Below are 457,034 nucleotides of genomic sequence, written 5' to 3' on the forward strand. Positions count from 1 at the left end.
CGTCATGAAGGCCTACACCGGCTCGGTCACTTTCAACTCAGCTTTGACCAACGCCTCCCGCGCCTGGGCCTCAGCCAACCGATACAACTCGATCGACCCATCCCAATGCTCGATCAGCGCGGTGCAGGATTCGACCCAATCGCCACAATTGAGGTATTCCACCTCACCCACCATACGCATCTCGGCATGGTGGATGTGCCCGCAGACCACGCCATGCAGCTCGCGCTTCACACACTCGTGGGCGATGGCTTCTTCAAAATCGCTGATGAAGCTGACAGCGGTCTTGACCTTGTGCTTGAGGTACGCCGACAGCGACCAGTAGCCGTAGCCATAACGGGCCCGCCAATGATTGAGCCAGCGGTTCAGCGTGAGGGTGAACTCGTAGGCCGAATCACCGAGGAACGCCAACCAACGGTGGTAACGGGTGATGACGTCGAACTGGTCGCCATGGATCACCAACAGGTGCCGGCCATCGGCAGTGACGTGCACCGCTTCGTCCACCAACTGGATATTGCCCAGGATCAACTTCGAATAGCGCCGCAGGAATTCGTCATGGTTGCCGGTGACGTAGATCACTTCGGTGCCGCGCTTGCTCATGGTCAGCAAGCGGCGAATGACGTTGGTGTGGGCCTGGGGCCAATACATGCCACCGCGCAGTTTCCAACCATCGATGATGTCACCCACCAGGTAGATCTTGTCGGCGTGGTAGCCCTTGAGAAACTGCGACAAGTGCTCGGCCTGGCAATCCCGGGTGCCCAGGTGCACATCGGAAATCCACAGGGTGCGAACACGCTGCTTGCGGCTGGGTTTGGCGAGCTCGGCGCTGGTCATTGGGCAACCCTCTGATCGTTTTCGCCACTGTGCACGCCAGCGGTTAATGGCCCATGACAAACACAAGTCCATTCCATGACAGCGCGAGGCGGTGTGCCCTCGGTGTATGCTGGCGACCTGACCCGGGAGACCGCGATGCGACCGATCCTCACGCTACGCCACTACAGCCACGATTTGATTGTCCACAGCCACGACCACGCGCAACTGGTGTTCGGGTTGTCCGGCGCGCTGGACTTCGAGGTCGAAGGGCGTGGCAGCCAGGTGGTGCAACAGAGTTTCGTGGTGGTACCCGCCGGAGCCCATCATGCCTGTGGCAGTCCCCAGGGCAGTCGCTGCCTGGTGTTGGATGTGCCCAGTGACGATTGGGTCGGGCAATGCCTGGGGGATCATGCCGACGCCAGTCGCCGCTTGCTCGACGACAGCGCTCGCCTGCCCTTGGACGCGGGGCAAAGCCAGTTGGTCAGTTGGCTGGCGGGCAGCCCGGTGGACGACCCGGTGATTGCCCAGCAAGGCGCGGTGCTGCTGCTGGCGAGTCTCAATGGCGTTCGCCAGCACACCCTCGGTGGCCGGCGCCTGCCCTACGCCGCGCTCAACGCCCACATCGACCAGAACGCCGCCTACCCGCTGCAAGTGGCGGATCTGGCGCGGGTCGCCGGCCTTTCCAGCGCACGCCTGCATGCGCGCTTCATCGCCGAGTGCGGACAAACCCCAATGGAGTACATCCGCAGCCGCCGCTTGCATCAGGCCGTGGCGTTGTTGCGCGAGTCGGACCTGCCCATCGGCGAGATCGCCCACCGGGTCGGCTACAGCTCTCAGAGTGCTTTCGCCGCGGCGGTGCTGCGAGAGTTCGGTGCCTCGCCGGGCAAGCTGCGGCGCCAACGCTAGATGCGCGTTAAAAATCGCTAGGATCGCGACAGACCCTGCCGCCCCACCCGCGCTTAAATACTGCAATCTGTGAGGGGGAACAGTCCTGTGGGAGCGAACCTGCTCGCGAAGGCGGTGGTTCAGTTACATGGATGTTGGGTTTGCTGGCCTCATCGCGAGCAAGCTCGCTCCCACAGGGGAACTGGGTGCACATGAATTTTGTGCCTGCTGAAAATCCAGTGTGGGAGCGAGCTTGCTCGCGATTGCTATCTGTCAGTCAATTTCTGCATTGCCTGAACCACCGCTATCGCGAGCAAGCTCGCTCCCTCAGAAGACGCTCACCGTCCCGCTATGGCTTATCGGTTGAAAGGATTGAAATGACACCTCGTACCGCCCTCGGCGCCCTGCACATTGGCGCACTCATGTTTGGCCTGACCGGTGTCTTCGGCAAACTCGCCGCGGCTTCGCCAGCGGTCATCGTGTTCGGTCGCGCCGTCTTCGCCGTGCTGGCCCTGGCGATGTTCGCCCGGTTCGCCAGCAGCAGCCGCTGGCAGAAACTGCGGGCACAGGATGGCCGGCGATTGCTGCTCGGGGGCCTGTTGCTGGCCGCGCACTGGGTGAGCTTCTTCATCGCCGTGAAGGTGGCCGGCGTGGCGATCGCCACGTTGGGGTTCGCCAGTTTCCCGGCCTTCACGGTATTGCTCGAGGGGCTGATCTTCCGCGAGCGGATTCGCGCCAATGAAATCTGGCTGGTGGTGTTGGTGAGCGTCGGCCTGGTGTTGGTCACGCCGAACTTTGACCTGGCCAGCGGTGCCACCACCGGCCTGCTGTGGGCCATGGCTTCGGGGCTGCTGTTTTCCCTGTTGTCATTGACCAACCGTGCCGGCGCCGCGCATGTGCCGCCGGTGCAGGCCGCGCTGTGCCAGAACGTGGTGGTCGGGTTGTGCCTACTACCGATGGCCGCGCCACAACTGAGCGACGTTCACCCCATCGACTGGTTGTGGATCGGCCTGCTCGGCGTGTTCTGCACCGGCCTGGCCCACAGCCTGTTCGTCGCCAGCCTGGCGGTTGTCAAGGCCCGCACGGCGGCGGTGATCTTCGCCATGGAACCGGTCTACGGCATCGCCATGGCCTGGTGGCTGTTCGACGAACGCCCGACACTGCGCATGCTGCTGGGCGGCGTGGTGATCATCGCGGCCATCGTGATCTCAAGCCAACTGGGCAGCTCGAAGAAACCGGGGGTGGGCGCCCAGGCCGCGTCTCACTGAACCCGATCGTTGTGGCCCAGGTCCCGCTCCGGGTCGATCCGGTCGCGGACCCGCTGCTTGAGGACCTTGGCCTCGGGAAAACCGCCATCGGCCTTACGCTCCCAGATTTGCGCACCGTCGCAACTGATGTGGAACACACCGCCGGTGCCCGGCACCAGGGACACCTTGCCCAGGTCGTCGCCGAAGGTGCTGAGCAGTTCCTGGGCCAGCCAGGCGGCGCGCAGCAGCCATTGGCACTGGGTGCAATACGTGATGACGACTTCCGGCTTGTGTTCGGTCATTGCGGGTGAACTCCTGGATTCGAAGGCGTCGTTATAATACCTGCCTTTGATCGCCCGCCCCGAGATAGACGATGCGCCGCCTGCTTCCCCTCCTGCTTCTGCTGCTGTTGCCCTTTTTCGTCCAGGCCGTCGAAGCGCCACGCCCGAAAATCGGCTTGGTGCTGTCCGGCGGCGCGGCGCGGGGACTGGCCCACATCGGCGTGCTCAAGGCCCTGGAGGAGCAAGGCATCAAGATCGACGCCATTGCCGGCACCAGCATGGGCGCGGTGATCGGCGGGCTGTATGCCTCGGGCTACAAGATCGACGAACTGGAAAAACTCGCCCTGGGCATCGACTGGCAACAGGCCTTGTCCGATGCGCCGCCACGCAAGGACGTGCCGTTCCGGCGCAAGCAGGATGACCGCGATTTCCTGGTGAAACAGAAACTGAGCTTTCGTGACGACGGCAGCCTCGGCCTGCCCTTGGGGGTCATCCAGGGCCAGAACCTGGCCCTGCTGCTCGAAAGCCTGCTGGCCCACGCCAGCGACACGCGGGACTTCGACAAACTGCCGATCCCATTTCGCGCCGTGGCCACCGACATCGCCACCGGCGAAAAAGTCGTGTTCCGCAAAGGCCACCTGCCCAAGGTCATTCGCGCCAGCATGTCGATCCCGGCGGTGTTCGCCCCGGTGGAGCTGGACGGCCGGTTGCTGGTGGACGGCGGCATGGCCGACAACATCCCGCTGGATGTGGCCCGGGACATGGGCGTAGACGTGGCCATCGTGGTCGATATCGGCACGCCGCTGCGCACCCGCAAGCAACTGGTCACGGTGGTCGACGTGCTGAACCAGTCGACCACCCTGATGACCCGGCGCAACTCTGAAGAACAACTGGCCACCCTGAAAAAAAGCGACGTATTGATCCAGCCGGCCTTGGCGAGCTTCGGCTCCACCGACTTCGGCCGGGCCCGGGACATGATCGACGCCGGCTACCGCGCCACCCGGATACTCGAGGCACGCCTGGCACCTCTGCGCCCGTCCGAGGCGCCCGACGCCGAACTCATGGCCGCACGCACGCCCAGCGAACGCACGCCGGTCATCACCGCCATTCGTGTGGAGAACGACTCGAAAGTCGGCGATGACGTGATTCGCTACTACATTCGCCAACAAATCGGCGAGCCGCTGGACCTGGGGCGCCTGCAAACCGACATGGGCACGTTGTACGGCCTGGACTACTTCGAACAGGTGCAATACCGCGTGGTCCACAAGGGCCCGGACCACACCTTGGTGATCAGCGCCCGGGGCCGACGCACCGGCACCGATTACCTGCGGTTGGGGCTGAGCCTATCGGACGACATGCGCGGCGACAGCGCTTTCAACCTGGGGGCAAGCTATCGGGTCAACGGCATCAATCGCCTGGGCGCCGAGTGGCTGACCCGGGCGCAGATCGGCGACAAGCAGGAGTTGTACAGCGAGTTCTATCAGCCATTGGATGTTGGCTCGCGCTACTTCATAGCCCCCTATGGGCAATTCGAATCCCGCAACGTGGAGTCGATCCTGGACAACGATCCGGTGGCCCAGTATCGCGTCGAACGCTATGGCTTCGGGCTCAATGTGGGCCGCCAGATCGGCAACAGCGGCGAAATCCGCTTCGGTGTCGGCCAGGCCTGGGGCAAGGCCGATGTGCGCATCGGCGACCACGACCAACCCAGCGAGAATTTCAACGAGGGGTTCTACGAACTGAAGTATTCGTTCGACTCCCTCGACAGCGTGTACTTTCCCCATGAAGGGGAAGACATCGGCCTGAGCTGGCGCCAATACGAACCGGGGCTGGGCTCCGACCAGCGTTACCGCCAGTGGGAATTCAAACTGGACAAGGCCCTGAGCAGCGGCCCGGACACCTTCATCCTGGGCGGGCGCTATGGCCGTACCCTGGATACTGCGGAGGTGGTGACCTCCAGCTTTGTGCTCGGTGGCGCGCGGCAACTGTCAGGCTTTCGCGAAGATGGGGTATCCGGGCAGAACATGAGCCTGATGCGTGCCGTGTATTACCGACGCCTCACACCGCGGGCCTACCTGCCATTGGACTTCCCGCTGTACATCGGTGGCTCCTTGGAGCGCGGCCGGGCCTGGAACAACGACAACGAGTTCGACAGTGGTTACATCAACGCCGCCAGTATTTTCCTAGGTTTCGATACACCGCTAGGGCCCTTGAACTTCAGCTATGGCTTTAACGACGACGATGAACAGGCGGTGTACCTGAACCTGGGGCAGACGTTTTGAGGGGTTGGGTGTTTGCCTGGGCTGGATTGATGGCCTGACCCATTGCTATCGCGAGCAAGCTCGCTCCCACATGGGGGCGGGGCGTGCACGCAATCGCGGCTCATCGAAGACTTCTGTGGGAGCGAGCTTGCTCGCGATGAGGCCAGCCACTACAACTTCGATGGTACTTAGCGAATCCCCGCCAGCAGCACCCGGGCGGTCTGCTTGAGGGGTTCGTCACCCTCTTCGAGCAGCTCTTCAAGCAGGGTGACGGCGGTCTTCAGGTCGCCATCGTCGATGCAGTTCTGTGCCTGCTCCAGTTTGACCGAATGCTCCGGGGCCTGGGGTTCGAGGGACAGGGTGTCCAGGGCGACAGGTTCAAGGGCCAGCGGCTCAAATTCCAGCGCCTGCTCCTCATCGGCAAAGCCATCGAGAAAGGCATCGTCCAGCGACTCGGTTTCCAGGGGAGCCTCCCACTGCAACTCCGGTTCGTCGAAACCTGAAAGCGACAAGCCCTCGGTACTGTCGACAGCCAGTGGTGCAGCAAGATTTTCTTCAGCCGGCGTGCCCTGGTCATCCGCCAGGTCCCAACTGGTTTCCATGGACAGTGCTTCCAGGTCCAGCTCGAACTCGTCACTGGGCGCCTGTTCAGGTTCAGGCGCAGGAGCCGGTACCAAGGGTTGCGCCTGTTCCACTGTCGGTGCGCTGATCAGGGCCACCTTGGGATAGCGCCCGCGGATATCCTCCAGCGTCCCGGCATCGACGCCTTGTGCCAACAGATGATGTTCCTGGGCCTGGAAACCGATGACATCGCCCTGCTTGCCCAATACTTCCAGCAACTTGAGGCCCAGGTCGGTGCGTTCCGGTTCGGCCAGCAATGCCGCGCGCAACAGCCCGGCGGCCTCGGTGAAACGGCCGTAGGTCAGGTAGATCCCGACGCCTTCCAGCACATCACCCAGGGGCGCATCACCGTTGTTGAACGAGGTCGCGGTCTCGGATGGCTCCGGGTCGGGGATTGATGCAAAGGTGTCGTCGCCCGCCTCCAGCATCGGCTCGGGGCGCTCGGTCATCGGTTCCAACTCGGCCTGCTGTTGGCGACGTCGAATGAACAATAACAAGGCGAGCAATCCCAACAAAGCCACCAACCCCGCCACCCATGTCCAATTGATGCCCTCTGGCTCAGCGGCCGGTTCGGTAACGGGGGATACATCTGGAGCCGGCTCCGACGCAAGCTGCGCTGGTTGCGGTTGCGCCGACGCAACGGGGGCCGGAGCCGTCTCGGCCAGCCGGGTCTGCAATTCGCTGATCTGCTGGCGCTGGCCGGCGATTTCCTCATCCTGGGCCTGGAGCCGCGCCTGCAGCTCCTCAATGGTCTTCTGTTGTTGCTGGTTCTGCAGCACGCTGGCGGCCAACTGCTCATCGGACGCGGCGGAGGCCTGGCCGGCGGTGCTTGCAACCGATGTCGGCAGCACGGCCGAGTCGGGCAATAACAGACGCTGGCCGATGGAGAGCCGGTCGCTGCCGGGGTTCAAGGCCTGGATCCCTTGCATCAACTCATTGACCGACGCGTTGCTCCCGGCGTCATGCAGGCGCTGGGCAATCACCCAGGGATTGTCTCCCTGCACGACCGTATAGCGCTTGCCCTGTACCGCCGGGGGCGGCTTGATGGCCGGTGTGGCCTGGCTCGGCGTCCCAGGCTGTGGGGCCGTGGACGGTTCGTCACGGGCCGGCACGATACCCGGTGAGCCCGGTGGGTCGATCAGCACGGTGTATTCGCGCAGCAAGCGCCCGTTGGGCTGATTGAGCTGCACCAGGAAATTAAGGAAGGGTTCCTCCACCGGTTTGCTGGAGGTCACCCGAATGAAGCTGCGCTCACCGCGCAATACCGGCGTAAAGCGAAGATTATTGAGAAAGAACACCCGCTCCACACCCGCACGATTGAAATCGTCCGGACTCGCCAGGCTGGCCGACAGTTCACCTTCGCCGATCCCGGCCACATCGACCAGGGCGATATCGGCACGCAACGGCTGGTTCAAGGCGGAATGGAGCGTGATCTCGCCAAGCCCCAGCGCTGACGCCAAGGCCGGAAACCCCAAGGCACCCACGACGATCGACACGTTGATCCAACTGCGCAACGTGGACTGCAAACTTTCAAGCATGGGTATCCCTTTCGATTACCAAAACCAACCTCGGCGTAAACGCTCCCAATAGGAGCGCTTACTACTGGTTATAGTTCGCTAACCGACGAATCTCAAAAGTCTGACGCCAGGGATCTGCCTCAGGATTTTTCCAGGTTGGCCAGGATCGTGCCGTGAACCCGCATGCAGACGCGCATGTCCGCCTCGTCGACCCCTTCGAACAGCTCCCGTCGCAACTGTGTGGCAATGGTTTCGATTTGTTCGATCAACGGTAAGGCCGGCGCGCAGAGCACGATTTTCTTGGCCCGGCGGTCCTCGGCCACGGCTTGGCGCTGCACCAACCCCTGGGTTTCCAGGCTGTCGAGCAACCGGGCCAGGGTCGGGCCTTCGACGGCGACACTCTGGGCCAGTTCACGCTGGGTCGGCGCCTGTTCGAAACGGGCCAGGTGCAGCAGCACCAGCCAGCGCGCCTGGGACAGGCCCAGCCCGGCCAAGCGACGGTCCAGTTCGGCCCGCCAGCCTCGGGACATTTGCGCCAACTGCATGCCAAAACGGTGTTGATCGGTTAACGGCATAAAAAACTCATCAGATCTGAAATAGAGAAAAACTAATTATTAGTCAGCTAAGCATGAGCTTTGGATTCAAGCAAGGCTCGCCTTGTACTGAATCGTTAAAGGAGCGCAACTCACTGATCAGACTTCAAATTCCGACTGCAACGCAGCCCTGACGCAGTACAGCACACCTTCGGGCACCCGTCCGACAAACAGCGCGGCGACTTCGGATACTGGCGGTAATTCGCCTTCGCCATCCAGGAACGCGTCCTGTACTTCGCCCATCAGTTCCTCGGGCAGATCCAGCGCCTGATCCAGGGATAACTGCTGTTTGCCGATGGCCTCGGCCAGCATCGTGTAGACGTTCTTCTCCGAGCACTGCAATTGCCCAGCGATCTGCACCGGTGTCATGCCAGCCCGGGCCAGTGTGATGAGCTCGTGGCGCACATCGACCACCGCTTTCGGCGCTTCGGCTTCGCCCCCCAGGACCTGGAGGAAGGCTTCGCCATAACGCTCCAGCTTGCGCGCCCCCACGCCGCTGACCCGGGCCATTTCCGCCAGGGAGGTGGGCTGGCTGCGGAGCATTTCCAGCAGCGTCGAATCGGGGAAGATGACGTACGGCGGTACGCCGTGTTCCTCGGCCAGCTTGCGACGCAAGGCGCGCAAGGCTTCCCATTGGTCGCGCTCTTCGCCGCGTACCAATTGGCTGGCCTGGCTCTTGCTGCTCTTGACCGCCGTTGCCGGCTTGAGGTCGCGGCGCAGTTCGAGGGTGACCTCGCCTTTGAGCAACGGCCGGCAAGTCGCACTCAGGCGCAGGCCGCCGTAGCCTTCCAGGTCGATGTCCGCCAGGCCGCGGGCCACCAGTTGCCGGAACAATGAGCGCCACTCACTCTCGGTGCGCGCCTTGCCCACGCCAAACACCGAGAGGTGCTGGTGACCGAAGTTGCGGACCTTCTCGTTGTCCTTGCCCAGCAATACGTCCACCAGGTGCCCGACGCCATAGCGCTGGCCGGTGCGGAAAATCGCCGACAAGGCCTGACGGGCCGGTTCGGTGGCGTCCCAGGTCTCCACGCCATCGACGCAGTTGTCGCAATGCCCGCAAGGCTGGGGCATGTCTTCGTCAAAATAGGCCAGCAAGGTCTGGCGACGGCAGCGAGTTTCTTCGCACAGCGAGAGCATGGCGTCGAGCTTGTGCTGCTCCAGGCGCTTGTGGCGCTCATCGCCTTCGGAGTTCTGCAGCATCTGCTTGAGCATCACCACGTCTTGCAGGCCGTAGGCCATCCAGGCATCGGCCGGCAAGCCATCACGGCCGGCACGCCCGGTTTCCTGGTAGTACGCCTCGAGGGACTTGGGCAGGTCCAGGTGCGCGACAAAACGCACGTTGGGCTTGTCGATGCCCATGCCGAACGCAATGGTGGCCACCATGATCAGGCCTTCCTCGTTGAGGAAGCGCTTCTGGTGATAGGCTCGCAGGTCGTTGGGCAGGCCGGCGTGATACGGCAACGCCGGGAACCCTTGCTCACACAGGAACGCCGCCACTTCATCGACCTTTTTGCGCGACAGGCAATAGACAATGCCGGCATCGCTGCGGCGCTCGGCGAGGAACGCCAGCAATTGCTTGCGCGGCTGCTCCTTGGGCACGATGCGGTAGAAAATATTGGGACGGTCGAAGCTCGACAGGAACCGCTCGGCATCCTGCAAGTGCAGGCGCTCGACGATTTCCTCGCGGGTACGCTTGTCGGCGGTAGCGGTCAGGGCGATGCGCGGCACGTCGGGGAACAGTTCCGCCAATTGCCCCAGCTGCAGGTATTCACGCCGGAAATCATGGCCCCATTGCGATACGCAGTGGGCTTCGTCAATGGCGAACAGGGCGATTTCCAGGCTCTGCAGGAACGCCAGCATGCGCGGCTGTACCAGGCGTTCCGGGGCCAGGTACAACATCTTGACTTCACCGCGCTTGATCCGCGTCGCCAGGTCCCGTTGTTGCTCGGCGCTGAGGGTGGAGTTCAGCGAAGCGGCGGCGACCCCCAGTTCCTCGAGGGTCGCGACCTGGTCGTCCATCAGCGCGATCAGCGGCGAAACCACCACCGCCAGGCCGTTGCGCAGCAGCGCCGGCACCTGGAAGCACAAGGATTTGCCGCCGCCGGTGGGCATGAGCACCAAGGCATCGCCACCGCTGGCCACACGCTCAATAATGGCACCCTGGCGGCCACGGAAACTGTCGTAGCCGAAGATGTCCTTGAGGACGCGTTGAGCCTGTTCGAGCATAGAAACTCCAAAAATCACCGAAACATCCCTGCAAGGCTGGTTCAGAATCGCACACGCTGCACCGGCAAATCGTAAGTGCGCGTTTCGAACCGGCGGGACGCCGCAGGGCATCACAAAACGCGGCAGTATACCCGAGGCCTTCGCCGCAAAGGGCGCTGCTGACAAGAGGTGCTGGCGATCTTCCGGTTGCCCCAGTCCCTGTGGGAGCGAGCTTGCTCGCGATAGCGGTGGATCAGCTTGGGCAGTGTTGAATGCCATACCCTCATCGCGAGCAAGCTCGCTCCCACATTTGATCTGCGGTGCCCCCCCCATTTGTGTCGACCCTCGGACCGTCGAGAGGCAAATACACCACGCGGCTGGCCTGGGCGCTCAAGAAGGCCTAGAATTCCCGCATTGTTTATTCCCCAAGGTAGCCCGTAATGTCCTTCGCTGAGCAACTGACCCGCCTGCAAGTCTTCCTCGACGCCGATGAGCTGCACGAGGAAGCGCTGGACTACGTGGCCGCTCACGGCTATCTGACCGCCCTGTCGATCTGCGCCGAAACGGTGCCGGACCGTGAGTGGATCGATGCCCTGTTCGCCGAAGAGCCGCATTACAGCGACGAAGCCCAGCGCGCCGAAATCGAAGCCACCCTGGTCGGCCTCAAGGCCCACATCGCCCGTCAACTGGCGTCCGACGAAGAATTCGAGCTGCCGTGCGAACTGGACCTGGGCGATGACCCGGACGATTCGGAATTGCGTGGCTGGTGCATCGGCTTCATGGAAGGCGTGTTCCTGCGCGAAGCCGCCTGGTTCGAAACCGCCGAAGAGGAAGTCAGCGAAATGCTGCTGCCGATCATGGTCGGTTCCGGCCTGTTCGACGAGCAACCGGAGTTTTCCGACATCGCCGCCGACGCGAACCTGATGGACGACATGATCGTCCAGATCCCCGAAGCCCTCACCGCCCTGTACCTGCTGTGCAACGCCCCGGACGAGAAACCGGCGATCCTCAAGCCGCGCCACCACTGAGTGACCGGGTGCCCTCGCCAGTCGGCAACCGCCCGCTGATCCTGCGTTACGCTCTACTGGCCATCGGCTGGCTGAGCGTGGTGCTGGGGGTCATCGGCATTTTCATTCCCGTCCTGCCTACCACCCCCTTCCTGCTGCTGGCCGCGGCCTGCTTCGCCCGCAGTTCGCCGCGCTTCTACCAGTGGCTGGTGGAACATCCCCGCCTGGGCCCGTGGATCAGCGACTACCTCAGCGGCAACGGCATCCCGCTCAAGGGCAAGGTCTATGCCATCGGGCTGATGTGGGCGAGCATCCTGCTGTCCTGCTACCTGGTGCCGCTGCCATGGGCGCGGGGGTTCATGCTCACCAGTGCGGTGCTGGTGACGGTGTATATCCTCAGGCAGAAGACACTGCGAAAACCCTGAGTATGAGTGCGGCGCATTCCCCTGTGGCGAGGGGATTTATCCCCGCTGGGTTGCGAAGCAACCCCAAAACCAGACGCCGCGCAGCAACAGATGACCCCTACCGACCGGTTTGCGACTGCTGCGCAGCCGAACGGGGATAAATCCCCTCGCCACAGCAGCCCTCACACCGTGTCCACCTTCAACGAATGATCATTCAACATGCCGTTGATGATGGTCGCCGTGTCCGCTCCACCGATGATTCCCCCCGCGCCCGGCGTGACGCCGTAGTGGCTGGCCAGGTTGACGCCGGCCAGGTCGATGGTCTGGTTCGGCGTGGCACCGGCAATGGCGCTGACGTCGATGCTGGTGACGACCGACCCACCGCTGCCGCTCACGCTGAAATGCAGGTAGTCATCCAGTGACGCCGCGCTGCCGTTCTCTCCTTGCAACAGTTGGGACAGGTCGAGTTTGTCGACGCCGAGCGCGAAGTCGGTGATCACGTCGTGGCCGCTGTTGCCCGCCTGCCATTGAAAGGTGTCGGCGCCGCTGCCGCCGGTGAGGGTGTTGTTGCCCAAGCCGCCGATCAGCACGTCGTCGCCACCAGCGCCATTGAGCACGTCGTTGCCAAGTCCGCCGTTGATGCGGTTGCTGGCGCCATCGCCCGTGAGGGTGTCATTGAAGTTCGAGCCGACGAGGTTTTCGATGCCGGCCAGGGTGTCGGTGCCGGCGCCCAGGGTGTTCTGCGCCGCCAACAGTCCCAGGTTCACCGTGACCGCTGATGTGGCATGGGCGTAGCTGGCGGTGTCGTTACCGCTGCCGCCATCGAGCAGGTCATTGCCCGTGCCGCTGTAGAGCACGTCATCCCCTGCCCCGCCATGCAAGGTGTTGTTGCCCGAACCGGCACTGAGGATGTCGTTGCCGTCGCCGGCGTTGAGGGTGTCGTCGCCGTTGCCGGCCAACAGCACATCGTCGCCACTGGTGCCCGTCAGGGTATGGCCCGCCTGATAACTGATGCCTACCGATGCGTTGTCACTGCCGCCGTGGTTGTCGCTGGCGGTGTAGCTGCCGTGGTAATCCGCTGTTTTGTCCTGCGCCCCGGCATAGTCGACCGTCAGGGTCAGTTGATAGTTTTCCGCAGCGTTGGCATTACCGCCGCCGGGATTGGCAATGTTGGTGACGTGGATCTGGTAATTGCCATCCGCTGCCGCGGTGAAAGAAGCTCCATCGTTGATCGCGATGAAGGGCCCGCCATTGAGTGAATACTCCATCGCAATGCGACCGGCCGACAGGTTGTGGTCCAGGGTGAGGGTTTCGCCCTGTTTGAGGCTGATGTTGAGGCGGTCTTCATCGTTGGCGTTGTTGTTGGAGACCATCCCCAGTGCACCGCTGACCACCAGCATCGCCGTCATGCTCGCGGTATTGGCGACGAAGGCACTGCGGCTGAGGTTGATCGACTGCACGTTGTTGCCGGTGAAGCTGGCCGTGCCGGTGCTGCCGGTGAAGTCCGCGCCTTTGGCGACCCATCCGGTATTGAAACTGGTGGGTGATGCGGTGAGTGGATCGCCGTTGGCGTCGCTGTCGTTACCCAGCAGCAATTCGCCCGGGATCACGATGTTGCCCGACAGCACGTTGGTGATGATGTTGTCGTCAACAGCGATCGGAGGGCTGTTGGGCACGACGTTGATCACCAGGTTAGAGCTCGCCAGGTCACCGTCATGGTCGCTGACGGTGTAGCCGATGTGCTCGGTGATCAAGGTGCTGGTGGCCGTCTGGGAGGTGTAGCTGAACGCACCGGTATCCAGGTTGACCACCAAAGTACCGTGGTGGTCGGTGGCGATGCTCAATGTATTGGTGGCGGTATTGAAGGAGCCATGGTTGAGCCCGCCGCTGGCGGTCAGTGCTCCGTGACCACCGTTGGCCGTCGGGTCGTAGCTGTACGTGGTGCCATCGACCACCAGGCTTTTGATAAACCCGCCATCGGCGCCGAACGACCCCCCCTCATCCAACAGGTTGCCGGTAACCGGCGCGCCTTGCACGGTGCCGGAGAGCACCGAGTTGAGCTGGTTCAGGTCGGTGACCACTACCGCGTTGGTGTTGGTGTGGGCGCTGCCGTCGTAGGCCAGCGGGTCGAGGTGAGCATTGCTGACGCCGCTGCCCAGGCCAATGGCGTAGTTCTTTATGCCGTTGGCGTCGAGGAAGGCTTTCCAAGCGGTTTCGTCTGCCGTGCCGATTTCGCCCAAGGTCGGCTTGCCGTCGGAGAAGAAATAGCCGACGTTCTGTGCGCCGGTCAGTTGGCCGGAATTTGCGAACGCAGTCTTGGCCATCGCTACGGCAGCATCATAGTTGGTGTCGCCGTGCGCGTTCAGCGCGGAGATCAGCGTCTTGGCAGTTGCCACATCCACCCACATGGTGCTCTGGTCGGTGGCGCTGCCGCTGAAGGTCACGAGCTGGACTTTCACATCGCCCATGTCGTCGTATTTGTCGAGCAAGGCGCTGATCGCCTGTTTGGCCAACTCCATCCGCGAGAGCCCCGGCACGCCGGAGGCGTCTTTCATGCTGCCGGAGACGTCGAGCACGATCAGCAGGTTCGAATCGACCTCCACCGCCGTGACCGAACGCTCGGACGCAACGGCCTTTGGCACATCATCGACAATGCTCACCACGAGGCTGCCGGTGGTGCTGTTGCCCAGGGAGTCCGTGGCCTGGTAGGTGAAACTTTCGCTCAGAGCATTCGGGCCATCATTGGCGTGGGGCGTCGTCGTAGCTGGCGAGGTCAGGGTGTAGGTGTACGAACCATCAGGATGGAGCAACAACTGGCCGTAGGCACCCGTGGCGTTGCCCACCAGGGTGAAGGTGACGGCGCCCGTGGCCCCGCTGACCGACCCGACCAAGCTACCGCTGGCGGTTTCACCGGTGGCGCTCGGGTCACTGCCGGTGACGGTGCCGGGGGCCAGGTCCTGGCCGTCCTGGTTCAGGTCGAGGGCTTTTTCGTAGACGGTAATGTCGTGGTCGGTTTCCGCGACGAGGCAGCTGTTGTGCACGTCAATGGTGACGGTCGTGGTGCTCTCATCACCATCGGCATCACGCACGGTGTAGGTGAAGACATCGGTCGCGCCGGGGGCGCCAACAGCGTCGGGGTTGCTGTGGTAGACCGCGTTGCCGTTGGCATCCAGGGTCAGGTAGCCGTAGGTGCCGTTGATCTGGCTGTTCAGGCCGCCGATGGCCGGGGTCGAGGTGTCGTTACCGGCACGCACACCGATGACTGCACCGCCGTCGGCACCGAGTACATCGTTGTCCAGCACGTTGCCATTGACTGTCCCGCCCTCTACCACCGAGGCGAAATCGCAGTGGGCCTTGGGCACATCGTCGACGATGTCGATAACGATAGTACTGGTGACCGTGTTGCCCAAGGAGTCCGTGGCCTGGTAGGTGAAGCTTTCGCTCAGGACATTCGGGCCATCGTTGGCGTGAGGCGTAGTGGTGGCTGGCGAGGTCAGGGTGTAGGTATACGAACCGTCCGGCTGAAGCGACAGTTGACCGTAAGCACCGGTAGCGTTGCCCACCAGCGCGAAGGTTACTGCGCCCACGGCACCGCTGATCGAACCGACGAGGCTGCCGCTGGCGGTCTCGCTGGTGGCGCTCGGAGCGCTGCCGGTGACGGTGCCGGGGGCCAGGTCCTGGCCGTCCTGGTTCAGGTCGAGGGCTTTTTCGTAGACGCTGATTTCCTGGTCCGATGTGGCAACGAGGCAGCTTTCATGGACATCGATGGTGATGGTGGTGGTGCTTTCGTCGCCGTCGGCGTCACGCACGGTGTAGGTGAAGACATCGGTCGCGCCCGGGGCGCTGACGGTGTTCGGATTACTGTGGTAGACGGCGTTGCCGTTGGCGTCCAGGGTCAAGTAGCCGTAAGTGCCGTTGATCTGGCTGTTGAGGCCACCGACAGCAGGGTTAGAGGTGTCATTACCGGCGCGCACGCCAATCACCATGCCACCGTCCGCGCCAAGCACGTCGTTGTCCAGCACATTGCCGCTGACCGTGCCACCCTCCAGTACCGAGGCAAAATCGGCATGGGCGTTGGGCACGTCGTCGACGATGTCGATGACAATGGTGCTGGTGACCGTGTTGCCCAAGGAATCCGTGGCCTGATAGGTGAAGCTTTCGCTCAGCACATTCGGGCCATCGTTGGCGTGAGGCGTGGTGGTGGCTGGCGAGGTCAGGGTGTAGGTATACGAACCGTCAGGCTGAAGCGACAGTTGACCGTAAGCACCCGTAGCGTTGCCCACCAGCGCGAAGGTTACTGCGCCCACGGCACCGCTGATCGAACCGACGAGGCTGCCGCTGGCGGTCTCGCTGGTGGCGCTCGGAGCGCTGCCGGTGACGGTGCCGGGAGCCAGGTCCTGGCCGTCCTGGTTCAGGTCGAGGGCTTTTTCGTAGACACTGATTTCTTGGTCGGGCGTGGCGACTAGGCAGACGTCATGAACATCGATGGTGATGGTGGTGGTGCTTTCATCGCCATCGGCGTCGCGCACGGTGTAGGTGAAAACATCGGTTGCACCTGGGGCACTGACGGTGTTCGGGTTGCTGTGGTAGACGGCGTTGCCGTTGGCGTCCAGGGTCAGGTAGCCGTAGGTGCCGTTGATCTGGGTATTCAGGCCGCCAATCGCCGGGGTCGAGGTGTCGTTGCCAGCACGCACGCCGATCACCGCACCGCTCGCAGCCGGCCCGTCGGCACCGCCTTCATCGTTGTTCAGGACGTTGCCACTGACCGTCCCGCCTTCATCCACCGAGGCGGAGTCAGCATGAGCGGTTGGCAAGTCATCGACGATGTTCACGTCCAGATTGCCGTTGGCGGTGGTGCCGTTGTCATCGGTGACAACTACGGCAAATTGCTCGCTAACACTGTTGGCGCCGTTGGCGTTTGGATGGGCTTCGTTGTCCAGCAAGGTGTAGCTGTAGCTGACCACGCCCGTGCTGGCGTTGAAGCCGGTGATGGTCAGAGTGTTGCCCAACGCCGTGGTGATGGACTGAGGGAAACCCGCTGCCACACCACCCATAACCACATTGATGCCGCCCACGCTCAACGTCTGCACACCGTCCAGCGCCGTCACCGTGAACGTGCCGCTTTGAGTCAGAGCCGATGCGTCCGGACTGCTGCCGTCGCTGAGGTTCTTCTCCTGCAACAACAGCTCACCGCCCTCGGTGTCGAGGCCGGTGATGATCACCGGATCGTCGTTGTTGTGCACTTGCAGCACCAGGTTCGCGGTGCTGGTGTCGCCGTCGGCGTCGGTCAGGGTGTAGGTGAAGGTTTCGCTGCCATTGCCGCCGCCGTGCAAGCCTTTGAAGTCGGCATCGGCGGTGTTGAGGGTGTAGGTGTAGGAGCCGTCGGCGTTGAGCACCAGGGTGCCGTAAGTGCCAGTGAAGGTGCCGGGGGTGATTGGGCCGGACGCTACAGGGTCCGCGCCTTGGGTGTCGTTGGTCAGCACGCTGCCAGTCAGGGTCAGGTGGGTTTCCGAAGCCGTGCTGGCGTTGCTGTCATCTACGGCCTTGGGCAGGTCGTCGACGATGTTCACGTCCAAATTGCCGTTGGCGGTGGTGCCGTTGTCGTCGGTGGCAACTACGGTGAATTGCTCGCTAACGCTGTTGGCGCCGTTGGCGTTTGGATGGGCTTCGTTGTCCAGCAAGGTGTAGCTGTAACTCACCACACCGGTAGCGGCGTTGTAGCCGGTGATGGTCAGCGTGTTGCCCAGAGCAGTGGTGATCGATTGTGGGAAACCGGCTGCTACGCCGCCCGTCACCACATTGATGCCACCCACACTCAGGGTCTGCACACCATCCAGCGCGGTCACCGTGAGCGTCCCGCTTTGAGTCAGGGCCGATGCATCCGGGCTGCTGCCATCGCTGAGATTTTTCTCCTGTAACGACAGCTCACCGCCCTCGGTGTCGAGGCCAGTGATAATCACTGGGTCGTCGTTGTTGTGCACTTGCAGCACCAGGTTCGCGGTGCTGGTGTCGCCATCAGCGTCGGTCAGGGTGTAGGTGAAGGTTTCGCTGCCATTGCCGCCGCCATGTAAACCTTTGAAGTCGGCATCGGCAGTGTTGAGGGTGTAGGTGTAGGAACCGTCGGCATTGAGCACGAGAGTGCCGTAAGTGCCGGTGAAGGTGCCGGGGGTGATTGGGCCGGACGCTACATGGTCTGCACCTTGGGTGTCGTTGGTCAGCACGCTGCCGGTCAGGGTCAGGTTGGTTTCCGAAGCCGTGCTGGCGTTGCTGTCATCTACGGCCTTGGGCAGGTCGTCGACGATGTTCACGTCCAAATTGCCGTTGGCGGTGGTGCCGTTGTCGTCAGTGGCAACTACGGCGAATTGCTCGCTAACGCTGTTGGCGCCGTTGGCGTTTGGATGGGCTTCGTTGTCCAGCAAGGTGTAGCTGTAACTCACTACACCGGTAGCGGCGTTGAAGCCGGTGATGGTCAGGGTGTTGCCCAGAGCAGTGGTGATCGATTGTGGGAAACCGGCTGCTACGCCACCCGTCACCACATTAATGCCACCCACGCTCAGGGTCTGCACACCATCCAACGCGGTCACGGTGAACGTCCCGCTTTGAGTCAGAGCCGATGCATCCGGGCTGCTGCCATCGCTGAGATTTTTCTCCTGCAACGACAGCTCACCACCCTCGGTGTCGAGGCCGGTGATGATCACCGGATCGTCGTTGTTGTGCACTTGCAGCACCAGGTTCGCGGTGCTGGTGTCGCCATCAGCGTCGGTCAGGGTGTAGGTGAAGGTTTCGCTGCCATTGCCGCCGCCATGTAAACCTTTGAAGTCGGCATCGGCAGTGTTGAGGGTGTAGGTGTAGGAGCCGTCGGCGTTGAGCACCAGGGTGCCGTAAGTGCCAGTGAAGGTGCCGGGGGTGATTGGGCCGGACGCTACAGGGTCCGCCCCTTGGGTGTCGTTGGTCAGGACGCTGCCGGTCAGGGTCAGGTGGGTTTCCGAAGCCGTGCTGGCGTTGCTGTCATCTACGGCCTTGGGCAGGTCGTCGACGATGTTCACGTCCAAATTGCCGTTGGCGGTGGTGCCGTTGTCGTCGGTGGCAACTACGGCGAATTGCTCGCTAACGCTGTTGGCGCCATTGGCATTTGGATGAGCTTCGTTGTCCAGCAAGGTGTAGCTGTAACTCACTACACCGGTAGCGGCGTCGTAGCCAGTGATGGTCAGGGTGTTGCCCAGTGCGGTGGTGATGGACTGAGGGAAACCCGCTGCCACACCACCTACAACCACATTGATCCCCCCCACGCTCAGGGTCTGCACACCGTCCAACGCGGTCACGGTAAAGGTGCCGCTTTGGGTCAGGGCCGACGCGTCCGGGCTGCTGCCGTCGCTGAGGTTTTTCTCCTGCAACGACAGCTCACCGCCTTCAGCATCCAAGCCCACCAACACCACCGGATCGTCGTTGTTGTGCACCTGCAATACCAGGTTCGCGGTGCTGGTGTCGCCGTCGGCGTCGGTCAGGGTGTAGGTGAAGGTTTCGGTGCCGCTGCCCCCGCCATGCAACGCGACGAATTGCGGGTCGCTGGTGTTCAGGGTGTAGGTGTACGTGCCGTTGGGGTTGAGCACCAGCGTGCCGTAGGTGCCGGTGAACGTCCCGCCAATGATCGGCCCGCTGTCGGGGCCGGTGGGGATCCGGTCGGCGCCCTGGTGGTCGTTGGGCAATACGTTGCCGGTAAGAGTGACCAGGGTTTCCGACGCCGTGCTGGCGTGGCTGTCATCAATCGCCTGGGGCACGTCATCGGTGATGTTGACGTCCAGGGTGCCGGTGGCCGTATCGCCGTCAGTGTCGACGGCCACCACTGGGAACTGCTCGGTAATGTTATTGGCACCGCCACCGGCAGGATGGGTTTCATTGTCCGTCAGGGTGTAGGTGTAGCTGACCACTCCCGTAGCCGGGTCATAACCGGTGATGGTCAACGTGTTGCCCAGCGCCGAGGTGATGGTTTGAGGAAAGCCTGCGGGCACACCGCCGCTGATCACGTTGATGCCGCCGATGCTCAGGCTGCTCAGCCCGTCAGGCGCGGACACCGTGAAGGTGCCATTTTGCACCAGCGCCCCCGGATTGCTGGCCGAACCATCGGCCAGATTGGCCTCGTTGGTAGTCAGCTCGCCGCCCTCGACGTTGACCCCGTCGAGGGTCACGGGGTTGTCCGGCGTCTCAGGGGTCACTGGCGGCACGGTTGCATCGTCGCCAGTGTTATCCGGGTCACCGGCCAGGCGTAGCTGCGGAAACTCGGGAATCCCATTGAACCCGGCCGTCGGGAAACCGATCAGCGGATCGACCTCCCCGCCAACTTCTTCCAACAGCACAAAACTGTGCCCACCGCCCACGCCCCCCGGGTTACCACCTTCGGGGCCAGCAGCGGTGGCTTCACCGGTCTGGGTCGGGTCGGCTCCGGCGGCGATGGCTTGCTGCAGCTTTTGCACATCGGTCAGTTGCGCGTCACTCGGCGTCGTCGTGTCGGGCGTATCGACATGAGGCGCATGGTTGGCCAGCAGCTGCGGGGTCAGAGTCAGGTCGCTTCCGCGGCCCAGGGTCAATGACTGGCCGTTCTGCAGATGAACCGCCACGGCCCCTTCGGCACCGGTGACCAAGTGTTCGCCGGCATAGAGCCGATCGCCTTCGACCAAAGGCCGCCGCAGGCCACCGGCCGCTTCTGCGAAAACTTGCCCGACTACTTTGCTGACGATACCGATGAGCGCTGCCATGTGCATTTCCTCCGTTGCCGACCGCAATCGGCACCTGTCTGGGTGAAGAATTCGTCCTTAGGTTTGGCGACCAAAAAAGCTGGAAAATCTGCCAGCTTTCGGGATAGCAGAAGGTGCTGGCATTTCGCCTAAACGACAAAAAACCGTCACAAAAAACCGCTTCTCACATCGCCCTTTCGGCACTTCTTCACGTCGCTTAAAAAGCTGAATGGAACTTTTATTGACGCCTAAAATCCGTCAGAACCCGCAGATTCAAAGGCTTTCGCTTTGAACAATGTGCCGGTTTTTTTTAAGTACATAAGTTTTTTTCGGAATAAGCCTTATGAGAAATTCTTCTTAGGTTTTGCTCAGGATGTTCTTAGCTGTGTTGTTACAAGGTTGAAACGGTTTTGATCTTAAACACGTCAATATTTTGGCGACAAGCGAAGCACTACAGACCTCAGGAGATGCACCCCATGCGCGTTCTAACCCCCCTCTGCAGCGCGGTTTTGCTGGCCATGGCCTGCTCTTCTCAGGCGCAGGCCATGTCATTGACCGAAGCGATCCAGAGCACCATCGCGACTCACCCGGAACTGGCGCAACGGGTGGACAGCCGTCTGTCGGCCAATGAAGACGTCAAGGTCGCCAGAGGGGGCTTTTTCCCGTCGGTGGATCTCAATGCCGGTTATGGCCGTGGCTACAGCGACAACACCAACACCCGGGCGCTGGGCAACCACCACACCAATATCCTGACCTACACCCAATCGGAGCTGCGCTTGCGGCAGATGATCTTCGACGGCTTCAACACCGCCAATGAAGTGCAGCGCACCCAAGGCGTGGTCAACTCCCGGGCCTATTACGCCCAGGGCACTGCCCAGGATCTGGCACTGCGCACCATCGAGGTCTACCTGGAAGTGCTCAAGCGTCGCGAGCTGGTGACCCTGGCCAAGAACAACCTGCAGGCGCACCTGCGGGTCAACGACCAGATCGGCTTGCGCACCGAGCGCGGGGTGGGCAGTACGGCCGACTCCGACCAGTCCAATGCCCGTCGCGCCCTGGCGGAAAACAACTACGACACCGCCCAGGTGGACCTGGCCGACGCCGAGGCGAACTTCTACAGCGTGGTCGGGCGCATGCCCGATGAGCTGGAAACGCCGCCCTCGACCAAAGGCGAAATCCCCGCCGACCTGCGCGAAGCCCAGCAAAGCATGGTGGATAACAACCCCTACCTGAAATCGGCCCAGGCCGACATACAGTCCGCCGAGAGCCAATATGAAGTGGCGAAGTCGCCGTTCTACCCGCGCTTCGATGCCGAAGCGGCGGTGGGCGCCAACAACAACCTCGGCGGCGAAGAAGGCCACGACAACAACTGGCGGGTCGGCGTGGTGATGAACTACAACCTGTTCCGCGGTGGCAGCGACAAGGCACGGCTGGCATCCAACGCCCACCAGATCAACCAGGCCATGGACATCCGCAACAATGCCCTGCGCCAGCTCAACGAAGACACGCGGCTGGCCTGGAACGCGATGCTCAACGCCCGCAAACAGACCCCCACCGCCCGCGAATACGCCGAAACCACTTCCCGCGTGCGTGCCGCGTACCAGGATCAGTTCGGTCTCGGCCAACGGACCTTGCTCGACGTGCTCGACAGCGAAAACGAGCTGTACAACGCCAACCGTCGCTACACCGAAGTGCGTTACACCGAGGAGTACTCGATGTACCGGGTGCTGGCGAACATGGGCCTGCTGTTGCACAAACAACGGATCGTGCTGCCTGCCGATACGGTCGCGCAAACCGAAGTCAAGAACCAGGCACGGCTGCCGGAACTGAAGTAGCCCCCCTCCACACAAATGGGAGCGACCGACGTGACCAGCATGGAACCCACAATCCCCGGCGCCGATCCGCGCCTGAACTTCGATGATCCCTTGCTGGACGGCCTGCTGATCCTCTGCAAACTCCATGGCGCGACGGTCAGTCGCGCCAGCCTCAGCGCCGGGCTCCCTATGGCGCACCAACGCTTGAGCCTGGACCTGCTGCCCCGCGCAGCGGCCCGGGCGAGCTTGCAGGCGCGGCTGCTGCGTCGTGAGCTGGCGGACATCTCACCCCTGAACCTGCCGGTGATGCTGATCCTGGCGGGTGGGCGCTGCGCGGTATTGCGGCGCTGGGGCGAAGATGGCAAGGCACTGATCCTGCCCAGCGAAGCCGAGGGTGGCGAACAGTGGGTCAGCCGCGAGGAACTGATCAACGATTACAGCGGCCAGGCGCTATTCGCCCGGCCGCGTCATGAACTCGAAGACCTGCGCGCCCCGCTGGTGCCACGGGTCGAGGCGTGGTTTCGCGACACCCTGAAACTGTCGCGCTGGCTGTACAGCGACGCGATCCTGGCGAGTTTCCTGATCAACCTGCTGGGGCTGATGGTGCCGCTGTTCGTCATGCAGACCTACGACCGCGTGGTGCCGAACCAGGCCACGTCGACCTTGTGGGTGCTGGCCGTGGGGCTGTTGATCGGCACCGGTTTCGAACTGGTGCTGCGGGTGGTACGCGCCCATCTGCTGGACACCGCCGGCAAGAAAACCGACGTGATTCTTTCCGCGACGCTGTTCGAACGCATCACCGGCATGGCGATGAAGGCCAAGCCGGTGACCATCGGCGGCTTCGCCCAGAGCATCCACGACTTTCAGGGCCTGCGCGAATTCCTCACGGCGGTGACCCTCACCAGCCTGATCGACCTGCCCTTCGCCCTGCTGATGCTAATCGTGATCGGCCTGCTGGGCGGCTGGCTGGTGGTGATTCCCGTGGTGGCGTTTCCGATCACCATTGTTTTCGCGATGATCATCCAGGCGCGCCTGCGCGACACCGTGGAAAAAAGCCTGGCCCTCGGCGCCCAGCGCCAGGCCCTGCTGATCGAAACCCTCGGCGGCCTGGAAACCCTCAAGGCCTGCAGCGCCGAAAGCGAGCGCCAGCATCATTGGGAAAGCACCCACGGCGCCCTCACCCGCCTGGACAGCCATGCGCGCAACCTCTCGGCGCTGGCGACCAACGGCACCTTGTTCCTGCAACAACTGGCGGGCATGGCGACCATCGTCGCCGGGGTCTACAGCATCATCGCCGGCAACCTCAGCGTCGGCGCGCTGGTGGCGACCTACATGCTCGGCAGCCGGGTCCTCGCCCCCCTCGGGCAGATCGCCGGGCTGATCACCCGCTACCAGCAAGCCCAGCTCACTATGCGCAGCACCGACGCCCTGATGGCGTTGCCCCAGGAGCGTGACGCCAAGCAGCGGCCGCTGGATCGCACCCAGTTGCAGGGCGCACTGGACGTCAGCGGCGTGACCTTCCACTACAACGGCCAGAGCGCCCCAGCGCTGGCGAGCGTCAGCTTCAGCCTCAAGCCCGGCGAACGGGTCGGGATCATCGGCCGCAGCGGCTCGGGCAAGAGCACCCTGGCGCGCCTGGTGATGGGTTTCTATGCACCAGAGGAAGGCCAGTTGCTGCTGGACGGGCTGGACCTGCGGCAACTGGACGTCGCCGACCTGCGCCAACAGATCGGCTACGTCGCCCATGACCTGCCGCTGCTGGCCGGCAGCCTGCGGGATAATCTCACCCTGGGCGCCCGCTACATCAGTGATGCGCGCATGCTGGAAGTGGCGGAGCTGACCGGTGTCACCGAACTGGCGCGCCAGCACCCCCAAGGTTTTGACCGGCCGGTGGGCGAGCGCGGGCAGCTGCTGTCCGGCGGCCAACGCCAAGCCGTGCTGCTGGCCCGGGCCTTGCTGCTCGACCCACCGATCCTGCTGCTGGACGAACCCACCAGCGCCATGGACAACAGCAGTGAAGACGTTTTGCGGCAGAAGCTTCACACCCACGTGCAGGGCAAGACCGTGCTGCTGGTCACCCACCGCACCTCGATGCTGAGCCTGGTGGACCGCCTGGTGGTGCTGGATAACGGCCGGATCGTGGCGGATGGGCCGAAGGACGCGGTGATCGATGCGCTGCGCAAGGGACGGGTAGGCTCCGCAGCGGTATAGAAACAACACCGCAACCTGTGGGAGCAAGGTTTGTGTGGGAACAGGTTTGTGTGGGAGCAAGGCTTGCCCGCGATGAAGCTGATGCGGTCTCACTGGAACCGAGGCGCCTGTATCGCGGGCAAGCCTTGCTCCCACAAAAGCCTTGCTCCCACAGATACCTCTTTCAAGCCACAGATGTGTGTTCGGCTTTATTTCACTTAACCAACGGGTACCGCCCCATGTCTGCTCAAACCCCGGATTCAGCCGCCCGAAGCTACTTCGGCAGTTTCAGCAAAAGCGCCGAAAGCGAGTTCATGCCGGAAACTGCCGGCGCCACGCTGCAGGATTCGCCCCGGCGCTCGCGGGTTACCGTGTGGCTGGCGGCCGGGTTGATCGTCAGCGGGCTGGTCTGGGCAAAGTTTGCGGTCTTGCAGGAAGTCACCACCGGCGAAGGCAAGGCGATTCCGTCAAGCAAGATCCAGGTGATCCAGAACCTGGAGGGCGGCATCGTCACCGAGATATTCGTGCGCGAAGGCCAAATGGTGAACAAGGGCGACACCCTGCTGCGTCTGGACGATACACGGTTCCTGTCGAACAAGGGCGAGAGCGAGGCTGACCGCTATGCGCTGACAGCCCAGGTCGAGCGCCTGTCGGCCGAGGCCGAGGGGCGGCCGTTCGCGCTTTCGGCAGAGGTCACCGCCAAGGCCCCGCAAGTGGCCGAGGACGAGCGCTCGCTGTATGAACAACGCCAGCGGCGCCTGGCCAGCGAACAACGCACCCTGACCGAACAACTGCGGCAGAAGACCCAGGAACTGGCAGAGTTTCGCTCCAAGCAAGGTCAGTTCAGCTCCGCCCTGGCCTTGCTGCAGGAAGAAATGAACATGTCCGCCCCCTTGGTGCGCACCGGAGCGGTATCGCCGGTGGAGATCCTGCGGCTCAAGCGCAGCGCGGTGGAGATCCGCGGTTCGCTCAACGCCACCACCCTGGCGATTCCCCGGGCCGAATCGGCGATCAACGAGATCAAGAGCAAGATCGACGAATCGGAACAGACCTTCCGCTCCGAGGCGGCCAAGGACCTCAACGAGAAACGCACCGAACTGTCGAAGATCACCGCCTCGAGCATCGCCATCGACGACCGCGTGACCCGTACAACCGTGGTCTCGCCGGTGCATGGGGTGATCAAGCAACTGAAGGTCAACACCATCGGCGGCGTGGTGCAGCCGGGCAATGACATGGTGGAAATCGTGCCCCTGGAAGACAACCTGCTGATCGAAGCCAAGGTCCGCCCCCAAGACGTGGCGTTCCTGCACCCGGGCCAGAAAGCCATGGTCAAGTTCAGCGCCTACGACTACACGATCTATGGCGGGCTCAGTGCCAAGCTCGAACTGATTGGCGCCGACACCATTACCGATGACAAGGGCAACAGCTTCTACCTGATCCAGGTGCGCACCGACAAAAACCACTTGGGCGGGGATGCCAAGCCGTTGCTGATCATTCCGGGAATGGTCGCGACAGTGGACATCATCACCGGGGAGAAAAGTGTCCTGGATTACCTGCTCAAGCCAGTGTTGAAGGCGCGGACCGAGGCGATGCGCGAGCGGTAAGCCTTGAGCTGAGACTTTCATTGATTGTTCTACCGCTATCGCGAGCAAGCTCGCTCCCACAGTGGCCTGTGCTGATCACACATTTTGTGGGCACAGAAGATCAACTGTGGGAGCGAGCTTGCTCGCGATGAGGCCGGCAACCACACCCTATTTTTCAGCATGATTACGCCGAAACGTTTCCGCCCCCATCGCCGCAATCTGCCCCTCGATCAACGCCTCGAACGGCCTCAGCAAAGGTTCGAAGCTCTCCGGCGCTTCCAGGACTTGCAACGCCTGGACAATCGCCTCCACCGTCGACAACGCCCCCGGCCCGGGCGCCTTGCGCAAGCGGTAGCGGGACACACCGCCCTCCGCCAACGTCACCCTTGGCAGTGCCGCCAGCAGCGGGTTGAGGTGCAGCAACTTGCGCGCCTTGCGCCAGGTACCGTCGGGTACGACCAACAGCAGCGGCTCATCGGACGGCTCGTAGGCGTGCAGCGGCTGCGCATCATCAGCGGGAAACAACAACCGCGCCTGATAACCCGGCTGATCGAGCAACCGGGGCAAATCCTCGAACACCTCGCCCACGATCAGCTCGGCATTGCGCAGCCCCAACGCCGCCAGCCGGGCGGTGTTCAAGGCATGGTCCACTTCGCTGGGATGCTGCAGCAGCAAGACGCGGGTGCGGCTGTCGAGGCTGGGAATCAACGGGCACAGGCAATGGCTCTGCGGTCGTTGGCAACGCGGGCATTGGATTCTGGACATGGTCAGGCCTGATTCAGTTGAGCTTTGAGCAAGTCACGGAAGGTCTGGATCAACGGCTCGCGGCTGCGACCACGGCGCACGATCATCGAAAACGGCGCCTGATAACCGAAGGTCGCCGGCAGCAGCACGCGCAAGTCGCCCTTGTCGACCCAAGCCTGGGCGTAGTGCTCAGGCAAGTAACCGACATAGGCACCGGACAGTACCAGGATCAACTGCGCCTCCATGCTCTCCACCGTCGCCGCGCTGTGCTTGAAGCCGTGGCGGGCCAGTTCAGCCTGGCTCCAGTAACCGCGCCCGACCATGCGCTGCTGGGTGATGACTTGTTCAGGAATGCGCCGCTCGCTGAACAACGGGTGGCGGTTGCTGCAATACAACCAGTGCTGCTCGCGGTACAGCGGCATGTAGACCAGCCCGCTCATGCGCGTGGAAAACGCACCGATGGCCAGGTCCAGGCGGTTGTCCTGCACGCCGAGTTGCAGCTCGTAAGGGCTCATGACGGATAGATGCAAATGCACCGCCGGATGCTCCTGGCTGTAGGCACCGATGGCTTCGGCGAACGGCAAGGCCTTGTCGCTGACCGTCGAATCGATTACCCCCAGGTTCAACGTGCCGCGCAGTTCCCCCTTGAGCGCGGCGGCGTATTGCTCGAACCCTTCGAGTTCGCCCAACAGGCGCAGGGTTTCCTGGTGGAACAACTCGCCCTTGCTGGTCAGGCTGAACCCGCCCCGGCCGCGATGACACAGCACCAGGCCCAAGGCCGATTCCAACTGGCTCATGTAGGTGCTGATGGCCGACGTGGACAGGTTGAGCTCGTGCTGGGCATTGGCGAACCCCTGGTGCCGGACCACGCTGACGAAAATGCGCAGCAGTTTCAGGTCGGGTAGAGCGTTGGCCATGGGAAACTCCAAGTACAGACAGGACACTGCAAACTCTGTGGCGAAGGGATTTATCTGTGGGAGCAAAGCTTGCTCGCGATACAGGGGCCTCGGTTCCAGAGGAAACCGCATGAACGTCATCGCGGGCAAGCCTTGCTCCCACAGGCTTGCTCCCACCATTTCACCTCATCAGATCAATCGCGAGTCTATCGCCCCACCGCGCATTAGTTTAGAAAAATCTGAACTAAGTATTTGCCGCCAGCGATTCTTCACGGCAAAAGCTTTTCGCAGAATCGGCCCCTGATAAATAAAACAACGATGAGGCCCTACCCGTGGACAAGATTCTTCACCAACCACTGGGCGGCAACGAAATGCCGCGCTTCGGCGGCATCGCCACCATGATGCGACTTCCTCATTTGCAAACCGCTGCCGGCCTCGACGCTGCCTTCGTCGGCGTGCCGCTGGACATCGGCACCTCCCTGCGCGCCGGCACCCGCTTCGGCCCCCGCGAAATCCGCGCCGAATCCGTGATGATCCGCCCCTACAACATGGCCACCGGCGCCGCGCCATTCGATTCGCTGTCAGTGGCGGACATCGGTGATGTGGCGATCAACACCTTCAACCTGCTGGACGCGGTGCGGATCATCGAAGAGTCGTACCACAAGATCCTCGAACACAACGTCATCCCCCTGACCCTGGGCGGCGACCACACCATCACCCTGCCGATCCTGCGGGCGATCCACAAGAAACACGGCAAGGTCGGCTTGGTGCACATCGACGCCCATGCCGATGTGAACGACCACATGTTCGGCGAGAAAATCGCCCATGGCACCACCTTCCGCCGCGCCGTGGAAGAAGGCCTGCTCGATTGCGACCGCGTGGTGCAGATCGGCCTACGGGCCCAGGGCTACACCGCCGATGATTTCAACTGGAGTCGCAACCAGGGTTTTCGCGTGGTCCAGGCCGAAGAGTGCTGGCACAAATCCCTGGCACCGCTAATGGCCGAAGTGCGCGAGAAAGTCGGCGGCGGCCCGGTGTACCTGAGCTTCGATATCGACGGCATCGACCCGGCCTGGGCGCCTGGCACCGGCACCCCGGAAATCGGCGGCCTGACCACCATCCAGGCGATCGAAATCGTCCGTGGCTGCCAGGGCCTCGACCTGGTCGGTTGCGATCTGGTAGAAGTCTCGCCGCCGTACGACACCACCGGCAACACCTCGCTGCTGGGCGCCAACCTGCTGTACGAGATGCTCTGCGTGCTGCCCGGCGTGGTTCATCGCTGAGGCGCCGCCATGAACGATCACGATCAAGTACTTGAGGCCGCCGCAAAACTGGTGGCGGCCTTCGCCCGCAATGACCGCGACGCCTACTTCGGTGCGTTCACGGCCGATGCGAGTTTTGTGTTCTACACCCTCGAACAGCCCCTGCTGTCACGCGATGCCTACCAGGCGTTGTGGGATCGCTGGCGGTCCGAGGATGGCTTCGAGGTGCTCGCTTGTACCTCGAGCAACGCCTTCGTCAGCCTGCAAGGGGACGTGGCGATTTTCATCCATGACGTGGCCACCGAGCTGCGCATGCAAGGGGAGCTTCACCTTAGCCAGGAGCGCGAAACCATTGTGTTTCGCCAAGAACAACAAGGCCTATGGCTGGCCTGTCATGAACATTTGTCCGCAATGCCGGAAGGGCTGCCACCCCCTTAGCCAAACAGGCGACGCTCACACACGATGAGTGCGCCTCGATGATCGGAGCAGATCATGAATAACAATAACGATAAAAGCCTTACGCACATTGAAACCAACGGGGTCGAACAGATCCCGGACCACGAACGCACCGCCGGCCCGGGCGACCTGTTTCGCCTGATCTTCGGCGGCGCCAATACCTTTGCCACCGCCGTGCTCGGCAGTTTCCCCGTGCTGTTCGGCCTGTCGTTCCAGGCTGGGGTCTGGGCGATTGTGCTGGGGGTGTTGGTGGGATCGATCATTCTCGCGCCGATGGGCCTGTTCGGCCCGCTCAACGGCACCAACAACGCGGTGTCTTCCGGTGCGCACTTCGGCGTGCACGGGCGCATCGTCGGCTCGTTCCTCTCGTTGCTGACCGCCATCGCGTTTTTCTCGCTGTCGGTGTGGAGCTCGGGCGATGCGTTGATCGGCGGCGCCAAGCGGCTGGTCGGCGTACCGGAAACCGACCTGAGCCTGGGCCTGGCCTACGGCCTGTTCGCCCTGCTGGTGTTGACGGTGTGCATCTACGGCTTCCGTTTCATGCTGTGGGTCAACCGCATTGCCGTGTGGGCGGCCAGCCTGCTGTTCCTACTGGGCATTTTCGCCTTCGCACCGACCTTCGACAGCCAGTTCGCCGGCACGGTCAGCCTCGGCCAGCCGGGCTTCTACGCCGCCTTCATCGGCGCGGCGCTGGTGGCCATGAGCAACCCGATTTCCTTCGGTGCGTTCCTGGGCGACTGGTCGCGCTACATCCCGCGCAATACCCCCAAACGCCGCATCATGCTGGCCGTGATCGCCGCGCAACTGGCGACGCTGATCCCGTTCCTGTTCGGCCTCGCCACCGCCACCATCGTGGCGATCAAGGCGCCGGACTACATCGCGGCCAACAACTACGTCGGCGGGTTGCTGGCGGTGTCGCCGGGGTGGTTCTTCCTGCCGGTGTGCCTGATCGCGGTGATTGGCGGCATGTCCACCGGCACCACGTCGCTGTATGGCACCGGGCTGGACATGTCCAGCGTGTTCCCACGGGTGCTGTCGCGGGTCAAGGCGACGCTGCTGATCGGGGTGATGTCGATTGCGTTCATCTTCATCGGGCGCTTCGCGGCGAACCTGGTGCAGAGCGTGTCGACCTTCGCGGTGCTGATCATCACCTGCACCACGCCGTGGATGGTGATCATGATCATCGGCCTGCTGGTGCGCCGCGGCTTCTACTGCCCGGATGACCTGCAAGTATTCACCCGCGGCGAAACCGGCGGGCGCTACTGGTTCAGCCACGGCTGGAACTGGCGCGGCCTGGGGGCGTGGATTCCCAGCGCGTTGGTGGGGTTGTGCTTCGTCAACCTGCCGGGGCAGTTCGTCGGGCCGCTGGGGGAACTGGCCGGCGGGATCGACATCAGCCTGCCGGTGACCCTGGGCCTGGCCTCGGTGGTGTACCTGGCGTTGCTGGGGCTGTTTCCAGAGCCGGCGGCGGTGTATGGGCCGGGGGATCCGCGAAGCCAGGATGCTTCGGAGCCAATCGATAAACCCTCCCTCAGACAGACCGCCTGACCCGAGATCAACGAAATACCTGTGGCGAGGGAGCTTGCTCCCTCGCCACAACAGCTCGTTCGCACTGAGGCTGCAGTGCCAGGGACAGCACCGCCTCGTCCCATATAAAAAAGACAATCGGAGACACGCCACCATGGCTTTGGACTTAATCGTCGTTCTCATCTACGCCACAGGCATGATCGCCCTCGGCTGGTACGGCATGCGCCGCGCCAAGACCCGTGACGACTACCTGGTCGCCGGGCGCAACCTCGGCCCGGGCTTTTACCTGGGCACCATGGCCGCCACCGTCCTGGGCGGTGCGTCCACCATCGGCACCGTGCGCCTGGGCTACGTCTATGGCATTTCCGGGTTCTGGCTGTGCGGCGCCATTGGCCTGGGCATCGTCGGCCTGAGCCTGTTCCTCGCCAAGCCGTTGCTCAAGCTCAAGATCTACACCGTGACCCAAGTGCTGGAGCGCCGCTACAACCCGGCCGCGCGCCAGGCCAGTGCGCTGATCATGCTGGTGTATGCGCTGATGATCGGTGCCACCTCGACCATCGCCATCGGCACCGTGATGCAGGTGCTGTTCGGCCTGCCGTTCTGGGTGTCGATCCTGGTGGGCGGTGGCGTGGTGGTGCTGTATTCCACCATCGGTGGCATGTGGTCGCTGACCCTCACCGACATCGTGCAATTCTTGATCATGACCGTGGGTCTGGTGTTCTTGCTGATGCCGATGTCCATCGTCGACGCCGGCGGCTGGGACACGATGGTGGCCAAGCTGCCGGCCAGCTACTTCGACTTCACCGCCATTGGCTGGGACACCATCCTCACCTACTTCCTGATCTACTTCTTCGGCATCTTCATCGGCCAGGACATCTGGCAGCGGGTGTTCACTGCTCGCAGCGAAGGCGTGGCCAAAGTGGCCGGCACCGCAGCCGGCCTGTACTGCGTGCTGTACGGCCTGGCCGGGGCGTTGATCGGCATGGCGGCCAAGGTTTTGCTGCCGGACCTTGCGAACGTCAACAACGCTTTCGCCAGCGTGGTGCAGACCAGCCTGCCCAACGGTATTCGCGGGCTGGTGATCGCCGCGGCCCTGGCGGCCTTGATGTCCACCGCCGCAGCGGGCTTGCTCGCGGCGTCCACCACGGTCGTCCAGGACTTGCTGCCCCGTCTGCGCCAGGGCCGTGAGAGCGGCAGTGGCGATGTCCACGAGAACCGCATCGCGACCCTGCTGATGGGGGCGGTGGTCCTGGTGATCGCCCTGGTGGTCAGCGACGTCATCAGCGCCCTGACCCTGGCCTACAACCTGTTGGTGGGCGGCATGCTGATCCCACTGATCGGCGCCATCTACTGGAAACGCGCCACCACCGCCGGCGCGATCACCAGCATGTCGCTGGGCTTCTTGACCGCACTGTTCTTCATGCTCAAGGACGGTCTGGACGCGAACACGCCGATCTACTACAGCCTGAGCGTGGCGCTGGTGAGTTTTGTGCTGGTGAGTGTGTTGGCGCCACGGCCGGGTGTGGTAACCAAGGCGGTTTGACCGACAACCCTTGGCAATGAAAACCCCTGTGGGAGCGAGCTTGCTCGCGATAGCGGCTGTACAGGCAACACACCTGTTGAATGTTCCCCCGTCATCGCGAGCAAGCTCGCTCCCACAGATTCTGTCTTCAGAAATAAAAAGATCGCAGTTCCGGCCCATCTCAATTGAAATGGTCCGGAGCTGCGATCTCTCCAAATTCTGCGGTGTGTTTACCGGCGGCGCGGTTGGCGGCGGCGTTGCTCGTCATCGGTGCGGATCGGTACCGGTTGCATCGGCGGCTCGATCAGGCCAAGCGCGACACCCAAGTCGTGAAGCCAGTTCTGGATTTTCTCTTTCATCGTGGTGCCCCCTCAGGGTGGTGCGAGCGGCAGATTTCTGTGGCCCCTTCGCACTGATAATAGTCCGATGTTCTACGCAATGCTCGTCTCAGTTTGCAATGATCTGTTACTGAATTGATCCAAATCCACCTCCCGGAGTTCAAGCCGATTGCGCCGTGATCATTGGCGCTCGCGGCCAGGCCTGTTGTTGCAATTCGATCCAGGCGTTCAGGTTGGCCCCGACCATGCCTTTGCGCCACATCAGCCAGGTGGTGGCGCTGGCAAACGGCTCTGCCAGCGGATGCACCGTCACCCGCTCGCGGCCCGGCAGGCTGGCCAGCATCGACTCAGACATCAACGCCACCCCGGACCCGGCGATCACACACGCCAGCATCCCTTGGTAAGACTCGATTTCCATCGCCCGGCCCATGGTTGCATGGTCATGGGCAAACCAGGCTTCCAAGCGCATCCGGTACGAGCAACCACGCCGGAACGTGAACACCGCGCGACCCTGCACATCCAGCGCACTGCGCACCGGCGGGTGATCGGCCTCGGTGATCAGCACCAACCGCTCGTCGCACAACGGCACGCCATCCAGCCCCGCCAACTCCAGCGGACCATCCACCAGCGCCGCATCGAGCCGATTGGTGAGCAACCCTTCAAACAACTCGCCACTCGGCCCGGACTGCACTTGCAGGTTCACCGCCGGATACGCCCGGTGATACGCCGCCAGCAGGTCCGGCAAATGCGTCGCCGCCGTGCTGTACATCGTGCCCAGCAGGAAATCCCCGGCTGGCTGCCCGCCCTGCACGGCGGCATGGGCCTCGTCGTGCAAGGCGAACAGCTTGGCCGCATAGTCCAGCAGGACTTTTCCTGCCGGCGACAACTGCAAACGCTGACGCTCGCGCAGGAAAAGGTCCACGCCCAGCTGCTCTTCCAGCTGCTTGAGCCGGGTCGACAGGTTCGACGGCACCCTGTGCAAGCGCTCGGCGGCCCGGGTGATGGAACCCTCCTCGGCCACGGCCTGAAAAATCCGCAGTTGGCTGAACTCCATGACCTTCTCCAAAAAAGAACAAGTTACTCACTATTATTCATTTTTAATGAAAGTCAATCAGTCCTAGCCTGACGGTCATTCGCCCCGACACCCGGAGAACGACCATGTCACCTCTTATTCGCCTGCTCGGCAGTTTCATCGCGCTGATGATGGCCATGGGCATTGGCCGCTTCGCCCTCACACCGCAGTTACCTCATTTGATCGGCGAAGGTCAGGTCGACTTGACCGCCGCCGGTCTGATTGCCGCCGCCAACTACCTGGGATATTTCCTCGGCGCGCTGGACGCCATGTTCGCCCGGCGCCCGGAACAGGTGCGGCGACGGTTGCTCGGCGGCCTGTGGCTGTGCGTGCTGCTGACCCTGGCGTCGTTCTGGGCCTGGGGCTTCTGGCCGCACCTGGTGTTGCGCTTCGGCACCGGCGTGGCGAGCGCCTGGGTGATGGTGATGATCACCGCCCTGAGCCAACCCTTGGCCGCAGCGGCGGGACGGCCACGGCTCGGTGCCCTGGTGTTTGCCGGACCGGGCTTGGGGATTTTCCTGACAGGTTTGTTGGCGTTGGGCTCGAACCTGCTGGGGCAGACCTCCGCGACCCTGTGGTTGGTGTATGCCGGCGTGGCCTTGGCGATGTTGCTGATGATCTTGCCGATCCTGCCTCGACCGGCCGCAGCCGCGCCCGTAGCAGTGCCGGTCAGTGCGTCACCGAACCGTGGCATCGCTCGGCTCGGAGTGGTGTACGCCCTGTACGGCGTGGGCTACATCATTCCGGCCACGTTCCTGTCGCAAATGGCCTCGGCGCAGTTCCACGGACAATGGCTGGCCGACCTGTTCTGGCCCTGCTTTGGCCTGGCTGCGGCCACCGGAGTTTTGCTGGTCAGCCTGCGTCGCCCCAACCCGAACAGCACCGGCCGCTGGCTGATCGGTACGCTCTGGCTGCAAGCCGCCGGGGTGTTTGCCTGTCTGCTGGGCAGTGGGCCAGGGCTGGCGCTGGGGGTGATCCTGTGCGGTGCACCGTTCCTGGCCTGCATGCAACTGGTGATGCTGCGCTCCCGGGAACTGGCGCCTCACGCCACCCAGCGCAACGCGGGCCTGTTGACCGCCTGCTTTGCCGTGGGCCAGCTCAGCGGGCCCCTGCTGGCGGCGCTGAGCAGCCATTTCAGCGGCGGCCTGCAACCGGCGTTGATCATTGCTGGTAGCGGCCTGGTGCTGGCCGGTGGCCTGTTGCTGCGGCCCGCCAGCCGGGGCGCGACGAGCCCTTGCGCCCAAACCGCCCTGCGTTGATCAGGCCTGACCGGCCGGGCTCAACGCTTTGCTCAACTGCGCGGCCGGCTCGCGTCGCGCCAAGGCGAAATACAACACCCCGCCGAGGAAGCAACCGGTAAACCAGGCAAAGTTGGCCATCGGTTGCAGCAGCGGCGTGAAAGTGATCGCCACGCCCATCAGCGTCGCCGGGATCAACGCTTTGACCGCGGTCCAGTTGATGCCGCCGCTGTAGTAATAGCGCCCGCTAGGCCCGTCATTGAACAGCGCGTCGACGTCGATCTGCTGTTTTTTGATCAGGTAGTAATCCACCAGCAGGATCCCGAACAGCGGGCCGATGAATGCGGCCAGCACGTCCAGGGTGTAGTGGATCACTTCGGGGTTGTTGAACAGGTTCCACGGCGTGATGAAAATCGAAGCCACCGCCGCGATCATGCCGCCAGCACGCCAGCTGATTTTGCTGGGGGCGACGTTGGCGAAGTCGAAGGCTGGGGAGACGAAGTTGGCGACAATGTTGATGCCGATGGTGGCGGTCACGAAGGCAAAGGCGCCCAGCAAGACCGCCACGTCGTTGTCGATGCGCGCCACGGTGGCAATCGGGTCATGGAGCATTTCGCCGAACACCGGCAAGGTCCCGGAAACAATCACCACGGTGACCAAGGAGAACGCCAGGAAATTCACCGGCAGCCCCCAGAAATTGCCCCGGCGCACGTCAGACATGCTTCGGCAGTAACGACTGAAATCGCCGAAATTCAGGGTCGGGCCGGAAAAGTACGACACCACCAGAGCCGTCGCCACGATCACCTGGCCGAAAGCCTGCCAGCCGGACAAGGACTTTTCCGACAGGGTGAAGTTGATATTGCTCCAACCGGCCTTCCACACGATCCAGCCGGCCAACAGAAACATCACGGCATACACCACCGGGCCGGCCCAGTCGATGAAACGACGGATAGACTCCATGCCGGTCCAGAACACCAGCGCCTGGACGAACCACAGGCTGAGGAAACCGAACCAACCCAAGTAGGACAAACCGGCAAAATGCGGCGTCGCATAGATTTCCATTGCAGGAAAAAACCGCAGCACCACGATGATCAGCGCGCTGGAAGCCAGGTACGTCTGAATCCCGTACCAGGCCACGGCGATCAAACCGCGGATGACCGCAGGAATATTCGCCCCGAACACGCCGAACGCCAGCCTGCAAATGACCGGATACGGTACCGCCGCCTGCTGGCTCGGCTTGGCGACCAGATTGGCGATCAACTGCACGATGCAAATCCCTCCGAGCAAGGCAATCAGCACCTGCCAACTCGCCAGGCCCAAGGCGAACAGGCTGGCGGCAAACACATAGCCGCCCACGCTGTGCACATCACTCATCCAGAACGCGAAGATGTTGTACCAATTCCATTTCTGCGGCAGCGGGCCCAGGTCCTGGTTATAGAGGCGGGGGCTGTAGCCGTTGGGCAATTGCTCGGACATTGCGGGGCTCCTTTGAGTACCGCCGTGCCCCCGTATCGACCTGCTCACCATACTGCGCACGGGAGCCGGCATGGTTTGTATACGCGTTGCTACGCAGAATGCGTGCCATAGGCGCTGAATGTGAGACAAACCGGGGTGTGCAGCAGGGGTTAAAGTTGAGCAGGAGCAGGCATACGCCCACGAACAGGGCGTGGGTGCATGCTAAAGGTGCAGGGGTTTGTATACAGAGGAAAGTCGCGGCGCGTCGCTATTATGTGGGAGCAACGCTTGCTCGCGAAACAGGCGCCTCGGTTTCAGAAAGACCGCATCGCCTTCATCGCGGGCAAGCCTTGCTCCCACAGCTCGCCTCCCTGGCCACATAAACCCTTACTTGCCATAGATGCAGTGGCTCGACTGAAGATCAGCTCAATTCAATGCGATCCGCATGAATGACAATCTGCCCATTCTTGTACAGCGCACCAATAGCCTTCTTGAAGTTGCCCTTGCTCACGCCAAACAGGCTGCTGATCAGCGCCGGGTCGCTCTTGTCGCTGACTGCCAGGGTGCCATCGTTCTCCCGCAACTTGGCGAGGATCTTCGCGTTCAGGCTGGTGGCGGCTTCCTGGCCCACAGGCTGCAGGCTCAGGCTGATCTTGCCGTCCGGGCGGATTTCCTTGATGAAGCCTTTTTCCTGTTTACCGGCGCGCATGAACTTGAAGATTTCATTCTTGTGAATCAAGCCCCAGTGCTTGTTATTGATGATCGCCTTGAACCCCATGTCGGTGGCTTCGGCGACCAGCAAATCCACTTCCTGGCCCGGCGTGTAGTTGGCCGGGGTCTTGTCAAGATAACGATCCAGGCGCGCCGTGGCGGTGATGCGACGGGTGTGCTTGTCGAGGTAGACGTGCACCACGCAGTATTCGCCGGCGGTCATCTGGCGTTTTTCTTCGGAATACGGCAGCAACAGGTCCTTGGGCAGGCCCCAGTCCAGGAACACGCCGATGCTGTTGACCTCAACCACTTTCAGGCTGGCGAATTCACCGACCTGAACCTTGGGTTTTTCCGTGGTGGCGATCAATTTGTCGTCGCTGTCCAGATAAATGAAAACATTGAGCCAATCTTCATCTTCACTGGGAATATCCTTGGGAATATATCGATTGGGCAGCAGGATTTCGCCGTCCGCACCGCCATCCAGATATAAACCGAAGTTAGTGTGTTTAACCACTTGCAAACTGTTGTAGCGCCCGACTAAAGCCATTTCCAATACCCTCATTGCGTGGGCGGCATTCTACCCGGTTTTGCGGCGCGATTCGTGGCCGCCGGCAAGGTTTGCCGGCAAGGCCTGGCACAACCGTTGATTTTCCTGGGTTTTCACTCCGGACAGAGCCATTCGTCAGGCCGGTGCCGGGGCGTTCCGTCCGCTCTCGGCGCACTATTTTTCACAGGGTTGTTATTTAAAACAGAGGCTTAGGACAATAATTGCCGGATAACAGAGCATTATTCCCGTCACGACAACGATAATTCAGAAGGATATTTGCCAAGCAATTGTCAAGTATTTCCTGTACGATGCCTGGCCCAATTAATTATCTACAGGTTAATGGCCGTCATGCGCGTAAAAGCATCCAACAGCAAAGCAAAGCCAGCTCCAGCCGTTGAAACCAGCGAGTCGATCAACGACCAGATCGCTGCGTTCCTCAAGTCCGGCGGCGAGATCCAGCAAATTGCCAAAGGCGTCAGCGGCCAGACATTCGGCCCGTCCAAGCAGATCAGCCTGGGCAAGAAGTAACCTGCGCGTCACCTGGTCCCAAAGCGCTTTGAGCTTCGAAGCGCTTGGACTGGAACCCCTCCCCGCTCTACCCATTTCCCATGAATCGACGAACGGCCTTCGCTGCCGAGCATTCGCCGGTATGCTTTCACCTCTCTAACTCAAGCGTTTCAGCTTAGTTATCGTTCCGGCTTCCTCGCTATTGATGGAATGCAGCATGCGCATCCCCATTGTTCCGCTGACATTCAGCCTGCTCTCGTGCTCCCTCGTCCATGGGCAGGTATTCCAGCGCGAACTCGGCGACTTCGACCTCAAGCTTGGCACCACCCCCAGCCGCAGCATGGCCCAGGGCTTGGTCACGCCGTCGAGCACCGGTTCGTTCCATGGTGGCCTGGACCTGAGCCACGACAGCGGCTGGTACGTCGGCCAGTGGTCGCCCAGCGCGGGCGTATCCGCCGACCTTGAAGTCGATTCCTACATGGGCTTTAAACAACCCTTCGACCAGACCCTGGGCTACGAAGTCGGCCTGATCCACTACAGCTACCCCACCCTCGATACCCTCGACAGCCAGGAGTTCTATGGCGGCCTGACCGTGCTCGGCAGCCGTTTCGGCGCGGCCTTGAGCAACGATCCAGACAAACAGAACAGCACACTGTTTGCCGACTTGGGCGGCAACGTGCCGTTCGGCATTGGCATCAGCGCCAAATACACCACCCACCAGCTCAATACACCGGTTTCGGTGGAGAACGGTTATGTAGGCAGTTTCAGCGACTGGTCATTGAAAATTTCCCGTCCCTGGAAAGGCATCGACCTGGACCTGATCTACAGCGACTCAAGCCTCAGCGGCAGCAGCTGCTCGGCGTATTCCGGCCACAACAGCGAATGCGACAGCCTGCTGACCCTCAAGATGGCCCATCCTTTTTACTAAGCGTTACGCATTAATCGGCTGAACTGCCGTGCGCCTGCCATGCTCAAACAAGACACTTACGTTTTTGCAAGGACTCGCTCATGTCGCGCTGGTTCACACGCATCGCCATGGTCATCGCCCTGTTGCTGACGCTCACTGCCTGTAGCCGAGTCGGCTTGGCGTACCGCAACCTCGACCTGATCATCCCCTGGACCCTCAACGATTACCTGGACATCAAAGGCGAGCAAAAAGACTGGTTCAACGAACGCCTCAAGGACCACTTGACCTGGCACTGCACCACCCAGTTGCCCGGCTACCTCGATTGGCTGGACCGTTTGGAAACCATGGTGCAGACCAACCAGGTGACCGACCAAGCCCTACAACAGCGCACCCGGGAAGCCAAGGCCGCCATCGCCGAAACCGCCCGGGCAATCACCCCCTCGGCCATCGAATTGCTGCAAGGCCTGAGCGACGACCAAGTCGCCGACATGGACGCCGCCTTCGTCAAGGACCAGCGCAAACGCCAGCAGCAATACCTCAAGCCGACGCTGCAGGAGCAGATCCAGGAACGCAGCGACCGCATGGTCAAACGCCTGGACGACTGGCTCGGTCCACTCAATGACGCCCAGCGCCAACGGGTGACAGCCTGGTCCACCGCCCTCGGCGACCAGAACCAGCAATGGATCGCCAATCGCGCCCACTGGCAAAATCAGTTCAGCGAAGCCGTGGCCCAGCGCCACAGCCCCGACTTCCCCAAACGCATCGAGCAACTGCTGGTCAATCGCGAAAGCCTCTGGACCCCTGCCTACCGCGAGGCCTTCAGCAAAACCGAAGCCCAGGCCCGCAGCCTGCTGGTGGACCTGATGGCCGAAAGCACCCCGCCCCAGCGCGAACGGCTGCTGAAGAAAATCGACGGGGTGAAGAAGGATTTCACTGACTTGAAGTGTCTGAAGGCAGCACGTTCCTAAAACCACTGAGATCCCATGTAAGAGCGAGCTTCTGTGGGAGCAAGGCTTGCCCGCGATAGCATCACCTCGGTCCATCTGATAGACCGTGTTGCCTGCATCGCGGGCAAGCCTTGCTCCCACACAAGCCCAGCTCCCACGGGATTCAGTGCAGGCCTGTCAGGCAATCTGCGCCTTTGAAGCCAAGTCATCAAACGTAAACTCATCCAGCGCATCTTCCTGCTCATCCAACACCTGACGCGGATGATCATTGCCCGGAATGCTGCTATCGATCAGGCTCAACAACCGCGAGCCACGCGGCGTCAGCACAAAATTCTCGCCATTACCGCCCTCTTCCTCCGGCCGCGGCTCGATATAGCCACGCTCCAGCAGCAACTTTTCATACTCCCCGGCGACCGCTTTCAGATGATCGAGATTCTCGATCGCCTCGCCTGCAGCCGCTTTCGCCGCCGCGTACTCCTCCGCATAAACCCGAGGAGCAAAGTTGTGACCGGCGCCGTTCTGCACTTCGTGCAACAACCGTTCGATCAAGTCCCAGTTATAAGTCGTCATCCTGGTCCATCCTCCAAAGAGTGAGATGCCTACCTAGGTTGTGACCGAGGCGCCACGCCACCGTTCAGCCGGGTTGGCGGACGGGCCATCCCACCAGCCGACCAGCGGTCTGTCGAATTCACCCCGGGTCAAACGACCAATGAGTGAAGCGCCGACTTGAGCAACTGCCTACAGGAGAAATCACCATGAACGTAGAGAACCATCCAGTCGTCTCGCGGGAAGAATGGCTCGCCGCCCGCCGCCAACACCTGGCCCACGAAAAAGCCTTCACCCGCGAACGGGACAAACTCAGCGCCGAACGCCGCGCCCTGCCCTGGGTCAAAATCGACAAACCCTACCGCTTCCAAGGCCCCCACGGTGAACTGAGCCTGGCCGACCTGTTCGGCGGCCGCAGCCAACTGATCATCTACCACTTCATGTTCGGCCCTGGCTGGACAGAAGGCTGCCAGGGCTGCTCGTTCCTGTCCGACCACATCGACGGCGCCAACCAACACCTGGCCCACCATGACGTGGCCGTAGTGGCCGTCTCCCGCGCCCCGTTCGCCGAATTCCAAGCCTTCAAACGCCGCATGAGCTGGGCCTTCGACTGGGTCTCGTCGGAAGGCTGCGACTTCAACTATGACTTCGGCGTCAGCTTCAAAGCCGAAGACACCGCCAACGAAAAAGCCACCTACAACTACGAAAAAACCGACACCACCGAAGGCGAACTCCCCGGTCTGAGTGTCTTCTATCGCAACGCAGCCGGCGACATCTTCCACACCTACTCCACCTACGCCCGAGGCCTGGATATATTGGTCGGCACCTACAACTACCTCGACCTGACGCCCAAGGGCCGCAACGAAGACGAAATCATGGACTGGGTGCGGCATCACGATAAATACGAAGAGGCCAAGCCCCACGGCTGCTGCCACAGCTGATGCGCCAACCTGCCCAGTCGAGCGCGATCCCCGTGGCGAGGGAGCTTGCTTCCGCTCGACTGTGCAGCGGTCGCCTGTTAGTTATTCGAAATGGCTATGAAGCCTGCCCACGCAGCCATTCCAGAAAGGTCAGCACCGCTGTGCTTTCTTGATGTGATCGCACGGCATAAGCGTAATGGCCGGTCAGCACACGCTGCGGATCTACGAGGGACAACAAACTACGCAGCAACATACGTCAAAAGCGGCGACGTACTGGCGAAGGAATGGGTGACCCTGTACCGCAACCTTCTTGAACAAGCGCGGTTCGTTGCCAAACTGAACGCTGTAGCTGGCCGGGCTTAGCTTTGTGACGCCAGAAGCGGCCGTAGACGAACAAGGGGGGTTGCCATTGGGAAACGTTGGCGTGTACGAGGCAGTGTTGGTCGCCGCCGTTGCATTCTTTGCCTCCCTGATCGGAGGCGTTTCAGGCTTCGGGACGGGATTGATCCTGCCCATCGTACTGGTGCCCATTGTTGGCGTTGAGAATGTGATCCCCCTCATGGCGGTCGGCATGGTCCTGACCAACGGGAGCCGGGCATGGGCGTTTTGGCGGGCTGTCGAGTGGGCACACGTCAAGAGGCTATTGTGTGGCGGCTTGCCCTGTTGCGCCTTGGGCGCTTACAGCTACACCTTGCTGTCCTCACGGTGGATTTGCCTCCTGCTCAGCGCGGTCATGTTTTGCAGCATCGTGTTCCGACGGCTGCGTTCGTCATCCAACCACCGTCTAGGAGCCTTCGGGGAAGGCGTTTGCGGCGCGGGGTTTGGCCTGGTCAACGGGGCAATGACCGGGACGGGGCCGGTCCTCAGTACCATCCTTTTGTCATCGGGGCTGTACGGGGCTCCGCTCATTGCGACCGATGCCGTCATCTCCTTGACGATGGGACTGGTCAAGGTGGCAGTGTTCGGCGGGTTCCAGCAACTTGACGCCAAACTCGTGCTGGGCGGGCTTTTAATCGGTTTGGCAACGGTGCCCGGAGCGTTTGTCGCCCGTCATCTATTGCGCAATGTGACGCCGGGAGGGCATTCGCTTTTAATGGAAGGCGTGGTGTTCATCGGTGCGGTTATGCTGCTGGTGCGAGGCTTCTACTGATTGGGTTATCGAACGGGATACGCTTCTCGCCTACCCCCCGCTTCGCAAAAGCTGCTGTAACAAGCGCAGAGCCGCCTCAGGGACAGACCACGTTTTCGATTTAAGAGACTGTAAAGATAACGTGGTCTGTCCCCATCCCCCTCTGACGAGCTACCCACAGATCGTAAGCGTCCTGCATAGCTAGCCAACTCTCCGGCGAGCGACCAAGTGCTACAGAAAACCGCAACGCCATTTCAGGCGAAACGCGGCTACTGCCCTTCAAGACACGGCTCAGTGTCGAGGGAGCCACACCGAGTTTTTCCGCCAGTTCACGGCCGCTGATACCGTTCGGCTCCAAGTAAGTCTCGACAATGAACTCCCCGGGATGGGGAGGGTTGTGCATAGTCATCAGCTCAGCGCGGCGGAAGAAATCCTCACCTAGCGGGGGTATATCGCTGGTATCGATGTCCGAGTCGTTCAACTTGACCAAGCGCTCCCAATCGGTTTTCGATATTTCCGACATAACGTATACCTCCTGCTTAGTGGCTATTCGGGCGCAGACATGCAGATCCCATCGCCTCGCCGTTCGGTGTAACCAACCACGCCAACCAAACAGTGATCAGGCCGATGGTTCGACTCGGCGCACCTCTGACCAAAGACTACTGTCGAAACCGTCCTTCTGAAATCAGACGCATCCCGTATAGAAGTACGAAGGATCCCGCTCGGAGGTTGAAACTTCCTACGAAACGGACAGATGACAAACCAGCTCGTAGTGGAAGAAACGAGGACTTATTCACATCACAACAAACACTGAGAGGCCCAGCCCTGCGGCGACTAATGCGGATAAGCACAATCCTCAAATCGAGCACCACCCCGTGGCGAGGGAGCTTGCTCGCGCTCGACTGCGCAGCAGTCGCCTGCGTTGCCTGAACCAAAGCCGACAACCGCTAGGCCAAAGGTCCTACATGAAGCTCGGAAAGCGGTGTCTTGTAGCTCAAGAGCGAGTCGCCCTATAGTCCCTCGTCGCCCAAAAAGGCGACCGGGTTTGGCGACCCGATCTACAGAGAGACTCATCAACTTTCGAGGCTCTGCTTATGACCAGATACATGCCCATCACCGGAATCGACTGCATCCCGGCCACCCTGCTCATCGACACTGAAGCACCGCTCGATGTTCTCTTCGAAACCGCCGATTACCGCATCCGCACCGTGACCCAGCTATTGGAAAACATCGCGTTCCGCTCGGATATCAGCTCCGATACGGTGGTGCTTTCGGACTTTTGCAAAATGCTGACGATAGCGCTGCGCGATGGGTGTGATGTGATGGACGTGATTGGGAGACGGTTGCGGGCGCAAGCTGCTAAGTAACGAAAATGGGCGACCTTTACTTTGGGTCGCCCGTTTTTTACATACGCGGAGAGCAAAATGATTGAGACCTTTACAGAATTTTACCCCGCAGAATATCTCAGCACACCAGAGGCCATTGCGGAGTTCATGAGAGATGCCCGGGAAACCGACGATGCAAGCTACATCGCCAAAACGATGGAGGTATTCGCACGCGCCAAGGGAATGACCGAACTGTCCAAGGGATGAATCACACGAAAGCGGGCTTTCCTACCTGCAACAAATCAACATGCTGGCGAGCAAACCCGCAGATCGGGATCTCTTAGATACAAACAAAATTTTACATCTAAAATCTACACAGATATGTGGTCTACCGCTGAAGAACCGTAGACCAAGGTCAGCCTTTTTCATTTTTTCAGATATATCAGCTAGTTAGCCGTTAAGTAAGTGCCATTCAAATCTGTCCCCTTTTTCCTACCTTTTTCCTAAATTGGGCGACCTCTGAGTCGCCCGTCTCCTATAAAATTGGGTCACATGGCGATACTTAGTGCCCCTGCACATTTTCAGATTTCCGAAACATCAATAACACCAGTATAGCTAGCAACTAAGCGTATATGCTCAAGCATCAGCTTGTCGTCTTCAGCACTACCTAACGCAAACGCAGGCAGCTTAGAGTACGCAGCGCCGAGCTCTTCAAAAACATCATCTGTAAAAGGATCATTCTTAGCAAATATCACTCCACCCTTTATCGCTACGAAAAATAAAGCGGTAAGGGCCTGAACCTTTACTTTATAAGACTTTGAATGCAAAAACGCATCCATCTCATCGTAAGCGTAAGCAAAGGCCTGATAGATTGCCAGACCTTTATTATGAGTAGCTTCACCATACGAAACCTGCGTCTCATACAACATATCGGAATAATTCAAAGGACCTCCAATTCAAACTCAATCACGTGTAAATACATTCAATTGAATATTTGGATAACGCTCCCTAAATTGTAAGACCACCCCTGTACAGCTAGGACAAACTGCTTTTTCAGAAAGCAAGTTTATGCGCCCCGTTGCGCTAGTATTTTGACCAAGTCTCTGGAAAAAGGGGACAAATTTATTTTACAAACCCAAAACTCAGCCCCAGCTCGAAAAATAAATCTGTCCCCTTTCTCACTTCCTCAACCGTGACGTAAAATTAATGAGCTAAATATTGCAGCATAGAAGATAGAGGGCTGCCATTAAGGATTATTGAATTGACTGTAAGTAACAGAGTGGAAGTTCGGATCTGAAAAAATTCTGTTACTACTCAATCTGATTTGTTGTTTTTTTATGACAAGCATCCCCCAACTGTATGTATAACTTCCATCCGCATTGAGCAGAAGGTCAGGGGATTTTCCTAAATATTCTCTTTTGAATGTGGTTGTGCCTGGGGATGTAAATACTTTTCCAACGTAACCTTTCACTGGTTTACCCGTTAGCTGTGCCAGGCGCGCGGCGAAGGAGTTGGAATTTCCATTAGCTGAGAAACAGATTAATAAACGAATTTTATCGGAGTCGAGGAAGTTAACTCCAGCCTTAGTTCCTGCGTCGTATAAATCATCAGGAGATAGAGCTTCGCGCGCCGAGCCGATTCGGTGATAGCCATTCTTCGATGCAGACGGAGACCCATGTGCAAGAATATTAAGTCGTTTAGCCCCCCGATGGAGGTCTTCGAAACTGAAGATATCTTCGTTGATAGGGCGAATATTCTCCATTTTTCCCGGTTGCACCGCTAGCTTTTGAGCGCCAACGTTCATCTTGCTGACAGCACGGGTTCTGGTTATTGTTCGGGTAACTCCCGGCAGAACCTTGAATAGATTCTTGATAGGCTGAGGAGTATGTCCAGTGAGGTCTAGGAAGTTCAAGGGATCTATACTGTATGCATACGCATTCAATCCACCCTCCCCAAACGGACTCCAACTATCCGGGCTGTTAAAGCGCATCAATACCGGGTTAAACGCCCGATAACCATTGCCCAGCAAATAATGCCCGGTCACCGGGTCAGGGCGCTCGCCATTGAATCCCAGTAGGCTAAGCAAGCCATCTTCCGGTGCACGATGGCCGTAAGGTGTGTAAGTGAAGGGATAAAGCTGCACTGCATCGAGTACGTTCAACACCGAACGTTGCTGGTCGGTGGTCAGCAGGGCGATGTTCACGACGTTGCCCTGGCGCTGTTGCTGCGCCAATAGCAGGTCGTCGTGCTGAAACACCGTGCGCTGTACCTGGCCCTGGATTTCTGTGGTCAGGCGGTTTCTCAGATAAAACCGCTGGGTGTTCGCCTGCATCGAGGGCGCGCAGTTGACCAGGCGATCCAGCGCGTCGTAATGATAATGACAGAGCAGGTTTTTGTGGTTCGTTGACATGAAGGTGTGTTCCCTGGAAGGACCGTCGAAGCAGGCCTTCACTCTTGCGCAATTGGCCAACGCTGCCTACTAGCAGAACTGCTAGGAATACTCTGAAATAGCCGGATTTTTAGGCAAAAAGTGGCAAAAAAGCAAAAAGCGGCAAAAAGGGAACAGATTTATTTTGTCGACTCAGCCTTTGCCCTTGGTCGTCCTCGCCCCCGCTGCTCTATTCGTACACCAACAATCCGCTCTACCTCATCCACGAAACGGCTCCCCCCAGTCAACTGACCACGCTGCTGGGCATCGCGAATTAATTTAATCTCATCAACGGGAACAGCTTGGCGTACAAACGCCTCGTAACGATGACGTCGTTCCATCACGGTATCACCCAAAAAAATAAATCTGTCCCCTTTTTTTCAGATGCTGAGTCTGCTTGAGATGATTGCCCAGAAACGTGTTGGAAGGCGTCCTGGCAGGATTGAGCCGCGCGCGATAAAACGAAGACCCAAGCCTTATCCCATGCTGATGAAAACACGTCGATCAGCCAGGGCCGAGGTCAGGAAGAATGGTCACCCGAAGAAGGTTAAGTAAGTGCCATTCAAATCTGTCCCACACTCTCACAAGAGTCCACTGACAGTATGCAAATCACATTTAAAATTTCTGCTGGTAGCTCGGATCTCTTTTTACCACTTTTTGGCTTGGCGACTAACTTATACCCTTCCCCATCAAAATCATGACTAAACAGCCCTTTCTTCGCCATAGAAACAAAAGACTGTAAGTATCTATTCCGTTGAACTTCAGAGCTGAATATCGGGAGATCCTCTTCGACCACCTCAACCTCAAAGCATTCTTCTAACGAATAAAAATACTCATATATCAACTCATACTCAGAAAGGGACTCTCTTATTGACTGCGGAACGCCCCCCTTTCCTCCAGTCGCAAAATGCGCAAGAAACCCATCTTTATACGAAGCAAACCAATCTAAATCATTGACTTCCAAAAACTCATCATCCATTTCCATTATTCCGCTCCAAAAATATTTGTGCAATTCTCGCAACGCGGAACTACGTCTCCTGTTCGAGTAAAAAAAGGGGACAGATTTATTTTTCCAAATCAGTCCTTGGCCGGCCCTGCCCTCGCTGCTCTATTCGTACACCAACAATCCGCTCCACCTCGTCCACAAAACGGCTCGTCCCCGTCAACTGACCTCGCTGCAGAGAATCGCGAATCAATCTGATCTCATCCGCTGGAACGGCTTGGCGTACGAACTCCTCATACCGACGACAACGCTCCGCACTTGTATTACCCAGAGCAACAAAGCATGGATCAGCATTCAGCCAATGGCTGTCTGGCATATCACCTACCCGAATTCGATAGCTCGACCATGGGTAATCCGCAGCATCAGCCACCATACGAGCTCGCACAGGATTCAATTCGATGTAACGGCAACAGGCAAGCAAGTAGGAATCCGACTGCACCACACTGGATTTGTAACGGCTTTCCCATAAAGTGCCTGAACGCCCCTCCAACCGATTGCGGTAGCGCGTCGCACGCGCCGCCAGAGCCTTCATCAACTGCCCCAGTCCAGCGACCGATTCCCCCGGGGCCAGCAACAGATGAACATGATTGGTCATCAGGCAATAGGCGTAGACCTTTACGCCAAATGCATCCTTAAGCTCACGCAGGTCCGTGAGGTAGCGTTGATAATCCTCGGCGACGGCAAACACCACCTGACGGTTATGACCGCGTTGCACGATATGGTGTGGATAATTCGGTATAACAATACGTCCCATCCTGGGCATACTTGATTCTCCTCCATGGAAGCTTTCAGCGTAGCAAAGAATCAAAAAATAAATCTGTCCCCTTTTTTTGTCCCCTTTTTTACTTATCCAGGCAAAAGATATTTTTTCCTAACCTGCTCCATACAATCGATTATTTCTGCCAGCGGCTCCCCTTTAAGTCCAACCTCTGCCAAATCATCGACGCAGCATTTTTCATAAGCTCTAGCCAAACCTTCTAATATATCCTCTGCATAAGGACTTTCTCTAGACAGCTCTACCCCATACTTCATACCCTCCCTAAATATCGCAGTTTGCAGCACTGCAAATAAACCCACATCAGCAGACGTGCAAAGAGAGTCTGTTTCATCTTGAACATATGCAAAGGCTTGCTCTGGCCGAAGACAAATCTGAGATATAGCCTTTTCATAAAGCCTAGAGACTATCGAATAAATCTCCTCCACAGTCAAATCGGACGCCACCATTATTTCTCCACGGTAAATACATTTAATTGAATATTAGGATATCGCTCGCGAAACTGAGTAACAATATCGCTACAACTTGGACAAACCATTTTCTCTGAAATCAAGTTTATACGTCCCGAGGTCTGCGAACTCGGACCTAGGCGCTGAGCTAAAGTCTCCAGAATTTTGAATTCTGTATCCATATCTCGCAGATATCCCTCCGGTGTTCCAACATATTTCGACGTAGCAACTTGAGGCTTCAATATCCAAGAATTCAAATCACCATCAGGCTTCGGCAAAAACTCCTCAACCCTATTATCAAACTGACTATAAGCTTTCATCACCATAGTTTCTGATGACAACGTACCAACATCCACTTCAGCAAATGCCACATTTCCTTCACGAGGTAACCCTGTCCGAATATCACTAACTGCCGACGAAAGCCTATCCCTGATTCCCGGCGCGGTGGAGTTAGATAGGTAGACTAGGCGCTCCCTCTCTGTAATCGTACCAGTCGCTTTTGTACCACCACCTTTTACCAGCTCTTTTTCAGTCGCCTCAACAAGAATCTCATCAAGCTTCTTACCAACCGCCTCTGCCGTCGCCCCTGTCAGCTTTCCTCCAACCTTAGCACCGGTGCCCGCCATCGTAATTGCACTGGCCGTTCGGATGAACAGCAGCGCCTGCTGGGCAGTGGAGACATCCACTCCGTAAATGGCATTGAGCTTGGCAGTCAACTCCGAATCCAGAGCAACCGCAGCCCCCTCTCCAATAGCGTTTCCGCTCTCATGAAAGCTGTCGATTACGCTTTGGGGCAGGCCTTTCACGCCTTCCCAAAGCCCTCCCATGACAGCCTTAGGATTTTCTCTAACAGCATCGTAGAGGTTGATAGCACCGTCCTTGATCGCGATACCCGAGTCCTTGAGCTCCTTGGTAAGGCCTGAACTGAGATCCCGACTGACGCCGCTCTGTACAAAGTTCTTGTAAAACGTCGGATCCGCTGTATCCGCAAACATTTCCGGACGGAAGAGCTGTTGTCCTGAAGCGGTAAACAGGACCTGTTTTTCTCCCAAATCGTTAACGAACGTCTTTCCAGCCCCTGACAAGAACGCCAATGCAGCGCTGTCATCCCCATCACTCAACAGTGCACGCCACAAATAATCGGTGTTCTTCAAAGCCTGCTGACTGAGCCGCTCCATCGCGACTTGCTCGGTTATTCCCTCTTTCTGCGCGAAAACCTTGGCATTTTCCTTGAGCCACTGCTGCTCCTCGTAATGCAGCTGACGGTTGTATTGCGTACCGTTCTGCGCAGCCCATGAACCGGTTTGCAAGTCTGCCGCATTGCCTCCGCCTGCCGCCGCCGCGAGCACCCCGATCAGTTGAGAGTTCATCACCAGAAGCTTTTGCTTCTGCTCGGGCTGCATTCCGTCGTACTGCTTGGCCAGAGTATCAACCAGAGCCTCGTTCAAGCCGGCAGCCAATGCGCCAGTCTTGAAATCACCGCCAGCCACTTCAGCTGCTAACCCCCCCATTACTGCATGCAAACCGATCTTAGCCAGACCGCCTTCTTTTAAATCGAACCCTTTACCGAGGTCCCCAACCAGATTGAATCCCGCCGCAGCAAAAGTGTTCGCCAAACTGCTACGCAGGGCATTATCAAACTGGCTGTCACCACCAAGTGCCCGGTCCAGTAACGTTGATGTACCGTTCTGCAACAGTTGGTTAGCACCGAACCGACCGACTCCCTCCAGGCTCGATAGGCCACCTTGGGCCACTACCTTGCCGGCGTTAGGCAAGGCACCCTCCACCGTAGTGGTGGTGTTGGTCATCTTGTCGAAGATGCTGGTGGTTAATCCTGCTGTAACACCGGACACCACATAACCGCGCAAGGCATCCGAAGAAGTTACATCCTTAAATACGGCGCCCAGGTTGCCACCGTTGTTGATAAAGCTGATGGTGGCGTTGCTCGCAGCGCCCGTTGCGATAGCCGTGAGCGCCACGTTCGCCCAACCGGCAGCCACTGTAGACCCGGCTGCAGCGCCGCCGGCTACTGCCGATGCGGTGGCTGTTCCGGCTGCTGCAAAGGCGGTACCTGAACCAGCAGCTGCGGTGCTCCCAGCCATAGTGCCGATCAGACCGCTGGCGGCACCTGCGGTGAAGTACACCACGAGGATCGCAATGATCATCTGCACAGCCGGCCCCATTCCGGAGTGGCTGTACTTATAGGAGTCATGAACTTCCTTGACCTGCCGCCAATCCACGTCACCGCGTTTCTCAGCTTCCGCCAACCAGGCCAGTTGCGGGTCTGCGTCGACCATTGCCTTGATCGACTGGTGGACGGTGTCTTGGTTGACCTGTTTGAGATCAATGTTCAACCCATCAACAGCTTTGATCGTGATGGCACCGGCAGCGACCATCTGTGTCTGACGCAGAGTTTCGTCGGTGTGACCTTTGCCCGACATCGAACTCCAGGCCATGCTGCTTTTGCTTTTTGAATGGTCTTCTTTATGCAGATCCTTCACACCTTCGAAGGTAATCGAGCCACCACTTTGTATCGTCAGGTCATTGCCACTGTTCAGCTTGGCTACCTGATAATGCTGATCCTCACCGGAAACCAGTGTCAGATCGCCCCCAGTGGTGATCTCACTCCCCACATGAGTCACCTTGGTCAGCTCATCACGCCGACTCTGTTTTTTCCCCCAACTGCCCTTCTTCTTTTTCTCATACAGCGAATAGTCGCTGTCCTGTGCGGCCAGAAGTGCCAGGTTTTCTCCAGCCACCAGATAAGCTTCGCCACCGGCGTTGATACGGCTGGAGATAAGCGCCATATCTTTTCCAGCATCCAACTTCACGTCACCACCAGCACTGATAGCACTGCCGATCTGTTTGACGTGGTCCTCTTGGGTCGTAACTTTTTTCGACTTGTAGTAAGAGTGGGTTTCGTTAGCGCCAGAAGAGATTGTCATGTTCTCGTCGGCGACCAAGGCTACGTTGCGGTCGGCACTGATCTGGCTCGCGATGGCGTTGAAGTCTCGACCGGCATTCACAACGATGTCGCGCCCCGCATCCACCTCCGAACCCAGTTGGGTGATCGAACTTCTGCGGGTACCACCGGTGTTGGAGGTCTGTTGCTGCGCAGAGACGATATTCACATCCCGTCCTGCATCGATTTGCGTATCGCGGCCGCTGACCATGACGCTGCCAACGCTGTTGACGTCTCTACCGACGCCCATGGTCAGGTCGTTAGCCGCCTCGATACGCGAGGCGTTATCCGCGTAGTCCTGCCGCTGCGTGTAGCCCTTGTTGCTTATACTTGCGGTGGTCAACGTGCGCTCGTTGATTATGTCGCCAACGATCGCATTCATGCTGATGTCACGCCCGGCGATGATGCCGCCGGATTTATTGACGATGTCGTTGCCGGCCAACAGGTCGAGACGGTTGCCGGCTTCAATCAACCCGCTGTTGGTCAGGTTCTCGCCAGCGGATGCGGAGAGGTTTTTCGTAGCCCGAAGCGTGCCGGCGTTTTCCAGATCCTTGCCGGCAATCAACGTAACGTTCTGACCAGCAATCAGCGCACCATTAGGTGCCAGACGATTATTGGCCTGGGCCATATACAGCACCGGCACCAGCACCTTTTCGCCGTTCACTTCGTGCTCTTCGAGCCAGACGATGTCGTGGGTCAGGGCGGCGACTTGTTGGGCGGTGAGGGTGACGCCTACCGACAGGTTGAGGGCGTCCTTGCTGGCGATGGCGTTGTTCATCAGGTACGTGAACATCGCCTCGTCGGAGGTCTGGCCGTCGATGAAGCGTTGGCCGGTGCGGGCGACGACGGCCTGTTGGATCAGACGCTGTTCGAACAGGCCGTCACCCAACCGCTTGGCGCTGGTGTCCGCGTCGTAGCCGAGTTTTGTCAGCAGATAATCCGAACTTGTGAATGACTTAAGGTCGGTGAGAATCGGGTTGGTCTCGATCAGGTATTTTTGCGGTTTGGAAGCCACGGTTGTGCTGGGTAGCCCGGTGACCCGCGCCACCGTTTGACCGGTGACAGGCACTGGCGCGCTTACCGAGGCGTCGGTTGGGCGACTGACACCGATTGGCGGAGTACCCGAAGTGTCCAGCGCAATGTCGGTGCCACGGGTGATGGTGCCATCGAGGCTATGCCCTGGCGGTTGCGGCGTGCCTGTGGATGAGTCCGTTGGGGCGCTGACCTGAATGGCGGACGCGCCGGCGGTGACGCCGCCGCTGTCACGATTCAACAACTGCACCTGTCGTTCGGCGGCGGAAACCTGGGTGACATCGGCGATCTCGATGTCGCGCACATTGGTGATCGGCGCGGCGGTGGATCTATTCGATGCGCTCACGCTGGCGCCGCCGATTGTCCAGTTCTGCGACACGACCGGGGTCTGGGAGGCTGACGCGTCGCTGGCGCCCTGCCCGCTCAGCCGGAACAGGCCGTTTTGCCCGGTGGGGAGGCTGAAGCCGGGGAGTGTCAGGGGGTTTATTTGTTGTTGGGCCAGGTCCGGTGGGAGTTGGCTGTTCAGGGTCACGACCGTGGTTTTGCCTGATCCTGCGGCGGCGGTTGTGGTGTTGCGGGACGACGTTGTGATGCCGGTGGAGAATGGGCGCTCCACGCCGTTGGTGATTTTGTTTGTTGCGGTAATGGAGACGTTGCCGCCGGCTTGGATGATGGCAGGGGCGAAATTATCGGATGCGGTCGAGGAAAAAACCTCCTGCTTAAATGGAGCAAGTCTTTTTATAAAATCTGGTAACTCGGTCCGAATGCCCGCCGAATACTTAGAATCATTAAAAACTACTACTCTCGTTCCTCCACCGCTATAGCTATCAACCATGTTAACCACAGGCCCAACAATCTGGTAATACTCCCTATCTACAGGCTTGTTAGCGGTCGTAAAATTGCGTGACAGAACAAAGCTTTCATCCCCCGCCGCATTCCAAAAACGAATATCCTTATTGTAGCCAGAGTCATTGTAGATGTTATAGTCCACAACCCTCTGCAACTCATCCCCATTCTGGTTATTACTATAACTTATATATTGATAACTCGTATAATCCCCCAAAGCCGTGCCGGAGTTTTCAAAATTATCGACGGCTATAGCAATATCACCTCCAGCTGCAGTAGTTGAGTTCGAATTACGAAATGACGCACCATCGATAGCTAGATTTCTTCCAGCGCTCAACGAAGCCGCCTCCGAGGTAGAGTCCCCAGATATCAAGACACGATACTGCTGCTTATAGACTAGGTAGTAGGGTATCTGTTCGTATCCATATTGAGGAAGCGAATCACAACTATTGCAACGAAAGCCCAACGCCGACGAATACAACTCCGCCTCAGTCTTAAAATCCCCCCGCTTATTAATAATCGAATCCGCATTAATGGAAAAATCCCGCCCACTCTCCATGGTGCCCGAATCATTCTCCAGCAACGCCGCGCGTCCCCCCAGGTCATTGCGCGCTACATCAATATTCCCTAATGCATAAACATCCGACTTACGGTTGGTAAAACTCCCCACCCGCAACTTCATATCCCCACCGCTGAACAAAAACCCACCCTGGTCGTTCAACAAGGTCGAAGCCGTCAGTTTCAATCCATCCGCACCGGCAACCGTCCCATAGTTATTAACGGTACCCGCATTGATATTCAGCGCACCCGCCGACGTCAGCCGCCCATAGTTGCTCAGGCTACTCAGGCCGCCACGCCCACCGATCGTCGTGGTCCCGCCACCGGTGATACTCGCCACGCTACTCAAGTCGATCGCAGCGGCGTCTACCGTCATGTCGCCCAGGCTGGTGACCCGACCATTGCCGCTATACCGCCCAGTCAACTGCAAGCCCAGGCCACCATCACTGGCGATCAACCCGTTGTTGACCCAATTCCCACCCTTGCCTTCCAGTTGCGTCGAAGCCAGTAATTGTCCGGTCGCGGTCTGGGTGAAGTTGTTGACGTCGACCGTCAGCCGTCCGGCCTGGATGGCGCTGGTGTTGGTCCAGGTATCGGCTTTGAGCGTCAGGCCGCCACGGGTGACGATGTCGCCGCCGGCGCCGGTGACATTGGCCAGGGAGATGTCGAACGCGCCGTCGCCCAGATGTAGTAATTGGCCGCTGCTGTTGAGGAAGCTGTTGGCAGCCATGGTCAGGTTGGTGTTGGCGCTTTCCAGCTTGCCGTTACGGTTGTCGAAGAGGCTGCCAATCTGGAAATCGGTTTTGCCAGCGCCCCCTAGGGCACGCAACTGGCCGGTCTGGTTATCGACGCTGGCGGCGCTGACCACCAAGGTGCTGTCGCTTTCCAGAATGCCGCCACGGTTGGTCAGGGTGCCGTCCAGATCCAAATGGATGGCATTGCCGGCGATCTGGCCGGCGGTGTTGTCCAGGCTGGCACCGGTGCCGGCGACCTTGATCAGCCCAGAGGCGTAGAGACCGCCATTGCGGTTGTTGAAGCTGGCGGTGTCGATGACGACATCGCCGGCCTGCGCGGCGATTCGACCACCGTTGTTGTTCAGCCCGGCCAAGGCGCGCAGGTCCAGGCGTTGGCCTTGAATCACGCCGCCCTTGTTGTTCACATCGAAGCCGTTACGCAGCACGCCCACGGTGTGCGCTTCAAGGGCGCCCTTGAGGCTGGCGAGGGTGCCGCCACGGTTGTCGATGTTGGCCGCGGTCAGGTTGACATCGCCGGTTTGGGCGATAAGTTTGCCGCCCTGGTTGTCCAGGCCTGCGCGCAGTTCAAGACTCAGGCCGGTCTGGCCTTGCATCTCGCCCTGGCCGTTGGCAAGGCTCGCGGCATTGAGTGCAACGTCGGCCGTCTGGCTGTAGATCAGGCCGTTGGTGTGGTTCTGCACGGCTCCAGAGGCAGTGATCGTCAGGGCATTTTTCGCGGCGACAGTGCCGGTATTGCTGTTGTCCAGGCCATCGGTGAGCAAGGTCAACAAGCCCTGGCTCGCGATCTGGCCGCCCTGGTTATTGATCTGCGTGGCGCGTTCGATCCGCAATGGGCCAACACTGGCGACTTTGCCATTGGTGTTGACCAGGGCGCCGAGCAGGTCCAGGGTCACGGCGGCGTTGCCGATCAGGTTGCCGCCGCGGTTGTCCAGCGTGGTGCCGGTAAAGCTCAACGTTTTTTGCGCGTTGACAGTACCGCCGGCGTTGCCCAGGGTCATGGCGTTCATGACCAGAATGGCGCTGCTGTCGATCAGGCCGCCTTGGGCGTTGTTCAGCAGACCGCCGGTGACGGTCAGGGTCTGGTCGCCGCCGCTGGACAGAATCCCGCCGCTGCTGTTGTCCAGGCTTGCGGCGCTGACGGTGAGCTTTTTCTGGCCGACCAGCGCACCGGCAGTACTGTTGAGCAGTGCTCCGCTGAGGGTGACGCCGACGTCGCCATTGCGACTGGAGAGCGTGCCGTTGTTGCGGTTATCAAGACTGGAACCGTTGACCTGCAGCCCCTGCCAGCCAGAGATCAAGCCGTTCTGGTTGATCAGGCTGGTACCGTTCAGGCTAAGCAGGTTGCTGCTGATCAGCTTGCCGCCCGTGTTATCGAGGGTGCGTCCGGCCAGGGTGAAGCTCTGGCTGCTGGACACTTCACCGCCCTGGTTATTCAGGTCGCGCAGGCCGTTGAGGGTCAACGGACCTTTAGCGGTGATCAAGCCATTGCGATTGTTCAGATCATGGCCGCCCAGGTTCAGCGTGACGGCTTTATCGCCCAACAGGCGCCCGCCGTTTTGCGTCAGCGCCGCCAGGGTCAGGTTTATATCGCCCTTGGCCGACACTTCGCCGCCATTGCTGGAGTCCAGGAAGTCGGCCTCGAGGGTGACGTCACCTTGGGCATTGATCAGGCCACTGGCGCTGTTGTTCAGCGCCATGGCATTGAGGAGCAAGGCACCACCCGCCAGCACACTGCCGCCCTGGTTGTTCAGATCGCCGCTGTTGAGCGTGAGCAATTGCGCGGCGCTGATCAGGCCTTGGGCTTGGTTATCCAGTTGCTGATCGACCGTCAGGACCAGATTGCTACGGCTGGTGAGCGTGCCGCCATTGTTGTTCAGGCTTTGGGCGTGGGCATCGACGCTGGCTGCGCCGATCAGGCCTTTGACGTTGTTCAGCGCCTGGGCGATGCGCAGGGTCAGGCCCTGGTTGCTGAGCAGCCGGCCGCCATCGTTGTTGAGATTTTTAGCTGCCAGGGTGAGGGCTTGGGCGCTGGAGATTTCGCCGCCCTGGTTGTTCACGCCGTTGAGGTTTCTCAGCAGCAACAAGCCGGGGGCGTTGATCAAGCCGCTCTGGTTGTTGAGCTGGCCGTTGTTCATGTCCAGGCTTAGCGTGGCGTTGCTGAACAGCTTGCCGCCCTGCTGGTCCAGACCGGAAACCGATGCCGTCAGCGCACCTTGACTGCCGATGCTCCCGCCATCCTGGTTGGTGACCTGGTCAGCCACGAGGTTTAGCGTGCTACCACTGTTGAGCCGGCCCTTCTGGCTGTTGTCGAAGGCACCGGTGGAGACGCTCACCGCGCCTTTAGCGCTGATGTTGCCCTGCTGACGATTGTCCAGTGTCGCGCTGGTGAGCAGCAATGCGCCGTCGGTGACCAGTTCGCCGCCCTGGTTGTCGAGACGCCCCAGGCTGTGCACAGTCAGGTCCGCCGCGCTGGACAGGCTGCCGCCGGTGTTGGTCAGGTTGGCGGCGCTGACATTCAACGTGCCTTCGCTGCTGAGTTGGCCCTGGGTATTGAGCAGGTCACGGCTCAGGTTGATACGTTGATTCTGCTGGCTGATCAGGTAGCCGCCGCTGTTATCGAAGAAGCCGCCGGCCAGCTCTAACTCGGTCTTGGCACTGAGCAGGCCTTTGGTGCGGTTGAGCAGCTTATCCACGGTCAGTTTCAGCGCTTGCCCGGCGAACACCTGGCCGCCGTCGCTGTTGTCGAGGTTCTGGCTGACCAGCGTGACGTCCGCGTTGCCCGAGAGTTCACCGCCTCGGTTGTCGAGACCGTCAACGTCAAGATCCAGCGCTTTTGTCGCGCCGATCAAACCGGCCTGACGGTTGTCGAGGCTGGCGGCCTTTAGCGTCAGGGCGTCGGTGCTGATCAGCGTGCCCTGGCGGTTATCGAAGCTGTCGAGGGAGACATCGAGCCCGGCCTTGCCGGCGATATTCCCGGCACGGTTGTCCAGGCGATCGGCAACCAGCAGCAGCGCACCGTCGGCAATCAACGAACCGCGCTGGTTGTCGAACACGGTTGCAACATTCAAGTCGAGGCGGTCACGACTGCTGATCAGGCCATCGCGGTTGTCCAGGCTGTCGCTGCGACTGTCCATGGACTTTGCAGAGATCACGCCGCGGGCATTGTTGAGCACCTGGGCGGTTCTCAGTATCAGGCCTTGGCTGCTCAGCAATTTACCGCCGCTGTTATCGAGGTTGTGCGTGGTCAGCGTGAAGGCTTGCTGGCTGGAGATTTCCCCGCCCTGGTTGTTGACGTCCTTGAGGTTGCTCAGCAGCAACGCACCCGTGGCGTTAATCAGGCCGCCCTGGTTGTTCAACTGGCCGTGGTTCAGGTCCAGGCTCAGGCGGGTGTTGCTGAATAATTCACCTTGCTGTTGATCCAGCCCGGTGACCGACGCGGTCAGGGCTTGGCCGCTGGCAATACGGCCTGCGGCGTTGTTCACCTGCGTGGCGTTGAGCGTGAGCGTAGTGCCCGAGGTCAGGCGCCCGCCCTGGCTGTTGTTGAGGACACCAGTGGTGACTTGGGTCGCGTCTTTGCCCGAGACCAGGCCTTTTTGGCTGTTATCCAGGCTGGCGCTTTCGAGGGTCAGCCCGGCGTCGGTGCTGATGGAGCCCCCCTGGTTGATCAACGCGCCAGCACTGATGATCGACAACAGAGCGGCGCTGCTCAGGCTGCCCGCGGTGTTATCGAGACTGCCAGCGTCGACACGCAACTCGCCTTCGCTGCTGATCAACCCTTTGTGGTTCAACAGGGCGTTATCGAGGGTGATCACCAAGCCGTTGAGGCTGTTGAGCACGCCTTCGCTATTGTCCAGCGTGGTGCCGCTCAGGCTCATGTGGCCTTGGGCGTGGAGCAGTCCTTTGCTCTGGTTGATCAGCTCAGCAACTTTCACTTCCAGGTCAGTGCCGGCGATGAGTTTACCGCCCTCGCTGTTGTCCAGGCGCTGGCCGCCCACCTTAAGGCCAAGACCTGCGGAGAGTTCGCCTGCGCGGTTATCGATCTGCCCGACCTGCAGATCCAGCGCTTTTGTGGTGCCGACCAAACCGCCGTTGCGGTTATCGAGCGTCTTGCCGGTCAGGCTCAAATTGCCTTGGGCCACCAGCGCACCGCCCTGTTGTTGCAGGGTATCGATAACGGCGGTGAGGTCGGTTTGGCTGGAGATACGACCGAGGCCGTTCTGCACTTCAGCGGCCTTCAACATCAACGGACCTACGCTGGTCAGCAGACCCGCACTGTTGTCCAGGCGCGAGCCTTCAAAGGTGACGCTGCTTTTGCCGGTGATGACGCCGTTGTCACGGTTATCCAGTTGATCGACCGTCAATTGCAGTGCCTTGTCGGCACGGATGCTCCCGCCACGGTTGTCGAGCGAATTGCTGCGCAAGGTCAGCAGGTCGTTGCCGGCCAAGCGGCCACCGCGGTTATCGAGATGGCCGGTTTGCAGGTCAATCGCACCTTTGGCAAGCACTTCACCCTGGTTCTGATTGTCCAGCAGACCGCTGATGCGAGTGGTCAGGCTGCCATCGCTGATCAACTGGCCGCCGTTGCTGTTGTCCAGGCTGGCCGCCTTGATAGCCACAACCTTGCCCGAACCGAGCACGCCATTGCGGTTGTCCAGCGCGCCACCAAGATCGATGCTCAAGGCGCTGTCGCCCAGTACCTGGCCGTTGCTGTTATTCAGGGCCATCGCGTTGAGCTGGGTCAGGCCCGCGCTGGAGATTTCGCCGTCAAGGTTGGTCAACGTGCCCTCGACGTTTACGCTCAGGTCTGCATCGCTGCCCAGATTGCCGCCACTGTTGTCCAGGCTGGCAGCACGCGCGTTAAGGCCGTTGGCCGAGATCAGGCCTTTGGCGTTATTCAAGGCCTGGGCAACGACCAGATCGAGACGCTGCTGGCTGACGATCGAACCGGCGCGGTTGTCCAGGCTCGTGGCATTCAGGCTGAACGCCTGGTCGCTAGAGATTTCGCCGTCGCGGTTGTTCACCGCCGCCAAGTTCTTCAACAACAGACTGCCCGGGGCGTTGATCAGCCCGCCCTGGTTATTCAACTGCCCATGGTTGAGGTCGAGGGACAGGCTGGTGTTGCTGAATAATTGGCCGTTCTGTTGATCGAGACCGGTGACACTGGCGTCCAGGGCTTTTGCGCTGGCGATACGGCCGGCGGCGTTATTCACCTGGCCGGCCTTCAATAGCAGCGTGTCACTGCTGATCACGTTGCCGCCGACGTTGCTCAGGGCGCCCGTGCTGTCGACGCTCAACGCACCGATGCTGGAGATCTGGCCGCCGTCGTTATTCATCTCGGCTGCCTTGAGGTTGGCGGTGGTGTCGCTTTTCACGCTGCCCTGGGCGTTGAGCAGTGGCCCGCTCAGGTCCAGATTCAGCCCTTGCTGTGCATAAAGCGCTCCCTGGCGGTTATCCAGTTGTTGCGCGTCGATTGCCAAGGCTGCCCGAGTAGAGATCAATCCCTTGGTCTGGTTGGTCAGGCGTTCAAGGGTCAGGCGCAGGTCGCCATAGGCAATCAGCTTGCCGCTATCGCTGTTGTCCAGTTCGGTGCCGACCAGGGCCAGCACGCCCTGGCTCGACACTTCGCCGCCGCGGTTATCCAGCGTGCCGACGTTGAGGTTGGCTGCCTGGGTGGTGGTAACGACACCGCCCTGGCGGTTATCCAGACTCGCCGCGTTGAGGGTCAACAGGCCCGCCGATGACAACAACCCGGCCTGATTGAGCAACTGGGCAGAAATGCTGACGGTGAGCGCACCGTCACTGAGCAATCGGCCTGCCGTATTGTCCAGTGACGCCGCCGTCAACTGAACGCTTTTGCTTGCAGAGAGACGCCCGCTCCGATTGTTCACCTGGCCGCTGGCGTTGATGTCGAGCATCTGCCCCGCCGCCACCAGCCCCGCCACGTTATCCAGCGAGGCAACGCGCAACGTGACGTTGCTCAAGCTGTTGAGTTCACCGCTGCTGTTGTTCAACTGCCCGACGTTGGCCGTCAGGGTGCCGTTGCTGCTGACAAGGCCTTGGGCGTTGATGAGCTTATCGGCGGTGATGTTCAGGGTGTTGCTGCTCAGCACCCTGCCCTTGTTTTGATTGTCCAGGGTCCCGGCCTTGATCGTCGTGGTTTGCCCGGCACTCAAGGTTCCGCCTTGGTTGTTCAGGGTCTGCGTGACGTTGGCCGTCAGGTTGCGGCTGGCGACGATGCTTTTGCCGTTATTGTTCAGGCTCTGCGCCGTAACGCTCACATCCCCCGTCGCATTGCGGGTGTTATCCGCATTGACCCCGGCTTCGATGATGCCGTTGTTGCTCAGTTGCCCACCCGCATTCAGCGTGATGCTGTCCCGCGCCGCGAGGGTTTGCTGGTTGCTCAAGTTGCCCTGGGTCTGGGCGTTCAGGGTGGTGCCGGCATAGACCGCCCCGCGAGCATCGAGGCTGGCGGCCTTGACGTTGATGGCGCCGCTGGCCGAGGTCTCGGCCAGGCTCAGGCGGCCGTTGGCATCGAGCTGGATGTCGCCGCCGCTGGCGATCAGTTTGCCGTCCAGCTTCACCCCAACCCCGGCTTCGGTGCCCACCAGTTTGATCGCGCCGGCGTACATACCCCCCAATGCCGAAGAGTCGATGGCCAGTTCAGGCTTGGCGCTGCCGTCATCGGCGCGGGCGGTGGCGTCGAGGGTATTGGCGTTAACGTCGTTGCGCCCGGCGACGATGGTCAGGTTCTTGGCCTGGATCTCGGCGTTGATCCTGGCGCTGCGGGTGATGATTTCGAAGCGGTCGACGTTGTTGGCGTTCAGACCCGCGCCTTCAATCGAGACGCTGCCCTGGTCCACCTGATAGCGACCCACCTGGCCGTTTTCAATGATCGGCTTGCCCGTGGTCAAGGTTGCCCTGGGCGTGTTGATGAAGCCACAGCCATTACACGTGATGCCGTAGGGGTTGGCGACGATGACGTGGGCCGACTGTCCCGCCACTTCGGTGTAACCACGCAACTGGCTGGGGTTGCCGCCGTTGACTTCGTTGAGAATGACTTTGGCGGCCGTACCGTTGAGGTTCGGGTTGCCGAGGATTATCCCGCCCAGTTGCGTGGACTGGGTGCGGGACGTGGCGTTGTTGAGGATCACGCCGTTACTGCCGACGTTGTAGTCGGTGAACTGGTTATGGGACAGGCCACTGCCGTTGGGCTTGGCGATGTTGACGATGGGCACGCCGTTGCCCGCCCGGTCCAGGCCGGTACCCGGCGCGCTGACCACGATACCCTCGGCCTGGGCCCACAGCGGTTGCCAGAACATGACGTTGGCCAACAGGAACGCCAGGCCGCGCTTTGGCATGCCCCAGAACTGCTCGCGGGGTTGCAGGGCAGCGGAGGGTTGGCGGGCCAGGAAAGTGTATTGGCGATCGTCCATGTTCAGGTCTCGTTGCAGCAGAATTTAGAGGAGTACATCCACGCGGAAGTAGATCGGCGCTTCGCGCTCGGTCAGGGCATCCGGACGTTCCAGGGAATGGGCGAAGGTGACGCTGGCGTTCAGGTGCTCACCGCGGGCGAACAGCTCCAGCGAGTTGCTCGACATGCGCCCGTGCTGGTCGCCGTTGTAGCGATTGCCACGAATCACGCCCTGGTCATAACCGAGGCTGCTGCCGTATTCGCCGAACACCGGGCGCAGCCATTCCAGCGTCACTGGGCGGCTCCAGCGCAGGTCGTTACGCCAGTAACCACCGCTGTCGCCAGACAGCGACTGATCCTTGTAGCCGCGAATCGACGATTGCCCGCCCAGGCTCATGCGCTGCGGGCTGAACAACACGTCCTCGCTGCGCTGTCCGGTCATCAGGCTGCTGACGCTGAAGGACTCACCCCACACCTGGAACGGTTGCAGGTAGCTGAGGGTCGCGGTGTATTTGCGGTAGCGGGCATTCGGCAGGCCGGGGCCAGGGTCGTGATCGCCCTGGGCATCAAGGGCGCCGATGCCGTTTTGTAGGCCCAAGTCGAGGTTGACGAAGGCATTGCCGATCCGCCGGCCATGGTTGATGCCGAACTGCGCCTCGCTGATGCGATTGCTGCTGTCGGCGAGTTTGCTGTCTTCGATGAAGTTGTTGGTGCGCAGGTACGAAAGGCCGGTGTTGAGAGAGGTCTTGCTCAGAGCATCGCGATGGATCACCCGCTCGACCCGCACCTGATGGTTCTGGCTGTCGCCGGTCTGCTTGAAATTGAAACCGTTGGCCGGGATCTGCGAGCGGTACTCGCTCTGGCTGTAGGTGTAACTGACGTTCCACCAGCCAAACGGCAGGTTGTAATAGAGCATGGCGTTGCGGGAGGTGTGCTGGTGGTCAGTCATCCCATCGTGACCACCGCGCAACATCAACTGGTCGGCCAGGCCCAGCGGGCTGTCCCATTCGAAACTGCTGCCCCACTGCTGCTCGCCAGTGCTGCGCTGGCCGTCGTTGCTGCGCGACAACCCGGCGCGCCAAGGCTTTTTCAGTTCGTTGGTGACCCGCACTTCACTGCCACCGACGTTCTGACCGGGGGTCAGTTCCATCTTTGCCTGGTTCGACGGCAGGCGATTGAGCTGATCTACCATCTGCTCGATCTCCCGCAGATTGACCAGGTCACCGGTCTTGCCGGGAAAGGCCATCGCCAACTCGCGGTCCGACAGTTTGCTGTTCTCCGCGCCCTTCAGGCCTTCGAGGCGTCCTTCCACCACCAACACGCTCAGATGCCCGCCGGACAGGTCCTGCTGCGGCAGATAGGCGCGGCTGGTGACCAGGCCCTTTTCGATGTAATGGTCGGTGATGACTTTGAGCAGCTCGTTAAGCTGCGTCACACCCAGGCATTGGCCGATGTAGGGTTTGAGCAATTGCTCGCGCTCGCCGGCGGAAAGACTGTCGGCACCCTTGAGTTCAATGGTCTTGATGGGGAAGCAGCGGGTATTGGCAGGTGTTGTTGGCTGGCTCGGCTTGGCCCCCTTGCCGGGCAGGTCTTTGAGTTCCTCCAGGCGACGGCGCTGCTCTTCGAGCAAACGGTTCTGTCGCTCGCGGATCAGGTCCGTGTCGCCAGGCGTGGGGGCGGCGTGAGCCAGGGTCAGTGGAGAAAGGCACAGCAAAGCCACGCACAACCTCGCCCAAAAGGCGGGTGAGGACATGTTCGATCCCTCGAGCGGAAAGTGACATCAAAATAGTGGCGCGATATTAATGAGCCATCATTTTGACGTCAACTAAATGGATTTGGCTTTGAGGCTATTACTGGAACCATTCATCTGAAATCAGATGGTTCCGGTACAAAGGTACGAAGGATCCGACGCAGAGCTGGAAACCTCCTACCAAACGGACACATCGCTCCTCAACCAATGAACTTTCCCCCCAACACCGGCCTCAACCCATTACCTGCCCAACAAGGAATACGAGGCCCTGCCATGAAAACCCTCTTGAAACTCACCCTCGCCGCCACCCTCACCTGCGCCCTGCCCGCCTGGGCCACTTGCACGCCTGAGGAAGCGACCCTCAAGCGTGAACAATTGGCCCAGGAAGTGACCAAGCTCACCGAGCAGAACCCGGCCAAGGCCAAGGAAATCAACGATGAGTTGCAGAAAATGGACATGGAGACGGCCAGCAAGGATGTGCCGGATAAGTGCCAGTTGATTGATAAGCGTCTGGAAGAGCTGAAGAACGCGGAGAAGAAGGCTGGGTGATTAGCCGAAGCCGAGCACAGCCCGCTTTTGTGGCGAGGGGATTTGTGGGAGCAAGGCTTGCCCGCGATGAAGGCGATGCGGTCTTTCAGAAATCGAGGCGTCTGTGTCGCGAGCAAGCTTTGCTCCCACAAATCTCCCTCGCCACGGGGCTTTGTGTCAGGTTCGGTTATCCATAAAAAAACCGGACTCAAGGTCCGGTTTTTTTATCAAGCGCTAACGCGGTTTCACTCAGCCGCCGGCGCCTCTGGCTTGCGGCGCTTGAGCGGGGCCATGCCGTCCTTGCTGACCAGCGATGGTGCATCGGTCTTCGGGCGGTTGGCGGTCTTGCGCTTGGTCGGGGCCTTGGCGCCGGTTTTCTTCTTGTCACCCTTGGCGTCGACCTTTTTCTTCTTCACGCCGACAGCCTTGCCCGACGCCTTGACCTTTTTCGGTCCGCCGTAGGTGCCTTTGACTTCCTTGATGGTACGGCGCTCGAAGCTCTGCTTGAGGTAGCGCTCGATGCTCGACATCAGGTTCCAGTCGCCGTGGCAGATCAGCGAGATCGCCAGGCCGTCGTTGCCGGCGCGGCCAGTACGACCAATGCGATGCACGTATTCGTCGCCGCTGCGGGGCATGTCGAAGTTGATGACCATGTCCAGGCCATCCACATCCAGGCCGCGGGCGGCGACGTCGGTGGCGACGAGGATCTTCACGCCGCCCTGCTTGAGGCGGTCGATGGCCAGCTTGCGGTCCTTCTGGTCTTTCTCGCCGTGCAGCACGAACGCCTTGTATTCCTGGGCCACCAGGCGGCCGTAGATGCGGTCGGCCATGGCCCGGGTGTTGGTGAACACGATGGCCTTTTCGTAGGTCTCGTTGGCCAGCAACCAGTTGACGATCTGCTCTTTGTGCTGGTTGTGGTCAGCGGTGATGATCTGCTGGCGGGTGGTGGAATTCAGCTGGCTGACCGCGTTGAGCTGCAAGTGCTCGGGGTTGTTCAGCACCTTGGCGATCATCTCGCGCAGGCCCGAACCGCCGGTGGTGGCGGAGAACAGCATCGTCTGCTGGCGGTTGACGCATTCGTCCACCAGGCGCTGCACGTCCTCAGCAAAGCCCATGTCCAGCATGCGGTCGGCTTCGTCCAACACCAGCACTTCGACTTCCTTGAGGTCGAGGTTGCCGGCGTTCAGTTGCTCGATCATCCGCCCCGGCGTGCCGATCAGGATGTCCGGCACCTTGCGCAGCATGGCGGCCTGGACCTTGAAGTCTTCGCCGCCGGTGATCAGACCGGACTTGATGAAGGTGAATTGCGAGAAGCGCTCCACTTCCTTCAAGGTTTGCTGGGCCAGTTCACGGGTCGGCAGCAGGATCAGGGTCTTGATGCTGACGCGGACCTTGGCCGGGCCGATCAGGCGGTTGAGGATCGGCAGCACGAACGCGGCGGTCTTGCCACTGCCGGTTTGCGCCGTCACCCGCAGGTCACGCCCCTGGAGCGCGAGCGGAATAGCCGCTGCCTGCACCGGCGTTGGCTCGACAAATTTAAGCTCGGCCACGGCTTTGAGCAGGCGTTCGTGCAGGGCGAATTGGGAAAACACGGGTGCTACCTCGAAGAAATGCAAAAAAACAGCTGCATAGGGTAACGGTTTCGAGCGCGAAGGCCGAGTTTCTTTATACAAACGGCGGTAAATCAGTGCATTTTTATCAGCCGTTATTGCATCAACGGTCACTTGAGCGGGCTTAAATGCTCTAATCCTCCCGTCGCGTCTTTAAAGAATCGTTTCGTCCATGGACATCAAACAACTCTGGGTCAACCTCCAAGACCTCTGGGGTGCCCTTGACCAGCACCCGCTCCTGCATTCCAGCCTCGCCCTGATGTTGCTGCTAGTCATCGCCCTGGTGCTCGGGCGGGTGGCGCGCTACCTGATCCTCCACGCAGCCAAACTGCTCGGGCGGCAACCGGCCCTGCACTGGGTCAACGACCTGCGCCACAACAAGGTCTTCCATCGCTTGGCGCAGATGACGCCGTCACTGATCATCCAGTTCGGCCTGCACCTGGTGCCGGAACTGAGCAAGACCAGCATGATTTTCCTGGGCAATGTCGCCCTGGCGTTCACCATCCTGTTCATGGTGCTGAGCCTCAGTGCCCTGCTCAGCGCCCTGCTGGATGTGTACGCACGCACCGAACACGCGCGTACTCGCTCAATCAAGGGCTACGTGCAACTGACGAAGATGGTGCTATATGTGTTTGGCGCGATCATTATCGTCGCCACGCTGATCGACCGTTCGCCGCTGTTGCTGCTGTCGGGCCTGGGTGCGATGTCGGCGGTGATTTTGTTGGTCTACAAGGACACGCTGTTGTCATTCGTCGCCAGCGTGCAGTTGACCAGCAACGACATGTTGCGGGTCGGCGATTGGATCGAGATGCCCCAGGTCGGTGCCGACGGTGACGTGGTGGACATCACCCTGCACACGGTCAAGGTGCAGAATTTCGACAAGACCATCGTCTCGATCCCCACATGGCGCCTGATGTCCGAGTCGTTCAAGAACTGGCGCGGCATGCAGCAGTCCGGCGGACGGCGGATCAAGCGCAGCCTGTTCATCGACGCCAGCGGCGTGCGTTTCCTGCATGACGACGAAGAGCAACGCCTGTCCCAAGTCCGCCTGCTGACCGACTACATCGGCCGCAAACAGGCCGAACTCAAGGCCTGGAACGAAGCCCAGGGCAACGTCGCGGCGATGTCGGCCAACCGTCGGCGGATGACCAACCTGGGCACATTCCGCGCCTATGCCCTGGCCTATTTGAAAAGCCATCCCGAAATCCAGCCGAACATGACCTGCATGGTCCGGCAGTTGCAAACCACCGCCCAGGGCATCCCGCTGGAAATCTACTGCTTCACCGGCACCACCGCGTGGGCGGATTACGAGCGCATCCAGGGGGATATTTTCGATTACCTGCTGGCGGTGATGCCGGAGTTTGGATTGAACCTGTACCAGCAGCCGAGCGGCACGGACCTGCGTTCGGGATTGTTGCCGGCGGTGCTGGGCGCGAGCCACCTGCCGGAGCCGCAGAAACAAGTGGTCTGACCCTCAAACCCTCAGGAGCTGGAGGTCTAAAGCCAACCCCCACGTCCCTGTGGGAGCGAGCTTGCTCGCGATAGCGGTGTATCAGAAACAGAGATGCTGACTGATACCCCGCTATCGCGAGCAAGCTCGCTCCCACAGTGTTTAGAGTGAAGGCTGAGGCTGGCGTACCCCCAACCGACTGATCCACACCGCCGCCAAGATCACCGACCCACCCAGCAGCAACCGCCCCAGCGCCTCGTGCTGGTTCCAGATCAGCAGGTTCACCAGCAGCCCCACCGGCACGTGCAGGTTGTTCATCACCGCCAGCGTCCCGCCGTTGACCAGGCATGCGCCTTTGTTCCACCAGTACAACCCCAGCGCGGTGGAAACCAGACCGAGGAACACCAGCACGCCCCACTGCAGCGGCGCTTCGGGCCAGAAATTTGCCTTGCCGAACAGCAGGAATGCCGGCAACGCCACCATCAGTGCACCGAGATAGAAATAGCCGAAACGCCGGTAATGCGGCAGGTCGCTCGGATGACGGGCCACCAGGTGTTTGTAGAGCACCTGCCCGGCCGCATAGGTGAAGTTGGCCAGTTGCAGCAGCAAGAAACCCATGAAGAAATCCGGGTTGATCCGGTCGTAGCGAATCACCGCGGCACCGGCCACGGCCACCAGCGCCGCGATCAGCGCCCAGGGGTTGAAGCGCCGGTTCAGCGCGTCTTCGATCAAGGTCACGTGCAGGGGCGTCAGGATGGTGAACAGCAGCACCTCAGGCACCGTCAAGACGCGGAAGCTCAAGTACAGGCAGACGTAGGTCACGCCGAACTGCAAGGCGCCGATCAACAGCATGCCGCGCATGAACGACGGCTCCACCTGGCGCCAGCGCGTCAGCGGAATGAACACCAGTCCCGCCAGCACCACGCGCACCAGCACCGCGAAATAACTGTCCACATGCCCGGCCAAGTACTCGCCGATCAGGCTGAAGGAAAACGCCTGGATCAATGTCACAAAAAGTAGATAGCCCATACCGCCCCTCGTTTCGAATGGCGGCGAAGATAGCGGTTTTGAGGGATGGGCGCGAGCGTGATGGGCCGCTAGTTTCGGGTCACGGGTATGCACAGGAAGGCTGAGCGCAGTACTGTCCGATCAGCATCGCTCAAAGTTTCGCCGAGGATAAGGAAGCCAAATCCATGCAGCGTATTGAATTTCGAAAAGTGATCGACCTCAGCCACATCATCAGTCCGCAGATTCCACTTTGGCCTGGCGATCCTCCGGTGACATTCAATGAGGTGGCATCACCGGAAAAGGACGGGTATTACCTGCGGCGCTTCGGCATGGGCGAGCACAGTGCAACCCATATGAACGCGCCGAACACCTTTCACCCCAATGCCATTGGGATTGATGCCTATGAGCCGGCGTCCCTGGTCCGGCCGGCCGTCGTGGTCGATTTACGCATCCAGGCGCGGGACAATCCAGACTATGTGATCGGCATTCAAGACATCGAAAAATGGGAACAGGCTCATGGGCGCATCGATCAGGGCAGCGTCGTGCTTTTTTACACGGGGTGGCAGGCCCTGTGGGACGACCCCGGGCGTTTTATCAATGCGGATGACAAAGGCCCGCACTTTCCCGGCATAGGTGCCGCAACCACCAATTTTCTGCTCGAGCATCGCCGGATAGCTGGCGTTGGTATCGATACCCATGGCGTCGATCCGGGCCAGGACACGGTTTACGCCACCAACAGCCAGATCCTGGCGAAAGAGGGCATCGTCCTGGAGTGCCTGACCAACCTCGATCAACTGCCCGCGAAAGGCACGACGCTGGTAATTGGCGTGCTTCGACTGAAAGAAGGTTCGGGTTCTCCTATTTCCGTAATGGCGTTTGTACCCTGACCCCAGTCAAGTGCAGAACATCGAGGCAAAAAAAAGCCCGATCTCGCTAAAGCGTTCAATCGGGCTGATGCACTCAGGAGCAATAAGTGCAAAGGGAGGTTCGATGCGCAAAACGGTTTGAAGGGAAGCGCCAAGTCACTAGACCACTTGGCGATTACCCGAGGATTAACGGATCAGGCGACTTGGGACAATTTGGCGTTGGCCTGATTCAGGCCCTTCTCCTGGAAATCGCCGCCCAGGTTCATGCCCTCGGCATGGATGAAGGTCACGTCGTGGATGCCGATGAAGCCCATGACCTGGCGCAGGTAGGGTTCCTGATGGTCAGTGCTGCCACCGGCGTGAATGCCGCCCCGGGCGGTGAGCACGAAGGCGCGCTTGTCGGCCAGCAGGCCTTGGGGGCCGGTCGGGGTGTATTTGAACGTTACGCCGGCACGCAGCACGTGGTCGAGCCACGCCTTCAAAGTGCTGGGAATGGCGAAGTTGTACATCGGCGCGGCCATCACCAGTACGTCGGCGGCCAGCAGCTCATCGGTCAACTGGTTGGAGCGCTCCAGGGAGGCGTTTTCAATGTCGTTGCGCTGCTCGGCAGGCTTCATCCAGCCGCCCAGCAGATTGGCATCCAGGTGCGGCACCGGGTTGATGGCCAAGTCGCGAACGCTGATTTCGTCGGCCGGGTGTGCAGCTTTCCACTGGCTGATGAAGGTCTGGGTCAGTTGACGGGAAACCGAATCTTGCTGGCGGGCACTGCTTTCGATGATCAGAACGCGGGACATGGCTTGTAGGCTCCATCTGAGAATGTTGTCAGTCGATGGAGTGAAGGTTAAACGGGAGCATATCGATGAAAAAGCGCAAATAACTGCTATAAAGCATCGATATTTTCGTTTATAAGCGGAGCAAGCAATGTCACCTGCCCCGCTGCCGGGCTATTTCGGCTGACAGGTCAGCTTGATGCGCAGCTTGATGATGTTGCGGTTGAACTTGGCGGTGGCGTTCTTGAACTTGCCGGCGGCGACTTCGATCTTGCGGGTGCGCGGCGCCTCGGGACCGTTGCGAAACACGACGGTGCAGGCCGCGTCGGTACTGCCGTAGTTGTTGACCTGGATGGAGCCGATGTCGGCATCGGTGTCATAGGCGGTGTAGTCGATGCTCAGGCCGTTGAGGTGTTTTTCCACATCGATCGGGTAGGCAAACGCAGTCAGTGGCAGCAAGGCCAGCACCACACAACAGATTTTCTTCATTCGGCAGTCTCCACCAAGGGACCGCCAGCTTAGGACAAGAGGAGCCCGATATGAAAGCGCCCCGCGTAACCCTGGATCAATGGCGCACCCTGCAGGCGGTGGTCGACCACGGCGGTTTCGCCCAGGCCGCCGACGTGCTGCATCGCTCCCAGTCATCAGTGAGCTACACCGTGGCCCGCATGCAGGACCAGCTCGGCGTGCCGTTGCTGCGCATCGATGGGCGCAAGGCCGTGTTGACCGAAGCCGGCGGCGTGCTGCTGCGCCGCTCGCGGCAACTGGTGAAACAGGCCAGCCAATTGGAAGACCTGGCCCACCACATGGAGCAAGGCTGGGAAGCGGAGGTGCGCCTGGTGGTCGATGCGGCCTACCCCAACGCCCGCCTCGTTCGCGCCTTGACCGCGTTCATGCCGCAAAGCCGTGGCTGCCGGGTGCGGCTGCGCGAAGAAGTACTGTCGGGGGTCGAAGAAGTGCTGCTCGAAGGCGTGGCCGACCTGGCCATCAGCGGCTTCAGCATTCCCGGCTACCTGGGTGCGGAGTTGAGCGACGTGGAGTTCATCGCGGTGGCCCATCCCGAGCATGCCCTGCACCGCCTCAATCGCGAGCTGAACTTCCAGGACCTGGAAAGCCAGTTGCAAGTGGTCATCCGCGACTCCGGTCGCCAGCAACCCCGGGACGTCGGCTGGCTCGGCGCCGAACAGCGCTGGACCGTGGGCAGCCTGGCCACCGCCGCGAGTTTTGTCGGCAGCGGCCTGGGCTTCGCCTGGCTGCCGCGGCACATGATCGAGCGGGAACTCAGGGAAGGCGTGCTCAAGCGTCTACCCTTGGAACAGGGAGGCAGCCGCAACTCGACTTTCTATCTTTTTTCAAACAAGGAAAAACCCCTGGGGCCGGCCACGCAAATCCTGATCGAATTGCTGCGCACCTTCGATACCGCGCCGCTGGATGCGCCGTTCGCCGCCCCTGAACAAGCCTGACAAGGATTTCTCCAATGGCCTATTTCGAGCACGAAGGTTGCAACCTGCACTACGAGGAATACGGCCACGGCACGCCCTTGGTGCTGGTCCATGGCCTGGGCTCCAGCACCCGCGACTGGGAAAAACAGATTGCAGCGCTGTCCGCCCGTTACCGCCTGATCGTGATGGATGTGCGCGGCCACGGTCGTTCCGACAAACCCCGCGAGCGCTACAGCATCAAAGGTTTCAGCACCGACCTGAGCGCCCTGATCGATCACCTGGACCTGGGCCCGGTGCACTTGGTGGGCTGGTCCATGGGCGGCATGATCTGTTTCCAATTGGCGGTGGATGAGCCCGAACGGGTCAGGAGCCTGTGCATCGTCAACAGCGCGCCAGAGGTCAAGGTCCGCACGCCCGACGATTGCTGGCAATGGTTCAAGCGCTGGAGCCTGATGCGCCTGCTCAGCCTGGAAACCATCGGCAAGGCCCTGGGCGCCAAGTTGTTCCCCAAACCTGAACAAACCGAGTTGCGCCTGGAAATGGCCCGACGCTGGGCAAAGAACGACAAACGTGCTTATCTCGCCAGCTTCGATGCGATCGTAGGCTGGGGCGTTCAGGAACGACTTTCACAGGTTGCCTGTCCAACCCTCGTCATTTGCGCCGACCACGACTACACCCCGGTGGCGCTGAAAGAAGCCTATGTAAAGCGGCTGCCCAATGCACATCTGGTGGTCATCGCCGATTCACGGCACGCTACCCCGCTGGATCAACCCGAACGCTTCAACCAAACCCTGCTCGACTTTTTGACCGCAACCGATTCCACCACTCAGGATCTCTGACCCCATGCTGAAAAAAATCGCCCTTGCCGCTGGCACCGTATTGTTTGCTGCCAACCTGATGGCCGCTACACCCGCCAAGGCACCGCATGTATTGCTGGACACCACCAACGGCCAGATCGAAATCGAACTGGACCCGGTCAAGGCCCCGATCAGTACCAAGAACTTCCTTGAGTACGTGGACAGCGGTTTCTACAACAACACGATTTTTCACCGTGTGATCCCGGGCTTCATGGCCCAGGGCGGCGGCTTTACCCAGCAGATGCAGCAGAAAGACACCAAGGCACCGATCAAGAACGAAGCCAGCAATGGCCTGCACAACGTTCGCGGCACCTTGTCGATGGCCCGCACCTCCAACCCGGACTCGGCCACCAGCCAGTTCTTCATCAACGTGGCCGACAACGCCTTCCTCGACCCGGGCCGTGACGCCGGTTATGCGGTGTTCGCCAAGGTGGTCAAGGGCATGGACGTGGTGGACATCATCGTCAACTCCCAGACCACCACCAAGCAAGGCATGCAAAACGTGCCGATCGACCCTGTGATCATCAAGTCGGCCAAGCGCATCGACTGAAAAGGCACACGGCAAGCCTGGGCGGCACGGTCACCCCGCACCGCCCATTAGCAAGAAGGAGAGCCCCTGCCAGGGCATTTACCCATGGTTTTTCGCCGCTTCGAAACACTGATCGATATCTTCCGCGACGCCCCGAGCTCGGCTCCGCCGAACCGCGTCCTGCCCTTCTACACCTATTATCTGAAACAGGTCTGGCCCAGCTTCGCCGTGCTGTTGGTGGTCGGTCTGATCGGCGCGCTGATCGAAGTGGCGTTGTTCAGCTACCTGAGCCGCATCATCGACCTGACCCAGGGCACGCCCAATGTGGACTTCTTCAAGCTTCACGGCCTCGAACTGGCGTGGATGGCCGTGGTGGCGCTGGTTTTCCGGCCGATCTTCGTAGCCCTGCATGACCTGCTGGTGCACCAGACCCTGAGCCCCAGCATGACCAGCCTGATTCGCTGGCAGAACCACAGCTACGTGCTCAAGCAGAGCCTGAATTTCTTTCAGAACGACTTCGCCGGGCGCATCGCCCAGCGCATCATGCAAACCGGCAATTCCTTGCGCGATTCGGCGGTCCAGGCCGTGGATGCCCTGTGGCACGTGCTGATCTATGCCGTCAGCTCGCTGGTGCTGTTCGCCGAAGCCGATTGGCGCCTGATGATCCCGCTGCTGATGTGGATTGCCGCCTACATCGGCGCACTCTGCTATTTCGTGCCCCGGGTCAAGGAGCGCTCGGTGGTGTCGTCCGATGCCCGCTCCAAGCTCATGGGGCGGATCGTCGACGGCTACACCAACATCACCACCCTGAAGCTGTTCGCCCATACCAATTTCGAACAGCAATACGCCCGCGAAGCCATCCAGGAGCAGACCGAAAAAGCCCAGTTGGCTGGCCGCGTGGTAACCAGCATGGACCTGGTCATCACCAGCATGAACGGGCTGCTGATCGTCGGCACCACCGCGCTGGCCCTGTGGCTGTGGACCCAGTCGCTGATCAGCGTCGGCGCCATCGCGTTGGCCACCGGGCTGGTGATCCGCATCGTCAACATGTCCGGCTGGATCATGTGGGTCGTCACCGGCATCTTCGAAAACATCGGCATGGTCCAGGACGGCCTGCAGACCATCTCCCAACCCGTCAGCGTCACCGACCGCGACCAGGCCAAGCCCCTGGCGGTGGCCCGGGGCGAGGTGCGCTTCGAGCATGTGGATTTCCACTACGGCAAGAAAAGCGGGGTGATCGGCGACCTGAACCTGACCATCAAGCCTGGCGAGAAAATCGGCCTGATCGGCCCGTCCGGCGCCGGTAAATCCACCTTGGTGAACCTGCTGCTGCGCCTCTATGACGTACAAGGCGGGCGCATCCTCATCGACGGCCAGAACATCGCCGAAGTCGGCCAGGAAAGCCTGCGCGAGCGCATCGGCATGATCACTCAGGACACCTCGCTGCTGCATCGTTCGATTCGCGACAACCTGCTCTACGGCAAGCCCGACGCCACCGATGCGCAACTTTGGGAAGCCGTGCACAAGGCCCGCGCCGATGAGTTCATTCCATTGCTGTCGGACGCCGAAGGCCGCACTGGCTTCGATGCCCATGTGGGTGAGCGCGGCGTGAAACTGTCCGGCGGCCAGCGCCAGCGCATTGCTATCGCGCGGGTGCTGCTCAAGGATGCGCCGATCCTGATCATGGACGAAGCGACCTCGGCGCTGGACTCGGAAGTCGAGGCGGCGATCCAGGAAAGCCTCGAGACGCTGATGCAAGGCAAGACCGTGATCGCCATCGCCCACCGCCTCTCCACCATCGCCCGGATGGACCGCTTGGTGGTGCTGGAAAATGGCCGCATCGCCGAAACCGGCAGCCATACCGAGTTGTTGGCCCACGGCGGATTGTATGCACGGCTATGGCAGCATCAGACCGGTGGGTTCGTGGGGATCGACTGAACCGGGTTGACTTCTACAGACAGAAGACTTTGGAGATCGTGTGGGAGCAAGGCTTGCCCGCGATGAAGATGACGCGGTCTTCCGGATGGCCCGAGGCGCCTGCATCGCGAGCAAGCTTTGCTCCCACAGCCCAGTGTCCGAGCGCTATTCTGAAAAATTCTGTCCACGATCCATTTAGCCCACACAGCAACCCCATACTCCCCGCCGACCACGGCCAAAACCGCCACCGTCCATGACGCTGGCGGTTTTTTTAGGCCGCTGGATTTGTCGCCACACTCTGCTGTACTCAGCTCAGGTTCTGGAGATGGACCTGTCGTAATACTGCTGGATGCATAACCGATTATCACGACTGTTTTATCAAGGATGCTTATGTCTTTACTCAAACGTTCAACGACTGAGTTGTTGGGTACGTTCTGGCTGGTGTTGGGCGGCTGTGGCAGCGCGGTATTGGCGGCCTCGGGGATCGGCGTGCTGGGGGTTGCCCTGGCGTTCGGCCTGACGGTATTGACCATGGCCTTCGCCATCGGCCATATATCGGGTTGCCATTTGAACCCCGCCGTTTCGTTGGGCTTGTACGTGGGCGGGCGGTTTCCGGCCAGGGAGTTGCCTGCCTACATCATTGCCCAAGTCATAGGGGGAGTGCTGGCCGCTGCGTTGATCTACTTCATCGCCAGCGGCAAGGAAGGCTTTGACCTGGCCGCGTCCGGCCTGGCCGCGAACGGTTACGGCGAGCATTCGCCGGGTGGGTATTCAATGCCGGCCGGTTTTGTCACCGAACTGGTCATGACGGCGATGTTCATCCTGATCATCCTCGGCGCCACCGATAAACGTGCGCCGGCCGGGCTGGCACCGATTGCCATCGGCCTGGCCCTGACGCTCATTCACCTGATCTCGATTCCGGTCACCAACACCTCCGTCAACCCGGCCCGCAGTACTGGTCCGGCGCTGATTGTCGGTGGCTGGGCCATCGAGCAGCTGTGGCTGTTCTGGGTGGCGCCGCTGCTGGGTGCCGTCATCGGCGGTGTCTCGTACCGCTGGCTGGGCCAGGAAACCCGCTGAGTCACACCCGCGAAGATCAGCACTGCCGATAAGGCAGTGCTGTCTTCGCCTCTTCGGCATAGGCCAGCACCCCCTCATGCTCGCGCACGAGGAAATCCGCCACCGCCGCTTTCAGCCCCGGATGACGCAAGTAATGCCACGAGCGGGTAATCACCGGCTCGAATCCACGAATCAATTTGTGCTCGCCCTGGGCGCCGGCATCAAAGCGCTGCAAGCCATGGGCAATCGCATAATCCATGCCTTGATAGAAGCAGGTTTCGAAGTGCAGGCGGTCGAATTCCGCCAGGCAGCCCCAGTAACGCCCGTAGAAACTGTCGCCGCCCACCAGGCTGAACGCCATCGCCACCGGCCGTGAACCTTGCTTGGCCAACACCACGCGAATGGCCTCGGGCATGCGCTCGGCCAGCAGGCTGAAGAACGCCCGGGTCAGGTACGGCGCCTGCCGACGCACCGCGTAGGTGTTGGCGTAACAGGCGTAGACAAAATCCCACTGTGCCTCGTCCAACTGATGACCTTCGAGCCATTCGAATGCGATGCCCTGCCCCGCCACTTGTTCGCGTTCCTTGCGCATCTGCTTGCGCTTGCGGGAACTGAGGGCATCGAGAAAATCCTGGAAGTCGCGATAACCGCGATTTTGCCAGTGATACTGGCAGCCGATCCGCTGCAGCCAGCCTTCCTGCCCAGCGAGCGCCGCGTCGGTGAAGGCATCGGTGAAATTGACGTGGGCGCTGGAAAGCCCTTCGATTTCCAGGTAGCCGGGCACGCTGCCCAGCAACTCCAGACCGTCCTCCACCCGCGCCGCCAACAGTCGCGGGCCACTGACCGGACTGAACGGTACCGCCGTCAACAGCTTGGGGTAATAGTCGATGCCGGCGCGGGCGCAAGCGTCGGCCCAGCCGTGGTCGAACACGTATTCACCGTAGGAATGCCATTTGCGGTAACTGGGCAGAGCCGCCAGCAGACGACCGTCTTCAATGTGCAACAAGTGCTCGGCTTGCCACCCGGATTGCGGACCCAGGCTGGCGCTGTCTTCCAAGGTGCTGAGGAAGGCGTGGCGCAGGAAAGGCTGGTTGGCGGGCACCAACGCGTCCCACTCCAGAGGCGCGATGGCGGACAGGCTGTCCAAGACGTGAAGCGGCATGCGTTTCCTCGAGAGCCAGACGACGGATGGAGCGAGTATCGCCGATACTGACCGGCCGCACATAAAAAAAACCCCGCCAGAGGCGGGGTCGAAAGGAGCTTTAACGGATGAAAGTGCAGCGGTGTATCAAGTCAGCGCGATTCAGAACACGTACTGGGCACGGACTACGAAACCGTCGCCATCGTCATCGCCATTGGCGTTGGTGACTTTGTCGGTCTTGGCCTTGACGTAGGCACCGGTGATTTTCACCGCTTCGTTGGCGTACCAGTTCACGCCCAGGTTGTGCACCTTGGCTTCGGCATCGCCCACTTCACGGGTCGCCGAGGCAGTGGTGATGTTGTCGTCTTCGACGGTCATGCTGTCGAAGCGGTAGAACACTTCCCAGGCGCCGATGGATTTGTTCTGAGGCTTGATCGCATCAAACTTGCCGACCTTGTAACCACGGGACTCACCGGTGATGGTGTAGGCACCCTGGACGTAGAAGCCGTGGCCTTTGATGTCTTCGAAGGCGTCGCTGTCAGCCTTGGTCTTGCGGGAGATGTATTCACCCTGGATCGACGCAGGACCCATGGCGAAAGCAGCTTCCAGGCCGAAGGCGGTGTCAGTGTCGTACGAACCGGCCGGCGAGTTGTTGGCGCCGCCCAGGACCGGACGGTTGCCGTTAGGACCGGCATCGTTGCCGCCCAGGGTTTCAACGCCACGCATGCCCAGGCGGGAGCGATAACGTGCGTCGAACGCGGTGTCCGAAACGTCACGGGAAGCTACGTTCAGACCGAAGTGCAGCACGTTGCCAGCTTCGTGCATCGGGGCGAACACGAAGCGACCGTTGACTTGCTTGACGCTGTCGCCATCGGTGTCGTCGGTGTCCTTGCTGAACACGCCGGCCGAGGCGTAGAACGAGTCGGCGAAGGTGCTGGAAGCCTGGATACCCAGGCCGTTCTGGTGGCCGTTGGCCCAGTCGATCAGGTCGTAGGCAGCGTTACGCTCAGGCGCGGTCACCCACTTGGAGCTGGTGGCTTTTTCCAGGCCGAAGTCGGGGTCAAAGCGACCGACCTTGATCGACACTGGCTTGAAGCCGTTGTAGGCCAGCGACGCTTCGTCGAAGTAGCCGTTGTCGGAATCGCCACTGTTGTGGGCGAAATCGTAGTTGATGGTGTAGGCCCAATCCGTGTACAGCACGCCGGACAGCTCCAGGAAGCCGCGGCGGATGTAAGCGGCATCGGCCGATTTGCCGTTGTCGGTGTAGATACCGTCGAACTGGCTGTAGTCAGCCTGCAAACGACCACCGAGCTTGAAGCTGAACTCTTTGTCAGTGGTAGCGACCTCAAGGCCGCCCTTGGTTTTGACCACGATATCGGCGCCATCGGTGGTGACGGTGCCGGCGAAAGCCTGGGCGGTTACTGCCATTGCCAGTGCGCTGGCGGCAACACCTGCGAAGTGCTTACGGATCATCGAAGAATTCCCCTGTTGGTAGTCTATGCGTTAGAAAACACGCGGAACTGGGCCCGCTGGTGTTGGGAGGGGATCTTGGCGGCCGGTTGTGTCAGGCGAGTTGCTATCACATAAAGATTTTATGACAGCGGAACTTTTTACTTCGAATGGGAATAACCAACACAACATAAACTCCCTGTGGGAGCGGGCTTGCTCGCGAAAGCGGTTGTACATCCACCATAAATGCAAGCTGATCCACCGCCTTCGCGAGCAAGCCCGCTCCCACAGGGATTGGGTGGTGTGTTTGGGTTTAGCGGATATCTTTGCGACGCTCGGCGGCGAGTTTCTCGGCCAGGTGATCCAGGTCGGGAATCGGGGGTTGCGGCAGTTTTTTGAGGGTCGCCTGCATCAAGCGCATCTGGCGGATGAAGCGTCGGCAATTGGGGCAGAACATCAGGTGATGACGCACCATCAGGCGTTCACGAAAGCTCAATTGCCCGTCGAGGTAGTCGCTGGAGCGCGCTACTTGTTCCTTGCAGGTCAGCATTCGCCGGTTTCCTCGAAATGTTCAACAGTCGCGAAGACCTTCAGTCGGGCGCGATGCAACAGCACACGAACATTGGAGAGCGAAATGTCCAGAAGATTACAGATTTCGTCCAACTCCAGGCCCTGCTGTTCACGCAGGCTCAGTACGCTGCCTTGCAGTTCCGACAGGCTGAGCAACGTGTGCTCCAGGCAATCGCGCAATTCACTCATTGTGAGCAACGCTTCGGGCGTGTCCTGGTGCCAGGCGAACGGCGCCAGCAGCCAATGGCCGTCAGCGGCGAAACGCTCGTCGCCGAGGGTGCCGTGGGGGGCTGGAAGGTCATCGAGCAACACTTCCCGACGGTTCTGCTTGTAGCGTCCCTTGGCGGCGTTGGCCGTGATGGTCAACAACCAGGTCTTGAGGCTGGAGCGCCCCTGGAAGCCACTGAGATTGCGCACCACCGACAGCCACGCGTCCTGCACCACTTCGTCGGCATGGCGGCTGCCGACGATGGCATGGGCCACGGCACGCATCGGGCTCTGGTAGGCGTTGACCAGTTCCTTGTAGGCCTGCTGCTCACCGGCCAGGAGGCGTTGGAGCAGGAGGGTGTCGTCGGTGATCGTCATTCAACACCCTATGGCTGGATAGATCACTATTGTGGCGAGGGGTTTATGTGGGAGCAAGGCTTGCCCGCGATGCAGGCGACGCGGTCCTCTATAAACCGAGTTGCCTGTTTCGCGAGCAAGCTTTGCTCCCACATGGCTTTGCTTCCACAAAAAATTCGGCGCCGCAACAGTGGATCAATGCTTACGCAAAATCACGCTACCAATCGAATACCCGGCGCCGAACGAGCTGAGCACGGCGACCGAACCGCTGGGCAGGTCATCCTGGTATTTGTGGAAGGCAATCACCGAACCGGCGGAACTGGTATTGGCGTAACGGTCGAGGATCACCGGGGCTTCCGCTTCGGTGGCTTCGCGTCCCAGCAGTTTGCGCACGATCAGGTGGTTCATGCTCAGGTTGGCCTGGTGCAGCCAGAAGCGTTTCACGTCGCCCACGTTTAGCTGGTTTTCTTCCAGGTGGGCACCGATCAGCTCGGCGACCATCGGGCAGACATCGCGGAATACCTTGCGGCCTTCCTGGACGAACAGCTTGTCACGGCTACCGACGCCCTCTTGCGCAGCGCGGTTGAGGAAACCGAAGTTGTTGCGGATGTTGTTGGAGAACTTGGTAAGCAGCTTGGTGCTGACCACGTCGAATTGGTACGGCGAAGTCGCCAGGTCCGCCCGCTCGATGATCACGGCAGTGGCCGCGTCGCCGAAGATGAAGTGGCTGTCGCGGTCGCGGAAGTTCAAGTGGCCGGTGCAGACTTCCGGGTTGACCATCAGGATCGCCCGGGCCTGACCCAGTTGCACACTGTTGGCCGCGGCCTGGATGCCGAAGGTCGCCGAAGAACAGGCCACGTTCATGTCGAAACCGAACCCTTCGATGCCCAGGGCTTCCTGGACTTCGATGGCGATGGCCGGGTAGGCACGCTGCAGGTTGGAACAGGCGACGATCACCCCGTCGATGTCGGCGACGGTACGGCCGGCGCGCTCCAAGGCCTGTTTCGCGGCGCCAACGGCCATTTCGCAGAGCACCGACCACTCGTCGTTGGAGCGCTCGGGCAGGCGTGGGGTCATGCGTTGCGGATCGAGAATGCCGTCCTTGTCCATGACAAAGCGGCTCTTGATACCGGAGGCCTTTTCGATGAACGCGGCGTTGGATTCGGTCAAGGCCTCGACTTCACCGCGCGCGATGGCATCGGCGTTGTCGGCGTTGAATTGCGCGACATAGGTATTGAAAGATTGCACCAGCTCTTCGTTGGAGATGCTGTTGGCCGGGGTGTACAGGCCGGTGCCGCTGATGACGACGTTATGCATGGGTCGTGTCTCTGATCTGTTCAGGCAGAAAGTATTGGCACCGACGTACCAATACACAAAGGGACTTTTCCCATCCGGGGAAGCAGCCCTGGCATCGCTTTATTCCGGATCCGCCCGTGGCATTGAAGCTCAAAATCACGGGACCGGCATTTATAGGCGCGAAGTTTGCCATAAACGCTGGGGTTTGGCCCATTCTCCATTCACTACAACACCCTACCCTGTGGGAGCGAGCTTGCTCGCGATAGCGGTGGGTCAGTCAACATCAATGCTGGCTGATTCACCGCTATCGCGAGCAAGCTCGCTCCCACAGGGTTACCCAATCTGTCTGATCAACCCTCCACCAACCCCCACTGCTTGCCCAGGCGCTTGTCGGAAATCGGCACCTTGGTACCCAACTGCTGGGCGAACAGCGACACCCGGTATTCCTCCAGCCACCAGCGGTACAACTCCAGTTGCGGGTCGCGCTTGCCTTCCTGGGCGTGCTTGCTGGCGCGGGCCTGGTATTGAGCCCAGAGGTTCGACAGTTCGCCGCTCCAGACCCGGTCTTTCTGCACCTGGCTGCCGAGCTTCTCGAAGCGTTGCTCGATGGCCTTGAGGTAACGCGGCAGTTCCTTGAGCCACTGATGCGGGGTTTCCCGCACGAAGCCTGGGTACACCAGGTGGCTGAGTTGTTGCTTGATGTCGTTCAGCGCCACGGCTTGGGCCAGGTCGATCTTGCCCTTGAAGCGTTTTTGCAGGCCGTGCCAGAGCTTGAGGATGTCCAGGGTCAGCCTCGCCAGGCGTTCGGCGTGCTCGGTCCAGCCGCCGCGCTTGCGCTCGGCCAGGGCCGCCAGGGCGGCGCCGTCACGGGGCAGGCTCGTTTCACCTTCGAGTACGCAACTGTCGAGGCTGGCGAGCAGGATGTCTTCCACCAGACCGTCGATGCGACCCAAATCGCGGTACAGCAGGCCCAGTTCCGTCAGCCCCGGCAGCTTGCCGCGCAGGAACTTCGCCGATTCGGCCAATTGCTGCATGAGCAAGCGCTGCAAGGCGCGGCGATGCTGGAATTCGGCTTCGGCCGGCGTCGGGAAACGCCCTTCCTTGACCACGCCGCCCTCTTCCACCAGCGCCGGATAAACCGTCATCGACAGCCCGGCGATCTTCTGCTGGGTTTTTTCGGCCACCGGCGCGAAGACCTTCGCCTCCACCGGTGCCTGGCTTTTTGCCGTTTGCGGCACGGCCAAGGCCGCCTGGCTGGCTTCGGCAAAGCGTGCCGTCAACTCGGCCAGGTCGCGGCCCTCGCCGAGGAACTTGCCCTGGCCATCGACGATTTCCAGGTTCATGCGCAGATGGCTTTCCACCTGCTGGGCCGCTTCGGCCCAGGCTTCGTCGCTGACCCGCGCACCGGTCATGCGCAGCAGTTCGCGGCCCAGGGATTGCGGCAACGAGCCCTCAGCGAAGGTGATGCGTTGCAGCGCCGCCTTGACGAAGTCCGGCACCGGCACGAAGTTCTTGCGCAAGGCCTTGGGCAGGTTGCGCACCAGGGCGATGCACTTGGCCTCGATCATTCCTGGCACCAACCATTCCAGGCGTTCCGGCGGCAGCATTGGCAGCAGCGGCGCCGGTACCCGCAGCGTCACCCCGTCGCGCGGGTGATTGGGCTCGAAGTGATAGCTCAGCGGCAAGGTCAGGTCACCGACGCGCAAGGTGTCGGGGTACTGCGTGGCGGTGACCTCGCTGGCTTCGCGGGCCAGCACGTCTTCCTCGCGCATGATCAGCAATTGCGGGTCTTTCTGGCTGTTGATCCGGTACCAGCTGTCGAACGTCGCGGTCTGGTGGATCTCCGCCGGCAAACGCGCGTCATAGAACGCAAACAGGGTTTCCTCGTCCGCCAGGATGTCGCGGCGACGAGCCTTGGCTTCCAGCTCGTCGAGTTGCTCCAGCAAGCGGGTATTGGCGCCCAGGCACTTGGCCTTGGACTGGATCTCGCCGCGCACCAGCGCCTCGCGGATGAACAACTCCCGCGACACCACCGGGTCCACTGGCCCGTAGTGCACCGGCCGCCGACCGACGACAATCAGCCCGAACAGCGTGATCTGCTCATAGGCCACCACTTGCCCGCGCTTCTTCTCCCAGTGGGGTTCGAAGTGGTTTTTCTTGATCAGGTGCCCGGCCAACGGCTCGATCCAGTCCGGTTCGATCTTGGCCACCATGCGCGCGTACAGCTTGGTGGTTTCCACCAGCTCGGCGGTCATCAGCCACTGCGGGCGCTTTTTGCCCAGGCCCGAGGACGGGTGAACCCAGAACCGCCGCTGGCGAGCGCCGAGGTAATCGCCATCTTCGGTTTTCTGGCCGATCTGACTGAGCAGACCCGACAGCACCGCTTTGTGCAGCTTCGGGTAGTCGGCCGGGTCTTTGTTGAGGCTCAACTGCATGTCGCGGCAGATCAAACTCAACTGGCGATGGGAATCACGCCACTCACGCAGGCGCAGGTAATTGAGGAAGTTCTTGCGGCACCAGTTGCGCAGTGGGCTGGCGGTCAGGGCCTGGCGCTGCTCTTCGAAACCGCGCCACAAATTGACCAGCCCGGCGAAGTCCGAGTCGGCGTCTTTCCATTGAGCGTGGGCCTGGTCGGCCGCTTGCTGGCGTTCCGGCGGACGTTCGCGCGGGTCCTGGATCGACATGGCGCTGGCGACGATCAACACTTCCTGCAAACTGCCCAGCTTCGCCGCTTCCAGCAGCATGCGGCCCATGCGTGGGTCCACCGGCAGGCGCGCCAACTGCCGACCGAGCGGGGTCAGCTGACTGTTGCGGTCCACCGCCGAGAGTTCTTGCAGCAGGTTGAAGCCGTCGCTGATGGCCTTGCCATCCGGCGGCTCGATGAACGGGAAATCGGTGATCTCGCCGAGGCGCAGGTGCAGCATCTGCAGGATCACCGCCGCCAGGTTGGTGCGCAGGATCTCCGGGTCGGTGAATTCCGGCCGCCCAAGAAAATCTTCTTCGCTGTACAGCCGCACGCAAATCCCCGGCTCGACCCGCCCGCAGCGACCCTTGCGCTGGTTGGCGCTGGCCTGGGAAATGGCCTCGATGGGCAGGCGCTGGACCTTGGCCCGATAGCTGTAGCGGCTGATGCGCGCGGTACCACTGTCGATCACGTAGCGGATGCCCGGCACGGTGAGCGAGGTTTCGGCGACGTTGGTCGCCAGCACCACCCGACGGCCCGGGTGGGACTGGAAGATCCGTTGTTGCTCGGCCGGCGACAATCGCGCATACAGCGGCAAGATCTCGGTGTGCTTGAGCTGGGCCTTGCGCAGCATCTCCGCCGCGTCGCGAATCTCCCGCTCGCCCGGCAGGAACACCAGCACATCCCCGGGGCTACGGCGCTCGCTGCGCTCATAGGCGGCGATTTCATCGAGGGTGGCGAGGATCGCCTGGTCGACGGTCAAGTCGTCCTCGACCCGATTGCCCTCCTCGTCCTGCTCCAGGGTCAGCGGGCGATACCAGGTTTCCACCGGGAAGGTGCGACCGGAGACTTCCACGATAGGCGCGTCGTCGAAGTGCTTGGAGAAACGTTCCAGATCGATGGTCGCCGAGGTGATGATGACTTTCAGGTCGGGACGGCGCGGCAGCAGGGTCTTGAGGTAGCCAAGCAGGAAGTCGATATTCAGACTGCGTTCGTGGGCTTCGTCGACGATGATCGTGTCGTAGCGCTCGAGGTAGCGGTCGTTCTGGGTCTCGGCCAGCAGGATGCCATCGGTCATCAACTTGATCAGGGTGTTGGCGTCGCTCTGGTCTTCGAACCGCACCTGATAACCCACCAGCGCCCCCAACGGCGTGGCCAGTTCCTCTGCCACACGGCTTGCGACGCTGCGGGCGGCGATCCGACGCGGCTGGGTGTGGCCGATCAAGCCATGCTGGCCGCGACCGATTTCCAGGCAGATCTTCGGCAACTGCGTGGTTTTACCCGAGCCAGTCTCGCCGGCGATGATCAGCACCTGGTGCTTGAGCAACGCCTCCTTGATTTCGTCGCGCTTGGCGGCGATCGGCAAATTGTCGTCGTAGCGGATCACCGGCAGGCTCGCCTTGCGCGCCAGCACTTGGTCGCACGACGCCTGCATGCGCGTCACCCACTGGGCCAGCTTGGCCTCGTCGGGTTTCTTGCGCAGCTCGAGCAACTGGCGCCGCAACCGGTGACGGTCGGCGAGCATGGCGTGGTCGAGGTTTTTCAGCAGCTTGTCGATAGCGGGAGCTTGGTCAGTCATCAGGTACGCAAGGGTCGTCGGTTTGAGCAAGGGGGCGATTGTCGCAGATTTGCGGCCGTTGCGCCGACACATGGCAGCCTGCCTGCCGCCATACCCTGTGGGAGCGAGCTTGCTCGCGATAGCGGTGGATCAGCCAGCGTTGATGTTGACTGACACACCATTATCGCGAGCAAGCTCGCTCCCACAGGGTTTGCGCAGATTTCGAGGTTATTCGCTGTCCAGGTCCTTGCGCCGATACGGAAACACATCGATCACCTTCCCTGCCCGGATCGCCTCCTGCAGGCTTTTCCAGTAGTCGGCGTTGTACAACTCGCCGTGCAACTGGTCGAACAGCTTGCGCTGCCCGGCGTCGGCGAACAGGAACGGCGGGAACTCTTCGGGGAAGACGTCCAGCGGGCCAATGGAATACCAGGGTTCGGAAGCCATTTCGTCTTCCGGTGTGCGGGGCTCGGGGATGTGGCGGAAGTTGGCTTCGGTGAGAAAGCAGATTTCATCGTAATCGTAGAACACCACGCGACCGTGGCGGGTCACGCCGAAGTTCTTGAGCAGCATGTCGCCGGGGAAGATATTGGCCGCCGCCAGTTGCTTGATCGCCAGGCCATAGTCTTCCAGCGCCTCGCGTACCTGGTCCGGGTTGGCGTTTTCCAGGTAGAGGTTCAGGGGCGTCATCCGGCGTTCGGTCCAGCAGTGGCGAATCAACACTGTCTCGCCTTCCACCGACACCGTGGACGGCGCCACTTCCAGCAGTTCCTCCAGGCAGGCCGGCTCGAACTTGCTCAGGGGAAAACGGAAATCGGCGAACTCCTGGGTATCGGCCATACGCCCGACCCGGTCGACGCTTTTCACCAGTCGGTACTTCTCGATCACCGTGGCCCGGTCGACGTTTTTCGACGGCGAGAAACGGTCCTTGATGATCTTGAACACCGTGTTGAAGCCCGGCAGGGTGAACACGCTCATGACCATGCCGCGCACGCCGGGGGCCATGATGAACTGGTCGTCGGTGTTCGCCAGATGGTTGATCAGCGCCCGGTAGAACTCGGATTTGCCGTGCTTGTAGAAACCGATGGAAGTGTACAGCTCGGCGATGTGCTTGCCCGGCAGGATGCGCTTGAGAAAGCCGATGAATTCCGCTGGTACCGGCACATCCACCATGAAGTACGAGCGGGTGAACGAGAAGATGATCGACACCTGCGCCTCGTCGGTGATCAGCGCATCGATCTGAATACCCCGGCCCTCGCGGTGCAACAGCGGAATCACCAGCGGCCACTGCTCATCACGGGTGTAGATCCGCCCCACCAGGTAGGCGCCCTTGTTGCGGTAGAGCACCGAGGAAAACAACTCCACGGTCAGTTCCGGGTCCTTGCAGACCCAGTCCGGCAGGTTCTCGCGCAACTGCGCTTCGAGGCGCTGCAGGTCGCCCGGCAAATCGGCGTAGTCCTCGCTGAAACGGTAGTCGGCGAACACACTCGCCAGCATCCGGTCCAACTGCCCCTGGGGCTTGTAGGTGCGGGTCTGGGCGGCGCGAGCCCGGCGCAGGCTGGGCCGGGTGGTGTGGATGAACATGGTGCCATCGCTGATCAGATCGTGGCTGAACAGCCCGCAAAAGATCGAGTTGTACCAGGTTTCCGACAGCTCATCGTCGAAGCGCAGGTCGATCAGGCTGATGTAGGCACTTTTAACCAGAGGCCAGCAGCCCACGTCCATCAGTGTTTCGTCATCGAAGGCCTTATGCAGTTTGGCGACGGTTTCGAAGACCTTTTCTTCATATAAATTGATCCGCGCCGCCGAAGCCGCTTGGGCCTCCAGCCACTGGGCCTGCTCGAACCGGGCGCGGGCGCCGTCGGTGATCTGCCGGAAATGCTCACGATAATCGTCGAAGCCGTCGAGGATCGAACGGGCGATTTCGAGGGCGGGCCATGGCTGCGGCATAAAGTAAACCTCGGCGAGTCATGCTTGTTATTGGCGACTGAGCTTAGAGGCCAATTACGCGGCAACGCAACCATTGCCATCGGTATACAGGGCGGCGACACTTGCCACCCCATCAAGGAAGGAGTGGCTCGTGAACCTCGTCGATATCCTGCGTTTACTGTCACTGGCCGCCATCTGGGGGGCCAGCTTCCTGTTCATGCGCATCATCGCCCCCGTCATTGGCACCATCCCCACTGCGTTCTTTCGCGTGTCCATCGCCTTCGTCGGGCTGCTGGTGATCCTGGCCCTGATGCGCGTCGATTGGAATTTTCGCGGCAAGCTCAAAGTCGTCATGGTGCTAGGCCTGATCAACTCGGGCATTCCGGCCACGTTCTATTCGCTGGCGGCCCAGGTGCTGCCGGCCGGTTACTCGGCGATCTTCAATGCCACCACGCCGTTGATGGGCGTGGTGATCGGAGGCTTGTTCTTCAGCGAGCAACTGACCCTGGCCAAGGTCAGCGGTGTCTTCCTGGGGCTGCTCGGCGTTGGCATCCTGACCCGCGCCGGCCCGGTGGCGTTCGACCTGCAACTGTTGATGGGCGCCCTCGCCTGCCTGCTGGCCACGACCTGCTACGGCTTTGCCGGTTTCCTCACCCGGCGCTGGCTCGATCACCAAGGTGGCCTGGACAGCCGTCTCTCGGCCCTGGGCAGCATGTTTGGCGCCACGGTGTTCTTGCTGCCGCTGTTTGGCTACAGCGTCATCAGCCAGCCGCCGGCCAGCTGGGGTGGCTGGAGCGTCTGGTTGTCACTGCTGGGGCTGGGCCTGGTGTGCACCGCGCTGGCATACATCCTTTATTTCCGTTTGCTCAGTTCCATCGGTCCGGTCAAATCCATGACCGTGACGTTCCTGATCCCGCCATTCGGCGTGCTGTGGGGGGCGTTGCTGCTGGATGAGCCGTTGGGAATGGCGCATTTGTATGGCGGGGTGCTGATTGCGGCGGCGTTGTGGTTGGTGCTCAAGCCCGCTGTGGTGAAACCGGCTGAAGCGTCTGCCCGATAATCCTCGGTGTGGCTGAGTGCGCCATCGCGAGCAAGCTCGCTCCCACAAAGGGCTGTGCATAACCCTGTGGGAGCGAGCTTGCTCGCGATAGCGGCGGTACAGGCAATCAATAACTAAGGGCTAGCGGCTTTTACGAAACACAAACCCCAACCCCACGATGATCAGCACCATCCCCAGCACGCTCAACAACGCCAGCCGGTTGCCGAACACCAGGTAGTCCATGATCGCCGTCACCGCCGGCACCAGGTAGAACAAGCTAGTGACATTGACCAGGTTGCCACGGGCGATCAGCCGGTACAGCAGCAACGTCGCCAGCACCGACACCACCAGCCCCATCCACAGCACCGGCACGAAGAACCCCGCACTGTATTCGAAGTGAAACGGCTGGAACGGCACAAACACCGCGCACAGTACCAACCCGGCCAGGTACTGCACCGGCAGTGTCCCCAGTGGGTTGTCGGTGATGCGCTTCTGCATGATGGAACCGGCCGTCATGCTCACCAGTGCCAGCAGCCCGCACACCATCCCCGCCAGGGACATGCCGGCCAGGCCGATGCCCTGGTACACCACCATGACCAACCCAACCAAGCCCAGCACCAGGCCGAACATCCGCGCCCCGGAACGCTGACGTTCCATGAGCACCACGGTCAGGATCGGTTGCACCCCCATCAGGGTGGCCATGACCCCGGGCGTGACATTCATTTGCAGCGCCAGCAGATAAAAAATCTGATAGGCGCCCAGCAGCACCAACCCGGTGGTCACCGCGTACCGCATCGGCTTACCGGTCTTGGGCAGCTTGAACTTGAGCAACGGAATCAACAGCACCAGCGCGAACAGTGCGATGGCAAATCGGATCAGCAAAAAGGCGAAGGGTGAAGCGTGGGCCAGGCCCAGCTTGGAAAAGATCGCCCCGCTGCTCCACAGCAAAACGAACAGGCTCGTGGAAGCCGCCGCCAATAAGGCGTTTTTGGAAAGGGAAAACATGGATACCACCTGTAGTCAGGCAAAAAGCCAACTCAGCCGAGGCTGAAGTCCAGTAGTTTTTTCAGGCGGGCACAGGGGATGGCAACCGTTGCCGATCAGCCCTGAATGCCAACACCCGGCGGTGATACGACGGCGTACACCGATGAGCTACGGACAGGTGGGGGGTATTGACCGATCTGCGCAGGCTGCTGACTCCCACACGGCACGACGCCAGCGTTGAACGCTGGAACCACGACCGCGATGACAGGGGATGCAGGCATGAGCCGATCTCTTGAAGGGTGGGTTGGAAAACCCGAAGAGCGCTGACTATAACCAGCGCCCGATGGACTGCGCAATGTTTTAAACGAACAACCAATAACCAAGCGCCGTCAGCACCGCCACCGCCAACACGGGCCGCATCACCCGATACGCCTTGGGATGCTTGCGCTTGAATTGCTTGACCTGGCCACTGATGCCGTCGCTGAACGACTTGCTCCAGGCATAGGCCCGGTTGATGCCGCCGACATGTTCATCGTCCAGGTTCTGTGGCGCGGTGGCGCGGCCGAGGAATGCGCTGATGCTGCGGTTGAGGCGGGTCATCAGCCGGCTTTTCAAGGGCCGCTCGACATCACAGAACAGGATGACGCGGGTCTGTGGGGTTTCGTTCTTGACCCAGTGCACATAGGTTTCATCGAACATGACGTCTTCGCCGTCGCGCCAGGCGTAGATCTGACCGTCGACGAAGATCCGGCAGTCATCGGAATTGGGCGTGGACAGCCCCAGGTGATAACGCAACGAACCGGCGAAGGGGTCTCGATGTGGATTCAGATGGCTGCCACCGGGCAACAGGGCAAACATCGCGCCCCGGATGTTAGGGATCCGGCTGACCAGCTCGACCGTCCTGGGGCAAAGCAACTCGGCGGACGGCAGCGGTTTGTCGTACCACTTGAGGTAGAAACGCTTCCACCCCTTCTTGAAGAACGAGCCGAAACCGGCGTCGTTGTTCTTCTCGGCGGCGCGAATGTAACCCTCGTCAAACAAGTGCATGGCCTCGTCGCGAATGACTTGCCAGTTGTCCTTGAGCACATCCAGTTCGGGAAACTTGCTGCGATCCAGGTAAGGCTTCGAGGGCACGCCGGAGAACAGGTACATCAAGGCGTTATAGGGGGCGAACAGCGCCGAATGGTTGACGAACTGACGCAACACCGGCAAACGCGCCTTGCCACGCAAATGCACATAAAGCGTACTGCCCAAAAACAGCAGCAACACCGAGGCCTTGGCGATAAACGAAACGGTCATTTTTACAACTCCTTGTCCAAAAACAACTGACGCAACGCCTACTGCCCGACGTAGCCGAGGACCATGTTAAACATTCGTGGCCCGGGTAAAAACCGTCTGACGCAACATTCTCTGTTGAGTAAAACGCAATAAACACTTTCTAACAGGCGCCACCTGAACCTTGGCTGACGCCGGTCAAAACACCGCTAAATGAACCTTTGTAGGCAGGCTCTCCGTGGGAGCAAGGCTTGCCCGCGATGAAGATAATGCGGTCTGCCAGGAACCGAGGTGCCTATATCGCGAGCAAGCTTTGCTCCCACAGCAGGGCTCTCTCACCCTCGCAGTGAATTCACGATTACTGCTGAGTCTCCTGCTCGGTAAACAGATCGCTGAACAACATGCTCGACAAGTACCGCTCGCCCGAGTCCGGCAGAATCACGACGATGGTCTTGCCCTGCATTTCCGGCTTTTGCGCCAGGCGCACGGCCACGGCCATCGCCGCGCCACAGGAAATCCCGCAGAGGATGCCTTCCTCCTGCATCAAGCGCAGGGCCATGGCCTTGGATTCGTCGTCAGTGACCCGCTCGACCAAGTCGACGATCGACAGATCGAGGTTCTTGGGCACGAACCCGGCGCCGATCCCCTGGATCTTGTGGGGGCTGGGCTTGATCTCCTGACCCGCCATCGCCTGGGTAATCACTGGCGAAACCTCAGGCTCGACCGCCACCGACAGGATCGGCTTACCGCAGGTGTTCTTGATATACCGCGAAACCCCGGTAATGGTTCCGCCGGTGCCCACGCCCGCTACCAGCACGTCCACCGCACCGTCGGTGTCGTTCCAGATTTCCGGGCCGGTGGTCTTTTCGTGGATCGCCGGGTTCGCCGGGTTATCGAACTGCTGCGGCATGAAGTATTTGGACGGATCGCTGGCCAGAATCTCGGCGGCCTTCTCGATGGCCCCCTTCATACCCTTCGCCGGTTCGGTGAGCACCAGCTCCGCCCCCAGGGCCTTGAGTACCTTGCGGCGCTCGATACTCATGGAGGCCGGCATGGTCAGCATCAGTTTGTAGCCACGGGCGGCGGCGACGAACGCCAAGCCGATCCCGGTGTTACCCGAAGTCGGTTCGACGATGGTCATGCCCGGTTTGAGTTTGCCCGAGCTTTCAGCGTCCCAGATCATGTTCGCGCCGATCCGGCACTTGACCGAATACCCTGGGTTGCGCCCCTCGATCTTGGCCAGGATGGTCACACCGCGCGGCGCAATGCGGTTGATCTGCACCAGTGGCGTATTACCGATGGAATGGGCGTTGTCAGCGAATATACGGCTCATGGCTGGGTCCTTGATGGGGCGAGAATTTAAGCCTTTAAAGGTATGCCTGTTGCCCATGGGCGTCCAGTTGCACCGAACGTTCCCGTTGTTGCGACAGTCAATGGCATTAGGAGGCGCTCCCCCAACAAACGCTGGAGACTGACTGACATGAAGCGTCGATACCGCTGGCCACTGTGGGTGTTCGCCACCCTCGTCGCGGTGCTCGTGGCCCTGCACTTCACCCTGCCTTACCTGGTACGCGACTACCTGAACGATAAACTGGCCAACATGGGCGATTATCGCGGCCAGATCACCGACGTAGACCTGGCCCTGTGGCGCGGTGCCTACCGGATCAACGGCTTGGAAATCGTCAAGGTCGACGGCAAGGTCCCGGTGCCGTTCGTCACCGCACCGCTGGTGGACCTGTCGGTGAGCTGGCACTCGCTGTGGTACGACCATGCGGTGGTGGCCGAGGTGGAATTCGCCCGCCCCGAAGTGAACTTCGTCGACGGCGGCGCCAACCGCCAGAACTCCCAGACCGGCCGGGGCACCAACTGGCGCGAGCAACTGGAAAAACTGCTGCCCATCACCTTCAACGAAGTGCGCATCAGAGATGGCAAGGTCACCTTTCGCAATTTCAACTCCAAGCCACCGGTCAACCTGCGGGCCACCGACGTCAACGCCAGCTTCTATAACCTGACCAACGTGGTCGACACCGAAGGCAAGCGCGACGCCCGTTTCGAAGGCAAGGCCCTGGTGGCCGAACATGCGCCCCTGGAAATGCAGGCCACCTTCGACCCCTTGAGCGATTTCGAAGATTTCGATTTCCGCCTGCGGGCCAGAAACATCGAGCTCAGGCGCCTGAACGATTTCGCCGCGGCCTATGGCAAGTTCGATTTCAATGCTGGCCACGGCGACCTGGTGGTCGAGGCTGAAGCCGACAATGCCCGGCTCAGCGGCTACATCAAGCCATTGCTGCGTGATGTTGATGTGTTCGACTGGCAGCAGGACGTGGAAAACCAGAACAAGAACATCTTCCGCTCGGTCTGGGAAGCGCTGGTCGGCACAGGTGAAACGGCCCTCAAGAACCAGCGCAAGAACCAGTTCGCCACCCGGGTGGAACTCAGCGGCAATGTTCACCAGCAGGACATCAGCGCCTTCGAAGCCTTCCTGCAGATACTGCGCAACGGTTTCGTCCAGGCCTTCAATGCCCGTTATGAACAACCGCCGCCGGCGGCCGACTAAGGTTTGCGCGTGACGGTATAACGGCCAGTCGGTTCCGCCGCCACACTTGCGCCTTCACGCTGCAACGAGTCCCAGCCCAGGCACGCCAGGGCCAACGAACGCGGCACAGCCTCACGGCCACTGCTGTAGCGGCTGATGCTGCGAGCACTGACCCCCAGCGCTTCAGCCGCCTGGCTCAGCGGCAGGCCGGTGCGGGCACGCCAACCGATGAAGATGCGGGTATTTTCGTTCACGGCGTTCTGCGCCAGTGCATCCAGATACAACGTATCGGCACCGATCTGGATATCCAGTTCTGGCCATTCCACGCTCCAGCCATCGTCGCCCAAAATTGCGCCCGCAAACGCTTCGTCTTTCAACAGAGGCTGCAAGTCGGGATAACGTTGTACATCGGCGCTCAAGTCCAGCCTCAGTTGCTGACCGTCGATGAACGTCAGGTCCAGGCTGAACGGCAATACAGGCTGCACGGCCAATAGCCGCGGCCGTTTCATGGGTAGCATCGTTGCCAGTCCTCTAGCAGTTGCGCCTGATGAGCCCTGACCCAGTCCAGCGCTTCCTTATGATCAATGGCGGCGCCCGCCCCATCATGACTTCGACGGTTTCCAGGCTCAGGACCACATCCACTCCGCTACCCGTGAGGTGGACATGGGGCGGAGGATGATCCCTTTCCCGCAACTGAATGCGATAGGTATCTCTGAATCGATATTTAGTAGACATGCCACCGAGCGTATCGCCAAATTGGCGATATGCAATACTGGCAAGGCGCCGAGACTGAGTCAACATGTGACGCTCCATTCAGAGACTGAATACAGCGTCTGCGTTCACAGTCGGCGGGGCGTCGCGTTATAGTCGGGCACGTTATTTATTTCCCGCGCCCCGCCTCCTCAGGCCGGCGATACCGTTCGAGGAATTGCAGAATGAAGTTCGAAGGCACCAGCGCCTACGTGGCCACCGATGACTTGAAGCTGGCCGTGAACGCCGCCATCACCCTGGAGCGGCCGTTGCTGGTCAAGGGCGAGCCGGGCACGGGCAAGACCATGCTGGCCGAGCAACTGGCCGAGTCCTTCGGCGCGCGCCTGATCACCTGGCACATCAAATCCACCACCAAGGCCCACCAGGGCCTGTACGAGTACGACGCGGTCAGCCGCCTGCGGGACTCGCAACTGGGCGTGGACAAGGTCCACGATGTGCGCAACTACTTGAAGAAGGGCAAGCTCTGGGAAGCGTTCGAGTCCGAGGAGCGGGTGATCCTGCTGATCGACGAAATCGACAAGGCCGACATCGAGTTTCCCAACGACCTGCTGCAGGAACTCGACAAGATGGAGTTCTATGTCTACGAGACCGACGAAACCATCAAGGCCAAGCAGCGCCCGATCATCATCATTACCTCCAACAACGAAAAGGAACTGCCGGACGCCTTCCTGCGCCGCTGCTTCTTCCACTACATCGCCTTCCCCGACCGCGTTACCTTGCAGAAAATCGTCGATGTGCATTACCCGGACATCAAGAAAGACTTGGTCAGCGAAGCGCTGGACGTGTTCTTCGACGTGCGCAAGGTACCGGGCCTGAAGAAAAAGCCTTCCACCTCCGAACTGGTGGACTGGCTCAAGCTGCTGATGGCCGACAACATCGGCGAAGCGGTGCTGCGCGAGCGTGATCCAACCAAGGCCATTCCGCCGCTGGCCGGCGCCTTGGTCAAGAACGAGCAGGACGTGCAACTGCTTGAGCGCCTGGCGTTCATGAGCCGTCGCGGCACCCGCTGATCCTCTTCGTCTAACAAGAGCGAGGGCGATTGCCATGCTGCTTAACCTGTTCAACGAAATGCGCGCCGCCAAGGTGCCCGTGTCGGTGCGTGAACTGCTGGACCTGATCAACGCGCTGAAACAGCGGGTGATCTTCGCCGATATGGACGAGTTCTATTACCTGTCCCGGGCGATCCTGGTGAAGGACGAACGGCATTTCGACAAGTTCGACCGGGCGTTCGCCGCGTACTTCAACGGTTTGGAAAAACTCGACGACCACCTCCAGGCGCTGATCCCCGAGGACTGGCTGCGCAAGGAATTCGAGCGCTCGCTGACCGACGAGGAACGGGCACAGATCCAGTCCCTCGGTGGTCTGGATAAGCTGATCGAGGAGTTCAAGAAACGCCTGGAAGAACAGAAGGAACGTCATGCCGGCGGCAACAAATGGATCGGCACCGGCGGCACCAGCCCGTTCGGCTCCGGCGGCTTCAACCCCGAAGGCATTCGCGTCGGCGACGCCGGCAAGCGCCAGGGCAAGGCCGTGAAGGTCTGGGACCAACGCGAGTACAAGAACCTCGACGACCAAGTGGAATTGGGCACCCGCAACATCAAGATCGCCCTGCGCCGCCTGCGCAAATTCGCCCGCCAGGGTGCGGCCGAAGAGCTGGACATCGACGGCACCATCGACCACACCGCCCGGGACGCCGGCCTCTTGAACATCCAGATGCGCCCGGAGCGACGCAACACCGTCAAGCTGTTGCTGCTGTTCGACATCGGTGGCTCGATGGACGCCCACGTGAAAATCTGCGAAGAGCTGTTTTCGGCGTGCAAGACCGAGTTCAAGCACCTGGAGTACTTCTACTTCCACAACTTCGTCTACGAGTCGGTGTGGAAGAACAACCTGCGCCGTACCTCGGAACGCACCTCGACCCAGGATTTGCTGCACAAGTACGGCGCCGACTACAAAGTGATTTTCATCGGCGACGCGGCCATGGCGCCCTATGAAATCACCCAGGCCGGCGGCAGCGTCGAACACTGGAACGAAGAAGCCGGTTATGTGTGGATGCAGCGCTTCATGGAGAAGTACAAGAAGCTCATCTGGATCAATCCGTACCCCAAGGACACCTGGGGTTATACCGCCTCGACCAACATCGTGCGCGAGTTGGTCGAGGACCGGATGTATCCGCTGACTTTGCGGGGGCTGGAGGAAGGGATGCGGTTTCTTTCCAAGTAAGATCTTCTGTGCCCTTTAGGGCCTCATCGCGAGCAAGCTCGCTCCCACACTGGATCTTCGTCGTATACAAGACCCCCTGTGGGAGCGAGCTTGCTCGCGATGCTTTTAGCGGTCGAGAAAATTGCGCAAACACTCCACCTGCTGCCGATGCGCAACCGCCTGCACCAGCGGCCGCAACCGCACCTGCGCCCCTGGCAGGCATTGCGCCAGCCGGGCCAGGGCCAAGGGGGTCAAGGCCCCCAGGCGTGGATAACCACCGATGGTTTGCCGGTCATTGAGCAGCACGATCGGCTGGCCGTCCGGCGGCACCTGCACGGCACCGAGGGGAATACCCTCGGAAATCATCGCCGGCCCCTGGTATTCCAGCGCCGTGCCCAGCAACCGCATGCCCATGCGATCGGCGCGACTGTCCAGCGTCCATGGGGTGTTGAACGCATCGAACAGACTCCGTCCACTGAACGCGCCATTCTGCGCCCCCAGGATCAGGTCCAGCGGCTGCGCTTGCTGGAAATCCGGAATCCGCGTGTACGGCATCGGCCGAGGCGTCGGCGTGCCTGAATAGCTCAAGTGCGCGCCGCGACTCAGCGCTCGCCCCCGTCCATCCAGGCCGCCGAGTTCCTCGCGCACCACCGTCGCCCGGCTGCCCAACACCGCCGGTGCATTGAAACCGCCAGGGGCCGCCAGGTAGGCCCGGGCACCGAGCACGGGCTGGGTGAGCGCCAGCACCTGGCCCTTGCGCAGGCTGAAGAAGCGCCACGACGCCACGCCCTGGCCGTCTATTCGCGCACCCAGGTCCGCCCCGGCCAACGCCAGCACGCAATCCTCTTCGGCCACCACGGTAAAGCCACCGAGGGTAATCTCCACCACGGCCGCGTCCAGGTCATTACCGAGCATCCAATTGGCCCAGGCCATCGACAGCCAATCCGCCGCGCCGCCCTGGGTCACGCCCAGGTGCCTCACGCCGAAACGGCCAGCGTCCTGCAACAGGCACAGCGGTGTGCTGGCCTCGATCAACAACCGGCTCATGCCTGGGCCTCCAACGGTGTGTCGTCGCCACCCAGCGCGATGAATTCGGCATGGTCCACGGGGGCAAAACGCACCGTGTCCCCCGGCTGCATCAGGCTATAGCCGTCGCGCTCACGATCAAACAGTTTGGTCGGGGTGCGACCGATCAGGTTCCAGCCGCCGGGCGACACCACTGGATACGCTGCGGTCTGGCGTTCAGCGATGCCGACACTGCCCGCGGCCACGCGCTTGCGTGGCGTATCGAGGCGCGGTGCGGCCAATTCTTCGTCCACCAACCCCATGAAGGCGAAACCGGGTGCGAAACCCAGGGCAAACACCTGGTACTCGCGTTCGCTGTGGCGACGGATCACCTGGGCAACCGTCAAGCCGCTGCGGCTCGCCAACAGCTCCAGTTCCGGCCCGACGCTAAGGTCGTACCACACCGGCAGCACGTGGCATTGGCCGGCGGACTGGGCATCTGGTGAAAGGTTATGCAGCGCTTCGTCGATCAACTCCCGAGCCTGCACCGGGTTCAGGGCGAGCAAATCGTAGTGCACCATCAAGGTGGTGTAGGACGGCACCAGATCGATCAGATGCTCGGCAAACACCGCTCGCAGGCGCTCGCTGGCGGCAAGCATCCAGGGCATGTTGGCCTCGGCGATCTCATCGAACAGGCGCACCATCAGGCAGTCCACCGCCACCACTTCCAAGCGTGGTTTCATGGCGCACTCTGCCGGTCCAGGGCTTCGCGGATGCGTTGCACGGCCGCCACGGAGCTCGCGTTGTCACCGTGCACGCACAAGGTATTGGCCTTCAGGTGCAAGGCGCTGCCGTCACTGGCGGTCAACGCATCACCACGGGCGATGGTCAGGGCCTGCCCGATAATGACCTCGGGATCGTGGTGCACCGCGCCCGGCGCTTGCCGCGAAACCAGGCGGCCGGCACTGTCGTAGGCGCGATCGGCAAAGGCTTCGAACCACAGGGTCAGGCCGTACTCGTCGCCCAGGGCCTGGGCGGCGCTGTTGTCCCGGGTGGCCATGAGCATCAGCGGCAATTGTCGATCATAGGCCGCGACAGCTTGGATCACCGCGCACAGTTGCGCCGGGTTGGCCATCATATCGTTGTACATCGCCCCGTGGGGTTTGACGTAGCTGACCCGCCCGCCCTGGGCCCGGCAGATGCCGTCGAGGGCGCCGATCTGGTAGTGCAGCAAGTCCTGCAACTCCTGGGCGCCATAGGCCATGGAGCGGCGGCCGAAGCCCGCCAGGTCCTGATAGGCCGGGTGCGCGCCGATCCGCACGCCGTGGCTCAGGGCCAGGCTGACGGTCTTGCGCATGATGCTCGGGTCGCCGGCATGAAAGCCGCAGGCGATGTTGGCGCAATCGATGAAGGGCATCACCTCGGCGTCCAGACCCATGGTCCAGCTGCCGAAGCTTTCGCCGATGTCGCAGTTCAATAGCAGGCGGTTCACGGTGAACGCTCCTGTAGGTTCTTTCTTTGTTTAACTGTGAGGCACGTGCCCCACAGGTTATCAGTTACTCGGCTTCCAACTGCTTGCCTTGGGTTTCCGGCAGGCTCAAGGCCGCGAGGATCACCACGCCGTAGGAGACCGCCGCGAACGCTCCGATGCCGACGCTCAATGGCACCTTCTGGCTGAGGATACCGATCAACAGCGGGAACAATGCCGCCACCGCCCGGCCGATGTTGTAGCAGAAACCCTGGCCCGAGCCCCGGATGCGGGTCGGGAATAATTCGGTGAGGAACGAGCCCATGCCGCTGAACATCCCGGAAGCGAAGAACCCCAGGGGAAAGCCCAGCCAGAGCATCACGTTATTGCTCACCGGCACCTGGGTGTACAGCAGCACGATGGTGAACGAGCCGACGGCGTACAGGACGAAGTTCTTCTTGCGCCCCAGGATGTCCGACAGGTACGCACTGATGACATAGCCCACGTAGGAACCGACAATCACCATCGCCAGGTAGCCACCGGTGCTCAAGACACTCAAGCCACGTTCATTTTTCAGGAACGTCGGCAGCCAGGACGTGATGGCGTAGTAACCGCCCAGGGCACCGGTGGTCAGCAGCGAGGCGCGCAGGGTGGTGAAGAGGATGCCGGGGGCAAAAATCTCGTAGAACTTCGCTGGATTTTCCGGCGTCAGGCGAGCCTTGGTCTGGTTATAGACTTCCGGATCCTTGACCAGCCGGCGGACGAAAATCACGAACACCGCCGGCACGATGCCGAGGATGAACAGGGCGCGCCAGGCGTCTTCCGGCGGCAGCACCGAGAACAGCAGCGCATACAGGATCGCCGTCATGCCCCAACCCAGCGCCCAGCCCGACTGCACCATGCCCACCGCCTTGCCGCGGTCCTTGGCGCGGATCACCTCGCCCATCAACACCGCACCGGCGGTCCACTCACCGCCGAAGCCGAAGCCCATCAATGTACGGGCGATCAACAGTTGTTCGTAGTTCTGGGCAAAGCCGCACAGGAAGGTGAAGAAGGCGAACCACAGCACCGTCAGTTGCAGGGTGCGCACCCGACCGATGCGGTCCGAGAGAATGCCCGCGACCCAGCCGCCAATGGCCGAGGCGATCAAGGTGCTGGTGTGGATCAGGCCTGCCTGGCCGGTGGTGATGCCCCACATGGCGATCAGGGTCGGCACCACGAAGCTGAGCATCTGGGTATCCATGCCGTCCAGAGCGTAGCCGATCTTGCAGCTCCAGAAGGTGCGACGTTCCTGCTGGTTGATGTTGCGATACCAATCGAACGGGCCAGAACGAGCCTGGGGTTGGGGGACGCCGAGTGTGTCGGGTGCACTCATGGTGGTTCTCCACGGTTTTATTGTTTTTGAGTCTCGACGACGCTGACGTGGAGACCGTTGCCCCGATTCTTGAGCGCGCGGCCGATCCCGTCCAACGAATAAAACCTTGGCTGGGTCATAAGAAAAAGTTGATTGGGTGGGCAAACAGCGAGAGAACGGAGAGGACACCGTTGTGGCGAGGGGATTTATCCCCGCTGGGTCGCGAAGCGGCCCCAACAAGGCCACCTCCTGTATCAAGCAGGATTACCAAATGGGGCCGCTTCGCAGCCCAGCGGGGATAAATCCCCTCGCCACAGAAGCTCCTCGGCCTGAGCGGTGTCAGAGCCCGCGCAGGTCGCGCTCTTCAATCGGCCGCCCCTGGCGCAGGCGCTTGCCGCCCAGCACCACCCAGTCGATCAGGCGGAACAGGCATTCCAGGCCAAACGACAGCAACATCGCGCCGCTGATGCCCCAGACCATGGCCTCGGGGGTCAGCAGGATCTGGTAACTGTAGCCGTTCCAGGTTTCCTTGCGGATGTCCGGATCGGCGGCCAGCGCCACTTGCAGCAGGCGGATGTACCACGGGCCCTGCATCGCCTGGAATTGCTTGTCCAGGGCCTGCTGGCGCACGAGCAAGGTGTTCAGGCTGTCGGCATCGCTGCGAAAGATCGGGTCCTCGCTGGCACGGTAATGGGCCACCAGGGCCTGCATGTCACCTTTGAAGAACTGGTTGGCGGTGCCCTGGAAACCTTGCAGGCCGGTCTGCGCCTCGATCAGGTGAGCCTCGACCCGCTTGGCGTAATCATTGATGAAACCCGGCACCTGGACCCCAACCAACAGGCCCACCGCGAACAACACCAGCCGTAGATAACTGAGCAACATAACGTGACGTCCTTATTCGGTCCGGCCGTGGCTGGCGCATTCGCCGCGTCGCCACAGGCTCCATTGGCCCGGTTCGTAGCGGGTCCAGGTTTCGTTTTCGGTCAAGGGTTCGGTGGCGATCACCGTGACCACGTCATTGGGCGTGGTTTCGGCCTGGAAATCGACAATCACATCCACGTCCTTGAGACGCGCCGGGCCGAACGGCGCGCGACGGGTGATCTGGGCCAGTTTGGTCGAGCAATAGCAGAACAGCCAGTCGCCATCGCTAAGCAGGCAGTTGAACACGCCTTTGCTGCGGTATTCGGTGCAAGCCTCGATCAACGACGGTAACAGCTGTTCCACCTCTACCGGTTCCGGGAAGGCCTGGCGCACGCGGTTGAGCAGATCGCAGAAAGCCGCTTCGCTGTCGGTGTCGCCCACCGGACGGTAGAAGCTCACGCCCGGTTGGAAATCGGCGAGCTGGCCGTTGTGGGCAAAACACCAATTGCGGCCCCACAACTCACGCACGAACGGGTGGGTGTTAGACAGGCAGACCTTGCCGACGTTGGCCTGGCGAATATGCCCGATCACCACTTCGCTCTTGATCGGATAACGCTGTACCAGGTTCGCCACTTCCGATTCGCTGCTGGCGGCCGGGTCCTGGAACAGGCGCAGGCCACGGCCTTCATAGAAGGCGATGCCCCAACCGTCCCGGTGCGGCCCGGTCTTGCCGCCGCGCTGCATCAGCCCGGTGAAACTGAACACGATGTCGGTCGGCACATTGGCGCTCATGCCCAGTAACTCACACATGCTCGAACTCTCGCTTCAAGGGGCAGGCCTGCTTACAGGCGCGGTTCGATACGCGAACGCTGGGGGTTGCTCGGCACGGGCGGGCGACCGTAGCGGTCATCACCGGCCACGCCGAACGGTGGCTCATCCTCGGGCTCTTCGGTCGCGGCGGCGGCTTTTGCGGCGGCAGCCCGCTCCTTGCGCGCATTGGCGGCCCGCTCGATGGGGAAGCGGATCAGCACGATCACCAAGTAAAGGCCGAAGGCGATCATGCCATACATGAGCAGATCGGACGCCGCCCGCCAGACGTTGTTGCCAACCTTGAACAAGATGTCCAGGGCGACAATGGCCAAGGCTGGGGCAACTTTGTCCTTCACCGGGTCGACGACGGTGGGGCTGAACAGCAACACCGCCATCAACAAGCGCAGCGGCTCGCGCAACCAGCGCCACATCCAGCGGGTCATGCGCATCCACACCAGTAGGCAGCCCAGGGCGGCGAAGGCGTAGAGGCCCCAGGCGATCAGATAGTCATTCTCGGTCATGGTGTCCATGGCAAGGCAGGCAAAGAGACGCTTATAGTAACGGCTTTTCACGCGTCAGGCTGCCCCGGCGTCTGGCGAATGGCCTGTGTGGTGGCTTCTGTCCAGGCCGCGTGTCCCTTTTTGTACAACGTTCGAGAGCCTTTCATGTCCCTATCTGCCCACGTTTCCAACGCCCCGATTGCCCGCAAGGACGCCGGCGTTGACCCGTACGCCTGGCTGCAGGAGCGCGACACCGACGCCGTGCTCGACTACCTCAAGGCGGAAAACAGCTATCAGGAGGCGCAACTCGCCGATCAGGCGGAACTGCGCGAAACCCTGTTCCAGGAAATCAAGGGGCGTATCCTCGAGACCGACCTGTCCCTGCCCTCGCCCTGGGGTCCGTACCTGTACTACACCCGCACCACGGCCGGCGACGAATACCCGCGCCATTACCGTTGCCCGCGCCCGACCGATGACAGCCTGACCGTGGACGAAAGCCGCGAACAACTGCTGCTGGACCCGAACGCGTTGGCCGGCGGCGGTTTCTTTGCCCTGGGCGCCTTCAGCATCAGCCCCGACCACCAGCGCCTGGCCTACAGCCTGGACACCACGGGCGATGAGATCTACACCCTGTTCGTGAAGGAATTGTCCAACGACAAGGTCAGTGAACTGTCCTTCGACGATTGCGACGGCAGCATGACTTGGGCCAACGACAGCCTGACGCTGTTTTTTGGTGAGCTGGACGAGACCCACCGTCCTCACAAACTCTGGCGCTATCGCCTGGACGGTACGGCCGCCGAGCAAGTGTTCCATGAGCCGGACGGTCGCTTCTTCCTGCATTGCTATCGTTCGAGCTCGGAAAAGCAGTTGATCCTGTCCCTGGGCAGCAAGACCACCAGCGAAGTCTGGGTGCTGGACGCCGCGCAACCGCAACAGCCCTTCACTTGCCTGGCGCCACGCCTGGAAAACCACGAATACGACGTCGACCACGGCCGGCTCGATGGCCAATGGACCTGGTTGATCCGCAGCAACCGCGACGGGATCAACTTCGCCCTGTACCAGGCTGCCGACACCGGCGTGGCGCCGACCGAGGCCGACTGGCAAAACCTGATCCCCCACAGCGACACGGTGATGATCGACGGCCTGAGCCTGAACGCCGGGGCCATGACCCTGAGCCTGCGCGAGGGCGGCCTGCCGATCATCGAGGTGCATCCCCAGGGCTTGCCGGCGTATCGGGTGCAGTTGCCGGACGCGGCCTACAGCCTGCATGTGCAGAACAGCCTGGAATTTTCCAGCGAGCGCATCCGCCTGCGCTACGAAGCCCTGAACCGCCCGGCGCAGATCCGTCAGTTGGACCTGGCCAGCGGCGCGCAGGTCGTGCTCAAGCAAACCCCGGTGCTGGGGCCGTTCGATGCCGATGCCTACGTCAGCCAGCGGCTCTGGGCGACGGCAGCGGACGGCACCCAGGTGCCCATCAGCCTGGTGGTCAAGCGCGAAGCCCTTGGCCAGCCGGTGCCGCTGTACTTGTACGGATATGGCGCCTATGGCGAAAGCCTCGACCCGTGGTTTTCCCATGCGCGGCTGAGCCTGCTCGACCGTGGTGTGGCGTTTGCCATTGCCCACGTGCGCGGCGGCGGTGAGTTGGGGGAAGCCTGGTATCGCGCCGGCAAACAGGAGCACAAGCACAACACCTTCAGCGACTTCATCGCCTGCGCCGAACATTTGATCGCCAACGGTTTCACCACCGCTGACCAACTGGCGATCAGTGGCGGCAGCGCCGGCGGCCTGCTGATCGGCGCGGTGCTCAATCAACGTCCGGAGCTGTTCAAGGTGGCGATTGCCGAAGTGCCGTTCGTCGATGTGCTCAACACCATGCTCGACCCCGACCTGCCGCTGACCGTCACCGAATACGACGAATGGGGCAATCCAGAGGAGCCGGACGTTTATGATCGGATCCGGGCCTACGCCCCGTACGAAAACGTCCGCGCCCAGGCGTACCCGGCGCTGTTGGTGATCGCCGGGTACAACGACAGCCGCGTGCAGTACTGGGAAGCGGCCAAGTGGGTGGCGAAATTGCGCGCCACCAAGACCGACGACAACCCCCTGCTGCTCAAGACCGAACTGGGCGCCGGCCACGGCGGAATGAGCGGGCGTTACCAGGGATTGCGTGACGTAGCGCTCGAATATGCATTTGTCTTGAAGGTTTTAGGGGTGGTCTGAGGAACTCCATCGGATCGCTGGGTCTTAGCTCCATGCGCAAGGCTCTGAGACAACTAAAATCCAATGTGGGAGCGAGCCTTTGTGGGAGCAAGGCTTGCCCGCGATACAGGCGACTCAGTTCTGTCTGTCAGATCAAGCTGATGCCATCGCGGGCAAGCCTTGCTCCCACAAGAGTCTGTCCCAAAGATCTGCTTACACCCGGGCCAACCTGAACCCGTAACAAACACAAGAAAAAGACCGTGACGACATGTCAGAACCGACCTTACTGAACAAAGAAATCCGCGACTGGCTGATGGACTGCGGTCTGTTCGACCAGTTGCTGCCCGTCGACTTCGCCGCGGCGTCGGGCTATTTCAGCATCAGCGCCATCGCCGAGGGCGAAGCGATTTTCCGCGAGGGCGATGCCGGCAGCTTCATGTGCATCATCCACACCGGCCAGGTGGCCGTGCAGAAAACCGGCCCCGACGGCCAACCCGTGACCATCGCTACCCTGCGCAGCGGTCGGGCCTTCGGCGAAATGGCCGTGCTCGACGGCGAACGGCGCTCGGCCAGTTGCATCGCCGCCAGTGATTGCCAGTTGCTGAACCTGGGCAAGGACTCCCTGGAAAAAATGCTCAACGACGCCCCCAAGATCGCCGCCAAGATCATCCGCGCCCTCGCCGTCTCCCTGTCCAAGCGCCTGCGCATGGCCGATGGGCAGTTGTTGTCGCAGCAGGTCTGACAGCCGCCATAATCCCCTGTGGCAACCATCCCCCCTGTGGGAGCGGGCTTGCTCGCGAAGGCGGTGTGCCAGTCAACATCAATGCTGACTGATCCCACGCCTTCGCGAGCAAGCCCGCTCCCACAGGGTTTCATTGTCCAAAGGATCTCAGTCCTACCCCCCCGGCGACTTGGCCTTCACCGGCTTCGGCTCCATGCCCGGTATCGGCTGGTCCTTGGGCGGCTTGGGCATTTCAATGGGCGGCAGCAAGGGCGGTCCACCGCTTCCCGGGCCAGCCTTGGGCACACCGTTGGGTGTGACCGGCGGATACGGCATCGGGGTAGCAGTGCCCGGCGACCCTGGGATGCTGGGCGGGTTGACCGGAATCGTCGGTTGTTGAGCCTGGGCGCAACTTATTGAGAGCGCCGCCAGGGCAATGGCCGTTAGAATGATGCACTTCATCAATGGCTCCGTGGCTATTGTCTGCTTTAAGGCTAGTCGTTACCGCGCGGTTTGCCCTCCTACGAGATTTCCATGAAACGTTTCGTTCTGCTCGACACCACGCCCATCCCTGATAACGGCGGTGCCCTGTGCCTGTTCGAGTACGGCGAAGACTTCGTCATCAAAATCCAGGGCGGTGACGGCGGGCAGTTGATGAACACCCGCATGCACGGTTCCGAAGACGCCCTGGCGGAGATTCCTTGCCGCAAGGTCGCCGGTCGTCCTGGCTCACGCGTGCTGATCGGCGGCCTCGGCATGGGCTTCACCCTCGCTTCGGCCCTCAAGCACCTGGGCAAGACCGCTGAAGTGGTGGTGGCTGAGCTGGTGCCCGGCGTGGTGGAGTGGAACCGTGGCCCCTTGGGTGAAAAAGCCGGGCGGCCGCTGGCGGACCCGCGCACGGTGATCCGCCTGGAAGACGTAGCCAAGGTGCTGCAAGCCGAACCCCAGGGGTTCGACGCGATCATGCTCGATGTCGACAACGGCCCGGAAGGCCTGACCCAGAAAGCCAACAGTTGGCTGTACTCGGCCGGAGGCCTGGCCGCCTGCGCCAAGGCCCTGCGGCCCAAGGGCGTGCTGGCGGTATGGTCGGCCAGCGCCGACCGGCAGTTTTCCGACAAACTGAAGAAAGCCGGCTTCAAGGCCGAAGAGGTGCAAGTGTTCGCCCATGGCAACAAAGGCACCCGCCACACCATCTGGATTGCCGAGAAACTCAAGGGCTGAGCTAAACTGTGCCCAACCGTCATCAGTCTTTTTTACAAAGGTGAACCCATGAGTTCGTCAACGCCACCGTCCAACACCGCCAAGCTGGACCGTATCCTCGCCGATGCCCAGCGCGATCGGGAGATGGGCTACCGTGACAAAGCCCTGAAAATGTACCCCCATGTCTGTGGCCGCTGCGCCCGTGAGTTTTCCGGCAAGCGCTTGAGCGAACTGACCGTTCACCACCGCGACCACAACCACGACAACAACCCCCAGGACGGTTCCAACTGGGAATTGTTGTGCCTGTACTGCCACGATAACGAGCACTCGCGCTACACCGACCAGCAATACTTCGGCGACGGCTCCCTGAGCACCCCGAAAATCGCCAAGGCGACCCACAACCCCTTTGCCGCTTTGGCTGGGTTGATGAAGAAAGACGAGTAATCCAGCCATAGTGACGAGCCCTGCTTTGTGGGATCAAGGCTTGCCCGCGATGAAGCCGATGCGGTCTTTCAGAAACCGAGGCGCCTATTTCGCGAGCAAGCTTTGCTCCCACAGGGTTTCGTGTATGCCGAAAATCCAATGTGGGAGCGAGCTTGCTCGCGATGGCGATCAAACAAACACCACACATCTCGAACCTGACCACCCTCCCCCATTCCCCGTATAATCGCGCCTTTTCCCCAAAGGCACCCCGCCCGTGGCCAACAAACGCTATAGCTGCATCGGTCTGTTCAACCCCAAGTCACCGGAAAATGTCGGTTCGGTCATGCGTGCCGCCGGTTGCTACGGCGTGGCGTCGGTGTTCTACACCGGCAAGCGCTATGAGCGCGCCGCCGACTTCGTCACCGACACCAAGAAAGTCCATTACGACATCCCGCTGATCGGCATCGACGACCTGAAGAAAATCCTGCCCCTGGGCTGTGTGCCAGTAGCTGTGGAGCTGGTGGAGGGCGCACGTCCGCTGCCCGAATACACCCACCCGGACCGGGCGCTGTACATCTTCGGCCCGGAGGACGGCTCGCTGGACAAGGACATCCGCGACTGGTGCGAGGACGTGGTGTACATCCCCACCACCGGCTGCATGAACCTGGCCGCCACGGTCAACGTCGTGCTGTATGACCGCATGGCCAAAGGCAACAACACCCGCTCAGGGCCGCAATTCCGCTGATCGGTGCGATATTCGATTGAACGAGGCAATCGCTCAGGCAGTCAGTTTTATACCAATCCCCACACTGGAGACAGATCATGAGCGATAACAATCCGTTCGAGCCGATTGAGAGCACCCCTTTCCAATCCCATCCGCCACAAAACGTGCACGGCTGGGAACGCGTTGGCTCACTGGCCGGGGGTGTGCTGATGATGGGCAAGGGCTTGCGTCGTGGCGGGGTGATCGGCCTGGCTCAACTGGCGATCGGCGGCCTGGCCCTGGCGCGGGGGATCACCGGACATTGCTCGGCCAAGAGCCTGCTGGAAAAGAATCGCCAGAATCTGCACAGCGCCCGCACCCGGATCGAGCAGGCCGGTGAGGAGCTGAGTCGCCTGAAGGCCAATGCCGAGGCGGCGACGAGCACGGCTACGGTGACGGGGAATGATTCGTTGGATTCGCCCAAAGTTGGGCTCTGATTTTTTGCGGTGGGGCTGATGGCCTCATCGCGAGCAAGCTCGCTCCCACACTGGGTCTTTGGTGCACACACTATTTGTGTACGACATCGATCAATGTGGGAGCGAGCTTGCTCGCGATGGCGGGTTCACTGAAGTAACCGGCTATCCAGCACAGTAGAGGCCCCACCCAGAACGCTCTCACTGAGCTGCACAAACTCCTGGGTATCGACAGTTTCCAAGCGCATCGCCCCCTGCAACACATCATCCAGCGAACGCTTGTTGCGGGTCTTCAGGCGAATCTCGCGGTCCAGTTCCTGCAACAGCAACACCGCCTTGGCCACCGCCGCCGGGCTGATCTGCTCGCCGCGCAAGGTGGTGACACCCTTGCTCTCGCGGGCGAGTCGTTCGTTCAAGGTCTGGTAGCGCTCATCACTCAGACCGCCGGCGCGGCGGAGCAGTTCGATGGCGTAGTACTCGGTCAGCCCCTCACTGATCCAGTCGCTACGGTCCTGATCATTGACCCGGGCCAGCGCCTGCACCAACTCCCGCAACAACGGGCTGCTGCCCCGCTCGCTGACCAGCGGCGGTCGGCTGTGCAGGTAAATCGAGTCGTGGCCGGCCTGAGCACCACGCCACAGCGGATCGCCAGCGCCGACAATCAGCAGCTTGCCCGGATAGCGCGGTACCAGCGCTTGCACCTGCGGCCAGACGAACGTCAGCAGCGTCAGCACATCCATCCGGCGCATGCCCTGGCCCTGGGGCGAGGCCACCGTCACCTCGGTTTCGCCCAGGCGTGTGCGGCGGCTGCCGAGTTTGCCGGCGAGCATCCAGCCAGTGGGACGGTCGAACAACCGCGAGGGATTGTCGATGCGAAAACGTTGCTTGCCGATGCGCGGCCAGGGAGTCTCGATGCTTTTCCAGCCGTCGGGCAATTCCACCTCAAGACGGGCCACCAGTTCGACGCCATCCTGCTGGTCGAGCTTGGCCGACGGCACCAGATCGTCGCCACGCAGCAACGCCCACGTCGGGGTCATGCGGGTTTCGAAGGTGGCGTTCTTGCGGACATGGCTGATGCGCACACGGTAGCTCAGGCTGGCCTTGTCGGCGGCCGGACGCCAGACGCCACGCGCCTCCTTGCCGGGGGTGAGCTGCCACTGACCGTCGGCTTTGAAATCGCTGTAGCGGCTGCCGTCGCCGAGGTCGAAATCCAGGCTGCGCACCGCAGAACCCCGGGCCAGGGTCAGGCGCACCTCGGCCTGATCGCTCTGTGGCAATAAATGTACGTGATAATCCAGATCGACTTTCTGCGCCGCCCACAACGGCCCGCACACCGCCAGCAGCCCGGCCGCCAGCATCCGTTTCAATCCTGCAGCCATGGGTTCTCCCTGGTGGTGCGCCGCCGGTGGTTCAGCCAGCGCGGAAAATCAGATGATCTTCCCAATCGTCTTCCGGCACGCTGCCTTCGGCCAGCATGCGCCCGGACTGGGAAATGCGTTCGTGGTGCACCGCATCGCGATCGCCGCAGACCAAGTGGTGCCACAACGGCAAGTCCTTGCCCTCGCTGACCAGCCGATAACCGCAGGTCGGCGGCAGCCATTTGAACTCATCGGCCTTGCCCGGCGTGAGCTGGATGCAATCGGGCACGAAATCACGGCGGTTGGGGTAGTCGGTGCACTGGCAGGTTTTCAGGTCCAGCAGTTTGCAGGCGATACGTGTGTAGTAGACGCTGTTGTCGTCTTCGTCTTCGAGCTTTTGCAGGCAGCACAGGCCACAGCCGTCGCACAGCGATTCCCACTCCTGCGGATCGAGCTGATCGAGGGTTTTGCGTATCCAGAACGGTTCGACTTTGGCGGCCATGGCTCGAGCATCAACATCAGGTGGTGAAAAGGCCGACAGTCTAGTGCCGGGACCTCGTCAGGCCAAGCATTGGCGACTGTCGGTAGGCAGGGGCTTGTCAGGCCGAGCGGCGGGACGTAGGTTGCTGCATTGTCTTTCCAAACTCGAGCCAGGTAAGCCCATGAGCGCCAATTCCCGCATTGCCGATTACGCTATCCATCCTCAGTTCATCGAACGCTGGTCGCCCCGTGCCTTTACTGGAGAAAGCATTGCCGAAGAAACCTTGCTGAGCTTCTTCGAAGCCGCGCGCTGGGCCCCTTCGGCCTACAACTCACAGCCATGGCGCTTCCTGTACGCACGGCGCGACACGCCGAATTGGGAGCGCTTCCTGGGTTTGCTCAACGAGTTCAACCGCGGCTGGGCCCAACACGCTTCGGCGTTGGTGATCATCGTCTCGAAAACCACCTTCGCGGTGCCCGGTGCCACCGAGGAAACCCCGGCGCAGTCCCACACCTTCGACACCGGCGCGGCCTGGGGCCACCTGGCGCTGCAAGCCAGCCTCAGCGGCTGGCATACCCATGGCATGGCCGGTTTCGACCAGGAACTGACCCGCAAGGAACTGAAGATCCCGGAAGGCTACGCCTTGCACGCCGCCGTGGCGATTGGCAAGCTGGGGGACAAATCGACCCTGGCCGAGTACCTCCAGGCCCGCGAAGTCCCAAGCCCGCGCCGGCCATTGAGCGAACTGGTGGCGGAAGGCGACTTCAGCCTGTAACCCCATTTTGTGACCGCTGAAGACTCCCCTGTGGGAGCGAGCTTGCTCGCGATGGCGTCAGATCAGCCACTTTGATGTCGACTGACCCACCGCTATCGCGAGCAAGCTCGCTCCCACACTGGATCATGCTGAATCCGGGGGTCAGTAACCCCGGCTGAAATCCACTTCCCCGCGCAGTGCTTCGCCCGCCTGGTAGGCCCGCAGGTTTTCCAGGAACAATTGCACCATCATCGGTGGCGAGGTCGGTGCCGAGCTGTGGCCGGTCAGCAGCAAGCCCCAGGCGGTCCAGAACGGATGGCGCTGTGGCAATGGCTCCTGGCGGCAGACGTCGATCACCGCACCGGCCAGGTGCCCGTCCTTCAGGGCTTGCACCAGGTCCGCATCCACCACCGCCACGCCGCGGCCGACGTTGATGAACAACCCGCTCGGCTTGAATTGCTTGAACAGCGCCGCGTCGTAGATGTCATGGGTATCCGGCGTATTGGGCAGCAAATTGATCACGTAATCCATTTCGCCCACCAGACGGGGCAAGTCCTTCAACGCCCCGACTTCGATAAACGGTGCCAACGCCCTGGCTTCGCTGGCGATGCCATACAGCTGCACACCGAACGGCATCAGGAACTGCGCCACACGCTGGCCGATGTCCCCCGTCCCGACGATCAACACCTTGCGCCCAGCCAGGCCTTGGCCCTGGCGATTGTCCCACTTGCGCTCGACCTGGCTGACCAACCGGGCCAGCACCTCACGCTCATGGCCGAGCATATAGGTGAGCACGTACTCAGCCATCACCTGGCCAAAAATGCCCACCGCACGGGTCAGGCGGTAATCGCGGCTCAAGCCATCGGCCAGCAGCGGCGTGATGCCCGCCCAGGTCGATTGCAGCCAACGGGGCTGGTGGCCTTGACGCAACAGGGTGGCCAGCAGATCAGGCTGGCCGAGCCAGACCGGACAATCGTTGGCCAGCCGCGACAGTTCGGCGGAATCGCCGCTGGTCAGGACTTCAATATCGGGTGCAGCCTGACGCAGAAGCTGGGCGTACACCGCGTGATCGTGTTCGGCAATCAGAACGCGCATGAATCAAACCTTTCAAAAACAGTGCAGACGACCGCCGGCAGAGTGTCGCTCCATCCCTGCGATCGTCGTCAATAAATCATTCCAGTGTTACAAAAGGCACCCAGGACAGGTGCCCCCATTACCGTCAGACCGGGTCGTTGCGGCGCAGCAACTCTTCGGGCAAATGCTCGATGTACTCGTCTTCGGCCGGCGGCATCTGCAAGTGATAACCCTGGGTGTCGAGGTTTTCCAGCACTTTGTTGATGTCTTCCCGGGACAGCTCCCGCTCGGGGCTCAGCACCAGGTCGAAGGCATGGATCGCCTTGCCAAAGGCGGTCATCAAGGGCTCGGGCACACGCTTCAAGGCATCGCTCTTGAGCACATACAGGTACATCTCGTTTTTCTTCGAGCTGCGGTAGATGGAGCAGATACGTTTCAAGGCTGTTCTCCGGCAGTGGCCAGGCTGTCGAGCAGCGCCTGGCCCATCAATTCGCGGCGCCAGCCACGCAACGAATCGGGCAATTGGTAAGGCCCCTCGGGGAAGCCGCTCTTGATCAGCGCTTCGAGGGTTTTCTTGCGCAGCATCAGCTCCGGGGCGATCTCCAGGCGCTCGGCTTCAGCCTGCCCCAGCGCCCGCAGGCGCTTGACCAGGGCCGCAGCCTCGATGGGCAATGGCTCGGCCACGGCCGGCGGCCATTGCTCGGGCGCAATGCTGGCGGCGCGCTGGATCAGGTCCAGCAGAAACTGGCCGTCCTGGCGCACGGTACGCGGGTGCATGTCTTCAATCTTCGCCAGTGCGCCGAGATTATCCGGCTGGGTGCGGGCCAGGGGCCACAGCGAGTGCTCGCGGATGATGCGGTTGCGCGGCAGGTCACGGGCCCGCGCCTCGCGTTCGCGCCAGGCGCACAACTCGCGCAGCACGGCCAATTGGGCGCGGGACAGTTTCCAGGCCAGCTTGGCCTCGCGGTAAACCTCGTACGGGTCGACTTCGCGACGCAGGTTGGCCACCAGTTCGGCGCCATCCTCCAGGACCCAGCGGTATTTTTCGTCGGAAAGCTTCGGGCGCAGTTCTACGAAAACTTCCGCCAGATGCACGGCATCTTCTGCCGCGTAGCTGATCTGCGTCTCGGACAGAGGTCGTTGCAACCAATCGGAACGGGTCTCGCCCTTGGGCAGCTCGATGCCCAGCACTTCCTGCACCAGCCGCGAATAGCCCATGGAGAAACCCAGGTTCAGGTAGGCAGCGGCCAATTGGGTATCGAACAGCGGCGCGGGCAGGCTACCGGTCAGGCGCAGCAGCACTTCAAGGTCTTCGCTGCAGGCGTGCAACACCTTGAGCACTGCCGGGTTTTCCAGCAGGGCGGCCAAGGGTTGCCAATTGTCGATGGTCAAGGGGTCGATCAGGTAGGCACGCTTGCCGTCGCCGATCTGCAATAAACCGGCAATGGGATAAAAAGTGTCGACCCGCATGAATTCGGTGTCGAGGGCGACGAATGGCAGCTGTTGCCACTCGGCGCAAAACTGACCGAGGCTATCGTTGTCGCGAATCCAGTGAATATCGATGGCCACACGGCTCTCCCTTGAAGAATGGCGCGCAGTATATATCGCCGCTGGCGATTGCGAGCATCCATAGAGCAGCCCCTTAAGAGAAATCGCCTGCGAAAAAAGCAAGAATAGTCCTACATCAAGACTTAACCGGTCTTACGCAACACATAAACACGCGTCAGCGCAAAACCGGGCAGGAAATCCTGATACCACAGCACGCTGAAACCGGCCTGGCAGAACTCGGCTTCTACACCGGCCTTGTCGGCCAGGCTCCGTTGCGGCGCCTGGCCGATCTTGAGGCGTCCTTCGATTTGCACCGAAACGATCACCGTGTCGCGACTGACCCGATGAAACTCGCGCAATAGCGCCAGGCGATGCTCGCTGGCACTGACGTGGCGAAACAGTTGCAAACAGAAAATACAATCCACCGCGTTGGCCGGCAGCCCGATGGTGAACGCCGAACTCGGAAAGGTCTTGACCCGCTGGAGCAACGCGCCGCCATGGTGGGTGAGCGCGTGTTCGAGCATGTCCGGCGACGGGTCCGTGGCCAGGATCACCCGGTTGGCATGCTCGGCCAATACCGGCCAGAAACGCCCCGCCCCACAGGCCACATCCAGCACCAGCCCCGGCTCACCCGCCATCTTCAGAGCGTTGCGCACCATGTGCTCGTCGCGCCAGAACGCCAGGCGCAAGCGGCGCGGTGCCAGCCGATGGCAGACCTGCGCATGTTCCTGGTCATGCTGCCGGGCGAACTCAAGTTCGACGGTGGATGGGGGTAACCCGGACATACAAACGACTCTTGGAATAGATTGGATGACAGGTTAACCAACCTTGCGTGAAAAAAAGGTCCAGGCGCTCACTCCCGCGCCAGGACACCGTCAATCACCGCACCGCGACAGTTGGCGAACAGGTCCAGGTCGCGGTTGTAGACCTGGCTGTTGACTTCCAGCAGCCCGAGCATCGAGTGGAACAGGTTGTCCTGGCTCAAGGGTTTTTCCCGGCTCAGTTGCAAGCAATGGGTGTCGACCGAAAAAGATTTCTGATAGCTGTCGGAAAACCAGGCCAGCATCGCCACGTGTTTCTGTTGCTCCGGGGCGAGCATGTAGGGCGTGCCATGGAGAAACAGGTTGTATTCACCCAGGGACTCGCCATGGTCCGACAGGTACAGCATGGCCGTGTCGACCTTGTCCTGGTTGGCCCGCAGCAGATCGATCAAAGTCGACAGCACGTGATCGGTGTACACCAGCGTGTTGTCGTAGCCATTGACGATGCTCTCGCGGCTGCAATTGTTCAGCGCGTTGCTTTCGCACACCGGGGTGAAATGCTCGTACTCCTTGGGGTAGCGCTTGAAGTACTCCGGCCCGTGACTGCCCATCTGGTGCAGCACCAGCACCGTGTCCTTATCAAGCGTGTCGATGAAATGCTGCAAGCCCTGGAGCAAGATCTCGTCGCGGCACTCACTGTTGGCGCACAGGGCCGGGTCCTTGAGATTGCTGACATCCTGCAGCGTGACCCGGTCGCAGGTGCCCTTGCAGCCGGACTGGTTGTCCCGCCAGATCACCTCCAGCCCAGCGCGCTTGAGTACATCCAGCAAGCCCTCTTCATTCTTGGCGACGCTGGCGTCGTAGTTCTTGCGCCCCATGTTGGAAAACATGCAAGGCACCGACACGGCGGTTTCGGTGCCGCAGGAATGCACGTCGGTGAAGGCGATCAGGCCGGCCTCTTTGTCCAGTGTCGGCGTAGTGTCGCGGTTATAACCGAGGATGCCGAAGTTCTCGGCCCGGGCACTTTCGCCCACCACCAGGACGGTCAGGGATTTGCGGCCGTGGGTTTGCCAGGCCGGGTTGCGGCTCGCGTCTTCGCCCAAGGTGATGAACGGCTGCTTGGCCGATGCGACCTGCTCACGCAAGTACCCGAGCGAAGCACCGATGTAGTTGCTCGGCACGACCATCAAGCGCAATTCGTGGTGGTTACGAAACAATGAAGACAGGCCTTGATAGTTGGCAAGGGCGACCAGGCCGATCACGGCGGCCGAGGCCACGCCGACCAGCAACTTACTTAATAATGCTTTGGGCCAACTGCGGTAGTTGATCGGAGTCTTTAACAACAACCAGCACGGCAAGACACCCAATAAGCCGATATAGACAAACAACTTCAGCGACAACAGATCACGGACTTCCGTGGCATTGGTTTCAGCGAAGTTGCGCAACATGCCGGCATCGATCAGTACGCCATATTGGGCCATGAAATACGCCACACCAGCACTGATCAGGAACAGCAACATCAGCACGGGCTTGAGCAGCGGACGGAAGGCCACGAGCGTCAACACCAGGTTGAACGCGCAGAAGATCATCAGCCCAAACGCCACGCACATCAGCAGGCCCCGGGCGTCAGCCGTGGTGATCGCCAGCAAGTGTTGCCAGAGCACGATATTGAAGCCCACTAACAAAAAGGCACTGGCGGCCAGCGTCACCCACTCGGGGCGCACGGCTTTAATAGTCAGCATGATGGTTGACGGTTTCCTGAAGTTGCTCTTTTAAAAAGAAGTTGCTGCAGCAAATGTGAAAAATTCATTTCCTACGGCAACACAAACTTTAGGTAGTCCACCATCAATTTTTCGTGAAAAAGTTGCTATTAAATAATTATTTAAGCAGCAAGCCATAAGCGGCAAGCCTGATCTGCTTGAAGCTTGAAGCTGCCCTCAAGCCTGATTCAGATACCAACGCCAATCCTGCTCCCCGACTTCCCCCATGAACTGACGGTACTCGGCGCGCTTGACCGCCAGATAGACACCGAGGAATTCATCACCAAACGCTTCTCGCGCCCAAGTCGAAGCCTCGAGGGCGCGCAGCGTGGTGAGCCAGTCGGTGGGCAGCAATTCGGTCGCCTGGGCGTAGCCGTTGCCTTCGACAGGTTTACCGGGATCACACTGTTCACGTATACCGCGATGAATGCCGGCCAATATCGCCGCCGCTGCCAGATAAGGGTTGGCATCGGCGCCACAGATACGATGCTCGATGTGCCGTGAGAACGCCGGGCCGCCCGGCACCCTCAGGCTCACGGTGCGATTGTCCACGCCCCAAGTGGCGGCCAGAGGTGCGTAGCTGTTGCTTTGGAAACGTCGGTAGGAATTGGCGTTCGGACAAAACATCAACAACGAGTCGAGCAAGGTGTCGAGCATCCCGCCCACGGCATGGCGCAGCAGCGGCGTGCCGTCAGCGGCTTCGCTGGCAAACAGGTTGTGGCCGTCACGGTCCGCCAGGCTGACATGCAGGTGCATGCCCGAGCCCGCCAAGTGCTCGAACGGCTTGGCCATGAAACACGCCTGCATGCCGTGCTTGTGGGCCACGCCCTTGACCAGCCGTTTGTAGCGCACCGCTTCATCCATGGCTTGCAAGGCATCGCTGCGGTGTTCGAGGGTGATCTCCACTTGCCCCGGAGCGTATTCGGAAATCGCGGTCCGGGCCGGAATGCCTTGCAGCTTGCACGCGGCGTACAGGTCGGCCAGGAACGGCTCGATCTGCTCCAGCTCACGCAAACCATAGACCTGGGTGGCCCGCGGTCGACCACCGTCAGCGTCCCGCGCCGGCTGCGGCCGACCTTGGCTGTCGCGTTGGGCGTCCAGCAGATAAAACTCCAGCTCCGCCGCCATCACCGGGTAATAACCGTCGGCCTGCAAGCGCTCGATCACCTGGCTGAGCAGATGACGCGGATCGGCGATGGTCGCCGGCAGGCCTTCCTGGGGATGCATGCTGACCTGCACCGCGGCCGTAGGCATCAACCGCCACGGCATGCGCTGCAGGCTGCCGCTGATGGGATAGGCGCGGCAATCGATGTCACCGACGTCCCACACCAACCCGGAGTTTTCCACATCATCGCCATTAAGGGTCAGCCCGAGAATCGTACTCGGCAGTGGCCGGCCACTTTCGTAGACCGCCAGCAACTCGTCCCGATGCAACAACTTGCCCCGGGGCACGCCGTTGTTATCCAGGATAAACAGCTCGAACAGCTCGATATCGGGGTTCTGCGCAAGAAACGCCTGGGCGTGTTGCACGGGGGCGAAAGAAAGCTTGGAAAGGCTCATGAGAAGGCTCGTATTTCCATGTCGGACGGGCGACAAGTCGCCGTCGTTCTGTGCTCGCCATTGAGCGAGCACCGTGAATGATCAACAGGCAATACGAGTATCTGGAGGACGCGCATGACGGCAATGCCAGAGCGCCCAAAAGGCCAGTTCGGAGGGCAGCGCGCTGAGGGCTGGGGCCATGGCAGGCAGGAACCTGCCGACCGGATCGACGGCGGTGGGTGAAGGAGATCTGAATGCCAGGGGCCAACCGTCCATGAGCGCATCACAGGAGACACATCGGGCAAGCGTCCCACGGCACCTTGGGCGGTTAAACCTGGATTTGATGGAGCTTGGATTGCCGCTAACTAAACATAAGCAAACGCATCAGTCGTTGATCAAGACGTCGTGTTCCCTACACTATCTGTCCCGTTCCCGACCATGAAAACGCCTGCCTGGCATTCTCTTGGTACCATCGTTCCGTTAGGATCATCAGCCTGGTTTGCGCAAGATCCGCGCAAGGAGCACAGCGAGAGACAGAACGGATGCTGAACAGTAACGCCCTCAGAAAGCTCGACATGCAGGACCTCATGGTGTTTAGCGCCGTGTACGAGCAAAGCAGTGTCACCGGCGTGTCCGAGGCATTGTGCGTCAGCCAGTCAACCGTCAGTTATTGCCTCAAGAAACTGCGAACCTGTTTCGAGGACGAGTTGTTTATCAACACCCGCACCGGCATGCGCCCCACTTGTAAGGCCGAGGGCATGTACGATCATGTGCGCGGCATTTTGCAGAGCATCAACCTGTGCCATGCCGGTCCGCCAACCTTTGATCCGACACGGCAAGCCATTACCTTCAATATTGGCGCACCGGAATATTTCGAACACCTGATCCTGCCGCAGCTGCTGCATGGCTTCGATTACGCCGATCTGCCGGTGGTGGTGAACGTGCACAAGCTTGAAGCCGACAATCCCGCAGAGGAGTTGCGCGACGGCAGCCTGGACCTGGCGATCTGCTTCGGCCCGAACGTGCACCGCAACCATGCCGACTTCAAATTCCGGCAGTTGTTGGAGGAGGACCTGGTTTGCGTCGTGGACAAACGGGCGACGCCACTTGAACCACAGCTGAGCCTTCAATCTTTCGTACAGCGCCGACACGTGTTTCCGACGCCCTGGGCGTCAGCGACCAACAGGGTGGATGGTTGGCTGTCGCAGCAGGCGCATCAACGGCAAATCGCCGCGCGCGCCAACAGCTACAGTGCCGCACTGAAGATGATCACTGGCACCGACTTTATCCTGACCCTGCCCCGCCGCATCCAGAAGCTGCTGGCCAACGAGGCGATTTTCAATCACCACGAAGCGCCCAAGGGCCTACCGGGGTTTACCTTGAACATGCAGTGGAGCCCGGCCCTCGATCAGGACAGTGCCAACGCCTGGCTACGCGAACAGATCATCAAAGCCTGCGCCCACGTAGCACCTGATCGTCATTGACCGATCAAGGCCTTGGCATAAGGCTCTCGGTCGATGTCGAGAATCTCCACGCACAGCTGCACGCTGACCTCGGCCGGCCATGGCCCCAGGTCCTGGATCACCGCCAGCAGGCTAGCGGACAGTTGTTTCTTGATTTCCACCGAGCGGCCGCTGAGCAAGGCCAGCTTCACGTGCACGAAACCCCGTTCGCCTATCCCTGTACCCACTCGAAAAGTCTCGAGCTTCACGGCCCGGCTCTTGACGTCCAACTCGGCGCCGAATTGACCGGAGAGCACCAGTGCATTGTTCAGGCGCATCAGTGCGACCTCGGCATTCAGCTGGGGCAGGTTGGCGGTGTATTCCATGTGCAGGTGAGGCATGTGTTCGACTCCGATTCGAAAAGATGACGAGGGGGTTTCAGCCGGCACAACCTTACCTCGACTTGATTCGTTCAGGCAGGTTTTGTTTCGGTGCGGGCCGGGGTCAGGACTGTTCCAGCGGCACGCGTTCGCCCATGAACGCCTCCAGCCGCGACCGTAACCAGCGCTCGGCTGGGTCACTGTCGACATGGCTCAGCCAGACCATGGACAAATCCAGGGTCGGGGTCTTGAAGGGAAAAGGTTCGTTGAACAGGTGCCCCGAAGCGGCCATGGCAGCAGCGGTATAGTCCGGCAGGCTGGCGATCAGGTCGGTGCCGGCCAGCAACGCCGGCAATGCGCTGTATTGCGGCACCGACAGCACGACCTGGCGCGTGCGTCCGATCTCGGCCAGCCATTCGTCAGCGAACCCGGCAACGTTCGCGGTATGGGAGACCAGCACATGAGGCCGCGAGCAGTACTCGTCCAGGGTCAGCGGCGTGTCCGACGCATCGGCGCGCAACACGCGAGGCTGGATGTGGCGCAACAGCTTGCGCTTGGCGTTGGCCGGCAAGCCGCGCGTCTGGCTGATACCCACAGTGATATCGCCCGATGCCAGCAAATCGGGAATGCGCCAGTAATCGACATGCTGGACCACGAACACGATTTGCGGCGCCTCTTGCCGCAAGCTGCTCAACAGCGGCGGCAACAAGCCGAACTCGACGTCGTCCGACAGGCCGATGCGAAACGTCATGGTGCTGTTGGCGGGATCGAAATCGTGGGTCAGGCTCAAAGCCACCGACAGCGAATCGAGCGCCGGCGAGAGATGCCGGATGATTTCCTCGGCCCGGGCCGTCGGCTCCATGCGGTGGCCGACGCGAATGAACAGCGGGTCATTGAACATTTTGCGCAAACGATTGAGGGCCGAGCTGATGGTCGGCTGGCCCAGGAACAGTTTTTCCGCCACTCGCGTCACGTTGCGCTCAAGCATCAGCGTTTCGAAAACCACCATGAGGTTGATGTCGGCCTTGCGCAATTCGTTGCGGTTCATCCACTGCCCCCCGATTCCTTGATGGGATGCAGTGTAGAAACGCCGGGGGTTGTGCGTCTATGCGCGAAAAGGCGAAGCGCCTATGTAATACCGTCAAAGAACTTGGAAGAGGCACCCTCGCCACAGTGAAAAGCCTATTTCAGGGATTGAACAGAAATGCCGACCTCATGTTCGCGACATGACTTTTTTCCTGAAAGGGTCGAATACCCGATCCGGGCCATGCCCAACAATATTTGATAACCAATGGAAACGAATTTCCCATAGCCAAAACCACCCACTTCGCTAGGCTTGCAGCCACATGTTCAATGCATGTCTTGAGTGAATGAATCGCAGGGAGCGAACCGATGTATTTTGAGATCTATCGACAGACCCGAGGCACCCCGAGCACCGGAAAAGGCCAGTGGCGCTGGCGCTTGAGGGCCGGCAACCACGAAACGATCGCCAGTGGCGAATCCTATGTGAACAAGAGTGACTGCCTTCACGTTATCCGGCTGATCAAGAATGTCCAGGGTGAAACGCCGGTAAAAGAGATCTGAACTGTGGCGAGGGAGCTTGCTCCCGCTGGCCTGCGAAGCGGCCCTATGATTTTGCGGTCGCTGCGCAATCGAGCGGGAGCAAGCTCCCTCGCCACAGGTTTATTCGCCTCAAGTAAACAGTGCTGCAGCCTGAGCTTTTTTGCTGTGACGAAGGTCACCCGGCAGGTAGGGTATACGGACAAAAGCAGGAGGCCGGTGCAATGACTCGATCCATCCACAACCGCGACTGGCTGGTGCGAGCGCCTGAATCGAGGAAAATGGAACGCATCGAGGCCTATTTCAGCGGGCATGGCTACACCACCCATCGCCATGACACCTACGCCATCGGCATCACACTTTCCGGCGTGCAGAGCTTCAACTATCGCCACACTAAACGCCACAGCCAACCCGGCGGCACCATTGTCCTGCATCCGGACGAGGTGCACGATGGTGAAGCCGGGACGAGCGAGGGGTTTCGCTACCGGATGTTCTACATAGAACCGTCGGTGATCCAGCACGTGTTGGGGGGCAAGGCATTGCCCTTCATCGAAGGAGGATTGTCCAGCGATCCTCGCCTCAACATCGCGACCCGTCGATTATTGAACAGCCTGGATCATCCCCTCGACCCGCTGGAAGAAGAAGACGCCATCTACGATGTAGCCCAGGCACTGGACACCGCGGCGGGCAACAGGCGTGGACGGCGGCTGATCGACTACCCGGCGGCAGAGCGTGCCCGTCTGTTCATCCACGATGCCCTCGACCAGACGATCACCCTGGACGATCTGGTGCAGGCCAGCGGCAGGGATCGATGGAGCCTGTCCCGGGATTTCCGGGCGCTGTACGGCACCAGCCCCTATCGCTACATCACCCAGCGTCGCTTGAATGAAGCCCGGCGCCTGGCCTTCCACGGCACGCCATTGAGCGAAGCGGCCCTGGCCTGTGGTTTTTTCGATCAGAGCCACATGACCCGGCTGCATACCCAGGCCTTCGGTATTTCACCGGCACGCTGGCTGAACATGCTGCGCTAAGACAGCGACTGCGCGCCGCAAAAAGCTGCACGATCATCCAATACGCACGCAGGCTCGAACCATAAAGTAGGACGCACCACCCCACCAAGGAGCATGCCTCGATGACCCGTTACGCCCCCATCAACTTCGCTCAGAAATACACCCTGTTCCAAGAACAGTGGGCACCGAAAGTCGTGGCCGAAATGAACGATTACCAATTCAAGATCGCCCGGCTCGAAGGCGACTTCGTCTGGCACGCCCACGCCGATACGGATGAAACCTTCATCGTGCTGGAGGGCGAGCTGCGTATCGATTTTCGCGACGGCGCAGTGACAATTGGCCCGGGCGAGATGTTCGTGGTCAAAAAAGGCGTCGAGCATAAGCCCAGCGCCGCAGAGGAAGTGAAATTGCTGCTGATCGAGCCACGCGGCGTCCTCAATACCGGCGAAGAAACCAACGAGCGAACGGCGGTCAACGATGTGTGGATCTGACTGAGCCAGGCTCAATCGTATTCAGCGTCCTGATGGCCCCCCAGCAACCGCCGTTGACGAGGTGTCGCGGCGGCCAGGACCTCAGGATTGAACTGCCAGTGCAGATAAGGTGAGAACTTCTGCGCGACCATCCGCCGACCGTAGTGCACCTGGAGCAGGTACCGCGTGCGGTCGACGATCTGCCCGGCATTCAACACACCGGGCAGCAGGACAAAGCCCTGCTATGCAGGGCTCGCAGGTGGTCGTCAGTAGACGCGACACCACCGGTTTCAGGTGCGGAAGCGACCGACCAGCCCTGCCAGGTTTTGCGACAGCGTGGAAAGCTGTCGGCTGGCGTGCATGCTCTGGGCGGAATTGGCGGCTGCTTCGTTGGACAAGTCGCGGATGTCGGAGATGTTGCGGGCAATTTCTTCGGTGACGCTGCTCTGCTCCTCGCATGCGCTGGCGATCTGTGCGGCCATGTCGTTGATCCGCTGGATCGAACCGCCAGTACCGCTGAGCACCTGATCGACACCCGCCGCACGTTCGACGCTGTCCCGGGCCTTGCTGCTGCCCACATGCATGGCTTGCACAGCCTTGGCGACACCGCTCTGCAACCGCTCGATGCGAACCTGAATGTCCTTGGTCGAATCCTGGGTGCGGGCCGCGAGCGCCCTGACTTCATCGGCCACCACGGCAAAACCACGGCCCTGCTCACCGGCCCTCGCGGCTTCGATGGCGGCGTTCAGCGCAAGCAGGTTGGTTTGTTCGGCGATACCACGAATCACCTCGAGCACGGCACCGATACTGGAAGTTTCCTGGGCCAATGCCTCGATCGTGCCCGAAGCGCTCTCCACTTCCTGGGCCAACTGGCGGATCGATTCGATGGTACTGCTGACCACCTCGGCGCCGTCACGAGACTGGCTGCTCGCCTGTTGCGCGGCACCCGAGGCGTTCGCCGCGTTATGTGCAACTTCATGCACCGCCGCGCTCATCTGAGTGGCGGCGGTACTGACCTGATCGAGCGCCGCATGCTCGCTGCTGATCAACCGGTCATTCGTCGTGGCCATGTCGGCCATGGCGCGCGCCGCGGAGTCGACCTCCCCGGTCACCCGTCCAACCTCGGCGATCAAAGGCTGCAGCTTGTCGAGAAAACGATTGAAGGCACTGCCGAGCTGGCCCAACTCGTCGGCCGAGCGTACCTCGAGACGCCCTTTCAGATCGCCCCCTCCCTCGGCAATCTGCTCGACACGGTGCAGCAGTCGACGCATAGGACTCAGCACCACGAGCGGCAGAACAACAAGCACCAGGATACAACCGAGCAGCCCAACCAGCAGAATCGCGCCCTGTTGCACGCCGACTGCCTCGCCGTTTTCAATCGCCGCATCGCCTTCGCGATGTGACGCCGCGTCTTCCAGCTCACCCAGCTTGTCGATGGAGTCGCGCATGGTTTCGAACAGACGCTCACTGTCACCAAAGCTCAGGGCGCTGGCGCCCTGCGGATCGCCTACAGACTGTTCGAGGACCCGCCGCGAAACCTGCATCCATTTTCCGAAGCTGTCATTGAATTGACTGACCAACGCCTGCGCCTCGGCACCGGGCTGCATCGCGGCATATTGCTGCACGCGGTCATACGCCTGCTTCGCATTCTCGCCATGACTGGCGCCCAACGCTTGAATATGCTCATCCGCATGACCGTCAAGCAGGCTGCGCTCGGCGACGAAAGCCTGATAAAGATCGCGATCGGCATTGAGCAACAGGCTGATGGCCGGCAGATAACGTTTGGTCAACTGCGTGCTCGATTCAGTCACCTGACCGATGCCGCGCATGCCCGTCCATCCCATCAGCACCAGCAGCACAGCCAGGAATGTAATCGGGAGAGTGATTTTCCAACGAAAGCCCAGATCGGCAAAAAACCGTGGCATGGGGTGTCACTCCTTTCATGGGGGATTGACTGACCTATCGGCAGCCATGTCTTGAGCTATAGACCATTAGTCTAATTGTTACAAAGCTTTCGGTCTGGCAGACACCGGGGTTATGCAGGTCGCGGAGGGGTTGGGCGGGATAAAAAAGGCGGGGAGGCAATAGCTGCGGGGAATTTTCTGACATTTCCCGCCCACATAATTTAGAGAGTTTTCTGACTCATCAGTTGATTGATGATTTCTCCAGAAGGGCTCTATAGTCCAAGTGTCGTTCGTAAGAGCGGCTTGGGTTTGGCGACTCAATGACAAATGGTAAGAAAGCCCTCAATCAAGCGGAGTTTGAAATGAATAGATACATGGCTCTTACCAGCAATGCCGACGATCAACCCCTCTTCGTCGATACCTCTGCGCCTTTGCACATCCTGCTCGACACGGCGGGCTATAGAATTCGCGCGGTCACCCAGCTTTTAGAGAACCTCGCCATGCGAGGAGACATTCCGAGTGATTCAGTGGTCCTCCAGGACTTTGCACAACTGTGCTGCATCTCCTTGAGGGATGGTTGTGACGTGCTTGATGTCATAGCGCGACGCTTGGATGCGGAACCTGTCTAGGGATAATACTTGTCAGTTAGACGCAAAGCCTGTGGGAGCAAAGCTTGCTCGCGATAGCGGTAGTGTCGCCAATATCGTTGTCGGCTGGCTTACCTCAATCGCGAGCAAGCTTTGCTGCTTAACTAATTGGCGTTGACCCTAGGGGCCCATTTCGTCACAACGCTAGGCCGGCACAGCCTCCTGTACACCTGCGGAGTTCTATTTCCCTAAAATGCCCAAACAAACGCCAGAAACGAAAAAGCCCCTGAAATGTTCAACCATTTCAGGGGCTTAGTCATACACAATTATGGCGGAGAGATAGGGATTTGAACCCTAGGTACTGTCGCCAGTACAACGGATTTCGAATCCGTCCCGTTCGGCCACTCCGGCATCTCTCCAGTGGCGCGCATCATACCAGCACATTCGCCGGAAGCGAACCCCCGAGCGAAATTTTTTCCGTGCTATCAGATGCTTGCGTCGATTACAGCGGCACACCCAGGCGCTGGGCGACTTCTTCGTAGGCTTCGATGACGTCACCGAGGCCTTGGCGGAAGCGGTCCTTGTCCATCTTCTTCTTGGTGTCCTTGTCCCACAGGCGGCAGCCGTCCGGGCTGAACTCGTCGCCCAGGACGATGGAGCCGTCGCTGAACACGCCGAATTCAAGCTTGAAGTCCACCAGCAGCAGGCCGGCGTCGTCGAACAGCTTGGTCAGTACTTCGTTGACCTTGAGGGACAGCTCCTTCATGCGGGCCAGTTGCTCGGCGGTGCCCCAACCGAAGGCCACGACGTGGGATTCGTTGATGAACGGGTCGCCCTTGGCGTCGTCCTTCAGGAACAGTTCGAAGGTGTAAGGGTTGAGCTTCATGCCCTCTTCCACGCCCAGGCGCTTGACCAGGCTGCCGGCAGCGTAGTTACGCACGACGCATTCGACCGGGATCATGTCCAGCTTCTTGACCAGGCATTCGTTGTCGCCCAGCAGCTTGTCGAACTGGGTCGGCACACCGGCGGCTTCGAGCTTCTGCATGATGAAGGCGTTGAACTTGTTGTTCACCATGCCCTTGCGGTCCAGCTGTTCGATGCGCTTGCCGTCGAACGCCGAGGTGTCGTTGCGAAACAGCAGGATCAAGCGGTCAGCGTCGTCGGTCTTGTAAACCGACTTGGCTTTGCCGCGGTAGAGTTCTTCACGTTTTTCCATGATGGGCTCCGCTTGCTAAGTAGTGGGCTAGGCGATATGTCGCCAGTCGAGCCCTGAATCTTGATCGGCCAGTTGCAGCCAGTCCGGGTCGCACCCGAGGGTGTCGACGAAACATTGCCGGGCCAGCTGCGGCAGGTTGTTCTTGCTGCTCAGATGGGCCAGGACCAGGTGTTGCAGGCCTTGCCAGCCCAACTCGGCCACCAGGAACGCGGCCTGGTGGTTGTTCAAATGTCCGTGCTCCCCGCCTACCCGCTGCTTGAGGAAGTACGGGTAGTAACCACGGGCCAGCATGTCACGGCAGTGGTTGGACTCGATCATCAACGCATCGAGGTCCCGGTAACTGTCCATCACCCTGTCGCAATACGACCCCAGGTCGGTGAGCAACCCGAAGCGCCGCTCGCCATCGCTGAACACATACTGCGTCGGTTCCCGGGCATCGTGCGCCACGCTGACCACGCTGATGTCCAGGTCACCGATGCGCAGTTGCTCGCCACCGGCCACGAAACCGGCCGGCTCGATGGGCTTGCGCAGGCCTTGCAGTGTGCCATGGCTCAGGTACACCGGCAGATTGTAGCGCCGAGACAGCAAACCCACGCCATGCACGTGGTCGGCATGTTCGTGGGTCACGAGTATCGCGCTCAGTTGCGCCGGGTGCACACCCAGGCGCAACAGGCGTTTCTCGGTTTCCCGCAGGGAGAAACCACAATCGACCAACACGTACGTGCCAGCGCTGGCGACCAGCGTGCCGTTGCCCTGGCTACCGCTGCCGAGAACGGCAAAACGCATCGGATCAGCCCAGGTTATCCTGAATCACGCTCAACACCTTGCGGGCCACATCGGCCGGCGCCACGGTGTTGATGTTCTTCTCGACGGTGACCTGGACGTTGTCGCCGACCTTGCTCAGGCGAACCTGATAACGCTCGGCGCGGGCTTCGACTTCTTCCTTGTCCGGCTTGCTGCCGAACAGGCCACTGAAGAAGCCAGGTTTCTCGTCTTTCTTCTCGGCCTTCTCGGCGAGGTTGATGTAGTACAGGCCCAGGCTGCGGTTGATGTCTTCAACGCGCCACTCACCCTGCTCCAGCGCACGGCCAACGCTCGACCAGGCGCGGTCCAGGTCGGAGCCGACGTTGAGCACCGGGTTGCCGCTGCCGTCTTCGTTCAGGCTGACGCGACTCGGGGTGTCGTAGTCACGGGTAGCCAGCATCGACACCGAACCGCCCTGCTCCGCGTTACGACTCATGCTGGCAAGCATGTCGTCCACCAGCGCAGCGTCGAGGCCGGTATTGACCGAACGGTTGGTGAAGGCCACATCGGCGGTGCTGCCGGCGGGACGCTCGGCGCTGACCACGTAGATTTCACTGGTGTTGCGCTGCACGCCCGGCTCGATGCGCACCCGCACGCGGGTTTCGCTGTCGGCTGCGACACCGGCGGCGCTCAGGCGCTTGGCCATGGCGGCGGACAGTTCATCGGAACGCTGCCAGGTGGTGGTGAACTCGCCGGTTTGCGGACGCTGTTCATCCAGGCGAAAACCGTTGTCCTGGAAGAACTGGATCGCCACGGGCCAGACTTCGGCCGGTGGATGCTGGCCCATGACCCAGCTGGAATCGCCACTCTTCTGCAGGGTGTAGTCGCTGGCATCGGCCACGGCCGACAGCGGCTGCGGACGTGGAACGACGTATTCGCCCTTGACGCTGTCGTCGGCGACGTTGCGCGGGATCGGCAGCAGCGGATCCAGGCGCTTGGCGACGTTGACGTCTTGCGGCAGTTGCATCGGTGCAGTCTGTTGCGCTTGCAGGTAATCGCTACCACGATCGCGGAAGTAACCTTCCGGCCCCCAGATCCATCCACAGCCGCTGGTGCTGGAGATAATCAAGGCAAGTGCGGAAAGTCCGGCCATTCGCTTCATGCGTTGTACTTCCTCAATTAAACCAGGACGCCGGACTGGCGCAGGGCCTGCCGCAGCGGTTCGTGACAGGAGGTGCTCAGCCAGGTCAGTGGCAAGCGGATGCCTTCGTGCATCAGGCCCATTTCAACCAAGGCCCACTTCACCGGAATCGGGTTGGCCTCGATGAACAGATCCTTGTGCAACGGCATCAGTTTTTCGTTGATGGCCCGTGCAGTCTCGGCGTCGCCCTTGAGCGCAGCCTCGCAAAGGTCGGCCATTTCGCGCGGGGCGACGTTGGCAGTGACGGAGATGTTGCCCTTGCCACCCAGGAGGATCAGCTCGACCGCTGTCGGATCATCGCCGGACAGCACGATGAAGTCCTTGCTCACGCCATCGAGGATGGCCTTGGCGCGCTTCATGTCGCCGGTGGCTTCCTTGATGCCGATGATATTCGGCACGGTGGACAGGCGGATCACGGTCTCGGCCTGCATGTCGCAGGAGGTACGGCCGGGAACGTTATAAAGAATCTGCGGGATGTCGACGGCTTCGGCAATGTGTTTGAAGTGCTGGTACAAGCCTTCCTGAGTTGGCTTGTTGTAGTACGGGACGACCAGCAGGCAGGCGTCGGCACCGGCTTCCTTGGCGTTGCGGGTCAGCTCGACCGCTTCGCGAGTCGAGTTGGCGCCAGTACCGGCGATGACGGGGATGCGACCGTTGACCTGCTTGACCACGGCACGGATGACTTCGATGTGCTCATTGACGTCGAGGGTTGCCGACTCGCCGGTGGTACCGACGGCGACAATGGCATGGGTGCCGTTCTCAAGGTGGAAGTCCACGAGTTTGCTGAGGCTGGCCCAGTCAAGATGCCCTTGTGCATCCATGGGTGTGACCAGTGCCACCATACTGCCCGCAATCATGAAACCGCTCCTGCCGGAAAAAGAGAGCGGTAATGGTACTGGCGCCAAGATGCTTGTACAAGCGAACTACCATTCCCCTGGGCGATGGTTTTCGCTACCCTTCAGGCTTTGATCGGTACCGACAAGCTCATACGCCGGTTTCCAGCCTCCGTTTTCGACGCCACAAGCCCCGATCCCGGGTTTATCCTGGTGCATTCCTGCTGTCGCGGAATGCAGCGCAACCCCGGGTACAAGGCTTGAGCCGTTGGTTTTTTCCGGGCCTGGCGCTGTGTCGAGCGGCAAAGGTACCGACCGCTCATCGCTTTAGGAATGCTGCATGTCCACCCCCACAGTCCGCGAACAATTCCTTGTTATCAGTGCCCTTGGCGCCAACCCCATGGAGCTGACTAACGTCCTGTGCCGCGCCAGCCATGAGAATCGCTGCGCCGTCGTGACCTCACGCCTGACCCGTCATGGCGAATGCAGTGCACTCGTGCTCGAGATCTCCGGCAGCTGGGACGCCCTGGCACGCTTGGAAGGCAGCCTGCCGGTGCTGGCCAAGAAGCATGCCTTTACCGTCAACGTGGTACGCAGCGCAGCCCTGGAGAACCGTCCCCAGGCCCTGCCCTATGTGGCCTATGTGAGCTCAGCCTACCGTCCGGACATCATCAACGAGCTGTGCCAGTTCTTCATGGACCACCACGTCGAGCTGGAAAACCTGACCTGCGACACCTACCAGGCTCCGCAGACCGGCGGCACCATGCTCAACGCCACGTTCACCGTGACCCTGCCCGCCGGCACCCAGATCAGTTGGCTGCGCGATCAGTTTCTGGACTTCGCCGATGCGATGAACCTGGATGCGCTGATCGAACCGTGGCGCCCACAAAACCCAATGTAAGGAAGCGTTCATGGCCGTTGCCGTCGACCAGCCGGTTACCGATTTCCAAGCGCCCGCCACCAGCGGGCAGACCATCAGCCTCGCCGCCCTCAAGGGCAAGCAGGTGGTGATCTACTTCTACCCCAAGGACAGTACCCCCGGCTGCACCACCGAAGGCCAGGGTTTCCGCGACCAGTACACACAATTCCAGGCCGCCAACACTGAAGTGTTCGGCGTCTCCCGGGACAGCCTCAAGTCCCACGAGAACTTCAAGTGCAAGCAGGAATTCCCGTTCGAACTGATCAGCGACAAAGACGAGGCGGTCTGCCAGCTGTTCGACGTGATCAAGCTGAAGAAGCTCTATGGCAAGGAATACCTGGGCGTTGATCGCAGCACGTTCCTGATCGACAAGGACGGTGTGCTGCGCCAGGAATGGCGTGGCGTGAAGGTGCCGGGGCATGTGGATGCGGTGTTGGCGGCGGCCCAGGCGCTGAACAAGGGCTGAACCTTCGCTGCCGGTACTGGCGCTATCGCGAGCAAGCTCGGCTCCCACAGGGGATTTATTAACGCCACAAATCCAGTGTGGGAGCCGAGCTTGCTCGCGATGGGGCCATAAGCCTCACCCCATTACTCACGCTACAACAACGGCGCTACAACCGGCTCCTTGCTCGGCCACGCATCCAGCACGGCCTTGAACAGCGTCGCCAGGGGAATCGCGAAGAACACGCCCCAGAATCCCCACAACCCGCCAAACAGCAGCACCGCGCAGATGATCGCCACCGGGTGCAGGTTCACCGCCTCGGAGAACAGCAGCGGCACCAGCACATTGCCGTCCAGGGTCTGGATGATTCCGTAGACCGCCATCAGGTAGATGAACTGATCGCTCCAGCCCCACTGGAACAGCGCAATCAAGGCCACCGGCACGGTCACCACCACGGTGCCGACGTAAGGCACCACCACCGAAATGCCAACCAGCAGCGCCAGCAGGGCCGCGTAATTGAGCCCCATGGTCACGAAACCGATATAGGTCACGGCGCCGCAGATGAAAATCTCGATGACTTTTCCGCGAATGTAATTGGCGATCTGCCGATTCATCTCCTGGGCCACCCGGGTGATCAGCGCCCGCTCACGCGGCAGGTAGCCACGCACCCAACGTCCGATCATTTCCCGATCCTTGAGGAAGAAGAACACCAGGATCGGCACCAGCACCAGGTAGATCATGATGTTGACCAGCAGCGGCAGGCTGGACAGCGAAAACGTCAGCGCCCATTGGCCGAACTTGCCAATCTCGCCGCGCACCACTTCGATGGTCTGCAACACCTGCTCATCGGAGACCAAGTGCGGATAACGCTCAGGCAGCAGCAATAGCAGGGACTGCCATTTGGCGAGCATCCCTGGCAATTCGTTGAACAAGGTCACCAACTGGTGCCAGAGCAGCGGCACAATCACCACGATGAACACCACCAGCACCCCCATGAACAGGGCGAACACCAGCCCCACTGCCGCAGTGCCGGGCAGCCGCAGACGCTCCAGCGTCGTGACCAGCCCCTGCATCAGGTACGCCAGCACCATTCCCGCCAGCACCGGCGCCAGCATGCCGCCCAGGGTAAGCACGGCGGTAAAGGCCAGGAACAGCAGCACTGCCAGGACCACCGCCTCTTCATCGGAGAAGTAGCGCTGAATCCAGTCGCGTAACACTTTGAACATTAAAAATCCTTAAGAGACGCTGTCGGTTTTTTCAGGCCTTTTTCAGCCAGTAACGGTAGACGCCTTTTTCGTCTTCTTCACGCAGCAGCGTATGACCGGCCAATCGGGCGAAGGTGCGAAAGTCCCGTTGCGAGCCCGCATCCGTGGCGATCACCTTGAGCACACTGCCGCTGGCCAGGCGGTTGAGTTCCAGCTTGGCCTTGAGCAACGGCAACGGACAGTTCAGGCCGCTGGCGTCCAGTTCGGCATCGTGGGCTACAGCATCAGTCATGGGTTCGCTCCGCGGCAGGTCGTTGAGCGGCCTAGAATATCTGGTCCCGGGCCCGGTGTCCGGCTACAGTAGGGTCTTTGTCAACTAAGGCCTCGTGCATGACATTTCTGCGCCCCACCCTGCTGACGCTCGCTTGCCTGCTTGCCTCACCGGGCTTCGCCGACGACTTGCCGTCACTTGGCGATGCCAGTTCTGCCATCGTCTCGCCAGAACAGGAGCACCAACTGGGTCGCGCCTGGCTGGCCCTGCTGCGCAGCCAGGTTTCACAGCTCAACGATCCACAGCTCAAAGACTACGTCGAGACCAGTGTCTACAAGTTGGTGGAGACCAGCCAGGTCAATGACCGGCGTCTGGAATTCATCCTGATCAACAGCCCGCAACTCAACGCCTTCGCCGCACCGGGCGGCATCGTCGGGGTCAACGGCGGCCTGTTCCTCAACGCTCAGACCGAAGGCGAATATGCCTCGGTCATGGCCCACGAACTGGCGCACTTGTCACAACGCCACTTCGCCCGCGGCGTCGAAGCCCAACAGCGCATGCAAGTGCCGATGATGGCCGCGCTACTGGCTGGCATCGTGATTGCCGCCGCCGGTGGCGGTGACGCCGGGATCGCCGCCATCGCCGGGACCCAGGCCGCCGCCATCCAGGAGCAACGGCGCTTCTCGCGCCAGAACGAACAGGAAGCCGACCGCATCGGCATCCAGAACCTGGAAAAGGCCGGCTACGACCCACGGTCCATGCCAACCATGTTCGAGCGCCTGATGCGCCAGTATCGATTCGACGCCAAGCCCCCGGAATTTCTGCTGACGCACCCGGTGACCGAATCCCGGATCGCCGACACCCGCAACCGCGCCGAACAGGCCAAGCCGGGCGGCATCGAGGACAGCGTGCGCTATCAACTGATTCGCGCGCGGGTCCAGTTGACCTACGAAGAAACCCCGGGCCTGGGCGCCAAGCGCTTCCGGGCACAGCTGGATGAGAACCCGAAGAACGACGTGGCCCGCTATGGCCTGGCGATCGCACAGATCAAGGGCGGTCAGTTGAATGAAGCACGGGAGAACCTCAAGCCGTTGCTGGCCAAATCGCCCAACGAAATCATCTACAACCTGGCCCAGGTGGACCTGGACATCACCAGCAACAAACTGGCCGACGCGCAATCGCGCGTCGACCGGATGCTGAGCCAGTACCCGGGCAACTATCCGCTCAACCAGGTACGCGTCGACCTGCTGCTCAAGCAGAACCGCCCCGCCGATGCCGAGAAGGCCCTGGAAACTTTGCTCAAGTCGCGCCCGGACGACCCGGACGTCTGGTACATGGTGGCCGAGACCCGTGGGCTGTCAGGCAATATCATTGGCCTGCACCAAGCCCGTGCCGAGTACTTCGCCCTGGTGGGCGACTACCGTCAGGCCATTCAGCAACTGGACTTCGCCAAACGGCGCGCCGGCACCAACTTCCCCCTGTCGTCGCGCATCGATGCCCGCCAACGGGAGCTCATGGAGCAGGAACGCATGGTCAAGGACATGATGGGCTGAGCATTCGCCAGGCATAAAAAAACCGCCTCTTTCGAGGCGGTTTTTTTCAGCGGCTAACCGATCATTCGGCCAGCTTGAAGGTGATGAAGCTCGCACGCCCCTGACGCAGGACCCGCATCGACACCGAACGATTCTTCGGCAATGCCTTGGCAATGTCGGTGAACTCCTTGGCCGAACCGATAGCCTGGTTGTTCAGGTGCGTGATGATGTCGCCCGGCTGGAGACCGATCAGCGCGGCAGGACCGTCCTGCACTTCCTTGATCACCACACCGCCCTGGAGCTCCAGGGTACGCTTCTGCTCTTCGGTCAGTTCGGCCACGGCCACGCCCAGGCGGTTGCTGCTGCGCTCGACACCGGACTTGGGCAGCGAATCCAGTTCCTTGCCCTCTTCAGGAATGGCGCCGACAGTCAGCTCGACGTTCTTGCGCTTGCCTTCGCGGATCACTTCCAGATTGGCCTTCGCACCCGCCTTGAGGGCACCCACCAGGTGCGGCAGGTCGGCGGACATGACAATCGGCTGGCCGTTCATGCTCAGGATCACGTCACCCACTTGCAGGCCGCCCTTGGCAGCCGGGCCACCTTCCTGGATCTGTGCCACCAGCGCACCGGCGGGTTTTTCCAGCCCGAACGACTCGGCCAGGTCCTTGTTCACTTCCTGGATCACTACGCCCAACCAGCCACGGCTGACCTTGCCTTCGCTTTTCAGTTGGTTGGACACGTCCATGGCAACGTCGATCGGAATCGCGAAGGACACGCCCATGAAGCCGCCCGAACGGGTATAGATCTGGGAGTTGATGCCCACCACTTCACCGTCGAGGTTGAACAGCGGGCCACCGGAGTTACCCGGGTTGATCGGCACGTCGGTCTGGATGAACGGCACGTAGTTTTCGTTCGGCAGGCTGCGACCGATGGCGCTGACGATGCCCTGGGTCACGGTATGGTCGAAGCCGAACGGCGAACCGATGGCCACGACCCATTGGCCGGCCTTCAGGTCCTGGGATTTGCCCAGCTTGAGCACCGGCAGGTCCTTGCCCTCGATTTTCAACAGCGCCACGTCGGAACGTGGGTCGGTGCCGACCAGCTTGGCCTTGAGCTCGCTGCGGTCGGCCAGGCGTACCAGGATTTCGTCGGCATCGGCGATCACATGGTTGTTGGTCAGGATGTAGCCATCAGGCGAAATGATGAAGCCCGACCCCAAGGATTGCGCTTCGCGCTGGCGGCCACCGCCGGGCGAACGAGGCTGTTGTGGCATGCCACGCTCGAAGAACTCCCGCAGCATCGGCGGCAGGCCTTCCAGATCCGGCATCTGCTGGTCTGATACACGGCGATCCGGCAGCTTCTGGGTCGTGCTGATGTTCACCACGGCGGGTGAAGCCTGCTCGACCAGTTGCGTGAAATCAGGCAATTCGACCGCCAGAGCAGGAACGGCCTGGCCGAGCACAAGCACGGTGGCAAAAATGGAGAGATAGGTTTTCAAGCGTGGTATCGACATACGGCTCCCGTTACGACGAGCATGGTTAAGCGATATGGAGCAAGGAATACCAGGGGAAAGATACGCCGGTATTTTTGTTCCGGGAACAGACAAGGCCAGGGCCGAGCGGCTCTGACCTATAGAAAAAAAGCTGGGTTTTTGCAAATGAAAATGCTGACAGGAAGTTTCGGCATTTCGATCAAGCCCTGGCGTCATCAGCCTCTCGCGCAATCGAACCACCCGTGCTGTCAGCCGACTATTGAGTCGCGGTGACGTCGGAGCGCATGGAAAGCGCGATCCGTTCCGCCGTACCGATAGGAATCTCACCGACTACCGTGACCATCATTTCGCCCTGGGGCGTCGTGAGCCTGCGGGAGACGGCAGCCGTCGGGCCAAGCTGAGTACGGGTATCGGCGGCGTTGGCACCGTTCAACGGCTCCAGGAACACCGAGAAGCGCGCCAGACCATCGTCATACATCAAGCTGTTGACCTGGACCTGGGTGTCTGGGTCCTTGCGCGCGGCACTGCTGGTCAGTTCAAAGCCGGGTGGCAACCAGTCCGAGTGCCAGGCGGTTTTCGCCGCGACGGCCTTTCCGGGATCCTGCGCGACAGCCTTGCATTCGGCACTGGCCTGAAGGTCACTATCCGTGGGAGCGGTGACATTCAAGCGAGTGAACTGGAAGCGTTCGAGCAATTGGCCCTTGTCATTGAGCAACAAGGACTTGAGCGGCAGGCCGGTCTCTTTGTCCAGGTGCAGTTCAAAGCCATAGCGATGCTGATCCTTGGGCGTCAATGCCACGATGACCGCTTGACGCCCAGCCACACGCGACTTGCCAATGACGGCAAGGTCATACCAATTCTTGAGTTTTTGCGGATCGAGCGCACGTGAAGTGCTGTCCGGCGTATTGCCCAGCCCCGCGATCAAGGAGCCGCTGACGCATTGAGTATGCCCATCAATGCGCAGGACTTCCTGTGCCGAGCCGTCGAGCTGGAGTAACCGCTCGCGGACCTTGCCATCCTGGACGCGATGCCAGATGTTATGGGTAGAAAAGCTACCGTTGCGCTCGTAAACGAAAGTGCCCTGGAAGCTCTGCTGTTGCTCGGCTTGACTCAGGCGGTTCAACCAGTCCTGAGCCTCATCGGCATGGGCTGGCATCGCACACCAGCCACCAAGCAGAAGCGTGAATAGAGGTATGGCGCGCAATGGCTTTCCTTATTAACGGTTTTCCAGGCTGGCGGCACGGGCGTAAGGCAGCGCGCTTTCGGTACCTTTCAGGGCAGCTTGCTGGGCATGCTGACGCAGGTAGTTGGGCAGACGCTGATCATGCCAGCCAGGCTGGCCTTGCAGAACACCGTTGACCATCGGGCCTGCGGCTTCCGAACCTTCGCTGTAACCGGCCAATACCGCTGGGCCCTTGACCTGTGGAGCAACCAAGCCAGGCTGGTTGGACTGCTGCGCCATTTGCACGCCGGCAATCTCATCCTGGTTATACAGGCGTACACCGGCCAGTACGGCAACGGTGACCGACGCGGCTACCGCCAGACGGCCCAGGCTGCGCCATGGTCCGCGTGAAGCTTTAGCCGGTACGGCTTCGTCAGCCAATGCAGCAGAAACGGCCGCGGCGATGTCCAGGCGTGGAAGCAGCAAGTCCTTGTGCATGACAGCCCGGGCGATCTGGTAACGAGCCCAGGTCTCACGTGTTTCAACATCGTCGAAGGCATTCAATACCCGACGCAATTCAAGTTCGTCCGCTTCGTTGTCCATAACTGCGGACAGCGATTCCTGCAGGGCTTCACGACTCATGGCGTTCCTCTCTTGGCTGTCGCCGCTGTCTCTAGTTTTCCTGCAACAAAGGCTGCAGGGCTTTATCGATGGCCTCCCGAGCGCGGAAAATCCGGGAGCGCACGGTGCCCACAGGACATTGCATGACGCTCGCAATGTCTTCGTAACTCAGACCGTCGAACTCACGTAAAGTTAAAGCCGTACGCAAATCTTCAGGCAGTTGCTGGATGGTTCGATGGACGGTGCCTTCGATCTCATCCCGCAGCAACGCACGTTCCGGTGATTCGAGATCCTTGAGGCCATGATCGCCATCGTAGAACTCGGCATCTTCAGAACTTACATCGCTATCCGGCGGCCGGCGGCCGCGTGAAACCAGATAGTTTTTCGCCGTGTTAATGGCGATGCGGTAAAGCCACGTATAAAACGCGCTGTCCCCGCGGAAATTACCAAGTGCGCGGTAGGCCTTGATGAAGGCTTCCTGAGCGACATCCTGCGCTTCATGGGTGTCGTGCACGAAACGCACGATCAACCCGAGAATTTTGTGCTGGTATTTCAGCACTAGCAGATCGAAAGCTCGCTTGTCGCCGCGTTGGACGCGCTCGACCAGCTGCTGATCCTCTTCCTGGGTTAGCATGAACACTCCTCGATAAGCTCGAAGGAGGCTTGCATTACTAAATGACCGGGCTTGCAAACATAGACTCGGGCTTTTCGCAAAAGTTCTCCCCCTTCCAAGCAAGTTTCCGGCGTGCTCTGATCTCGGCACGCACGAAAAACGCAGCAGGAGATTCCCCGGCTGCGCGAATAATCTGTCATCGGGTCTGTCGGCAGAGATTTCAATCGAAATCTTGCACCAACCCGACGCTGCTCCCTTTTGCAGACAACCGTCTATTGAACGTAGGCGCTTGGCAAAAGTTCCCGCTATTTATAGCGCTGTAGATAGAATAATGGGCAACCATGACGTGATAAACAGCGCCTGTCCTCGAAACGGCCGTCTTTGTCGACTCAAAGCCAAACCGGCGATCCGACGAAGTGTGTCGCTTTTCTGTCACGCTGGTTTCACATTGCCATGAATGCCCGGCTATTGTGCCGATCCCCCCCTCTATATACTAGTGGGCTGCGTGGCTGCCCGACCCGTTGAAGCGGTGTCTGGCGCCAACCCCGACCCGGGTCGCCTTGAGCGGAAACCATTCGAATGAGCCAACTGTTTCAACACGATGTTCTGGTAATCGGCAGCGGAGCCGCCGGATTGAGCCTGGCGCTAACCTTGCCTGCGCATTTGCGCATCGCAGTACTGAGCAAGGGCGACCTGGCCAACGGCTCGACCTTCTGGGCCCAGGGCGGCGTCGCCGCTGTGCTGGACGATACCGACACCATTGAATCCCACGTCGACGATACACTCAACGCCGGCGGAGGCCTTTGCAATCCGCAAGCGGTGCGCTTCACCGTCGAACACAGCAAGGAAGCCATCCAGTGGCTGATCGACCAGGGCGTGCCGTTTACCCGTGACGAACAATCGGGCACCGAAGACGGTGGTTTCGAGTTCCACCTGACCCGCGAAGGCGGCCACAGCCATCGGCGCATCATCCACGCGGCCGACGCCACAGGTGCGGCAATCTTCAAGACCCTGCTCGCCCAAGCGCGACTACGGCCGAACATCGAATTGCTGGAACAACGCGTCGCGGTCGACCTGATCACCGAAAAACGCCTGGGCCTGGACGGTGATCGCTGCCTCGGCGCCTACGTGCTCAATCGCGGTACCGGCGAAGTCGACACCTACGGCGCGCGCTTCGTCATCCTGGCGTCCGGTGGCGCGGCGAAAGTCTACCTGTATACCAGCAACCCAGACGGCGCCTGCGGCGACGGCATTGCCATGGCCTGGCGTTCGGGTTGCCGGGTGGCGAACCTGGAGTTCAACCAGTTCCACCCCACCTGCCTCTATCACCCGCTGGCCAAGAGCTTCCTGGTGACCGAGGCCCTGCGTGGCGAAGGGGCTCACTTGAAGCTCCCCAACGGCGAACGTTTCATGCAGCGCTTCGATCCGCGCGCCGAACTGGCGCCGCGTGACATCGTCGCCCGGGCCATCGACCATGAAATGAAGCGCCTGGGTATCGATTGCGTCTACCTGGACATCAGCCACAAGCCAGAAGCGTTCATCAAGAGCCACTTCCCGACGGTGTACGAGCGCTGCCTGGAATTTTCCATCGACATCACCAAGCAACCGATCCCGGTGGTGCCGGCGGCGCACTACACCTGCGGTGGCGTAATGGTCGACCAACAGGGCCGCACCGACGTGCCGGGCCTGTATGCCATTGGCGAAACCAGCTTCACCGGCCTGCACGGCGCCAACCGCATGGCCAGCAACTCGCTGCTGGAATGTTTCGTCTACGCCCGCTCGGCGGCGGCAGACATCCTTGAGCAATTGCCACAGATCGCCATTCCGGCCGCCCTGCCCTCGTGGGACGCCAGCCAGGTCACCGACTCGGACGAAGACGTGATCATCGCCCACAACTGGGACGAACTGCGGCGCTTCATGTGGGACTACGTGGGCATCGTGCGCACCAACAAGCGCCTGCAACGGGCACAACACCGGGTGCGCTTGCTGCTGGATGAGATCGATGAGTTCTACAGCAACTATAAAGTCAGCCGCGACCTGATCGAGCTGCGCAACCTGGCCCAGGTGGCCGAACTGATGATTCGCTCGGCCATGGAGCGCAAGGAAAGCCGGGGGCTGCATTACACCCTCGACTACCCGAACCTGCTGCCCGAGGCACTGGACACTATCCTGGTGCCGCCCACCTACGGCGACTGAACCTGAGCCGCACCCGCAGGCGCCGGTGGACATCCGGCGCCAGCGCGTCGAGGGGCACGCACAGCGAGCGGACCCGCCGCTCGCCCTGCAAGCGAAAACGCAACACGATGATCAGCGGCAACGCCAGGCTATCGGGGCGTAGCTGCACAGCCTGCCAGCCATCGCCCCGGCTCCACAGCTGCCAGCCAGCGGCATTGCGACGCAACCCGCAAAAGGCCCGGCGATGGGTCAGCACTACATGTCGGGGGATTACCCAGGCGCCATGGGCCAGGCACAGGATGACGCCCAGCGCTGCGCACCAGGACGGTACCGACAACAGGAACAACGAACCCAGGGCGAACACCTGAGCCAGCAGGTAGGCCGCCAGCAACTGCCCGGAGGCCTGCCAGCGGCATTCGAAGCGATTACTTGGGTTGGACACGGTCCAGGATCATCCGGACCATGCGCTGCAACTCAGGGTCTTCGGATTCGCTGCGCTCCATGAACCAGCCGAACATGTCCTGATCCTCACATTCGAGCAGGCGGACATAGCACGCACGGTCCACTTCATTGAGATGGGGATAGACCTCTTTCACGAACGGCACCAGCAATACGTCCAGCTCAAGCATGCCGCGGCGGCTGTGCCAGTAGAGGCGATTCAGTTCAACATCTTCGACCATGGAGCGCTCCTCAAATAGAGCGCAAGTATACAGGCCTCGCCACAGCGCAACAGACCGCTTTGGTCAGGCACCACAGATCCTTTGTGAACTACCCATTTCAAGGGCGTCCCCTTATGATGTCTACCAGACTTTTTACCCTGCGATGACCCATGGCTGATTTCGCTTTTTTCTGCACCCTGTCCCACGAAGGCGTCCTCGCGGTCCGCGGCGTGGATGCCAGCAAATTCCTGCAAGGCCAATTGACTTGCAATCTCGAGTACCTGAACGACAGCCGAGCCAGCCTCGGCGCCCGCTGCACGCAGAAAGGCCGGATGCAATCGAGTTTCCGCATCCTGCTCCAAGGCGATGGTGTATTGATGGCCATGGCCACCGAACTGCTCGAACCGCAACTGGCGGACCTGAAAAAATATGCTGTGTTCTCCAAATCCAAGCTCACCGACGAAAGCGCAGCCTGGGTTCGCTTCGGCCTGGAAAACGCCGACAAGACCTTGGCCGGCCTGGGCCTCGAACTGCCGAGCGACACCGACAGCGTGGCGCGCCATGAAGCCTTGATCGCCATCCGTGTGTCTCCCGACCGCGCCGAGTTGTGGGCACCCGCCGAACAGGCACAGGCACTGCGGACCCGCCTGGGCGCAGAACTGGCCGAGGCAGACCTGAACCCCTGGCTGCTGGGCCAGATCCGTGCCGGGATCGGCCAGGTCATGCCGGCCACCCGCGAACTGTTCATTCCACAGATGCTCAACCTGCAAGCCGTCGGCGGCGTCAGTTTCAAGAAAGGCTGCTACACCGGGCAGGAAATCGTTGCCCGTATGCAATACTTGGGCAAGCTCAAGCGCCGCCTGTATCGTCTACGGTTGGACGCCAGCGAACTGCCGGAACCCGGCACGGCGCTGTTCTCCCCCACGCACGGCAGTTCCATCGGCGAAGTGGTGATTGCCGCTCGTGGCGAGGGAAACATTGAACTGCTGGCGGTATTGCAGGCCGAAGCAGCAGAAGACGACAATTTGCACCTCGGTGCCTTGGAAGGCCCTCGCCTTCAATTGTTGGACCTGCCTTACGAACTGGACCGCGACCGCGAAATCCAGCGCTGATCGCAGCATTTGTCGCAACACCCTAGAGAACCGAAATGAGCGATTTGGCGGATAAGGTCCAACGGGATTTGGTGCAGGCCATCGATAACGATGACTTGGTTCTGCCAACATTACCGGAAGTGGCCATGCAGATTCGCCGGGCCGCCGAAGACCCGGAAATCAGTGTCAGTAACCTGAGCAAAGTGATCGGCCGCGATACGGCCCTCTCGGCACGCCTGATAAAAGTGGTCAACAGCCCGCTGCTGCGCGCCACCCAGGAAGTCACTGACCTGCACACAGCCATCACTCGACTGGGCGTCAACTACAGCAGCAATCTGGCCATTGGTCTGGTAATGGAGCAGATTTTCCACGCCCGCTCCGAAGTGGTGGAACTGAAGATGCGCGAAGTCTGGCGCAAAAGCCTGGAGATCGCCGGCGTCAGCTATGCATTGTGTCGTGGCTACACCCAACTCAAGCCCGACCAGGCCGCATTGGGTGGGCTGGTGCATCAGATCGGCGTACTGCCGATCCTCACGTATGCACAGGACAACAATGAGTTGCTGTCGGACCCGGTCAGCCTCAACCACGTCATCGAGACGATTCACCCGATACTGGGAGACAAGTTACTCAGTGTCTGGGAGTTTCCGGAGCGGTTGGTGAAGCTGCCGGGGTTGTATCTGGATTTCAACCGGGACTCGAAGCAAATCGATTATGTCGACCTGGTGCAGGTCGCGGCGCTGTATTGCTACAAGGACACCGACCATCCTCTGAGCAAGATTGACGTATTCAGCGTCCCGGCCTTCAAGAAACTGGGCATCGACCCGGAGAACAAGGCCCGCTGCGCGGATATTGAAGAAGCGCGGTCGATGTTCTATTAAGCAGGTCGGACACCTACGAACTCGTAGTCAGGCCTGAATCTGCGACCTGTGGCAACAGGATTTGTGGGAGCAAAGCTGGCTCGCGAAACAGGCGCCTCGTATAAAGACCGTGTCGCCATCATCGCGGGCAAGCCTTGCTCCCACAGAATCAGTCTGCGCCTGGAATAAAACTCACCCGCACCTTCAACCCGCGCACCTCCCCGTCGTGCAAAGTGATCTGCGCCAGATGAGCGCGGCAGATTTCGCCGACGATCGCCAACCCCAGTCCCGAACCGGCTACTTGCTGGTTGCGTCGATAGAACCGCTCGAACACCCGGTCTCGTTCATGCAAGGGAATGCCGGGCCCATCGTCCTCGACCTCCAGCACGGCCGGTGCAGACACCCGCAGGATCACATTGCCGCCCGATGGGGTATGGGCCAGGGCGTTGTCCACCAGATTGCTCAACAGCTCGTTCAACAAGGTCGGCTCGCCCCGCAGCCATACCGGCTCGTCGGCTTCCAGGGCCAGCGCCACGCCTCGGGCATGGGCCAGCGGGGCCATGGCCATGCCCAACTCTCGGGCCAACTGACTGAGGTCAAGCAACTGCGCGCCGCCTTCGGCAATCGCCCGGGCACCATTTTCCACTCGCGCCAGGGACAGCAACTGGTTGGCCAGGTGAGTCAATCGATCGGTCCCCTGGGCCGCGGTTTCCAGGGTTTCACGCCAGGTCGCCGGCTCGCTGGCACGCAAGCCCAGCTCCAGGCGCGCCTTGAGCGCGGCCAAGGGCGTGCGCAGTTCATGGGCGGCATCGGCAATGAACTGCGCCTGGCGTTCGAACTGCCCGCGCAGACGCTCGGTGAAATGGTTGAGGGCCCGCACCAACGGCCATAATTCGTGTTGCACCTCCACCAACGGCAGCGGCCGCAGATCGTCCGGCTGGCGCTCCTCCACCGCCGTGCGCAAGCGCTCCAACGGGCGCAACGCCGCACTGACCGCAAACCACACCAACAGCAGCGCGCCCACGGCCAGCATGCCCAGGCGCAACAGCGTGTCGGCCATCAGCCCGCGGGCCATGCTGACCCGCGCCTCTTCGGTCTCTGCCACGCGAATTTCCGCCATGCCGTTCATGTTCGGCTCGCTCACCGCCTTGAGCAGGCTTACCACCCGCACGTTCTGCCCCTGATATTGAGCGTTGTAGAAGCGCGCCAGGGCGGGGTAATCGTCCGTGCGTGGCGTTCCCGGGGGCGGACCGGGGAGGTTTTCGTAACCGGAAATCAACTTCTTGTCGATGTCATTGACTTGGTAATAAATGCGTCCGGCGCTGTCGTAGGCAAAGGTGTCCAGGGCCACGTAGGGCACATCCGCGCTGAGGCTACCGTCGCGCTGGGACAAGCCCGCGGCGATGGTCCGGGCCGAGGCCAGCAGGGTCCGATCGTAGGCAGTGTCGGCAGCCTCGCGACCGTTCCAATAGGCGCTCAAACCGCTTGCAAGCATCAATACCACCAGCAGCAGTGCCAAGTTCCGAAGCAGCCGCCAGCGCAGGCTGTCGGGCTTATGCATTGCGGTTTTCCAGCAGGTAGCCCAAGCCGCGGAACGTCACGATCGCCACCGCATGGCCGTCGAGTTTCTTGCGCAGGCGGTGGACGTAGATTTCGATGGCGTCGGGGCTGGCTTCTTCGTCCAGGCCGAACACCTGGGCCGCCAGTTGTTCCTTGCTCATCACCCGTCCGGGTCGGGCAATCAACGCTTCCAGCACGGCTTGCTCGCGGGATGTCAGGGTCAGCAATTCATCGTCGAGGGTGAAGCGGCGGGTGTCCAGGTCATAGACCAGTCCACCACATCGCTGCTGGCGCTCACCGCCCAGTACGCTACGGCGCAATAGGGCCTTGACCCGGGCCTCCAGTTCAGTGAGCTCGAATGGCTTGGCCAGGTAATCGTCGGCACCGAGGTTGAGGCCATGGACGCGGTCCTTGACGTCGCTGCGGGCGGTCAACATCAGCACTGGCAAGGTCTTGCCGCGCGCCCGCAGGCGCGCCAGCACCTCGAAACCGTCCATGCGCGGCAGCCCGACATCGAGCACCGCCACAGCGTATTCCTCGCTGCTCAAGGCCAGGTCGGCCGCGACACCGTCGTGCAGCACGTCCACGGTCAAACCGGTGCTCTTGAGCGCTTGGGCAACGCTTTCGGCGAGCTGCAGATGGTCTTCGACGAGCAGAACACGCATGGGTTATTCCTCGATTCAGGGATGGTCGACGCCATTCTTTGGCGCGGAGTTTACAGCCGCATCCGTCGCTGTGGAGGCAAAAAACATTTTGAAAGCTTTTGAAAGGTTAGCGAAAGGTTGGGCCATTAGAGTCCCTTTACGGATAGTTTCGACTGCCCGCCGCGACGCCCCATCGCGAACGAAAAATGCCTCGAAGCGTTTTCGCCCTATAAGAAAAATAAAAGCGGAGTATTCACCATGCCGTCCATGCAGCTCCAGGCCCCAGCGCCTGCTCGCCCTTCTCGCTTCAATCAGACCGCCCTGGGCGGTGCCACCACGCATTCAATTCCGATAACGACCTGCGCCGATCATCAGCGATGACCGGGGGCGGGAATCCGTCAACGACAAATTTCACCACACACAACAACAACTCCTGTGGAGACGATAATGAATCTATCACTGCGTAAAGTAGCCTTGGCAGCCGGATGCCTGATGTTCGCCGGGCAGTTGCTCGCCGCTGATCCATCCAAAGAACCCAAGCGTCCCGAATGCATCGCCCCGGCCGCCCCGGGCGGCGGTTTCGACCTGACATGCAAACTGGTGCAAAGCGCACTGGTCAACCAGAAGCTGCTGACCAAACCCATGCGCGTGACGTACATGCCTGGCGGCGTCGGCGCGGTGGCCTACAACGCAGTGGTTGCACAGCGCCCGGCCGATGCCGGCACTCTGGTGGCCTGGTCCAGCGGTTCGTTGTTGAATCTGGCCCAAGGCAAGTTCGGCCGCTTCGATGAAAACGCCGTGCGCTGGCTGGCCGCCGTTGGCACCAGCTATGGTGCCATTGCAGTGAAGAGCGACTCGCCCTACAAGAATCTCGATGACCTGGTACAGGCCCTGAAGAAAGATCCGGGCTCCGTGGTAATCGGTTCCGGTGGCACCGTGGGCAGCCAGGACTGGATGCAAACCGCGTTGATCGCCAAGGCTGCAGGCATCGATCCGCGCAAACTGCGCTACGTGGCGCTTGAAGGCGGCGGTGAAATCGCCACGGCCCTGCTCGGTGGCCATATCCAAGTGGGCAGTACCGACATCTCCGACTCCATGCCGCACATCCAGAGTGGTGACATGCGCCTGTTGGCGGTGTTCTCCGATAAACGCCTGGACGAGCCGGAAATGAAAGACATTCCGACGGCCCGTGAACAAGGCTACGACATCCTCTGGCCGGTGGTTCGCGGCTTCTATCTCGGGCCGAAGGTCAGCGATGAAGACTACGCCTGGTGGAAAGACGCCTTCGACAAACTGCTGGCTTCCGAAGAGTTCGCCAAGCTGCGTGACCAGCGCGAGCTGTTCCCGTTCGCCATGACCGGCCCGGAACTGGACACCTACGTGAAGAAGCAAGTGGCTGATTACAAGGTGCTGGCCAAAGAGTTCGGCCTGATCCAGTAACCGTCTCTGTTCTCGCGGCGGCGCTGGTACTGTCAGCGCCGCCCAGGAGTTAGTCATGCTCACCATCCAACGTATTTTTGCCGCGGTGCTGCTGCTGGTTTGTATCGGCCTGGCGCTGATGGCCTGGCCGTATCAGGCCGCCTTTTCCTATGAACCGGTCGGCCCGCGCGCCTTTCCATTATTGATCCTGGGACTGATGGGCCTGGCGCTGCTGTACATGCTGTTTCGCCCTACGCCCGTCGTGCACAGCGACGACGACCCGCAACTGGACCGCGAAACCCTGCAGAAGATCGGCATTTGCGTGGTGCTGTTGCTGGTCTTCGCCGGGACCTTCGAACCCCTGGGCTTCATCGTCGCCAGCATCCTGATCGGTGTGCCGATGGCGCGCCTGTATGGCGGTCGCTGGGTACCGAGCGTGGTGATCATCAGCCTGATGGCCATCGGTCTTTATCTGTTGTTCGACAAGCTGATGGACGTGCCGCTGCCCCTGGGCCTGCTCGACGTCCTGGAGAATTGATATGGATACCCTGAATTATCTCGGCCAGGGTTTTGGCGTTGCACTGACCCCCTACAACCTCGTCACGGCACTGACCGGCACCCTGATCGGCACCGTGGTCGGCCTGCTGCCGGGCCTGGGCCCGATCAACGGCGTAGCGCTGCTGATCCCGATCGCCTTCGCGCTGGGGCTGCCGCCGGAATCGGCGCTGATTCTGCTGGCGGCGGTGTACCTGGGTTGCGAATACGGCGGACGCATCAGCTCGATCCTGCTCAACATCCCCGGTGAAGCCTCCACCGTGATGACCACCCTCGACGGCTACCCGATGGCCCGTCAGGGCCTGGCCGGGGTGGCGTTGTCGCTGTCAGCGTGGAGTTCGTTCATCGGCGCGTTCATCGCCACCTGCGGCATGGTGTTGTTCGCACCGCTGCTGGCCAAATGGGCGATTGCGTTCGGGCCGGCGGAATACTTCGTCCTGATGGTGTTCGCCATTGTCTGTCTCGGCGGCATGGCCGGCGACCGACCGCTCAAGACGTTCATCGCGGCGCTGATCGGCCTGTTCCTGTCCAGTGTCGGGATCGATGCCAACAGCGGCGTCTACCGCTTCACCGGTGACAACATCCACCTGACCGACGGGATTCAGTTCGTCGTGCTGGTGCTGGGCTTGTTCTCCATTAGTGAAATCCTGTTGCTGCTGGAGAAAACCCATCGCGGCCAGGAAGCGGTGGAAGCCACCGGGCGGATGATGTTCAACATCAAGGAAGCGGCCTCGGTGTTCTGGGTGAACATCCGCTGTGGCGTGCTCGGTTTCATCATGGGCGTATTGCCTGGCGCGGGCGCAACCCTGGCCAGTGCCGTGGCCTACATGACTGAAAAACGCATCGCCGGCACCAGTGGCACGTTCGGCCAGGGCGACAAGCGTGGCCTCGCGGCGCCGGAAACCGCCATCGGCGGCGCAGCCTGCGGCGCACTCGTACCGATGCTGACCCTCGGCGTTCCCGGCTCGGGCACCACGGCGGTAATGATCGGCGCGCTGTCGCTGTACAACATCACTCCCGGTCCCCTGCTGTTCCAGCAACAGCCGGACATCGTCTGGGGCCTGATCGCGTCGTTGTTCGTCGCCAACATCATGCTGGTGATCCTCAACATTCCGATGATCCGTGTCTTCACCCGCATCCTGGCGGTGCCGAACTGGGCATTGGTGCCAGTCATCGCGATCATCACCGGGATCGGTGTCTATGCGGTGCATGCCACCACCTTCGACCTGTTCCTGATGATCGGCATCGGTATCTTCGGCTACATCCTGCGCAAGTTGGACTTCCCGCTGTCGCCTGTGCTGCTGGGCTTCATCCTCGGTGGGCTGATGGAGCAGAACCTACGGCGTGCGCTGTCGATCTCCAACGGTGCGCTGGAGATCCTCTGGTCGAGCCCGATCACCTTCGGCTGCTGGATCCTGACGGCGATCATGTTGCTCCTTCCTCTGCTGCGCATCTGGCGTCGTCGCAGTGCTCAGCGTCGTGCCCTGGCCAATGTCTGAGGCGACCTTCAGACATTGGTGGGGAACACCGCTGGTCGGCCTGGCCGGCGGTTACCTGGCCAGCCTGATCGGCTGGCCTTTGCCCTGGATGGTCGGCTCGTTGCTGGCGATCATCCTGGTGCGCTGTCTTACGCCGTGGCAACTGATGGAAATCCCCGGCGGCCGTAAATGCGGCCAATGGGTGGTGGGCATCGGCATCGGCCTGCACTTCACCCCCGTGGTGATGGAGCAGGTCCTGAGCCACTTCGGCCTGATTTTCTTCGGCGCGCTGATCACCAGCGTGTCCAGCGTAGTGAGCGTCTGGCTGATGCGTCGCACCGGCGAGGACCGCGCTACCGCGTTTTTCTCGAGCATGCCGGGCGGTTCCGGCGAAATGGTCAACCTCGGTGCCCGCAACGGCGCGGACCTCAGCCGTGTCGCGGCGGGTCAGAGCCTGCGGGTGCTGGTGGTGGTGCTGTGCGTGCCGGCGGCGTTCAAGTATCTGTTGGGCGAAGGTGCGCCGGTGCAACACGCCACGACGGTGGACTGGCTGTGGCTGGCGCTCCTGTTTCCGGCGGGCGCCCTGCTCGCCTGGGTCTGGGAGCGCTTGCGCCAACCCAATCCCTGGTTGTTCGGGCCGTTGCTGGTGAGTGCGGCGGTCAGCATCGGTTGGGACCTGCACATTGGCCTGCCGAACGGCGCCAGCCAGATCGGCCAATGGCTGATCGGCAGCGGGTTGGGTTGTCATTTCAACCGGCAGTTCTTTCGTCGGGCACCGTCGTTCATGGGCCGCACGTTGGTTGGCACGGTGTTGACGATGCTGATTGCCACGCTTGCAGCCCTAGGCTTGAGCACCTTGACCCATCTGGATCTGCGTTCGTTGACCCTGGGCATGATGCCCGGCGGCATCGCGGAAATGAGCCTGACGGCGGAGACGCTGCAACTGTCGGTGCCGTTGGTGACGGCGTTGCAGGTGATGCGGTTGCTGTTCGTGCTGTTTCTGGCGGAGCCGTTGTTCAGGTATTGGACGCGCAGGCCGGGTTCAAACGCTTAAACCGAGTTGCCTTCATCGCGAGCAAGCTCGCTCCCACAGGGGATTTGCGGCGTACAAAAATCGGGTGGCCACTGAAGATCAATATGGGAGCGAGCTTGCTCGCGAAGGCACCGGCACATTCAACATCACCGCCGCTGGTCCACCGCTTTCGCGAGCAAGCCCGCTCCCACAGGGGATTTGCGGCGCATGAAAATCTGGTAACCACTGAAGATCAATGTGGGAGCGAGCTTGCTCGCGATGGGGCCAGCCCGACTAGCGCATCAAACCGGCGGCAACCGCCACTCGATCGGCGTCTCGCCCTGCTGCTGGAGAAACTTGTTGGTCCGGCTGAAATGCCCGCAGCCGATGAAACCTCGGTGGGCCGACAGCGGTGACGGGTGGACCGAAGTCAGCACCAAATGCTTGGTCGCATCGATCAGCTTCTGCTTGCTCTGGGCATGGGCGCCCCACAACAGGAACACCAAGTGCGGCTGGTGTTCGCTGACGACTTCAATGATCCTGTCAGTAAAATGCTGCCAACCTTTTTTGGCATGGGCGTTGGCATTGGCGCGCTCCACGGTCAGGGTCGTGTTGAGCAGCAATACGCCCTGGTCGGCCCAGCTCTGCAGGTAGCCGTGATTCGGGATATCGATGTTCAAATCGCGCTTCAATTCCTTGTAGATGTTGACCAGGGACGGCGGTGTCGGCACGCCCGGCTGTACCGAGAAGCACAAGCCATGGGCCTGGCCTGGACCGTGGTACGGGTCTTGGCCGAGAATCACCACCTTGACCTTATCCAGCGGCGTGGAATTGAGGGCGTTGAAAATCAGTGGAGCCGGCGGATAGATCTCCTTGCCGGCGGCGTATTCACTGCGCAGGAACTCACGCAACTCCGTCATGTAGGGCTGGTCGAACTCGGCACGCAGTGCCTGCTTCCAGCTCGGTTCGAGTTTGATACGGTCGTCAGCAGTCATGGTTGCATCCGGTAAAAACAATGGGCGCACCCTAGGAAAGCCTACAGGGCTTGTCAATTGATCTGACGCAGAACCGGCACTTTCCTACGCAGCGGTCATACTGAACATTCAAATTTCTGATCGAGGTCACGATGAATCTGCACTTCGAAGAACTCACCGGCATCGACGGTGCCCGTATCGGCATCGCCACCCTGGACGCCGAAAAATCCCTGAACGCTCTTTCCCTGCCCATGATCAACGCCTTGCGTGATCGCCTCGATGCCTGGGCCAGGGAGCCGCAGGTCGTTTGTGTGCTGTTGCGCGGCAATGGCGCCAAGGCCTTCTGCGCCGGCGGTGAAGTGCGCAGCCTGGTGGAGGCCTGTCGCGCTCATCCCGGCGAAGTACCGCCGTTGGCGGCACAATTCTTCGCGGCCGAATACCGCTTGGACTTCAACCTGCACACCTACCCCAAGCCCTTGCTGTGCTGGGGCCACGGTTATGTACTGGGCGGTGGCATGGGGCTGCTGCAAGGCGCCAGTACCCGCATCGTCACGCCCAGCAGCCGCCTGGCCATGCCGGAAATCAGCATCGGCCTGTACCCGGATGTCGGCGCCAGTTGGTTCTTGTCACGCCTGCCCGGCAAGCTCGGGCTGTTTCTTGGCCTGACCGGTGCCCATATGAATGCCCGGGACGCCATCGACCTGGGCCTGGCCGACCGTTTTTTGCTGGATGAACAACAAGACGACCTGATCGAAGGCCTGCTGCAGCTCAACTGGCAGGAGCAGACCGAGATGCAGCTCAACAGCTTGCTCAAGGCTCTGCAGCAGGAAGCCATCGCCCAACTGCCCGAAGCCCAATGGCTGCCGCGGCGGCCGAAAATCGATGAGTGGTTGGATGTCAGCGATGTGCGCTGCGCCTGGAAAGCCCTCAGCCTGCTGGTGGATCACCCTGATCCACTGATCGCCCGCGCCGCCAAGACCATGACCGAAGGCTCACCGTTGACCGCTCATCTGGTCTGGGAACAGATCGCCCGGGCCCGACATTTGTCTTTGGCTGGTGTGTTCCGGATGGAATACACCCTGAGCCTCAACTGCTGCCGTCATCCGGAGTTCAGCGAAGGTGTGCGGGCGCGATTGATCGACAAGGATCACAAACCGCGCTGGCACTGGCCGGACATCAACCATGTGCCTGAAGCGGCGGTCGAGGCGCACTTTCACAAGGCCTGGGAAGGCCGGCATCCATTGGCGGATCTGTCCAACGAGTAAAGATCTGGGTGACATTCTGGAGAGTGCCATCTGTGGGAGCAAAGCTTGCTCGCGATGACAGGGTATCAGTCAGCCTCCCGGTGACTGGCATACCGCTATCGCGAGCAAGCTTTGCTCCCACAAGCGTTGTCCTATCGGGTTTATTACAGGCATAAAAAAACGGCGCTCAATGCGCCGCTTTTTTTCTGCCCAGAGATCAGCGGTGGTGGCCCCGTCCATCGTGATTGCCGCGTCCACGGTCATGATCGCCGCGTCCCCGATGATCACGCCCGCCTCGACCACGTCGGTCGTCATTCCAGCCGCCCCGGTTATGGCCGTCCCAGCCGCCCCGGTGTGGGTAAGGTCGATACGCCGCTCGCGGTGGCGAGTAATAGCGTGGGCCTTGCTGGTAGTAACGCGGTGCCGAGTAATAGCGGGGCGCCGATTGGTAGTACCGCGGGGCGTAATAACCACGCGGTGCCGAATAATAACTCCCACCACCGTAATAGACCGGTGCCGGTGAGGTGTAGACCTCGGAACGGTAGTAGCTCGAATCTCCGTCGTAATAAGGCACGCAGGCCGAAAGAGTCAAACCGAGAAACGCAATGAGCAGCAGTCGTCGATACATGGCGGCCTCCTGGACCGCGGATGGGCCACATCAGCGACGCTGATGGGCGGCAGTCAACGTTGTGTGACTGACAACTACTCAGACAGCCAAATCGGAATCTGGTGCGACCTGGCAACAACTAGAAACATGTCCCTCGTCGCCCTCTTCCGGTGCGCGAGGGCACCACAAATAAGCACAAATCCGCCCTTAGTCCTCCCTTTCCAACACTTGCCCCCTCTGGCCCGGGCCTTTGCCGGAATTGGCACGGCTCTCGCTTTAACAAACTCCGTGCAGGAGTCATCACAGGTTCGCGGCACCACAATTTGCAATGGCTGACTAGGGTTCCGGCTCGCTTCTGGCGAGTGGCTGGTCCGAGAGTTGGCGACCTCCAGTTGAGGTTACACGGCGGGACAAAAGCCCGGGAGACAAGCCACCGTTCGCGGTGCCGCGTTGCTCCTGTCCGCCCTTGATCAACTGGAGAACCACCATGTTCAAGCTTCGTCTGTCTGCCCTGCTCCTCGCCGCACTCTCGGCCCTCGCGAGCTTCTCATCCGCCGCCGCACAAAAAGACCACTTCAGCGTCTGCTGGACCATTTACGCCGGCTGGATGCCCTGGGAATACGCCGGTAGCCAAGGCATCGTCGACAAATGGGCAAAAAAGTACGGCATCAAGATCGATGTCGTGCAGCTCAACGACTACGTCGAATCCATCAACCAATACACCGCCGGACAGTTCGACGGCTGCACCATGACCAACATGGATGCCCTCACCATTCCCGCCGCCGGTGGCGTAGACAGCACCGCGCTGATCGTCAGCGATTTCTCCAACGGCAACGACGGCATCGTCCTCAAGGGCGAGGGCAAGAAAGTCGCTGACCTCAAGGGCATGGACGTCAATCTGGTGGAATTGTCGGTGTCCCATTACCTGCTGGCCCGCGCCTTGGATTCGGTTGGCCTCACCGAGAAAGACCTGAAAGTCGTCAACACCTCCGATGCCGATATCTCCGCCGCCTTCAACACCGACCAGGTCAAGGCCGTCACCACCTGGAACCCAATGCTCTCGGACATCAAGGCCCAGCCTGGCATGAGCGAAGTGTTCAATTCCAGTCAGGTTCCCGGCGAGATCATGGACATGATGGTGGTCAACACCCAGACCCTGCAGGACAACCCGGCCCTGGGCAAAGCGTTGACCGGTGCCTGGTTTGAAGTGGTGGCGCTGATGAACGCAAAAAACGCTGCCAGCCAGGCTGCGTTGGAACACATGGCCAAAGCCTCGGGCACCGACCTCAAAGGTTTCCAGGCGCAACTGGACACCACCAAGCTGTTCGCCACGCCCAAGGAAGCCCTGGGCTTCGCCACCAGCGAGCAACTGCCCACGACCATGGGCAAGGTGGCCGAGTTCTCGTTCCAGCACGGCTTGCTGGGCGAAGGCGCCAAGGACACGAACGCGGTCGGCATGGCGTTCGCCAATGGCGTGACCCGCGGCGACAAGGCCAACCTCAAGCTGCGCTTTGACCCGACCTACGTACAGCTGGCCGCCGACGCCAAGCTGTAAACCGGAGGACCTGGCATGCGCCTGATCAACCGCTACCCGGATCGTCCCAGCCGCTTGTTGCTGGTGATCCTGCCATTCGCGCTGGTGTTGTTCGCCTACTTCATGGGCTCGGCTGAACGGTTGACGGATAACCCCAACGACAAATTGCTGCCCAGCGCCGTGCAAATGGCCGATGCGGTCAAGCGCCTGGCCTTCACCGCTGACGCCCGCAGCGGCGATTACCTGCTCTGGCAAGACACCGCGTCGAGCCTGCGCCGGTTGGCCATCGGTCTGGGCATCAGCGCCCTGGCGGGACTGTGCCTGGGCATTGCCGCCGGTACGTTGCCGCTGTTTGGCGCGCCGTTATCGCCACTGCTCACCGTGGTGTCGATGGTGCCGCCGCTGGCCATCCTGCCGATCCTGTTCATCGTCTTCGGCCTGGGGGAACTGTCAAAAGTGATGCTGATCGTGATTGGCATCACCCCCTGCCTGGCTCGCGACCTGGAACAGCGCGCCCGGGAAATTCCGTCCGAACTGCTGATCAAGGCCCAGACCCTCGGCGCTTCGACCTGGACCCTGATACTGCGGGTGGTGCTGCCGCAACTGCTGCCGCGCCTGTTGATTTCCCTGCGGCTGATGCTGGGTTCGGCCTGGTTGTTTCTGATCGCGGCCGAAGCCATCGCCTCCACCGACGGGTTGGGCTATCGGATTTTCCTGGTGCGCCGTTACCTGGCGATGGACGTGATCTTGCCCTACGTGATGTGGATCACCCTGCTCGCCTGGCTGATGGACTGGGGCCTCAAGCGCCTGACCCGCCGAGCGTTCCCCTGGTACGAGGGGGCGAAGGCATGAGCTTCATCACCGTGAACAATGTCTGGCAACAGTATGCCGATCAGGTGGTACTGGAGCGTTTGAACCTGAGGGTCGCCGAGGGTGAGTTCTGCACACTGGTGGGGGCGTCGGGTTGCGGCAAGTCGACCTTCCTGCGATTGCTGCTGGGCCAGGAACGCGCCAGTCGCGGACAGATTCTGCTGGACGGTGAACCCTTGGCCGGCGAGCCGGATGCCAGCCGGGGCGTGGTGTTCCAGCGCTACTCGGTGTTCCCGCACCTGACGGTTCTGGACAACGTCGCCTTGGGCCTTGAGTTGCCGCGCTCGCCGCTGCTGGGACGGCTGTTCGGCAATGCCAAGCGCCAGACCCGCGAAGAAGCCGCGCAACTGCTGGATAAGGTCGGCCTGGGCCATGCGCTGGACAAATACCCGGCGCAACTGTCCGGGGGCATGCAACAGCGACTGGCCATCGCTCAGGCACTGATCATGAAGCCCCGTGTCCTGCTGCTGGACGAGCCCTTTGGCGCCCTCGACCCGGGCATTCGCAAAGACATGCACGCCTTGTTGCTTGAGCTGTGGCGCGAAACCCGGCTGACGGTGTTCATGGTCACCCATGACCTGTCCGAAGGTTTCAGCCTCGGCACGCGCCTGCTGGTGTTCGACAAAGTCCGTGTCGATCCCCACGCCCCCGGTGCCTATGGCGCACGCATTACCTACGACATTCCATTGAACAGCGACCGCCGCATCCGTGCCGCCGTCGACGCCCTGCCCGCCGAACTGGCCGGCACGTTGCGTATCGCTTGAAAGGAGTTTTGCCATGACCGATTCGATCTCTATGTTCCCCCCCTTCGCCGAAGAGCTGCTGCCCGGTGGCGGCCACCGTTCCTTCGTGCTCAAGCGCGGCCAACTGCTGCGCCTGACCGACCTGCGCGGCGGGGCCAACGTGAGCCTGACGCTGCTCAATGCCAACGAGAAAACCGAACGCCTGAACCTGCCCGACAGCCTCAAATGCCAACACACCGCCAAGCTCACCGCCGGCCATTGCCTGTACTCGGACATGGGTCGAGTACTGGCGGCCATCACCGCCGACACTTGCGGCTGGAGCGACAGCCTCGGCGGCGTGCTCTGCGCCGAAGAGGTCGCTGAAAAATACGGTCAGGGCCGCTATCAGGAACTGCGCAACGGCTTCTTTCGCAACGGCACCGACAACCTGCTGGTGGAACTGGGCAAATGGGGGCTGGGCCTGTCCGACCTGCTGATGACCCTCAACCTGTTCAGCCGGGTCGATGTCGATGAGGCCGGAGGCTTTCATTTCGTTGAAGGCAACTCCCAGGCCGGCGACTACATCGAGCTCTATGCACCGATGGACACCCTGGTGGTGCTGACCGCACTGCAACACCCGATGGACCCGAACCCGCACTACGCCCCGCAACCGCTCAAGCTCAGTTGGATGAACGCCGACGCCAGCGTCGCCGAGCACTGCCGCCAGTCGCGCCCGGAAAACCAGCGCGGCTTCATCAACACCGACCGCCTGTTCGCCTGAGGATCGCTGCCATGTCACTCGCCATCGCCACCGTACCAAAGCAGCCTGAAAGCGCTATCTACCGCGCCACCATTCCCGCCGGGGAGCCCTGGCTGACGGAAGTCAAGAAGGGCCAGACCCTGCGCATCCTCGACCTGGAAGGCAACCAGGCGGTCGATACGCTGTTCTACAGCCTGGCCAACCCCAAGGAACGCTACGACGTGCAGCGCACCTTGCGCCGGCAGAACAGCGTTTACCTGAGCACCGGCAGCGTCCTGTACTCCAACCTCGGCCAGCCAATGCTGACCATCGTCGAAGACACCTGTGGGCGCCACGACACCCTCGGCGGGGCCTGCGCCCAGGAAAGCAACACCGTGCGCTACGCCTTGGAAAAACGCTACATGCACAGCTGCCGCGATAACTACCTGCGGGCCTGTGCCCACGACGGTCGGCTGGGCAAGGGCGACATCGGGCCGAACATCAACTTCTTCATGAACGTGCCGGTGACCGCAGACGGCGGCCTGACCTTCGAAGATGGGATCTCGGCACCGGGCAAATACGTCGACCTGCGGGCCGAGATGGATGTGATCGTGTTGATCTCCAACTGTCCGCAACTGAACAACCCCTGCAACGCCTACAACCCCACACCAGCGGAGCTTTTGATATGGAACTGAAACTCAGCCGCCTGCGCCGCTGGCTGTTTGTGTTGTGCCAGAGCCGGTCGGGGCAATGCCTCAAATAACACCCTGATCCACTGTGGGAGCGAGCTTGCTCGCGATAGCGATCTGTCAGTTACGTCAAGGTTGGATGTGCCGCCGCTATCGCGAGCAAGCTCGCTCCCACAGGGGACATAAGGTGTTTGGAAGTTTGCTGTCGGGGACGACCCCGCTGGCCATCGAAAACTGCGGGACGGCCCGCATCCCAGTTCAGGCAGCACGCATGCCTGAGGGGGCAATGCCATGTTCGAAAAAATCCTCATCGCCAACCGTGGCGCCATCGCTTGCCGCATCCTGCGGACCTTGCGCGAGCTGGAGGTCAAAGGCGTCGCGGTGTACTCCCAGGCCGACGCCGCCAGCTTGCATATCCAGCAGGCCGATGAAGCTTATTGCCTGGGCGATGGTGCGGCGGCCGGTACTTACCTGGCGGTGGATAAACTCCTGGCAATCGCCAAAAGCAGCGGCGCGACCGCGATCCATCCCGGCTACGGTTTCCTCTCGGAAAACGCAGCCTTCGCCGAAGCCTGCGAGGCCGCTGATATTGCTTTCATCGGCCCAACGCCGGAGCAACTGCGTGTGTTCGGCCTCAAGCACACCGCCCGCGACTTGGCTCGTCGACACGGCGTGCCGCTGCTCGAAGGCACCGAACTGCTCGACAGCCTCGACGCCGCGCTATTGGCGGGCACCCAGCTCGGCTATCCGGTGATGCTCAAAAGTACCGCGGGCGGCGGCGGCATCGGCATGCGCGTGTGTCGCAGCGCCACCGACCTGAGCGAATCCTTCGAAGCGGTCAAGCGCCTGGGCCAGAACAACTTCAGCGACGCCGGGGTATTCATCGAGAAGTACATCGAACGCGCGCGGCATCTGGAGGTGCAGGTATTCGGCGACGGCCAGGGCCAAGTGATCGCCTTGGGCGTACGCGACTGCTCGGTGCAACGGCGCAACCAGAAAGTCCTCGAGGAAACCCCGGCGCCGAACCTGCCCGAAGGCATGGCTGACGAACTCTGCGCAGCGGCGATCCAACTGGCCCAGGCGGTGAACTACCGCAGCGCCGGCACCGTGGAGTTTGTGTTCGACAGCGACGCGGGGCGCTTCTACTTCCTGGAAGTGAACACCCGCCTGCAAGTGGAGCACGGTGTCACCGAGCAGGTGTGGGGCGTGGACCTGGTGCGCTGGATGGTGCAACTGGCGGCCGGTGATCTGCCGCCACTGAGCGAGCTGGGCCAGGGATTGAAAGCCGAAGGCCACGCGATCCAGGCACGCCTGTATGCCGAGGATCCAGGCCGGGATTTCCAGCCAAGCCCGGGGCTGCTGACCGCGGTGAAATTTCCGCAGGCCGACGGCAAAGCACTGCGCATCGACACCTGGGTCGAGGCCGGTTGCCAGATCCCGCCCTACTTCGACCCGATGATCGCCAAGGTCATTCGCTGGGCGCCGACCCGTGAGCAAGCGCGGCTGGGCTTGCATCAAGCGCTGGACGAAAGCTTGTTGTACGGCGTCGAAACCAACCGCCACTACCTGCAACAGATTCTCCTCGACGCGCCGTTTGCCAGCGGTCAACCCTGGACCCGCTGCCTGGAGGCCTTGGTCTACCGCGCCAACACCGTGGAAGTGCTCAGCCCCGGCACACAGACCAGCGTCCAGGACTATCCCGGCCGCCTCGGTTATTGGGCCGTGGGGGTGCCGCCGTCGGGACCGATGGACAGCCATTCGTTGCGCCTGGGCAATCGCCTGCTGGGCAATGAAGAAGGTGCCGCGGCGTTGGAAATCACCATGAACGGGCCGCGGCTGCGCTTCAACTGCGATGCGCGGGTGGCGGTGACCGGCGCGGTGATTGCCCTCACGCTCGACGGTGAAGCCGTACCGATGAACACCCCGTTGTCGATTGCTGCCGGCTCCACCCTGACGATCGGCACCATCGCTGGGGCCGGGGCGCGCAGTTACCTGTGCCTGCAAGGCGGCGTGCAAGTGCCGGATTACCTGGGCAGTAAAAGCACGTTCACCCTCGGTCAGTTCGGCGGCCATGGCGGACGGGCGTTGTGTACCGGCGATGTACTGCACCTGACTGAACTGGATGAGCACGCCGCGCTGCCACAACAGAACGCGCCGATCCTGGAGTTGCCGTCGGAACGGCAGATCCGCGTAATCTACGGCCCGCACGGCGCGCCGGAATATTTCACCGAGCGCTACATCCAGACCTTCTTCGACACTGCATGGGAAGTGCATTTCAACTCCAGCCGCACGGGCGTGCGCCTGATCGGGCCGAAACCTGAATGGGTTCGCGCCGACGGTGGCGAGGCTGGGCTGCACCCCTCCAACATCCATGACAATCCCTACGCCATCGGCGCCGTGGACTTCACCGGCGACATGCCCGTCATCCTCGGCCCCGACGGCCCGAGCCTGGGGGGGTTCGTCTGCCCGGTGACGGTGATCGAGGCGGACCTCTGGCAGTTAGGGCAGCTCAAGGCCGGGGACAAGGTGCGATTCGTGCCGGTGGATATATCGACCGCCCGCTCACTGGCCTTGAATTGGGCCCCTTGTGGGAGCGAGCTTGCTCGCGATAGCGGTCTGTCAGTTTCATCAAGGTTGGATGTGCCGCCGCTATCGCGAGCAAGCTCGCTCCCACAGGGTATGGGGTCGCCTGTGGTGTTGGATATTGGGCAGGACGACACCCGCCTGGTGGCGAGATTAGCCGGCGACACCCACCTGTTGCTGGAAATCGGCGCCGCCGAACTGGACCTGGTGCTGCGCTTTCGCGCCCACGCGTTGATGCAGGCTTTGGAACACAAACAACTGCCCGGCGTGATCGACCTGACGCCGGGCATTCGCTCGCTGCAAGTGCACTATCAACCCGAACAAATGCCCCTGGCCGATCTACTGAGCATCGTCGTCGGTGAGTGGGACGCCGTATGCGCCGCGCAGGACCTGCAAGTGCCGTCGCGCATCGTCCACCTGCCGCTGTCCTGGGATGATCCGGCCTGCCAGCTGGCCATCGAGAAATACATGACCACCGTGCGCAAGGACGCACCCTGGTGCCCGAGCAACCTGGAGTTCATTCGACGCATCAACGACCTGCCCAACCTCGACGAGGTGCAACGCACGGTGTTTGACGCCAGCTATCTGGTGATGGGCTTGGGGGACGTCTACCTCGGCGCGCCGGTCGCCACGCCGCTCGACCCACGGCATAGACTGGTGACCACCAAATACAACCCGGCCCGGACCTGGACCGCGGAAAACTCGGTGGGCATCGGCGGCGCCTACATGTGCGTGTACGGCATGGAAGGGCCTGGCGGCTATCAGTTCGTCGGGCGTACGTTGCAGATGTGGAATCGTTATCGGGAGGTCGCGGCATTCAACGGCAAGCCCTGGTTGCTGCGGTTCTTCGACCAGATCCGCTTCTACCCGGTCAGTGCCGATGAACTGCTGCACATCCGCCGTGAGTTCCCGCTGGGCCGCTTCGACCTGAAGATTGAGCACAGCCAGCTCAACCTCGCCGACTACCAGCGTTTTTTGGTGCAGGAAGCCGACAGCATCGCCGCGTTCCGACAACAGCAACAAGGCGCCTTCAACGCCGAGCGCGAGCGCTGGATCGCCAGTGGCCAAGCGCACTTCGACAGTGAAGAACCGGCCGTCGCACCAAGCGAAGATTCGCTGCTGACCGAGGGTCAACTGAGCGTCGACAGCCACATCGCCGGCAACCTCTGGCAAGTGCAGGTAGACGTTGGTGCGCGGGTGGCCGCCGGTGATGTGCTGGTCATCCTGGAGTCGATGAAAATGGAAATCCCGCTGCTTGCGCCCTCGGCCGGCGTAGTGCGCGAGGTGCGCGTCCAGCCCGGTTCGGCGGTGCGCGCCGGACAACGCGTCGTGGTGCTGGACCGTGCCTGAACTCAATCAAAGGATTAACACCATGAACTTCTCTCTTCGCTTGGACGACCTGCGCACAACCTACCGCAGCGGCGAACTGACGCCACGCCAATTACTGTTGGGCCTGCGGGAAAAGGCCGCGGCGCTGAACACGGACTATCACCTGTTCATCCACCTGCTGACGGCCGAGGAACTGGAGCCCTACCTGGCCGCGTTGGAAGGCCGCGACCTGGAGAGCTTGCCCCTGTACGGCGTACCGTTTGCCATCAAGGACAACATCGACCTGGCCGGCATTCCGACCACCGCCGCCTGCCCGGCGTTTGCCTACGTGCCGTCCTGCTCGGCGACCATTGTCGAGCAGTTGCTGGCACTGGGCGCGATTCCCCTGGGCAAGACCAACCTCGACCAATTCGCCACCGGGCTCAACGGCACCCGCTCGCCTTACGGCGCCTGCCGCAACAGCGTGTTGCCCGACTATCCGGCAGGCGGTTCGAGCGCCGGTTCGTCGCTGGCCGTGGCCTTGGGCGTAGCGAGTTTTGCCTTGGGCACCGATACCGCCGGCTCCGGCCGGGTGCCCGCGGCGTTGAACAACCTGGTGGGGTTGAAGGCCACTTTGGGGTTGATCTCAACAGCGGGCGTGGTCCCGGCCTGTCGCACGCTGGACTGCGTCACGACCTTCACGGCGACGGCCAAGGAAGCCAGCCAGCTCTTGGCGCTGACGGCCCGTCCAGACCCTGGTGACGACTACAGCCGCTACAACCCGCAGTGGAACGACGGCGCCGCGTTCGGCGCGCCCCGGCGCTTTCGTTTCGGCGTGCCACGCCAGCAGGACTTGGAATTTTTCGGCTGCCAGGAAGGTCCGCAACTGTTTCAGGACGCCGTCGAACGGCTCGAACGCCTGGGCGGCGAAGCCGTGGAACTGGACTTGTCGCCGTTCCTGGAAGCCGCACGGCTGCTTTATGAAGGTCCGTGGGTGGCCGAACGCTACAGCGTTGCCGGCCCCTTGATGGAACGCGAGCCGGAGGCCGTACTGCCCGTCATCCGCGCCGTCCTGGCGAAAGCGCCTACGGTAGATGGCGTGCAAACCTTCCGCGCCCGGTACCGTTTGCAAGCGCTCAAAGCCCAATGCGACCGAGCCATGGACACACTTGATTGTGTACTCACTCCGACCATCGGCCGCCCGGTGACTCTTGCCGAACTGACCGCCGAACCCGTACTGCGCAACTCGGAGCTGGGTTACTACACCAATTTCATGAACCTGCTGGACTACGCCGCCGTCGCCGTTCCCAGTGCGTTCATGGCCAACGGCTTGCCCTGGGGCGTGACGCTGTTCGGTCGAGCCTTCACCGATCAATACCTCTTGAGCGTGGCCGATGCCTTGCAGCGTCAACAGGACAAGGCCTTGCCCATTCCCGCCCACCCGGCTCGCCACGACCGGGCGCGGCTGGTGGTGTGTGGCGCACACCTGGACGGGTTGGCGCTGAACTGGCAGCTCAAGCAACGCGGCGCCCGGCTGATCGAGGCCACCCAAAGCTCAGCGGACTACCACCTCTATGCCTTGGCTGGCGGCCCACCGTTGCGTCCCGGCATGGTTCGGGTTCGTGAAGGCGGCGTGGCGATCGAGGTCGAGGTCTGGGAGCTGCCGAGCAGCGAACTGGGCTCGTTCCTGACCGGCATTCCCGCACCGTTGGGGCTGGGTAAGGTGCAACTGGCCGATGGACGCTGGGAAAGCGGATTCATCTGTGAATCGTATGGCCTGGAAGGCGCACGGGACATCAGTCATTTGGGGGGATGGCGGGCTTATCTAATTACCCTTGAGTAAACAGGACTCTGTGGCGAGGGGATTTATCCCCACTGGGCTGCGCAGCAGCCCCAAAACCTGTCAGCGCGGTATATCAGACAGAGTGCATTGGGGCCGCTTCGCGACCCAGCGGGGATAAATCCCCTCGCCACAATTTTGCAAACCTGCAAATCCGAGCACCTTTTCCCACAGGGCCACTAAACTGATTTCATTGGGTCTGCGCCAAGGGAATCGCCATGTCGCTCCGTTCGCCGTTGTATTCCCAGCGCAAGCCGCTCCTGGCGGTGGTGGCGCTGCTCGGTACAGGTTTCCTGATCATTACGTTGCTGGGCTATTACGCCGCCCATACCTCGATACGCGATCACATTCTCAAGACGCTGTACGTGAACCTGCTGATCGGCGTGCTCGTGACGCTGGCGGTCCTGGCCATCCTTTATCGACTGATCAACCACTACCAGCAACGCATCGACGCCCAGGCCACCCTCGACAGCCTGACCGAATTGCCGAACCGCCGTGGCTTCGACCTGCTGGCCGTGCAAGCCCTGCACGAAGCCCAGCGCGAGCCCAAACCCTTGACGGCGTTGCTGGTGGAGCTGGACGACTTCAAGCGACTGGACACCACCCACGGCCATATCGCCACCGATCAACTGCTGACCGGGTTCGCCCGCGACCTGACCCAAAGCCTGCGGCATTCGGACATCGTCTGTCGTTGGAGCGCCGACGCCTTTGTCGTCCTGCTCAAGGACACCGACGGCCAGACCGGTCTGAAAATCGCCGAGAAAATTCGTCAGCACATCGAAAAGCAGCGCTATTTCTGCAGTGGCAAACAATTGTTGGTCACCGTCAGCCTCGGCCTCACCACCTTGCAGGACGAAGACACCTTGCACAGCCTGCTGTCGCGGACCGATCATGCGTTGCAACGCGCCCGGCAGACCGGGTGCAATCGAACCTGCGTGGACAAGCCTCACTCCAGTTATGAATAAACCCGACCTTTGCCCGGCCTGCGGCGGCACCAACGACTGCACCCTGGCCGACCCACGAACCGCCGACCGGGCCTGCTGGTGTTACGGCGTGAGCATTGACCCGGCCGTGCTTGAAGCATTGCCGGCCGAACTGCGTGATCAGTCCTGCCTGTGCCCACGTTGCGCCCAGGTCGAAGCCCAGTTGCGCGCCAAGCCCCAGCCGATCGCGTAAGATGCCCACCCTCCGCTGCCCTGCCTGAACTGCCCATGCGTGTCGACCGTTTCCTCAGCAATCTGCCGCGATTCAATCGCCAACAAGTGCGCCTGTTGCTGGTGGAGCGCCGGGTGCGAATCGACGGCCAGACCGTCAGCGATCCCCATGCACCGGTACGTGAATTCAGTCGCGTCGAAGTCGACGACCAAGTGCTGCAAGCCGGCCGGCCGACGCGCTACTTCATGCTGCACAAGCCGCCCGGCTGCGTCAGTGCCACTCGCGATCCGCAACACCCCACTGTTCTCGACTGGTTGAACGAACCGGACAAGGACGACCTGCACATCGCCGGGCGCCTGGATTTCAACACCACCGGGCTGATGCTGATCACCAATGACGGCAGTTGGTCGCGGCGCCTGACTCAACCGCAGACCAAGCTGCCCAAGGTCTATTACGTCGAAACCGAGCAAACCATCACCGCCGAATACGCCGACACCTTCGCCCAAGGCCTGTATTTCGCCTTCGAAGACCTCACCACCCAACCGGCAGAGCTGACGCTGCTGGGGGAAAAATCAGCGCGCTTGAGCATCGTTGAAGGGCGCTACCACCAGGTCAAGCGCATGTTCGGCCACTTCAACAACAAGGTGCTGCGCCTGCACCGCGAGCGCATGGGCCCACTGACGCTGGACGACCATCTCGAGCCGGGCCACTACCGCGCCTTGAGCCCTGAAGAAATCCAGCTCATCTGATCCCGCTACCGCTGGGCAGAAGTGTCGAACAATTTTCCGACAGGTACTTGCGCAACGGTCGACCCCCTGCTTGAATCAAACCGTCGGCCGAAATGTGACCGATGAGTCACCACATACTTCCAAGAAACTTTTTGTCGGCGGGAACCCTCAGGTTCCGTCTTGTCCGCCCGGCAAACTGCCCGCCTATAACAACACCCGTCGACCGCTGTTTTGGATCGACATGGGCCTTATCTTCCAGGCGTATGCCTACCTGTCACATTGCCCGTGCAATCTCATTGCGCGCATACCCGCTTGCCAGGAGTCTTATGACATGAGGCCAGAAATCGCTGTGCTGGATATACAGGGTCAGTATCGGGTTTACACGGAGTTCTATCGCGCAGACGCCGCACAAAAGACCATCATTTTGGTCAACGGCTCAATGGCCACCACCGCGTCGTTTGCACAGACCGCCAAGAACCTCTACCCGCAATTCAATGTCGTGCTGTACGACCAACCCTACGCGGGCAAGTCAAAAGCTCACAACCGACATGAGCAAATGCTGACAAAAGAGATCGAGGGCCAGATTCTCCTGGAACTGATCGACCACTTCGCCGCCGAACACGTGCTGTCGTTTTCCTGGGGCGGCGCCGCCACGCTGACTGCCTTGGCCCAGCGGCCAAGACGTATCGAAAAAGCGGTGATCAGCTCGTTCTCGCCAGTGCTCAATGCGCCGATGCGCGACTACCTGGAGCGCGGTGTGGATTACCTGGGCAACCTGGACGGCGACCGGGTCGGGCATCTGGTCAACAGCACCATCGGCAAGCACCTGCCGCCGTTGTTCAAGCGTTTCAACTATCGCCACGTCAGCAGCCTGGCCGAGCATGAGTACGGGCAGATGCACTTCCACATCAGCGATGTGCTCCACAGCGATCGCTTGTGCTATGTCAACGCAGCGAAAAAAATCAACGTGCCGGTGCTGTTCCTGAATGGCGAATGGGACGAATACACCGCGGCCGACGACGCCAAGCTCTTTGCCGATCATGTGCAGCACAGCAGCTTCAGCACGCTGCAAGCCACCGGGCACTTTCTGGACATGGAACACAAAGCCGCTTGCCGCGACAGTCGCAACGCCTTGATGAGTTTCCTCACACCGGAACAACACGAAAGCCGACCGCGCTATAGCTACGTGCAGGGCTACCATGCATTGGCTATCTGAAACCGAGTCTTGGCGAGCAAGCCCCTTCTTGCGCCTTCAGCAATGGGGTTTGCCCGCCAACGACCGCTCTGGTTTGAGGCTCGCGTAGACGACTGACCGCACCCCAAGTGAAGAAAAACTTCAAATCCGTGCCCACATCTGGTACAAAGTCAGCCGCTCCGAGCGGGTGTCGTATAATGGCATTACTCCAGCTTCCCAAGCTGATAACGAGGGTTCGATTCCCTTCACCCGCTCCAATCGAATTCTGGTCCCGCGTTTGTGTTTTTGGCGAGGGATAAAAAAACCGGCTCTTGGTGGCCGGTTTTTTTTGGTCTGGAGTTTGTGGGGGTTTGCTCCCCTGGTGGTCGCGCCGAGGATCTACATGTCGATCAGCTTGTGAAGCACATTGATAATTCTGGACGCCTCTACAAGGCTGGCGTTGACAAGATCGACTACCATATCCCCGAGAAGCATACGGGACACGAACTGATGGCCATGCTTGGGATAAATGACGGAGCAACTCCCTGTTTACCATGAAACTCGGATCCACAAAGGAGTCCACGAGCCCATTCGCAGACTTCATTCGTAATGCGAAATCGGAAGAAAAAAACGCGTCTACAGTGAAGTGCTGATCGAAGCTACCAAAAAACAGAATGAAGTGATGTTGGCTGCGCGTGCAAAGCCAGCCTGATCACGTTGCTGGATTCCAAAACTGCCCGGCCGACCGCCGGGCTTTTTCATTCCGCTGTTAACCTGCTCTCACGCTCTGGCGCCTATGGGCACGCCGGCAAGTTTGGAAAGCCGACTATGGCCAGCGAGACGTTGCACAACCTCAACAACGGGACCTTTGCAGGAAAGATAGACAATTGTCCTGAGAGAAATGAATCTCGTGGCGAGGGAGCTTGCTCCCGCTTGAGTGCGAAGCGCTCACAAGAGGGCTGTTGCGCAGCCTAGCGGGAGCAAGCTCCCTCGCCACGGGTTCCGCGGTGCTCTCCCTGCGTTGCGTCGCCCTCAGTATCCAGTCAAGCACTCGGCAAATGCCCCAACGGCAACGCCCCCGGCGTCTTCACCGTATTAATCGCAAAGTTACTCCGGATATCGCTGATCCCGGGCAATTTCAACAACTGCCCCGTGACAAAACGGTCATAAGCCCGCAGGTCTGGCACCACGACTTGCAATAGAAAATCCGACTCGCCCGATACCAGGAACGCCGAGATCACTTCGGGCAACGCCGTCACTGCCTGGCGAAATGCTTCGGCTCGCTCGTCGTTGTGCCGTTCGACCTTGACGCCTACGAAGATTGTCAGCCCGAGGCCCACCTCGTCGCGGTCCAGGACGGCTTGGTAACCACGAATAACCCCCGCTTCTTCGAGCAACCGCACACGGCGCAGGCAGGGTGAGGGGGACAGGCCGATTTCTTCGGCCAGTTGCACGTTGCTCAGGCGGCCGTCGCGTTGCAGCGCGACGAGGATTTTGCGGTCGAAGGCATCCAGTTTCATGAGTTGGCATTTTCCGATTGAATGATGCAGATATTTGGCAGGTTATGCCAATTCTTGAAGCTTTAGAAGCCATCTTCGCAACCACCTGCCCTGCCCGTCAGCCATAGACTTGGCACTTGCGAATCGTTGATGAAAGGGGTGTGGCATGGCAGAGCTCGGGTTGTTTTTGATGGCGTTGACGGTGGCGTATCTGTTGCCCGGGCCGGACATGATCCTGCTGCTGCAAACCGGTGCCCGTCAGGGCAGGGGCGCGGCGCTGGCGACGGCAATGGGCCTGGGAGTTGCTCGGGGATGCCATGTTGCGTTGGCGGCGCTGGGACTTTCAGCGTTGTTCAAGACAGCGCCATGGACCTTTGATGCAGTGCGTCTGGCCGGGGCTGCTTATTTGTTATGGATCGGTTTTCAATGCCTGCGGACCACCTTGTTGCCGAGTTTTGAAGGCGCCGCTGTCGAGGCAGGAAAGCGACATTGGTGCCAGGCGATTCGGCGCGGGTTGCTGACAAATCTGCTCAATCCCAAGGCCTTGCTGTTTTGCTCAGTGTTATTGCCGCAATTTATCGATCCACAAGCTGGACCGGTGCTGGGGCAATTCGCGATCCTGGGCATGGTGCTGGTCGGCGTCGGCCTGCTGTTCGACAGCACCTACGCATTGGCGGGTGTCGCACTTGGACGCTGGCTCCAGCGATCGCCTTCGGCCCAGCGTGTACAGCAGTGGTTGTTTGGGAGTCTTTTGATTGGTTTTGCGATACGGCTGACGTTTGTGCAGCAGTCATAGCGACCGCAATTTCGTAAGCGGCTCCTGATATTGAGCTATAAATCCAGGGCTGCTTCAGCCCAGCGGGAGCAAGCTCCCTCGCCACTCACGCATTTGCACCCTGTATCACATCCCGAAATAAACCCACCCCGTCCCTCCGCCGCCCTTGTGCGACACCGCTTCTAGACTTCGTTGCAATACCTGCCCGAGCCCACCCATGGCGTCCGTGGTGGTTATAGTGTTGATCATTTCTCTTCAGTAGGTATAGTACCCACCAAGCACGCCACACGGAGGTGTTGTGAATAGCCGATTTTTGATAAGCCAGATCATTGCAGACGGTTGGTATCTGGTGCGGGTTCGGGGCAGTCACCATCACTTCAAGCACCCTACCAAACCGGGATTGGTCACGGTTCCTCATCCGAAGAAGGACCTGCTCAAGAAAACGGCCATCAGTATTTTGCAACAGGCGCTGCTTCAGCCGGCCCGTTGCGCGACGTTCCCGGAGGACGATGAATATGCTTTACCCGATTGCGATTTCCATGGGCGATGACAACCACGCCTGGGGTGTTGAAGTGCCAGATATTCCAGGATGTTTTTCCGCTGGCGACGACCTGGACGAAGCCATGGCGATGGCGCGTGAGGCTATCGAGGGTCACTTCGAGATTCTGGCTGAAGACGGCTCGCCGATTCCGCCGGCCAACACCGTCACCTTGCACGTAGCCAATCCGCAATATGCCGGTTGCACCTGGGCACTGGTGGATATCGATGTGACCAAATACCTGGGCAAGGCGCAGAAACTCAACATCACGTTGCCCGGCTACCTGCTCAACCGTATCGATGAGTATGTGTTGCACCATCCTGAAGAGAAGAGCCGCTCCGGCTTCCTGGCGTCGGCAGCGCTGAAGGTGTTGCAGCAGGGGCGGTGAGCAAGCGCTGACGAAACACGAACCTGTGGGAGCGAGCTTGCTCGCGATAGCGGTGTGTCAGCCACCCGTATAGTGCTGAGCCGACGCCATCGCGAGCAAGCTCCCACAGGGTTCAGCTAGACGACTATTTGTTCGTCTTTCCAGACTCCTGCATCTGCACCGAAGACTTGGTGCCATCGGTGTTGTCCTTGGTCTCGTTATCCGAGTTGTCGAAACAGCCTTGCAGGGCGAACAGGCAGCAGGCGAGGCAAAGGGTGCGGGTGGTACTCATGGTGTACTCCAATACTGAGGACTTTCAGCAGTGACCTGCGAAAGATCCAATGGTTGCGAATGACCATCGTGCCGAGCGAGGAATGGCGCGGATGTTTGTGACTTGCTATTTCACCACCTCGTTGTTGCCGCCCCCTCGACAGACCAATTCAACTTGATCACCTACGGGTGGTTCAATGTGTCGCGTATGGCACCGCTCAAGCGCCACGTCCCGCCCATGACGGGTTTGCGGCTCGAAAGGATGCCACCCTCCCTTCCCCGCCACTGGCTCAGCCGTCGCCGAATAATCGTTCATGGAAATAATTTGTTCAGCGTTGAAAAACAACGCAACAAAGGACTCCGTCCTGTCCAAAACAAACCAACTATTATATGAACAGATTGACGCGTTCATTCGCAGACCTTACCACCAACGACATTTAAACAAATATTCATCGGCGAACAACTTATCAAGCATAAAGATTTACAAAGGAAATTTGACACAAGGAACAAACCATCATTTCATATGGCGACTTACTTTCAAGACACTGAAAAATTCTCGAACAAGATAATGACCCCAATTAATTTCTGGCACAGCACGCACCAGATTAAAGAAGACACCTCTCATGTTGACACCTTTGTTTTCAGTCACTTGATTGCACCTTATTCTTATATTTCAAATTCACCTTCACAACACTACCCAAGGATATTGCCGTGTCAGAGCGAATTAAAGTAGTTATTTCCGGGGCTGATCGCCTGGCTCAAAACCAAATCTGCAAATTTAATTCATCGCATTACGATGTGGATCTGATCCATGAATCGTTTCCCGATCAGGCACGGCTTATCTCCGCAATCACCGACGCACATATTTATATTCAAGCTGGTGAGGAAATACTGACCGAAGAGGTCCTGCGGCACGCTGCCCAATTGCAGCTCGTGGCATGCCTGGCTACCGGGGCCGAGCATTTGGTCGATATTGATGCAGCAGATCGCCTCGGTATCTCGGTTACCAATACGCCAGGCTTGAAAGTGATGTACGACGCCATGGGCGAGTTTCTCGTGGGGCTGGTTATCGCGCTAAGAAGGAAATTGATCTACTTCCATACCGAACAAAAAAAAGGTCGTCTGCATGAAATGGATACTCCGCTTCTCAAGGATGCGGTGATCGGCATCATCGGTATGGGCAGGGTCGGCTCCCGCATTGCTCGAATAATGCACGATGGGTTCAAGTCCAGGATCGTCTACACCGCTAACTCGCAGAAACCCGACATAGAACGCGATATCCAGGCCCAACGACTGTCGATGGCCTCATTATTGGAAAGTAGTGACGTGGTGATTCTGGCCTGTCCGTACAACGACTCCACATTGGGCCTCATTGGAGAGCAGGAAATTGCCCTGATGAAATCCTCCGCCATCCTGATCAATACATCAGAGGCCTCGTTAGTTGATGGCCGGGCACTCTACAAGGCCCTGCTCGAGCAGAAAATTGCAGGGGCCGCGTTTGACGACAAGAACTGGGATATGCCACCACTCATCAAGAATGGCGAGGCGATCAACATGCCGATCGCCATGCTTGAGCTGCCTGATGACCGTTTCATCTGCACCCCCTATGTAGGAGCGTCGACCGCTGCCGTGTGGGATGAGATGGCAAGCGTGGCAATCAGCTCGGTAGTGAACTATCTCAAGCATGGAACAGATGAACATCTTTACAACCGGAACCTGGATATGGCCATGCATGCGCAACGTGCCAGCGCTGACTTATTCCACTCTGCGGTACTGGAAGGCTAGTGGCAGGAACAACGCAATAACGCAACTACGTCCTCAACGGACTTAAGCTACTTAAACTGGTGGAGTGAGTTGGGATTTTACTCCTCTCCACCATTTTTACTCGGTCTCGGTTGCTTCGCATTCGAGAGGCAAGGCATGTAACGGGGGAGAACGCCCGGTGGCTTGGGCGCCAACTACTTAAGTTGGTAGTCGTGAGTTCGAGTCTCACTCTCCTCCACCATTTTTATTCGATCGCGATTGCCTCGCGTTCGACAGGCAAGGCATGTAACGGGGGAGAACGCCCGGTGGCTTGGGCGCCAACTACTTAAGTTGGTAGTCGTGAGTTCGAGTCTCACTCTCCTCCACCATTTTTTATTCGATCGCGATTGCTTCGCGTTCGACAGGCAAGGCATGTAACGGGGGAGAACGCCCGGTGGCTTGGGCGCCAACTACTTAAGTTGGTAGTCGTGAGTTCGAGTCTCACTCTCCTCCACCAATTATCGGCAGTTCGGTTTGTTCAGCTCAGCGAGGGACAACTTGAACAGTTTGTAAGCACATTCGATCTTCTTGTCTGTGCTGACTTGAATGAAGGATGCAGGATATGCAGTGGGTTTCAGAGGGTCGGCGCATCATCAAAATTGCGGTACCACTTTCAATCGTCTATCTGATTGAGAGCATGATGGCATTCGTTGACTCCGTATTCATGGGCAGATTTCGTGCAGATGAAATTGCTGGCTATGGTTTAGGCGCTCGTATTGTTTTCGACACCGCTAATGTCATTTGCGTGTGCGTCATTGGCATGGTTGCGGTTTTTTCAGCCAAGTACGACGCCATTCAGAACAAACGAGCCGTGGAAGTGCATGTGCAACATGGTTTCTACATGTGCTTTCTACTTGGCCTCCCAGTCGTTCTGGTGACGTTGAATCTTGGCAGCTTGCTGCTTGCCTTCAATGTCGACCCAGCGGTGTCTTTCCAGGCTGATCAATACGCACAAGGCGCGGTCTACTCAATCTTGCCGTTAGCGTTGTTCTGCGTCCTGCGGGACCACTCGGCGGCGGTTTCCGACTTTTCGTCCATTTTCTACATCACGCTGTTTGCCAGCGTATTTAAAGCGGTGATTTCCTACGTACTGATCCTAGGTGAGTTCGGTTTTCCGCGGCTGGGTGCATATGGTGCGGGGCTTTCAACCTCCTTGGTAAGCTGGGGAATGCTGGCTGCGGAGGTCGGGCTCTACTCACTGAGCAACCGCAAATCCGCCAAGGCATACGCCATCTTCACAGGCTGGACGGCACCTAAACTATCCCTGGTAAAAAAATACTTGGCGATGGGGTTGCCACTCTCTGCCACTAGCTTTGTCATTTCGCTGATGATCATCCTCCTTATGCTCTTTACAGAGAAGGTGGGCACATTGGAGTTGGCAGCGGCACAACTGGTGTTCTCCTATATCTTTCCAGTATACATGCTGGTTGAAGGGGTTCGTGAAGCCATTGCCATTCGTGTCGCTCAAGAGCATGCGCTGGATAACGTGCACAAAGTGCGAAAACTGACGGTGGTGGCATCCATGGTCGGCATGCTGGTCTTGTTGCCTTTTGCCCTTATCGTATTTTTCGATTCCACGTTGGTAGCTTCCATGTTCTTCGACGTCAAAGCCTCCTCGAACTCTGATCTTCTAACCCAGTTCAATCTGATTGTTTGCCTGGCGACACTGAGCATCGTCTTTGAGTGCGTCCAGATCATGCTGCTGGGCGCATTGAAGGGTTTGGAAGATACCAAGGTGCCCTTCCTTATCAATACCGCTACCGCCTGGTTGGTCGGCGTGGCCGGTGGATATCACTTGGCATTCAACATGGATCAAGGCGTAGTCGGTCTATGGGTGGCGCTGATCCTCAGTCATCTCCTTTCGTTGCTGATGCTGACGGTACGGCTGGCACTGGTCACAAAACCCAACAGTCCCTTACTGAGCGCAAGCCCTACACACGACTAGTCGCCATTTATCACGCCAGTCGAAGCAGGCCGAGAGGCTGATCATCAGAGCTTTTGCAACCATCACCGGTTGGTATGAGGGGAAATGCGTATGCGTGAAATACTGGCTACTTACATCGACGCTTATGAAGTTGCAATCAACTGCCTTGAGCAGTTACATGGCGTCGAGCTTGCGACGGCGGTAGGTGAATTACTGTCGCGAATTGCCGCCTGCGATGATGTACTGGTCAACAATGTACTTAAGCATCATGGCCATGTACTTGAACTCAGCGCTGAGGAATGGGCGTGGTTCTTGCCCGGCATTCTTGAATTGGAACGCAACAGCGCCTTTGTCGCGGCGTATCTGATAGAAAAAATCCCGCTGCTCAAGCGTCACTTGGATATGCAGGCGTTCGTGGAGTTCCTGTTGGCCATCAAGGATCAATCTGCACGCGGCGTGTCCTGTCTGATCGGCACATCCGACTCCGCCTTGTGTGATGATCTGGAGTCGATCCTTGAGGCGGTAGGCGTGGCTTATTATCAGGCCGCCATGGGCTGCGTGCTACGCCACAAGGATGTACTAGGCCCTTGCTGCGCCCCTTTGCTCATCCATATCAAGCACTATCATCGGCACCTGCCTGCCACGGAGCTGGATGCGCTGGTGGCATTGGTTTGCGCCGTACACGCTCGTTACGGCAGTTTTGGTGCCGTTGCGTTGCTGGAAAATGCCGATGTGGTATTTGAACACCATAGTATTCAGACGGTACACAAACGTCTTGACGCGCTGTCAGACGGAAGTGTTGACTACTTCCATTACCTGTTGGTCAATGGTTTGCCGGAGGTTGGGGCGGTTCGTACCATAACCGCTTCGCTCGAGCAATTGAATGCAGCGAGTCTGATCTCGCATATCGATGCACCTGGGGTATTCGATGGCGGGCTGATCTCCGCGATTCTTTCCAATATAAATCTCATGGACCCGAAAACAATCGAAAACATGCGGTATCAGTTGGCGATTGATAATTTCAATAAATGGTTCGAACAGCAACACGCCTTTGCCAATGCCCGTAGGCATATCACCGATGCTTATGCTGGCGCTTGGTTTTTACCGTTCAACTATTGGGGCGGTGAAATGGGTATCGCCCGTTTCAGAACGCTGATCGGACAGGCGATAGACGCGACCTACGACAAAGTCGCCCGGCAAACCTTGGTGTACCGGAACAAATCATTGTTCGACCGACATGCCGAGTACACCGAAACCCGTTTGCGGTCAATAATAGATGCGGCCTTCCCCAGAGACAGCATTGGATCGCCAGAACCTGAAAATATTACAAGTATCAGAACCTTCCTCGACGATAAGGATTGGGAGGGTTTAAGGGAACGTCAATCAAGGCAGAGGGGGTTCATTAGTACCTGGAACAGAAATCCATGGCAGGACTACAGTCGCTCCGACGAGTTTTATTCTTGTACCGGTATCGGTGACTACGCGGTCAACAATGCCCCAGGATATTTGGTTGAACCAAATTTATGTCGCCTGTATGTCTGGTATCAAGGGCGGCGCATTGGCCGTATTAATCTGATTGCCGTGGCAGATGTCAAAGGTGTGCCCGGGCTATTGCTTGACGGCGTCGAAGGCGGCGGTCGCCTGCTGCAATCTGAAGAACGGCTGTTGGACATCTTGGACAGCGTTGGTGAATTCGCCAAGCGTTGTGGATTGAGCGCCTATTACATTAACTGCAAGGCGACCTACAACAATGTCCCAAAGCAGTTCATAGCCCAGGCGATTTTCCATATGGGGCTACCGGTGAAGCCTCGTTATCTGCGGCGCTTTTATCAAGGGATGGAAATCTATCAGGCGATGCCGCACGGACTCATACCGTTCTTCGAGTCTTTCGGGAACAACCTGTCCGGTGTAGTTAGCTGCCTCAAAATAAAATTGGATTGAAGAGGGTGTTCAGGGGACCTGCGGCAGAAGCACTGGTTGCGACTGTCATCGCGCCGGACGATGAACGTGGGGGACCGGCTGAAATGTAAGTAGAATTTTCACCGCCTCGTTGCTGTCACACCAGACAGGTGCATCCAACAAGGAAACACGGCAATGACGTTCGCAAAAATCGCTCAAAAACTGGCCCTCTGGGCGGGGAGCCCCAAGACATTCCTGGGGGCCATCGTGTTGTTGGCGCTGTGGGCCGCCAGCGGACCTTTCTTTGGTTTCAACGACACCTGGCAATTGATCATCAATACTTCGACCACCATCATCACCTTCCTCATGGTGTTCCTGATCCAGAACACGCAGAACCGCGATACGGACATCTTGCATTTGAAAGTGGACGAATTGCTGCGGGCGACCAAGGAAGCACAGAATGCGATGCTCGGCCTCGAGTCGCTGGACCTCAAGCAACTGGAAGCGCTGAGAAAGCATTACCAGGCCATGGGCCAGGGCGAAGCCAAGAACCTTGAAGGTTTGGAAAAAGACAGCAAAGTGGACCTGAACCAGTGCTGAGGCAGATGCGCTGGAAGGCCCCCATCTAGCGGGCAAACATCAGCCGGGACGCGAACGTCCCGGCCCAGGATGCAACAACATGTGGATCAGCGGCTGGCCTGCAGTGCCCTGGCCATTTCGAGATGGGTCTGCAACTTGGGCAGGGTTTCGTCGGCGAAAGCCTTGATCTCCGGCACTTCGGTGGTCTGAGCCTGCTGCTGGATCTGCGCGATGGCCTCCTCGGTGGCCTTGACCTGGCTGGCGGCATACGCGGCTTCGAACGACTCGCCTTCCTTGACCTGCGGCATCAGGGTCTTGGCCTTGTCAGCCACCTCCTCCCGGGGGGCGACAGGCAAGTCGAGCTTCTTGGCGATCTTCGCCAGATGTTGATTAGCGGTGGTGCGGTCGTTGATCACCATGATGGTGTAGTCCTTGACCTCCCTGGATTCGGCTTTTCCGTGGGCCATGCGACTGGCCTCGATATCGGCCATGCCTTTGGCTGAAGCATCGTTGATGAATTCGGCAGGCGATTGGGCCCAGGCACTGTTGGCACCCAGACCCATCAACACGATGACACTGGTGGTGCGAAAGAAGCTGGCCATACGGCTCATAGTCGCGCCCTCCTCTGATAAAAGTTCTGACGGGTTCCCGCCTCTGAATCAGAACCACCCGATTTCGCTTTCCGCTGAGTAGCTGTCGACAGCCGCGAGAGTGGTTCTCCTACTTCTGCGACCCACTTCAAACCTCTTCGTTCGATCATGGACGATGTTTCCGGCGAGCGGAGCCCGCCTGACATCTGAAAAGGACAACGCTTGAAAGGTTGAAAAAGACTTTGGCGCCGCGACGAACGGCGACGCGCTATCAGATGCCGAATGCCCTGTGATTGTGACGCTTGGCCGCGTACATCGCCTCGTCGGCGTGGCGAAACAGCGCGACATCTTCAGTGCCATGGTCGGGGAAGCAGGCCACGCCGATGCTCGGTTCGATGCTCAGACAGTGCCCGTCCAGACGCAGCGGCTGGGCCAGTGCATGGCGGATTTTTTCCTGCACGCGATGGGCATCCTCCAAGGCCTGGATGCTGTGCAGCAAGACTACGAACTCGTCTCCGCCAATGCGCGCCACGGTGTCGGTGTCGCGAATACAGCCCTTGATACGATTGGCCACCGCCTGTAACAGCATGTCGCCCACGCCGTGGCCATAGGTGTCGTTGACCTGTTTGAAACGGTCCAGGTCGATATACAGCAAGGCCATGCGCCCGGACGCAGCGCGGGCAGTCGCCAGTGCGCACTTGAACCGTTCACGGAGCAATTCGCGGTTGGGCACCTGGGTCAACTGATCGTACTGAGCCATGTGCTGCAAGCGGGCGTGCAACTGCTTGCGCTCGATGGCGATGGTGATCTGTACGCAGACGTACTGCAGCAGTTCCTTGTCCTGTTCGGTGTAGCGCTCGTTGTCCGGCGCACTCTTGACGATCAACGCGCCAATCGTGCCGCTCTGTGAGTTCAGCGGCACGCCCAGCCAACACGGCGCGTCCGGCTGCGCCACCAGGTCGTCGAACCCCGCTGGCAACTGGCTGCAACCGGGCGTCAGGAGGATCGGCTGGCCACTGCGAATCACCTCGGCGCACAAACGCCCTGTGACCGTGCCCGGCAATTCGGGCTGCCCTTCCCGATCATCGACGTGATAGGGGAAGTTCAACTGCGAACATTGTTCGTCATACAGCGCCACCGAAAAATTCAGCGCCGGCAGCCACTCGCCAATAATCAGGTGGATGCGCTTGAACAGCGCCAGCAAGTCGGCCGCGGCATGGGCCGCCTCGGAAATCGCATACAACGCCGCCTGGCGGGACTCGGCCTGCTTGCGTTCGGTGATGTCCCGGGCCACGGCAATGCGCAGTTGGTCCACCGGCGACCAGCGTGCCGACCACAGGATGTGCACCACCCGCCCGTCCTTGCGCAGGTAGCGGTTCTCGAAATTGAGTTTGGGCTCGCCCTCCATGATCTCCCGCGCCGCCTCGAGGGTTCGCTGGCGGTCGGCAGGGTGTACCAGATCGATCATTGGCTGACCGATCAATTCTTGCGGGGTGTAACCAAAAATGCGCTCGCAGGCGGCACTGACAAACACGAAACGCCCTTGACCGTCGACGGCACATACGGCGTCCAGCAGAAGGTCGATGTAGCTGGCCAGCGGCGCGGAACTTGAAGTGTCCATGGGGCTGGTGGTCATCCGGGTAATGCAGCGGTGAGCGAAGCGGGTGATCGTCAGTTCGTGACGCCGATACAACGAGCGAGACCGACGCGCCCCCGATATCGATGAGGATAGCGCAGGCGATCAGAGTGCAGAGGATCAAACGCCTACTCGATTCGACGCCGCCCCATCACCGCGCGGTAAAAAACCTCATGCCAGCATACGGTGCCTGCCGACAGGCCTTCAACCGCGACGCCAGGTCACCCACATGGACCTCCAGCTTGTGCCCGTCCGGGTCGAGAAAGTAGAACGAATCACCCTCGCTGCGGTTGTCTCGCCACGATGACACCTGGGCCGCTTTCAGCCGCGCCACCAGCAGCGGGAAATGCTCGGCGCTGGTACTGAATGCGTAATGGGTATAGTCCGCGCTCGGCTCAGGCCTGCGCAACGGGTCGAAAGACAGGCACAACCACAGCTCCGGCAGCGACAAATACGCCCCGCTGTTCCATTTGGCCTCAAGACGCAACTGCAAGAGTTCGCCATAGAAAGCCACGCTGCGATCCAGGTCGGTGACCGCAAGGGTCAGATGATTGAGGCCAGAGAGCATCAGCAAGCAACCTTCAGAAAAGAGTGATAACCCAGCGGGCTTGGGGCAAAACCTGGGTGCTCCCAAGCTCCGACAGCGCCGATGGATTCCCCGGCCAGGGTCCTAGGCAAAGTCCTACGTGGAAATCTCCAGTGACACTCAAACACGCCGGAAACAGCCGATTCAAAGCCCTGCGCAACAATCTGTAAAGTCTGGAAACACACCGCTATCGAAACACCCCACGGACAACACCATCAACCAAGGAATGTAATCGCGCCATGGACCAGACTGCTCAACCACCTCATTACTTCACCAACTACCGCAAGCTCATTTCCCTTGCTGACCTGGATTGGCAGGGCACCGAAGCCGGAAAAATCTCAGGGCTGAATGTCGAGGTCAAGACACCCAATGTACTGGTCGATCAATACGGTCGGACGTTTCATCACTTCTGCACCACGTCCTACCTGGGCTTGGACTATCACCCCGCGTTGCTGGACGGCGCCATGACCGCCCTATGGGAAGCCGGGACCTTGCGGGTCGCCAACTCAAGGAATCGCTGCAAGCTGGCGATCCTGGAGCAGTACGAAAGCCAATTGTCGGAGCTGTTTGGCGCCAGTTGCCTCAGTGCCCTGTCGTGCAGTGCGGCGAGCGCCGGGATCCTGCCGCTGCTGTCCAGCGGCGCATTCACTCAAAATCGCGCGCCCGTCATGGTGTTCGACAAACATGCCCATTATTCGATGAACCACAGCAAGGCCGCCTGCGCCGACGAAACCCAGGTTATCACCTGCCCGCACAACGACATGGACTTCATCGAAGACGTGTGCAAACGCCAGCGCGAGGTGGCGTATGTGGCCGACGGCGCCTACAGCATGGGCGGGATGGCTGACCTGGACAGCCTGATGTACCTCAAGCAGCGCTATGGCCTGTTTCTTTACCTGGACGATTCCCACGCCCTGTCTGCCGTCGGGGAATCTGGCGCTGGTCTGGTCCGTTCGCGCATCCCGGCGGTGGACGAGCGCACCCTGATCGTGGCCTCGTTGGCCAAGTCATTCGGCGCCAGTGGCGGGCTGGTCATGTTTGGCTGTGAGCGGCACAAGGCTCTGGTGCAGCGCTACGGTGGGCCGAGCAATTGGTCCCAGAGCCTGAACGCAGCGGCCATTGGCGCCGGCATGGCGTCGATCCGCCTGCACCGCAGCCGGGAATTCAGTGCGTTGCAGGCGCGTTTACAGGCTAATATCCGCCTCTTCGACAGCCTCGTGCGGACCGGACAGCGCGGCACCCCCATGGCGATCCGCATGGTGCCTTGCGGTGAAGCGACCCTGGCCAACAGCCTGGCGGTCGAACTGGCCGAACTGGGGTATTTCACCTCGGCGGTGTTTTTTCCCGTGGTGCCGCAAGGCAAGGCCGCCATTCGCATTACCCTGCGCGCCGACATGGAGCCGGACGTGATTCGCTCGTTTTGCGAACAGATCACCGAACTGCTGCTGACCCACGGGCGTGACCTTCGCCCTTGAGACAGGACGCTCGATGAAGAACCGTACCACCCTGATCGTCACCTGCACCACCGTCTTCCTGGCACAACTGGGCATGAGCATCTACTTGCCGGCCCTGCCCGCTATCGCCCGGGATCTTGGTGCCGATGCGTCGCGGGTTTCCTGGGGCCTGTCGGTGTACCTGATCGGCATGGCGCTGCCCATGTTGCTGTGGGGCAGCCTGAGCCAGCGCTTGGGGCGCAAGCCGGTCTTGCTGGCGGCCTTGGGGTTGTACGGCCTGGGCAACCTGGCCCTGCCGCTGAGCACAACCGTGGAGGCATTCCTGACGTTCAGGTTGATCCAGGGCATCGGTGCCAGCGGTATCTCAGTGATGGCGCGGGTCTTGATTCGCGACAGTTTCAGCGGCGACCTGTTGGCCAAGGCCCTGTCCTGGATATCGATCGCCTTTGTGATTGCCCTCGGTATCGGCCAATACCTGGGCTCGCTGATCCAGGCCGCTTTCGGCTGGGAGGCGATTTTCCAGGGCTTGGGGGCCGTCAGTCTGGCCATGGCAGCGGCTGTGTCCCAGGCCAGGTTCCCGATACTGGTGCACGCCAGCAATGGGCAATCGGCGTGGGGGATCTACGGGCAGATATTCCGGCAACGGGCGTTCCTGTTGCCGGCCTTGGCCGGTGGGCTGGGTTACGGCGTGATCGTCGCCTTCAATACCGCAGCGCCGCTGATCCTGCAGGAGAGCTTCCACTGGTCGGCCATCGAATACGGCCTGCTGGGCTGGCCGATCAGTGCGGCGTACCTGCTCGGGGCGCTAGCGGTGAACGCGTTTGTACTGCGCACCGGCCAACGGCGGATGATGGGCTGGGGCATCGCACTGGTGCTGGGCGGCAGCATGACCATGCTGGCAGGCAGCCTCACCCTGAGCAGCATCGCGTTGCTCTTCTGGCTGCCGTATTGCTTCGCGGTGTTTGGCCAGTCGTTGATCTATCCCATCAGCCTGTCCCTGGCCAATGAAGGCGCACCGGTGGCCGGCGCTTATGCCATGGCGTTGAGCGGGTTCCTGCATCAACTGATGGCCTCGGTGATCGGCGCCATGGCCAGCCTGTTGTTGAGCCAACAAGCTTGGCCACTGGCGGCGTTGTGCGCACTGCTGGGGGCGGCGGCGATGCTCTGTGTGCGGTTCGTGCCGCCCCGGGTCGCTTAGAACGCGCTGCGGAAAATCTCTTCGATCTGCCGCTGGTCCGCCGCCCGTGGGTTGGTCAGGCCGCACGCATCTTTCAAGGCGTTGGTGGCCAGCACCGGTATGTCGTTGAGGCGCACACCCAGGTCACGCAAACCGGCCGGAATGTCCACGTCAAGGGCCAGGCTGCGGATCGCCGCAATAGCGTCCCGGGCCCCCTCTTCTGGGCCGGCCCTGTGCGTATCGACGCCCATGGCATGGGCCACGTCGGTCAGGCGAGCAGCGCATACCGAGGCGTTGAAGCTCTGCACATGAGGCAACAGCACCGCGTTGCACACGCCATGAGGCAAGTCGTAAAAACCACCCAGTTGATGCGCCATGGCGTGCACGAACCCCAACGACGCATTGTTGAACGCCATCCCCGCGAGAAACTGCGCATAAGCCATGTTTTCCCGCGCCGCCAGATCGTTGCCGTCGCGCACGGCCAGGCGCAGGTTGTTGCTGATCAGGGTGATGGCCTTCAGCGCGCAGGCATCGGTAATCGGCGTGGCGGCGGTGGAGACATAAGCCTCGATCGCGTGGGTCAGCGCATCCATGCCGGTGGCGGCCGTCAGGCCCTTGGGCATCGCCACCATCAGCGCCGGGTCGTTCACCGACATCAATGGGGTCACGTTGCGATCGACAATCGCCATTTTCACGTGGCGTGTCTCGTCGGTGATGATGCAAAAGCGGGTCATTTCGCTGGCGGTGCCTGCCGTGGTGTTGATAGCGATCAGCGGCAATTGCGGCTTGCTCGAACGGTCGACGCCTTCATAGTCGCGAATCTGCCCGCCGTTGGTGGCGCACAGGGCAATGCCCTTGGCGCAATCATGGGGCGAACCGCCCCCCAGCGACACGACGAAATCACACTGGCTCTCCTTCAGCAGCCCCAGCCCGAGCTCGACATTGGCGATGCTTGGGTTGGGCTTGGCGCCGTCGAAAATCACCGAATCGATATCCTGCAGCGCCAGCAGTTCAGCCACCTTGCTGGCGACGCCGGCCTTGGCCAGCCCCGCGTCGGTGACGATCAGGGCCTTGCGAAAGCCGTAGTTGCGAATGGCAGTCATCGCTTCATCGAGGCAGCCCAGCCCCATGATGTTCACGGCGGGAATGAAAAAAGTGCTGCTCATGGGGTCACGCTCCTGGTTGAGGCCGGATCGGCAGGGCCTACAGAATGACCGACTAGTCATGACGCATCTTGATCTGGCTCAAGACTGGGTCGTGATAAAGTCGCGACCTGCCTTTGCCACGTTTTGAGATGATCCTTGCGATGACCGATTTCCAGGAATACGACACCCGGCTCGAAGTCTGGGAGGCCGTGCGCGCCGATACCGCCTTCAGCGGCCTGCTGGTGGGCAATGGGGCCAGCCGCGCGGTGTGGGACGATTTCGGCTATGACTCGCTGTTCGAAAATGCCCGCACCGTCGAGGAGAAGCCCTTGAGCCCGTCGGAACTGAGCGTGTTCGACGCGATGCAGACCCGCAGTTTCGAACAGGTACTCGGGGCGCTGAAAACCACCAGCCGGGTCAACAAGGCCCTGGCCGTCAGCTCCGCCGCCCCGCGCAACCGCTATTACGCGATCAAGGAAGCACTGATCAACACCGTGCACGCGGTACACATCCCGTGGCGGCTGGTGCAACCGTCGACCCTGGCGACGCTCAACCAGGAGCTGAGCCGCTACCGCACGGTGTTCACCACCAACTACGACCTGCTCAACTACTGGGCGATCCAGCATAGCGCCGAGACCATCAGCGACCTGTTCTTCGGCGATGACCACAGTTTCGACCTGAGCCAGGCGGCCACAGACAAACCGCGCCTGCTGTACTTGCACGGCGGTCTGCACCTGGTGCGCAACCAGGACGGGACAGCGCGCAAGCTCACGTCCACCGAAGGCACCTTGCTGGGCAGTTTCGCCATCAACAACACGATCAAGACCCTCGACGACGTGCCACTGTTCGTCAATGAAGGCCCCAGCGCCGACAAGCTCAAGACCATCCGCAGCAGCGATTACCTGTCGTTCTGCTACGACCAGTTGCTGCAGCATGGCGACAACCTGTGCCTGTTCGGCCATGCCTTGGGCGAGCAGGACCGGCACATTGTCCATGCCCTGCGCCTGGCCGCCCCGAAAACCGTGGCGATCTCGATCTATCCCCGTAGCCAGGCCTTCATCCAGCATCAGAAGCGGCATTACGCCAAGGTGTTCCAGGGGTTGGAGGTGCAATTGCGCTTCTTCGATGCCAAGAGCCATCCATTGGGCGATCCGAAGCTGTCGGTGCCGGTGGAGGTTTAAAGGCAGGCTAAACCTGAGTGGCGAGGGGGTTCACTTGTGGGAGCAAAGCTTGCTCGCGATGAACGATAACTCGGCTAGCCTGCACAATCGCAGCGCCTGCATCGCGGGCAAGCCTTGCTCCCACAGGTAACCTCGCCACAGATCCTCTTATTGCCGTCCTGTCAGAGCGCAACCACGGTCTTGTCCTTGATGACCGTCGTCGGTCCATTGGCCTTGACGCTGGCGATGCCTTTGTCCCGCGCAGCGTCCGATGAATACGCCTCACTGCTGCCAATCACTTCGTGGTTGCCGGCCTTGAGGTTGAAGTACGGATGGCCGTCCTTGGTGTTCTTGAGTTCATAGCGCTCGGCCAACGGACTGTTTTTCTGCACCGCAGCAATGCCACCGTCGACGCCGCTGCGGGTGGTGTACAGCTCGCTGGTCAAGATGGTCTCGGCGTTGGCCGCCTTGAGTACAAACCGAAACTGGCCACTGCTGCTTTTGCTGATTTCGTACCATCCAGACATGATTGTTCTCCAGGCAATGAGGGCATGCCCCGAGAGTAAAGACCCGCTGCGCTTGTCCTGCCAGTGCGTTACTACAAAGTGATAGCGGTGCCCAACAGGGTCAGGAACCCCGCCAACCAGTTCGGGTGCGCAGGCCAGGCCGGTGCGGTCGCGAGATTGCCCTGGACATGGCCTTGGGTCACGGGAATGTCCATATAGGTCCCACCCGCCAGCCGTACTTCCGGGGCACACGCTGGATAGGCGCTGCATTCGCGCCCTTCGAGGATGCCCGCCGCCGCCAGCAATTGCGCACCGTGGCACACCGCGGCAATCGGTTTGCCCGCCAGATCGAAATCGCGCACCAGTTGCAAGACCGCTTCGTCCAGGCGCAGGTATTCCGGCGCACGCCCACCTGGCACCAGCAGCGCGTCGTAGTCGGCGGCCTGGACACTGGCAAAATCATGATTGAGGGCGAACAAGTGCCCCGGTTTTTCACTGTAGGTCTGGTCGCCTTCGAAATCGTGGATCGCCGTGCGCACCGTCTGCCCGGCCTTTTTGCCCGGACACACGGCGTGCACGGTGTGGCCGATCATCTGCAAGGCCTGGAATGGCACCATGACTTCATAATCTTCGACGTAATCGCCGACCAGCATCAGGATTTTCTTGGCGGCCATGGGAAGGGCTCCTTTGGGAATGCGTGAGGGGTGAACGCATTAAAGGTAGACCGGTAAGTCGGTGGATGAGGGATAAGCAGTGATTACCTGACGGGCTGCATCGATACGCTGTTCTCACAGGCCAGACTCAACCTTGTTGGAGCACAGCTTGCTCGCGATGCAGGCACCATGACTCGACAGTAGAACCGAGTCATCCTTCGTCGCGAGCAAGCTTTGCTCCCACAGTCCCCTACTCCAGGAGTTGGCGTAAACAGGAGTCAGGCGAGATAACCATCCGCCCGCAGCAGCGTTTCGAGGCAGTGCTCGGTGATGTGGTAGAAGGCCTTGAGTTCGTCGATTTTTGCCAGCAGCTCGGTGGGGTCCGCAGGTTCTGCGCGTTTGACGGCCAGGATCATCTTGTTCTTGTTGGTGTGGTCCAGGGAGATGAACTCGAAGACCTTGGTCTCGTAGCCGCAGGCTTCCAGGAACAGCGCCCGCAAACTGTCGGTGACCATTTCCGCCTGCTGGCCCAGGTGCAGGCCGTATTGCAGCATCGGCTTGAGCAACGCCGGGCTCTGGATCTGCAGGCGGATCTGCTTGTGGCAGCACGGCGAGCACATGATGATCGAGGCGCCCGAGCGAATGCCCATGTGGATCGCGTAGTCGGTGGCGATGTCGCAGGCGTGCAAGGCGATCATCACGTCCACCGCGCTCGGCGCCACGCTGCGCACGTCACCGTGCTGGAAGCTCAGGCCCGGGTGTTCCAGCCGCGCGGCCGCTTCGTTGCAGAGCTTGACCATGTCCTCGCGCAGCTCGACACCGGTCACCACGCCTTCGGCCTGCAAGGTGTTGCGCAAGTAATCATGGATGGCAAAGGTCAGGTAGCCCTTGCCCGAACCGAAATCCGAGACCCGCACCGGTTTGTCCAGGGCCAGTGGCGAAGACGTCAGCGCATGGCTGAAGACCTCGATGAACTTGTTGATCTGCTTCCACTTGCGCGACATCGCCGGAATCAGCTCGTGCTTGTGGTTGGTCACGCCCAGGTCCGCCAAGAATGGCCGGCTCAGGTCGAGGAAGCGGTTTTTCTCGCGGTTGTGCTCGGCAGACGGCACTTCCCGCAGTTGCTGGGGTTTGCTCTTGAACAGCGAGCTTTTGCCCTTCTTGCTGTACTCCAACTGCGCCTCGTCGGTGACCGCCAGCAAATGCGCGTTCTTGAACGATGCCGGCAACAGCGCGGCGATGGTCGCCACGCCTTCGGCCAGCGGGAAATTCTTGGTGATGTCGCGGGTCTTGTAGCGGTAGACGAAGGACAGGCATGGCTGCTCCTTGACCGTCAGTTGCTTGATGATCAGCCGCTGGAGGTCCGCCTCATCCCCGACATATTTGGCCAGCACCAGTTTGATGAAAGCATTTTGCTCGAGGCTGGTTTGCAGCAGCTCGATGAACTGGGCGTGGTGATCCGGCGCAGGACGGGCGGGGGTGGCGGTGACAGACATGAAAAAAGCGGCCTCGGGGCGGGCGGATCGGGAATGACGGGTATTTTAGGGGGGATGGGCAGCGAGGGCACGGAAAAGTTCGTGTAGTGAGCAGTAGCCTCTGTGGGAGCAAGGCTTGCCCGCGATGGATACGCCGCGATAGTGCAGGCTCACCGCGTTATCGTTCATCGCGAGCAAGCTTTGCTCCCACAGGCTTGTGCTGGCGGGAAATTTTCAGCCCAGCACCACCAACCGATTCGGCAGTTCATTGCGCTCGTGGGTCACCGGTACGTGCACCTTGAGCAATTCGCCACAGGCTTCGATGCAGGTCACGAACCCCTGCAAGGTCTGCCCCTGGCGAACCTGCTGGGTGAACGTTGCGACGATGGCGTCCCAGCATTTGTTATCCAGGTGCTTGGAGATGCCTTCATCGACCAGGATTTCCACATAACGCTCGGCCTCGCAGACAAAAATCAGCACGCCCGTGCTGCCCACGGTGTGGTGCAGGTTCTGTTCGAGGAATTGCCGGCGCGCCAGGTTGGAGGCCCGCCAGTGACGCACGGAACGAGGGATCAGGTGCGTGGTGACCCTGGGGATGCGGAACACCAGGCACAACACGATGAAACTGACCCACTGCACCAGCAACAGGCTGTGCAGGGCCAACCAGCCGGTGAGGTAATGGACCACGCCAGGCACCACCAGGGCCAGCAGGCTCGCCCATAGCAGTGGGATGTAAGCGTAGTCGTCGGCGCGGGCGGCCAGCACCGTGACCAGTTCGGCGTCGGTATGCCGCTCGACCCGGGCGATGGCCTCGGCGACCTTGCGTTGTTCGTGTTCAGTCAGTAATGCCATGGTTAAAAGTGCCTGCCCATTCTCATTATTATTGTCACCAGCCGCCCGACGAACCGCCGCCCCCGAAACTGCCACCGCCACCGCTGAAGCCGCCGCCTCCACCGCCGAAGCCTCCCCCACCGGAGCCGCCCGAACGACTGGAGCCGCCGCCTCCAGTCGGCAGGATACCGAGCATCTGGCAGACCAATATCGTCAAAATAAACAGTATCACCAGGAAGATGAACAGCCCGGGATGGCGCTCGACGAAATCGCCCTGCTCCTGCTGCCCATCCGCACTGTACGCCGGCGCCGGCTCGTCCAGCGGGCTGCCGCCCAGCACCACCAGCATCGCCGCGACGCCGTCGCTGATGCCTTTGTTGAAGTTGCCGGTCTTGAAGGCCGGGGTGATCACCTGGTTGATGATCACCGAACTCTGGGCGTCGGTCAGGCGATCCTCCAGGCCATAGCCCACTTCGATGCGCAGTTTACGGTCATCCCGGGCGACGATCAGCAGCGCGCCGTTGTTTTTATCCTTCTGCCCAATGCCCCAGTGGCGCCCCAGTTGATAGCCGAAGTCTTCGATGCTACTGCCTTGCAGGTCCGCCAGCGTGACCACCACCACCTGTTCGCCGGTGGCCTGTTCGTGGGCCTTGAGCTGCGTCTCCAGTTGCGTGCGCACCGAAGGGTCGAGCATCTGGGCAGTGTCCACCACTCGTCCGGTCAGTGCCGGAAATTTCAGCTCGGCCTGGGCCGTGATAGCAAAGACCCAGAGCAACAGCACCAGGCCAAATTTCAACACTCGCATCGTAACTCCTGTGTGGGAGCGAGCGGGTGTGGGAGCTGAGCTTGCTCGCGATGAAGGCACCTCGGTCTTTCTAATGTCGGCGTTATCGTTCATCGCGAGCAAGCTTTGCTCCCACAGGCTCACTCCCACAGTTTTTTTCAAAACTTCACTTCAGGGGCTTTTTCGGCATTGGGGCTGGTGGCCTCGAAGGTTTCGCGGATTGGCAGGTCGCTGTACATCACGCTGTGCCACAGACGCCCCGGGAACGTGCGGATCTCGGTGTTGTACTTCTGCACCGCCAGGATGAAGTCGCGGCGGGCCACGGCGATGCGGTTCTCGGTGCCTTCGAGCTGCGATTGCAGCGCCAGGAAGTTCTGGTTGGCCTTGAGGTCCGGATAACGCTCGACCACCACCATCAGCCGGCTCAACGCGCCGCTCAACTGGTCCTGGGCCTGCTGGAACTGCTTGAGTTTTTCCGGGTTGTCCAAGGTGCTGGCGTCGACCTGGATCGACGTGGCCTTGGCCCGCGCCTCAACCACTGCGGTGAGGGTGTCCTGTTCGTGCTGGGCGTAGCCCTTGACGGTTTCCACCAGGTTGGGGATCAGGTCGGCACGGCGCTGGTATTGGTTCTGCACCTGGCCCCAGGCGGCCTTGGCCTGTTCGTCCAGGGTCGGGATGTTATTGATGCCGCAACCGGCCAGCAGCGTGGTGAGCAGCATCAAGGCCAGCATCGGCAGGCTGCGAAGGTGGTTCAGTCGTGGATTCATGGGATGAAGCGCTCCCTGGCATGACATTGGAAAAACCCGGCCACCTATCTCACTGGCGTCTGGGGCATAATCTGCCGCCGCACTGGATTGAAACGGGTCGATGGGCTAAAAGATGCGCAGTGCGAAACTAAGTTCAGCCCAATGGGTTCGAAAGTGTGCTGCATTTAGCTGAACAACAATAGCCGCTCCTCACATTTTGGCTGACCGGCGTGATCACCGCCTTTTAGGCTTGCGAGAAAACTATTCATGAAGAAGCTGTGTTTGCTGGGCCTGTTTGTCACCCTGGCCAGTCAATCCGTATTAGCCGACAACCTGCCCGCCCCCATAGAGAACAAGGACGCGTTCATCAGCAACCTGATGAAGCAAATGACCCTCGAGGAAAAGATCGGCCAATTGCGCCTGATCAGCATCGGCCCGGAAATGCCCCGGGAGATGATTCGCAAGGAAATCGCCGCCGGCAACATCGGTGGCACGTTCAACTCCATCACCCGCGATGAGAACCGTCCGATGCAGGACGCGGCCATGCGCAGCCGGTTGAAGATCCCGATGTTCTTCGCCTATGACGTGATCCACGGCCACCGCACGATTTTCCCGATCCCCCTGGCCCTGGCCTCGAGCTGGGACATGGACGCCATCTACCACTCCGGTCGCATCGCGGCCAAGGAAGCGGCCGCCGACAGCCTGGACATCACCTTCGCGCCCATGGTCGACATTTCCCGCGATCCACGTTGGGGCCGAACGTCCGAAGGTTTCGGTGAGGACACCTACCTGGTGTCGCGCATTGCCGGGGTGATGGTCAAGGCCTTCCAGGGCAACGGCGCCAACGCGGCCGACAGCATCATGGCCAGCGTCAAGCACTTCGCCCTGTACGGCGCAGTGGAAGGCGGCCGGGACTACAACACCGTGGACATGAGTCCGCTGAAAATGTACCAGGACTACCTACCCCCCTACCGCGCCGCCATCGACGCCGGTGCCGGCGGGGTGATGGTCGCGCTGAACTCCATCAATGGCGTGCCGGCCACGGCCAACACCTGGCTGATGAACGACCTGCTGCGCAAGGAATGGGGCTTCAAGGGCCTGGCGGTCAGTGACCACGGCGCCATCTTCGAACTGATCAAGCACGGCGTCGCCAAGGACGGTCGCGAAGCGGCGAAGTTGGCGATCAAGGCCGGTATCGACATGAGCATGAACGACTCGCTCTATGGCAAGGAACTGCCAGGGCTGCTCAAGGCCGGCGAGATCGAGCAGAGCGACATCGACAATGCCGTGCGCGAAGTGCTCGCGGCCAAATACGACATGGGCTTGTTCAAGGATCCCTACCTGCGCATCGGCAAGGTCGAGGACGACCCGGCCGACACCTACGCCGAAAGCCGCCTGCACCGCGCCGACGCCCGTGACGTGGCGCGCCGCAGCCTGGTCCTGCTGGAAAACCGCAACCAGACCCTGCCCCTGAAGAAGACCGCGAAAATCGCCCTGGTCGGCCCGCTGGCCAAGGCACCGATCGACATGATGGGCAGTTGGGCCGCGGCTGGGCGCCCTGCGCAATCGGTCACTCTGTTCGACGGCATGACCCGCGCCCTGGGCGCCGACTCGAAGCTGATCTACGCCCGTGGCGCCAACATCACCGGCGACAAGAAGGTGCTCGACTACCTGAACTTCCTCAACTTCGACGCCCCGGAAGTGGTGGATGACCCGCGCCCAGCTCAGGTGCTGATCGACGAAGCGGTAAAAGCCGCCAAGGACGCCGATGTGGTGGTGGCCGCCGTGGGTGAGTCCCGTGGCATGTCCCATGAATCGTCGAGCCGTACCGAACTGAACATCCCGGCCAGCCAACGCGAGCTGATCAAGGCCCTGAAGGCCACCGGCAAGCCGCTGGTGCTGGTGCTGATGAATGGCCGTCCGTTGTCGTTGCTGGAAGAAAAGCAACAGGCCGACGCGATCCTGGAAACCTGGTTCAGCGGCACCGAGGGCGGCAACGCCATCGCTGATGTGCTGTTCGGCGACTACAACCCGTCGGGCAAGCTGCCGATCACCTTCCCACGTTCGGTGGGGCAGATTCCGACCTACTACAACCACCTGAGCATCGGCCGGCCGTTCACGCCGGGCAAGCCGGGTAACTACACCTCGCAATACTTCGATGACACCACCGGTCCGCTCTACCCGTTCGGCTACGGCCTGAGCTACACCGAGTTCAGCCTGTCGGACATGGCCCTGTCGTCGACCACGCTGAACAAGACCGGCAAGCTCGATGCCAGCGTGACCCTGGAAAACACCGGTAAGCGTGACGGCGAAACCGTGGTCCAGCTGTACATCCAGGACGTGACTGGCTCGATCATTCGTCCGGTGAAAGAGCTGAAGAACTTCCGCAAGGTGATGCTCAAGGCCGGCGAGAAGAAAGTCATTCACTTCACCATCACCGAAGACGACCTGAAGTTCTTCAATGCCCAGCTCAAGTACGGGGCTGAACCGGGCAAGTTCAACGTGCAGATCGGCCTGGATTCCCAGGACGTGAAGCAGCAGAGTTTTGAGTTGCTCTGACCCTCAGGCAACGCAAACTCCCTGTGGGAGCGGGCTTGCTCGCGAAGGCGGTGGATCAGTCAGCAATTGAGTCGACTGACACACCGCCTTCGCGAGCAAGCCCGCTCCCACACTGGGGCCCAGTGTTTTAAAGAATTGCGCTTACCCCCGCCGATCCAACAGATTCACCACCACCCGATCCACCAACCCCCACACCCGCTGCTTGAACCGCTTCCACAGCGGCCGGCGCTGCCAGGCGTCGAGGCTGACTTGCAGGCTCTGGGCGAAATCCCGCTCGAAACTGGCCGCCACGGCGCTGCTGAGCGTGGAATCCAAGGCTTCAAGGTTGGCTTCCAAGTTGAAGCGCAGGTTCCAGTGATCGAAATTGCACGACCCGATGCTGACCCAATCATCCACCAGCACCATTTTCAGGTGCAGGAAACACGGCTGGTACTCGAATATCTGCACGCCGGCCCTGAGCAATCGCGGGTAGTAACGGTGCCCGGCGTAGCGCACGGACGGGTGATCGGTACGCGGGCCGGTCAGCAGCAGGCGCACGTCGACGCCTCGGGCGGCGGCCTTGCGCAAGGAGCGGCGCACGTTCCAGGTTGGCAGGAAATACGGCGTCGCCATCCAGATGCGTTTCTGACCGCTGTTCAATGCCCGCGATAGCGACTGCAGGATGTCGCGATGCTGGCGGGCGTCGGCATACGCCACCCGGCCCATGCCCTCGCCCACCGGCGGAACGCGAGGCAGGCGCGGCAAGCCGAAATTGGAGGCGGGCTTCCAGGCTCGCCGATGACGGTTGGCAAGCCACTGGCGGTCGAACAGCAACTGCCAGTCGAGCACCAACGGACCGACGATTTCCACCATCACTTCGTGCCACTCGCTGCGGTCGTCGAGGGGGTTCCAGAATTCATCGGTCACCCCGGTGCCGCCCACCACAGCCAGGCGTTGGTCTACCAACAGCAGCTTGCGGTGATCCCGGTAGAGGTTGCGCACCCAGCGACGCCAGCTCAGGCGATTGTAGAAACGCAACTCCACCCCGGCCTCGGTCAGGCGCTTGCGCAGGGCCAGGGTAAACGCCAGGCTGCCGTAGTCATCGAACAGGCAGCGCACGCGAACGCCGCGCTCGCAGGCCTGGACCAGTGCCTGGACCATCGCCTCGGCGCAGGCCCCCGCTTCCACCAGATACAGCTCCAGCTCGACCTGTTCCTGGGCTCGGGCGATTTCCACCAGCATGCGCGGGAAGAACTGTGGGCCGTCGATCAACAGCTCGAAGCGATTGCCTTCACGCCAGGGAAAGACCGGGCCGCTCATGTCAACGCGCCGTGAAGATCAGCACCGCATTCACCGGCACCGACAGGCTGATGGCCGACAACCCGGCCAGGTTGCGCAGCTTTTCCAGACCCGGCGCCAGATCGAAGTCCGCCGCGTTGAGCACCACCGGTTCCAGGGTCACCACTTGGAAGCGACGTTCATCCAGGCGCGTCGCCAGCAGTTCGACCGGGTACTCGTGCTGCTTGCCGTGCAGGTTCACCGTCAGCGGCAGGCGCAACTCCAACTGGGCGCCGTTGGCCAGGTCCTGGATCGGCGCCAGGTCGATCTTGGCGGTGACGGTGGCTTCGGCAAATTGCTTGATCTCGAACAGCTCGGCGCGCATGCGCTCGTCCCGCAGGGGGATGCCGCTGTTGATGGATTCCAGTTCCACTTCCAGGCGCGCCAAACCGTCGGGCTGGACTTGGCCGTGCAGCACCAGGAAACGCTGGACCTCGGAGACGTTGCCATTTTTGCTGCTGATAAACGACAGCCGCGACGACTCACCGTCCAGGTACCAGTCGGCCTGGGCCGGCAGCGCTGCGCAGGCCAGCAGCAAACTGGCGATCGCGTGAGGGAAAAACCGCTTGAACATACACACTCGGGGGGCAGATAAACCTGTGGCGAACCTTAACCGGGCCGAGGGCGCTTGCAAACTGTCTGTTTCAATAACTGCCAGGAACACACAGAACCTGTGGTAAAGGGATTCGTTTGTGGGAGCAAGGCTTGCCCGCGATGGCGATTCCTAAAACGCCATCGCGGGCAAGCCTTGCTCCCACAATAGGATCGGCGTCAGACCTTGTACCCAGCTCAGGGTTCCAACCGACACCCCTGCCGCTCGCCCAGCCATTGCGCACTGTTGCTGCGCCCCAACCCACTGACGGTGACGCGCTTGGCCTCAAGGGTTTCGAGTAAATCGCTGATGGGCACTGACTGCTTCACATACCCCCGGCAATACTCGGCCGGTTGCTCCATCACATAGCGGCACGAGCAGTATTCCTTGGCGGTGTAGGCGCTGATAATGTCGGGAAAGGCCCGCAGCGCCACCCGCTCCAGCCAGACCCAACCGAACAAGGCGATAAGCAGCACCGACAGCAAGGTAAGCAATATTTTGCGCTTCATGGCTGCACCTTCCCGGCGAACGCCGCCATGGCGCGCTTGAGCAGTTCGTTATGGCGATAGCTCCCGTCGCGGTCGTCGCCGTAGCGCACGATCACCAGTTTGGCGCTGGGAATGACGTACAGCGCCTGGCCCCAATGACCAAGGGCGGCGAAGGTATCCGGCGGCGCATCGGGCCAGGGGCGGAGCGTTGGATCGGCGGCGCGGTTGAGCCACCAGTGCCCGCCCGGCACGGCTTCGTCCTGGCCGGCCAGGAAGTGCACGAACGGTTCGCGGCTGAACGCGACCCAATCCTTGGGGATCAGTTGCCGTTCGCCCCAACGACCGTCCCGCTGCATCAACAACCCGACACGCGCCAAGTCCCGCGCGGTGAGGTAGGCATAGGACGATCCCACGAACGTGCCACTGGCATCGGTTTCCCAAGTGGCGTGGCGGATGCCCAGGGGTTCGAACAGGGCCGTCCAGGGATAATCGGGATAACGTGCCGCGCCGACGATGTTTTTCAGGGCCGCCGCCAACAGGTTGCTGTCACCGCTGGAATAGCGGAACGCCTGCCCCGGTGGGCTGAAGCTGTCATGCTGCGCGGTGAACGCCGCCATGTCATGACGCCCGCGGGTGTAGAGCATCGCCACCACCGATGACTTGAGCGGCGCGTATTCGTAGTCTTCCTGCCAGTCCAGGCCCGAAGCCCAGTGGAAAAGATCAGCCAGGGTCATGTCCGAATGCTGGCTCAGTGGCGGATAGTATTTGGCTACCGGATCGTCCAGGACAAAGCGCTGTTCACCGTAGGCCACGCCAAACACCGTCGCCAGCAGGCTTTTGCTGATGGACCAGGTCAGGTGCGGTGTCTGGGCGGTGGTCGGCCCGGCGTAGCGTTCGTAGACCAGCCGACCATCCTGGATCACCAGCAACGCGTCGGTGCGGATGCCCTCGCGGCTCGCATCGTCCCGGGGTGGGAAGGCGTATTGTTCCAAGGCTTCAATGGACTGCCCGGTGGGGGTCGGGCCACTTGGCCATTGCTCGCCGGGCCAGTCTTCGGCCTGAACGCTCAGGTTGAGCAACAGCAGCGGGATCAGGAACCAGCCTTTGGACATGCTTGGGGCTCGCAGGGATGAACCTTCGAAGCCTATTCAGACTTGATGACAATTTGAGTTTTGTGTGCCCCCTGTGGGAGCGAGCTTGCTCGCGATGGCGGTTTGTCAGTCACCCTATGCTTACCTGACATTTCGCTATCGCGAGCAAGCTCGCTCGCACAAGGGGGGCGCTTGAAGGGCTATCCCAACGCCTTGACCAGCCGTTTGGCCCGCGCCCCCGCCGCAAGGTCCATCACCCCCTTATCCCGCGTCCACATCTCGCGCCACGCCGCAGGCCCGGCGGCCAGGGCCGCATTGAGTTCGCCGTCGAGCCCTTGGAACTGGGCGAACAACCCGCCCAGCAGCACATGTCCGGCAGGGCTGGAAGGGTTGTGGCGACTCACTTCCGCGCAGCCGGCGAGTAACGCCAGCAGGCGCAGTTGCAACACCTGGGGCCAGGCACATTCCTGCCCGACGCCATACAACCAAGCCGTCATCGCACTGAGCACATAAAGGTCTTCCAGGGTGCGGAACGGTTTGACGTAGGCGTCCCAACCATCACCTGCCAGCAACTCGCACAACGCGCCGTCAAGCAGCACGCGACCATGGCTGATGTCGGGCATCAGGCCCATGGCGGGCAGTTTTTCCAGGGTCACGCCGGGCTCGCCCGCATAGGCCACCGCCAGGTTCAGCCGTGGCGCTTCACCGGGCGCTTCGCAGCGGGCGGCAATCAACAGCCACTCGGCGGCATCGCCGGCGGTGACGAAATCCTTGCGCCCGCTCAGGCGCAAGTCGTCGAGGCGGGTTTGCATGTCCGCCGGGCGCAGGCTGCGTTGTTCAGTGGCACACAGGGCGCCAAGGCTCTGCGGCGCGCTCGGCCAAAGCACCCGCAGCGCCGCCTGGTACCCGACCAGGAACGCCAGCCCCGGCGTGGCCATCGACCGAGCCCCAACCACGGCCAACTCGAACGGCGTCACCGGCCCCAGGCGTTGCAACAACGCGGCATAACCTTCAGCCAGGTCCGGATGGGTGGGCAGCCGTTCGCCGCGTTCGATCAGGGTGTGCCAGGGCATGAGAGGGGCTCCTTGAAGGCTGTCATATAAGCATCACCAAAGCTTCATGGCGATGACACCGGGGCTACATAGCCTGACTTTGCACAACATGGCTGCATAAAGAAAGTCGACAGGCTGCAACTGAACAGCCCGCACGGAGATTCGCTATGACCCAGATCGCCCGCATCAGCGACACCGGCAATGAACGCCGCCTGCAAGCCGAACGCCTGATTGGCGCCCACGCTTTGCAAGAAGCCCAGGCCCTGCGCTTCAACGTCTTCAGCGGCGAATTCAACGCCAAGCTCAAGGGCGCGGAAAAGGGTCTGGACATGGATGACTATGATGTTCACTGCGCCCACATCGGCGTACGCGACCTGAACACCGGCCGCCTCGTGGCGACCACTCGCCTGCTCGACCACCAGGCCGCCAGCAGCCTGGGCCGGTTCTACAGCGAAGAAGAATTCAGCCTCCACGGCCTGGTCCATCTCAAGGGCCCGATCCTGGAAATCGGCCGCACCTGCGTCGACCCGGCCTACCGCAACGGCGGCACCATCGCCGTACTGTGGGGCGAGCTGGCTGAAGTCCTGAACGAAGGCGGCTACAGCTACCTGATGGGCTGCGCGAGCATTCCGATGCAGGATGGCGGCATCCAGGCCCAGGCGATCATGCAGCGCCTGCGCGAACGCTACCTGTGCACCGAACACCTGCAAGCCGTGCCGAAAAAACCACTGCCGACCCTGGACGTGCCGTCCAACGTGATCGCCGAAATGCCACCGCTGCTCAAGGCCTACATGCGCCTGGGCGCGAAGATTTGCGGCGAGCCGTGCTGGGACGAAGACTTTCAGGTGGCCGACGTGTTCATCCTGCTCAAACGCGACGAACTCTGCCCGCGCTACGCCCGTCACTTCAAGGCAGCGGTGTAATGAGCCGGTTGCGGGTGTACGCGCGTATTGCGCGAGTCTTGCTGGTGGTGACCCTGGGCCTGAGCATGGCCAGCGTGTTCGGCCTGTTCGAACGCCTGGGGGTCGCCAACTCGATGGTCCGTCGCCAGCGCTGGTCGCGCTTCTTCATGGCGCGGCTGAGCCATGCCCTGCCCTTTTCCGTCACCGTCCACGGTCAACTGCCGCAACGGCCGATGCTGTGGGTCAGTAACCATGTGTCCTGGACCGACATCCCGTTGCTGGGCATGCTCACGCCGATGTCATTCCTGTCCAAGGCCGAAGTGCGCACCTGGCCGGTCGCCGGATGGCTGGCCGCCAAGGCCGGCAGCCTGTTTATCCGGCGCGGGTCGGGTGACAGCCAATTGATCCGCAAGCAAATGAGCCGCCATCTGGAACAGGCCCATCCGCTGCTGATGTTCCCGGAAGGCACCACCACCGATGGCCGCTCCCTGCGCACCTTCCACGGGCGCTTGTTGTCGGCAGCCATCGATGCCGACGTCGCGTTGCAACCGGTGGCGATCCGTTACCTGCGCAACGGTGAACCGGATTCGCTGGCACCGTTCATTGGCGATGATGATTTGCTGTCGCACCTGATGCGCCTGTTCGCCAATGATCGGGGCGAGGTGCACATCCACCTGCTGAAACCGATTGCCTGCCACGGCCAGGAACGCGCGGCCCTGGCTTTCCAGGCGCAACAGGCGGTGCACAAGGCGTTGTTCGGGACGATTCCCGAGAAACAGCAAGCGCCAATGCGGCCTGCCATTGCGGCCTGATCCGAGAACCTGTGGAAATCCCTTGTGGGAGCGGGCTTGCTCGCGAAGGCGGCTTAACATTCAGCAGAGATGTTGACTGAACCGCCGCTTTCGCGAGCAAGCCCGCTCCCACAGTTAGTTTTGTGGTGCAATCTGGCTCAGCGCAAAATCCTGAAGCTGCGGATAGAACAACCGGAAATCCTCGCTCAACGGCTCATAGAGTCTGACCAGTTCCGGCATCGCCCCTGCCAGCTCCTCCGGCCGGGACAGACGTCGGGAGATTCCCCGCAGCACCTGCCCCAGCACCTCGAATTCCTGATAAGACCCCAGCCAATCATCCGCCGCCATATAAGGCGCGATCTGCGCCAGGCGCCCCGGCAGTTGCGGTTCGGTATTGAGTACCTGGTACACCCGAGAGGTGAAATCCATCAGCGGCCCCTCGCCGTACAGCATCCAGTCCCGGGCCAGACAGTGATCGAAAAACACGTCGAGGACGATCCCGGCATAGCGCCGGCGTACCGTGGAAAAACGCGACAGGGCTACGTCCACCAAGGGATGGCGGTCGGTGTACATGTCGATGCGCCGATGCAAGGCAATCGCCGCTTCGATCCGGGCATCGTACTGCCCTTGCAGCGGCCCTTTGACGAAATCGCCGTAGAGACTGCCGAGCAATTGTTCCCGGCCGAGGCCGCCGAGGTGCAGGTGCGCGAGATAGTTCATGGCGAGCAGCTTAGCATCGTCACGCCAATATCGTTATAACCCGATATAGCGATTTATTCGATCTTCAGATCAAATCCATATTGGTATATCGCAAAATAACGATTTAAGGTTCGCTCCATCGCGATATAGCGTTTTACTTACCCCGAGCTTGCCACCCATGACCCTCGACCTCGACGAAATAATAAAAGCCCTGGCGCACCCAGTACGGCGAGACATCCTCAACTGGCTCAAAGACCCCAAGGTCCAGTTCCCGGAACAGTTGCACAACCACGAGTTCGGCATTTGTGCCGGGCAGATCGACCAGCGTTGCGGCCTGTCGCAATCCACGGTGTCTGCGCACTTGGCGGTGTTGCAACGGGCGGGGCTTGTCACCAGCCAGAAAGTCGGTCAATGGCACTTCTTCAAACGCAACGAGGAAGTGATCCAGCAGTTCCTCAAGCAAATGAGCCAAGAGCTCTGACCTGACAAGGACCCATCATGCCCCTCTCACTCCTGATCCTGGCTCTGAGCGCCTTCGCCATCGGCACCACCGAGTTCGTCATCATGGGCCTGTTGCCCGATGTGGCGGCCGACCTGGGCGTGTCGATTCCCGGCGCCGGCTGGCTGGTGACCGGCTACGCCCTGGGCGTGGCCATCGGTGCGCCGTTCATGGCCCTGGCCACCGCCCGGCTGCCGCGCAAGGCCGCCCTGGTGGCGTTGATGGGGATTTTCATCGTCGGCAACCTGCTCTGCGCCATCGCCAGCGACTACAACGTGCTGATGTTCGCCCGGGTGGTCACGGCCCTGTGCCACGGCGCGTTCTTCGGCATCGGTTCGGTGGTGGCCGCTGGCCTGGTGGCGCCCAACAAGCGCGCCTCGGCCGTGGCCCTGATGTTCACTGGCCTGACCCTGGCCAACGTGCTCGGTGTGCCGCTGGGCACCGCACTGGGCCAGGAAGCCGGCTGGCGCTCGACCTTCTGGGCCGTGACCGTCATTGGCGTGGTGGCGCTGATCGGCCTGATCCGCTTCCTGCCCGCCAAACGCGATGAAGAAAAACTCGACATGCGCTCGGAACTCGTCGCGCTCAAAGGCGCTGGCCTGTGGCTGTCCCTGAGCATGACCGCGCTGTTCTCCGCGTCGGTGTTCACCCTGTTCACCTACGTCGCGCCGCTGTTAGGTGAAGTGACCGGCGTATCGCCTCGTGGCGTGACCTGGACCCTGGTGCTGATCGGTTTGGGTCTGACCCTGGGCAACATCATCGGCGGCAAGCTGGCGGACAAGAGCCTGGCGAACACCCTGATGGGCGTTTTCCTCACCATGGCCGTGGTGTCCACCGTACTGAGCTGGACCAGCGTGGCGTTGATCCCCAGTGAAATCACCCTGTTCCTCTGGGCCACCGCCTGCTTCGCCGCCGTACCGGCCCTGCAAGTCAACGTGGTGACCTTCGGTAAAGACGCACCCAACCTGGTGTCCACCCTGAACATTGGCGCCTTCAACATCGGCAACGCCCTGGGCGCCTGGGTCGGCGGCAGTGTCATCGACCACGGCCTGGGCCTGACCTCCGTTCCCCTGGCCGCCGGCGCGCTGGCCGTGCTGGCGCTGCTCGTCACCCTCATCACTTTCCGTCAGGGCGGCAACGCCGACCTGGCCCCGGCAACTCATTGACTGTTAACCCTTTCACTTTCGAGGTTGTATTTTCATGGCGACTATTTTCGACCCCATCAAACTCGGCGACATCGAGCTGAAGAACCGCATCATCATGGCCCCGCTCACCCGCTGCCGCGCCGACGCAGGCCGCGTGCCCAACGCGTTGATGGCCGAGTACTACGTGCAACGCGCGTCCGCCGGCCTGATCCTCAGCGAAGCGACCTCCGTCACGCCGATGGGCGTGGGCTACCCGGACACGCCGGGTATCTGGTCCAACGATCAGGTGCGCGGCTGGGCCAATATCACCAAGGCGATCCACGGCGCTGGCGGCAAGATCTTCCTGCAACTGTGGCACGTGGGCCGGATCTCCCATCCGTCGTATCTGAACGGTGAAACCCCGGTGGCGCCCAGCGCGATCCAACCCAAGGGCCACGTGAGCCTGGTGCGTCCGCTGGCCGACTACCCAACGCCGCGCGCACTGGAAACCGCTGAAATCGCCGACATCGTCGACGCTTATCGTGTCGGTGCCGAGAACGCCAAGGCCGCCGGTTTCGACGGCGTGGAAATCCACGGCGCCAACGGCTATCTCCTTGACCAGTTCCTGCAAAGCAGCACCAACCAGCGCACCGACAACTACGGCGGCTCCCTGGAAAACCGTGCCCGCCTGCTGTTGGAAGTGACCGACGCAGCCATCGAAGTCTGGGGGGCCGGCCGGGTTGGCGTGCACCTGGCGCCACGCGCCGACTCCCATGACATGGGCGACGAAAACCGCTTGGAAACCTTCAGCTACGTGGCTCGCGAGTTGGGTAAGCGCGGCATCGCCTTCATCTGCTCCCGTGAGAAAGAAGGCGACGACAGCATCGGCCCACAACTCAAGCAGGCTTTCGGCGGCCCGTACATCGCCAACGAACGCTTCACCAAGGACAGCGCCAACGCCTGGCTGGCCGAGGGCAAGGCCGATGCCGTGGCCTTCGGCGTGCCGTTCATTGCCAACCCGGACCTGCCGGCCCGCTTGCAAGCCGATGCACCGCTGAACGAAGCGCACCCGGAGACCTTCTATGGTAAAGGTCCGGTGGGTTATATCGATTATCCAGTGATGTAAGTCTAAAAAAACAAAAGCCCTGCCTCGAAAGAGCCAGGGCTTTTTTATTTGCGCTTAATATCCAGTCAAACATCCAAACTTCTAAAACCCATCTAACTGTCCATATTATCGCCAGCCACAAGACCAAACGTCTTGCCCGCTTGCAGTCACTCTCTTTGAAAAGGATTTCAAATGAACACTACCCTAGAAAACAGCCAACAGACCAACAATAGTATTTATGAACTCATCGCCTCTCAATTCAGTTGGGCACCGTTGGCCGTGTTGTACCAATTCCTCAAATCACTCGATACGCAAGAATATGTGCCGATGCTCACGGCGCTGATAGAGAAAGCGAACCTGAATGACAAGGTCAACAAGGAGGTTCAAGCCTGGGAACAGGAACGCCTCAACCCAAGCCGCACCCGTCTCGTCGTAAAGTTGATCAACCATACCGACTTGGATTTTGAAGTCGGTGAACATAACTTGCAGTGGAATGCGGACGAGCAACACCCCACACAGATTCTTCCCTGGGATATCCAAGCCTGGAAGTTCGACCTCGCGTATACCCGGCGCCTGGGCAGTCCCAGTAAGGACATGTTCAAACATTTCATTGTGTTCGGCGATAAAGAGTTTGGCTTTCGTTTTGACTTCGGTTTGCGCGTCAATACATCCTTCGGTGTTATTTCACCAACGCTGACCCCCGTCCGGACCCACACACTGACCTCGATTGGAACAAGCCCGATCCAATGCACGACTCGAATCACTCGCACAGGCCGTGAAGAGCCCTATGGTTTTACCGTGGAACTCACGCTGAGCTGAAAAATTCGGCCTCGCCCGTGATGCTGTTCACTTAAGGCTTGCCTGAATCCTTGTGGCGAGGGAGCTTGCTCCCGCTGGGCTGCGTAGCAACCCTTTCTTGTGAGCGCTTCGCACTCACGCGGGAGCAAGCTCCCTCGCCATAGGTTCATAGTTTTTACAGCCTCGCCAGGGCCGTCTGGCGGCCCGTTCGCAAGACCTTGTCAACCGGGCTCTTCCTGCACATTTCATCCACGCGAAACAAATTTCCTACAAAATTCGCCGCCGGTTGCCTATCAACCGCGCCAGTGTCGGTTTATAAAAGCATCCTTACGCGCTCGTATTGACACAAACCGACGCAATTACGCATTTTGTTTCATTTGCGCAGGCTGGGGCTCAAGTGCAGCATGTCCAGCCCGATCTCCACCCAACGCTCGGCTTCACCCGCCAGGGCGAAGCTGTCGGGGGCCAGCAGCCACTGGTACAAAATGCCATCGATGTAGGCATGAATGGCGACTGCCGCCCTTTCAGGGTCCAGATCATCCGGCAACTGGCCGCGTTTCATCGCATTGCGCAACGACAGGGCGATGCGCACATTGCAGTCGAGGCTGACCTCGCGTCGCTGCTGGCGCAAATCGCACATTTCATCGGTGAATTCACACTTATGGAACAGGATCTCATTAATGCGTCGGGTTTTCGGATCCAGGGCCACTTGCTGGAACAACCGGACCAACAACTTGCGAATACAGCCCAGCGGATCAAGCTCCTCTTCACTTTTACTGGCACGGGCCAACTCGTCGAGCGGCTCGTGCAGGGTATCGAGCATGGCCTGGAGCAGATCCGCCTTGTTGCTGAAATGCCAATAGATGGCACCGCGCGTCACACCGGCCAGTGTCGCGATGTCGGCCAGGGTCGTACGCGCCACGCCACGCTCGAAAAAGGCCTTTTCGGCCGCTTCGAGTATCTGGCTGCGAGTCTCCTGGGCTTCCTCTTTGGTACGACGGACCATGGCAGTAAACACCTCAATCAGGATGCGGTCAGCAATGCGTAAGAATCAGCTGAACAAAATGTGAGGCGACGTCTCCTGGAAGGCGTCCCCGATCTACGCTGGCCTTTGTCAGGCTTTTGTAAATCCGGATATTACGCAATTTGGCTGTTTACAAACAACCATGTACGTAAGTATATTTCTTAGCATCCTACTAATTGAATTACTGCTGCTTTTTTACCTTTCCACCTTTCGAGTGCGCCCGCTGCGCGCCTGGACCCGAGGATTTCCATGCAATTCAAGCCAGCTGTTACTGCTCTGGTTACCGCCATCGCCCTGGCATCGCTGCTCAGCGGATGCAAAAAGGAAGAGGCTGCACCTGCTGCTCCCCCTCCTCAGGTCGGCGTCGTAACCCTCAAGACCCAAGCCTTCACCTTGACCTCGGAACTGCCGGGGCGCACCAGTGCGTTCCGCGTCGCGGAAGTACGGCCACAGGTCAACGGGATCATTCTCAAGCGCCTGTTCAAGGAAGGCGCCGACGTCAAGGCCGGCCAGCAGCTTTACCAGATCGACCCGGCCGTCTATGAAGCGACTCTCAAGAGCGCCGAGGCCAACCTGCGCTCCACCAAGTCGATTGCCGACCGCTACAAGCAGCTGGTGGACGAACAGGCGGTGAGCCGTCAGGAATACGACACCGCAGTGGCCAATCGCCTGGAGTCGGAAGCCAACCTGCAGACCGCCCAGATCAACGTGCGCTACACCAAGGTCTATGCGCCGATTTCCGGTCGCATCGGCCGCTCTTCGGTGACCGAAGGTGCGCTGGTCAGTAATGGCCAGACCGATGCCATGGCAACCATCCAACAACTGGACCCGATCTATGTCGACGTGACACAGAGTTCGGTCGAGCTGCTGCAACTGCGCCGCGAGCTGGAAAGCGGCCGTCTGCAAAAGGCTGGCGAGAACGCCGCCATGGTCAAGCTGACCCTGGAAGACGGCAGCCAGTATCCGCACGAAGGCAAGCTGGAGTTCTCCGAAGTGTCGGTCGACCAGACCACCGGTTCGGTGACCTTGCGCGCCGTATTCCCTAACCCCGACCACACCTTGCTGCCGGGCATGTTCGTCCATGCACAGTTGCAGGCCGGAGTGAACAGCGCGGCAATCCTGGCGCCGCAACAAGGCGTGACCCGCGACCTCAAGGGCATGCCGACCGCCATGGTGGTGGGCGCCGACAACAAAGTCGAACTGCGCCAGCTCAAGGCCAGCCGCACCGTCGGCAACCAGTGGTTGATCGAAGACGGGCTCAAGGCCGGCGATCGCTTGATCACCGAAGGTTTGCAATACGTACGGCCGGGGGCTGAAGTCAAAGCCACCGAAGCCACCAACGTCGATACCAAGAACCCGGCCCCCGCTCAGGCAGCTGATAAAGCAGCCGGCGGCAAAGGGGAGTAAACCATGTCGAAATTTTTCATCGACCGTCCGATTTTCGCCTGGGTGATCGCCCTGGTGATCATGCTGGTCGGGGCTCTATCGATCCTCAAGTTGCCGATCAACCAATACCCGAGCATTGCGCCGCCAGCCATTGCGATCCAAGTGACCTACCCGGGCGCTTCCGCGCAAACCGTGCAGGACACCGTGGTGCAAGTGATCGAGCAGCAGCTCAACGGCATCGACAACTTGCGGTATGTGTCCTCGGAAAGTAACTCCGACGGCAGCATGACCATCACCGCGACCTTCGAGCAAGGCACCAGCTCCGATACCGCGCAGGTCCAGGTCCAGAACAAACTGAACCTGGCAACCCCGCTGCTGCCGCAAGAAGTGCAGCAGCAAGGCATCCGCGTGACCAAGTCAGTGAAGAACTTCCTGATGGTCATCGGTGTGGTGTCGCGCGACGGCAGCATGACCAAGGACGACCTGTCCAACTACATCGTGTCCAACATGCAGGACCCGATCTCGCGCACTGCCGGTGTCGGCGACTTCCAGGTTTTCGGCGCCCAGTACGCGATGCGGATCTGGCTCGACCCGGCCAAGTTGAACAACTTCAACCTGACCCCGGTGGACGTGAAAAACGCCATCGCCGCGCAGAACGTCCAGGTCTCGTCCGGCCAACTCGGCGGCTTGCCTGCCCTGCCCGGCCAGCAACTGAACGCCACCATCATCGGCAAGACCCGTTTGCAGACCGCCGAGCAGTTCAAGGCGATCCTGCTCAAGGTCAACCCGGACGGTTCGCAAGTGCGCGTCGGCGACGTTGCCGAGGTGGGCCTGGGCGGTGAGAACTACAGCGTCAGCGCCCAGTTCAACGGCGCCCCGGCCTCGGGCCTGGCGGTCAAACTGGCCAACGGCGCCAACGCCCTCGACACGGCCAAGGCCCTGCGCAAGACCATCGACGACCTCAAGCCCTTCTTCCCGCAAGGCGTGGAAGTGGTGTTCCCGTACGACACCACCCCGGTGGTGAGCGAATCGATCAAGGGTGTGGTGGAAACCCTGGTCGAAGCGGTCGTGCTGGTGTTCCTGGTGATGTTCCTGTTCCTGCAGAACTTCCGCGCCACCATCATCACCACGATGACGGTGCCGGTAGTGTTGCTGGGTACCTTCGGGATCCTCGCGGCGTTCGGCTTCAGCATCAACACCCTGACCATGTTCGGTATGGTGCTGGCCATCGGCTTGCTGGTGGACGACGCCATCGTCGTGGTGGAAAACGTCGAACGGGTGATGAGCGAAGAAGGCCTGTCGCCCAAGGAAGCCACCAAGAAATCCATGGGCCAGATCCAGGGTGCCCTGGTGGGTATCGCCCTGGTGCTCTCGGCAGTACTGCTGCCAATGGCGTTCTTCGGCGGTTCCACCGGTGTGATCTATAAGCAGTTTTCCATCACCATCGTCTCGGCCATGGCCCTGTCGGTCATGGTGGCGTTGATCTTCACCCCGGCGCTTTGCGCCACCATGCTCAAGCCCATTCCCAAGGGTGAGCACGGCACGCCGAAACGCGGTTTCTTCGGCTGGTTCAACCGCAACTTCGACCGCGGCGTACGGAGCTACGAACGTGGCGTGGGCAATATGCTCAAGCACAAGGCGCCGTACCTGCTGGCCTACATCATCATCGTGGTCGGCATGGTCTGGCTGTTCACCCGCATCCCGACAGCGTTCCTGCCGGAAGAAGACCAGGGCGTGTTGTTCGCCCAGGTGCAGACACCGGCCGGTTCCAGCGCCGAACGCACCCAAGTGGTGGTGGACAAGATGCGTGAGTTTCTGCTGCGTCCAAGCAAGGACGGCGGTGAAGGCGATGCCGTGGCGTCGGTGTTCACAGTGACCGGTTTCAACTTCGCCGGTCGCGGCCAGAGTTCCGGCATGGCCTTCATCATGCTCAAGCCATGGGACGAGCGTAACGCCGACAACAGCGTGTTCAAGCTCGCGACCCGTGCCCAGCAGCACTTCTTCACCTTCCGTGACGCGATGGTGTTCGCCTTCGCCCCGCCGGCCGTGTTGGAGTTGGGTAACGCCACCGGTTTCGACGTGTTCCTGCAGGACCGCGCCGGCATCGGCCACGCCAAGTTGATGGAGGCGCGTAACCAGTTCCTCGGCATGGCGTCCCAGAGCAAGATCCTCTCCCAGGTGCGTCCGAACGGCCTGAACGACGAGCCGCAGTACCAGCTGGAAATCGATGACGAGAAGGCCAGCGCGCTGGGCATCACCTTGTCGGACATCAACAACACCCTGTCGATTGCCCTGGGCAGTAGCTATGTGAACGACTTCATCGACCGTGGTCGGGTGAAGAAGGTGTACGTGCAGGGCCAACCCGGTTCTCGCATGAGCCCCGAAGACCTGCAGAAGTGGTACGTGCGCAACAGCGCCGGGACCATGGTGCCGTTCACGGCGTTCGCCAAAGGTGAGTGGGTCTACGGCTCGCCGAAACTGGCGCGTTACAACGGCGTGGAAGCGATGGAAATCCTTGGCACCCCGGCGCCAGGCTATTCCACCGGTGAAGCCATGGCCGAAGTCGAAGCCATCGCCAAGAAGCTGCCGGCCGGTGTCGGCATTTCCTGGACGGGCCTGTCCTACGAGGAACGTCTGTCGGGCTCCCAGGCGCCAGCGTTGTACGCCTTGTCGCTGCTGATGGTGTTCCTGTGCCTGGCGGCGCTGTACGAAAGCTGGTCGATTCCGATCGCGGTCATGCTCGTGGTTCCCCTGGGGATCATCGGGGCCCTGCTGGCGACCAGCCTGCGCGGCCTGTCCAACGACGTGTACTTCCAGGTGGGCTTGTTGACCACCATCGGCCTGGCGGCGAAAAACGCCATTCTGATCGTGGAATTCGCCAAGGAACTCCACGAGCAGGGCCGAACCCTGGTGGAAGCCGCCGTTGAAGCCTGTAGGATGCGTCTGCGACCGATCATCATGACCTCCCTGGCGTTCGTCCTCGGCGTAGTCCCGCTGGCAATCTCCACCGGCGCCGGTTCGGGCAGCCAGCACGCCATCGGTACCGGTGTAATCGGCGGTATGCTCACCGCCACCATCCTGGCAATCTTCTGGGTGCCATTGTTCTTCGTGACCGTGTCGTCGATAGGCCGTCGCAAAAATACCGACGGGCACGACACTCCTGAAACTTCCAAAGAGGCTGGCCAATGAGCAAGTCGCTACTCTCCCTGACCATCGCCGCCATCGTGCTCAGCGGCTGCTCGCTGATCCCCGACTATCAGCGGCCCGAAGCACCGGTCGCGGCGCAATACCCGCAAGGGCCGGCCTACGAGGCGGCCAATGCGCCCGGCCAGGCCGCCGCCGAGCAAGGCTGGAAGCAGTTTTTCCATGACCCGGCGCTGCAACAGCTGATCCAGGTCGCCCTGGAAAACAACCGCGACCTGCGCGTCGCGGCGCTGAACATCGATGCCTACGCCGCGCAATACCGCATCCAGCGTGCGGACCTGTTCCCGGCGGTCTCGGCCACCGGCTCCGGCAACCGTCAGCGGGTACCGGCACGGGCTTCGCAAACCGGCGAAGCGGCGATCAGCAGTTCCTATTCGGCGACCTTGGGCATCAGCGCCTATGAACTGGACCTGTTCGGTCGGGTTCGCAGCCTGAGCGAGCAAGCGCTGCAGAGCTACTTTGCCACTGAAGAAGCCCGCCGTAGCACCCAGATCAGCCTGGTGGCCAACGTCGCCAATGCCTACCTGACCTGGCAGGCCGACAAGGAACTGCTCAAGCTGACCCAGGAAACTCTCGGGGCCTACGAGCAAAGCTTCAAGCTGACCTCGCGCAGCGCCGAAGTCGGCGTCGCCTCGGCCCTGGACCTGAGCCAGGCGCGCACCGCGGTGGAAAACGCCCGTGTGCAACTGGCCCGCTACACCCGCCAGGTCGCCCAGGACGAGAACAGCCTGACCCTGCTGCTGGGTACAGGCCTGCCGGCCAACCTGAACTCGCAACCGTTGAGTGATGACTTGCTCAGCGAAGTGCCGGCCGGGCTGCCATCGGACCTGCTGCAACGTCGTCCGGACATCCTCCAGGCCGAACGCAACTTGCTGGCCGCCAACGCCAACATCGGTGCCGCACGGGCCGCGTTCTTCCCGAGCATCAGCCTGACGGCCAACGCCGGCACCCTGAGCCCGGACCTGTCCGGCCTGTTCAAAGGCGGTTCGGGCACCTGGACCTTCGCGCCGCAAATCAACCTGCCGATCTTCAACGCCGGCAGCCTGCGCGCGAGCCTGGACTACGCCAAGATTCAGAAAGACATCAACGTCGCGCAGTACGAGAAGTCGATTCAGACAGCGTTCCAGGAAGTTTCCGACGGCTTGGCCGCGCGCCAGACCTACAACGAACAGTTGCAGGCCCAGACCGACTTCGTTGCCGCCAACCAGGACTACTACCGCCTGGCCGAGCGTCGCTATCGCATCGGCGTCGACAGCAACCTGACCTTCCTCGACGCCCAGCGCCAGTTGTTCAGCGCGCAACAGTCGCTGATCACTGACCGCCTTGCGCAACTGACCAGCGAGGTCAATCTGTACAAGGCATTGGGCGGTGGTTGGAATGCCGAGACGGGCAAGAACGAGCCGGTGGCGGAGAAAGCGCCGCCACTGAAATTGTTCTGATTTGAAGCCTGAACGCTGAAACACGAAGCCCACCGGAAGGTGGGCTTTTTGTTTGTGTGCGCTTTAACGCTGGCCTATGTGGGAGCAAGGCTTGCCCGCGATGGAGGCGATGCGGTCTTTCAGGAACCGAGGCGCCTGTTTCGCGAGCAAGCTTTGCTCCCACAGGACCTGCTCAAACAGATCTGATGGGTGTACGACCAGGAGAGCCAGGTCGGCTACTAGGCCGCCTCGTGGTGGACGTTGATCTCGGCGCCCCGTTAACCACAATGCCCGCGTTCGGGCACACCGAGCCTAAGCGAGGTGCCGAGTGGTGGGGCAGGAGCGTTTTGGTTACTTTTGCGCCTTCAAAAGTGACCCGCCGTAAGGGCGGCCCCCTAAGTCGCCGTTACCGCGAAAACGGATATGTACTCAGTCAACAAGAGCAAAGCCAACTGACAGGCCGCCATCGCGAGCAAGCTCGCTCCCACAGGAATGGCATTGGGCCGATGTAATTTTTGCCGTTCGATAATCGCCCAAAACCCGCAAACAGCAATTGAACCGATCCCGAGCGGCCCTTCACCATCGCTCCCACAAAACCAATAACAACAGGTTCGTCGCCATGCCCACACGCCCTACTTCGTCCGGCTGATCAACAGCGCGCCCAGTTCCACCGCACCGTCTGCAACCCAAGGTTGCGGCAACGACTCGCTTCGCCCACAACAATTAGAGACACGCCCATGAAACCCACACAGCACTTGTTCCCCAGCCTCATTGCCGTAGCCCTGACCAGTACCGCCCTGCCCGTCCTGGCGGCGGAATCGGGGTTTATCGAGGATGCCAAGGTCAACCTCAACCTGCGTAACTTCTACATCAACCGCAACTTCACCAACCCGAACAATGCCCAGGGTAAAGCCGAGGAATGGACCCAGAGCTTCATCCTCGACGCCAAGTCCGGTTTCACCCAGGGCACGGTCGGTTTCGGCATGGACGTGCTGGGCATGTACTCGGTCAAGCTCGACGGCGGCCGTGGCACGGCGAACACTTCCCTGTTGCCGATTCATGACGATGGTCGTCCGGCCGATGACTACGGGCGCCTGGGTGTCGCCCTCAAGGCTAAGGTATCGAAGACCGAGTTGAAGGTCGGCGAATGGATGCCGGTGCTGCCGATCCTGCGTTCCGACGACGGTCGCTCCCTGCCGCAAACCTTCCGTGGCGGCCAGGTGACCTCCACCGAAATCAACGGCCTGAGCCTCTACGGCGGCCAGTTCCGTGGCAACAGCCCGCGCAACGACGCGAGCATGGAAGACATGTCGATGAACGGCCGCGGCGCGTTCACCTCCGACCGTTTCAATTTCGGTGGCGGCGAATACGCCTTCAACGAAAAACGCACCCAAGTCGGCGTGTGGTACGCGGAATTGTCCGACATCTACCAGCAGCAATATTTCAACCTGACCCACAGCCAACCCATCGGCGATTGGACCCTGGGCGCCAACCTCGGCTACTTCACCGGCAAGGAAAACGGCAGCGCGCTGGCCGGCGACCTGGACAACAAAACCGCGTTCGCCATGCTCTCGGCCAAATACGGCGGCAACACCTTCTACGTCGGCCTGCAAAAAGTCGGCGGCGATGACGCCTGGATGCGCGTCAACGGCACCAGCGGCGGCACCCTGGCGAACGACAGCTACAACTCCAGCTACGACAACGCCAAGGAAAAATCCTGGCAACTGCGCCATGACTTCAACTTCGCCGCCGTCGGCGTGCCGGGCCTGACCCTGATGAACCGCTACATCAGCGGTGACAACGTGCACACCGCCACGGTCGACGACGGCAAGGAATGGGGCCGTGAAAGTGAGCTGGCCTATACCGTGCAGAGCGGTGCGCTGAAAAGCCTCAATGTGAAATGGCGCAACTCGACGATGCGCCGGGATTACAGCAGCAATGAGTTCGATGAGAACCGGTTGATCGTCAGCTATCCGATCAGCCTGCTGTAGACGCCGAACATGGATGGAAGCTGTACCACCGTCATCGCGAGCAAGCTCGCTCCCACAGGGGATCTGTGTCGAGCACAAAATGTGTACTCACTGAAGATCCAGTGTGGGAGCAAAGCTTGCTCGCGATATAGCGGTGGGTCAGTGGCATTTCTGTTGAGTGTGGCATTGCATCGCGAGCAAGCTTTGCTCCCACAGTCTTGACTCCCACAGGGAGTTTGGGGGTGAACGCAGATCCGGTGACCAGTAAAAATCCATGTGGGAGCGAGCCTGCTCGCGATGGCGTCATCACATTCAACATCGTCGCCAGCTGACCCACCGCTATCGCGAGCAAGCTCGCTCCCACAGGGGTTGGGGTGATGCTTAAGTCCGGGACTCGACACCCAGTTCATCCCAGACCGATTCGGCCAGGTGGAAGGTGGCATTGGCCGCCGGAATGCCGCAGTAGATGGCGCTCTGCATGATCACTTCCTTGATCTCGCTACGGCTCACGCCGTTGTTGGCAGCGGCGCGCAGGTGCAGCTTGAGTTCTTCGTTGCGGTTCATGCCAATCAGCATGGCGATGGTGATCAGGCTGCGGGTATGGCGCGGCAGGCCCGGGCGGGTCCAGATGTCGCCCCAGGCATGGCGGGTGATCATCTCCTGGAATTCGCTGTTGAATTCGGTCAGGGCATTGAGGCTGCGATCGACGTGGGCATCGCCCAGCACCGCGCGGCGTACTTGCATGCCTTCGTCGTAACGTTGTTTCTCGTCCACAGAAAACTCCTCAGGCCCGGCCAGAATCAAGCAGGAAATCCAGCACCCGCGTGCTGAACGCCGCGCCAGCCTGGACGTTGGACAGGTGCGCGGCATGGAACTCGGCGTACTCGGCCCCACTGACCCGCTCCTGGATAAAGTGCCCACCCGACGGCGGTGTCACGGCATCTTCGGTGCCGGCGATCACCAGCAGCGGCACGCGGATCGATGACAACTGCTCGCGGAAATCGGCATCGCGCACCGCCGCACAGTTGGCGGCATAACCCTGGGGCGAGGTCGCGGCCAGCATGTCAGTGATTTTTTTTGCCGTCGCAGGCTGGGCCTCGGCAAAGTCCGGGGTAAACCAACGGGCAATCGAGGCGTCGCGCAACGCCACCATAGCATCCTTGCCGTCACGCAGCACGGTTTCGATGCGTGGGTTCCACACCGACGGGTCGCCTATCTTGGCAGCGGTGTTGCACACCACCAGTTTGCGCAGGCGCTCGCCAGCATTGATGCCCAACCACTGGCCAATCAGCCCACCCATGGACAAGCCACAGAAATGCACCTTGTCGATGCCCAGGGCATCGAGCATCGCCAGCACGTCGCGGCCCAGTTGTTCGATGCTGTAGGGGCCTTCGGTCACCAGCGACTGACCATGACCACGGGTGTCGAAACGCAGCACGCGAAAGTGTTCGCTGAAGGCCACGACCTGCTCGTCCCACATGTGCAAATCGGTGCCCAGGGAGTTGGAGAGCACCAGCACCGGGGCGTCTTGCGGCCCGTCCAATCGGTAATTCAGATCGCCCTCGGCGAGTTTGACGAATCCCACAACAATCTCCTTTCAGGCGTTCAAGGCAAGGTGTTCGGCCACGGCTCGGGCGACCCAAGTCTGGGCTTGTCCGAGGTAATGGGCCGGGTCAAGCAAATGATCAAGCTCGGTCGCGGATAGCTGCGCGGTGACCTGGGGTTCGTCCCCCAGCACCTCGCGTAGATGCCGCTGTTCGGCCACGGCGCGCTTGCAGCATTGCTCCAGTAAATGATGCGCCGTGTCGCGTCCCACACGCTGGGCCAGAACGATGCTCACCGCTTCGGCCAACACCAAGCCCTGGGTCAGTTCCAGGTTGCGGGCCATGCGCACAGCATCCACTTCCAGCCCTTCGGCCAGCAGCCGCGCCTGTTGCAAGGCACCGGAGACCAGGCAGCAGATTTCCGGCAGGGTTTCCCATTCGGCGTGCCACAGGCCCAGGCTGCGCTCGTGTTCCTGGGGCATGGCGCTGAACAGCGTCGACAACAAACCTGGTACTCGCGTCGCTGCGCCGATCAGCACGGCCGCGCCCACCGGGTTGCGCTTGTGCGGCATGGTGGATGAACCGCCCTTGCCCGGCGCGGAGGGTTCGAACGCTTCGCCGGCCTCGGTTTGCATCAACAGGCTGATGTCGCGGCCCAATTTGCCCAGGCTGCCGGCGACCAACCCCAGCACCGCGCCGAACTCCACCAGGCGGTCACGCTGGGTGTGCCACGGCTGTTCCGGCAGGGTCAGTTGCAGTTCGGCGGCCAAGGCTTCGGCGACCGGCAGCGCCTGTTCACCCAATGCGGCGAGCGTTCCGGAGGCACCGCCGAATTGCAGCACCAGCAAGCGCGGCTTGAGCTCCCGCAAGCGTTGGCGACTGCGAGTGACAGCCCCCAACCAACCGGCGATTTTCATGCCCAGGGTCACCGGCGTCGCGTGTTGCAGCCAGGTGCGCCCGGCCAACGGCGTGGCGGCATAACGTTCGGCTTGTCGGGCCAGGGTGGCGGCCAGTTGCGCCAACTCGCCCTCGATCAAGCCCAACGCCTGGCGCAGTTGCAGCACCAATCCGCTGTCCATCACGTCCTGGCTAGTGGCGCCCAGGTGCACGTAGCGTTCGGCTTCGGCGCTCTGGGTGGCGATGCGCTTGCCCAACGCCTTGACCAGCGGAATCGCCGAATTGCCGGCACTGGCAATCGCTTCGCTCAATGCCGAAAAATCGTACAACTGGGCACGGCAGGCGTTCTCGATCGGCGCCACCGCGTCCTGGGGGATCAACCCTACCCGTGCCTCGGCCCGGGCCAGCGCGGCCTCGACATCCAGCATGGCCTGGACCCGCCCCGCATCGCAGAACACCTCGCGCATGTCGCGGGCCGTGAAGTAGGCATCGAACAGCTGATTGCCCGGTCGTTCGCTCATAAACAATCCTTCGGAAGGTGGATGCCTCTGTGGCCAGAGATTGCTCCTGCTGGGCTGCGCAATAGCCCCCTCAGCAGTCAACACAATCTGTCAGCCATAACGGGTTGCTGATATTTAGGGCCGCTTCGCGCCCCAGCGGGGATAAATCCCCTCGCCACAGCAAGCTCCCTCGCCACAATGAATCTAACAAGCCTTAGGTGCATCACTCACAGGTCGTGGTGCAAATACGCCGGTTGCTTGGGCAGGCGGAAGCTGAACAGGAACGCCACCACCATCATCACCGTGACATACCAATAAAAGGCGTTCTCCATGCCCTGGGCTTTCAGGCTCAAGGCGACGTATTCGGCCGATCCGCCAAAAATCGCATTGGCCACCGCATAGGCCAACCCTACTCCCAGCGCCCGCACTTCAGGTGGAAACATCTCGGCTTTCACCAGGCCACTGATGGAGGTGTAGAAACTGACGATCGCCAGCGCCAACGTGATCAGGACAAACGCCAGGAACGGGCTGCTGATGCTTTTGAGGGTCAGCAGGATCGGCACCGTGCACAACGCCCCCAGGGCACCGAACCAGAGCATGGAGTTACGCCGGCCGATCTTGTCCGCGAGCATGCCAAACAGCGGCTGCATGCACATATAGAGAAACAGCGCGCCGGTCATGATGTAGCTGGCGGTCTTGGCGTGCAGGCCGGCGGTGTTCACCAGGTATTTCTGCATGTAGGTGGTGAAGGTATAGAAAATCAGCGAGCCGCCGGCGGTGTAGCCCAGTACGGTAATGAACGCCGCCTTGTGGTCGCGAAACAGCGCCGTAATGCTGCCGGCGTCCTTGTTCTCGCGCATTTCCTTGCTGCTGGTTTCCTTCAGGGAACGCCGCAGCAACAGGGAAATCAACGCCGCAGCCGCCCCCACCACAAATGGGATACGCCAGCCGTAGGCGCGCAATTCATCTTCGTTGAGAAACTGTTGCAGGATCACCACCAGCGACACCGCCAGCAGTTGCCCGCCGATCAGTGTCACGTACTGGAATGAGGCGAAAAAGCCACGTTGGCCCTTGAGGGCGACTTCGCTCATGTAGGTGGCGGTGGTGCCGTATTCGCCGCCCACCGACAGGCCTTGCAGCAAACGCGCGAACAACAGCAGTACCGGCGCCCAGACGCCGATGTCGTTGTAGGCGGGCAGGCAGGCGATGAGCAACGAGCCGAAGCACATCATCAGCACCGAGATCATCATCGAATTCTTGCGCCCGTGACGGTCCGCCACTCGACCGAAAATCCAGCCACCAATGGGTCGCATCAGGAACCCCGCGGCAAACACACCGGCCGTGTTGACCAGTTGCACCGTCGGGTTGTCCGAGGGGAAGAACGCCGGGGCGAAATAAATCGCGCAGAACGCATAGACGTAGAAGTCGAACCATTCGACCAGGTTGCCGGATGAAGCACCGACGATGGCGAAGATGCGCTTGCTGCGCTCTTCACCGGTGTAGTGACTGCTGATTGGGATGGTCATGGGTTTGTTCACTCGTTAGGGACTGACGAATTCTAGACACACTTCGTAACACTCCCGTTCCACAGTATTGCATTGCCTGTACTGGCACCCTGTGGGAGCGAGCTTGCTCGCGATGAGGGCGGCACCATCAATAATGGATGCAAGCTGACCCACCGCTATCGCGAGCAAGCTCGCTCCCACAGGTGCAATTACTCAGTAGTCGAAGAACACCGTCTCGGCATCCGTTCCCTGCAGGATTACGTTCCACTGATACACGCCCGACGCATCAGGCTTGCTCACGATAGTGGCGCGACGTTCTTCGGGCACGCAGGCCAGCAGCGGGTCGGTTTCGTTGGCCGGTTCGCCGTCGAAGTAGATGCGCGTCAGCAAATGCTTGACCAGCCCGCGTGCGAACACCAGCACCACCAGGTGCGGTGCCTGGGTCGTGCCTGCCAACCCCGGTACGGTGCCCGGCTTGATGGTGGTGAAGCGAAAACGCCCTTCGGCATCCACCGGCACCCGGCCGAAGCCTTCGAAGTGCGGGTCCAGGGGTTTGTCCTGGTCGTCTTCCGGGTGAGCGTATTTGCCGGCGGCGTTGGCCTGCCAGACTTCCAGCATCGCGTCGTTGACGAACTGGCCGTTACCGTCGACCACCTGCCCGGTGATCGCCACGCGCTGGCCGAGGGTTTGTGCGACGGTCAGGTCTTCGCGGTTCAGCCAGGTCAGGCCGATGTGGTAGTACGGGCCAACGGTGTGGGACGTGGTGGCGGTGAGCGTCATCTTATTTCTCCATCGGCGTGGCATCGCGGCCGCGCAAGACGATGTCCCAGCGGTAACCGAGGGCATAGTGAGGGACGGTTTTTTCCAGGTCGAAACGGGCGATCAGGCGTTCTTTGGCGCGGGTGTCCGGCACGCAGTTGTAGATCGGGTCGTATTCGAGCAACGGATCGCCCGGGAAATACATCTGCGTCACCAGGCGCGTCAGAATGCTCGGCCCGAACAGTGAGAAATGGATATGCGCCGGGCGCCAGGCGTTGTGGTGGTTGCCCCACGGATAAGCGCCGGGCTTGATGGTCTGGAACTGATACCAGCCGTCGGCGTCGGTGACGGTACGACCGGTGCCGGTGAAATTCGGGTCCAGCGGCGCATCATGGTTGTCACGGTCATGGTTGTAGCGACCGGCGGCGTTGGCCTGCCAGATCTCCACCAGGATGCCCGGCACCGGCTGGCCGTGCTCATCCAGCACGCGCCCGTGAATGATGATCCGCTCCCCCAGTGGCTCGCCGGCATGCTGGGCGGTCAGGTCGTGGTCCTTTTCCTGCAAGCGGTCGGCGCCGACAGTCGGGCCGGTAATTTCCGACAGCGAATGCGGCAGGAACACCAATGGCTTGGACGGCGAGCGCAGGTTGGTGGACTGGTACGGCGGGTGCAGATACTCCGGCTGGGTGCCCGCTTGAGGGCGACGATAACCAGGCTTGTCAGTCATGTAGCATTCCTCGGTTTCTTATTAGTAGAGCGACGCGTCAGACGCGTTCGATTGCCAATGCCAGACCCTGGCCGACGCCGACACACATGGTCGCCAGGCCTTTCCTGCCGCCGGTCTTTTCCAGATGGTGCAGCGCCGTCATCACCAAGCGTGCCCCACTCATGCCCAGTGGATGACCGAGGGCGATGGCGCCACCGTTCGGGTTGACCTGCGGCGCATCGTCCGCCAGCCCCAAATCACGCAGCACCGCCAGGCCCTGGCTGGCAAACGCTTCATTGAGTTCGATCACATCGAAATCCGCGACGGCCAGGCCCAGGCGTTCAGTAAGCTTGCGCACCGCCGGCACCGGGCCGATGCCCATCACCCGAGGCGCGACACCGGCACTGGCCATGCCCAGCACTTTGCCCCGCGGCGTCAGGCCATGTTTTTTCACCGCTTCGGCCGATGCCAGGATCAACGCCGCCGCGCCATCGTTCACACCCGAGGCGTTGCCGGCGGTGACGGTCTTGTCCGGGCCATTGACCGGTTTGAGTTTGCTCAAGGTCTCCAGCGTGGTGTCGGCGCGAGGATGTTCGTCCTGCTCGACCACGGTTTCGCCTTTTTTATGGGTGATGCGCACCGGTACGATTTCTTCGGCGAAAAAGCCTGCTGCCTGGGCCGCCGCCGTGCGCTGTTGGCTGCGCAAGGCGAAAGCGTCCTGGTCGGCGCGGGACACGGCGTAGTCATCGGCCACGTTATCGGCGGTCTGGGGCATCGCATCCACGCCGTACTGGGCTTTCATCAACGGGTTGATGAAGCGCCAGCCGATGGTGGTGTCTTCCAGTTTCATGTTGCGGGAGAACGCGGTGTCGGCCTTGCCCATCACGAACGGCGCACGGGACATCGACTCCACGCCGCCGGCAATCGCCAATTCCATCTCGCCGCTGGCGATGGCGCGGAACGCCGTGCCAATGGCGTCCATGCCCGAGGCGCAAAGACGATTGAGGGTCACGCCGGGAATGCTTTCCGGCAGGCCCGCCAACAGCAGCGCCATGCGCGCCACGTTGCGGTTGTCTTCGCCGGCCTGGTTGGCACAGCCGAGGAACACCTCGTCCACGGCACTCCAGTCCACCGATGGGTTGCGTTCCATCAACGCCTTGATCGGCACGGCCGCCAGGTCATCGGCGCGCACGGTGGACAAACCGCCGCCAAACCGACCGATGGGGGTTCGAATCGCATCACAGATATAAACGTCGCGCATCAGGCTTCTCCCGGTGCCTGGCCGTGGGCCGCCGCGGTGCGAGCTTCCAGGTCGCGCAGGGCGCGCAGCTCCACCTCGGTCGGCTCGGCGGTGGTTTGCACCTGGTCGGCGAAACGGATCGCCCATCCAGTGGCCGCAATGACTTGTTCGCGGGTCACGCCGGGGTGCAGCGCGGTGACCACGAATTCATGACTGCCGGCTTCCGGCTCCATGATGCACAAGTCGGTGATGATGCCCACGGGCCCTGCGCCCGGCAGACCGAGACGCTTGCGCGAATCGCCACCTTCACCATGGCCGACCGAGGTGATGAAATCCAGCTTGTCGACAAACGAACGCGCGGACTGCTTGAGGATGATCAACACACTCTTGGCCGAGCCGGCGATTTCCGGTGCGCCACCGGCACCCGGCAGGCGGACTTTCGGCTGGTGGTAGTCACCCACCACCGTAGTGTTGATGTTGCCGAAACGGTCGACCTGGGCCGCGCCAAGAAAACCGACGTCGATACGCCCGCCCTGCAGCCAGTAGCGAAAAATCTCACCGGTCGGTACGACGGTATCGGCGGTTTCCGCCAGCTCACCGTCGCCGATGGACAGCGGCAGCACGCTGGGCTTGGCACCGATCGGGCCGGACTCGTAGATCAGCACGACGTCCGGCGACGAGGTCAAGCGCGCCAAGTTGGCTGCTTTCGACGGCAGGCCGATGCCAACGAAGCACACGGCATTGTTTTTCAAGCGACGCGCCGCGGCGACGGTCATCATTTCGTTGGTGGAGTAGGTCATGGTTTCACCTGCGAAGCGGCTGCCAGTCTGGCCTGGAATTCACTGAAGTCTTTAGTGCCATGGATGTATTCGTTGATCCAGGCGGTAAAGGTCTCACGGTCCCGGGCGATCGGGTCCCACGCCTGGTAGAAACGGTTGTCACGCTCGGTGTAACCGTGGGCGTAGGACGGATGAGCACCGCCCGGTACGTGGCACACCGCGCTCAACGCCCAGGTCGGCAGCACGCAGGCGTTCATCGGCGCATTCAGGTCGTCGACGATTTCTTCCACGGTGACGATGCAACGCTTGGCGGCCAGGGCGGCTTCTTTCTGCACACCGAGGATGCCCCACAGCAGCACGTTGCCCTTGCGGTCGGCTTTCTGGGCGTGGATCACCGTGATGTCCGGGCGCACCGAAGGCACGGCGGCCAAGACTTCACCAGTGAAGGGACAGGTCACGCTCTTGATCAGCGGGTTGACCTTCGGCAGGTCGGAGCCGGCGTAGGCCCGCAACACCGCGAATGGCAGGCCGGAGGCGCCGGCGACGTAGGCGTTAGCCAGGTCGGCGTGGCTGTGTTCCTCGATCTCCAGCGGGTGCGGCCACTGTTTCTCCACGGCATCGCGCAAGCGGTGCAACGACCCGACGCCAGGGTTGCCGCCCCAGGAGAAAATCAACTTGCGAGCACAACCGGCGCCGATCAACTGGTCATAGATCAGGTCAGGCGTCATGCGCACCAGGGTCAGATCTTTCTTGCCCTGGCGAATGATTTCATGACCCGCCGCCGTAGGAATCAGGTGAGTGAAGCCTTCGAGCGCGACGGTATCGCCGTCGTTGACGAATTGCTTCACCGCGTCGTGCAGCGAAAGGATTTCAGCCATGGGGCAGGCTCCCGTTTTCCAGTAGACCGACATGAAGAAAAAAGCGCGAGGTTAAGCGCCGAGGTGACTGAAGATTAAGCTTCGGGATAACGCCAAACAATCCGATAATCGACTGAGTGTTCGTTTATCGAACAGATTGTTGTTTGGCTATCGATCTACCAAAGTACACGGAGCCCCCCCGTGAGAGCAGACCCTGTGGGAGCCGAGCTTGCTCGCGATGGTGATGTGTCAGCGATGGATACATGCCTGATCCACCGCTATCGCGAGCAAGCTCGGCTCCCACAGGGATCCTGCCTGCCCACAGTTTTGTCTTCCCACAAGGGTTATGCCGTTGGCTCAGGTCGCATCCGCATGGCTGACCATGCCCTTGATCACCACCGCCGTGGTCGCCAGGGCGGCGGGGATGACCAGCGCGGTCAGGACCTGCTCGAAATTCCAGCCCAGGCCAAGCAGGGTCGCGCCCATCCAGGCCCCGAGGATCGCCCCGAAGCGACCGATACCCAGCATCCACGAGACGCCGGTGGCCCGGCCCTGGGTCGGATAGAAACGCGCCGCAAGGGAAGGCATCGCCGATTGCGCGCCGTTGACACACATGCCCGCCACCAGCACCAGGGTAGCGAGCAAAGTGATATTGCCCAGGCTCTGCCCCACCGCGTAGGCAAACACCCCGGCCATCAGATAGAACAGGCCGATGACCTTGTGCGGATTGAACCGGTCCATCGCCCAACCCACGAAGACGGCGCTCAACACGCCGCCGAATTGAAACAACGCGCCGATAAACGCGGACTGTTCCATGCTCGCGCCGCTGTCGCGCATCAAGGTCGGCAGCCAACTGGTCAGCAGGTAGACGATCACCAGCCCCATGAAATAGGTCAGCCACAGCAGCAAGGTGCCGGCGCTGTAGCTGCCGGAGAAAATCACCGCCAGTACGTTACGGGCTTTCACGGTTTTCTGTTCCGGCACACTGAAGCTCGCCGCTTGGGCCACGGTATGCGGCTCGATGGGTGCCAGGGTCTTGCGCACTTTGTCGGTACCGCGATTGCGCACCACCAAGTAACGCGCCGACTCCGGCAGCCAGAACAGCAATACCACCGCCAGGATCAACGGCAGGATCCCGCCAATCAGCAGCAGGCTGTGCCAGCCAAACGCCGGTATCAGCTTGGCGGAGATGAACCCGCCGCCGGCCATGCCCAGGTTGAAACCGCAGAACATGCTGGTCACCAGCAAGGACTTCTTGCGCTCCGGGGTATATTCCGAGAGCAAGGTGGTGGCGTTCGGCATGCCGGCGCCTAAACCCAGGCCAGTCAGGAAACGCAAGACCAGCAATTGATCGACGTTAGTGCTGTAGGCCGACGCCAGGCTGAACGCGCCGAACAGCAGGACCGCGCCCACCAGTACGACTTTTCTCCCGAAGCGGTCAGCCAGCGGCCCTGAGCCCAGTGCGCCAAACACCATGCCGATCAGCGCGGCGCTCATCACCGGGCCGAGGCTGGCGCGATCGATGCCCCAGTCCTGGGATAAGGCCGGGGCGATGAACCCCATGGCCGCGGTGTCGAGGCCGTCAAGGAACACAATCAGGAAACAGAGGATCACCACCCGCCACTGATAGCGCGAAATGGGTTGGGCATTGATAAAGGACTGCACGTCGAGGCAGTTGCCTACGGAGGTCTGGGGCTGGTTCATTTTATTTTTATTCCACGCAAGAAACGCAGGCGAACGAATCAGAGACCGGCGAAACACGCCGGATGACGCTGCGCGACATTAATGAGGCCAGGCAAATACCGTCAATTCATCGTCGCCGACTGTGTGCGTTTATCGAACAGCTTAAGTGAACAGTTGCGCGCTCAGGTCGCGACTGGCCCCCAGCAAGCCTGGCAGGAAGCGCTGTTCCAGCTCATTGCGGCTGACCCGCCCAGCATGGGTGCTGACGTTGAGCGCGGCCACCACTTGGCCGGAAGCGTCGTACACCGGCACGGCAATCGAACGCAGGCCCTGTTCCAGTTCCTGGTCGACGATGCACCAGCCCTGCTGGCGCACCTGTTGCAGGCATTCGAGCAACGCCTCGGGTGTATGCAAAGTGCGGCTGGTCTTGGCTTGCAGGTCGGCATGGTCGAGGTAATCGCGCAACGAAGCGTCATCCAGGGCCGCCAGGAGAATCCTGCCCATCGAGGTGCAATAGGCGGGAAGGCGCCCGCCCACCGACAGGTCAACCGAGATCAGGCGCTGGGTGGTGGCGGAACGGGCGATATAGAGGATGTCGTCGCCTTCAAGCGTGGCCATGTTGCAGGCTTCGTGCAGTTGCTCGCTCATGCGGTCCAGGTACGGCTGGGCAGAAACGGCCAGGGGCGTGGAGGACAGATAGGCGTGACCGAGGGTCAACACTTTAGGCAACAGCGAATAGGTACGCCCGTCCGTGGTGGCGTAGCCAAGCTTGATCAAGGTATGCAGGCAACGTCTGACGGCGGCGCGGGGAATTTCCGTGCGATGGCTGATCTGGGCGATGGTCAGGTGCCGCTTGCGCTCCTGGAAGGCCTGGACCACGGCCAACCCGCGGGCCAAGGAGGTCATGAAGTCAGGATCGCCGGTCAGCGCCTGGATTCGCTTGGCCGGCGAGGCGACGATCGGTGGCGCGACGGAAGTGAAGGCATTGCGCAATTGGTCGTTCATGTCTGATCCTTCCCCGGAAGTGACGGCTATTCAAACGGCTGCACGATGGGCAAGCAAGGGCTGCCGGCCAAGATCGTTCGATTATCGAACCGTCGACCGATAATCGCAATCAGACCCGTGTGTTGGCCAGCCGCGCGTGCGTTCGCCAGTAAGTCGAAGGAAACAGTGACACGCGGTTTGCCGTGAAGGGGCTGGCGATATTTGAACTTGTTGGCCTCAATGGCATCTGGTTACTGGCACTCGCCGGCATCTTTCTGCAAGCTGTGATACAAGTTGCACATACAAACATGAGTTCACACAACAACAACGTCTTTTACTTTTTCCCGATAGTGTTATTCGGCTGGACCGCTATAATGCAAAACAGCGACGGTACGGCCAATCGACCGTTCCCGTACGCAGGCATCGTGGTCGCTACCCCGGTGCCCGAAGCACCTTCATGGTCGCTTCCCCTGTTTGGTAACAACGCGAAGCCCTGATGCTACGTCAGCTGTCAGCTCTGGTGCCGTGGCCGTCTGCATGTCCACATGCAGTGCGTATCACCAGATTCAACTTCAATTAATTTAGGTAAAACTGTGACGAAAGACGAACTGCGCGCGGAACTTGAGCGCCAGGAACAACGTTACAAGGAAGTTTACGGCGGGGAAGTCACCACCTACGCCGCGCAACCTGAACCGGAACGCAAGCCTTGGCGTAAGCGCGCCACCGTTCAGGACCAGGCCTTCACCCAGGAACTCCAGAAAATGGAAAAAGAACTCAAAGCCGAAGAGCAGTGACGCTCCGGGCCCGATGTTCTTGTGAAGAGGTCTCCGGCCACCACCCAGGCCGGAAACCGTAGCGCACGCCCGCCATGAGCGGGCCGCCATCCGCTCCCGTCCGACGGTCGGGAAGGGTCATGGCCGACCTCCTTTTCAGATATTTCATACAATCCCTCGAGGCGTCCTACCGCTGGCGGTGATCCCGGCCAGATGCGCTTTGCCCCCCTGAATCAAGGGGTTACGCGTCCCGCGGAAAACCTCGCCCTTGAGGCTTTCCTACAAATTATTTCGTTGAAGAATGTTACCGATGAGCAGGCAATGCATCGATTGCCAAGGTTTTCTGGCATAATCGCGCCCCCTTACGACCGGGTCAGAAAACCTTCATGATCGATTTATTCAGCGGACTGGATGCTTGGGTGCTCGTGAGCCTCTTGCTCGCCCTGGCTTTTGTCCTCGCCTTCGAGTTCATCAACGGCTTTCATGACACCGCTAACGCGGTTGCCACTGTTATCTACACCAAAGCTATGCCGCCTCACCTGGCGGTGTTCTTTTCCGGTGTGTTCAATTTCCTCGGTGTGCTGCTGGGCGGCGTGGGGGTGGCGTACGCCATCGTTCACCTGCTGCCCGTGGAGCTGCTGATCAATGTGAACACCGGACACGGGCTGGCCATGGTGTTTTCGCTGCTCGCAGCGGCCATCACCTGGAACCTGGGCACCTGGTACTTCGGTATCCCGGCCTCCAGTTCCCACACGTTGATTGGCTCGATCCTCGGCGTGGGCCTGGCCAACGCCCTGATCAACGATATCCCGTTGGCCGATGGGGTGAACTGGCAGAAGGCGATCGATATCGGCGCCTCCCTGGTGTTCTCGCCCATGGCCGGCTTCCTGATCGCCGCCCTGGTGCTGATCGCTCTGAAATGGTGGCGCCCGCTGTCGAAGATGCACAAGACACCGGAACAGCGCCGCAAGATCGACGATAAGAAGCACCCGCCGTTCTGGAATCGCCTGGTACTGGTGATCTCGGCCATGGCCGTCAGCTTTGTCCACGGTTCCAACGATGGCCAGAAAGGCATCGGCCTGATCATGCTGGTGCTGATCGGTATCGTGCCGGCGCAATTCGTACTCGACCTGGGCAGCACCACCTACCAGATCGAACGGACCCGTGACGCGACCCTGCACCTGAGCCAGTTCTACCAACGCAACAACGAATCCCTGGGTGAATACCTGGCGCTGGGCAAAAGCGTGAAAGGCGATCTGCCGGAGAAGTTCCGCTGCAACCCGCAGCAGACCGAGCCGACCATCAATGCCCTGCTCGACACGCTCAAAGGCGTGGCGGACTACCACTCGCTGCCGTCGGAACGACGCATCGAGGTTCGTCGCTACCTGCTTTGCCTGGACGACACGGCGAAGAAGGTTGGCAAGTTGCCAGGCCTGGCGGCCCGTGAGAAAGACGACCTGAACAAGCTGCGCAAGGACCTGACCGCCACCACCGAATACGCCCCGTTCTGGGTGATCCTGGCTGTCGCACTGGCGCTGGGCCTGGGCACCATGGTTGGCTGGAAACGTGTCGTGCTGACCATCGGCGAGAAGATCGGCAAGCAAGGCATGACCTACGCCCAGGGCATGTCGGCGCAGATCACCACCGCGTGCATGATCGGCATGGCGAATATCTTCAGCCTGCCGGTTTCCACCACCCACGTGCTGTCCTCGGGCGTGGCCGGCACCATGGTCGCCAACAAGAGCGGCCTGCAAGGTGGCACGGTACGAACCATCCTGCTGGCCTGGGTATTGACCCTGCCAGCGACGGTGGCGCTGTCGGCCGGGCTGTTCTGGCTGGCGTCCAAGGCCCTGGGTAGCTGATTCCAGCGGCTTGCAAAAAAGGTGCGACCCTTACGGTTCGCACCTTTTTTTATGCCTAACACCACCACTCTCCCTGTGGGAGCGGGCTTGCTCGCGAAGGCATTGGGTCAGTTACCTGGACAGTGGCTGACACACCGCTTTCGCGAGCAAGCCCGCTCCCACAGGAGTTTGGTGTAGGCCTGAAAAATCGCAAAAAAAAAGGGCGACCGAAGTCGCCCAAAATGCCTTGCGTGCTCGTTGTAGCCGGAAAGACCTACGGTTTTTTCCGCTTGTGTGCATCTTTCCAGATGAATAATCCGAAACCTGCGAAAAACACGAACATGAGGCCGACCGTCAACACCCCGGCAAACACCACATTATCGAAAAACATGACTAGCCTCCTGGTCTTGCCCCTGTTGCGATGGGTTCAAGGTAACCAATCAGGCCTGGATGAAAATTGACCGGGGTCAATAACGCCCGCAACGGAGCGCAAAGGTGGGGAAATAACTGATCTGCATCAATGGATCGAGGGGGTTCAGCGCTTTTTCGGCTTGTTCTTCGGCTTTTTCTTGGGCTTGCCCAACGGCATGGCCTGCTCGAAGGCCTGGCGGACTTCATTGAGGCGTTTTTCGTTGAGGTCGTGAACGCGCTTGGCGCGCTCAGCGCTGAGGTCGATCAGTTTGTCTTCTTGGCTCATGGCGTGTGGGCATCGTGCAGTGAATTGCGGATGCGCCCATGATGCGGGCTGTTGGCGGCGTTGACCAGCCTGTGGATGCAGGCAAACGCCTGGATCAGATCTGGATATCGACCCACAGGCCCTGGCGTGTCTCGTCGTCGATCAGCGGCACCACCGGTACGGTGTTGTCGGCGTTGAGTTCGGTACCCGGTACGGCCAGGTGCTCTTCAGGGTCTTCATCGGCCTCGCGGCGGCGGCGCTCGCGTTCCTGCTGGCGACGCTGCTCCTCGCGCAACAGCAGAGCGGTCTCTTCCGGATCGCGTTTTTGCAGGTCGATGGTGCTTTCGTTGGAGCTTTGCTGCACCGGGACCACGGGCGGTATATCCGGTCGCTGGCGAACCGGATCCTGTTGAGCGGTGATGGGTACGGCGCTCAAAGGGAGCATGGGTGGCAACATAAAGTTCTCCTGTCTTCAGGTTGTCGGCGGCTAAAGTGGCAGCTTGAACCGCCGGTCTGAAACTTGTGACCCAGTTGGCAATTGCAGCGATCACCAGGGCCGAGCTTGTTTGATCGCTGGGCAAGCGTAAGTTCCGTGCCGTTGGTAATGAATCAGCGTACGTAAATCCTTTGGTCTGAAGGATCCTTCCGTTAAGATAACCGGCTTTTTCAAGGCGGGAGTCAGGCAGCATGGCGCAGCAGTATCAACCGGGGCAACGCTGGATCAGTGACAGCGAAGCCGAGCTGGGTTTAGGCACCGTTCTGGCACAGGACGGCCGCTTGTTGACCGTGCTCTATCCGGCCACTGGCGACACTCGCCAGTACGCGCTACGGAATGCGCCACTTACCCGTGTACGGTTTTCGCCGGGCGATGTGATCACTCACTTCGAAGGCTGGAAGATGACCGTGCGCGAAGTCGATGACGTCGATGGGCTGCTGGTCTACCACGGCCTCAACGGGCAGAACGAAGTCGTCACCCTGCCCGAGACCCAACTGTCGAACTTCATCCAGTTCCGCCTGGCCAGCGACCGTCTGTTCGCCGGCCAGATTGACCCGCTGGCCTGGTTCTCCCTGCGCTACCACACCCTGGAACACACCAGTCGCCAATTGCAGTCTTCGCTTTGGGGCCTGGGCGGCGTACGTGCCCAGCCGATTGCCCACCAACTGCACATTGCCCGTGAAGTGGCCGACCGCATTGCGCCGCGGGTATTGCTGGCCGACGAAGTGGGCCTGGGCAAGACCATCGAGGCCGGCTTGGTCATCCACCGTCAATTGCTGTCCGGCCGCGCCAACCGCGTCCTGATCCTGGTGCCGGAAAACCTCCAGCACCAGTGGCTGGTGGAAATGCGCCGGCGCTTCAACCTGCAGGTCGCACTGTTCGACGAAGAACGCTTCATCGAAAGCGATGCCAGCAACCCGTTCGAAGACACCCAACTGGCCCTGGTGGCGTTGGAGTGGCTGGTGGACGATGAAAAGGCCCAGGACGCGCTGTTCGCCGCCGGCTGGGACCTGATGGTGGTCGACGAGGCCCATCACCTGGTGTGGCACGAAGACCAGGTCAGCCCGCAATACGCCCTGGTCGAGCAGCTTGCCGAAACCATCCCGGGCGTACTGCTGCTGACCGCGACTCCGGAACAACTGGGTCAGGACAGCCACTTCGCCCGCCTGCGCCTGCTGGATCCGAACCGCTTCCATGATCTCAAGGCCTTCCGCGCCGAGAGCGAAAACTATCGCCCGGTGGCCGAAGCCGTGCAGGAGTTGCTGGACAAAGGCCGCCTCTCGCCTGAGGCCCACAAGACCATCCACGGCTTCCTGGGCAATGAAGGCGAAGCATTGCTGACCGCTGTCAATGATGGCGATGTCGAAGCCAGCGCCCGCCTGGTGCGCGAATTGCTGGACCGCCACGGCACTGGCCGCGTGCTGTTCCGCAACACCCGCGCCGCCGTGCAAGGCTTCCCCGAGCGCAAGCTGCATGCCTACCCTCTACTCTGCCCGGCCGAATACCTCGAATTGCCGTTGGGCGATCACGCCGAGCTGTACCCGGAAGTCAGCTTCCAGGCCCAGCCGGACGCCAGCGAAGAAGAACGCTGGTGGCGTTTCGACCCGCGGGTCGAGTGGCTGATCGACACCCTGAAGATGCTCAAACGCACCAAGGTGCTGGTGATCTGTGCTCACGCCGAAACCGCCATGGACCTGGAAGACGCCTTGCGCGTGCGCTCCGGCATTCCGGCCACGGTGTTCCACGAAGGCATGAACATCCTGGAGCGTGACCGCGCGGCGGCCTATTTCGCCGACGAAGAGTTCGGCGCCCAGGTGCTGATCTGCTCGGAAATCGGCAGTGAGGGTCGCAACTTCCAGTTCGCTCATCACCTGGTGCTGTTCGACCTGCCGTCCCACCCGGACTTGCTGGAGCAGCGCATCGGCCGTCTGGACCGGATCGGCCAGAAACACGTCATCGAGCTGCATGTGCCTTATCTGGAAACCAGCCCGCAAGCGCGGCTGTTCCAGTGGTATCACGAAGCCCTGAACGCTTTCCTCAACACTTGCCCGACCGGCAACGCCTTGCAGCACCAGTTCGGCCCGCGCCTGCTGCCCTTGCTGGAAGAAGCCGACGATGGCCAGTGGCAAGCGCTGATCGATGAAGCCCGTACCGAACGCGAGCGCCTGGAAGCCGAGTTGCACACCGGCCGCGACCGTTTGCTGGAGCTCAACTCCGGCGGCGCCGGTGAAGGCGATGCGCTGGTGGAAGCCATTCTTGAACAGGATGATCAGTTTGCCCTGCCTATCTACATGGAAACCCTGTTCGACGCATTTGGTATCGACAGCGAGGACCATTCGGAAAACGCGCTGATCCTCAAGCCGAGCGAAAAAATGCTCGACGCCAGCTTCCCGCTGGGCGACGACGAAGGCGTGACCATCACCTACGACCGCAACCAGGCGCTGTCGCGCGAAGACATGCAGTTCATCACCTGGGAGCATCCGATGGTGCAAGGCGGCATGGACCTGGTGCTGTCCGGCTCGATGGGCAACACCGCGGTGGCGCTGATCAAGAACAAGGCGCTCAAGCCCGGCACCGTGTTGCTGGAACTGCTTTATGTCAGCGAAGTGGTCGCCCCGCGCTCGCTGCAACTGGGCCGCTACCTGCCGCCGGCCGCCCTGCGCTGCCTGCTGGACGCCAACGGCAACGACCTGGCCGCCCGGGTTTCGTTCGAAACCCTGAACGACCAACTCGAAAGCGTGCCCCGCGCCAGCGCCAACAAGTTCATCCAGGCCCAGCGCGACCAGCTCACGCCACGGATCAATGCCGGCGAAGAGAAGATCGCCCCGCGTCACGCCGAACGCGTGGCCGAGGCCCAGCGCCGCCTGGCCGCCGATACCGACGAGGAACTGGCCCGCCTGACCGCCCTGCAAGCGGTCAACCCGACCGTGCGCGACAGTGAACTGGTGGCCCTGCGTCAACAGCGCGAGCAAGGGCTGGCGATGCTTGAGAAGGCGGCGTTGCGGTTGGAGGCGATTCGGGTGTTGGTGGCTGGGTGATTTTGGCTGGGGGGCCGGCTGTGGTGCTTTTATCGGGTGTATATCCGTTGCTGCGGTAACGGCGGCTTAGGGTTCCGCCCTTACGGCGGGTCACTTTCGAAAAGCCCGGAAGCCGGCCCAGTCGAAAGTAACCAAAGCGCTTCTGCCCCACCACGAGGCGGCCTGATAGCCGATCTGGTTCTTGGTGGGACCGCGTTTCTCCTGTGGGAGCGAGCTTGCTCGCGATGATGGCAGCAAATCCAACGCCTCTGTAACTGAACGACCGCTATCGCGAGCAAGCTCGCTCCCACATTTGATCTTCAGTGGTCACAGAATTCATGTGAGCCGCAGTACTTCTGTGGGAGCGAGCTTGCTTGCGATGATGGCAGCAAATCCAACGCCTCTGTAACTGAACGACCGCTATCGCGAGCGAGCTCGCTCCCACATTTGATCTTCAGTGGTCACAGAATTCATGTGAGCCACAGTACTTCTGTGGGAGCGAGCTTGCTCGCGAAGAGGCCGGCACATCCAACATCCTCATCGACTGACACTCCGCTTCGCGAGCAAGCTCGCTCCCACAGGAGAAACGCGGTCCCACCAAGAACCAGGTCGGCTATCAGGCCGCCTCGCTTTTGTTTTTGATCTGGGGCGCCCCGTTAACCACGATGGCCGAACGCAGGCATTGCGCAGTGGGCACCTCGGCATGGATGCCGAGGTAGCCGCGCTGGGCCATGGATGGCCCTTCGCGGCGGCCCACGGAGCAATGCCTTCGTTCGGGCACACCGAGCCTAGGCGAGGTGCCGAGTGGTGGGGCAATGTACGGGACAACCACATGGGTTACTTTTGGCGCTCTTCCAAAAGTGACCCGCTGTAAGAGCGGAACCCTAAGTAGCCGTTACCGCAGCAACGGATATACACACCAAACGAAGCCCCCCTCAAGGACTGTAATACCCCACCGTCACCAGAAAATGCCCAACCTTCTTCAAATACGCATGCTTGTCCTCAACCTTCCCGGTCACCGGATTCTTCCAACGATACTCATACTCCCCAACATCCTGCTTGCCGATCATGGCCAGGATCGGCTCGCCCACCGGTTTGCCATCCGGGTCCTTGACCTTGGCGAAGTCCGTATTGATCAAGCGCAAATTGGTGCCATGACCCACATAGCGCCGAGTATCGAGGTCAACGACAAAGACATACAAATCATCCTGCAGATAACCGCCCTTGAGGGAGTTAACCGCCGTCAGCGTGGCTTTCTCGTTTTTCAGCAGGTCACTCGAGGCCTTGTCCAACAGCGCCCTGGCCTGTTCGGCGGAAGCACGTGGCAGGTAGTAGCCGACGGCCAGGATTCGCTCACCAACACGCTGGAAATACACATGTTTGCGCTCGACCTTGCCGTCCGCCCAGTTCTGCCAACGGTACTCAGCTTGCTGGATGCCACTGGCCTCGGGGGTTTTCAAGGCGTCCTTGAAGGCTTTGCGCAAATCCGGCCCCAGCACCTCGGACACGTCCCGCCCGATCAACGCCGAGGACGGCCCGCCGCTGGCGAGCATCACACCCTGGGTATCGACCACGAACACGTAGCGATCCTTGTCGACAAATTCCCCTTGGCGACTGAAGGCGGCAAAGGCTTTGTCGCCGTTGTCGTGGTAATAGGCCAAGGCCTTCTCCAGCAGCGCCCGGGCTGCCTGGCCATCGTCAGGTGTCGCTGCATGAACGGGGGCTAGCCCCAACATAAGCATTGCGCCCAGCCAGGCCATCCTGTGAAAAAAAACCATGCGTGCGCCCCTCGTTCTTGTTGGTGTTTCAAGAGCGTAGACGGCGTGGGGTGATGTTGGAGTATTCAGGGGATTGCTGGAGAGTGTGGTGAGTCAGTGAGTATTGGTATTGATTGACAGGACGCCATCGCGAGCAAGCTCGCTCCCACACTGGACCGCGTTTCCTGTGGGAGCGAGCTTGCTCGCGATGGCGGCGGCACATTCAAGCGCGACGCCCCATCAAGGGCAAGCTCATGCCTACCGGCCTATTGCCCAGCGCTAAGTTGCTGCTGCAAGTTCTGGATCTGCGCCTGCAGGGTGTTGATATTACGGGTGACCTGGCCGCGGAAGGCGTCGAACTCGGCAGTGTTGCCGCCCTTGTCCTGCTGGCTCTTGAGCACGATCACGTCCTGCTCCAGGCGGTCGATGGCAGAGTTGGAGGTGGCCCTTTTAAGGGCGGTGATGTCGGCACCGATGCTCTTGAGCTGGGCATCCAGGGCACCACCCTCGCCCTGGCCTTTCAGGGCGGTCACTTCAGCCGCCAGCGCTTTGACCTGGGTTTGGAGCTCCTTGTTGGAAGCCTGTAGCTGAGTGTTGGTGTTCTGCTGCTCAGAGGCCTGGGCAATGAGCTGGGCCAATTCCTTGTCCAGGTCAGCGGACGGACCGAACGTGGCTTGCTGCTGTTTGTACTGCTCCACCAGCTTGTTGTCGAATTGCCGCCCCTGCTCCTGCAGCTTGTTCTCCAACTGTTTGATCTGCAGCTTCAAGGCTTCACTGTCGCTCATGACGTTGGACTGCCCGGCGACCACCTTGCCGGAAATGTCCTGCAAGCGCCCCGCCGCATCCTCACTGATCCGGGCAAAGCTTTCCTGAGTCGCTACCAGTTGCTGCTCCATCAGGGAAATCTGCTGGAAGCTCCACCAGGCCAGGAAACCGAATGCACACAGCAGCGCGCCGACCAGTGCCCACAGCGGCCCGGTGCTGGGCCCCTTGACCTTCGCCACGCCAGCGGGCGCCGGGCGCGCTTGCACGTGGGGCTGGCGGTTGGGCATGAAATCATCGTCATCGGGAATGTCGGCCCGCATCCGCAGGCTCGGTACATCATCGAAGTCGTCGTTGGCATCGTTACGCATGGGCATGGTTCGACCTTTGGGAAACCGGTAATGGCTTGATGCGGCGAGTATAACCCTCTCGCCCGCCGCACCGATTGACCCCGAACCGGGCACTCGGTTCATGATGGGCCGATCAGCGGGCGTCTTGGACCTTCCACCAAGCGCAAAATTCATCAAGCGCCGTCCACAGGCTGACCTGCGGATCGTAATCGAGATAATGCCGGGCCCGGCTGATGTCCAGGGTGAAATTTTTGTTCATGACCTGCATGCCCAGGCGCGACAGCGTCGGTTCGGGGCGGCCCGGCCACAGCTTGCAGACACCTTCATTCAGCGCCGCGACGCTGTAAGCCAAGCCGTAGGAACGATAACGTCGGACCTGTGGGACTTCCATCTGGCGCATCACATAATTGACCACATCCCACAGCGGAACCGGTGCGCCGTTGCTGATGTTGTAGGCCTTGCCCAAGGCTGAATCGGTGGCCAGCAGACTGCTGAGCAACGCTTCGTTGAGGTTCTGCACACTGGTGAAATCCACCTTGTTCAACCCGTTGCCAACGATGGCCAGTCTTCCCTTGCGCTGCATTTTCAACAGGCGCGGGAAAATGCTCATGTCACCGGCACCGGTCACGAAGCGCGGACGCAGGGCTAGCACTTCGAGGCCGAACTCCTGGGCGCCGAAGACTTTCTGCTCGGCCAGGTACTTGGTGGCAGCATAAGGGTGCTTGAAGCGCTTGGGCACCTGTTCTTCGGTCAACCCGAGGTGGTCACGGCCGTCGAAGTAAATGGACGGCGAGGACAGATGAACCAGGCGACGTACCTTCTGCTTGAGACAGGCCTCGACGACATTTTCCGTGACCTGGACATTGCCCTGGTGGAAATCCTGGTAGCGGCCCCACAGCCCCACGGAGCCGGCACAATGCACCACGGCCTCGACATCCAGGCACAGGTCGCGGGCCAGCAGCGGGTCGCTCAGATCGCCTTGGACGAACTGCGCACCGCGTCGCACCAAATGCTCCACACTCTCGGCCCGGCGACCGTTGACCCGTACATCCAGGCCCTGCTCCAGGGCGAAACGCGCAAAGCGCCCGCCAATGAAGCCGCTCGCGCCGGTGACCAAAATCTTCATGCATGCTCCTAAAAATCAGATTCGAGCTACAAGCCACAAGCTTCAAGCCAGACGCTTTTCACTTACCGCTTGCAGCGTGCTGCTTGCCGCTGCGATCAATCGCTCGGTCAATAAGCCGAGCAACTGCCCACCATTGCGCCAATGATGCCAGTACAGCGGCACATCGATCGGTTTATCTGCCAACAATTCCACCAGCACGCCTCGTTCCAGCTGTTCGCGCACCTGCAGCTCCGGCACCAACCCCCAGCCCAATCCCGCTTCGGCAAGACGGATGAAACCTTCGGACGAGGGGCACAAATGATGCTCGAAACCACCCTCCACGCCCACGGATGCGAGGTAGCGGTGCTGCAGGAAATCATCCGGACCAAACACCAATGCCGGCGTGCGGGCCAGTTGTTCGGCCCGCACGCCGTCGGGAAAGTGCCGGGCGATGAAGGCCGGACTGGCCAACGCCCGGTAGCGCATCGCCCCCAGCAACACGCTGCGAGCACCCGCCACCGGGCGTTCGCTCGCGCAGACACAGGCCGCCACTTCTCCGGCGCGCATGCGCTTGAGGCCGACGGTCTGGTCTTCCACCACAAGGTCGAGTAACAGCTGATGCTCGGCGCAGAAATCACCGACGGCCAGCGCCCACCAGGTCGCCAGGCTGTCTGCGTTCAAGGCGATACGCAGCCGCTCCGGCAACCCCTCTTCATCCAGCGCCGGTACCAGGCTTTGCAAGTCGCGTTCGAGCAGCCGCACCTGTTGCACGTGGTTGAGCAACCGTCGGCCGATTTCCGTCGGCGCCGGCGGTGTGGCACGCACCAGAACGGGCTGGCCGACACGCGCTTCCAGCAGCTTGATCCGCTGGGAAATAGCTGACTGCGACAAGCCCAGCACTTGGGCCGCGCGCTCGAAACCGGCCTGCTCGACCACGGCAGCCAGAGCAGAGAGCAATTTGTAATCGAACATCAGTTTTCCTAATGAGCAATCAGCAATATTGGTTTTTCTTATACATCCAGCCACAGGAGAATGGCCAGCAATTCATCAACTGACCGGGGATAAAACGATGTGGCAAAGCTATGTGAACGGGCTCTTGGTGGCCCTCGGGCTGATCATGGCCATCGGCGCCCAAAACGCATTTGTGCTGGCCCAGAGCCTGCGCCGCGAGCATCACTTGCCGGTCGCGGCGCTGTGCATCGCCTGTGACGCCCTGTTGGTCGCCGCCGGGGTTTTCGGTCTGGCGACCTTGCTGGCCCAGAGCCCATTGCTGCTGTCGATAGCCCGCTGGGGCGGCGCGGCGTTCCTGCTCTGGTACGGCAGCCTGGCCTTGCGTCGGGCCTGCTCGAAGCAGAGCCTGCAACAGGGTGAAAACCAAGCCGTGCGCTCGCTACGGGCGGTGTTGCTCAGCGCGCTGGCGGTGACGCTGCTCAATCCCCACGTCTACCTCGACACCGTGCTGCTGATCGGCTCACTCGGCGCCCAGCAGAGCGTGCCCGGCGCCTACGTGGTGGGCGCGGCCAGTGCCTCGCTGCTGTGGTTCCTCACCCTGGCCATCGGCGCGGCATGGTTGGCCCCGTGGCTGGCCCGTCCAAGCACCTGGCGGATCCTGGACCTGCTGGTGGCGGTGATGATGTTTACCGTGGCGGTGCAATTGATTGTCACCGGCTGATTATTCCAAACCGCTCTGGAACCTCTATTCCACACAGTTGTTGCGTGGTTATGCCGCACCCCCGGTGCTATGATCCGACTCCTGCGCCGCAAAGAGTACAAACTCCCCGGCGCTAGTCTGGCCGCCCGTGATCGGCCTTGCGCTCACCGCAACTGACCTGATTAGGAGAATCACCATGGCTTTCGAATTGCCGCCGCTGCCCTACCCACACGATGCACTGCAGCCGCACATCTCCAAAGAGACTCTGGAATACCACCACGACAAGCACCACAACACCTACGTCGTGAACCTGAACAACCTGGTGCCTGGCACCGAGTTCGAAGGCAAGACCCTGGAAGAAATCGTCAAGACTTCCTCGGGCGGTATCTTCAACAACGCCGCTCAGGTCTGGAACCACACTTTCTACTGGAACTGCCTGGCGCCAAACGCCGGCGGTCAACCAACCGGCGCGCTGGCCGAAGCCATCAATGCAGCCTTCGGTTCGTTCGACAAGTTCAAGGAAGAATTCAGCAAGACGTCCATCGGCACCTTCGGTTCCGGCTGGGGCTGGCTGGTGAAAAAAGCTGACGGTTCCCTGGCCCTGGCCAGCACCATCGGTGCCGGTAACCCGCTGACCAACGGCGACACCCCGCTGCTGACCTGCGACGTGTGGGAACACGCCTACTACATTGACTACCGCAACGTTCGTCCGAAATACGTCGAAGCGTTCTGGAACCTGGTCAACTGGAAGTTCGTCGCCGAGCAGTTCGAAGGTAAAGCCTTCACTGCCTAAGCTCGATGCCAGACCAAAGAAACCCGGCGCCGTGCCGGGTTTTTTTTTGCGCGGCAAATTGACCGCGGGCAAGATATCTCGCGCCTGGAACTCAAGAAAAAATCCTGACAGGCCTCAAGTTACGGTGCCTTTCAACCGACACAATGGTCGTAGAGCAATCACTCTGGAAAAAACGTATATCGGTCAGGTTTCAAGCGAAAAACCTTGTGTTTGATTGTCCCTTTGACTGACATCACAGGATTGCCAATACTCATGGCAACTTGACGCTACCCGCACGGAACAAGGAACCACTCTTTGAAGCTGGAACTCAAGAACAGCTTGTCTGTGAAGTTGCTCCGGGTCGTGCTCCTCTCGGCATTGATCGTTGGCGTGGTCTTGAGCTGCGCCCAGATCGTGTTCGATGCCTACAAAACCAACCAGGCCGTCGCCAGTGACGCCCAGCGTATCCTCGACATGTTCCGCGATCCGTCGACCCAGGCCGTCTACAGCCTGGACCGGGAAATGGGCATGCAAGTAATCGAGGGCCTGTTCCAGGATGAAGCTGTGCGCATGGCGTCCATCGGCCATCCCCGCGAAACCATGCTCGCCGAAAAAACCCGGCCCTTGCAGCACTCCGAAAGCCGCTGGCTGACCGACCTGATCCTGGGCAAGGAACGCACCTTCACCACGCAACTGGTGGGACGAGGCCCCTACAGCGAATATTACGGCGACCTGAGCATTACCCTCGACACCGCCACCTACGGCGAAGGTTTCATCGTCAGCTCGGTGATCATCTTCATCTCCGGGATGCTGCGGGCCCTGGCCATGGGCCTGGTGCTGTACCTGGTCTATCACTGGCTACTGACCAAGCCGTTGTCGCGGATCATCGAGCACCTGACCGAAATCAACCCCGATCGCCCCAGCGCGCACAAGATCCCGCAGTTGCGCGGCCACGAGCAAAACGAGCTGGGCCTGTGGATCAACACCGCCAACCAACTGCTCGAATCCATCGAGCGCAACACGCACCTGCGCCACGAAGCGGAAAACAGCCTGCTGCGAATGGCGCAGTACGACTTTCTCACCGGCCTGCCCAACCGCCAGCAACTTCAACAGCAACTGGACAAGATCCTGGTGGACGCCGGACGCCTGCAACGTCGGGTGGCGGTGCTGTGTGTAGGGCTGGATGATTTCAAGGGCATCAACGAACAGTTCAGCTATCAGACCGGCGACCAGTTGCTGCTGGCCCTGGCCGATCGACTGCGGGCCCACAGTGGCCGGCTCGGAGCACTGGCGCGGCTGGGGGGCGACCAGTTTGCCCTGGTCCAGGCCGACATCGAACAGCCATACGAGGCCGCCGAACTGGCCCAGAGCATCCTCGATGACCTGGAAGCGCCGTTCGCCATCGACGATCAGCAAATCCGCCTGCGGGCTACCATCGGCATCACCCTCTTCCCTGAAGACGGCGACAGCACCGAGAAACTCTTGCAGAAAGCCGAGCAGACCATGACCCTGGCCAAGAGCCGCTCGCGCAATCGCTATCAGTTCTACATCGCCAGCGTCGACAGCGAGATGCGCCGTCGTCGCGAACTGGAGAAGGACCTGCGCGAGGCTCTGGTCCGCGAGCAGTTCAGCCTGGTTTACCAGCCACAGATCAGCTACCGCGACCTGCGGGTGGTGGGCACCGAAGCCCTGATCCGCTGGCACCATCCCGAGCACGGCCTGGTCCCGCCGGACCTGTTCATTCCCCTGGCCGAGCAGAACGGCACCATCATCGCCATCGGTGAATGGGTGCTGGACCAGGCGTGCAGGCAATTGCGCGAATGGCACGACCAGGGCTTCCTCGACCTGCGCATGGCGGTCAACCTGTCGACGGTGCAACTGCACCACGCCGAGCTGCCGCGGGTGGTGAACAATCTCCTGCAGATGTACCGGCTGCCGCCGCGCAGCCTGGAGCTGGAAGTCACCGAGACCGGCCTGATGGAAGACATCACCACCGCGGCCCAGCACTTGCTGAGCCTGCGCCGCTCCGGGGCGCTGATTGCCATCGATGACTTCGGTACCGGCTATTCGTCCCTGAGCTACCTCAAGAGCCTGCCGCTGGACAAGATCAAGATCGACAAGAGCTTCGTCCAGGACCTGCTCGACGACGAAGACGACGCAACCATCGTCCGGGCCATCATCCAATTGGGCAAGAGCCTGGGGATGCAGGTCATTGCCGAGGGCGTCGAGACGGTCGAGCAGGAAGCCTACATCATCGCCGAGGGCTGCCACGAAGGTCAGGGGTACTACTACAGCAAACCGCTGCCGGCCCGGGAATTGGGCCTTTACCTGAAGCAGGCCGAGCGCGCCAAGGTGTCCATCATCTGATTCCTCTCCCATCTGCTACGTCCCTGTAGGAGCTGGCGAACCCTGCGATCCTTTGATTTTCGCTTGAGACTCGAGCGACAAGGGAAAGATCGCAGCCTCGCTTCGCTCGACAGCTCCTACGGACGCCGCCGAAACGGGGTGATCTGCATCATTAAATAAGAAATATTTACAACCATAACCCTTTACACATAATGCAAATCTTTCGCATTATGTCGCAGTTTTTGCGCACCCTCGCGCCTGTCCCATCCATCACCGAAGCAGGATGTTCGCCATGATTCGTATGCCCCTGGCTACCGCCAGTCTGCTGGCCATCGCTATTTCCCTCGCCGGTTGCGGCGAAGGCAAAGACAAGGCCGCCGCGCCGCAAGCGCCAACGCCGGCCGCCAGCACCGCGGCACCGGTCGCCCCTGCTGCCGCCGGCAAAATCGACGAAGCCGCCGCCAAGGCCGTTGTCGCGCACTATGCCGACATCGTCTATGCCGTCTACAGCGATGCCGAATCCACTGCGAAGACCCTGCAAACCGCCGTCGACGCGTTCCTGGCCAAGCCGAACGCCGAGACCCTGAAGGCCGCCAAGGCTGCCTGGGTCGCCGCACGCGTGCCGTACCTGCAAAGCGAAGTGTTCCGCTTCGGCAACACCATCATCGACGACTGGGAAGGCCAAGTGAACGCCTGGCCCTTGGACGAAGGCCTGATCGATTACGTCGACAAATCCTACGAGCACGCCTTGGGTAACCCGGGCGCGACCGCCAACATCATCGCCAATACCGAAGTCCAGGTTGGCGAAGACAAAGTCGACGTCAAAGACATCACCCCGGAAAAACTCGCCAGCCTGAACGAGCTGGGCGGTTCCGAGGCCAACGTCGCCACCGGCTACCACGCCATCGAATTCCTGCTGTGGGGCCAAGACCTCAACGGCACTGGCCCGGGTGCCGGCAATCGCCCTGCTTCGGATTACCTGGAAGGCGCCGGTGCCACTGGCGGCCACAACGACCGTCGTCGTGCGTACCTCAAGTCCGTGACCCAACTGCTGGTCAATGACCTGCAGGAAATGGTCGGCAACTGGAAACCGAACGTGGCCGACAACTACCGCGCCACCCTGGAAGCCGAGCCGGCCGAAAGCGGCCTGCGCAAGATGCTGTTCGGCATGGGCAGCCTGTCCCTGGGTGAACTGGCGGGCGAGCGTATGAAGGTGTCCCTGGAAGCCAACTCGCCAGAAGACGAGCAGGATTGCTTCAGCGACAACACCCACAACTCGCACTTCTACGATGCCAAGGGCGTGCGTAACGTGTACCTGGGCGAATACACCCGCGTCGACGGCAGCAAGATGACCGGCGCCAGCCTGTCGTCCCTGGTGGCCAAGGCCGACCCGGCCGCGGACACCGCGCTCAAGGCCGACCTGGCCGACACCGAAGCCAAGATCCAGGTCATGGTCGATCACGCCAACAAGGGTGAGCACTACGACCAACTGATCGCCGCCGGCAACACCGCTGGCAACCAGATCGTGCGCGACGCCATCGCCGCACTGGTCAAGCAGACCGGTTCGATCGAACAGGCTGCGGGCAAACTGGGCATCAGCGACCTGAACCCGGACAGCGCTGATCACGAGTTCTGATCAACACCGGCTGGCTGAGGGTTAACGCAGCCAGCCAAGCCACAAAACCTGTGGGAGCGAGCTTGCTCGCGATGGGGGTCTATCCGTCGACATTGATGTTGGCTGGTCCACCGCTATCGCGAGCAAGCTCGCTCCCACAGTGGTTTCTGGCGTTTTCGAAAATGCGCGATCAGCCATCAATTCCCTTGTGGGAGCGGGCTTGCTCGCGATGGGGGTCTATCCGTCGACATTGATGTTGGCTGGTCCACCGCTATCGCGAGCAAGCTCGCTCCCACAGTGGTTTCTGGCGTTTTCGAAAATGCGCGATCAGCCATCAATTCCCTTGTGGGAGCGAGCTCGCTCGCGATGAGGGTTTATCCGTCGACATTGATGTTGGCTGGTCCACCGCTGTCGCGAGCAAGCTCGCTCCCACAGTGGTTTCTGGCGTTTTCGAAAATGCGCGATCTGCTATCAATTCCCTTGTGGGAGCGGGCTTGCTCGCGAAGACGTCGGCACAGTCGACATTGGTGTAGTCTGACACTCAGCCTTCGCGAGCAAGCCCGCTCCCACAGGAGTTTCGTCGTTTGGTGGCTCATCACTGCAACCCCGCAAGCCGCCCTTCGATAAACCGCCGTTCCGGCAATTGCTGCGTCAACTCAAGCGCGCGTCGATACGCCGCCCTCGCCTCGTCCAATCGCCCCAATTGGCGACAGAATTCTGCCTGCGCCGAGTAGGCCAGGTGATAGTCGAGTAACTCCCCACGCCCCAGAATCGCCTCGACCAGACGCAAGCCTGCTTCCGGCCCATCACGCTTGGCCAGGGCGGCGGCGCGGTTGAGTTCGATCACCGGCGACGGCACGGCACGCAGCAGCACATCATAAAGCCCGACGATCTGGGGCCAATCGGTCTCCTCGGCGGTCGGCGCTTCGGCATGCACCGCCGCAATCGCCGCTTGCAGGCAGTACGGCCCGAACCGCCGGGTTTTTAGCGCGGCTTCCACCAGCGCGCAGCCCTCGGCGATCAGCTCGGCATCCCACAAGGATCGCGCCTGTTCATCCAGCAGGATCAGCTCACCGGTCGACGACGTTCGCGCCGGTCGCCGGGATTCGTGCAGCAACATCAACGCCAGCAACCCCATGACCTCGGCCTCGGGCAGCAACTCCATCAGCAGACGCCCGAGACGGATGGCTTCGCGGGTCAGGTCTTCGCGGGTCAGCTCGGCGCCCATCGAGGCCGAATACCCTTCGTTGAATACCAGGTAAATCACCCGCAGCACGCTGTCCAGTCGCTCCGGCAGTTCCGCGCGGGACGGCACCTGATAGGGGATCCTGGCATCGCGGATTTTCGCCTTGGCCCGCACGATGCGCTGGGCAATGGCCGCAGGGGCGGCGAGGAACGCCCGGGCGATTTGTTCGGTAGTCAGGTCGCAGACTTCCCGCAGCGTCAGGGGCACTTGGGCATCCGCCGCCAGGGCCGGGTGGCAACAGGTAAAAATCAGCCGCAGGCGATCGTCTTCCACGTCTTCGTCACTCCACTGGCCCTGCTCCAGCTCTTCGAGCTGGGCGATCAACATCGGTCGGGACGCAGCGAAACGCGCGCGGCGACGCAAACTGTCGATGGCCTTGAAGCGCCCGGCAGACACCAGCCAGGCCCGCGGGTTGTCCGGTACACCGTCGCGCTGCCAGCGCTCGACTGCCACGAAAAAGGCCTCGTGCAAGGCCTCTTCCGCGAGATCGAAGTCCCCCAGCAGGCGAATCAGCGTTGCCAGGATCCGCCGCGAGTCTTGACGATAAACCTGCTCGACCCGCGCCTTGACCGTTTCGACCGACATCAGTCGGGCATGCCTTGGGTAACCAGCGTCTCAAGCCGGTCCAGACTCTGGCCCCAGCCGTCATGGAAGCCCATGGCTTCGTGTGCCTGGCGATCCTCCTCGCTCCAGTGCAGCGCCCGGGCGGTGTAACGGGTCTTGCCGTCCACCTCTTCCAGCAGCACTTCAGCGGTCATGAAGGCCTTGCCGGAGGGTATCCAGCCAGGCAGAAACGCATCGGTGAAGACCAGGCGCTGCGGGGCAAAAATTTCCAGGAACACGCCCATGGTCGGGTATTCACTGCCATCGGGGGCGCGCATCAGGGTGCGAAACTGACCGCCGACCCACAGGTCCATTTCGCACTCCGGCGTGGTCATGCCATGGGGCCCCCACCATTGCGCCAGCAAGCCCGGCTCGGTCCAGGCGCGGAAGATCTTCTGGCGCGGGGCGTCAATGACCCGGCTGATGGATAACGCGTAAGGGGCAGCTGTAAGGTTCATGAATGAAATCCTGTTTGTGATTGTTGTTCAGGGGTTCAGTTGGCGTACCGGTCGTACTTCGACACAGCCGACCCGGGCCGCCGGGATATTGCCAGCGACCTGGATGGCTTCGTTGAGATCCTTGGCGTCGATCAGGTAGAAGCCCGCCAGTTGCTCCTTGGTCTCGGCGAATGGGCCGTCGGTGATCGACAGCTTGCCGCCGCGCATGCGCACCGTGGTGGCGGTCTGTACCGACTCCAACGCCTCGGCGGCCAGCATGCGCCCACTGCCCTGGATCGATTCGGCATAGGCCATGCACTCGGCGTCCTCCGGGCTGTCAGGCGAGTTGTGCAGCGTGTGTTCGTTGCTATACACCAGGCATAGGTACTTCATGGAAGGCTCCGTGATCGGACTGATCAACTATGGACGGCAGAATGACGCTCGGCGAAAAAACCGACGATCAGGGTTGCAGGTCGAACAGCGCCGTCCCGGCCATCGGGTCGAATGGCGCGGACCAATGTTCGTGGACGATCCGCCATTGTCCGGCTACGCGCTGGTAGCAGGCCGTCACACGCATCCAGCAGGCCTGTTCCTCACCTTTTTCGTTGGTACCGCCGCAATAGGCCAGCCAGTGGGCGAAGGCGATGTTGTCGGCCGGGGTGATCTTGACCTGATGGAAATCGAACTTGTGCGGGCCGGGGCACATTTCCATACAGGCTTGCCAATGGGCCCGGTAGGCGGCCTTGCCCTTGAATTGCAAGGCTTGGATGGCATCGAACGAGACAATGTCCTCGTCATAGAGCGCCATGACTTTTTCGACGTCCTTGGTCATGACGGCTTGGCGATAGGTGTCGATCAGGGTCTGGATTTCGGTTTCAGTGGCTTGGGTATTCATGGTGATTCTCCGCAGTTTTTTGTTGAAGACACCCTTTGTCGTTTGGAGAAACAGCGAATCGACAATCCAACAAAAATAATTCAAAGAAAAAAATTCGCTAGAATCCAGGTCCTCTTCTGCCGGCAAACAACGGACGTTTTTGTGACCCCTCAGCTCGTCCCCTACGAAGACCTGACCGCGCTGCAACGCGAACAGGTCAGCGCCATCGAAATCCACCCCGAACAGATCAAGTTCGCCGGCGATATCCATGGCGCCCTGCACATGCTGCTGTCCAAGCCCGGCCCGGGGGTCAAAGGCTTTGCGTTATTGGCTGAAGAGGTGCCGGTAGCCTTCCTGCTGCTCAAGCGCCCGCCGGTACTGCCAGCCTGGGCCAACGAACACAGCGCCACCCTGCATGCCTTGCAAGTCGACCATCGGGCCCAAGGCAAAGGCTATGGCAAGGCCTGCCTGCAGGCGTTGCCCGCCGTGGCACGAGCCGCCTGGCCGGAAATCCGTGGCCTGGAACTCTCGGTCGACGCCGACAACGACTTGGCCATCGGCCTGTACACCCGGCTGGGCTGGGTCGACAGTGGCGAAGCCTACAAGGGCCGCATCGGTTATGAGCGGCGGATGGGGTTGGTGTTTTGATAGAACTTGCCCAATAGACTCAGGATGAATGGATGATGTTGACGTCGATTGAACAGTTGGAAGCCCTTTATGGCCTGCCCCACGAACGGGCAGTGCGTAAACAGATCCCCTTCCTGAACGAGGATTATCAGGCGATGATCCGGGCTTCGCCGCTGGTGGTCATCGGTTCGGCAGGGCCCGATGGCCTCGATAGCTCGCCCCGGGGCGATGTGCCGGGTTTCGTGCAGATCCTCGACGAGCGTACCCTGGCCTTGCCGGATCGTCCCGGCAACAACCGCATCGACACCCTGCGCAACGTTCTGCACGATCCGCGGGTATCGCTGCTGTTCCTCATTCCCGGGATTGGCGAGACCTTGCGGGTCAACGGTGCCGCCCGGATCAGCGCCGAACCCGCACTGCTGGAGCGCTTTGCGGTCAACGGCAAGCCGGCCCGCACGGTGTTGCTGGTGTCGGTCGAAGCGGCGTTTTTCCATTGTTCCAAAGCCATCGTGCGCTCAGACCTGTGGAATCCGGCTCGCCACCTTGAACGCTCAGCCCTGCCCAGCGCCGGGGCAATCCACAAGCGCTTGAATGATGGGCAGTTCGATGCCGAAACTTACGACCGTGAAGCGCCCGCACGGGTACAGGCCAGCCTGTACTGAAGCCGCGACGGTCAACTCGGTTTGAGCGGGATCCAGATCTCCAGGGTGCCTTGGCCGGTCCTGGGGTTGAAGTCTTCGCTGTAACGTTCAAATTCCGGTGTGCAGGCCCCTTTGTGGCCGGACTGCGGTAGCCACTCGTTCCAGATGTATTGGAAGGTTTGCGGCAGTGTCTTCAGCGGGCCCCTATGTTCGAACACGGCGTAGTGCCCGGACGGGATTTCGATCCAGCGGTATTGGTCCGGCAAATCGTCGAGCCGGCTGATTTCCACGCCAGCGATGTATTCGAACCCACCCTCCTCGTCCGGGTTGCAACACACGCCGTAGGTCACTTCATCTTTTTGCCCTGGCACCTTGCCGAGCCAGGGCAGGAACTTTTCCCAGAGCAAAGGGATGTCTTGGGCGGTGTCCTGGGTAAACCGAGCACCAAAGCCGGCGATGAGCTGAAAACGTCCCTGTTCAAAGCGTGGTACGGTTGTGTAATCGCGTTTGGGCTTTTCCATGCGGCAACACTCCAGCAAAACGTGAAGTCGGGCTTGGCAGTATAGAAGCCAAACCGTGATTGCCAGGCCGTTTCGCTTGTCAGATGCCCGGCAGGGCGCCGGTGACGGCTTTCCCTACAAACTCGTTGTAACCAGAAACAATCACGTACACCGCGAAATAGCAGAAGATCGCGGCGGATGCCCAATAGGAATACCGCAACAGTTTATCCCCCAACAGTTTGCCGCCCTGGGTCGCCGCCAGGCATAGGGCCGCGCACCACAGCAGCCCGGCGCAGAGAAACCCACTGAGAAACAGCGCCGAACTGAGCAAGGTTCCGCCGCCCGAACGGGCGATCAGCGTGCCGCCCACCGCCGCGAACCAGAGGATGGCGCTGGGCGATGACATGGCCAGGAAAATCCCGCGAAAGAACTCCTGGCGCGATGAGTTGCCCTGCACCTCGCCGGCCTCGGCCAGTACCGCGCTGTGATAGATCGCCGAGTGGATCATTTTCGCCGCGAAGTACAGCAACAACACCGAGCCGCCGACCCACAGCACCCAGCGCACCGCTTCGTATTGCAGCAGTACGGTCATGCCGGCCAGGGCCAGGACCGCGTAGACCAGGTCGCCCACGCAGGTGCCCAGGCCCAGGGCGAAACCCTGGAAATAGCCGCGTTGCATCGCCAGGGTGATCATCGCGATATTGGCCACGCCAATGTCCAGGCACAGGGAGAGACTCAGCAGGAAACCGCTGGAAAATTCCATCATTCATTCCGTTCGATTGGGGTGCGGCGAATTCAACTGCCCGCAGCCGTCGTTGATGGCTGCGCGGCGAGGTCGACAGTGTCGTCGAAAATAGTTGCGCGCCGCTACTGGACAATCCGACATGCGCCCGATTATCTTGCGCCGCAGGCCACCGCAGTGGCCAACGTCGCTCGGACGGTTCCGGGCGCTCACGTATCTCGAGGCAACAATGGCCGAACAAGGTTCGCCGCGCCGCTTTGCGCGCATCGATCGACTCCCCCCGTATGTATTCAATATCACTGCCGAGCTGAAGATGGCTGCGCGTCGGCGCGGCGAAGACATCATCGACTTGAGCATGGGTAACCCCGACGGCGCCACGCCCCCGCACATCGTGGAAAAACTGGTCACCGTCGCCCAGCGTGAAGACACCCACGGCTATTCCACCTCCAAAGGCATCCCGCGCCTGCGCCGCGCTATTTCGCGCTGGTACAAGGACCGCTATGAGGTGGACATCGACCCGGAAACCGAAGCCATTGTCACCATTGGCTCCAAGGAAGGCCTGGCCCACCTGATGCTCGCGACCCTGGACCAAGGCGACACGGTGCTGGTGCCCAACCCCAGCTATCCGATCCACATCTACGGCGCGGTGATCGCCGGCGCCCAGGTGCGTTCGGTGCCGCTGGTGCCAGGGGTGGATTTCTTCGACGAACTGGAGCGGGCCATCCGCGGCTCGATTCCCAAGCCGAAGATGATGATCCTCGGCTTCCCCTCCAACCCCACTGCCCAGTGCGTGGAGCTGGACTTCTTCGAGCGGGTCATCGCCCTGGCCAAGCAGTACGACGTGCTGGTGATCCACGACCTGGCCTACGCCGACATCGTCTATGACGGCTGGAAAGCCCCGTCGATCATGCAAGTACCCGGCGCGAAAGACATCGCGGTGGAGTTCTTCACCCTGTCCAAGAGCTACAACATGGCCGGCTGGCGCATCGGTTTCATGGTGGGCAACCCGGAACTGGTCAACGCCCTGGCGCGGATCAAGAGCTACCACGACTACGGCACCTTCACCCCGCTGCAAGTGGCCGCCATCGCCGCCCTCGAAGGCGACCAGCAATGCGTGCGCGACATCGCCGAGCAGTATCGCCAGCGCCGCAATGTGCTGGTCAAGGGCCTGCATGAACTGGGCTGGATGGTAGAAAATCCCAAGGCCTCGATGTACGTCTGGGCGAAGATTCCCGAGGCCTACGCGCACCTGGGTTCGTTGGAATTCGCCAAGAAGCTGCTGGCCGAAGCCAAAGTCTGCGTCTCGCCAGGGGTGGGGTTCGGGGAATATGGGGACGATCACGTGCGCTTTGCGCTGATCGAGAACCAGGACCGGATTCGCCAGGCGGTGCGTGGGATCCGCGGGATGTTTCGGGCGGATGGGCTGGTAAGCAAACCTAACGCCTGAGACAAAACCATCGGTGGGAGTTGGATCCCACCTTGGATCTACTGATCACCAGAAACCAATGTGGGAGCGAGCTTGCTCGCTCCCAAAGTGGGTTATGCGTTGTTGCTTAGACCACCAGCGACAGCAGCAGGATAAAGATCAACCCCACCACCGACAGGATGGTTTCCATTGCGGTCCAGGTCTTGAAGGTCTCGGCCACGGTCATGTTGAAGTACTGCTTGACCAGCCAGAAGCCCGCATCGTTGACGTGGGACAGGATCAACGAACCGGCACCGGTCGCCAGCACCAGCAGCTCACGGTTCACACCCGGCATCATCCCCACCACCGGCACCACGATCCCGGCACCGGTAATGGTCGCCACCGTCGCCGAACCCGTCGCAATCCGAATCACTGCCGCCACCAGCCAGGCCAGCAGAATCGGCGAGATCTGCGCACTCACCGCCATGTGACCGATCACATCACCCACGCCGCTGGTGACCAGCATCTGCTTGAAGCCACCACCGGCACCGATGATCAGGATGATCGCGGCGGTCGGCGCGAGGCTGGCGTCCAGCCATTTGAGCATCTGGCTGGAACCGATGCCCTGTTTGTAGCCGAAGGTGTACAGCGACAGCAGCAACGCCAGGAGCAAGGCCGAGATCGGGTGGCCGATCATGTCCATCCAGACACGGAAGAGATTGCCGTCCGGCAGCGCTACGTCAGCAAAGGTCTTGAGCAGCATCAGGAACACCGGCGACAGCACGGTGATCAGGGTGATGCTGAAACTTGGCAGCTCGGCAGAGTTCGTCTCGCGGGCCAGTTGGTCCACCAGCTCCTGATTAGGATGGCCGGGGATGTGCTTGGCAATGAACGTACCGAAAATCGGCCCGGCAATGATGGCGGTCGGCAGCGCGACGATCAGGCCGTAAAGAATGGTCTTGCCAATATCAGCGCCAAATATGCCGATCGCCAACAGCGGCCCCGGGTGCGGCGGCACCAGGCCGTGGACCGCGGAAAGGCCGGCCAGCAACGGGATACCGATCTTGATGATCGACACGCCGGTGCGACGCGCAACGATGAACACCAGCGGGATCAGCAGTACGAAGCCGATTTCGAAGAACAGCGGGATGCCCACCAGGAACGCGGCGAACATCATGGCCCACTGCACCTTGTCCTTGCCGAAAGCGCGGATCAGGGTCTGGGCGATCTGATCGGCCCCGCCCGACTCGGCCATCATCTTGCCGAGCATCGTGCCCAGCGCCAGGATGATGCCGACAAAGCCCAGCACGCCACCGAAGCCGTCCTGGAACGCCTTGATGATGGTGCCGGTCGGCATGCCCGACGTCAGGCCGAGGAACGCGGCGGCGATGGTCAGTGCAATGAACGGGTGGAATTTGAACTTGGTGATGAGGACGATGAGTCCGATCACCGTGACCACTGCATCAAGCAGTAGGAACGTCTCGTGGGACATGCCGAACATGGGAGGTGTCTCCTGATTTGTTGTTGTTATTGAAGCAGTTATTGATGAGCCGTCGGGACAGCGCTATCTTTCTGACGCAAATTTTTGAAACTCAGCTGGCAAGCTTCAAACCGTGGGCCAACCACCAGACGTAAGCCTTCTGTGCCAGTTCGTCAACGCTGTGGCTGGACGCGTCCAGAGCCAGGGTCAGGGGCTCGCCGACAGGGGATTCAAGGGTGGCGAACTGGCTGTCGATCAGGGTCGACGGCATGAAATGGCCGGGACGGTGGGAAACCCGGTCGGCAGCCACTTCGGGGGTCAATTCAAGGAATACGAAGCCCAGGCCCGGCAAGGCGCTGCGCAGACGCTCGCGATAACTGTGCTTGAGGGCCGAGCAGGTCAGCACCGGGCGCTCGCCCGTGGCGTCGACACGGCGCAACTCGTCGCACAGGCTGTCGAGCCAGCCGGCACGGTCGTCGTCGTTCAAGGGGATACCGGCGCTCATCTTCTGGATGTTGGCCGCGGGGTGGAACGTGTCGCCTTCGATGGCGGTGGCGCCGCTCAATTGGCACAGGGCCTGGCTGACGCAAGTTTTGCCGCAACCGGCAACGCCCATGATGACCAGGGCGGTGATGGGATTGTTCATGTAACACCTCAGCGCGCAGACAGCGCTACCTTTGCCAGTTATGACACCGCAGCAAAAGCAGAAGTTGCCGACGCCTTCTTGTCATTTTTGTGGTTGCAGCATGTTCGTTCACGACACCAACGGACGGGGGATCAGGCAACCCTCGCTCACGCATTTGCAGCGGCGTCGAGACAGCGCTACCTTAGTACCTTGATTTTTGTTTGGCAAGCCGCCCTGATGACCGCCCCTAAAAACGATAAGAATACTCGCACCACCGGTCGCCCTACGCTCAATGAAGTCGCACGCCTGGCCGGTGTCAGCCCCATCACCGCCTCCCGTGCCCTGCGTGGCGTCAGCACCGTCGCCGCGGAGCTGGTGGAAAAAGTCCGCCAGGCCGCCATGGAACTCAACTACGTCGTCAATCCCGCCGCCCGCGCCCTGGCTTCGGCCCAGAGCCATTCGGTGGTGGTGCTGGTGCCGTCGCTGTCCAACCTGTTGTTCATCGACACCCTGGAAGCCATTCATCGGGTGCTGCGGCCCAAGGGCTTCGAAGTAGTGATCGGCAACTACCACTACTCCCGGGACGAGGAAGAAGACCTGTTGCGCAACTACATGGCCTATCAGCCACGGGGCTTGCTGCTGACCGGTTTCGACCGCACCGAAAGCGCCCGACGCATGATCGAGGCCAGCAACATTCCGTGTGTGTACATGATGGAACTGGACCCCGGTGCCGGGCTCAACTGCGTCGGTTTCTCCCAGCTCAAGGCCGGCGAAACGGCGGCCGAGCACTTGATTTCCAAGGGCCGCAAGCGCCTGGCCTACATCGGCGCGCAACTGGATCAGCGCACCCTGCTGCGCGGCGAAGGCTTTCGTCGCGCCCTGCAAAACGCCGGGTTGTACGATCCAGACCTGGAAGTGCTGACACCGCGTCCATCATCGGTGGGCCTGGGTGGCGAATTGTTCCTGCAATTGCTCGACAGCCACCCGGACGTCGATGCGATCTTCTTCGGCAACGACGACCTGGCCCACGGCGCCTTGTTCGAGGCATTGCGCTGCGGCATCAAGATCCCCGAGCAGGTCTCGGTCCTGGGCTTCAACGACCTGCCCGCCTCGGCCCACATGGTGCCGCGCCTGAGCAGCATCAGCACCCCAAGGGAAGCCATCGGCCGCCGCGCCGCCGAACAGATGCTGACGCTGATGGCCGGCAACCGCATCGCCCAACCGGTGGTGGACCTGGGCTTTGAACTCAAGGTTCGCGAAAGCACCTGAGCACACGCTCAAGCGGTCGATCCATGCCGTCCGACGGCAAGGGTTGGCCGCCCCACTCGCCACGCACTTGTCCACAGCCCTTGGAATATGGCCCTCGCAGCGACGGCATGGGAATTGCTCCTGCCCATCCCTCAGCCATTACCTACAGGTGTTCATCATGTTGGTCAGTGCCAAACAGCAAGCGATGGTCTTGCCACTCAAACGCCCGGGCGAGGATCCCACCGCCGAAGCCGCCAGCGGCCTGCAAAGCGCCGCGTTGCAGGCGTTGCGCGATAACGTCCAGGCCCAGGCCAGCCAAGGCAGTGCCCAAGTCCAGGATTCCTTCACCCGACAAGCCACGCAGCAGGTCAACGCTGCCACCGCCATCAGCGACAAGGTGGATGAGGCGTTCGCCAAGACGCGCGTGCACTTGCAGACGGTCGCCTCGACAGCGTCCGAAGAGGCCAAGAACATTGGCAGTTCCGCATTGGCGCAATTCAAGGACTACATGAGCAAGACGCCTGAAGAGCGCCTGCGCGACAGCATTCTCGAAGAGATGGGCATTACGGAGGAGGAGTTCGAGGCAATGCCACCCGAGAAGCAGATGGCGGTCAGCCAAGAGATCGCCCAACGCATGCAGGACAAGTCAGCGATGGCACAAGTGGAAAAGGCCCAGGAGAGTCGCACGGACGACAACGCCTCGGCCACGGACATGTTTCTCGCCTCGGTTTGAGCCTCGGCACATCACGAAGCGTTTGAGCTGGGGTGACCACCCCAGCTCAAACCGGAGGCCCGCCGAGGCGCTACCGGCTCAATGACCGAACAGGTTCACCTTCTTGGTTTTTTTGTCGGCGCGCTTTTCATCGGCAGTCTTCGCCGGTTTTTTCTTTGCCGCTTTTTTTGAATCCATGCCTTTGGCCATGATACGTACTCCAGTCATACGGGATGTGAAGTCAGGTATACACCTATCGCCGCACTCGCGTTCTTTTATAATCGCCCTCCTCTTATCGCCCACGATCCTGCCATGCCTGAAATCCATTACGCCGCGCTCGAAGCATCGCTTTGGCCGCTGATGAACAAGTTCTATCGCGCCCATCAATCCTCGATGAAAGCCGTGCGTGACGCGCAGCTTTGGGTGGCGCGGCGCGATGAGATCGTCGCCGCCCTGTGCCTGCGGCCGGTGTCGGGCGGGCATTGGTTGACCGGGTTGTTCGTCGACCCGGCGTACCGCGTACAGGGCGTTGCAGCGCGGTTGATCGCCGAGGCGGTGAAAGACGTGGACGAGCCTGTGTGGCTGTTCTGCCACCCGGACTTGCGTGGTTTTTATGAGCGGCGCGGTTTCAGCTTCAATCCTGAACTGCCCTATGCGATGGCTGAGCGTCTGAGCCGGTATGCGCGTAGCAAGCCGATGATTGCGATGGGGTTGGTGCCCACAAAACCCTGAGATCAACGCAGCCCACTGTGGGAGCGAGCTTGCTCGCGATTGCGGTGTGTCAGCCACATGGATGCAATTGACCTGACGCCATCGCGAGCAAGCTCGCTCCCACAGGGTTTGGTGGTGGGGTGTCAATCGTCTGCAGTCGGATCTAGATCGGGAAACATCACCTCGGTAAACCCGAACTTACTGAAATCCGTGATGCGCGACGGGTACAAGCGCCCGATCAGGTGATCGCATTCATGCTGCACCACCCGCGCATGAAAGCCCGACGCATAACGCACGATCGGCTCGCCCTTGGGATCGAAGCCTTCGTAGCGGATGTGCTGGTAGCGCTCGACCGCACCGCGCAGGCCCGGCACCGACAGGCAACCTTCGAAGCCCTCTTCCATCTGCGGGCCCAGGGGGGTGATCAGCGGGTTGATCAGGATGGTCTGGGGCACAGCCTCGGCGTCGGGGTAACGCTCGCTGTGCTCGAAGCCGAAGATCACCAGTTGCAGGTCGACACCGATCTGCGGCGCCGCCAGACCGACACCGCCAACGCTTTCCATGGTCTGGAACATGTCGTCGATCAATTGCCACAACTCTGGGCTGTCGAACATTTCGACGGGCACCGGCGGGGCGATGCGCAGCAGGCGTTCATCGCCCATTTTCAGGATGTCACGGATCATGGTCGGGCTTCGTCAGGGTGGGTGAGAGGAATGGAATGGTCGCGGCCCAGGCCCGACACGTGCTGTTTTTCGTGCTCGCCCGGGCTCTTTTCGCCGGGGTCCTTGCCCTCGGTGGACATGTGCTCGATCACCGCATTCATCTCCGCGCCGAGCAACAACACTGCCGCAGAAATATAGAAATACAGCAACAACACGATGATCGCGCCGATGCTGCCATACATGGCGTTGTAGTTGGCAAAGGTCTTGACGTAAAACGCGAAGCCCAGGGAGGCGATGATCCAGACCACCACCGCCAGCACCGACCCCGGCGTGATGAAGCGAAACTCCTGCTTGACGTCGGGCATCACGTAATAGATCAGCGCCACGGCGACCATCAGCAAGATCACGATCACCGGCCAGCGCACGATCGTCCAGAGCGTGACGATGAACTCTTCCAAGCCGACCTGGGCCGCAATCCAGCCCATCACCTGCGGCCCGAGCACCATCAGCGCCGCGGCGGCCAGCAGCATGCCGGCGATGCCGACGGTGTAGAAGATCGACAGCGGAAAGCGCTTCCAGGCCGGACGACCTTCCACGACGTCGTAGGCGGCGTTCATCGCGCTCATCATCAGCCGCACGCCCGCCGAAGCGGTCCACAAGGCAATGACGATACCTACCGACAACAAGCCGCCCTTGGATTGCTGGAGTTGGTCGATCACCGGGTTGACCTGCTCCAGGGCCTGGGGCGGCAGCACCAGTTCCGATTGCAGGCGCAGCCACGAGAAGAAGTCCGGCAGGTGCAGGAAGCCGATCAACGCGATCAGAAAGAGAATGAACGGAAACAGCGAAAACAGCATCTGGTAGGCCAATGCCGAGGCGTAGGTCGACATCTCGTCGTCGAGAAACTCGGTCACGGTGCGCATCATCACACGATGCAAGGGCAAGCCTTTCAAGGCCGGGAACATCATGTGCGTCTCCTTTCGCCGCAAAAAAGGAAGGTCGCCTGGCGACTCACGGGGTTGCTATCCAAGACAAAAGTAACCTGTTTGGCGACTTTGGAACAATTTCCCCCGTGCAAGTTCGAGCCGACATGAAAACGGCCACCCACGGATGGCCGTTCCAATCGCTTTTTCAACAGGCCGGTTATGCCTCGTCAACGCCTTTCTTGACTGCATCCTTGGCCTTGCCCACGGTTTGCTGGGCCTCACCTTTTTTCTCCTGTACCACGCCCTCGGCGCGCATGCGGTCATTGTCGGTGGCCTTGCCAACGCCTTGCTTGATGTTGCCGACGGCTTCGTTGGCAACGCCCTTCACTTTATCGCTCGTGCTACCCATGACGTCTCTCCTGTGAACAACTGTACGAAAAGTCATTACATAAGGGTTGACCGAGGCTATTTGCGGGGAGTTTCATTTTTCAGCAGCGCATTTCATCGTCAGATGCAGGTTGCGCTTTATGTTTGCCGATCCACCCCCGAGAATGCCCCACGTATTCAGGCTGCGGCCTGAAGCTCCAATCTCGTAGGAACGTTATGAAACTCGATAAAAAGCAGGCCATCGCCCGCAGAAACCAGGAACTGGGCGGCGCCGTACTGGGCGTCAACAACTGCCACTTCAGCGAATTGAACCGCAACCGCAATATCTTCTGGTTCGATATTCCGGTGGCGCGCCTGGCCATCGGTCAGTACGAATGGATCCACCTGCTGCTGCACACGCCGACCACCGATGAGCTGCTGCACCTGAAGGTGCCGACCGTGTTCCTGCGGGAAAAAATGGAAGGCCTGGAAGTGCGCAACCAGGGCAAACGCAAGGCAGCCCTGAGCCTGGAATTGAGCGCTGACAAGGACTCCTATCTTCAGGACATGCGCCCGGGTGGCACCAATCTGGATTTTGCGCAGTTCAGGTTGTAGGCCTGACCTGTTAGCAGAGGAGCCTTTGTGGCGAGGGAGCTTGCTCCCGCTGGACGCGCAGCGACCCCTTGCGGTGTGTCAGCTTGATAGGAGGGGGCTGCTGCGCAGCCCAGCGGGAGCAAGCTCCCTCGCCACAAAAGCTTCCACGCCCCAGTTATTGCCGCGCAATGAAAAGCCCCGCATCCGCGGGGCTTTTCATTGGCAATGGTCTTACTTCTTCACACCCAGCTTCCTGAGTTCTTCATCCCGCAATTCGCGCCGCAAAATCTTGCCCACGTTGGTGGTCGGCAAGGCATCGCGGAATTCCACGGCCTTCGGCACCTTGTAGCCGGTGACGTTGGCACGCATGTGTTCCATCACCTGTTCCTTGGTCAAGGTGACACCCGGCCGCGCGACGATGAAGATCTTGATCGCCTCGCCAGACTTCTCGTCCGGTATGCCGATGGCCGCGCATTGCAGCACGCCCGGCAGGGTGGCCAGCACATCTTCCAGCTCGTTGGGGTACACGTTGAAACCGGAGATCAGGATCATGTCCTTCTTGCGATCGACGATGCGCATGTAACCGTCCGGCTGGATCAGCGCGATGTCACCGGTCTTGAGCCAACCTTCGCTGTCGAGGATCTCGTCGGTGGCTTCCTGGCGCTGCCAGTAGCCCTTCATCACCTGCGGACCTTTCACGCACAACTCGCCGATTTCGCCCAAGGGCTGTTCGACGCCCGCATCATTGATCACCTTGCACAGCGTCGACGGCACTGGAATGCCGATGGTACCGACCTGGATTTTCTGGATCGGGTTGACGGTGGCCACCGGACTGGTTTCGGTCATGCCATAACCTTCGCAGATCGGGCAGCCGGTCACCGCTTTCCAACGCTCGGCCGCGGCCAGTTGCAGGGCCATGCCGCCAGACAGGGTGACTTTCAGCGCCGAGAAGTCCAGCTTGCGGAAGGCTTCGTTGTTGCACAGGGCCACGAACAGCGTATTGAGGCCGACGAAACCGCTGAACTTCCACTTCGACAGTTCCTTGACCATCGCCGAAAGATCGCGCGGGTTGCTGATCAGGATGTTGTGGTTGCCGATCAGCATCATCGCCATGCAATGAAAGGTGAAGGCATAGATGTGGTACAGCGGCAGCGGCGTGATCAGCACCTCACAACCCTCATTGAGGTTGGAGCCCATCAGCGCCTTGCACTGCAGCATGTTCGCCACCAGGTTGCGGTGGCTGAGCATCGCGCCCTTGGCCACGCCGGTGGTGCCGCCGGTGTATTGCAGCACGGCCACATCGTCGCTGGTGGGGTTGGCTTCGTTCACTGGCTGGCCGTGGCCTTTGCTCAGCACGTCGTTGAACTTGACGGCCTTGGGCAAGTGATAGGCCGGCACCATCTTCTTGACGTACTTGATCACGCTGTTGATCAACAGGCGCTTGAGCGGTGGCAGCAGGTCGGCGACTTCGGTGACGATGACATGCTTGACGCCCGTCTTCGGCACCACGGTTTCGGCCAGATGCGCCATGTTCGCCAGGCACACCAGCGCCTTGGCACCGGAGTCGTTGAACTGGTGCTCCATTTCCCGCGCGGTGTACAACGGGTTGGTGTTGACCACGATCAGCCCGGCACGGATCGCACCGAACACGGCCACCGGGTACTGGAGAACGTTGGGCAACTGCACGGCGATTCGATCGCCCGGCTGCAAATCGGTATGCTGTTGCAGGTACGCGGCAAACGCTCCGGACAACTCGTAGAGCTCACCGTAGGTGATCGTCTTGCCGAGGTTGCTGAACGCCGGCTTGTTGGCAAAGCGTTGGCAGGACTGCTTCAACACCGCCTGAATATTCGGATACTCGTCTGGATTGATGTCGGCAGCAATCCCAGCTGGGTACTTATCCTTCCAAAAGTCTTCGATCATGGAAGCCCACTCCTCAGCAACGCGAATTCTCACCGCATTTGATGCGATTATTATTGGTGTGTGTTTATTGGTGAATCTGGCTTGAATCAAGGCCGAGAAGTCACAAAAGCGCGCCGAGAGTAGCAGCTTTGCCGAGGGTCGCCTAGAGCCAAAAACAACCCCCACAGTCATAAACATGACTCATGAATATTCAATGGTCATTTTTAGAGTAAAAATTCAAAATCCCACTGAAACGCTCTGAATACACAAGAAACTGTGGGAGCGAGCTTGCTCGCGATGGCGGTGTATCGGCCAACATCTCTGTGACTGACCTACCGCTATCGCGAGCAAGCTCGCTCCCACAGGGTTTCTAGGGTCTTCTCTAACCTCAGGCGATCTCCCGCAGCTCCCGCCGCAGGATCTTGCCCACCGGTGTCATCGGCAACGAGTCCCGCAGCACGATGTGCTTGGGAATCTTGTAGCCGGTGAAGTTCTCCTTGCAGTAGGCCTTGAGTTCTTCAAGGCTGACCCCGCTTTCCCGGGCCACCACGAACAACTTCACCGCCTCTCCTGAACGCTCGTCCGGCACGCCGATCACCGCGCAGTTGGCCACCTTGGGATGGGCCATCACCACGTCTTCGATCTCGTTGGGGTACACATTGAAACCCGAGACGATGATCATGTCCTTCTTGCGGTCGACGATGCGCACGAACCCATCCGGGTCGATCACCGCAATATCACCGGACTTGAACCAGCCCTCGCTGTCCAGCACTTCAGCCGTGGCCTCAGGCTTGTTCCAGTAGCCTTTCATGATCTGCGGGCCCTTGATGCACAGCTCGCCGCGCTCGCCCAAGGGCTGCTCGACGCCCTCGTCGTCGATCACTTTCATCAGCGTGCCCGGCACCGGCATCCCCACCGTGCCCAGCCGGGATTTGCCGCCATAAGGATTGGCGCTCGCCACCGGCGAGGTTTCGGTCAGGCCATACCCCTCGGTAATGCCGCAACCGGTGATCTGCTCCCAGCGTTCAGCCGTGGCCTTGATCAACGCGGTGCCGCCGGAATTGGTGACCTTGAGGTGGGAAAAATCCAGGGTCTTGAAATCCGGGTGGTCCATCAACGCCACGAACAGCGTGTTGAGCCCCAGCAGCAACGAGAAACGCCAGTTCTTCAGTTCCTTGATGAAGCCGCCGATGTCCCGCGGATTGGTGATCAGCACGTTGTGGTTGCCGGTCACCATCATGCACATGCAGTTCGCCGTGAATGCATAGATATGGTACAGCGGCAGTGGCGCGATCATGACCTCCTGGCCTTCGCGCAGCAATGGATGGCCGTCATCGCCGAGCTGCCCCAGGCAGGCTCGGGCCTGTTGCATGTTGGCCACCAGGTTGCCGTGGGTCAGCATCGCGCCCTTCGCCAGCCCGGTGGTGCCGCCGGTGTATTGCAACACGGCAATGTCGTCAAGGCTGACTTTCAGTGGCTTGATGCCCTGGCCACGTCCCAGGCGCAAGGCGCTTTTGAAGGAAATGGCCTGGGGCAGCGAATAGGCCGGGACCATTTTCTTGACCTTGCTCACCATCGTGTTGACCAGCCAACCCTTGGCGGTGGGCATCAGGTCGCCCATCTTCGCTTCGATCAAATACTGCAGGTCCGTATCGGGCAACACCTCCTGGACTTTCTGCCCGAACATGTTCAGGTACACCAGCGCCCGGGCACCGGAGTCCTTGAACTGATGGCGCATTTCCCGCGCGGTGTACAACGGGTTGGTGTTGACCACGACCAGCCCGGCGCGCAAGGCACCGAACACGGCGATCGGGTACTGCAGGACGTTGGGCATCTGCACCGCGATACGATCACCCGGCGCCAAGTCGGTATGGGTTTGCAGGTAACCGGCGAAGGCTGCGCTGTAGCGCTCGAGTTCGGCATAGGTGAGGGTCACTCCCATGTTGCTGAACGCCGGGCGGTCGGCGAATTTCTTGCAGGAACGCTCGAACACCTCGATCACCGACTTGTAGGCCCCGAGGTCGACATCCAGGGGCACGCCGGCCGGGCGTTTGTCATTCCAGAAATCAGGCTGCATTGTTTTTGTCCTCTTTACCTGAGCATATCCGGGCCGCGTCTGTATCGCTTGCAGAGGCGGAGCTCCTGGGACACTAGCAGCTATGGCCAATCAGGCAAATATGGCAACCTGCGTCATAGATTGTGTGAATCTTCCTGCCTTGGCTCAGGCGAGACGCAACGGATGCGCTATACAATGCAGCGACGCTGCACATGCCCCTGTGTAAAGGAATCGCCATGATCCACCAAACATTCTGGCTGACCGCGACCGACCACAGCCGCCTGTTCGTCAACCAATGGCTGCCCGACACCGCCCCGTTGGCGGTGGTCATGCTGGCCCACGGCATGGCCGAACACAGCGGCCGCTACGCGCGCCTGGCCCAGGCGCTGTGCGACGAAGGCTACGGTGTCTACGCGCTGGACCTGCGCGGCCATGGCAAGACCGGCGAGGAGGCGATTCTCGGCCACTTCGCCGACGAGGATGGCTGGGCCAAGGTCGTGGGCGACCTGGCCAGCCTCAATCACCACATCGTCCAGCAACATCCTGATACACCCATTCTGCTGCTGGGCCACAGCATGGGCAGCTACATCGCCCAAGGTTACCTGCTGCATCACAGCGCCAGCCTGCACGGGGCGATACTCAGCGGTTCGAACTTTCAGCCGCTGACGCTCTACCGCAGCGCTCGCCTGATCGCCCGCTTCGAACGTCGGCGCCAGGGTGCGAAGGGGCGCAGTGCCTTGATCGAGTGGCTGTCGTTCGGCAGTTTCAACAAGAAATTCAAACCCACGCGTACCCCTTTCGACTGGCTCAGTCGCGATCCGGCCGAAGTCGACAAATATGTCCACGACCCGCTGTGCGGCTTTCGCTGCACCAATCAACTGTGGGTCGACCTGCTCGGCGGCTTGCAGCAAATCAGCAAAGCGTCCAATCTCGCCCAGATCGATCCGGGCCTGCCCTTGCTGGTCATCGGCGGCGAATGTGATCCGGTGAGCGAAGGCAAGCGTCTGAAGGATCTGGCCGACGCCCTGCGCGACGCCGGCAGCCAACACCTGCAATTGACGATCTACCCGCAGGCCCGGCACGAATTGTTCAATGAAACCAACCGCGATGAAGTGACCGCCGACATGTTGGCCTGGATTGCCCAGGCCTTGAACCACAAGCGGCCGCCACGCAGCGAGTAGGCTTGCAGCGTTTTCCTTTACTCCACAGGATCTGAAACAGATGACCCAGGTTACCAACACCCCTTACGAAGCCCTCGAAATCGGCCAGACCGCCAGCTACAGCAAGACCGTCGAGGAACGCGACATCCAGCTGTTCGCGGCAATGTCGGGCGATCACAACCCGGTGCACCTGGACGCCGAATTCGCCGCGGCGAGCATGTTCAAGGAGCGCATCGCCCACGGCATGTTCAGCGGGGCGCTGATCAGCGCGGCGGTGGCGTGCGAGTTGCCTGGGCCGGGCACCATCTATATCGGCCAGCAGATGAGCTTCCAGAAGCCGGTGAAAATCGGCGACACCTTGACCGTACGCCTGGAAATCCTGGAAAAACTGCCGAAGTTTCGCGTGCGTATTGCTACGCGGGTGTTCAACCAACGCGACGAACTGGTGGTGGACGGCGAAGCCGAGATCCTCGCCCCGCGCAAGCAGCAGACCGTGACGTTGCCGACGCTGCCGGCGATCACTGTCGGTTGATTACCACCCTCTAAAGCGAATGACCTGTGGCGAGCCACTGTGTGGGAGCAAAGCTTGCTCGCGATGCAGGCGCCTCGGTTCCCTGAGAGACCGAGTCATCTTCATCGCGGGCAAGCCTTGCTCCCACATTTATGGTTGGTCTTCACGCACCTGCACACTCGCCGTCATCCCGGCGCTCAGGTTTACCCCCTCCGGCACCTTGTCCAACTTGATCCGCACCGGGATCCGCTGGGCCAGGCGCACCCAGTTGAAGGTCGGCTCCACCTCCGCCAGCAACTGCGCATCGGGGTTGGTGTTGCGGTCGGTAATGCCGCGGCTGATGCTTTCCACGTGCCCCTCCAGGGCATGGCCGGCGCTCATTAGCCAGACCTTGACCGGATCGCCCACACGAATCCTGGGCAATTTGGTTTCTTCGAAATAGGCCTGCACATAGAAGGTCGAGTCGTCGATCAGCGCCATCACCGGCTGCCCGGCATTCACGTAGTTGCCTTCGGCCAGGCGCAGGTTGGTGATATGGCCGCTGCGCGGGGCCAGGACCTGGCTGCGGGCCAGGTTGAGCTCGGCGACCTTGGCCTCGGCCTGGGCTTCGCGCAGTTCGCCGCGGGCGATGCCGGCGTTGATCTGGGCGTTTTCCCGCAGTTCGGCACTGATGGCCTGGGGCCCCAGGGCGGCGCGGCGACTGGCTTCGTGTTCGCGCAGGCTCAGTTGCTGCTGGCGTGTCTGGACCACGGCCCGGGCCTTCTCCACCGCCGCCTCGAAACGCTCGCGGTCGATGCTCAGCAATAGATCGCCGGCCTTGACCTGCTGGTTATCCACCGCCTTGAGCTCGCGCACCCAACCCGACACATCGGGGGCGATCACCACCACGTCGGCGCGGATCCGCGCATCACGGGTCCAGGGCGTGAGCATGTAGTACTGCCACAGGTGAAAGCCGGCGAAGATCGCCACAGCCACCATGCACAGCGTGACGGCGACACGTACGGAAGTACGCATGTTCAACTCCTATAGCGGCCCGAGGGCCACGGTAATAACAGTCAGGACACAGACATACAGGGCGCAGTCGAACAAGGCTTCATGCCAGATCCAGCGCCCGGCCGGCACCAGGCTGAGCAACAGGCGCAGCGCGCCGGTCACCAGCAATGCCAGCACCACATAAATCAGGAACGGGCTGAGCAACACCCCGCCAATCGACCACTCACGCAAGCCCATGGCTGTGCTCCCGTCGTTCAGGTTCGTGCTGGCGGCACCAGGCGCGCCAGCTGTTTTGCAATTGCACCACCGCGCCCTGGGCCAGCTTCAGTGCATCGCCGGGCGGCTGGGTCGACAACACGTTCAGGAACTCGGCGCTCGCCGGGGCCAGCGCATCGGCCTGGTCGCCGGCAGGACCGCGTTCGAGCACCTGCTCCAGCGCTTCGAAATAACGTCGCTGCGCCCGGGTATCGGGCACTTGGGCGACGGCCAGGCTCAGGCGCAAATGCAACAGCTCATCGCCAATGTCCAGGCCCAGCAAGCCATCATCCCAACGGCTACGCGCCTGCACCGGCAGTTCAGGGTAATGCCTGGCCAACTGCAACAGCCGGTCGGCCATGCGCCCGCCGAACCAGCTCTCGGCACCCTGCAGGCGGCGATGGGTCAGACGCACCAGGTCGTGAAGGGTCGCGGCCAGCAGGCGGCGGCTGTGCCAGGCCGGGTTGCGCAAAATCAGCAGATTGAAGGCCAGCACCGCCGCGCCCACGCCAATCATCATGGCCTGGGCGTTGTTGAAGAACGCCGCGACGTCGTACTTCATGGTGTTGAGTGGCGATATCAGCACCACGAAATGCAGGCAGAACGACGTCGCCGTGGCGAAGATCTGCGGCTTGGCCATGCCCAATGCCCCGAAAAACAACGGCACCCCCATGGCCAGGCACAGCATCGCGAAACTGCTCCATTGCGGTAGCACGAGCTCGCCGATCACGAACGCCGTCGGCACGGCCAAAAAGATGCCCCGCAGAAAACTCATGCCGATCTGCGCGCCGTTTTCACGACTGGCAAACAAGCTGCACACCACGCACGTCAGTAGCATCGCGCCCGATGCGGCGGGCCAGGCGGTTGCCAGCCAGAAACAGGCAACTACCAGGAACGCCAGGGCACTGCGTGCGCCGAAGACTATCGCCAGGGACAGATCACGATGAGGCGCCAGGGTTCGCGGTGGATCCGCTGCCTCCCTGCCCTCCTGTACCGCCGTCAAGGCTGCGCAGGCGGCCAGGGCGGTGTCGAGCAACAGAGCGAAACGCGCCAGGCAATAACTTTGCGCCGCGCTGAACTGCGGGTCGTGGGACGCATCCCATACCCGGGGACGCAAGGCTTGCAGGGTCGCACTGTCGGCGTCGAGGGCTTGTTGCACCTCGTTCATCCACGGCTGGAGGGCCTGAGCCTCTTCAGGGTCGAGCTGTTTCCACTGCCGACGCACCGAGCGCGAAAGACGCAGCAACATCAGCAATTTCTGGCTCAAGCCGCTGATGGCCCGGGCCCGCTGTCGACCACGGCTGCCTTCGAACCAGGCATGTTCGCGCTGGGCATCCACCGCGACAATCCTGCCCAGGATTTCCAGCAACCCTTTACGGGCCTGGGCATCGCCCGCCAGGGTCGCACGGGCAGCCTGCATGCCGCTTTGCCAGGCAGCCAGGGCCTGCCCGGCCAATTGCCGCTCGACCCGCAACGGCCAAAGCAAGGCACTGGCTGCCGTGGCGCAGACGATGCCCAGGCTGATCTCGGTGCAGCGTGCCACCGCTTGATCAAACACCCCCAGCGGATGGGAAAGGGCCGGCAGGGCAATGATCGCCACCGTGTAGCCGGCCAACACGAATGAATACGACCAGGCACTGCGCAACAGCGTCGAACAGGCCGTGCACAGGCCCAGCCAGAGCGCCAGGGCCAGCAGGAACAACCAGGGCGCCTGGGCAAACAGGCCCATGAACACCACCGACATGACGGTGCCCACCAACGTGCCGACCAATCGCGCCAACCCCTTCTGCACCACCATCCCGGACAGTGGTTGGGCGACGATGATCGCCGTCATCAACGCCCATGACGGCTGCTCCAACCCCCAGCGCAACGCCAGCCACAACGCCAGCCCGGCGCCAAGCACGGTCTTGATGGCGAACTGCAGAGCGAGGCGATCAGGGGCGAACAAGGCCTGGAAGGTAATGGGCACGCGAAAAACTCTTTGGGGGATGCCAGTAACAATAGATGCAATGCGGGGGGATAGGCGATGCAATTATTAGCTAGCTACCTATTAGAGTCCAGAGGTGATTATTGATGGATTTAACAAACACTGTTTCTGTCTGGCGCTGAGTTGAAATGCCTCGACCCGACCTTGTGGCGAGGGGATCTATCCCCGCTGGGCTGCACAGCAGCCCCAGTCCCATCGGTATTACTGCGTCGTGTCAGCCCGGATATAGGGGGTTGCTTCGCAATCCAGCGGGGATAAATCCCCTCGCCACAACAGTGCTCACCTTAAATTTGAGTCGCCCCCACAAAAAACGCCAGGCAAGCTGGCGTTTTTTTCGGCGGTGTTGGCTGCGTCTTTTTAACTCTGGGCACGTGCCTGGTTACGCAGCGCCTTGACCTGGTCATGGTTGCGTTGCACACCGTGGTACTGGCGCTCAACCAGGTCACGAATGCCGACCAGATTATGCTTGCTGATTTTTTCCAGCGCTTCCTTATAGGCCTTGAGCGCATGGTCTTCACCGCGCTCGGCTTCGTTGAGCACCGCTTCTTCGTCCTTACCGGTGAACATGGCTTTCACGTCCACCCAGCGACGGTGCATGTCACCGGCGACGCTGGTGGAAGTTTCCGGATCACCACCGAGGGCGCGAACCGCAGCTTGCAGTTCAGCCGCAGCGGCTGCGCAATCGGCGGCACGCTGGACGAACAGCGACTTGAGTTCCGGATGCTTGATGTCTTCAGCGCAGGTCTTGAACCCTTCCTGGCCATCCTTGCTGGTCTCGATCAGGTCGTTCAAGACGGAGATGGATTCTTTGTTGATGTCAGTCATTTTTCAGTTCCTTTGCGGGTGAATAGAAAACCTGCAAGGGATATTGCATCGGCCATGCCAGCCATCAACTCCAATAAAATTATTTAAAAATCAATTACTTAACAAACCCACTGAAATCTGTATCCGCGCTATTTGCATGATCTGTCATTTGGCCTGCATGCAGAATGCCTGTATTTTCGAGACAGGTTTGAATCAAGACGATTGCCATGAATCCGGAAAAGCTCGAATTGCTCGTCACGCGTCAAATGCCCTTCGGTAAATACAAAGGCCGAATCCTCGCCGACCTGCCGGGTCAATACCTGAACTGGTTCGCCCGTGAGGGCTTTCCCAAGGGTGAACTGGGCGGTTTGCTGGCGTTGATGCAGGAAATCGACCACAACGGTTTGTCCGACTTGCTGGACCCGCTGCGCGCCAAACATGGCCTGCCCAAACCTCGCCATTGACTGACTGAGACCCGCCATGCCCGAAAACACGCTGCGTGCCCACGACGAAGCTTTCTGGAAAACCTTTGTCGACCGCTACGACATCGATCCCGCCGGGCCACTCAATCTGGAAAACGGCTACTTCGGACGCATGTCCCGCACCGTGGTGGAGGAATACCAGCGCAACATCGAATTCATCAACCGCGGCAACTCCGTGTACGTGCGCCAGCAGTTCGACCAGGAACACGGAGAAGCCATTCGGCGACAGGTGGCCCAACTGATCCACGCCTCACCCCAGAGCGTGACGTTGGCCAACAGCGCGGTGGACGCCCTGCAAACCTTGATTCGCAACTACAACGGCCTCAAGCCGGGCGATCAAGTGCTGATCTGTGACGTGGAATATGCCTCGGTCAAAAGCGCGATGCGCTGGCTGGCCCGCCGGCGTGGCGTGGAAGTGATCGAAATCGTCCACCAGCACCCCGCCAGTTTCGAAAGCCTGGTGGGCACTTATCGCGAAGCGTTCATTCGCTACCCTCGTCTCAAGCTGATGGCGCTGACCTACGTCAACCACCTCACCGGGCTGGTGATGCCGGTCCAGGCCATTGCCGAGAACGCCCGGGAGTTTGCCGTCGATATCATCCTCGACGGTGCCCACGCCCTGGGCCAGATCGATTTCGACCTGAAGAAACTCGGGATCGAATTTGCCGGGTTCAACCTGCAGAAGTGGATCGGTGGCCCCCTCTCCCAGGGCTTCCTGTACATCGCCCCGCAGCGGTTGGCCGACATCGACCCGGACATGGACGAAGACAGCTACCCCGCCACCGACGTCCGCTCGCGCACGCCCCATAGCACGCCGAACATCCCTGCCTTGCTCACCCTGCCCCTGGTCTTCGAAGAACACCGCAGCCTGGGCGGCGCCTTGGCCAAAGGCGCGCGCCTGTGTTACCTGCGCGACCTGTGGGTGAAGGCCGTGCGCGATGTGCCAGGCATCGAAGTGATGACCCCGGATGACCGGCGTCTCTATTGCGGCATCACGTCGATGCGCTTCACCGCTCACGCCGATCAACAGGCGATGGCCGATCGACTGCTCACTGAGCATGGAATCTTCACGGTGGTGCGCCATACCAGCGTCGGGCCATGCATCCGCATTACCCCTGGGTTGATTACCTTGGCGAGTGATATCGAGCGGTTGACCCAGGCGCTGATTACACTAAGCCGTACCTAGATTTCCTGTGGCGAGGGAGCTTGCTCCCTCGCCACAGGAAATCTGTGCCGGCGTAAAAGTCCAGGCAAAAAAAAACGGTGCGCCGACCAAGCGCACCGTAAAACCGTAGAACACCCAACGAGGTTCGGTAAAACAATCAGTCCAGCAGCGCCAAGGCCTCGGCGGTGCATTCCTGAATGCGGGCCCAGTCGCCGTTCTTGATCCACTCCGGATCAAGCATCCAGCTTCCGCCCACGCACATCACGTTTTTCAACGCCATGTAGCTCTTGATGTTGGCTGGGCTCACGCCGCCGGTCGGGCAGAATTTCACTTCGCCGAACGGGCCGCCCAAGGCCTTGATGGCCGCGACACCGCCGCTGACTTCGGCCGGGAACAGTTTGAAGCGGCGATAGCCCAGGCCGTAGCCTTCCATGATGCCCGAGGCGTTGCTGATGCCTGGCAGCAACGGGATAGAGCTATAGACGCTGGCTTCGAGCAGGTCGCGGGTGATGCCCGGGGTGACGATGAACTGCGAACCGGCTGCCTCGGCGGCGTCCAGCATGTGGCGGTCGAGCACCGTGCCGGCGCCGGTCACCAATTCCGGACGCTGCTCGCGCAGAATCTGGATGGCCTTGAGACCGTACTGGGAACGCAACGTCACTTCCAGCGCCGTCAGGCCACCGGCGGCCAGGGCATCGGCCAGCGGCAGGATGTCCTGTTCGCGGGCGATGGTGATCACCGGCAGGATCCGCGCCTTGGCGCAGAGGCTGTCGATCAGGGCAACTTTGTCCGCCATGGAAACGGTCGGGGATGGGTTTGTCATAGCGGCTGATCCTTGGTTCATGGGCACCAGTAAATCTCTAACGTAGGTTGCAAAAACGCGCGGATCGGCATTTCGGCGACATCGTCACCCGCCACCGCGGCGTTCAGGGTGGTCAATTTCGACTGACCGGAAATCGACAGCACTTTGTGTTGCGCCGAGGCCAGCAAGGCGCGACTCATGGTCAAGCGCTGGTGCGGCACGGTCGGCGCCAGCATCGGCCAGCAACGACGAGTGCCGTTGGCGTCCAGGGCTTGGGCCAGGTTCGGACTGTCCGGGAACAGCGAGGCGGTGTGCCCGTCATCGCCCATGCCCAATACCAGTACGTCGATGGGCGGCAGTTCGGCCAGCAAGCGATCGGCCTGCTCGGCAGCCGCTTCCAGGTGCGCGCTGGCGCTGTAGAGGCTCAGGAACTGGGCCTTGGCCGCGGCGCCCTGCAACAGGTAACGCTTGAGCAAACCGGCGTTGCTGTCGGCGTGTTCAACCGGTACCCAGCGCTCGTCGGCCAGGCTGACCACCACCTTGGACCAGTCCAGCGCCTGCTTGGCCAGGTGCTGGAAAAACGCCACCGGGCTGCGGCCACCGGAGACCACCAGGGTCGCCGTGCCGCGCGCATCGATCGCCTTGCGCAACTGCTCGGCCACGTTCAGCGCCAGGCCTTCGGCCAGCAGCACCGGGTTCTTGAATTCGTGGGCGCTGACGCCCTGCGGCAGTTTCACTTCAGATATCGCCATACCATGACCTCCCATCCCGCGTGATCAGTGCAATGGAGCTCATCGGCCCCCAGGACCCCGCCGCATACGGCTTGGGCGCATCGCCGGACTTTTTCCACCCGGCGATCAACTGGTCACACCACGTCCACGCGGCTTCAATTTCATCTTTACGAACAAACAGGTTCTGATTGCCGTTCATGACTTCCAGCAACAACCGCTCGTAGGCATCGGGAATCCGTGCGCTGCGATAGGTGTCGGAGAAGTTGAGTTGCAGCGGACCGCTGCGCAATTGCATGCCCTTGTCCAGGCCCTGCTCCTTGGTCATCACTCGCAGGGAAATCCCTTCGTCCGGTTGCAGGCGGATGATCAGCTTGTTGCTGATCTGCAAACGCTGCTCGGGCGCGAAGATGTAGTGGGACGGTTCCTTGAAGTGGATGACGATCTGCGACAGCTTCTGCGGCATGCGTTTGCCGGTACGCAGGTAAAACGGCACCCCGGCCCAACGCCAGTTGCGGATGTCAGCGCGCAGGGCGACGAACGTCTCGGTGTCGCTCTGGGTGTTGGAATTGGGTTCTTCGAGGTAGCCAGGCACCGACTTGCCCTCGCTGTGGCCGGCGATGTACTGGCCACGCACCACCTGGGTGGTCAAGCCTTCCGGGCTGATCGGCGCGAGGGCCTTGAGCACCTTGACCTTCTCGTCGCGGATACTGTCGGCGGACAAGTCGGCCGGAGGGTCCATGGCGATCAGGCACAGCAGCTGCAGCAGGTGGTTCTGGATCATGTCCCGCAGTTGGCCGGCCTTGTCGAAATAGCCCCAGCGGCCTTCGATACCGACTTTCTCGGCCACGGTGATTTCCACGTGGGAAATGTAGTTCTGGTTCCACTGGGTTTCGAACAGGCTGTTGGCGAACCGCAGCGCAATCAGGTTCTGGACCGTCTCTTTGCCCAGGTAATGGTCGATGCGATAGGTGCGGTTTTCCGGGAAGAACTGCGCCACGGCATCGTTGACCTTGCGCGACGACTCCAGGTCCGAGCCAATGGGCTTCTCCAGCACCACCCGGGTATTCTCGCTCAAGCCGACCTTCGCCAGGTTCTCGCAGATCGCCCCATACACCGCCGCCGGGGTGGCGAAATAGGCAATGACCTGCTGGGCCGAACCGGCCGCTTCGGCCAGGGCGACATAATCGTCGGCCTTGAGGAAATCCACGTGCAGGTAGGTCAAACGGGCCAGGAAACGCTCGAGTACGGCTTCGTCCAGGTCTTTTTCGCCGACATAACGGCGCAGCTCGGCGGCGATGAATGCCAGGTGCTGCTGCTCGCCGCCGGGCTCACGGGCCAACGCGATGATCCGCGTGTCCTCGTGCAGCAATTGGGCGCCATCGAGCTGATACAGGGCAGGAAAAAGCTTGCGCAAGGCCAGATCGCCCAACGCGCCGAACAAGGCAAAGGTGCACGGTTCAACCGTAATCGAAGGCATGATGTTTGTTCTTTTATCAAGTTAAACTACAAATACCTTTTTTCAAGGTATCACTCAAGGAAAAATGTAGTAATAACCACAACATTTTTCGAAAATACCGATTCCGAGTGGTGGTCCGTCGGAGCCATCAGTAGGATAGGCCACCGCAAAGGGTCGTATCAAAGACCCGTCTTCCTAGGAATCTTGTATGGACCGCGTGCGAAACTTACTGGAACAGATCCAGAGTCGCCTTGAAGACCTGAACAAGGCCGAACGCAAGGTGGCCGAGATCATCCTGCTCAACCCGCAGCAGGCGACCCGCTTCAGCATCGCCGCCCTCGCCCAGGCGGCTTCGGTCAGCGAACCGACCGTCAACCGTTTCTGCCGCTCGTTCGGCGTCAGCGGTTACCCGGAACTCAAGCTGCAATTGGCCCAGAGCCTGGCCAGCGGCGCCGCTTATGTCAGCCGCGCAGTGGAAGCCGATGACAACCCGGAAGCCTATACCCGCAAGATCTTTGGCAGTGCCATTGCGTCATTGGACAGCGCCTGCCAGGCCCTTGATCCCAATTTGATCAGTCGCGCCGTGGACCTGCTGATCCAGGCCCGGCAGATCCACTTCTTCGGCCTCGGTGCTTCCGCCCCGGTGGCCCTGGATGCCCAGCACAAATTTTTCCGCTTCAACCTCGCGGTGACCGCTCACGCCGATGTGCTGATGCAGCGCATGATCGCGTCAGTGGCCCACACCGGCGAGCTGTTCGTGATCATTTCCTACACCGGCCGCACCCGCGAGCTGGTGGAAGTGGCGCGCATCGCCCGGGAAAACGGCGCGTCGGTACTGGGCCTGACCGCCGAAGGCTCGCCGCTGGCCAAGGCCAGTACCCTGAGCCTGAACATTCCCCTGCCCGAAGACACCGACATCTATATGCCGATGACCTCGCGGATCATCCAACTCACCGTTCTGGATGTGCTCGCCACCGGCATGACCCTGCGGCGGGGCGTGGACTTCCAGCCGCATTTGCGCAAGATCAAGGAAAGCCTGAATGCCAGCCGGTATCCGGTGGGGGATGAGTTCAACTGACTCGATCCAGAATCTTCAGTGCCTGATAGTCCGTCTTCGCGAGCAAGCCCGCTCCCACAAGGTCTATGTTGATCACAAGTTCTGTGAACAACCCGAACCCCATGTGGGAGCGGGCTTGCTCGCGAAGGGGCCAGCCGCCACATCAGAGATACTGAGCTAAGCCCCCACCCACGCCTGCAAACTCAAATGCGCCCGCTCCCCCGGCGCCAGGCACAGACTGTCGGTGCCGCCACTGGCCGCTTCGACACAGACAAACTCACTGACCTCATCCCAACTCACCCCCAGCAATGGCCGGGCGCCGGGATGCCACACCACGGTGTCAGCACTGTCGCCGGTGTCGATGCACAGCTCGCGCTGCCAGGCGTGATCCTTGAGCTGCAATTCACCCTCGTGCTGGAACACCCGCTGACAGCCACCCTCGACCCGCAACTCACCTTCCTGCTGGCAAACCTCACGGTTGAGCTGGTCGTAACCTTGCGCACCTTCGAGCCCAGACAGCGCTACCTCACCGACGTCACCGATGCGCCAATAGGCGTGCAAGGCCTGGCTCAACTGGCACGGCAGGCTGTCCTGGTGCTCGGTGCTCAAGCGCAGTTCCATGCGCTCACCCAGGTCGGCATGCAGGTCTACTTGCCAGTCGCACAATTGCAGTTGCCAGTGCAAATGCACACCTTCGTCGTCACTGCGGCTGTCGAGCAGTTTCCAATCGATCAACCGCGCCCAACCGTGGCACGGCCAGGCGTTTTCGCTGGGATGGCGGCCATACCACGGCCAGCACACCGGCACCCCGCCGCGTATCGCGCCGACGTGTGGCCATTTGGCCGCGCACCACAACCAGGGCTTCTGGCCGCGCGGCTGAAAGTGCAGCAACTGCGCGCCCTGGCGGCTGAACACCGCCTGGCACAACGGGTGATCGATCACCAACACATCGCGCTGCCGATAGCGCTCCCACGCGAACACCGGGCGTTCGCGCAAGGATCTGAAAAAGCGTTGTAGCGGATGCTCATGCATGGGCCGCGGTCCTGGAAATCATTGAGTTGCTCATCTGTTTGCAACGCTTGTTGTGGCAGGCGATTGAGCTGTGGGAGCAAAGCTTGCTCGCGATGAAAGCGCCTCGCTTCCCTGGGAGACCGCGTTGCCTTCATCGCGGGCAAGCCTTGCTCCCACAGGCCCCTCGCCACAGGTTTTGCGCCAGCCGAGCACTCCGCAAAAAAAAGCGGACAGCCTTGGCCGTCCGCAAATATGCGCACATAGAGAGGAGCTTATCGCAACAGCGTTAGAACACCGACTGAATTTTCAGGCCGGCCACCAACGCGTTGTCGACTTCATCCACGCCACCTGGATGGGTGATGTATTGCAGGTTGGGACGTACAGTCAGCCAGTTGGTCACGTGGAAACCGTAGTTGATCTCGTAGTTGTATTCGGTGCTGCGCAACGGCGTGAACAGCGGATCATCGTAGTCGCTGACACCATTGGCAACGTTGACCAGCTCGGCGTTTTTCTTCACATCTTCGTTGACATGGATCCGGGAGAAACCGATCCCGACATCATCTTTAGGACGCGCATCGAACGGCCCCTTGTACACGAACATCAGCGACTGGTAGTTGTCGACGATGTTGGTTTCCTTGTCGTGGAAGGTGGCGTTGGCCGCGATATTCAGACCGCGAGAAGCATCACCGTTGTGAGTGGTGAGCTGTTGTTGCGCGACAAACCAGTAGCCGTCCTTGCTGCTGTGGCTGCGATAGGCGTTGCGGGTGGTCGCGGCGTCGTTGCCATCGTCGTCCTCACGGACGTCATCGGCCTTGGCCGTGCTCTTGTAGTAACCGACACGGTACTCGCCCGGCAGGTTATTGATCTTGGGTGACCAGACCAACTCGACCGGAATGAGGGTACCCTTGGTGCCGCTGCCGCTGAGCTTGTAGCGGTTCTTGTTTTCCAGTTGCGAAGGGTTCTGGTTGTAGGCACCGATTTGCGCATAGAGCTCAGGCGTGATGTTGTATTTGACACGAATCGCCGCCTGCATGATCGGCCAGTTGTACCAGATACCGGTCGCCCAGTTACCCGCTTGTGAACCGCAGAACGCCAGGTTCTGGAACTCGCACGGGAAGGTGTTGAAGTCTTCGCCCTCACCGAAATAACCGGCTTTGACATCCAGTTTGCTGTCGAAGTATTTCTGCTTGATCCACAACTGGGTCAGACGCGTGGTTTGCCCACGACCCCAGACTTCCTGGGAAGAACTGAGGGTACCGGCACGTGGATCACCGATACGGTCGTTGGAGATGTTGCGACCGTCGCGGCGGGTGAACTGGATCTTGGCTTCGGTATCGCCCCAGCCCGCCAGTTTCTCCAGATCGAGCGCGACCCCAAGGCCAAACTGCTGAGACCAGCGCGCGGTCTTGTCATCGTTGTAGCCGCCGTGGAGGTTGGCACCCATCTCGCCGACAAAGTCAGCCTTGATATCGATACCTTGCTCGATCAGCTTGGTCCGTTCACCGCCCCAGTCGCCCGTCATCCACTGCGAATCGGCGCTGAACGCGTCGGCAGCGTGTGCGCTACCGGCCAGCATCATCGCCGCAACGGCTGACAACTGGCAGATAAGCTGGGCGTTGTTTTTCTTTTTCATCCCTACATCCTCGTCTTTATTTATTGTTATTAACTGTTTTTATCTAACGCGGTTTACAACGATTGCGGCGAATGTCCCCATCCACCGCATACTCCCTTGTGGGAGCGGGTTTGTGTGGGAGCTGTGCTTGCTCGCGATGAAAGCGCCTCGATCTTTCGAATGACTGCGTTATCGTTCATCGCGAGCAAGCTTTGCTCCCACAAGCCCGCTGCCACATTGATCCCTCATCGGCCCTTGAACTGCGCCACGTTGGCACCCCGGGCGTCAGCTTGCGGCTGGCCGGCCACGCCCAGGCGTTCGCCGGACTGGGCGTCGAACAGCAGCACTTTCGACGGATCGAATTGCAGCGTCAGGGTTTCCCCGGGCTGCGGTGCCACGTCCGGTGCCAGGCGGCAGCAGACCTTGGTGTCGTTGAGGTTGACGAATACCAGGGTGTCCGGCCCGGTAGGCTCGGTGACCTGGACTTCAGCACGAATGGTCGGCAGGCCATTAGGCTCGCTGCCGGCCAACGCGATCTGTTCCGGGCGCAGGCCGAGGATCACTTCGCGGTCTTCCAGGCCGGCGTCCTGCATGCCCAGCGGCAGCTCGCAACGGGCCTGGCCGCTGTCGAGCAGCGCCAGCAGGCGACCGTCCTTGCGTTGCAGGCGCAGCGGAATGAAGTTCATCGGCGGCGAACCGATGAAGCTCGCCACGAACAGGTTGGCCGGGTTGGTGTAGATGTCTTTCGGCGTGCCGAACTGCTGGATGATCCCATCCTTCATCACCGCCACTTTGTCGCCCAGGGTCATGGCTTCGATCTGGTCGTGGGTCACGTAGACCGTGGTGGTCTTCAGGCGCTGGTGCATCAATTTCATTTCGGTACGCATCTCGACCCGCAGCTTGGCGTCGAGGTTGGACAGCGGTTCGTCGAACAGGTAGATCTTTGGCCGCCGTGCCAAGGCCCGGCCCATGGCCACGCGCTGTTGCTGGCCGCCGGAAAGCTGGCCGGGCTTGCGATTGAGCAGGTGCTCGATCTGCAGCAGCTTGGCCACGCGATTGACCTCTTCGTCGATGTCCGACTGTTTCATCTTGCGGATTTTCAGGCCGAACTCGATGTTCTCGCGCACGCTCATGGTCGGGTACAGCGCGTAGGACTGGAACACCATGGCGATGTCGCGATCCTTCGGGCTCATGCCGCTGACATCCTGGTCACCGATCATGATCGCGCCGCCAGTGATGGTCTCAAGGCCCGCGATGCAGTTCATCAGCGTCGACTTGCCGCAGCCCGAAGGTCCGACGAGGATCAGGAACTCACCATCCTTGATCGACAACTCAATGTTCTTCAGGGTGTCCGGCAGGCCGGCACCATAGGTCTTGTTTACGTTGCGAAGTTCAAGCGTTGCCATGATTACCCCTTGACTGCGCCGGCCGTCAGGCCGCGCACGAAATACTTGCCTGCGACCACATAGACCAGCAGGGTCGGCAGCCCGGCGATCATCGCCGCCGCCATGTCCACGTTGTATTCCTTGGCTCCGGTACTGGTGTTGACCAAGTTGTTCAGCGCCACGGTGATGGGTTGCGAATCACCGCTGGAGAACACCACGCCGAACAGGAAGTCGTTCCAGATCTGCGTGAACTGCCAGATCAGGCAAACCATGATGATAGGGGTGGACATCGGCAGGATGATCCGCCGGAAAATGGTGAAGAAACCCGCACCGTCCAGTCGCGCCGCCTTCACCAGTGCATCGGGAATGCTCACGTAGTAGTTGCGGAAGAACAGCGTGGTGAACGCCAGGCCATAGACCACGTGCACGAACACCAGGCCCGTGGTGGTACTGGCCAGGCCCATCTTGCCGAGGGTGAACGAGGCCGGCAGCAGGACGGTCTGGAACGGCAGGAAGCAGCCGAACAGCAACAGGCCGAAGAACAACTGCGAACCGCGAAAGCGCCACATCGACAACACGTAGCCGTTCAAGGCACCGATGGCGGTGGAGATCAGCACCGCCGGGACGGTGATCTTGATCGAGTTCCAGAAGTAGCCGTCCACCGTGGCCCAGGCCTTGACCCAACCGATGCCGCTGACCACGGTCGGCCAGCTCAGCAGGTTGCCGGTGCTGATGTCTTCCGGTGTCTTGAAGCTGGTCAACAGCATGACCACCAACGGCACCAGGTAAAGCACTACGGCGAGGATCAGCACCGCGTAGATCGCGATGCGACTCAGGCTGATGGAAGGTTTGGCAGCGAGACTAGTCATGACGCTTGGTCCTCAGCTCGGAGTACAGGTAAGGCACGATGATCGCGAGAATCGCACCGAGCATCAGGATTGCACTGGCCGAGCCCATGCCCATCTGGCCGCGACTGAAGGTGAAGGAATACATGAACATCGCCGGCAGGTCGGAGGAATAACCCGGGCCACCGGCCGTCATCGCCGCCACCAGGTCGAAGCTCTTGATCGCGATGTGCGCCAGGATCATCACGGCGCTGAAGAACACCGGACGCAGGCTCGGCAGTACCACTTTCCAGTAGATGCGCGGCATGCTCGCGCCATCGATCTGCGCGGCACGGATGATCGATTGATCGACACCCCGCAGGCCGGCCAGGAACATCGCCATGATGAACCCCGAAGCCTGCCACACCGCCGCGATCACCAGGCAGTACACCACGCGGTCCGGGTCGATCAGCCAGTCCAGGCGGAAGCCCTCCCAACCCCAGTCACGCAACAATTTGTCCAGGCCCATGCCCGGGTTGAGCAACCATTTCCAGGCCGTACCGGTGACGATCATCGACAGCGCCATCGGGTACAGGTAAATGGTGCGGATAAAACCTTCGCGGCGAATGCGCTGGTCGAGAAACACCGCCAGCAGCACGCCGATCACCAGGGTGATACCAATGAACAGGCCGCCGAACAGCGCCAGGTTCTTGCTCGCCACCCACCAGCGGTCGTTGTCCATCAGCCGCGCATACTGCGCCAGGCCTGCCCACTTGTAGTTCGGCAGGAACGTCGAGGTGGTGAACGACAGGACGAACGTCCACAAGATATAGCCATAGAAGCCCACCAGTACGATGAACATGCTCGGCGCCAGCACCAGTTTCGGGAGCCAGCGCTGCAATGCATCGAACGGCGAGGCCTTGCTGAACACAGCAACAGAACTCATGGGAAGATCCAGTACAAGAGAAAAAGACTACAAAACATTCCCTGTGTGGGAGCGAGCTTGCGTGGGAGCTGAGCTTGCTCGCGATGAAGGCACCTCGGTCTTTCGAATGACCGCGTTATCGTTCATCGCGAGCAAGCTTTGCTCCCACAGGCTCGCTCCCACAAAGGGACCGCGGCGCTAATTACTTCGCTGACTGCACCGCCGCACCCAGTTTCTTGGCTGCGTCAGCCGGGTCGGCTTTCGGGTCGTTGATGTAATTGGTCACCACATCGAAAAACGCACCCTGTACCGCCAGCGTGGTCGCCATGTTGTGCGCCATGCTCGGTTGCAGGCCGCCGGTCTTGGCGTCCGTCAGGAAGTCCTTGGCAGCGGTCTGGGCGCAGGAATCGAAACCGTACTTGGCCATGTCGCCCAGCATGTCGTTGCGCACCGGGATCGAGCCCTTGTTGATGCTGAAGACTTTCTGGAAGTTCTCACCCAGCACGACCTTGGCGATATCCTGCTGGCCAGCCGCAGTGCCCTTGTCCTTCTGCTTGAACACCGCCAGGGAGTCGATGTTGTAGGTGAAGGCCTTGTCGGTGCCCGGGAAGGCCACGCACTCGTAGTCCTTGCCGGCGACTTTCTTCGCTGCGGTCCACTCGCTCTTGGCCCAGTCACCCATGATCTGCATGCCGGCCTTGCCGTTGATGACCTTGGCCGCTTCCAGGTTCCAGTCCTGGCCCTTGCCGTCGGCGTCCATGTAGGTCGCGACTTTCTTCAGCTCGGTCAGCGCCTTGACCATTTCCGGACCGGTCAGGGCCTTGTTGTCCAGGTCGACCAGGGCCTTCTTGTAGCCATCAGCGCCCATCACCGAAAGCACCACGGCTTCGAACACGGTGCTGTCCTGCCAAGGCTGGCCGCCGTGGGCGAGCGGAATAAAGCCCGCGGCCTTGAGCTTGTCGCCGGCTGCGTAGAATTCTTCGAGGGTGGTCGGGTTCTTGGTGATGCCGGCCTTCTTGAAGACTTCCGGGTTGATCCACAGCCAGTTGACGCGGTGGATGTTCACCGGCACGGCGACGTAGTCACCTTCGTACTTCACGGTATCGGAGACTTTCTTGTCGAGCAGGCTGTCCCACTTTTCGGCCTTGGCAACGTCCTTGAGGATGTCGGTGTCGAGCAGGCCGGTGGACGCCCATTCCTGGATGTCCGGGCCCTTGATCTGGGCGACACCCGGTGGGTTGCCGGCCACCGCACGGCTCTTGAGCACGGTCATGGCAGTGGAACCGCCACCACCGGCGACAGCGCCGTCCTTCCAGGTAAAACCGTCTTTCTCTACCTGGGCCTTGAGCACATCGATCGCGGCTTTTTCACCACCCGACGTCCACCAATGGACGACTTCCACGGAACCTTTGGATTCGGCGGCAAGCGTGGTGACAGGGAAGGCTGCGACGGGAAGCAGGGAAGCAAGAGAAATGACAGTAGCGAGGCGAGAAATCGCATTCATCTAGAATTACCTTTCTTGTTGTTATGCATGCAAGTCTGGTGCTTGCGCTGCATGGATTCTAATCAGAGGGAATCCCTTCGCAGGTAACGAAGGGACGTGCAAATGTCACGACATGGTTACACAGGCGCAGGGCTGGATAACCGCGCCAGGGCTGACGCCATGCTCGGTGCCAGGGGCAGGCGCGGAATCAGGACCGCCTGCCAGGCGTGATAAAGATCCGGCTTGCCCGGCCAGATATCGGCGCTGGGACGGTTTTGCGGATCGAGTTCGTGATGCCAGCTGCCGTTGCAGCGGTCGATGAAATGTTTGTCGCAGAACTCCCAGAAGCACCGGTACCAGGCTTCGTACTTCGCCTCGTCGGTGCGCTTGAGCAAGGCGCTGGCAGCGGCCGCCGCTTCGGCGTGAACCCAATGCAGGCGATGGCGAACCACGGCGCGGTTATCCCAGTCCAGGGTGTAGACAATGCCCGGCGCGCCATCGACGTCCCAGCCGTGGCGGCAGTTCTGGTCGAAGAGTTTTTGCGCGTCCTGGGCCAGCCATCCCGGGGTCAGCATGCCGATTTGGACCCGTGCGGCTTCAAGGTGCAGCAGCAGCCGAGCCCATTCAAAACCGTGGCCGGGCGTGGTGCCGTAGGGGCGGAAACCATCGGCGGGATTGTCTTGGTTGTATTCGCGCAACGGCTGCCAGTGGCGATCGAAATGCTCCACCACCAGGTAGTCGTTAGCCGCGGCATGACCGTGGATCACCCGCTCGACAATGCGCAGGGCGCGGGCCAGCCAACGAGGATCGTCGGTGGCATCGGCCAGGGCCAGGAAGGCTTCGGTGGCGTGCATGTTGCTGTTGGCGCCGCGATAGGCCTCCTCCTCGCTCCAGTCGCGGTTGAAGGATTCGCGCAACGCGCCTTCCTCCTCACACCAGAAATGCTCATCGATGATCCGCACCGCTTCGTCCAGCAGTGCTGGCGCGCCGGGACGCTTGGCCACCACCGCGGAACTGGCCGCCAGGGCAACGAATGCATGCAGGTAGGCCGCCTTGCCAGCGCAGTCTTCATCAGGCCGCGTCGTGGCGAACCAGCCACCGTGCTCGGCGTCGCGCAAACGGCCGTTGAGGGCCTGGATGCCGTGATCCACCAGCTCAGCGAAACCCGGCAGGCCCTGGATGTGAGCCATGGCGAAGCTGTGGGTCATGCGCGCGGTGTTCATGGTCTCGGCCCGGGCATCGGCCGGCAGGCGCCCAAGTTCGTCCAGATTGCCAAAGCCGTCCGGCAGCTTCGAGGCCTTGGCGAACGCCAGCAGCCGCAAGCCTTCATCGGCAAGCCATTGCTGGTGGGCAGGCGCGTTCAGCCAACTGCTGAAGGCCGGTTGGAAGGTGTCCATCGGAATACCTTTTTTGTTGTTTTGACGCAGGGAGTCTAAACAAGGGATGGCGGGCGGCAGGTAACGAAAGGGGCGAGTTATGTCACCGACTTGTGACATTTACCTGGGAGATGAGGTGAGGCTACTGGCGCCATCGCGAGCAAGCTCGCTCCCACACTGGGTCTGCGGCGTTCACAAAACTCCTGTGGGAGCGAGCTTGCTCGCGATGAACGATAACGCGGTCTGAATCAATCCACACTGCGCGGCAACTGCAACGTCACTCGCAACCCACCCTCGCGCAGGTTCTGCAGGCTCACTTCACCCCCATGGCTGTGGGCGATGTTGCGGGCGATGCCCAGACCCAGGCCGTAGCCCTGCTGCTGCCCGGCCAAGCGGAAGTGTGGTTCGAAGACTTGCTCCAAGCGCTGTTCCGGCACACCGGGGCCTTCATCGTCGACGTGCAGGATGAACGCGGCTTCATCGTCATCGATGTGCAGATGGGCGTTCTGTCCGTATTTCAAGGCGTTGTCGATCAGGTTGCCGATGCAGCGCTTGAGGGCCAGCGGTTTGCCGGGATACGGCGCCAGCGCCCGGCCATCCTGGGTCACCCGACCGTTGCCGTTGGGCGCCAGGTACGGCTCGACCAGGCAATCGAGCACATGGTTGAGGTCCACCGGCTCAATGTTTTCGTGGATGTCGGTGTCCTTGACGCATTGCAACGCACCTTTGACCAGCAGCTCCAGCTCATCCAGGTCACGGCCGAACTTGGCTTGCAGGTTTTCGTCTTCCAACAGCTCGACCCGCAGCCGCAACCGGGTGATCGGTGTGCGCAAGTCGTGAGAGATCGCACTGAACAACTGGCTGCGCTCCGTCAGGTAACGGCTGATGCGCTCGCGCATGGCATTGAAGGCTCGCCCCACTTCCACCACTTCGCTGCCACCGCCCTCGGCCACCGGTTCCACTTCGGCACCCAGGGACATGTCCCGCGCGGCCCGGGCCAGACGCTTGAGAGGCCGGCTCTGCCAGTGCACCAGCAAACCGATGAACAGCAACAACAGGCTGCTGGTGAGCAGGATGAAACCGACCTGTTGCTTGGGCAGGCTCTGTTCTTCGAGGCTGGTGTAGGGCTCAGGGAGCAGCGAGGCGATGTACAGCCACTCGCCCGGCGCCATCTGGATCTGCGTGACCAGCACTGGCGGGTTCACCGGTTCGAGGGTCAAGGCGTAGTGGGCCCACGAACGGGGCAGTTCGTCGAGCTTGAGTCCGGCGTTGAAAATCCGCAGGTCATCGGGGCTGACAAACTGCACGGAGATGTCGGTGCTACTGCCCAGGGATTGGCGCAGCACCTCGTCCACCGCCTTGAGCACCGCCAGCTTGCGCGGCGTGACCGGCAACACGTCCATGCCCAGGGGTTTGTCATTGAGGGTGACGACAAACCGCGTGCCGCCCATGCTGCGCAACTGATCGAGCACCAGCGGCCGGTAAGCCACCGGCAGCGAACGCAAATAACTGACGCTGGCGTTCATCGAATGGGCAAGGCTGCGGGCACTGGTGATCAGGCCTTCGAGCTGGGTGGCGCGCAATTGCGAGACCCAGATCACGCTGGACAGGGTCTGGGCGAACAACACCACCAGCAAGGTCAGCAACAGCATCCGGCCCAGCAACGAGCGCGGTACCGGTACCCGCCGGACGATTTTCCTGATCCAGTCAATGCCCATTGCTGGCAATCACACTGGCCGCCAGTTGGTAACCGCTGCCCCGCACCGTGCGAATCAGCCGCGGCGGCTTGTCGGTGTCACGCAGGCGTTGGCGCAGGCGACTGACCGCCATGTCGACGATCCGGTCCAGGGGCATCAATTCACGGCCACGGGTCGCATTGCCGATGGTGTCGCGGTCGAGGATTTCCTGGGGATGGTCGAGAAACAACTTGAGCAGGGCGAAGTCGGCACCGGAGAGAATCACTTCTTCACCGTCGGTGTGAAAAAGCCGATGGCTGACCATGTCCAGCCGCCATTCATCGAAGGCCAGCACTTCACCGCCGGAACGTTCCTGGCCGAATTGCGCCCGGCGCAGCAGCGCCTTGATGCGCGCCTGCAACTCACGCGGGCTGAAGGGCTTGCCCAGGTAATCATCGGCGCCCAACTCCAGGCCGATGACCCGGTCGGCCTCGTCGGAACTGGCGGTGAGCATGATGATCGGCACATGGGCCTGGCGGGGGTGCCGGCGAACCCAGCGGCAAAGGCTGAAGCCATCTTCATCGGGCAGCATCACATCGAGGATCACCAGGTCGCTCGGCGCATCGTTAAACGCCTGGCGAAACCCGGCGCCGTCGGGCGTGGTGCGCACCTGGAACCCCGCACGGCTGAGGTAGGTGTCCAGCAGTTCGCGAATCTCCTGGTCGTCGTCGACCAACAAAATCGATTTGTTTACTGAACTCACGGGCCTCGTCCTTGTTGTTTGGATTGGGGCGATTATGCCTGATGGATGAGGACTACAAACACCGCTAAACCACTGTGGGAGCGGGCTTGCTCGCGAAGGCGGCGTGTCATTCAACATTTTCGTTGTCTGACACACCGCCTTCGCGAGCAAGCCCGCTCCCACAGGAGACCACATTTCAACTTTAAACGGGGGTCGATTGCTCCAACGCCACGCCCGCGCCCATCAGGCCGGAGTATGGCGCGGTCACCAGCCAGACCGGAATGCCCTTGAAGTAATCGCTCATGCAACCCTTGTCGGCGAAGCAACGGGCGAAACCGCTTTCGAGGAAGAAATCGGCAAAGCGCGGGACCACGCCACCGACGATGTAGACGCCGCCGCGCCCACCCAACGTCAACACATTGTTGCCGGCCACGCGCCCCAACCAGCGGCAGAACTGCTCGAGCACTTCCAGGGCGATGGGGTCGCCAGCCAGGCCGGCCGCGGTGATGGATTCGGGGGTATCGAGCACCGGCACATGGCCGTCCACGGCGCAAATGGCCCGGTACACCCGCGGCAAACCGCTGCCACTGAGGGCGGTCTCGGCGCTGACGTGGCCAATTTCATTGTAGATGTGCTGCCACAGCTGGGTTTCCCGTGGGCTGCTCATGGGCAGGTCGACATGGCCGCCCTCCCCCGGCAGCGCGGCGAAGCGGCCCTCGCCCAGGTCCAGCAGCGTCCCGACGCCCAGCCCGGTGCCCGGCCCGATCACCACCGCCGGCCGCATCGGCTCCGGGGTGCCTTCGCAGACGACCCGGTATTCATCGGAACGCAAGCGGGTCATGCCCAGGGCCATGGCCGAGAAGTCATTGACCAGCAGCAGCTTCTCGACCTCCAGGGTCTTGCAGAACGCCAGGTTGCTGAGGCGCCAGTGATTGTTGGTGAAACGAAACTCATCGCCGCTCACCGGGCCGGCCACCGACAGGCACACAGAACCGATGGCGCCCGGCTTCAGGCCCATGCCGCTCAGGTACACCTGGATGGCATCTTCCGGGCAGGCGTAGTCCGCCGTTGCCAGCACCTGAATGTTTTCCAGGGTGTGGTTTTTCCACAGCGCGAAGCGTGCGTTGGTCCCACCGATATCACCGACCAAAGCCAGTTTCAATTAAGCGTCTCCAGGGCAGAAGTGAAGGCGCTGGCGCCCTGCTCCGCCGAGCTGAAGGCCATGCGCATGAAACCGAACAGCTCGCGGCCGGTGCCGATGTTGTTACCCAACAGGCCCTTGGCCGGCGTGCGCGCGGCGAATTCCTCGGCGTCCACCTTCAACTCCAAGGTGCCTTTGACGCCATCGACGCGGATGATATCGCCCTCCTGCACCCGGGCCAACGCGCCGCCGACATAAGCTTCGGGGCTGACATGAATGGCCGCCGGGATTTTCCCCGACGCACCGGACATGCGCCCGTCGGTCACCAGCGCCACTTTGAAGCCACGGTCCTGCAACACACCGAGGAATGGCGTCATCTTGTGCAGCTCCGGCATGCCGTTGGAGCGCGGGCCCTGGAAGCGCATCACTGCGACAAAATCTTTTTCCAGCAGGCCGGCCTTGAACGCGTCCGCCAGGTCCTGTTGATCCTGGAAGACCATGGCCGGTGCTTCGACAATCTGGTTTTCCAAGGCCACGGCCGAGACCTTCATCACCCCACGGCCCAGGTTGCCTTCCATCACTCGCAACCCACCTTCTGGCGAGAAGGCGCGAGCCACCGGGCGCAAAATGTTTTCGTCGAGGCTTTCGATCGGGCCGTCGCGCCACACCAGCTCGCCATCCTCGAGGAACGGTTCCTGGGTGTAGCGGCTCAGGCCGTGACCGAGCACGGTGTTGACGTTTTCATGAAGCAAACCGGCTTCCAGCAACTCACGGATCAGGAACGACATGCCGCCCGCCGCCTGGAAGTGGTTGATGTCGGCCTTGCCGTTCGGGTAGACGTGGCTCAGGGTCGGCACCACCTCGGAGAGGTCGGCCATGTCCTGCCAGGTCAGCTGGATGCCTGCCGCCATGGCGATGGCCGGCATGTGCAGCGTGTGGTTGGTGGAGCCGCCGGTGGCGTGCAGTGCGACGATGGAATTGACCAGCGAGCGCTCATCGACGATCTCACCGATCGGCATGAAGTTGCCGCTTTGCTTGGTCATGCGCGTGACCTGGAACGCCGCTTCACGGGTCAGGGCATCGCGCAACGGCGTGTTCGGGTTGACGAACGAAGCGCCAGGCAGGTGCAGGCCCATCACTTCCATCAGCAACTGGTTGGTGTTGGCGGTGCCGTAGAAGGTGCAGGTGCCGGGGCTGTGGTAGGACTTCATCTCCGATTCCAGCAGCTCTTCGCGGGTGGCCTTGCCTTCGGCGTAGCGCTGGCGCACGTCGGCTTTTTCCTTGTTGGAAATGCCCGAGACCATCGGCCCACCTGGCACGAAGATCGTCGGCAAGTGACCGAAGCGCAGCGCGCCCATCATCAGGCCCGGGACGATCTTGTCGCAGATGCCGAGCATGAGCGCGCCGTCGAACATGTTGTGGGACAGCGCCACCGCCGTGGAGAGCGCGATCACTTCGCGGCTCGGCAGACTCAGTTCCATCCCCGCCTCGCCCTGGGTCACGCCGTCGCACATCGCCGGCGTGCCACCGGCGAACTGGCCGACCGAGCCGATCTCGCGCAGGGCTTTCTTGATCTGTTCCGGGAAGGTTTCGTAGGGCTGGTGGGCCGAGAGCATGTCGTTATAGGACGACACGATGGCGATGTTGGCGGCGTTCATCATCCGCAGGTGGTGTTTGTCTTCGGTGCCGCAACCGGCCACGCCGTGAGCGAAGTTGGCGCACTGCAGCTTGCCGCGCATCGGGCCGTCGCTGGCAGCACCACGGATCAATGCAAGGTAAGCCTCACGCGTGGCGCGGCTGCGGGCGATAAGCCGTTCGGTGACCTCAAGAACGCGGGGATGCATGTGTAGAACTCCAGGCTAACGGGTGTGGCGACCTGATTGTCTATGCTGGTCAAAAGCCCGCCGCACGCTGTGTGGAAGGCGAGGCGACAGACGGTTTTTGACCATTCGGACCAGTTGATTCAGGTCACTCGTTGTAGATAAAACAAAATATTGCCACTAAAAAGGCTTGTTTTCTATTTTTATGCGAATAATCTTGTAATTCCAACAACAAATCGACGGCGGCGCAGTTAATGACTCTTCGAATCGCAATCAATGGTTTTGGCCGCATCGGCCGCAACGTCCTCCGTGCACTGTATACCCAAGGCTATCGTCGCGACCTGCAGATCGTCGCCATCAACGACCTGGGTGACAGTGCCATCAATGCCCATCTGCTCAAGTTCGACACCGTGCATGGCACTTTCGATGCGGACGTGCAGCACGACCACGAAAGCCTGACGGTCAATGGCGACCGCATCTCGGTCAGCGCCATCCGCAACCCGGCCGAACTGCCTTGGGCGGCCGAGAAGATCGACGTCGTGTTCGAATGCACCGGCCTGTTTACCGACCGTGCCAAGGCCGCCGCGCACATCAGCGCCGGCGCCCGCAAGGTGATCATCTCGGCCCCGGCCAAGGGCGCCGATGCCACCGTCGTGTACGGCGTGAACCACGATATCCTGCGCCAGTCCCACCAGATCATCTCCAACGCGTCGTGCACCACCAACTGCCTGGCCCCGGTGGCCCAGGTGCTGCACCGCGAGCTGGGTATCGAAAGTGGCCTGATGACCACGATCCACGCCTACACCAACGACCAGAACCTGACCGACGTCTACCACAGCGACCCGTACCGCGCCCGTTCGGCCACCCAGAACATGATCCCGAGCAAGACCGGCGCCGCCGAAGCGGTGGGCCTGGTGCTGCCGGAACTGGCCGGCAAGCTGACCGGCATGGCGGTGCGCGTACCGGTGATCAACGTGTCCCTGGTCGACCTCACCGTGCAGCTCAAGCGCGAAGCGTCGGCCGAAGAAGTCAACGAGCTGCTGCGCCATGCCAGCCAGCATTCGAAGATCCTCGGCTACAACACCCTGCCGCTGGTCTCCAGCGACTTCAACCACAACCCGCTGTCGTCGATCTTCGACGCCAACCACACCAAGGCCAGCGGCAAGCTGCTCAAGGTACTGGCCTGGTATGACAACGAATGGGGCTTCTCCAACCGCATGCTGGATAACTGCCTGGCGTTGTGTAACGCCGAGTAACCGGACACGGTAGATAGGCTTTTTGTGGGAGCGGGCTTGCTCGCGAAAGCGGAGTGTCAGTCGATAAAAAGTTGGCTGATCCACCGCTTTCGCGAGCAAGCCCGCTCCCGCAGGGTGACAGGGGACCGATGAAATGAAGGCTTGACCCGCCCTGTAGATGATAAGCATTATCATCAACTCGAACCGGATCGGGCCCTACCGTGAGTCAATCGCGCTTTCATCACGTCTTCCTCGCCCAGCGCACGCCGCTGCTGCGCACCCTCGAGCGCATGGTCAGCAACCCCAGTACCGCCGAAGACCTGCTTCAGGAAACCTACCTGCGCGTCACCCGCGCATTGGCCGAACGCACGGTCGAGCACCTTGAACCCTTTGTGTTCCAGACCGCCCGTAACCTGGCGCTGGACCATCTGCGTGCCCGACGCATCCAGTCTCGAACCCTGCTGGATGACGTACCGCTGGAAGTCGTCCATAACGTCGCCGCTCCCCAGAGCAGTGCCGAGGACGCCGCCCATGCCCAACAACTGCTCGAGCGCCTGGACGTCAGCCTGCAGGCCCTGAGCCCGCGACAACAGCAGATTTTCATCCTCAGCCGCCTGCATGGCCACAGTTACCAGGCAATCGCCGAACGGCTGGGCGTGTCCCTGAGCACGGTGCAAAAGGAACTCAAACTGATCATGGCGATCTGTGTGGGACAGCTGCAGCGATAAGATTCGAGCTGCAAGCTGCAAGTTGTATGCGGGCTTGTGCTTGCGACTTGAAGCTTGAAGCTTGTAACTTGCCGCTGAACCGAGGAACGAGAACCCACCGTGACGGACACCCCCCCTTCTCCTGCGCCGACGCCGGAAACCGCCCATGCCATGGAGCAGGCGCTGGACTGGCTGATCCTGCTGGACAGCCCCAGCGAGGAACAGACGCGGCAGTTCCAGGCCTGGCTGGCGGCCGATCCACGTCACGGCGAGGCGTTCGCTCGGGCCCAGGCGATCTGGAACGGCCCGCAGGTGCTGGAGGGTGCCCGCCGACTTGCAACCGCACCCAAGGTCACCGCGCTGTCGCGCCTGCGCGCCCACTGGAAACCCCTGGCCACCGCCGCGGTAGTGTTCCTCGGCCTGTTCAACTTCAGCGACCTGCCCCTGCATTTCCAGGCCGATCACCTGACGGTGGTCGGTGAGCGCCAGCGCTTGCAATTGGAGGACGGTTCCAAGGTCCTGCTCAACACCGACTCGGCCTTCTCCAGCACGTTCAGCGAACAACGGCACGTGGCCCACTTGTACAAGGGCGAGGCCTTCTTCGAAGTGCCGGGCAACCGCACCCTGCCGCTGGAAATCGACGCCGGCCCGGTCACCGCCAGCGTCAGCGACACCACGTTCGCCGTGCGTTACCTCGACGGCGTGGCCCAGGTCCAGGTGCAGCGCGGCGATGTGGACTTGCGGGCCAACCGCAACGACACCCATGTACGGTTGTCGGCCGGCGAAAGTATCCGCATCGGCCCCAACGGCTTCGACCGCCCGGCCCGGCTCGATGCCAACACGGACCTGGCCTGGGTCCAGGGGCGGCTGGTGTTTGAGAATCGGCCGCTGAGCCAGGTACTGGCCGAGCTGCGCCGCTACTACCCCGGCTGGATCATCAACAGTAACGAACAGTTGGCCAATGTCGCGGTGACCGGCAATTACCGCCTCGATCAGCCGTTGGACGTGGTTCGCTCCCTGGCCCATATCACCTCGGCGCGGCTCCAGGAATTCCCGGCGCTGGTGATCTTGAACTAAATGAGAATTATTTTTACTCGATAGGCTCCGCTGGTTCGTCTCGTTATAGCCAATGCAATTGATTCGCATCCAGCGATGCGATCTGCACCTATAACAGATGCGACACGGAGCGCTATCGATGTCCTCTCGCCTTACTTGCCGGTTTCTTGCCCCCTCTTGCACGCTGTCACTGCTCACCGCCGCCATCCTGATGGCCGGCACCGCGCCGCTCGCCCTGGCCGCCAATACCGTACAACCCGCTGCCCGCAACATGGGCGACTACACCTTTGCCATCGCCCGGCAGCCCTTGGTCTCGGCCTTGAATGCATTCACCGCGGTCACCGGCTGGCAAGTCGGCATGCCAGCGGAACTGGCCGAAGGCGTCGCGTCGCCAGGGGTGAACGGCTCGCTGCCGCCGGAAAAAGCCCTGGAACGCCTGCTGGTGGGGACCCACCTGGACTACCGCAAGCTGGGCGACAACAGCATCGTCCTGGAAAGGCGCAGCAGCGGCAGCGCGATGGAGCTGCAGCAGGTGACCATCAGCGCCACCCGCCAGGAGCAAGACATCACCAGCGTCCCGAGCACGGTCACCGTCCACGACCGCCAGGAACTGGACCGCAACAACGTCAATACCCTCAAAGACCTGGTGCGCTATGAACCGGGCGTGTCGGTGGGCGGTGCGGGCCAACGCGGCGGCATCAGCGGCTATAACATTCGCGGCATCGACGGCAACCGGATCCTGACCCAGGTCGACGGCGTGGAAGTACCCGGCGATTTCTTCAACGGCCCCTACGCCAAGACCCAGCGCAATTACGTCGACCCGGAAATCATCAAGCGCGTGGAAATCCTCCGCGGCCCGGCCTCGGTGCTGTACGGCAGCAATGCCATCGGCGGTGCCGTGAGCTACTTCACCCTCGATCCGGACGACATCATCAAGCCGGGCGAGGACGTTGGCGCGCGGCTGAAGACCGGCTACAGCTCCGCCGACGAGAGCTGGCTCAAGTCCGCCACCGTCGCCGGTCGCAGCGGCCCCTTCGACGGCCTGCTCCACTACAGCCAGCGCGACGGTCACGAAACCCAATCCTACGGCAGCCACAACAGCACCGGCCTGGACCGCACCGCCGCCAACCCGCAAGACGTGCGCGCCAACAACGTGCTGGCCAAGCTCGGCTGGAACTACAGCGATGATGCACGCCTTGGCCTGGTCTACGAGAAATACAAGGACGACCGCGACAGCGACCTGAAAAGCGCCTACGGCGGCCCCTACGCCAACGGCCAGCCGGCGATCCCCGACTTTGTATTGCCCGGCGGCATGTACCAGTGGCGCACCGGCAACGACACCATCACCCGCGAGCGTTTCGGCCTGGAGCACCGCTTCGCCCTCGACAGCCTGCTGGCCGACCACGTCAAATGGAGCCTCAACCATCAGGTCGCCAAGACCGACCAGAGCACCGCCGAGTTTTACTTCCCGATCACCCGCCAGGTCCTGCGTACCCGGGATACCCTCTACGAAGAAAAGCAGTGGGTCTTCGATGCGCAACTGGACAAGGCCTTCAGCGTCGCCGACACCGATCACGCGCTGACCTACGGCACCACCATCAAGCAACAGAAAGTCACCGGCTCGCGCAGCGGCAATGGCGTGTGCCTGGCGGTCGGCGCCGGTTGCTCCGCGGTGGGCGCCATCAGCACCCGGGACGTGCTGGCAAAGGTCAGTGATTTCCCGGACCCGACCATCAACACCTACAGCCTGTTCGCCCAGGACCAGATCAGCTGGGAGCGCTGGACCTTCACGCCGGGCCTGCGCTACGACTACACCCAGCTCAAGCCGCACCTGACTCAGGAATTCCTCAACGCTGTGGACCCTACCGGCGGCGGTAACGTCAGCGGCAAGAACAAGACCTGGCATCGCGTCTCACCCAAGTTCGGCCTGACCTATGCCCTGAGCGACGAGTACACCTGGTACGGCCAGTACGCCGAAGGCTTCCGCACACCGACCGCCAAGGCCTTGTATGGCCGCTTCGAAAACCCCGACGCCGGCTACAGCGTCGAGCCCAACCCAGATCTGGAACCGGAAAAAAGCAAAAGCTATGAGACGGGGCTCAAGGGCCGTTTCGATTCCGGTTCGTTCGACGTGGCGGTGTTCTACAACAAGTACCGCGATTTCATCAACGAGGACGCCATCACCCCCGGCGCCAACCAGTTGACCTTCCAGAGCAACAACATCAAGCACGCCACCATCAAGGGCGCCGAAGTCAAGGGACGCCTGGACCTGGACGTGCTGGGGGCGCCGAAAGGCCTCTATACCCAAGGCTCAGTGGCCTACCTCTACGGGCGAAACAACGACACGGGCGAACCGCTCAACAGCGTCAACCCGCTGACCGGCGTGTTCGGCCTGGGCTACGACCAGGAGCAGTTCGGCACCTTGCTCAGTTGGACCCTGGTCAAGAAAAAAGACCGCGTCGACGACAGCAACTTCAACTCGCCCGATGGCGTGAGCAGCCAGTTCAAGACGCCAGGCTTCGGCATCCTCGATCTGACGGGTTTCTACAAGGTGACCCGCGACGTGACCGTCAGCGGCGGTCTCTACAACCTCACCGACAAGAAGTACTGGCTGTGGGATGACGTGCGCGGCTACGACAGTGTTGGCGAAGCGGCGGTGCTGAACCCCGCCAACCTCGATCGCCTGACGGCGCCTGGGCGTAACTTCGCGGTGAACCTGATCTGGGATATCTGACTCGGTTGCCCAGGCAAAACAGACACCTTTGGCGAGGAGAGACATGTGGGAGCAAGGCTTGCCCGCGATGAAGGCGATGCGGTCTTTCCAGAGATCGTGGCGTCTGTTTCGCGAGCAAGCTTTGCTCCCCCCCCTCGCCACACGTTCTCATTCGAAGGAATTTTTCATGACCATCCAACGCCCCGCTTCCCGTTCCCAACGCCTGAACCAGATCACCCACGAGCCCCACAGCAAGCTCGACGCGCTGGTCAAGGCCCACGCCCCGTTCGAAACCCCGGCCAGCTTCGCCCGTTTCGTCGTCGCCCAGTACCTGTTCCAGTCGGAACTGGTGGCGCTGTACAACGACGCCGAGCTGTCCGCCCTGATCCCCGACCTGCCGGCCCGATGCCGGGCCGACGCAGCCAAGGCGGATCTCGCCGACCTGGACACCGAAGTCCCCGCGCCGGTAGCCGGTGCGGTGAACAACCCGACCCAGGCCGAAGCCCTGGGCTGGCTGTTCGTCTCAGAAGGTTCCAAGCTCGGCGCCGCGTTCCTGATCAAGCGTGCCGTGGGCCTGGGGCTGAGCGAAACCTTCGGCGCCCGCCATTTGGCGGAACCTGCCGGCGGACGCGCCGAAGGCTGGAAAACCTTCACCCGCACCCTCGACGGCCTGGCCTTTACCGAACAGCAGGAAGCCGAGGCGGACAAAGGCGCGCTGGACGCATTCAATCGCTTTACCGTGTTGCTGGAACAGGCCTATGCGGCCGAGTTGGCCTGACGGTCCGCCTCCCACTGGGATTTATGGTGGATACATATTGCTGCCCCCCCCAGGAACCCGTGTGGGAGCGAGCTTGCTCGCGATGACGCCAGACCAGTCGCTCTTCATGCGCCTGACACACCGCTATCGCGAGCAAGCTCGCTCCCACAGGGGAAAGTGCATGTCGGATAGAAATACATGAGCCGCACACCCTCAAAACTCACCCAATGGCTCTTCGCCCTGCTCGCCTACACCAGCCTGGCCATCGGCCTGGTCGCCATCGTCGTGCCCGGCCTGCCGACCACCGAGTTCATCCTGCTGGCCGCCTGGGCCGCGACCCGCAGCTCACCGCGCCTGAGCGCCTGGCTGGAGAACCATCGGCTATTCGGGCCGATGTTGCACAACTGGCGCAACGGCAAGGTCATCCCCCGCCAGGCCAAGGTCGGCGCCACCGCCAGCATGCTGCTCTGCGCAGGATTGATGCTAGTGATGCTCGACCACGGCTGGCCGGTTTACCTGGCGCTCGCTGGCATGGGCCTGGGCAACCTGTGGATCTGGTTGCGACCGGAACAGGTGCAAGGCAATTGTGGCGAGGGAGCTTGCTCCCGCTGGGCCGCCAAGCGGCCCCCAACGGATTTTTGAACTATGATCGCCCTCTCGTACTGGAGGGCTTTCGATGGCAGATCTGCTCACGTCCATGCAAGCCGCACTCGGCTTGCCCACGACCCCAATCACCTTCAGCGGTGAAGGCGCCCTGCCCTCGGCCTTCGCCGTCACGGAGTTGGCCAGCGCCAGCATCGCCGCGGCCGGCCAGGCGACCGCCGCGCTCATCCACCAGCAAACCGGCCGCCGGCCACCCATCGAAGTCGACCGGCGCCTGGCGTCGTTCTGGTTCTCCACGTCCCTGCGCCCCATCGGCTGGAGCGTGCCGCCAATGTGGGACGCGGTGGCCGGCGACTACGCCAGCGCCGACGGCTGGATTCGCCTGCACACCAACGCACCGCATCATCGCCTGGCCGCGGAAAAGGTCCTCGGCACCTGCACCGACCGCGCCGACATGGCGGCCAGGGTGGCCCGCTGGAACAAGGCCGAGCTGGAACAGGCCGTGGTCGACGCCGGCGGTTGCGCCGCCGAGATGCGTTCGTGGCAGGCCTGGCAAACCCACCCTCAGGGCCTGGCGGTCAATGCCGAGCCGCTGGTGCACCTGAGTGAAACGACTGCGGAGCAGCGCAAACCCTGGCTCGGCGCCGTGACTCAGCCGCTGGCGGGCCTCAAGGTCCTGGACCTGACCCGCGTGCTGGCCGGCCCCATCGCCAGCCGTTTCCTCGCCGGCCTGGGGGCCGACGTGCTGCGCATCGATCCGCCAACCTGGAACGAGCCCGGTGTGGTCCCGGAAGTGACCCTGGGCAAACGCTGCGCCCGCCTCGACTTGCATCGGGCCGATGATCGCGCAGCGTTCGAGGCACTGCTCAAGGACACCGACATCCTCCTGCACGGCTACCGTGCCGATGCCCTGGAACACCTGGGCTATGGTGCCGAGCAACGCCGGCAACTGGCCCCGGGCCTGATCGACGTCAGCCTCAATGCCTACGGCTGGAGCGGCCCGTGGCAGAACCGTCGCGGCTTCGACAGCCTGGTGCAAATGAGCAGCGGCATTGCCGAAGCCGGCATGGCTTGGAAACACAGCGACAAGCCGACGCCGCTGCCGGTGCAGGCGCTGGATCATGGCACCGGCTATCTGCTGGCGGCCAGTGTCCTGGTGCTGTTGACCCGGCGCCTGGAAAGCGGCCACGGCGGCTCGGCCCGCTTGTCACTGGCGCGCACGGCGAAGCTGTTGATCGAGCGTGGGGCCGCAAGCGAGGCCGGGTTGCGACCTGAAGACGAGAGCGACCAGGGACTCCTGGTGGAGCAGACACCCTGGGGCCCGGCGCATCGATTGCAGGTACCGCTGAAAATTTCCGCAACGCCGTTGCAGTGGGCCTTGCCAGCCGCCGAGCTCGGGGCTCATCGCGCGCAGTGGTGACCGTTCAATCGCTATCGCGAGCAAGCTCGCTCCCACAGTGGATCTGCAGCGGAAACTTATTTGTGTACAACGCCAACCCCTTGTGGGAGCGAGCTTGCTCGCGATAGCGGCCCACCCGTCGCCAAATTGTCTGCGCCATTGCGAGCGAGCTCGCGTCCACAGGTTACCTGACCCAGATCAGCTGCCGACCGTTCGAATCGACTTAGGCTGGTGACTCTCTTCCCTCGCATGGGAGTCATGCAATGTCTGATACCCCCGGAAAACTTCGACTGGGTGCGCTGGTCGCCCTGGTAGTGGGTTCAATGATCGGTGGCGGGATTTTCTCCCTACCCCAGAACATGGCCGCCAGTGCCGATGTCGGCGCCGTGCTGATCGGCTGGGCCATCACCGCTGTCGGCATGCTGACCCTGGCCTTCGTGTTCCAGACCCTGGCCAACCGCAAGCCCGACCTGGACGGCGGCGTGTATGCCTACGCCAAGGCCGGGTTCGGCGACTACATGGGCTTTTCGTCGGCCTGGGGCTACTGGATCAGCGCCTGGCTGGGCAACGTCGGTTACTTCGTGTTGCTGTTCAGCACCTTGGGCTACTTCTTCCCGATCTTTGGCGAAGGCAATACCGTCGCAGCGGTGATCGGCGCCTCGGTGTTGTTGTGGGCAGTGCATTGGCTGGTGCTGCGCGGCATCAAGGAAGCCGCGTTCATCAACCTGGTGACCACCGTGGCCAAGATCGTACCGCTGGTACTGTTCGTGCTGATCGCGGTGTTCGCCTTCAAGCTCGATATCTTCACCGCCGACATCTGGGGCCTGAAAAATCCGGACCTGGGCAGCGTGATGACCCAAGTGCGGCGCATGATGCTGGTCACCGTGTGGGTGTTCATCGGCATTGAGGGCGCGAGTATTTTTTCCGCCCGCGCCGAGAAACGCAGCGACGTCGGCAAGGCCACCGTGATCGGCTTCATCACCGTGTTGCTGTTCCTGGTGCTGGTGAACGTGCTGTCCCTGGGCATCATGACCCAGCCGGAATTGGCGAAGTTGCAGAACCCGTCCATGGCCGCCGTGCTGGAGCATGTCGTGGGGCATTGGGGCGCGGTGCTGATCAGCGTCGGCCTGGTGATTTCGCTGCTCGGCGCCCTGCTGTCCTGGGTGCTGCTGTGCGCCGAGATCATGTTCGCCGCCGCCAAGGACCACACCATGCCCGAGTTCCTGCGTCGGGAGAACGCCAACCACGTACCGGCCAATGCCCTGTGGCTGACCAACGCGATGGTCCAGCTGTTCCTGATCATCACCCTGTTCTCGGCCAGCACTTACCTGTCACTGATCTACCTCGCCACCTCGATGATCCTGGTGCCGTACCTGTGGTCGGCGGCCTACGCCGTGCTGCTGGCGGTGCGCGGCGAGACCTATGAAAACGCCCTGGCCGAGCGCCGCAAGGACCTGCTCATCGGCGCCATCGCCCTGATCTACGCGGTGTGGCTGCTATATGCCGGCGGGATCAAGTACCTGCTGCTCTCCGCCCTGCTCTATGCCCCCGGCGCGATTCTGTTCGCCAAGGCCAAGCACGAGTTGGGCAAACCGATTTTTACCGCTGTCGAGAAGCTGATTTTCGCCGCAGTGATCGCAGGCGCCCTGGTGGCGGCCTACGGGCTCTACGACGGCTTCCTGACCTTGTAGTTGGCTGATTGTTTTAACGGGAGGATGTGTAATGACCACGGAAAAAGTGAAGTACGGCGTTCATTCCGAAGCCGGAAAATTACGTAAAGTCATGGTCTGTTCCCCAGGCCTGGCCCACCAACGGCTGACCCCGAACAACTGCGACGAGCTGCTGTTCGATGACGTCATCTGGGTCAACCAGGCCAAGCGTGACCATTTCGATTTCGTCACCAAGATGCGCGAGCGGGACATCGACGTGCTGGAAATGCACAACCTGCTGACCGACATCGTCGCCATCCCCGAAGCCTTGGACTGGATCCTGCAGCGCAAGATCACCGCCAATTCGGTGGGCCTGGGCCTGGTGAATGAAGTCGGTTCGTGGCTGCGCAGCCTGGAACCGCGCCATATCGCCGAATTTCTGATCGGCGGCGTCTCGGCCGATGACCTGCCGGACAGCTTCGGTGGCAAGACCATCCAGATGTTCCGCGACTTCCTCGGGCACTCCAGTTTCATCCTGCCGCCGCTGCCCAACACCCAGTTCACCCGCGACACCACGTGCTGGATCTACGGCGGCGTGACCCTGAACCCGATGTACTGGCCGGCGCGGCGCCAGGAAACCCTGCTGGCCAGCGCCATCTATAAATTCCACCCCGAGTTCACCCAGGCGGATTTCCAGGTCTGGTACGGCGACCCGGACCAGGAACATGGCAACGCCACCCTCGAAGGCGGCGACGTGATGCCCATTGGCAACGGCGTGGTGCTGATCGGCATGGGCGAACGCTCGTCCCGCCAGGCCATCGGCCAGTTGGCGCTGAACCTGTTCAAGCACAAGGCCGTGGAGCGGGTGATCGTCGCCGGCCTGCCGAAATCCCGGGCCGCCATGCACCTGGACACCGTGTTCAGCTTCTGCGACCGCGATCTGGTCACGGTTTTCCCGGAAGTGGTGAGCCAGATTGTCGCCTTCTCCCTGCGCCCTGACGAGAGCAAGCCCGGCGGCATCGATGTGCGCCGCGAAGAAGGCAGCTTCCTCGACACCGTAGCCTCGGCCCTCAAGCTGCCGGCATTGCGGGTGGTGGAAACCGGTGGCAACAGCTTCGCCGCCGAACGCGAGCAATGGGACGACGGCAACAACGTGGTGGCCCTGGAACCGGGCGTGGTGATCGGCTACGACCGCAACACCTACACCAACACCCTGCTGCGCAAGGCCGGCGTGGAAGTCATCACCATCAGCGCCAGCGAGCTGGGCCGTGGCCGGGGCGGTGGTCATTGCATGACCTGTCCGATCATCCGCGACCCGATCGATTACTGACCTTTGAGCCTGGGCCGGCAACGCTCTCCATCCCACGGCAGAGACCGGCCCCGGGGATAACCTACACCTGAGGAGATCCACATCATGGCGTTCAATATGCGCAACCGCAGCCTGCTGAGTCTGATGCACCACACCCCTCGCGAGCTGCATTACTTGCTGGACCTGTCCCGCGACCTCAAGCGTGCCAAATACACCGGCACCGAGCGTCCACACCTGCAAGGCAAAAACATCGCGCTGATCTTCGAGAAAACCTCGACCCGCACCCGCTGCGCCTTCGAAGTCGCGGCCCATGACCAAGGCGCCCACGTCACCTACATCGACCCGGTGTCGTCGCAGATCGGCCACAAGGAAAGCATGAAAGACACCGCCCGGGTCCTGGGGCGGATGTTCGACGCCATCGAATACCGTGGCTTCGAACAGGAGATCGTCGAGGAACTGGCCAAGTTCGCCGGGGTGCCGGTGTTCAACGGCCTGACCGCCGAATTCCACCCCACCCAAATGATCGCCGACACCCTGACCATGCGCGAACACAGCGACAAGCCGCTGCATGACATCAGCTACGCCTACTTGGGCGATGCCCGCTACAACATGGGCAATTCGCTGCTGATGATCGGCGCCAAACTGGGCATGGACGTACGCATCGGCGCACCGAAAGCCCTGTGGCCGCACCAGGACTTCATCGACCAGTGCCAGGCCTTCGCTGCCGAAAGTGGCGCACGCATCACCATCACCGAAGACCCGAAGGAAGCGGTCAAGGGCGTGGACTTCATCCACACCGATATCTGGGTGTCCATGGGTGAACCGGTGGAAGCCTGGGATGAACGCATCGAGCAATTGCTGCCCTACCAGGTCAACGCGCAAATGATGAAAGCCTCGGGTAACCCGCGGGTGAAATTCATGCACTGCCTGCCAGCGTTCCATAACAGCGAAACCAAGGTCGGCAAAGACATCGCCGCCCGTTATCCGAACCTGGCCAACGGCGTGGAAGTGACCGAGGAGGTATTCGAGTCCCCGGCCAACATCGCCTTCGAGCAGGCGGAGAATCGCATGCACACCATCAAGGCAATCCTGGTGGCGGCGTTGGCGGATATCTAGAACCCAACGCAGCTTGCTCTCTGTAGAAGCAGATCTCTGGGGGTAAGGTCTGTGGGAGTAAGGCTTGCCCGCGATGGCATCGCCTCGGTCCATCAGTTACACCGAGGTGCTTGCATCGCGGGCAAGCCTTGCTCCCACAGGCCAGCTTCCACAGGGGGAACTGCGTTGTTCGACCCATTTTTGAAAGGACAGCACCATGCGCATCGTCGTTGCCCTGGGCGGTAACGCCCTCCTGCGTCGGGGTGAACCCCTGACCGCGGCCAATCAACGCAGCAACATCCGCACCGCGACCGAACAGATCGCCAAGATCCACCCCGGCAATCAACTGGTCATCGCCCACGGCAACGGCCCGCAGGTCGGCCTGCTGTCGTTGCAGGCGGCGGCCTACACCTCGGTCACGCCGTATCCGCTGGACGTGCTCGGCGCCGAAACCGAAGGCATGATCGGCTACATCATCGAACAGGAACTGGGCAATCTGCTGGACTTCGAAGTTCCCTTCGCCACGCTGCTGACCCAGGTCGAAGTGGATGGCAACGACCCGGCCTTCCAGAACCCCACCAAGCCTATCGGCCCGGTCTACAGCCAGGAGGAGGCGCAGAAACTGGCCGCTGAAAAAGGCTGGACCATCGCCCCCGACGGCGACAAGTTTCGTCGCGTGGTCGCAAGCCCCAGGCCCAAGCGCATCTTTGAGATCCGCCCGATCAAATGGCTGCTGGAAAAAGGCAGCATCGTGATTTGCGCCGGCGGAGGCGGCATTCCGACGATGTACGACGCCGACGGCAAGCTGCAAGGCGTGGAAGCGGTGATCGACAAGGACCTGTGCTCGGCGCTGTTGGCCGAACAGCTGGAAAGCGATCTGCTGGTGATCGCCACCGACGTCAACGCCACGTTCATCGACTTCGGCAAACCGACCCAGAAAGCCATCGCCCAGGCCCACCCCGACGAAATGGACCGCCTCGGCTTCGCCGCCGGCTCCATGGGGCCGAAGGTGCAGGCCGCCTGCGAATTCGCGCGCAACACGGGCAAGGTCGCGGTGATCGGTTCGCTGTCGGACATCGATGCTATCGTCCAGGGCACTGCCGGCACGCGCATCAGCACGTCGACACCCGGCATCGCTTATCGATAGCAGGAAACTTGCAGGGCGGATCCGGGGTCTGTCCTACACCCATGCCTTCGAAGGAGAGTCGTTTTATGGCCATGTTCGAACCCGGTCACCTGCACATGGAGCGCCATGCGCTGAACAAGGATGATTTCAGCTACAACCTGTGCATCGACTACAAGGTTGAGCAGGACCCCAGGGAGGGCGCAGGCATGTCGTTCCGGGTGCATGGCACGGTGGAAGACAAGACCTTGGACAAGACGTTCTTCCTGGCCAAGGACCAGGCCTTCGACTTCGCCCGCCATGCCACGCGTATCGCCCAGCAGTACGGCTTGCCCAAGACCGCCAGCATCGGCTCGATGCACAAGTACTACGACGAAATGTTCGAAGACGTGCGCAAGCAACTGGACGTCAAGCCAGGGGATCCGATGAAGCCTGAACATCTGGCGTAATCGATCCCAAAGCCCCCTATCCCCTGTTTGTGGGAGCAGACCTGTGGGAGCAAGGCTTGCCCGCGATGACATCGCCTCGGTCTATCAGTTACACCGAGGTGTTTGCATCGCAGGCAAGCCTTGCTCCCACAGGTCTTGCTCCCGCAGGTCTACTCCCACCAACAGGGGGTTATCAGTGTTCTGAATATCGGGCTAAATGCAACACTTGCCTGGCTGGCAACCCGCCACGGCTGACCTATGCTCAATGTAGTACCCCCGGGTATTCGTTCAGAGGTCACCGCCATGAACATCAAAATAAAAAGACGCCTCGCCATTTTCGTCACCTGCGCCGCCACGCTTGCGCTGTATGGCACTGCGGCCTACCGGGTCGAGCAGGCCAGGCAACTGCCCCGTGAACACGCCAGTTGCAACTTCGAACGCTGCATCCCCCACAGCGCGACCCTGAACGCCCTGCGCTGAGGCGTGGTCAGTCGTCCTGTTGATCGGTCTTGAGCCGGTCCCGGAACGCCTTGGGCGAGATGCCGACGCGGCGGCGGAACAGCCGGGTGAAGTTGGTCGGGTCGGAAAACCCGAGCAGTTCGGAAATCTCGTAGATGGTCATGCCGGTGTAGGTCAGCAGGCGCTTGGCTTCCAGCAACTGGCGCTCATGCATGATCTGCAACGCCGGTTGCCCCGCCAGTTCCCGGCAGGTGCCGTTGAGGTGGGACACGGAAATACCCAGGCGATGGGCCAAATCTTCGACCTTGACGTGCTCGCGATAGGTTTCTTCCACCAACTGAATGAAGCCGTTGAGGTATTCCCGGGCCCGTTGCGGGCGCTGGGCCTGGGTGTGTCGCTGCATCACCTGGCGGCTGACCCAGACCATGATCACGCTGACCAGCGCATGCATCAGCATCTCCCGGGCCGGCTGATGCCCCATGTATTCATTCTGCAAGGCGCTGAACAAGCTATTGAGGTACTCGGCATTCTCAAGGGCCGGGTAGCTTTCGGCCTGGGCCAGCACATTGACCGCATGCCCCAGTTGCGCTTGCAGGTGCGTGACCAGCGGTGCCGCCAGCGTCACCACATAACCTTCCACATCCTCGGAAAAACGAAAGCCATGGACCGACAGCGGCGGCAGGATCTGCACGGCCGGCTCGGTGAGCTGCGTGCGCCGGCCTTCGATTTCCAGTTCTGCCTGGCCCTTGAAGACAAACAACAACTGACACAGATCGGCGTGCCGATGGGGTTTGATTTCCCATTGATGCTCGCGACTGCGCTTGGAGATGGTTTCGCAGTGCAGCAGGTCCGGCGTCGGCCATTCCTGGCTCTCACCGTAGAGCTTGAACACCGGGATCGAAGGCAGATCAGGTTTTTTCATAACGTGGATCCGGGCCTGGGGGTGCGGGCGATAATCGCACTAATTGGCGAAAAGAACAGGTATCGGCTCAGTTTTCCCCTTCAACTGACAGGTCCGCAAGCGAAAAATGTAGGCACTCGGTCCATAACAATCAACACCGACCCTGGTCGCGTGCCTCGTGCGAGTCATAAGAACAATGAAAACCCTCAAGACCCAAGTCGCTATTATCGGCGCCGGCCCCTCTGGCCTGCTGCTCGGCCAGCTGCTGCACAACGCCGGGATCGACACTGTCATCCTCGAACGCCAGACCCCGGACTATGTACTGGGCCGCATCCGCGCCGGCGTGCTGGAGCAAGGCATGGTCGACCTGCTGCGCCAGGCCGGCGTGGGCCAACGCATGGACGCCGAAGGCCTGCCCCATGACGGCTTTGAACTGGTGCTCAACGATCGGCGGGTGCACATCGACCTCAAGGGCCTGACCGGCGGTAAAAACGTCATGGTCTACGGCCAGACTGAAGTTACCCGGGACTTGATGGCCGCCCGCGAAGCCGCCGGCGCCCGCACGCTGTACCTGGCCAGCGATGCCCAGCCCCACGACATGCAAACCGAACAGCCCTTCGTGACCTTCGAGCACGAAGGGCAAACCTGGCGCCTGGACTGCGACTACATTGCCGGTTGCGATGGTTTCCACGGCGTGGCGCGACAGTCCATTCCGGCGGAAAAACTCAAGGTCTTCGAGCGCGTCTACCCGTTTGGCTGGCTCGGCGTGCTGGCCGACACCCCGCCGGTCCACGAGGAACTGGTCTACGCTCGACACGACCGCGGTTTTGCCTTGTGCAGCATGCGCTCCAAGACCCGCACCCGTTACTACCTGCAAGTCCCCGCCGAGGAGCAAGTGGCCGACTGGCCGGACGAGCGTTTCTGGGGTGAACTGAAAAACCGCCTGCCCTTTGATCTGGCCGAAGCCCTGGTGACCGGCCCGTCCATCGAGAAAAGCATCGCGCCGCTGCGCAGCTTCGTGGTCGAACCGATGCAGTACGGGCGGATGTTCCTGGTGGGCGACGCGGCCCACATCGTCCCGCCGACCGGGGCCAAGGGGCTGAACCTGGCGGCCAGCGATGTCAGCACGCTGTTCAACATCCTGCTCAAGGTCTATCGCGACGGCCGTGTGGATTTGCTGGAGCAATATTCGGCCATCTGCCTGCGACGCGTCTGGAAAGCCGAGCGGTTTTCCTGGTGGATGACCTCGATGCTGCACCGTTTCGACGACGACGCCTTCAACCAGCGCATCAGTGAAGCGGAGCTGGAATATTTCCTCGACTCCGAGGCTGGCCGAAAAACCATTGCGGAAAATTACGTCGGGCTTCCTTACGAGGCTATCGAATAGCCGCCTACCGACTTAAACTGCGGGCTTCGTCCCATTCGCCTTTCCAGCGCGATGCCTGCAGGTTCTGCCGTGACTCAGCTCAATACGCCCCAAGCCCCGAAACCGGCCATCCGCAGCGTGCTGGTGGCCCTGATGCTGGCGATTTTCCTGGGTGCGCTGGACCAGACCATCGTCGCCGTCTCGATGCCGGCCATCTCCGCACAATTTGCCGACGTCAGCCTGCTGGCCTGGGTGATCTCCGGCTACATGGTCGCCATGACCGTGTCGGTGCCGATCTACGGCAAACTCGGTGACCTCTACGGACGCCGGCCGCTGATGCTGTTCGGCATGGGCCTGTTCACCCTGGCCTCGCTGTTCTGTGGCCTGGCGCAAAACATGGAGCAACTGGTGCTGGCGCGGATTGTCCAGGGCATCGGCGCCGGCGGAATGATTTCGGTGAGCCAGGCGATCATCGGCGACATCATCCCGCCCCGCGAGCGGGGTCGCTATCAGGGGTATTTCAGCAGCATGTACGCGGTGGCCAGCGTGGCCGGGCCGGTGCTTGGTGGCTACATGACCGAATACCTGTCGTGGCGCTGGGTGTTCTGGATCAACCTGCCGCTGGGCCTCGTGGCCTGGCGGGTGGCCCGACGCACCCTGGTGGGGCTGCCAGTGCCGCAACGCACGCCAATCATCGATTATCTGGGCACCGTGTTGCTGATCATCGGCCTGACGGCGTTGCTGCTGGGGATCACCCAAGTCGGCCAGGGCCATGCCTGGCACAGCCATGAAGTGCTGGGGTTGCTGGGTTGCGCGGGGATAGCCCTGGGGGTGTTCGCCTGGCACGAACGCCGGGCGCGAGAACCGTTGCTACCGATGCACCTGTTCGCCAACCGCAGTGCGGTGCTGTGCTGGTGCACGGTGTTCTTCACCAGTTTCCAGGCGATTTCCCTGACGGTGCTGGTGCCGTTGCGCTTCCAGAGCGTGACCGGCGCTGGTGCCGACAGTGCGGCGTTGCACTTGTTGCCGCTGGCGATAGGGCTGCCGATCGGCGCGTATTTCGCCGGCCGCCGTACCTCGGTTACGGGGCGCTACAAACCGATGATCCTGAGTGGCGCCCTGCTCTTTCCATTCGCCATCCTCGGAATGGCCTTCACGGCGCCCGACGCGTTCTGGCTCAGCAGCCTGTTCATGCTGCTCAGCGGCATCGCCTCGGGCATGCAGTTCCCCACGTCGCTGGTGGGTTCGCAGAACTCCGTGCAGCAACAGGACATCGGCGTCGCCACCAGCACCACCAACCTGTTCCGCTCCCTCGGCGGCGCGGTGGGCGTGGCCCTGATGTCGGCGTTGCTGCTGGCCTTGCTGCAGAATTCAAGCTTCGCCCAGCTCGCCGGCACGTCGCTGATCGGTGAAGGGCATGCCGGCAACGTCTTGCTGGACGGCCTCAACGCCACCCCGGGGGAAGCGCAGCATGCCTTGCGCCAGGCATTGCAGGCGACGTTCCGGGATTTGCTGTTGATCAGCGCGGCGGTGTCGTTACTGGGACTGGCGGCGGCAGTGGCGATGCCCGATCGCTTGCTGCGGGGCCGGGATGAAAAAGCTCGCTAGCCAGAATGCACAAAAAACTGTGGCGAGGGATTTGTGGGAGCAAAGCTTGCTCGCGAAACAGGCGCCTCGGTTTTCTGAAAGACCGCATCGCCTTCATCGCGGGCAAGCCTTGCTCCCACAGATGCTATCAGGCCGTCGCCGCGACACCCTCCGGCACTACCTGCGCGCTCATCCCATCCTTCATCCGCTTGGCATCGCGCACGAAGCAGCGTGACGCCAGGAACAGGAACACCATGGTCAAGAGCAGCGCCACCGGGATCAGGTACATCGCGTCGTGCAGGCCGATGGCCTTGAACGCTTCGGTCATCTGGTCGACGCCGGCCGCCGCCATGGCCGTGCGGGCGAAGTAGTCGGACAAACCACCCACCACCACCGGCCCCAAGCCGCCGCCGAGCAAATACAGCCCGGCAAAGTACAACGCCATTGCGGTGGCGCGCAGGCGTGGCTCCACCACGTCCTGGATCGCGGTGTAGACGCAGGTGTAAAAGTTGTACGCAAACAGCCAACCGACGCTGAACACCGCCACGAACACGCCGATTTCAATGCGCCCGGCATGCAGGGCCCACGCCGTGGTGACCGTCGAAATCGCCAGGCTGAACGCTGCAAACAGCAGGCGGCCGTTAGGCACGCGCTGGTGGATCTTGTCCGCGACCCAGCCACCCAGGGTGAGCCCGAACAATCCCGTCACGCCTACCATGATCCCAGTCGCCACAGCTGCCTCGTGCAGCGGCATCAGGAAATAACGCTGCAGCATCGGCACCAGGAACGAGTTGCAGGCATAGGTGGCGAAGTTGAAGCACAGCCCGGCCAGCACCAGCCACAGGAAGGTGGGAATCGCCAGCACCCGGCGAACCGGCCGGTCGATCTTTTCCTGGGACACCTGCACGGTTTCCGCCGCGCCGCGCTTGGGTTCCTTGATGAAAAACATGAACACCGCCAGCACCAGCCCCGGCACCGCCGCGATGAAGAACGGCGCGCGCCAGCTGTCGAACGCCTTGACCATCGCGCCAATGGTGAAAAACGCCAACAGCAGGCCCAGCGGCAGGCCCAGCATGAAGATGCCCATCGCCCGCGCCCGACGGTGGGCCGGGAACAGATCGCCAATCAGTGAGTTGGCCGCAGGCGCATAGCTTGCCTCGCCGATGCCGACGCCCATGCGCACCACCAGGAACGCCCAGAAACTGCCCACCAGGCCGTTGACCGCCGTCAGGCCGCTCCAGGCCGCCAGGCCCCAGCCCATCAATTTGCTGCGCGAACCGTTATCGGCCATGCGCCCCAGGGGCAGGCCTGCAATGGCGTAGACGATGGTAAACGCGGTGCCGATGATGCCGATCTGGAAGTCGCTGAGGCTCCACTCCATGCGGATCGGCTCGATGATGATCGCCGGAATGGTGCGGTCGAAGAAATTGAACAGGTTGGCCAGGAACAACAGGAACAGAATGCGCCAGGCATTCGCCGCTTGGGTCGAGTTCTGCATGGGTCCGTCTCTTTTATTGTTATGGGCCAACGGTCCGTGGCCTGGATATGCAATCTAGACAGCGGCACGGGCGCTGTCTCCAATCATTCGCAAGGTTGATACCCGGCCATGGGACGCGGCGTATTTCTTGATACCGATCAACTTCCTGTAACAATTGCCATCATTTTGCCTTTTGTTGGTTAAAGATCGAAGTCCGGTGGCCGATTCAACGAGATCAGGAAAAGATTACCCCGAGCGCTGCTCAGGCTGCAGCCCTGACCGCTTGGACCGACATTCGCGTTTATCCCGGCGCGAGTACCCATCCGCGATGATTCGATGAGTGCATTCATCGAGTCACCCGTTCAGGCAAATGGCGCACAATGACCTCAAAAAAAACAGCCACTGCGGTATCCGATCTGACCTTGAGCCCGGCCGCCAACGGCCCGGAAGTCTCGAAGCCGTCGAGCCCCCCACGCCCCCTGTCGACCCAGCAGTATCTGTATTTCACCGAAACCAACACCGACCGTATCCTCGATAACCTCGACGGCCTGCGTGACACCGTGTTCCCGCGTCCGCCGCACCTGGTGGATGACGAATACGACCGCGCCCAGCAAGAGTTCCCGTCGGTGTGCCTGATCGGCCTGGGTCGCTGCGGCTCCAACATCGCCCTGGACGTGGCCGAGCTGGTGTACAACGCCCGCAAGTTCTACCTCAACGAATTCAACGCCGAAGACAAAGGCTACAACGACAAGGGCTACAGCCCCGCACAGTGGATCCGCAACAACCTGCGCCTGGGCACGAGCAAGGTCAGCAAACCGGTGTTCCTGGTGGAACCGCTGGTGATGCTCGGCGACCTGGACAAGGACATCGCCGGGCGCATCCGTTTCTCACGCAAGGGCGAGAAAAGCGGCTTTTTGCGCGACTACAGCAAAATGAAAATCATGGACCTGTCGGAAGTCCACGCCGGTGGCGCCGGTAACGCGCCGATCCTCGGCCAGTACCTGGCCAAGATCATCCTGAACAAGGACACCCAGCGCTTCTCCAGCCCCGACTGGAAAATGATCCACTCGTACCTGATCGACAGCTGCGGCATCAAGGCCAACCAGTCGCGCCTGTACTTCTCGATCTTCAGCGCCGGCGGCGGTACCGGTTCGGGCATGGCCTCGGAGTTCGGCCTGGCCCAGCAGTACTCGTACATGAACAAGACGTTCGACACCAAACCGATGGACGAACACGACAGCAAGAGCGGCCACTCCTTCGTCTTCGAGCCGATCTTCACCAGCGGCATCTGCGTACTGCCGAACATTTCCGACCACCGCAGCGAAATGTCCGAGGCGCTGCACATCAACGCCGGACGCCTGCTGTGCAAGTACCTGTCGGAAGAATGGGATTTCTCGTACAACTTTGCCAACGAAGACAGCAGCGAAGCCAGCGTGATGGGCCGTATCCGCCCGTGGAACGCGATGATGCTGATCTCCAACGACATCATGCGTTATGCCGAGGAAAGCGATGACGGCAACATCCAGAACATTGATGTCAACGCCATGGAGAAGCACGCCAACCAGTACATCTCCCAGCAGATCTTCAACATCCTGACGGCCCAGGCTGTCACCACCGACTACGACCAGAACTATTTCCGCCGTGCCGGCATCGACATTGGCGAGACCATTCGCCTGGACGCCAACGACCTGTTCATGAGCCTGGCCGGCCCGGTGGCGATTGCCTACGCCGAGTCCGTCGTCCCGGAAACCCCGGCGCCGAGCGGCGACAAGTTCAAGGTGTTCGAGAAAGAGCCGCCGCGCCTGAACATCGACGACCTGTTCTTCCGCTCCATCGACCTGCCGCATTTCAACAAAGTCACCCAGGCCATCGAAGGCATCAGCCTGTTGCCGATCGAATCCAAGCGCTACCGCGCCTCGCTGGAGCAATACAAGAATTCCGGCTACGACGCCGCGGCCCTGCATGACCTGCACTTCTTCAAGAACTGCTCGTCGGTGGTGTCCATCGTCTCCTTGCCCAAGGACTACAAGCTGTCCTACATGGACCTGAACCGGCTCAAGACCCACCTCAACAGCCTGTTCCCCAACACCACGCTCAAGCGTTACGCGTTGGTGATTGGCGCCTCGGCGAACCTGTCGCTGACCACCCTGATTGCCAAGAGCCCGTGCCTGTCGGATGACTTCCTGACCCTCATCGTGGCCTTCATCAAGCGCTGCTTCGCCCGCACCCCGTACCGCTTCGACGACACCCTGGACAACTCGATCCTGGACTTCATCATCAATGAAGACTTCGACGAAGCACGCATCGATGAGCTGCTCAACGAATTCGAGAACCCGGCGAAGATCCTCGACACCAACTGGTACGCGATCAAGCCGATGTACGAGAAGAAGTACCGCGAGCTGATCAACGACAAGGACAAATTCGTCTCGATCAACGACATCCGCCTGTCCCGCGACTGCGTGAAGAAATCCATCAAGTACCTGCGTGAGATCTACCGTCACCGCATTGGCAAGACCAAGGTTATTTCCCTTAATAACCATACGGGCAAGACTTATTGAGGCAGGTGGTAACACCGCGTCGTCTCGATCGCGAGCAAGCTCGCTCCCACAAGGTTTTGTGAACACAGGCCCATTGTGGGAGCGAGCTTGCTCGCGATGAGGGCCTCGAATACACCACCCGAACAACATCCAGAAACAATTGAGCAGCCCAAAGGCTGCCCCATAAACTGTTCCCGTTACGTATACGTCACCCTCCCCTGTGGCGTTTCGCCACGGCAGGGGCGCTATCACGCTACTCACCTACACACTTTTCAAACGCAAAAACACGAACCAACTCGGTGCACCGATCAATTCGACGCCCTTTCCTGGATCATAATCCACGGCGAAACCACCACCGCCCAAAGCTGCGGATCGCGTTCGAGAAAATCCAGCGCCCGCGTTTCAGACAGCTTGGCGAGCTGGTCGGCGGCCAGCCAGGCGGCGACTTTGGTACCTTCGTCCTGGGCAACGGCCTCGGCGGCGGCGATCAAATCCAGTGCCGGATCGACCCACAATAGGGCACCCTTGGCAAAGAACGGCTCCAGCTCCTTCCAGGTGATGGATGCAGTTTCTCCAAGCAGCTTGGCATAGAGGGTGCTAGGTTCTTGATTCATGGGACCTGTCCGGAAAAGAAATCGGCGCGAATGATAACGTCGGTGGTCTGGCAGAAAAACCCGGTAGTAATTGCAGCACCGATTGAAAAGCGCAGGAAAGCCAAGGATTGCCGAAACGACCGGACAACCCCCGCCGCTATTCTGTCTTTTTCTTTCAATTTAGCGACACCTCCAGGTTTTGCCCCCAAGCGCCAGCTTCCCTTGCCAACAATCGGCGCTCTACACTGTACCGGTACAGTTGCCGGGGGCATTTTCCGCGAGGGTATCCAAGATATCTGACCCGGTTCTGCTGCTACGGCGCCAGGACTATAAAAACTACAACAGCATGAGTGGAGCACTATGACTAAGGCTACTAAGCAGATTTCCAAACTGTTTGCCGCTATGGTTCTGGCCGGGGTTGCCAGCCATTCGTTTGCCGCCGACACCATCAAGATCGGCATCGCCGGCCCGAAAACCGGCCCTGTAGCCCAATACGGCGACATGCAGTTCAGTGGCGCGAAAATGGCCATCGAGCAGATCAACGCCAAAGGCGGCGTCGACGGCAAGAAACTTGAAGCCGTTGAATACGATGACGCCTGTGATCCAAAACAAGCGGTCGCGGTCGCGAACAAAGTCGTTAACGACGGCATCAAGTTCGTGGTCGGCCACCTGTGCTCCAGCTCCACCCAGCCAGCTTCGGACATCTACGAAGACGAAGGCGTGATCATGATCACCCCGGCGGCTACCAGCCCGGACATCACCGCTCGCGGCTACAAGATGATCTTCCGCACCATCGGCCTGGACAGCGCCCAAGGCCCTGCGGCCGGCAACTACATTGCCGACCACGTCAAGCCGAAGATCGTTGCGGTCCTGCACGACAAGCAGCAGTACGGTGAAGGCATCGCCAGCGCCGTGAAGAAAACCCTCGAAGGCAAAGGCGTGAAAGTGGCCGTCTTCGAAGGCGTGAACGCCGGCGACAAAGACTTCTCCTCGATGATCGCCAAGCTCAAGCAAGCCAACGTCGACTTCGTCTACTACGGCGGCTACCACCCGGAGCTGGGCCTGATCCTGCGTCAATCCCAGGAAAAAGGCCTGAAGGCCAAGTTCATGGGTCCGGAAGGCGTGGGTAACGACTCGATCACCCAAATCGCCAAGGATGCGTCCGAAGGCCTGCTGGTGACCCTGCCGAAATCCTTCGACCAGGACCCTGCCAACGTTGCCCTGGCAGACGCCTTCAAGGCCAAGAAGGAAGATCCGAGCGGCCCGTTCGTGTTCCCGTCCTACTCGGCTGTTGAAGTCATCGCCGAAGGTATCAAGGCTGCCAAGTCCGAAGACACCTCCAAAGTGGCTGAAGCCATCCACGCCGGCACCTTCAAGACGCCAACCGGTGACTTGAGCTTCGACAAGAACGGCGACCTGAAGGACTTCAAGTTCGTGGTCTACGAATGGCACAACGGCAAACCTAAAACTGAAGTATCGCCTCAGTAAGGCCTGGCCTGACTGACTGCCAATAAAGCCCACGGCGTGCCGTGGGCTTTGTTTTAAATGTATTGGGCCGCGCTGGCGTGATCCGCCAGTCTCCCCACCTGAAAATCTCAAAACCGTCATCAGCGGTTCGCTGGCAAACCTCGTGCTCGAAGTGGATGCAGATCCACGGGGCCCGGGCGGGAAAATGACTCCACCAGTGAAATGCGTATCAGGTTTTTAGGAGCGCTGTAATGCCTGACATCTATCACTTCTTCCAGCAGCTGGTTAACGGCCTGACCGTTGGCAGCACGTATGCCCTGATCGCCATCGGCTATACGATGGTTTACGGCATCATTGGAATGATCAACTTCGCCCACGGCGAGGTGTACATGATCGGCTCCTACGTGGCGTTCATCGCCATCGCCGGGCTGAGCATGATGGGACTCGACAGTGTCCCGCTGTTGATGACCGCCGCGTTTCTCGCGAGCATCGTCGTCACCAGCTCCTATGGCTACAGCATCGAACGGATCGCCTACCGCCCCCTGCGCGGCAGCAACCGTCTGATCCCGCTGATTTCCGCCATCGGCATGTCGATTTTCCTGCAGAACACGGTTCTGCTTTCGCAAGACTCCAAGGACAAAGCTATTCCCAACCTGATTCCGGGCAACTTCGCCATCGGGCCAGGCGGGGCACATGAAGTGCTGATTTCCTACATGCAAATCGTGGTGTTCGTGGTGACCCTGGTCGCCATGCTCGGCCTCACGTTGTTCATCTCCCGTTCCCGCCTGGGCCGCGCCTGCCGCGCCTGTGCCGAGGACATCAAGATGGCCAACCTGCTGGGCATCAACACCAACAACATCATCGCCCTGACCTTCGTCATCGGTGCGGCCCTGGCGGCCATCGCTGCGGTGCTGTTGAGCATGCAATACGGCGTGATCAACCCCAACGCCGGCTTCCTCGTGGGCCTGAAAGCCTTCACCGCCGCGGTACTGGGCGGCATCGGCAGCATCCCCGGGGCGATGCTCGGCGGGCTGGTGCTGGGTGTGGCGGAAGCCTTTGGCGCCGACATCTTCGGCGACCAGTACAAAGACGTCGTGGCATTCGGCTTGTTGGTTCTGGTTCTGTTGTTCCGGCCGACCGGCATCCTGGGCCGTCCGGAGGTTGAGAAAGTATGACTAGGCATCTCAAATCGGCGCTCTTCAGCGCCCTGCTGGTCTGGGCCGTGGCCTACCCGGTATTGGGTCTTAAACTGACCATCGTCGGCATCAACCTGGAAGTGCACGGCACCAGCCCGGCCATCCTGGCGACCATCGCCGTGTGCTCGCTGCTGATGTTCGTGCGCGTGCTGTTCAGCACACAGATCAGCGCGGCATGGAAGTCTTCGCCCGGCCTGCCGGTGATCCCGGCCAAGGCCAGCAACTTCCTGACCTTGCCGTCGACCCAGCGCTGGATCGTGCTGGGCCTGATCGTCGTGGCCCTGGTGTGGCCGTTCTTCGGCTCTCGCGGCGCGGTGGACATTGCCACGCTGATCCTGATCTACGTGATGCTCGGCCTGGGCCTGAACATCGTCGTAGGCCTGGCCGGCCTGCTGGACCTGGGTTACGTCGGTTTCTATGCCGTCGGCGCCTACAGCTATGCGCTGCTGTCCCACTACTTCGGCCTGAGCTTCTGGATCTGCCTGCCGATCGCCGGGATGATGGCCGCCACCTTCGGTTTCCTGCTGGGTTTCCCGGTCCTGCGCTTGCGCGGCGACTACCTGGCGATCGTGACCCTGGGGTTTGGCGAGATCATCCGCCTGTTCCTGCGCAACCTGACCGACATCACCGGTGGCCCGAACGGCATCAGCAACATCGAGAAACCGACGTTCTTCGGCCTGACCTTCGAACGTAAAGCCGCCGAAGGCTTGCAGACCTTCCACGAGTACTTCGGCCTGGAATACAACTCGATCAACAAGGTGATCTTCCTCTACCTGGTTGCCCTGTTGCTGGCCCTGGCCGCGCTGTTCGTCATCAACCGCCTGCTGCGCATGCCGATCGGCCGCGCCTGGGAGGCATTGCGTGAAGACGAAATCGCCTGCCGTGCCCTGGGTCTCAACCCAACCGTGATCAAACTGTCAGCCTTTACCCTCGGCGCCGCGTTCGCCGGTTTTGCCGGCAGCTTCTTCGCCGCTCGCCAAGGCCTGGTGACGCCGGAGTCCTTCACCTTCATCGAGTCGGCGATCATCCTCGCCATCGTGGTGCTGGGCGGGATGGGCTCGCAGTTGGGCGTGATCCTGGCGGCCATCGTGATGATCCTGCTGCCGGAGATGATGCGTGAATTCAGCGAATACCGCATGTTGATGTTCGGCGCCTTGATGGTGCTGATGATGATCTGGCGTCCTCAAGGTCTGCTGCCTATGCAACGCCCCCACATGGAGCTGCGCAAATGAGCCGCGAGATCCTGAAAGTCGAAAACTTGAGCATGCGCTTCGGCGGTTTGCTGGCGGTCAACGGCGTGGCCCTGACCGTGAAAGAGAAGCAGGTGGTAGCCCTGATCGGGCCTAACGGCGCGGGCAAGACCACCGTGTTCAACTGCCTGACCGGCTTCTACCAGCCCACCGGCGGCACCATCCTGCTGGACGGCGAGCCGATCCAGGGCCTGCCCGGCCACCACATCGCCCGCAAGGGTGTGGTGCGCACCTTCCAGAACGTGCGGCTGTTCAAGGACATGACGGCGGTCGAGAACCTGCTGATTGCCCAGCATCGTCACCTGAACACCAACTTCTTTGCCGGTCTGTTCAAGACCCCGGCGTTCCGCAAGAGCGAACGCGAGGCGATGGAGTACGCCGAGTACTGGCTGGACAAGGTCAACCTCACCGAGTTTGCCAACCGTACCGCCGGGACCTTGGCCTACGGTCAGCAACGGCGCCTGGAAATCGCCCGCTGCATGATGACCCGTCCGCGGATCCTCATGCTCGACGAACCGGCCGCCGGCCTGAACCCCAAGGAAACCGAAGACCTGAAAGCGCTGATCGGCGTGCTGCGCGAGGAGCACAACGTCACCGTGCTGTTGATCGAGCACGACATGAAGCTGGTCATGAGCATTTCCGACCACATCGTCGTGATCAACCAGGGCACGCCCCTGGCCGACGGTACGCCGGAACAGATCCGCGACAATCCTGAAGTGATCAAAGCCTACCTGGGGGAAGCGTAAATGCTGCAGTTCGAAAACGTTTCCACCTTCTACGGCAAGATCCAGGCCCTGCACAGCGTCAACGTCGAAGTCCGCCAGGGCGAAATCGTCACGCTGATCGGTGCCAACGGTGCCGGCAAATCCACCCTGCTGATGACGCTCTGCGGTTCGCCCCAGGCCCATAGCGGCAGCATCCGCTACATGGGTGAGGAACTGGTGGGCCAGGACTCGGCGCGCATCATGCGCAAGAGCATCGCGGTAGTGCCGGAAGGTCGGCGGGTATTTGCCCGACTGACCGTGGAAGAAAACCTCGCCATGGGCGGATTCTTCACCGACAAGGGCGACTATCAGGAACAGATGGACAAGGTCCTGCACCTTTTCCCACGCCTGAAAGAACGCTTTACCCAGCGCGGTGGCACCATGTCCGGCGGCGAACAGCAAATGCTCGCCATCGGCCGTGCACTGATGAGCAAACCCAAGCTACTGCTGCTCGACGAGCCGTCCCTGGGCCTGGCACCGATCATCATCCAGCAGATCTTCGACATCATCGAGCAACTGCGCAAGGACGGCGTGACGGTGTTCCTGGTGGAGCAGAACGCCAACCAGGCGCTGAAAATCGCCGACCGGGCATACGTGTTGGAGAACGGCCGCGTGGTGATGCAAGGCACCGGTGAAGCGCTGCTGACCGACCCGAAAGTGCGCGAGGCGTACCTGGGGGTTGAGTCTGTCGCAGTAAAAAAACGGCCTTCGGGCCGTTTTTTTGTGGGAGCAAGGCTTGCCCGCGATGAAGGCGATGCGATCGTTCAGAAATCGAGGCGCCTGTTTCGCGAGCAAGCTTTGCTCCCACACAATCTACTCTCACCTCATTGGGTTTCGGGAGTAAACAAAAAAAACGGTAGCCCGCTGTAACGCTTTCCCACCTCCCTTCTCTAGTTCAGCAGACCGGCGCTAACGCCGGTTCATTTCCCTGAATGACTGGAGAATCATCATGACTGCTTCGACCCGCACCCTGTCCGCCGCTGCCTTGGTCCTGGCCCTGGGTTCTGCCCTGAGCATGACAGCCGTCTCGACCGTCCACGCAGCCGACGACACCATGGAAAAATGCTTCGGCGTTGCCCTCAAAGGCAAGAACGACTGCGCCGCCGGCGCCGGCACCACCTGCGCCGGTACCGCAAAAATGGACTATCAGGCCAACGCCTGGAAATCGGTCCCCAAAGGCACTTGCACCACCATGGAAAGCAAAACCTCCCCAACCGGTTTCGGCCAGCTCGAAGCGTTCAAAGCCAAGTCCTGATCGCATCCGCCTGAGGCCCGCCACCATGTTGAACACCCCGTCCCTCGCCTCTGCTAGCCGGCTGCCGCCAAGGGCAGGGTTGGGGCTCAAGAGCGAGCATTTTCGTGAGGTGCTCCTGACCCGACCGGATCTGGGCTTTTTCGAGGTGCACGCGGAAAACTACATGGTGGCCGGCGGGCCGCTTCATCACTTCCTGGGGCTGATACGCGAACAGTACCCGCTGTCATTGCACGGCGTCGGCCTGTCGATCGGTGGGGAGGGGCCGCTGGATGTCGCGCATGTGCAGCGCCTGGCCGCATTGATCGAACGCTATCAGCCCCAATCCTTTTCCGAACACCTGGCCTGGTCCAGCCACGGCCCGGTGTTCCTCAATGACCTGCTCCCCCTGGCCTACGACGAAGCGACCCTCGACCGGGTCTGCGAACACATCGACCAGGTGCAGAGCAGCCTCAAGCGCACGCTGTTACTGGAAAACCCGGCTACCTACCTGGCCTTCGAAACCTCGACCCTCGACGAGCCACAGTTCATGAGCGAAGTGATCCGTCGCACCGGCTGCGGCCTGCTGCTGGATGTAAACAACGTCTACGTTTCATGCGTCAACCACTGCCGCGATCCATTGGCCTACCTCGACGCCCTGCCCCTGCAAGCGACCGGCGAAATTCACCTGGCCGGTTTTGCCGAAGATACCGACAGCCTCGGCGAGCGCCTGCTGATAGACGATCACGGCGCGCCCATCGACCACGCGGTCTGGCAACTGTACCTCAAGGCACTGGAGCGGACCGGGCCGGTCGCCACCTTGATCGAGCGCGACAACCACGTCCCTGCATGGGAGGTGCTGCTGGCCGAAGCACACCAGGCCGATCAACTGTTAAGCGCCGCGGGAGCCCGGTCATGAGCGGCCAGCACGCATTCACCGCCGCCCTGCTCGACCCGCGCAAGGCCTGTCCACCCGGACTGATCAGCGCCAATGGAGCGGACCCGCAGAGCCGTTTCGTGGTGTACCGCAACAACGTGCTCAGCTCATTGATCAACGCATTGGCTGACAATTACCCGGTGGCGGCGCAACTGGTGGGCGAGGAATTTTTCCGGGCCATGGCCGGGGTCTATGTCCAATCGACGCCGCCGCGAAGCCCGGTGATGAACGACTACGGGGGCGACTTTGCCGAGTTCATCGAACACTTCGAACCCGCCGCCAGCGTGCCTTACCTGGCGGACGTCGCACGCCTGGAGCGACTGCACGTGCAAGCCTGGCATGCCGCAGACGCCGAGCCCATGGCGCAAGAACGAATCGTGGCGGCGCTGTCGTCCCCCACGCTGGCGGGGCATCTGAAGATCGGGTTTCACCCGTCACTGCGCCTGCTGCAATCCCCCTACGCCGTGGTGACGATCTGGGCCGCCCATCAGCATCAGGCGCCGATGCCGTTCGAAACCTTTCCCGCGCAAAACGCCTTGGTGCTGCGCAACGGCCTGGACGTGGAGGTGTTTGCGATTAGTCAAGCTGCCCATGGGTTCATCGCAGCCCTGCAACAAGGGTTGCCGCTGACCGCTGCCATTGAGGCCTCAATCGATCTTGACCTGGAACACACCCTGGCGGGGCTCATCCGCCACCAGGCCATCACCCAAATCCGAGCCGAACAGGTATCCCCATGAACGCCCTGATTGCCGGTTTCATTCAATGGCTGGAGAAAATCCCCCACAGCCTGATCGCCTTCGTCGCACGCTTTTCGATTGCCGCGGTGTTCTGGAAATCCGGCCAGACCAAAATCGAAGGCCTGGCCATCGACCTGTTCGACGGCACCTTCCAGCTTGGCCTGCCGCACCTGGCGGACTCGACCATTCCCCTGTTCAAAAGCGAATACGCCCTGCCACTGCTGTCGCCGGAACTGGCCGCGCACCTGGCGGCTACTGCCGAGCATGTGTTCCCGGTGCTGATCCTGTTGGGCCTGGCGACACGCTTTTCAGCGCTGGCCTTGCTCGGCATGACCATGACCATTCAACTGTTCGTCTACCCGGATGCCTACCCGACCCATGGCACCTGGGCGGCGGTCTTGCTCTACCTGATGGCCCGCGGGCCGGGGGTGTTGTCCATCGATCACCTGATAGCCAAGCGCTACGCCCACTGACTGAACCCAGCCTCTGTGGGAGCGAGCTTGCTCGCGATAGCGGTGTATCAGACTGCAAAAATGCCGAATGCGCCACCGCCTTCGCGAGCAAGCTCGCTCCCACAGGGATCTTGGGTGTTCATGAGTCTTGTGTTCAGCGCAGGCCCCCTGTGGGAGCGAGCCGATCCAGCGCCTCGCCGCTGCGCTTGAACCAGTCGATCAAGTAGTCGGCCAGCACCTGGGTGCGCTTGGGCAGGCCGCCCTGGTACGGGTGCACCAGGTACATCGGCATGCGCCGGGTCTGGTAGTCGCGCAGCAGCCAATGCAGGCGTCCGTCGGCCAGTTCTTCATGCAACAGGTACGACGGCAGCCGGGCGATTCCGGCACCGGCCAGGGCGGCTTTTTTCAGCAAGCTGTAGTGATTGCTGGCGAACGGCCCCGACACTCGGACCCGCAGCAATTCATGTTGCTGGTGGTAAAGCCATTCTTCCCGGCCGCTGTAGTGGCTGTTGAGCAGGCAACGGTGTTCGGCCAGGGCCTGGGGCGTCTCGGGTTCGCCATAGCGTTCGAGGTAGGCCGGACTGGCGCAGGTCATTTCGTGCCACGCCAACAATGGCCGAGCCACCAGCCGCTCATCGATGGCGGCGTCGGAACGGATCGCCAGGTCGAAGCCATCGCGGGTCAGGTCGCGGTAACCGTTGTTGAGCTCCAGTTCGATCTGCACATTGGGATACGTACGAGCGAACTCCATCAACAAGCCCTCGAAGAAGGTTTCGCCCAACGAAACCGGAACCGTCATACGCACCGGTCCGGAAACGTCATCCTTCAACCGCGCCAATGCCTGACGCGCCCTTTCCACCTGCACCAACAACGCCTGGGCCTGGGGCAACAACGCCGCCCCGGCCGCCGTGAGGCTCAAGCGCCGTGTGGTGCGTTGCAGCAACACCACCGAAAACCGACTCTCCAACAGGCTGATGCGCTTGGACAACTGGCCCTTGCTGCACCCCAATTGCTGGGCCGCCAAGGTGAAACTGCCAGCCTCCATCAACACGGCAAACGCCGCCAGGTCATCCATTTCGCTCATTGGATTGTTTCCAAATGAAAACCAAAGGTTGCCTATTAGCATGATTATCAGCGGGAAGAACATCTCTAGACTGAAAACTCGTTCAACCCATTAAGGAGCAGCTCATGAAAATCCTGTTGATCGGCGCCAACGGCACCATCGGTTCGGCCATTGATAGCGAACTGTCGCCCCGCCACGAAATCGTGCGGATTGGCCGCCACAGCGGTGAGTTGCAGGTGGATATCAGCGACAGCGCCTCGATTCGCGCTCTGTTCGAGAAGACTGGCCGTTTTGACGCCCTGGTCTGCGCCGCCGGCAACGTCACCTTCGCGCCCCTGGCCGACATGACCGAAGACAGCTTCGCCCTGGGCTTGAAAGACAAGCTGATGGGCCAGGTCAACCTGCTGCTGATCGGCCGCGAATTCGCCAACGACGGTGCGTCCTTCACCTTCACCACCGGCGTGCTCAGCCACGATCCGATCAAGAGCGGTGCGTCGGCGGCCCTGGTCAACGGTGCCCTGGACAGCTTCGTGCGCGCCGCGGCAATCGAGTTGCCACGGGGCCTGCGGGTCAACTCGGTGAGCCCGAACGTGTTGCTGGAAGCCATGGACAAATACGCGCCTTATTTCCGCGGTTTCAAACCCGTTCCCGCAGTGGATGTGGCATTGGCCTACGCCAAGAGCGTAGAAGGCCTGCAAACCGGTCAGACCTTTCACGTAGGCTAAGCGATGCTCTACCCGTAGGAACTGCCGCAGGCTGCGATCTTTTGATTTTGATCTTTCGCTCGCGACTCAATTGTCCGGGGCAAGATCGCAGCCTCGTTGCACTCGACAGCTCCTACGGGTTGTGGTGTGGGATCAGTCTGAGTAACGTGGCGGCACTTGTCTGGAGACCCAATGATGCGTGCCGCCCGCTCCCTGCTGTTTATCGCCCTCCTGCCGCTGTTCACCGGCTGCCAATTGCTCGACGCCCCACGTCAGAGCGTCTCCCACGCCGGCCAGGCGCGCATGCAGGGCGAGCTCACGGCGGCCGATGGCAAGCTGGTGTTCCAGCCGTGCCAGGAACAACGCCGCTACGTCGTCAACGACAGCGGTAGTACCAGCGTGCTGCAACAGGCCGCCAGCCTGGCCGATGAGCGGGGCAAGCTGTTTGCCGATGTGCGCGGCCATATCGTTTCCAGCGCAGCGGCCGGCGCCGACAGTCAGTTGGACGTTGAACAGCTGTATCGCCTGGAGCGCTCGGGAACGGCGTGCGAAGACGTTGACTTCAAACGGGTGATCCTGCGCGCCGCGGGACACAGCCCTGAATGGACGCTCAAGGCCAGTGGCAAGGGTCTGGTGCTGGACCGCGAAGGCCAGCCGCCGCTGGCGGTGCCTTACGTCGAGGAGCAATTGGGCGATGGCCGCTTCAACCTCGGCACCGAGGCCAACGGCCAGAAAGTCGAGCTCTGGGTCACTCCTGCGCGTTGTGTCGACAGCGTCACTGGCAGCGTGCAACACATGAGCGCCGAGTTGCGGGTCAACGGCCAGGTCCAACGCGGCTGCGCCTACTTCGGTGGCGCACGCGACGACTGATTCACAGCTTTTGGCTTATAATCGCCGGTTCACGCCCTGGTGCAGTTGTGCATCCCGCGAACCGGACCCCGCCATGTTACGAATCACCGAACTCAAGCTGCCGATCGACCACCCCGAAGAAGACCTGCGCCCTGCCATCGTGCAGCGCCTGGGCATCGCCAGCGATGACCTGCTCGACTTCACCCTGTTCAAGCGCAGTTACGACGCGCGCAAGAAATCCTCCGAGCTGTGCTTCATCTACACCATCGACCTGACGGTGCGCGATGAAGCCAGCCTGCTGCGCCAGTTCGCCGATGACCGTAACGTCAACGAAGCGCCGGATGTCAGCTACAAAGTGGTGGGCCAGGCACCGGCCAACCTGAGCGAGCGGCCGATCGTGGTCGGTTTCGGTCCGTGCGGGATCTTCGCCGCCCTGTTGCTGGCACAGATGGGTTTCAAGCCGATCATCCTCGAACGTGGCCCGGAAGTGCGCCAACGCACCAAGGACACCTGGGGCCTGTGGCGCAAAAGCGTGCTCAACCCCGAGTCCAATGTGCAGTTCGGTGAAGGCGGCGCCGGGACGTTTTCCGACGGCAAGCTCTACAGCCAGATCAAGGATCCGAAATTCCTTGGCCGCAAGGTCCTGCACGAATTCGTCAAGGCCGGGGCGCCGGAAGAAATTCTCTACGTCAGCAAGCCGCACATCGGCACGTTCCGCCTGACCGGCGTGGTGGAAACCATGCGTGAGCAGATTCGTGCCCTGGGCGGCGAAGTACGCTTCCAGCAGCGGGTTACCGATGTGCTGATCGAGGACGGCCAACTGGTCGGCGTCGAACTGGCCAGCGGTGAACGCATCCATTCGAAACACGTGATCCTGGCCCTCGGCCACAGCGCCCGGGACACGTTCCGCATGCTCCACAGCCGTGGCGTGTACATGGAAGCCAAGCCGTTCTCGGTGGGTTTCCGCATCGAACACCCGCAATCACTGATCGACAGCGCGCGCCTGGGCAAGTACGCCGGCCATCCGAAGCTCGGCGCCGCCGACTACAAACTGGTGCACCACGCCAGGAATGGCCGCTCGGTGTACAGCTTCTGCATGTGCCCGGGCGGCACCGTGGTGGCGGCGACGTCCGAGCCGAACCGCGTCGTGACCAACGGCATGAGCCAGTATTCGCGCAATGAGCGCAACGCCAACTCCGGCATCGTCGTCGGCATCACCCCGGAAGTGGATTATCCGGGTGGCCCGCTGGCCGGGATCGAGTTGCAGGAACGCCTGGAATCCCACGCGTTCGTGCTCGGCGGCAGCAACTACGAGGCCCCAGCGCAACTGGTGGGCGATTTCATCGCTGGCAAGCCGTCTACGGCACTGGGCAGCGTCGAACCTTCCTACAAGCCTGGGGTGTCCTTGGGGGACCTGGCCCTGGCCTTGCCGGACTTCGCCATCGAAGCCATCCGCGAAGCCTTGCCGGCGTTCGAGAAACAGATCCGCGGCTACTCGCTGCACGACGCCGTGCTGACCGGCATCGAAACCCGCACCTCATCGCCCCTGCGCATTACCCGCAACGAATCGCTGCAGAGCCTGAACGTCAAGGGCCTGTTCCCGGCGGGTGAAGGCGCCGGTTACGCGGGCGGGATCCTCTCGGCGGGCGTGGACGGGATCCGGATCGCCGAAGCGGTGGCGCGGGATATCCTCGGCCTCGAGGCCTGACAGAGGGCTCTTGGAGCGCCAATGCTGTTCATTCAAGCCAACCCAGGCCCAAGTAACAGCATGACCCTGTGGGAGCGAGCTTGCTCGCGATGGCGGCCTGGCATTCAACACAGATGTTGACTGATCCACCGCTATCGCGAGCAAGCTCGCTCCCACAAGGGATCCCGGGGTTTTCAAGATTCAGATGTTCGCCCGCAACACACTCTCCGGCAGTGCCTCCCCGCGCTCCACGCTTGCCGCCACGATGTCCATCAACCCGCTCAACTCATAGCCTTGGGCCTTGAGCCAGGCCGGGTCGTAATAGGTCGTGGCGTAGCGCTCGCCACCGTCACACAAAATCGCCACGATCGACCCCGACTCCCCCGCATCTGCCATCTGCCGGGCCGCCATGAGTGCGCCGATCAGGTTGGTGCCGCTGGACCCGCCGACCCGCCGTCCCAAGCGCTGGGCCAGGTAATGCATGGCCGCCAGCGACAAGGCGTCCGGCACCTTGACCATCGCATCGATGACTTTCGGCAGGAACGACGCTTCGACTCGCGGCCGGCCGATACCCTCGATGCGCGAACCGCAATCCAGGCGCAGGCTGGCGTCGCCACTGCGGTAGTAGTCGAAGAACACCGAACGCTCGGCGTCGGCACACAGCACGCGGGTGCCGTGCTGGCGGTAACGGACATAGCGTCCCAGGGTGGCCGTGGTGCCGCCAGTGCCGGGGCTGGAAATCAGCCAGGTGGGCTCCGGATGCTGCTCGAAGCGCATCTGCTGGAAGATCGATTCGGCAATGTTGTTATTGGCTCGCCAGTCCGTGGCGCGCTCGGCATAGGTGAACTGGTCGATGAAATGTCCGTCATGCTCACGGGCCAGGCGTTCGGATTCGGCGTAGATCTGCGTAGGATCATCCACCAGGTGGCTCTGGCCGCCATAGAAGGCAATCTGTGCGATTTTTTCCCTGGACGTCGTCGCCGGCATCACCGCAATGAACGGCAAGCCCAACAACCTGGCGAAGTAAGCCTCGGAAATCGCCGTCGAGCCGCTGGAGGCCTCGATCACCGGCGCACCGGGCTTGAGCCAGCCGTTACACAACGCGTAGAGAAACAGCGAACGGGCCAACCGATGCTTGAGGCTGCCAGTGGGATGGCTGGACTCATCCTTGAAATACAGCTCGATGCCCGGCAGGCCAGGCAGCGGCAGCGGAATCAGGTGGGTATCGGCGCTGCGCTGGAAGTCTGCCTCGATGATGCGGATCGCTTCACGGGCCCACTGGCGGTGGTCGTTCATGGTGTATTTCTCACTGGATCGGTTCGGCGTGGGGAGATCACGCGGTCGTGCAGGCACGGCTGACGTTCGGAAAAACCAGACGCCAGCTTAGGAAAAAACCGACATCACGCACAGATACAGCTAAGGTCCAATATGGCCCGTAACTGCCGATTGCGTGGCGCAGGCCTTGTAACGTCATATAACAAAAAAGAATATAACTTTTGTTTTAACAACTAACAGTACGGGTTAGGGTGTGCCATCTTTTTGATTCTGATAATGGAGAGCTACCTTGCCAATTCGTAGCACTTTGACACGATTCCTTCAGTTGGAAGCCGCCGGTGGCCTGCTCTTGATCGCCGCTGCCGTGCTGGCCCTGATACTGAATAACTCACCACTGTCCTGGCTCTATACGGACTTCCTGGACACGCCCGTGGTGGCTCAGGTCGGGGCACTGAAGATTGCCAAGCCGGCGCTGCTGTGGATCAACGATGGTCTGATGGCGCTGTTCTTCCTGCTCATCGGCCTCGAAGTCAAACGCGAGATTCTTGATGGGCAGCTGTCGAATCCTTCGCAAATCGTCCTGCCGGGCGCGGCGGCGATTGGCGGCATGGTGGTACCGGCCCTGATCTATTGGTTCCTCAACCGCGACAATCCGGCCGCCCTCGCGGGCTGGGCGATTCCAACGGCCACCGACATCGCGTTCGCCCTCGGCGTGCTGGCCTTGCTCGGCAAGCGGGTGCCGGTATCGCTCAAACTGTTCCTGATGACCCTGGCGATCATCGACGACCTGGGCGCCATTATCATCATCGCCATCTTCTATTCCGGCGCCCTGTCGACCTTGTCGCTCATGCTGGCGGCCGCCTGCATTGCCGCGCTGGTGGCGATGAACCGGATGGGTGTGGTCAAGCTCGGCCCCTACATGGTCGTGGGCCTGATCCTCTGGGTCTGCGTGCTCAAGAGCGGTGTCCATGCCACGTTGGCCGGGGTGACCCTGGCGTTCTGCATCCCGCTGCGCACGAAAAACGCCGAGACTTCGCCGCTGCTCACCTTGGAACATGCCCTGCACCCCTGGGTGGCCTATGGCATCCTGCCGCTGTTCGCCTTCGCCAATGCCGGCCTGTCCCTGAGTGGCATCACTGTCGAGAGTTTCACCCATGACGTGCCGATGGGCATCGCCATTGGCCTGTTGCTGGGCAAGACTGTCGGCGTCTTCGGCCTGACCTGGCTGGCCGTGAAGATCGGCATCGCCAGCCTGCCCCTTGGCGCCAACTGGGGCCAGGTATTGGGGGTGGCGATCCTGTGCGGTATCGGGTTCACCATGAGCTTGTTTGTCGGGTCCCTGGCGTTCGAGCCTGGCGTAAGTGACTACGCGGGCATGGACCGGATGGGGATTCTTACTGGGTCGATCCTGGCGGCGTTGTTGGGTTATGCGGTGACGGCGGCGGCCAGTCGTAAGCAGCCTGCATTGCCTGGCTGATTCCTCGCTGCCAGGAGGGGTGTGCATATCCGTTGCTGCGGTAACGGCTGCTTATGGTTCCGCTCTTACAGCGGCTCACTTTTGAGAAGCGCAAAAGTAAGCAAAACGCTTCTGCCCCACCACTTGGCACCTCGCCTAGGCTCGGTGTGCCCTCACTCCGGCATTGCTCCGTGGGCCCGCCGCGAAGGGCCATCCATGGCCCAGCGCGGCTATCCCGGCATCCATGCCGGGATGCCCACTGCGCAATGCCTGCGTTCGGCCAGCGTGGTTAATGGGGCGCCCGAGATCAAGAACAAAAGCGAGGCGGCCTGATAGCCGACCTGGTTCTGGGTGGGGTCGCGTTTCTCCTGTGGGAGCGAGCTTGCTCGCGATGAAGCCGGCAAATTCAACATCCATGCAACTGAACCACCGCCATCGCGAGCAAGCTCGCTCCCACACTCATTCCACAGGGGAAACACGGTCCCCCCAGAACCAGGTCGGCTATCAGGCCGCCTCGCGGTGGACGTTGATCTGGGGCGCCCCGTAAACCACGATGGCTGAACGAAGGTATTGCGCAGTGGGCAACCCGGCATGGATGCCGGGTTAGCCGCGCTGGGCCATGGATGGCCCTTCGCGGCGGCCCACGGAGCGATGCCTTCGTTCAGGCATGCCGAGCCTAGGCGAGGCACCGAGTGGTGGGGCAGAAGCGTTTTGCTTACTTTTGCGCTCTTCAAAAGTGAGCCGCCGTCAGGGCGGAACCCTAAGCAGCCGTTACCGAAGAAACGGATATGTACGCCGCCCTCTCCCCGAAACGAAGACACAAAAAACGGCGCCTTCCCGTTTCAGGAAAAAGCGCCGTTTTCTCTTAGCAATTCCAGCTTAGTGCGATACGCGACTCGTACCATCCACAGTGGAAATACGAACCCGCTCACCCACACGGAACACCTCGTTCTCCTGAACCTGCTGCACATAGGCACGCATACTGCCATCATCTTCACGAACGGTAATTTCCACACCCTGGGTACGGGTCAAACCTTCTTCGGTAGCGGAGCCAATCAAGCCACCCGCCACAGCACCGATCACAGCGGCGACGATGCTGCCACGGCCACCACCGATGGCACTGCCGCCGACACCACCGACCACAGCACCCGCCGCACCGCCGATAGGGGTCTTGGTGCCTTCGATCTTGACCGGACGCAGGGATTCGATAGTCCCCATGCGAATCGTCTGCACGCGACGCGCTTCGTCACGGGAGTAGGAGTCACCGGTCAGGCTCGACTGACAGCCAGTAAGCAACATCGCCATCGTGGAAAAGGAAGCAACCAGCAAAACAGACTTACGCATAGCATCAACTCCAAAAGACAGGGATTCATTAAACTCCGCAGCTTGACGCCTGTCACGGCCTCGCCGGGATAAAATTGTTTTCATTCAGGTGGGATACAGGCGCACCGGAAAAATTCACCAAACAGTAGCGCCAATTTACGAAACCTGCGTCATCAACCCAGGGATTTTTTCATGGATTATTTCATCATCGTCGTCACCACCGTGGCCGGCCTGTACTTCCACGGGTGGCTGTACGTGCGGATCAGACGCTGGATCGACCGCGACCTGGCGTTGTCGCTGGCGGGGCAGGATGAGCAGAAAAAGACCTACATGCTGCAACAATTGGCCCGCGCCCGGGAGCAAGGCATCAAGCGTCGGGACCTGCCGCAATGGCTGCAAACCGCTGCGGCAGGTTATCCCCCTAAGGCGCCAGGCGCTCGCGAACCCAGCCCGCCCCTTGCAGGCGGTAATTGAGGCGGTCATGCAGGCGACTGGGACGGCCTTGCCAGAACTCGATGCGCTCGGGCAGCAAACGATAACCACCCCAATGCTCAGGGCAGTGGGGTTGGCTGTCGCTGAAGCGTTGTTCGGTGGCCTTGAGCAAATCGTCCAGCTCCGCACGCCCTGAAATCACCCGGCTCTGGGGTGACGCCCAGGCGCCGAGGCGGCTGCCCAGCGGGCGAACCTGGTAATAGGCGTCTGACTCTTGCGCGGTGACCTTGACCACTTTGCCTTCGATGCGCACCTGGCGTTCCAGGGCCGGCCAGAAAAACGTCATGGCCGCGAACGGATTCGCGGTCAGTTGCTGGCCCTTGGCACTGTCGTAGTTGGTGAAGAACGTGAATCCCAGGGCATCCAGGCCCTTGAGCAGCAGGATCCGACAATGCGGGCGCCCTTCTGCGTCCACCGTCGCCAAGGTCATGGCGTTGGCCTCCACCGGGGCCTGCTCGGTTTTCACCGCGTCGGCAAACCATTGGTGGAACAGTGCAAACGGCTCGGCCGGGGCTTGCGCCTCGGTCAAGCCGTCGCGGGTGTAGTCGCGGCGCATATCAGCCAGCGGTTGGGTCATGGCGCGTTCCTTGTGTTAGCCCATCACTGCTTCGAGGTATCGGTGGCCGCGACTTTCTTGGTATCGGTGGCGGCTTTGGCCGGTTGGGGTTTCTTCGCTGGGGTAGCGGGCTTGGCCGGGGCCTTCTTTGCAGGCGCCTTGGTCGCGGCTTTTTTGGCCGGTGCTTTCTTGGCCGAGGCTTTGGTGGTCGAGGCCACTGCTTTTTTAGCCGCAGGCGCAGGCGCCGGGGCAACAGGCTTCGCATCCTGGGCTGCAACCATCGTCACTGGGGCCGGGGCCGGCATGTTGTATTTGCTCAGCAGCGCAACCATGGTGTTGGCCGGCGTGACCAGCAATTCCACACGACGGTTCAAGGCGCGGCCCTCAACGCTGTCGTTGGCCGCACGTGGCGCCACTGCGCCCATGCCGCGCAGCATCAGGCGATCGCGTTGCAGGCCGCTGAGGCGAAAAATCGCCGCCACGGACTGGGCACGCTCCTGGCTGAGCTTGAGGTTGGCCGGTGCAGCGCCCGAAGTATCGGCGTGGCCGAGGATCAGCACGGCAGTCTTCGGGTCGGTTTCAAGGATCTTCGCCACACGGGTGAACGGGCCGAGGGTCACAGGCAGCAGCATGGCCGGACGGTCCGGGTTGAAAGAGCCGTCCACGGGCGCGGTAACCACTAGCACGTTATCGCGGCGCTCGAGTTCGAGCTTGCTGTCCTTGATGGCGGTGCGCAGCTTCGGCTCGTAGTCGTCGAGCCAAGCTTGGGTGACTTTAGGATCGGGCATCGGCACCGCCTTGGCGGTTTCCTGATCCTTGCCACCGAACGGCCACCACCACTTGCCGTTGCTTTCGGCTTCGGCCTTGGCAACCGCTGCCGGCGCCTTGGCCTCAGGCTTGGCTTGCGCTTCTGCCTTTGCTTCGACTTTTCTGGCGGCGTCCGCGGCGGTTTCCTCGGAAGAGAACGGCCACCACCAGTGGCTGGCGCTCTCGGCCTTGGCTTGCGGGGCGACGGCAGCTGGTTTCAGGGGCGCCGCTGGCGCCGTTTCCTTGGCCGCGACCTTGTCGGAAGAACCGAACGGCCACCAGCCGCTGCTGCCCTCGGCATCATTTTGTGGGGTTTGTGCGCAACCGGTGATAGCGAAGCACAGCGCCAGAGCGAGAGTTTTATTCGATGACATTGGATATCCACAAAATGATCTAAATGAAAAAACAAGGCCATGTTTTGGCCGCATAAACAGACGCTTTGAAACTGAAAAGGACACGAGGTTCCTGTGTCCATGGCCTTCAATGGCGCTTTATAGACAAGTGGCAAACACCCGCGCAAGATTCTGCGCGCGCGGGTCCATCAAGACGTAAGGCCCGAGCGTGTTGGTCACGAAGCCGAACGCGACATCATGTTCGGGATCGGCAAACCCGATGGAGCCCCCGGCCCCCGGATGACCGAACGCCCGCGGGCCAAGGCCGTAGGTCGCGTTCGCTACATCCGGTTGGTCGAGCATGCAACCCAGGCCGAAACGGGTCTGGGTCAGCAATGTCTTATCCTCGCCAAAGCTGTGCTGGCGAGTCAGTTCGTCGAGCATTTCACCTTCCAGCAGGCTGCCGTCCAGCAGCCCCCCATAGAACCCGGCCAGGCTACGGGCATTGCCGTGGCCATTGGCCGCCGGTTGCTGCATGCGTCGCCATTCCGGTTTGTTGGTGCTGGTCATAATCGACGGTGGATTGGTAAAGGCCCGGGTGGTCATGGCCGTGGGCTCGCGCATCGTCACCTGCAGCAGGCGCTGGGCCGCCGCATCGCCAGCGTTGCCTTTGCCGCGGGCGATATGGGCCACGCGATGAAACTCCTCGTCGGCCAGACCGACGTGGAAATCCAAGCCCAACGGCTTGGCGATGCGAGCCACGATGGACTCCCCCGGGCCACGCCCATCGGCCCGGCGCAATAACTCACCCACCAGCCAGCCGTAAGTGATTGCGGCATAACCGTGGCCCTCGCCCGGTGTCCACCAAGGTGTTTCGGCAGCCAGGGCATCGACCATGGCTTGCCAGTCATAAAGCGCTTCGGGCGGCAGCAATTCATGTAGCGCTGGCAACCCAGCCTGGTGGCAGAGCAGTTGGCGCAGGGTGATGGATTGCTTGCCGGCCGCGGCAAACTCTGGCCAATAGCGGGCTACCGGAGCGTCCAGCTGCAACTTGCCTTCGGCCACCAGTTGCAGGGCCGTGACCGCGGTGAACGTTTTGGTGCAGGAAAACAGATTGGCGATGGTGTCGCTGTGCCAGGCTTCATGGCCATCCTTGTCGGCGGTACCGGCCCACAGGTCGATCACCGTGCGGCCGCCCACCTGGATGCACAACGCCGCGCCGCGCTCCTGGGGATCATCGAACAGCGCCGCGAACGCTTCACGCACCGCCTCGAACTGAAGTTCGTAATGGCCTTGAATTTGCACCCGTAACTCCCTTGAAACAAACACTTTTAAGGTGACTGGCATTGTTTCAGCCATTCAGGGTTTTGGGAACCGCCGCAAGACGGCTGGCTAAGCATGTCCCTGTGCAAGAGAAACCTGTGGGAGCAAGGCTTGCCCGCGATGAGGCCTGTGTGGTCTCTCTGAAACCAAGGTACCTTCATCGCGGGCAAGCCTTGCTCCCACAATTACATTTCTTCGCTACAAAATCGCAGCAGCCTCAGGAAATCTCCCGCCGAAACGGCGGCAATGCATTGAGGATCGCCTTGCCATAGCGCTGGGTCACCAACCTGCGGTCGAGCAAGGTGATGGTGCCGCGGTCCTCTTCGGTACGCAGCAAGCGGCCACACGCCTGGACCAGCTTCAGCGAAGCGTCCGGCACGGAGATTTCCATGAACGGGTTGCCACCGCGGGCTTCGATCCACTCGGCCAGCGCCGCCTCCACCGGGTCGTCGGGGACCGAGAAGGGGATCTTGGCGATTACCACGTGCTCGCAATAGGCGCCGGGCAAGTCCACGCCTTCGGCGAAGCTCGCCAGGCCGAACAGCACGCTGGAATCCCCACCATCGACCCGGGCCTTGTGCTTGTTCAGGGTTTCCTGCTTCGACAGGTTGCCCTGGATGAACACCTGCTTGCGCCAGTCACGATCGAGGCCATCGAACACGTCCTGCATCTGCTTGCGCGAGGAAAACAGCACCAGGGTACCCCGGGAGCCTTCCACCAATTCCGGCAGGTCGCGGATGATCGCCGCAGTGTGGGCAGGGGCATCCCGTGGGTCGGCCTTGAGGTCGGGCACCCGCAGCACACCGGCGTCAGCGTGATGGAAAGGGCTCGGGACCACTGCAGTCACGGCTTTCTTCGGAAGGCCGGCGCGCATGCGGAAGCGGTCGAACGTGCCCAGGGCGGTCAGCGTGGCGGACGTCACCAACGCGCCGTAGGCCACGTTCCACAGGTTGCGACGCAGCATTTCCGCCGCCAGGATCGGGCTGGCATTGACCTCGATGTCGAACAGCGAACCGCTTTCGGCCAGGGTCAGCCAGCGCGCCATCGGCGGGTTGTCTTCCGGGTCTTCGGCGGTGAAGGCCGTCCACAGCTCCCAGTTGCCCTGGGAGCGGGACAACAGGCTGCCGAACAGCGGGTACCACTCCTCGGCCTGGTTGCTGGCAATACCGATGTTGACCTCGCCATCCATGCCTTCCTTGAGCAGATCGGTCAGACGCGTGAACAGGTCGGTCAGGCGCGCGAAACCTTTCTTGAGCTCGATGCCCATTTCGCGCATGTGCTCGGGGATCACCCCTCCGACAAACCGGTGGCGTGGCCGCTCGCGCCCCTCGACGTCTTCGCCGGGCTTGAAATCGGCCACTTGCTCGCACGCGGTGAACATGAACTGCTGGTTCGTCTTGATTTCCCGCGCCAGCTCCGGCACTTGCTCGATGAACTTGCCCAGGTCACCCGGCAACGGATGCTGGGCCAGCAGTTTGGTGAGGTTCTTGGCGGTGGTTTCCAGCCAATCGGCGGTGGAACGCAGCCGGGTGTAATGGGCGAAATGGCCGATGGCCTTGTCTGGCAGGTGATGGCCTTCGTCGAACACGTAGATCGTGTCGCGCGGATCCGGCAGCACCGCACCGCCGCCCAGGGCCAGGTCGGCCAGGACCATGTCGTGGTTGGTGACGATGACGTCGACCTTGCCCATGCCTTCGCGGGCCTTGTAGAAGGCGCATTGGCCGAAGTTCGGGCAGTGGCGGTTGGTGCACTGGCTATGGTCGGTGGTCAGGCGGGACCAGTCGGCGTCTTCCAGGGCGGTGGACCAACTGTCGCGGTCGCCGTCCCATTTATTGCCGGCCAGCTTCTCGATCATGCTGGTGAACAGCTTCTGGCTGGCTTCATCCACCTCGATCTTGAAGCCTTCTTCTTCGAACAACTGGGCCGTGGCGGTCTGGGCATGGCCTTCCTGGAGCAACATGTCGAGCTTGGACAGGCACATGTAGCGCCCGCGGCCTTTGGCCAGTGCGAACGTGAAGCTCAACCCGCTGTTGCGCATCAGGTCGGGCAGGTCCTTGTAGACGATCTGCTCCTGCAGGGCGACGGTGGCCGTGGCGATCACCAGGCGCTTGCCGGCGGCCTTGGCGGTGGGAATCGCCGCCAGGCTGTAGGCCACGGTCTTGCCGGTACCGGTGCCGGCCTCCACCGCCACGACGGCAGGCTCGCCGCTGCGCCGACCTTCGTCGTCGGTGTCGATGTCACCCAGGACTTTTGCCACTTCGGCAATCATCAGGCGCTGGCCATATCGCGGCTTGAGGCTCTTGGCTTCGAGAAAACGCGAATAGGCGCCCTGGATCGTGGTTTTGAGTTCGGTGCTGATCATGAATGGTCGGGCGCTAAAAACGCTGGATAAATTTTCAGTGGTTCGGATCGGCGGCTATCATACCCCGCTAATGAATCCTGCGCAGAACGGAGTAACCCAATGACACCCTTTGCCCTTGTCTACACCCTGCATTTACTGGCGGCCCTGGTCTGGGTCGGCGGCATGTTCTTCGCCTGGATGATCCTGCGCCCCGCCGCAATGACGGCGCTTGAGGGCCCTGCCCGGCTCAAGCTATGGGTAGAAGTGTTTCAGCGTTTTTTTGTCTGGGTCTGGGTCGCGGTCGTACTTTTGCCGATCAGCGGCGTAGGCCTGATCCATCTGCGCTTCGCCGGTTTCGAAACCGCGCCGCGTTATGTGCAGGTGATGATGGGGTTGTATGTGGTGATGACGGCGCTGTTTATCCGCATCCAGAGCTTGCAACTGCCGGCGTTGCGTAACGCCGTGACGGCGCAGGACTGGCCGGCGGGGGCGGCAGTGCTAGGGAAGATCCGGCGGTTGGTGGGGATCAATCTGTTGATCGGGTTGCTGGTGGTGGCGATTGGCGCGGCGCGACCGATGTTCTGAAAATAGCGCACCGAACCCTGTGGGAGCGAGCTTGCTCGCGATGGCGGCACGTCAGGCAATACTTGATCGGCTGACACAACGCCATCGCGAGCAAGCTCGCTCCCACAGGTCGGGATTAGATTTTCTTCAGAACCGCTGCACCGTCACCGTCCCCGCCGCTCCGGCAGGCCCTGGCTGGCCATCAGCGCCAGGACGGCCGCTTTTGCCGCCATCCGCGGTATAGACCAGGCAGCCCTTGGCCTTGCCTCCCGCCCCGGGTTTGCCACCGTGCCCCGCCGCGCCACCGGCACCGCCGTCCACCGTCACCTTGATCTGCTCGGCCGGGTAAGCCAGGGGCAGTTCCAGGCGCACCTGCGCTCCAGCGGCTCCCGGCTGGCCATCGCTGCCATTGCTGCCGTCGGCCCCGCGACCGGCCGAACCCCAGGTGCAACCCGGCGCCTGGCCATTGGCACCGTCAAGGCCAACGTAACCCGGTGCACCGGTGCCGCCGCGAGCATCCACCGACAACAACGGCGCGTTCAACACCTTGAAACGCAGGTTGAGATCGCGTCCCGGCCGCGCGGCCTTGGTGTAGGTCCCCGGTGCGCCACGTGAAGTGATCTGGCTGCCCTCGGCCAATTCAGCCTGGGCCACTTTCATTTCCAGTACCTGCTGCGCCGGCACGATGGCGATCCGCGCCTCACGCCCCAGATGCAATTGGTCGATGGTCAGTTCAGTGACATTGGAAGGCACCAGCAGCGTGCCGTAATCGGCCACGTCCAGGCGTTCCAAGGTCAGGGTGCTGGTGGTGTTGGGCAGGCGCATCAACGAATGGCCTTCGACCTGGAGCACCTGGGCCGAAGCCCACGGACATACGAGTGCGGCAAGCAGACACAATTTACGCATGGGAAGCCTCTGGCGCGGTCGGGAGGGTTTGCAGGTGGAAGATGCCAAACAGCAGCACTCTGAGGCGATCACGTCCAGGCGCGGGGCGGCCACGGAAACTGGCCCTGAACAACAGCAGCTCCAGCAGATGGAGCACCAGCAAAAACGCGCCGGCGACATTGACCAGCAGATGCAGCGGATGGACGAACGGCACGACCAGATTGACCAGCACCACCAGCCAGAACAGCAGGGTCAACAAGCGCCCCAGCCCCCAAAACACCTTCATACGCCCCCCTGATCAAGCATTATTCTTTGCGCGCACAGTAACGGCTTGCGCGCCGGATAAGCCAGAGGGCCCGGCAAATTTAATCTAACCCGAGCCTCGGCCACCGGATCGCCCTCCCGACGACCCGGCAGCCCTGGGCCGCGCCTCAGCGCTGGATATGCAATTCAACCCGACGGTTCTGCGCCCGCCCTTCGTCGGTCTCATTGTCGGCCACCGGCTCGCTTTCGCCCTTGCCTTCGCTGGTGAGTTTGTCGGGGGCCAGGCCCTGGGTCAGCAAATACTCCACGACGCTGCTGGCCCGACGTTCGGACAGCCCCTGGTTATAGGCATCCGTGCCGACACTGTCGGTGTGGCCCACCACCCGGATACTGGCGACATTGGCATGGCTGAGCTTGCCCATCAGCCCATCGAGCTGGCTTCGAGCCTCTGCGGTGAGGTCGGATTTGTCGAAATCGAACAGCACCTTGCCCGCGTCGTTGAGGGTGATGACCTCGCTGGCCGGTGCTTGCGGTTCGACCGGCGGCGCACTGGCCGGGTATTGCGGCACTGGGCAACCGTGATGCTCGACCGGTGTATTGGCCGCAGTATCGGGACAACGGTCGCGGCGGTCGAACACGCCGTCGTCGTCTTCATCGCCATCCTGGGCGTAGCAGATCAAACCACCGCCCAGCAGCCCCAATGCGGCGCCACCGGCGGCCCAACCGCTGCTTTCAATGGCCCCCAACCCGCCGCCGACCAGGCCGCCGATCAGGCTACAGATTGGCCAGGTGCGTTGATTGAGGGGTGCGCTGCCGTCGCTGTGAGTGGCGCAACCGGACAACAGACTGCTCGCCAGCAGTACCGGTAAGGCGGACCTGATTAGAACGTTCATGGTGAAGGCTCCTGTGTTACCGGCCCATACCGGTCACACAGGAGTAAAGACCCGCATCCGCAACTCTACAAGCCGCGGATGACAGGGGTTTCAGCGGTTTATCCTGATTTCCGTGCGGCGGTTCATCGCACGGCCGTCAGCGGTCTTGTTATCGGCCACCGGCTGGCTCTCACCGGCACCGGACACCGAGACAAAACTGGCACGCGGCACGCCGTTCTGGACCAGGTATTGCACCACCGAATCGGCTCGCTTCTGCGACAGTTTTTTGTTGTAGGCATCGCTGCCGACGCTGTCAGTGTGGCCAGTGACACTCAGTTGCGCGGTGGACGTTTCCTGTTTCAGCCGGGTGGCGACCGTACTCAGCACATCTTTGTCGGCCGGGGTCAGCGTGGCTTTGTTGAACTCAAAGTGCACGTCGCGGATCACGATGGTTTCTTCCTTGACCACGACCGCTTCTTCGACCATCGGCACCGGGGCGGGTGGTGGGCAACCGTCGGCATCGACCTGCACGCCCTTCGGTGTGCCCGGGCACTTGTCGCGGCTGTCCGGCACGCCATCGCCATCCTCGTCGCCGTCGCCCTTGACCCAGCAATAAGCTGCCGCCATGCCGCCAACATACAGCGCGCCGCCGCCAGCCCAGGAAGTACTTTCTATGGCACCTAATCCCGCGCCGATCGCACCGCCGACGGCCGCACAGGTCGGCCAGTCGGTTTTCTGCAAACCTGCGCAACCAGTCAACACACTGGTTAGCAGAACCAGGGGTAACGCTGTCCGAACTATGCTCATCGGGTTTTCTCCTTGAGGGATCGGCTGGTCGCCGATTCAGGGGAGTAAAGACCCGACTTCGAATCTGCGCCAGCCTGGGTAATTGCGGGTTTTCGCCCCGTGTTTGCGACGTTTGCGCACATTCAGGGACAAACCGCTCTAGGCCATGCTGTCCGGGCAGGCTATCGTGGCGGTTCTGACTGAGGAACTTCGATGACCGTTGCCATTTCTTCACGTACGCCCCAGCAAGCCCTGGCCGCCGTGCTTGACCGTTATGCCCCAAAAACACTGCTGCTGATCGGTGCCAGCGGCTTTCCCGCACTCGAAGCATTCCAGCAGGCCCACCCCGACACCGAAGTGATCCATGCCGGCCCCGGCGCGTTGCCGGCGGACGTGGCGGCGCGACGTTTTGACCTGGCCCTGGCGCTCGATTGCCTGGAGCATTTGCCCAAGCGCGAGGGTCTGAACCTGTTGGGCGGCATCCGTAATCTCAACGCCAGCCGCATCGCCGTGCTGGCCGACCTCAACGCCTGCGGCTGGCAAGAGACGGACTTTTTTTCCCTGGCCCTGCAAGCCAGTGAGCGATTCCAGCGCGAAGACCAGGTGCTGACCCTGTTCACCTACGATCTGCTTGAATACAAACAGGTCCCCGACTGGCTCAACTCACGTTTTTGGGCCAACCCGGAAAACTTTGGAAAATATTGGTGGTAACCGTGAACACAAGCTCGCACTCACCCATTTGCCCCTGCGGCAGTGGCAACTCACTGGAGGCCTGCTGCGGCCACTACCATGACGGTCACCCGGCGCCCTGCGCCGAAGCCTTGATGCGCTCGCGCTATAGCGCCTATGTGCTGGGCCTGGTGGATTATCTGGTCGCCACCACCCTGCCCGCCCAGCAGCAAGGCCTCGATCGCCAGTCCATCAGCGAATGGAGCGCCAACAGCACATGGTTGGGACTGAACGTGGAAAGCAGCGAAGTGTTCGGCGGTCAACCGGAACACGCCTTCGTCACGTTCACCGCACGCTGGCACGACGGCCAGGGCGAGCATAGCCACCGTGAACAGTCTTCGTTCGTGCAGAACGACGGACGCTGGTACTTCATCGATCCGACCGTGCCGGTCAAGACAGGACGCAACGACAGCTGCCCGTGCGGCAGCGGGCACAAGTTCAAGAAGTGCTGCGCCGGTTACTTCAATCGCTGATTTTAGGAAACGTCCGACGCTCGTGCATCGGCCCATAGGGCTAGACTGGAGATAAACCAGAGGCACGGACATGACCCCTTCATCATTCTTGCTACGCATCACCTGCCTGCTGCTGTTCGTTGGGCTCGGCGGCTGTGCATCCTGGCGAGGTGAAGAAGCCCCGGAACCCCAGGTGCACCTGGTCAAGGTCGAGGTGGTGCGGGCCCGGCTGGTGGAACAGAAGTTCATGCTGCACTTTCGCGTCGACAACCCCGGCGACAGCGACCTCACTGTTCGTGGCCTGACTTACCGCATTCACCTGGGCGACCTGCTGCTGACCGAAGGTGAGCATGAACACTGGTTCACCGTGCGCCCCAAGCACAGCGCCTACTTCAAGGTGCCGGTGCGCACCAACCTGTGGCCACAGGTGCGGGAAGTGGTGAAGCTGCTGGAGAAACCCCGGGAACAGATCCCCTATCGTCTGGAAGGTGAGCTGGAAACCGGATTATTCATCGCCCACTACGTGCACCTTGAGCGCAATGGCGTGATAATCGCCGCCGATTTTATTGCGGAGTAACCCCGATGACCCAGCAACCCCACGTCCACGGCCCTGATTGCAACCATGATCACGACCATCATCACGACCATGACCACGGCCACGTCCACGGCCCGAACTGCGGCCACGCCCACCAGGAACCGGTGCGCAACGCCCTGAAGGATGTCGGCCGCAATGACCCTTGCCCGTGCGGCAACGGCAAGAAATTCAAGAAGTGCCACGGGGCTTGAGGGGCTGGGCGCAATACTTTTTCGCCTGTTAGACCGTCATCGCGAGCAAGCTCGCTCCCCACAGGGGTTCCCGGCGTTCGCCAAGCCTTGTCTCACCACTGACTCCTGTGGGAGCGGGCTTGCTCGCGAATGCGGTGGGCCAGTTGGCAGTGATTAACCTGACTCGCCCTCTTCGCGAGCAAGCTCGCTCCCACAGGGCAATTGCGGTGAGGCGATATCCAATGATCACCGCAGAATCCACTGTAGGAGCGAGCTTGCTCGCGATGAGGCCGGTACATTCACTGCTTATGTATCAGCCCGCCTGCAAAATCCGCTTCACACCAACCACCGTCGCATACTCCCCGTGCAAGTTGCCCAGGGACATGGCATGCACCTCGGCTGCCGAACGGGCGTTGCCGAAGTAATCGGTTTTGTCGAAGGTAAAGCAGGCGTCCTCGGCCACCCAGGTATCGAATCCCAGATTGCCAGCCGTACGCGCCGTGGACTCCACCGAGTTGTGCGTCGCCACGCCGACGATCACCAGTTGCCTGATACCGGCTTTGCGCAGGTCTTGCTCCAGGTGGGTGCCACTGAACGCATCCGGCACCTGTTTTTGCACCAACCATTCCCCGGCCATCGGCTCGAACCGTGGCTGGACCTCCACCCCCGACTGCCCCGGCCAGAACACCGAGTCCGGCGAGCGGGACAGGTGATGGACGTGAATCACCGGTCGCGCCGTGTGTCGCCAGAAAGCCAGCAGTTCCAGCATGCGCAGCTCTGCCTCGGGGTTGTTCCGAGGGCCGAGCCTGGGGTGAAGGATGCCTTTTTGTTGATCGATGAGGATCAGCGCTGCGTCGTTCTGTAGCTCCATGCCAGTCTTCTCTTGCTCGGTCTTTGAATGGTCCACACTTGAGCATCACCTCTTCCAACAGGCAAGCCTTCGCGCAAAAGCGATGACCCGGCCACGGGCTTTCATCGCCAAATCAACAAATAACCCTCCCCCCGCTTGCGCGGCCCCCGCCTGCTCACTAACGTAGCGCCTTTATTGGTGCCACCCCCCTCCCGCAGGAGCTTTGCCATGGCCTCGCCAGCCTCTATTTCCCTCATCCCCCGGCTCGGTGTTGCCGCCGCGGTAGCCAGTGTGCTCGGTTTGAGCGGATGCCAGACCTGGAATGCCCAGGACACGGTCCCGCCCACGTCCGGTGTGCAGCCGCTCAAGGGGCTGGCGCAGAACGTCTCCGTCCGCCGCAACGCCACGGGCATGCCGCTGATCGAAAGCAACAGCTTCCATGACGCCTTGTTCACCCTCGGCTACGTCCACGCCAGCGATCGCATCACCCAGATGGTGACCCTGCGCCTGCTGGCCCAGGGTCGATTGGCGGAAATGTCCGGCGCCGAGCGGCTGGACGTCGACCGCTACATGCGCGCCGTCAACCTGAAGAAAAACGCCGACGAGCTGTACAAGGCGTCTTCGCCGCGGCTCAAGCGCTTCTTCGAAGTCTATGCCCGGGGCGTCAACGCCTACCTGTTCCGTTACCGCGACAAGTTGCCGTCGGACCTGGCCGCCACCGGTTACAAACCCGAATACTGGAAACCGGAAGATTCGGCGCTGATGTTCTGCCTGCTGAATTTCAGCCAGTCGGCCAACCTGCCGGAAGAAATCGCCAACCTGGTGCTGGCCCAAACCGTCACCAACGATAAACTCGCCTGGCTGAGCCCGTCCTACCCGGACGAGCAACTGCCCGTGGCCGAGGCCGACAAACTCCAGGGCCTGCGCCTCAATGGCCAGATCCCGGGCCTGAACGAAATCAGCAAGGCCACCCATCAATTGATCGGGCTGAACTTGTTGGGTGCTGCGTCTTCAAGCAACTGGGCCATAACGCCGCAACGCAGCCGCAGCGGCAAGAGCTTGTTGGCCAGCGACAGTCACGGGCCGCTGGGCATGCCGGGGCTGTGGAGCCCGGTACAGATCCGTGCGCCCAAGTACCAGGCGGCCGGGGTTTCCGTGGCGGGCATCCCGATGATCCTGGCCGGGTTCAATGGCAAAGTGGCCTGGAGCATGACCAGCGTGCTGGGGGACAACCAGGACCTGTTCCTGGAAAAAATCCGCCGCCAGGGCAATGGCCTGTCCTACGAGGTCAACGGCAAATGGCAACCGGCGATCGTGCGCAACGAAACCTATTTCATCAAAGGCCAGCGGCCGATTCGCGAAGCGGTGTTCGAAACCCGCCACGGCCCGCTGCTCAACAGTGCCCAGGGCCCGGCCATGGCCAACGGCTTTGGCCTGGCCTTGCAGACGCCGAGCTTCAGCGACGACAAGACCCTGGACGCCTTCTTCGACCTGTCCCGGGCACAGACCGTCGAGAAAGCCTCCGATGCCAGCCGGGAAATCCGCGCCATGGCCGTGAACCTGGTCTTTGCCGACGCCAGCCATATCGGCTGGCAAGTCACCGGTCGCTACCCGAACCGCCGTGAAGGTGAAGGCTTGTTGCCGTCGCCGGGCTGGGACGGTCGCTACGATTGGGACGGTTACGCCGACCCGATGCTGCACCCCTACGATCAAGACCCGGCCCAGGGCTGGCTCGGCACGGCCAATCAACGGGTCATTCCCCATGGCTACGGCATGCAGCTGTCCAATTCCTGGGCTTCGCCGGAGCGTGGCGAACGCATGGCCGAACTGGCCGGCGCCGGCAAGCACGACACCCGCAGCCTGACCGCCATGCAATACGACCAGACCACGACGCTCGCGGCCAAGCTCAAGCAAGTCTTCGAAGCCCCGGGCATGACCCAGCCACTCAAACAGGCCATCGAAGCCCTGCCGGTGGCTGACCGGGCCAAGGCTCGCGAGGCCTATACCCGTTTGATGGCGTTCGATGGCCGGCTCAGCCCGACCTCCGCCGACGCGGCGATCTACGAGCTGTTCCTGCAGGAAAGCATGAAGCAGATTTTCCTCGACGAGCTGGGCCCGGACAGCAGCCCGGCATGGCAGGCGCTAGTCGCCAACGGCCAATTGTCCTACTCGGCCCAGGCCGATCATCTGCTGGGGCGGGAAGACAGCCCGTTCTGGGACGATGTGCGCACACCCCAGAAAGAAGACAAGGCCGTCATCCTGGCTCGCAGCCTGGCCGCCACCATCAGCGCCGGTGACAGCCAGTTGGGCGGTGACCACAAGGCCTGGCAATGGGGCCAATTGCATCGCAGCGCCTGGAAGAACAGCAACGGTCAGATCGTACGCGGCCCGCTGCCAGCCGGTGGCGACGCCACCACACTCAACACGGCGGCGTTCGCCTGGGGGCAGGATTTCACCACCACCCTGGCGCCGGCCATGCGCTTTATCGTCGACTTCGGCCAGCCCGAGCCGTTGATGATCCAGGACGGTGCTGGCCAGTCCGGCAACCCGGTCAGCCCACACTATGCCAATGGCATTGATCCGTGGATCAAGGGGCAGTACCAGAGCCTGCCGTTGCAATCGCAGAACTTTGATCGGGCCTATGGCAAGACACGATTGACCCTGGTGCCTGGCAAATAACTGCAGCCCAGGACTTTGTGGCGAGGGAGCTTGCTCCCTCGCCACGGGTGCTGGGTTGTCTGGACTGAAGTCATCGCGAGCAAGCTCGCTCCCACAGGGGGTCGTGTTGAATTCGGTATGGCGATTCAACACAAAGCCAATGTGGGAGCGAGCTTGCTCGCGATGGCGCCAGCCCATGCACCCCGAAAAACCCGATAGAACTTCTCCCCCCGCCGTCGCCTCTACCTGACAAGCCCATCGCTCCGGTGACTGCATGGATCTTGTCATTGCCCGCCCCGAAGGCTTGTACTGCCCACCCGGGGATTTCTACATCGACCCGTGGCGGGCGGTGGAACGCTCGGTCATCACCCACGCCCACGGCGACCATGCCCGCGGCGGCAACCACCATTACCTGGCAGCGGCACCCGGCGAAGGTATCTTGCGGTCACGCCTGGGCCAGGACATCAACCTGCAGACCCTGCCTTACGGCGAACGCCTGTCGCATCATGGCGTGACCTTGAGCTTTCACCCCGCCGGCCACGTGCTGGGCTCGGCCCAGGTACGGCTGGAATATCAAGGCGAGGTCTGGGTGGCGTCGGGGGATTACAAAGTCGAACCCGACGGCACCTGCACCCCGTTCGAGCCGGTGAAATGCCACACCTTCATCACGGAATCCACCTTCGGCCTGCCGATCTACCGCTGGCAGCCCCAGGCGCAGATTTTCGACGAGATCAACCAGTGGTGGCGCGGGAACATCGCCGCCGGCCGGGCCAGCGTGTTGTTCTGTTATTCCTTCGGCAAGGCCCAGCGGATTCTTCACGGCATTGATGAAAGCCTCGGCCCGATCCTGGCCCATGGGGCGGTGGAACCGCTGAACCGGGTCTACCGCGAGGCCGGGGTTTATCTGCCGCCAACGATTTATGCCGGTGATATCAAGAAGAACGACCCGATCATGGGCCAGGCGCTGATCATCGCCCCGCCCTCTGCCGGGGGCAGCAGTTGGATGCGCCGTTTCGGCGACTACAGCGATGCCTTCGCCAGCGGCTGGATGCGCCTGCGTGGTACACGTCGGCGGCGCGGCGTCGACCGGGGTTTCGTGCTGTCCGACCACGCCGACTGGCCAGGCCTGCTCTGGGCCATCGAGCAGACCGGCGCCGAACGGGTCATGGTCACCCACGGGTCAGTTGCCGTGCTGGTGCGCCACTTGTGCGAGCAAGGCCTCAATGCCCAGGGATTCACCACCGAATACGGCGACGACGAAGAAGACCTCGCCACGGCCATCGACAGCGGTGAGGAGGAGCCATGAAAGCCTTCGCCGAGTTGTACGCCAAACTGGACGCCACCACTTCCAGCAATGCCAAGCTCACCGCCATGCAGGACTATTTCACCAAGGCCCCGCCCCAGGACGCGGCGTGGGCCGTGTATTTCCTCTCCGGCGGGCGTCCGCGGCAGCTGGTGCCGGTAAAAATCCTGCGGGAGCTGGCGGTCCAGGTATCCGGGTTATCGCTATGGCTGTTTGAGGAAAGTTATCAGGCCGTGGGCGACCTGGCCGAAACCATTTCGCTGGTATTGCCCGAATCGCCCCACAGCTCCGATGAAGGCCTGGCGCTGTGGATCGAAGAGAAACTGCTGCCATTGCGCGGAGAGTCGCCCGACGTCCTGGCTGAACGGCTTCCAGCGCTGTGGGCGCAGTTGGACCGGCCGAGCCTGATGCTGTGCATCAAACTCATCACTGGCAGCTTCCGGGTTGGGGTGTCCAAGCTATTGGTAACCCGGGCCCTGGCGACCATGGCCGGGCTGGACAGCAAACGGGTGGCCCAGCGGCTGGTGGGCTATACCGATCTGTCCCATCGCCCCACGGCCGCCAGTTACCTCAAGCTGATCGCCGCCGAGTCCGACGATGAACATGCCCAGCGCGGCGGCCAGCCTTATCCGTTTTTCCTGGCCCATGCGTTGTCCGCGCCAGTGGAGCAATTCGACACCCTACTGGGGCCGGCCAGCGACTGGCAGGTGGAGTGGAAATGGGACGGCATCCGGTCCCAGGTGATCAAGCGCGACGGCCATTTGTGGGTCTGGTCGCGAGGCGAGGACTTGGTCACTGAGCGATTTCCGGAATTGCATTCACTGGCCCAGGCGTTGCCTGACGGCACGGTGATCGACGGTGAAATCGTGGTCTGGAAAGCCCCCCAGTCGGTCACCGAGGACGCCTTCGACCCGGACGCGCCGTTGCAACCAGCGGTGCAACCCTTCGCCCTGTTGCAGCAGCGCATCGGTCGCAAGACCCTGAGCAAGAAAATCCTCGACGACGCCCCCGTGGTGGTGATGGCCTACGACCTGTTGGAATGGCAAGGCGAGGACTGGCGCAGCCGCCCCCAGGCCGAGCGCCGCGAGCAACTGGAAGCGCTGATCGCCCGTATTCACAGCCCGGTGCTGTTGCCCTCGCCGACGGTCACCGGCCAGGACTGGCTCGACCTCGCCCGGCAGCGCGACGCCTCTCGCAGCCTCGGCGTCGAGGGCATGATGCTCAAGGCCCGCAACGCGCTGTATGGCGTAGGCCGCACCAAGGACATGGGCGTGTGGTGGAAATGGAAGATCGACCCGTTCAGCGTCGACGCGGTACTGATCTACGCCCAGCGTGGCCACGGCCGACGCGCCAGCCTATACAGCGACTACACCTTCGCCGTATGGGACAACCCGCCGGGCAGCCGCGAGCGCACCCTGGTGCCATTCGCCAAAGCCTATTCAGGGCTGACCGATGCAGAGATGCGCCAGGTCGACAGCATCGTGCGCAAGACCACCGTGGAAAAGTTCGGCCCGGTGAGCAGCGTCACCCCCACACTGGTGTTCGAACTGGGCTTCGAAGGCATCGCCCTGTCTAAACGCCACAAGAGTGGTATCGCGGTGCGGTTTCCACGAATGTTGCGCTGGCGCCAGGACAAGAGCAGCGAAGAGGCCGACACATTGGCGACGCTTCAAGATTTGTTGAAATGCTAGCCGCCCGCTCTGCCACATTCGTTTGACACAGTAGTCGCTATGTAACATGCCTGATAAAAATAGTGCGAATCGACGATGAACCGCATTTAAATATATGTGCTTTGGTGCGGGGTGATGTGATTCTAAAAAAACTATGGATGTCCCGCAGGTTAGCAGCTTTTCTGACGCCGTAATTGCGTCACGAGTCTATTTATCACGACCAGAAAAAACCGACTTGCTCTTTTAAAGAGCACTGCTAACGTGACATCAGATCAGTGAATTTATTTAAGTGTCTCCCATCCAGCGCCTGCGCCAGGCCCTTTTATGCAACAGTCATTCGGGGAGCGAGCGGCAGCTTCCCCACGGTGAGGCCGGGCGAGACCATCCCCTGACGGTAGGGTGATCGCAGTGAAACCGAGACGTGCCCCCACACTAGCAAGGGAGCCTGAAAAAATGCGCGTAGAGAAGCGGTTTCACTCATTGGACAGTTTCAGGGGGTTGATGGCGATTTCAGTAATGCTCTACCACTTGCGCGTCAGCGGAAGTTTTACCGAATGGTTGTTATTTCGCCATGCCGAAATATTCGTATCTTTCTTTTTTGTATTGAGTGGCTTTGTATTGATGCATGCCTATGGCAGCTCCGCACAGTTTATTTTTCGCAAATTCTTCATAACACGGACCTTCCGTTTGCTGCCCCTGCACCTCTTTATGCTGGCTATTTTTATATTGTTAGAGTGCGGCAGGTATATGGCTGCCCAAAAAGGCATGGACTTCAACAATGAGCCATTTTCAGGAAAGTTCGCCCCTTCTGAAATTCTGCCAAATGCACTGCTGTTGCAATCCTGGACGCATTTGACTAATCCCCTGTCGTTCAACTATCCGTCTTGGAGCATCAGTATCGAGTATTACACCTACATGATCTTCGCCCTTATCCTGGGCATCGCTTTCGGCATCCGGACATGGGCGTGGGCAACGATGGTACTCGTGGCCCTGGCGCTGATGTATGCAGGCAATACCTTCTTCACCATCGAATCGCTCCGGGGCCTCGCTTACTTTTTCACCGGTTGCCTGGCGTACACCGTGTATGTGAAGCTCCCCCGCCCCAACCAGACCCAGACCTGGTTGCTGACAACGCTTGAAGTGCTGGCGCTGGCAGCGGCGCTGGTTTTCGTGGTCAACGATTTTGCAGCCAAGCAGCTGTTGGCCAGCCCCGTGTTCGGTGTCATCGTTGTGATATTCGCCTTTGATGGCGGGTCCGTGTCGCGGTTGTTGGCGCGACGTGGCTTCGGTTTTCTCGGCAAGTTGTCTTATTCCATCTACCTGACCCACGCGGCCGTTCTGTTTTGCGTAGTGTCAGCGTTTATGGTGGCGAGAAAAATCCTTGGCGTTGACATTGCACCGATGATCGACGGGACTCGTTACCTGGACCTCGGTAACGTACCGCTCAATAACCTCATCGCTTTGCTGGTAGTGGGATTGGTCGTTCTGGTGTCGATGTTCACCTACCGGTATGTCGAAATGACCGGGCAATCCCTTGGCCGAGCGCTTGCCAACAACACCGCACACAGCAGTCCCGCATTGAGATCCGATACTGAGATTTGAAAAAACGGGACGAAAACCGTTAGGCCGCCCTGGCTTTCCCATCAAAGGCCGGCCCCTGCGCAGCTAATCGCTACCCAGCAGCGGCAGGCACTCTGCGAGCGACAGAAACGCAGAGTCCGCGCCATCCTGGTGCAACTTTTGATGTACGCTCATCTCCGCGCACCATTGCGTTCCGTCTCCCGCCGCCCGTGCTTTTAAAACACTTGTTCGGCACTATGGTTCGGAAATTGCTACCTTTATGCCGTCATACCGTTCAGACCTTCACCGGTAACAATCTTACGCGCCACAAGCGCTCAAATTGGTTTTAGGGACTCAATAATGAAAAAAGCACTGCTGACCCTTTCTGCACTGGCGTTGTGCATGGCCGCTGGCGTCGCCACAGCCAAGGAATACAAGGAACTGCGTTTTGGTGTCGACCCTTCCTACGCCCCGTTCGAGTCCAAGGCCGCTGACGGCAGCCTGGTCGGTTTCGACATCGACCTGGGCAATGCGATCTGCGCAGAGCTGAAGGTCAAATGCAAATGGGTCGAAAGCGATTTCGACGGCATGATCCCGGGCCTCAAGGCCAAAAAATTCGACGGCGTGATCTCCTCCATGACCGTGACCCCGGCGCGGGAAAAAGTCATCGACTTCTCCAACGAGCTGTTCTCCGGCCCAACGGCCTATGTCTTCAAGAAGGGCTCGGGCCTGAGCGAAGACGTTGCCTCGCTCAAAGGCAAGACCGTCGGCTATGAGCAGGGCACCATCCAGGAAGCCTACGCCAAGGCCGTGCTGGACAAGGCTGGCGTCAAGACCCAGGCCTATCAGAACCAGGACCAGGTCTACGCCGACCTGACCTCCGGCCGCCTCGACGCGGCGATCCAGGACATGCTCCAGGCTGAGCTGGGCTTCCTGAAATCGCCAAAGGGCGAAGGCTATGAAGTCAGCAAGCCGGTGGACAGCGAACTGCTGCCATCCAAGACCGCCATTGGTATCAATAAAGGTAACAAAGAGCTGAAGGCGCTTTTGGATAAAGGTATCAAAGCGTTACACGACGACGGCACGTACGCCGAGATCCAGAAAAAACACTTTGGCGATCTGAATCTGTACAGCGGCAAATAATGCGCGGCGCCCATCCGGTCTCGGGTGGGCGCTTTTTTTCTGCCAAAGGCCTCCTCCATGTTCGAACAACTCCTACAAAATCTGGGGCTCTCCGCCTTCAGCCTGCAGGGCTTCGGCCCGCTGCTGATGCAAGGCACCTGGATGACCATCAAGCTGTCGGCCCTGTCCTTATTGTTGAGCGTCTTGCTCGGCCTGCTGGGCGCCAGTGCCAAGCTGTCCAGCGTCAAACTGCTGCGAATCCCTGCCCAGCTCTACACTACGCTGATCCGCGGCGTACCCGACCTGGTGCTGATGCTGTTGATCTTCTACAGCCTGCAAACCTGGCTGACTTCGTTTACCGACTTCATGGAATGGGAATACATCGAGATCGACCCATTCGGCGCCGGGGTGATCACCCTGGGCTTCATCTATGGCGCGTATTTCACCGAAACCTTTCGCGGCGCGATCCTCGCGGTCCCCCGGGGCCAGGTCGAAGCCGCCACGGCCTATGGCCTCAAGCGTGGCCAGCGGTTTCGCTTCGTGGTGTTTCCACAAATGATGCGCTTTGCCCTGCCGGGTATCGGCAACAACTGGATGGTGATGCTCAAGGCCACCGCGCTGGTGTCGATCATCGGCCTGGCTGACCTGGTCAAGGCGGCCCAGGATGCGGGCAAGAGCACCTACCAACTGTTCTACTTCCTGGTGCTGGCGGCATTGATCTATCTGCTGATCACCAGCGCGTCCAATTTCATCCTGCGCTGGCTTGAACGCCGCTACGCCGCCGGAGCCCGGGAGGCGGTGCGATGATCGAACTTCTGCAGGAATATTGGCGGCCGTTCCTTTACAGCGACGGCGTCAACATCACCGGCCTGGCCATGACCCTGTGGCTGCTCAGCGCCTCGCTGCTGATCGGCTTCGTGGTGTCGATCCCGCTGTCCATCGCCCGGGTTTCACCCAGGTTCTACGTACGCTGGCCCGTGCAGTTCTACACCTACCTGTTCCGGGGCACGCCGCTCTATATCCAACTGCTGATCTGCTACACCGGCATCTACAGCATCGAGGCGGTACGCGCCCAACCCATGCTCGACAGTTTCTTTCGCGACGCGATGAACTGCACGATCCTGGCCTTTGCCTTGAACACCTGCGCCTACACCACGGAAATTTTCGCCGGGGCGATTCGCAACATGAACCATGGCGAAGTGGAAGCGGCCAAGGCCTACGGCCTGACCGGCTGGAAACTGTACGCCTACGTGATCATGCCCTCGGCGCTGCGGCGCTCGCTGCCGTACTACAGCAATGAAGTCATCTTGATGCTGCACTCGACGACCGTGGCGTTCACCGCTACCGTTCCAGACGTGCTGAAAGTCGCCCGGGATGCCAACTCGGCGACGTTCATGACGTTCCAGTCGTTCGGGATCGCCGCGTTGATCTACCTGACCGTCACCTTTGCGCTGGTGGGCCTCTTCCGCCTCGCCGAACGCCGATGGCTGGCCTTCCTCGGGCCGACCCACTAGGGCTTTTGTTCCAGGACACACACGCACATGCGCCACCAGATCCATGACCTGCTGGCCCCGGTACCGGGGACCGCACGCAAGATCCACAGCTTCCACTTCGGCCCGGAAAAAGCCGTCGGCAAAATCTATATCCAGTCGTCCCTGCACGCCGATGAACTGCCGGGCATGCTGGTCGCCTGGCACCTCAAGCAACGCCTGGCCGAACTCGAGGCGTCGGGCCACCTGCGCCACGAGATCGTGCTGGTACCGGTCGCCAACCCCATCGGCCTCGAACAAGTGCTGATGGACGTGCCTTTGGGTCGCTACGAAACCGAGAGCGGGCAGAACTTCAACCGCCGCTTCGTCGACCTGAGCGAAGAGATCGGCAACGAAATCGAGGAGCTGCTCACCGACGATCCGCAGCACAACCTGATGCTGATCCGCACCAGCCTGCGCGATGCCCTCGCCCGGCAGACCCCAGGCACCCAACTGCAATCCCTGCGCCTGGCCCTGCAACGGCTGGCCTGCGACGCCGACATGGTGCTGGACCTGCATTGCGACTTCGAAGCCGTGGCCCACCTCTACACCACACCCGAAGCCTGGCCCCAGGTCGAGCCGCTGGCCCGCTACATCGGTGCCGAAGCCAGCCTGCTGGCGACCGATTCGGGCGGCCAGTCGTTCGACGAATGCTTCACCCTGCTCTGGTGGCAACTCAAGGAACGCTTCGGCGAACGCTTCGAAATTCCCCTGGGCAGTTTTTCGGTGACCGTGGAATTGCGTGGCCAGGGTGACGTCAACCACGGGCTGGCGAGCCTCGACTGCCAGGCCTTGATCGAATACCTGATCCGCTTCGGCGCCATCGACGGCGAACCGATGCCCATGCCCGAACTGCCCTACCCGGCCACGCCGCTGGCCGCGGTCGAGCCGGTGGCGACGCCCGTGGGCGGGTTGCTGGTCTACAGCGCCCTGCCCGGCGAATACCTGGAGGCGGGGCAACTGATCGCGGAAATCATCGACCCGGTCAACGACACCGTCACCCCCGTTCATTGCCGTAACGCCGGGCTGCTGTACGCCCGTTCGCTGCGTCGCATGGCCACGGCCGGCATGGTGATCGCCCATGTCGCCGGCACCGAGGCCTACCGCAGCGGCTACCTACTTTCGCCTTGAGGATGCATGCTCCATGTACAAACTGACCATCGAAGGCCTGCATAAAAGCTATGGCGAACATGAAGTGCTCAAGGGCGTTTCGCTCAAGGCCAAGACCGGCGACGTCATCAGCCTCATCGGCGCCAGCGGCTCGGGCAAAAGTACCTTTTTGCGCTGCATCAACTTCCTGGAACAACCCAATGACGGCGCCATGACCCTGGACGGCCAACCGATCCGGATGATCAAGGACCGCCACGGCATGCACGTGGCCGACGCCGACGAACTGCAACGCATCCGCACCCGCCTGGCCATGGTGTTCCAGCACTTCAACCTGTGGAGCCACATGACCGTGCTGGAAAACATCACCATGGCGCCGCGCCGGGTATTGGGTGTGAGCAAGCAGGAAGCCGACGACCGTGCCCGGCGTTATCTCGACAAGGTCGGCCTGCCGGCGCGGGTTGCCGAGCAGTACCCGGCGTTTCTCTCCGGCGGCCAGCAACAGCGCGTGGCCATTGCCCGTGCGCTGGCGATGGAACCGGAGGTGATGCTGTTCGACGAACCCACCTCGGCCCTGGACCCGGAGTTGGTGGGCGAAGTGCTGAAGGTGATCCAGGGCCTGGCCGAAGAGGGCCGGACCATGATCATGGTGACCCACGAAATGAGCTTCGCCCGCAAAGTCTCGAACCAGGTGCTGTTCCTGCACCAGGGCCTGGTGGAAGAAGAAGGCGCTCCGGAAGACGTGCTGGGCAATCCCACCAGCGAACGGCTCAAGCAGTTTCTCAGTGGCAACCTGAAATAAACTTCGGACTCCCCTGAAAAGAAGGCGCCAGGCGCCAATGCCTGTCAGTTAGGAACAAACGGCATAAATCCTGTGGGAGCAAAGCTTGCTCGCGATAGCGGCAGAGTCGCCAATATCTTAGTCGGCTGGCTTACCGCAATCGCGAGCAAGCTTTGCTCCCACATGTTTGCTGCTTAGCTGACTGGCATTCGGCGCCAGACGCTGCTTTTGTGGCGAGGGAGCTTGCTCCCGCTGGAGGCGCAGCCTCCGCAGCATGTCATCCAGATCCAGGGGGCCGCTTCGCAGCCCAGCGGGAGCAAGCTCCCTCGCCACAAAAGCACGCTCGCCACGCTATCTCGCATAAAACCTTTCGCATCCTGCCGTGGTCACTGAAGAAGGACTTCCAGGGCGCACGCGGCAGGCATGGCGACATCCAACAATTTCGCAAACCAGTGGTTCGGCGCCCGCGGCTGGAAGCCGTTCGCCTTTCAGAAGCAGGTATGGGCCGCGGTCAAGCGCGGGGAATCCGGGCTGTTGCACGCCAGCACCGGCGCCGGCAAGACCTATGCGGTGTGGTTTGCCGCCCTCAACCGTTTCGCCCGCCCGGTACCGCCGCCGGACAAACCACGCAAACGCAAGCCGCCGGCCGAACCGCTGACCGTCCTGTGGATCACGCCGATGCGCGCATTGGCGGCCGATACCGGCAAAGCCCTCGAAGCGCCCCTGGCCGACCTGCAAGTGCCCTGGAGTGTCGGCCTGCGCACTGGCGACACCAGCGCCAGCGAGCGCGCCCGCCAGGGCCGTCGCCTGCCCACCGCGCTGATCACCACGCCCGAAAGCCTGACCTTGATGCTCGCCCGGGCCGATGCGCAAGCCGCGGCCTCGACCCTGCGCATGGTCGTGGTGGATGAATGGCACGAATTACTCGGCAACAAACGTGGCGTGCAGTTGCAACTGGCCTTGGCACGCTTGCGGCGCTGGCATCCCGAACTCATCGTCTGGGGCGTGTCCGCGACCCTCGGTAACCAGGCCCACGCCGAGCAGGTGTTGATCCCGCAAGGCAACGGGATCAGTGTGCAAGGGGCCAACGGCAAGGCGCTGCAGGTTGACACACTGCTGCCTCCGGCCCTCGAACGTTTCCCGTGGGCCGGGCACATCGGCCTGAAGATGCTGCCTCAAGTCGTCGCCGAAATCGACGCCAGCCGCAGTTGCCTGGTCTTCACCAACACCCGGGCACAATCAGAAATCTGGTATCAGGCGCTGCTTGAGGCAAGACCCGATTGGGCCGGGCTGATCGCCCTGCACCATAGCTCACTGTCGCGCGACACCCGGGATTGGGTGGAGCAGGCATTGAAGGACGGCCAGCTCAAAGCGGTGGTCTGCACCTCCAGTCTGGACTTGGGGGTGGATTTCCTGCCAGTGGAACGGGTGCTGCAGATCGGCTCGGCCAAGGGGGTGGCGCGGCTGATGCAACGGGCCGGACGCTCCGGTCACGGGCCAGGACGGACCTCCCGGGTGACGCTGGTACCGACCCACAGTCTGGAATTGATCGAGGCCGCCGCCGCGCAGGACGCCGTGGCCCAACGACGCATCGAACCCCGCGAATCCCCCCGCAAGCCACTGGATGTCCTGGTGCAGCACCTGGTGAGCATGGCCCTGGGCGGCGGCTTCGTTCCCGAAGAACTGTTCGAGGAGGTACGTGGCGCCTGGGCCTACCGCGACCTCAACCCGGCTGAATGGGCCTGGGCCCTGGCCTTTGTACGCCACGGCGGCCTGTCATTGACCGCCTACCCCGATTACCGACGGGTCGAACCGGACGAACACGGGGTCTGGCGTGTGCCTGACGCCCGCCTGGCCCGGCGTCACCGCATGAGCATCGGCACCATCGTCAGCGATGCCAGCCTGCAATTGAAGTTCTGGAGCAAGGGCGGCGGCGGCAAGACCCTGGGCAGCGTAGAGGAAGGCTTCATCGCTCGCCTGCGGCCCGGCGACGGTTTCCTGTTCGCCGGGCGACTGCTGGAATTGGTCCGGGTCGAAGACATGACCGCCTACGTGCGCCGCAGTCAGGCCAAGAAGGCCGCCGTGCCGCGCTGGAACGGTGGGCGCATGCCGCTTTCCAGCGAACTGGCGGCCGCCGTCGTGGCCCGCTTGAGCGAAGCCGCCACGGGCCGCTTCGAGGGCCCGGAGATGCAAGCCGTGCAGCCCCTGCTGTTGACCCAACAACGCTGGTCCGGCTTGCCCACGCAACACACGTTGCTGGCCGAAGCCCTCAAGTCCCGGGAAGGCTGGCATCTGTTCCTGTACCCATTTGCCGGGCGCCAGGTGCATCTGGGCCTGGCCAGCCTGCTGGCCTGGCGCGTCAGTCGGCAACAACCGCTGACGTTTTCCATTGCCGTCAATGACTACGGCCTGGAACTGCTCAGCGCCACGGCAGTGGATTGGTCGCACTACCTGACCCCGAGCCTGCTGAGCATCGATCACCTGCTGGCCGATGTGCTCGCGAGCCTGAACGCCGGGGAGCTGGCCCTCAGGCGCTTTCGCGAAATCGCCCGGATCGCCGGGCTGGTCTTCGCCGGCTACCCCGGTGCGCCGAAAAGCACCCGGCAAGTCCAGGCCTCCAGTGGGTTGTTCTTCCAGGTGTTCAAACAATACGACGCCGACAATCTGTTGCTGGCCCAGGCCGGGGAGGAAGTCTTGCGTGAAGAATTGGATATCCGTCGACTGGAGCAGACCTTGCAACGCCTCAATACCTTGAAGCTGGACCTGCACGTGATCAAGCGCCCCACCCCGCTTGGGTTCCCGCTGCTGGTGGAGCGGTTCCGGGAAAGTATGAGCTCGGAAAAACTCGCCGACCGTATCCGGCGGATGGTCAGCGAGCTGGAAAAGACTGCCGATCGCGGTGACGCCTGATGCCAGCGCCGTATCCCGTCAGCCTGGCCGGCGAAACGCTGTGGTTGCTCCCGGAAAAAGCCTTGTATTGGCCCGATCAGCAAGCGTTGATGGTGGCCGATGTTCATTTCGGCAAGGCCGCCGCCTATCGTAGCCTCGGGCAACCGGTGCCCCACGGCACCACCGCCAGCAACATCGCGGTGTTGGATGGGTTACTGGCGCGCCTGGCGTGTCGACAGTTGATCTTTCTCGGAGATTTTCTCCACGGCCCCGGTTCTCACGCGCCCGGCACCTCGAAGGCACTTTCCGATTGGCGTGAACGACATCCGCACGTAGCCATGACGCTGATTCGTGGCAACCACGACAAACGCGCCGGCGACCCACCGTCAGCGCTGAACATCCGCGTCGTACCGGAGCCGTTGCTGCTGGGCCCTTTCGCCGTGCAGCACGAGCCCACCCCACACCCCAGCCGCCATGTGCTGGCCGGTCACGTACACCCGGTCTACCACCTGAGCGGCAAGGGCCGGCAGCGCCTGCGCCTGGCCTGCTTTCGGCTGGGCAGTGAAATCAGCCTGCTGCCGGCCTTCGGCGCCTTCACGGGTGGCTATCGAGTCGAGCAAGACCGCGGTTGCAGGATTTTTGTCATCGGCGATAACGAAATATGGCCCGTCAACTGAAGCACTCTGTGCTATCGCTGGCGGGCCATCGTCTCATCAGGCAACAGGCGCAGGAGGCGGCTCGTCCGGCAGGGTCGGCTCGCCGGGTTCGGTAGGCTGTTCGTTGGGCGTATCGGGATCGGGCTGGCCGGGGATGCCGCCCGCCGCTTCGGCAGGATGGGCCAGCAGTGACCAGGCCATGACGCCGATCTGATTGGGCTCGAGCTTTGCCAGTTCGGCACTGATTCGCGGATCGATCTTCATAGAGCAACTCCTGGGCGAAGCCCGTTGCGCTGACGCAAAAACGGGCAGTACACGCAATAGAGTGTCTGCCCGCCCAGGAATTCCAACTGTTCGTCAGAATCAGGTACGCGGTAGGGTCACACCGCGCTGGCCCTGGTACTTGCCGCCACGGTCCTTGTAGGACACTTCGCATTCTTCATCGGATTCAAGGAACAGCATCTGCGCCACACCCTCGTTGGCGTAGATTTTCGCCGGCAGGGTCGTGGTGTTGGAGAATTCCAGGGTCACGTGGCCTTCCCACTCGGGTTCCAGCGGCGTGACGTTGACGATGATGCCGCAACGGGCATAGGTGCTCTTGCCCAGGCAGATGGTCAGCACGTTGCGCGGAATGCGGAAGTATTCGACGGTGCGGGCCAGGGCGAAGGAGTTCGGCGGGATGATGCACACGTCGCTCTTGACGTCGACGAAGCTCTTCTCGTCGAAGTTCTTCGGGTCGACGGTGGCCGAATTGATGTTGGTGAACACCTTGAATTCGTCGGCGCAGCGCACGTCGTAGCCGTAGCTGGAGACACCGAAGGAGATCAGCCGGTCGGCGCCTTCGCCACGCATCTGGCGCTCGACGAAGGGCTCGATCATGCCGTGCTCTTGCGCCATGCGGCGAATCCACTTGTCCGATTTGATGCTCATGGCGGTTTCCTGAAATAGCGAGGTGGAAAAAATACGTCCGGCATCTTACCGGGGCACGGGGCCGGGTTCAAAGCGCGGCACGCAAATCTCGCCGATCCACCTTGATTTCCGGGTCCTGCCGGCCATCACCCGCGCCGTCAGTCACCAAATAAGAGAAACCTTCGCAAAGACCATTGGCACATTCTGGAAAAAGGGTTAAGGTGGCGCCACTGTGTTGCTTGTGTCACTGAGAATCTCTACACGATATGTTGAATTTCGATCCAACCATCTACAAGAATTTTTCCTGCTCTTTGCACTCAGTCTCGGCCAGGGTTCTTCCTGAGTCGCAGTTATCTTTGTTCAAGGAGTTACACCATGTCTAATCGCCAAACCGGTACCGTTAAGTGGTTCAACGATGAAAAAGGCTTCGGCTTCATCACCCCACAATCCGGTGACGACCTGTTCGTTCACTTCAAAGCTATCCAATCCGACGGCTTCAAAAGCCTGAAAGAAGGCCAACAGGTTTCTTTCATCGCTACCCGCGGTCAGAAAGGCATGCAAGCTGAAGAAGTTCAAGTTATCTAACTTGTACTTGCTTTAGTAAAAGGCCCCGCCCTCAAAAGCGGGGCTTTTTTGTGCCTGTCGTTTTTTACCGGCGCACAAAAAACTGTGGGAGCGAGCTTGCTCGCGATAGCGGCGTGTCAGCCAACATTCATATTGCTGACATACCGCTATCGCGAGCAAGCTCGCTCCCACAGGGCTTGTTACTAGCCTGGGACTACCAGGTGACGCCAAATCCAGCCGTGTAGCGTGTCTTGCTCAGATCGCTGTCCTCAGTACCCTCGATGACATCCTTCTCCGCCTTGAGGTTGAGCGACGCCCAATCAGTGACCTTGTAGCGCAGCCCCACTTCAGCGTCATAGGCGTACTCCGCCACGCCGGACAGTGGCTTGCCCACTTCGCCGTTGGTGAAGAACTCGACGCGTTTGCCGATCAGGTAGCGGTTGTAGTCCCACTTCATCGCGACGGAATAGAAGTTGTCCTTGCCGCCGTCGCGGTATTCATAGTCGGTGCGGTTCAGCAGCGAACCCAGAGAGAACGCCCCCAGTTCATCATCCCAGAACTGGTAGCCCGGGCCGGTACCCACCACGCGCTGGCGCGCCAGGTCTTCGACTTTGTCACGCTTGTAGTTCAGGCGACCTTGCCAGAACCATTTGTCCGTCAGGAACCGGTCGAGGGAATACTCCAGACGCCAGTTATCGGTGGAAACCACGTCATCCTGGAATTCACGGTTGTATTCACCTTCGGCGGTGTGCCGCCATCTGCCGTGGCGGGCCGAGGTCTTGAAATCGATGTCGTAATCATCGGTATCGTTTTCCGCACGCTGGTAATCCAGCGCGGCGTCGATATTGCCTTTCCACACCAGGTCTTCGACCACCGGCTTGGGCTTGAGGATCTGCTGGATACTGGCCAGCTCGACGGTCTTGGGCGCATCACCGTTGGCCAGGGTGACCTTGCCATCCTCGGCCGCCTGCAGCGCCTTGGCCTTCTCGCCGGTGTAGGCATCCTGCTTGACCAGGAGTTGCTGATCGCTCTCCAGGGTCTTGACCTGTTTCCAGTCGATGGGAATCGCACCGGCGTAATCGGTCTGGATCAGCAACTTACCGCCATCGAAAACGGTAATCTTGCCACTGAGTTTGTCCCCATTCTTCAACCAGACAGTGTCGGCGAGCAAGGGCATGGAGGCGCTGGTAACAGCCAGGCATAGCAGGGTTCTAGACAACATAAGCGATAAAGGGCTCAAGTTTGCGGTGAAAAGGCGGCATTATCCCCCAGGATGACACCTCAGCAAGGACTGACCCGTGTAGGGCTGATGAGTTCATTTCTCAACCAGCCCTGTAGGAATTAATCTACAGACGGACACCCATTCAGGAACACTTTACGTGACTGACACACCTGCGGACACCGAGAACGCCGCCCAAATCCGCCGCACGACCCTTTACTTGACCCTGGCCCAGGTGCCGGCGGGCAAGGTCGTCACCTATGGCCAACTCGCCGAAATGGCCGGCCTGGGCCGCGCGGCGCGCTGGGTGGGAAGAACCCTCAGCCAGTTGCCAAACGACACCAAGCTGCCCTGGCATCGGGTATTGGCTGCCGGTGGTCGGATCAGTCTGCCGGCGGGCAGCGCCTCGGGGGATGAACAGCGCGCACGCCTGCGCATGGAAGGGGTCAGTGTCCTGAACAATCGTGTTGATATTCAGCGCCATGGCTGGCGCCCGGTAGAGCACAGCGGTTAGAGTGCGCGCTTTGTTTTCGCAATTTTTGAGGCAGACTCCAGCCCATGCCCCGTAAAACCTGGCGCGCCGCCCTCGCCGCCTATGCCAGTCCCTCGACGCTCGTGCTGTTGCTGCTTGGCTTCGCTGCCGGCTTGCCATACATGCTGGTGTTTTCCACGCTTTCAGTCTGGTTGCGCGAAGCCGGCGTGGCCCGCGAAACCATCGGCTACGCGAGCCTGATCGGCCTGGCATATGCCTTTAAATGGGTCTGGTCGCCACTGCTCGACCAATGGCGCCTGCCACTGCTGGGCAAACTGGGGCGTCGCCGTTCATGGCTGGTGCTGTCCCAGGCGCTGGTGATCCTCGGCCTGATCGGCATGGGCTTCTGCGATCCACAAAAACACCTGTCATGGTTGATCGCCATCGCCGTGATCGTGGCCTTTGCCTCCGCGACGCAGGACATCGCCGTCGACGCCTATCGCCTGGAGATCGCCGACGACACCCGCCAGGCCGCCCTCGCCGCCAGCTATATGTCCGGTTACCGCATCGCCGCGCTGCTGGCCACCGCCGGCGCCCTGTTCTTCGCCGAAGGCTTTGGTTCCACCGGTTTCAACTACAAACACTCGGCCTGGGCTGGTACTTACCTGCTGTTCGGCGTGTTGATGGTCCCGGCGCTCCTCACCTCACTGTTCATGCGCGAGCCGCCGGTGCCGCTGCGCACCCAATTGCAGGCCGGCCGCTACACGTTCGTTCATCAGTTGGCGTCGGTATTCGTGCTGATCGTGCTGCTGGTCTCCGTCCCGGCGATGTTCACCCAGTTGTTCAACACCGACTTTGCCAGCGTGCTGTTCGAGGGCGTCAGCCTGCTCGACCTGCTGCTCGAAGACCGCGCCTTCCTGCGGGCCATCCTCTATACCATCCTGACGGCCCTGTGCCTGTCGGCCATGGGCCGTCGCGGACTGGCGCCAGTGCTGACGCCGATCAACGATTTCATTCTGCGTTACCGCTGGCAGGCCCTGCTGCTGCTCGGGCTGATCGCAACCTATCGGATGTCCGACACAGTCATGGGCGTCATGGCCAACGTGTTCTACATCGACCAAGGGTTCACCAAGGACCAGATCGCCAGCGTCAGCAAGATTTTCGGCCTGATCATGACCCTCGTCGGGGCCGGCATGGGCGGCCTGCTGATCGTCCGTTTCGGCATCCTGCCCATCCTGTTCATCGGCGGTGTCGCCTCGGCCGCCACCAACATCCTCTTTCTGATGTTGACCGACATGGGCGCCAACCTGCAGATGCTGATTGTCACCATCTCCCTGGACAACTTCAGCTCCGGCCTGGCCACTTCGGCGTTCGTCGCCTACCTGTCGAGCCTGACCAACCTGAAATTCTCCGCCACCCAATACGCCCTGCTCAGCTCGATCATGCTGTTGCTGCCGCGCTTGATCGGGGGTTATTCAGGGGTGATGGTGGAAAAATTCGGCTACCACAACTTCTTCCTGATCACCGCCCTGCTGGGCGTGCCGACCCTGCTGCTGATCGCCTTGCACTGGTTCCAGGAGAACCGTCGCCAGGATTCGACACCCAGCGAGGAACCGGCGCCCACCCGGCCTGCGGAAGAGTCGTAGGAAACTTCAGCAAACGCCAGGGAAACCGGCGTTCGCACCTGGCGACCGGCCACGCGCCTGTACGCCAGGGCATCTCGCCCGTACAATGCTCCGTCACTTCTCGTCATCAGCAACCGACAACGGCCAACCATGCGCACCAGTCAATTTTTGCTCGCCACACAGAAAGAAACGCCTTCCGACGCCGTCGTGATCAGCCATCAGTTGATGCTGCGTGCCGGCATGATCCGCAAACTCGCCTCGGGCCTGTACACCTGGCTGCCGATGGGCCTGCGGGTCATGCGCAAGGTGGAAGCCATCGTTCGCGAAGAGATGAACGCCGCCGGCTCCCTGGAAGTGTTGATGCCGAGCACCCAACCTGCCGAGCTGTGGCAGGAGTCGGGGCGCTGGGAAGAATACGGCCCTGAGCTGCTGCGCATCAAAGACCGTCACGGTCGCGACTTCTGTGCAGGCCCGACCCACGAAGAAGTGATCACCGACCTGATGCGCAATGAGTTGAGCAGCTACAAGCAACTGCCCATCAACCTGTATCAGATCCAGACCAAGTTCCGTGATGAAATCCGTCCACGCTTCGGCCTGATGCGCGGTCGCGAATTCATCATGAAGGACGCCTACTCGTTCCATGCCGACCTGGCTTCGCTGCAAGTCACCTACGACCGCATGCACCAGGCGTATTGCAACGTGTTCACCCGCCTGGGCCTGAAATTCCGCCCGGTTGAAGCCGACAACGGCTCCATCGGCGGTGCCGGCTCCCATGAGTTCCACGTGCTGGCCGAGTCCGGCGAAGACGACATCGTCTTCAGCAATGGTTCCGACTACGCCGCCAACATCGAGAAAGCCGAAGCCGTGCCGCGGGAAACCTCCCGCGCCGCGCCGACTGAAGAGCTGCGCCTGGTGGACACCCCGAACGCCAAGACCATTGCCCAGTTGGTGGAAGGCTACAACCTGCCGATCGAACGCACCATCAAGACCCTGATCGTGCGGGCGGAAGAAGCCGGCAAGCTGATTGCCCTGATCGTCCGTGGCGACCACGAACTGAATGAAATCAAGGCCGCCAACCAGCCAGGCGTCGCCAGCCCGCTGGTCATGGCCACCGAAGCCGATCTGCGCGACGCCATTGGCGCCGGTGCCGGTTCCCTCGGCCCGTTGAACCTGCCACTGCCGATCATCATCGACCGCTCTGTCGAGCTGATGAGCGATTTCGCCATCGGCGCCAACATCGACGACAAGCACTACTTCGGCGTGAACTGGGAGCGCGACCTGCCGGTTCCAACCGTGGCGGACCTGCGCAACGTCGTGGCCGGCGACCCGAGCCCGGACGGCAAGGGCACCCTGGAAATCAAGCGGGGCATCGAAGTCGGGCACATCTTCCAGCTGGGCAACAAGTACAGCAAGGCGATGAAGTGCGAAGTGCTGGGCGAGAACGGCAAGCCGGTCACCCTGGAAATGGGTTGCTACGGCATCGGCGTTTCCCGCGTGGTGGCAGCCGCCATCGAGCAGAACAACGACGAGAAAGGCATCATCTGGAGCGACACACTCGCGCCGTTCCAGGTAGCCCTGGTGCCGCTGCGCTATGAAACCGACCTGGTGCGCGAAGCCACCGACAAGCTCTACGCCGAACTGACGGCCGCCGGCTTCGAAGTGTTGCTGGACGACCGTGACAAGAAAACCAGCCCCGGCATCAAGTTCGCGGACATGGAACTGATCGGCATCCCCCATCGGATCGTCGTCAGTGACCGTGGCCTGGCCGAAGGCAACCTGGAATACAAGAGCCGCACCGAGGCCGAGCCGCAAGCGCTGCCGGTTGCCGACGTGCTGTCGTTCCTCCAGGCCCGTATCCGCCGCTGACACCAGATAGAGACGTCATGTTCAAGCGAAACACCTTAGGCCTCGGTGGCGCCGCCCTGTGCGGCGCCCTGCTGGTCAGCGGCTGTGCCAACCAAATGTCACAACGCAGCGAGCACGAAGAGCGGGTCGAGCGCAAACTGCTCGACCACAGCCTGCAGATCGACGTGGGCGAACCCAAGGTGCTCGACCTGCCGCAGCGTCGGGTGCGCATCCATGAGCAGAAGACCTTCGAAGTCACTGAGTTCGAGGTCACCCGCCGTTACGATCGATACACGCCTTACCAACCCTGGCGGGAGATCTACGAGATTCCCCTGGGCGCGGTGGCCGTGGTGGCCGGTATCGGCGCGAACGTGGTCAATGTGTTCGCCCTCGGCAGCCTGCCGGACACGGCGACCCGTGACTGGATCAGCTACGGTTTCGCCGGGCTCAACCCGTTCATGAACGTCCCCTCCCATGGCCGTGCCCAGCAGAACCTGGCGGGCATCGACGAAATCCAGCGCGACAAGCGCACGGAACACTCGAGCCTGCCGTGGAGCGAACGCCCGGTGGAAGTCAAGGCCGCCCGGCAGACCTTCGAGCTGAGTACCGACCGTAACGGCGTGCTGCGCTTGAACTTGCTGGAAAGCCCGTTCGCCGAGCAGGATCTGAGCCAGTTCGGCAAGTTGCAGATCAGCGTGACGGATGCCCAGGACGAAGTGCACAGCGATTCATCCCTTAGCGTCAGCAGCACCTTGCGCAGCAAACTGGTGGAAGCGCACGCGCTGATCTACGACGACCTGGAAGATGACGAGGTGAGCCAGTGGGTTCATCGGGTCAAGCGCCTGTCGGAGCTGGGACTTGAAGAGGAAGCCAGTGAACTGGAACAGAGCCTGATCGAACTGACGCGCAACGATCCGGAGCTGCAGACCGAATTCATGAAAGCCCTGACCAAGGATGGCGGGCGCTTGGTGGCGGATCCGGGCGCGAATTGAAATACCCCCGGTGACAAAGGGTTTGTGTAGATCAAGACCAGTGGGAGCAAGGCTTGCCCGCGATGGCGACCTCAAGGATGCCATCGCGAGCAAGCTTTGCTCCCACAAGCGTCCCTCGCGACAAAGTGGACGTCAGGCAAGACATTCAGCCAAGTGGCAGCCTCACCGCTCAAACAACTCCAACTGCTCGAACCCTCCCCGCAAATCCTCCAGCCGCACCCCGATCCCCAATAACCGCACCGGCTTGCCGCCCCGGTTGAACGCCTGGGTCAACAGCAACTGATAGCTGCCCAGGTCCCGCCCTGCCCCGGCCTGTTCCAGCGTGGTCTGGGTGAAGTCGTGGAACTTCACTTTGACGAACGGCTTGCCCGGCCGATAACTGCTGTCGATCCGCGCCATGCGCCCTTTGAGGGTTTCCATCAACTCCGGCAGTTTGTCGAGGCAACTCACCAGGTCGGGCAAGTCGACATCGTAGGTATTTTCCACACTGATGGACTGCCGTCGGCTGTCGTTGTGCACCAAACGCTCATCGATCCCACGGGCCAGGCTCCAGAGCCGCTCGCCAAAACTGCCGAACTCTCGCACCAGCGCCAACTTGTCCCATTCACGCAACTGCAGGCAATCGACGATACCGAGCCGGTTCAGCTTCTCAGCGGTGACCTTGCCAACACCGTGAAGCTTGCTGACCGGCAGGGCCGAGACAAAGTCCTCGACTTGGTCCGGGGTGATGACAAACAACCCGTTGGGCTTTTTCCAGTCACTGGCAATCTTGGCCAGGAACTTGTTCGGCGCGACGCCGGCGGACACGGTGATGTGCAACTGATTGGAAACACGTCGGCGAATGTCCTGGGCGATGCGGGTGGCGCTGCCGCCGAAATGGGCGCTGGCGGAAACGTCCAGGTAGGCCTCGTCCAGGGACAGCGGCTCGATCAGGTCGGTGTAATCGCTGAAAATCGTATGAATTTCCTTCGACGCTTCCCGATAGGCCTCCATTCGCGGCTTGACGATGGTGAGGTCCGGACAGAGCTTCAAGGCGTGGCCGGAAGACATGGCCGAGCGCACGCCGTAGGCTCGCGCTTCGTAGTTACAGGTGGCAATCACACCCCGCCGATCCGCCGAGCCACCCACCGCCATAGGCTTGCCGGCCAGCCGCGGATCATCGCGCATCTCGATAGCGGCATAAAAACAGTCACAGTCGACATGGATGATTTTACGTTGCGTCATAGAAGAACAGGATGTGGGACGAATCGGGCCACCAGTATCGCATCGACACCTGTATATAGCACCAGTAGTTTGAAAGATCCTTCGTCGCGCCCCGAAAACGCCTACATAAATTTACTTCTTCAATCGCAACGCACTCTCCAATAGAGCTACAGCCCTTGCCAGGCCTGCGTCACAGCGCTGTCACAATGTCTTTTCCAAGTCTAAGCACTTGAAGCGGAACAGGTTTTTATGACGCCAGGGTTGACAGCGGCTCGATCCTCTGTAGAATGCCGCCACACAGACGCGGGATGGAGCAGTCTGGTAGCTCGTCGGGCTCATAACCCGAAGGTCGTCGGTTCAAATCCGGCTCCCGCAACCAAACATCAAGAAAGGCTACTCGAAAGAGTGGCCTTTTTTGTGCGCGCTCGTTTCTGACCACACGATCAGAGACACGCAACCTGCGATACTCCGCGCACTGCAAGTTGTAGGACAATTTCCCTTTAATTCCACGCATTTAGGAAGGCAAGCAACGGATCGGCCGTTTATTTGACCCCTGCGTCTTTTAACGGTTGACACTCGGGCGTTCGCCTGTAGAATGCCGCCACACAGACGCGGGATGGAGCAGTCTGGTAGCTCGTCGGGCTCATAACCCGAAGGTCGTCGGTTCAAATCCGGCTCCCGCAACCAAATATCAAGAAAGGCTGCTCGAAAGAGTGGCCTTTTTTGTGCCTGACGAAAAAAGGCCTCATTACAAATTTTTTGTAATTATTTTTTACCGCGGGGATTGGTAACTTAGCTGGATACCCCCATCCTGTCGCGCATAGCTCAAGAGGTGATTGATGCGCGCCCACTCGTCTGACCCGCAAGACTCCGTTACTGCGACACAACCGATCAAAGCCGAACGACTGCGCTGGCTGGATCGGATCAGCCAGTACCGCCAGCCCATCGGCCTCGCGGTAACGCTGCTGCTGTTTGCGATTGCATTGATTGCCTGCCGCCATCTGCTGAGCGAGCTCGATCTATACGCCCTGCACGACTCGATTCTGGAAGTGCCCCGGCCAGCCCTGCTCGGTGCGATCGCCGCCACGGTCGTCGGCTTCATCATTCTTTTGGGCTACGAATGGTCCGCCAGCCGTTACGCCGGTGTGACACTGCCGCCACAAACCATGGTCCTGGGCGGGTTCACCGCATTCGCCATCGGCAATGCCATTGGCCTGTCGCTGCTATCGGGCGGTTCGGTTCGCTACCGTCTGTATGCACGCCATGGCCTGGGGGCATCGGATGTCGCCCACATGACGCTGTTCGCCAGCCTGTCCCTGGGCTGCGCGTTGCCGCCGTTGGCGGCCCTGGCGACACTCAGCAACCTGCCCGCCGCGTCTGCCGCGCTGCACTTGCCTGCCGCTTTGCTCGGGGCGATTTCCGTGGCGGTGCTGCTGCTCACCAGCGTATTGGCCATCGGCATTTACCGCCGCCGCCTGCCGGAGCAGCCGTATCGGGACAGCCTTCTGGTAAAGGCCGGGCGTCGCACACTGCGCCTGCCGGGTCGCCGCCTGACCTTCTTGCAGTTGGTGATCACCGCGCTGGATGTGGCCGCGGCCGCCACTGTGTTGTATCTGTTGCTGCCTGAGGCACCGCCGTTCGGCGCCTTCCTGCTGGTGTACCTGCTGGCGCTGGCCGCCGGCGTGCTCAGCCATGTACCGGGCGGGGTCGGGGTATTCGAAGCGATCCTGCTGGCCGCGTTTGCCGACAAACTCGGCGCCGCACCGCTGGCCGCCGCGCTGTTGCTGTATCGCTTGATCTACGTGCTGCTGCCAATGCTGGTGGCCTGCGTGTTGCTGCTGATCAACGAGGCGCAACGGCTGTTCCAGACACGCCAGAGCCTGCGGGCGGCATCGGGTTTCGCCGCGCCGATCCTGGCGGTGCTGGTGTTCCTCTCCGGTGTGGTGCTGCTGTTTTCCGGCGTGACCCCGGAAATCGACACCCGCCTGGAGCACATCGGCTTCCTGATTCCTCATCGGCTGGTGGACGCGTCGCACCTCGGCGCCAGCCTGGTGGGCGTGTTGTGCCTGTTGCTCGCCCAAGGCCTGCGCCGTCGCCTGTCGGCCGCCTGGATGCTGACTACGGTGCTGCTCCTGGTGGGTGCCCTGCTCTCGCTGCTCAAGGGTTTTGACTGGGAAGAAGCCACGCTGCTGACCCTGACAGCGGCCCTGCTGGCGGTATTCCGGCGCTCCTTTTATCGTCCGAGCCGCCTGACCGAGCTGCCATTTTCCCCGCTGTTCCTGATCGCCAGCCTCTGCGTGCTCGGCGCGTCGACCTGGCTGCTGCTGTTTGCCTACCAGGACGTGCCCTACAGCCATCAACTCTGGTGGCAGTTCACCCTCGATGCGGACGCTCCTCGCGGCCTGCGCTCGCTGCTGGGCGCCGCAGTACTGCTGGTAGTGGTATCCCTGACCTGGCTGCTGCGCACCGCACGGCCGGTGATCCATTTACCGACGGCTGATGAGCTGGAGCGGGCTAAGACGATTCTCATGACGTCTTCGCAACCCGACGGCGGCCTGGCCCTGACCGGTGACAAGGCACTGCTGTTTCACCCCAACGACGAGGCGTTCCTGATGTACGCCCGCCGTGGCCGCAGCCTGGTGGCGCTGTACGACCCGATCGGTCCAACCCAGCAACGGGCCGAAATGATCTGGCAGTTCCGCGACCTGTGTGACATCTACCATGCCCGTCCCGTGTTCTATCAGGTGCGCGCCGAAAACCTGCCGTACTACATGGACATCGGCCTGACGGCCATCAAGCTGGGCGAAGAAGCACGGGTCGACCTCAAGCGTTTCGATCTCGAAGCCAAGGGCAAAGAGATGAAGGACTTGCGCTACACCTGGAACCGCGGCACCCGTGACGGCCTGTCGCTGGAGATCCACGAGCCGGGCCAGGCGCCGATGGATGAGCTCAAGATCATTTCCGATGCCTGGCTGACCGGCAAGAACGTGCGGGAAAAAGGTTTTTCCCTGGGGCGTTTCAGCGATGACTACCTCAAGCATTTCCGCATCGCGGTGATTCGTTTCGAAGGCCGGCCGGTGGCGTTCGCCAACCTGTTGGAAACCCACAGCCACGAACTGGCCAGCCTCGACCTGATGCGTGCCCACCCCGAGGCCCCGAAACTGACCATGGAGTTCATGATGGTCGGCCTCATCCAGCATTATAAAAACCATGACTACGCCCGCTTCAGCCTCGGCATGGTCCCGCTGTCGGGCCTGCAACCGAGACGCGGCGCACCGCTGACCCAGCGCCTGGGCTCGATGGTGTTCCGCCGTGGCGAGCAGCTCTATAACTTCCAGGGGCTGCGCCGCTTCAAAGACAAATTCCAGCCTGACTGGGAACCTCGTTACATGGCCGTGCCCGCCGGACTCGATCCGCTGGTGGCGCTGGCCGATACCGCCGCCCTGATTGCAGGCGGCCTGACTGGACTGGTGAAACGCTGATGATGCAACGCTCCTGGCGATACGTAGTGGCCGCCCTGCTGGTGCTGGCGGTGATTCTCGGTGGCGGTTACTGGTACTGGAACCGCCCAGCCCCGCAACCGACCCTGGAACAACTGGCGCCCGCCGATGGCGCAGCCCTGACCCGCGTCACTCCCGGTACCAAGGCGCGTGCCCGGGTACTGGTGGCGGTCAATGAAGACCAGAAGCTCAGCGACACACAATTGACGACCCTCAGCCGCAGCGGCTCGGCGCAGATCGTCCAGGTGATCCTGCCCAAGGACTGCATGTTGCAAGGCCGTGCCCTGCAGGCTGGCCTGAGGGAGCTCCAGGGCCCTGCCACGCTGGTCAGCGGCATCGGCCCTGGCGCCGTGCTGGCCTGGCGTTGGCTGGCCGAGCAGAAGGACGACAAGGCCAAGGCCGTTTCGGTGGACCTGGCCCTGGAAAAACCCGGCTGCACCCACCTGCTGCCTAAAAAAGCAGCCCACGGCCATTGGCTGGTGGCCTGGAACGACAACCCCGACGACACCAGCGCCGGTTTCGTACGCGACCAATCGAATGCCGAGACCAGCATCAGCGACTACGACATCAACCTGCCGCAAGTGCTGAATAACGAACTGCGCAAAATCCTGGTGGGCACCGACAAGGCCAAGGGCGGCCTGAGCATCCCGGTGGTGGAAGTCCCAGCCAGCCAGACACGGGACACCGTCACTCTGTTTCTCTCCGGAGATGGCGGCTGGCGCGACCTGGACCGCGACGTGGCCGATGAAATGGCCAAGATCGGCTACCCGGTGGTCGGCATCGACACCCTGCGCTACTACTGGCAGCACAAGAGCCCTGAGCAGAGCGCGGCGGACCTGACCGAGCTGATGCAGCACTACCGGCAGATCTGGGGCACCAAGCGCTTCATCCTGACCGGCTACTCCTTCGGCGCCGACGTGTTGCCGGCCATTTACAATCGCCTGCCGGCCACCGAACAACAGCGGGTCGATGCGATCATCCTGCTAGCCTTCGCCCGCACCGGCAGCTTCGAGATCGAAGTCGAAGGCTGGCTCGGCAACGCCGGCACCGAAGCCGCCACCGGCCCGGAAATGGCCAAGCTGCCAGCCGAAAAAGTGGTGTGCATCTACGGCGGTGAAGAAGCCGACGAAAGCGGTTGCACCGACAAGACAGCAGTAGGAGAAGCCATCAAGCTGCCTGGCGGCCACCACTTCGACGAGAACTACCCGGCCCTGGCCAAGCGCCTGATCGATGAGATCAACAAGCGCCAGAGCAAACCAGCCGAACAGTAAACCGCTACACGCCTGACAAAAGCCCCGGCAGCCTTAGGGTTGCCGGGGCTTTTTTGTGCCCGCTCAACTGCCCCCTGTGGGAGCGAGCTTGCTCGCGATGACGGTGGCATATTCAACATCTGTGCAAACTGACACTCCGCTATCGCGAGCAAGCTCGCTCCCACAAGGGCTTCACTCTGGCGTCAGCATGAGTGTCGCCCACAAAAAAGCCCCCGCCACCACAAGACAACGAGGGCTTCTTGTTTTCCTGAGGCTACATCTCGACCTGCGTCCCCAGTTCAATCACCCGGTTCAACGGTAGATTGAAAAAGCGCAGGTTGCCGTTGGCGTTTTTCAACATGAAGGCGAACAACTGCTCGCGCCAGCGGGCCATGCCTTCGAGCTTGGAGGCAATGACAGTCTCGCGACTGAGGAAGTAGGTGGTGCGCATCGGGCTGAAATCCAGGTCATCCAGATGGCAGAGCTTGAGTGCCTGCGGGACATCCGGCTCGTCGGTGAAGCCGAAGTGCAGGATCACCCGGAAGAACCCTTCGCCATAGGCATCGACCTCGAAGCGCCGCTGCGGCGGTACCCGGGGAATGTCTTCGTACACCACTGTCAGCAGCACCACTTGCTCATGCAGCACCTGGTTGTGCAATAGATTGTGCAACAGCGCGTGAGGCACCGCGTCAGAACGCGCCGTCAGGAACACGGCGGTGCCTTGGACACGGTGGGGCGGTTGCACGCGGATGCTGCTGATGAAAATCGGCAACGGCAATGCCCCTTCGTCCAGGCGATCCACCAACAGTTGCTTGCCGCGCTTCCAGGTGGTCATCAGCACGAACAAGGCGATACCGGCGATAACCGGGAACGCACCGCCCTGGATGATCTTCGGCACGTTGGCGGCGAAGTACAGGCCGTCCACCAACAGGAAACCGAACAACAGCGGCACCGCCAGCAGCGGCGGCCATTTCCACAACAGCAGTATCACTGCGGACACCAGGATCGTGGTCATCAGCATGGTACCGGTCACGGCCACGCCGTAGGCCGAAGCCAGCGCGCCGGAAGATTCGAAACCCAGCACCAGCAGCACCACGCCGACCATCAGCGACCAATTCACCGCGCCGATGTAGATCTGCCCCTGCTCGGCGCTGGAGGTGTGCTGGATGTACATGCGCGGGATGTAACCGAGCTGGATCGCCTGGCGTGTCAGGGAGAACGCGCCGGAAATCACCGCTTGGGAAGCGATCACCGTGGCCAGGGTCGACAAGCCTACCAACGGCAGCAGCGCCCAGCTCGGTGCCAGCAGATAAAACGGGTTACGCGCCGCTTCCGGGTCGCCCAACAACAACGCGCCCTGGCCGAAATAGTTGAGCATCAGACCTGGCAGCACCAGGATGAACCAGGCGCGGGCAATCGGTTTGCGACCGAAATGGCCCATGTCCGCGTACAACGCTTCAGCGCCGGTCAACGCCAGCACCACCGCGCCGAGGATCGCCACGCCCATGCCCGGATGGACAACAAAGAATCGCACGGCCCAGGCCGGGTTCACCGACTGCAATACCTCCGGGTGTTGCAGGATGCCGTACACACCCAGGGCGCCGAGCACCAGGAACCAGGTCACCATGATCGGGCCAAACAGGATGCCAATCCGTGCAGTGCCGTGGCGCTGGATCAGGAATAGCCCCACCAGCACCACCAGCGACAAGGGCACCACCCAGTGGTCGATACCTTCGAACGCCAAGCCAAGACCTTCAACTGCCGAGAGCACGGAAATCGCCGGCGTGATCATGCTGTCCCCGTAGAACAGCGCTGCGCCGATCAAGCCGCAGATCACCAGGAATGTCCGCAGTCGCGCCCTTCCCGCCGCGGCTCGCCGCGCCAGGGCGGTGAGCGCCATGATCCCGCCCTCGCCCTGGTTGTCGGCGCGCAGGACGAACATCATGTACTTGAGCGACACGACCCAGATTAGCGACCAGAAAATCAGCGACAGAATCCCCAGCACCCCATCGTGATTGACAGGCACGCCATAGGCACCGGAAAACACTTCCTTGAGGGTGTACAACGGGCTCGTGCCGATGTCGCCATAAACCACCCCGACCGCCGCGACCAGCATGCTCAGCGGCTTCGCTGCCGAATGCTCGGCGCCTGCCACCTGACTACTTGCATGACCCATCCAACACTCCCGATTCCCAGACCTGTCTTCTTCAACGAAACACGATGCTTTGTTGAGGCAGCATGCGCTGTTTTACGTATTGTTACAGACGTTTTGTTGACTGTAGCAATCGCCAGAGCGCAAAGGCGCGAAGCATAGCGCAGCACTCGTCGCATTTCCCGGTATAAAGCTGGTCAAGTGCGTCGACCCTGGATAGAATTGCGCACTTTTTGATCAGAGGCGCGCCAGGCGCCCTGTCTCGGCAAGAGACGATCCCCCCTACACCGAGGTTAGACATGTCCACCACTACCGCGCCCGCCAATCCGAAGGTTGGCTTCGTATCCCTGGGTTGCCCGAAGGCTCTGGTCGACTCCGAGCGCATCCTGACCCAGTTGCGCATGGAAGGCTATGACGTCGTGTCCACGTATCAGGACGCCGATGTGGTCGTGGTCAACACCTGCGGCTTCATCGATTCGGCCAAGGCCGAGTCCCTGGAAGTGATCGGCGAAGCCATCAAGGAAAACGGCAAGGTCATCGTCACCGGCTGCATGGGCGTGGAAGAAGGCAATATCCGCAACGTGCACCCGAGCGTGTTGTCCGTGACCGGACCGCAGCAGTACGAGCAGGTGGTCAACGCCGTGCATGACGTGGTGCCGCCACGCCAGGACCACAATCCGCTGATCGACCTGGTGCCGCCACAAGGCATCAAGCTGACCCCGCGCCACTACGCCTACCTGAAGATTTCCGAAGGCTGCAACCACAGTTGCAGCTTCTGCATCATCCCGTCGATGCGCGGCAAGCTGGTGAGCCGTCCGGTGGGCGATGTGCTCGACGAGGCCCAGCGCCTGGTCAAGGCCGGCGTCAAGGAACTGCTGGTGATCTCCCAGGACACCAGCGCCTACGGCGTCGACGTGAAATACCGCACCGGCTTCTGGAACGGCGCGCCGGTGAAAACCCGCATGACCGAACTGTGCGAAGCCCTCAGCACCCTCGGCGTCTGGGTCCGCCTGCATTACGTTTACCCATACCCGCATGTCGACGAACTGATCCCGTTGATGGCGGCCGGCAAGATCCTGCCGTACCTGGACATCCCGTTCCAGCACGCCAGCCCGAAAGTCCTCAAGGCCATGAAGCGCCCGGCCTTCGAAGACAAGACCCTGGCCCGCATCAAGAACTGGCGCGAAATCTGCCCGGACCTGATCATCCGCTCGACCTTCATCGTCGGCTTCCCTGGCGAAACCGAAGAAGACTTCCAGTACCTCTTGGACTGGCTGACCGAAGCCCAGCTCGACCGCGTTGGCTGCTTCCAGTATTCCCCTGTGGAAGGCGCACCGGCCAACGACCTGGACCTGGACGTGGTGCCGGACGACGTCAAGCAGGACCGTTGGGAGCGCTTCATGGCGCACCAGCAGGCCATCAGCTCGGCGCGCCTGCAAATGCGCATCGGCCGTGAAATCGAAGTGCTGGTGGATGAAGTGGACGAACAAGGCGCCGTGGGCCGTTGCTTCTTCGACGCGCCGGAAATCGACGGCAACGTCTTCATCGACAACGGCAGCAACCTCAAGCCAGGCGACAAAGTCTGGTGCAAGGTGACCGACGCCGATGAATACGATTTGTGGGCTGAGCAGATCGGTTGATCTGCCACCCTATACAGGCCCCTGCAATACCTGTGGGAGCCGAGCTTGCTCGCGATGGGGTCGTGTCAGTCAATATTCATGCTGACTGATGCACCGCCATCGCGAGCAAGCTCAGCTCCCACAGGTTGTTCCACAGGCCAAAAAATTGAAAAGCCCCGCTCTTGCGACAAGATGCGGGGCTTTTTTACGGCTATCGTATGGAGAAACCCAAGACATCCAGCACAAGGAACAGGCGGACATGCGCCAGCATTCGGTCATCCATACACCGAAACCGAGCGATTATCAGGAACTGACCCAGGTTTGGGAGGCGTCGGTGCGGGCCACCCATGAGTTTCTGCCAGACAGTTACATCGAACTGCTGAAAAACCTGGTGCTCACCCGTTACCTGGATGCGGTGATGCTCATTTGCACACGGGACGCGCGCCAGCGGATCACCGGTTTCGCCGGTGTCGCGGCCGGCAAGGTCGAGATGCTCTTCATCGACCCACAACACCGTGGCCAGGGCCTGGGCAAGCTGTTGCTGCGCTACGCCATGGAACACCTGAACGCCGATCAACTGGACGTCAACGAACAGAACCCGCAAGCCTTGGGCTTTTACCTCAAGCAAGGCTTCGAAGTGGTCGGGCGCTCGGCAAAAGATGGCATGAACCAACCCTACCCCCTTCTGCACATGCGCTACAAACAGCCTGACCTGAAGGCTGGGCGCGGCTAAAAGTGGCATGAGGCAAATGGACCCGCGATTAACCGGCCCCAGGCAGGTACAATGCCCACCCTCTTTTTGTTACGGCCCCCGTCATGACTGACCCGATTCGTCTCTCCAAACGCCTCATCGAACTCGTCGGCTGTTCCCGTCGGGAGGCTGAGCTGTTCATCGAGGGCGGCTGGGTCACCGTGGATGGCGAAGTGATCGATGAGCCGCAGTTCAAGGTGACGACCCAGAAAGTCGAACTCGACTCCGAGGCCAAGGCCACCGCGCCGGAGCCGGTGACGCTCCTGCTGAACGTCCCGGCGGGCACGGATGTGGACACCGCGATGGCCTCTCTCGGACCGCAGACCCTGAGCGAAGAACATCGCTTCGGCAAGCGGCCGCTCAAGGGCCATTTCCTGCGCCTGACCGCCAGTGCCGACCTGCAAGCCAACGCCAGCGGGTTGCTGGTGTTCACCCAGGATTGGAAGATCTTGCGCAAGCTTACCGCCGACGCCGCCAAGATCGAGCAGGAGTACGTGGTGGAAGTCGAAGGCGAAATGGTCGCCCATGGCCTCAATCGCCTGAACCACGGCTTGACCTACAAGGGCAAGGAGCTGCCGGCAGTCAAGGCCAGCTGGCAGAACGAGAACCGCCTGCGCTTTGCCATGAAAAACCCGCAGCCCGGCGTAATCGCGTTGTTTTGCCAAGCGGTCGGGCTCAAGGTCGTCGCCATTCGCCGCATTCGCATCGGCGGCGTGTCCATCGGCAAGGTGCCGCTGGGCCAGTGGCGCTACCTGTCTGCCAAAGAGAAATTCTAATTTTCCCGGCGCCGCACCGAACGCAGGCGCCCACTGCCGATTGATCAGGACTGCACACATGATTCACAACGACGTACTGCGCAGCGTGCGCTACATGCTCGACATCAGCGACAAGAAAGTCATCGAGATCATCAAGCTGGGCGGGCTGGACGTCTCCCTGGCGGACCTGGCGGGCTACCTCAAGAAAGACGAGGAAGAAGGCTTCGTGTTCTGCCCTGACGAGGTCATGGCGCATTTTCTCGATGGCCTGGTGATCTTCAAGCGTGGCAAGGACGAAAGCCGTCCGCCGCAGCCGATCGAAGTGCCGGTGACCAACAACATCATCCTCAAGAAACTGCGAGTGGCCTTCGAGCTGAAGGAAGACGACATGCACGCCATCCTCAAGGCCGCCGAGTTCCCGGTGTCCAAGCCGGAACTGAGCGCGCTGTTTCGCAAATTCGGCCACACCAACTACCGCCCGTGCGGCGACCAATTGCTGCGCAACTTCCTCAAGGGCCTGACGCTGCGCGTTCGCGGCTGACCTTGAAGGGCCGCTGACTCTTGAATATCTGCTGACTTTTGCAGAGCTGTTGTGGCGAGGGGATTTATCCCCGCTGGGCTGCGAAGCGGCCCCCAAACCTGACAACTCGGTGTACCACTGGCAGATTGAGTTCACTGCTTTTAGGACTGCTGCGCAGCCCAACGGGGATAAATCCCCTCGCCACAAAAACGTTCTCGCCATACGAACAGTGTCAATCTTGGCCGCGCGCTATGATGCCCTTTCAACCTCGCCTCGATCCCAGCCCATGACCTACACCGTCTCCCCCATCGGCTTCGTCCGCTCCTGTTTCAAGGAGAAGTTCGCCATCCCCCGTCAACCGCAACTGGCCCCGGCCGCGCGCGGTGTGCTGGAGCTGGTGGCGCCGTTCGATCAGGGCGAGGCGGTACAAGGCCTGGAGCAAGTCAGCCATGTCTGGCTGCTGTTCCTGTTCCACCAGGCCCTGGAAGACAAGCCACGCTTGAAAGTGCGGCCGCCACGCCTGGGCGGCAACAAGTCCATGGGCGTGTTCGCCACTCGCGCCACCCATCGCCCCAACGGCATTGGCCAGTCGGTCGTGAAGCTGGAACGGGTCGAAGCCGGGCGCCTGTGGCTCTCGGGTATCGATTTGCTGGACGGCACACCGGTGCTCGACATCAAGCCCTACGTGCCCTACGCCGACATCATCGGCTCGGCCTCCAACAGCATCGCCAGCGCCGCGCCTGAGCTCATTCCGGTGCAATGGGCGGACACTGCCCTGCTTCAAGCGCACGAGCATGCCACGCGCCTGGAAGAACCGTTGGTGGATCTGATTGAACAGTGCCTGGCCCAAGACCCACGCCCGGCGTACCAGACTCCTACCGCCGAACGGGAGTACGGCGCGCAGTTCTGGGACTTGGATGTTCGCTGGCATTATCCGCAGCCGAGGTTGATCCGGGTGCTGGAAGTGATTCCGGCGAAATCGTAACCGCCAGAAATGAAAAAGCCCGCGCTACCTTCTTCAGGTAGCGCGGGCTTTTTATGGTCTGGCAGCTGGACCGAGTCGCTGCCATCGCGAGCAAGCTCGCTCCCACAGGTGGTTCGTGTTGTTCACGCGTTTGGATTCAACACAAATCCCCTTGTGGGAGCGGGGAGCGAGCTTGCTCGCGATAGCGATCTATCAGCCGCCACAAATGCAGGCTTACTTCTCTACAAACGCCCGCTCGATCAGGTAATCACCCGGCTCGCGCATACGCGGCGAAACGGTCAGGCCGAAGCTGTTGAGCACTTCACTGGTCTCGTCGAGCATGCTCGGGCTGCCGCACAGCATGGCGCGGTCGTCCTGCGGGTTGATCGGTGGCAGGCCGATGTCGCGGAACAGCTTGCCGCTGCGCATCAGGTCGGTCAGGCGGCCTTCGTTCTCGAACGGCTCGCGCGTCACGGTCGGGTAGTAGATCAGCTTGTCGCGCAGGGCTTCGCCGAAGAACTCGTTCTGCGGCAAGTGCTCGGTGATGAACTCGCGGTAAGCGACTTCATTGACGTAACGCACGCCGTGGCACAGGATCACTTTCTCGAAACGCTCATAGGTTTCCGGATCCTGGATGACGCTCATGAACGGCGCCAGGCCGGTGCCGGTGCTGAGCAGGTACAAATGCTTGCCAGGCTTGAGATCGTCCAGCACCAGGGTGCCGGTGGGTTTCTTGCTGATGATGATCTCGTCGCCTTCCTTCAGGTGCTGCAACTGGGAAGTCAGCGGACCATCGGGCACCTTGATGCTGAAGAACTCGAGATGCTCTTCCCAGTTCGGGCTGGCAATCGAGTAAGCGCGCATAAGCGGGCGGCCGTTGGGCTGTTGCAGGCCGATCATCACGAACTGACCGTTCTCGAAGCGCAGGCCCGGATCGCGGGTGCACTTGAAGCTGAACAGAGTGTCGTTCCAGTGATGAACACTGAGGACACGCTCGTGGTTCATGTTGCTCATGTACGGGGACTCCTGGGAATGGTGCCTGCGCCGATAATCTGCGCTATTGCATCGCATTCTAATGGCGGCGACAATATCTGTTAAATGGATTATTAAGATAAGGGTTATCGGTTATATCGATATGCGATTTACTCTACGTCAACTACAAGTCTTCGTCGCCGTCGCCCAGCAAGAAAGCGTGTCTCGCGCTGCGGGGCAACTCAATCTGTCGCAGTCGGCGGCCAGCACCTCCATCACCGAACTGGAGCGGCAATCGAGCTGCCAATTGTTCGACCGTGCCGGCAAACGCCTGAGCCTCAATGCCCTGGGCAAACAGCTGCTGCCCCAGGCAGTGGCGCTGCTGGACCAGGCCAAGGAGATCGAAGACCTGCTCAATGGCAAATCCGGTTTCGGCTCACTGGCGGTCGGCGCGACGCTGACCATCGGCAATTACCTGGCGACCTTGTTGATCGGCGGGTTCATGCAGCGCCACCCGGAAAGCCAGGTGAAGCTGCACGTGCAGAACACTGCCAATATCGTGCACCAAGTTGCCCACTATGAAATTGATCTGGGTCTAATCGAAGGCGACTGCAGCCATCCAGACATCGAAGTGCAAAGCTGGGTCGAGGACGAACTGGTAGTGTTCTGCGCCCCTCAACACCCACTGGCCAAGCGTGGCCAGGCAACCATGGAGGAGCTGACCCATGAAGCCTGGATTCTGCGGGAACAGGGCTCCGGCACGCGACTGACCTTCGACCAGGCCATGCGCCACCACCGCAGCGCGTTGAATATCCGCCTGGAGCTGGAACACACCGAAGCGATCAAGCGCGCCGTGGAATCCGGCCTGGGCATTGGCTGCATCTCACGCCTGGCCCTGCGCGACGCCTTCCGCCGCGGCAGCCTCGTCGCGGTGGAAACCCCGGACATGGACCTGGCGCGGCAGTTTTATTTCATCTGGCATAAACAGAAGTACCAGACCTCGGCCATGCGCGAATTCCTCGAATTGTGCCGAGCGTTCACCGCCGGAGCCCAGCGCAGCGACGAAATCGTGCTGCCGACCATTGCCTGAGCCGTTACAGCAGGATCAGCCCCCACACCAACGCGATCATCGTCAGGGCAACGAACTGGGCGGCGCTGCCCATGTCCTTGGCGTTTTTCGACAACGGGTGCAGCTCCAGGGAGATGCGGTCGATGGCCGCCTCCACCGCCGAGTTGAGCAATTCCACGATCAACGCCAGCAGACACACGGCGATCAGCAGCGCCTGCTCGACACGGCTGACGTTCAGGAAGAACGACAACGGAATCAGCACAACGTTGAGCAACACCAACTGACGGAACGCCGCTTCGCCGACAAAAGCCGCGCGCAGCCCGTCCAAGGAATAGCCGGAGGCGTTGAGGATGCGTTTCAGGCCGGTCTGGCCTTTAAAAGGTGACATAGAGTGAGCAACTGATCGAAAAGGAGTGGAGAAACTAATTCAAACCCGGTCAAAAAAGCGTGAAGCAGCGCATTAAGCCTGCGGCGAAATTGACTCAAGTTGTTGCAGCAGCAAGGCCGCCTGGGTCCGGGTGCGTACATTCAGTTTACGGAAAATCGCCGTGACGTGGGCCTTGATGGTGGCCTCCGACACATTCAGCTCATAGGCAATCTGCTTGTTCAGCAGGCCTTCGCAGACCATGGTCAATACCCGGAACTGCTGCGGCGTGAGGCTGGCCAGGCCCGCGCTGGCGGCTTTGGCTTCTTCGGACACGCTCACCGCCTCGAACGCCTGGGGCGGCCAGCAGACATCGCCGTCCAAGACCGCTTTCACGGCCTTTTGAATCATTTCAAGGGAACTGGATTTGGGGATGAATCCACTGGCGCCGAACTCCCGGGCCTTGACCATCACCGAGGCTTCCTCCTGGGCCGAGACCATGACCACGGGGATCTGCGGGTATTGGCCGCGCAACAGCACCAGTCCTGAAAAACCGTAGGCACCGGGCATGTTCAGGTCCAGCAGCACCAGGTCCCAATCGGCCTTCGCCGTCAGTTGGACCTCCAGTTCCGCGATACTGGCCACCTCCGTCAACCGGACAGCCGGGCCAAGGCCCAGGGTCACTGCCTGATGCAACGCGCTGCGAAAGAGCGGGTGGTCATCGGCAATCAGGATTTCGTATGTGGCCATTTTTCAAATGATCCTGTTTTTAATGGCAGGCCCGATGCATTCGCGCCTCGCCAAGACAACTCAAGACACCACCCTGCAGCGGCATCCACAGGGCACGTGCAACGCCAAACATAGCGTTTCAAACAGTGGTCGGCGCCCTGGTCGGCGCCAAGCATGCCCAGCGAAGCCGGGGTGGTCAAGCAGCACGGCCGCCCCTGCGTCCAGTATGGGCCACTATTGGGCCAATACTGCTTGCGGCGTGCGAATGAAGGGTTGCAACTCGGCATGGGCCGGAGTCGACACGTTCACTTCCTGCTGGCCCTTGGCGCCCAGGTAATGTTGGCTGAACACATCGAAATAGGCATCCAGGGCCGACGCGGCGTCGCTGTCGCCTGCCAATTCCAGACACAACGCCGCTACCTCGGCGGTGCACAGGTGCTCGCTGCGGGTCGAACGACGCAAGCGGTAGCGCGACAGTTTATCGGGCAACAAGCTCAGGATCGGCAGCCGGTCGAAATATGGGCTTTTACGGAAAATCTTGCGCGCCTCCGTCCAGGTCGCGTCCAGCAGAATGAACAGCGGGCGCTTGGCCTGATCGAGGTCTACCGTGTGGGTAACCCGCGATGGCTCCACGTATTCGCCCGGAAACACCAGGTACGGTTGCCATTGCGGGTCGTTCAGCAACGCCAGCAGTTGCTCATCGACCTCGGTGCGCGACCAGATGAACGCATGGTTGTCGCGCACCACATCGGCAATCAGCCAACCGGTGTTGCTAGGCTTGAACACCTCTTTGTTGGTCATGATCAGGCAGACCCCGGAACGTGTCTCGACGCTTGGTCGCCAGGCGCACAGGCAATGGCTCTCGATCACCCGGCAGGCGCTGCAACGGGGCGCGCGCCAGCCACGGGCCTGAATCGGCTTGATGCCCTCATCGATGCGCTGGTCACGCAGGCGGGCTACGGCATTAGGGGCGTGATTCATCGTGGACGACGCCGACAGACAGGAAAACTCGACACGAACAACACTCGGCAGGGCAATAAAGGCCGGCAGTCTACCAGAGCGCACGAGCCTGTACCGTCCACCCGGGCTCCCCTATAATCCCCGACCACTGAACGCACAGTCATGTGATCGGTCGAACCACCAGTCACTGAACCAGGAGAGTTTCATGCTGCGCCTTATCGTCCCTACCGTTGCCGTTCTGCTGGCGACGTCCTTCAGCGCTCAGGCTGCCTCGCTGAAAGAACTCGAACTGAACAAGATGCTGCAGAACGTTGCCAAGCAAAGCAGCGTCGGTACGCCGCGGGCGATCAGCGAAGACATTCTCGACCAGGGTTATACCGTCGAAGGCACCGAGCTGATCAACCATCTCAGTGTGCAAAGCAGCCATGCCCAGAAAATGCGCGCAGACCCCAAGGCCGTGTATTTCCAGCTTGGCTCCACGGTGTGCACCAATCCGGGCTTTCGCAAGTTGATGGCCAAGGGCGCGACGATGCGCTACGAATTCACCGAGGTTAAGACCAACCGTCCGGTCGCAACCGAACGCTTCCAGGAATCGGATTGCCCGAAACCGGCCAAGACGAAGAAGTAATCAACCCGAGCTTGCGCGCCGCTGTTCATCGTCGGCGCGCAATTCCGCTACCAGCGCCTGCAGGTAGCGCGAGCGCCATGCTCGCCCGCCCAGCCGACGACAGCATTCTTCCTCAAGACTCACCCGATTGGCCTTTGCCGATTCCACCAGCATCAAGTGCAACTGCCTGTCGAGTTCCAGAGTCACCCTGGCCATCTCTCCCGCCTCCATGCCCGATCCGCTTCAATCCATCACGTGGCACCCAGCCCTGGGCGTCAAATTGCATTGGCACGCTTGTTATCAGTAAATCAGAGCGGCACGCACCTAGCCGGCAATCTGACGAGCGGCGCGATATTGCCGTGCGCTTATCCAGCGGTTGCCAACGGTCACTTTTGAGCGCCATGATCAGGGCAGCAAAGATCAGCTAGATTCAGAAGTATCCTTAGTATTTGCATCGGGCAGAAAGAGGCTGCCCGGCCAACACTTTGGCGTGCTTGTTTTTATCAAAGGGAAAAGCAGAACCCGCTGGATGGCTTGGTCGCCCTGCCGCAGACCGCGTCAAGCCAGGTCACCCTCCAGGCAGATGCCTGAGCTGACAACGACACACGAAGTGTCGTGGCCCTGACGAATCTCTCGTCCGGGCCGGGGTCCTGTTAAGAAGGAGAAGTTGAATGCCTTATAAACCGAATGACCTGCTCAGTCGTCATTTTGAGAACCACGGCCACGACCTCACCCGCAAGGTTGAAGAACAACTCAACCTGGTGTCTCCCAACAGTCCCAACCTCCCCATTTACCGTGACATGATCCTGACTGTGCTGCGCATGGCCCAGGAAGATCACAACCGCTGGAATGCCAAGATCACGCTGCAGGCCCTGAGGGAGCTGGAACAGGCCTTTCGTACGCTCGAACAATTCAAGGGCCGGCGCAAGGTCACGGTCTTCGGCTCGGCCCGAACGCCCATTGAACATCCGTTGTACGGCCTGGCCCGAGAGCTGGGCGCTTCGCTGGCGCGTTCAGACATGATGGTCATCACCGGTGCCGGCGGTGGCATCATGGCCGCTGCCCATGAAGGCGCGGGGCGTGACCATAGCCTGGGATTCAATATCACCCTGCCTTTCGAGCAGCACGCAAACCCGACCGTCGAAGGCACGTCGAACCTGCTGCCGTTCCACTTCTTCTTCACCCGCAAGCTGTTTTTCGTCAAGGAGGCCGACGCACTGGTGCTCTGTCCCGGCGGTTTCGGCACGCTTGATGAGGCGCTGGAAGTCCTGACGCTGATACAGACCGGTAAAAGCCCACTGGTACCGGTGGTCCTGCTGGATGTGCCCGGGGGCAAGTTCTGGCAAGGCGCCCTGGACTTTATCCGCGAGCAGTTGGAGGAAAACCGCTACATCCTGCCCACTGACATGAAACTCATGCGCCTGGTGTACAACGCCGAAGAGGCCGTGGAAGAAATCAATCAGTTCTACCGCAACTTCCACTCCAGTCGCTGGCTCAAGCATCAGTTCGTGATCCGCATGAATCACAAGCTAAGCGAGCAGGCCTTGCAGCAGATGCAGGTAGATTTTGCCGACCTGTGCCTGAACGATTGTTTTCATCAACATGACTACAGCGGCGAAGAGCACGACGAGGCGCGGTTCAGTCATCTGACACGGCTGACGTTTACCTTCAACGCCCGCAATCATGGTCGTTTGAGGGAACTGGTGGACTACATCAACCTGCCGGAAAACTGGGCCCAGCCCGCCCAAAAGCCCCATCCCCTCACCTGGGAACCGATCAAGGTAACCTGAGCCCATAAAAAAACGGCCCGCTATCGAAATAGCGGGCCGTTTTTGTTTAATCATCCATACCGCGACCGCTGAACAAACGGTTGATCATCTCCATGGAGTAGCCTCGGTACGCCAGGAAACGCCCTTGCTTGGCTCGCTCTCGTGCATCGATGGGCAAATGCCCTGAGAACTTGCGGCGCCAGGTGTCCGTCAGTTGCTCCTGCCAATCGATACCGCTTTCGCGCAAGGCGAGCTCGATATCCGGGCGTTGCAAGCCACGCTGGCCCAGTTCCTCACGAATGCGCAAAGGACCATAGCCGGAGCGGGCGCGATAAGCGACGAAACTTTCCAGGTAACGGGATTCCGACAGCAGGCCCTCTTCAGTCAAACGGTCGAGGGCCGTGTCGATCAACTCATCGGGCGCGCCGCGCTGACGCAGTTTACGCGTCAGCTCGACTCGACCGTGCTCGCGCCTGGCGAGCAGGTCCATCGCGGTTCGCCGCACCGCGACGAGGGTATCGAGTACGGCGGTCATCGGATCAATCAGATGTCAGCGTCAGCCAGGTCGTCAACGGGCTCGCGATTAGCCACGGACTTGACGTCTGCAACCGGGCTCAACAGTTTGTCACGCAGTTGCTTCTCGAGAGCAGCGGCAACTTCCGGGTTATCCGCCAGGAACTTGGCCGAGTTAGCCTTGCCCTGACCGATCTTGGTGCCGTTGTAGGCATACCAGGCGCCCGACTTCTCAACAAAACCGTGCAACACACCCAGGTCGATCATCTCGCCATTGAGGTAGATGCCCTTGCCGTAAAGAATCTGGAATTCGGCCTGACGGAACGGCGAAGCCACCTTGTTCTTCACGACCTTGACGCGGGTTTCACTGCCAACCACTTCATCACCTTCTTTCACCGCGCCAGTACGGCGGATGTCGAGGCGAACCGAGGCGTAGAACTTCAGTGCGTTACCACCAGTGGTGGTTTCCGGGCTACCGAACATCACACCGATCTTCATACGGATCTGGTTGATGAAGATCACCAGGCAGTTGGCATTCTTGATGTTACCGGTGATCTTGCGCAGGGCCTGGGACATCAGGCGGGCCTGGAGGCCCACGTGCATGTCGCCCATTTCACCTTCGATTTCAGCCTTTGGCACCAGTGCCGCCACGGAGTCGACGATGATCACGTCTACCGCGTTGGAACGTACCAGCATGTCGGTGATTTCAAGGGCCTGCTCGCCGGTGTCCGGCTGGGAAACCAGCAGGTCGTCGACGTTGACGCCCAGTTTGCCGGCGTATTCCGGATCCAGGGCGTGTTCGGCGTCGACGAAGGCGCAGGTCGCGCCGGCTTTTTGGGCCTGGGCGATCACGGACAAGGTCAGTGTGGTTTTACCGGAAGATTCAGGACCGTAGATTTCAACGATTCGGCCTTTTGGCAGACCGCCAATGCCAAGCGCAATGTCCAGGCCCAGGGAGCCGGTGGAGATGGAAGGAATAGCCTGACGGTCCTGATCGCCCATACGCATTACGGCACCCTTGCCGAATTGACGTTCGATCTGACCCAAGGCCGCAGCCAAGGCTTTCTTCTTGTTGTCGTCCATTAAAGTCCTCACGTAATCAATAAGGCCTGGCGGCCAACACCTGTATAAGTAGCCAGTATTATTCCACAGCGATTGAGGATCGCCTACCCCTGATTTGAGATTTCTACAGCGGCATGTTGCAACAGCCCCTCTAGCGCGGCCTTCACCGTTTGTCGGCGGACCTCGTCGCGGTTGCCTGCAAAGAAGCGCAGCTCGCTGATCAGCGTCTCGCCTACGCCCCAAGCCAGCCACACGGTGCCCACCGGTTTGCTCGGCGAGCCCCCGTCCGGCCCGGCCACCCCGCTGACCGCCACGGCAAAACGCGCCAGGCTTTTGCGCTGGGCGCCTTGTGCCATGGCCTCGACCACCTCGCGGCTGACCGCCCCGACCTTCTCGAACAACTCGGCCGGTACCTCGAGCTGCTGGCTCTTCTGGCGATTGGAATAAGTGACGTAACCGGCCTCGAACCAGGCCGAACTCCCGGGAATCCGGGTAATCGCCTCGGCAATACCCCCGCCGGTGCAGGACTCGGCCGTGGTGACGTGGGCATTGAGCAACTGCAGGCGCCTGCCCAGTTCAGCGGCCAGTTCGGTAATGTCGTCCATGGTGCTCTCCTGATTCCACGCGATTGAGGCCTACCGTACACGAGCAGTCGACGCTTGCAAGGCTCGCCGGATTACCGACCCAGCGCCCTGACGTAGGCCTGGCAAGCCTGCAAGGCAATCAGTCCGCGGTCGCCTGCGTCGGTGATGGCGATAATTCGTTGAGCATGCGCTGGGTCAAGTCCGGCTCTCGCTCTTCCATGAACCACGCCGCTGGCGCTGGCGGCGGAAGGCATCGAGCAGCTACCGGCCGGTTCCTCGGCAAGGAGGACTGACAGCCTAAGATCAGAAGTAGCGAGACGATCGCGAAGATGAGCCTGATTTTTTTGGGCATCGGTCATTACCTGATAGTGGGTTTGTTCGCTGACAAACAGGCGTTGCTCGAGCGCGAGACGCTTATTCTGCTCTGCCTGTACCTGAGCGACAGCCGCGCTGCTGATCTGCTCCAGGTCGGATTGATGCAAGCTGGTCTGCTCCGCCAACTGTTTGCCGTAGCGCCAGTCCTGGACCTTCCATGTCGCGCCGACCAGCAGCAGCGCCAAGCCGCCCACGACCAGCGCCTTCAATGCCAGTGGGTTCATGGCACGTCCTTGAAGAAGATGTGATTGCCCAGGCGCAAGGTCTGTTTCGCCTGCTCGGCCCAGACCGGTGGCTTGAGCATCGTGCTCGCGTAGTAGTGGGTGGCCCCGCCTGTGATGTCAGGCTCTGCGCCGGAGATCACCAGGTCAGCCGCCCGCTTCGCCTGGGCGAACTGCTTCGACGGGATTTCCTTTGCTCCACTCAGGTACGGGAAGTTCGGGTCGCTTTTGTTCCAGCAACTGAACTGATAGGGCTTCAGGCAGACACCGACATAGCCTTCACCCCACCAGGATCTGGCGTTACCGTCGAACACGCGGTTACGGATGGTCCAGGCCACGGCTATCTGGCCGGACAATCCTTCGCCGCGAGCCTCACCCCACAGGGTTCGGGCGAGGATGTCGCAGTCCTTTTCGATTGCAGTCATATTTTCCTCTAGAAAAAATCCCTTTTAAGTGAGCACAAGAACGCCGGCGGCGTGCTGCTCGCGATGCGGTCTGACATTCAGGATGGTGTTGACTGACCTACAGCAATCGCGAGCAAGCTCGCTCCCACCAGGGTCTCGGTTGCACGCCGTGCATGTACAACGCTGAACAAAAACTGTGGGAGCGAGCTTGCTCGCGATTGCGGTGTGTCAGGCAATGGGGATGTTGAATGTAAGGGCGCTATCGCGAGCAAGCTCGCTCCCACAGAAGGGCTGGTGGCGTCAGGCTTTGGCATCCAGGCAGGTTGCATGAATCAGGCAGCGGTAGCTTTTTTCCCGGTCGCCACTGGCGGTGACCTTGTCGATCGACCAGCGACCGCGCATGAAATCCGGCCAGGTGGGGTCCAGCAGTACGATGCCCTCGGCGGACAGTCCAGGGTTGCCAGGGCATTCGATGGTCACCTTGAGTGCTTCGCGCAGCATCCGGCGCACCTCCCCTTCGCCGGCAGCGCGGGCGTCGTCGGCGCTCTGGAAGCGCTGGCGCAGGGTCTTGAACGGCGCGATGCCGCTCTCCTCGACCTGCAGCTTGCCGGCCGCCGCATCCCACCACCGGGTCTTGCAGCCCTGGTACTTGGCCCGGGCGGTTTCATCAAACTTGGCCGAAATGAAGGCGTGGTCGCCCGGGCGATTGTTGGTCGTCACCGACAGTTTCATCTCGGGCAGGACCTTGCCCGATAGCGACTTCACCTGACCGCGCCGGGCCAGCACATACAGCTCGTTGATCGGCTTGGCGACGGCGTCATAACGGTGAGCCAAGCGCGTCAGGAACCCCATGTCGGTCTCGTTGGTCTGGTCGATGTGCTCGATTTTGATCAGCGACAGGTCCGGCGCCACACGGGGTGAAAACCCGTGCCTGGAGGTCAACTGACGAAACAGCGCACCCAGGGTCGTCGGGCCATGGCTGACGGATCGACGCTGCTTGAACCCGGTCTGGTCCGCCGCGCTGAACGGGGCCGCCATGGCCACTAGTGTGAGATTCAAGGGAAACAGCGTTGGCGTGCGCCGGGTAATGACGAACTCGCCTTTGTCCACCAGCCCCGACTCCAGGTAACCGACCCGCAGACCGATTTTCCCACCGAAACTGGGCAATCCTTCAAGCCCGTCCAGGCTGATGGTGAGCGTCAACTGATCGGACTCGATCCCCGCCGCGTCGACGTGTGTCCAACTGAGCAATCGTTCGTTGAGCAGCGCGGCGTTCGCGCCATAAATTTCCACCGCTGGCGTGAAACCCAATGACATGTCGCCTCCTTAATCCCAGGCCGAAACCGGTGGGGTTGCCACGGGCTTGAGGTCCACTTCCGGCAAGACCACCCACACGCCCGCCGGCAATACCGGGCCCCATTCCGCCAGCCCTGGATTGAGCCGCCAGAGCGCTTCCTCGACGATGTCGTCGCAACGCTCCAGCTCGCGGTACAGCAACAGATTCACCGAATCACCGGCGATACTTCGAACCCTACGCATTGGCGAACTCCATCAATTCAACCACCCAGCCGACCACCATCGCCGTGCCGTCATCAATGATTTCGGTCTGGGTTTCCGTGACCTTGTTGATCTGCCACAGGCCCCAGTTGCGGCCGATGCCATCGACCAACGGCAGCGGGACGCGCTGCGCCTGCAATGCGCGCAACTCATCGAGACGATCCATGGCGGTCGCATACATCGACTTGCCCGTGATCGTCAGCCCTTGCAGGCCTTGGCCGATCTGGCTGGACTTGGGTTTGCTGGTGAGAATGTCGATGCTTTTCCAGCCACCGTCCGACGTATGCACCAGTTGGTGGTACGCAAAATTTCTCGACAGGCCAAAGATGAAGCTGCCGAGGGCCATTTGTTGACGCATCACGTACCTCCGTCGGTCAGGGCCGCATCACTGCGCATGGCCAGTGAGTTGGGCATGGTCGTTAAGCCGAATTGGCCCGAGAGCTGCTGCACCACCAGGTTGGCCAACTGACTCGCGCTGGCCTGGTCCTGGCCGTTGATGTAGATGTTTGCGGTCATGGTGTTTTGCTGTGTGGTTGCCTGGGTGCTGGCCAGGTCTTTGCTGACCTGGTCTGGAGCGGCGAGTCTGTCAGCGGGGGCAACGAGTTTTTCACCCAGAGACGCGCCGGCATCGCTCCCCAACCAGCCGCCCAGCAGTCCGCCAATCACACCACCAATGGCAGTGCCGAGCACCGGAACGACACTCCCCAAAGCGGCACCGGCCGCAGACCCCGCAGCAGCACCTGCCCAGCCACCACCGGCGGCTCCCAGGCCTGCGCCCATCATTCGCTTGTCGCCGGTCAGCACACCCTCGGCCACATCAGCGACGGCGCCGACGACTTTTAATGGGCCGGGCGCCCTGCGAGTCATCGAGCGTAACGAGGCGGTTGGCCCGAGTGACAAACGCCCTGCGCCCCCCTGTGAGCCTCGTGTACTGACGCGTATTTTCGGCCTGGATTCGGGACGCTGGTTGGCATTGCTTGTATCCAGCTTGTTCACACGAGAATTTCTGAAATCTTCGGTGATCACCTCACCCAATCGGCCGGGAAGGCGAGGAGCGGCCCTCCCCAACACCCGCTTGGCCACCTGACTGGATATCTCATCCCCTACCGCTTTGAGCAGCGCCCCCACCAGCGGCTTGATCGCTGCGCCAATCAATATGATGGCCGCGGCGGCTTTAGGAGAGGACTCCGCCAACTCACTCATGCCATCGGCCAGCGAACCCAGCCACTGGAACGAGGTATCCGCCGAAGGCATCAGGGCATTGCCCGTGGTCACCGACAAACGCTCGCTGCGGGCGTTGAGGATGTTCAGCTGGCCTTGCTGGGTTTTCGACAGCGCCAACGCGTCCTGCCGCACCGAGCCGTCGTTGCCCAATTGTGAAGTGGCGTACTGGCTTGGGTCTTTCACCTGCAAGAAGGCGGCGTTCACATCGGGCAGTTTCTGCGCCATGCGCAACACCGCCTCATCGCCGTTGCCGAATAACGTGGCGGCAAGGGCCGAGCGCTTGTCGGCCGGTTGCGCATTCAAGGCCGCCAGCACCGTCATCACCGTGCCAGGCGCCGTGTCCTTGTCACGCAAACCGCCCGCCACCGCCGTGGGCGCCAGGCCCAGCTGTTTCCAGGCCGTTTGTTCGGCGACAGAGGCTTGATTCCCCTTACTAAGGGCCGTCGTGAAGCTATCCAGTGCCAAGCCGGCTTCAGCTTGCTTGGCCCCGGTATTGAGCAATGCCGCCGTCAACGCGGCGGCTTGCGCAGGGGCCAGGCCTGCCGTCGTCGCCGCCGCACCGTCACTCTGCAAGACCGCACCGATCTCAGCCGCTTTCGCACCATTGGGTAATTTGCCCAACTGGTTGGCGGCATCCGCCAAGTCAAAGGCTTGGGCGCCGCTGAGCTTCATGGAGATGCGCCATTCGGCCAGCATTTCGGCGGCCTTCATGGCCGGCATCTCGAACGCCGCCGCGGTGACGCCAGCATCCGAGGCGAAATTCGACAGGACTAGCTGTCGCTCCGAGGCATCGTGCACATCGCTACCGATGCCTTTCCTGGCCGCCAGGCTTTGCATCTTCACCACTTCAACCGCCGTGGTGCCCCCGGCCGCCACCAGCGGAGCGGCGGCGATCTGCTGGGTTGCCTCAGCCACCTCTTGAATCTGGCGCGGCCCAAATTGGGTGGCCTTTTTCAGATCGGCCATGGCCGAATCCATCGCTATCGCGGGTTTGAGCAGCGCCGGTGGTTCGATACCACCGCCCGACTTAGCCTTGGGCTCATTGGCCGACTCACCCTTGGCGTCGGCGCCCATCGTTTGGGAGAACAATCGTTGCGCCGACAGCTTCACGGTCAGCGACTCGATCGCCGTGGTCAGCAGTCCGAGCTTGAGCCCGAGTGTTTCCAGCGCCAGATCGAGGCTCGCCAGTTGATCCCTGGCGAACGCACCTTGCGCCGACACGCCACTGGTGAGGCTGGTATCACCGAACGCCAACCCACGCTCATCGAAGGCTGTGTATTTGAGCGAATATCTATCGTCTGCCATCCCGCTCTACTCCTGTTTCACGCCAAGGCGAAGGATCGCGATGTCGTAGCGGCGCAAGGCCTTGCCGGCGTCCCACTCCAGGATTTCCGCCTCACTTACCGAGTAAATGAGCGGCACCACATCGAGGATCACTTCGATGTCGCGCTCCGAAAGAAGTCCGCCGGTTTGTTTAAAAAATCGTCGATGCGTACCTGCAACTGGGTCCAGTCGGGCACGGTCAGCCGATCGAGATCGGGGATCATCAGGCCGGTGCAATGGGCGGTGATGAACTCGGCGCGTTCCTTGGCCGTCTTCAGTTTTTTCATCGCCTTGGTGGCGCGCAGCACCGGCATTTCCAGGGTCAGCGAAGTCATGCTGCGGCCCGCGACGTCGAGCGGTTGCAGCAGCGGCACCTGGTCGGGATCGGCCGCTGCGCCGTCCACCGATTCCAGAAAGTGCGACGCCGGGCGGGTGGACATTTCATGCACGTATTGCGCAATGCTCACGTAGTCCGGGCGCTTGAGTTGGTCGAGTTCCTTGACCGACAGGCCGGTGGCCAGTTTGGCCAGTTCGAAGAACTGGTCGTCTTCGTCATCGCCAGCGCGGGCCAGGGCGTCTTTCTGCGCAGCGTAGTACAGCGGCTTGAGTGGGAGTTGCTCGATCTGCGAGCCGTCGTCACCGGTGATCGGCGACAACAGCTCATGGGTAGGAGGCATCCAGGACATGAATCAATTCCTTGGTAAATCGGGGGACAACCTGTGGGAGCGAGCTTGCTCGCGATAGCGGCCTGACATTCACTATTGATGTCGACTGATACTCCGCCATCGCGAGCAAGCTCGCTCCCACAGGGGCTGGCAGTGACTTAGGGCAACAACACCGCCCGACGCGCATCACCGAGGATGTCGACGCCGTTGAGCACGAACTTCTGGGTGCGCACGTCGATGTCGATCACCGGAACGCCGTTTTCCAAGCGGTTGTAGGTGCGGCAGGACAGATCAAGAATGGTCTTGGGCTTCTCGCCCATTTTCAGCGTGGTCTCCTCGAGGGATTTCAACTTGCCGCCCACCGTGTGGTAGGTGAACCAGGTGTTACCGTCCTGATCCTGGCCGGCTTCACGCACGTTCAGCAGAATGTCGTCGCCCACCGTCACGCCCAATGCCAGCATGACTTCCGGACCAAGACCTTGCAGCGTCAGCTTGGCTGTCAGCACTTTGCCGCCCTTGGCCATTTCCTCGCCAATGAAACGGCCGCCACGCATCTCTTCCATCTCGAATTCGATCTTCGGCGGGGTGAAATCTTCCACGGTCGCCGACAACGGCAGGCCTTGCAGAGTGGCCGCGATGGCCTGTCTTACGCGGTTGGTAAACATTAGAGAACGTCCTCCAGGAACTGCTCGATGATTTCATCGCGGGCATTGAGTTGATAAATCATGTGTTCGTTCGGCGCGTAGCGGCCGTAGTCGATGACCACGTACCAGGTGCCGTTCTTGTACTTCTCGACGCTGTTCAATTCCGGGTGCAGGTACACGCTGCCGCCGGGAATGGTTTCGTCGGCCACCAGGGTTTGCAGCCAGTCGTTGATGCGCTTGACCTCCTGGTCCATGAACGATTTGGTCAGGTTCTTGGCCATGGCTTTCTGGCCGGCCTTCACCAGCTTGCGGCTGATGGCATCTTCCAGGCCGACGTAGCTGATGAACTTGCCGGTGACGGAGCGGTTACCCAACAACGAGAAGCCGCCGAGGATGGTCCGGGCGTAGTAGCTGACGCCGTAGCGGTTGAGCAGATCGCCCTCGGTGGAGGTGTCGAGGATGTTGTATTCGACCGTGCGCGAGACGTCTTCGGCGAAGGTCACTTGGTTGCCCGGGCTCTCCCATTGCTTGACCTTGGCCAGCGCGGCGATGGCCAGGCTCGACGGCGCCAGGAAGACGTTTTTCTTCGCCGCCTTGGAGTACACCGCCGGCATGTTGTGCACCACCAGGCAACGGTCAAAACCGAGGTCGGCGCCGCCCAACTCCTGGCTGTAAGTCACTTGGTCAGCGACCGCGGCGTCCTTGCCATCGAGCACCACGCGGGCCTTGATGCGCTTACCGAACGAGGCGAACTCGCTGGCCACCGCCTTGGTGCCGGTGAAGCCCGGCGCGCCGATGATGGTCAGGTCTTCAGTGACCCCACTCAGCGCCGCCAGACCCAGCTTGCGCCCGGTCTGCGCCTCGATGCCGCCGATCACATTATTCTGTGTATCGGCCGGGGTCGCGCCCTCTTCGACGATGACCACGTAGACCGGCACCTTGACCACTTTGAGGATCTGGTAGACCGCCTGGAACAGCGTGCCCGCCTCGGCACCGGTCGGGTCCAACTGGGCCTGGGTGGTGAAGCTGTTGATACGGAACGGGGTGTTTTTCGGGATCAGCGGGTTGGCATTCGGCGCGGTGCCGACCAGCCCGATGACGTTGTCACCCAGGCCACCCATGGCCTCGGGAGATTCAGTGGCATTGACGGTAATGCCGTTGTGCTCGAAGTTCAAAACCTCAGCCATGGTTATTCAGCCTTTTTGGTGGTGGCCTTTTTGGCCGGTTGGGTTGGGATGGCTTGCGTGTCGACAGCCTGTTTGTGCGCCTCCAGGACGCTGGTCAGCTCGAGGCGACCGGCGCTGCGCAAGGCATTAGCCTCGACATCCAGCAGTTCGAGCTTCTGGCCGATGCTCGACCAGTGGCCGCCGCCGGCAGGAAATGGCAGCAGCACGGTGTATTGCTTACGAATGGGCATCTACGGGTTCTCCAGACGCGAAAAACACAAAAGCCCCGTCACGGGGCTTATTGCGGGCGAAAAAAAACCGCTCTCGCGGTCGTGGTCTACTTGATGAAATCTGGCAGTACAGGCCAGAGCAGCCTGGACGGCTCCGCATCCGTTTCGGGGATATCTCGCAAGGCCTGGCGATAAGCCTTGATCTCGGCAAGCTGAGTTTCTGTTGCTGGGAAGTCCGGTAGTTGGGTGAAATCCGTGTCTCGCAGAAGTTGGTTGCGACGCGTGCGGATGGCGGCCCATTCGATTTCACGCGACGGTACGGCAAGTGGAATTTCGGGTGTGTCATTGTTGGACAGATCAGACATGTTCATTCCTTAGCTGAAAACAACGGTTTCGGCCAGCGACAACTTGGTGGTCAAATCCCCAAGATTGAATAGCCGACCATTGCCCACGCGCATGGTGTCGATACGCACGGTGGTGTAATAAACGTTGGGAATCAGAATTCGCATGACGACATTACCGTTTGTGTCGGCATAGACAGCAGGGGCCATATTCCCAAAGGTCGAAACGCTTTGCAGGACCCGAGTGGGCTGATAGGAATACCCCACCAGCGTTTCGTCGATTATTTTGGCTGTGCCGTAGCTGTAGCCCTTGATGTTGAACCAGAACATCTCCGAATTGACATTGATGTTAAGCGGCACTTTGAAATGCATGTACACATTTGAACTGGCACCCAGGTTGGTGGAAACAAAATCCCCCTGTGCTGTTGCGCCATAGACGCCGCCAGTTCCGTATACGTGTCCCTGCAGGATATTGCGACGAATCGTGCCAAGGGCGCTTGGATCCCCTTCCACATCCTTCTGGCTTCGCCACTCATTGAACTGTGTCAAAGCCGTGGCCATGGTTGTGTTGATACTGCCGATTTTTCCATTGACCACCGTGGTCAAATTATTGGCCGCCGATACCAGCGACGCGATAGTGGTTTCCAGACTCACATTCAGGTTCCTTGTGCTATTTGATTATTTGGCTTCGAGCGCTATCACTCGAAACATCAGGCCCACGTGCCGCGCCATGTTGTCGATATTGGCGGTAGCCAACGTGGCGATTTCTTCACTCAATAGAATGTTCAGGTTGTCGGACCCGACCACCACCGTGACGCTTTGCGCCGGCAACGGTGAAATATCCAGCGTGAACTTTTGCAAGACTCGTGCTGCAGCCGCTTTGTAGGTCAGCAGCTTTCCAGCCACCGAATACACCGCCAGCAGCGTGCCGGTGGAAAGATAGAAACCGAACTCGCCAATCTCATATTCATCCGGCCCCTCAAACAAAGCGGCCATTCTCAGCTGCCCTGGGTCCAGGTCTTCGTAATCCACGATTGGCACACGCTGTCGCTCATTGCGAAGCGCCGTTTCCGATCCATTGGGATCGTAGCGGGCGGTGCCGGCACCGATGTGAGTGATCTCACCTTTCAAGCCTTGGTTCTTTGCCTGCAACACTTCGGCCAGGCCGGCGGAAGTGAAGCGAACCAAGCGCGTAATGTCTTCTGTCATGACTGCGCCCTGAGGTCGTAATCGTTAATGGTGTAGCGTTGGGAAATCCCAATGCCGATAAGCCGCGCACCGAGATCGAGTAGCGGCAGTGCCCCGCACAAAAACAGCTCACCGTCAGTCAGCGGCCCGTGCAAAACTGCCGCCGCTGCCAGGCCACCGCGGGTTTGATGCACGAGGGTGATGGTGGCCTGGTCGCGCTCGCTCTTGGCTGCATTGATCCGCTGAATCAAGCGGTTGTGATCGCCACTGGACCAGTCCTGGCCAATGATCGCCTGTACATCAAAGGTGTAAGGGTGGGCACGAGGTTGCTGCTCGTACCAAGCGGTGACGTGAGGCGTGAACCCCAGTGATTCAACGGCGTGGTTCAAGGCTTGACGGGTGCCCGCCTGGCGCTGGATCTGCCAGGACAATGAAACGGTCAGGCGTTTTTCCAGTTCGCTGGCTCCCGCATTCCACTCACTGACGCCCCGATCCGCCGCCAGATAAGGCAAGAATGCGGACGGCGTCTCACTCGGATTCATCAATTCGGGGAACGGCGGCTGAACACGATCGAGCAGCTTGGCGAAGCCCAGATCCAGCGCCCTTTCCAAGGGTGAACTGTTGGCCGGCAGCAGACTCGGCAGCGCAACGGAGTCACTCATAGCGTAAGCACCTCCACGTCTACCGTCGTGCAATAGGGCGCTTCGAAAGCGCTGGTCACGATGGGCTCCAGCGGCTCGAGAATCTCAAGTTGCACCGCTCCGGCCGAATGGAGGGTGTAATCGATCCAACTAGGATCCACCCGGCCTTCCAACCGATGACATGTATTGGCATAGCCTTGCAATTGCTGCTGTGCCGCTGCGCGGGTCAGTCCTGAATCAGGACCACTGTTGATCCTGGCGATGACCCGAATCTTGTAGGGTTTTATCTGCGCGCCCTGCACCGTCACCAGATCGGTTTCCGGCCGGACATCGGGACGGGCGAAATGTCGACGAACACCTTCGAGCAACTGTGCAGAGGGCCTGCCATCGCCTTCACGAGACAGCACCGTCACCATCACCTCGCCAGGCGCGGTACGGCGGGCATTGCCGTCCTTGATTTGAGCGGCAAAACCGTCAGGGTCAAAGGTGTAGGTCACTGTCACGACCCCGGATGCGGTGCTATCCACCTTCACCACCGGCCGTTCCCCCAATGTAAAAATCTCCCGCCGATACTGCATGCGCGAGCCAGCCGCCGGAGCATGGGGCGCCAGGTAATAACGCAACCGGGCATCATCATCGCTCTCGTAGACCGGGGGAATGGGCGGGAAGGCCGCCGGGTCGCCCGGGTCGAGCAACTGGCGCTCAAGGCCCATGTCCGCGAGGCGAGCGTCGAGGTTGGTGCCCGTGGCCCACCACGCCAACATCTGCTTGATGCGGGCGTTGTATTTGCGTTCGTGGGTTTGCAGCCGGACACAGAATGCCTCGAGGGCCAGGGTCAGCAGTTCGCTTTCGTTTTCGAGGCTGTCCAGCAACTTGGTGGCGCTACCGGGAGAGCGTGCGGCGACGTATTCGACCACGAAGGTCTTGAACTCTGCGAGCAAGTCCTCGAAGGCTTCGACGGTGACGATGGTCGGTTCGGCCAGTTGGTTCTGGCCGGGTATCAACATGCTCATGTCACCACCTCGAAAGTCTGTTTGCGGTTCTTCCAGGTGCCAGCGAAACGCAGCAACAATCCGGCGCCGTGCCGACTGGCGACAATGACCTGCGGCTCGAAATCATCGATGCCGTTGTCCGGGTTGTAGAACGCTTGGGCCGCGTGGCTCTGGGCAAGGATCAGCAGGTCGTCGCCGAGGTTCTGCCCCAGCAACTGCGTGAGGGCGCAGCCATACAACGGGCGCTTCTGGCGAGTGCCCAACGGCGTGGTCAATGCACGGGTGGCGCGCTGCACGAACTGCAGCCAGTCGTCGACCGTGGCGCCGGTATTTCGATCGATTCCAATCATGAGGAAATCTCTTATGCGGTACTGATGACGCGTCCCTGGTGATCCACCACCGGGCCGCTCAGGTGCACACCGGAGGCGTCGAGCCGAATGCCGACGGCGCCGACTTTCAATTCGATGGCCTCGGGTGTCATCGCCAACTGCGACGGGCCGATGCTCAGTTGGAGGGCTTCACGGGAACCGCTGAACGCCGCCGGGCCGTTTTGCCAGTGCAGGACATGGCTGGCGTGGTCGTAGCCGTTTTCCGTGCCGTCCTGATAGAGGCGACGCGTCAGCGAGGCCTGGGTCGAGACGGGCGGGAACTGGCCGCCGTTGAGGCCGAACAACGCCACCGCCTGCCCGCCGCTCTCGCCGCCGCCGTGGTTCAGCAACAGGCACTGCTCGCCCACGGACGGAATCCGCGACTCGCTCTGGGCGCCGGCGCTCGGGTTGAAAAAACGGATCGCTGGGGTCAGCAGTCCGCCATGGCTGACTTTGCAGGTGTTGCTGGCCGCGTCGACTTCCTGGCAAACGCCGATGCGGCAGAAACTCTCCGCCCGCCGATGCATGTCTTCCAGCTCGGTTTCCATCTGCGCCAGACGCTCGATGATCGGCCCCAGATGCATCCGTAACAGCGCATCAAACATGGCTCACCCCTCGAGTGCGGTGTATTGGTCCGAGTCGTCGATGTTCGACACTTCCCAGGTGCGGGCAAACTTCGGGATACCCAGTGGGTCCTCCAGCAGTGTCGGGCCGAGGTACAGGGTTTGGTTGAAGGAAAGGGTCCAGGCGGTGTATTGCCGTGCCGGGTTGATGAACGTGGACGGCAGGCCGTCGAGCTCCGTGGGCAGGTCGCATTGATCGCCCGACAGCCCCCAGCGGTTATCCACAACCAGGTGTTTCAACTCAGCGGCCAAGTCGCAGGCATCCCAGCCCGGAACAGCCATGACCACTTGCAGGGAAACCGTCAGGACATGGGCGATACGCCCGTCGTTCGCACGGTGGCCGGGTCCATCACGCTCAAGGGCAATCAGCACCCAGGGTTGATCGTCGGTGCCATCGAAGTCCTGGGGGCTGCCGATTTTCAAAGTGGGGTAAGTGGTGCGCAGCGTCTGGGCAATGGCGAAGAACAGCTGCGACGGTTTTTCGATAAGGACGGGCATTGATCGCCTCCTTGTGTAGGGATCAGCGATGTGGGTTCACGGCTGGTCGGGAGGAACGTCCCGCGGAGGGACTTCGCAAACGCCGATCCGCTTGGCGACCCAGCGCTCGTAAAGACCGATCGCCACATCGGCACCGGCCATGGCAGTCAGGCAACCCAGGGCGCAAGCGCTCCAGATCGACATGCCGAGGGCATACAACAGCATGATCGCCGAGACTCCGCAGACCATGCAGGCGCCGGAGCGCAAGGCCAGGCGCCGCAATAACGACCAGCCACGGGCGCCCTCCTTGTCGGCGCGCCACATCTCGCCGGACACCCCGCCCACCAGGGCGAGCACGATGACCAGCCAGATCGGCATGTCCAGCAACGCTTGTTGCTCGTTTGTCATGTCACGCTTCCTGGGGGGATTGATAATTGTGTAGGAACCAAGATGTTTCCCTGGCATCTCTCCGCCAGAATTTTCCGACGGTTGCGCCAAGTCATTTGAGATATGAAAGAGCCCCGCATCATGGCGGGGCTCTGATTGGTATCGAGTAGGTATCCCGGGGAAGACCCCGTTCGTACCCGCTTGGGCATCACTCCAAACGCGCTTTAGCTATCAAATCTTCCACGTCCAGATATCGAACGTCCTGAAAGAATTTGGATCGAACAAGCGGATCGGGCGGTAGGTTGGTTGGAAGCCGAACCGCGCCCAAACAGGCGTATCCTTGATTACGGCCAGGCCACCATTTGGTTGTAAACGAAGTACCGCGCCCGGATGTCCATCCGTGCCGGAGTTCCAGAGGGGTTTGTCGTTCGCGGCGTAGACCACGAAATTCCCATCAGCTTGGAATACAGCCTTCACGGCTCCCTTGTTTTGGGTGTAACTGGACCATCGCACACTCCAGTTCGGACCGTAGTTCACTACGTTACCGTCCCCTTGGAATATCAAGGCACCATCACCAGAAAAATACGGAATCCCGGGTGCCAACTCGACGGGGCTTGAGAAAATTACCGACGCATTAGCACCTGGCATCAGCGGAATAGACGGCGTGCCATTCCAGATTGCTACCGAGTCGATCAGGACGATATTCCCGTCATCCTGGAGCACCATATGAGTTCGGTTCCACTGATCGTCACTGGTGAAGGTGCTGTTATCGGTCAGCCAGGTGCGCTTACGGATAGGATCATCCAGGAATGCGCCATATTGAACGTAAAGCTGCGGCGGCACCTGGTAACGCAGTGGGACCGTTGAGCTGTAGGGCTGTTTCTCGTTGGCCACCCACACTACCGTGCCATTATCCTGCAATACTAAATTCCCATCGGCCTGAAGCAGCAGCTTAAAGCGGCCGTTCGGCGAGAGAAGGAACTGTCCTGCAGTCATTGTTTGGTAGGCGGGAAGAACGGAAGTGCCGCTACCTTGAAAGGGGATACGTGTACGTCCAGCCATATGATTACCTATAAGTCAAATGAGCTATCGCGGAGAATTCCGCATCCATGCCGCTCAAAGGCGATAACTCGAGGCTCGCGGCCTTCACATGATTCAACGTCCCGCATCGGGCACATTTGATCTGGAGTTCGGTGTTCTCGCCCATGCGGGCCAGAAGTCTCTTGCAGTGACCGCATCTGAAATCCTTCAGCATTGAAAGCCCTCCCAGTGGCGGCGGTTTGAAGTGCCTTGCACAGGCATTCCAAAAAGCCCGGTTGCCCAGGCTTTTCAGTAATACGCCTGATCTTTCGACATGCCTTTAATGGAACAGGGTTGGCGTCACTTCGGAGCAGCGCAGGTCGCGCCTTTGTAAGTCATGGTGTAGGTGTAGTGCCTGTCCCACGACAGCGGCAGCGTACTGGGTGCTGCCCATTCCGCGTAGTTACCCGACATCGAGCCAGCAACCACCAATTTACCCATGGCAATGGTCGCGAGATTGTTGGCACTCCCTGCCCCTGGCATTGGCACACTCCCATTCCATTGGAGATCATCGCCGTTCTGGAACCATGCGCCCTTCCAGCCAGCCTGCGAGCTTGAGTACCAGGTATTGTCCGCTTTGAAGCAGATCGTTTGGTTGGCATAAAAACCACCGCCCGGAACGTGGTAGTAAGCGAATTGCCAGGAGCCGACAGGTGAGGTTTCGGCAATGGCTTGGATGGCCTGGGTAGCCAGAACGGCTGCGATCAACATGCTGAACAATTTTTTCATTGGTTTACTTCCTTTAGCTAAATAGGTTCTTAGCGAGTAATCAGCATGTCCACACTGGTCGCGTCGCAAGAGTTGTTAGCCTTTCTGTCGATGACCAGATAAAGCAAAGACGTCGGCGTGACTGCGACGCTGTTCAACATGAAGGTAGTGCTGCCGCCGTTTACCAGGCTCCCGGACTGGAGCACGATATCGCCCAGGTTGAGCGACCAGCCAACACCATCCCCGCAAGCGTTATGCAAGTCATTGACCCGCCCCAGCACGTTGATATTGCCGGTGACAGGACTGGCCCAGCGGAAGATGCTCTGGCTGTTGGTGCCCGGATGCGTGGCCACGTCACCCTGCTTGAACACGAAACTGGTGCCTGAGCCGGTGAAGGTGAAGCTTTCATTTGGAATAGAGATCCAAGCAGCCGTCGCATCGTCACGCCAGCAGGTGGTTGGCTTGCCATTACATACCCCAGCCTGAAACGACGGAAAGAGCGTGTAGTTGGCCGAGCCGTTCACCCCCGATTTGTTTTGCATGAACGACCAGGGCGAACCGGCCGGTGCGGCTTCGGTCATCAGGTACATGTCCCGGGCCAGGTTCCACGACATCGCCGTATCAGCCCAACCGTTCAGGGATACGAAGGACGACAGAAAGGCAGTCGCCAGCAGGATTTTTTTGAGGAATTTCATTTTTCTTACCTCGATGAATGTCATTGAGTACGGGGTGCAGGGTCTATTCCGCACGCTGTTCGCTCGCTGGCGTTCACTCGAGGCTCAACGGCCTTCACATGATTCAACGTTCCGCATCGGGAACACTTGATCTGGAGTTCGGTGTTCTCGCCCATGCGGGCCAGAAGTCTTTTGCAGTGACCGCATCTGAAATCCTTCAGCATCGAAAGCCCTCCCATTGGCGGCGCGCCCCCCACCAGAGCGAGCACCATGACCAGTCAGATCGGCATGTCCAGCAACGCTTGTTGCTCGTTTGTCACGTCCGCTTCCTGGGAGCTTTGGAAGGCCGTGAAAAAAGCCCAGCACTGCACCGGGCTTTTCAAAAAGACACTCCGCTAGGGCAACTCTGGCCAAACAATGCTCAGAGGAAAAGCGGGTTGTTTGTTGACCTGAGTGAAGGCGACGCAATACTCCTTGAAGGCAATCAAGTAAGCCTGCTCGGCAGCGGTAGCGACGCCCAGATCGACTTTGAATTGCAATCCCGAAGACGCCACGCGGGTCATGACGCTGTCGAGCCGCCTGGCTTTTTCATTACGCATCTGCTCTGCGAGTGCAGTCTGTGGCCACGGGAAACCGGAGTTAAACGACCAGATCCCATCAGTGTTGACTGCGTTGTAGTCATAATCGACTTCGGTGCTGGAACTGCCGGTAACGTCAATCCAAAGTTGGTCTGCCGGGAATTCCTCAGAGATCGGGTTGACGGTTTCGTAGATGTTGTCGACTTTACCGTCCACAACGCGTGCGTATTTTTTCATGCTTATATCCTTATTGATTGCCGGTACTCCGGCACTCTTCGATCTGCCTGCTTCAGGTAGGCATTCCAAAAAGCCCGGCAACGAACCGGGCTTTTCAGTAATGCGTTCCTTCGTTTTCCTTGACCAATGGCCAGAAGAAAGTTGATCTTTCGGCGCGACTGGCGCGGTACGGATCCATTCAAATTGTTCCTCCGGCCGCGGTCCCTGCCCGCCGGATAACTGCTTCTGGTGCTTTACGCTGCACACCCGGGTCAGTTGCCAACCCTCTGAACCGTTAAGGCCGGTTCATCGCTGCCTGTTGATGGAACTAAAGAGCTTTGTTGCCAGCCGCTTTGTCGAGCGGCTTGGACACAGAATATGCATGTATGCATATACAGTCAATGCGTTAATGCATTTATTTATGCGCAACGAATGCACGAATGCATGAACCCCTCGTAAACAAAGGGGCTATGGGTTTTCAGGAGGCGAAAAAAAACCCGCACGGCGGCGGGTTTTATCTGACAGCGCAGGGGTTAGCGGGCGTACATGCCCCACCAGAAGACGTGGCCGAGGATGACGATTTGCTCGTCCTGCATTTCCTGGAACGTGTAGTCCTCGTCCGGATGTTCATCGCGGTTGAAGCTGCGCAGGCGGATGCCGGTGGGCAGGCGATAAAGCTGCTTCACCCGCAGTTGGCCGTTGTGGTTGATGGCATAGAGATCACCGTCGACGATGTCGCCGATCCCGCACTTGCCTGCGTTGACCCCGACCGTGGCGCCGTCTCGCAGCACCGGCAACATGCTGTTGCCGCGAACGGTCACGCACTTGGCCTGGTCGAACTGCACGCCGTTATGGCGCAGGCTGCGCTTGCCGAAGCGCAGGCTGGAGCGCTCGCTTTCCTCGATGACGAATCTTCCTGATCCAGCAGCCAATTCAACCTCGCGCAGAAAAGGGACCGACACTTCGTCTTCTTCGACGGGTGTTTCGTCGTCCCACAGGCTTATGTCCTTGAGTTCGGAATGCGGCTCGTCGCGGCGGGCATTGCCAGCGGGCCCAACGTCCGCGCGCCCGCGCAACTGGTCGGTGCTCACGGCGAAGTATTCGGCGATCTTCGAGATGTGTTTATCCGAAGGGTCGACAATCTTGCCGCTGAGGATCCGCGAGAGGGTGGACTGAGGCACGCCGGTACGCCGGTGAAGCTCCGTGGGGGAGATCCGGTGCTGATCGAGCAATGCTCTTAATACGGTAGAAACGTTGCGTTTTTGCATAACGCGCATGATGCTTGTTCTTTTTGCGGAAGACAAATGCTGTTTTGCATAAATATGCAATACGCCTCACTTAAGCCTCATTTGATTCACTGTGGTGAGGGGATTTATCCCCGCTGGGGCGCGAAGCGGTCCTAAATTCCACCCCAAGGTGCACTAGCCACTTAGGGGCTGCTACGCAGCCCAACGGGGATAAATCCCCTCGCCACAGGAGCTTGACTCCATATCTGATGCCCCTGCTGATCACATGGGGAATTCGCCCTACACGTCCCTAGGAAAAGGCTCCAAGTCCGTCCTTCAAATGTGCGACGCAAGGCTACGTTTTCTTGCGCCTCTGCCTACAACTACGCCAGAATCCGCCGGCTTGTGCGCCTTGGGGCCCATCGGTACTTTTGATCCTGTCACTGCCCATCAGTGATCGGGTTTAGTCGCTCGGTATTCCAAGGTGCTCATTGCTCCATTCAGTCAGGTACTTCTATTCCTGCACTTGATGGTAGTTGTGCGCAGGGCGCCCTCGGGCGCGCCGGTTTCTTGGATCCCCGGTCGACTAACCTGCGTACAGCTGCCACCCCTCGTTTAGTCGCGAGTGAGTGGTGGCTCAACTTCAAGGATCCAATAGAATGCCGAAGAACACGCAAAATCCCCCAGACGATCACGTCTCCCGCAGCCAATCGGCCAACGCAAAAAAACTCGACGACGCGGCCACCCGCGCCCTGGACTATTACCTCAAGCCGAAGGCCGACAAAGACACCTCCGACAGACCCGACACCCTTTTCATCATCGCCCCTAACATCGACGCCGAATGCCTGCTCGCCAACCTCAGCGAAACCCTGGCCTCGGCCAACGCCATGGTCAGTGATTTGGCATTCGACCTGAAGGGCTCGCGACGGAATATCGCGCTGGGGGTCCAGCAGATGATCGAGCTGAGCCAGTTGCTGGCGAATCGGGCGTTGGATGTGGTTGAGGTGAGGTAGGCACTCATGATGCAAGCCGAGACCTAAGAGAAGCCCGACTACCCCATGTGGGAGCGAGCTTGCTCGCGATAGCGGTAGTCCAGTTACAACCAAGTTGTACTGGCTGCCGTCATCGCGAGCAAGCTCGCTCCCACAATTGGATCGGGGTACAACCCGAGAGACAGGCCGGCTGTCAGGCCGCTTTCGCGAGCAAGCCCGCTCCCACAGGGGGAACGCGGTCCCACCAGGAACCAGGTCGGCTATCAGGCCGCCTCGGGGTGGACGTTGATCTCGGCGCCCCGTTAACCACGCTGGCTGAACGAAGGTATTGCGCAGTGGGCAACCCGGCATGGATGCCGGGTTAGCCGCGCTGGGCCATGGATGGCCCTTCGCGGCGGCCCACGGAGCAATGCCTCCGTTCAGGCATGCCGAGCCTAGGCGAGGCACCGAGTGGTGGGGCAAAAGCGTTTTGCTTACTTTTGCGCTTCTCAAAAGTGAGCCGCCGTAAGGGCGGAACCGCCAGCAGCCGTTACCGTAGCAACGGATATGCACTCAATCCCATATACACCAAAGTCCCAAAAACCACTCACATATGGGTAGCACCAGACCGCCCATGTTAACCTTGCGCCCATCGCGGAAAAGCCGGGCCAATGCCCCTCCTTTTGCCCCACACCTTTCAACGAGCTTCCCTGACACCCATGAATACAGCCGTGAACGACCTGTCCTCCCACACGCCGATGATGCAGCAATACTGGCGCCTGAAGAACCAGCACCCCGATCAGCTGATGTTCTACCGCATGGGCGACTTCTACGAGATCTTCTACGAGGACGCGAAGAAAGCCGCCAAGCTATTGGACATCACCCTGACGGCACGTGGGCAATCGGCAGGCATGGCGATTCCGATGTGTGGGATTCCTTACCACGCAGCGGAAGGTTACCTGGCGAAGCTGGTCAAGCTCGGCGAATCCGTGGTGATCTGCGAGCAAGTCGGCGACCCGGCCACCAGCAAAGGGCCGGTGGAACGCCAAGTCGTACGAATCATCACCCCGGGCACCGTCAGTGACGAGGCCTTGCTGGATGAACGCCGGGACAACCTGATCGCCGCCGTGCTGGGCGATGAACGCCTGTTCGGCCTGGCCGTGCTGGACATCACCAGCGGCAATTTCTCGGTGCTGGAAATCAAGGGCTGGGAAAACCTGCTGGCGGAGCTGGAGCGGGTCAATCCGGTGGAACTGCTGATCCCGGATGACTGGCCCAAAGACCTGCCGGCGGAAAAACGCCGTGGTGTGCGTCGCCGGGCGCCGTGGGATTTTGAGCGCGACTCGGCGCTGAAAAGTCTCTGTCAGCAGTTTTCCACCCAAGATCTCAAGGGTTTCGGCTGCGAGAACCTGACCCTGGCCATCGGCGCGGCCGGTTGCCTGCTGGCCTACGCCAAGGAAACCCAGCGCACCGCCCTCCCCCACTTGCGTAGCCTGCGTCACGAACGCCTGGATGACACGGTGGTGCTGGACGGCGCGAGCCGCCGCAACCTGGAGTTGGACACCAACCTGGCCGGCGGGCGCGACAACACTTTGCAATCGGTGGTCGATCGCTGCCAGACCGCCATGGGCAGCCGCCTGCTGACCCGCTGGTTGAATCGGCCGCTGCGGGACCTGACCGTGCTGCTGGCGCGCCAGTCCTCCATTACCTGCCTGCTGGATCGTTATCGCTTCGAGCAGTTGCAACCACAGCTCAAGGAAATCGGTGACATCGAGCGGATCCTCGCCCGTATCGGCCTGCGCAACGCCCGTCCCCGTGATCTGGCCCGCCTGCGCGATGCCCTCGGTGCGTTGCCTGAACTGCAAGTGGCGATGACCGACCTGGAAGCGCCGCACCTGCAACAACTGGCGCGTACCACCAGTACCTACCCGGAGCTGGCCGCGCTGCTGGAGAAAGCCATTATCGACAACCCGCCAGCGGTAATCCGTGACGGTGGCGTGCTGAAAACCGGCTACGACGCCGAACTCGACGAGCTGCAAGCGCTGAGCGAGAACGCCGGCCAGTTCCTGATCGACCTCGAAGCCCGGGAAAAAGCCCGCACCGGCCTGGCCAACCTAAAGGTCGGCTACAACCGCATCCACGGCTACTTCATCGAACTGCCGAGCAAGCAGGCCGAGCAAGCCCCGGCCGATTATGTTCGCCGCCAGACCCTCAAGGGCGCCGAGCGCTTCATCACCCCGGAACTCAAGGCGTTCGAAGACAAGGCACTGTCGGCCAAGAGCCGCGCCCTGGCTCGGGAAAAGATGCTCTATGAAGCACTGCTCGAGGATCTGATCAGCCAACTGCCGCCCTTGCAGGACACCGCCGGCGCCCTGGCGGAACTGGACGTGCTGAGCAACCTCGCCGAACGCGCGCTGAACCTGGACCTGAACTGCCCGCGCTTCGTCAGCGAGCCGTGCATGCGCATCAGCCAGGGTCGTCACCCGGTGGTCGAGCAAGTGCTGACCACGCCGTTCGTGGCCAACGACCTGAGCCTGGACGACAACACCCGCATGCTGGTGATCACCGGTCCGAACATGGGCGGTAAATCCACCTACATGCGCCAGACCGCGTTGATCGTGCTGCTGGCCCACATCGGCAGTTTCGTGCCGGCGGCCAGTTGCGAATTGTCCTTGGTAGACCGGATTTTCACCCGAATTGGCTCCAGCGATGACCTGGCCGGTGGGCGTTCGACGTTCATGGTGGAAATGAGCGAAACCGCGAACATCCTGCACAACGCCACCGAACGCAGCCTGGTGCTGATGGACGAAGTCGGACGCGGCACCAGTACGTTCGACGGCTTGTCCCTGGCCTGGGCTGCGGCCGAACGCCTCGCGCACTTGCGGGCCTACACGTTGTTCGCCACTCACTATTTCGAGCTGACGGTACTGCCTGAAAGCCAGCCACTGGTGGCCAACGTTCACCTCAATGCCACCGAGCACAATGAACGCATCGTATTCCTGCACCACGTGCTGCCCGGCCCGGCCAGCCAGAGCTACGGCCTGGCAGTGGCGCAACTGGCCGGCGTGCCGAGCGAAGTGATCAGCCGCGCCCGTGAGCACCTGAGCCGCTTGGAAACCACCAGCCTGCCTCACGAAGCTCCGCGCCCAACCAAAGGCAAACCGGCCGCGCCTCAGCAAAGCGACCTGTTCGCCAGCCTGCCCCATCCGGTGCTCGATGAACTGGCCAAGCTCGATCTGGACGACCTGACCCCACGCCGGGCGCTGGATTTACTCTATACATTGAAGACACGGATCTAACGCACAGGCTTTCAAGCTGTTAGAATCTCGCGCGGTTTGGGATGCTGCGGACTATTTAGCCTGGTTCGCAGACTACCGCTCCCGAACCTGGCGACCCCACCGTGAAAGGGCTTCGCTGCCGCCGCCTGAGGAGAGAATTAGAAATGACCTTCGTCGTCACCGACAACTGCATCAAGTGCAAGTACACCGACTGCGTAGAAGTGTGTCCGGTGGACTGCTTTTACGAAGGGCCGAATTTCCTGGTCATTCACCCGGACGAGTGCATCGACTGCGCCCTGTGTGAACCGGAATGCCCGGCGAATGCCATCTTTTCGGAAGACGAAGTGCCGGCCGGCATGGAGAACTTCATCGAGCTGAACGCTGAACTGGCGGAGATCTGGCCGAACATCACCGAGAAGAAAGACGCTCTGCCGGACGCCGAAGAGTGGGATGGCAAGACTGGCAAGATCGCAGACCTCGAACGCTGATCGTTGCCATGTTCGTCGAAAGGGCCCCTTGCGGGCCTTTTTGCTGCCTGGAACAAAATCGCAGGCAAAAAAAAGGGGCGGTTTGACCCGCCCACATTTTTTCCCTAATCCCTTTAATCCTATTCATCGTCCTGATGAATCGCGTCCTGCGATGTCCTTCCTTCCCATCGTCCTTGACGGGTGTGTCTGTCCGTCGACACAGGACTGATATTAGTATTTTCCCGGGCGAGTGCAACGCGGCTGATACAGGTGGCTTGCTCTGTCACACTACGTTCATCAAAAAATTCCCTTTATAAATCAGTTGAATATAAAAATATCACGGCTTTTATAGCTGTCTGTCCCGGCGATGAGAAACCGATTGCTTACGTAACACTAGGCAAAGGCTTACAAGCTGAAGCTACAAATAGATCGGGCTAGGGAAATGACCCTTCGGAAGCGCAAAGGCTTTAAACCAGTCGTGATGTTCTATCGTTTACGGGTGGGGGATTACAGGGGGGGGTGTATATCCGTTTCTTCGGTAACGGCGGCTTATGGTTCCGCCCTTACGGCGGCTCACTTTTGAGAAGCGCAAAAGTAAGCAAAACGCTTCTGCCCCACCACTCGGTGCCTCGCTTAGGCTCGGCATGCCCGAACGCAGGCATTGCTCCGTGGGCCGCCGCGAAGGGCCATCCATGGCCCAGCGCGGCTATCCCGGCATCCATGCCGGGATGCCCACTCCACAATGCCTGCGTTCGGCCAGCGTGGTTAACGGGGCGCCGAGATCAACGTCCACCCCACTACGAGGCGGCCTGATAGCCGACCTGGCTCTTGATGGGGACCGCATTTCTCCTGTGGGAGCGAGCCTGCTCGCGATGAGGCCGGCAAGCCCAGCATCCATGTGACTGGACCACCACCATCGCGAGCAAGCTCGCTCCCACATTCAATCTCCAGTGGACACAAAATTTATATATCCAACACACAACCACTGTGGGAGCGAGCTTGCTCGCGATGAGGTCGGCAAGCCCAGCATCCATGTGACTGAACCACCGCCATCGCGAATAAGCCCGCTCCCAAATTCAATCTCCAGCGGACACAAGATTTATACCCAACACACAACCACTGTGGGAGCGAGCTTGCTCGCGATGAGGCCGGCACATCCAACATCACCGCAAACTGACCCACCGCCATCGCGAGCAAGCTCGCTCCCACACTCATTCCACAGGGGAAACGCGGTCCCATCAGGAACCAGGTCGGCTATCAGGCCGCCTCGCGGTGGACGTTGATCTCGGGCGCCCCGTTAACCACGATGGCTGAACGGAGGTGTTGTGGAGTGGGTAACCCGGCATGGATGCCGGGTTAGCCGCGCTGGGCCATGGATGGCCCTTCGCGGCGGCCCACGGAGCAAGGCCTTCGTTCAGGCATGCCGAGCCTAAGCGAGGCACCGAGTGGTGGGGCAATGTACGGGACAACCACATGGGTTACAAAAAAGTGCATTCACATAGGTGACACTTTGATTGAAACGTAGCCGTTCTTTGCGTCCCTGGCATTGACGTGACCTAGGATCACCGGGCCGAAGATCACATTCCATACTCCGTCTTTGATCATCTCCATTCCAATAGTTTGATGCCTGAGCAGGTTCCCCACGTATATCCGCAGACCATCTCGACTAATGATTCCGCAACTATCAGCCAGGTAACACTCAACATGGCTCGCATACCCCATTTCCGGTAATTTTTCCGGGTAAGCTCGGGTTGAGGGTGTATAGCAGGAGGCCGGGGTTTGCTGGCCGAGCGCCTCGTGTCCCCGCTCGTGATTGTAGTGCTGCATAAATCGATCAAAGTGTTTTTGCTGGGCCTCCCAGGCAACGGCTGGTGGTTTGGGAAGCGTACTTTTCAACGTCCGGTGCATACGCTCATGACGCCCATTTTGATCTGGCCGACCGGGCTCAATTCGCTCGGGGATAATCCCAAGGCGTAGCCACCAGATCGACAACTGCGACAGCCCCGCACGACCCGTACTGGCAAACGGCACGCCGTTATCGGTGCGGATGCGCTCAGGCATCCCATATTCCCGAAAAACGCGCTCGAAGGTTTGCTGGGTCTCCTTGAGATTGGTGTTAGCCATGCTCTCGCAGGCAAGTAAGAAGAGACTGGCATGGTCCATGATCGTCAGCGGATAGCACCAGACACCCGCGCCGGTGAGAAATTGGCCTTTGTAATCTGCACTGAAGAGCTGGTTAGGCGTTTCGGCCTTACGCAAAGGTTTGGGGTAGACAGCGACACGCCGGCGCAACGGCCGAGGCGCGATCAAGTCCGCTGCCTTAAGGATGTTGTAGATGGTCGTTTTCGACGGCGGATCCTGCCCCGGAAAACGCTTTATCAGGTCGCTCTGGATCTTTTTAGGCCCCGGAACCGTCTCGCCAGTAGAGCGAAGCTCAATGATTGCTTGTCTCACAACCAGCGGCACCACATAGGTTTGGTTGTGCCGTCGGCGACTGCGCTCGTCGAGCCCACTGGGGCCCTCCAGTTCATAGCGCTCAACCCACTTGTAGCCGGTCTTTCGGCTGATCTGATAGTCCTGGCACAGCCGGCTAAAGCTGTGCTTTTCAGACAGATATTCAGCGATGAACATCACTTTGAGGTCCATAGGTTTCAGCTCTCTCCAAGGCATGGTCAAATCCTCGCGAAATCGACCATGCCAGTTAAAAACTGTTACCTATGTGCGTGAACTGATTTGTAACCCATGTGGGTGAGTCATACCGGGCAAAGCGCTTTTGGTTACTTTTGGCGCTCTTCCAAAAGTGACCCGCCGTAAGGGCGGAACCAATAGCCGCCGTTACCGAAGAAACGGATATACACCCAAACCCAAGCCAAAAAAAAAACGGCGCCTCCCTCTTTAGCAAGGGAAGCGCCGTTTTTCCAAGTAGACAGCATCACAGCCAGTCAGGGCGTTTTATGCTGCTCTTGCCTTGGGTTATTGAAACAACGACTCACTCGACAAGCCGTTTTTCTCCAGGATCTCTCGCAAACGCTTGAGGCCTTCAACCTGGATCTGCCGGACCCGCTCACGAGTCAACCCAATCTCCAGCCCGACATCTTCAAGCGTGCTGCTCTCATGCCCGCGCAAGCCGAAGCGGCGAATCACCACTTCCCGTTGCTTATCGGTCAGCTCCGAGAGCCACTGGTCGATGCTCTGTGACAGGTCATCGTCCTGCAACAGCTCGCACGGATCGGTAGGTCGATCATCCGTAAGGGTGTCCAACAAGGTTTTATCCGAGTCCGGCCCCAGGGAAACGTCCACCGAGGACACCCGCTCATTGAGCCCAAGCATGCGCTTGACCTCACCCACCGGTTTTTCCAGCAGGTTGGCGATTTCTTCGGGTGAAGGTTCATGATCAAGTTTCTGGGTCAACTCACGGGCGGCCCGCAGGTAGACGTTCAGCTCCTTGACCACATGAATCGGCAACCGGATCGTCCGGGTCTGGTTCATGATCGCCCGTTCAATGGTCTGGCGGATCCACCAGGTGGCGTAGGTCGAGAAACGGAAGCCGCGCTCGGGGTCGAATTTCTCGACGGCGCGAATCAGGCCCAGGTTGCCCTCTTCGATCAGGTCCAGCAGCGAAAGCCCGCGATTGACGTAGCGTCGGGCGATTTTCACCACAAGGCGCAGGTTACTTTCAATCATGCGTTTTCGACCGGCCGGGTCGCCACTTTGCGACAGCCGCGCAAAATGAACTTCTTCCTCGGGGGAGAGCAGTGGCGAGAAACCGATTTCGTTGAGGTACAGCTGAGTGGCGTCCAGCGCCCGGGTGTAATCAATGTACTTATGTTGTTTAAGCGAAGCGGAGTGTTTGGATTTGGCACGAACGGAAGGTGGAGTCGCCCCTTCATCATTCGACATCGAATCCATAGCGATGCCGGTCTCCATAAGGAGAACCTCATCGTCGATGTCAAACTCCGGCACTTCTTTACTGAGAGCCATTGTTATAGTCCTTTGGTGAGTTCGACCTCAAGCTCAAGCGACGCCTTTATCCTTGGCAACGCTGGAGCCTGTTCCCTCTACGTGACGGAACAGGCTGACAATCAAATCAACGACGTGGCAGGAATTGCAGCGGATCGACTGGTTTACCTTGTCGGCGAATCTCAAAATGCAGTTTCACCCGGTCTGTTCCCGTTGATCCCATTTCGGCAATTGTCTGTCCGACCTTGACCTGCTGCCCCTCCCGAACCAACAGCCTGCGGTTGTGACCGTAGGCACTGACGTAGGTATCGCTGTGTTTGATGATGACGAGTTCGCCGTAGCCCCTCAAACCACTCCCGGCGTACACAACCGTGCCATCAGACGCAGCTAAAACAGGCTGTCCCAAATCCCCGGCGATATCAATTCCTTTATTCAAACTACCGTTTGAAGAGAATTTTCCAATGAGAACGCCATTAGAAGGCCATCCCCAGCCTGTCGGGGCGGGGCCCGCAGGCGGCATCGGCGCAGGGGCTGGTTTGCTCGCGACGGACGGTATTACCGCCGTCCCAGCCCCCGCCGGCCGGCGAATGACCGTGGTTTTGCTCGACGAGGAAGGCGTCGAACCCGACTGTGTCACCACCGCAGTAGGCGTTGAACCGCTACGGCCATCGAAGCGAATCGTCTGACCGGGGTGAATCGTATAAGGCGCAGGAATGTTGTTGCGCGCCGCGAGGGCCTTGTAGTCCCAGCCGTAGCGAAAAGCGATGGAAAACAGCGTATCGCCGCGACGGACTACATATTGGCCGGTCGTTACTGTAGGACGTTGAGGTGCTGCACTGTTGCGATCGACCACCCGGACATTGCTAGACGGCGTACTGGAACAACCGACCAGCAAAATGCTCAAGACAAGGCCAGTCACCAGGCGCTGAAAGCTCGTGATACCCATACGCTGCGCAATGACTGTGAGACTCACCCGCCGCTCCCTTTGTGGTGGCTGAAAAATTGGAGGCTGCCTGTCCAGGCAGCGTTCATACAAATATAGCTGGCGACAACTGCGCCTCTATTAATGAAGCGCAACGCGTCGCCGCACACGTTTGCTCGACGCCATTGGGCTCTGTTCAGCGAATCGGTGCCGCTGTAAGACACAGACGTGGCCACGGAATTCAGCGTCCGTTTATAAATGCTCAGGCCAATGGTCCATTGAGCAACGGCACAAACCGCACCGCTCCCAGGACGTGTCGCGAAAACCCGTGCTCTTCGCGCACGATCAACATCAGTTGCTGGACCTCACCGGCGCCCACCGGGATGACCAGCCGTCCACCAGGGGCGAGCTGATCCAGCAGGGCTTGAGGTACATCGGTAGCCACGGCGGTGACGATGATGCCGTTGTACGGCGCCAAGGCCGGCCAACCTTCCCAGCCATCGCCCCAACGAAACACCACGTTGCGCAGGTTCAGTTCCACCAGGCGTTCCTTGGCGCGATCCTGCAGGACCTTGATCCGCTCGACGGAAAACACCCGCTCGACCAGCTGAGACAACACCGCCGTCTGGTAACCCGAACCGGTGCCGATCTCCATCACCTTGTCCAACGGCCCCGCCTCCAGCAGCAACTCGCTCATGCGAGCCACCATGTACGGCTGGGAAATGGTCTGGTTGTGGCCGATCGGCAACGCCGTGTCTTCATAGGCGCGATGGGCCAGGGCTTCATCGACGAACAAATGGCGCGGCGTGCGGCGAATCACCTCCAACACCTGGGCGTTGGACAGGCCTTCTTCGTAGAGACGCTGGATCAGTCGTTCACGGGTGCGCTGGGAAGTCATGCCGATTCCACGGCGCAGCATATCGTCTTGCTCACGAGCCATCAGCGCAGCCCCTCCAGCCAGCCATCGAGACTTCGAAAGGCGTCGTTGAAGGTACGGTCCAGCTGCAACGGCGTGATCGAGACATAGCCTTGCATCACCGCATGGAAATCAGTGCCTGGCCCGCCATCCTCGGCATCACCGGCGGCGGCGATCCAATAACCGGCCTTGCCGCGCGGGTCGACGACATGCATCGGTTTGGCGGCGCGGGCACGATGACCCAGGCGTGTGAGCTGGATGCCACGGATGTGATCGAGCGGCAGGTTGGGGATATTCACGTTCAGCACCGTGCGGGGCGGCAGGTCCAGCGCGCCATGGGCTTCGACCAGTTTACGGGCGAAGTAGGCGGCGGTCGGCAAGTTATCGACCTGCCGTGAAACGAACGAAAAGGCAAACGACGGTTTTTCCAGGAAGCGACCTTCCAAGGCAGCGGCGACCGTGCCGGAATACAGCACATCATCTCCCAGGTTGGCGCCCAGGTTGATGCCCGACACCACCATGTCCGGCTCACGTTCCAGCAAGCCGTTGAGGCCCAGGTGCACGCAATCGGTCGGAGTGCCGTTGAGGCTGATGAAACCGTTATCCAGATAGCAGGGATGCAAAGGACGGTCGAGCGTCAGCGAGCTGCTGGCGCCGCTCTTGTCCTGGTCCGGAGCGATGACTACGCACTCGGCAAAATCCGCCAGCGCAGCATAAAGCGCGGCAAGACCGGGTGCAGTCACCCCGTCGTCGTTAGAAATCAGAATACGCATGGGCTGTCCGTCTGCCCCACCGGCACCAGATCGACGAGTTCGCGCACCAAGACAGTGGCGAAACATCCGGCCGGCAGGACGAATTCCAGTTGCAGAATGTCAGGCGAGGGATAATGCCACGACAGCCCGCCAATGGGCAGTCGCAGGATGCGACGTTCGTGACTCATTCCCGCGTTTATCAACCAGTCCCGCAAATCGGCCTCGCCCGCGGCAACGGCTTGTTCCAGTTCAAACGTCGCGCCGGCGGCAGGCGAAGGCCCCTCGCCCCACTGCGGCCCGGTCGGGTGCAGGTCGAGAATGGTCAGGCGCGGATCGCTGCACTCAGCCTCACCGGCGGGGAAGAAACTGCGGCTGTCGGTGAAGGCGAGCAAGTCGCCCACCTGGGCGTGCTGCCAGGTCCCGTCGGCGACCCGCGCCGCCAGCACCCGGTTGAATAGAAAGCTGCGGGCGGTGGATAACAGCCGCGAGCGCACATTGCGCTGTTCCGGCAAAGCCTTGCGCCCCGCCCAGGCACGGGCATCGACGACATTGCCGCCGTCATGGCCGAAGCGCTGGGCGCCAAAATAGTTGGGGATGCCCTGGCGGACAATCTGTTGCAGACGCGCATCGATCGCCGCCGTGTCGCCCTTGAATTGGGTCAGGCGCAAGGTGAAGCCGTTGGCCGAGTGCGCGCCGCGTTGCAGTTTGCGTTTATGTCGCCCGGTCTTGAGGATCTTCAGCGTGTCGTTCTCTGCCGCCGACAAGTCCGGATCGGCCTTGCCTGGCAATTGGACGCTGAACCATTGGCGGGTCAGGGCTTGACGGTCCTTGAGCCCGGCGTAGCTGACGGTGCGCAACGGCACGCCGGCGGCCTTGGCGATTCGTCGGGCAGCCTCTTCGGTGTTCAAGCCACGTTTTTCGACCCAGATCCACAAATGTTCGCCATCGCCGGTCAACGGGATGTCGAGCACTTCATCGACCTGGAAATCTTCAGCGGTGGCCTTGAGTACCGCACTGCCCAAGGGTTCACCGTAGGCGCGCGGCCCTAACAGTTCCAATTCAGTCATGGCGCAGCAACAAGGCAACGGAGTGGACGGCAATGCCTTCTTCGCGACCGACGAAACCCAGCTTTTCGGTGGTGGTGGCCTTCACGTTCACTTGGTCCAACTCAACTTGAAGATCCTCGGCGATCATCTGGCGCATCGCTTCGATGTGCGGGGCCATTTTGGGGGCCTGGGCAACGATGGTGTTGTCGACGTTGCCGACTTTCCAGCCCTTGGCGTGGATCAGTGCGACCACATGGCGCAGCAGCACGCGGCTGTCGGCCCCCTTGAATTGCGGGTCGGTGTCGGGGAAGTGCTTGCCGATATCACCCAGGGCCGCCGCGCCGAGCAGTGCATCGCTCAAGGCGTGCAGCAGGACATCACCGTCAGAATGCGCGAGCAGCCCGAAGCCGTGTGCGATCCGCACGCCGCCCAGAGTAATGAAGTCGCCTTCAGCGAAACGGTGAACATCGTAGCCGTGGCCAATACGCATAAAAAAACGCCCCGATTTTTGTCAGGGCGTGATTCTACCTGCATTAGACGTTTAGAGCGCGTGCATGATGCTGCAAGTGGTCGTCAATGAAGCTGGCGATGAAGAAGTAGCTGTGGTCGTAGCCCGGTTGCAGGCGCAGCTCCAACGGATGGCCGGCGGACTTGGCCGCCTGTTGCAAGGCTTCGGGCTTGAGTTGGTTGGCCAGGAAATCATCGCGATCGCCTTGGTCCACCAGCAATGGCAGCTTCTCCTGCGCCTCGGCAATCAATGCACAGGCATCCCATTCCCGCCATTTCGAGCGGTCTTCCCCCAGGTAACGGGAGAACGCCTTCTGGCCCCATGGGCAATCCATTGGATTGTTGATCGGCGAAAAGGCCGACACTGAACGGTAACGCCCCGGGTTGCGCAAGGCGCAGACCAGCGCACCGTGGCCGCCCATGGAGTGACCACTGATACCGCGTTTGTCCGAAGCCGGGAAATGCGCTTCGACCAGCGCCGGCAATTCCTGCACCACGTAGTCATGCATCCGATAATGCCGCGCCCACGGATCCTGCGTGGCGTTCAGATAAAAGCCCGCCCCCAGGCCGAAGTCCCAGGCATTGTCCGGATCGCCCGGCACGTCGGCGCCACGGGGGCTGGTGTCCGGCGCAACGATGATCAGGCCCAGCTCGGCGGCCATGCGCTGGGCGCCGGCCTTTTGCATGAAGTTCTCGTCGGTGCAGGTCAGCCCGGACAACCAATACAGCACCGGCAACTTGCCGCCCTGCTCGGCTTGCGGTGGCAGGTACACGGCAAACACCATGTCACAACCCAGCACTTCGGAACGGTGCCGGTAACGCTTGTGCCAGCCGCCGAAGCTTTTCTGGCAGGAGATGTTTTCCAGACTCATGACCGACCTCAGAAATGGATAACGGTGCGGATGCTCTTGCCTTCATGCATCAGGTCGAACGCCTTGTTGATATCTTCCAGGCCCATGGTGTGGGTGATGAAGGTATCCAGCGGGATTTCGCCCTTCTCGGCCATTTCCACGTAGCTTGGCAATTCGCTGCGGCCGCGCACGCCACCAAAGGCCGAACCGCGCCAGACGCGCCCGGTCACCAACTGGAATGGACGGGTGGCGATTTCCTGACCGGCGCCGGCCACGCCGATGATCACCGACTCGCCCCAACCTTTGTGGCAGCACTCCAGGGCGGCACGCATCAACTGGACATTGCCGATGCACTCGAAGGAAAAGTCCACGCCGCCGTCAGTCATGTCCACGATGACTTCCTGGATCGGACGGTCGAAGTCTTTCGGGTTGACGCAATCGGTGGCGCCCAGTTGCTTGGCGATTTCGAACTTGGCCGGGTTGATGTCGATGGCGATGATCCGCGCGGCCTTGGCCTTCACGGCGCCGATCACGGCCGACAGGCCGATACCGCCCAGGCCGAAGATCGCCACGGTGTCACCCGGCTTGACCTTGGCGGTGTTGAGCACCGCGCCGATGCCGGTGGTGACGCCACAACCCAGCAGGCAGACTTTTTCCAGCGGCGCTTCTTTTGGGATCTTGGCGACGGAGATTTCCGGCAGCACGGTGTACTCAGAGAACGTCGACGTCCCCATATAGTGGAAAATCGTCTCGCCCTTGTAGGAAAAGCGCGAAGTGCCGTCCGGCATCAGGCCTTTGCCCTGGGTGGCGCGAATCGCCTGGCAGAGGTTGGTCTTGCCCGACTTACAGAATTTGCACTGGCCGCACTCCGGCGTGTACAGCGGGATTACATGGTCACCCACCGCCACCGAAGTCACGCCTTCGCCGATGGCTTCGACAATGGCGCCGCCTTCATGGCCCAGGATCGACGGGAAGATCCCTTCCGGGTCGGCACCCGACAGGGTGTAGGCATCGGTGTGGCAGACACCGGAAGCCACCACGCGCAACAGCACTTCGCCCGCCTTGGGCATGGCGACGTCGACTTCAACGATTTCCAGGGGTTTCTTGGCCTCGAAGGCAACGGCAGCGCGCGACTTGATCATTCCGGGTTCTCCAGCAAATAAAGACAAGACCGGGAGTGTAATCCTCCGCCAGACAATGAATAATCCAGCCAAAAGCAAAACATTATTGCTGTATAGGGATAATCCTTCATGTCTGATAACCGCTGGGAAGGCATCGACGAATTTGTAGCCGTGGCCGAGTGCAGCCAATTCACCGCCGCTGCCGAACGGCTCGGGGTTTCGTCTTCCCATATCAGTCGACAAATCGTACGGCTCGAAGAGCGTCTACAGACACGCCTGCTTTACCGCAGTACTCGCCGGGTCACACTGACCGAAGCCGGACAAACCTTTTTGCAGCATTGCCAGCGTTTGCAGGACGGACGCGAGGAAGCACTGCGGGCCGTCGGCGACCTGACCAGCGAGCCCAAGGGCATGCTGCGCATGACCTGCGCCGTGGCCTATGGCGAGCGGTTTATCGTGCCGCTGGTGACGCGGTTCATGGGGCTTTACCCGCAGTTGCGGGTCGACATCGAGCTGAGCAATCGCCCGCTGGACCTGGTGCATGAGAGCCTGGACTTGGCGATTCGCCTGGGTCGCTTGCAGGACTCTCGCCTGGTCGCCACGCGCCTGGCACCGCGGCGCATGTACTTGTGCGCCTCGCCCTCTTACCTGGAACACTACGGCCGGCCCCACAGCGTGTCGGAACTGAGCCGCCACAATTGCCTGATCGGCAGCTCCGATATTTGGCAACTGGAGCAGAACGGGCGGGAATTTTCCCAGCGAGTACAGGGAAACTGGCGTTGCAACAGTGGGCAAGCGGTGCTCGATGCGGCGCTGCAAGGGGTGGGGTTGTGTCAGTTGCCGGATTATTACGTGCTGGAGCATTTGCACAGTGGGGCGTTGATCTCGCTGCTGGAAGCCCATCAGCCGCCAAATACGGCGGTGTGGGCGTTGTATCCACAGCAGCGGCATCTGTCGCCGAAAGTGCGCAAGTTGGTGGATTACTTGAAGGAAGGGTTGGCTGAGCGGCCGGAATATCGGGGGTGACTGGGGTTCTTTGTTGCCTGGGCCGGCGTCATCGCGAGCAAGCTCGCTCCCACAGTGGACCGGTGTGAACACAGGTCCATCATTCGACGAAAACCCTGTGGGAGCGAGCTTGCTCGCGATAGCGCCAGCCCAGACGACGGTGATCTAACGAGAAAACAGATCCAGCTTAATGCCGATTCACCCACCGCTGGCGCAACCACTCCAGATCTTCCGGCCGAGTGACCTTGATGTTATCCGAACGCCCTTCGATCAAGCGGGGCGCCTGCCCGGCCCATTCCATGGCGGACGCTTCGTCGGTAATCACCGCATCCGCCACCAGGCTGTCGGCCAGGGCCCGGTGCAGAGCACCGAGGCGGAACATCTGCGGTGTATAGGCTTGCCAAATCACGCTGCGATCGACGGTTTCCAGCACGCGCCCCTGCTTGTCGGCGCGCTTGAGGGTGTCGCGCGCCGGGACCGCCAGCAGGCCGCCGACCGGGTCGTTCGCCAACTCGCTGAGCAGGGTGTCCAGGTCGGACCGGGCCAGGTTAGGCCGGGCCGCATCGTGTACCAGTACCCAATCGTGAACGTCGGCGCCCTGCCCGTGCAGATGCAGCAAGGCATTGAGCACTGAATCCGAACGTTGTTCGCCACCGTCGACACGTTGGATGCGTGTGTCGCTGGCGCAGGCCAAGGTCGGCCAGTAAGGATCATCGTGTGCAAGGCTGACCACCACACCCTTGACGGTGGGATGGTCGAGGAAACAGCCGAGGCTGTGTTCAAGAATTGTGCGCCCGCCCAGTTGCAGGTATTGCTTGGGACGGTCGGCGGCCATCCGGGCGCCAACGCCCGCGGCAGGAATCACGGCCCAGAAGGCCGGCAAACGCATACTCATTGGGCCAACTGGTAGAGGGTTTCGCCCTCCTTGACCATGCCCAGTTCATGTCGAGCCCGCTCTTCAACGGTCTCCATGCCTTTTTTCAACTCGGTCACTTCGGCGTCCATCACCCGATTACGCTCCAGCAGCGCCTCGTTTTCGGCGTGTTGGTCGGCAATTTGCTGAGTCAGGTCGGCCACTTGTGCCAGGCTGCCATTACCCACCCACAGGCGGTACTGCAGGCCGGCCAGCAACAGGAGCAAGACAAGAAACAACCAATTGGGACTGCGCATCGAATATCAGGTATCCAGTGAAAAAAGACCGCCATGCCAAACTTTGAAGCGTCTGATAGCACGAAGCCTGGAGAACCCAGGCTTGTGCTTGATAAGGCATCAGATTAGAGGCAAAACCGCCACCATGGCGACTTTTGCGACCCAACCCGCTGTCTTTTTACCATTTACCGCTTAACCGCGAAACTCGGCGCGACCGTTGTACTTGGCCTTGCCATTCAACTGCTCTTCGATACGCAGCAGTTGGTTGTACTTGGAAACGCGGTCGGAACGGCACAGCGAACCGGTCTTGATCTGGCCTGCCGCAGTGCCCACGGCCAGGTCGGCAATGGTCGAGTCTTCGGTTTCACCGGAGCGGTGGGAGATCACGGCAGTATAGCCGGCAGCCTTGGCCATCTGGATGGCTTCCAGGGTTTCGGTCAGGGTGCCGATCTGGTTGAACTTGATCAGGATCGAGTTGGCGATCTTCTTGTCGATGCCTTCTTTCAGGATCTTGGTGTTGGTCACGAACAGGTCGTCACCCACCAGCTGGGTTTTCTCGCCGATCTTGTCGGTGAGGATTTTCCAGCCCGCCCAGTCGGACTCGTCCAGGCCGTCTTCGATGGAGATAATTGGATAGCGTTCGGTCAGGCCCTTGAGGTAGTCGGCGAAACCTTCGGCGGTGAACACCTGGCCTTCGCCGGACAGGTTGTACTTGCCGTCTTCGTAGAATTCACTGGCGGCGCAGTCCAGGGCCAGGGTCACGTCGGTGCCCAGCTTGTAGCCAGCGTTGGCCACGGCTTCGGAGATCACTTTCAGCGCGTCTTCGTTGGACGCCAGGTTCGGTGCGAAACCGCCTTCGTCGCCAACCGCGGTGCTCAGGCCACGGGCCTTCAGCACAGCCTTGAGGTGATGGAAAATCTCGGTGCCCATGCGCAGGCCTTCGGAGAAGGTCTTGGCGCCAACCGGCTGCACCATGAATTCCTGGATGTCGACGTTGTTATCGGCATGCTCGCCGCCGTTGATGATGTTCATCATCGGCACCGGCATCGAGTAGACACCCGGGGTACCGTTGAGGTTGGCGATGTGCGCGTACAGCGGCAGGTCCTGGTCCTGGGCAGCGGCCTTGGCAGCGGCCAGGGACACGGCGAGGATTGCGTTGGCACCCAGGGTGGCTTTGTTTTCGGTACCGTCGAGCTTGATCATCGCGTGATCGAGGGCTTTCTGGTCGGCAGGATCCTTGCCCAGCAACAGTTCGCGGATCGGACCGTTGATGTTGGCGACGGCTTTGAGCACGCCCTTGCCCAGGTAACGGCTCTTGTCGCCATCACGCAGCTCCAGCGCTTCGCGCGAGCCAGTGGAAGCACCGGACGGCGCGCAGGCGCTGCCGATGATACCGTTGTCGAGAAGCACGTCCGCTTCAACAGTGGGGTTGCCACGGGAGTCGAGAACTTCACGACCTTTGATGTCGACGATTTTTGCCATTGTTGTAAACACTCCAAAGTTGACTAGAACGTTGCAGAAAACTTGCTCGCGCTCAGCTGCAATGCAGCCAAGCGCCTGGATGGGAGCGCTTCGCACTCCAGCGGGAGCAAGCTCCCTCGCCACAAAGAGCAAGGCTTGCCGACGATGAGCCCTGAAGGGCGTCATCGCAGGCCATGCTCCCACAAGAGCAGTGCGGCCAGCGGGCCAGAGCGATAATCGAGCGGTACTTTACCGGAGAAAACCGCGTTACGCGGTTTCTATCGTCGGAAAACCCTTGACCAGCTCATCCAGCGACTTGAGCTGAGACAGGAAAGGTTCCAGCTTGTTCAAGCGCAAGGCGCAAGGACCGTCGCACTTGGCGTTGTCCGGATCGGGGTGGGCCTCAAGGAACAGGCCGGCCAAGGACTGGCTCATGCCCGCCTTGGCCAGATCTGTGACCTGGGCGCGGCGACCGCCGGCGGAGTCGGAGCGACCACCGGGCATCTGCAAAGCGTGGGTCACGTCGAAGAACACCGGGTATTCGAACTGCTTCATGATGCCGAAGCCGAGCATGTCCACCACCAGGTTGTTGTAGCCGAAGCTCGAACCGCGCTCGCAGAGGATCAACTGGTCATTGCCGGCCTCTTCGCACTTGCTCAGGATGTGTTTCATTTCCTGGGGCGCGAGGAACTGGGCCTTCTTGATGTTGATCACCGCGCCGGTCTTGGCCATCGCGACTACCAGGTCGGTCTGGCGCGACAGGAAGGCCGGCAACTGGATGATGTCGCAGACCTCGGCGACGACCGCGGCCTGGGCAGGCTCGTGGACGTCGGTGATGATCGGCACGCCAAAGGCTTGCTTGATGTCCTGGAAGATCCGCATGCCTTCTTCCAGGCCCGGGCCACGGTAGGAAGTCACAGAGGAACGGTTGGCCTTGTCGAAGCTGGCCTTGAACACGTAAGGGATACCCAGTTTCTGGGTGACCTTCACATACTCCTCGCAAACCTGCATCGCCATGTCGCGGCTTTCCAGCACGTTCATGCCGCCAAACAGCACCATGGGTTTGTCGTTGGCAATCTCGATGTCGCCGACGCGGATGATCTTCTGGGCCATCGTCTTATGCCTTTTTCTGGTGTTGAGCCAAAGCGGCCTTCACAAAACCGCTGAACAACGGATGACCGTCCCTTGGCGTCGAGGTGAACTCGGGGTGGAACTGGCAGGCGACGAACCATGGATGATCCGGGGACTCGACCACTTCCACCAGCGCGCCGTCACCGGAACGACCGGAGATTTTCAGGCCGGCCTCGATCAGTTGCGGCAGCAGGTTGTTGTTCACTTCGTAGCGATGACGGTGACGCTCGACAATCACATCCTTGGCGTAGCAATCGTGCACCTTGGAGCCGGCTTCGAGCAGGCATTCCTGGGCGCCGAGACGCATGGTGCCGCCCAGGTCAGAGCTTTCGGTGCGCACTTCCACGGCGCCGGTGGCATCTTCCCACTCGGTGATCAAGCCCACGACCGGGTGACCGCTGGCGCGATCGAATTCGGTGGAGTTGGCGTCTTTCCAGCCCAGCACGTTACGGGCGAACTCGATGACCGCCACTTGCATGCCCAGGCAGATCCCCAGGTAAGGCACCTTGTTTTCGCGAGCGTATTGCACAGCGGTGATCTTGCCTTCCACGCCCCGCAGGCCGAAGCCGCCCGGCACGAGGATCGCATCGGCGCCTTCGAGCAGGCCGGTGCCCTGGTTCTCGATGTCTTCGGAATCGATGTAGCGCAGGTTGACCTTGGTGCGGTTGCTGATACCGGCGTGACTCATCGCCTCGATCAGCGACTTGTAGGCGTCCAGCAGTTCCATGTACTTACCGACCATGGCGATGGTGACTTCGTGTTCCGGATTGAGCTTGGCATCGACCACCGCTTCCCATTCGGACAGGTCGGCGCCGGCGCACTGCAGGCCGAAGCGCTCGACGACGAAATCGTCCAGGCCCTGGGAGTGCAGGATGCCCGGGATCTTGTAGATGGTGTCGGCGTCTTCCAGGCCGATGACCGCACGCTCTTCAACGTTGGTGAACTGGGCGATCTTGCGACGCGACGAGATGTCGATCGGATGATCGGAGCGGCAGATCAGCACGTCCGGCTGCAGGCCGATGGAACGCAGTTCCTTGACCGAGTGCTGGGTTGGCTTGGTCTTGGTTTCGCCGGCGGTGGCGATATATGGCACCAGCGTCAGGTGCATCAGCATCGCGCGCTTGGCGCCGATTTCGAAACGCAACTGGCGGATGGCTTCCAGGAACGGCTGGGACTCGATATCGCCCACGGTACCGCCGATTTCGACCATCGCCACGTCGGCATCGCCGGCACCCTTGATGATGCGGCGCTTGATTTCGTCGGTGATGTGCGGGATGACCTGTATGGTCGCGCCCAGGTAGTCACCACGACGCTCCTTGCGCAGCACGTGCTCGTAGACACGGCCGGTGGTGAAGTTGTTGTTCTGGGTCATGGTCGTGCGGATGAACCGCTCGTAGTGGCCCAGGTCCAGGTCGGTCTCGGCGCCGTCGTGGGTGACGAACACTTCACCGTGCTGGAACGGGCTCATGGTGCCCGGGTCGACGTTGATGTACGGGTCCAGCTTGAGCATGGTGACCTTAAGTCCCCGCGCCTCCAGGATGGCCGCCAATGAAGCCGAGGCAATGCCTTTCCCCAATGAAGAAACAACACCGCCCGTGACGAATATGTAGCGCGTCATGAAAAACCCTAGAAGTCTGCGTTAAAGCGGTCCGAGCCGCCGGGGAAAGCGAAGGAAGGCCGAAGCCCCCGATCACCTGCATTAATCACAGTGCACCTTTCAAAAAAACCGCCGCGTTGGGACAGACCGGAAGTGAAATCACCGGTACGTTGCTCGCTACACATTTTTTGGAATCGCCCAGCAAAGACTGCTTGGTAATCGGCAACTCCTGCAATTCAGGCGAATCCACAGAAGTTGTATCAAGAAGGGAGCGTAGTCTACCGGAAAGCCCCTTTCAGCTCAAACCCAGATCTTGGCTTCCTGGCGTCCAGATCAATTGCCAACTGCCATCAGCCTGTGCATCGAGCCCGGCCAGGTTAGCCACCGCCAGCAATTGCTCGCCTTGATAGAGCAGCGGCAATCGGCCGCGAACGAACGCCGGCACGGCCTTTTCATTGAGCAAGCGTTTGAGATCACGATGACCACGACCCGCTAACGCCAGCACCTCGCCGCCTTGACGATAGCGCACGCTGAGCGGCCCCGCAGGCGGCGTGCCGTTGAGCACCACCCGACCATTGTCCGGCAAGCGCAGCGCCAGCGCCGGATCCGCCCAGTCGACGGCGCCTGACGGCGAACATAGCCAGTGGTCGGATAACCACCAGACCCGCCCGGCGGCCCGGTGCAGCTCACCGCCGGCCAGGCGCCAGATTGGCCGGGCATCGTCGGCGGCATCGCGCAACGAGTCCCAGCCCGCCCAGTGATCGCTGTCGGGCAGCAGGGTCATCGGTGCCAACCAATGACTCAACGCGTTGCGCTGACGGGCCGGCGACAACGCCCGCAACGGCGCCAGCGCCAGGGATTGCAGCCCAAGCCAGTCGAATGCACCTGGGGACGCGGCCTGGGCCAAGTCGATCCGCGCCAAATCGTCCAGCAAACCTTGGGCTTCGGCCATGTGTCCAGCGCTGCGAGCCAGTGTCGCCGAGGCTTGCGGCCAGTGCTCGGTCAGCGCCGGAAAAATCCGCTGGCGCAGGTAGTTGCGTGCGTATCGGTGATCGTCGTTGGACGGGTCGTCGATCCAGCTCAATCCCTGTTGTGTCGCATAGGCCTCCAGCTCGGCACGGGACACATCGAGCAAGGGCCGCAGCAGATGCCCCCGGCCCAAAGGCCGTTGCCGTGGCATCGCTGCCAGCCCCCTTACCCCTGCCCCCCGCAGCAGGCGAAACAGCAAGGTTTCGGCCTGGTCATCACGATGTTGGGCGGTGAGCAGCACTTCGTTGTCATGGATGGCCGCCACGAAGGCGCCATAACGCGCCTCCCGGGCGGCACGCTCGACGCTGGCGCCGGGCTGGACTTGCACGCTCACCACTTCAAGCGGCACCCCAAGGGCCTTGCAGAACGAGCGGCAATGGTCCGGCCATGCCTCGGCCACAGCCTGCAGGCCATGATGGACGTGGATAGCGCTTAACGGTGGCAGGGTTTGGGTTTTGGAGAGAGACGCGAGCAGGTGCAACAGGACGGTGGAGTCGAGGCCACCGGAGAAGGCGATGCGCCAGGTGGCAGCGTTGCGCCAGGGGGATAACTGTGTGAGGAGCCGGGTTGGCAGGTCGATGCTTGTGTTCATGGGTATCAGCCTTGGCACAAATCAAATGTGGGAGCGGGCTTGCTCGCGAAGGCGGTGAATCAGTCAACACATGGGTTGAATGTTAAACCGCTTTCGCGAGCAAGCCCGCTCCCACACTGCCCCCCACAACTGCTGGAAGCTTGGTCAGATCAGAGACCGTAGCTCATCAACCGCTCATAGCGACGAGCCAGCAGCGCGTCGTTGTCGAACTTCTTGAGCATCGACAGCTGGGAACTCAGCTCGGCACGGATCAGTGCCGCCGCGGCAGCCGGGTCGCGGTGGGCGCCGCCCACGGGCTCGTTGATCACTTTGTCGACAATGCCCAGGCCTTTGAGACGCTCGGCGGTAATGCCCATGGCCTCGGCGGCATCCGGGGCCTTCTCGGCGGTTTTCCACAGGATCGAGGCGCAGCCTTCCGGCGAGATCACCGCATAGGTGGAATATTGCAGCATGTTCAACTGGTCGCAGACACCAATGGCCAACGCACCGCCGGAACCGCCTTCGCCAATCACGGTGGCGATGATCGGGGTTTTCAGGCGTGCCATGACGCGCAGGTTCCAGGCAATCGCTTCGCTCTGGTTGCGCTCTTCGGCGTCGATGCCCGGGTAGGCGCCCGGGGTGTCGATGAAGGTCAGGATCGGCATCTTGAAGCGCTCGGCCATTTCCATCAGGCGGCACGCCTTGCGGTAGCCTTCCGGACGCGGCATGCCGAAGTTGCGGCGCACCTTCTCGCGCACTTCGCGGCCTTTCTGGTGACCGATCACCATCACCGGCTGCTCGTCCAGGCGGGCAACCCCGCCAACGATCGCGGCGTCGTCGGAGAAGTGACGGTCGCCGTGCAGCTCATCGAATTCGGTAAAGATGTGCTCGATATAGTCCAGGGTGTAGGGACGACGCGGGTGCCGCGCCAGGCGGGCGATCTGCCAGCTGGTCAGCTTGCCGAAGATGTCTTCGGTCAGCGTGCGACTTTTGTCCTGCAGACGAGAGATTTCATCGCCGATATTCAGCGAATTGTCATTACCGACCAAGCGCAACTCTTCGATCTTGGCTTGCAGGTCGGCGATCGGCTGTTCGAAATCTAGAAAATTCGGGTTCATAGGCGTCCGTCTTGGGTCGACGTCCAAGAGAGCTTGGGCCGGCCGGTTGTCTATTCGCGCCTACCTTAAGGGAGAGGCGCGTTCAGGTCGAGATTAAAAATTCGGGTCGAGATCAGGGGTATTCCGGTTTCAACACTGGCCCCTGGCCGTCAACGGTATTGGAGGAAGACGTTGTCTTTGCCGAACTGGTCACGCAAGGCTTGAATCAACGCATCCGCCGGATCGATCCGCCAGCCTTCGCCGAACTGCAGCACGGCCTTGGCATCGGGGCGTACGTACTCCATGGTGATCGGGCAGGCACCGCGATGGCGCTTGAACAATTCGCCCAACCAGCGTAGCTGATCGCCCTTGAGGTCCTGGGTCTGCAACTTCAGGCGCAGGCTCTCGGCCAAGTTGGTACGGGCATCCTCCATGCTCATCACCCGCTTGACCCGCAGCCGCAGGCCACCGGAAAAGTCGTCGTTGCTGACCTCGCCTTCCACCACCACCATCGCATCGGTCTGCAACAGCGATTGCGCCGAGTGGAACGCATCGGCGAACAATGACGCCTCGATGCGCCCGGAGCGGTCGTCGAGGGTGATGAAGCCCATCTTGTCGCCCTTTTTGTTCTTCATCACCCGCAGGGCGATGATCATGCCGGCGACGGTCTGGGTGTCGCGCGCCGGCTTGAGGTCAATGATGCGCTGGCGGGCGAAGCGGCGGATCTCGCCTTCGTATTCGTCGATCGGGTGACCGGTGAGGTACAGGCCCAGGGTGTCTTTCTCACCCTTGAGGCGCTCCTTGAGGGTCAGCTCCTTGGCCTTGCGATGGTTGCCGTAGACATCGGCGTCTTCTTCGACGAACAACCCGCCAAACAGGTCGGCGTGACCACTGTCATGGGTACGGGCGGTCTGTTCGGCGGCCTTGATCGCTTCTTCCATCGCCGCCAGCAACACCGCGCGATTGCGGTCGATATTGGCCTGGTAGGCCTTGGGCTCATCCTGGAAGTAAGGCCCGAGCCGATCCAGGGCGCCACTGCGGATCAAACCATCGAGGGTGCGCTTGTTGATGCGCTTGAGGTCGACCCGGGCGCAGAAATCGAACAGGTCCTTGAACGGCCCGTCCTGGCGCGCTTCGGTGATGGCTTCCACCGGCCCCTCGCCCACGCCCTTGATCGCGCCCAGGCCATAGATGATGCGGCCCTCGTCGTTCACCGTGAACTTGAACTCCGAAGCGTTCACGTCCGGTGCGTCGAGGCGCAGCTTCATGGTCCGCACTTCTTCGATCAAGGTCACGACCTTGTCGGTGTTGTGCATATCCGCCGACAGTACCGCGGCCATGAATGGCGCCGGGTAATGCGCCTTCAGCCACGCGGTCTGGTACGACACCAGGCCATAGGCAGCGGAGTGGGATTTGTTGAAGCCGTAGCCGGCGAACTTTTCCACCAGGTCGAAAATGTTACCGGCCAGGTCAGGGTCGATGCCGTTGGTCGCGCAACCCTCAATGAAACCGCCGCGCTGCTTGGCCATTTCCTCGGGTTTTTTCTTACCCATGGCCCGACGCAGCATGTCCGCGCCGCCAAGGGTATAACCGGCCATGACCTGGGCAATCTGCATCACCTGTTCCTGGTACAGGATGATGCCGTAGGTCGGTGCCAGCACCGGCTTCAAGCCTTCGTACTGATAATCCGAATGCGGGTATGCCAGCTCGGCGCGGCCGTGCTTACGGTTGATGAAGTCATCCACCATGCCCGATTGCAACGGCCCCGGACGGAACAGGGCCACCAGTGCGATGAGGTCTTCCAGGCAGTCGGGCTTGAGCTTCTTGATCAGCTCCTTCATGCCCCGGGATTCAAGCTGGAACACCGCCGTGGTTTCGGCTTTTTGCAGCAGGCTGTAGGTCGGCTTGTCATCCAGCGGGATGAAGGCAATGTCCAGCGGTTCTTCGCCGACCTTGGCCCGGTCGCGGTTGATGGTTTTCAGCGCCCAGTCGATGATCGTCAGGGTCCGCAGGCCGAGGAAGTCGAACTTCACCAGGCCCGCCGCCTCGACGTCATCCTTGTCGAACTGGGTGACCAGGCCGTCGCCTTCTTCATCGCAATAGATCGGCGAGAAGTCGGTCAACTTGGTCGGCGCGATCACCACGCCCCCGGCGTGCTTGCCGACGTTACGCACCACGCCTTCGAGCTTGCGAGCCATCTCCCAGATTTCCGCAGCTTCCTCGTCGACCTTGATGAAGTCCCGCAGGATTTCTTCCTGCTCGTAGGCCTTCTCCAGGGTCATGCCGACTTCGAACGGAATCATCTTCGACAGGCGATCCGCCAGACCGTAGGACTTGCCCTGCACCCGCGCCACGTCGCGCACCACAGCCTTGGCGGCCATGGAACCAAAGGTGATGATCTGGCTCACCGCGTTGCGGCCGTATTTCTCGGCCACGTAGTCGATGACCCGGTCGCGGCCATCCATGCAGAAGTCGACGTCGAAGTCGGGCATGGAAACCCGTTCCGGGTTGAGGAAACGTTCGAACAGCAGGTCATATTCCAACGGGTCGAGGTCGGTGATCTTCTGCACGTAGGCCACCAGCGACCCGGCACCCGATCCACGGCCTGGGCCCACCGGCACGCCGTTGTTCTTGGCCCACTGGATGAAGTCCATCACGATCAGGAAGTAACCGGGGAATCCCATCTGGATGATGATATCCAGTTCGAAATTCAACCGATCGACATAGACCTGGCGCTTGGCTTCGTAATCTTCGGTGGTGTCCTTGGGCAGCAAAACGCGGAGGCGTTCCTCAAGGCCGTCGAAGGAAACCTTGCGGAAGTACTCGTCGATGGTCATGCCATCGGGAATCGGGAAGTTGGGCAGGAAGTGCTTGCCCAGCTTCACTTCGATGTTGCAGCGCTTGGCGATCTCGACGGTGTTTTCCAGCGCCTCAGGCAGGTCGCTGAACAACTCGGCCATTTCCTCGGCGCTCTTGAGGTATTGCTGGTTGCTGTAGTTTTTCGACCGCCGCGGATCGTCGAGGGCCCGACCCTCACCGATGCAAACCCGTGTTTCGTGGGCTTCAAAGTCTTCCTGCTTGATAAAGCGCACATCGTTGGTCGCCACCAGCGGCGCGCCAATCTTGTCGGCCAGGGCCACGGCGGCGTGCAAGTGTTCTTCGTCGTTGGGACGGTTGGTGCGCTGCACTTCGATGTAGAAGCGCTCCGGGAACACCGCCATCCAGTCACGGGCCAGGGTCTCGGCTTCATCGGGGTTGCCGCTGAGCAGGGCCAGGCCGATCTCACCTTCCTTGGCCGCCGACAGCATGATCAGCCCTTCGCTGGCCTCGGCCACCCACTCGCGCTCGATGATGATCGAGCCGTTGCGCTGGCCATCGATGAAGCCGCGAGAGATCAGCTCGGTGAGGTTGCGATAACCCTGGGCGTTCATCACCAGCAGGCTGATACGGCTCAGCGGTGCGTCGGGGTCCTTGTTCGACAGCCACAGGTCGGCGCCGCAGATCGGCTTGATCCCGGCGCCCATGGCGGCCTTGTAGAACTTGACCAGCGAACACATGTTGTTCTGGTCGGTGACCGCCACGGCAGGCATGTTCATGCCCACCAGGGTCTTGACCAGGGGCTTGATCCGCACCAGACCGTCGACCAGGGAGTATTCAGTGTGCAGGCGTAGATGAACGAATGAAGCCGGCATAGTGATCCTGCGTTAAGTCATGAAAACAACAAGGCCCGGATTGTACCGGGCCTTGGGTAAAACATCAGCCATGAGCATCTTGCCAGGCAAACATACGCACTACTTTTGTGGCGAGGGGATTTATCCCCGCTGGGCTGCGAAGCGGCCCTTGGATCTTAAGAGCTCGTTGTGTCAGGCAGACTTTTCGGGCCGCTTCGCGCCCCAGCGGGGATAAATCCCCTCGCCACAAACAGCCTGCATCAAGAAACCGTAATCTGACTACTCACCAGCAAGCCATCACGCGCTTCATAAGCCAGCCGCACCGGGGCGAACGAACGCCTGTGGATCGGCGTTGGCCCAAGGCGCGCCAGGGCTTCGAGGTGCACGGGGGTCGGGTAGCCCTTGTGGCTGCCGATGCCGTAGCCCGGGTAGATCAACTCGAAGGCGCTCATTTCCCGGTCACGGCTGACCTTCGCCAGGATCGAGGCCGCCGCGATGGCCGGCACCTTGCCGTCGCCCTGGATGACCGCTTCGGCGCGCATCGACAGTTTCGGGCAGCGATTGCCATCGATCATCGCCAGCTTCGGCGTGATGTGCAGGCCCTGCACCGCACGCTGCATGGCGAGCATGGTGGCGTGCAGGATATTGAGTTCATCGATCTCTTCGACTTCGGCCCGAGCGATGCACCAGCTCAGGGCTTTCTCGCAGATTTCGTCGTAGAGCTTTTCGCGACGGGCTTCAGTGAGCTTCTTCGAATCATTGAGGCCCAGGATCGGCCGGTTCGGGTCGAGAATCACCGCCGCCGTCACCACCGCGCCGCACAACGGGCCGCGCCCCACTTCATCGACACCGGCCACCAGGTCTTCCACTTCAGCGACCAGGTTGAAGTCCAGGCCCATCTGTAGCTTTACGTTGCTCATGGTTTTGCGCCAATCAGGGTCAGCACCGCGTCAGCCGCCTGGTTGGAGGCATCGCGACGCAGCGTACGGTGGATTTCGTCAAAGCCCCGGGTCTGCTCCTCGCCGCCGTCGATCAAGGGCGACAGCGTGTTGGCCAGCGCCTCGGCGGTGGCGTCGTCCTGCAGCAACTCTGGGACCAACAGGCGCTGGGCCAACAGGTTCGGCAAGGACACGTAGGGGCTCTTGACCATGCGCTTGAGAATCCAGAACGTCAGCGGCGCCAGGCGATAGGCGACCACCATCGGGCGTTTGTACAACAACGCCTCAAGGGTAGCAGTGCCGGAAGCAATCAACACGGCATCACAGGCCGCCAACGCGTCATGGGAACGGCCATCGAGCAACGTCACCGGCAAATCGCGACCAACCAGCAGGGCTTCCAACTGGATACGGCGCTGCGGGCTGGCACAGGGCAGGACAAAACGTACACCGGGGCGTAGCGCTCGCAGGCGCTGCGCGGCGTCAAAAAACAGACCGCCCAGGCGACTCACTTCGCCGCCCCGGCTACCGGGCATCAAGGCCACCAGCGGCCCATCGGGCAAGCCCAGCGCCTGGCGAGCCGCCTGGCGGTCGGCTTCCAGGGGAATGGTATCGGCCAGGGTGTGCCCGACAAACCGCACCGGCACGCCCTTCTCTTCGTAGAACCTGGCCTCGAACGGCAGCAGCGTCAACATCAGGTCGCAGCCTTCGCGGATCTTCAGCACCCGCTTCTGCCGCCAGGCCCAGACCGACGGGCTGACGTAGTGCACGGTCTTGATCCCGGCCTGACGCAACTTGAGTTCGATATTGAGGGTGAAATCCGGCGCATCGATGCCGATGAACACATCCGGTTTTTCTTCGATCAGGGTCTGGATCAGCTTCTTGCGCCGGGCCAGCAGCTCGCGCAGGCGACCGAGCACCTCCACCAGGCCCATCACCGACAGGCGCTCCATCGGAAAGTAGGAGGTCAGGCCTTCGGCCTGCATCAACGGCCCACCGACCCCGATGAATTCCACCGCGGGGTGCTGCGCCTTGAGCGCTCGCATCAGGCCCGCGCCCAGAATGTCACCGGAAGCCTCTCCCGCCACCAGTGCAACGCGCACGTTAGCCATGGTCAGCGAGTGATGCCGCGGGTCGAAGACTGGATGGAATCGCGGAAGATCGCGACTTCCGGGTGTTGCGCCGACGCTTCGGCCAGTTCGGCGAGCGCCTGCTCGACCGTCAGGCCCTGGCGGTATACCACCTTGTAGGCGCGACGCAGGGCCGTAATCGCCTCTTCGCTGAAACCACGACGGCGCATGCCTTCGAAGTTCATGCTGCGGGCTTCGGCCGGGTTGCCGAACACCGTGACATAGGCCGGGACGTCCTTGCCGATGGCGGTGCCCATGCCGGAGAAGCTATGGGCGCCGATATGGCAATACTGGTGCACCAGGGTGAACCCGGACAGGATCGCCCAATCGTCCACGTGCACATGGCCGGCCAACGCGGTGTTGTTGACCAGGATGCAATGGTTGCCAATCACACTGTCATGGCCGATGTGTGCGTAAGCCATGATCAGGTTGTGGTCGCCCAGGGTCGTTTCGGAACGATCCTGGACGGTGCCACGGTGAATCGTCACGCCTTCGCGGATCACGTTGTGATCGCCAATGACCAGACGGGTTTCTTCACCTTTGTACTTGAGATCGGGCGTGTCCTCGCCTACCGAAGAAAACTGGTAGATGCGATTGTGCCGCCCAATCCGGGTCGGCCCCTTGAGAATTACGTGGGGACCGATCACCGTACCCTCGCCGATTTCCACACCTGCGCCGACAATCGACCACGGGCCGACCTCGACATCGGCGGCCAGGACGGCCGCCGGATCGATGATTGCGCGAGGGTCAATCAAACTCATAGTTTGCGTTCCGCACAGATGATTTCAGCGGAGCAGACTGGCTTGCCGTCGACCGAAGCCTGGCATTCGAACTTCCAGATCTGGCGCTTGCAACTGATGAACTTGGCTTCGAGGATCAACTGGTCGCCCGGGGTGACCGGCTGGCGGAAGCGCAGTTTGTCGGAACCGACGAAGTAATAGAGCGTGCCGTCGGCAGGCTTTACGTCGAGCATTTTGAAACCAAGGATCCCGGCAGCCTGGGCCATCGCCTCAATGATCAATACGCCCGGCATGATTGGATGCGCGGGGAAGTGACCATTGAAGAACGGCTCATTGATGCTGACATTCTTATAGGCACGAATGCGCTTGCCTTCAACGTCCAGGTCCACCACCCGATCCACCAGCAGGAACGGGTAACGGTGAGGCAGGTATTCGCGAATCTCGTTGATGTCCATCATTTCGGGGGGAAGCCTATGTAAAGATTGGGAGCGCACGAGTGACGCGCACTCCGCTAGCAAATCAAGATGCCCTAACGGCTGTGCACACTTGATATGGAAATGGTATCAGCCATCTGATGAAGCATTACCGCCAGGGGTCACGTCCCCTACACGCTTTTCCACCTGCTTGAGGCGCCGCGCGATGTCGTCGAGCTGGCGGATACGCGCCGCGCTCTTGCGCCATTCGGCTGCCGGCTGCATGGCTGTGCCGGAAGAATAGGCACCCGGCTCGGTAATCGAGTGGGTCACCATGGTCATCCCGGTCAGGAATACGTTGTCACAGATATCGATATGCCCCACCAGCCCCACACCACCGGCGAGCATGCAGTGCTTGCCGATCTTGGTGCTGCCGGAGATGCCCACGCAGGCGGCCATCGCAGTGTGGTCACCGACCTGGACGTTGTGGGCGATCTGGATCTGGTTGTCGAGCTTGACGCCATTGCCGATGACCGTATCGGCCAGGGCACCACGGTCGATCGCGGTGTTGACGCCAATCTCCACGTCATCGCCAATGGTGACACCGCCAATCTGGGCGATTTTCTGCCAGATGCCTTTTTCGTTGGCAAAACCGAACCCTTCGCCGCCCAGCACCGCGCCGGACTGGATCACCACCCGCTTGCCGATGCGTACATCGTGATACAGGGTGACGCGAGGCGCCAACCAGCCGCCTTCACCGATCTCGCTGCGCGCGCCAATGACGCAATGGGCGCCCAACGTGACGCCGGCACCGATTCGGGCCGCGCCTTCGATGACCACGAACGGGCCAACGCTGGCGGTAGGGTCAACCACGGCATCCGCCGCGATCACTGCGCTGGGATGAATACCAGCGACCGATTTCGGCTTGGGATCGAACAGATGGGAAATGCGGGCATACGCCAGGTACGGATCGGGCACGATCAGGGCATCGCCGGCAAACCCATCGGCATCAGCGGCCTTGAGCAACAGCGCGGCGGCCCGGCTGTCGGCCAGGTACTTGCGGTATTGAGGGTTTGCCAGAAAGCTCAACTGAGCTGGGCCAGCCTCTTGCAAAGTGGCTAGCCCAGTAATTGCCTTCTCCGGGTCGCCACGCAGGGTGGCGCCAAGGAACTCGGCCAACTGGCCGAGCTTGATAGTCGCTGTCATGGATTACTTCAGCTGATTCATGCGCTCGATCACTTGGCGCGTGATGTCGTACTGAGGCTTGACATCGATCACTGCGCCACGCTCGAACACCAGGTCAAAACCACCTTTCTTGATGACTTCTTCCACGGCGCTGTCGAGCTTCGGCTTGAGTTGCTTGAGCATTTCACGGTCGGCAACGGCTTTTGCTTCGTTCAACTCCTTGGACTGGAACTGGAAGTCACGGGCCTTTTGCTTGAATTCAAGCTCCAGACGCTCGCGCTCGCCCTGGGCCATCTTGTCGCCACCGGCGACCAGTCGATCCTGGATGCCCTTGGCGCTGCTTTCCAGGCCCTTGAGCTTGGTCAGTTGCGGGCCGAATTTCTTCTCCGCATCCACGGCGTATTTCTTCGCCGCGTCGGATTCCAGCAGGGCCATCTGATAATTCAGTACGGCAATCTTCATGTCGGCAAAAGCCGGACCTGCGACCAGTACGGTCGCCAGGAGAACCAATTGAGTCAACTTACGCACGATGTACTCCTACAAAATCCATTGTCGTTATCTTGGGTCAGACGCTTAGAACGTCTGGCCGAGGGAGAATTGGAACACTTGGGTTTCAGCGTCATCCGGTTTCTTGATCGGCATCGCCAACGCGAAGCTCAAAGGACCCAGCGCGGTGACCCAGGTCACGCCCACACCCACGGAACTGGCCAGGTTGCTCAGACTGATGTCGTTACATTCGGCTTTGGACGAAGAGCCGTTGGTATTCTTGGCGTTATCGCAACTGGAGTCGAATACGTTACCCACGTCCCAGAATACCGAAGTACGCAGGGAGCGTTGATCCTTGACGAACGGCATTGGAAACAACACCTCGACACCACCTTGTATCAGGACATTACCACCGAATGGCAGTGGATCCTGGTCCGGGTCCGCCAATGTGCCTTTGTTACCCGTGACAGATTCACCACGGCTTGGCGTACTGCGCGGGCCCAAGGTACTGTCCTTGAAACCACGCACCGAGTTGAAACCACCGGCGTAGTAGTTCTCGTAGAACGGCAGGCCATCGGTCGAGCCGTAGCCATCACCAAAGCCCAGTTCGGTATGCAGGCGCATGGTGTAGTTGTCAGTCAGCGGCTGGAACAGCTGGCCGCGGTAGTCGAGCTTGAAGAACGAGAGGTCACTGCCAGGGGTAGTCGTTTCCAATACCAGGCTCTGGGAATGGCCACGAGTTGCCAACACACCCTTGTTCAAGGTCGACTCGGACCAACCGGCAGAGGCCTTGAAGTTCAGGTACTTATCGCCTTCCTTCTCGACGAAATCGAAGATCTCATCAACGGTATAGCGGCCAGTGCTGATTTCGTCCTGCTGGGCGGTGAGACCGAATGTGAGTCGCGAAGTCTCGCTGATTGGATAACCCACGTTGACGCCAGCACCCAAGCTGTCTACTGCATAGCTGGAGACATCGGAATCGAGCTCGTCATAGTCGGTGGTGCGGTAGAAGGCGTTGTAGCCCAGGCTCACACCGTCCGCGGTCCAGTAGGGGTCCACGAAGCCGAAGTTGTAGCGTGTCTGGTATTCGCTGCGGGTCAAGCCGATGCTGACCTTGTTACCGGTACCCAGGAAGTTGTTCTGGGTGATCGAACCACCGAGGATCAGGCCGGCGCTCTGGGCGAAACCGACGCTGGCGGTGATCGAGCCGGAAGCCTGCTCTTCGACGCTGTAGTTCACATCGACCTGGTCATCGACGCCCGGCACGGCCGGTGTCTCGACGTTGACTTCCTTGAAGAAGCCCAGGCGCTCCAGGCGGGTCTTGGACTGGTCGATCAGGTAGGTCGACGCCCAGCCACCTTCCATCTGACGCATTTCACGGCGCAGCACTTCGTCCTCGGACTTGGTGTTGCCACGGAAGTTGATGCGGTTGACGTAGGCACGCTTGCCCGGGTCCACGGCGAAAGTGATGTCGACGGTGTGGTCTTCATCATGCGGCTGCGGCACGCCGTTGACGTTGGCGAAGGTGTAACCCTCGTTACCCAGGCGACGGGTGATCAGCTCGGACGTGGTGGTCATCAGCTTGCGCGAGAACACCTGGCCCTTCTGTACCAGCAGCAGCGACTTGACCTGGTCCTCAGGGACCTTCAGGTCACCGCTGAGCTTGACGTCACGAACGGTGTACTTCTCGCCTTCGTTGACGTTCACAGTAATGTAGACGTGCTTCTTGTCCGGGGTGATGGACACCTGGGTCGAAGCGATGTCCATGTTGATGTAGCCACGGTCCAGGTAGTAGGAACGCAGGCGCTCCAAGTCACCGGAAAGTTTTTCACGGGCGTACTTGTCGTCGTTCTTGAAGAACGACAGCCAGTTGGTGGTCTTGAGTTCGAACAGGTCGATCAGGTCTTCGTCAGGGAAAACCGTGTTGCCCACCACGTTGATGTGCTGGATGGCCGCCACGGTACCTTCGTTGATGTTGACCTTCAGGCCGACGCGGTTGCGCGGCTGCGGCACCACTTCGGTGTCGACGGTGGCCGAGTAGCGGCCCTGGGCAACGTACTGGCGCTGCAGCTCGTTACGCACACCTTCGAGAGTGGCGCGCTGGAAGATCTCGCCTTCGGCCAGGCCGGATTGCTTGAGGCCCTTCATCAGGTCTTCAGTGGAGATCGCCTTGTTGCCTTCGATCTCGATACTGGCGACCGACGGGCGCTCGACTACCGTGATGACCAGGACATTGCCGTCACGGCCCAGCTGGATATCTTGAAAGAAGCCGGTCTTGAACAGCGCACGCGTGGATTCCACCAGGCGCCGATCATCCGCCTGCTCGCCGACGTTCAACGGCAAGGCACCAAAGACGCTACCCGCGGAGACCCGCTGGAGGCCATTGACGCGAATATCAGAGATAGTGAAGGACTCGGCGTGAACTTCGGCGATCATCAATACGGTGAGAACCGCAGTTAGCAGCAGACGTTTCATGAAGTCCTTTCTTATTCCAACTGGCAATAAACAAACTGCCGCAGAATGCGGCAGATTCGCAATTCAGCGAAGCGTTACAGACGACCCAGATCGTTGACGAGGGCAAGCAACATGACCCCGACCACCAAGCTGATACCGATCTGTATCCCCCAACCTTGCACCCGATCCGACAAGGGACGACCACGCGCCCACTCGATCAGATAAAACAGCAGATGCCCCCCATCCAGTACCGGAATGGGCAGCAAATTCAGAACCCCCAGGCTAATGCTCAGATAAGCAAGGAAATTCAGGAAATCAGCGACGCCCGACTGGGCAGAAGCGCCCGCCACTTTAGCAATGGTTATCGGTCCACTCAAGTTTTTTACCGAGAGCTCACCGAACAACATTTTCTTGAGCGAGTCCAGCGTCAGGATGCTCATGGTCCAGGTACGACGCGCACCCTCGCCAATCGCCGCCACAGGGCCGAAACTGACCTCGCGGATCATTTCCGGTGGCCAGTCGATCGCCTTGACGCCCGCCCCCAGGTAACCGGTCGGCGCCTTGCTCTCGCCACGGGCGGCCAGGGTCACCGGGACGTCGATTGGAGCACCGTCGCGCTCGACGCGCAGCACAATTTTGGTATCAGGACGCACACGAACCGAATCGACCACCTGCTGCCAGTCGCTGACCGGCTGGCCGTCGAGTGCCAGCAACCGATCGCCGGTCTTCAGGCCGGCAGCCTGGGCCGGGCCTTTCGGGTCGAGTTCGGCGAGTATCGGCGGCAAGGCCGGACGCCATGGCTTGATCCCCAGGGAACGGATCGGATCCGGCTCGTCGGCACCCTTGAGCCAGTTGTCCAGGATCAGTTCGCGAGGCGAATCCACCGTGGAACCCTGCTCGCGCACCATCAATTGCAACGAACCGCTCTCACCCAGGCGACGCACCAGTTGCAGGTTGACCGCCGCCCAGCCCGATGTCGGCTCCCCATCGATGGCAACGATTTCCTGCCCGGCACCCAGCCCGGCACGGGCGGCGACGCTGCCGGCCTCTACCCCACCGATGACCGGACGCACCTGCTCGCTACCCAGCATGGCAAGGCCCCAGAAAAACACCATGGCCAGCAGGAAGTTGGCAATCGGCCCCGCCGCGACGATGGCGATACGCTGACGGACGGTCTTGCGATTGAAGGATTGATCGAGCTGATCGGCCGGCACTTCGCCTTCGCGCTCGTCGAGCATCTTGACGTAGCCGCCCAATGGGATGGCCGCCACGACGAACTCCGTGCCTTTCTTGTCGTGCCAACGCAGCAGAGGCATGCCAAAGCCCACGGAAAAACGCAGGACCTTGACGCCACAGCGACGCGCAACCCAGAAATGACCGAATTCGTGAAAAGTGACCAACACCCCCAAGGCAACCAGGGTGCCGACAATCATATAGAGCGCGCTCATCTGTTTTCTCCGCAATCCTGTCCAGGGCAATCCTGGCTAACGTATCGCAGCTTCAACGCCCGTGGCGCTGCAGCCATTGGCCCGCCAACTCACGGGCCCTGGCATCCGCCGTAAATACTGTATCGAGGTCGTCGACCGAAACCACGGCCTCGAGATTCAAGACTTCCTCGATGATACTCGCGATCTCGAGGTAACGGACACGTCCATCGAGAAACGCAGCAACTGCCACTTCATTGGCAGCGTTAAGCATGGCCGGTGCGCTGTTGCCCGCCTCGGCCGCCTGGCGCGCCAGGCGCAGGCAGGGAAAGCGCTGTTCATCGGGCGCCTGGAAATCCAGGCGAGCGATGGCGAACAGGTCCAGTGGTGCAACGCCCGAGTCGATACGCTCCGGCCAGGCCAGGGCATTGGCGATCGGGGTGCGCATGTCCGGGTTGCCCAACTGGGCCAGCACCGAACCGTCGACGTAGTCCACCAGGGAGTGAATCACGCTCTGGGGGTGAATCACCACCTCGACCTGCGACGGCTTGGCATCGAACAGCCAGCAGGCCTCGATCAGTTCCAGGCCCTTGTTCATCATGCTGGCCGAATCCACGGAAATCTTGCGCCCCATGGACCAGTTCGGATGTGCACAGGCCTGTTCGGGTGAAACATGCACCAATTCTTCCAACGGCGTCTGCCGGAACGGGCCACCGGAGGCTGTCAGCAAAATCCGTCGAACGCCTACCGCGCCGAGACCACGGGAAAAATCCTGCGGCATGCATTGAAAAATCGCATTGTGCTCGCTGTCGATGGGCAGCAACACCGAGCCGCTCTTGCGTACCGCCTGCATAAATAACGCGCCGGACATCACCAGCGCCTCTTTATTGGCCAGCAGGATCTTCTTGCCGGCCTCCACCGCCGCGAGGGTCGGACGCAGGCCCGCTGCACCGACAATCGCCGCCATCACGGCGTCGACTTCAGGGTCGGCAGCCACTTGGCAGAGCCCCTCCTCCCCCACCAGCACACGGGTTTGCAGGCCGGCAGCGCGCAGATCATCCTGCAACGCCCGCGCCACGCCTGCCTCGGGCACCACGGCAAACCGCGGCGTGTGGCGTTTGCACAACGCCAGCAACTCACTCAAGCGCGTGAAGCCACTGAGGGCGAACACCTGGTAGCGCTCCGGATGCCGGCCAATGACGTCAAGCGTACTCAGGCCAATCGAACCGGTCGCGCCAAGGACAGTGATCTGCTGGGGGCGACTCACGGTGCCGCCATCCACAACAGCACGGCAAAGATCGGGATCGCGGCAGTCAGGCTGTCGATGCGATCCAGCACGCCACCGTGACCGGGCAACAGGTTACTGCTGTCCTTGATCCCGGATTGACGCTTGAACATGCTTTCGGTCAGGTCGCCGACGACGGACACGAATACGATCAAGGCGGCGCCCATAAGCCCCATGAACAGCTGCGCGACCGTCCAGTCGCGCACGAAACCGACCACGGTGGTGATCACCAGGCTCAGGGCCAAACCGCCATAGACCCCTTCCCAGCTCTTGCCAGGGCTGACTTTCGGCGCGAGCTTGCGCTTGCCGAAGGCCTTACCGGAAAAATAGGCGCCGACATCGGCCCCCCAGACCAGCACCATCACAGCCATGATCTGCCAGTTACCCAGTGGGCCTTGCTTGATCCAGATCAGCCCCTGCCAGGCCGGCAGCAGGATCAACAGGCCGATGACCAGCTTGGTCGCCGTGTTGGTCCAGTGATGCGTAGTCTGCGGATAGGTCAGGACCAGGAAGGTCGCCGTCGCCCACCACAGCACCGCGGCACCGAGCACCCAAGGCGCGAGGCCAGGCACCACGTACATGATGAACAGCATGGCCGCCACGGCCGCTGCGTAGGCCACGCGCGCCGACTGCGCAGGAAAACCCGCCAACCGCGCCCACTCCCACGCCCCCAGAGTCACGACCAGTCCGATGAACAGCGCGAAACTGGCGCCTTTGAGCAGGAAGAAACCACCCAGGGCGATGGGCAACAGGATCAAAGCAGTGATGATTCGTTGTTTAAGCATTAAACCCGGGCTCCAGCTTCGATCTGCTCGCTCGTTTTACCGAAGCGACGCTGACGGGAAGCGAAATCGGCCAGTGCGGTGCGCATGGCTTCGTGTTTGAAGTCCGGCCAGAACAGGTCGGAGAAGTACAGCTCGGCATACGCCAACTGCCAGAGCAGGAAGTTGCTGATGCGATGCTCGCCACCGGTACGGATGCACAGGTCCGGCACCGGCAGGTCGCCGGTCGCCAGGCAGGTCTGCAACAGCTCAGGAGTGATGTCTTCCGGGCGCAAGTGCCCGGCCTGGACTTCCCGCGCCAGGCGCTGGGCGGCCTGGGCAATGTCCCACTGGCCACCGTAGTTGGCGGCGATTTGCAGGACGAACCGATTGGCACCCGCCGTCGCAGCCTCGGCTTCGCGCATCGCAGCCTGCAATTCAGGATGGAAGCGCGAGCGATCGCCGATGATGCGCAGGCTGATCTTGTTGTCATTGAGGCGCTTGGCCTCACGACGCAGAGCCTTGAGGAACAGGTCCATCAAGGCGCTGACTTCATCGGCCGGGCGCTGCCAGTTCTCGCTAGAGAAGGCGAACAGAGTCAGCACCTCGACCCCCGCCTCGGCGCACACCTCAATGACCGCACGAACCGCATCGACCCCCGCCTTGTGCCCGGCGACGCCAGGCATAAAGCGCTTCTTGGCCCAACGGTTGTTGCCATCCATGATGATCGCCACATGGCGCGGCACCGCAAACGGCACGGCCTGCTTGGTCTTTTCCATGAAAACGAGACCCTTATACGGCCATCAGGTCTTTTTCTTTCTGCGCCAAATCCGCATCGATCTTAGCCACATACTTCTTGGTCAGGTCGTCGATCTCGCCAGTGGCGCGACGCTCTTCGTCTTCGCTGATTTCCTTTTCCTTGACCAGGTCCTTGAGCTGGCTGTTGGCATCACGGCGGATGTTGCGCACGGCAACACGAGCGTCTTCAGCCACATCACGCGCCTGCTTGGTGAAGCCCTTACGGGTTTCCTCAGTCAGGGCCGGCATGGAGATCAGCAGCAGCTCACCCAGGTTGGTCGGGTTCAGGTTCAGGCCGGCACTGCCGATAGCCTTGTCGACCGCGCCCAGCATGTTGCGCTCGAAGGCCACGACCTGCAGGGTACGCGCGTCCTTGACGGTGATGTTGGCCACTTGCTTGATCGGGGTATCGGAACCGTAGTACGGCACCATCACGCCCTCGAGGATGCTCGGGTGCGCCTGGCCGGTGCGGATGCGACCGAAGTTGTGTGCCAGGGACTCCAGGGATTTCTGCATGCGCTGTTCAGCGTCTTTCTTGATTTCGTTGATCATTGTTGAGCTTCCTCGATCAGTGTTCCTTCGGCGCCGCCATGGACGATATTCAGCAGGGCGCCAGGCTTGTTCATGTTAAAGACGCGCAGCGGCATCTTGTGGTCGCGGCACAGGCAGATAGCCGTCAGGTCCATGACACCCAGCTTGCGATCCAGCACTTCATCGTAGGTCAGATGATCGAACTTCTCGGCATGCGGGTCCTTGAACGGGTCAGCGGTATAGACGCCATCGACCTTGGTTGCCTTGAGCACGACATCGGCATCGATCTCGATCGCTCGCAGGCAGGCAGCCGAATCCGTGGTGAAGAACGGATTACCGGTACCGGCGGCAAAAATCACCACTTCCTTGGCGTTGAGGTGGCGCATGGCTTTGCGGCGGTCGTAGTGATCGGTCACGCCAACCATGGAAATGGCCGACATCACGATGGCCGAGATATTGGCACGCTCCAGCGCGTCGCGCATAGCCAGGGCGTTCATCACAGTGGCCAGCATGCCCATGTGGTCGCCTGTGACCCGATCCATGCCGGCCGCGCTCAGCGCCGCACCGCGGAACAGGTTGCCGCCGCCGATGACCAGGCCGACCTGAACGCCGATCCCGACCAGTTGGCCAACTTCCAGGGCCATGCGATCCAGCACTTTCGGATCGATCCCGAACTCTTCCGAGCCCATCAGGGCCTCGCCGCTAAGCTTGAGTAGAATGCGTTTATAGCGAGCCTGATAACCACTGCCCTGCTGAGCCATTGCGAATCTCTCCTGCGGCGTATTTTCAAAAATTCTTTGCGGACTGTTTGCAGCCTGCGTTCACTCTAGCTTGACGCTGACACAGCGTCATCGGAACACGGGCTTTGTAAGCCAGTTCCGACAGGAAACCAATAAAAATCGGCATCCCCATCTGAAAAGAGGCTGCGCGCATAAGCGGGCAGCCTCTTCAGGGCGACAGTTATGAAAACTGTCTTATTGCTTGCTGGCAGCCAGCTGAGCAGCCACTTCTTCAGCGAAGTTGTCTACTGGCTTCTCGATGCCTTCGCCCACTTTGAAGTAAGTGAAGGAAACGATTTCAGCGCCGCCCTTCTTGGCCAGTTCGCCGACCTTGATTTCAGGGTTCTTGACGAACGCCTGCTCAACCAGGCTGGCTTCAGCCAGGAACTTGGTGATACGACCGGCAACCATTTTTTCAACGATTTCGGCAGGCTTGCCTTTGATCTTGTCTTCGTTGAGCTGCATGAACACGGCTTTTTCGCGCTCGATGGCATCAGCGGAAACTTCCGACGGCAGCAGGAACTCAGGGTTGCTGGCTGCGACGTGCATCGCGATGTCCTTGGCCAGCTCGACGCTGCCGCCTTTGAGAGCTACAACGACGCCGATCTTGTTGCCGTGCAGGTAAGAACCGACAACATCGCCTTCGACGCGAACCAGACGACGGATGTTGACGTTTTCGCCTACTTTGGCAACCAGGGCTTCACGAGCCGATTCCTGAGCGGCGATCAGCGGAGCTGCGTCGGTCAGTTTGTCGGCGAATGCTTTTTCGACGCTGGCGGCAACGAATGCCTTGAAGTCGTCTTGCAGGGCCAGGAAGTCGGTCTGCGAGTTGACTTCGATGATAACGGCAGCTTTACCGTCATCCTTGATGCCGATCGCGCCTTCAGCGGCAATGTTGCCGGCTTTCTTGGCAGCCTTGATGGCGCCCGAAGCACGCATGTCATCAATGGCTTTCTCGATGTCGCCGCCAGCCTTGGTCAAGGCTTTCTTGCAGTCCATCATGCCTTCGCCGGTACGCTCGCGCAGTTCTTTGACCAACGCTGCAGTAATCTCTGCCATTTCAAAATCCTCTTGGATAGGTTTTCAACCATTCCACCCGATCGAACGGGCGATCAATTCTTCCTGGAAAACCACTGCTTATAGGCCGCGGCAGGTTACAAACAGGTCACTGCGCCGGCGGCAAATGGTTTTCGAGGTGGCAAAAAGGGGGCCAAGCCCCCTTTTTGCTTACTGAGTCAACGCCAGGGGCGTCGATTACTCAGCGGCTGCTGCCGGAGCTTCTTCAGCGAAGACTTCGGTGCCGCCGTTAACATTGTTGCGACCACGGATCACAGCGTCAGCCATCGAACCCATGTACAGCTGGATGGCGCGGATGGCGTCATCGTTACCTGGGATGATGTAGTCAACGCCTTCCGGGCTGCTGTTGGTATCGACAACGCCGATGACCGGGATACCCAGCTTGTTGGCTTCGGTGATCGCGATGCGCTCGTGATCAACGTCGATCACGAACAGTGCGTCAGGCAGACCGCCCATGTCCTTGATACCGCCCAGGGAGCGGTCCAGCTTCTCAAGATCGCGAGTGCGCATCAGCGCTTCTTTCTTGGTCAGCTTGGCGAAAGTACCGTCTTCGGACTGGACTTCAAGGTCACGCAGACGCTTGATGGAAGCGCGAATGGTCTTGAAGTTGGTCAGCATGCCGCCCAACCAGCGGTGATCGACGTACGGCGAACCGCAACGTGCTGCTTCTTCAGCAACGATCTTGCCAGCGGAACGCTTGGTGCCGACGAACAGAATCTTGTTTTTGCCCTGGGCCAGGCGCTCTACGAAGGTCAGTGCCTCGTTGAACATTGGCAGGGTTTTTTCAAGGTTGATGATGTGGATCTTGTTACGCGCGCCGAAAATGTACTTGCCCATTTTCGGGTTCCAGTAACGGGTCTGGTGACCGAAGTGCACACCGGCCTTCAGCATATCGCGCATGTTGACTTGGGACATGATAGTTCCTTGATAAGTCGGGTTTGGCCTCCACGTATCCCAATGACCAACCAGCGGCTTATATAAGCCGAGGCACCCAGGTCATCGTGTCGACACGTGTGTGGATTTAAGCTTACGGGGTCATCCCCGGAAAGCGGCGCATTTTATACCACAGCAAGGGCGAAAACGGAACACGGATTCTGAAATCCCCTGTGGTGGGTGGATGGTGGGAGCAAGGCTTGCCCGCGACGAAGGCGATGCGGCCCTTCAGAAATCGAGTCGCCTGGGTCGCGAGCAAGCCTTGCTCCCACTCGCGCCCCTCGCCACAGAGTTCCAGGCTGGAGGGTTCTTTGTACTGATCGTCTGTTAGAATCGCCTCTTTCAGGGCCGTTCGGAGCATCCTCCGCCGCCTATTTCGCTTTGAACAGCGCCGTCGAGCGCAGAGAGAGCCTGTATGACCGTTACCCTCAAGACCCCCGAGGACATCGCTAAAATGCGTGTCGCCGGCAAACTCGCCGCCGAAGTGCTCGAGATGATCGCCGACTACGTCAAGCCCGGCGTGACCACCGAAGAGCTGGATCGCATCTGCCACGACTACATCGTCAATGAGCAGAAGGCCATCCCGGCCCCACTCAACTACAAAGGCTTCCCGAAGTCGATCTGCACCTCGATCAACCACGTGGTCTGCCACGGCATCCCCAACGAAAAACCGTTGAAGGATGGCGACACCCTGAACATCGACGTCACCGTCATCAAGGACGGCTATCACGGCGACACCAGCCGCATGTTCCACGTCGGCAACGTGCCGGAGTGGGCCCAGCGCCTGTCCAAAGTTACCCAGGAATGCATGTACATGGCCATCGAACTGGTGAAACCGGGCTGCCGCCTGGGGGACATCGGCGAGGTGATCCAGAAGCACGCGCAGAAGAACGGCTTCTCGGTGGTGCGCGAGTTCTGTGGCCACGGCATCGGCAAGGTGTTCCACGAAGAACCGCAGATCCTGCACTACGGCCGTGCCGGCACCGGCATGGAACTGCAAGCGGGCATGACCTTCACCATCGAGCCGATGATCAACCAGGGCCGCGCCGACACCAAGGTGCTGGGCGACGGCTGGACCGCCATCACCAAGGACCGCAAGCTGTCGGCCCAGTGGGAACACACCCTGCTGGTCACTGAGACCGGCTACGAAATCTTCACCCTGCGCAGCGATGACACCATCGCGCGTGTTTCCGCCTGATCCGAACCCAGCCTATAGATCCGATAGATATAGATAGAAAGGAAAGCCATTCAATGCCGCAGGTGGATCCCGAACTCTTCGACCGCGGCCAGTTCCAGGCTGAACTGGCCCTGAAGGCAAGCCCCATCTCGGCGTTCAAGAAGGCGATCCGCCAGGCCCACGAAGTGCTCGACCAGCGCTTTCGCAGCGGCCGGGATATCCGTCGGTTGATCGAGGACCGCGCCTGGTTCGTCGATAACATCCTGCAAAAGGCCTGGGAGCAGTTCGATTGGAGTGAAGACGCCGACATCGCCCTCGTGGCGGTGGGCGGCTATGGGCGCGGTGAGCTGCACCCCTACTCCGACATCGACCTGCTGATCTTGCTGGACAGCGCCGATCACGAGGTTTTCCGCGACTCCATCGAGCGCTTCCTGACGCTGCTGTGGGACATCGGCCTGGAAGTCGGTCAGAGCGTGCGCTCGGTGCAGGAATGCGCCGACGAGGCCCGCGCCGACCTGACGGTGATCACCAACCTGATGGAAAGCCGCACCATTGCCGGCCCCGAGCACCTGCGCCAGCGCATGCTCGATGTCACCAGCACGGCGCACATGTGGCCGAGCAAGGACTTTTTCCTGGCCAAGCACGCCGAGCAGAAGGCCCGTCACCACAAGTACAACGACACCGAGTACAACCTGGAGCCCAACGTCAAGGGTTCGCCCGGCGGGCTGCGGGACATCCAGACGATCCTGTGGGTCGCCCGCCGCCAGTACGGCACGCTGAACCTGCGTGCCCTGGCCGGTGAAGGTTTCCTGGTGGAAAGCGAAAACGCCTTGCTGGCCTCGTCCCAGGAATTCCTGTGGAAGGTCCGCTACGCCCTGCACATGCTGGCCGGGCGCTCCGAGGACCGCCTGTTGTTCGATCACCAGCGCTCCATCGCCGGCCTGTTGGGTTTCGAGGGGCAGGATGCCAAGCAGTCCATCGAAAACTTCATGCAACAGTACTACCGCGTGGTGATGAGCATCGCCCAGCTCAGCGAACTGATCATCCAGCACTTCGAGGAAGTCATCCTCGCCCCCGAAGACGAAGAACCACCGCTGCCGATCAACTCGCGCTTCCAACTGCACGACGGCTACATCGAAGCGCGCAACGCCAACGTTTTCCGCCGCACGCCCTTCGCCATGTTGGAAATTTTCGTGCTCATGGCCCAGCAACCGGAAATCAAGGGCGTACGCGCCGATACCATCCGCCTGCTGCGGGAAAACCGTCATCTGATCGATGAAGATTTCCGTCACGACATCCGCAACACCAGCCTCTTCATCGAGTTGTTCAAGTGCAAGATCGGCGTGCACCGCAACCTGCGCCGGATGAACCGCTACGGGATCCTCGGACGCTACTTGCCGGAGTTCGGCTTCATCGTCGGACAGATGCAGCACGACCTGTTCCACATCTATACGGTCGATGCCCACACCCTGAACCTGATCAAGCACCTGCGTAAGCTGCAGTACACCCAGGTGTCGGAAAAATTCCCGCTGGCCAGCAAGCTCATGGGCAAGCTGCCCAAGCCTGAGCTGATCTACATGGCCGGGCTGTACCACGACATCGGCAAGGGCCGCCAGGGCGATCACTCCGAGATCGGCGCAGTGGATGCCGAGGCGTTCTGCCAGCGCCATCAACTGCCCGTGTGGGACAGCCGGCTGATCGTCTGGCTGGTGCAGAACCACTTGGTGATGTCCACCACCGCACAGCGCAAGGACTTGTCCGATCCGCAGGTGATCCACGACTTCGCCCAGATCGTCGGCGATGAAACGCGCTTGGATTACCTCTACGTGCTGACCGTGGCCGACATCAACGCCACTAACCCGAGCCTGTGGAACTCCTGGCGCGCCAGCCTGTTGCGCCAGCTCTACACCGAGACCAAGCGCGCCTTGCGCCGTGGCCTGGAAAACCCGGTGGACCGCGAAGAGCAGATCCGCCGCACCCAAAGCGCCGCCCTGGACATCCTGGTGCGAGGCGGCACCGATCCGGACGATGTCGAGCAGCTCTGGTCGCAATTGGGCGATGACTATTTCCTGCGCCACACCGCCGGCGACGTGGCCTGGCACAGCGACGCGATCCTGCAGCAACCGGCCGATGGCGGGCCGCTGGTGCTGATCAAGGAAACCACCCAGCGCGAGTTCGAGGGCGGCACGCAGATCTTCATCTACGCCCCGGACCAGCACGACTTCTTCGCAGTGACCGTGGCGGCGATGGACCAGCTCAACCTCAACATCCATGACGCCCGGGTCATTACCTCCAGCAGCCAGTTCACCCTCGACACCTACATCGTGCTCGACACCGACGGCGACTCGATTGGCGACAACCCGGCACGGGTCAAGCAGATCCGCGACGGCCTGACCGAAGCCCTGCGCAACCCGGCGGACTACCCGACCATCATCCAGCGCCGGGTGCCGCGCCAGCTCAAGCACTTCGCCTTCGCGCCCCAGGTGACGATCCACAACGACGCCCAGCGCCAGGTCACCGTGCTGGAACTCAGCGCCCCGGACCGCCCGGGCCTGCTGGCGCGGGTCGGCCATATCTTCCTGGAGTTCGACCTGTCGCTGCAAAACGCCAAGATCGCCACCCTCGGCGAGCGGGTAGAAGACGTATTTTTCATCACCGACGCTCACAACCAGCCGCTGTCCGATCCGCAACTGTGCAGCCGCCTGCAGGAAGCCATCGTCCGGCACCTGAGCGTTAACCAGGAAGCTGATGCCAACCTGACGCGGATCAGCATCTGAACGAACAAATTTCCCCCTGTGGGAGCGGGCTTGCTCGCGAAAGCGGTGTGTCAATCAACATAATCACTAACTGACACACCGCTTTCGCGAGCAAGCCCGCTCCCACATTGAACGAGGCCCCCGATGAACAACGCCCTGAACCAGTTGCAGCCCTACCCGTTCGAGAAGCTCCGCGCCTTGCTCGGCAGCGTCACGCCCAACCCCGACAAACGCCCCATCGCGCTGTCCATCGGCGAACCCAAGCATCGCTCACCCAGCTTCGTGGCTGAGGCCCTGGCCAGCAATCTGGAAAAAATGGCCGTGTACCCGACCACCCTCGGTATCCCGGAATTGCGTGAAGCCATCGCCGGCTGGTGCGAACGCCGCTTCAGCGTGCCGAACGGCTGGCTGGACCCGACGCGCCATGTGCTGCCGGTCAACGGCACCCGTGAAGCCTTGTTCGCCTTCACCCAGACCGTGGTCAACCGGGGCGACGACGCCCTGGTGGTCAGCCCGAACCCGTTCTATCAGATCTACGAAGGCGCGGCGTTCCTGGCCGGGGCCAAGCCGCACTACCTGCCGTGCCTGGACGAAAACGGCTTCAACCCGGATTTCGATGCGGTATCGCCAGACATCTGGAAACGCTGCCAAATCTTGTTCCTGTGCTCTCCGGGCAACCCGACCGGTGCGCTGATCCCGGTGGATGTGCTGAAGAAACTCATCGCCCTGGCTGACGAATATGACTTCGTCATCGCCGCGGATGAGTGCTACAGCGAACTCTACTTCGACGAACAAACCCCGCCGCCGGGGCTGCTCAGCGCCTGCGTCGAACTCGGTCGCAAGGACTTCAAGCGTTGCGTGGTGTTCCACAGCCTGTCCAAACGCTCCAACCTGCCAGGCCTGCGCTCCGGTTTCGTGGCCGGCGACGCGGACATCCTCAAGGGTTTCCTGCTGTATCGCACCTACCACGGCTGCGCGATGCCCGTGCAGACCCAACTGGCGAGCATCGCCGCGTGGAACGACGAAGTCCACGTACGGGCCAACCGCGCGCTGTATCGGGAGAAGTTCGACGCGGTACTGGAAATCCTCAGCCCGGTACTGGACGTGCAACGCCCCGACGGCAGCTTCTACCTGTGGCCGAACGTAGCGGGCGACGATGCGGCGTTCTGCCGTGACCTGTTCGAACAGGAACACGTGACCGTCGTGCCGGGCTCGTACCTGTCCCGCGATGTGGACGGCGTCAACCCAGGCGCCGGCCGCGTGCGCATGGCCTTGGTCGCGCCATTGGCTGAATGTGTGGAAGCGGCGGAGCGGATCCGCGCGTTCATCCAACGTCGGGGTTAATCCCGCATCAGGACTTGAGTAGACCGCTGTTGTGGCGAGGGAGTGGCCGCCGCTTCTGTGGCGAGGGGATTTATCCCCGTTGTGCTGCGAAGCGGCCCCCAAACCAGCCAACTCGGTGTGTCAGAAAGATTGAGCTCACTGCTTTAGGGCTGCTACGCAGCCCAGCGGGGATAAATCCCCTCGCCACAGGTCCAGTGCTTCACAGGTATTTTTGTGTTTGCCTTTCGATTTATCGCGAGCAAGCTTTGCTCCCACAGTGGACTTGTGTGGCTCACACAACCTGTGATCGATACCGGATCCTGTGGGAGCAAAGCTTGCTCGCGATGAGGCCGGCACTTATGACATCAAGTCCGAAGCTCTACCCGATCCAGGCACTTGTTCGCCAACAACATCCCCAACTCAATCATCTGGGCCACTCCCAATGCGACATGCCGTCGCGAGCCATCCTGATCGAAGGCAAGGTCGTTGAGCATTGCATTGGCAGACGCCAGGGTTTCGCTGAGGTTGGCCAGCAATACTTCCGTGTCGATACCGTCAGCCACAGTGAATAGCAGTACTGAGGGTTTGGGTTCTGACTTGCTGTCGTCATCAGGCTTGAGATATTGATCCAACACACGGTCGGCTGCCTCTTGCAGCTTTTCGGGTGCATAGTCGCCGTAGGGAAAAGTGGAGGCTGGTTTTGGTGGGTTTGGAGTTTCTTTGATCATTTGGATGCTCCTTGGGTGTTGGAGCCGCCACAAAGCCTTCTCACGGACTAGAGAGTGGCAGCCGTACGCGGGGTGAGAATCCGGGTCAAACACCCACTAAATACCCGGCCATGTCGAAACATGCCCGCGCACAGCCGCCATAACATGATGTATGGACGAAACGCGCCTGCACTTTATATGGCGGGCGCTTATGCGCATAGTGGGTATTCGGATTCTCACGTCCGGTCGCTGAATTGGCAGCGACACCCAGAGGCTAGAGCCCTCGCTTCCGACGGACAACCTTAAAAACTTGTCGGAAACTTCGGTGCGTCTGACAGACCACAATCGCTTGCTCAGACAAGACAAAGAAATAAAACGCGCCCCCTAAAGCAAGCCATTGATTTTACGGGTTTAACACTTCAACAAATCTCATGCAGCCCTGTTTCAAGAACCAAGCTGGCTTGAATTCGCTAATACCAGTAGCCATGATCGCCCCCGTCACCAGCGAAAGCTGGCAGGAGTCTGGGTCCCTCTCAGGGTTGACCCAGCCACGCAGACGGGGCGGAGCAAGCTCAACTGCGTGTCGATTGAAGCCGCCTTCGGGTGGCTTTACTTGCTATGAGAACAAGGCACACCGGGCTTTGTTGCGTCTGAAATGCCGAAGATCCGCAAAGTGGTGGTGATCTATCCTGTGGCGAGGGGATTTATCCCCGCGGGGCTGCGAAGCAGCCCTCAAATCTACCAACCCGCTGTATCAGACAGCTTGAATTGACTGCGTTGGGACTGCTGCGCAGTCCAACAGGGATAAATCCCCTCGCCACAATTGGCTTTGCGCCATGGCTGCTATTTACCCAACCCCAAATTCGCCTCCGCCAGATCCAACTCCCCCAGCACCTCTCGCAGCACATCATCCCCAATCTGGTGATGACGGCTGAGGCGATACAACTCCAGCCGCTGCGCCCGATAGGCCTTCAAGCGCAGCCGGCGTTCCAGCAGGTCCATTTCGAACGCCAGCGCCTGGGCTTCGGCGGAGTCGTTGAACACCTCCAACTGATGGCGATATTCAGACATCAAGCGCGCCTTGACCTCGGTCGCCAGCGCGGCCTGAGCCGCATCGGGTGTACTGGGCAGCTCGGCCGGTTCCTCCACTTCCAACGCATGGATCGCCGCTTCAGCGGTTTTGCGCCAGGCCTCGCGCACTTCGTTGCGACGTTTGTCGTCAGGGCTCCTCTCGATACCCCGCAGCAGCAATGGTAAAGCGATGCAAGCCGCGATCAGCGACAACAGAATCACCCCGGCGGCAATGAAGATCAGCAAATCGCGCTCGGGAAACGCCTCGCCCGCCCCCAGCAGCAACGGCACCGACAGCACGCCCGCCAGCGTCACCGCCCCGCGCACGCCGCCGAAGGTCAGCAACCAGCAGGAGCGCGCAGTCGGCACGAACGTCAGTTCGTTCTCGCCACGCCAGCGACGTAACAGCCCGGACAGCCGCCAGATGCTTTGTACCCAGACAAACCGCAGTACCAGCAACACCAGGAAAATCGCCACCACCTCCAGGCAACGGTAGAACAGTGTCGGCCACAGGGTGGTTTCGTGACTGGTCGCCGCCTTGATGATGTCCGGCAATTGCAGCCCCAGCAGCAGGAAGATCAAGCCGTTGAAAGCGAACTCCAGCAGCGACCAGACGCTGCGATTGAGCAGCCGCGTACCGGTCTGGCGCGGCAACAGGTCGAGCCAGCTCTGCATCATCCCCGCCGCCACCGCCGAGAGAATGCCCGAGGCGCCTAATCGTTCAGCCAGCACATAGGCGGCAAACGGTAGCAGCAACATGAACACCACGTGGGTGGCCGGATCGTCCCAGCCTCGGGCAATCATCCAGGCCCGCAAGCGGCCCACCAGCCAACTCAGGGCCACGCCCACCAGCAGGCCGCCGACCGCCACCAGGACGAAGGCCAGGCTCGCGCCCGCCAGGGAAAACACCCCGGTGATCGCCGCCGCCAGAGCGAACTTGAACGTCACCAGGCCCGACGCGTCGTTCATCAACGCCTCGCCCTGGAGCATGTGCATCAAAGGTGCGGGCAGACGGTCACGGGCAATCGCCGACACCGCCACCGCGTCGGTCGGCGACAGCACCGCGGCCAGGGCAAAGGCCACCGGCAACGGGATACTCGGCAGCAGCCAATGAATGAAATAACCGGCGCCCACCACCGTGAATAACACCAGCCCCACCGCCAGCGTCAGTATCGGCCCACGCAGGCGCCATAACTCGCGCTTGGGCATGCGCCAGCCGTCGGAGAACAGCAGCGGTGGCAAGAAGAGAAACAGGAACAGCTCAGGATCGAGGGCCACGTGCAGTCCCAGGGACGGCCAGGCCAGCAAGGCACCGGCGCCGATCTGCACCAGGGGCAACGGCAGCGGGATCAACCGTCCGATCAGGCGCGACACGCCCACCAACATCAACAGGATCAGGACGGTATAGGCGCTTTGCATAACGGACTTCCAATGACAGCCATACACATCTGCGGCAACAGCTGGCCGGTGAAGTACCATATTAACTGCCAGGGTGAACCACCGCCTTTGCACATTGGTCGCACCTCGGCAGCGTCAATGCGCAGTCGCCCCTTGGCCCCTCCCAACCTCCACGCGGCAGGAGCGACCGGCGACTATCCGAAGCTAAACAGCTCGCTCAGCGGCATTGAGGGTCGAACGACCCGAGACAACATCGACGCCGTCTCCCTCATTGTCGCTATCTTCCCCGATCTGTTCGGCCGTCGACACTTCGACCAAGGGCAACATTCCCTGCAGCTCATCCGGATGAGCGGGACCGGCGGATAGCCTGTCCAACGCGGCGGAGGCCTTGTCCGCCAACGGCTGGGTCATCACTCCCGTTGTCACCCAGGCGGCGAGCACCGGGGCCATCGTGGCCGTAACCGTCGCCTTGCCAGCCGCCGCAACACCGGCAGGCGAAATCCCGGCGCTCCTGGCTGCGTTGACAGCGGCGGTCTGGGCCATGCCGATCGCAGTAATACCGCCGGCCAACGCTCCGAGACTACTGACCAAGCCTGTCGGCGTAACCAAGGCTTGCAGCGATTTGCTGCCATCGCGCATCACGTCCAGCGGCAGGCTGCCGACCCGCTTCGCAATGCCCAACGCAGCACTCCCTACGCCATAATTCTTGAGGTCCTTGTAACGCTGATGCCAGTCTTGACGCCCCAACAGGTATTCCGGGCCAATCCGGTGTTTCGATTTATCGATGGAATGTTGCAGGTCATAGGCGGCCATGCCTGAAAGCGGAGAACCGACGGCAGCTATCACCGAATCCACCTTGCTGCCCGTTTGCGCATCGACGGTCTTCGTCACGACGGGTTGGATGACCGTGCGCAACACGTTTCGCGCGGAGAAGGTCTGGAAAGTCAGGCTGCCTTCGATAGCCTGGGTCGTCAGGCTCGGCTTCACCGCCTGGGCGGCTTCCTGCATGACCGGCTCCAGATCGGCATTTTCGGCCGCCAGCCACTGGGTGTCGCTGGTGGCGCGCTTGATCAGGCCATTGCCAACCGTGTCGGCGGCGCTGCTGACTAGGCCGGCAATCGCCGACAGCGCCAACGGCGCGGTAATCGAGCCATTGCCGGTCACCGCCGGGGCGAAGTCCAGCGCAATGGACGCCGCGCCGAAGGGAACCGAACGAACGAATCCAACAGTGTCATGGGACGCGCGATCCAGCCGCGAGCCTTTGGTCAGCACGGCGTCGACGCTTTCCGCGGTTTCCCCGTCATTGGCCAAGGTACGCGAACGATCGTCGATCAGTGCTTCGAAGGCCTGGCGATTGGCACCGTTTATATGCGGCTCGAATACCCGGGTGAGCTGGGCCTTGATTGCACCAGTCCGATTTGCCAGGTCCTGTTCAGCCGTGACAGGGCCGATCGGGACGGATGCAGCGGTCCCGGTGGTCGATGTTGTTGAATGGGGCGGAAGTGTTTCTTCAGCTTGATGCGTCAGTGGATGGGGCGGTGTCAGAGAGATGGAATCCATGGGCGGGTCTCCTGTGCGTAAAATCTTGGGTTTACTTGCGCTGTGTGGTCACTTCTTTCCTGTCGGTTCCGCCTCGTCCGATCCGTCGCGACAGTCAAGGCACTGAAAGGAACGACGTGGCATAATCGTCCGCTGATTTTCAGGACGATACCGGGAACGTTTTGGGGGAGCATTCATGCCCAAGGAAAACAAGCACTTACAGCTTTTCGGCATCAAAGCCTGTGACACGATGAAAAAGGCGCGCACCTGGCTCGATGATCACGCGGTGCGCTATGACTTTCACGATTACAAAACTGCCGGCATCGACCGTGAGCACCTGACCCAATGGTGCAACGAGCATGGCTGGCAGGTGGTGTTGAACCGTGCCGGTACGACCTTTCGCAAACTCGACGACGAACGCAAAGCCGATCTCGACCAGACGAAAGCCATCGAACTGATGCTCGCCCAACCCTCGATGATCAAGCGCCCGGTGCTTGACCTCGGTGACCGAACCCTGATTGGCTTCAAGCCAGATATTTATGCGGCAGAGATCAAGTAAGCCTGCCCAGTCCATTTTGTAGAGGTAATTTCATGTCCACTACCCTGTTCAGCCTGGCCTTCGGCGTCGGCACCCAAAACCGTGAAGGCGCCTGGCTGGAGGTGTTCTACGCACAGCCGCTGCTCAAGCCGTCGGCTGAGATCGTTGCCGCTGTCGCGCCGATCCTTGGCTACAGCGAAGGCAACCAGGCCATCACCTTCACCACCGCCCAGGCCTCGCAACTGGCCGAAGCCCTCAAGGGCGTCGATGCCGCGCAAGCCGCGCTACTGACCCGCCTGGCTGAAAGTCACAAGCCGCTGGTCGCCACCCTGCTGGCCGAAGACGCCCAACTGAGCTCCACCCCTGAGGCCTACCTCAAGCTGCACCTGCTGTCCCATCGCCTGGTCAAGCCCCACGGCCTGAACCTGGCCGGCATTTTCCCACTGCTGCCGAACGTGGCCTGGACCAGCCAGGGCGCGATCGACCTGAGCGAACTGGCCGAGCACCAGCTCGAAGCCCGCCTGCGTGGCGAGTTGCTGGAAGTGTTCTCCGTGGACAAGTTCCCGAAAATGACCGACTACGTGGTTCCGGCCGGTGTGCGTATCGCCGATGCCGCGCGGGTCCGCCTGGGCGCCTACGTGGGCGAAGGCACCACCGTGATGCACGAAGGTTTCGTCAACTTCAACGCCGGCACCGAAGGCCCGGGCATGATCGAAGGCCGAGTCTCGGCGGGCGTATTCGTCGGCAAGGGTTCGGACCTGGGCGGCGGTTGCTCGACCATGGGCACCCTGTCGGGCGGCGGCAACATCGTGATCAAGGTTGGCGAAGGCTGCCTGATCGGCGCCAACGCCGGCATCGGTATCCCGCTGGGCGACCGCAACACCGTGGAGTCGGGCCTGTATGTGACCGCCGGCACCAAAGTGAAGCTGCTGGACGAAAACAACCAACTGGTCAAAGTGGTCAAGGCCCGCGACCTGGCCGGCCAGCCTGACCTGTTGTTCCGCCGCAACTCCGAGACCGGCGCGGTGGAATGCAAGACGCACAAGTCGGCCATCGAGCTGAACGAAGCGCTGCACGCTCACAACTAAGCTTCACACCACCACCTGTGGGAGCGGGCTTTTTTGTGGGAGCCGAGCTTGCTCGCGATGGCAGCGACACGGTTTTACTGCAAGACCGCGTCATCGTTCATCGCGAGCAAGCTCGGCTCCCACAAAAAAAAGCCCGCCCTCACGGGGGCCGGCGTCATTCCAGCAGGGCCCGAAAGCATGTTGATCCAATCCCCCTGGCGTGCCGATTTCCCGGCCATCGCCGCCCTGCAACGGCAAGGCCAGACCTATCTGGACAGCGCCGCCACCACGCAAAAGCCCCAAGCCCTGCTGGACGCCCTGACGCACTACTACGCCAACGGCGCGGCCAACGTGCACCGTGCGCAACATTTGCCGGGCGCCCATGCCACCCAGGCGTTCGAGGACAGCCGTCTCAAGGTCTCGCAATGGCTCAATGCCGGAAACTGCGGGCAAATCGTCTTCACCCACGGCGCCACTTCGGCGCTGAACCTGCTGGCCTACGGGCTGGAACATCTATTCAACCCGGGCGATGAGATCGTCATCAGCGCCCTGGAACACCACGCCAACCTGCTGCCGTGGCAGCAACTGGCCGAGCGCCGTTCATTGACCCTGGTGGTGTTGCCACTGGATGCCGACGGCGTGATCGATGCGGGCACCGCCGCCGAGCTGATCGGCCCGCGTACGCGCTTGCTGGCAGTGAGCCAGTTATCCAATGTGCTGGGGGCCTGGCAGCCCGTGCCGGCGCTGCTGGCCCTGGCCAAGGCCCAAGGCGCGCTAACGGTAATCGACGGTGCCCAAGGCGTGGTCCATGGCCGCCACGACGTGGAGGCGCTGGGCTGCGACTTTTACGTGTTTTCCAGCCACAAACTCTACGGCCCCGACGGGCTGGGTGTGCTGTTTGGCCGTACCGAAGCCCTTGGCCACCTGCGCCATTGGCAGTTCGGCGGCGAAATGGTGCAACAGGCCGATTACCACAGCGCCACCTTCCGGCCAGCGCCGTTGGGCTTCGAAGCCGGCACGCCGCCGATTGCCAGCGTGATCGGGTTGGGCGCAACTCTGGATTACCTGTCCGACCTCGACCCGCAGGCGGTCATCGACCATGAGGCGGCGTTGCATGACTACCTGCTCCATGGCCTGTTGGCCCGCAACGGCGTGCGCCTGGTGGGCAACCCGCGCCTGGCCCTGGTCAGCTTCGTGGTCGAAGGCATCCACAACGCCGACCTGGCGCACCTGCTGACCGAGCAAGGCATCGCCGTGCGCGCCGGGCATCACTGCGCGATGCCGTTGTTCAAGCACTTGAAGCTGTCCGGGGCGATTCGGGTGTCGCTGGCGCTGTACAACGACTCTGCCGACCTCGAACGGTTCTTCGAGGCCTTGGACCAGGCCTTGGAGATGCTCCGATGAACCTGCCTGCCGATGCCGTCGCCGCGCTGCAGATTTTCCAGGACGCCTCCGGCTGGGAACAACGCGCCCGATTGCTGATGCAATGGGGCGAACGCCTGCCGCCCCTGAGCGACGAGGACAAGTGCGAAGCCAACCTCGTCCACGGCTGTGAAAGCCAGGTGTGGTTGGTGGGTCGCTTGCATGACGGGCACTGGAAGTTTTCCGCCAGCAGCGATGCGCGGTTGATCCGTGGGTTGGTGGCGTTGCTGCTGGCGCGGGTCAACGGATTGTCCGCTGACGAGTTGCAGCAGGTGGATTTGCCGGATTGGTTCAATCAGTTGGGATTGTCGCGGCAGCTGTCGCCGTCGCGTAGCAATGGCTTGAATGCGGTGTTGCAGCGGATGTTTGAGTTGACTGAATAATCGCCATCGCGAGCAAGCTCGCTCCCACAGGGGATTTGTGTCGTACACAAAATTTGTGTTCCATGAGATCCAATGTGGGAGCGAGCTTGCTCGCGATGAGGCCATCTGCCCCACCCTCAAACCTGAGGCTTGGTCCTATCCGCCGGCCGCCGCACACCCGCCACGATCTTATCCACAGCCTTGGTCGCCGCGACCATGCCGAACGTCGCCGTGACCATCATCACCGCGCCGAACCCACCGGCGCAGTCGAGCTTGACGCCGTCGCCGACAAAACTCTTCTGCAGGCAAATGCTGCCGTCCGGCTTCGGATAGCGCAGCTGTTCGGTGGAGAACACGCAAGGCACGCTGTAGTGACGGGTCACGGTGCGGGAGAAGCCGTAGTCGCGGCGCAGAGTGGAGCGCACCTTGGAGGCCAGCGGATCGTTGAACGTACGGTTGAGGTCGCAGACCTGGATCAGCGTCGGGTCGATCTGCCCGCCCGCACCGCCGGTGGTGATGATCTGGATCTTGCGGCGCTTGCACCAGGCGATCAGCGCAGCCTTGGCGTTGACGCTGTCGATGCAGTCGATCACACAGTCGATGTTCGGCGTGATGTACTCGGCCATGGTGTCGCGGGTGACGAAGTCGGCCACCGCGTGCACAGTGCAGTCGGGGTTGATCCCCCGCAGCCGCTCGGCCATCACCTCGACCTTGGGCTTGCCGACGGTGCTGTCCAGGGCGTGCAACTGACGGTTGGCGTTGCTGACGCAGACATCATCCAGGTCGAACAGCGAAATCTCGCCCACGCCGCAACGGGCAATGGCTTCCGCCGCCCAGGAACCGACACCGCCGACGCCGACAATCGCCACATGGGCCGCCCGCAGGCGCTCCAGGCCTTCGATGCCATACAAACGGGCGATGCCGGCAAACCGTGGATCTTCTGTACTCATGACCATTACCCCAAAAACCGGCGCGCATTATAGGGCTTTGCCGCGGCAATTCGAGCCGGTCGCGAAATGAATCCGACCAATTTCCCCTTGTGGGAGCGAGCTTGCTCGCGATGGCGTCAGCCCAGTCAATAGAGTATCGACTGATCCACCGCCATCGCGAGCAAGCTCGCTCCCACAGGATTTGTGTTCCAACTGACCAGCACCAGGGCCCATGGTGGTCGTTTTGCTATAAGATAACCGCCATTTTGTAAGCCTCGACCGAATACAATTCAACGGTCGCACTCAGGACCTGTGGGAGCGGGCTTGCTCGCGAAGGCGTCATCACTGACGCTAAAAGCTTCGCGAGCAAGCCCGCTCCCACATGGACTGTGATCTCCTTTCCAGCTTTCCGGAGTTTTCCATGACGGCCCACGCCGACCTCTCGCCGACCCTGCAACTCGCCTGCGACCTGATCCGCCGTCCGTCGGTGACGCCGGTGGATGCCGATTGCCAGAAATTGATGATGCAGCGCCTGGGCAACGCGGGCTTTACGCTCGAGCCGATGCGCATCGAGGATGTGGATAACTTCTGGGCCAGCCATGGCAAGCAGGACGGCCCGGTGCTGTGCTTCGCCGGGCACACCGACGTGGTGCCGACCGGCCCGGTGCAGGCCTGGCAGCTCGACCCGTTCGATGCGGTCATTGATGAGCAAGGCATGCTCTGTGGCCGTGGCGCAGCAGACATGAAAGGCAGCCTGGCGGCAATGGTGGTGGCGGCCGAACGGTTCGTCGCCGATTACCCGGACCACAAAGGTTCGCTGACCTTCCTGATCACCAGCGATGAAGAAGGCCCGGCCCACCACGGCACCAAAGCCGTGGTCGAACGCCTCAAGGCCCGCCAGGAGCGACTGGACTGGTGCATCGTCGGCGAACCGTCGAGCACCACCTTGGTGGGCGATGTGGTCAAGAACGGCCGTCGTGGTTCCCTCGGCGCCAAACTGACCGTGCGCGGCAAGCAAGGCCACGTGGCTTATCCACACCTGGCGAAGAACCCGATCCACCTTGCCGCGCCCGCCTTGGCTGAATTGGCCGCCGAGCATTGGGACCACGGCAACGACTTCTTCCCGCCGACCAGCTTCCAGATCTCCAACCTCAATTCCGGCACCGGCGCCACCAACGTGATCCCGGGTGACTTGGAGGCGGTGTTCAATTTCCGCTTCTCCACCGAGTCCACCGTCGAAGGCCTGCAACAGCGCGTCGCCGACATCCTCGACAAGCATCAACTGGACTGGCACATCGACTGGGCCTTGTCCGGCCTGCCGTTCCTCACCGAGCCGGGTGCACTGCTCGATGCGGTGTCGTCGAGCATCCGGGACGTCACCGGGCGCGAGACCCAGGCGTCCACCAGCGGCGGCACCTCCGATGGTCGCTTCATCGCCACCATGGGCACGCAAGTCGTGGAACTGGGGCCGGTCAACGCGACCATCCACCAGGTCAACGAGCGCGTGCTGGCGGCCGATCTCGACGTGCTGACCGAGATCTACTACAAGACGCTGATCAAGTTGCTCGCCTGATGCTTGCCTGCCCGATCTGCAGTGAACCGCTGAACGCGGTGGACAACGGCGTGGTGTGCCCGGCCGGCCATCGCTTCGACCGCGCGCGCCAGGGTTACCTGAACCTGCTGCCGGTGCAGCACAAAAACAGCCGCGACCCCGGCGACAACCAGGCCATGGTCGAGGCCCGCCGCGATTTTCTCAACGCTGGGCACTACGCCCCGGTCGCCCGGCGCCTGGCGGAACTGGCCGCCGAACGCGCGCCTGGGCGCTGGCTGGACATCGGCTGTGGCGAGGGCTACTACACCGCGCAGATCGCTGAGGCGTTGCCCCATGCCGATGGCTACGCCTTGGACATTTCCCGCGAGGCGGTCAAGCGCGCCTGCAAACGCAGCCCGCAGTTGACCTGGTTGATCGCCAGCATGGCGCGGGTGCCGTTGGCGGACGGTTGCTGCCAGTTCCTGGTCAGCGTGTTCAGCCCGCTGGACTGGCAGGAGGCCAAGCGCCTGCTCAGCCCCGGCGGCGGCCTGATGAAAGTCGGCCCCACCGCCGGCCACCTGATGGAGTTGCGCGAGCGCCTGTATGACGAAGTGCGCGAATACACCGACGACAAGCACCTGGCCCTGGTGCCGTCGGGCATGGTGCTGGATCACAGCGAAACCCTCGAATTCAAGCTGACCCTCGACAACGGCCAGGACCGCGCCAACCTGCTGGCCATGACGCCCCACGGCTGGCGCGCCAGCGCCGAACGCCGCGCCAGCGTGATCGAGCAGGCCGAGCCGTTCGAGGTCACGGTGTCGATGCGCTACGATTATTTCGTTCTTCAATAACCTTTTTTGATTCCGGACCCCGGGCAACCGTTCGGGGCCAGTTAAATCCGCGAATGGATTTTTCAAGACCGCAGCGAGGACATCCATGCGCCAACCCGATATCGAGATTTACCTCAAAGACGCCGACGTCGACCACAAGGCCATCGCCGCCTGGCTCGGCCAAGCCCTGGGCCCGTGCAGCGACTGGGTACAGAAAGGCCAGACCTACAAGTGCAAGGCCGGCAGCATCCCGGTGACCTGGCTGCCAAAAGCCGTGGGCAAATGGAACAGCCTGTACCTGGAAAGCGACCAGACCCCGTGGGAAGACGACATCGCCTGCGCCCGCGCCGCCTTCGCCGCACTGAACGTCGAAGTGCGCTGCGCGCCTGGGTCGTGGGTGGAGGAAGAAGGGGAAGAATCGGCGGATCGCTGGATTCGCATCAGCGCCGATGGGGAAGAGGAGATTACCTGGAAGACAGCGTGACACCCGTCTCAGGTCCAGACTAGATCCAAATGTGGGGGCACTGTGGGAGCAAAGCTTGCTCGCGATGGCTGAAGTACATTCAACATTGATGCAAGCTGACCTATCACTATCGCGAGCAAGCTTTGCTCCCACAGGGATCTACCTGGGCTTCAGGCGTGGGGTTACAACCCCACCACATCCTCAGCCTGCAAGCCCTTCTGCCCTTCCACCACCGCGTACTCGACCTGCTGGCCTTCGGTCAGTGAACGGTGGCCTTCGCCACGGATGGCGCGGTAATGCACGAACACATCCGCCCCACCTTCACGCTGGATGAAGCCGTAGCCTTTGGCGTCGTTGAACCACTTCACACTGCCGGTTTCCCGTGCTGCCATGATGCTCACTCCCATTTTTATTTTTAAGTCGGCTTTTCGAGGGAAAGCCGTACGAACGTTAGCTGTCCAGCCGTCCATAAGGGAGGCCGTGGCAGTCACTGGCCGAGTATATGACAGACACAAAAACTCTCAACTGACTTTACTTCGCCGCTTTTTTGCCGATTTTCGACGAATCCGGCACACTAGCGGCCGCTTGATCTTATCCACTCATGCAGAAGCCGTATGACCCGCTCCCCGTTCCGTCGTCTTGTGTTTGGCACCCTGCGCCGACTGTTGTACCTCTGGGTTCGCTCCGAGACCATCAACCAGTCGTCCTTTACCCTCAACCTCGACCGCAGTCGTCCGGTGTTCTACGTCCTGCAAGATCCTTCGCTCACCGACCTGGCGGTGCTCGATACCGAATGCACCAAGGCCGGCCTGCCCCGTCCGGTATTGCCGGTGTCCGTGGGCAACCTGCTGGAGCCGGCGGCGTTTTTCTACCTGACGCCGGCGCCGGACTGGATCGGGCGACAGGACAAGCGCGGCGCGCCGCCCACCCTGACGCGACTGGTCGACGCCCTGACCCACAATGCCGCCGAAGACGCCCAGATCATCCCGGTCAGCGTGTTCTGGGGGCAGTCGCCCGACAGCGAATCCAGCCCCTGGAAGCTGTTGTTCGCCGACAGCTGGGCCGTCACCGGGCGCTTGCGTCGCCTGCTGAGCATCATGATTCTGGGGCGCAAGACTCGCGTGCAATTCTCCGCACCAATCCACCTGCGCGAACTGATCGAACACGACAAGGGCCACGAACGCACCGTGCGCATGGCCCAGCGAATCCTGCGGGTGCACTTCCGCAATCTGAAAGCGGCGGTCATCGGCCCGGACATTTCCCACCGACGCAACCTGGTCAAGGGCTTGTTGAACCAGCCGCTGGTCAAGCAAGCGATTGCCGAGGAAGCCGAGCGGGAAAAGATCTCCCCGGAAAAAGCCAAGGCCCAGGCCCTGCGCTACGGCAACGAGATCGCCTCGGACTACACCTACACCGCGATCCGTTTCCTGGAAGTGGTGCTGAGCTGGTTCTGGAACAAAATCTACGACGGCATCAAGGTCAACCACATCGAAGGCGTGCAGAACGTCGCCCAGGGCCACGAAGTCATCTACGTGCCGTGCCACCGCAGCCACATCGATTACCTGCTGCTGTCCTACCTGCTGTTTCGCAACGGCCTGACGCCACCGCACATCGCCGCCGGCATCAACCTCAACATGCCGGTGATTGGCGGCCTGTTGCGCCGAGGCGGGGCGTTCTTCATGCGCCGTACCTTCAAGGGCAACCCGCTCTACACCGCCGTGTTCAACGAATACCTGCACACGCTGTTCACCAAAGGCTTTCCGGTGGAGTACTTCGTCGAGGGCGGTCGCTCGCGCACCGGGCGCATGCTGCAACCCAAGACCGGCATGCTCGCCATCACCTTGCGCAGTTTCCTGCGTTCCTCGCGCATGCCCATCGTGTTCGTGCCGGTGTACATCGGTTATGAGCGGGTGCTGGAAGGCCGCACCTACCTGGGCGAGCTGCGCGGGGCCAGCAAGAAGAAAGAATCGATCTTCGACATTTTCAAGGTCATCGGCGCCCTCAAGCAGCGCTTCGGCCAGGTGGCGGTGAACTTCGGCGAGCCGATCAAACTGGCGGAATTCCTCGACAGCGAACAGCCCGGTTGGCGCCAACAGGAATTGGGCCCGCAATTCAAACCGGCCTGGCTCAACGCGACCACCCATCGCCTCGGCGAGCGCGTGGCCCGGCACCTGAACGAAGCCGCGGCCATCAACCCGGTCAACCTCGTCGCCCTGGCGCTGCTGTCCACCAGCCGCCTGGCCCTGGACGACCGCGCCATGGCGCGGGTGCTGGACCTGTACCTGGCGTTGCTGCGCAAAGTCCCGTACTCGCCCCACACCACCCTGCCCGAAGGCGATGGCCAAGCGCTGATCGAACACGTGAAGGGCATGGACCTGCTGTCGGAACAGAGCGATGCCTTGGGCAAGATTCTGTACCTGGACGAGCAGAACGCGGTGCTGATGACCTACTACCGCAACAACGTACTGCACATCTTCGCCCTGCCGGCATTGCTGGCGAGCTTCTTCCAGAGCAGCTCGCGCATGAGCCGCGAACAGATCCTGCGCTACACCCACGCGTTGTACCCGTACCTGCAATCGGAGTTGTTCATTCGCTGGTCGCTGGAAGAACTGGACGGTGTGATCGACCAGTGGCTCGAGGCGTTTGTCGAACAGGGCCTGCTGCGTTTCGAAAACGACCTGTACCTGCGGCCGGCGCCGAGTTCGCGGCACTTCGTGCTGCTGACCCTGCTGTCGAAGAGCATTGCCCAGACCTTGCAGCGCTTCTACATGACCGTCTCGCTGCTGCTCAACAGCGGTCAGAACACCATCAGCGCCGAAGAACTGGAAGACCTCTGCACCGTCATGGCCCAGCGCCTGTCGATCCTGCATGGCCTGAATGCGCCGGAATTCTTCGATAAGAGCCTGTTCCGTCACTTCATCCAGACGATGCTGGACCTGGATGTGCTGCGCCGCGACGAGGCCGGCAAACTCAGCTACCACGAGCTCCTGGGCGAACTGGCCGAAGGCGCGGCCAAGCGGGTGCTGCCGGCGGAAATTCGCCTGTCGATTCGCCAGGTGGCGTTGCATCGCAGTGAAGATGCGGCGGAGGTCGCCGTCAGCCCGGACATTTGACCTTGGCCGATCACTCACCGTGAACAGGGAACGGTTCCGGTGGGTGGATGGGTGAATCGCCAGGCGTACTCCGACGCTGCGCAGAGGCTAAGGCGACGTCAAACGAAGAAAAGACCTACAGAGAACTTTGGAGCAGGCCTCTAGGATGGGCCCACGTCAATGTCGACGTATTGAAAAGGAATTCAACATGAACATCATCACCCTCACCCTGCAACTGCCC

414 protein-coding genes, 7 tRNA genes, 10 pseudogenes and 1 riboswitch (1 of these 432 only partly in view) are annotated in these 457,034 nt (G+C 60.9%); of the genes and pseudogenes, 193 read left to right on the plus strand and 238 right to left on the minus strand.

Annotation, left to right across the window (positions count from 1 at the left end; genetic code table 11):
• Positions 1–12: 12 nt before the first annotated feature.
• A complete protein-coding gene (locus AB4N80_RS26490) occupies positions 13–831 on the minus strand; it encodes a UDP-2,3-diacylglucosamine diphosphatase (protein ID WP_122569040.1) in 819 nt (272 codons plus the stop codon).
• 135 nt (positions 832–966) lie between these two features.
• On the opposite strand from AB4N80_RS26490, the gene AB4N80_RS26495 reads away from it, so the two are divergent.
• Both AB4N80_RS26495 and AB4N80_RS26500 read left to right on the plus strand, forming a co-directional pair.
• Positions 967–1,716, plus strand: coding sequence for a helix-turn-helix transcriptional regulator (locus AB4N80_RS26495; protein ID WP_122569041.1), 750 nt, complete (start codon positions 967–969; stop codon positions 1,714–1,716).
• Positions 1,717–2,072: 356 nt separating this feature from the next.
• Positions 2,073–2,963, plus strand: coding sequence for a DMT family transporter (locus AB4N80_RS26500; protein ID WP_460079655.1), 891 nt, complete (start codon positions 2,073–2,075; stop codon positions 2,961–2,963).
• Here AB4N80_RS26500 and AB4N80_RS26505 read toward each other — a convergent pair.
• The gene (locus tag AB4N80_RS26505; protein ID WP_060738678.1) at positions 2,957–3,244 is read right to left on the minus strand and encodes an Rdx family protein; all 288 of its coding nucleotides are present in this window, start codon (positions 3,242–3,244) and stop codon (positions 2,957–2,959) included. The genes AB4N80_RS26500 and AB4N80_RS26505 overlap by 7 nt on opposite strands.
• Before the next feature lie 71 nt (positions 3,245–3,315).
• On the opposite strand from AB4N80_RS26505, the gene AB4N80_RS26510 reads away from it, so the two are divergent.
• Positions 3,316–5,505 (plus strand): patatin-like phospholipase family protein, encoded by a 2,190-nt coding sequence (locus AB4N80_RS26510; protein WP_122569043.1) that lies wholly within the window; start codon positions 3,316–3,318, stop codon positions 5,503–5,505.
• 167 nt (positions 5,506–5,672) lie between these two features.
• On the opposite strand, the gene AB4N80_RS26515 is transcribed toward AB4N80_RS26510, so the two are convergent.
• The 3 genes from AB4N80_RS26515 to recQ all read right to left on the minus strand — a co-directional run bounded on the left by AB4N80_RS26515 (position 5,673) and on the right by recQ (position 10,441).
• On the minus strand, positions 5,673–7,643 hold the full coding sequence (locus AB4N80_RS26515; RefSeq protein WP_122569044.1) for a FimV/HubP family polar landmark protein: 1,971 nt from the start codon (positions 7,641–7,643) through the stop codon (positions 5,673–5,675).
• Positions 7,644–7,762: 119 nt separating this feature from the next.
• Positions 7,763–8,197, minus strand: a complete 435-nt coding sequence (locus tag AB4N80_RS26520; RefSeq protein ID WP_003199001.1) for a MarR family transcriptional regulator — start codon at positions 8,195–8,197, stop codon at positions 7,763–7,765.
• Positions 8,198–8,314: 117 nt separating this feature from the next.
• The gene (gene recQ / locus AB4N80_RS26525; RefSeq protein ID WP_460079660.1) at positions 8,315–10,441 is read right to left on the minus strand and encodes a DNA helicase RecQ; all 2,127 of its coding nucleotides are present in this window, start codon (positions 10,439–10,441) and stop codon (positions 8,315–8,317) included.
• Positions 10,442–10,860: 419 nt separating this feature from the next.
• Here recQ and AB4N80_RS26530 point away from each other — a divergent pair, with 419 nt between their 5' ends.
• The gene (locus AB4N80_RS26530; RefSeq protein WP_060738682.1) at positions 10,861–11,448 is read left to right on the plus strand and encodes a UPF0149 family protein; all 588 of its coding nucleotides are present in this window, start codon (positions 10,861–10,863) and stop codon (positions 11,446–11,448) included.
• 8 nt (positions 11,449–11,456) lie between these two features.
• Positions 11,457–11,852 carry a YbaN family protein gene (locus AB4N80_RS26535; RefSeq protein ID WP_122569046.1) on the plus strand — a complete coding sequence of 132 codons (396 nt, stop codon included), beginning with the start codon at positions 11,457–11,459 and terminating at the stop codon, positions 11,850–11,852.
• A gap of 161 nt (positions 11,853–12,013) precedes the next feature.
• Here the strand turns inward: AB4N80_RS26535 and AB4N80_RS26540 are convergent, their stop codons facing one another.
• A complete protein-coding gene (locus AB4N80_RS26540; RefSeq protein ID WP_460090356.1) occupies positions 12,014–20,584 on the minus strand; it encodes a retention module-containing protein in 8,571 nt (2,856 codons plus the stop codon).
• Between the two features lie 455 nt (positions 20,585–21,039).
• Between AB4N80_RS26540 and AB4N80_RS26545 the strand changes: the two genes are divergently transcribed.
• From AB4N80_RS26545 to AB4N80_RS26555, 3 genes are all read left to right on the plus strand, one after another.
• Positions 21,040–22,398: a TolC family outer membrane protein gene (locus AB4N80_RS26545; protein WP_122569049.1), complete on the plus strand. Its 1,359-nt coding sequence runs from the start codon at positions 21,040–21,042 to the stop codon at positions 22,396–22,398.
• Positions 22,399–22,428: 30 nt separating this feature from the next.
• On the plus strand, positions 22,429–24,588 hold the full coding sequence (locus tag AB4N80_RS26550) for a type I secretion system permease/ATPase (protein WP_460079672.1): 2,160 nt from the start codon (positions 22,429–22,431) through the stop codon (positions 24,586–24,588).
• A 218-nt stretch (positions 24,589–24,806) separates the two neighbouring features.
• The gene (locus AB4N80_RS26555; protein ID WP_122569050.1) at positions 24,807–26,171 is read left to right on the plus strand and encodes an HlyD family type I secretion periplasmic adaptor subunit; all 1,365 of its coding nucleotides are present in this window, start codon (positions 24,807–24,809) and stop codon (positions 26,169–26,171) included.
• A gap of 147 nt (positions 26,172–26,318) precedes the next feature.
• On the opposite strand, the gene AB4N80_RS26560 is transcribed toward AB4N80_RS26555, so the two are convergent.
• Together AB4N80_RS26560 and AB4N80_RS26565 are read right to left on the minus strand one after the other, a co-directional pair.
• The gene (locus AB4N80_RS26560) at positions 26,319–26,915 is read right to left on the minus strand and encodes a tRNA-uridine aminocarboxypropyltransferase (RefSeq protein WP_305470215.1); all 597 of its coding nucleotides are present in this window, start codon (positions 26,913–26,915) and stop codon (positions 26,319–26,321) included.
• Positions 26,916–26,917: 2 nt separating this feature from the next.
• The gene (locus AB4N80_RS26565; protein WP_460079676.1) at positions 26,918–27,811 is read right to left on the minus strand and encodes a LysR family transcriptional regulator; all 894 of its coding nucleotides are present in this window, start codon (positions 27,809–27,811) and stop codon (positions 26,918–26,920) included.
• 109 nt (positions 27,812–27,920) lie between these two features.
• Here AB4N80_RS26565 and AB4N80_RS26570 point away from each other — a divergent pair, with 109 nt between their 5' ends.
• From AB4N80_RS26570 to AB4N80_RS26590, 5 genes are all read left to right on the plus strand, one after another.
• Positions 27,921–28,094, plus strand: coding sequence for a hypothetical protein (locus tag AB4N80_RS26570; protein WP_163006879.1), 174 nt, complete (start codon positions 27,921–27,923; stop codon positions 28,092–28,094).
• A 28-nt stretch (positions 28,095–28,122) separates the two neighbouring features.
• The gene (gene speB / locus AB4N80_RS26575; protein WP_003184135.1) at positions 28,123–29,073 is read left to right on the plus strand and encodes an agmatinase; all 951 of its coding nucleotides are present in this window, start codon (positions 28,123–28,125) and stop codon (positions 29,071–29,073) included.
• Positions 29,074–29,082: 9 nt separating this feature from the next.
• Positions 29,083–29,490: a YybH family protein gene (locus AB4N80_RS26580; RefSeq protein WP_122569052.1), complete on the plus strand. Its 408-nt coding sequence runs from the start codon at positions 29,083–29,085 to the stop codon at positions 29,488–29,490.
• Positions 29,491–29,541: 51 nt separating this feature from the next.
• The gene (locus tag AB4N80_RS26585) at positions 29,542–31,056 is read left to right on the plus strand and encodes a purine-cytosine permease family protein (protein WP_305471161.1); all 1,515 of its coding nucleotides are present in this window, start codon (positions 29,542–29,544) and stop codon (positions 31,054–31,056) included.
• Positions 31,057–31,189: 133 nt separating this feature from the next.
• Entirely contained in the window at positions 31,190–32,578 is a 1,389-nt protein-coding gene (locus AB4N80_RS26590; protein ID WP_122569054.1) for a sodium:solute symporter family protein, read from the plus strand.
• 209 nt (positions 32,579–32,787) lie between these two features.
• Here the strand turns inward: AB4N80_RS26590 and AB4N80_RS26595 are convergent, their stop codons facing one another.
• Positions 32,788–32,916, minus strand: a complete 129-nt coding sequence (locus AB4N80_RS26595) for a PA1414 family protein (protein WP_003198971.1) — start codon at positions 32,914–32,916, stop codon at positions 32,788–32,790.
• Between the two features lie 139 nt (positions 32,917–33,055).
• Complete coding sequence (ptrR, locus tag AB4N80_RS26600; protein WP_122569056.1) at positions 33,056–33,949, minus strand: putrescine utilization regulator PtrR; 894 nt, start codon at positions 33,947–33,949, stop codon at positions 33,056–33,058.
• Positions 33,950–34,053: 104 nt separating this feature from the next.
• Between ptrR and AB4N80_RS26605 the strand changes: the two genes are divergently transcribed.
• Complete coding sequence (locus AB4N80_RS26605; RefSeq protein WP_460079683.1) at positions 34,054–35,226, plus strand: MFS transporter; 1,173 nt, start codon at positions 34,054–34,056, stop codon at positions 35,224–35,226.
• Here the strand turns inward: AB4N80_RS26605 and AB4N80_RS26610 are convergent, their stop codons facing one another.
• Together AB4N80_RS26610 and AB4N80_RS26615 are read right to left on the minus strand one after the other, a co-directional pair.
• Positions 35,227–36,681: an NCS1 family nucleobase:cation symporter-1 gene (locus AB4N80_RS26610; protein ID WP_305470211.1), complete on the minus strand. Its 1,455-nt coding sequence runs from the start codon at positions 36,679–36,681 to the stop codon at positions 35,227–35,229.
• A 400-nt stretch (positions 36,682–37,081) separates the two neighbouring features.
• Positions 37,082–37,918: a CvfB family protein gene (locus tag AB4N80_RS26615; RefSeq protein WP_122569060.1), complete on the minus strand. Its 837-nt coding sequence runs from the start codon at positions 37,916–37,918 to the stop codon at positions 37,082–37,084.
• Between the two features lie 339 nt (positions 37,919–38,257).
• Between AB4N80_RS26615 and AB4N80_RS26620 the strand changes: the two genes are divergently transcribed.
• The 3 genes from AB4N80_RS26620 (at position 38,258) to AB4N80_RS26630 (ending at position 40,300) form a co-directional block, all read left to right on the plus strand.
• Positions 38,258–38,446: a hypothetical protein gene (locus AB4N80_RS26620; RefSeq protein WP_018607615.1), complete on the plus strand. Its 189-nt coding sequence runs from the start codon at positions 38,258–38,260 to the stop codon at positions 38,444–38,446.
• A gap of 196 nt (positions 38,447–38,642) precedes the next feature.
• Positions 38,643–39,353, plus strand: coding sequence for a TorF family putative porin (locus AB4N80_RS26625; RefSeq protein WP_122569061.1), 711 nt, complete (start codon positions 38,643–38,645; stop codon positions 39,351–39,353).
• Between the two features lie 80 nt (positions 39,354–39,433).
• Positions 39,434–40,300 carry a DUF6279 family lipoprotein gene (locus AB4N80_RS26630; RefSeq protein WP_460079688.1) on the plus strand — a complete coding sequence of 289 codons (867 nt, stop codon included), beginning with the start codon at positions 39,434–39,436 and terminating at the stop codon, positions 40,298–40,300.
• A 156-nt stretch (positions 40,301–40,456) separates the two neighbouring features.
• On the opposite strand, the gene AB4N80_RS26635 is transcribed toward AB4N80_RS26630, so the two are convergent.
• Positions 40,457–40,849: a transcriptional regulator gene (locus AB4N80_RS26635; protein ID WP_460079691.1), complete on the minus strand. Its 393-nt coding sequence runs from the start codon at positions 40,847–40,849 to the stop codon at positions 40,457–40,459.
• Positions 40,850–41,034: 185 nt separating this feature from the next.
• Here AB4N80_RS26635 and AB4N80_RS26640 point away from each other — a divergent pair, with 185 nt between their 5' ends.
• Positions 41,035–41,766, plus strand: coding sequence for a DUF899 domain-containing protein (locus AB4N80_RS26640; RefSeq protein ID WP_460079694.1), 732 nt, complete (start codon positions 41,035–41,037; stop codon positions 41,764–41,766).
• A 403-nt stretch (positions 41,767–42,169) separates the two neighbouring features.
• Positions 42,170–42,895 (plus strand): sulfite exporter TauE/SafE family protein, encoded by a 726-nt coding sequence (locus AB4N80_RS26645; protein WP_447768679.1) that lies wholly within the window; start codon positions 42,170–42,172, stop codon positions 42,893–42,895.
• A gap of 100 nt (positions 42,896–42,995) precedes the next feature.
• On the opposite strand, the gene AB4N80_RS26650 is transcribed toward AB4N80_RS26645, so the two are convergent.
• The gene (locus AB4N80_RS26650; protein WP_460083170.1) at positions 42,996–43,283 is read right to left on the minus strand and encodes a HigA family addiction module antitoxin; all 288 of its coding nucleotides are present in this window, start codon (positions 43,281–43,283) and stop codon (positions 42,996–42,998) included.
• Between the two features lie 685 nt (positions 43,284–43,968).
• Between AB4N80_RS26650 and AB4N80_RS26655 the strand changes: the two genes are divergently transcribed.
• Both AB4N80_RS26655 and AB4N80_RS26660 read left to right on the plus strand, forming a co-directional pair.
• The gene (locus AB4N80_RS26655) at positions 43,969–44,241 is read left to right on the plus strand and encodes a hypothetical protein (RefSeq protein ID WP_460079698.1); all 273 of its coding nucleotides are present in this window, start codon (positions 43,969–43,971) and stop codon (positions 44,239–44,241) included.
• Between the two features lie 57 nt (positions 44,242–44,298).
• A pseudogene (locus tag AB4N80_RS26660) lies at positions 44,299–44,460 on the plus strand (helix-turn-helix domain-containing protein); the annotation flags it as partial.
• Between the two features lie 320 nt (positions 44,461–44,780).
• Here AB4N80_RS26660 and AB4N80_RS26665 read toward each other — a convergent pair.
• The 4 genes and pseudogenes from AB4N80_RS26665 to AB4N80_RS26680 all read right to left on the minus strand — a co-directional run.
• Positions 44,781–45,143, minus strand: a complete 363-nt coding sequence (locus AB4N80_RS26665; protein ID WP_460079703.1) for a hypothetical protein — start codon at positions 45,141–45,143, stop codon at positions 44,781–44,783.
• Positions 45,144–45,161: 18 nt separating this feature from the next.
• Positions 45,162–45,263, minus strand: a complete 102-nt coding sequence (locus AB4N80_RS26670; RefSeq protein ID WP_460090354.1) for a deaminase domain-containing protein — start codon at positions 45,261–45,263, stop codon at positions 45,162–45,164.
• Between the two features lie 182 nt (positions 45,264–45,445).
• Complete coding sequence (locus AB4N80_RS26675; RefSeq protein ID WP_460079707.1) at positions 45,446–46,609, minus strand: RHS repeat-associated core domain-containing protein; 1,164 nt, start codon at positions 46,607–46,609, stop codon at positions 45,446–45,448.
• A gap of 158 nt (positions 46,610–46,767) precedes the next feature.
• A pseudogene (locus AB4N80_RS26680) lies at positions 46,768–46,992 on the minus strand (transposase); the annotation flags it as partial.
• A 16-nt stretch (positions 46,993–47,008) separates the two neighbouring features.
• Between AB4N80_RS26680 and AB4N80_RS26685 the strand changes: the two are divergent.
• Positions 47,009–47,182: pseudogene (locus AB4N80_RS26685) on the plus strand (IS4 family transposase); the annotation flags it as partial.
• 7 nt (positions 47,183–47,189) lie between these two features.
• Here the strand turns inward: AB4N80_RS26685 and AB4N80_RS26690 are convergent.
• From AB4N80_RS26690 to AB4N80_RS26710, 5 genes are all read right to left on the minus strand, one after another.
• Positions 47,190–47,612 (minus strand): hypothetical protein, encoded by a 423-nt coding sequence (locus tag AB4N80_RS26690; protein WP_460079711.1) that lies wholly within the window; start codon positions 47,610–47,612, stop codon positions 47,190–47,192.
• Between the two features lie 79 nt (positions 47,613–47,691).
• The gene (locus AB4N80_RS26695) at positions 47,692–48,393 is read right to left on the minus strand and encodes a transposase (RefSeq protein WP_460079716.1); all 702 of its coding nucleotides are present in this window, start codon (positions 48,391–48,393) and stop codon (positions 47,692–47,694) included.
• Positions 48,394–48,476: 83 nt separating this feature from the next.
• Complete coding sequence (locus AB4N80_RS26700) at positions 48,477–48,854, minus strand: hypothetical protein (protein WP_460079719.1); 378 nt, start codon at positions 48,852–48,854, stop codon at positions 48,477–48,479.
• Positions 48,854–62,440, minus strand: coding sequence for a two-partner secretion domain-containing protein (locus AB4N80_RS26705; protein ID WP_460090351.1), 13,587 nt, complete (start codon positions 62,438–62,440; stop codon positions 48,854–48,856). Before AB4N80_RS26705 ends, AB4N80_RS26700 begins: the two co-directional genes overlap by 1 nt.
• 24 nt (positions 62,441–62,464) lie before the next feature.
• Positions 62,465–64,171 (minus strand): ShlB/FhaC/HecB family hemolysin secretion/activation protein, encoded by a 1,707-nt coding sequence (locus AB4N80_RS26710; protein ID WP_460079723.1) that lies wholly within the window; start codon positions 64,169–64,171, stop codon positions 62,465–62,467.
• 270 nt (positions 64,172–64,441) lie between these two features.
• On the opposite strand from AB4N80_RS26710, the gene AB4N80_RS26715 reads away from it, so the two are divergent.
• Positions 64,442–64,717, plus strand: a complete 276-nt coding sequence (locus tag AB4N80_RS26715) for a hypothetical protein (protein WP_305470189.1) — start codon at positions 64,442–64,444, stop codon at positions 64,715–64,717.
• A gap of 224 nt (positions 64,718–64,941) precedes the next feature.
• Here AB4N80_RS26715 and AB4N80_RS26720 read toward each other — a convergent pair whose 3' ends face one another.
• A complete protein-coding gene (locus tag AB4N80_RS26720) occupies positions 64,942–66,288 on the minus strand; it encodes a DEAD/DEAH box helicase (protein ID WP_060738709.1) in 1,347 nt (448 codons plus the stop codon).
• A gap of 190 nt (positions 66,289–66,478) precedes the next feature.
• Between AB4N80_RS26720 and AB4N80_RS26725 the strand changes: the two genes are divergently transcribed.
• On the plus strand, positions 66,479–67,777 hold the full coding sequence (locus tag AB4N80_RS26725) for a mechanosensitive ion channel family protein (protein ID WP_439653593.1): 1,299 nt from the start codon (positions 66,479–66,481) through the stop codon (positions 67,775–67,777).
• Between the two features lie 141 nt (positions 67,778–67,918).
• Here the strand turns inward: AB4N80_RS26725 and AB4N80_RS26730 are convergent, their stop codons facing one another.
• Positions 67,919–68,785, minus strand: a complete 867-nt coding sequence (locus tag AB4N80_RS26730) for a carboxylate/amino acid/amine transporter (RefSeq protein ID WP_354336227.1) — start codon at positions 68,783–68,785, stop codon at positions 67,919–67,921.
• Between the two features lie 164 nt (positions 68,786–68,949).
• Between AB4N80_RS26730 and AB4N80_RS26735 the strand changes: the two genes are divergently transcribed.
• Entirely contained in the window at positions 68,950–69,651 is a 702-nt protein-coding gene (locus tag AB4N80_RS26735; RefSeq protein WP_354336228.1) for a cyclase family protein, read from the plus strand.
• Positions 69,652–69,824: 173 nt separating this feature from the next.
• Here AB4N80_RS26735 and AB4N80_RS26740 read toward each other — a convergent pair whose 3' ends face one another.
• Positions 69,825–70,424 carry an FMN-dependent NADH-azoreductase gene (locus AB4N80_RS26740; protein WP_122566133.1) on the minus strand — a complete coding sequence of 200 codons (600 nt, stop codon included), beginning with the start codon at positions 70,422–70,424 and terminating at the stop codon, positions 69,825–69,827.
• A 150-nt stretch (positions 70,425–70,574) separates the two neighbouring features.
• Complete coding sequence (locus AB4N80_RS26745; protein WP_122566132.1) at positions 70,575–70,889, minus strand: 3-phosphoglycerate kinase; 315 nt, start codon at positions 70,887–70,889, stop codon at positions 70,575–70,577.
• A 50-nt stretch (positions 70,890–70,939) separates the two neighbouring features.
• Here AB4N80_RS26745 and AB4N80_RS26750 point away from each other — a divergent pair, with 50 nt between their 5' ends.
• The 5 genes from AB4N80_RS26750 (at position 70,940) to aqpZ (ending at position 76,225) form a co-directional block, all read left to right on the plus strand.
• Positions 70,940–71,863 (plus strand): LysR family transcriptional regulator, encoded by a 924-nt coding sequence (locus tag AB4N80_RS26750; protein WP_122566131.1) that lies wholly within the window; start codon positions 70,940–70,942, stop codon positions 71,861–71,863.
• A gap of 14 nt (positions 71,864–71,877) precedes the next feature.
• Positions 71,878–72,681: an alpha/beta fold hydrolase gene (locus AB4N80_RS26755; protein ID WP_122566130.1), complete on the plus strand. Its 804-nt coding sequence runs from the start codon at positions 71,878–71,880 to the stop codon at positions 72,679–72,681.
• Between the two features lie 4 nt (positions 72,682–72,685).
• Positions 72,686–73,249, plus strand: a complete 564-nt coding sequence (locus AB4N80_RS26760; protein ID WP_122566129.1) for a peptidylprolyl isomerase — start codon at positions 72,686–72,688, stop codon at positions 73,247–73,249.
• 84 nt (positions 73,250–73,333) lie between these two features.
• Positions 73,334–75,166 (plus strand): ABC transporter ATP-binding protein, encoded by a 1,833-nt coding sequence (locus AB4N80_RS26765; protein ID WP_122566128.1) that lies wholly within the window; start codon positions 73,334–73,336, stop codon positions 75,164–75,166.
• A gap of 369 nt (positions 75,167–75,535) precedes the next feature.
• Positions 75,536–76,225, plus strand: a complete 690-nt coding sequence (gene aqpZ, locus AB4N80_RS26770) for an aquaporin Z (protein WP_122566127.1) — start codon at positions 75,536–75,538, stop codon at positions 76,223–76,225.
• A gap of 16 nt (positions 76,226–76,241) precedes the next feature.
• Here the strand turns inward: aqpZ and AB4N80_RS26775 are convergent, their stop codons facing one another.
• The 7 genes from AB4N80_RS26775 to aceK all read right to left on the minus strand — a co-directional run bounded on the left by AB4N80_RS26775 (position 76,242) and on the right by aceK (position 87,415).
• A complete protein-coding gene (locus AB4N80_RS26775) occupies positions 76,242–77,366 on the minus strand; it encodes a GNAT family N-acetyltransferase (RefSeq protein ID WP_122566126.1) in 1,125 nt (374 codons plus the stop codon).
• A 141-nt stretch (positions 77,367–77,507) separates the two neighbouring features.
• Positions 77,508–78,818: an OprO/OprP family phosphate-selective porin gene (locus AB4N80_RS26780; RefSeq protein WP_122566125.1), complete on the minus strand. Its 1,311-nt coding sequence runs from the start codon at positions 78,816–78,818 to the stop codon at positions 77,508–77,510.
• A 289-nt stretch (positions 78,819–79,107) separates the two neighbouring features.
• Positions 79,108–79,344: an anti-sigma factor family protein gene (locus AB4N80_RS26785; protein ID WP_092173064.1), complete on the minus strand. Its 237-nt coding sequence runs from the start codon at positions 79,342–79,344 to the stop codon at positions 79,108–79,110.
• A complete protein-coding gene (locus AB4N80_RS26790) occupies positions 79,338–79,949 on the minus strand; it encodes an RNA polymerase sigma factor (protein ID WP_122566124.1) in 612 nt (203 codons plus the stop codon). The genes AB4N80_RS26785 and AB4N80_RS26790 overlap by 7 nt, the downstream gene beginning before the upstream one ends.
• Positions 79,950–80,123: 174 nt before the next feature.
• Complete coding sequence (locus AB4N80_RS26795; protein WP_122566123.1) at positions 80,124–81,245, minus strand: beta-ketoacyl-ACP synthase III; 1,122 nt, start codon at positions 81,243–81,245, stop codon at positions 80,124–80,126.
• Positions 81,246–81,574: 329 nt separating this feature from the next.
• Positions 81,575–85,486, minus strand: a complete 3,912-nt coding sequence (hrpA, locus tag AB4N80_RS26800) for an ATP-dependent RNA helicase HrpA (protein WP_122566122.1) — start codon at positions 85,484–85,486, stop codon at positions 81,575–81,577.
• Positions 85,487–85,693: 207 nt separating this feature from the next.
• Positions 85,694–87,415 carry a bifunctional isocitrate dehydrogenase kinase/phosphatase gene (gene aceK / locus AB4N80_RS26805; RefSeq protein ID WP_305470175.1) on the minus strand — a complete coding sequence of 574 codons (1,722 nt, stop codon included), beginning with the start codon at positions 87,413–87,415 and terminating at the stop codon, positions 85,694–85,696.
• A 130-nt stretch (positions 87,416–87,545) separates the two neighbouring features.
• Here aceK and AB4N80_RS26810 point away from each other — a divergent pair, with 130 nt between their 5' ends.
• On the plus strand, positions 87,546–88,454 hold the full coding sequence (locus AB4N80_RS26810; protein WP_460079742.1) for a DMT family transporter: 909 nt from the start codon (positions 87,546–87,548) through the stop codon (positions 88,452–88,454).
• Between the two features lie 120 nt (positions 88,455–88,574).
• Here the strand turns inward: AB4N80_RS26810 and AB4N80_RS26815 are convergent, their stop codons facing one another.
• From AB4N80_RS26815 to cysK, 3 genes are all read right to left on the minus strand, one after another.
• On the minus strand, positions 88,575–89,438 hold the full coding sequence (locus AB4N80_RS26815) for a DMT family transporter (RefSeq protein ID WP_460079745.1): 864 nt from the start codon (positions 89,436–89,438) through the stop codon (positions 88,575–88,577).
• 339 nt (positions 89,439–89,777) lie between these two features.
• The gene (locus AB4N80_RS26820) at positions 89,778–90,716 is read right to left on the minus strand and encodes an aspartyl/asparaginyl beta-hydroxylase domain-containing protein (protein ID WP_122566118.1); all 939 of its coding nucleotides are present in this window, start codon (positions 90,714–90,716) and stop codon (positions 89,778–89,780) included.
• 334 nt (positions 90,717–91,050) lie between these two features.
• On the minus strand, positions 91,051–92,025 hold the full coding sequence (cysK, locus tag AB4N80_RS26825; protein WP_122566117.1) for a cysteine synthase A: 975 nt from the start codon (positions 92,023–92,025) through the stop codon (positions 91,051–91,053).
• 147 nt (positions 92,026–92,172) lie between these two features.
• Here cysK and AB4N80_RS26830 point away from each other — a divergent pair, with 147 nt between their 5' ends.
• Positions 92,173–93,249, plus strand: coding sequence for a DUF748 domain-containing protein (locus tag AB4N80_RS26830; RefSeq protein WP_122566116.1), 1,077 nt, complete (start codon positions 92,173–92,175; stop codon positions 93,247–93,249).
• Here AB4N80_RS26830 and AB4N80_RS26835 read toward each other — a convergent pair.
• Both AB4N80_RS26835 and AB4N80_RS26840 read right to left on the minus strand, forming a co-directional pair.
• On the minus strand, positions 93,246–93,746 hold the full coding sequence (locus AB4N80_RS26835; RefSeq protein WP_460079750.1) for a DUF2442 domain-containing protein: 501 nt from the start codon (positions 93,744–93,746) through the stop codon (positions 93,246–93,248). The genes AB4N80_RS26830 and AB4N80_RS26835 overlap by 4 nt on opposite strands.
• Positions 93,734–93,963, minus strand: a pseudogene (locus AB4N80_RS26840) (DUF4160 domain-containing protein). Before AB4N80_RS26840 ends, AB4N80_RS26835 begins: the two are co-directional and overlap by 13 nt.
• Positions 93,964–94,163: 200 nt before the next feature.
• Here AB4N80_RS26840 and AB4N80_RS26845 point away from each other — a divergent pair.
• Together AB4N80_RS26845 and AB4N80_RS26850 are read left to right on the plus strand one after the other, a co-directional pair.
• The gene (locus AB4N80_RS26845) at positions 94,164–95,009 is read left to right on the plus strand and encodes an AAA family ATPase (protein WP_003184225.1); all 846 of its coding nucleotides are present in this window, start codon (positions 94,164–94,166) and stop codon (positions 95,007–95,009) included.
• Positions 95,010–95,043: 34 nt separating this feature from the next.
• Positions 95,044–96,222, plus strand: coding sequence for a vWA domain-containing protein (locus AB4N80_RS26850; protein ID WP_003198888.1), 1,179 nt, complete (start codon positions 95,044–95,046; stop codon positions 96,220–96,222).
• A 105-nt stretch (positions 96,223–96,327) separates the two neighbouring features.
• On the opposite strand, the gene AB4N80_RS26855 is transcribed toward AB4N80_RS26850, so the two are convergent.
• The 7 genes from AB4N80_RS26855 to AB4N80_RS26885 form a co-directional block, all read right to left on the minus strand.
• Positions 96,328–97,248 carry a 5-oxoprolinase subunit C family protein gene (locus AB4N80_RS26855; protein ID WP_460079752.1) on the minus strand — a complete coding sequence of 307 codons (921 nt, stop codon included), beginning with the start codon at positions 97,246–97,248 and terminating at the stop codon, positions 96,328–96,330.
• Entirely contained in the window at positions 97,245–97,949 is a 705-nt protein-coding gene (pxpB, locus tag AB4N80_RS26860) for a 5-oxoprolinase subunit PxpB (RefSeq protein ID WP_305470164.1), read from the minus strand. Before pxpB ends, AB4N80_RS26855 begins: the two co-directional genes overlap by 4 nt.
• Complete coding sequence (locus AB4N80_RS26865) at positions 97,946–98,698, minus strand: 5-oxoprolinase subunit PxpA (protein WP_122566112.1); 753 nt, start codon at positions 98,696–98,698, stop codon at positions 97,946–97,948. Before AB4N80_RS26865 ends, pxpB begins: the two co-directional genes overlap by 4 nt.
• Positions 98,699–98,762: 64 nt before the next feature.
• Positions 98,763–100,049, minus strand: a complete 1,287-nt coding sequence (locus AB4N80_RS26870) for an MFS transporter (RefSeq protein ID WP_060738732.1) — start codon at positions 100,047–100,049, stop codon at positions 98,763–98,765.
• A gap of 318 nt (positions 100,050–100,367) precedes the next feature.
• On the minus strand, positions 100,368–100,910 hold the full coding sequence (locus AB4N80_RS26875; RefSeq protein ID WP_018607553.1) for a DUF2937 family protein: 543 nt from the start codon (positions 100,908–100,910) through the stop codon (positions 100,368–100,370).
• A 12-nt stretch (positions 100,911–100,922) separates the two neighbouring features.
• Positions 100,923–101,699 carry a class II glutamine amidotransferase gene (locus AB4N80_RS26880; protein ID WP_122566111.1) on the minus strand — a complete coding sequence of 259 codons (777 nt, stop codon included), beginning with the start codon at positions 101,697–101,699 and terminating at the stop codon, positions 100,923–100,925.
• A 32-nt stretch (positions 101,700–101,731) separates the two neighbouring features.
• Complete coding sequence (locus AB4N80_RS26885; RefSeq protein ID WP_460083176.1) at positions 101,732–102,229, minus strand: MFS transporter; 498 nt, start codon at positions 102,227–102,229, stop codon at positions 101,732–101,734.
• 135 nt (positions 102,230–102,364) lie between these two features.
• Between AB4N80_RS26885 and AB4N80_RS26890 the strand changes: the two genes are divergently transcribed.
• Positions 102,365–104,419 (plus strand): S9 family peptidase, encoded by a 2,055-nt coding sequence (locus tag AB4N80_RS26890; RefSeq protein WP_460079759.1) that lies wholly within the window; start codon positions 102,365–102,367, stop codon positions 104,417–104,419.
• Between the two features lie 247 nt (positions 104,420–104,666).
• Complete coding sequence (locus tag AB4N80_RS26895) at positions 104,667–105,140, plus strand: cyclic nucleotide-binding domain-containing protein (protein WP_014337065.1); 474 nt, start codon at positions 104,667–104,669, stop codon at positions 105,138–105,140.
• Between the two features lie 153 nt (positions 105,141–105,293).
• Here AB4N80_RS26895 and AB4N80_RS26900 read toward each other — a convergent pair whose 3' ends face one another.
• Positions 105,294–105,581 (minus strand): hypothetical protein, encoded by a 288-nt coding sequence (locus AB4N80_RS26900; protein ID WP_072341345.1) that lies wholly within the window; start codon positions 105,579–105,581, stop codon positions 105,294–105,296.
• A gap of 72 nt (positions 105,582–105,653) precedes the next feature.
• On the opposite strand from AB4N80_RS26900, the gene AB4N80_RS26905 reads away from it, so the two are divergent.
• The 4 genes from AB4N80_RS26905 (at position 105,654) to AB4N80_RS26920 (ending at position 107,942) form a co-directional block, all read left to right on the plus strand.
• Positions 105,654–106,340: a spermidine synthase gene (locus AB4N80_RS26905; RefSeq protein WP_072409852.1), complete on the plus strand. Its 687-nt coding sequence runs from the start codon at positions 105,654–105,656 to the stop codon at positions 106,338–106,340.
• A gap of 48 nt (positions 106,341–106,388) precedes the next feature.
• On the plus strand, positions 106,389–106,763 hold the full coding sequence (locus AB4N80_RS26910) for a YajD family HNH nuclease (protein WP_003184246.1): 375 nt from the start codon (positions 106,389–106,391) through the stop codon (positions 106,761–106,763).
• Positions 106,764–107,016: 253 nt separating this feature from the next.
• Positions 107,017–107,487, plus strand: a complete 471-nt coding sequence (locus tag AB4N80_RS26915; protein ID WP_003198862.1) for an RNA methyltransferase — start codon at positions 107,017–107,019, stop codon at positions 107,485–107,487.
• A 77-nt stretch (positions 107,488–107,564) separates the two neighbouring features.
• Positions 107,565–107,942 carry a YgaP family membrane protein gene (locus tag AB4N80_RS26920; protein ID WP_122566107.1) on the plus strand — a complete coding sequence of 126 codons (378 nt, stop codon included), beginning with the start codon at positions 107,565–107,567 and terminating at the stop codon, positions 107,940–107,942.
• A 125-nt stretch (positions 107,943–108,067) separates the two neighbouring features.
• On the opposite strand, the gene AB4N80_RS26925 is transcribed toward AB4N80_RS26920, so the two are convergent.
• Complete coding sequence (locus AB4N80_RS26925; protein ID WP_305482980.1) at positions 108,068–109,297, minus strand: hypothetical protein; 1,230 nt, start codon at positions 109,295–109,297, stop codon at positions 108,068–108,070.
• A gap of 31 nt (positions 109,298–109,328) precedes the next feature.
• A complete protein-coding gene (locus AB4N80_RS26930; protein ID WP_122566105.1) occupies positions 109,329–109,778 on the minus strand; it encodes a YcgN family cysteine cluster protein in 450 nt (149 codons plus the stop codon).
• Positions 109,779–109,938: 160 nt separating this feature from the next.
• On the opposite strand from AB4N80_RS26930, the gene AB4N80_RS26935 reads away from it, so the two are divergent.
• Positions 109,939–110,532, plus strand: a complete 594-nt coding sequence (locus AB4N80_RS26935; RefSeq protein WP_305482976.1) for a nitroreductase family protein — start codon at positions 109,939–109,941, stop codon at positions 110,530–110,532.
• Positions 110,533–110,673: 141 nt separating this feature from the next.
• On the opposite strand, the gene AB4N80_RS26940 is transcribed toward AB4N80_RS26935, so the two are convergent.
• The 6 genes from AB4N80_RS26940 to AB4N80_RS26965 all read right to left on the minus strand — a co-directional run bounded on the left by AB4N80_RS26940 (position 110,674) and on the right by AB4N80_RS26965 (position 117,214).
• Positions 110,674–111,606 carry a D-2-hydroxyacid dehydrogenase gene (locus tag AB4N80_RS26940; protein WP_122566103.1) on the minus strand — a complete coding sequence of 311 codons (933 nt, stop codon included), beginning with the start codon at positions 111,604–111,606 and terminating at the stop codon, positions 110,674–110,676.
• Positions 111,607–111,730: 124 nt separating this feature from the next.
• Entirely contained in the window at positions 111,731–112,024 is a 294-nt protein-coding gene (locus AB4N80_RS26945; RefSeq protein ID WP_122566102.1) for a YcgL domain-containing protein, read from the minus strand.
• Positions 112,021–113,154, minus strand: coding sequence for a ribonuclease D (rnd, locus tag AB4N80_RS26950; RefSeq protein ID WP_122566101.1), 1,134 nt, complete (start codon positions 113,152–113,154; stop codon positions 112,021–112,023). Before rnd ends, AB4N80_RS26945 begins: the two co-directional genes overlap by 4 nt.
• A 122-nt stretch (positions 113,155–113,276) precedes the next feature.
• Positions 113,277–113,918, minus strand: coding sequence for a class I SAM-dependent methyltransferase (locus tag AB4N80_RS26955; RefSeq protein ID WP_305482973.1), 642 nt, complete (start codon positions 113,916–113,918; stop codon positions 113,277–113,279).
• A 68-nt stretch (positions 113,919–113,986) separates the two neighbouring features.
• Positions 113,987–115,636, minus strand: a complete 1,650-nt coding sequence (locus AB4N80_RS26960) for a phosphoethanolamine--lipid A transferase (RefSeq protein WP_122566099.1) — start codon at positions 115,634–115,636, stop codon at positions 113,987–113,989.
• Positions 115,637–115,831: 195 nt separating this feature from the next.
• A complete protein-coding gene (locus tag AB4N80_RS26965) occupies positions 115,832–117,214 on the minus strand; it encodes a glutamine synthetase family protein (RefSeq protein WP_460079768.1) in 1,383 nt (460 codons plus the stop codon).
• Positions 117,215–117,735: 521 nt separating this feature from the next.
• On the opposite strand from AB4N80_RS26965, the gene AB4N80_RS26970 reads away from it, so the two are divergent.
• On the plus strand, positions 117,736–118,677 hold the full coding sequence (locus tag AB4N80_RS26970; protein ID WP_460079771.1) for a LysR family transcriptional regulator: 942 nt from the start codon (positions 117,736–117,738) through the stop codon (positions 118,675–118,677).
• Here AB4N80_RS26970 and AB4N80_RS26975 read toward each other — a convergent pair.
• Entirely contained in the window at positions 118,671–119,036 is a 366-nt protein-coding gene (locus AB4N80_RS26975; protein WP_122566096.1) for a 5-carboxymethyl-2-hydroxymuconate Delta-isomerase, read from the minus strand. The genes AB4N80_RS26970 and AB4N80_RS26975 overlap by 7 nt on opposite strands.
• Before the next feature lie 103 nt (positions 119,037–119,139).
• A complete protein-coding gene (locus AB4N80_RS26980; RefSeq protein WP_122566095.1) occupies positions 119,140–120,063 on the minus strand; it encodes a LysR family transcriptional regulator in 924 nt (307 codons plus the stop codon).
• A 344-nt stretch (positions 120,064–120,407) separates the two neighbouring features.
• Here AB4N80_RS26980 and AB4N80_RS26985 point away from each other — a divergent pair, with 344 nt between their 5' ends.
• From AB4N80_RS26985 to AB4N80_RS26995, 3 genes are all read left to right on the plus strand, one after another.
• Positions 120,408–120,599 (plus strand): YegP family protein, encoded by a 192-nt coding sequence (locus AB4N80_RS26985; protein ID WP_063322516.1) that lies wholly within the window; start codon positions 120,408–120,410, stop codon positions 120,597–120,599.
• Positions 120,600–120,799: 200 nt separating this feature from the next.
• The gene (locus AB4N80_RS26990) at positions 120,800–121,606 is read left to right on the plus strand and encodes an AraC family transcriptional regulator (RefSeq protein ID WP_122566094.1); all 807 of its coding nucleotides are present in this window, start codon (positions 120,800–120,802) and stop codon (positions 121,604–121,606) included.
• Between the two features lie 101 nt (positions 121,607–121,707).
• Positions 121,708–122,076, plus strand: coding sequence for a cupin domain-containing protein (locus tag AB4N80_RS26995; protein ID WP_122566093.1), 369 nt, complete (start codon positions 121,708–121,710; stop codon positions 122,074–122,076).
• A gap of 11 nt (positions 122,077–122,087) precedes the next feature.
• On the opposite strand, the pseudogene AB4N80_RS27000 reads toward AB4N80_RS26995, so the two are convergent.
• The 3 genes and pseudogenes from AB4N80_RS27000 to AB4N80_RS27010 all read right to left on the minus strand — a co-directional run.
• Positions 122,088–122,249 (minus strand): annotated as a pseudogene (locus tag AB4N80_RS27000) (phytanoyl-CoA dioxygenase family protein); the annotation flags it as partial.
• Between the two features lie 96 nt (positions 122,250–122,345).
• Positions 122,346–123,134 carry a methyl-accepting chemotaxis protein gene (locus AB4N80_RS27005; protein ID WP_436278737.1) on the minus strand — a complete coding sequence of 263 codons (789 nt, stop codon included), beginning with the start codon at positions 123,132–123,134 and terminating at the stop codon, positions 122,346–122,348.
• Between the two features lie 117 nt (positions 123,135–123,251).
• Positions 123,252–123,980 (minus strand): annotated as a pseudogene (locus AB4N80_RS27010) (MCP four helix bundle domain-containing protein); the annotation flags it as partial.
• 341 nt (positions 123,981–124,321) lie between these two features.
• On the opposite strand from AB4N80_RS27010, the gene AB4N80_RS27015 reads away from it, so the two are divergent.
• Complete coding sequence (locus AB4N80_RS27015; protein ID WP_253478440.1) at positions 124,322–124,588, plus strand: short-chain dehydrogenase; 267 nt, start codon at positions 124,322–124,324, stop codon at positions 124,586–124,588.
• 287 nt (positions 124,589–124,875) lie between these two features.
• Here AB4N80_RS27015 and AB4N80_RS27020 read toward each other — a convergent pair.
• The 5 genes from AB4N80_RS27020 to dapA form a co-directional block, all read right to left on the minus strand.
• Positions 124,876–124,965 (minus strand) — tRNA-Ser (locus AB4N80_RS27020).
• Between the two features lie 83 nt (positions 124,966–125,048).
• Positions 125,049–125,762, minus strand: coding sequence for a phosphoribosylaminoimidazolesuccinocarboxamide synthase (gene purC, locus AB4N80_RS27025; protein ID WP_025212375.1), 714 nt, complete (start codon positions 125,760–125,762; stop codon positions 125,049–125,051).
• Between the two features lie 27 nt (positions 125,763–125,789).
• Positions 125,790–126,548, minus strand: coding sequence for an MBL fold metallo-hydrolase (locus AB4N80_RS27030; RefSeq protein WP_122566081.1), 759 nt, complete (start codon positions 126,546–126,548; stop codon positions 125,790–125,792).
• Between the two features lie 4 nt (positions 126,549–126,552).
• Complete coding sequence (gene bamC / locus AB4N80_RS27035; protein WP_122566080.1) at positions 126,553–127,668, minus strand: outer membrane protein assembly factor BamC; 1,116 nt, start codon at positions 127,666–127,668, stop codon at positions 126,553–126,555.
• A gap of 17 nt (positions 127,669–127,685) precedes the next feature.
• Entirely contained in the window at positions 127,686–128,564 is an 879-nt protein-coding gene (gene dapA, locus AB4N80_RS27040; RefSeq protein WP_122566079.1) for a 4-hydroxy-tetrahydrodipicolinate synthase, read from the minus strand.
• A gap of 316 nt (positions 128,565–128,880) precedes the next feature.
• Between dapA and AB4N80_RS27045 the strand changes: the two genes are divergently transcribed.
• Both AB4N80_RS27045 and AB4N80_RS27050 read left to right on the plus strand, forming a co-directional pair.
• Positions 128,881–129,441 carry a glycine cleavage system transcriptional repressor gene (locus AB4N80_RS27045; protein ID WP_003184325.1) on the plus strand — a complete coding sequence of 187 codons (561 nt, stop codon included), beginning with the start codon at positions 128,881–128,883 and terminating at the stop codon, positions 129,439–129,441.
• A 10-nt stretch (positions 129,442–129,451) separates the two neighbouring features.
• Positions 129,452–129,925 (plus strand): peroxiredoxin, encoded by a 474-nt coding sequence (locus AB4N80_RS27050; protein WP_122566078.1) that lies wholly within the window; start codon positions 129,452–129,454, stop codon positions 129,923–129,925.
• Positions 129,926–130,056: 131 nt separating this feature from the next.
• Here the strand turns inward: AB4N80_RS27050 and AB4N80_RS27055 are convergent, their stop codons facing one another.
• Together AB4N80_RS27055 and AB4N80_RS27060 are read right to left on the minus strand one after the other, a co-directional pair.
• The gene (locus tag AB4N80_RS27055; protein WP_122566077.1) at positions 130,057–131,127 is read right to left on the minus strand and encodes an AI-2E family transporter; all 1,071 of its coding nucleotides are present in this window, start codon (positions 131,125–131,127) and stop codon (positions 130,057–130,059) included.
• A 31-nt stretch (positions 131,128–131,158) separates the two neighbouring features.
• Positions 131,159–131,398 (minus strand): sulfurtransferase TusA family protein, encoded by a 240-nt coding sequence (locus AB4N80_RS27060; RefSeq protein ID WP_460079781.1) that lies wholly within the window; start codon positions 131,396–131,398, stop codon positions 131,159–131,161.
• A gap of 98 nt (positions 131,399–131,496) precedes the next feature.
• On the opposite strand from AB4N80_RS27060, the gene AB4N80_RS27065 reads away from it, so the two are divergent.
• Positions 131,497–132,930, plus strand: a complete 1,434-nt coding sequence (locus tag AB4N80_RS27065) for a M48 family metalloprotease (protein WP_122566076.1) — start codon at positions 131,497–131,499, stop codon at positions 132,928–132,930.
• A gap of 61 nt (positions 132,931–132,991) precedes the next feature.
• Here the strand turns inward: AB4N80_RS27065 and AB4N80_RS27070 are convergent, their stop codons facing one another.
• The 4 genes from AB4N80_RS27070 to rpoE form a co-directional block, all read right to left on the minus strand.
• Complete coding sequence (locus tag AB4N80_RS27070; RefSeq protein ID WP_305470127.1) at positions 132,992–134,422, minus strand: DegQ family serine endoprotease; 1,431 nt, start codon at positions 134,420–134,422, stop codon at positions 132,992–132,994.
• A gap of 235 nt (positions 134,423–134,657) precedes the next feature.
• On the minus strand, positions 134,658–135,605 hold the full coding sequence (locus tag AB4N80_RS27075; RefSeq protein WP_122566073.1) for a MucB/RseB C-terminal domain-containing protein: 948 nt from the start codon (positions 135,603–135,605) through the stop codon (positions 134,658–134,660).
• 12 nt (positions 135,606–135,617) lie between these two features.
• The gene (locus tag AB4N80_RS27080) at positions 135,618–136,205 is read right to left on the minus strand and encodes a sigma-E factor negative regulatory protein (protein WP_122566072.1); all 588 of its coding nucleotides are present in this window, start codon (positions 136,203–136,205) and stop codon (positions 135,618–135,620) included.
• Positions 136,206–136,236: 31 nt separating this feature from the next.
• The gene (rpoE, locus tag AB4N80_RS27085; protein WP_003172477.1) at positions 136,237–136,818 is read right to left on the minus strand and encodes an RNA polymerase sigma factor RpoE; all 582 of its coding nucleotides are present in this window, start codon (positions 136,816–136,818) and stop codon (positions 136,237–136,239) included.
• A 558-nt stretch (positions 136,819–137,376) separates the two neighbouring features.
• Here rpoE and nadB point away from each other — a divergent pair.
• Positions 137,377–138,993 (plus strand): L-aspartate oxidase, encoded by a 1,617-nt coding sequence (nadB, locus tag AB4N80_RS27090; protein WP_460079787.1) that lies wholly within the window; start codon positions 137,377–137,379, stop codon positions 138,991–138,993.
• Here the strand turns inward: nadB and AB4N80_RS27095 are convergent.
• Entirely contained in the window at positions 138,962–139,414 is a 453-nt protein-coding gene (locus AB4N80_RS27095) for a protein YgfX (RefSeq protein WP_354336240.1), read from the minus strand. The genes nadB and AB4N80_RS27095 overlap by 32 nt on opposite strands.
• Positions 139,398–139,652 carry an FAD assembly factor SdhE gene (locus AB4N80_RS27100; protein WP_003184348.1) on the minus strand — a complete coding sequence of 85 codons (255 nt, stop codon included), beginning with the start codon at positions 139,650–139,652 and terminating at the stop codon, positions 139,398–139,400. Before AB4N80_RS27100 ends, AB4N80_RS27095 begins: the two co-directional genes overlap by 17 nt.
• 149 nt (positions 139,653–139,801) lie before the next feature.
• Here AB4N80_RS27100 and ygfZ point away from each other — a divergent pair, with 149 nt between their 5' ends.
• On the plus strand, positions 139,802–140,743 hold the full coding sequence (ygfZ, locus tag AB4N80_RS27105; protein ID WP_122566069.1) for a CAF17-like 4Fe-4S cluster assembly/insertion protein YgfZ: 942 nt from the start codon (positions 139,802–139,804) through the stop codon (positions 140,741–140,743).
• Between the two features lie 35 nt (positions 140,744–140,778).
• Positions 140,779–141,600, plus strand: a complete 822-nt coding sequence (locus AB4N80_RS27110; protein WP_122566068.1) for an HDOD domain-containing protein — start codon at positions 140,779–140,781, stop codon at positions 141,598–141,600.
• Between the two features lie 148 nt (positions 141,601–141,748).
• On the opposite strand, the gene AB4N80_RS27115 is transcribed toward AB4N80_RS27110, so the two are convergent.
• Positions 141,749–143,140 carry a sensor histidine kinase gene (locus tag AB4N80_RS27115; RefSeq protein ID WP_122566067.1) on the minus strand — a complete coding sequence of 464 codons (1,392 nt, stop codon included), beginning with the start codon at positions 143,138–143,140 and terminating at the stop codon, positions 141,749–141,751.
• Positions 143,133–143,804, minus strand: coding sequence for a response regulator (locus tag AB4N80_RS27120; protein WP_003198779.1), 672 nt, complete (start codon positions 143,802–143,804; stop codon positions 143,133–143,135). The genes AB4N80_RS27115 and AB4N80_RS27120 overlap by 8 nt, the downstream gene beginning before the upstream one ends.
• A gap of 426 nt (positions 143,805–144,230) precedes the next feature.
• Here AB4N80_RS27120 and AB4N80_RS27125 point away from each other — a divergent pair, with 426 nt between their 5' ends.
• The 4 genes from AB4N80_RS27125 to AB4N80_RS27140 are packed head-to-tail and all read left to right on the plus strand — an operon-like array spanning position 144,231 to position 148,289.
• Positions 144,231–145,223 (plus strand): Bug family tripartite tricarboxylate transporter substrate binding protein, encoded by a 993-nt coding sequence (locus AB4N80_RS27125; protein WP_122566066.1) that lies wholly within the window; start codon positions 144,231–144,233, stop codon positions 145,221–145,223.
• A gap of 55 nt (positions 145,224–145,278) precedes the next feature.
• The gene (locus tag AB4N80_RS27130; RefSeq protein ID WP_122566065.1) at positions 145,279–145,740 is read left to right on the plus strand and encodes a tripartite tricarboxylate transporter TctB family protein; all 462 of its coding nucleotides are present in this window, start codon (positions 145,279–145,281) and stop codon (positions 145,738–145,740) included.
• A 1-nt stretch (position 145,741) separates the two neighbouring features.
• Positions 145,742–147,256, plus strand: a complete 1,515-nt coding sequence (locus tag AB4N80_RS27135) for a tripartite tricarboxylate transporter permease (RefSeq protein WP_305470119.1) — start codon at positions 145,742–145,744, stop codon at positions 147,254–147,256.
• On the plus strand, positions 147,249–148,289 hold the full coding sequence (locus AB4N80_RS27140; protein ID WP_122566063.1) for an AbrB family transcriptional regulator: 1,041 nt from the start codon (positions 147,249–147,251) through the stop codon (positions 148,287–148,289). The genes AB4N80_RS27135 and AB4N80_RS27140 overlap by 8 nt, the downstream gene beginning before the upstream one ends.
• 260 nt (positions 148,290–148,549) lie before the next feature.
• Here AB4N80_RS27140 and ung read toward each other — a convergent pair whose 3' ends face one another.
• Complete coding sequence (gene ung / locus AB4N80_RS27145) at positions 148,550–149,242, minus strand: uracil-DNA glycosylase (RefSeq protein ID WP_122566062.1); 693 nt, start codon at positions 149,240–149,242, stop codon at positions 148,550–148,552.
• A gap of 131 nt (positions 149,243–149,373) precedes the next feature.
• On the opposite strand from ung, the gene AB4N80_RS27150 reads away from it, so the two are divergent.
• Positions 149,374–150,486: an enoyl-CoA hydratase/isomerase family protein gene (locus AB4N80_RS27150; protein ID WP_072409938.1), complete on the plus strand. Its 1,113-nt coding sequence runs from the start codon at positions 149,374–149,376 to the stop codon at positions 150,484–150,486.
• Between the two features lie 196 nt (positions 150,487–150,682).
• Here AB4N80_RS27150 and AB4N80_RS27155 read toward each other — a convergent pair whose 3' ends face one another.
• Positions 150,683–151,093, minus strand: a complete 411-nt coding sequence (locus tag AB4N80_RS27155) for a hypothetical protein (RefSeq protein ID WP_122566061.1) — start codon at positions 151,091–151,093, stop codon at positions 150,683–150,685.
• A gap of 304 nt (positions 151,094–151,397) precedes the next feature.
• Positions 151,398–151,499: riboswitch (guanidine-I (ykkC/yxkD leader) on the plus strand.
• 60 nt (positions 151,500–151,559) lie between these two features.
• Between AB4N80_RS27155 and AB4N80_RS27160 the strand changes: the two genes are divergently transcribed.
• The 12 genes and pseudogenes from AB4N80_RS27160 to AB4N80_RS27215 all read left to right on the plus strand — a co-directional run bounded on the left by AB4N80_RS27160 (position 151,560) and on the right by AB4N80_RS27215 (position 164,692).
• Positions 151,560–152,627 carry a putative urea ABC transporter substrate-binding protein gene (locus tag AB4N80_RS27160; protein WP_305470115.1) on the plus strand — a complete coding sequence of 356 codons (1,068 nt, stop codon included), beginning with the start codon at positions 151,560–151,562 and terminating at the stop codon, positions 152,625–152,627.
• 15 nt (positions 152,628–152,642) lie between these two features.
• Positions 152,643–153,458 (plus strand): ABC transporter permease, encoded by an 816-nt coding sequence (locus AB4N80_RS27165; protein WP_122566059.1) that lies wholly within the window; start codon positions 152,643–152,645, stop codon positions 153,456–153,458.
• On the plus strand, positions 153,455–154,240 hold the full coding sequence (locus tag AB4N80_RS27170) for an ABC transporter ATP-binding protein (RefSeq protein ID WP_122566058.1): 786 nt from the start codon (positions 153,455–153,457) through the stop codon (positions 154,238–154,240). Before AB4N80_RS27165 ends, AB4N80_RS27170 begins: the two co-directional genes overlap by 4 nt.
• Positions 154,241–154,253: 13 nt before the next feature.
• Positions 154,254–154,979 (plus strand): urea amidolyase associated protein UAAP1, encoded by a 726-nt coding sequence (locus AB4N80_RS27175; RefSeq protein ID WP_305470112.1) that lies wholly within the window; start codon positions 154,254–154,256, stop codon positions 154,977–154,979.
• A gap of 11 nt (positions 154,980–154,990) precedes the next feature.
• Positions 154,991–155,632 (plus strand): urea amidolyase associated protein UAAP2, encoded by a 642-nt coding sequence (locus AB4N80_RS27180; protein WP_122566056.1) that lies wholly within the window; start codon positions 154,991–154,993, stop codon positions 155,630–155,632.
• A gap of 285 nt (positions 155,633–155,917) precedes the next feature.
• Positions 155,918–159,559 carry an urea carboxylase gene (gene uca, locus AB4N80_RS27185; protein WP_460079803.1) on the plus strand — a complete coding sequence of 1,214 codons (3,642 nt, stop codon included), beginning with the start codon at positions 155,918–155,920 and terminating at the stop codon, positions 159,557–159,559.
• Positions 159,560–159,581: 22 nt separating this feature from the next.
• The gene (gene atzF, locus AB4N80_RS27190; protein WP_122566054.1) at positions 159,582–161,360 is read left to right on the plus strand and encodes an allophanate hydrolase; all 1,779 of its coding nucleotides are present in this window, start codon (positions 159,582–159,584) and stop codon (positions 161,358–161,360) included.
• A 344-nt stretch (positions 161,361–161,704) separates the two neighbouring features.
• Positions 161,705–162,322: pseudogene (locus AB4N80_RS27195) on the plus strand (GGDEF domain-containing protein); the annotation flags it as partial.
• Entirely contained in the window at positions 162,315–162,533 is a 219-nt protein-coding gene (locus AB4N80_RS27200; RefSeq protein WP_122566052.1) for a cysteine-rich CWC family protein, read from the plus strand. The pseudogene AB4N80_RS27195 and the gene AB4N80_RS27200, both read left to right, overlap by 8 nt.
• Before the next feature lie 35 nt (positions 162,534–162,568).
• Entirely contained in the window at positions 162,569–163,261 is a 693-nt protein-coding gene (locus AB4N80_RS27205) for a pseudouridine synthase (protein WP_354336249.1), read from the plus strand.
• 310 nt (positions 163,262–163,571) lie between these two features.
• A complete protein-coding gene (locus AB4N80_RS27210) occupies positions 163,572–164,456 on the plus strand; it encodes an alpha/beta fold hydrolase (RefSeq protein WP_305470105.1) in 885 nt (294 codons plus the stop codon).
• Between the two features lie 162 nt (positions 164,457–164,618).
• Positions 164,619–164,692 (plus strand) — tRNA-Gly (locus tag AB4N80_RS27215).
• A 765-nt stretch (positions 164,693–165,457) separates the two neighbouring features.
• On the opposite strand, the gene AB4N80_RS27220 is transcribed toward AB4N80_RS27215, so the two are convergent.
• The gene (locus tag AB4N80_RS27220) at positions 165,458–165,934 is read right to left on the minus strand and encodes an Lrp/AsnC family transcriptional regulator (protein WP_122566049.1); all 477 of its coding nucleotides are present in this window, start codon (positions 165,932–165,934) and stop codon (positions 165,458–165,460) included.
• Positions 165,935–166,079: 145 nt separating this feature from the next.
• Here AB4N80_RS27220 and AB4N80_RS27225 point away from each other — a divergent pair, with 145 nt between their 5' ends.
• From AB4N80_RS27225 to AB4N80_RS27235, 3 genes and pseudogenes are all read left to right on the plus strand, one after another.
• Entirely contained in the window at positions 166,080–166,709 is a 630-nt protein-coding gene (locus AB4N80_RS27225; RefSeq protein ID WP_460079811.1) for a LysE family translocator, read from the plus strand.
• 277 nt (positions 166,710–166,986) lie between these two features.
• Positions 166,987–167,163: pseudogene (locus tag AB4N80_RS27230) on the plus strand (type II toxin-antitoxin system HicA family toxin); the annotation flags it as partial.
• A gap of 40 nt (positions 167,164–167,203) precedes the next feature.
• Positions 167,204–167,614, plus strand: coding sequence for a type II toxin-antitoxin system HicB family antitoxin (locus tag AB4N80_RS27235; protein WP_305470102.1), 411 nt, complete (start codon positions 167,204–167,206; stop codon positions 167,612–167,614).
• Positions 167,615–167,738: 124 nt separating this feature from the next.
• On the opposite strand, the gene AB4N80_RS27240 is transcribed toward AB4N80_RS27235, so the two are convergent.
• On the minus strand, positions 167,739–167,885 hold the full coding sequence (locus AB4N80_RS27240; protein WP_163006726.1) for a hypothetical protein: 147 nt from the start codon (positions 167,883–167,885) through the stop codon (positions 167,739–167,741).
• A 689-nt stretch (positions 167,886–168,574) separates the two neighbouring features.
• Here AB4N80_RS27240 and AB4N80_RS27245 point away from each other — a divergent pair.
• The 7 genes from AB4N80_RS27245 to AB4N80_RS27275 all read left to right on the plus strand — a co-directional run bounded on the left by AB4N80_RS27245 (position 168,575) and on the right by AB4N80_RS27275 (position 174,089).
• Positions 168,575–169,648, plus strand: a complete 1,074-nt coding sequence (locus tag AB4N80_RS27245) for a D-isomer specific 2-hydroxyacid dehydrogenase family protein (protein WP_122566762.1) — start codon at positions 168,575–168,577, stop codon at positions 169,646–169,648.
• A 142-nt stretch (positions 169,649–169,790) separates the two neighbouring features.
• A tRNA-Lys gene (locus AB4N80_RS27250) sits at positions 169,791–169,868 on the plus strand.
• Between the two features lie 49 nt (positions 169,869–169,917).
• Positions 169,918–169,995: transfer RNA gene (locus AB4N80_RS27255), tRNA-Lys, on the plus strand.
• A gap of 50 nt (positions 169,996–170,045) precedes the next feature.
• Positions 170,046–170,123, plus strand: a tRNA-Lys gene (locus AB4N80_RS27260).
• 105 nt (positions 170,124–170,228) lie between these two features.
• Positions 170,229–171,611, plus strand: coding sequence for an MATE family efflux transporter (locus tag AB4N80_RS27265; RefSeq protein WP_460079817.1), 1,383 nt, complete (start codon positions 170,229–170,231; stop codon positions 171,609–171,611).
• Positions 171,612–171,701: 90 nt separating this feature from the next.
• On the plus strand, positions 171,702–173,531 hold the full coding sequence (locus tag AB4N80_RS27270) for a hypothetical protein (protein WP_460079820.1): 1,830 nt from the start codon (positions 171,702–171,704) through the stop codon (positions 173,529–173,531).
• A 153-nt stretch (positions 173,532–173,684) separates the two neighbouring features.
• The gene (locus tag AB4N80_RS27275; RefSeq protein ID WP_122566764.1) at positions 173,685–174,089 is read left to right on the plus strand and encodes a low affinity iron permease family protein; all 405 of its coding nucleotides are present in this window, start codon (positions 173,685–173,687) and stop codon (positions 174,087–174,089) included.
• A gap of 86 nt (positions 174,090–174,175) precedes the next feature.
• On the opposite strand, the gene AB4N80_RS27280 is transcribed toward AB4N80_RS27275, so the two are convergent.
• The 3 genes from AB4N80_RS27280 to fos form a co-directional block, all read right to left on the minus strand.
• Positions 174,176–174,679: a DUF4142 domain-containing protein gene (locus tag AB4N80_RS27280; RefSeq protein ID WP_163006772.1), complete on the minus strand. Its 504-nt coding sequence runs from the start codon at positions 174,677–174,679 to the stop codon at positions 174,176–174,178.
• 250 nt (positions 174,680–174,929) lie between these two features.
• Entirely contained in the window at positions 174,930–176,279 is a 1,350-nt protein-coding gene (locus AB4N80_RS27285) for a sensor domain-containing protein (RefSeq protein ID WP_460079825.1), read from the minus strand.
• Positions 176,280–176,445: 166 nt separating this feature from the next.
• The gene (gene fos, locus AB4N80_RS27290) at positions 176,446–176,862 is read right to left on the minus strand and encodes a fosfomycin resistance glutathione transferase (RefSeq protein WP_122566766.1); all 417 of its coding nucleotides are present in this window, start codon (positions 176,860–176,862) and stop codon (positions 176,446–176,448) included.
• Positions 176,863–177,119: 257 nt separating this feature from the next.
• On the opposite strand from fos, the gene AB4N80_RS27295 reads away from it, so the two are divergent.
• Both AB4N80_RS27295 and AB4N80_RS27300 read left to right on the plus strand, forming a co-directional pair.
• Positions 177,120–178,355, plus strand: coding sequence for an aminotransferase class I/II-fold pyridoxal phosphate-dependent enzyme (locus AB4N80_RS27295; RefSeq protein WP_122566767.1), 1,236 nt, complete (start codon positions 177,120–177,122; stop codon positions 178,353–178,355).
• 13 nt (positions 178,356–178,368) lie between these two features.
• Positions 178,369–179,532, plus strand: coding sequence for an MFS transporter (locus AB4N80_RS27300; protein WP_122566768.1), 1,164 nt, complete (start codon positions 178,369–178,371; stop codon positions 179,530–179,532).
• Here the strand turns inward: AB4N80_RS27300 and yiaY are convergent.
• Positions 179,529–180,677, minus strand: a complete 1,149-nt coding sequence (gene yiaY, locus AB4N80_RS27305) for an L-threonine dehydrogenase (RefSeq protein ID WP_122566769.1) — start codon at positions 180,675–180,677, stop codon at positions 179,529–179,531. The genes AB4N80_RS27300 and yiaY overlap by 4 nt on opposite strands.
• A gap of 140 nt (positions 180,678–180,817) precedes the next feature.
• On the opposite strand from yiaY, the gene AB4N80_RS27310 reads away from it, so the two are divergent.
• On the plus strand, positions 180,818–181,837 hold the full coding sequence (locus AB4N80_RS27310; protein WP_122566770.1) for a DUF4917 family protein: 1,020 nt from the start codon (positions 180,818–180,820) through the stop codon (positions 181,835–181,837).
• 161 nt (positions 181,838–181,998) lie between these two features.
• On the opposite strand, the gene AB4N80_RS27315 is transcribed toward AB4N80_RS27310, so the two are convergent.
• The 6 genes from AB4N80_RS27315 to AB4N80_RS27340 all read right to left on the minus strand — a co-directional run bounded on the left by AB4N80_RS27315 (position 181,999) and on the right by AB4N80_RS27340 (position 186,832).
• Entirely contained in the window at positions 181,999–182,343 is a 345-nt protein-coding gene (locus AB4N80_RS27315; RefSeq protein ID WP_122566772.1) for a YegP family protein, read from the minus strand.
• A 71-nt stretch (positions 182,344–182,414) separates the two neighbouring features.
• Positions 182,415–182,996, minus strand: a complete 582-nt coding sequence (locus AB4N80_RS27320; protein WP_305470089.1) for a DJ-1/PfpI family protein — start codon at positions 182,994–182,996, stop codon at positions 182,415–182,417.
• 257 nt (positions 182,997–183,253) lie between these two features.
• Entirely contained in the window at positions 183,254–184,471 is a 1,218-nt protein-coding gene (locus tag AB4N80_RS27325) for a class I SAM-dependent methyltransferase (protein WP_122566774.1), read from the minus strand.
• Between the two features lie 213 nt (positions 184,472–184,684).
• A complete protein-coding gene (locus tag AB4N80_RS27330) occupies positions 184,685–185,302 on the minus strand; it encodes a TPM domain-containing protein (protein ID WP_122566775.1) in 618 nt (205 codons plus the stop codon).
• A 34-nt stretch (positions 185,303–185,336) separates the two neighbouring features.
• Positions 185,337–186,086 carry a TPM domain-containing protein gene (locus tag AB4N80_RS27335; protein WP_122566776.1) on the minus strand — a complete coding sequence of 250 codons (750 nt, stop codon included), beginning with the start codon at positions 186,084–186,086 and terminating at the stop codon, positions 185,337–185,339.
• A gap of 137 nt (positions 186,087–186,223) precedes the next feature.
• Positions 186,224–186,832 (minus strand): LemA family protein, encoded by a 609-nt coding sequence (locus tag AB4N80_RS27340; protein ID WP_109755930.1) that lies wholly within the window; start codon positions 186,830–186,832, stop codon positions 186,224–186,226.
• 246 nt (positions 186,833–187,078) lie between these two features.
• Here AB4N80_RS27340 and bglX point away from each other — a divergent pair, with 246 nt between their 5' ends.
• Complete coding sequence (bglX, locus tag AB4N80_RS27345) at positions 187,079–189,370, plus strand: beta-glucosidase BglX (RefSeq protein ID WP_122566777.1); 2,292 nt, start codon at positions 187,079–187,081, stop codon at positions 189,368–189,370.
• A gap of 141 nt (positions 189,371–189,511) precedes the next feature.
• Here bglX and AB4N80_RS27350 read toward each other — a convergent pair whose 3' ends face one another.
• The 5 genes from AB4N80_RS27350 to AB4N80_RS27370 form a co-directional block, all read right to left on the minus strand.
• Positions 189,512–190,669 (minus strand): phospholipase D-like domain-containing protein, encoded by a 1,158-nt coding sequence (locus AB4N80_RS27350; RefSeq protein WP_460079837.1) that lies wholly within the window; start codon positions 190,667–190,669, stop codon positions 189,512–189,514.
• Position 190,670: 1 nt separating this feature from the next.
• Positions 190,671–191,261: a YceI family protein gene (locus AB4N80_RS27355; protein WP_122566779.1), complete on the minus strand. Its 591-nt coding sequence runs from the start codon at positions 191,259–191,261 to the stop codon at positions 190,671–190,673.
• 215 nt (positions 191,262–191,476) lie between these two features.
• Entirely contained in the window at positions 191,477–191,788 is a 312-nt protein-coding gene (locus AB4N80_RS27360) for an amidase (RefSeq protein WP_122566780.1), read from the minus strand.
• Entirely contained in the window at positions 191,785–192,879 is a 1,095-nt protein-coding gene (locus AB4N80_RS27365; RefSeq protein ID WP_305491841.1) for a serine hydrolase domain-containing protein, read from the minus strand. The genes AB4N80_RS27360 and AB4N80_RS27365 overlap by 4 nt, the downstream gene beginning before the upstream one ends.
• Positions 192,880–193,058: 179 nt before the next feature.
• Entirely contained in the window at positions 193,059–193,931 is an 873-nt protein-coding gene (locus AB4N80_RS27370; protein ID WP_122566782.1) for an acyl-CoA dehydrogenase family protein, read from the minus strand.
• Between the two features lie 146 nt (positions 193,932–194,077).
• On the opposite strand from AB4N80_RS27370, the gene olsB reads away from it, so the two are divergent.
• Together olsB and AB4N80_RS27380 are read left to right on the plus strand one after the other, a co-directional pair.
• Entirely contained in the window at positions 194,078–194,833 is a 756-nt protein-coding gene (gene olsB, locus AB4N80_RS27375; RefSeq protein WP_122566783.1) for an L-ornithine N(alpha)-acyltransferase, read from the plus strand.
• Positions 194,833–195,624: a lysophospholipid acyltransferase family protein gene (locus AB4N80_RS27380; protein ID WP_122566784.1), complete on the plus strand. Its 792-nt coding sequence runs from the start codon at positions 194,833–194,835 to the stop codon at positions 195,622–195,624. The genes olsB and AB4N80_RS27380 overlap by 1 nt, the downstream gene beginning before the upstream one ends.
• A gap of 114 nt (positions 195,625–195,738) precedes the next feature.
• Here AB4N80_RS27380 and AB4N80_RS27385 read toward each other — a convergent pair whose 3' ends face one another.
• Positions 195,739–196,323, minus strand: a complete 585-nt coding sequence (locus tag AB4N80_RS27385; protein WP_122566785.1) for an acyl carrier protein phosphodiesterase — start codon at positions 196,321–196,323, stop codon at positions 195,739–195,741.
• A gap of 157 nt (positions 196,324–196,480) precedes the next feature.
• On the opposite strand from AB4N80_RS27385, the gene AB4N80_RS27390 reads away from it, so the two are divergent.
• The 4 genes from AB4N80_RS27390 to AB4N80_RS27405 all read left to right on the plus strand — a co-directional run bounded on the left by AB4N80_RS27390 (position 196,481) and on the right by AB4N80_RS27405 (position 199,849).
• Positions 196,481–196,783, plus strand: coding sequence for an ArsR/SmtB family transcription factor (locus tag AB4N80_RS27390; RefSeq protein ID WP_122566786.1), 303 nt, complete (start codon positions 196,481–196,483; stop codon positions 196,781–196,783).
• A gap of 17 nt (positions 196,784–196,800) precedes the next feature.
• Positions 196,801–197,967: an MFS transporter gene (locus AB4N80_RS27395; RefSeq protein WP_122566787.1), complete on the plus strand. Its 1,167-nt coding sequence runs from the start codon at positions 196,801–196,803 to the stop codon at positions 197,965–197,967.
• A 34-nt stretch (positions 197,968–198,001) separates the two neighbouring features.
• Positions 198,002–199,051 (plus strand): alkene reductase, encoded by a 1,050-nt coding sequence (locus AB4N80_RS27400; RefSeq protein WP_122566788.1) that lies wholly within the window; start codon positions 198,002–198,004, stop codon positions 199,049–199,051.
• Between the two features lie 171 nt (positions 199,052–199,222).
• Entirely contained in the window at positions 199,223–199,849 is a 627-nt protein-coding gene (locus tag AB4N80_RS27405; RefSeq protein ID WP_460079847.1) for a hypothetical protein, read from the plus strand.
• Between the two features lie 352 nt (positions 199,850–200,201).
• On the opposite strand, the gene AB4N80_RS27410 is transcribed toward AB4N80_RS27405, so the two are convergent.
• A complete protein-coding gene (locus tag AB4N80_RS27410; protein ID WP_305491836.1) occupies positions 200,202–200,834 on the minus strand; it encodes a TetR family transcriptional regulator in 633 nt (210 codons plus the stop codon).
• A 267-nt stretch (positions 200,835–201,101) separates the two neighbouring features.
• Here AB4N80_RS27410 and AB4N80_RS27415 point away from each other — a divergent pair, with 267 nt between their 5' ends.
• From AB4N80_RS27415 to AB4N80_RS27430, 4 genes are all read left to right on the plus strand, one after another.
• The gene (locus tag AB4N80_RS27415) at positions 201,102–202,259 is read left to right on the plus strand and encodes an efflux RND transporter periplasmic adaptor subunit (RefSeq protein WP_122566791.1); all 1,158 of its coding nucleotides are present in this window, start codon (positions 201,102–201,104) and stop codon (positions 202,257–202,259) included.
• A gap of 3 nt (positions 202,260–202,262) precedes the next feature.
• On the plus strand, positions 202,263–205,427 hold the full coding sequence (gene emhB, locus AB4N80_RS27420) for an efflux RND transporter permease subunit EmhB (RefSeq protein ID WP_122566792.1): 3,165 nt from the start codon (positions 202,263–202,265) through the stop codon (positions 205,425–205,427).
• On the plus strand, positions 205,424–206,881 hold the full coding sequence (gene adeC, locus AB4N80_RS27425; RefSeq protein WP_122566793.1) for an AdeC/AdeK/OprM family multidrug efflux complex outer membrane factor: 1,458 nt from the start codon (positions 205,424–205,426) through the stop codon (positions 206,879–206,881). Before emhB ends, adeC begins: the two co-directional genes overlap by 4 nt.
• Before the next feature lie 716 nt (positions 206,882–207,597).
• Positions 207,598–208,851, plus strand: a complete 1,254-nt coding sequence (locus AB4N80_RS27430) for an OprD family porin (protein WP_460079853.1) — start codon at positions 207,598–207,600, stop codon at positions 208,849–208,851.
• A 360-nt stretch (positions 208,852–209,211) separates the two neighbouring features.
• Here AB4N80_RS27430 and pcaC read toward each other — a convergent pair whose 3' ends face one another.
• The 11 genes from pcaC to pcaR all read right to left on the minus strand — a co-directional run bounded on the left by pcaC (position 209,212) and on the right by pcaR (position 220,305).
• Complete coding sequence (pcaC, locus tag AB4N80_RS27435) at positions 209,212–209,604, minus strand: 4-carboxymuconolactone decarboxylase (RefSeq protein ID WP_122566795.1); 393 nt, start codon at positions 209,602–209,604, stop codon at positions 209,212–209,214.
• A gap of 10 nt (positions 209,605–209,614) precedes the next feature.
• Entirely contained in the window at positions 209,615–210,415 is an 801-nt protein-coding gene (pcaD, locus tag AB4N80_RS27440; protein ID WP_305470067.1) for a 3-oxoadipate enol-lactonase, read from the minus strand.
• Between the two features lie 12 nt (positions 210,416–210,427).
• The gene (locus tag AB4N80_RS27445; RefSeq protein ID WP_354336263.1) at positions 210,428–211,792 is read right to left on the minus strand and encodes a 3-carboxy-cis,cis-muconate cycloisomerase; all 1,365 of its coding nucleotides are present in this window, start codon (positions 211,790–211,792) and stop codon (positions 210,428–210,430) included.
• A gap of 206 nt (positions 211,793–211,998) precedes the next feature.
• On the minus strand, positions 211,999–213,297 hold the full coding sequence (locus AB4N80_RS27450; RefSeq protein WP_460079857.1) for an MFS family transporter: 1,299 nt from the start codon (positions 213,295–213,297) through the stop codon (positions 211,999–212,001).
• A gap of 192 nt (positions 213,298–213,489) precedes the next feature.
• Positions 213,490–214,056: a protocatechuate 3,4-dioxygenase subunit alpha gene (gene pcaG / locus AB4N80_RS27455; RefSeq protein ID WP_122566799.1), complete on the minus strand. Its 567-nt coding sequence runs from the start codon at positions 214,054–214,056 to the stop codon at positions 213,490–213,492.
• A 1-nt stretch (position 214,057) separates the two neighbouring features.
• Positions 214,058–214,762, minus strand: coding sequence for a protocatechuate 3,4-dioxygenase subunit beta (pcaH, locus tag AB4N80_RS27460; protein WP_122566800.1), 705 nt, complete (start codon positions 214,760–214,762; stop codon positions 214,058–214,060).
• 37 nt (positions 214,763–214,799) lie between these two features.
• The gene (gene pcaF, locus AB4N80_RS27465) at positions 214,800–216,005 is read right to left on the minus strand and encodes a 3-oxoadipyl-CoA thiolase (protein WP_205929615.1); all 1,206 of its coding nucleotides are present in this window, start codon (positions 216,003–216,005) and stop codon (positions 214,800–214,802) included.
• A complete protein-coding gene (locus tag AB4N80_RS27470) occupies positions 216,002–216,781 on the minus strand; it encodes a CoA-transferase subunit beta (protein ID WP_053182625.1) in 780 nt (259 codons plus the stop codon). The genes pcaF and AB4N80_RS27470 overlap by 4 nt, the downstream gene beginning before the upstream one ends.
• Positions 216,778–217,638 carry a CoA transferase subunit A gene (locus tag AB4N80_RS27475; protein ID WP_018610924.1) on the minus strand — a complete coding sequence of 287 codons (861 nt, stop codon included), beginning with the start codon at positions 217,636–217,638 and terminating at the stop codon, positions 216,778–216,780. The genes AB4N80_RS27470 and AB4N80_RS27475 overlap by 4 nt, the downstream gene beginning before the upstream one ends.
• A gap of 336 nt (positions 217,639–217,974) precedes the next feature.
• The gene (locus AB4N80_RS27480) at positions 217,975–219,321 is read right to left on the minus strand and encodes a 4-hydroxybenzoate transporter PcaK (RefSeq protein ID WP_122566802.1); all 1,347 of its coding nucleotides are present in this window, start codon (positions 219,319–219,321) and stop codon (positions 217,975–217,977) included.
• Positions 219,322–219,462: 141 nt separating this feature from the next.
• Positions 219,463–220,305, minus strand: a complete 843-nt coding sequence (gene pcaR / locus AB4N80_RS27485; RefSeq protein WP_003184507.1) for a pca regulon transcriptional regulator PcaR — start codon at positions 220,303–220,305, stop codon at positions 219,463–219,465.
• 182 nt (positions 220,306–220,487) lie between these two features.
• Here pcaR and AB4N80_RS27490 point away from each other — a divergent pair, with 182 nt between their 5' ends.
• The 3 genes from AB4N80_RS27490 (at position 220,488) to AB4N80_RS27500 (ending at position 222,919) form a co-directional block, all read left to right on the plus strand.
• Positions 220,488–220,781, plus strand: coding sequence for a hypothetical protein (locus AB4N80_RS27490; protein ID WP_122566803.1), 294 nt, complete (start codon positions 220,488–220,490; stop codon positions 220,779–220,781).
• Between the two features lie 96 nt (positions 220,782–220,877).
• Positions 220,878–221,078 carry a hypothetical protein gene (locus AB4N80_RS27495; protein WP_003184509.1) on the plus strand — a complete coding sequence of 67 codons (201 nt, stop codon included), beginning with the start codon at positions 220,878–220,880 and terminating at the stop codon, positions 221,076–221,078.
• Between the two features lie 365 nt (positions 221,079–221,443).
• Positions 221,444–222,919, plus strand: coding sequence for an inorganic phosphate transporter (locus AB4N80_RS27500; RefSeq protein WP_122566804.1), 1,476 nt, complete (start codon positions 221,444–221,446; stop codon positions 222,917–222,919).
• Between the two features lie 253 nt (positions 222,920–223,172).
• On the opposite strand, the gene ccoM is transcribed toward AB4N80_RS27500, so the two are convergent.
• From ccoM to AB4N80_RS27515, 3 genes are all read right to left on the minus strand, one after another.
• Positions 223,173–223,289 carry a cytochrome c oxidase subunit CcoM gene (gene ccoM, locus AB4N80_RS27505; protein WP_025212288.1) on the minus strand — a complete coding sequence of 39 codons (117 nt, stop codon included), beginning with the start codon at positions 223,287–223,289 and terminating at the stop codon, positions 223,173–223,175.
• Positions 223,290–223,433: 144 nt separating this feature from the next.
• Positions 223,434–223,595, minus strand: a complete 162-nt coding sequence (locus AB4N80_RS27510) for a hypothetical protein (protein ID WP_163006773.1) — start codon at positions 223,593–223,595, stop codon at positions 223,434–223,436.
• A 94-nt stretch (positions 223,596–223,689) separates the two neighbouring features.
• The gene (locus tag AB4N80_RS27515; RefSeq protein WP_354336264.1) at positions 223,690–224,031 is read right to left on the minus strand and encodes an aspartate-semialdehyde dehydrogenase; all 342 of its coding nucleotides are present in this window, start codon (positions 224,029–224,031) and stop codon (positions 223,690–223,692) included.
• 230 nt (positions 224,032–224,261) lie between these two features.
• Between AB4N80_RS27515 and rapA the strand changes: the two genes are divergently transcribed.
• Entirely contained in the window at positions 224,262–227,108 is a 2,847-nt protein-coding gene (rapA, locus tag AB4N80_RS27520; protein ID WP_460079866.1) for an RNA polymerase-associated protein RapA, read from the plus strand.
• A gap of 595 nt (positions 227,109–227,703) precedes the next feature.
• Here rapA and AB4N80_RS27525 read toward each other — a convergent pair.
• The 5 genes from AB4N80_RS27525 to AB4N80_RS27545 all read right to left on the minus strand — a co-directional run bounded on the left by AB4N80_RS27525 (position 227,704) and on the right by AB4N80_RS27545 (position 232,033).
• Positions 227,704–227,844 carry a hypothetical protein gene (locus AB4N80_RS27525; RefSeq protein WP_163006771.1) on the minus strand — a complete coding sequence of 47 codons (141 nt, stop codon included), beginning with the start codon at positions 227,842–227,844 and terminating at the stop codon, positions 227,704–227,706.
• 178 nt (positions 227,845–228,022) lie between these two features.
• On the minus strand, positions 228,023–228,865 hold the full coding sequence (locus AB4N80_RS27530) for a cache domain-containing protein (protein ID WP_460079869.1): 843 nt from the start codon (positions 228,863–228,865) through the stop codon (positions 228,023–228,025).
• 245 nt (positions 228,866–229,110) lie between these two features.
• Positions 229,111–229,983 (minus strand): ATPase, encoded by an 873-nt coding sequence (locus AB4N80_RS27535; protein WP_122566808.1) that lies wholly within the window; start codon positions 229,981–229,983, stop codon positions 229,111–229,113.
• 106 nt (positions 229,984–230,089) lie between these two features.
• A complete protein-coding gene (locus tag AB4N80_RS27540; protein ID WP_305470057.1) occupies positions 230,090–231,082 on the minus strand; it encodes an NAD-dependent epimerase/dehydratase family protein in 993 nt (330 codons plus the stop codon).
• Between the two features lie 42 nt (positions 231,083–231,124).
• Positions 231,125–232,033, minus strand: coding sequence for a LysR family transcriptional regulator ArgP (locus AB4N80_RS27545; RefSeq protein WP_122566810.1), 909 nt, complete (start codon positions 232,031–232,033; stop codon positions 231,125–231,127).
• Between the two features lie 97 nt (positions 232,034–232,130).
• On the opposite strand from AB4N80_RS27545, the gene AB4N80_RS27550 reads away from it, so the two are divergent.
• From AB4N80_RS27550 to AB4N80_RS27565, 4 genes are all read left to right on the plus strand, one after another.
• Positions 232,131–232,733, plus strand: a complete 603-nt coding sequence (locus tag AB4N80_RS27550; RefSeq protein ID WP_122566811.1) for a LysE/ArgO family amino acid transporter — start codon at positions 232,131–232,133, stop codon at positions 232,731–232,733.
• Between the two features lie 175 nt (positions 232,734–232,908).
• Entirely contained in the window at positions 232,909–233,505 is a 597-nt protein-coding gene (locus AB4N80_RS27555) for a superoxide dismutase (RefSeq protein ID WP_122566812.1), read from the plus strand.
• A 294-nt stretch (positions 233,506–233,799) separates the two neighbouring features.
• On the plus strand, positions 233,800–235,851 hold the full coding sequence (locus tag AB4N80_RS27560; protein ID WP_122566813.1) for a putative bifunctional diguanylate cyclase/phosphodiesterase: 2,052 nt from the start codon (positions 233,800–233,802) through the stop codon (positions 235,849–235,851).
• 271 nt (positions 235,852–236,122) lie between these two features.
• Complete coding sequence (locus tag AB4N80_RS27565) at positions 236,123–237,466, plus strand: imelysin family protein (RefSeq protein WP_460079876.1); 1,344 nt, start codon at positions 236,123–236,125, stop codon at positions 237,464–237,466.
• A gap of 574 nt (positions 237,467–238,040) precedes the next feature.
• Here AB4N80_RS27565 and AB4N80_RS27570 read toward each other — a convergent pair.
• The 4 genes from AB4N80_RS27570 to AB4N80_RS27585 all read right to left on the minus strand — a co-directional run bounded on the left by AB4N80_RS27570 (position 238,041) and on the right by AB4N80_RS27585 (position 240,626).
• Complete coding sequence (locus AB4N80_RS27570; protein WP_305470053.1) at positions 238,041–239,276, minus strand: RNA polymerase sigma factor; 1,236 nt, start codon at positions 239,274–239,276, stop codon at positions 238,041–238,043.
• On the minus strand, positions 239,276–239,752 hold the full coding sequence (locus AB4N80_RS27575) for an SRPBCC family protein (protein WP_305491825.1): 477 nt from the start codon (positions 239,750–239,752) through the stop codon (positions 239,276–239,278). The genes AB4N80_RS27570 and AB4N80_RS27575 overlap by 1 nt, the downstream gene beginning before the upstream one ends.
• 27 nt (positions 239,753–239,779) lie before the next feature.
• A complete protein-coding gene (locus tag AB4N80_RS27580; protein ID WP_003198606.1) occupies positions 239,780–240,124 on the minus strand; it encodes a YciI family protein in 345 nt (114 codons plus the stop codon).
• 67 nt (positions 240,125–240,191) lie between these two features.
• Positions 240,192–240,626 (minus strand): YybH family protein, encoded by a 435-nt coding sequence (locus tag AB4N80_RS27585; protein ID WP_122566817.1) that lies wholly within the window; start codon positions 240,624–240,626, stop codon positions 240,192–240,194.
• Positions 240,627–240,767: 141 nt separating this feature from the next.
• Between AB4N80_RS27585 and AB4N80_RS27590 the strand changes: the two genes are divergently transcribed.
• Complete coding sequence (locus AB4N80_RS27590) at positions 240,768–241,253, plus strand: GNAT family N-acetyltransferase (RefSeq protein WP_122566818.1); 486 nt, start codon at positions 240,768–240,770, stop codon at positions 241,251–241,253.
• 35 nt (positions 241,254–241,288) lie between these two features.
• Positions 241,289–241,894 carry a pyridoxamine 5'-phosphate oxidase family protein gene (locus AB4N80_RS27595; RefSeq protein ID WP_122566883.1) on the plus strand — a complete coding sequence of 202 codons (606 nt, stop codon included), beginning with the start codon at positions 241,289–241,291 and terminating at the stop codon, positions 241,892–241,894.
• A gap of 11 nt (positions 241,895–241,905) precedes the next feature.
• Here the strand turns inward: AB4N80_RS27595 and AB4N80_RS27600 are convergent, their stop codons facing one another.
• Positions 241,906–242,394: a GyrI-like domain-containing protein gene (locus AB4N80_RS27600; protein ID WP_122566819.1), complete on the minus strand. Its 489-nt coding sequence runs from the start codon at positions 242,392–242,394 to the stop codon at positions 241,906–241,908.
• 79 nt (positions 242,395–242,473) lie between these two features.
• Entirely contained in the window at positions 242,474–243,136 is a 663-nt protein-coding gene (locus tag AB4N80_RS27605; protein WP_122566820.1) for a LysE family translocator, read from the minus strand.
• A 208-nt stretch (positions 243,137–243,344) separates the two neighbouring features.
• Between AB4N80_RS27605 and alaC the strand changes: the two genes are divergently transcribed.
• A complete protein-coding gene (gene alaC / locus AB4N80_RS27610; RefSeq protein WP_060738844.1) occupies positions 243,345–244,562 on the plus strand; it encodes an alanine transaminase in 1,218 nt (405 codons plus the stop codon).
• Between the two features lie 106 nt (positions 244,563–244,668).
• On the opposite strand, the gene AB4N80_RS27615 is transcribed toward alaC, so the two are convergent.
• Both AB4N80_RS27615 and AB4N80_RS27620 read right to left on the minus strand, forming a co-directional pair.
• Positions 244,669–246,021, minus strand: coding sequence for a GntP family permease (locus AB4N80_RS27615; protein ID WP_122566821.1), 1,353 nt, complete (start codon positions 246,019–246,021; stop codon positions 244,669–244,671).
• Positions 246,022–246,112: 91 nt separating this feature from the next.
• A complete protein-coding gene (locus AB4N80_RS27620) occupies positions 246,113–246,646 on the minus strand; it encodes a gluconokinase (protein ID WP_122566822.1) in 534 nt (177 codons plus the stop codon).
• A gap of 216 nt (positions 246,647–246,862) precedes the next feature.
• Between AB4N80_RS27620 and gntR the strand changes: the two genes are divergently transcribed.
• From gntR to AB4N80_RS27635, 3 genes are all read left to right on the plus strand, one after another.
• On the plus strand, positions 246,863–247,894 hold the full coding sequence (gene gntR, locus AB4N80_RS27625) for an HTH-type transcriptional regulator GntR (protein ID WP_122566823.1): 1,032 nt from the start codon (positions 246,863–246,865) through the stop codon (positions 247,892–247,894).
• A gap of 157 nt (positions 247,895–248,051) precedes the next feature.
• Positions 248,052–248,606, plus strand: coding sequence for a hypothetical protein (locus tag AB4N80_RS27630; RefSeq protein WP_354336269.1), 555 nt, complete (start codon positions 248,052–248,054; stop codon positions 248,604–248,606).
• 291 nt (positions 248,607–248,897) lie between these two features.
• Positions 248,898–249,317, plus strand: a complete 420-nt coding sequence (locus AB4N80_RS27635) for a GNAT family N-acetyltransferase (protein WP_305470044.1) — start codon at positions 248,898–248,900, stop codon at positions 249,315–249,317.
• A 122-nt stretch (positions 249,318–249,439) separates the two neighbouring features.
• On the opposite strand, the gene def is transcribed toward AB4N80_RS27635, so the two are convergent.
• The 3 genes from def to AB4N80_RS27650 all read right to left on the minus strand — a co-directional run bounded on the left by def (position 249,440) and on the right by AB4N80_RS27650 (position 251,293).
• Complete coding sequence (gene def, locus AB4N80_RS27640) at positions 249,440–249,979, minus strand: peptide deformylase (RefSeq protein WP_122566826.1); 540 nt, start codon at positions 249,977–249,979, stop codon at positions 249,440–249,442.
• Entirely contained in the window at positions 249,976–250,926 is a 951-nt protein-coding gene (locus tag AB4N80_RS27645; RefSeq protein WP_122566827.1) for a YihY/virulence factor BrkB family protein, read from the minus strand. Before AB4N80_RS27645 ends, def begins: the two co-directional genes overlap by 4 nt.
• A gap of 175 nt (positions 250,927–251,101) precedes the next feature.
• Entirely contained in the window at positions 251,102–251,293 is a 192-nt protein-coding gene (locus AB4N80_RS27650) for a CsbD family protein (protein WP_058545733.1), read from the minus strand.
• Between the two features lie 194 nt (positions 251,294–251,487).
• Between AB4N80_RS27650 and AB4N80_RS27655 the strand changes: the two genes are divergently transcribed.
• On the plus strand, positions 251,488–251,865 hold the full coding sequence (locus AB4N80_RS27655; protein WP_122566828.1) for a hypothetical protein: 378 nt from the start codon (positions 251,488–251,490) through the stop codon (positions 251,863–251,865).
• A gap of 210 nt (positions 251,866–252,075) precedes the next feature.
• On the opposite strand, the gene fadD1 is transcribed toward AB4N80_RS27655, so the two are convergent.
• Together fadD1 and fadD2 are read right to left on the minus strand one after the other, a co-directional pair.
• Positions 252,076–253,767, minus strand: a complete 1,692-nt coding sequence (gene fadD1, locus AB4N80_RS27660; protein WP_122566829.1) for a long-chain-fatty-acid--CoA ligase FadD1 — start codon at positions 253,765–253,767, stop codon at positions 252,076–252,078.
• A 367-nt stretch (positions 253,768–254,134) separates the two neighbouring features.
• Positions 254,135–255,823: a long-chain-fatty-acid--CoA ligase FadD2 gene (gene fadD2 / locus AB4N80_RS27665; RefSeq protein WP_122566830.1), complete on the minus strand. Its 1,689-nt coding sequence runs from the start codon at positions 255,821–255,823 to the stop codon at positions 254,135–254,137.
• Between the two features lie 215 nt (positions 255,824–256,038).
• Here fadD2 and AB4N80_RS27670 point away from each other — a divergent pair, with 215 nt between their 5' ends.
• Positions 256,039–256,983, plus strand: coding sequence for an alpha/beta hydrolase (locus tag AB4N80_RS27670; RefSeq protein ID WP_460079891.1), 945 nt, complete (start codon positions 256,039–256,041; stop codon positions 256,981–256,983).
• Between the two features lie 40 nt (positions 256,984–257,023).
• Positions 257,024–257,494 carry a MaoC family dehydratase gene (locus AB4N80_RS27675; RefSeq protein WP_014336929.1) on the plus strand — a complete coding sequence of 157 codons (471 nt, stop codon included), beginning with the start codon at positions 257,024–257,026 and terminating at the stop codon, positions 257,492–257,494.
• 129 nt (positions 257,495–257,623) lie between these two features.
• Here AB4N80_RS27675 and AB4N80_RS27680 read toward each other — a convergent pair whose 3' ends face one another.
• From AB4N80_RS27680 to AB4N80_RS27695, 4 genes are all read right to left on the minus strand, one after another.
• Positions 257,624–258,487: an efflux RND transporter periplasmic adaptor subunit gene (locus AB4N80_RS27680; protein WP_305482889.1), complete on the minus strand. Its 864-nt coding sequence runs from the start codon at positions 258,485–258,487 to the stop codon at positions 257,624–257,626.
• Positions 258,488–258,496: 9 nt separating this feature from the next.
• On the minus strand, positions 258,497–258,703 hold the full coding sequence (locus tag AB4N80_RS27685; RefSeq protein ID WP_122566834.1) for a DUF1656 domain-containing protein: 207 nt from the start codon (positions 258,701–258,703) through the stop codon (positions 258,497–258,499).
• Positions 258,690–260,690, minus strand: coding sequence for an FUSC family protein (locus AB4N80_RS27690; RefSeq protein ID WP_122566835.1), 2,001 nt, complete (start codon positions 260,688–260,690; stop codon positions 258,690–258,692). Before AB4N80_RS27690 ends, AB4N80_RS27685 begins: the two co-directional genes overlap by 14 nt.
• A gap of 375 nt (positions 260,691–261,065) precedes the next feature.
• A complete protein-coding gene (locus AB4N80_RS27695) occupies positions 261,066–261,533 on the minus strand; it encodes a PA2169 family four-helix-bundle protein (RefSeq protein ID WP_122566836.1) in 468 nt (155 codons plus the stop codon).
• 206 nt (positions 261,534–261,739) lie between these two features.
• Between AB4N80_RS27695 and AB4N80_RS27700 the strand changes: the two genes are divergently transcribed.
• The gene (locus AB4N80_RS27700; RefSeq protein WP_053119117.1) at positions 261,740–261,976 is read left to right on the plus strand and encodes a DUF3820 family protein; all 237 of its coding nucleotides are present in this window, start codon (positions 261,740–261,742) and stop codon (positions 261,974–261,976) included.
• Between the two features lie 16 nt (positions 261,977–261,992).
• On the plus strand, positions 261,993–263,180 hold the full coding sequence (locus tag AB4N80_RS27705) for an aminotransferase class V-fold PLP-dependent enzyme (protein ID WP_460079897.1): 1,188 nt from the start codon (positions 261,993–261,995) through the stop codon (positions 263,178–263,180).
• A 136-nt stretch (positions 263,181–263,316) separates the two neighbouring features.
• Here AB4N80_RS27705 and AB4N80_RS27710 read toward each other — a convergent pair whose 3' ends face one another.
• Genes AB4N80_RS27710 through zwf form a run of 3 tightly spaced genes read right to left on the minus strand, consistent with a single transcriptional unit; the run spans position 263,317 to position 266,169 of the window.
• Positions 263,317–263,982 (minus strand): bifunctional 4-hydroxy-2-oxoglutarate aldolase/2-dehydro-3-deoxy-phosphogluconate aldolase, encoded by a 666-nt coding sequence (locus tag AB4N80_RS27710; protein WP_122566839.1) that lies wholly within the window; start codon positions 263,980–263,982, stop codon positions 263,317–263,319.
• Positions 263,983–263,999: 17 nt separating this feature from the next.
• Positions 264,000–264,713 carry a 6-phosphogluconolactonase gene (gene pgl / locus AB4N80_RS27715; RefSeq protein WP_122566840.1) on the minus strand — a complete coding sequence of 238 codons (714 nt, stop codon included), beginning with the start codon at positions 264,711–264,713 and terminating at the stop codon, positions 264,000–264,002.
• Complete coding sequence (gene zwf / locus AB4N80_RS27720) at positions 264,700–266,169, minus strand: glucose-6-phosphate dehydrogenase (RefSeq protein ID WP_092203908.1); 1,470 nt, start codon at positions 266,167–266,169, stop codon at positions 264,700–264,702. Before zwf ends, pgl begins: the two co-directional genes overlap by 14 nt.
• A gap of 196 nt (positions 266,170–266,365) precedes the next feature.
• Between zwf and AB4N80_RS27725 the strand changes: the two genes are divergently transcribed.
• Positions 266,366–267,226, plus strand: a complete 861-nt coding sequence (locus AB4N80_RS27725) for a MurR/RpiR family transcriptional regulator (protein WP_170842276.1) — start codon at positions 266,366–266,368, stop codon at positions 267,224–267,226.
• Positions 267,227–267,382: 156 nt separating this feature from the next.
• Here AB4N80_RS27725 and AB4N80_RS27730 read toward each other — a convergent pair whose 3' ends face one another.
• The 11 genes from AB4N80_RS27730 to edd all read right to left on the minus strand — a co-directional run bounded on the left by AB4N80_RS27730 (position 267,383) and on the right by edd (position 281,224).
• Complete coding sequence (locus AB4N80_RS27730) at positions 267,383–268,237, minus strand: D-hexose-6-phosphate mutarotase (RefSeq protein WP_122566841.1); 855 nt, start codon at positions 268,235–268,237, stop codon at positions 267,383–267,385.
• Between the two features lie 265 nt (positions 268,238–268,502).
• On the minus strand, positions 268,503–269,849 hold the full coding sequence (locus tag AB4N80_RS27735) for a carbohydrate porin (protein ID WP_122566842.1): 1,347 nt from the start codon (positions 269,847–269,849) through the stop codon (positions 268,503–268,505).
• A gap of 224 nt (positions 269,850–270,073) precedes the next feature.
• A complete protein-coding gene (locus AB4N80_RS27740; protein WP_122566843.1) occupies positions 270,074–271,234 on the minus strand; it encodes an ABC transporter ATP-binding protein in 1,161 nt (386 codons plus the stop codon).
• A 2-nt stretch (positions 271,235–271,236) separates the two neighbouring features.
• Positions 271,237–272,082: a carbohydrate ABC transporter permease gene (locus tag AB4N80_RS27745; RefSeq protein WP_053182577.1), complete on the minus strand. Its 846-nt coding sequence runs from the start codon at positions 272,080–272,082 to the stop codon at positions 271,237–271,239.
• Positions 272,075–272,983, minus strand: a complete 909-nt coding sequence (locus tag AB4N80_RS27750; protein WP_003198535.1) for a carbohydrate ABC transporter permease — start codon at positions 272,981–272,983, stop codon at positions 272,075–272,077. Before AB4N80_RS27750 ends, AB4N80_RS27745 begins: the two co-directional genes overlap by 8 nt.
• 181 nt (positions 272,984–273,164) lie before the next feature.
• The gene (locus AB4N80_RS27755; protein WP_122566844.1) at positions 273,165–274,466 is read right to left on the minus strand and encodes an ABC transporter substrate-binding protein; all 1,302 of its coding nucleotides are present in this window, start codon (positions 274,464–274,466) and stop codon (positions 273,165–273,167) included.
• A gap of 116 nt (positions 274,467–274,582) precedes the next feature.
• Positions 274,583–275,842, minus strand: a complete 1,260-nt coding sequence (locus AB4N80_RS27760; protein ID WP_460079906.1) for a D-mannose isomerase — start codon at positions 275,840–275,842, stop codon at positions 274,583–274,585.
• A 227-nt stretch (positions 275,843–276,069) separates the two neighbouring features.
• Entirely contained in the window at positions 276,070–277,539 is a 1,470-nt protein-coding gene (locus AB4N80_RS27765) for an ATP-binding protein (protein WP_122566846.1), read from the minus strand.
• Entirely contained in the window at positions 277,529–278,260 is a 732-nt protein-coding gene (locus AB4N80_RS27770; RefSeq protein ID WP_460079910.1) for a response regulator, read from the minus strand. The genes AB4N80_RS27765 and AB4N80_RS27770 overlap by 11 nt, the downstream gene beginning before the upstream one ends.
• A gap of 181 nt (positions 278,261–278,441) precedes the next feature.
• Positions 278,442–279,401, minus strand: coding sequence for a glucokinase (locus AB4N80_RS27775; protein ID WP_460079913.1), 960 nt, complete (start codon positions 279,399–279,401; stop codon positions 278,442–278,444).
• On the minus strand, positions 279,398–281,224 hold the full coding sequence (gene edd, locus AB4N80_RS27780; protein WP_122566850.1) for a phosphogluconate dehydratase: 1,827 nt from the start codon (positions 281,222–281,224) through the stop codon (positions 279,398–279,400). Before edd ends, AB4N80_RS27775 begins: the two co-directional genes overlap by 4 nt.
• Before the next feature lie 230 nt (positions 281,225–281,454).
• Here edd and gap point away from each other — a divergent pair, with 230 nt between their 5' ends.
• From gap to AB4N80_RS27845, 13 genes are all read left to right on the plus strand, one after another.
• The gene (gene gap / locus AB4N80_RS27785) at positions 281,455–282,456 is read left to right on the plus strand and encodes a type I glyceraldehyde-3-phosphate dehydrogenase (protein ID WP_003184623.1); all 1,002 of its coding nucleotides are present in this window, start codon (positions 281,455–281,457) and stop codon (positions 282,454–282,456) included.
• A 200-nt stretch (positions 282,457–282,656) separates the two neighbouring features.
• Complete coding sequence (locus AB4N80_RS27790) at positions 282,657–283,163, plus strand: RNA polymerase sigma factor (protein WP_354336277.1); 507 nt, start codon at positions 282,657–282,659, stop codon at positions 283,161–283,163.
• 99 nt (positions 283,164–283,262) lie between these two features.
• The gene (locus AB4N80_RS27795) at positions 283,263–284,219 is read left to right on the plus strand and encodes a FecR family protein (protein WP_305470022.1); all 957 of its coding nucleotides are present in this window, start codon (positions 283,263–283,265) and stop codon (positions 284,217–284,219) included.
• Between the two features lie 118 nt (positions 284,220–284,337).
• On the plus strand, positions 284,338–286,932 hold the full coding sequence (locus AB4N80_RS27800; RefSeq protein WP_122566853.1) for a TonB-dependent receptor: 2,595 nt from the start codon (positions 284,338–284,340) through the stop codon (positions 286,930–286,932).
• A 166-nt stretch (positions 286,933–287,098) separates the two neighbouring features.
• Positions 287,099–287,689, plus strand: a complete 591-nt coding sequence (locus AB4N80_RS27805; protein WP_460079922.1) for a biliverdin-producing heme oxygenase — start codon at positions 287,099–287,101, stop codon at positions 287,687–287,689.
• A gap of 177 nt (positions 287,690–287,866) precedes the next feature.
• Positions 287,867–288,310: a YbaN family protein gene (locus AB4N80_RS27810; protein WP_122566855.1), complete on the plus strand. Its 444-nt coding sequence runs from the start codon at positions 287,867–287,869 to the stop codon at positions 288,308–288,310.
• A gap of 34 nt (positions 288,311–288,344) precedes the next feature.
• A complete protein-coding gene (locus tag AB4N80_RS27815; protein WP_460079926.1) occupies positions 288,345–289,691 on the plus strand; it encodes a CoA transferase in 1,347 nt (448 codons plus the stop codon).
• 242 nt (positions 289,692–289,933) lie between these two features.
• Complete coding sequence (gene arcD / locus AB4N80_RS27820) at positions 289,934–291,361, plus strand: arginine-ornithine antiporter (RefSeq protein ID WP_305470018.1); 1,428 nt, start codon at positions 289,934–289,936, stop codon at positions 291,359–291,361.
• A 31-nt stretch (positions 291,362–291,392) separates the two neighbouring features.
• The gene (gene arcA / locus AB4N80_RS27825; RefSeq protein WP_122566858.1) at positions 291,393–292,649 is read left to right on the plus strand and encodes an arginine deiminase; all 1,257 of its coding nucleotides are present in this window, start codon (positions 291,393–291,395) and stop codon (positions 292,647–292,649) included.
• Positions 292,650–292,733: 84 nt separating this feature from the next.
• Positions 292,734–293,744 carry an ornithine carbamoyltransferase gene (locus AB4N80_RS27830; RefSeq protein ID WP_122566859.1) on the plus strand — a complete coding sequence of 337 codons (1,011 nt, stop codon included), beginning with the start codon at positions 292,734–292,736 and terminating at the stop codon, positions 293,742–293,744.
• A 196-nt stretch (positions 293,745–293,940) separates the two neighbouring features.
• Positions 293,941–294,870: a carbamate kinase gene (gene arcC, locus AB4N80_RS27835; RefSeq protein ID WP_122566860.1), complete on the plus strand. Its 930-nt coding sequence runs from the start codon at positions 293,941–293,943 to the stop codon at positions 294,868–294,870.
• Positions 294,871–294,935: 65 nt separating this feature from the next.
• Complete coding sequence (locus AB4N80_RS27840) at positions 294,936–295,295, plus strand: DUF5064 family protein (RefSeq protein WP_122566861.1); 360 nt, start codon at positions 294,936–294,938, stop codon at positions 295,293–295,295.
• Between the two features lie 282 nt (positions 295,296–295,577).
• Positions 295,578–295,754 (plus strand): hypothetical protein, encoded by a 177-nt coding sequence (locus tag AB4N80_RS27845; protein WP_163006774.1) that lies wholly within the window; start codon positions 295,578–295,580, stop codon positions 295,752–295,754.
• A gap of 7 nt (positions 295,755–295,761) precedes the next feature.
• On the opposite strand, the gene AB4N80_RS27850 is transcribed toward AB4N80_RS27845, so the two are convergent.
• Positions 295,762–296,655, minus strand: a complete 894-nt coding sequence (locus tag AB4N80_RS27850) for a helix-turn-helix domain-containing protein (RefSeq protein WP_122566862.1) — start codon at positions 296,653–296,655, stop codon at positions 295,762–295,764.
• Between the two features lie 175 nt (positions 296,656–296,830).
• Here AB4N80_RS27850 and pobA point away from each other — a divergent pair, with 175 nt between their 5' ends.
• Positions 296,831–298,021 (plus strand): 4-hydroxybenzoate 3-monooxygenase, encoded by a 1,191-nt coding sequence (gene pobA, locus AB4N80_RS27855; RefSeq protein ID WP_122566863.1) that lies wholly within the window; start codon positions 296,831–296,833, stop codon positions 298,019–298,021.
• Between the two features lie 69 nt (positions 298,022–298,090).
• Positions 298,091–299,608 (plus strand): MDR family MFS transporter, encoded by a 1,518-nt coding sequence (locus tag AB4N80_RS27860; protein ID WP_305482868.1) that lies wholly within the window; start codon positions 298,091–298,093, stop codon positions 299,606–299,608.
• A 127-nt stretch (positions 299,609–299,735) separates the two neighbouring features.
• Here AB4N80_RS27860 and AB4N80_RS27865 read toward each other — a convergent pair whose 3' ends face one another.
• Entirely contained in the window at positions 299,736–301,085 is a 1,350-nt protein-coding gene (locus AB4N80_RS27865) for a spinster family MFS transporter (RefSeq protein ID WP_354336281.1), read from the minus strand.
• A gap of 359 nt (positions 301,086–301,444) precedes the next feature.
• Between AB4N80_RS27865 and AB4N80_RS27870 the strand changes: the two genes are divergently transcribed.
• Positions 301,445–303,622 carry a hypothetical protein gene (locus AB4N80_RS27870; RefSeq protein WP_122566867.1) on the plus strand — a complete coding sequence of 726 codons (2,178 nt, stop codon included), beginning with the start codon at positions 301,445–301,447 and terminating at the stop codon, positions 303,620–303,622.
• A gap of 287 nt (positions 303,623–303,909) precedes the next feature.
• Here the strand turns inward: AB4N80_RS27870 and AB4N80_RS27875 are convergent, their stop codons facing one another.
• Positions 303,910–304,215, minus strand: coding sequence for a DUF2288 domain-containing protein (locus AB4N80_RS27875; RefSeq protein WP_053119051.1), 306 nt, complete (start codon positions 304,213–304,215; stop codon positions 303,910–303,912).
• Between the two features lie 339 nt (positions 304,216–304,554).
• Between AB4N80_RS27875 and AB4N80_RS27880 the strand changes: the two genes are divergently transcribed.
• The 9 genes and pseudogenes from AB4N80_RS27880 to AB4N80_RS27920 all read left to right on the plus strand — a co-directional run bounded on the left by AB4N80_RS27880 (position 304,555) and on the right by AB4N80_RS27920 (position 312,249).
• Positions 304,555–305,682 (plus strand): branched-chain amino acid ABC transporter substrate-binding protein, encoded by a 1,128-nt coding sequence (locus AB4N80_RS27880; RefSeq protein ID WP_122566869.1) that lies wholly within the window; start codon positions 304,555–304,557, stop codon positions 305,680–305,682.
• Between the two features lie 230 nt (positions 305,683–305,912).
• The gene (gene livH / locus AB4N80_RS27885; protein ID WP_122566870.1) at positions 305,913–306,836 is read left to right on the plus strand and encodes a high-affinity branched-chain amino acid ABC transporter permease LivH; all 924 of its coding nucleotides are present in this window, start codon (positions 305,913–305,915) and stop codon (positions 306,834–306,836) included.
• Positions 306,833–308,089, plus strand: a complete 1,257-nt coding sequence (locus AB4N80_RS27890; RefSeq protein ID WP_053182535.1) for a high-affinity branched-chain amino acid ABC transporter permease LivM — start codon at positions 306,833–306,835, stop codon at positions 308,087–308,089. Before livH ends, AB4N80_RS27890 begins: the two co-directional genes overlap by 4 nt.
• Positions 308,086–308,853, plus strand: coding sequence for a high-affinity branched-chain amino acid ABC transporter ATP-binding protein LivG (gene livG / locus AB4N80_RS27895; RefSeq protein ID WP_060738896.1), 768 nt, complete (start codon positions 308,086–308,088; stop codon positions 308,851–308,853). The genes AB4N80_RS27890 and livG overlap by 4 nt, the downstream gene beginning before the upstream one ends.
• Positions 308,854–309,549: pseudogene (locus tag AB4N80_RS27900) on the plus strand (ABC transporter ATP-binding protein); the annotation flags it as partial.
• Positions 309,550–309,820: 271 nt separating this feature from the next.
• Positions 309,821–310,126, plus strand: coding sequence for a BufA1 family periplasmic bufferin-type metallophore (locus AB4N80_RS27905; protein WP_122566871.1), 306 nt, complete (start codon positions 309,821–309,823; stop codon positions 310,124–310,126).
• Between the two features lie 25 nt (positions 310,127–310,151).
• Positions 310,152–311,021, plus strand: a complete 870-nt coding sequence (bufB, locus tag AB4N80_RS27910) for an MNIO family bufferin maturase (RefSeq protein WP_122566872.1) — start codon at positions 310,152–310,154, stop codon at positions 311,019–311,021.
• Positions 311,018–311,776: an HvfC/BufC N-terminal domain-containing protein gene (locus AB4N80_RS27915; protein WP_122566873.1), complete on the plus strand. Its 759-nt coding sequence runs from the start codon at positions 311,018–311,020 to the stop codon at positions 311,774–311,776. Before bufB ends, AB4N80_RS27915 begins: the two co-directional genes overlap by 4 nt.
• Positions 311,773–312,249, plus strand: coding sequence for a DoxX family protein (locus AB4N80_RS27920; protein ID WP_122566874.1), 477 nt, complete (start codon positions 311,773–311,775; stop codon positions 312,247–312,249). Before AB4N80_RS27915 ends, AB4N80_RS27920 begins: the two co-directional genes overlap by 4 nt.
• A gap of 133 nt (positions 312,250–312,382) precedes the next feature.
• On the opposite strand, the gene AB4N80_RS27925 is transcribed toward AB4N80_RS27920, so the two are convergent.
• Positions 312,383–313,312 carry a LysR family transcriptional regulator gene (locus tag AB4N80_RS27925; protein WP_122566875.1) on the minus strand — a complete coding sequence of 310 codons (930 nt, stop codon included), beginning with the start codon at positions 313,310–313,312 and terminating at the stop codon, positions 312,383–312,385.
• A 104-nt stretch (positions 313,313–313,416) separates the two neighbouring features.
• Here AB4N80_RS27925 and AB4N80_RS27930 point away from each other — a divergent pair, with 104 nt between their 5' ends.
• The 3 genes from AB4N80_RS27930 to AB4N80_RS27940 all read left to right on the plus strand — a co-directional run bounded on the left by AB4N80_RS27930 (position 313,417) and on the right by AB4N80_RS27940 (position 316,552).
• On the plus strand, positions 313,417–314,016 hold the full coding sequence (locus tag AB4N80_RS27930; protein WP_122566876.1) for a short chain dehydrogenase: 600 nt from the start codon (positions 313,417–313,419) through the stop codon (positions 314,014–314,016).
• A 174-nt stretch (positions 314,017–314,190) separates the two neighbouring features.
• Entirely contained in the window at positions 314,191–314,865 is a 675-nt protein-coding gene (locus AB4N80_RS27935; protein ID WP_460083180.1) for a COG3650 family protein, read from the plus strand.
• Between the two features lie 73 nt (positions 314,866–314,938).
• Positions 314,939–316,552 (plus strand): NAD(P)/FAD-dependent oxidoreductase, encoded by a 1,614-nt coding sequence (locus tag AB4N80_RS27940; protein WP_122566877.1) that lies wholly within the window; start codon positions 314,939–314,941, stop codon positions 316,550–316,552.
• Between the two features lie 180 nt (positions 316,553–316,732).
• Here the strand turns inward: AB4N80_RS27940 and AB4N80_RS27945 are convergent, their stop codons facing one another.
• Positions 316,733–317,827, minus strand: coding sequence for a PLP-dependent cysteine synthase family protein (locus AB4N80_RS27945; protein WP_122566878.1), 1,095 nt, complete (start codon positions 317,825–317,827; stop codon positions 316,733–316,735).
• 268 nt (positions 317,828–318,095) lie between these two features.
• Here AB4N80_RS27945 and nhaA point away from each other — a divergent pair, with 268 nt between their 5' ends.
• Positions 318,096–319,283, plus strand: a complete 1,188-nt coding sequence (gene nhaA / locus AB4N80_RS27950) for a Na+/H+ antiporter NhaA (protein WP_460079949.1) — start codon at positions 318,096–318,098, stop codon at positions 319,281–319,283.
• A gap of 858 nt (positions 319,284–320,141) precedes the next feature.
• On the opposite strand, the gene AB4N80_RS27955 is transcribed toward nhaA, so the two are convergent.
• Complete coding sequence (locus AB4N80_RS27955) at positions 320,142–320,606, minus strand: outer membrane lipoprotein (protein ID WP_003184697.1); 465 nt, start codon at positions 320,604–320,606, stop codon at positions 320,142–320,144.
• A 171-nt stretch (positions 320,607–320,777) separates the two neighbouring features.
• Here AB4N80_RS27955 and AB4N80_RS27960 point away from each other — a divergent pair, with 171 nt between their 5' ends.
• The gene (locus AB4N80_RS27960) at positions 320,778–321,059 is read left to right on the plus strand and encodes a hypothetical protein (protein ID WP_122565375.1); all 282 of its coding nucleotides are present in this window, start codon (positions 320,778–320,780) and stop codon (positions 321,057–321,059) included.
• On the opposite strand, the gene pdxH is transcribed toward AB4N80_RS27960, so the two are convergent.
• The 4 genes from pdxH to dinG form a co-directional block, all read right to left on the minus strand.
• The gene (gene pdxH / locus AB4N80_RS27965) at positions 321,007–321,654 is read right to left on the minus strand and encodes a pyridoxamine 5'-phosphate oxidase (RefSeq protein WP_122565376.1); all 648 of its coding nucleotides are present in this window, start codon (positions 321,652–321,654) and stop codon (positions 321,007–321,009) included. The genes AB4N80_RS27960 and pdxH overlap by 53 nt on opposite strands.
• A 23-nt stretch (positions 321,655–321,677) precedes the next feature.
• Positions 321,678–322,814, minus strand: a complete 1,137-nt coding sequence (locus tag AB4N80_RS27970) for an OmpA family protein (RefSeq protein ID WP_305482857.1) — start codon at positions 322,812–322,814, stop codon at positions 321,678–321,680.
• Positions 322,815–322,931: 117 nt separating this feature from the next.
• On the minus strand, positions 322,932–324,077 hold the full coding sequence (locus AB4N80_RS27975) for a serine hydrolase domain-containing protein (RefSeq protein ID WP_460079953.1): 1,146 nt from the start codon (positions 324,075–324,077) through the stop codon (positions 322,932–322,934).
• A gap of 235 nt (positions 324,078–324,312) precedes the next feature.
• The gene (dinG, locus tag AB4N80_RS27980; protein WP_122565379.1) at positions 324,313–326,457 is read right to left on the minus strand and encodes an ATP-dependent DNA helicase DinG; all 2,145 of its coding nucleotides are present in this window, start codon (positions 326,455–326,457) and stop codon (positions 324,313–324,315) included.
• Positions 326,458–326,556: 99 nt separating this feature from the next.
• On the opposite strand from dinG, the gene AB4N80_RS27985 reads away from it, so the two are divergent.
• Positions 326,557–327,021, plus strand: a complete 465-nt coding sequence (locus AB4N80_RS27985; protein WP_122565380.1) for a DUF2269 family protein — start codon at positions 326,557–326,559, stop codon at positions 327,019–327,021.
• Positions 327,022–327,147: 126 nt separating this feature from the next.
• Here AB4N80_RS27985 and AB4N80_RS27990 read toward each other — a convergent pair whose 3' ends face one another.
• From AB4N80_RS27990 to AB4N80_RS28005, 4 genes are all read right to left on the minus strand, one after another.
• A complete protein-coding gene (locus AB4N80_RS27990; RefSeq protein WP_354339729.1) occupies positions 327,148–327,906 on the minus strand; it encodes a collagen-like protein in 759 nt (252 codons plus the stop codon).
• Complete coding sequence (locus AB4N80_RS27995) at positions 327,899–328,171, minus strand: DUF1145 domain-containing protein (RefSeq protein ID WP_063322681.1); 273 nt, start codon at positions 328,169–328,171, stop codon at positions 327,899–327,901. Before AB4N80_RS27995 ends, AB4N80_RS27990 begins: the two co-directional genes overlap by 8 nt.
• Before the next feature lie 145 nt (positions 328,172–328,316).
• Complete coding sequence (locus AB4N80_RS28000) at positions 328,317–329,042, minus strand: OmpA family protein (RefSeq protein ID WP_122565382.1); 726 nt, start codon at positions 329,040–329,042, stop codon at positions 328,317–328,319.
• Positions 329,043–329,132: 90 nt separating this feature from the next.
• Positions 329,133–329,828 carry an OmpA family protein gene (locus AB4N80_RS28005; RefSeq protein ID WP_122565383.1) on the minus strand — a complete coding sequence of 232 codons (696 nt, stop codon included), beginning with the start codon at positions 329,826–329,828 and terminating at the stop codon, positions 329,133–329,135.
• Between the two features lie 192 nt (positions 329,829–330,020).
• On the opposite strand from AB4N80_RS28005, the gene AB4N80_RS28010 reads away from it, so the two are divergent.
• The 4 genes from AB4N80_RS28010 to AB4N80_RS28025 all read left to right on the plus strand — a co-directional run bounded on the left by AB4N80_RS28010 (position 330,021) and on the right by AB4N80_RS28025 (position 331,774).
• On the plus strand, positions 330,021–330,518 hold the full coding sequence (locus AB4N80_RS28010) for a DUF6231 family protein (RefSeq protein ID WP_122565384.1): 498 nt from the start codon (positions 330,021–330,023) through the stop codon (positions 330,516–330,518).
• Between the two features lie 2 nt (positions 330,519–330,520).
• Positions 330,521–331,009, plus strand: coding sequence for a YchJ family protein (locus AB4N80_RS28015; protein WP_205929590.1), 489 nt, complete (start codon positions 330,521–330,523; stop codon positions 331,007–331,009).
• A gap of 70 nt (positions 331,010–331,079) precedes the next feature.
• Positions 331,080–331,565 (plus strand): LEA/WHy family protein, encoded by a 486-nt coding sequence (locus tag AB4N80_RS28020; protein ID WP_122565385.1) that lies wholly within the window; start codon positions 331,080–331,082, stop codon positions 331,563–331,565.
• A gap of 5 nt (positions 331,566–331,570) precedes the next feature.
• Complete coding sequence (locus tag AB4N80_RS28025; protein WP_003198420.1) at positions 331,571–331,774, plus strand: SEC-C metal-binding domain-containing protein; 204 nt, start codon at positions 331,571–331,573, stop codon at positions 331,772–331,774.
• A 292-nt stretch (positions 331,775–332,066) separates the two neighbouring features.
• Here AB4N80_RS28025 and AB4N80_RS28030 read toward each other — a convergent pair whose 3' ends face one another.
• A complete protein-coding gene (locus tag AB4N80_RS28030; RefSeq protein ID WP_122565386.1) occupies positions 332,067–332,624 on the minus strand; it encodes a cysteine hydrolase family protein in 558 nt (185 codons plus the stop codon).
• A 207-nt stretch (positions 332,625–332,831) separates the two neighbouring features.
• Here AB4N80_RS28030 and AB4N80_RS28035 point away from each other — a divergent pair, with 207 nt between their 5' ends.
• From AB4N80_RS28035 to pdeM, 11 genes are all read left to right on the plus strand, one after another.
• Positions 332,832–335,282: a penicillin acylase family protein gene (locus tag AB4N80_RS28035; RefSeq protein ID WP_460079961.1), complete on the plus strand. Its 2,451-nt coding sequence runs from the start codon at positions 332,832–332,834 to the stop codon at positions 335,280–335,282.
• Positions 335,283–335,535: 253 nt separating this feature from the next.
• Complete coding sequence (locus tag AB4N80_RS28040; protein WP_122565388.1) at positions 335,536–336,567, plus strand: ligase-associated DNA damage response exonuclease; 1,032 nt, start codon at positions 335,536–335,538, stop codon at positions 336,565–336,567.
• Positions 336,564–338,255, plus strand: coding sequence for an ATP-dependent DNA ligase (locus tag AB4N80_RS28045; RefSeq protein ID WP_122565389.1), 1,692 nt, complete (start codon positions 336,564–336,566; stop codon positions 338,253–338,255). The genes AB4N80_RS28040 and AB4N80_RS28045 overlap by 4 nt, the downstream gene beginning before the upstream one ends.
• A gap of 432 nt (positions 338,256–338,687) precedes the next feature.
• Positions 338,688–339,836: an acyltransferase family protein gene (locus tag AB4N80_RS28050; protein ID WP_460079965.1), complete on the plus strand. Its 1,149-nt coding sequence runs from the start codon at positions 338,688–338,690 to the stop codon at positions 339,834–339,836.
• A gap of 318 nt (positions 339,837–340,154) precedes the next feature.
• Positions 340,155–340,937, plus strand: a complete 783-nt coding sequence (locus AB4N80_RS28055; protein ID WP_122565391.1) for a transporter substrate-binding domain-containing protein — start codon at positions 340,155–340,157, stop codon at positions 340,935–340,937.
• Positions 340,938–340,994: 57 nt separating this feature from the next.
• Positions 340,995–341,723, plus strand: coding sequence for an ABC transporter permease (locus tag AB4N80_RS28060; protein ID WP_025212190.1), 729 nt, complete (start codon positions 340,995–340,997; stop codon positions 341,721–341,723).
• Entirely contained in the window at positions 341,720–342,430 is a 711-nt protein-coding gene (locus AB4N80_RS28065) for an ABC transporter permease (RefSeq protein ID WP_122565392.1), read from the plus strand. The genes AB4N80_RS28060 and AB4N80_RS28065 overlap by 4 nt, the downstream gene beginning before the upstream one ends.
• 27 nt (positions 342,431–342,457) lie before the next feature.
• Positions 342,458–343,576: a succinylglutamate desuccinylase/aspartoacylase family protein gene (locus AB4N80_RS28070; protein WP_122565393.1), complete on the plus strand. Its 1,119-nt coding sequence runs from the start codon at positions 342,458–342,460 to the stop codon at positions 343,574–343,576.
• Positions 343,577–343,589: 13 nt separating this feature from the next.
• Complete coding sequence (locus tag AB4N80_RS28075; RefSeq protein WP_122565394.1) at positions 343,590–344,354, plus strand: ABC transporter ATP-binding protein; 765 nt, start codon at positions 343,590–343,592, stop codon at positions 344,352–344,354.
• Between the two features lie 402 nt (positions 344,355–344,756).
• Positions 344,757–347,243 carry a ligase-associated DNA damage response DEXH box helicase gene (locus tag AB4N80_RS28080; RefSeq protein ID WP_460079971.1) on the plus strand — a complete coding sequence of 829 codons (2,487 nt, stop codon included), beginning with the start codon at positions 344,757–344,759 and terminating at the stop codon, positions 347,241–347,243.
• Positions 347,243–347,899, plus strand: coding sequence for a ligase-associated DNA damage response endonuclease PdeM (gene pdeM, locus AB4N80_RS28085; RefSeq protein WP_354339725.1), 657 nt, complete (start codon positions 347,243–347,245; stop codon positions 347,897–347,899). Before AB4N80_RS28080 ends, pdeM begins: the two co-directional genes overlap by 1 nt.
• A 36-nt stretch (positions 347,900–347,935) precedes the next feature.
• On the opposite strand, the gene AB4N80_RS28090 is transcribed toward pdeM, so the two are convergent.
• Both AB4N80_RS28090 and dcd read right to left on the minus strand, forming a co-directional pair.
• The gene (locus AB4N80_RS28090) at positions 347,936–348,142 is read right to left on the minus strand and encodes a hypothetical protein (RefSeq protein ID WP_122565397.1); all 207 of its coding nucleotides are present in this window, start codon (positions 348,140–348,142) and stop codon (positions 347,936–347,938) included.
• Positions 348,143–348,241: 99 nt separating this feature from the next.
• Positions 348,242–348,808, minus strand: coding sequence for a dCTP deaminase (dcd, locus tag AB4N80_RS28095; RefSeq protein WP_003184751.1), 567 nt, complete (start codon positions 348,806–348,808; stop codon positions 348,242–348,244).
• A gap of 354 nt (positions 348,809–349,162) precedes the next feature.
• Between dcd and AB4N80_RS28100 the strand changes: the two genes are divergently transcribed.
• A complete protein-coding gene (locus AB4N80_RS28100; protein ID WP_002554837.1) occupies positions 349,163–349,372 on the plus strand; it encodes a cold-shock protein in 210 nt (69 codons plus the stop codon).
• Positions 349,373–349,565: 193 nt separating this feature from the next.
• Here AB4N80_RS28100 and AB4N80_RS28105 read toward each other — a convergent pair whose 3' ends face one another.
• Positions 349,566–350,573 carry a DUF481 domain-containing protein gene (locus AB4N80_RS28105; protein ID WP_122565399.1) on the minus strand — a complete coding sequence of 336 codons (1,008 nt, stop codon included), beginning with the start codon at positions 350,571–350,573 and terminating at the stop codon, positions 349,566–349,568.
• 157 nt (positions 350,574–350,730) lie between these two features.
• Here AB4N80_RS28105 and AB4N80_RS28110 point away from each other — a divergent pair, with 157 nt between their 5' ends.
• The 4 genes from AB4N80_RS28110 to AB4N80_RS28125 all read left to right on the plus strand — a co-directional run bounded on the left by AB4N80_RS28110 (position 350,731) and on the right by AB4N80_RS28125 (position 355,504).
• A complete protein-coding gene (locus tag AB4N80_RS28110; RefSeq protein ID WP_122565400.1) occupies positions 350,731–351,084 on the plus strand; it encodes an MGMT family protein in 354 nt (117 codons plus the stop codon).
• Positions 351,085–351,128: 44 nt separating this feature from the next.
• Positions 351,129–352,688: an AmpG family muropeptide MFS transporter gene (locus AB4N80_RS28115; protein ID WP_122565401.1), complete on the plus strand. Its 1,560-nt coding sequence runs from the start codon at positions 351,129–351,131 to the stop codon at positions 352,686–352,688.
• A gap of 129 nt (positions 352,689–352,817) precedes the next feature.
• Positions 352,818–354,533, plus strand: coding sequence for a proline--tRNA ligase (locus tag AB4N80_RS28120; protein ID WP_122565402.1), 1,716 nt, complete (start codon positions 352,818–352,820; stop codon positions 354,531–354,533).
• A 17-nt stretch (positions 354,534–354,550) separates the two neighbouring features.
• Positions 354,551–355,504 carry a hypothetical protein gene (locus AB4N80_RS28125; RefSeq protein ID WP_122565403.1) on the plus strand — a complete coding sequence of 318 codons (954 nt, stop codon included), beginning with the start codon at positions 354,551–354,553 and terminating at the stop codon, positions 355,502–355,504.
• A 162-nt stretch (positions 355,505–355,666) separates the two neighbouring features.
• On the opposite strand, the gene dinB is transcribed toward AB4N80_RS28125, so the two are convergent.
• Positions 355,667–356,728 carry a DNA polymerase IV gene (gene dinB / locus AB4N80_RS28130; RefSeq protein WP_060738936.1) on the minus strand — a complete coding sequence of 354 codons (1,062 nt, stop codon included), beginning with the start codon at positions 356,726–356,728 and terminating at the stop codon, positions 355,667–355,669.
• A 281-nt stretch (positions 356,729–357,009) separates the two neighbouring features.
• Between dinB and AB4N80_RS28135 the strand changes: the two genes are divergently transcribed.
• The 4 genes from AB4N80_RS28135 (at position 357,010) to AB4N80_RS28150 (ending at position 361,478) form a co-directional block, all read left to right on the plus strand.
• Positions 357,010–357,086, plus strand: a tRNA-Met gene (locus AB4N80_RS28135).
• Positions 357,087–357,317: 231 nt separating this feature from the next.
• A tRNA-Met gene (locus AB4N80_RS28140) sits at positions 357,318–357,394 on the plus strand.
• Between the two features lie 152 nt (positions 357,395–357,546).
• Complete coding sequence (gene mprF / locus AB4N80_RS28145; RefSeq protein ID WP_122565404.1) at positions 357,547–360,189, plus strand: bifunctional lysylphosphatidylglycerol flippase/synthetase MprF; 2,643 nt, start codon at positions 357,547–357,549, stop codon at positions 360,187–360,189.
• Positions 360,189–361,478, plus strand: coding sequence for a virulence factor family protein (locus AB4N80_RS28150; RefSeq protein WP_122565405.1), 1,290 nt, complete (start codon positions 360,189–360,191; stop codon positions 361,476–361,478). The genes mprF and AB4N80_RS28150 overlap by 1 nt, the downstream gene beginning before the upstream one ends.
• A gap of 253 nt (positions 361,479–361,731) precedes the next feature.
• Here the strand turns inward: AB4N80_RS28150 and AB4N80_RS28155 are convergent, their stop codons facing one another.
• On the minus strand, positions 361,732–363,573 hold the full coding sequence (locus AB4N80_RS28155) for a potassium transporter Kup (RefSeq protein ID WP_436278759.1): 1,842 nt from the start codon (positions 363,571–363,573) through the stop codon (positions 361,732–361,734).
• 335 nt (positions 363,574–363,908) lie between these two features.
• Between AB4N80_RS28155 and rimO the strand changes: the two genes are divergently transcribed.
• The 5 genes from rimO to tsaA all read left to right on the plus strand — a co-directional run bounded on the left by rimO (position 363,909) and on the right by tsaA (position 368,239).
• Entirely contained in the window at positions 363,909–365,249 is a 1,341-nt protein-coding gene (gene rimO / locus AB4N80_RS28160; protein WP_003198379.1) for a 30S ribosomal protein S12 methylthiotransferase RimO, read from the plus strand.
• 238 nt (positions 365,250–365,487) lie between these two features.
• On the plus strand, positions 365,488–365,961 hold the full coding sequence (locus AB4N80_RS28165) for a GNAT family N-acetyltransferase (protein WP_122565408.1): 474 nt from the start codon (positions 365,488–365,490) through the stop codon (positions 365,959–365,961).
• 83 nt (positions 365,962–366,044) lie between these two features.
• On the plus strand, positions 366,045–366,755 hold the full coding sequence (locus tag AB4N80_RS28170) for an rRNA pseudouridine synthase (RefSeq protein ID WP_354338148.1): 711 nt from the start codon (positions 366,045–366,047) through the stop codon (positions 366,753–366,755).
• Positions 366,756–366,813: 58 nt separating this feature from the next.
• The gene (locus tag AB4N80_RS28175; RefSeq protein WP_053182473.1) at positions 366,814–367,275 is read left to right on the plus strand and encodes a YehS family protein; all 462 of its coding nucleotides are present in this window, start codon (positions 366,814–366,816) and stop codon (positions 367,273–367,275) included.
• Positions 367,276–367,540: 265 nt separating this feature from the next.
• Positions 367,541–368,239, plus strand: a complete 699-nt coding sequence (gene tsaA / locus AB4N80_RS28180) for a tRNA (N6-threonylcarbamoyladenosine(37)-N6)-methyltransferase TrmO (protein WP_122565409.1) — start codon at positions 367,541–367,543, stop codon at positions 368,237–368,239.
• Positions 368,240–368,452: 213 nt separating this feature from the next.
• Here tsaA and fpr read toward each other — a convergent pair whose 3' ends face one another.
• Positions 368,453–369,232, minus strand: coding sequence for a ferredoxin-NADP reductase (gene fpr, locus AB4N80_RS28185; RefSeq protein ID WP_003184787.1), 780 nt, complete (start codon positions 369,230–369,232; stop codon positions 368,453–368,455).
• A 121-nt stretch (positions 369,233–369,353) separates the two neighbouring features.
• On the opposite strand from fpr, the gene AB4N80_RS28190 reads away from it, so the two are divergent.
• Positions 369,354–370,280, plus strand: coding sequence for a LysR family transcriptional regulator (locus AB4N80_RS28190; protein ID WP_063322709.1), 927 nt, complete (start codon positions 369,354–369,356; stop codon positions 370,278–370,280).
• 4 nt (positions 370,281–370,284) lie between these two features.
• On the opposite strand, the gene AB4N80_RS28195 is transcribed toward AB4N80_RS28190, so the two are convergent.
• The 3 genes from AB4N80_RS28195 to AB4N80_RS28205 form a co-directional block, all read right to left on the minus strand.
• Positions 370,285–370,647, minus strand: a complete 363-nt coding sequence (locus AB4N80_RS28195) for a diacylglycerol kinase (protein WP_053118952.1) — start codon at positions 370,645–370,647, stop codon at positions 370,285–370,287.
• A 72-nt stretch (positions 370,648–370,719) separates the two neighbouring features.
• Complete coding sequence (erdR, locus tag AB4N80_RS28200) at positions 370,720–371,373, minus strand: response regulator transcription factor ErdR (RefSeq protein WP_122565411.1); 654 nt, start codon at positions 371,371–371,373, stop codon at positions 370,720–370,722.
• A 213-nt stretch (positions 371,374–371,586) separates the two neighbouring features.
• Positions 371,587–372,333: a tRNA-uridine aminocarboxypropyltransferase gene (locus AB4N80_RS28205; protein ID WP_122565412.1), complete on the minus strand. Its 747-nt coding sequence runs from the start codon at positions 372,331–372,333 to the stop codon at positions 371,587–371,589.
• A 184-nt stretch (positions 372,334–372,517) separates the two neighbouring features.
• On the opposite strand from AB4N80_RS28205, the gene AB4N80_RS28210 reads away from it, so the two are divergent.
• Positions 372,518–372,940, plus strand: coding sequence for a quorum-sensing-regulated virulence factor family protein (locus AB4N80_RS28210; protein ID WP_122565413.1), 423 nt, complete (start codon positions 372,518–372,520; stop codon positions 372,938–372,940).
• On the opposite strand, the gene AB4N80_RS28215 is transcribed toward AB4N80_RS28210, so the two are convergent.
• A complete protein-coding gene (locus AB4N80_RS28215) occupies positions 372,941–373,135 on the minus strand; it encodes a hypothetical protein (protein WP_122565414.1) in 195 nt (64 codons plus the stop codon).
• A gap of 455 nt (positions 373,136–373,590) precedes the next feature.
• On the opposite strand from AB4N80_RS28215, the gene AB4N80_RS28220 reads away from it, so the two are divergent.
• The gene (locus tag AB4N80_RS28220) at positions 373,591–374,709 is read left to right on the plus strand and encodes an LOG family protein (RefSeq protein ID WP_122565415.1); all 1,119 of its coding nucleotides are present in this window, start codon (positions 373,591–373,593) and stop codon (positions 374,707–374,709) included.
• Positions 374,710–374,755: 46 nt separating this feature from the next.
• Here the strand turns inward: AB4N80_RS28220 and recX are convergent, their stop codons facing one another.
• The 3 genes from recX to AB4N80_RS28235 form a co-directional block, all read right to left on the minus strand.
• Positions 374,756–375,223, minus strand: coding sequence for a recombination regulator RecX (gene recX, locus AB4N80_RS28225; RefSeq protein ID WP_053118941.1), 468 nt, complete (start codon positions 375,221–375,223; stop codon positions 374,756–374,758).
• An 8-nt stretch (positions 375,224–375,231) separates the two neighbouring features.
• Entirely contained in the window at positions 375,232–376,284 is a 1,053-nt protein-coding gene (recA, locus tag AB4N80_RS28230) for a recombinase RecA (RefSeq protein WP_014336835.1), read from the minus strand.
• A gap of 83 nt (positions 376,285–376,367) precedes the next feature.
• The gene (locus AB4N80_RS28235; protein WP_122565416.1) at positions 376,368–376,868 is read right to left on the minus strand and encodes a CinA family protein; all 501 of its coding nucleotides are present in this window, start codon (positions 376,866–376,868) and stop codon (positions 376,368–376,370) included.
• Positions 376,869–377,281: 413 nt separating this feature from the next.
• Between AB4N80_RS28235 and AB4N80_RS28240 the strand changes: the two are divergent.
• Positions 377,282–377,377, plus strand: a pseudogene (locus AB4N80_RS28240) (hypothetical protein); the annotation flags it as partial.
• Between the two features lie 65 nt (positions 377,378–377,442).
• Here AB4N80_RS28240 and AB4N80_RS28245 read toward each other — a convergent pair.
• The 26 genes from AB4N80_RS28245 to AB4N80_RS28370 form a co-directional block, all read right to left on the minus strand.
• Positions 377,443–377,868, minus strand: coding sequence for a cell wall hydrolase (locus AB4N80_RS28245; RefSeq protein WP_122565418.1), 426 nt, complete (start codon positions 377,866–377,868; stop codon positions 377,443–377,445).
• A gap of 279 nt (positions 377,869–378,147) precedes the next feature.
• Positions 378,148–379,164, minus strand: a complete 1,017-nt coding sequence (locus AB4N80_RS28250; protein WP_122565420.1) for a contractile injection system protein, VgrG/Pvc8 family — start codon at positions 379,162–379,164, stop codon at positions 378,148–378,150.
• Between the two features lie 9 nt (positions 379,165–379,173).
• Entirely contained in the window at positions 379,174–379,386 is a 213-nt protein-coding gene (locus tag AB4N80_RS28255; RefSeq protein ID WP_063322730.1) for a tail protein X, read from the minus strand.
• Positions 379,379–379,762 (minus strand): phage tail protein, encoded by a 384-nt coding sequence (locus AB4N80_RS28260; protein WP_122565421.1) that lies wholly within the window; start codon positions 379,760–379,762, stop codon positions 379,379–379,381. Before AB4N80_RS28260 ends, AB4N80_RS28255 begins: the two co-directional genes overlap by 8 nt.
• On the minus strand, positions 379,762–381,933 hold the full coding sequence (locus AB4N80_RS28265) for a phage tail tape measure protein (RefSeq protein ID WP_354338143.1): 2,172 nt from the start codon (positions 381,931–381,933) through the stop codon (positions 379,762–379,764). The genes AB4N80_RS28260 and AB4N80_RS28265 overlap by 1 nt, the downstream gene beginning before the upstream one ends.
• 6 nt (positions 381,934–381,939) lie before the next feature.
• Entirely contained in the window at positions 381,940–382,065 is a 126-nt protein-coding gene (locus AB4N80_RS28270) for a hypothetical protein (RefSeq protein WP_277343003.1), read from the minus strand.
• A complete protein-coding gene (locus AB4N80_RS28275) occupies positions 382,062–382,637 on the minus strand; it encodes a phage tail assembly protein (protein ID WP_122565423.1) in 576 nt (191 codons plus the stop codon). Before AB4N80_RS28275 ends, AB4N80_RS28270 begins: the two co-directional genes overlap by 4 nt.
• 137 nt (positions 382,638–382,774) lie before the next feature.
• On the minus strand, positions 382,775–383,281 hold the full coding sequence (locus tag AB4N80_RS28280) for a phage major tail tube protein (protein ID WP_305469963.1): 507 nt from the start codon (positions 383,279–383,281) through the stop codon (positions 382,775–382,777).
• Positions 383,281–384,447 (minus strand): phage tail sheath protein, encoded by a 1,167-nt coding sequence (locus AB4N80_RS28285; RefSeq protein WP_460079998.1) that lies wholly within the window; start codon positions 384,445–384,447, stop codon positions 383,281–383,283. Before AB4N80_RS28285 ends, AB4N80_RS28280 begins: the two co-directional genes overlap by 1 nt.
• A gap of 2 nt (positions 384,448–384,449) precedes the next feature.
• Complete coding sequence (locus AB4N80_RS28290; protein ID WP_122565427.1) at positions 384,450–384,677, minus strand: hypothetical protein; 228 nt, start codon at positions 384,675–384,677, stop codon at positions 384,450–384,452.
• Between the two features lie 86 nt (positions 384,678–384,763).
• Complete coding sequence (locus tag AB4N80_RS28295; RefSeq protein ID WP_122565428.1) at positions 384,764–385,021, minus strand: tail fiber assembly protein; 258 nt, start codon at positions 385,019–385,021, stop codon at positions 384,764–384,766.
• A gap of 9 nt (positions 385,022–385,030) precedes the next feature.
• Positions 385,031–385,651 (minus strand): hypothetical protein, encoded by a 621-nt coding sequence (locus AB4N80_RS28300; RefSeq protein ID WP_122565429.1) that lies wholly within the window; start codon positions 385,649–385,651, stop codon positions 385,031–385,033.
• 24 nt (positions 385,652–385,675) lie between these two features.
• On the minus strand, positions 385,676–386,206 hold the full coding sequence (locus tag AB4N80_RS28305) for a hypothetical protein (RefSeq protein WP_122565430.1): 531 nt from the start codon (positions 386,204–386,206) through the stop codon (positions 385,676–385,678).
• The gene (locus AB4N80_RS28310; protein WP_122565431.1) at positions 386,203–386,847 is read right to left on the minus strand and encodes a phage tail protein I; all 645 of its coding nucleotides are present in this window, start codon (positions 386,845–386,847) and stop codon (positions 386,203–386,205) included. Before AB4N80_RS28310 ends, AB4N80_RS28305 begins: the two co-directional genes overlap by 4 nt.
• Positions 386,844–387,839 (minus strand): baseplate J/gp47 family protein, encoded by a 996-nt coding sequence (locus AB4N80_RS28315; RefSeq protein ID WP_305482824.1) that lies wholly within the window; start codon positions 387,837–387,839, stop codon positions 386,844–386,846. Before AB4N80_RS28315 ends, AB4N80_RS28310 begins: the two co-directional genes overlap by 4 nt.
• Positions 387,836–388,168: a phage baseplate protein gene (locus tag AB4N80_RS28320; protein WP_014336817.1), complete on the minus strand. Its 333-nt coding sequence runs from the start codon at positions 388,166–388,168 to the stop codon at positions 387,836–387,838. Before AB4N80_RS28320 ends, AB4N80_RS28315 begins: the two co-directional genes overlap by 4 nt.
• A gap of 11 nt (positions 388,169–388,179) precedes the next feature.
• Complete coding sequence (locus tag AB4N80_RS28325; RefSeq protein ID WP_122565434.1) at positions 388,180–388,791, minus strand: phage baseplate assembly protein V; 612 nt, start codon at positions 388,789–388,791, stop codon at positions 388,180–388,182.
• Between the two features lie 3 nt (positions 388,792–388,794).
• Positions 388,795–389,307 (minus strand): hypothetical protein, encoded by a 513-nt coding sequence (locus AB4N80_RS28330; RefSeq protein ID WP_460080004.1) that lies wholly within the window; start codon positions 389,305–389,307, stop codon positions 388,795–388,797.
• 36 nt (positions 389,308–389,343) lie between these two features.
• Entirely contained in the window at positions 389,344–389,694 is a 351-nt protein-coding gene (locus AB4N80_RS28335; protein WP_339476212.1) for a phage holin family protein, read from the minus strand.
• 210 nt (positions 389,695–389,904) lie between these two features.
• Positions 389,905–390,735, minus strand: coding sequence for a putidacin L1 family lectin-like bacteriocin (locus AB4N80_RS28340; protein ID WP_122565438.1), 831 nt, complete (start codon positions 390,733–390,735; stop codon positions 389,905–389,907).
• A 4-nt stretch (positions 390,736–390,739) separates the two neighbouring features.
• Entirely contained in the window at positions 390,740–390,928 is a 189-nt protein-coding gene (locus AB4N80_RS28345; RefSeq protein ID WP_122565439.1) for a Com family DNA-binding transcriptional regulator, read from the minus strand.
• A 125-nt stretch (positions 390,929–391,053) separates the two neighbouring features.
• Positions 391,054–391,482, minus strand: coding sequence for a hypothetical protein (locus AB4N80_RS28350; protein WP_122565440.1), 429 nt, complete (start codon positions 391,480–391,482; stop codon positions 391,054–391,056).
• A gap of 29 nt (positions 391,483–391,511) precedes the next feature.
• Positions 391,512–392,156: a hypothetical protein gene (locus tag AB4N80_RS28355; protein WP_354338131.1), complete on the minus strand. Its 645-nt coding sequence runs from the start codon at positions 392,154–392,156 to the stop codon at positions 391,512–391,514.
• A 20-nt stretch (positions 392,157–392,176) separates the two neighbouring features.
• On the minus strand, positions 392,177–392,359 hold the full coding sequence (locus AB4N80_RS28360) for a Com family DNA-binding transcriptional regulator (RefSeq protein ID WP_305469948.1): 183 nt from the start codon (positions 392,357–392,359) through the stop codon (positions 392,177–392,179).
• A 171-nt stretch (positions 392,360–392,530) separates the two neighbouring features.
• Positions 392,531–392,950: a tail fiber assembly protein gene (locus AB4N80_RS28365; RefSeq protein ID WP_122565442.1), complete on the minus strand. Its 420-nt coding sequence runs from the start codon at positions 392,948–392,950 to the stop codon at positions 392,531–392,533.
• 512 nt (positions 392,951–393,462) lie between these two features.
• A complete protein-coding gene (locus tag AB4N80_RS28370) occupies positions 393,463–394,197 on the minus strand; it encodes a LexA family transcriptional regulator (RefSeq protein ID WP_122565482.1) in 735 nt (244 codons plus the stop codon).
• 617 nt (positions 394,198–394,814) lie between these two features.
• Here AB4N80_RS28370 and AB4N80_RS28375 point away from each other — a divergent pair.
• The 3 genes from AB4N80_RS28375 to fdxA all read left to right on the plus strand — a co-directional run bounded on the left by AB4N80_RS28375 (position 394,815) and on the right by fdxA (position 398,892).
• Positions 394,815–395,168 (plus strand): DUF6124 family protein, encoded by a 354-nt coding sequence (locus AB4N80_RS28375; RefSeq protein WP_460080012.1) that lies wholly within the window; start codon positions 394,815–394,817, stop codon positions 395,166–395,168.
• A 689-nt stretch (positions 395,169–395,857) separates the two neighbouring features.
• Complete coding sequence (mutS, locus tag AB4N80_RS28380; RefSeq protein ID WP_175459538.1) at positions 395,858–398,425, plus strand: DNA mismatch repair protein MutS; 2,568 nt, start codon at positions 395,858–395,860, stop codon at positions 398,423–398,425.
• Between the two features lie 143 nt (positions 398,426–398,568).
• Positions 398,569–398,892 (plus strand): ferredoxin FdxA, encoded by a 324-nt coding sequence (fdxA, locus tag AB4N80_RS28385; protein WP_122565445.1) that lies wholly within the window; start codon positions 398,569–398,571, stop codon positions 398,890–398,892.
• A 1,473-nt stretch (positions 398,893–400,365) separates the two neighbouring features.
• Here fdxA and AB4N80_RS28390 read toward each other — a convergent pair.
• The 9 genes from AB4N80_RS28390 to AB4N80_RS28430 all read right to left on the minus strand — a co-directional run bounded on the left by AB4N80_RS28390 (position 400,366) and on the right by AB4N80_RS28430 (position 408,967).
• Entirely contained in the window at positions 400,366–401,541 is a 1,176-nt protein-coding gene (locus tag AB4N80_RS28390) for an integrase core domain-containing protein (RefSeq protein WP_460078108.1), read from the minus strand.
• A 303-nt stretch (positions 401,542–401,844) separates the two neighbouring features.
• The gene (rpoS, locus tag AB4N80_RS28395) at positions 401,845–402,852 is read right to left on the minus strand and encodes an RNA polymerase sigma factor RpoS (protein WP_003198289.1); all 1,008 of its coding nucleotides are present in this window, start codon (positions 402,850–402,852) and stop codon (positions 401,845–401,847) included.
• Between the two features lie 106 nt (positions 402,853–402,958).
• Entirely contained in the window at positions 402,959–403,804 is an 846-nt protein-coding gene (locus AB4N80_RS28400) for a peptidoglycan DD-metalloendopeptidase family protein (RefSeq protein ID WP_122565448.1), read from the minus strand.
• Positions 403,805–404,015: 211 nt separating this feature from the next.
• Entirely contained in the window at positions 404,016–404,651 is a 636-nt protein-coding gene (locus AB4N80_RS28405; protein ID WP_170862085.1) for a protein-L-isoaspartate(D-aspartate) O-methyltransferase, read from the minus strand.
• A 41-nt stretch (positions 404,652–404,692) separates the two neighbouring features.
• Positions 404,693–405,442 (minus strand): 5'/3'-nucleotidase SurE, encoded by a 750-nt coding sequence (gene surE / locus AB4N80_RS28410; RefSeq protein WP_122565449.1) that lies wholly within the window; start codon positions 405,440–405,442, stop codon positions 404,693–404,695.
• On the minus strand, positions 405,430–406,488 hold the full coding sequence (gene truD / locus AB4N80_RS28415) for a tRNA pseudouridine(13) synthase TruD (protein WP_305482819.1): 1,059 nt from the start codon (positions 406,486–406,488) through the stop codon (positions 405,430–405,432). The genes surE and truD overlap by 13 nt, the downstream gene beginning before the upstream one ends.
• Positions 406,481–406,957: a 2-C-methyl-D-erythritol 2,4-cyclodiphosphate synthase gene (gene ispF / locus AB4N80_RS28420; protein ID WP_122565452.1), complete on the minus strand. Its 477-nt coding sequence runs from the start codon at positions 406,955–406,957 to the stop codon at positions 406,481–406,483. Before ispF ends, truD begins: the two co-directional genes overlap by 8 nt.
• 43 nt (positions 406,958–407,000) lie before the next feature.
• Positions 407,001–407,846 carry an S-formylglutathione hydrolase gene (gene fghA / locus AB4N80_RS28425; protein ID WP_122565453.1) on the minus strand — a complete coding sequence of 282 codons (846 nt, stop codon included), beginning with the start codon at positions 407,844–407,846 and terminating at the stop codon, positions 407,001–407,003.
• An 8-nt stretch (positions 407,847–407,854) separates the two neighbouring features.
• Positions 407,855–408,967: an S-(hydroxymethyl)glutathione dehydrogenase/class III alcohol dehydrogenase gene (locus AB4N80_RS28430; RefSeq protein WP_060738985.1), complete on the minus strand. Its 1,113-nt coding sequence runs from the start codon at positions 408,965–408,967 to the stop codon at positions 407,855–407,857.
• A gap of 108 nt (positions 408,968–409,075) precedes the next feature.
• On the opposite strand from AB4N80_RS28430, the gene AB4N80_RS28435 reads away from it, so the two are divergent.
• Complete coding sequence (locus AB4N80_RS28435; RefSeq protein ID WP_305469940.1) at positions 409,076–409,972, plus strand: LysR substrate-binding domain-containing protein; 897 nt, start codon at positions 409,076–409,078, stop codon at positions 409,970–409,972.
• Positions 409,973–410,138: 166 nt separating this feature from the next.
• Here AB4N80_RS28435 and ispD read toward each other — a convergent pair whose 3' ends face one another.
• The 24 genes from ispD to AB4N80_RS28555 form a co-directional block, all read right to left on the minus strand.
• Positions 410,139–410,846 (minus strand): 2-C-methyl-D-erythritol 4-phosphate cytidylyltransferase, encoded by a 708-nt coding sequence (ispD, locus tag AB4N80_RS28440; protein WP_122565455.1) that lies wholly within the window; start codon positions 410,844–410,846, stop codon positions 410,139–410,141.
• Positions 410,843–411,121 carry a cell division protein FtsB gene (ftsB, locus tag AB4N80_RS28445; protein WP_003184873.1) on the minus strand — a complete coding sequence of 93 codons (279 nt, stop codon included), beginning with the start codon at positions 411,119–411,121 and terminating at the stop codon, positions 410,843–410,845. The genes ispD and ftsB overlap by 4 nt, the downstream gene beginning before the upstream one ends.
• 171 nt (positions 411,122–411,292) lie before the next feature.
• Entirely contained in the window at positions 411,293–412,582 is a 1,290-nt protein-coding gene (gene eno / locus AB4N80_RS28450; RefSeq protein ID WP_013692387.1) for a phosphopyruvate hydratase, read from the minus strand.
• Between the two features lie 246 nt (positions 412,583–412,828).
• A complete protein-coding gene (kdsA, locus tag AB4N80_RS28455) occupies positions 412,829–413,674 on the minus strand; it encodes a 3-deoxy-8-phosphooctulonate synthase (protein WP_122565457.1) in 846 nt (281 codons plus the stop codon).
• Between the two features lie 4 nt (positions 413,675–413,678).
• On the minus strand, positions 413,679–415,310 hold the full coding sequence (locus AB4N80_RS28460) for a CTP synthase (protein ID WP_122565459.1): 1,632 nt from the start codon (positions 415,308–415,310) through the stop codon (positions 413,679–413,681).
• Positions 415,311–415,584: 274 nt separating this feature from the next.
• A complete protein-coding gene (tilS, locus tag AB4N80_RS28465) occupies positions 415,585–416,910 on the minus strand; it encodes a tRNA lysidine(34) synthetase TilS (RefSeq protein ID WP_460090341.1) in 1,326 nt (441 codons plus the stop codon).
• Positions 416,911–417,059: 149 nt separating this feature from the next.
• Entirely contained in the window at positions 417,060–418,007 is a 948-nt protein-coding gene (locus tag AB4N80_RS28470) for an acetyl-CoA carboxylase carboxyltransferase subunit alpha (RefSeq protein ID WP_092330636.1), read from the minus strand.
• A gap of 149 nt (positions 418,008–418,156) precedes the next feature.
• Positions 418,157–421,678 carry a DNA polymerase III subunit alpha gene (gene dnaE / locus AB4N80_RS28475; RefSeq protein WP_122565462.1) on the minus strand — a complete coding sequence of 1,174 codons (3,522 nt, stop codon included), beginning with the start codon at positions 421,676–421,678 and terminating at the stop codon, positions 418,157–418,159.
• Between the two features lie 239 nt (positions 421,679–421,917).
• Positions 421,918–422,577 (minus strand): ribonuclease HII, encoded by a 660-nt coding sequence (gene rnhB / locus AB4N80_RS28480; RefSeq protein WP_122565464.1) that lies wholly within the window; start codon positions 422,575–422,577, stop codon positions 421,918–421,920.
• Positions 422,574–423,704, minus strand: coding sequence for a lipid-A-disaccharide synthase (gene lpxB, locus AB4N80_RS28485; RefSeq protein WP_122565465.1), 1,131 nt, complete (start codon positions 423,702–423,704; stop codon positions 422,574–422,576). Before lpxB ends, rnhB begins: the two co-directional genes overlap by 4 nt.
• 2 nt (positions 423,705–423,706) lie before the next feature.
• Positions 423,707–424,483, minus strand: coding sequence for an acyl-ACP--UDP-N-acetylglucosamine O-acyltransferase (lpxA, locus tag AB4N80_RS28490; RefSeq protein WP_122565466.1), 777 nt, complete (start codon positions 424,481–424,483; stop codon positions 423,707–423,709).
• On the minus strand, positions 424,480–424,920 hold the full coding sequence (gene fabZ / locus AB4N80_RS28495; protein WP_003184897.1) for a 3-hydroxyacyl-ACP dehydratase FabZ: 441 nt from the start codon (positions 424,918–424,920) through the stop codon (positions 424,480–424,482). Before fabZ ends, lpxA begins: the two co-directional genes overlap by 4 nt.
• Positions 424,921–425,025: 105 nt before the next feature.
• Positions 425,026–426,081 (minus strand): UDP-3-O-(3-hydroxymyristoyl)glucosamine N-acyltransferase, encoded by a 1,056-nt coding sequence (lpxD, locus tag AB4N80_RS28500; protein WP_305491780.1) that lies wholly within the window; start codon positions 426,079–426,081, stop codon positions 425,026–425,028.
• Positions 426,082–426,084: 3 nt separating this feature from the next.
• A complete protein-coding gene (locus AB4N80_RS28505; protein ID WP_003184901.1) occupies positions 426,085–426,588 on the minus strand; it encodes an OmpH/Skp family outer membrane protein in 504 nt (167 codons plus the stop codon).
• A 45-nt stretch (positions 426,589–426,633) separates the two neighbouring features.
• Entirely contained in the window at positions 426,634–429,021 is a 2,388-nt protein-coding gene (gene bamA, locus AB4N80_RS28510) for an outer membrane protein assembly factor BamA (protein ID WP_122565468.1), read from the minus strand.
• 74 nt (positions 429,022–429,095) lie between these two features.
• A complete protein-coding gene (gene rseP, locus AB4N80_RS28515; RefSeq protein WP_122565469.1) occupies positions 429,096–430,448 on the minus strand; it encodes an RIP metalloprotease RseP in 1,353 nt (450 codons plus the stop codon).
• Positions 430,449–430,500: 52 nt separating this feature from the next.
• The gene (gene ispC, locus AB4N80_RS28520; protein ID WP_122565470.1) at positions 430,501–431,691 is read right to left on the minus strand and encodes a 1-deoxy-D-xylulose-5-phosphate reductoisomerase; all 1,191 of its coding nucleotides are present in this window, start codon (positions 431,689–431,691) and stop codon (positions 430,501–430,503) included.
• Positions 431,688–432,494: a phosphatidate cytidylyltransferase gene (locus AB4N80_RS28525; protein WP_460080026.1), complete on the minus strand. Its 807-nt coding sequence runs from the start codon at positions 432,492–432,494 to the stop codon at positions 431,688–431,690. Before AB4N80_RS28525 ends, ispC begins: the two co-directional genes overlap by 4 nt.
• The gene (uppS, locus tag AB4N80_RS28530) at positions 432,494–433,249 is read right to left on the minus strand and encodes a polyprenyl diphosphate synthase (protein WP_122565472.1); all 756 of its coding nucleotides are present in this window, start codon (positions 433,247–433,249) and stop codon (positions 432,494–432,496) included. Before uppS ends, AB4N80_RS28525 begins: the two co-directional genes overlap by 1 nt.
• A gap of 13 nt (positions 433,250–433,262) precedes the next feature.
• A complete protein-coding gene (frr, locus tag AB4N80_RS28535) occupies positions 433,263–433,820 on the minus strand; it encodes a ribosome recycling factor (RefSeq protein WP_003198238.1) in 558 nt (185 codons plus the stop codon).
• A complete protein-coding gene (gene pyrH / locus AB4N80_RS28540; protein WP_003184915.1) occupies positions 433,817–434,560 on the minus strand; it encodes a UMP kinase in 744 nt (247 codons plus the stop codon). Before pyrH ends, frr begins: the two co-directional genes overlap by 4 nt.
• Positions 434,561–434,773: 213 nt before the next feature.
• Positions 434,774–435,637, minus strand: a complete 864-nt coding sequence (tsf, locus tag AB4N80_RS28545) for a translation elongation factor Ts (protein ID WP_018603730.1) — start codon at positions 435,635–435,637, stop codon at positions 434,774–434,776.
• A 195-nt stretch (positions 435,638–435,832) separates the two neighbouring features.
• Positions 435,833–436,570: a 30S ribosomal protein S2 gene (gene rpsB, locus AB4N80_RS28550; protein ID WP_003198231.1), complete on the minus strand. Its 738-nt coding sequence runs from the start codon at positions 436,568–436,570 to the stop codon at positions 435,833–435,835.
• A gap of 112 nt (positions 436,571–436,682) precedes the next feature.
• On the minus strand, positions 436,683–436,949 hold the full coding sequence (locus tag AB4N80_RS28555; RefSeq protein ID WP_122565473.1) for a hypothetical protein: 267 nt from the start codon (positions 436,947–436,949) through the stop codon (positions 436,683–436,685).
• A gap of 54 nt (positions 436,950–437,003) precedes the next feature.
• On the opposite strand from AB4N80_RS28555, the gene map reads away from it, so the two are divergent.
• The 3 genes from map to dapC all read left to right on the plus strand — a co-directional run bounded on the left by map (position 437,004) and on the right by dapC (position 441,865).
• Positions 437,004–437,786 (plus strand): type I methionyl aminopeptidase, encoded by a 783-nt coding sequence (gene map / locus AB4N80_RS28560; RefSeq protein ID WP_053118843.1) that lies wholly within the window; start codon positions 437,004–437,006, stop codon positions 437,784–437,786.
• 53 nt (positions 437,787–437,839) lie between these two features.
• Positions 437,840–440,542 carry a [protein-PII] uridylyltransferase gene (locus tag AB4N80_RS28565; protein ID WP_354338113.1) on the plus strand — a complete coding sequence of 901 codons (2,703 nt, stop codon included), beginning with the start codon at positions 437,840–437,842 and terminating at the stop codon, positions 440,540–440,542.
• Positions 440,543–440,665: 123 nt separating this feature from the next.
• Positions 440,666–441,865, plus strand: coding sequence for a succinyldiaminopimelate transaminase (dapC, locus tag AB4N80_RS28570; RefSeq protein WP_122565475.1), 1,200 nt, complete (start codon positions 440,666–440,668; stop codon positions 441,863–441,865).
• A gap of 344 nt (positions 441,866–442,209) precedes the next feature.
• Here dapC and AB4N80_RS28575 read toward each other — a convergent pair whose 3' ends face one another.
• The 3 genes from AB4N80_RS28575 to AB4N80_RS28585 all read right to left on the minus strand — a co-directional run bounded on the left by AB4N80_RS28575 (position 442,210) and on the right by AB4N80_RS28585 (position 446,580).
• On the minus strand, positions 442,210–442,572 hold the full coding sequence (locus AB4N80_RS28575) for a DUF6124 family protein (RefSeq protein ID WP_460080032.1): 363 nt from the start codon (positions 442,570–442,572) through the stop codon (positions 442,210–442,212).
• Positions 442,573–443,394: 822 nt separating this feature from the next.
• On the minus strand, positions 443,395–445,041 hold the full coding sequence (locus tag AB4N80_RS28580; RefSeq protein ID WP_460080034.1) for a Na+/H+ antiporter: 1,647 nt from the start codon (positions 445,039–445,041) through the stop codon (positions 443,395–443,397).
• Positions 445,042–445,224: 183 nt separating this feature from the next.
• Positions 445,225–446,580: a type III effector protein RopAA gene (locus tag AB4N80_RS28585; protein WP_305491775.1), complete on the minus strand. Its 1,356-nt coding sequence runs from the start codon at positions 446,578–446,580 to the stop codon at positions 445,225–445,227.
• A gap of 175 nt (positions 446,581–446,755) precedes the next feature.
• On the opposite strand from AB4N80_RS28585, the gene AB4N80_RS28590 reads away from it, so the two are divergent.
• The 4 genes from AB4N80_RS28590 to AB4N80_RS28605 all read left to right on the plus strand — a co-directional run bounded on the left by AB4N80_RS28590 (position 446,756) and on the right by AB4N80_RS28605 (position 449,969).
• The gene (locus AB4N80_RS28590) at positions 446,756–447,118 is read left to right on the plus strand and encodes an ArsC family reductase (RefSeq protein WP_122565478.1); all 363 of its coding nucleotides are present in this window, start codon (positions 446,756–446,758) and stop codon (positions 447,116–447,118) included.
• A gap of 32 nt (positions 447,119–447,150) precedes the next feature.
• Positions 447,151–448,185 carry a 2,3,4,5-tetrahydropyridine-2,6-dicarboxylate N-succinyltransferase gene (gene dapD / locus AB4N80_RS28595; RefSeq protein WP_122565479.1) on the plus strand — a complete coding sequence of 345 codons (1,035 nt, stop codon included), beginning with the start codon at positions 447,151–447,153 and terminating at the stop codon, positions 448,183–448,185.
• A gap of 177 nt (positions 448,186–448,362) precedes the next feature.
• Positions 448,363–449,568 (plus strand): aminotransferase class V-fold PLP-dependent enzyme, encoded by a 1,206-nt coding sequence (locus AB4N80_RS28600; RefSeq protein WP_460080038.1) that lies wholly within the window; start codon positions 448,363–448,365, stop codon positions 449,566–449,568.
• On the plus strand, positions 449,565–449,969 hold the full coding sequence (locus AB4N80_RS28605) for a SufE family protein (RefSeq protein ID WP_305482804.1): 405 nt from the start codon (positions 449,565–449,567) through the stop codon (positions 449,967–449,969). The genes AB4N80_RS28600 and AB4N80_RS28605 overlap by 4 nt, the downstream gene beginning before the upstream one ends.
• Positions 449,970–450,085: 116 nt before the next feature.
• Here the strand turns inward: AB4N80_RS28605 and tcdA are convergent, their stop codons facing one another.
• The gene (gene tcdA / locus AB4N80_RS28610) at positions 450,086–450,898 is read right to left on the minus strand and encodes a tRNA cyclic N6-threonylcarbamoyladenosine(37) synthase TcdA (protein ID WP_436278758.1); all 813 of its coding nucleotides are present in this window, start codon (positions 450,896–450,898) and stop codon (positions 450,086–450,088) included.
• Positions 450,899–451,298: 400 nt separating this feature from the next.
• Between tcdA and dapE the strand changes: the two genes are divergently transcribed.
• The 3 genes from dapE to AB4N80_RS28625 all read left to right on the plus strand — a co-directional run bounded on the left by dapE (position 451,299) and on the right by AB4N80_RS28625 (position 453,722).
• The gene (dapE, locus tag AB4N80_RS28615) at positions 451,299–452,450 is read left to right on the plus strand and encodes a succinyl-diaminopimelate desuccinylase (RefSeq protein ID WP_122568721.1); all 1,152 of its coding nucleotides are present in this window, start codon (positions 451,299–451,301) and stop codon (positions 452,448–452,450) included.
• Positions 452,450–453,259, plus strand: a complete 810-nt coding sequence (locus tag AB4N80_RS28620; RefSeq protein ID WP_354338108.1) for a putative RNA methyltransferase — start codon at positions 452,450–452,452, stop codon at positions 453,257–453,259. The genes dapE and AB4N80_RS28620 overlap by 1 nt, the downstream gene beginning before the upstream one ends.
• A gap of 85 nt (positions 453,260–453,344) precedes the next feature.
• On the plus strand, positions 453,345–453,722 hold the full coding sequence (locus AB4N80_RS28625; protein WP_053182357.1) for a hypothetical protein: 378 nt from the start codon (positions 453,345–453,347) through the stop codon (positions 453,720–453,722).
• A gap of 161 nt (positions 453,723–453,883) precedes the next feature.
• Here the strand turns inward: AB4N80_RS28625 and AB4N80_RS28630 are convergent, their stop codons facing one another.
• Positions 453,884–454,093, minus strand: a complete 210-nt coding sequence (locus tag AB4N80_RS28630; RefSeq protein WP_003198198.1) for a cold shock domain-containing protein — start codon at positions 454,091–454,093, stop codon at positions 453,884–453,886.
• 222 nt (positions 454,094–454,315) lie between these two features.
• Here AB4N80_RS28630 and plsB point away from each other — a divergent pair, with 222 nt between their 5' ends.
• Positions 454,316–456,814, plus strand: coding sequence for a glycerol-3-phosphate 1-O-acyltransferase PlsB (gene plsB / locus AB4N80_RS28635; protein ID WP_122568723.1), 2,499 nt, complete (start codon positions 454,316–454,318; stop codon positions 456,812–456,814).
• A gap of 187 nt (positions 456,815–457,001) precedes the next feature.
• On the plus strand, positions 457,002–457,034 hold the 5' portion of the coding sequence (locus AB4N80_RS28640) for a hypothetical protein (protein ID WP_122568724.1). It continues 339 nt past the right edge of the window; 33 of the gene's 372 nt are visible here — the first part of the coding sequence; its start codon is at positions 457,002–457,004; its stop codon lies beyond the right edge, outside the window.

Source organism: Pseudomonas sp. H3_A02, assembly GCF_054671965.1.

What these genes read in the sequence shown, in the direction of transcription:
- AB4N80_RS26490 (WP_122569040.1), bottom strand. Translation starts at nt 831, where the DNA reads ATGACCAGCGCCGAGCTCGCCAAACCCAGCCGCAAGCAGCGTGTTCGC.
- AB4N80_RS26495 (WP_122569041.1), top strand. Translation starts at nt 967, where the DNA reads ATGCGACCGATCCTCACGCTACGCCACTACAGCCACGATTTGATTGTC.
- AB4N80_RS26500 (WP_460079655.1), top strand. Translation starts at nt 2,073, where the DNA reads ATGACACCTCGTACCGCCCTCGGCGCCCTGCACATTGGCGCACTCATG.
- AB4N80_RS26505 (WP_060738678.1), bottom strand. Translation starts at nt 3,244, where the DNA reads ATGACCGAACACAAGCCGGAAGTCGTCATCACGTATTGCACCCAGTGC.
- AB4N80_RS26510 (WP_122569043.1), top strand. Translation starts at nt 3,316, where the DNA reads ATGCGCCGCCTGCTTCCCCTCCTGCTTCTGCTGCTGTTGCCCTTTTTC.
- AB4N80_RS26515 (WP_122569044.1), bottom strand. Translation starts at nt 7,643, where the DNA reads ATGCTTGAAAGTTTGCAGTCCACGTTGCGCAGTTGGATCAACGTGTCG.
- AB4N80_RS26520 (WP_003199001.1), bottom strand. Translation starts at nt 8,197, where the DNA reads ATGCCGTTAACCGATCAACACCGTTTTGGCATGCAGTTGGCGCAAATG.
- recQ (WP_460079660.1), bottom strand. Translation starts at nt 10,441, where the DNA reads ATGCTCGAACAGGCTCAACGCGTCCTCAAGGACATCTTCGGCTACGAC.
- AB4N80_RS26530 (WP_060738682.1), top strand. Translation starts at nt 10,861, where the DNA reads ATGTCCTTCGCTGAGCAACTGACCCGCCTGCAAGTCTTCCTCGACGCC.
- AB4N80_RS26540 (WP_460090356.1), bottom strand. Translation starts at nt 20,584, where the DNA reads ATGGCAGCGCTCATCGGTATCGTCAGCAAAGTAGTCGGGCAAGTTTTC.
- AB4N80_RS26545 (WP_122569049.1), top strand. Translation starts at nt 21,040, where the DNA reads ATGCGCGTTCTAACCCCCCTCTGCAGCGCGGTTTTGCTGGCCATGGCC.
- AB4N80_RS26555 (WP_122569050.1), top strand. Translation starts at nt 24,807, where the DNA reads ATGTCTGCTCAAACCCCGGATTCAGCCGCCCGAAGCTACTTCGGCAGT.
- AB4N80_RS26560 (WP_305470215.1), bottom strand. Translation starts at nt 26,915, where the DNA reads ATGTCCAGAATCCAATGCCCGCGTTGCCAACGACCGCAGAGCCATTGC.
- AB4N80_RS26565 (WP_460079676.1), bottom strand. Translation starts at nt 27,811, where the DNA reads ATGGCCAACGCTCTACCCGACCTGAAACTGCTGCGCATTTTCGTCAGC.
- AB4N80_RS26570 (WP_163006879.1), top strand. Translation starts at nt 27,921, where the DNA reads ATGAACGTCATCGCGGGCAAGCCTTGCTCCCACAGGCTTGCTCCCACC.
- AB4N80_RS26580 (WP_122569052.1), top strand. Translation starts at nt 29,083, where the DNA reads ATGAACGATCACGATCAAGTACTTGAGGCCGCCGCAAAACTGGTGGCG.
- AB4N80_RS26590 (WP_122569054.1), top strand. Translation starts at nt 31,190, where the DNA reads ATGGCTTTGGACTTAATCGTCGTTCTCATCTACGCCACAGGCATGATC.
- AB4N80_RS26595 (WP_003198971.1), bottom strand. Translation starts at nt 32,916, where the DNA reads ATGAAAGAGAAAATCCAGAACTGGCTTCACGACTTGGGTGTCGCGCTT.
- ptrR (WP_122569056.1), bottom strand. Translation starts at nt 33,949, where the DNA reads ATGGAGTTCAGCCAACTGCGGATTTTTCAGGCCGTGGCCGAGGAGGGT.
- AB4N80_RS26605 (WP_460079683.1), top strand. Translation starts at nt 34,054, where the DNA reads ATGTCACCTCTTATTCGCCTGCTCGGCAGTTTCATCGCGCTGATGATG.
- AB4N80_RS26610 (WP_305470211.1), bottom strand. Translation starts at nt 36,681, where the DNA reads ATGTCCGAGCAATTGCCCAACGGCTACAGCCCCCGCCTCTATAACCAG.
- AB4N80_RS26615 (WP_122569060.1), bottom strand. Translation starts at nt 37,918, where the DNA reads ATGGCTTTAGTCGGGCGCTACAACAGTTTGCAAGTGGTTAAACACACT.
- AB4N80_RS26620 (WP_018607615.1), top strand. Translation starts at nt 38,258, where the DNA reads ATGGCCGTCATGCGCGTAAAAGCATCCAACAGCAAAGCAAAGCCAGCT.
- AB4N80_RS26625 (WP_122569061.1), top strand. Translation starts at nt 38,643, where the DNA reads ATGCGCATCCCCATTGTTCCGCTGACATTCAGCCTGCTCTCGTGCTCC.
- AB4N80_RS26630 (WP_460079688.1), top strand. Translation starts at nt 39,434, where the DNA reads ATGTCGCGCTGGTTCACACGCATCGCCATGGTCATCGCCCTGTTGCTG.
- AB4N80_RS26635 (WP_460079691.1), bottom strand. Translation starts at nt 40,849, where the DNA reads ATGACGACTTATAACTGGGACTTGATCGAACGGTTGTTGCACGAAGTG.
- AB4N80_RS26640 (WP_460079694.1), top strand. Translation starts at nt 41,035, where the DNA reads ATGAACGTAGAGAACCATCCAGTCGTCTCGCGGGAAGAATGGCTCGCC.
- AB4N80_RS26650 (WP_460083170.1), bottom strand. Translation starts at nt 43,283, where the DNA reads ATGACTATGCACAACCCTCCCCATCCCGGGGAGTTCATTGTCGAGACT.
- AB4N80_RS26655 (WP_460079698.1), top strand. Translation starts at nt 43,969, where the DNA reads ATGACCAGATACATGCCCATCACCGGAATCGACTGCATCCCGGCCACC.
- AB4N80_RS26675 (WP_460079707.1), bottom strand. Translation starts at nt 46,609, where the DNA reads ATGTCAACGAACCACAAAAACCTGCTCTGTCATTATCATTACGACGCG.
- AB4N80_RS26690 (WP_460079711.1), bottom strand. Translation starts at nt 47,612, where the DNA reads ATGGAAATGGATGATGAGTTTTTGGAAGTCAATGATTTAGATTGGTTT.
- AB4N80_RS26695 (WP_460079716.1), bottom strand. Translation starts at nt 48,393, where the DNA reads ATGCCCAGGATGGGACGTATTGTTATACCGAATTATCCACACCATATC.
- AB4N80_RS26700 (WP_460079719.1), bottom strand. Translation starts at nt 48,854, where the DNA reads ATGGTGGCGTCCGATTTGACTGTGGAGGAGATTTATTCGATAGTCTCT.
- AB4N80_RS26705 (WP_460090351.1), bottom strand. Translation starts at nt 62,440, where the DNA reads ATGGACGATCGCCAATACACTTTCCTGGCCCGCCAACCCTCCGCTGCC.
- AB4N80_RS26710 (WP_460079723.1), bottom strand. Translation starts at nt 64,171, where the DNA reads ATGTCCTCACCCGCCTTTTGGGCGAGGTTGTGCGTGGCTTTGCTGTGC.
- AB4N80_RS26715 (WP_305470189.1), top strand. Translation starts at nt 64,442, where the DNA reads ATGAAAACCCTCTTGAAACTCACCCTCGCCGCCACCCTCACCTGCGCC.
- AB4N80_RS26725 (WP_439653593.1), top strand. Translation starts at nt 66,479, where the DNA reads ATGGACATCAAACAACTCTGGGTCAACCTCCAAGACCTCTGGGGTGCC.
- AB4N80_RS26730 (WP_354336227.1), bottom strand. Translation starts at nt 68,785, where the DNA reads ATGGGCTATCTACTTTTTGTGACATTGATCCAGGCGTTTTCCTTCAGC.
- AB4N80_RS26735 (WP_354336228.1), top strand. Translation starts at nt 68,950, where the DNA reads ATGCAGCGTATTGAATTTCGAAAAGTGATCGACCTCAGCCACATCATC.
- AB4N80_RS26740 (WP_122566133.1), bottom strand. Translation starts at nt 70,424, where the DNA reads ATGTCCCGCGTTCTGATCATCGAAAGCAGTGCCCGCCAGCAAGATTCG.
- AB4N80_RS26745 (WP_122566132.1), bottom strand. Translation starts at nt 70,889, where the DNA reads ATGAAGAAAATCTGTTGTGTGGTGCTGGCCTTGCTGCCACTGACTGCG.
- AB4N80_RS26750 (WP_122566131.1), top strand. Translation starts at nt 70,940, where the DNA reads ATGAAAGCGCCCCGCGTAACCCTGGATCAATGGCGCACCCTGCAGGCG.
- AB4N80_RS26755 (WP_122566130.1), top strand. Translation starts at nt 71,878, where the DNA reads ATGGCCTATTTCGAGCACGAAGGTTGCAACCTGCACTACGAGGAATAC.
- AB4N80_RS26760 (WP_122566129.1), top strand. Translation starts at nt 72,686, where the DNA reads ATGCTGAAAAAAATCGCCCTTGCCGCTGGCACCGTATTGTTTGCTGCC.
- AB4N80_RS26765 (WP_122566128.1), top strand. Translation starts at nt 73,334, where the DNA reads ATGGTTTTTCGCCGCTTCGAAACACTGATCGATATCTTCCGCGACGCC.
- aqpZ (WP_122566127.1), top strand. Translation starts at nt 75,536, where the DNA reads ATGTCTTTACTCAAACGTTCAACGACTGAGTTGTTGGGTACGTTCTGG.
- AB4N80_RS26775 (WP_122566126.1), bottom strand. Translation starts at nt 77,366, where the DNA reads ATGCCGCTTCACGTCTTGGACAGCCTGTCCGCCATCGCGCCTCTGGAG.
- AB4N80_RS26780 (WP_122566125.1), bottom strand. Translation starts at nt 78,818, where the DNA reads ATGATCCGTAAGCACTTCGCAGGTGTTGCCGCCAGCGCACTGGCAATG.
- AB4N80_RS26785 (WP_092173064.1), bottom strand. Translation starts at nt 79,344, where the DNA reads ATGCTGACCTGCAAGGAACAAGTAGCGCGCTCCAGCGACTACCTCGAC.
- AB4N80_RS26790 (WP_122566124.1), bottom strand. Translation starts at nt 79,949, where the DNA reads ATGACGATCACCGACGACACCCTCCTGCTCCAACGCCTCCTGGCCGGT.
- AB4N80_RS26795 (WP_122566123.1), bottom strand. Translation starts at nt 81,245, where the DNA reads ATGCATAACGTCGTCATCAGCGGCACCGGCCTGTACACCCCGGCCAAC.
- hrpA (WP_122566122.1), bottom strand. Translation starts at nt 85,486, where the DNA reads ATGACTGACCAAGCTCCCGCTATCGACAAGCTGCTGAAAAACCTCGAC.
- aceK (WP_305470175.1), bottom strand. Translation starts at nt 87,415, where the DNA reads ATGCCGCAGCCATGGCCCGCCCTCGAAATCGCCCGTTCGATCCTCGAC.
- AB4N80_RS26815 (WP_460079745.1), bottom strand. Translation starts at nt 89,438, where the DNA reads ATGTTTTCCCTTTCCAAAAACGCCTTATTGGCGGCGGCTTCCACGAGC.
- AB4N80_RS26820 (WP_122566118.1), bottom strand. Translation starts at nt 90,716, where the DNA reads ATGACCGTTTCGTTTATCGCCAAGGCCTCGGTGTTGCTGCTGTTTTTG.
- cysK (WP_122566117.1), bottom strand. Translation starts at nt 92,025, where the DNA reads ATGAGCCGTATATTCGCTGACAACGCCCATTCCATCGGTAATACGCCA.
- AB4N80_RS26830 (WP_122566116.1), top strand. Translation starts at nt 92,173, where the DNA reads ATGAAGCGTCGATACCGCTGGCCACTGTGGGTGTTCGCCACCCTCGTC.
- AB4N80_RS26835 (WP_460079750.1), bottom strand. Translation starts at nt 93,746, where the DNA reads ATGCTACCCATGAAACGGCCGCGGCTATTGGCCGTGCAGCCTGTATTG.
- AB4N80_RS26845 (WP_003184225.1), top strand. Translation starts at nt 94,164, where the DNA reads ATGAAGTTCGAAGGCACCAGCGCCTACGTGGCCACCGATGACTTGAAG.
- AB4N80_RS26850 (WP_003198888.1), top strand. Translation starts at nt 95,044, where the DNA reads ATGCTGCTTAACCTGTTCAACGAAATGCGCGCCGCCAAGGTGCCCGTG.
- AB4N80_RS26855 (WP_460079752.1), bottom strand. Translation starts at nt 97,248, where the DNA reads ATGAGCCGGTTGTTGATCGAGGCCAGCACACCGCTGTGCCTGTTGCAG.
- pxpB (WP_305470164.1), bottom strand. Translation starts at nt 97,949, where the DNA reads ATGAAACCACGCTTGGAAGTGGTGGCGGTGGACTGCCTGATGGTGCGC.
- AB4N80_RS26870 (WP_060738732.1), bottom strand. Translation starts at nt 100,049, where the DNA reads ATGAGTGCACCCGACACACTCGGCGTCCCCCAACCCCAGGCTCGTTCT.
- AB4N80_RS26875 (WP_018607553.1), bottom strand. Translation starts at nt 100,910, where the DNA reads ATGTTGCTCAGTTATCTACGGCTGGTGTTGTTCGCGGTGGGCCTGTTG.
- AB4N80_RS26880 (WP_122566111.1), bottom strand. Translation starts at nt 101,699, where the DNA reads ATGTGTGAGTTACTGGGCATGAGCGCCAATGTGCCGACCGACATCGTG.
- AB4N80_RS26885 (WP_460083176.1), bottom strand. Translation starts at nt 102,229, where the DNA reads ATGGACACCATGACCGAGAATGACTATCTGATCGCCTGGGGCCTCTAC.
- AB4N80_RS26890 (WP_460079759.1), top strand. Translation starts at nt 102,365, where the DNA reads ATGTCCCTATCTGCCCACGTTTCCAACGCCCCGATTGCCCGCAAGGAC.
- AB4N80_RS26895 (WP_014337065.1), top strand. Translation starts at nt 104,667, where the DNA reads ATGTCAGAACCGACCTTACTGAACAAAGAAATCCGCGACTGGCTGATG.
- AB4N80_RS26900 (WP_072341345.1), bottom strand. Translation starts at nt 105,581, where the DNA reads ATGAAGTGCATCATTCTAACGGCCATTGCCCTGGCGGCGCTCTCAATA.
- AB4N80_RS26905 (WP_072409852.1), top strand. Translation starts at nt 105,654, where the DNA reads ATGAAACGTTTCGTTCTGCTCGACACCACGCCCATCCCTGATAACGGC.
- AB4N80_RS26910 (WP_003184246.1), top strand. Translation starts at nt 106,389, where the DNA reads ATGAGTTCGTCAACGCCACCGTCCAACACCGCCAAGCTGGACCGTATC.
- AB4N80_RS26920 (WP_122566107.1), top strand. Translation starts at nt 107,565, where the DNA reads ATGAGCGATAACAATCCGTTCGAGCCGATTGAGAGCACCCCTTTCCAA.
- AB4N80_RS26925 (WP_305482980.1), bottom strand. Translation starts at nt 109,297, where the DNA reads ATGGCTGCAGGATTGAAACGGATGCTGGCGGCCGGGCTGCTGGCGGTG.
- AB4N80_RS26930 (WP_122566105.1), bottom strand. Translation starts at nt 109,778, where the DNA reads ATGGCCGCCAAAGTCGAACCGTTCTGGATACGCAAAACCCTCGATCAG.
- AB4N80_RS26935 (WP_305482976.1), top strand. Translation starts at nt 109,939, where the DNA reads ATGAGCGCCAATTCCCGCATTGCCGATTACGCTATCCATCCTCAGTTC.
- AB4N80_RS26940 (WP_122566103.1), bottom strand. Translation starts at nt 111,606, where the DNA reads ATGCGCGTTCTGATTGCCGAACACGATCACGCGGTGTACGCCCAGCTT.
- AB4N80_RS26955 (WP_305482973.1), bottom strand. Translation starts at nt 113,918, where the DNA reads ATGTCCGGGTTACCCCCATCCACCGTCGAACTTGAGTTCGCCCGGCAG.
- AB4N80_RS26960 (WP_122566099.1), bottom strand. Translation starts at nt 115,636, where the DNA reads ATGCTGACTATTAAAGCCGTGCGCCCCGAGTGGGTGACGCTGGCCGCC.
- AB4N80_RS26965 (WP_460079768.1), bottom strand. Translation starts at nt 117,214, where the DNA reads ATGAGCCTTTCCAAGCTTTCTTTCGCCCCCGTGCAACACGCCCAGGCG.
- AB4N80_RS26970 (WP_460079771.1), top strand. Translation starts at nt 117,736, where the DNA reads ATGCTGAACAGTAACGCCCTCAGAAAGCTCGACATGCAGGACCTCATG.
- AB4N80_RS26975 (WP_122566096.1), bottom strand. Translation starts at nt 119,036, where the DNA reads ATGCCTCACCTGCACATGGAATACACCGCCAACCTGCCCCAGCTGAAT.
- AB4N80_RS26980 (WP_122566095.1), bottom strand. Translation starts at nt 120,063, where the DNA reads ATGAACCGCAACGAATTGCGCAAGGCCGACATCAACCTCATGGTGGTT.
- AB4N80_RS26985 (WP_063322516.1), top strand. Translation starts at nt 120,408, where the DNA reads ATGTATTTTGAGATCTATCGACAGACCCGAGGCACCCCGAGCACCGGA.
- AB4N80_RS26990 (WP_122566094.1), top strand. Translation starts at nt 120,800, where the DNA reads ATGACTCGATCCATCCACAACCGCGACTGGCTGGTGCGAGCGCCTGAA.
- AB4N80_RS26995 (WP_122566093.1), top strand. Translation starts at nt 121,708, where the DNA reads ATGACCCGTTACGCCCCCATCAACTTCGCTCAGAAATACACCCTGTTC.
- AB4N80_RS27005 (WP_436278737.1), bottom strand. Translation starts at nt 123,134, where the DNA reads ATGGCCGACATGGCCACGACGAATGACCGGTTGATCAGCAGCGAGCAT.
- AB4N80_RS27015 (WP_253478440.1), top strand. Translation starts at nt 124,322, where the DNA reads ATGAATAGATACATGGCTCTTACCAGCAATGCCGACGATCAACCCCTC.
- purC (WP_025212375.1), bottom strand. Translation starts at nt 125,762, where the DNA reads ATGGAAAAACGTGAAGAACTCTACCGCGGCAAAGCCAAGTCGGTTTAC.
- AB4N80_RS27030 (WP_122566081.1), bottom strand. Translation starts at nt 126,548, where the DNA reads ATGCGTTTTGCCGTTCTCGGCAGCGGTAGCCAGGGCAACGGCACGCTG.
- bamC (WP_122566080.1), bottom strand. Translation starts at nt 127,668, where the DNA reads ATGAAGCGAATGGCCGGACTTTCCGCACTTGCCTTGATTATCTCCAGC.
- dapA (WP_122566079.1), bottom strand. Translation starts at nt 128,564, where the DNA reads ATGATTGCGGGCAGTATGGTGGCACTGGTCACACCCATGGATGCACAA.
- AB4N80_RS27045 (WP_003184325.1), top strand. Translation starts at nt 128,881, where the DNA reads ATGTCCACCCCCACAGTCCGCGAACAATTCCTTGTTATCAGTGCCCTT.
- AB4N80_RS27050 (WP_122566078.1), top strand. Translation starts at nt 129,452, where the DNA reads ATGGCCGTTGCCGTCGACCAGCCGGTTACCGATTTCCAAGCGCCCGCC.
- AB4N80_RS27055 (WP_122566077.1), bottom strand. Translation starts at nt 131,127, where the DNA reads ATGTTCAAAGTGTTACGCGACTGGATTCAGCGCTACTTCTCCGATGAA.
- AB4N80_RS27060 (WP_460079781.1), bottom strand. Translation starts at nt 131,398, where the DNA reads ATGACTGATGCTGTAGCCCACGATGCCGAACTGGACGCCAGCGGCCTG.
- AB4N80_RS27065 (WP_122566076.1), top strand. Translation starts at nt 131,497, where the DNA reads ATGACATTTCTGCGCCCCACCCTGCTGACGCTCGCTTGCCTGCTTGCC.
- AB4N80_RS27070 (WP_305470127.1), bottom strand. Translation starts at nt 134,422, where the DNA reads ATGTCGATACCACGCTTGAAAACCTATCTCTCCATTTTTGCCACCGTG.
- AB4N80_RS27080 (WP_122566072.1), bottom strand. Translation starts at nt 136,205, where the DNA reads ATGAGTCGTGAAGCCCTGCAGGAATCGCTGTCCGCAGTTATGGACAAC.
- rpoE (WP_003172477.1), bottom strand. Translation starts at nt 136,818, where the DNA reads ATGCTAACCCAGGAAGAGGATCAGCAGCTGGTCGAGCGCGTCCAACGC.
- nadB (WP_460079787.1), top strand. Translation starts at nt 137,377, where the DNA reads ATGAGCCAACTGTTTCAACACGATGTTCTGGTAATCGGCAGCGGAGCC.
- AB4N80_RS27100 (WP_003184348.1), bottom strand. Translation starts at nt 139,652, where the DNA reads ATGGTCGAAGATGTTGAACTGAATCGCCTCTACTGGCACAGCCGCCGC.
- ygfZ (WP_122566069.1), top strand. Translation starts at nt 139,802, where the DNA reads ATGGCTGATTTCGCTTTTTTCTGCACCCTGTCCCACGAAGGCGTCCTC.
- AB4N80_RS27110 (WP_122566068.1), top strand. Translation starts at nt 140,779, where the DNA reads ATGAGCGATTTGGCGGATAAGGTCCAACGGGATTTGGTGCAGGCCATC.
- AB4N80_RS27115 (WP_122566067.1), bottom strand. Translation starts at nt 143,140, where the DNA reads ATGCATAAGCCCGACAGCCTGCGCTGGCGGCTGCTTCGGAACTTGGCA.
- AB4N80_RS27120 (WP_003198779.1), bottom strand. Translation starts at nt 143,804, where the DNA reads ATGCGTGTTCTGCTCGTCGAAGACCATCTGCAGCTCGCCGAAAGCGTT.
- AB4N80_RS27125 (WP_122566066.1), top strand. Translation starts at nt 144,231, where the DNA reads ATGAATCTATCACTGCGTAAAGTAGCCTTGGCAGCCGGATGCCTGATG.
- AB4N80_RS27130 (WP_122566065.1), top strand. Translation starts at nt 145,279, where the DNA reads ATGCTCACCATCCAACGTATTTTTGCCGCGGTGCTGCTGCTGGTTTGT.
- AB4N80_RS27135 (WP_305470119.1), top strand. Translation starts at nt 145,742, where the DNA reads ATGGATACCCTGAATTATCTCGGCCAGGGTTTTGGCGTTGCACTGACC.
- AB4N80_RS27140 (WP_122566063.1), top strand. Translation starts at nt 147,249, where the DNA reads ATGTCTGAGGCGACCTTCAGACATTGGTGGGGAACACCGCTGGTCGGC.
- ung (WP_122566062.1), bottom strand. Translation starts at nt 149,242, where the DNA reads ATGACTGCTGACGACCGTATCAAACTCGAACCGAGCTGGAAGCAGGCA.
- AB4N80_RS27150 (WP_072409938.1), top strand. Translation starts at nt 149,374, where the DNA reads ATGAATCTGCACTTCGAAGAACTCACCGGCATCGACGGTGCCCGTATC.
- AB4N80_RS27155 (WP_122566061.1), bottom strand. Translation starts at nt 151,093, where the DNA reads ATGTATCGACGACTGCTGCTCATTGCGTTTCTCGGTTTGACTCTTTCG.
- AB4N80_RS27160 (WP_305470115.1), top strand. Translation starts at nt 151,560, where the DNA reads ATGTTCAAGCTTCGTCTGTCTGCCCTGCTCCTCGCCGCACTCTCGGCC.
- AB4N80_RS27165 (WP_122566059.1), top strand. Translation starts at nt 152,643, where the DNA reads ATGCGCCTGATCAACCGCTACCCGGATCGTCCCAGCCGCTTGTTGCTG.
- AB4N80_RS27170 (WP_122566058.1), top strand. Translation starts at nt 153,455, where the DNA reads ATGAGCTTCATCACCGTGAACAATGTCTGGCAACAGTATGCCGATCAG.
- AB4N80_RS27175 (WP_305470112.1), top strand. Translation starts at nt 154,254, where the DNA reads ATGACCGATTCGATCTCTATGTTCCCCCCCTTCGCCGAAGAGCTGCTG.
- AB4N80_RS27180 (WP_122566056.1), top strand. Translation starts at nt 154,991, where the DNA reads ATGTCACTCGCCATCGCCACCGTACCAAAGCAGCCTGAAAGCGCTATC.
- uca (WP_460079803.1), top strand. Translation starts at nt 155,918, where the DNA reads ATGTTCGAAAAAATCCTCATCGCCAACCGTGGCGCCATCGCTTGCCGC.
- atzF (WP_122566054.1), top strand. Translation starts at nt 159,582, where the DNA reads ATGAACTTCTCTCTTCGCTTGGACGACCTGCGCACAACCTACCGCAGC.
- AB4N80_RS27200 (WP_122566052.1), top strand. Translation starts at nt 162,315, where the DNA reads ATGAATAAACCCGACCTTTGCCCGGCCTGCGGCGGCACCAACGACTGC.
- AB4N80_RS27205 (WP_354336249.1), top strand. Translation starts at nt 162,569, where the DNA reads ATGCGTGTCGACCGTTTCCTCAGCAATCTGCCGCGATTCAATCGCCAA.
- AB4N80_RS27210 (WP_305470105.1), top strand. Translation starts at nt 163,572, where the DNA reads ATGAGGCCAGAAATCGCTGTGCTGGATATACAGGGTCAGTATCGGGTT.
- AB4N80_RS27220 (WP_122566049.1), bottom strand. Translation starts at nt 165,934, where the DNA reads ATGAAACTGGATGCCTTCGACCGCAAAATCCTCGTCGCGCTGCAACGC.
- AB4N80_RS27225 (WP_460079811.1), top strand. Translation starts at nt 166,080, where the DNA reads ATGGCAGAGCTCGGGTTGTTTTTGATGGCGTTGACGGTGGCGTATCTG.
- AB4N80_RS27235 (WP_305470102.1), top strand. Translation starts at nt 167,204, where the DNA reads ATGCTTTACCCGATTGCGATTTCCATGGGCGATGACAACCACGCCTGG.
- AB4N80_RS27240 (WP_163006726.1), bottom strand. Translation starts at nt 167,885, where the DNA reads ATGAGTACCACCCGCACCCTTTGCCTCGCCTGCTGCCTGTTCGCCCTG.
- AB4N80_RS27265 (WP_460079817.1), top strand. Translation starts at nt 170,229, where the DNA reads ATGCAGTGGGTTTCAGAGGGTCGGCGCATCATCAAAATTGCGGTACCA.
- AB4N80_RS27270 (WP_460079820.1), top strand. Translation starts at nt 171,702, where the DNA reads ATGCGTGAAATACTGGCTACTTACATCGACGCTTATGAAGTTGCAATC.
- AB4N80_RS27275 (WP_122566764.1), top strand. Translation starts at nt 173,685, where the DNA reads ATGACGTTCGCAAAAATCGCTCAAAAACTGGCCCTCTGGGCGGGGAGC.
- AB4N80_RS27280 (WP_163006772.1), bottom strand. Translation starts at nt 174,679, where the DNA reads ATGAGCCGTATGGCCAGCTTCTTTCGCACCACCAGTGTCATCGTGTTG.
- AB4N80_RS27285 (WP_460079825.1), bottom strand. Translation starts at nt 176,279, where the DNA reads ATGGACACTTCAAGTTCCGCGCCGCTGGCCAGCTACATCGACCTTCTG.
- fos (WP_122566766.1), bottom strand. Translation starts at nt 176,862, where the DNA reads ATGCTCTCTGGCCTCAATCATCTGACCCTTGCGGTCACCGACCTGGAT.
- AB4N80_RS27295 (WP_122566767.1), top strand. Translation starts at nt 177,120, where the DNA reads ATGGACCAGACTGCTCAACCACCTCATTACTTCACCAACTACCGCAAG.
- AB4N80_RS27300 (WP_122566768.1), top strand. Translation starts at nt 178,369, where the DNA reads ATGAAGAACCGTACCACCCTGATCGTCACCTGCACCACCGTCTTCCTG.
- yiaY (WP_122566769.1), bottom strand. Translation starts at nt 180,677, where the DNA reads ATGAGCAGCACTTTTTTCATTCCCGCCGTGAACATCATGGGGCTGGGC.
- AB4N80_RS27310 (WP_122566770.1), top strand. Translation starts at nt 180,818, where the DNA reads ATGACCGATTTCCAGGAATACGACACCCGGCTCGAAGTCTGGGAGGCC.
- AB4N80_RS27315 (WP_122566772.1), bottom strand. Translation starts at nt 182,343, where the DNA reads ATGTCTGGATGGTACGAAATCAGCAAAAGCAGCAGTGGCCAGTTTCGG.
- AB4N80_RS27320 (WP_305470089.1), bottom strand. Translation starts at nt 182,996, where the DNA reads ATGGCCGCCAAGAAAATCCTGATGCTGGTCGGCGATTACGTCGAAGAT.
- AB4N80_RS27325 (WP_122566774.1), bottom strand. Translation starts at nt 184,471, where the DNA reads ATGTCTGTCACCGCCACCCCCGCCCGTCCTGCGCCGGATCACCACGCC.
- AB4N80_RS27330 (WP_122566775.1), bottom strand. Translation starts at nt 185,302, where the DNA reads ATGGCATTACTGACTGAACACGAACAACGCAAGGTCGCCGAGGCCATC.
- AB4N80_RS27335 (WP_122566776.1), bottom strand. Translation starts at nt 186,086, where the DNA reads ATGCGAGTGTTGAAATTTGGCCTGGTGCTGTTGCTCTGGGTCTTTGCT.
- AB4N80_RS27340 (WP_109755930.1), bottom strand. Translation starts at nt 186,832, where the DNA reads ATGAATCCACGACTGAACCACCTTCGCAGCCTGCCGATGCTGGCCTTG.
- bglX (WP_122566777.1), top strand. Translation starts at nt 187,079, where the DNA reads ATGAAGAAGCTGTGTTTGCTGGGCCTGTTTGTCACCCTGGCCAGTCAA.
- AB4N80_RS27350 (WP_460079837.1), bottom strand. Translation starts at nt 190,669, where the DNA reads ATGAGCGGCCCGGTCTTTCCCTGGCGTGAAGGCAATCGCTTCGAGCTG.
- AB4N80_RS27355 (WP_122566779.1), bottom strand. Translation starts at nt 191,261, where the DNA reads ATGTTCAAGCGGTTTTTCCCTCACGCGATCGCCAGTTTGCTGCTGGCC.
- AB4N80_RS27360 (WP_122566780.1), bottom strand. Translation starts at nt 191,788, where the DNA reads ATGAAGCGCAAAATATTGCTTACCTTGCTGTCGGTGCTGCTTATCGCC.
- AB4N80_RS27365 (WP_305491841.1), bottom strand. Translation starts at nt 192,879, where the DNA reads ATGTCCAAAGGCTGGTTCCTGATCCCGCTGCTGTTGCTCAACCTGAGC.
- AB4N80_RS27370 (WP_122566782.1), bottom strand. Translation starts at nt 193,931, where the DNA reads ATGCCCTGGCACACCCTGATCGAACGCGGCGAACGGCTGCCCACCCAT.
- olsB (WP_122566783.1), top strand. Translation starts at nt 194,078, where the DNA reads ATGACCCAGATCGCCCGCATCAGCGACACCGGCAATGAACGCCGCCTG.
- AB4N80_RS27380 (WP_122566784.1), top strand. Translation starts at nt 194,833, where the DNA reads ATGAGCCGGTTGCGGGTGTACGCGCGTATTGCGCGAGTCTTGCTGGTG.
- AB4N80_RS27385 (WP_122566785.1), bottom strand. Translation starts at nt 196,323, where the DNA reads ATGAACTATCTCGCGCACCTGCACCTCGGCGGCCTCGGCCGGGAACAA.
- AB4N80_RS27390 (WP_122566786.1), top strand. Translation starts at nt 196,481, where the DNA reads ATGACCCTCGACCTCGACGAAATAATAAAAGCCCTGGCGCACCCAGTA.
- AB4N80_RS27395 (WP_122566787.1), top strand. Translation starts at nt 196,801, where the DNA reads ATGCCCCTCTCACTCCTGATCCTGGCTCTGAGCGCCTTCGCCATCGGC.
- AB4N80_RS27400 (WP_122566788.1), top strand. Translation starts at nt 198,002, where the DNA reads ATGGCGACTATTTTCGACCCCATCAAACTCGGCGACATCGAGCTGAAG.
- AB4N80_RS27405 (WP_460079847.1), top strand. Translation starts at nt 199,223, where the DNA reads ATGAACACTACCCTAGAAAACAGCCAACAGACCAACAATAGTATTTAT.
- AB4N80_RS27410 (WP_305491836.1), bottom strand. Translation starts at nt 200,834, where the DNA reads ATGGTCCGTCGTACCAAAGAGGAAGCCCAGGAGACTCGCAGCCAGATA.
- AB4N80_RS27415 (WP_122566791.1), top strand. Translation starts at nt 201,102, where the DNA reads ATGCAATTCAAGCCAGCTGTTACTGCTCTGGTTACCGCCATCGCCCTG.
- emhB (WP_122566792.1), top strand. Translation starts at nt 202,263, where the DNA reads ATGTCGAAATTTTTCATCGACCGTCCGATTTTCGCCTGGGTGATCGCC.
- adeC (WP_122566793.1), top strand. Translation starts at nt 205,424, where the DNA reads ATGAGCAAGTCGCTACTCTCCCTGACCATCGCCGCCATCGTGCTCAGC.
- AB4N80_RS27430 (WP_460079853.1), top strand. Translation starts at nt 207,598, where the DNA reads ATGAAACCCACACAGCACTTGTTCCCCAGCCTCATTGCCGTAGCCCTG.
- AB4N80_RS27445 (WP_354336263.1), bottom strand. Translation starts at nt 211,792, where the DNA reads ATGAGCGAACGACCGGGCAATCAGCTGTTCGATGCCTACTTCACGGCC.
- AB4N80_RS27450 (WP_460079857.1), bottom strand. Translation starts at nt 213,297, where the DNA reads ATGACCATCCCAATCAGCAGTCACTACACCGGTGAAGAGCGCAGCAAG.
- pcaG (WP_122566799.1), bottom strand. Translation starts at nt 214,056, where the DNA reads ATGACGCTCACCGCCACCACGTCCCACACCGTTGGCCCGTACTACCAC.
- pcaH (WP_122566800.1), bottom strand. Translation starts at nt 214,762, where the DNA reads ATGACTGACAAGCCTGGTTATCGTCGCCCTCAAGCGGGCACCCAGCCG.
- AB4N80_RS27470 (WP_053182625.1), bottom strand. Translation starts at nt 216,781, where the DNA reads ATGACCTACTCCACCAACGAAATGATGACCGTCGCCGCGGCGCGTCGC.
- AB4N80_RS27475 (WP_018610924.1), bottom strand. Translation starts at nt 217,638, where the DNA reads ATGGCTGAAATCCTTTCGCTGCACGACGCGGTGAAGCAATTCGTCAAC.
- AB4N80_RS27480 (WP_122566802.1), bottom strand. Translation starts at nt 219,321, where the DNA reads ATGAACCAGCCCCAGACCTCCGTAGGCAACTGCCTCGACGTGCAGTCC.
- pcaR (WP_003184507.1), bottom strand. Translation starts at nt 220,305, where the DNA reads ATGAACGACCAATTGCGCAATGCCTTCACTTCCGTCGCGCCACCGATC.
- AB4N80_RS27500 (WP_122566804.1), top strand. Translation starts at nt 221,444, where the DNA reads ATGATCGATTTATTCAGCGGACTGGATGCTTGGGTGCTCGTGAGCCTC.
- ccoM (WP_025212288.1), bottom strand. Translation starts at nt 223,289, where the DNA reads ATGTTTTTCGATAATGTGGTGTTTGCCGGGGTGTTGACGGTCGGCCTC.
- AB4N80_RS27510 (WP_163006773.1), bottom strand. Translation starts at nt 223,595, where the DNA reads ATGAGCCAAGAAGACAAACTGATCGACCTCAGCGCTGAGCGCGCCAAG.
- AB4N80_RS27515 (WP_354336264.1), bottom strand. Translation starts at nt 224,031, where the DNA reads ATGTTGCCACCCATGCTCCCTTTGAGCGCCGTACCCATCACCGCTCAA.
- rapA (WP_460079866.1), top strand. Translation starts at nt 224,262, where the DNA reads ATGGCGCAGCAGTATCAACCGGGGCAACGCTGGATCAGTGACAGCGAA.
- AB4N80_RS27530 (WP_460079869.1), bottom strand. Translation starts at nt 228,865, where the DNA reads ATGGTTTTTTTTCACAGGATGGCCTGGCTGGGCGCAATGCTTATGTTG.
- AB4N80_RS27535 (WP_122566808.1), bottom strand. Translation starts at nt 229,983, where the DNA reads ATGCCCATGCGTAACGATGCCAACGACGACTTCGATGATGTACCGAGC.
- AB4N80_RS27540 (WP_305470057.1), bottom strand. Translation starts at nt 231,082, where the DNA reads ATGAAGATTTTGGTCACCGGCGCGAGCGGCTTCATTGGCGGGCGCTTT.
- AB4N80_RS27545 (WP_122566810.1), bottom strand. Translation starts at nt 232,033, where the DNA reads ATGTTCGATTACAAATTGCTCTCTGCTCTGGCTGCCGTGGTCGAGCAG.
- AB4N80_RS27550 (WP_122566811.1), top strand. Translation starts at nt 232,131, where the DNA reads ATGTGGCAAAGCTATGTGAACGGGCTCTTGGTGGCCCTCGGGCTGATC.
- AB4N80_RS27555 (WP_122566812.1), top strand. Translation starts at nt 232,909, where the DNA reads ATGGCTTTCGAATTGCCGCCGCTGCCCTACCCACACGATGCACTGCAG.
- AB4N80_RS27565 (WP_460079876.1), top strand. Translation starts at nt 236,123, where the DNA reads ATGATTCGTATGCCCCTGGCTACCGCCAGTCTGCTGGCCATCGCTATT.
- AB4N80_RS27570 (WP_305470053.1), bottom strand. Translation starts at nt 239,276, where the DNA reads ATGTCGGTCGAAACGGTCAAGGCGCGGGTCGAGCAGGTTTATCGTCAA.
- AB4N80_RS27575 (WP_305491825.1), bottom strand. Translation starts at nt 239,752, where the DNA reads ATGAACCTTACAGCTGCCCCTTACGCGTTATCCATCAGCCGGGTCATT.
- AB4N80_RS27580 (WP_003198606.1), bottom strand. Translation starts at nt 240,124, where the DNA reads ATGAAGTACCTATGCCTGGTGTATAGCAACGAACACACGCTGCACAAC.
- AB4N80_RS27585 (WP_122566817.1), bottom strand. Translation starts at nt 240,626, where the DNA reads ATGAATACCCAAGCCACTGAAACCGAAATCCAGACCCTGATCGACACC.
- AB4N80_RS27595 (WP_122566883.1), top strand. Translation starts at nt 241,289, where the DNA reads ATGTTGACGTCGATTGAACAGTTGGAAGCCCTTTATGGCCTGCCCCAC.
- AB4N80_RS27600 (WP_122566819.1), bottom strand. Translation starts at nt 242,394, where the DNA reads ATGGAAAAGCCCAAACGCGATTACACAACCGTACCACGCTTTGAACAG.
- AB4N80_RS27605 (WP_122566820.1), bottom strand. Translation starts at nt 243,136, where the DNA reads ATGGAATTTTCCAGCGGTTTCCTGCTGAGTCTCTCCCTGTGCCTGGAC.
- alaC (WP_060738844.1), top strand. Translation starts at nt 243,345, where the DNA reads ATGGCCGAACAAGGTTCGCCGCGCCGCTTTGCGCGCATCGATCGACTC.
- AB4N80_RS27615 (WP_122566821.1), bottom strand. Translation starts at nt 246,021, where the DNA reads ATGTTCGGCATGTCCCACGAGACGTTCCTACTGCTTGATGCAGTGGTC.
- AB4N80_RS27620 (WP_122566822.1), bottom strand. Translation starts at nt 246,646, where the DNA reads ATGAACAATCCCATCACCGCCCTGGTCATCATGGGCGTTGCCGGTTGC.
- gntR (WP_122566823.1), top strand. Translation starts at nt 246,863, where the DNA reads ATGACCGCCCCTAAAAACGATAAGAATACTCGCACCACCGGTCGCCCT.
- AB4N80_RS27630 (WP_354336269.1), top strand. Translation starts at nt 248,052, where the DNA reads ATGTTGGTCAGTGCCAAACAGCAAGCGATGGTCTTGCCACTCAAACGC.
- AB4N80_RS27635 (WP_305470044.1), top strand. Translation starts at nt 248,898, where the DNA reads ATGCCTGAAATCCATTACGCCGCGCTCGAAGCATCGCTTTGGCCGCTG.
- def (WP_122566826.1), bottom strand. Translation starts at nt 249,979, where the DNA reads ATGATCCGTGACATCCTGAAAATGGGCGATGAACGCCTGCTGCGCATC.
- AB4N80_RS27645 (WP_122566827.1), bottom strand. Translation starts at nt 250,926, where the DNA reads ATGATGTTCCCGGCCTTGAAAGGCTTGCCCTTGCATCGTGTGATGATG.
- AB4N80_RS27650 (WP_058545733.1), bottom strand. Translation starts at nt 251,293, where the DNA reads ATGGGTAGCACGAGCGATAAAGTGAAGGGCGTTGCCAACGAAGCCGTC.
- AB4N80_RS27655 (WP_122566828.1), top strand. Translation starts at nt 251,488, where the DNA reads ATGAAACTCGATAAAAAGCAGGCCATCGCCCGCAGAAACCAGGAACTG.
- fadD1 (WP_122566829.1), bottom strand. Translation starts at nt 253,767, where the DNA reads ATGATCGAAGACTTTTGGAAGGATAAGTACCCAGCTGGGATTGCTGCC.
- fadD2 (WP_122566830.1), bottom strand. Translation starts at nt 255,823, where the DNA reads ATGCAGCCTGATTTCTGGAATGACAAACGCCCGGCCGGCGTGCCCCTG.
- AB4N80_RS27670 (WP_460079891.1), top strand. Translation starts at nt 256,039, where the DNA reads ATGATCCACCAAACATTCTGGCTGACCGCGACCGACCACAGCCGCCTG.
- AB4N80_RS27675 (WP_014336929.1), top strand. Translation starts at nt 257,024, where the DNA reads ATGACCCAGGTTACCAACACCCCTTACGAAGCCCTCGAAATCGGCCAG.
- AB4N80_RS27680 (WP_305482889.1), bottom strand. Translation starts at nt 258,487, where the DNA reads ATGCGTACTTCCGTACGTGTCGCCGTCACGCTGTGCATGGTGGCTGTG.
- AB4N80_RS27685 (WP_122566834.1), bottom strand. Translation starts at nt 258,703, where the DNA reads ATGGGCTTGCGTGAGTGGTCGATTGGCGGGGTGTTGCTCAGCCCGTTC.
- AB4N80_RS27695 (WP_122566836.1), bottom strand. Translation starts at nt 261,533, where the DNA reads ATGACTGACATCAACAAAGAATCCATCTCCGTCTTGAACGACCTGATC.
- AB4N80_RS27700 (WP_053119117.1), top strand. Translation starts at nt 261,740, where the DNA reads ATGAATCCGGAAAAGCTCGAATTGCTCGTCACGCGTCAAATGCCCTTC.
- AB4N80_RS27705 (WP_460079897.1), top strand. Translation starts at nt 261,993, where the DNA reads ATGCCCGAAAACACGCTGCGTGCCCACGACGAAGCTTTCTGGAAAACC.
- AB4N80_RS27710 (WP_122566839.1), bottom strand. Translation starts at nt 263,982, where the DNA reads ATGACAAACCCATCCCCGACCGTTTCCATGGCGGACAAAGTTGCCCTG.
- pgl (WP_122566840.1), bottom strand. Translation starts at nt 264,713, where the DNA reads ATGGCGATATCTGAAGTGAAACTGCCGCAGGGCGTCAGCGCCCACGAA.
- zwf (WP_092203908.1), bottom strand. Translation starts at nt 266,169, where the DNA reads ATGCCTTCGATTACGGTTGAACCGTGCACCTTTGCCTTGTTCGGCGCG.
- AB4N80_RS27730 (WP_122566841.1), bottom strand. Translation starts at nt 268,237, where the DNA reads ATGCATGAGCATCCGCTACAACGCTTTTTCAGATCCTTGCGCGAACGC.
- AB4N80_RS27735 (WP_122566842.1), bottom strand. Translation starts at nt 269,849, where the DNA reads ATGAAAAAGAAAAACAACGCCCAGCTTATCTGCCAGTTGTCAGCCGTT.
- AB4N80_RS27740 (WP_122566843.1), bottom strand. Translation starts at nt 271,234, where the DNA reads ATGGCAACGCTTGAACTTCGCAACGTAAACAAGACCTATGGTGCCGGC.
- AB4N80_RS27745 (WP_053182577.1), bottom strand. Translation starts at nt 272,082, where the DNA reads ATGACTAGTCTCGCTGCCAAACCTTCCATCAGCCTGAGTCGCATCGCG.
- AB4N80_RS27750 (WP_003198535.1), bottom strand. Translation starts at nt 272,983, where the DNA reads ATGAGTTCTGTTGCTGTGTTCAGCAAGGCCTCGCCGTTCGATGCATTG.
- AB4N80_RS27755 (WP_122566844.1), bottom strand. Translation starts at nt 274,466, where the DNA reads ATGAATGCGATTTCTCGCCTCGCTACTGTCATTTCTCTTGCTTCCCTG.
- AB4N80_RS27760 (WP_460079906.1), bottom strand. Translation starts at nt 275,842, where the DNA reads ATGGACACCTTCCAACCGGCCTTCAGCAGTTGGCTGAACGCGCCTGCC.
- AB4N80_RS27765 (WP_122566846.1), bottom strand. Translation starts at nt 277,539, where the DNA reads ATGGGCATTGACTGGATCAGGAAAATCGTCCGGCGGGTACCGGTACCG.
- edd (WP_122566850.1), bottom strand. Translation starts at nt 281,224, where the DNA reads ATGCATCCCCGCGTTCTTGAGGTCACCGAACGGCTTATCGCCCGCAGC.
- gap (WP_003184623.1), top strand. Translation starts at nt 281,455, where the DNA reads ATGACTCTTCGAATCGCAATCAATGGTTTTGGCCGCATCGGCCGCAAC.
- AB4N80_RS27800 (WP_122566853.1), top strand. Translation starts at nt 284,338, where the DNA reads ATGTCCTCTCGCCTTACTTGCCGGTTTCTTGCCCCCTCTTGCACGCTG.
- AB4N80_RS27805 (WP_460079922.1), top strand. Translation starts at nt 287,099, where the DNA reads ATGACCATCCAACGCCCCGCTTCCCGTTCCCAACGCCTGAACCAGATC.
- AB4N80_RS27810 (WP_122566855.1), top strand. Translation starts at nt 287,867, where the DNA reads ATGAGCCGCACACCCTCAAAACTCACCCAATGGCTCTTCGCCCTGCTC.
- AB4N80_RS27815 (WP_460079926.1), top strand. Translation starts at nt 288,345, where the DNA reads ATGGCAGATCTGCTCACGTCCATGCAAGCCGCACTCGGCTTGCCCACG.
- arcD (WP_305470018.1), top strand. Translation starts at nt 289,934, where the DNA reads ATGTCTGATACCCCCGGAAAACTTCGACTGGGTGCGCTGGTCGCCCTG.
- arcA (WP_122566858.1), top strand. Translation starts at nt 291,393, where the DNA reads ATGACCACGGAAAAAGTGAAGTACGGCGTTCATTCCGAAGCCGGAAAA.
- AB4N80_RS27830 (WP_122566859.1), top strand. Translation starts at nt 292,734, where the DNA reads ATGGCGTTCAATATGCGCAACCGCAGCCTGCTGAGTCTGATGCACCAC.
- arcC (WP_122566860.1), top strand. Translation starts at nt 293,941, where the DNA reads ATGCGCATCGTCGTTGCCCTGGGCGGTAACGCCCTCCTGCGTCGGGGT.
- AB4N80_RS27840 (WP_122566861.1), top strand. Translation starts at nt 294,936, where the DNA reads ATGGCCATGTTCGAACCCGGTCACCTGCACATGGAGCGCCATGCGCTG.
- AB4N80_RS27845 (WP_163006774.1), top strand. Translation starts at nt 295,578, where the DNA reads ATGAACATCAAAATAAAAAGACGCCTCGCCATTTTCGTCACCTGCGCC.
- AB4N80_RS27850 (WP_122566862.1), bottom strand. Translation starts at nt 296,655, where the DNA reads ATGAAAAAACCTGATCTGCCTTCGATCCCGGTGTTCAAGCTCTACGGT.
- pobA (WP_122566863.1), top strand. Translation starts at nt 296,831, where the DNA reads ATGAAAACCCTCAAGACCCAAGTCGCTATTATCGGCGCCGGCCCCTCT.
- AB4N80_RS27865 (WP_354336281.1), bottom strand. Translation starts at nt 301,085, where the DNA reads ATGCAGAACTCGACCCAAGCGGCGAATGCCTGGCGCATTCTGTTCCTG.
- AB4N80_RS27870 (WP_122566867.1), top strand. Translation starts at nt 301,445, where the DNA reads ATGACCTCAAAAAAAACAGCCACTGCGGTATCCGATCTGACCTTGAGC.
- AB4N80_RS27875 (WP_053119051.1), bottom strand. Translation starts at nt 304,215, where the DNA reads ATGAATCAAGAACCTAGCACCCTCTATGCCAAGCTGCTTGGAGAAACT.
- AB4N80_RS27880 (WP_122566869.1), top strand. Translation starts at nt 304,555, where the DNA reads ATGACTAAGGCTACTAAGCAGATTTCCAAACTGTTTGCCGCTATGGTT.
- livH (WP_122566870.1), top strand. Translation starts at nt 305,913, where the DNA reads ATGCCTGACATCTATCACTTCTTCCAGCAGCTGGTTAACGGCCTGACC.
- AB4N80_RS27890 (WP_053182535.1), top strand. Translation starts at nt 306,833, where the DNA reads ATGACTAGGCATCTCAAATCGGCGCTCTTCAGCGCCCTGCTGGTCTGG.
- livG (WP_060738896.1), top strand. Translation starts at nt 308,086, where the DNA reads ATGAGCCGCGAGATCCTGAAAGTCGAAAACTTGAGCATGCGCTTCGGC.
- AB4N80_RS27905 (WP_122566871.1), top strand. Translation starts at nt 309,821, where the DNA reads ATGACTGCTTCGACCCGCACCCTGTCCGCCGCTGCCTTGGTCCTGGCC.
- bufB (WP_122566872.1), top strand. Translation starts at nt 310,152, where the DNA reads ATGTTGAACACCCCGTCCCTCGCCTCTGCTAGCCGGCTGCCGCCAAGG.
- AB4N80_RS27915 (WP_122566873.1), top strand. Translation starts at nt 311,018, where the DNA reads ATGAGCGGCCAGCACGCATTCACCGCCGCCCTGCTCGACCCGCGCAAG.
- AB4N80_RS27920 (WP_122566874.1), top strand. Translation starts at nt 311,773, where the DNA reads ATGAACGCCCTGATTGCCGGTTTCATTCAATGGCTGGAGAAAATCCCC.
- AB4N80_RS27925 (WP_122566875.1), bottom strand. Translation starts at nt 313,312, where the DNA reads ATGAGCGAAATGGATGACCTGGCGGCGTTTGCCGTGTTGATGGAGGCT.
- AB4N80_RS27930 (WP_122566876.1), top strand. Translation starts at nt 313,417, where the DNA reads ATGAAAATCCTGTTGATCGGCGCCAACGGCACCATCGGTTCGGCCATT.
- AB4N80_RS27935 (WP_460083180.1), top strand. Translation starts at nt 314,191, where the DNA reads ATGCGTGCCGCCCGCTCCCTGCTGTTTATCGCCCTCCTGCCGCTGTTC.
- AB4N80_RS27940 (WP_122566877.1), top strand. Translation starts at nt 314,939, where the DNA reads ATGTTACGAATCACCGAACTCAAGCTGCCGATCGACCACCCCGAAGAA.
- AB4N80_RS27945 (WP_122566878.1), bottom strand. Translation starts at nt 317,827, where the DNA reads ATGAACGACCACCGCCAGTGGGCCCGTGAAGCGATCCGCATCATCGAG.
- AB4N80_RS27955 (WP_003184697.1), bottom strand. Translation starts at nt 320,606, where the DNA reads ATGCGTAAGTCTGTTTTGCTGGTTGCTTCCTTTTCCACGATGGCGATG.
- AB4N80_RS27960 (WP_122565375.1), top strand. Translation starts at nt 320,778, where the DNA reads ATGGATTATTTCATCATCGTCGTCACCACCGTGGCCGGCCTGTACTTC.
- pdxH (WP_122565376.1), bottom strand. Translation starts at nt 321,654, where the DNA reads ATGACCCAACCGCTGGCTGATATGCGCCGCGACTACACCCGCGACGGC.
- AB4N80_RS27970 (WP_305482857.1), bottom strand. Translation starts at nt 322,814, where the DNA reads ATGTCATCGAATAAAACTCTCGCTCTGGCGCTGTGCTTCGCTATCACC.
- dinG (WP_122565379.1), bottom strand. Translation starts at nt 326,457, where the DNA reads ATGATCAGCACCGAACTCAAAACCACGATCCAGGGCGCCTATTCGCGT.
- AB4N80_RS27985 (WP_122565380.1), top strand. Translation starts at nt 326,557, where the DNA reads ATGACACCCTTTGCCCTTGTCTACACCCTGCATTTACTGGCGGCCCTG.
- AB4N80_RS27990 (WP_354339729.1), bottom strand. Translation starts at nt 327,906, where the DNA reads ATGCGTAAATTGTGTCTGCTTGCCGCACTCGTATGTCCGTGGGCTTCG.
- AB4N80_RS27995 (WP_063322681.1), bottom strand. Translation starts at nt 328,171, where the DNA reads ATGAAGGTGTTTTGGGGGCTGGGGCGCTTGTTGACCCTGCTGTTCTGG.
- AB4N80_RS28000 (WP_122565382.1), bottom strand. Translation starts at nt 329,042, where the DNA reads ATGAACGTTCTAATCAGGTCCGCCTTACCGGTACTGCTGGCGAGCAGT.
- AB4N80_RS28005 (WP_122565383.1), bottom strand. Translation starts at nt 329,828, where the DNA reads ATGAGCATAGTTCGGACAGCGTTACCCCTGGTTCTGCTAACCAGTGTG.
- AB4N80_RS28010 (WP_122565384.1), top strand. Translation starts at nt 330,021, where the DNA reads ATGACCGTTGCCATTTCTTCACGTACGCCCCAGCAAGCCCTGGCCGCC.
- AB4N80_RS28020 (WP_122565385.1), top strand. Translation starts at nt 331,080, where the DNA reads ATGACCCCTTCATCATTCTTGCTACGCATCACCTGCCTGCTGCTGTTC.
- AB4N80_RS28025 (WP_003198420.1), top strand. Translation starts at nt 331,571, where the DNA reads ATGACCCAGCAACCCCACGTCCACGGCCCTGATTGCAACCATGATCAC.
- AB4N80_RS28030 (WP_122565386.1), bottom strand. Translation starts at nt 332,624, where the DNA reads ATGGAGCTACAGAACGACGCAGCGCTGATCCTCATCGATCAACAAAAA.
- AB4N80_RS28035 (WP_460079961.1), top strand. Translation starts at nt 332,832, where the DNA reads ATGGCCTCGCCAGCCTCTATTTCCCTCATCCCCCGGCTCGGTGTTGCC.
- AB4N80_RS28040 (WP_122565388.1), top strand. Translation starts at nt 335,536, where the DNA reads ATGGATCTTGTCATTGCCCGCCCCGAAGGCTTGTACTGCCCACCCGGG.
- AB4N80_RS28045 (WP_122565389.1), top strand. Translation starts at nt 336,564, where the DNA reads ATGAAAGCCTTCGCCGAGTTGTACGCCAAACTGGACGCCACCACTTCC.
- AB4N80_RS28050 (WP_460079965.1), top strand. Translation starts at nt 338,688, where the DNA reads ATGCGCGTAGAGAAGCGGTTTCACTCATTGGACAGTTTCAGGGGGTTG.
- AB4N80_RS28055 (WP_122565391.1), top strand. Translation starts at nt 340,155, where the DNA reads ATGAAAAAAGCACTGCTGACCCTTTCTGCACTGGCGTTGTGCATGGCC.
- AB4N80_RS28060 (WP_025212190.1), top strand. Translation starts at nt 340,995, where the DNA reads ATGTTCGAACAACTCCTACAAAATCTGGGGCTCTCCGCCTTCAGCCTG.
- AB4N80_RS28065 (WP_122565392.1), top strand. Translation starts at nt 341,720, where the DNA reads ATGATCGAACTTCTGCAGGAATATTGGCGGCCGTTCCTTTACAGCGAC.
- AB4N80_RS28070 (WP_122565393.1), top strand. Translation starts at nt 342,458, where the DNA reads ATGCGCCACCAGATCCATGACCTGCTGGCCCCGGTACCGGGGACCGCA.
- AB4N80_RS28075 (WP_122565394.1), top strand. Translation starts at nt 343,590, where the DNA reads ATGTACAAACTGACCATCGAAGGCCTGCATAAAAGCTATGGCGAACAT.
- AB4N80_RS28080 (WP_460079971.1), top strand. Translation starts at nt 344,757, where the DNA reads ATGGCGACATCCAACAATTTCGCAAACCAGTGGTTCGGCGCCCGCGGC.
- pdeM (WP_354339725.1), top strand. Translation starts at nt 347,243, where the DNA reads ATGCCAGCGCCGTATCCCGTCAGCCTGGCCGGCGAAACGCTGTGGTTG.
- AB4N80_RS28090 (WP_122565397.1), bottom strand. Translation starts at nt 348,142, where the DNA reads ATGAAGATCGATCCGCGAATCAGTGCCGAACTGGCAAAGCTCGAGCCC.
- dcd (WP_003184751.1), bottom strand. Translation starts at nt 348,808, where the DNA reads ATGAGCATCAAATCGGACAAGTGGATTCGCCGCATGGCGCAAGAGCAC.
- AB4N80_RS28100 (WP_002554837.1), top strand. Translation starts at nt 349,163, where the DNA reads ATGTCTAATCGCCAAACCGGTACCGTTAAGTGGTTCAACGATGAAAAA.
- AB4N80_RS28105 (WP_122565399.1), bottom strand. Translation starts at nt 350,573, where the DNA reads ATGTTGTCTAGAACCCTGCTATGCCTGGCTGTTACCAGCGCCTCCATG.
- AB4N80_RS28115 (WP_122565401.1), top strand. Translation starts at nt 351,129, where the DNA reads ATGCCCCGTAAAACCTGGCGCGCCGCCCTCGCCGCCTATGCCAGTCCC.
- AB4N80_RS28120 (WP_122565402.1), top strand. Translation starts at nt 352,818, where the DNA reads ATGCGCACCAGTCAATTTTTGCTCGCCACACAGAAAGAAACGCCTTCC.
- AB4N80_RS28125 (WP_122565403.1), top strand. Translation starts at nt 354,551, where the DNA reads ATGTTCAAGCGAAACACCTTAGGCCTCGGTGGCGCCGCCCTGTGCGGC.
- dinB (WP_060738936.1), bottom strand. Translation starts at nt 356,728, where the DNA reads ATGACGCAACGTAAAATCATCCATGTCGACTGTGACTGTTTTTATGCC.
- mprF (WP_122565404.1), top strand. Translation starts at nt 357,547, where the DNA reads ATGCGCGCCCACTCGTCTGACCCGCAAGACTCCGTTACTGCGACACAA.
- AB4N80_RS28150 (WP_122565405.1), top strand. Translation starts at nt 360,189, where the DNA reads ATGATGCAACGCTCCTGGCGATACGTAGTGGCCGCCCTGCTGGTGCTG.
- AB4N80_RS28155 (WP_436278759.1), bottom strand. Translation starts at nt 363,573, where the DNA reads ATGCTGGTCGCGGCGGTCGGGGTGGTTTATGGCGACATCGGCACGAGC.
- rimO (WP_003198379.1), top strand. Translation starts at nt 363,909, where the DNA reads ATGTCCACCACTACCGCGCCCGCCAATCCGAAGGTTGGCTTCGTATCC.
- AB4N80_RS28165 (WP_122565408.1), top strand. Translation starts at nt 365,488, where the DNA reads ATGCGCCAGCATTCGGTCATCCATACACCGAAACCGAGCGATTATCAG.
- AB4N80_RS28170 (WP_354338148.1), top strand. Translation starts at nt 366,045, where the DNA reads ATGACTGACCCGATTCGTCTCTCCAAACGCCTCATCGAACTCGTCGGC.
- AB4N80_RS28175 (WP_053182473.1), top strand. Translation starts at nt 366,814, where the DNA reads ATGATTCACAACGACGTACTGCGCAGCGTGCGCTACATGCTCGACATC.
- tsaA (WP_122565409.1), top strand. Translation starts at nt 367,541, where the DNA reads ATGACCTACACCGTCTCCCCCATCGGCTTCGTCCGCTCCTGTTTCAAG.
- fpr (WP_003184787.1), bottom strand. Translation starts at nt 369,232, where the DNA reads ATGAGCAACATGAACCACGAGCGTGTCCTCAGTGTTCATCACTGGAAC.
- AB4N80_RS28190 (WP_063322709.1), top strand. Translation starts at nt 369,354, where the DNA reads ATGCGATTTACTCTACGTCAACTACAAGTCTTCGTCGCCGTCGCCCAG.
- AB4N80_RS28195 (WP_053118952.1), bottom strand. Translation starts at nt 370,647, where the DNA reads ATGTCACCTTTTAAAGGCCAGACCGGCCTGAAACGCATCCTCAACGCC.
- erdR (WP_122565411.1), bottom strand. Translation starts at nt 371,373, where the DNA reads ATGGCCACATACGAAATCCTGATTGCCGATGACCACCCGCTCTTTCGC.
- AB4N80_RS28205 (WP_122565412.1), bottom strand. Translation starts at nt 372,333, where the DNA reads ATGAATCACGCCCCTAATGCCGTAGCCCGCCTGCGTGACCAGCGCATC.
- AB4N80_RS28210 (WP_122565413.1), top strand. Translation starts at nt 372,518, where the DNA reads ATGCTGCGCCTTATCGTCCCTACCGTTGCCGTTCTGCTGGCGACGTCC.
- AB4N80_RS28215 (WP_122565414.1), bottom strand. Translation starts at nt 373,135, where the DNA reads ATGGCCAGGGTGACTCTGGAACTCGACAGGCAGTTGCACTTGATGCTG.
- AB4N80_RS28220 (WP_122565415.1), top strand. Translation starts at nt 373,591, where the DNA reads ATGCCTTATAAACCGAATGACCTGCTCAGTCGTCATTTTGAGAACCAC.
- recX (WP_053118941.1), bottom strand. Translation starts at nt 375,223, where the DNA reads ATGACCGCCGTACTCGATACCCTCGTCGCGGTGCGGCGAACCGCGATG.
- recA (WP_014336835.1), bottom strand. Translation starts at nt 376,284, where the DNA reads ATGGACGACAACAAGAAGAAAGCCTTGGCTGCGGCCTTGGGTCAGATC.
- AB4N80_RS28235 (WP_122565416.1), bottom strand. Translation starts at nt 376,868, where the DNA reads ATGGACGACATTACCGAACTGGCCGCTGAACTGGGCAGGCGCCTGCAG.
- AB4N80_RS28245 (WP_122565418.1), bottom strand. Translation starts at nt 377,868, where the DNA reads ATGACTGCAATCGAAAAGGACTGCGACATCCTCGCCCGAACCCTGTGG.
- AB4N80_RS28250 (WP_122565420.1), bottom strand. Translation starts at nt 379,164, where the DNA reads ATGTCATTGGGTTTCACGCCAGCGGTGGAAATTTATGGCGCGAACGCC.
- AB4N80_RS28255 (WP_063322730.1), bottom strand. Translation starts at nt 379,386, where the DNA reads ATGCGTAGGGTTCGAAGTATCGCCGGTGATTCGGTGAATCTGTTGCTG.
- AB4N80_RS28260 (WP_122565421.1), bottom strand. Translation starts at nt 379,762, where the DNA reads ATGCGTCAACAAATGGCCCTCGGCAGCTTCATCTTTGGCCTGTCGAGA.
- AB4N80_RS28265 (WP_354338143.1), bottom strand. Translation starts at nt 381,933, where the DNA reads ATGGCAGACGATAGATATTCGCTCAAATACACAGCCTTCGATGAGCGT.
- AB4N80_RS28275 (WP_122565423.1), bottom strand. Translation starts at nt 382,637, where the DNA reads ATGTCCTGGATGCCTCCTACCCATGAGCTGTTGTCGCCGATCACCGGT.
- AB4N80_RS28280 (WP_305469963.1), bottom strand. Translation starts at nt 383,281, where the DNA reads ATGTTTACCAACCGCGTAAGACAGGCCATCGCGGCCACTCTGCAAGGC.
- AB4N80_RS28285 (WP_460079998.1), bottom strand. Translation starts at nt 384,447, where the DNA reads ATGGCTGAGGTTTTGAACTTCGAGCACAACGGCATTACCGTCAATGCC.
- AB4N80_RS28290 (WP_122565427.1), bottom strand. Translation starts at nt 384,677, where the DNA reads ATGCCCATTCGTAAGCAATACACCGTGCTGCTGCCATTTCCTGCCGGC.
- AB4N80_RS28295 (WP_122565428.1), bottom strand. Translation starts at nt 385,021, where the DNA reads ATGTCTGATCTGTCCAACAATGACACACCCGAAATTCCACTTGCCGTA.
- AB4N80_RS28305 (WP_122565430.1), bottom strand. Translation starts at nt 386,206, where the DNA reads ATGACAGAAGACATTACGCGCTTGGTTCGCTTCACTTCCGCCGGCCTG.
- AB4N80_RS28310 (WP_122565431.1), bottom strand. Translation starts at nt 386,847, where the DNA reads ATGAGTGACTCCGTTGCGCTGCCGAGTCTGCTGCCGGCCAACAGTTCA.
- AB4N80_RS28315 (WP_305482824.1), bottom strand. Translation starts at nt 387,839, where the DNA reads ATGAGCATGTTGATACCCGGCCAGAACCAACTGGCCGAACCGACCATC.
- AB4N80_RS28320 (WP_014336817.1), bottom strand. Translation starts at nt 388,168, where the DNA reads ATGATTGGAATCGATCGAAATACCGGCGCCACGGTCGACGACTGGCTG.
- AB4N80_RS28325 (WP_122565434.1), bottom strand. Translation starts at nt 388,791, where the DNA reads ATGTTTGATGCGCTGTTACGGATGCATCTGGGGCCGATCATCGAGCGT.
- AB4N80_RS28330 (WP_460080004.1), bottom strand. Translation starts at nt 389,307, where the DNA reads ATGCCCGTCCTTATCGAAAAACCGTCGCAGCTGTTCTTCGCCATTGCC.
- AB4N80_RS28335 (WP_339476212.1), bottom strand. Translation starts at nt 389,694, where the DNA reads ATGACAAACGAGCAACAAGCGTTGCTGGACATGCCGATCTGGCTGGTC.
- AB4N80_RS28340 (WP_122565438.1), bottom strand. Translation starts at nt 390,735, where the DNA reads ATGGCTGGACGTACACGTATCCCCTTTCAAGGTAGCGGCACTTCCGTT.
- AB4N80_RS28345 (WP_122565439.1), bottom strand. Translation starts at nt 390,928, where the DNA reads ATGCTGAAGGATTTCAGATGCGGTCACTGCAAGAGACTTCTGGCCCGC.
- AB4N80_RS28350 (WP_122565440.1), bottom strand. Translation starts at nt 391,482, where the DNA reads ATGAAAAAATTGTTCAGCATGTTGATCGCAGCCGTTCTGGCTACCCAG.
- AB4N80_RS28355 (WP_354338131.1), bottom strand. Translation starts at nt 392,156, where the DNA reads ATGAAATTCCTCAAAAAAATCCTGCTGGCGACTGCCTTTCTGTCGTCC.
- AB4N80_RS28360 (WP_305469948.1), bottom strand. Translation starts at nt 392,359, where the DNA reads ATGCTGAAGGATTTCAGATGCGGTCACTGCAAAAGACTTCTGGCCCGC.
- AB4N80_RS28365 (WP_122565442.1), bottom strand. Translation starts at nt 392,950, where the DNA reads ATGAAAAAATACGCACGCGTTGTGGACGGTAAAGTCGACAACATCTAC.
- AB4N80_RS28370 (WP_122565482.1), bottom strand. Translation starts at nt 394,197, where the DNA reads ATGCAAAAACGCAACGTTTCTACCGTATTAAGAGCATTGCTCGATCAG.
- AB4N80_RS28375 (WP_460080012.1), top strand. Translation starts at nt 394,815, where the DNA reads ATGCCGAAGAACACGCAAAATCCCCCAGACGATCACGTCTCCCGCAGC.
- fdxA (WP_122565445.1), top strand. Translation starts at nt 398,569, where the DNA reads ATGACCTTCGTCGTCACCGACAACTGCATCAAGTGCAAGTACACCGAC.
- AB4N80_RS28390 (WP_460078108.1), bottom strand. Translation starts at nt 401,541, where the DNA reads ATGCCTTGGAGAGAGCTGAAACCTATGGACCTCAAAGTGATGTTCATC.
- rpoS (WP_003198289.1), bottom strand. Translation starts at nt 402,852, where the DNA reads ATGGCTCTCAGTAAAGAAGTGCCGGAGTTTGACATCGACGATGAGGTT.
- AB4N80_RS28405 (WP_170862085.1), bottom strand. Translation starts at nt 404,651, where the DNA reads ATGACTTCCCAGCGCACCCGTGAACGACTGATCCAGCGTCTCTACGAA.
- surE (WP_122565449.1), bottom strand. Translation starts at nt 405,442, where the DNA reads ATGCGTATTCTGATTTCTAACGACGACGGGGTGACTGCACCCGGTCTT.
- truD (WP_305482819.1), bottom strand. Translation starts at nt 406,488, where the DNA reads ATGACTGAATTGGAACTGTTAGGGCCGCGCGCCTACGGTGAACCCTTG.
- ispF (WP_122565452.1), bottom strand. Translation starts at nt 406,957, where the DNA reads ATGCGTATTGGCCACGGCTACGATGTTCACCGTTTCGCTGAAGGCGAC.
- fghA (WP_122565453.1), bottom strand. Translation starts at nt 407,846, where the DNA reads ATGAGTCTGGAAAACATCTCCTGCCAGAAAAGCTTCGGCGGCTGGCAC.
- AB4N80_RS28430 (WP_060738985.1), bottom strand. Translation starts at nt 408,967, where the DNA reads ATGATCAAGTCGCGCGCTGCCGTTGCCTTCGAGGCCAAGAAACCCCTG.
- AB4N80_RS28435 (WP_305469940.1), top strand. Translation starts at nt 409,076, where the DNA reads ATGTCTGATAACCGCTGGGAAGGCATCGACGAATTTGTAGCCGTGGCC.
- ispD (WP_122565455.1), bottom strand. Translation starts at nt 410,846, where the DNA reads ATGAGTATGCGTTTGCCGGCCTTCTGGGCCGTGATTCCTGCCGCGGGC.
- ftsB (WP_003184873.1), bottom strand. Translation starts at nt 411,121, where the DNA reads ATGCGCAGTCCCAATTGGTTGTTTCTTGTCTTGCTCCTGTTGCTGGCC.
- eno (WP_013692387.1), bottom strand. Translation starts at nt 412,582, where the DNA reads ATGGCAAAAATCGTCGACATCAAAGGTCGTGAAGTTCTCGACTCCCGT.
- kdsA (WP_122565457.1), bottom strand. Translation starts at nt 413,674, where the DNA reads ATGGCCCAGAAGATCATCCGCGTCGGCGACATCGAGATTGCCAACGAC.
- AB4N80_RS28460 (WP_122565459.1), bottom strand. Translation starts at nt 415,310, where the DNA reads ATGACGCGCTACATATTCGTCACGGGCGGTGTTGTTTCTTCATTGGGG.
- tilS (WP_460090341.1), bottom strand. Translation starts at nt 416,910, where the DNA reads ATGAACACAAGCATCGACCTGCCAACCCGGCTCCTCACACAGTTATCC.
- AB4N80_RS28470 (WP_092330636.1), bottom strand. Translation starts at nt 418,007, where the DNA reads ATGAACCCGAATTTTCTAGATTTCGAACAGCCGATCGCCGACCTGCAA.
- dnaE (WP_122565462.1), bottom strand. Translation starts at nt 421,678, where the DNA reads ATGCCGGCTTCATTCGTTCATCTACGCCTGCACACTGAATACTCCCTG.
- rnhB (WP_122565464.1), bottom strand. Translation starts at nt 422,577, where the DNA reads ATGAGCAACGTAAAGCTACAGATGGGCCTGGACTTCAACCTGGTCGCT.
- lpxB (WP_122565465.1), bottom strand. Translation starts at nt 423,704, where the DNA reads ATGGCTAACGTGCGCGTTGCACTGGTGGCGGGAGAGGCTTCCGGTGAC.
- lpxA (WP_122565466.1), bottom strand. Translation starts at nt 424,483, where the DNA reads ATGAGTTTGATTGACCCTCGCGCAATCATCGATCCGGCGGCCGTCCTG.
- fabZ (WP_003184897.1), bottom strand. Translation starts at nt 424,920, where the DNA reads ATGATGGACATCAACGAGATTCGCGAATACCTGCCTCACCGTTACCCG.
- lpxD (WP_305491780.1), bottom strand. Translation starts at nt 426,081, where the DNA reads ATGACAGCGACTATCAAGCTCGGCCAGTTGGCCGAGTTCCTTGGCGCC.
- bamA (WP_122565468.1), bottom strand. Translation starts at nt 429,021, where the DNA reads ATGAAACGTCTGCTGCTAACTGCGGTTCTCACCGTATTGATGATCGCC.
- rseP (WP_122565469.1), bottom strand. Translation starts at nt 430,448, where the DNA reads ATGAGCGCGCTCTATATGATTGTCGGCACCCTGGTTGCCTTGGGGGTG.
- AB4N80_RS28525 (WP_460080026.1), bottom strand. Translation starts at nt 432,494, where the DNA reads ATGCTTAAACAACGAATCATCACTGCTTTGATCCTGTTGCCCATCGCC.
- uppS (WP_122565472.1), bottom strand. Translation starts at nt 433,249, where the DNA reads ATGGAAAAGACCAAGCAGGCCGTGCCGTTTGCGGTGCCGCGCCATGTG.
- frr (WP_003198238.1), bottom strand. Translation starts at nt 433,820, where the DNA reads ATGATCAACGAAATCAAGAAAGACGCTGAACAGCGCATGCAGAAATCC.
- pyrH (WP_003184915.1), bottom strand. Translation starts at nt 434,560, where the DNA reads ATGGCTCAGCAGGGCAGTGGTTATCAGGCTCGCTATAAACGCATTCTA.
- tsf (WP_018603730.1), bottom strand. Translation starts at nt 435,637, where the DNA reads ATGGCAGAGATTACTGCAGCGTTGGTCAAAGAACTGCGCGAGCGTACC.
- rpsB (WP_003198231.1), bottom strand. Translation starts at nt 436,570, where the DNA reads ATGTCCCAAGTCAACATGCGCGATATGCTGAAGGCCGGTGTGCACTTC.
- AB4N80_RS28555 (WP_122565473.1), bottom strand. Translation starts at nt 436,949, where the DNA reads ATGCTCCGAACGGCCCTGAAAGAGGCGATTCTAACAGACGATCAGTAC.
- map (WP_053118843.1), top strand. Translation starts at nt 437,004, where the DNA reads ATGACCGTTACCCTCAAGACCCCCGAGGACATCGCTAAAATGCGTGTC.
- AB4N80_RS28565 (WP_354338113.1), top strand. Translation starts at nt 437,840, where the DNA reads ATGCCGCAGGTGGATCCCGAACTCTTCGACCGCGGCCAGTTCCAGGCT.
- dapC (WP_122565475.1), top strand. Translation starts at nt 440,666, where the DNA reads ATGAACAACGCCCTGAACCAGTTGCAGCCCTACCCGTTCGAGAAGCTC.
- AB4N80_RS28575 (WP_460080032.1), bottom strand. Translation starts at nt 442,572, where the DNA reads ATGATCAAAGAAACTCCAAACCCACCAAAACCAGCCTCCACTTTTCCC.
- AB4N80_RS28580 (WP_460080034.1), bottom strand. Translation starts at nt 445,041, where the DNA reads ATGCAAAGCGCCTATACCGTCCTGATCCTGTTGATGTTGGTGGGCGTG.
- AB4N80_RS28585 (WP_305491775.1), bottom strand. Translation starts at nt 446,580, where the DNA reads ATGGATTCCATCTCTCTGACACCGCCCCATCCACTGACGCATCAAGCT.
- AB4N80_RS28590 (WP_122565478.1), top strand. Translation starts at nt 446,756, where the DNA reads ATGCCCAAGGAAAACAAGCACTTACAGCTTTTCGGCATCAAAGCCTGT.
- dapD (WP_122565479.1), top strand. Translation starts at nt 447,151, where the DNA reads ATGTCCACTACCCTGTTCAGCCTGGCCTTCGGCGTCGGCACCCAAAAC.
- AB4N80_RS28600 (WP_460080038.1), top strand. Translation starts at nt 448,363, where the DNA reads ATGTTGATCCAATCCCCCTGGCGTGCCGATTTCCCGGCCATCGCCGCC.
- AB4N80_RS28605 (WP_305482804.1), top strand. Translation starts at nt 449,565, where the DNA reads ATGAACCTGCCTGCCGATGCCGTCGCCGCGCTGCAGATTTTCCAGGAC.
- tcdA (WP_436278758.1), bottom strand. Translation starts at nt 450,898, where the DNA reads ATGAGTACAGAAGATCCACGGTTTGCCGGCATCGCCCGTTTGTATGGC.
- dapE (WP_122568721.1), top strand. Translation starts at nt 451,299, where the DNA reads ATGACGGCCCACGCCGACCTCTCGCCGACCCTGCAACTCGCCTGCGAC.
- AB4N80_RS28620 (WP_354338108.1), top strand. Translation starts at nt 452,450, where the DNA reads ATGCTTGCCTGCCCGATCTGCAGTGAACCGCTGAACGCGGTGGACAAC.
- AB4N80_RS28625 (WP_053182357.1), top strand. Translation starts at nt 453,345, where the DNA reads ATGCGCCAACCCGATATCGAGATTTACCTCAAAGACGCCGACGTCGAC.
- AB4N80_RS28630 (WP_003198198.1), bottom strand. Translation starts at nt 454,093, where the DNA reads ATGGCAGCACGGGAAACCGGCAGTGTGAAGTGGTTCAACGACGCCAAA.
- plsB (WP_122568723.1), top strand. Translation starts at nt 454,316, where the DNA reads ATGACCCGCTCCCCGTTCCGTCGTCTTGTGTTTGGCACCCTGCGCCGA.